We start from the raw sequence: 436656 nt of genomic DNA, 5'->3' as shown, positions 1-436656 counted from the left end.
GCAGCGGCGCCGGCATTCTCGCCCGCCACCAGCACATGCACGTCGCCGCCGCAGGCCAGGGCCGCAGTGACGGTGTTCAGCGTGGCGCTCTTGATGGAAGCGTTGTCGTGTTCTGCAATAACGAGGGATGTCATGTCGCTGTCTTCCTTAGATCACTTTGGCTTCGTTCTTGAGCTTGGACACCAGCGTGGCAACGTCCGGCACCTTCACGCCAGCGCCGCGCTTGGCGGGCTCGGCCACCTTGAGCGTCTTCAGGCGCGGGGCCACATCGACGCCCAGATCTTCAGGCTTGACCGTGTCCAGCTGCTTTTTCTTGGCCTTCATGATGTTGGGCAGCGTGACGTAGCGCGGCTCGTTCAGGCGCAGGTCGGTGGTGATGACGGCCGGCAGGCTCAGGGCCAGGGTTTCCAGGCCGCCGTCCACTTCACGCGTGACATTCACCTTGTCGCCAGCGACTTCGACCTTGGAGGCGAAGGTGGCTTGCGGCAGGTCGGCCAGGGCCGCCAGCATCTGGCCGGTCTGGTTGGCGTCGTCGTCGATGGCCTGCTTGCCCAGGATGATCAGGCCGGGCTGCTCCTTGTCGACCAGCGCCTTGAGCAGCTTGGCGACGGCCAGGGGCTGCAGTTCCTCGGTGGTCTCCACCAGGATGCCGCGGTCGGCACCAATGGCCATGGCCGTGCGCAGGGTTTCCTGGCACTGGGCCACGCCGCAGGAGACGGCGATGACTTCGGTGACCACGCCCTTTTCCTTGAGGCGAACGGCTTCTTCGACGGCGATTTCGTCAAAGGGGTTCATGCTCATCTTGACGTTGGCGATGTCCACGCCCGTGCCGTCCGACTTCACGCGGACCTTCACGTTGTAGTCCACCACGCGCTTGACCGGGACCAAAACCTTCATTGCAGCGGCTCCTGATTGATTGATAGATTGACGTTTACGTAAACCGAAATCATTGTATGCGGCGCTGCAGCAGCTGAGGCAGGTTTCCCTGACGGCCGAGGGCCGCATGCGCGCTCACAAAAAAGAACGATCGTGCCATTTTAAGCACGACCCTTGAGATTTCCTGCAGGGGAACAGCCTGAACTCAGGGTATGCACCTAGGAATAATCCTAGCTGCTTTTCTCTGCTGCCTGGGCCGCCACGCCCCCGCGTTCGGTGATCTGCACCACCTGCCTGGGGACCGGCAGGCTCACGCCTGCGGCACGCAGGCCGCGCAGTACGGCGAGGTTGACCTCGGAGCGCACATTTCCCTGGCCATTTTGCGGGTCGTTGATGTAGTAGCTGAGACTGAACTGCAGGCCCTGCTCCACAAAGTCGACCAGAGCCACCGAAGGCGCGGGCGTCTTGAGCACGCGCGGCTGCGCGGCTGCGGCTTCGAGCAGGATGCCGCGCACCTGCTCCACATCGCTGTCCATGCCCACGACGATGTTGGTGGACAGGCCGAACTTGACGTCGAATCCGGTGAGGTTCTCCACACGCTGGGTGATCAGCGTCTCGTTGGGCACGATGGATTCGCGGCCGTTGAGCGCGCGGATGATGGTGTAGCGCGTGCGGATGTCGGTGATGCGGCCCTCGAAGCCGTCCACGCGCACGTTGTCGCCGATGCGCAGCGCACGCTCGATCAGCACCAGAAAGCCGCTGACGTAGTTGGAGGCGATCTTCTGCATGCCGAAACCCAGGCCCACGCCGATGGCGCCGCCCATGACGGACAGCGCCGTCAGGTCCACGCCCACCATGGACAGCGAGACCAGCAGGCCCACCAGGATCAGCACGCTGCGCGTGATGTTCATGGCCACCTTGCGCATGGACAGGTCGCTGACCCACTGGTTGATGACCTTCTGCTCGAACAGCGTGGACAGCCAGAGCACGGCCACCATCATCAGCCCCGCCGACAGCGTGCCCTCGATCAGGTTGAGCAGGCTGACCGGCGTCTTGCCGATGTTGAACTGCAGGGCCTCCAGCTCCTCCATGACCTGCGGCAGCAGGCCGATGCTGTGCAGCACGGCCGCGCCCCAGGCCAGCCAGGAGAAGATGCGCTCGATCAGGCGCACCACGGTGGAGTGGGGGAAGGTCCGGCTGAGCACCCGCGCCACGAAGCGGATCACCGACAGGGACACCAGCAGCGACACGGCCACGCGCAACCAGAACACCGTGGAAAACCGCGCCAGGATCTCCTGGCTGGTGAAGACCAGCACCAGCGCCAGCAGCGGGAACAGTGCGCCATCGAGCGCATGGCGGCCAATCCATACGGAGGGCTTGCCATCGTTGAGATGGCCGTAGCGCGCATGCAGGCCGCGCATGGCGCCGTAGGCCAGCAGCAGGCAGCCGATGAGAACGGAGAACTCCAGCCAGGCGCTGGAGCTTTGGAAGTCGTTGATGAGCTTGTCGAAGATGTCCATGGATCAGGGCCGTTCCGCCGCAAGGGCGCAGGCCGCCATCATCGCGCAGATCCAGGACAGGCCAACCGGACCGGGGCCTACATGCAGGTCGGTCAGCGGCCCGTCTTCCAGGCCGGTCCGCGCTTGGCGGCGAAGGCCTGGGCGCCCTCCTGGGCATCGGCATCCATCATGTTGGCGGCCATGGTCTGGCCGGCCAGCTGGTAGGCCGCCTCGATGCCCATCTCGCGCTGGCGGTAGACCAGGGCCTTGCCCATGGCCACGGCCGCGCGGGGCTTGCTGACGATGGACTGCACGAAGTGCTCCACCGCATCGTCCAGCGCCTCCTCGGCCACCACGCGGTTGACCAGGCCCTGGTCCAGCGCCTGCTGCGCGTCGATGAAGTCGCCCGTGAGCAGCATCTCCATGGCCTGCTTGGCCGGCACATTGCGCACCAAGGGCACGCTGGGCGTGGCACAGAACAGGCCATAGTGGATGCCACTGGTGGCAAAGCGTGCCGCCTGCGCAGCAACGGCCAGATCGCACTGGGCCACGAGCTGGCAGCCCGCCGCCGTGGCAATGCCGTGCACGCGCGCAATCACGGGCACGGGCAGCCGGTGGATGGACAGCATCATGCGGCTGCACTGGGCGAACAGCTTCTGGTAGTAGTCCAGCTGCGGATGGGCCGCCATGTCCTTGAGATTGTGTCCGGCGCAAAAGGCCTTGCCGGCTGCAGCCAGCACGACCACGCGCACCGACTCGTCACGCGCCACATCGTCCAGCGCCTGCTGCAGCTGCGTGAGCATCTGCTCGCCCAGGGCATTGAAGCGCTGCGGATCGTTGAGCGTGAGCCGCACGACGTCGCGCGCGTCGCGCTGCACGTCGAGCAGGGGGCTGGCTTCAGAAGGATGGGTGCTCGCGTTCATGGTGCTCCAGATCGGGTTCAGAGGTCGGCCAGCACGCGCACGTGCGCTTCCACGCTGCGCGCAAGCGGCCCCATCACGTAGCCGCCTTCCAGGCAGGAGACGATGCGCCCCTTGGAAAAGCGCCGCGCAATGTCCTTGATGCGCGAGGTGATCCAGGTGAAGTCCTGCTCGGTCATGCCCAGCTGGCCCATGTCGTCCTCGCGGTGGGCGTCGAAGCCGGCGCTGATGAAGATCAGCTCGGGCTTGAAGGCCTCCAGTCGCGGGATCCACATCATCTCGACGATCTCGCGGATGTCCATGCCCTTGGTATAGGCAGCCACCGGCACGTTGACCATGTTGGCGGCCGGGTGCTGGTCGCCGCTGAAGGGATAGAAGGGGTGCTGGAAGATGCCGCACATGAGCACACGGTCGTCGCCGGAGAGGATGTCCTCCGTGCCATTGCCGTGGTGCACGTCGAAATCGATCACGGCCACGCGCTTGAGGTGGTGGCGGCTGAGCGCGTACTTCACGCCCACGGCCACGTTGTTGAAGAAGCAAAAGCCCATGGCCTGGTGGCGCGTGGCATGGTGGCCGGGAGGGCGCACGGCGCAAAAGGCGTTCTCCAGCTCGCCGGCCATCACCGCATCGGTGGCCGCCAGCGCGGCGCCGGCCGCATGCAGGGCGGCCGAGAAGGTGTGGCTGTTGATGGAGGTGTCGGTATCGATCTGGGAGTACTCGGGGCCACCGGCCTGCTGCTCCTCGACCAGGCGCTGTGTCAGGCCCTGCAGCGCGGCCACATGCATGCGGTCATGGGCCAGTTCGATGTCGGCCAGCGAGGCCTGGGGGGCCTCGTGCCGCTCCAGCGCATCGGCCACGCCGGTCACCAGCAGCCGGTCCTCGATGGCGTCCAGCCGGGCCGGGCACTCTGGGTGCCCCGGCCCCATCTCATGCCGCCAGCACTCCCTATGGGTGAAATAACCCGTCTTGCCCACAGTGATGTCTCCGCGATGTTTTTTTTAGGATAACGTCGCGCCATGCAAGCAACACACAAGATCAAGGCGCTTCTGGGCCAGCTTAACACGGTGGTTGTAGGGAAGCCGGCTCAGGTCCGCGACAGCGTGGCCTGCCTGCTGGCCGGGGGACACCTGCTGCTGGAAGACGTTCCCGGCGTGGGCAAGACCACGCTGGCCCATGCGCTGGCGCACAGCTTCGGGCTGCAGTTCTCGCGCGTGCAGTTCACGGCCGACCTCATGCCCAGCGACCTCACCGGCGTGTCCATCTATGAGCGCAGCAGCGAGTCCTTCGTCTTCCATCCAGGTCCCGTTTTCGCCCAGGTACTGCTGGCCGACGAGATCAACCGCGCCAGCCCCAAGACACAGAGCGCCCTGCTCGAAGCCATGGAAGAGCGCCAGGTCTCGTCCGAAGGCCGCACGCACCGCCTGCCCGAGCCCTTCTTCGTGATCGCCACGCAGAACCCGCAGGAACAGCTGGGCACCTTCCCGCTGCCCGAAAGCCAGCTGGACCGCTTTCTGATGCGCATCAGCCTGGGCTATCCCGACCGCGCGGCCGAGCGCTCCCTGCTGTCCGGCAATGGCCGGCGCGCCCAGGCCGATGCACTGCTCCCGCTGCTGGCCACGGACGAGCTGCAGCAGTTGCAGGCCGCCGTGCTGCAGGTCCATGCCAGCGATGCCTTGCTCGACTATGTGCAGGACCTGCTGGAGGCGACGCGCTCGGGCCAGTGGTTCGTGCAGGGCCTGTCGCCTCGCGCGGGCATTGCGCTGCTGCGCGCGGCCCGGGCGGTGGCCCTGATGGAGGGGCGTGACTACGTGGCGCCCGACGATGTGCAGGCCATCCTGCCGCAGACGGCCGCCCACCGCCTGGTGCCCATAGGCTCCAGCGGCCGGGGTGCCGTGGAGCAGGTGCGCGCCATGCTGGACGCCGTGGCGCTGCGCTGATGCCGGCCGCTCCCGCGTCCTCGCCCGGCGCCGCCCAGCCGGGGGCATCGCTGCGCCAGCGCTGGTCTCCTGCGCGGCGCGTGCGCCAGTGGTGGCATGCCCGCCTGCCGCGCACCGACAGCCTCAGGCTGACCCAGCGCAATGTCTACATCATGCCCTCGCGCGCAGGCTGGGCCCTGGCGCTGACGCTGTGCGTGCTGCTGGTGGCGGCCATCAACTACCAGCTCAACCTGGGCTACCTGCTGACCTTTTTGCTGGCCGGAAGCGCGGCTGCGGGCATGGTGGTCGGCCACGGCAACCTGCGCGGCCTGGCAATGCACCTGGTGCCGCCGGCCGGCAGCTTTGCCGGCCAGCCCTGCCGCTTCGACGTGGTGCTGCACAACAGCCGCCGCAGCACGCGCTGGGGCATAGGCCTGGCCGTGCAGGGCGATGTCCCGGCCACCGACTGGACCTGGATCGATGTACCGGCACAGGGCAGCACCACGGCACAGTTGGCCTTCACGCCGCTGCGCCGGGGACGGCAGCCGCTGCCCACGATCACGGCGGCCACCCGCTATCCGCTGGGCACCTTCCGCGTCTGGGCGCTGTGGCGCGCACAGACGCAGGCCTGGATCTACCCGGCGCCCGAGCACAATCCGCCACCCCTGCCACCGGCCAGCGCCGATGCCGGCGGCCGCAGCGCGGCCGCCACGCGGCACGGCGACGAGTTCGACGGTGTGCGGGCCTACCGTCGCGGCGATCCGCTCAAGCTGGTGGTCTGGAAAAAGGCTGCACAGGCCTTTGCCACGGGCAGCAACCAGCTGGTGAGCCGCGACCGCCCGCTGTCCCAGCAGCACCGCCTGTGGCTGGATGCCAAGGCCACCGGCCTGGCCGACCCCGAGGCCCGCCTCAGCCGCCTGACCGCCTGGGTGCTGGCCGCGCGCCAGCAGGACCTGACCTGGGGCCTGCGCCTGCCCGACGGCCGCGAGATCGCCCCCGACCAGGGCCCGGCCCATGCCACGCTCTGCCTGGAAGCCCTGGCGGCCTGCCCATGAATCGCACGTCCATGCCCTCCTCCTTCCAAGCCATTGCGCAGCCTGCAGCCACTTGGCGCCAGCGCCTGGCCGCCCTGCCCCGCGATGCGCGCGACACCCTGTTCCTGCTGGCCGTGGTGGCCTGGGTGCTGATGCCCCAGGCCGCCCACACGCCCTGGTGGACCATGGTCTTCGTGGCCGGCCTGCTGCTGTGGCGCGCCCTGCTGGCCTGGCGCGGCCAGCCCCTGCCCGGCCGCTGGCTGCTGGGCGGACTGCTGCTGCTGGCCCTGGGCGCCACCTGGGTCTCGCACGGCACCTTTGTCGGGCGCGATGCGGGCGTGACGCTGATCGTGCTGCTGCTGGCGCTCAAGACACTGGAGCTGCGCGCCCGGCGCGACGCCATGGTGGTGTTCTTCCTGGGCTTCTTCGCGCTGCTGGCCAACTTCTTCTACTCGCAGTCCCTGCTGCTGGCCCTGGCCATGGTGCTGGGCCTGCTGGGCCTGCTCACGGCCCTGGTCAATGCCCACATGACCGCCGGCCGGCCGCCGCTGACCCAGGCGCTGCGCACGGCGGCCCTGCTGGCGCTGTGGGGCACGCCGGTGATGGTGGCGCTGTTCCTGTTCTTTCCGCGCATGGCCCCGCTGTGGGGCGTGCCGGGCAACGACCTGGCCGGCCGCAGCGGCCTGTCGGAGAACATGCGCGTGGGCTCCATGGCCTCGCTGGTGCTGGACGAGAACATCGCACTGCGCCTGCGCTTCGACACGCCCGACGGCGCCCCGCCACCGGCCAACACCTTGTACTTCCGAGGCCCCGTGCTGTCGCGCTTCGACGGCCAGGAATGGCAGATGGACACGGAGGCCGGGCTGGACAGCGCCCAGCTGCGCGTCTCGGGCGAAGGCGTGCGCTACCAGATGACCATAGAGCCCAGCCGCCGCCCCTGGCTGACCATGCTTGACGCCACGCCCCAGCCCCCCGAACTGCCCCCGGGCATGGGCACCGCCCGCATGACGCCCCAGCTGCAATGGCTGACCTGGCGCCCCATCACCGACGTGGTGCGCATCAGCGCCCAAAGCCATGTGCAGTTCAGTTACGGCCCGCTCAAGCCCACGCGCGGCCTGCGCCGCTACACCCAGCTGCCCGAAGGCAGCAACCCGCGCACGCTGGAGCTGGCCCGGCAGATGCGTGCCGACCCGCAACTGGCCGATGCCACGCCCCGCGCCTGGGTGCAGGCCGCGCTGGCGCGCCTGCGCAAGGGCGGCTACACCTACACGCTGGCGCCCGGCGTGGTGGACAGCGTGCACACGGCCGATGACTTCTGGTTCGACAGCAAAGAGGGATTCTGCGAGCACATCGCCTCGGCCTTCGCCGTGCTGATGCGCGGCATGGGCGTGCCTGCCCGCATCGTCACCGGCTACCAGGGTGGCGAGCGCAACCCGGTCGACGGCTACTGGACCGTGCGCAACGCCGACGCCCATGCCTGGACCGAGGTGTGGCTGGAGGATGAGGGCTGGGTGCGCATCGACCCCACCGGCGCCGTGGCCCCGTCGCGCGTGGGCGAGTTCCAGCGCCTGCGCGCACCGCAGGGCGCCATCGCCGGAGCCATGGGCAACTTCGTGGGCGTGGGCATGCTGCAGCAGATGCGCGCCGTGTGGGAGGCCGTCAACAACGGCTGGAACCAGTGGGTGCTCAACTACACGCAAAGCCGCCAGCTGGACCTGCTCAAGAACCTGGGCGTGCAATCGCCCTCGTGGGTGGACATGCTGCGCCTGCTGGGCGCGCTGGCCGGCGTGGCTGCGCTGGCGTGGCTGGCCTGGATGGCCCGCGCCCAGCGCACCAGCCGCGACGAATGGCTGCGCCTCATGGACAGGACCCGCGCCCGGCTGCGGCGCATCGGCCTGGACGCCGACGCCAGCCTGCCCCCACGTGCGCTGGCAGCCCAGGTCATGGACCGCTGGGGCCGGGACGATGCCAAGGCGGCCCAGGCCCTTCACGACTGGCTCCTGGGCATGGAGCGCCAGCGCTACGCACGGCCATCCCCATCCTCATCCGCACCCGACACCCCCGGCCTGCCCGCCCTGCGACGCCAATGGCGGGCGCTGGACTGGCCACGCAATCCGCAGCCACGGCCACAAGCCGCCGCTGCCGGTCCCACGACAAGCACACCATGACCAAGCAACGACTGATCCCCTGCGCCCTGCTGCTGCTCGCGGCCGCGGCCGTGCCCTGCGGCGCGCTGGCCGGCAAGCCGGCAGCCAGCCCTGCCGCCCAAGCCACGGCCAAAACCTCCGCTAAAACCACGACCAAGTCCACGGCCAAACCTTCCACGAAAAAGCGCACGGCCGCTGCTGCCGCCGCCACGGCCGCTGGCGGCGCCGCCGTGGCCAGGACCGTGCAGGGCAGCACGCCCTACGGCGAACGGCCTGAAGCCATGCAGATGGCCGCCGACATTGCGATGCGCCACGACCTGCCGGTGGACTGGGTGCGCGAGACCATCGCCCAGGCCCGCTTTCTGCCCCAGGTGCCGCGCCTGATGACGCCGGCCGTCCAGGGCACGGCCAAGAACTGGGGCGTCTACCGCAGCCGCTTTGTCGAGCCCGTGCGCATACGTGCCGGGACACGCTTTTGGCAGGCCAATGCCGCTGCGCTGGCGCGTGCCGAAAAGCAGTACGGCGTGCCGGCCGAAATCATCGTCGGCATCATCGGAGTGGAGACCATCTACGGCCAGCAGATGGGCAACTTCCGCGTGATGGACGCCCTGGCCACGCTGAGCTTCGACTTCCCTGCCGCCCACCCGCGCGCTGCGGCGCGCACCGAGTACTTCCGTGGCGAGCTGGAGCAGTTCCTGCGCTTCACCCACCGTGCGGGCACGGACCCGTTCTCGCTGCGCGGCAGCTACGCAGGCGCCATGGGCATGGGCCAGTTCATGCCCAGCAGCTGGGTGAAGTGGGCCGTGGACTTTGACGGCGACGACCGCATCGACCTGTTCGGCAGCGCGGCCGATGCCATCGGCTCGGTGGCCAACTACTTTGTCGCGCATGGCTGGAAAAGCGGCATGCCCACCCACTACCCGGTGATCATGCAGGCCCAGGGCGCCGACCTGGCCGCCCTGCTGGCGCCCGACATCCTTCCCCAGTTCACGGCCGACGAGATGGCCGCACGCGGCGTGCAGTTGCCTGGCGACGGCGCCGCGCACCCGGGGCCGCTGGCCCTGGTCAAGCTGGAAAACGGCGCGCAGGGCCAGCCGCTGTACATCGCGGGCACGGAGAACTTCTATGCCATCACGCGCTACAACTGGTCCAGCTACTACGCGCTGTCCGTGATCGAGCTGGGCCAGGAAGTCGCGGCAGCCATGGGCCGCTGATCCAGGCCATCCAAACCGTCGAGGCGGTCAGGGCCGGCGCATGCGGCACATCGCGGGCTGCTCGGCACGCGCGGCCTCGATCTCTCGCACCACGCGGAAGCCGTAGCCCGAGCCTTCCACATCGAAGGGCACGCCGGGCGCGCCCTGCCTGTCCATGACGCCGACCACCAGCGCCTGCTGGAACTGGTGGTCGGCCGCGCGCATGCGGCCCCTGCGTCCGGCCAGGGTCACGTCCGCGCTTTCCAGCGCCTGCGCCACGGCAACGGTGTCCGTGCTGCCCGCGCGCGCCATGGACTGGGCCAGGGCCTCGATCATCAGCTGCATGCGCATGTGCACATAGTCATCGGCTGGCCTGGGAAAGCGCTCGCGGAATGCCTTGTAGAAGGCCTGGTTGTCGGGCCCCGGCACGTTGGGCAGCCAGTCGGCAACGGCCAGCACCTTGCCCACGCCGGCCTCGCCCAGGGCGGCTGGCGCGCCCAGCGCATTGCCGTAGAAGGTGTAGAAGCGGCCGTCAAAACCCGCCTCCCGCGCGGCCTTGACCAGCAGCATCAGATCGTTGCCCCAGTTGCCCGTGACCACGGCCTGGGCGCCGCTGGCCTTGATCTTGGCCGCATAGGGCGCAAAGTCCTTGACGCGCCCCACGGGATGCAGCTCGTCGCCCACGATGGCCACATCGGGCCGCTGCGCGGCCAGCTGGCGCCGTGCCTCGCGCAGCACGGCCTGGCCAAAGCTGTAGTCCTGCCCGATCAGGTAGGCGCTGCGCACGGACCCGTCCTCGCGCAGCACCTGCATCAGCGCGGCCATGCGCATGTCGGCATGGGCGTCGAAGCGAAAGTGCCAGAAGCTGCAGCGCTCGTTGGTGAGCGCGGGATCGACGGCCGAGTAGTTCAGGTACAGCACGCGCCGGGCCGGATCGCGCTCGTTGTGCTTGGCAATGGCGTCGACCAGCACGGCGGCCACGGCCGATGAATTGCCCTGCATGACCACGCGCGCGCCGCCGTCGATGGCTGCGCGCAGCGCAGACAGCGCCTCCTCGTTCTGGCCCTTGCTGTCATGGCGTTCGATGGCCAGGGGCCGGGCGCCGCCCTGCGCGGCCGGCAGCAGCACACCGCCGCGCGCGTTCACGCGCTCGGCGGCCCACAGCAGGTTGCGGAACACGGCCTCGCCCGTGTTGGCAAAGGGGCCGGACAGGCTTTCGATCAGCGCCAGCCGTATCGGCTTGCCGCGCGGCGGCGACACGGGCCGGTCGTGCCCGCTTGACGCCCGGGCCAGCAGCGCGGGCGCCGCAAATAGCGCCATGGCGCCGCTTTTCAAGACCTTGCGGCGCAATATATTCATGGCTTTTTCCTCTTGAAATGCGTTCAACACCGCTTAACTAGGCTCCATGCGGCGACAACTTCGATGAAGCCGCGCAGTTTATAGGAGCCAACCCACCATGATCTTCACGCCTGTTCTCCGCCGCAACGCCTTCGCTCCCCAAGCCGCCGATCTGGCCCTGCAGCGCTTCTTGCAAGGCACCCTGGGCAACGCGGCCCCTTCGCTCTCGTCGGTGCAGGTTCAGCGCGATGAAAAGGCCACGACCTTGCAGCTGGATGTGCCCGGCCTGTCCCGCGAGCAGCTGCAGCTGAGCATCGAAGGCGCCGTGGTCCGTCTGTCCAGCGTCGAGGGCGCGCCCCGCCAGGTGCAGCGTGCCTGGGAGCTGGACCATGAAATCGACACGGCCGCCAGCAGCGCCAAGCTGGAAAACGGCGTGCTCACGCTGTCCCTGGCCCGCCTGGAACCCCAGAGCAAGGCCACCATGCTGAGCATCCAGTAAGTCCGGTCACGGTCAGCGCGTTTGTGCACCCGGGCTGTCAACCATCCTTTCCTCCATCCTCTTGGCAAGGTGACAGCCCGTTTCCAGAGCCCGGCCCGCGCCGGGCTTTTTTTGCGCCCGCCGTGCAGGCCGGGCACGCGGCCCCGGACCATCAGGCCAGCGAATCGAGCGGCCAGCGCGGCTTGACGTCGAACGCGTAGTGCCTGTTCGCCATTTCGCGGCCTGCCTGCAGGCGCATGGCGGCGGCCATGGCGATCATGGCGCCGTTGTCGGTGCACAGATGCAGCTCGGGGTAGTGCACGCGCAGCTTGCGCTTGGCACAGGCTGCATCCAGCTGGGCGCGCAGCAGACGGTTGGCGCCCACGCCGCCGGCCACGACCACGCGCTTCATGCCGGTCTGCTGCAGCGCCGCCAGCGTCTTCTTGACCAGCACCTCGACGATGGCCGCCTGCGTGCTGGCGGCCAGGTCGGCCTTGCGCGCCTCAAGGTCATCGCCCAGCTTCTTCGCCTGGGTCAGCACGGCCGTCTTCAGGCCGGCGAACGAGAAGTCCAGGTCGCCCGAATGCAGCAGCGGCCGGGGCAGCTTGAAGGCCTGCGCGTCCCCGCCCTCGGCCAGGCGCGAGAGCACGGGGCCGCCCGGATAGGGCAGGCCCATGAGCTTGGCCGATTTGTCGAAGGCCTCGCCGGCCGCGTCGTCGATGGTCTCGCCCAGGATGGCGTAGCTGCCCACGCCGTCCACGCGCATCAGCTGCGTGTGGCCGCCCGAGACCAGCAGGGCCACGAAGGGGAATTCGGGGGGATCGGCGCTCAGGAAGGGCGACAGCAGGTGGCCTTCCAGGTGGTGCACGCCCAGCACGGGCTTGTCCAGCGCCGCAGCCATGGCGCAGGCCACGCCCGCGCCCACCAGCAGCGCGCCGGCCAGGCCGGGGCCGCGCGTGAAGGCGATCACATCGACCTGGTCCAGCGTGCGGCCGGACTCGCCCAGCACGCTTTCGGTCAGCGGCAGCACGCGGCGGATGTGGTCGCGGCTGGCCAGCTCCGGCACCACGCCGCCATAGGCGCGGTGCATGTCGATCTGGCTGTGCAGCGCATGGGACAGCAGCCTGGGCACGCCCGTGCCATCGGGGGCCTCGACCAGGGCCACGCCGGTTTCATCGCAGGAGGATTCGATCCCCAGAATCAGCAAACTCATGGGACTGAAGTGTAGAACCTGCGGGCGCGGCGCACGGCCGCCCGCGTCAATGGCCCCTGGCCGGCGGGCAGTTGCGGGGCCGGCGGGCCGCTACAGGTTGTCCAGGTATGACGAGCGCGAGAACTGCACGGGCTCGATGCCGTCGGAGGTCCAGATTTCGCTGGCGATCAGCGCCTGGGCGTTCATGGGGCGAGCGAAGTAAAAGCCCTGCAGCTCGTCGCAGCCCAGCGTCTGAAGCACTTCGCGCTGCTGCTGGTCGGTCACGCCTTCGGCCACCACGCGCAGCTCCAGCGCATGGGCCAGGCGCACGATGGCATCGACCACGGCCCGCGCGTCGCTCTTGATGGCCACGTCCCGCACGAAGCTGCGGTCGATCTTGACCTCGTCGGCGCCCAGCTGGCGCAGCAGGGCCAGGCTGGAGTAGCCGGTGCCGAAGTCGTCGATGGAAATCTGCACGCCCATGCCCGTCAACTCGGCAATCACGGCCATGGTGGTCTTGTCGTCCTCCATGGCCACGGACTCGGTGATCTCGAAGACCAGCTGCTCGGGCCGAATGCGGTGCCGCTCGATCGCTTCGCCTATGTACTGCGCCAGCCGCGTCTGAAAGAGCTGATAGCCCGAAATATTGATGGAGACGCGCATGAAGCGCCGCTGGCGCGTCCACTGGGCAGTCTGGCGGCAGGCCTCGTCGATGACCCAGTCGCCGATCTCGCTGATCAGGCCGAAGCGCTCGGCCAGCGGAATGAACACGCGGGGGCTGATGAGGCCGAATCGGGGATGGTTCCATCGAACCAGCGCCTCCACGCTGCGGATGCGGCCCGTGCGGGCATCGATCTTGGGCTGGTAGAACAGCACCAGCTGCTGGCTTGCCACGGCGCGGCGCAGGGCTTGCTGCAGGTCGAACTGCACGGCCACATCCTTGCGCATGCTTTCCTTGAAGATGGCGCAGGAATTCCCGCCGGCGCGCTTGGCCGTGTACATGGCGAGGTCGGCCGCCGCCATGAGCTTTTCCTTCTGGCCATGATCGGGATAGATGGCCACGCCGACGGAGCTGCCGATGGAGATGGACTTTCCCGGCAGATCGAAGGGCTGGCCCAAAACCTTCTGCACCCGGCCGGCCATGGCCACGGCATCGTCCTCCGATGCCAGGCAGCCCAGCAGCAGCACGAACTCATCGCCCCCCACGCGCGCCAGCGTGTCCGACTTGCGCGTCATACGGTTCAGGCGCACGGCCACCTGGCACAGCAGCGCGTCACCTGCGGCATGGCCCTCCACGTCGTTGATGGGCTTGAATCCGTCCAGATCGATGTACAGCAGGCCCACGCGCACCGGCCCGCCGGGCCCTGGCTGCTCCACCGAGCTGTCGGCGCGCGCAATCGCCCGGCCAAGCCGGTACTCGAGCAGCGCCCGGTTGGCCGTGCCGGTCAGCGGGTCCCTGAAGGCGATGCGCTTGAGCTTCACATTGGCGCGCAGCAGCTTTTCATTGGTCTGCTGCAGCGATTGCGTCAGGCGCTGAGCCTTCTCGCGCAGGCGCACATGGACCACCAGCGAAACCAGCAGGAATATCAGAACGGGAATGGCGCCCCACAGGCCGAAAGCGCTCCACCCCGCGGCCCAGCTTCCCTGGCCATCGGATGGCGCCGACGCGGCCAGGAGCTCGCCCCCCGCCAGTGCCCGGCACTGCGCCAGTGCCCGGCACTGCGCCAGGCCCAGCAGCAGCGCAGCCAGGGACGGGCCACGCCGGCGCACAGCAGTCCGCCCCAACACCGCCTGGGTCATGAACCGCCAGCGCACGGGGGACATCCGATCTTCTCGTGATATTGCAAGCTCATGCTGATTCAGCCTCGCTGCCGCATTGCGCAGCCCGATCTTGTGGATGGCTATGCCATGGTTGTCGTGTGTGCCGGAAAGCCGGGCTTTTTCCTGCAGGGCGCCCGGCAAATATTCGACACATTCGCGCGTCCAAATTTGTATCGACGATTTCAAAACGTTAGAAAAATTCTATCAAACCCTGCGCCTTGCTTCTACTTCTCCTTTTGCGCCACGGCAGGCCCGGCATGGGAATTGCATCAATGCAGGCAGACAGGACCCGTCCCCCATGAAAACCGCTCTCAACTTTCTTGTGGCCGCGCGCCAGTGCGAAATCGGCGAGCTGGAGCAACTGCAGCGCACCAGCGCACTGGTGGATCTGCTCAGCCGCCTCATCCATGCGCTGCAAAAGGAGCGCGGCCTGTCCAACGTCTTTCTGGCCAGCGCGGGCGCGCATGGCGGCGAGGCACGGCTGGCGCAGATGGCCGAGTGCGACCGGATTGCCGCGGCCGCGCTTGACGGCTTCGACCGGCTGGACATGCAGCCCGGCCAAACAGACTCCACGGGACACCCCGGCCATGGCGCGCGGCTGTTCAGCCGCATCGCCCATGTGCTGCAGTGCCTGGACGCCCTGCCTGCGCTGCGCGAGCGCGTCGCCAGCCACGACCTGTCGCCGGAGGCGGCCACCGCCATCTACATCGAGCTGGTGGCAGGCCTGCTGGCCGTGGTGTTCGAGGCGGCCGACAGCGCGCCCGAGCCCGGTATCTCGCGCCTGCTGGTGGCCTTGTTCAACTTCATGCAGGGCAAGGAATTCGCGGGCCAGGAGCGTGCCACGGGCGTGGCCGCCTTTGGTGCGGGCGTCAGCGATGCGCCGCGCCAGCAGCACTGGCTGCACCTGATCGCCTCGCAGGAGCGCTGCTTTCAGGTCTTTGCGGAGTTTGCGCCGCCCCATTCCCTGGCCCTGTGGCAAGAAAGCAGCGCGGCCGATGCCACGCTGGCCGTGATCGAACGCCTGCGCCGCGTGGGCTGCACGGCCGCGCCGGGCACTCCCCTGGCGCCGGAGATGGCCGAGCCCTGGTTCGACAGCTGCTCGCGGCGCATGGATGCGCTGCACACCGTCGAGGCCCGCCTGACGGCCGAGCTGCAGCAGCAGTGCCAGCGCTGCATTGTCGATGCGCGCGCCGCCCTGCAGACGCTGCTGCAGGCGCCGCAGGCAATGGAGATCACGCCCGTCTCCGCCACGCTGGCGCTGGGCGGGCTGCAGCCCCCGGCCGCGCGTCTGGGCCCGCAGCTGGACCGATCCGTGATGGACCTGGTGCAGGACCAGTCCCAGCGGCTGCAGGCCATGCAGGCCGAGCTGGAGACCGTGCGCGCCACGCTCACGGAACGCAAGCTGCTGGAGCGCGCCAAGGGCCTGTTGATGACACGGCGCCAGCTCAGCGAAGGCGAGGCCCACAAGCTGCTGCGCCAGACCGCCATGAACCAGAACCGCCGCCTGGCCGAAGTGGCGCAGGCCGTGCTTTCCATGGCCGATCTGCTGCCGCCCGCCCCATGAACCCGTGCCGCTGCGCGCCATGTTGCAGCGCAGCACCGACTTGGTGCAGTGCTGCGGCAAGTCGCGCACCAGAAGGTGGCCCGGCGCGGACGGCAAGGCAGGTGGAGTGCATGGTCCCCCTTGAACGCCGCCTGGCACGGTTTCTGCATTGACTCTGGCAAATCCCGGCCAAAGGCGGCCGGGAACCCGGTCTTGATTCAGGGCCCCAGGACAACGGCGTCACTCTCCCCGCGCAGCGCGGCCGGAGAGGACGCCGTTTTGCTTGGGACATGCCGGTTTGCAAGTGTTCCATTCCCGACGATCGAAGGAGTTCCGCCATGGCGTCCACGCCCCAGCCCACCACAGGCCCTCTCACCTCCGGCCCGGCACTGCCCCGGCGCGATTTTCTGCGCCAGGCCGGCACGCTGGCAGGCGGCGCGGCGCTCTACACCCAGCTGGGCCACCACGGCGCCTGGGCGGCAGGCTCGGATGCGCCCGAGAAAAAGGAAGTGCGCATCGGCTTCATTCCGCTGACCGATTGCGCCAGCGTGGTCATGGCCTCGGTGCTGGGGATCGACCAGAAGTACGGTGTCAGGATCATTCCCTCCAAGGAAGCGAGCTGGGCCAGCGTGCGCGACAAGCTGGCCAATGGCGAACTGGACTTTGCCCATGTGCTGTACGGCCTGGTCTACGGCATGCACCTGGGCGTGGGCGGCGCCCGGAAGGACATGGCCGTGCTGATGACGCTCAACCACAACGGCCAGGCCATCACGCTGTCCAAGAAGCTGGCCGACAAGGGCGCCGTCAACGGCGCAGGCCTGGCCAAGCTGATGGCCAGCGAAAAGCGCGAATACACCTTTGCCCAGACCTTTCCCACGGGCACGCATGCCATGTGGCTGTACTACTGGCTGGCGGCCAACGGCATCCACCCGCTCAAGGATGCCAAGGTCATCACCGTGCCGCCGCCGCAGATGGTGGCCAACATGCGCGTGGGCAACATGGACGGCTTTTGCGTGGGCGAGCCCTGGAACCACCGCGCCATCATGGACGGCATCGGCGTCACGGCCACCACCTCCCAGGCCATCTGGCAGGACCATCCCGAGAAGGTGCTGGGCACCACGGCCGAATTTGCCCGCCAGAACCCCAACACGGCACGCGCCGTGACGGCCGCCATCATCGAGGCCGGCCGCTGGATCGACGAGAGCCTGGCCAACAAGACCCGCATGGCCGACACCATTGCCGGCAAGGCCTATGTGAACACCGGCGTGGACGCCATCAACCAGCGCATCCTGGGCCGCTACCAGGACGGCATGGGCAAGACCTGGGACGACCCCCACCACATGAAGTTCTATGGCGACGGCAGCGTGGGCTATCCCTATCTGTCCGACGGCATGTGGTTCCTCACCCAGCACAAGCGCTGGGGCCTGCTCAAGGACCACCCCGACTACCTGGGCGTGGCCCGCTCCATCAACCGCCTGGACATCTACCAGCAGGCCGCCACCGCCGCCAAGGCCCCGCTGCCCAAGGGCGAGATGCGCAGCAGCAAGCTGATGGACGGCACGGTCTGGGACGGCAAGGACCCGCGCAAGTACGCGGACAGCTTCGCCATCAAGGCCTGAGAGATCCCCTTTGAAGACCCATCCCACCGAGGAACACACCATGGTCAGCGCCGTCTTCCACTTCCCGGCAGAGTCCTCCACCGCCGCCGCCCCGCCTGCGCCGGTTTCCCCCACCGCTGCATCCCCGGTCCCGGCCATGCAGGCTGCACCGGCAACGCCCAGGACTCCCGCCCCTGCGCGCGACTGGGCGGCGCTGTCGCGCGCCTTCTGGCTGGCCGTGCTGCCGCCGCTGTGCGGCCTCGGCCTGCTCGTGGGCGTGTGGTCCCTGGTGGCCGCGGGCTCCGGCCAGAGCATTCCGGGGCCCCTGGCGACCTGGCAGCAGGCGGTGGAGATTTTCAGCGACCCGTTCTACCGCAACGGCCCCAATGACCAGGGCGTGGGCTGGAACGTGCTGGCCTCGCTGCAGCGCGTGGCCGTGGGCTTTGGCCTGGCGGCGCTGGTCGGCATTCCGGCCGGCTTCGTGATCGGGCGCTTCAACTTCCTGTCGCGCATGTTCAACCCGCTGATCAGCCTGCTGCGCCCGGTGTCGCCGCTGGCCTGGCTGCCCATCGGCCTGCTGGTCTTCAAGGGCGCCAACCCGGCGGCCATCTGGACCATCTTCATCTGCTCGATCTGGCCCATGCTCATCAACACCGCCGTGGGCGTGCAGCGCGTGCCGCAGGACTACATGAACGTGGCGCGCGTGCTCAACCTCAGCGAATGGAAGATCGCCACCACCATCCTGTTCCCCGCCGTGCTGCCCTACATGCTGACCGGCGTGCGCCTGGCCGTGGGCACGGCCTGGCTGGTCATCGTCGCGGCCGAGATGCTCACCGGCGGCGTGGGCATCGGCTTCTGGGTCTGGGACGAGTGGAACAACCTCAACGTCAAGAACATCATCATCGCGATCTTCGTGATCGGCATCGTGGGCCTGCTGCTGGAGATGGCCCTGGTCAAGCTGGCAACGGCATTTACGTTCGAAGAGGTGAAGGCATGAATGCATCGTCCAAGTTCATCGAGATCCAGGGCGTGGAGCAGAGCTTCAAGACCGCCAAGGGCCTGTTTCCGGCACTGCGCAATATCGACCTGACCATTGCGCGGGGCGAATTCGTCTCGCTGATCGGCCACTCGGGCTGCGGCAAGTCCACCCTGCTGAACCTGATCGCGGGCCTGACCACGCCCACCACGGGCGTGCTGCTGTGCGCCAACAAGGAGATCAAGGGCCCCGGACCCGAGCGCGCCGTGGTCTTCCAGAACCACTCGCTGCTGCCCTGGCTGACCTGCGAGGGCAACATCCACCTGGCCGTGGAGCGCGTCTATGGCCGCACGGAAAGCCGCGCCCAGCTCAAGGCCCGCACCCTGGCCGCGCTGGAACTGGTGGGCCTGGCCCATGCCGCGCACAAGCGGCCCGGCGAGATATCGGGCGGCATGAAGCAGCGCGTGGGCATTGCGCGCGCGCTGTCGATGGAGCCGCAGGTGCTGCTGATGGACGAGCCCTTCGGCGCGCTCGATGCGCTCACGCGCGCCAAGCTGCAGGACGAGCTGCTGGAGATCGTGGCGCGCACGCAAAGCACCGTGGTCATGGTCACGCACGATGTGGACGAGGCCGTGCTGCTGTCCGACAAGATCGTGATGATGACCAACGGCCCGGCCGCCACCATCGGCGAGGTGCTGCAGGTCGGCCTGGCCCGCCCGCGCAACCGCGTGGCGCTGGCCGAGGACGACCTCTACCGCCAGTGCCGCAAGGCCGTGATCGATTTCCTCTACACCCGCCAGGGGCATGTGGAAAAGGCGGCCTGAACCTTCGCAGGTCCTGCCGCCTTCGAGACCCTGCCCATGGCGGGCAGGCCGAGCCCCGGCTCAGTGCCGGCCCGAGATGTAGTGCTCCAGCTGCTCGATGATGAACTTCTGCTCGGAGATGATGTCCTTGACCAGGTCTCCGATGGAGATCAGGCCCAGCAGCTTGCCGCCTTCGTCCACCACGGGCAGGTGGCGCAGCCGGTTCTCGGTCATCACCGCCATGCACTCCTGCGTGGTCTGGGTGGGGCCGACGAACAGCACGTCGCGCGTCATCACGTCGCGCACCAGGGTGGCGCCCGAGGTGCGCCCCAGCAGCGCGATCTTGCGCGCGTAGTCGCGCTCGGTGACGATGCCGGCGATCTCGCTGCCCTCCATCACCAGCAGGGCGCCAATGCCCTTGTCGGCCATGAGCCGCAGCGCGTCGAGCACGGAATCGGTAGGCGCGATGCTGTACACCGCGCTGGTGGCCTTGGACTTGAGAATGTCTGCAACTGCTGTCATGGGTGCCTTTCAGTCGTTCGCCAATTCGGTTCTAGTGTCATCCGAACTGCGCCCAAAAAGCAACAGGGCCAGCGCGTGTATGCACACGCACCGGCCCTGCCCGATTCAGTGAATGCGGCCCTTCAGCGACGGCCGCCCAGCAGGCTGCCACCAATCTTCATCAGATCGCTGAGACCTACCTGGCCGTCGCCATCCTGATCGAGCAGGCTGCCCAGCAAACCACCACCCAGGCCGCCCTGCTGCTGCGCCTGCGCATGCTCGCGGCCCAGCACCTGGCCCAGGCCGCCGGCATCCATGCCGCCTGCGCTCACGCGCTGTGCAAGAAAGGACATGACGATGGGGGCCAGCAGCTGCAGCAGCTGGGCCGCGCCGCCGCTGCCCAGGCCCGTGGCCTGGCCCAGTCCGTCCTGTGCGCGCTGCTGGTTGCCGCCCAGGATATGGCCCAGGATGGCTGCGCCGTCCAGCCCGCCGCCCGCATTGCCGCCTGCGCCTGCGCCGCCGCCCAGCAGCGAGCCCAGCAGGCCTCCCAGATCCAGCCCGCCGGCGCCACCGCTGGCCGCGCCGTGGTCGCGCTGCAGCGCGCCGAAGAGATTGGCCGCGCCCTGCGGATCGGCCGCATTGCGGCCCAGCGAACCCAGCAGCACGGGAAGGGCCGCGCCCACGGCACTTTCGGTCTGAGCGGGGCTGGCGCCGATCTGGTCTGCCATCTGCTGCATGGGCGCGCCCTGCAGTTGGGCCATCAGTTCCGCGGCCAGGGAAGAGCTGGAGTTCATGGTCGTTCCTTCATCCGGTCGCCCGGTCAACACAAAGTCACATGGTAGCGCCGGCCGGTGCAGCGGGCATGGCGGCGCAGCGCCCCAAGTGTCAACGATGTTTTCCAGCGCCCGGATCGCGCTCAGCCCGTGGTCAGCGCCGGCTGCGGCTGGGTGCGCGGCGGCCGCAGCGGCGGCAACGGCGCCTGCGCCTTCATGGACCGGCGCAGCGCCACTGCGTCGGCCACGGCCGCCGATGCCCGGGCCGTGGCGTCCAGCCGGAAGACCTGCACGGTCTCCGACACGGTCTGCGCCTGGGCCTGCAAGGCCATGGCCGATGCCGCGTTCTGCTCCACCAGCGCCGCGTTCTGCTGCGTGATGTTGTCCAGATGCGCCACGGCCGCGTTGACCTGCGAGATGCCGCTGAGCTGCTCGTTGGAGGCGCTGTGGATTTCGCCGATCAGCAGGTTCACGCGCCGCACCAGGTCCAGCGATTCGGTCATGGTTTTCTGCGCGACCTCGGTGCGCTGATTGCCATCCAGCACCTTGGCGGCGGAGTCGTCTATGAGTTCGCGGATCTCCTTGGCCGCTGCCTGCGTGCGCTGCGAGAGGCTGCGCACTTCGGCCGCCACCACCGCAAATCCCCGGCCCTGGTCGCCCGCGCGCGCGGCCTCCACGGCGGCGTTCAGCGCCAGGATGTTGGTCTGGAAGGCGATGGAGTCGATGAGCTGCGTGATCTCGCCGATGCGCCCCGACGCGGCCTGGATCTGCTTCATGGTGGCCGCCACGCCGTCGACGGCGCCGCTGCTGCGCTCGGCCACCTCGCTGGCCTGGGTGGCCAGGTCCGTGGCCTGGCGGGCCGACTCGGCCGTGTGCTTGACCGTGCCCGTGATCTCCTCCATCGACGCCGCCGTCTGCTGCAGGTTGCCGGCCTGGGTTTCCGTGCGCGCGGACAGGTCCTGGTTGCCCTGCGCGATTTCCCGCGTGGAGATCTGCATCTTGTCGCTTTCCTCGCGCGCATCGCGCACGATGGACAGCAGGTTCACATTGAGCTGGCTCAGCGCCTTCTGCAGATCGCCCACCACGTCCTTGCGCGTGATGCGTATGGTCTGCGTCAGGTCGCCGGCCGCCAGGCGGTTGGCCTGCAGCACCATCTGCGCCAGCGGCGCCACGGTCAGCCGGTACGCCCAGGCCCCGGCCAGCCCCGTGAAGATGCAGACCGCCAGCCAGGCCAGCGCGGACCATGCATCCAGCGTGTGCCCTCCCGCCATCGCCGCGCCAAAGGCCGCCGCCACCACCAGGAAGAAGATCAGCACCAGCTTGCCTGCCAGGCCCAGGCTCAGCGCGCTGGCAAGGCGTCCGCGCAGGTTGTTGCGCACCAGATGGCCGGCGCGCAGCACGTGGACCTTGCGCCCTGCGTCCTTTTCGGCGCGCATGGTGGCGTAGAGGCGCTCGGCCGCATCCGTCTGCTCGCGCGTGGCCTCGGTGCGCACCGACATGTAGCCCGAGGGCCGGTCGCCTTCCATCAGCGGCGTGACATTGGCCATGACCCAGTAGAAGTCGCCGTTCTTGCGCCGGTTCTTCACGGGCGCCGACCAGGGCAGGCCGGCCGAGATGGTGGCCCACATGTCGCGGAAGGCTTCCTCGGGCATGTCGGGGTGGCGGATCATGTTGTGGGGCTGGCCCAGCAGTTCTTCGCGCTCGTAGCCGCTGACCTCGATGAACATCGGGTTGCAGTAGAGGATGCGCCCCTTCAGGTCCGTGGTGGACACCAGGGTCTGGCCCTTGGGAAATGCGTATTCACGCGTGCTGACTGGCAGATTCACTCTCATAGGCGTGGTCCCTTGAAGAAGAAAAATCCTTCACGTCATTGCGGCCCTGGCTTACTGCAGGACCCGGTGGCTTGTTGTACCCCGATTCGTCGCATTTGAAACAAATCGCCACAAAACCTCCATTCGATTCAGACATCTGATTGCGCGCTCTCGATAGCGGGCGCACCGCCTTGAGGCATGCGACGCACCACCATGGCTCGGCCGCCGGGCGGCAGCCCCGAGGACAGCGCCCGCGCAGGGCTGCGCGCCCTGGCATGCCGCTTGCTTCATCCCGTGCGTGGCCATTGCAGGCCATGGGGGCAAGGCGCAACGAGGTGCCGCTGCCCCAGGGACAAAGGCGTCAACCCGCGCGCAGGCAGCAGCCGCGCAGTGGGGATGACGCCTTTTTGCTTTTCGAACCGATGCGGGGGCGCAATGAAGAAATCCAGGCTGGTGATGGTGGGCAACGGCATGGCCGGCGTGCGCACGCTGGAAGAGCTGCTCAGGATCGCGCCCGACCTCTACGAGATCACCGTGTTCGGCGCCGAGCCGCACCCCAACTACAACCGCATCATGCTGTCGCCCGTGCTGGCGGGCGAGCAGCAGCTGGACGAAATCATCCTCAACGACTGGTCCTGGTATGCCGGGCACGACATCACCTTGCATGCAGGCTGCCGCGTGCATGCGGTGGACCGGGCGCGCCGCGTGGTGCATGCCGTGGACGCCACCGGCCAGCCCGTGAGCGCCGGGTACGACCGCCTGATCCTGGCCACGGGATCGCGCCCCTTCATGCTGCCCGTGCCCGGGCGCGAACTGGACGGCGTGCTCGGCTACCGCGACATTGCCGACACCCAGGCCATGATCGCGGCGGCCGCCAGCCACCGCCAGGCGGTGGTCATCGGCGGCGGCCTGCTGGGCCTGGAGGCCGCCAACGGCCTCATGAAGCGCGGCATGGAGGTCACCGTGGTGCATGCGAGCGAGCGCCTGCTGGACCGCCAGCTCGACGAGACCGCCGCCGCCTTGCTGCAGGCCTCGCTGGCCGAGCGCGGCATGCGCTTTCTGATGCAGGCCCAGACCCGCGCGCTGACGGGCGATGGCCAGGGCCGCGTGGCCTGCGTGCACCTGCAGGACGGGCGCGATGCGCCGGCCTCGCTCGTGGTCATGGCTGTGGGCATCCGGCCCGAGACCGCGCTGGCCGAGCAGATGCACCTGCATGTGCAGCGCGGCATCGTGGTCAGCGACACGCTGCAGACCGTGACCGACCCGCGCATCTATGCCGTGGGCGAATGCGCGGCGCACCGGGGCGTGGCCTACGGGCTGGTGGCGCCGCTGTTCGAGCAGGGCAAGGTGCTGGCCAACCACCTGGCCGAAATCGGCATCGGCCGCTATCCGGGCTCGCAGACCTCGGCCAAGCTCAAGGTCACGGGCATTCATCTGTTCAGCGCAGGCGACTTTCGCGGCGACGACGGCACGGAGGAAATCGTGCTCAGCGACCCCGGCGCGGGCGTGTACCGCAAGCTGGTGCTGCGCGGCGACAGACTGGTCGGCGCCTGCCTGTATGGCGACACCGAGGACGGTGGCTGGTACTTCCGCCTGTTGCGCGATGGCGTGGCAGTGCAGGAACTGCGCGACCGCCTCATGTTCGGCGAAAGTCAAGCCAGCCAGGCCAGCCAGGCCGACCCGGCCAGCGGCCCGTGACGGCGCCCGCCCCCGTGCCCTGCCCTTCCCTCATCCACCCCAGGCCCACCATGCAAGAAACCCGATCCACCTGCCCCTACTGCGGCACAGGCTGCGGCGTCATCATCGAAAGCGATGGCGCCCGCATCACGGGCGTGCGCGGCGACCCGGCGCATCCGGCCAATCACGGGCGCCTGTGCACCAAGGGCAGCACGCTGCATCTGACGGCCTCGCCCGCCCTGGCGCGGCAGACCCGGCTGCTGCAGCCCGCCCTGCGCACCACGCGCGGGGCTGCGCCCCGGGACATCAGCTGGGATGCCGCGCTGGACCTGGCAGCCGGCAGGCTGGCCTCCATCGTGCAGGAGCGCGGCCCCGATGCCGTGGGCCTGTATGTGAGCGGCCAGTTGCTGACCGAGGACTACTACGTCTTCAACAAGCTGGCCAAGGGCCTGATCGGCACCAACAACATCGACACCAATTCGCGCCTGTGCATGAGCAGCGCCGTAGCGGGCTACAAGGCCACGCTGGGCGCCGACGCGCCACCGGCCTGCTACGAGGACGTGGACCATGCGGACTGCCTGTTCATCGTGGGCAGCAACGCGGCATGGGCCCATCCCGTGCTCACGCGGCGCATAGAGCAGGCGCGTGCCGCGCGGCCGCAGATGAAGATCATCGTGGCCGACCCACGCCGCACCGACACGGCCGGCATGGCCGACCTCTTCCTGCCGCTGCGCCCCGGCAGCGACACCCTGCTGTTCCACGGCATGCTGCACATCATGGAGCTGGAAGGCTGGCTGGACCGGGCCTACATCGCGCGCCACACCAGCGGCTTTGCCGACCTGCAGGCCCTGGTGCGGGAGGCCACGCCCGAGCGCGTGAGCGAGGTCTGCGGCCTGCCCCGCCACGACCTTTTCCAGGCCGCGCAGTGGTTCGCGCTGGGAGGAGATGCGCGGGACGGCGCCGCCCGTGGCGCAACGCTCAGCCTGTACTGCCAGGGCCTGAACCAGAGCAGCAACGGCACGGCCAAGAACGCCGCGCTGATCGGCCTGCACCTGGCCACGGGCCAGATCGGGCGCGCAGGCGCGGGACCGTTCTCGCTCACGGGCCAGCCCAATGCCATGGGCGGGCGCGAGGTGGGCGGGCTGGCCAATCTGCTGTCGGCCCACCGCGACCTGGCCAACCCGGCCCACCGCGCCGAAGTGGCCGCCCTATGGGGCGTGGACGCCGTGCCATCACGGCCCGGCAAGACCGCCGTGGAGATGTTCGAGGCCGCCGCCGAGGGCGAGATCCGCGCGCTGTGGATAGCCTGCACCAACCCCGCGCAAAGCATGCCCGACCAGGCCCTGGTGCGGCGCGCACTGCAGCGGGCCGAATTCGTCATCGTGCAGGAGGCCTTTGCCACCACCGCCACCTGCGCCTACGCCGACCTGCTGCTGCCCGCCACCACCTGGGGCGAGAAGATCGGCACGGTGACCAACAGCGAAAGGCGCATCTCGCGCGTGCGCCCCGCCGTGGCCGCGCCGGGCGCCGCGCGCCATGACTGGCGCATCGCCGTGGACTGCGCGCGGCGCATGGAAACGCGGCTGCGCCCGGGCCGGCCCAGCCTCTTCCCCTACGACACCGAGGACGCCGCCGCAGGCGCCGAAGCCATCTGGAACGAGCACCGCGAAAGCACGCGCGGGCGTGACCTGGACATCACCGGCCTGTCCTGGGATCTGCTGGACGCGCAAGGCCCCCAGCAATGGCCGCTGCCCGAAGGCGCAGCCCTGGGCCGCGCACGGCTCTACGAAGACGGCCGCTTTCCCACGCCCGATGGACGCGCCCGCTTTGCCCTGCTGCCCTGGCAGCCGCTGGCCGAGTCGCCCGATGCGAGCTACCCCTTCAGCCTGACCACGGGCCGGCTGCGCGACCAGTGGCACGGCATGAGCCGCACGGGCCAGTTGGGACGACTGTTCGGCCAGGCTGCCGAGCCCAGTGTGCAGATGCATCCGCAGGACATGGCCGAGCGCGGCCTGCGCGCGGGCGACCTGGTGCAGGTGAGCAGCCGCCGCGGTGCCCTGCTGGTGCCGGTGCAGCCCGATGCCACGCTCGCGCCCTCCCAGCTCTTCATGGCCATGCACTGGGGCGGCGAGTACCTGGGCGGCACGGCCACGGGGGGCCTCAACGCACTGACCACGCCGGCCTTCTGCCCCGCATCCAAGCAGCCTGAACTCAAGCACACGGCCGTCAAGCTGCAAAAGGCCGCTCTGCCCTGGACCCTGCTGGCCATGGCCTGGCTGCCCGAGGACCGCGTGCTGGCCGTGCGCGAGCAGCTGTCCGCCCTCATGCCGCACTTCGGCTTTGCCAGCTGCGTGCCTTTCGGCAATGCCGTGCCGCTGCAGGACGCCGCCCGCGCCCGCCACGGCGTGCTGCTGCGCGCCGCCGCGCATGAGGCGCCCGACGACGCCCTCATCGCGCAGATCGAGTCCCTGCTGGGCCTGGATGCCGCCGACACCCTGCGCTACAGCGACCGTCGCCGCCAGCACAGCCGTGCGCTGCGGCTGGACCGCACCAGCCTGTCCACCACGGTCGAAGCCTTGCTGCTGGCCGGAGACACGCGCGCCGGCAGCTGGCTGGGCACCCTGCTGAAGGACCAGTTGCCGGCCCAGGACTATGGGCGCCTGCTGCTCATGTCCTCGGCCTCGGCACCGCTGCCCCTGGCGCAGCGCACGCGCCAGGTCTGCGCGTGCTTCGACGTGGACGAGGCCGCCATCGAAGGCGTGCTTGCGCGCTGCGAGGGCAGCGACGATGCCCGCCTGGCCGCTTTGCAAGGCCAATTGCGCTGCGGCACCAACTGCGGCTCCTGCCTGCCTGAACTCAAGCGCCTGGTGCGCCACATCCCCGTTGCGCCCAGCCCGCAGGCGGCATGAAAGAGGCCATGGAACGACAGGTTTGCATATATAGCGAAAAGTAATGAAACCTGCGGGAAAATATGCACCCACAGGATTCCACCCACGATCACCACGCCATGGGCATCAGCCAATACATCAAGGAAATAGGCCGCGGCGCACGCGGAGCCAAGGCGCTGGAGCGCGCGCAGGCCGCCGACCTGTTCGGCCAGGTGCTGGACGGGGGCGTCACCGATCTGGAGATCGGCGCCTTCTGCATCGCCATGCGCATCAAGGGCGAGACGGTCGAGGAGATGAGCGGCTTCCTGGATGCCGTGCATGCGCGCGCCGCGCGCTTTCCCGCCTCGGCCCATGGCCGCCCCGTGATCGTGCTGCCCAGCTACAACGGCGCGCGCCGCCTGCCCGTGCTCACGCCCCTGCTGGCCCTGCTGCTGGCGCGCGAAGGCCTGCCCGTGCTGCTGCACGGCATGCGCACCGAGGCGCGGCGCATCCTGGCCAGCGATGTGCTGCAGGCGCTGGGCATTGCGCCGCTGCGGGCACCCCAGGCACTCGATGGCGGCCAGGTGGCCCATCTGCATACCGAACACCTGCATCCGGCACTGGCCCGGCTGCTGTCCGTGCGCGAGGTCATCGGCCTGCGCAATCCGGGCCACAGCGTGGTCAAGCTGCTGGCGCCCTGCAACGGCCCGTCCTTGCTGGTGACGGCCTACACCCATCCCGAGTACCTGCCCATGCTGCACGGCACCTTCGGGACGCTGGGCATGAATGTGCTGCTCTCGCGCGGGCTGGAGGGCGAGGTCGCGGCCGACCCGCGCCGGCTGCCGCGCTACGACGGATTCGTCGCAGGCGCCCACCAACTGCTGGCCGAGCAGCAAAGCGGCACGGCCTCCGAAATCCCGGGCCTGCCCGCCGAGATCGACGTGGACACCACGGCGCGCTACACCGAGGACGTGCTTGCGGGCCGCCTGCCCGTGCCACCGGCGCTCACGCGCCAGGTGGAACACATCGTCCACCTTGCCGATCAGATTCGCTGAACACCCCAGAAAAACGGAGCCCCGCCATGACGACCCCGTCCCACCCCCCCGCAAACACCGCCCGGCGCGGCAGCTGCACCCTGGTCGGCGCCGGCCCCGGCGACCCGGAGCTGCTGACCATCAAGGCCCTCAAGGCCATACAGACGGCCACCGTGCTGCTGGTCGATGACCTGGTCAGCGATGCCATCGTTGCCCATGCCTCGCCCACGGCGCGCATTGTCTACGTGGGCAAGCGCGGCGGCTGCAAGAGCACGCCCCAGGCCTTCATCGAAAAGCTCATGCTGTCCGCCGTGCAGGATGGCGAGACGGTGGTGCGCCTCAAGGGCGGCGACCCCTTCATCTTCGGGCGCGGCGGCGAAGAGGTGGAGCATCTGCGCGAGGCCGGCATCGAGGTCCAGGTCATCAACGGCATCACGGCCGGCCTGGCCGGGCTCACCAGCCTGGGCGCGCCGCTCACGCACCGCGACCGGGCGCACGGCGTGGTCTTCATCACCGGCCACGCCAAGCCCGGCGACAGCGGCACGGACTGGCGCCAGCTGGCCGCCACCGCGCGCGATGCCCGGCTCACCCTGGTGATCTACATGGGCGTGAGCAGCGTGGAGCACATCCGTGCAGAGCTGCTGCACGGCCTGCCCGCCGCCACGCCCGTGGCCGTGATCCAGCACGCCAGCCTGCCGCAGCAGCGCCATGCACTGGCCACGCTGGACACGCTCGTGCAATGCATTGCCGACACCGGCCTGGGCAGCCCCAGTGTCATCGTCGTTGGAGATGTGGTCCATGGCATTCGGGCAATGGCCGAACCCCAGGAGCAACCCAACCCTGCGGTTGCTGCCGCCTGAGTGCCGAGCTGCAACAAAGAAAATATCTATCGATAGATAAAATCATTAGTTTTCATTAAAAATCTCCTGTTGGTTGCCGAAAACAGCGTCTAGACCGTTTTCGCAGGCCGTCAGCTGCGCCGGACTGCGGCAGCGCCACCGGGGGATTCAATGAAAACATCAAGCCGTACTCTCACTTCCACAGCGACGCAGGCATCGTGGCCGGCATGCCGACACCTGGCGGCCCAACTGCTGGCCAACTGCGCACTTGGCATGGCCATGCCCATGCCCGGCCTGGCCAGCGGCGCCGACATGGTGCTGGCCACGCGCGTCACGGCAGGCACCAAGCCCTGGCTCACGCCTGCGCACCGCCAATGGCTGCAGGCGCGCGGGCCGCTGACGCTGGGCATTTCCACGCCGGACCATCCGCCGCTGGGCATGATCGATGGCGATCGCTTCCAGGGCATCACGGCCGACCACCTGGGCCTGCTTTTTCCCACGCCCGTGCGCTTCAAGTCCTATGGATCGCGTGCGGCCGTGCTCGATGCGCTGCGCCGCGGCGAGATCGACCTGGCCTGCGGCGGCACCGAGCTGGAAGCCGAGCGCGCCGACCTGGCCCTGAGCGTGCCCTACCTGCCCAGCCAGCCCGTGCTGGTCTCCCCGTCGAATGCCCCCTTCGACGCCCGGCGCCGGGGTGCGCGGCTGGCCATGACGCCCGACCAGCTGCTGCGCTCCCAGGTGGCTGCCGCCTACCCCCTCAGCGAGCTGCTGACCTATGAAACACCCCGCCGCGCGCTGGAGGCGCTGAGCCTGGGCGAGATCGACGGCTTCGTCGGCGACACGGTCACGGTGCACTACCTGATCCAGGCCAACTACCTGCTCAACCTGCGCGTGCAGGGCTTTGCGCCCATTGAAAGCCGTGGCTTCGGCATGCTGGTGAGGCATGGCGATGCACAGCTGAAGGCCTACCTGGACCAGGCCCTGCCCAGCATCACCGTGCAGCACGGCGACGACATCCTGCGCAGCTGGAGTGGAAGCCGCCGCCCGCTGCTGGGCGGCGACCGCGTGGCGCTGACGCCCTCGGAAAAGCAGTGGCTGGATGCCCATCCGCGCATCCCCGTGGTGCTCAACGGCTCGCTGGGTCCGCTGGGACAGCTCGATGCCGACCGCCAGGCCCAGGGCATAGGCCCCGACTACCTGGACCTGATCAGCCGCCGCGCCGGCCTGCAGTTCGAGTACATCGCCGCGCGCAACTATTCCGAACTCGAAACCATGCTGGGCTCCGGCAAGGCCCTGCTCACCCCGGCGTACACCTCGCCGCCCACGGCCTCGCCCGATATCAGGCTGCTGCCGCCCTATCTGCGCAGCACGGTCGTGGTGATGGCCCGGCCCGAGGCCAACGCAGGCACCCCGCGCGACAAGCCCATACACCACCTCCAGGGACTGGAGGGCAAGCGCGTGGCCATGGTGGCGGGCTTCTTTCTCGAAAGCACGGTGCGCAGGGAGCATCCGAGCATACGGCTGCAGCTGTATGCCGACCTGACCCAGGCCCTGGCCAGCGTGGAGGCCAATGACAGCGATGCCTTCGTGGGCAACGACTACGCGGCGCGCTATGCCAACGCCCAGCAATTGGGCAGCCGGCTGCAGCTCACCGGCATCCTGGACGACTACACCCGCCCCATCAGCCTGGCCGTGCACGCCGCCGAACCAGAACTGCTGGGCATCCTGGAAAAGGCCCAGCTGTCCATCGCACCCGAAGAGGTGGCCGAAATCGTCCACCACTGGGCGCCGCACCATAACGGCAACGGCGCGAGCTTCTGGCGCGAGCACCGCCAGCGCCTGCTGCTGCTGGCCGGGGCGCTGGCCCTGGTCACGGTCATCTCCCTGGTCTGGGGCTTTTACCTGAGCCGCCAGATGCGCAGGACACGCCGGGCCGAGCGGCGCGCCGAGGCCGCCAACCAGGCCAAGAGCCTGTTTCTGTCCACCACCAGCCACGAGATACGCACGCCGCTGAGTGCCGTCATCGGCCTGCTGGAACTGGCGCAGGACCGGGAAAAGCTCGGCCTGCCCCACCGCGATATGCTGGCCTCCGCCCACAAGGCCGCCCAGGGCATGCTGCTGTTGCTGGGCAATGTGCTGGATCTGCACCGCATCGAGTCGGGCCATATCGACTCCACGCTCCAGCCCGTGGCACTGCGCCCGCTGATCGAAGACATGGCCCCGCTGCTGCAAGGCCTGGCCCACGGCAAGCGGCTGTCGCTGCGCACCGAAGTGGGCAGCGGCGTGGACCACAGCGTGACGGCCGACCCGCTGCACCTCAAGCAGGTGCTGTTCAACCTGCTCAGCAATGCCATCAAGTTCACCGAGCGCGGCAGCGTCACCCTGCGCGCGCATGGCGCCAGCCGGCATGACCGCCTGCTGCTGCAGATGGAGGTCGAGGACACGGGCATCGGCATTGCGCCGCAGGACCAGGCCCGGCTGTTCCAGCCCTTCTCGCAGGTGGAAGGCGCCCACCAGGACAGGGCCTTTGGCAGCGGCCTGGGCCTGAGCATCACGCGGCGCCTGCTGGAGCACATGGGGGGAACCATCACGGTGGACAGCGCACCGGGCCGAGGCTCGCGCTTCACGGTCAGGCTGAGCCTGCCACTGGTGGAGCCGGACCACCGCATGCAGGCCGACGTCACGCCCGCGTCAGAGGGAATATTGCCCCTGGTCCTGCCCGCCTCGGTGGCGCTGCAAGGAAAGCCTCAGGCCAGTGCCGAGCCCCTGCCCGCATCACAGCCCGGGTCCGGGTCCGACCTCAGAATCCTGGCCGTGGAAGACTATCTGTTCAACCGCGAGCTGCTCAAGAGCCAGCTGGCCGCGCTGGGCCACGGCATCTGCCTGGCCGGCGATGGACAGGAAGCCTGGGCACGCTGCCTGGTCGAGTCCTTCGATCTCATCATCACCGATGGACGCATGCCGCTCATGGACGGCTTCGAGTTCATCCGGCGCCTGCGCCAGCGCGAGGCCGAAAACCAGCTGCGCCGCTGCCGCGTGATCGCGCTGACCGCCAGCCCCGAAGCCTCCGAAGCGCTGCGCTACCTGCAGGCCGGCGCCGACGAGGTGCTGTCCAAGCCGGCTGCCATGGAAGACCTCAGGCGCGTCATCGAACAGGTGCGGAACGAGCTGCAGGGCAGCACGCCCGGCACCTGGCATCTGCCGCCCGCCGCGCCCTCCACGCTCAGCCCGGCCTGACCGTGCTGCTGGCCGTCACGCGGCTTTGCTCGAAGCGCTGGGCCAGCTCGCGGCGCAGGTCCTTGCGGATCAGCGCAGCCTGCCAGCGGCGCCTTTCCTCGTCGTTGGACGGCACCAGCGTCGGCACGGCGGCCGGCTGCTTGTTCTCGTCCACGGCCACCATGGTGAAAAAGCAGCTGTTCACATGGCGCACCACCTGGGTGCGGATGTCCTCGGCCACCACCTTGATGCCGATCTCCATCGACGACTTGCCCGTGTGGTTGACGCTGGCCAGGAACGTCACCAGCTCGCCCACGTGGATGGGCTGCAGGAACATCACCTGGTCCACGCTCAGCGTGACCACATAGCGGCCCGCGTAGCGGCTGGCGCAGGCATAGGCCACCTGGTCGAGCTGCTTGAGAACGGCGCCGCCATGGACGTTGCCCGAAAAGTTCGCCATGTCGGGCGACATGAGCACAGTCATGCTCAGCTGGTGCGATGGGAAATTCATCACGGGATTCTAGGAAAAAGCGCCATTGCGCGAGAATGGGCGCCCTTTTGCCCCCCGAGTGACGTTTTTGTGACCTCTTCCCTCTCTTTCGACGCCATCGTCATCGGCGCCGGCGCGGCCGGTCTGTTCTGCGCGGCCCAGGCCGGACAGCGTGGCCTGTCGGTGCTGCTCCTGGACCACGCGGAGAAGGTGGCAGAGAAGATCCGCATCTCGGGCGGTGGCCGCTGCAACTTCACCAACCGCGACCTGGACGTGCGCGCGCCCCACAAGCACTTCGTGGGCGGCAATCCGCAGTTCTGCCGCTCGGCCCTGTCGCGCTACACGCCGGCCGACTTCATCGCGCTGATGGACAGGCACGGCATTGCCCACCATGAAAAGCACAAGGGCCAGCTGTTCGCCGACCGCTCGGCCGAGGACATCATCGCCATGCTGCTGGCCGAATGCCAGGCCGGCGGCGTGCAGCGCTGGCAGCCTTGCAAGGTCGATTCCGTCGCGCATTCGGATGGCCAGTACCGCCTGCAGACCAGCCGTGGCGCCGTGCAGGCGCCCAGCCTGGTCATCGCCACGGGCGGCCTGTCCATCCCCAAGATCGGCGCCACCGACTTCGGCTACCGCCTGGCCCAGCAGTTCGACCTGCCCCTGGTCGAGCGCACGCCGGGCCTGGTGCCGCTGACCTTCGATGGCGACGCCTGGGCCCCCTACGCCCAGCTCGCGGGTCTGGCCCTGCCCGTGGAGATCAGCACCGGCAGCAAGAAAGAGCGCATGGCCTTCATGGAAGACCTGCTGTTCACGCACCGCGGCCTGTCCGGCCCCGCCGTCCTGCAGATCTCGAGCTACTGGAAGCCCGGCACGCCCCTGTGCATCAACCTCGCCCCCGAGGTGGACCTGCAGGACGAATTGCTCAAGGCCAAGTCGCGCTCGCGCAAGCTCATCGCCAATGAACTGGCGCAGTGGCTGCCCTCGCGACTGGCCGATGCCTGGGTGCAGCAGGATGCTGCCTGGCAGCGCCCCATCGCCGAAGCCTCCGACAAGGCCCTGAACCAGCTGGCCGAGCGCCTGTCACGCTGGGAGATCGTGCCCACGGGCACGGAAGGCTACAAGAAGGCGGAAGTGACGCTGGGCGGCGTGGACACGCGGGCGCTCTCGCAGCAGACCATGGAATGCAAGACCCAGCCGGGCCTGTACTGCATTGGCGAAGTGGTGGATATCACCGGCTGGCTCGGCGGATACAACTTCCAATGGGCCTGGGCCAGTGGGCACGCCTGTGCGCAGGCCTTGCCTTCTGCCTGATTTGTCAGACCGCTTTCGTCTCGCGTATAATCGCCCGCTTTGCTGGCAATCGCCCCGTCGGCCAATACTAGTTAACTTTGGACGGGGACCAACCGCTGAACATGGCTCTCAGGCCCGATCTTCCCGGGAACCCGCTGTCAGCACAGATATCTGGAAATCTAGCTAATGACCACCATCCGCGTAAAAGAAAACGAGCCCTATGAAGTTGCCCTGCGCCGCTTCAAGCGCACCATCGAAAAGCTCGGCCTGCTGACCGACCTGCGCGCTCGCGAGTTCTACGAGAAGCCCACTGCCGAACGCAAGCGCAAGAAGGCTGCCGCCGTCAAGCGTCACTACAAGCGCGTTCGCAGCATGCAGCTGCCCAAGAAGCTGTACTGATCAGCCCTTGACCAGCCGGCTCTCGTCAGCCGCAAAACCCGCGCTCGGGACGCCAGGCGCGGGTTTTTTGTTTTTTTGTTCCGTGTTTTCCGACGCCATCACCTCAGGAGAAAAGCCATGAGCCTCAAGGCCCAGATCACCGAAGACATGAAGACCGCCATGCGCGCCAAGGACAGCGAGCGCCTGGGCACCATCCGCCTGCTGCAGGCAGCGATGAAGCAAAAGGAAGTCGATGAGCGCATCGAGCTGGACGACGCCGCCGTCATCGCCATCGTGGACAAGCTGATCAAGCAGCGCAAGGACAGCATCGCCGCCTTCGAGGGCGCGGGCCGCCAGGACCTGGCCGACAAGGAAAAGGCCGAGATGGCCGTGCTGACCGCCTACCTGCCCGAGCGCATGTCGGCCGAGGAAGTGGCCACCGCCGTCAAGGCCATCGTGGCCGAACTGGGCGCATCCGGCCCCGGCGACATGGGCAAGGTCATGGGCGCGGTCAAGGCGCAACTGGCAGGCAAGGCCGACATGGGCCAGGTCTCCGCCGCAGTGAAGGCCGCCCTGGCAGGCTGATCCCCGGCCAGTCCGCTGCAGCAGCCGCCCCGCTCAGGGAGCGGCTGCCATCCACTCCTTCTTGAAGTGTTCCTGCAGGAACTCCACGCACACCCGCACCTTGGCCGACAGCTGCAGCCGCGTCGGATACACAGCCCAGACATTGGCCTCCTGCCGCCATTCGGGCAACACCTGCACCAGGCGCCCGGCCTGCAGATGGGCGCCCACATCCCATAGCGAGCGCAGCGCAACGCCGCGACCGTCCACGGCCCACTGCACCACCATCTCGCCGTTGTTGGCCGACAGCGGCCCCGTGACCTTCACCGCCTGCTCGGCCGCGCCCGCGCGCAGCCGCCACACGCCAAAGGCCTGGTCGCGCTCCTTGATGGCCAGGCAGTCATGGGCCGACAGCTCGGCCGGCGTGCGCGGCGTGCCACGGCGCGCCAGGTAGGCAGGCGCGGCGCACAGCACTCGGTGGTTGTCGGCCAGGCGCCGCGCAATCAGGTGGGGCGCGATCTCGTCGCCCACGCGCACATCCAGATCGAAGCCCTCGCCCGCCACATCCACCAGCCGGTCGAACACGTCCAGCCGCACCTGCAGCCCCGGATGGCGCTCCACCAGCCTGGAAAGCGCGGGCGCGATCACATGCCGCCCGAAACCGAAGCTGCTGCTCACGCGCAGCAGGCCGCGCGGCTCGCTGCGCGTGATGGCCACCTCCTGCATCAGCTGGTCCATGTCGTCGAGGATGCGCTGCGCCCAGTGGAAGACGCGCTCGCCCTCCTCGGTCACGGCCACGCGGCGCGTGGTGCGGTGCAGCAGCTTCACGCCCAGCTCTTCCTCCAGCAGGCGGATGCGCTTGCTCACATAGGCGGGCGAAGCCCCCAATTCCTCGGCCGCAGCGGCAAAGCCGGATTTGCGGGCCACCACGGTGAAGACGCGCAGGTCTTCGGGAGACGGCTGTTTATTCACGATCTGTAAATAATGGAACCACAGTTGGCCGATTGTATTTAGCCCTGGCGCAGCCAACAATGCCATGCATGCGGCCAGGCTGTCAGCGGCGCCGCTTCATATCAATCCATTCCAAGGACAGACACCATGCAAGACACATTCAAGATCGCCGTCATCGCCGGTGACGGCATTGGCAAGGAAGTCATGCCCGAAGGCCTGCGCGCCCTGGAAGCTGCCGCCAGCCGCTTTGCGATCAAGCTCGAATTCCACCATTTCGACTGGGCCCACTGCGACTACTACCTGGCCCACGGAAAAATGATGCCCGACGACTGGAAGGCGCAGCTGTCCGGCATGGATGCCATCTTCTTCGGCGCCGTGGGCTGGCCCGCCACCGTGCCCGACCATGTCTCGCTGTGGGGCTCGCTGCTCAAGTTCCGCCGCGAGTTCGACCAGTACATCAACCTGCGCCCCGTTCGCCTGTTCGAAGGCGTGCCCTGCCCGCTGGCCGGCCGCAAGCCCGGCGACATCGACTACTACGTGGTGCGCGAGAACACCGAAGGCGAGTACACCTCGCTGGGCGGCATCATGTACGAGGGCACGGACCGCGAGATCGTGATCCAGGAATCGGTCTACTCGCGCAAGGGTGCCGAGCGCCTGCTCAAGTACGCCTTCGACCTGGCCCAAAGCCGCGAGCGCAAGCACGTCACCCTGGCCACCAAGAGCAACGGCATCGCCATCAGCATGCCCTGGTGGGACCAGCGCGCCGAGGACGTGGCCAAGGCCTACCCGGAAGTCACGCTGGACAAGCAGCACATCGACATCCTGACCGCGCGCTTCGTGCTGCAGCCGGGCCGCTTCGACGTGGTGGCCGCCACCAACCTGTTCGGCGACATCCTCAGCGACCTGGGCCCGGCCACCACGGGCACCATCGGCCTGGCCCCCTCGGCCAACCTCAACCCCGACCGCAGCTTCCCCAGCCTGTTCGAGCCCGTGCACGGCTCGGCGCCCGACATCTACGGCAAGAACATCGCCAACCCCATCGCCATGGTCTGGTCGGCGGCGCTGATGCTGGACTTCCTGACCCACGGCCAGGGCGCAGGCCGCGCGGCGCACGACGCCATCGTCTCGGCCATCGAGGAAGTCATCAGGAGCGGCCCGCGCACGCCCGACCTGGGCGGCACGGCCAGCACCACCGAAGTGGGCCAGGCCATCGCCCGGCGCATCGCTGCCGCCTGAGGCGCCGCGCCGGGGTTCATGCCGCCCGGCAGCCTGGCTTACCGGCCCCTGCGCAGCCTGCCGGCCCCCATCCCGGCCGCCAGCAGGCTCAGCATGACCAGCGCCACGGTATGCAGGGCCGGCACAGGCGTGGGCACCGGCGCCGCCACCACGGCCTGTGTGAAGCCCTGGCTCATCGGGGCGTGGACTGCATCCCCGCTGTAGTCGACCACAAGGCCGTGGGATCCGGCCGCCACGGGCAGCCGGACCGTGATGCTGGCGGCGCCGCCAACCAGGGGCGCCGACCCCAGCTGCGCCCCGTTGTACGAGACCGTGATGCTGCCCGAGGGGAGCGCCGCCGCCATCGCCCGCAGCGCCCCCCGTCGGTCCTGCGCCCCGGTCACGGCCGACACGCTGATGGTCACATCGTCGCCGGGCCGGGAAGGGTTGGGGGTCGAGGTGATCGCCAGGGTGGTTGTGGCCTGGGCGATCTGCACGCTTTGCTGCTGCCTTGCCGCCGCCTCGTAGTTCGCATCGCCGGCCTGGTCTGCCAGGATGCGGCAGGGTCCCGGCGCAATGAATGAGACAGAACCGCCCGCGATGGTGCAATGGGCAGCCGTCGCCGCATCCACGGAGAACACCACCGCCTTGCCGGAAGCCCCGCCCGTTGCAGCCACGGCATAGGTATCGCCCACCTTGGCGGCCGCTGGCGCCGCGGAAGTGAAGGCAATGGCCTGCGCGCCCTTGCCGATGCTCAGGGACAGGACTTGCCGGGCCGCAGGCAGATGGTTGGCATCCCCCTGCTGATCGGCGGCCAGCAGGCAGTTGTCCGTACCCGCCAGCCTGCCGGACACCTCGGCACCGCTGACGGAGCACGCCGCCGGCGTCAGGGAGCTGAACTGCACGGCCTGGGACGAGCCACCGCCGGCGGCGCTCAGAGCCACCCGTGCATCCACGACCAGAGGCGCCGGCATGCTCCAGACGATGTTCTGCGCAGCAGGCTGCACCGTCACCGGGTAAGCCACCTCGGGGGCGGGACCATAGGTCGCGTCGCCGCCCTGCCGGGCCGTCATCGTGCAAGTGCCTGCGGAATGGAAGCTGAACACCCCTGCGGCATCGACAGTGCAAACCTCTGGCGCAGATGCGGAAAACGTCACGGCCAGGCCGGAGGTAGCCGTTGCAACGGGCGTGAATGTCGTGCCGAAGGTTTGCGCCGACGGCTGCGCAAAGTCGATGGTCTGCTCCAGCCTGAGCGTGGTGAAGGGCACGCTGGCCACATCCGGCTGCACGCGGCCTGCGCCATCCCTGGCGATGAAGTGCAGCCTGTAGGCCGTATTCACCGCCAGCCCTCCGATATCGATATCGTGGACCACGCCTGCCGTCATGCCGACCGGGGAGCCGCCGGCCTGCAGCGTGGCGGCATCCGGCGCCGCGGCGGCCGCAGCAAGCACCTGCCAGTAGCCCGTGCCGTCCCGGTCCAGCGCCACGCGGGCCTTGGCCGTCACGCCGCCGGCATGTAGATCGACGGCGGGAGCCAGACTGAAGACCGGGCGGCCCAGCACATAGCTGGCAAACCCATGGTTTTGTGTTGCACTCCACCCATCGGTCATGGATGACAGACCCGCCCAGACCGCATTGGCGGGGATGGACGATGCGTCCATGGCAAGCAGGGTCTGGATGCCATCGAGCGAATAGTGAAAGATCGTGTTGCCAATGGGAAGGGTGCTGGAGGCGCTCTCAATCTGGAAGGAACTGATCGTGGCCCAGGCCGCCGCCGCAGGAATGTCCAGGGGGTTGGTCGTCTGCAGGATCTGGCCCTGGTAGCTGTATGTGTAGCGCTCGTTCCAGCTGTTGCGCGTCCAGCCGCCATCCCAGTAGTTGGAAGGGGTGGCCCAATCCGCAGCGGCGGGCGGCGAGCCGCCTTGCTGCACCACCCCACCCACGCTGAACGTGTATTCGGTCACCATGGCCGTATACCAAGCGTTGGTCTGCGTCTGGTAGCCCGTCATGACCAGCCCCTGCGCCGGCGCGGCCACAGCCGCGACGCAATGCAGGCCGGCGCCGAATACCACCACCCACGGCATCATGGCCCTGGAAAATTCCGCCTGAAGGCGACTGCCTCGTTCTCTCACATGCACTCCCGTTTCAACTTGCTGTTCTTCTGGTCCGTGCCGGGGGTACCGGCAATGCAGGAGCCTAGCGGCCGCACCTGCCCGCGCCTTGACTGCGCGTTGCGCTTTTCTTGACAGTGCGTCCCGCCCCCTGCGCAACGCGGGCTGCCGCGCCACCGTCCGTTCATTCGCCACCAAACGCCTGCTGCCCCCGGCCCTGCAAAGCGGCGATATGCCGGCCAACCGGGCCGTCGTCTGGGCGCGGAGATGGCGGCATTGCCCCCGCCGCAGGCCCCTGGCCGGCGAACAGGGCAAGATGGCCGGCTGCGGCATTCGGGCCGCTCAGACACAGCACGGAATCTCCATGAAGCACTACGACTACATCGTCATCGGCGGCGGCAGCGGCGGCATTGCATCGGCCAACCGCGCCGCCATGCACGGGCGCCACTGCGCGCTGATCGAAGCCGGCGAGATCGGCGGCACCTGCGTCAACGTGGGCTGCGTGCCCAAGAAGGTCATGTGGCATGCGGCCCAGATCGGCGAGGCCATGCACCGCTACGGCCCCGACTACGGCTGGGATGCCACCGTCGACCGCCTGGACTGGCAGCGCCTGCTGGACAGCCGCAGTGCCTACATCGACCGCATCCATGCCTCGTATGAAAGCGGCCTGGCGCGCAACAAGGTCGAGCTGATCCAGGGCTTTGGCCGCTTCGTGGATGCGCGCACCGTGGAGGTGGGCGGCCAGCGGCTCAGTACCGATCACATCCTCATCGCCACGGGCACGCGGCCGGCACGGCCCGACATACCTGGCGCCGAGCTGGGCATCGACTCCGACGGCTTCTTCGCCCTCAAGGCCCTGCCTGCGCGCACGGCCGTGGTGGGTGCCGGCTATATCGCCGTGGAGATTGCCGGCGTGCTGCACGCGCTGGGATCGCAGACCCATCTGTTCCTGCGCCAGAACTCGGCACTGCGCGGGTTCGATCCGCTGCTGAGCCAGACCCTGATGGAGATCATGGAGGCCGAAGGCCCCGCCGTGCACCGCCAGGCCACCCCGAAGGCCGTGGTCCGCAACGCAGACGGCAGCCTTGATCTGCAACTGCAGGACGGCAGCAGCCACACCGTGGACTGCGTGGTCTGGGCCGTGGGCCGCAGGCCCGACACCTCGGGCCTGAACCTGGAGGCCGCAGGCGTGGCGCTGCAGGACAGCGGCCACATCGCGGTGGACAAGTTCCAGGACACCAATGTGCCCGGCATCCACGCCGTGGGCGACATCACGGGCCGCATCGAACTCACGCCCGTGGCCGTGGCCGCAGGCCGGCGCCTGGCCGAGCGCCTGTTCAACGGCAAGACCGGCGAGCACCTGGACTACGACAACGTGCCCACCGTGGTCTTCAGCCACCCGCCCATCGGCACCGTCGGCCTGACCGAGCCGCAGGCGCGCGAGCGCTTTGGCGACGATCAGGTCAAGGTCTACCAATCGGCCTTCACCGCCATGTACACGGCGGTCACGCGCCACCGCCAGCCCGCGCGCATGAAGCTGGTCTGCGTGGGCCCCGAGGAACGCATCGTGGGCATACACGGCATCGGCCTGGGGATGGACGAGATGCTGCAGGGCTTTGCCGTGGCGCTCAAGATGGGCGCCACCAAGCGCGACTTCGACGACACCGTGGCCATCCACCCCACGGCGGCCGAGGAGTTCGTGACCATGCGCTGAATACGCGCACGGCCTGCCCTCAGCGGTTGACCACGGCCTTGGGCAGGGCCAGCGTCAGCAGGCTGCCGGCCACCAGGCAGGCGGCGAACAGCAGCAGGCCTGCGCTCGACGAGTGCGTGAGATCCTTGAGCCAGCCCAGCACATAGGTGGCCGCAAAGCCGCCGAGGTTGGCAATGGAGGCGATCAGCGCAATGCCGGCCGCCGCCGCCGGCCCCGTGAGGAAGGTGGCGGGCAGGCACCAGAACACGGGAAAGGCCGCCATGATGCCCGCCGTCGCCAGCGAGAACAGCAGCACGGTGGCGAACACATGGCCGGTGTACAGCGTGCTCAGCGCCATGGCGGCCGCGCCCGCCAGCGCCGGCAGCACGATGTGCCAGCGCCGCTCGCGCCGCCGGTCGGAGCTGATGCCGTTGAGCAGCAGCGCGGCAATGGCGAAGGCGTTGGGAATGGCCGTGAGCAGGCCGATCTCGAACGTGCTCTTCACGCCCGCCTCGCGGATGATGGTCGGCAGCCAGAAACTGATCGCATAGGTGGACATCATCAGGCTCAGATCGATCATTCCCAGCAGCCAGACCCGCCCGCTGGACAGCGCCGCCCACAGCGAATGGTGGGACTCGGCCAGCCGGTCGTCGTCGAGCTGGCCGCGCAGCACGCCTTTGTCGCGTGCAGACAGCCACTTGGCCGACTCGATGCTGTTGGGCAGATAGACGAAGACCAGCAGGCCCAGCAGCACCGAGGGAATCGCCTCCAGGAAGAACAGCCACTGCCAGCCCGCGTAGCCGCGCACGCCGGCAAAGGCCGTCATGATCCAGCCCGACAGCGGCGCCCCGACCAGGCTGGCCAGCGGCAGGCCGATCAGGAACAGCGCCATGATCTTGCTGCGCATGCGCGTGGGATACCAATAGGTCAGGTACAGCATCACGCCGGGGAAGAACCCGGCCTCGGCCACGCCCAGCAGAAAGCGCAGCACATAGAACTGCATGGGCGTGCTCACGAACATGGTCGCCCCCGAGATCAATCCCCAGGTGATCATGATCCGCGCGATCCACAGCCGCGCGCCCATGCGCGCCAGCACCAGGTTGCTGGGCACCTCGAAGAGGATGTAGCCCACGAAGAACAGGCCCGCGCCCAGGCCGTACACCGTCTCGCTGAAGCCCAGGTCCTGCTGCATCTGCAGCTTGGCCAGCCCCACGTTGATGCGGTCCAGATACGCGGCCAGGTAGCACAGGCAGAAAAAGGGCACGAGCCGCCATGTCACGCGCCCGTACAGCTCGCGCCGCTCCCGCTCCTGCCTCTGCCCCTGCTCCGTTTGCCCCGCAGCCCCACCCCTGCCTGCATTGCTGTGAACTGACATCTCAGCTCCTTGCTGTGTTGACCATTGCCACCGTCCAAGACTGAGCTGGCGCACCGCATCCCGATCCGGCGGAAGCATCTGACTGCAGTGAATTTCAAGCGCCTACGCTCAATGCTAGATACGATAGCAAAAAACAAATCAAGTGTTTTCCCGATAGTCACAGCACATCATTCAAAACAAAATCCAGCCAACACCAGCAGTTACTGGATCAGTTCGCGCAGAAGACTCATGCCGATCCTTGCAAGAGATCCGACAAAAATAAAGCGCACACACTTAATTTTCCTGACCAACCGCAATTTGCAAGTGACCACGACAGAAGGAAAGAACCCATGCAACGCACGCATCCGAAGACATGGCACGCCAACGCCCGGGCCGCAGCGGCGCTCACCCTCCTCATCCCCGTCACCCCGATGCCGGCGCAAGCGCAGGTAACGCTGCAAGGCCAGATCGATGCCTTCGCGGGGTTCTCGCGGCCGCTGGGCGTGGACAAGGGCACGGGCGTGCTCACGCCGGGCGGCATGCAGACCAATTTCTGGGCCTTGCGCGGAACGGAGACACTGGGCGGCGGGCTGAAGGCCGTGTTCGCGCTGGAGGCCTTCTACCGCGCAGACAGCGGCGCCGAGGGGCGATTCACCAATGACGCCTTCTTCGCACGCAGCGCCTATGTGGGACTGGACAGCGCCTGGGGCACGCTGCAGCTGGGCCGCAACACCACGCCCTATTGGCTGGCCACCATCGCCTTCAACCCGTATGCGGGTTCCTTCTCGTTCTCGCCTGCGGTGCTGCACAGCTTCGGCCCGCATGGCACGGCAGCCGCCCCGCTGCGCGGAGATTCCGGATGGAGCGACAGCCTGCTCTACACCAGCCCGTCATGGAGCGGCTTCACGGCGCGGCTGCAGTACTCGTTCGAGCCGCCTTCCGGCACACCGTCAGCCCAGCGCCGCGACGCGGACAAGTACGGCGCCAGCCTCAACTACGCGGGCGGAGCGTTCTCTGCCGCCGTCGCCTACCAGAGCGTGGCCTACGCCAACGCAGCCGCCAGCGGCTTTGACCGCCAGAGTGCCTGGCTGCTGGGCAGCTCCTACGACCTGGGCGCCGTCAAGCTGTTCGCCCAATACCAGCGGCTGGCCGACCGCGTGGCCGGCGCGGACCGGCAAAGAAACAGCGGCCAGCTCGGCCTGTCCATCCCTGCAGGCCCGGGCGCCGTGCTGGCCTCGTACGGCCATGCACGCACCTCGGGCGCCGAAGACGCCCGGCGCAACACCTGGGCCTTGGGCTACGACTACCCGCTGTCCAAACGCACGGACATCTATCTCAACCATCTGCACGACCGCGTCTCGGGAACAGGCGCCGGCAGCGGCCAGACCTGGGGCCTGGGCCTGCGCCACTACTTCTGAGGTGGCGCCTGCTCAGCAGGTGCCGGATGTAAAGGCAGAGGCAGCCCAGCCCCATGACCGTGATGCAGAGATCAACAGATTTGAGTGAACACCCAACAAGGAGCCCCCCATGGAAACCTATGTGCTCGATACCTGGTACCCCCTGACCTGGTCCCGCAACGTGGGCCGCGAACTGTCGGCACACCGCATCGTCGAACGCGACGTGGTGCTCTACCGCACCGAGGCGGGCGCCGTCGTGGCCATGGAGGACGCCTGTCCCCACCGCCTGCTGCCGCTGTCCATGGGCAAGCTCAAGGGCGATGCCATCGAATGCGGCTACCACGGCCTGACCTTCGACTGCAGCGGCCGCTGCACACGCGTGCCGGGCCAGGACATGATTCCGAACAACGCCCTGGTCACCACCTACCCCGTGCGCGAGAACATGGGCCTGGTCTGGATCTGGATGGGCGATCCCTCGCGCGCTGCCGGCGTGCCCGTGTTCGACCTGCCCCAGTACCACGACCCCGCGTGGAGCGCCGTCGAAGGCGATGCGCTGCGCATAGAGGCCAACTACCTGAACCTGGCCGACAACCTCTGCGACCCGGCCCATGTGAGCTTTGTTCACCTGAGCACGCTGGGCAACGCGGCCAGCGAGGACATCCCCGTGCACCACGAGGAGCTGGACGGCCGCATCGTCACCTGGCGCTGGATCATCGATGCGCCGGCCATTCCGCTGTTCGCCAAGTACGGCAATTTCAGCGGCAACGTAGACCGCTGGCACTACTACCACTACCACGCGCCCAGCATCGCCATCATCGACTTCGGCAGTGCCGCCACGGGCACGGGCGCACCCGAGGGCCGGCGCGACAACTGCATGCAGATCTATGCCTGCCACTTCATGACGCCCGTGGACCGGAACACCTCCATCGACCACTGGCTGCACGTCAAGAACTTCACGGCCGATGCCGACACCAATGCGGCCCTCTCCGCCGACTTCCGCGTCGCCTTCGCCGAGGACAAGGCCATCCTCGAAGCCATAGAGCGCAACGAAAAGCGCTTTGCCACGCGCAAGACCATCAAGATCGCCATCGATGCGGCCCCCCGGCGCATGCGCCGCATGGTGGACCGCATGATCGAGGGCGCGCCCACGGGCGGCTGAGGAGCGGGCCATGCACGACGACACCCACCCGACCCTCCCGCCCATCGGCTGCAACGGCCGTGGCGTGCAGCGCTCCTCGCGCCACCAACCCATCGGCCTTCAGGAGCTGCCCATACGCGAGCAGTTCCGCCTGGTCAGTGAAACCGGCGCCTTCGACTGCTTCGACCGCCTGCCGCTGCGCACGCAAATGGCCGAGTACGAGGCCGCCATCGCCGAGTTCAACCTGCCCGTGCACACGGCCAGCTGGTTCTACCGCCTGGGCGAGGACGAGGCCCTGCTGGCCCACAACCTGCGCATCTGCCAGGCCATAGGCGCGCGCTGCCACAACATCATGACCTTCAAGCACCACCGCGACGGCCATGTGCTGGACGATGCCGAGATCACCGACCACTACCTGCGCGTCTACGACGACGCCATGTCTCTGGGCGTGGAGCCCAGCTTCGAGCTGCACGTCAACATGTGGACCGAGGATTTACTGCGCGTACGCGAGGTGGCCCGGCGCGTGCAGACGCATGGCGTGCCCTTCCACTTCACGCTGGACTACAGCCATGTGAACTTCAAGATCGGCAACCCGGCCGAGCAAGAACTGTCGGGCGTGCGCGAACTGGTCGAGAGCGGCGAACTGGTGCTGGACCCCTTCGAGCCCGGCTCGCTGTGCGAACAATGGCTGGACATGGGCATCGTGCGCTGGGCCCAGCTGCGCGCAGCCGGCCCCAACCAGCCCCTGAACCTGTGGCACCGCAACGAGGACGGCAGCCCGGGCCGGGGCATCCAGTACCCCATGCTGCGCCCCGGCCCCGGCGAATGGCATTCGCCCTGGCACGCCTATCTGCTGGAGCCCTCCAAAGAGGCCATCCGCAAGGTGCTGGCCTACCACCACGCGCGACCGCACAGCCCGCTGCGCCACCTCACCACCGAGTTCATCAACCTGCCCGACTACGGCCTGGGCGCACGCTATGACCTGCTGGAGCAGAACGTGGCGGCCGCGCGCTTCATGCGGCAAGCCTGGGACGAGATCTGCGCACGCCCCGCAGTCCAGACATCGTGCAAAGGTGCATCATGACCCCCGCACAACACGCCCAAGGCCACGCCGTCATCATCGGCGCCGGACACGCCGGTGGCACCCTGGCCGCCCTGCTGCGCCAGTACGGCCACCCGGGTCCCATCACCCTGGTCGGCGGCGAAGACCTGCCGCCCTACCAGCGCCCGCCGCTGTCCAAGGCCTGGCTGCAGCAGGCCATGGGCCCGGACGAACTGCTGCTGAGGCCCGCCAGCGCCTATGCCGACCAGGCCATCACCCTGCGCCTGGGCGTGCGCGCCATGGCCATAGAGCCGGGCTCGCGGCAGATGGCGCTGAACGACGGGTCGGCACTGCACTACGACCACCTGATCATTGCCACAGGCGCCGCACCGCGCTGGCTGGCCCTGCCCGGGGGTGAGCGCCCCGGCGTGACCTACCTGCGCACCATGGAAGACGCGCAGGCGCTGCGGAGCCACCTGCAGACCGCCCGCTGCCTGGCCATCATCGGCGGCGGCTATGTGGGTCTCGAAGTCGCGTCCACGGCCCGCAAGCTGGGCGTGCAGGTCCGGGTCATCGAGCGCGAAGGCAGACTGCTGTCGCGCAGCGCCTCGTCGCAGATGGCCGCGCACCTGCAGGACCTGCATGCGGGCCAGGGCGTGGACTTCCATTTCAACGCCTCGGTAGCCGCCATCCAGGGCGACAACCCCGCCAGCATCACGGGCCTGGCGATGGCCGATGGCACCCAGCTGGAGTGCGATGCGGTGCTCATCGGCGTGGGCGCCGCGCCCAGCGTGGAACTGGCGCAGTCCCTCGGCCTGGACTGCGCGGGCGGCATTGCCGTGGACGGCGAAGGCCGTACCGCCATGGCCGGCATCTACGCCATAGGCGATGCCACGCGCCGCCCGCTGGCCGGCTACCCCGGGCTGCACCGGCTCGAGAGCGTGCCCAGCGCGCTCGAACAGGCCCGGCGCGCAGCCTGCGCCATCACGGGCCGCGCACTGCCCGCCCATGAAGCGCCCTGGTTCTGGTCCGATCAGTACGACACCAAGCTGCAGATCGCCGGCCTGCCCGGCCATGGCGACCAGACCGTGCTGCGCGGCGACCCGGCCAGCGGCAGGTTCGCCGTCCTGCACCTGCGCGGTGGCCAGCTGTGCGCCGCCGAATGCGTGAACTCACCGGGCGAATTCATGGCAGCGCGCAAGGCCATCGCCGCCACGCATTGCGCCGACCCCGGTTTCCCGCCCCGCCCCCCCAAAGCCCCACCCACGCCATGACCACCATCACCTTCATAGAACACTGCGGCCGCGAGCACGTGGTGCAGGCCACGGACGGCCAGAGCCTCATGCGCGCCGCTGTCTCCAACGGCGTGCCGGGCATCGATGCCGAATGCGGCGGCGCCTGTGCCTGCGCCACCTGCCATGTCTACATACAACCGGAGTGGCTGGACCGCGTGGGCCCGGCCCAGGGCGGCGAAAGGGAGATGCTGGACTTCGCCCTCGACGTGCGCGGCGACTCGCGGCTGGCCTGCCAGATCACGGTCTCGCCGCAGCTCGACGGGCTGGTGGTGGGCATGCCGGTGGCGCAGAGCTGACGCGGCATCCGGCCGGCCCCAGGCTCACTTCCGCTTCCGCCTCCACTTCCACTTCCCAAGACGATTTCAGCGCGACGCCAGGCTGTTCCCCACCGCCCGCAAACACTCCACCAGCAAGCGCGTCGTCGCCGTCATCGGCTGGCCGCGCAGGGTGATCAGGCCCACGGGGGGCAGGTCGATGGGCACGGGCAGGTCCAGCACGGCGACCAGCCCCTGCTGCGCGAAATGCTCGGCCACGCCGCGCGCCATGAAGGCCACAGCGCCGCGCTGGTGCAGGAAGCTGATCTGCGACAGGAATGAGGCGGACTCCACCAGATCGGCCGGAGGATGCAGGCCGTGGGCGAAGAACTGCTGCTCCAGCTTCACGCGCAGCGATGCCCAGGGCGGGGGCATGACGCAGGGCATGTCGGCCAGCGCCTGCCAGCTCGCAGGCTGCGCCAGCAACGCATGGCCGGGGCGCACGACGGCGACCATGGGCTCGTCGTACAGGGCTTCGGTCTCCAGGTCGGGCGAGGCATAGCCGGGTTCGAGCCGGCCCACGAACAGGTCCAGCTCGCCCATGCGCAGCTTGGGCAGCAGCCGCGTGAGATCGCCCTCCTCGACCAGCACCGTGGTCTGGGCCGATCGCGCCTTCAACTGCTCGACGGCCCGGGCCAGCAGCACGGGCGTGGCCACGACCATGGCGCCCACGCTGGTGCGCCCGCGCGTGCCGCTGGCCTCGGCCGCCATTTCATCGCGCGTGCGTTCGAAGCCCGCCAGCACCGAGCGCGCAAAGCGCACCATGCTGACGCCGGCCGCCGTGGGCTCGGTGCCTCGCGTGGAGCGCTCGAACAGCGTCATGTCCAGCATGCGCTCGATCTCGGCCAGGGTCTTGGAGACGGCGGGCTGGGTCACGGCCAGGAACTCGGCGGCGCGGCCCAGATGGCGGAACTGGTCCAGCGCCACCAGCAGCTGCAGATGGCGCAGCTTGAGGTTGGAGCGCAGCACGCGGTCAATCTTGCTCATGGGGTCTTCATAGCTTTGAGGTTATGAAGCCAGTCTATCTTTTCATTGGATTGTCATGATCAGGCGCTGAACAATCGCGCCAGTCAGCCCAAGGCCCGGATCACAGGGCTGCGAAAAGCCAATACAGGAGACAAGCGATGAACACCCCACGCACACGCCATGCAAGCCGGCGCGAATTCGTGCTCGCCACCCTCGGCGCCAGCGCACTGGCAGCCACCGGCCCCCTCTTCGCCCAGAACTGGCCCGAACGCCCCATCACCTTCATCTGCCCCTGGCCTGCGGGCGGCACGGCCGACCAGTCCATGCGCGCGCTGTGCACCGTGGCCGGCAAGCTGCTGGGCCAGCCGATCGCGGTGGAGAACCGCGCGGGCGCCTCGGGAATGATCGGCGCCAAGGCGCTGGCCTCGGCCAAGGCGGACGGCTACACCATCGGCCAGATTCCCATCTCGGTCACGCGCTTTTCGCAGCTGGGCAGCCTGCAGGCCGATCCGCGCAAGGACTACACCTACATCGCGCGCACCTCGGGCCAGACCTTCGGCATTGCCGTGCCCGCCCATTCGCCGTTCAAGACGCTCAAGGACTTCGTGGCCGCCGCCAAGGCGAGGCCCGGCCAGGTGACCTATGCCCATGCAGGCGTGGGCGGTGCCACGCATGTGGGCATGGAGGAGTTTGCGGGCGTGGCCGGCATACAGCTCAACCATGTGCCCTACAAGGGCGGCGCCGAGGCACTGCAGGGTGTGCTGGGCGGCCATGTGGATGCGCTGGCCGACTCCAGCTCCTGGGCCCCCCATGTGGAAGCCGGCAAGCTGCGCCTGCTGGCCACCTGGGGCGAGCAGCGCACGGCGCGCTTCAAGGACGTGCCCACGCTGCGCGAATGCGGCTACGACGTGGTGGTCGATGCGCCCAACGGCATCGGCGCGCCGCGTGGCCTGGACCCGGCCGTGGCGGCCAGGCTGCGCGAGGCCTTCCGCGCCGCCGTGGCCAGCCCCGAGTTCAAGTCCGTGGCCGAGAAGCTGGATGCGCCGCTGCTGTACCTGGATGGCCCGGACTACGAGAAATACGTCAACACGGTCTATCAAAAAGAGACCGCTTTGATCGACAAGCTCAAGCTGCGCGAATTGATGAGGAGTTGACCCCCCCTGAGGCGCTTCGCGCCTTCCCCCAGGGGACGGCACCCTCACTGCGGGGCGGCCCTTGCTCGGTGCCCCTGGCTTGGGGCATGCCGCTTTCACATGCGTCTACCTGATGAAAGAACGCTCTCTTTTGACCTGGGGCTTGGCCCCTCCCGCAAATATCCGTCCATGAAAGTCCCGCATGTCCCGCACCGATAGCCCCCTGCTGCACCTGCATCCCAACGACAACGTGCTGGTCGCCAGGACCGCTCTGTCGCTGGGCCAGGAGATTCCCGAACTGGGCGTGCGCGCCCGCGCCCAGGTGCCTGCGGGCCACAAGATCGCCGCGCGCCGCATCGCAGAGGGCGAGCAGGTGAAGAAGTACGACACCGTGATCGGCGTGGCCATGCGCGAGCTGGAGGCCGGCGACTATGTGCACAGCCACAACCTGCGCATCGTGGACTACTACCGCGACCCGGCCTTCGGCGCCGATGTGCGGCCCGTGGACTATGTGCCGGAGGCGCAGCGCGCCAGCTTCCAGGGCTTTGTGCGCGCCGGCGGCGGCGTGGGCACGCGCAACTTCATCGGCATCCTGTCGTCGGTGAACTGCTCGGCCACGGTGATCAAGCGCATTGCCGCGCATTTCACGGCCGAGCGCATGGCGGCCTTCCCCAACGTGGACGGCGTGGTGGCCTTCGCCCAGACCAGCGGCTGCGGCATGTCCTCGCCCAGCGAGCATTTCGACGTGCTGCGCCGCACGCTGGCCGGCTATGCGCGCCACCCCAACCTGGCCGGCGTGCTCATCGTGGGCCTGGGCTGCGAGCGCAACCAGGTCGATGCCCTGGTGCAGTCGCAGGGCCTGAGCGAAGGCCGGCTCATGCGCACCCTGGTGATGCAGGAGGTCGGCGGTACGCGCGTGACCATAGAGGCAGGCATCCGCGCCATCGAAGAGATGCTGCCCGAGGCCGACGCCGCGCGGCGCAGCACGGTCAGCGCCAGCCACCTGAAGATCGGGCTGGAGTGCGGCGGCTCGGACGGGTTTTCGGGCATCACGGCCAACCCGGCCCTGGGCGCGGCCATGGACATCCTGGTGCGCCACGGCGGCACGGCCATCCTGTCGGAAACGCCCGAGATCCATGGCGTGGAATTCATGCTCACGCGCCGCGCCATCACGCCTGCCGTGGGGCAGAAGCTGCTGGACCGCCTGGCCTGGTGGGAGCGCTACGCGGCCGGCCAGAACGCGCAGTTCAACGGCGTGGTCGGCCACGGCAACCAGGCCGGCGGCCTGGCCAACATCTTCGAGAAATCGCTGGGCTCGGCCATGAAGGGCGGCACCACGCCGCTGCGCGCCGTCTACGAATATGCCGAGCCCATCACCGAGCCGGGCTTTGTGTTCATGGACTCGCCGGGCTACGACCCCGTGGCCTCCACGGGCCAGATTGCCAGCGGCGCGCACCTGATCTGCTTCACCACGGGGCGCGGCTCCATGTTCGGCAGCAAGCCCGCGCCCACCATCAAGCTGGCCAGCAACACGCCCATGTACCGGCGCCTGGAGGAAGACATGGACATCAACTGCGGCCTGATCGTGGACGGCGAATGCGGCGTGCCCGAGATGGGGCAGCGCATCTTCGCGCAGATCCTGCGCCACGCCAGCGGCGAGCCCACCAAGAGCGAGGCCCTGGGCCTGGGCGACCATGAGTTCGTGCCCTGGCACCTGGGCATCGTGAGCTGAGCCGCCCCTTACAACACCTGCATCCACCGACTCCATGCCACTGACCCTGACCCGCCCCGAGCTGCTGCGCAGCGCCAACTTCATCGCCGGCCAATGGACGACCGCGACGGCCACGCCCGCCGCTCCCGCCCCGCGCCTGGCCGTGACCGACCCCGCCACGGGCGCACTGATCACCGAGGTGCCCGACTCCGGCGCCGCCGAGGCCCGCGCCGCGCTGGACGCCGCGCATGCCGCCTTCCCCGCCTGGCGCAAGACGCCCGCCAAACAGCGCGCCGCCATCATCAAGCGCTGGAACGATCTGGTGCTGGCCCACCAGGACGACCTGGGCCGCCTCATCAGCCGCGAGCAGGGCAAGCCCCTGGCCGAGGGCAAGGGCGAGGTCGCCTACGCGGCCAGCTACATCGAATGGTTTGCCGAAGAGGCCACGCGCATGAACGGCGAGATCATTCCCGCGCCCGTGCCGGGCCGGCGCATGTTTGCGCTGCGCGAGCCCGTGGGCGTGGTGGCCGCCATCACGCCCTGGAACTTTCCGGCCGCCATGATCGCCCGCAAGATCGCGCCCGCGCTGGCCGCCGGCTGCACCGTGGTCTGCAAGCCCGCGGAAGACACGCCGCTGACCTCGCTGGCCCTGGTGCTGCTGGCCCAGGAGGCGGGCGTGCCGGCCGGCGTGCTCAACATCGTCACGGCCTCGCGCGAGAAGACGCCCGAGGTGGTGGATGTCTGGCTGGACGACGCGCGCGTGCGCAAGATCACCTTCACGGGCTCCACGCCCGTGGGCAAGCACCTGGCGCGGCGCAGCGCCGACACGCTCAAGAAGCTCTCGCTGGAGCTGGGCGGCAATGCGCCCTTCATCGTCTTCGAGGACGCCGACATCGAGGCCGCCGTCGACGGCTTCATGGCCGCCAAGTTCCGCAATGGCGGCCAGACCTGCGTGTGCCCCAACCGCGTCTTCGTGCACCGCAGCGTGCACGACGCGTTTGCACAGAAGCTGGCCGCGCGCGTGGCCGCGCTGCACGTGGGCCCGGCCAGCGACCCGGCCTCGCAGATCGGCCCCATGATCAATGCGCGCGCCGTGGAAAAGATCGAACGCCATGTGCGGGACGCCGTGGCGCGCGGCGCCAGGGTGCTCACGGGCGGCAGGCGCCTGGATGCCCTGGGCGCCAACTACTACGCGCCCACCGTGCTCACGGGCGCCGATGCCTCCATGGCCTGCGCCTGTGAGGAAACCTTCGGCCCCGTGGCGCCGCTCACCGTCTTCGACAGCGAGGACGAGGTCATCGCCGCCGCCAACGACACGCCCTTCGGCCTGGCCGCCTACTTCTACAGCAACGACGCACGCCGCATCTGGCGCATGGCCGATGCATTGGAGACCGGCATCGTCGGCATCAACGAAGGCGCACTGGCCGCCGAGGCAGCGCCCTTCGGCGGCGTCAAGGAATCGGGCTACGGCCGCGAGGGCTCTACCCACGGCCTGGACGACTACCTGCACACCAAATACGTCTGTCAGGGCCTGCTGGACTGAATCTTTCCCTCAACGAAATCACCGGACACCATGCCAGCTCATAACCCCTTCAAGACCGCCCTGGCCGCAGGCCAGCCCCGCATCGGCCTGTGGCTGTCCATGGCCGACCCCTACCTGGCCGAGGCGGCCGCCACCTGCGGCTACGACTGGCTGCTGATCGACGGCGAGCACGCGCCCAACGACGTGCGCAGCACCCTGGCTGCGCTGCAGGCCGTGGCCCCGCACCCGGCCCAGGCCGTGGTGCGCGTGGTCGAAGGCAGCACGGCCCTGATCAAGCAGATGCTGGACATAGGCGCCACCACCTTGCTCGTGCCCATGGTGGACACGGCCGAACAGGCGCGCGCCGTGGTGGCCGCCACGCGCTACCCGCCGCTGGGCGTGCGCGGCGTGGGCAGCGCCGTGGGCCGCGCATCGCAGTGGAGCGCACGCGCCGACTACCTGCAGGTGGCCGACGACGAGGTCTGCCTGCTGGTGCAGGCCGAGACCGTGGCCGCGCTGCACAACCTTGAAGCCATCTGCGCGGTGGACGGCGTGCACGGCGTCTTCATCGGCCCCGCCGACCTGGCCGCCTCCATGGGCCACCGCGGCAACCCGGGCCACCCGGAAGTGCAGGCCGCCATCGAAGCCGCCATGAAGACCATCATCGCCAGCGGCAAGGCGGCCGGCACCCTGACCTCGGACCCCGCCCTGGCCCGCCGCTACCTGGACCTGGGCTGCAGCTTCGTGGCCGTGGGCGTGGATGTGCTGCTGTTTGCGAATGCGGCGCGCAGGCTGCGGGGGCAGTTCGATGATTCGCCGGTGGCCGCGCCGGCACAGCAGGCAGCTGCCGCCTATTGAATCAGCCAGCCACCAGCCAGGCCAGCAGCCCCGCCGCCGCTGCAGCGGCCGCCACACGCCGCGCGAACTGCGGCGCATAGGTCAGCAGCAGGCCCAGGGCCAGCGCGGCAAAGGTCAGCAGGCCCAGCCAGGCGGCCAAGGCCACCGAGGCATTCCAGCGCAGCAGGCAGGGCGCCAGCGATAGGGCCAACAGCGCGTAGCCGGCCAGCCGCCAGGCCTTCAGGCGCGCGGGTGCCAGGCCTTCGGTGCCCAGTTGGTCCTGGTGCCGGTCCATGGAAGCGGCGACGACGGCAAAGCCTGCAAAGGCCAGGCAAAGGGTGGCAAGAATCATCATGACGCGCGCTCCAGCGTAGGGGCATGGCTGGCGGCGCGGGCTTGCGTGCGGGGGGCTGCAGGCGCTGCAGCCACTGCCGGCTTGCCGCGCAGCAGCCACCAGGCCACCACGCCGTGGATGGCGGCCAGGCCCAGCATCAGCAGATCGAAGCTGGCGATGCTCCACTGCCCGTTGGCCAGGGTCTGCACCAGCGATGCGCCGCCCGTCAGCAGGTTGAGCAGGGGCAGCAGCGCGTACAGCACGGCGGCCAGCGCCATCTGCTGCAGCCAGGCATTGCGGTGCGAGACCCGCAGCGGATGCAGCAGGCACAGCAGCCAGATGATGAAGAAGCCGTTGATCTCCCAATCACTGCGCGCCTGCATGGGCACCGGCAGCAGGCGGTTGAGCCAGAAGAAGCCGGCCACGGCCACCGACAGGCCCGCGATGGAGCCCACGTTGAGCACCTCCACCAGACGGTGGCCGAAGGGCGTGCGGCCCAGCTTGCGGCGCTCGGGCATGCGCTTGACCACCCACAGCACCATGCCGGACGCGGCCATGAAGGTGCCGACCACGCCGCTGAGCAGCAGCAGCCAGCGCGTGGCGGGCTCTGCAAAGCGGCCCAGGTGCACGCCGGTGATCACGTTGCCGGTGGCGCGCACCCAGGAGATGGCGGGCGCCTCGGGGCTGGCCTGCAACTGGCCGGTCACGCCGTCGAAGCGCAGCGTCTCGGACTGGCCGCGGTTGATGAGGCTCATGCCGCCGCCTTCGCGCAACTCGACCACCGCGCGCGAGGTGCCGGGCGCGTTGACGGTGATGCTGCCCACGCCGTGCTCGGGCCAGCGGCGCGCGCCCTCGGCCAGCATGGGCGCGATATCGGCCAGCGCGGCGGCCTGGCGCTCCTGTTTGCCACCGCGCGCGCCCGGGCCCTGGTTGGCCGCCTGACCGCGCGCGCCCCGCACATCGGCGAAGTAGGCATTGGTGTCGCCGTTGTAGGCCGCCTGTATGCCCCAGGGCATGAGCATGAACATCAGCAGCACCAGGCCGCTGAAGGTGATGACGATGTGAAACGGCAATGCCAGCACGGCCGTGGCGTTGTGCGCGTCCAGCCAGGAGCGCTGGCCCTTGCGCGGGCGGAAGGTGAAGAAGTCCGTGAAGATCTTCTTGTGCGTGATCACGCCCGTGATGATGGCCACGAACATCAGCATGGTGGCGAAGCCCACGATCCAGCGGCCCCAGATGCGCGGCATGGCGTGCAGCTCGAAGTGGAAGCGGTAGAAGAAGTTGCCGGCGCGTGTCTCGCGCGGCTCCAGCTTCTCGCCCGTGGCGGCGTCGATCTCGGCGCGCTTGGTGCCTGCGCGGCCCGTGGCGGCGCCGGGCTCGCGCCAGGATGCGGCCACCGCCACCTGGCGCGGGCCGGGCAGGCCCAGCGTCCAGGTCGTGGCCTCCGGCGCGATGCGCTGCATGGCGTTCAGTGCGCGCTGCGCGGTGTCGGCGTCCTGCACCGAGCCGTGCAGCTCCGGCCGCATCCAGTCGTTGATCTCGTCGCGGAAATAGCTCAGGGTGCCCGTGAAGAACACCGCGTAGAGCAGCCAGCCCAGCAGCAGGCCGCTCCAGGTGTGCAGCCAGGACATGGACTGGCGCAGTCCCTCGGGTTTGCCGTCTGCCCTCATGCGGCGGCTCCGTTCGACAGCATCCAGGCCAGCAGTCCCAGGCCCGCGCCCGGCAGGCCGATCACGGCCCAGGCACGCCAGGCGCTGGCGCAGCCAAAGGCCCACATGGCCGCCACGGCGTAGATGATGAAGGCCAGCAGCGTCGAGCCCAGCGCCGCATCGGCCCGTTCCACGCCCAGCCAGACCATGGCGCGCGCGCCCGTGGCGGCGCAGGCGGCCGACAGCAGATAGCCGCCGCCGATCGCCGCCAAGGCGCGCGAGGCCACGGCCACGCGGTAGCGCAGCAAGGATGGAGAGGACCCTCCCGGGGTCGAGGCTTGCATGGGGATGACCTTTCTTGCGGATCGTTGCCCGTCATGGACACCGCGGACGCTGCAGACACCGCGCGCAGGCCCGGACGGACAAAGGCGCCACAACAGTTCAAGGTCTGTGCGGCGCCGGGCGTTGGCCGCGCGCCTGAAGCACGCCGCCTTTCAAAGAGCAGGAATGATAATGATTTTTATTACCCGAGTCATTTAAAGAAATGCAAAGCCGGCCTCCTGCCACCGGCCCCGACCATCTCCCTGGCGCCTTTTCCCCTATCGCGCCCGCCCCGCCAGCCAGCGCCCGCCGAACTGGTTGATCACCATGCCCGCCAGCACGGCCAGCGTGCCCATCCACTGCATCAAGGTAGGCCGTTCGCCCAGCAGCAGCATGGCCGAGACCAGGCCCACCACGGGCACCATCAGAGACAGCGGCGCCACCGTGCCGGCCGCATAGCGCTGCAGCAGGCGCGTCCACAGGCCGTAGCCCAGCAGCGTGGCCAGCAGCGCCAGGTACAGGATGGAGGCCACGGCGGTCAGGTCGATCCCCGCCAGTTGCTGCACGACCGTATCCGCGCCATCGGTCCAGACGGCCAGGGCCATCAGCGGCGCAATGGGGAAGATGCTGCTCCAGACGATGAAGGGGAAAGGCTCGTAGGGGCCGCTGCGCGCCGCATAGCGCGTGATCATGTTGGACACGGCCCACATGCAGGCTGCGCCCACGGTCAGCAAAAAGCCGGCCAGCGTCATGGCGTTGTCGCCTTCGCCATGGGCGCTGCCAATGGCCACCAGCCCGCCCAGCGACACCACCAGGCCCAGCCAATGCCACAGGCGCGCGGGCTCGCCCAGCAGGGAGGCGGCCAGCAGCAGCGTGACGAAGGCCTGCGTCTGCAGCACCACCGAGGCCATGCCCGCCGGCATGCCCAGCTTCAGGCCCAGGAACAGCATGCCGAACTGGCCCACGCCCTGCACCAACCCATAGGCGGCCAGATAGCGCCAGCCCACCGACTTGGGCGGGCGCACGAACAGCAAAAAGGGCAGCGACGCCACCACGAAGCGCAGCGCGCTCAGCAGCATGGGCGACAGCGTCAGCAGACCGAACTTCATGGCCACGAAGTTGGTGCCCCAGATCAGGATGACCAGCAGCGCACGCGCCCAGTCGCCACGGCTCAGGTGCTGCGCGGTCATGCCCTGCCCTCGGTGCGGCGGGGCCTGCAATGGTCAGGGACAGCGGCCGGCAGCACCGGCAAGGAACAGGAAGAAGGCATGGCGGGCAATGGGCAAAAAGAAAAGGGGCGGATCACATCCGCCCCCGGCGTTTGTACCACCGCAGCCCGTGCGCTGCCGGGCGGCCGTGGCTCGGCCCTGGGTTTCAGTCCGCCGCGTAGTCGATGGGATCGTGGGCATGCTGGCGCCCCAGCGCGCCGGCCATGGCCAGCATGAAGGCCAGGCCGCGCCGCACATCGGGCTCGCGTGCCATGCGCATCAGGCCGATCAGGGTGGGCGTTTCCTCCATGGCCTGCACCTGGGCCGCCGCCATGCGCGCGGCATTGCCCGCGGCCCAGGCCCCGCCCACGCCATCCTCGAAGGCCTTGGCGACCTTCTCGACCATGTAGTCGTCTGCCATGTCCACCAGGTCCGCCGTGGCCGACAGCAGATCGACCACGCGGTTCAGGCGCCGGCCCGCCAGCAGCGGCTCCAGCTTGCCCATCAGTTCGGCCAGCCCCTGCAGCGCGGCGTCGTCCTGCAGCAGGCCGCCGGCGGCGGGCTGCGCCACGGGAATGTCGGAAGCGATGTTCATCTCGGTGCTCCTTGTCTTCGTGCTTGGAATGACAATGCAAAGGCCCTGGCCTCAGACCAGGGCGCGGGCCACGGCCCAGTACATGCCGCGGTTGAAGCCCTTGCGCATCATCGAGCCGACCTTGGTCGGCGGCGTAGGCTTGACGTCGACCTGGTAGTCGTACCAAAGCGGCATGCCGCCGTCCAGGCCCATCTGGGCGATGGCCACCACGCGCCCGTCGTAGGCATCGCTGGTGCGGCCGAAGCGGATCTGCGAGGCGATGTTGTTCACCACCACGGGCGACTGGTTGTGGCAGGCGCCGCCGGCCTTGCTCACCGGCAGGTCCACCGTATCGCCCAGCACATAGACATGGCTCTGGCCCAGCACCTGCATGGTCTCGTGGTCGGTGGGCAGCCAGCCCTCGCCGTCCTGCGCCTGCGACAGGCCGCAGTCGCGCACGGCCTGCACGGCGCGTATGGGCGGCGTGGCCATGAGGATGTCGAAGTCCTCGGCCTGGCCCTCTTCCGAGTGGGCCACCTTGGCCTCGGGGTCCACGCGCGCCAGCGTGAAGCCGCGCTGGTGGCGAATGCCGCGCTGCTCGAACACCGTGGGCAGGATCTCGCAGGTGTCCTTCTGCAGGAACAGGCAGTTGCGCAGCAGCTGCGAGACCGTGGGATAGGTGTAGACGATCTCCACCTTGTCGCGCACGCCGCGCCGGCGCAGCAGGTCGTCCAGCATCAGCGTGGTCTCTATGGGCGCGATGCCGCACTGGTGCGGCACATGGGGCGTCTTGGGAAAGGTGACGGTGACGAAGATGCGGCCCTTTTCTATGCGCGACAGCTTGTCGGCCAGCTGCCGCGCGGGCGCGTGCTGGTAGAAGTGGTCGCCGGCCTCGGCCAGGCCTTCGATGCGCTCGGGCGAGGGCACGCAGCCCGTGGAGATCACCAGATGGTCGTAGCCGAAGCGCTTGCCGCTCCTGCAGTGCACGGATTGCAGCGCAAAGTCGAAGCGTTCCACCTCTTCCACCTGGAAGTCGATCTCGGGCCGCAGCAGGCCGCGCTGCCTGCGCCGCAACTCGTCGCGGAAGAAGGCATTGAAGGCCACGTACATGAAGGCCGGCTTGTAGTAGTGCCAGGGCGAGTTCGACAGCATGGTGATGCGCACCTTGCCCGTGACCACCTCCGGATACAGCTTGCTGACCAGGTGGTTGGCGGTCATGGTGCCGCCAATGCCCCCTCCGATGATCAAGATGTGATGCGCCATCCCTGCTACTCCTTGTGCTTTCGCCTCAGTGGAACAACCGCTGGCGCCGCACGGCGCCAGCGCCGGAAAATGCGCCGCTCAGTCAGGCTTGAGCGATCGCCACACCCCGTCCCAGAGCGCGTCGAACAGGGGCTCTATGGGCGTGTCGATGATGCCGTCCAGCCGCAGGCAGATCATGCGGATCGCGCTGCCGTACATCAGGCTGGCCGCCACCATGGGCTCCATCTGGCGGATCTCGCCATCGGTCATGCCGGCGAACACGAAGCCGCGCATGCGCACGAAGGCCGAGGCCGAGCAGATGGCCTGCTCGTCGGGCAGAAACTCGCGGTGGCGCGCATTGACCACGAAGCCCATGGCCTCGGGCTCGGCCTCGGCCAGCCCGAACAGCATGCGCAGCACCTCGCGGCAGCGCTGGGCGCTGCCCGCGTGCCGCTCCTCGATATCGTCGAGCAGCACATTCATGCGCGCCAGCAAATGCCGGTACAGCTCGCGCGCAATGCCTTCCTTGTCGGCAAAGTGGTTGTAGAAGAAACCGATGGACACGCCGGCCTCGGCGCACAGGTCCTGTATCGAGGTATTGAAGAAGCCCCGCTCCACGAACAGCCTGAGCGCCACGCGCAGCGTCTGCACATGGCGCGATCCCGCATGCGGAAAGAAGGTCCAGGCCTCGTCTTGCATGGGAAATGATCGTAGAACGAATCTTCATTCTATTTTTCACAAGCACTTGCAAACTACACCAGGGTTTTCCTGGGCCTTGGCCTCAATCCATCAGCCGGAGTGCCTCGGCAAGCGATGCCACGTTGGCAATGCCCAGCTTTTCGTAGATGGAGCGGATCTGATTGCGCACCGTGGCAGGAGCACGCTGGAGCTGGACTGCAATCTGCTTGTGCGTCAGGCCCCGGACCACAAGCCGGGCAACCGTGGCTTCGCGGGGGGACAGCCCGTCGGCTGCGCACCGGGGGCGCGCTCGCAACCACAGCAGGCCGTGCTGCGTGAACAGCGTGATGACCAGGGTGTGGGCCACCAGACGATGGGCGCCGCCCTGTGCCGCAGTCTGCACGGCCGCAGGCAGGCGAGGACCTTGCCAGCCCGGCCATTCGGCGCGCAAGGCGTGCTCGAAGACGACGTCCATGTGGTGGATGATGCCGCGCGGGTCTGCCAGTGCCGAGCCCAACCGATCACGGGCCAGGCCCTGCCGAAGCTGCCCCAGATGCGTGAGGCGGTTGAGTTCCAGCGCCTGCTGCACATGGGGCAGCAGCGCGGCCAGCAGTTGGCGCTCGCCCTCGGTGCAATGCGCATCCGTGCGGGCGCGAAACAGCGTGAGCCAGCGCGTGTAAAGAGTGCTCGGGTTCAGCATCCCGCCGATGAAGAAGTGCGACTGCTCGAAGCGCCTGCCGTAGTCGCGCAGCGCCCCCTGATGCCGGCCACTGAACCAGGTCCTCGCTTCGAAGGCCAGCGTCTCGCTGGGATGCATGGTGACGGCCTGCGCCGCCGTGTCCAGGTGCTTGACCTCTTCATAGGCCTGCAGCATTTCGGGCGGCTGCCGGTGAAGGTGGATGGTGTGGATATCGATGCCGGCCGCCGTCATGGTGGCCGAGCCCCACATGGCCGAGTCGAAGGGCAGCACGGGTTTGAGCAGGTCCAGCGCCTGGTCCTGGAAATGTTCGACAGGCTGCTCGTGCGATAGCCGGTAGAGGTTCAGCAGCAGGTGGTTGTATGCAGCGTCCATGGTGGCTTGCCTGCCTCTCTTCGATACGTTGAGATCGACTGCACGGGCGGGTGTTGCGCGAGCCGTACCCTCTTGCCCCACCCCGGCAGCGCTTCAGGATAGTGCAATTGCATCATTTTGTTTGTTGCGTGTCACACATAGAGTTGGCTTGCCACCCACATTCCTGTACCGACACCATGCAAATCCACCCCAGTGCATCCACTTCCTTGCCCGCCGTGCGCCCTTTGCTGCTGTGCGGCCTTGTTGCAAGCCTCTATGCCTGTGGAGGAGGCAGCGGCGGCACCGACAGCGGCGGGGGCACCGGCGGCGGCACCGTGACACAGCCGGCCATCACGCTGTCAGGCACCGTCGCCATCGACCAGGCCGTGCGCAACGCTGCAGTCTGCGTGGATCTGAACGCCAATGCAGCCTGCGACACGGGCGAGCCCAGCGCAGCGGCCACCGGCAGTGACGGCAAGTTCAGCCTGACCTATGAACCCGGCGATGCGGCAGCCACCGCTGCCTTCAACCAGGCTCCCGTGCTGGCTCGCATCACACCCGAATCCGTGGACGCTGCGGACCCCACCAGCACCGCCACAGCCAAGGCGTTCGTGCTGTCTGCACCGGCTGGCAAATCCGCGCAGATCAATCCACTGACCAGCCTGGTGCAAAAGGCCATCGCGGCCGGCACGGCCAGGGAAGTGGCCGAGGCTGCAGTGGCCCGCCAGCTCGGCATCGACGCCGCCAGGATCTACGACTACCAGAGCGACGCGGCCTCCAGTGCCGCCGTGCTTGCGGATACCGCGCGCACAGCCGCCAAGGTCACCGCCTACGCGCTTGAGTTGGGCGTGCCTATTCAGGTGACGGCACCTGGCGCAGCGGCCGTGGCATCGAACCAACTGGCGTTCCTGAACTATGGCAACGCGCAGAACTACTCCGTGCGTGAACGCAGGTCCGACGGCGTCGTCCAGGCAGACGGCTTTGCCCACCAGTTCGAGACACGCAGCGGAAAAACCAACGGTGCACCCACTACGCAGGAAGCGCTGTTCCCGTCCGTCACGCTCACCAGCACCGGATGGACGCGCTGCGACAGCTCCGTTGCGCGCCTGACGACACAGGGGGTTCCCTCGCGCACACTGCTGTGCAACCAGTCCACCGCCTACCTGGGCTTTACCACCGCTTCGCAGGACGTCAGCGGCAAGCCCATGGCCGAAGTCATCACGCAATTGCGTACCGGAGACACAACGCTGCAGGCCGAGGGCATCCGCCATGACCGCTCCATCGAAATGGACCCTGCCACGCTGGGCTCGGCCGTCTTCCCGCAGGGCGCACAGATGCGCACTGCACTGTCGGTGCAGTTGAACCGGTCGCCGGCCTTCATCAACAACACGGCCACGGACCGCTTCGGCTTCGCCACGCTGGAAGCCATGATTGCCGGCCGCCCGGCCAGCGCGGTGAACCTGTCGACTCCAGCCACCGTGCGCGCCTCGACAGTCGGGGCGGCGGGGCCGGTCGATGCCAACCATGTGTTGCGCGTGGCCTTCATCGATGCGGCCAACGCCCAGTTCTACAGCTGTGAGTCCACCCCTCCGGCCTACAGCGATCTGGGCGCCTGCACCGTGCATTCGCAAAGCGCCTACACCCTCTCCACCTCCCAGGGCGTGCGCCTGCTGAGCTTTGCCGACTTCCCTGGCAAGACCTTCATGCAAGGCGTGACGCGGGGCTATACGGAATTCGACGGCAGCGTATTCGGCTATCGCCTGCCTGCCGCCATTGCCAGCGAAGACCAGGCGCTCAGCTATTCCACCCGGCTGAACGGCGTGGCCTGGGCTGCCATGAAAACGGTTCTGGGCATTGAGTGAGCCTTGCAGCCGGGAGCGGGCATTTCAAGCAAGGGATGGGGCGAGGCATCCCACGCGGCGCCCCGCAGCCGCGTGGGCCGGCATGCCGGGCATGCATGCCTCAGCTCCATCCTGCCGGACCGTAGAATCCGCGCGCAGCCATTGGAGACAGAGACAACAATGACGGGCTGCACACGAATCCGACCCCAAAGGCCTTTTGCAAATGCAACTCCCCATCCACGTCATCGACGCATTCACATCGGAACGATTCAAGGGCAATCAGGCCGCCGTCATTCCCCTGGATGCATGGCTTGCCGATTCCACGCTGCAGGCCATTGCCGCCGAGAACAATCTTTCGGAGACCTCTTTCCTGGTCTGGAGTGGCGAGCGCGCCGCCTTCGAGATCCGCTGGTTCTCCCCCCTGACCGAGATCGCGTTCTGCGGCCACGCCACGCTGGCGAGCGCCTTCGTGCTCTTCGAGGCCGACCCGGCGCTGCGCAGCATCACGTTCTGGGCCGCTGCCGTGGGCAAGGTCACCGCCACGCAGGAGGATGGCGGACGCATCGTCATGACCTTCCCGCGCCGCGATGCCAAGCCGCTGGATGAGGTGCCCGCAGCACTGCGCGAAGGCCTGACGCCCACACCCACGGCCTATCTCGTGAACCAGCAGGCCTACGTGGCCGTCTACGCAACCGAAGACCAGGTGCGAGCCGTCAAGCCGGACCTGGAGCGCCTCAAATCGCTGGGCCCGCTGGACGTGGTGGTGACGGCGCCTGCGGATGCGGGCGCCTCGTATGACTTCGTCAGCCGCTATTTCTGGCCCGCTAATGGCGGCGAGGAAGACCCGGTCACGGGCTCCATCCATGCGGCGCTTGCGCCTTACTGGGCGGGCAGGCTGGGCAAGAACCGTCTGATCGGCCACCAGGCCTCTCGCCGCACGGGCACGCTGTTTTGCGAGGTGACCGATGCCAGCGTCGAGGTGGCGGGCCATTGCGCGCGTTATCTGACCGGGACCATTACCGTCTGACGCCCGACTTTGCGCTGGCACGCAGGTACCATCCGCGCATGAGTACCCACTACGAATCCCTGTCGCAAGCCGACGCCTACCGCGACGCCTTCGGCGTGGAGGCGCCTGCCGCCAGCGAGCGCAACATGACACCGCGCAAGTCCGGCTTTTTCATCCGCAGCGTCGCCGTGGCCGCGGATGCCGCCACCGAACAGCAAGAACCCTCCGCTTCCGACACACCGCCCGCGCCTGCGGCACCGCCCGCACGCGAGCTGGTTGCCGCCCAATGGGGCCTGGTGCCGCACTGGGTGAAGTCGGCCTCCGATGGACGGCTGCGCGCGCTCAAGCTGGTGAATGCGCGTTCGGAGACCGTCTCCACGGCCCAGGCCTTCCGCGATGCCTGGCTCAATGGCCAGCGCTGCATCGTGCCCATGGCCGCCTTTTTCGAGGATGACTACCGCAACGGCAAGGCCCTGCCCACGCGCATCTCGCGCATCGACGGCAAGCCCATGGGCGTGGCCGGCGTGTGGGCGCAGTGGACGGGCCCGGATGGCGAAGTGCTGCTGAGCTACGCCCTGCTCACGGTCAACGCCAACAGCCATGCGCTGCTGCACCGCTACCAGCAGCCCGGCGCGGAAAAGCGCATGCCGGCGATTCTCAACGAAGGCGCCTACGACGCCTGGCTCAACGCGCGCGTGGAAAAGGCGCGCGAGTTCATGCGCCAGTACCCCTCCAACTGGCTCACCGCCAACCCCGTGGAGCGCAAGGCCGACAAGCGGCCTCCAGGCCTGATGGGCTGACGGGCTGATGGGCTGATGGGCTGACGCATGGACCTTGTCCCGCGCGCTACGGCGCCTTGGGCAACGCGTTGATGGAGCGCAGGATGTCGCGCGTGATGGCCTGGCGCTTGGGCAGGTCGGCCAGCCGGTGGGGCGTGTCCATGTTCATGGCGAAGAACACGGGGCCGGCAGGCCATTCCACCCAGCCCACCCACCAGCCGATACGGCCCGTCCAGCCGGTTTTGGCGCGCAGTATCCAGTCGGCGCCGGCCTCGTTGATCATCACGTCCTTCACCAGCCGCTGGTGCTCCACCGGCAATGGCAGCCGATTGCGGTACAGCCGCTGCAGGAAGGCCACCTGCTCCAGCGCCGAGATGGCCAGGTCGCCTTCCACCCAGAACGGCTGCTCGCCCGTGGCCAGCGCATTGCCGTAGTCGATCTTGCGCATGTAGGCAGCCTCGCGCGCGCTGCCCAGTTCCCCGGCAAAGCGTTCGTACACCCAGACGGTGGAGTTGCGCATGGCCGAGCGCAGGTCCTGATCGGCATTCCAGGCCGGCAACTGGCGCTTCACGCCATCCCAGGCAATGCGCTGGAATTCATCCCCCACCAGCCCGGCGTCCAGCGCGAACAGGCTGTGCGGGATCTTGAAGGTGGAAGCGGGCGAGTAGCGCCGCGCCACGCGGTCACGGTTGTGGACGTAGACGGCTTCGGCCTGGCCTCTGGCATCGACCACGACGATGCTGCCATCGACCTTGGCATCGGCAAAAAAGCGGGCCCATTCGGGCCTGTCCTGCAGTTCGGCAGCCGCCAGCGCCGCCTGTGACAGACAGGCGAGCAGCGCGGCGCACATCAGATTTCTTCGATTCATGCCGGCAGTTTAAGAGCTGCACCACCGCACGCCGATGGTGCACCGCCCGCCCGGCTGCCCTGTTTTGACTCGCGGTTTTCCCGTTTTGGTGTTCCGGCTTCATCGCACGGCCCCCAAGGGCCCCGTCTGCGCTGGCACGACTTGTGCAAGGCCGCTGCAGGCCGGCCAATGCAGCCATGGCGGCAACGGCAGACGGCCCCATGACCACAACAAACAAGGGAGTCATTGCATGCACAGGTGCGCACGGGCATTGAGAACATTGGTGGCGGGAGGATGGGTCGCGGTCCTGGGTGTGGCGCAGACGGCGCAGGCGGCCGAGCAGGCGATCACGCGGCCGTCGCTGGTGGCAGTGGAATCCCTCAGCGCCGTGGACACGGTCTGGCTGATGACGGCCACGGTGCTGGTGCTGCTGATGACGCTGCCCGGCATTGCGCTGTTCTATGCGGGCATGGTGCGCCGCAAGAACGTGCTCAACACCATGGCCAGCGTGGTGGCGATTGCCTGCCTGGTCAGCATTCTGTGGTTCGCACTGGGCTATTCGCTGGCCTTCACGTCCGGCAATGCGTGGATAGGCGGTGATTCGCGCGCCTGGTTCGCGGGGCTGGATTTCAACGCCGCCAAGGGCCTGGTGGCCGTGAGCCACCTGGCGCCGCATGTGCCCGAAGCAGCCTATGCGATGTTCCAGCTGGCCTTTGCCGTGATCACCGCCGCCTTGCTGGTGGGCGCCTGGGTGGAGCGCATGCGCTTCGGTGCCATGCTGATCTTCGTGGGCTTGTGGAGCCTGCTGGTCTATGCACCGGTGGCGCACTGGGTGTGGGAGCCGGGCGGCTGGCTGGCGCGCATGGGCGCGCTGGACTTTGCCGGGGGCACCGTAGTGCATGTGAACGCGGGCGTGGCCGGGCTGGTCTGCGCCTGGTTCCTGCGGCCGCGCCGCGGCTACGGGCACGAGCCCTTCGAGCCCTACAACCTGGCCCTGACCATGATGGGCGCGGCCCTGCTGTGGATGGGCTGGTTCGGCTTCAACGCCGGCTCATCGCTGGCCGGGGACAGCCGCGCGGCGCTGGCGCTGGCCGTCACCCACATTGCCGCCAGCGCGGGCGCCCTGGCCTGGTCGCTGGCCGAGTATGTGGTGCGCGGCAAGGCCACGCTGCTGGGGCTGTGCTCGGGGCTGGTCGGCGGCCTGGTGGCGATCACGCCGGCAGCCGGTTTCGTGACGCCGCTGTCGGCGCTGTGCATTGGCCTGATCGCCGGTGTCGCCTGCTACTGGGGCGCCACGGGCCTCAAGCGGCTGCTGGGCGCGGACGATTCGCTGGATGTGTTTGGCGTGCATGGCGTGGGCGGCATCGTGGGATCGCTGCTGACCGGCGTGTTTGCCAGTCCGCAGATCGGCGGCGTGCAGGCCAGCGTGCTCACCCAGGCCGTGAGCGTGCTGGCCGTGGCCTTGTTCACGCTGGTGGCCACGGCCGTGCTGCTGTGGTTGCTGGACATGCTGATCGGCCTGCGCGTGGATGAGGAAAGCGAACTGCAGGGCCTGGACCTGGCGCTGCACCGCGAACGCCTGAGTGGATGAACGGCCGAGCCGCGAAGCGGCCCGGCGCCCGATGATCGTCAAACCGAAGGAGTGCCACTACATGCCCGAAAGCGAACTCCTGGCCATCGCCGCGCACCTGCATGTGCTGCTGCGCAGAAGCTGCGGCCGCGTGACCGATACCGAATGGCTGGCGGCCAATGCCGAGTACGCCGCCGAAATCATCCGCTTCGCCCGGGAGCAGGAAGGGGCGCGCAACACGCCCGAGCTGGTGGAATGGACCCATCGCTTCGAAGCGGCCTGGAATGCCGCGCTGGCCGGCCCCGCCGAGCGCTCGCCGCTCATGCAGCGCGCCGGCGAGCTGATGCGCCAGCGTGCGGAAAACCGCAAGTACGTGGGAACGCTGCGCTAGGGCCTGGCTGGCTCAGGCAGGAGGATCAGGCCGGTGGAGCGGGCACCGAGTGCAGCAGCACGGGCGCGTCGCCATCGCCGTTGACGCTTTCCAGCTGCACGCCAAAGCCCCACAGGCGCGCTGCGTGCTTGAGCACTTCCAGCGCATCGTCGGACAGCGGCCGGCCCTGGTAGCGGGTGTGGCGCAGGGTGAGGCAGCGGTCGCCGCGCAGATTGACGTTCCAGACCTGGATATTGGGCTCGCGCGCGCCCAGGTCGTATTGCTGCGACAGCGTCTGGCGCAGGGTGCGGTAGCCGTCGTCGTCATGGATGGCGCTGACCAGCAGCTCGCGTTCGCTGGCGTCGTCATGGATGGCGAACAGGCGCATGTCGCGCATCAGCTGTGGGCTCAGGTACTGGCCGACAAAGCTCTCGTCCTTGAAGTTCTGCATGGCATGGTGCAGCGCCGGCAGCCAGGGCGTGCCGGCCAGGTCGGGGAACCAGCGGCGGTCTTCCTCGGTGGGGTCCTGGCAGATGCGGCGGATGTCGCGGTACATGGCAAAGCCCAGCGCATAGGGATTGATGCCGCTGTAGGCGCGGTGACCGGCGGGCGGCTGGTAGATGACGTTGGTGTGGGAGGACAGCCATTCGATCATCACGCCGTCGGTCAGCCAGCCTTCGTCGTACAGGGTGTTGAGCAGGGTGTAGTGCCAGAACGTGGCCCAGCCCTCGTTCATCACCTGGGTCTGGCGCTGCGGGTAGAAGTACTGGGCGATCTTGCGCACGATGCGCACGATCTCGCGCTGCCAGGGCTCCAGCAGCGGGGCGTTCTTCTCGATGAAGTACAGCAGGTTTTCCTCGGGCTCCTTGGGAAAGCGCTCGCTGTGCTGCGCCGCGCTGTCCTTGCCCGGGCGGGCCGGCAGGGTGCGCCACAGCTCGTTGACCTGCTGCTGGGCATAGGCCTCGCGCTGCTCGCGCTCGGCACGCTCGCGCGCCAGGCTTTTCTTGGAGGGGCGGCGGTAGCGGTCCACGCCCAGGTTGGACAGGGCATGGCAGGAGTCCAGCCATTGCTCCACCGTCGTCAGGCCGTGGCGCTCCTCGCACTGGGAGATGAAGTCGCGCGCATAGACCAGGTAGTCGATGATGCTGCCGGCATCCGTCCACATGCCGAACAGGTAGTTGTTCTTGAAGAAGCTGTTGTGGCCGTACGCCGCATGGGCGATCACCAGGGCCTGCATGGCCGTGGTGTTCTCCTCCATCAGATAGCTGATGCAGGGATTGGAGTTGATGACGATCTCGTAGGCCAGGCCCATGTGGCCGCGCCGGTAGCGCCGCTCCGTCGCCATGTATTCCTTGCCGTAGCTCCAGTGGCGGTAGCCCACGGGCATGCCCACGCTGGCGTAGGCGTCCATCATCTGCTCGGCCGAGATCACTTCCAGCTGGTTGGGATAGGTGTCCAGGCCGTAGCGTTCGGCGGCGGCCGCAATCGCTGCGTGATAGCGTTCGATCAGCTCGAAGGTCCAGTCGCTGGGATCGGGCAGAGGCTCGGCCGGCCGCTCCCCCGCCGGCAGCGGCGCGGAGGGCACGATGCGCTGGGCCCGTTCGCTGGCCAGATGGGATTTCCACTGCGGCGTGGCATGGCGGGGCGCCAGCACGGGATAGTGAGAGAGGTTCATACCGATACCCCCTCTTTCTTGAACAGGTCGCGGAACACGGGGTAGATCTCGCTGGCGTCCGACACCTTGCGCATGGCGAAGTGCGAGAACAGCGGCAGCACCTGGCTGTACTCCTGCCACAGGCTCTGCTCTTCCTGCACCACCTGCACATAGGCGAAGTAGCGCACCAGCGGCAGGATCTTGTCGACCAGCAGGTTGCGGCAGTTGGAGCCGTCGTCGCCGAAGTTGTCGCCATCGCTGGCCTGGGCCACGTAGATGTTCCAGTCCCCGGACGGGTAGCGCGCGCGGATGATCTGGTCCAGCAGCACCAGCGCACTGCTGACCACCGTGCCGCCGCTTTCCTGGGAGTGGAAGAACTCGTCCTCGCTGACCTCGGCCGCCTGCGTGTGGTGGCGGATGAAGACGATGTCGATCTTCTCGTAGTGCCGCGTCAGGAACAGGTACAGCAGGATGAAGAAGCGCTTGGCCAGGTCCTTGCGGTCCTGGTCCATGGAGCCGGACACATCCATCACGCAGAACATCACGGCCTGGCTGATGGGCGCAGGCACGCGCGTGCGGTTGCGAAACCGCAGGTCGATGGGGTCGAGAAAGGCCACCGTGCCCATGCGCAGCTTCAGCGCATCGATGCGCTGCTGCAGCTCGGCCGCCGCCTCGCTGGTGCCATCGTCCTGCGCCAGCAGCGCTTGCAGTTGCTCCTCCAGTGCCTTGAGTTCGCGGTGCGGCGCCTTGGTCAGCGCAATGCGCCGGCCCAGGGCGCCGCGCATGGTGCGCAGCAGGGCCAGGTTGTGCGGCGTGCCGTCATGGCTGTAGCCGGCGCGGCGCGTCTTGTACTGCATGGTGTTGCCGATGTGGGTGCGCAGCAGGCGCGGCAGGGCCAGGTCTTCAAAGAACAGTTCCATGAACTCTTCCTTGGTCAGGGTGAAGGTGAAGTCGTCCTCGCCCTCGCCGCTGTCGCTGGCCTGGGAGCCGCCGCCGCCTGCGCCGCCCTGCGGCCGGGCAATGCGGTCGCCGCGCACATGCTCGGTGTTGCCCGGGTGCACCGTGTCATGGACGCCGCCCTGCCCATGGTGGAACACGGGCTCGCGGATGTCCTTGCGCGGGATGGAGACGCTCTCGGACTCCTCCATGTGGCGGATGCCGCGCTTGTCCACCGCGCGGCGCACCGCCTCGGCGATCTGCGCCTTGTAGCGGCGCACGAAGCGCTCGCGGTTGCCCACCGACTTGTTCTTGCCGGCCAGCCTGCGATCGATGATTTGCAATGCCATCTGTTCCCCCCAGCCCGGGCGCGCCGAAGGGCGGCGCACCCACCCGTCAGTTGCTCTTGCGAACGCGCAGATACCACTCGCACAGCAGGCGCACCTGCTTGGACGTATAGCCCTTGGCCTCCATGCGGGTGACAAAGTCCTCGTGCTTGCGGGCATCCTCGGCACTGGCCTTGGCGTTGAAGCTGATCACGGGCAGCAGCTCCTCGGTATTGGAGAACATCTTCTTCTCGATCACCACGCGCAGCTTCTCGTAGCTGGTCCAGCTGGGGTTCTTGCCCTGGTTGTTGGCCCGCGCGCGCAGCACAAAGTTGACGATCTCGTTGCGGAAGTCCTTGGCATTGGCGATGCCCGCGGGCTTCTCGACCTTCTCCATCTCGGCGTTGAGCGCGTTGCGGTCGAAGGCCTCGCCGGTATCGTTGTCGCGGTACTCGCTGTCCTGTATCCAGTAGTCGGCGTAGGTGACGTAGCGGTCGAAGATGTTCTGGCCGTACTCGCTGTAGCTCTCCAGATAGGCCGTCTGGATTTCCTTGCCGATGAACTCGGCATAGTGCGGCGACAGGTATTCCTTGATGTAGCTGGTGTACTTGGTCTCCAGCTCGGCAGGGAACTGCTCGCGCTCGATCTGCTGCTCCAGCACATACATCAGGTGCACCGGATTGGCCGCCACCTCGGTACTGTCGTAGTTGAAGACCTTGGACAGGATCTTGAACGCGAAGCGCGTGGAGATGCCCGACATGCCCTCGTCCACGCCCGCATAGTCGCGGTACTCCTGGAAGCTCTTGGCGCGCGGGTCCGTGTCCTTGAGGCTCTCGCCGTCATAGACCTGCATCTTGCTGAAGATGCTGGAGTTCTCGGGCTCCTTCAGCCGCGTGAGCACGGCGAACTGGGCCATCATCTTGAGTGTGCCGGGCGCGCACACGGCGCTGGCCAGGGAGGACTCGCGGATCAGCTTCTCGTAGATGCGCACCTCCTCCGACACGCGCAGGCAATAAGGCACCTTGACGATGTAGACGCGGTCCAGGAAGGCCTCGTTGTTGCGGTTGTTGCGGAAGGCCTTCCACTCGCTCTCGTTGCTGTGGGCCAGCACCATGCCGTCGAAGGGAATGGCGCCAAAACCCTCCGTTCCCTTGTAGTTGCTCTCCTGCGTGGCCGTCAGCAGCGGGTGCAGCACCTTGATGGGCGCCTTGAACATCTCCACGAACTCCAGCAGGCCCTGGTTGGCCAGGCACAGGCCGCCCGAGTAGCTGTAGGCGTCGGTGTCGTCCTGGGCAAAGTTCTCCAGCTTGCGGATGTCCACCTTGCCCACCAGGCTGGAGATGTCCTGGTTGTTCTCGTCGCCGGGCTCGGTCTTGGCAATGCCCACCTGCCTGGAGATGCTGGGATAGCGCTTGACCACGCGGAACTGGCGGATGTCGCCGCCCAGCTCCTCCAGGCGCTTGACGGCCCAGGGCGACAGCACATGGTTGAGGCAGCGCCGGGGAATGCCGAACTGCTCCTCCAGCAGCGGCCCGTCCTCCACGGGGTCGAACAGGCCCAGCGGCGACTCGTTCACGGGCGAGCCCTTGAGCGCGTAGAACGGCACCTTCTGCATCAGGTATTTGAGGCGCTCGGCGATGGAGCTCTTGCCACCGCCCACGGGGCCCAGCAGATAGAGGATCTGCTTGCGCTCTTCCAGGCCCTGGGCCGCATGGCGGAAGAAGCTCACCACCTGCTCGATGGAGTCTTCCATGCCGTAGAACTCGGCGAAGGCCGGATAGCGCCGGATGACCTTGTTGGCAAACAGCCGCGACAGGCGCGGATCATTGCGCGTGTCCACCATTTCGGGTTCGCCTATGGCCGCCAGCATGCGCTGGGCGGCGCCCTCGTAGGCCATGGGATCGCGCTGGCACAGGGCGAGAAATTCGTCCAGCGACATCTCTTCTTCGCGAAGGCGAACGTAACGTGCAGCCGAGTTGCTGATGACATCCATACGACCTCTCCCGGCGGCACCCGAGGGCGAACAGTGCCGCGAAGTTGCAAGGCATTCGCTACCGTGTGGAACTGTTGTAGCACCTTGCATCCGCTTTGAATAGCTCATACGTCCCACATGTCTGCATTGCGCGCGAGGTCACAATGTCAGGTTCCTGGACTACCCCGCTTTTTGCGGCGCCGGGACAGGGGCTTGAGCCAGCCGGGCCTGCAGCAAGGCCCGTGAATACAGCGCCTCATGCTCCCACTTTTGACAAATGATAGTCCGCACTCACACAGCGGCACAGGCCCGAATTCAGAACCGATGTCTCCTGCCGACAACCCCCTACTTGCCGCCGGTCGCCCATCGCGCAAACTGGCTGCCGTCACGCCGATGCACCTGCTGTGGGCCCTGTGCCTGCTGCTGGGCCTGCTGACCCCGGGCCTGGCCAAGGCCGCACCGGCAGCAGGCCCTTTGGGTGCCTTGCAGGGCACCCTGGGCGGTGGCTCCGCGTCCGACAAGGAACGAAGCAACGCCATTCAGACCCAGCTCGATGCCGCCGCCTCGGCCACAAAGGAAGCCGATGCGCTGGCCCAGGAACTGGACCGCATGCGCGCCAGGGCACGCACGCCCGTGCCGGCCCTGCCCGCGCCGCTGAGCGACGAGCAGCTGGGCAGCCTGTTCGATCGCTGGAAGGAACGCGTTCCCGCCAACGCCAGCCAGGAAGTGCTGGAACGCCTGCTGGCCGATGAGCGCGATGCCATTGCCGCCCTCAAGGCCGGCATCGAGAAATCCGCGGCCGACCAGGCCAACCTGGTCTCGCAGCCCGGCCCGGGGCGCATCGATCTGTCCATCCTCCAACAACGCGCGCAGGAAAACGCCGAGCCCGTGACCGCCGAGCCCGGCGAAGCCCCCGACCTCACCCAGGCACGCCAGGCAAGGCGCAGCGCAGAGCACCGCCGCGCCCTGCTGGAGCTGGCGCTGCGCCAGGAAGAGCAGTCCACCATCGAAGCCCGCCAGCGCCTGCTGGCCGCCCAGCTGCAGGCCCAGCGCCGCGAGCTGCTGGAGCGCATGCCGCGCGCCGCCTGGCTGACCCAGCGCATTGCCGAGCGCAGCCGCCAGCAACTGGAGCAGCAGGTGCAGGAGATGGAGCTGGCCGCCCAGCACGCTTCCGCCGCCGATCCCGCCATACGCGACCTGGCCCAGCGCAATGCTGCGCTGGCCGCGCAGATCCTCAAGAACTCCAATGAACTGGCGCAGGAGCGCAAGACCCTGGCCAATGACGAATATGTGCGTGACCAGTTGAGCGCCACGCTGCGCGACACCCAGGCACGCCTGCGGCTGGGCGGTGGCAGCGCGGCCGTGGGCCAGTGGCTGTGGCAGCAGCGCGTGGAGCTGTCCTCCGGCAGCACCATGCAGGCCAGGCACCGGGCCGTGCAGCGCCAGCTGGCCGAGCTGCGGCTGATGCTGTTCAACTCCAGCAAATGGCGCCAGAACCCCGGCGCGGACACGGCGGCACAGGCCCCGGCCGACGCTGCGGATGCAGGCGGCGTGGCGGCACCGGAGCCGGCCGCCAACGCCACGGTATCGGCCCAGCAGACCGCTTTGCTGGCACGGCAGGTGGCGCTCACCGATCAGCTGCAACCGGTGTTGCTGCGCCGCATCGCCGTGCTGGAGCAGACCGACGACGCACTGCGCGCGGCCCTGCGCAGCGGCAATGAGTTGCGCCAGGTGCTGGACAAGGAGCTGCTGTGGTTCCCCAGCCACCGCCCCATGGACCGTACCTGGCTCAGCGAGTGGCAGGCGCTGGAGCAGGACATCGAAGGCAGCAGCTCGCCCTGGAAAACCGCGCGCGCCCTGGCCGCCAGCATCTGGAACGATCCCTGGGCCTTTGGCGCCGTCGGCCTGATCGTGGCCCTGCTGCTGGGCCTGCGCCGCTACGCGCTGCGCCAGCTGCAGTCCATCGCCGTGCGCGTGGGCGACTTCATGCGCGACCACTTCGGGCTGAGCCTGCTGGCGCTGGGCTGGAGCCTGCTCTACACCCTGCCCTGGAGCTTTGCGGCCGCGGCGCTGGGCAGCCTGCTGCAAGGCCCCGAAACCGTGGGCACGGCGCTGGAGCCGCTGGGCGCCACCCTGGTCCAGCTCAGCGACTTCATCTTCGTGGCCACCTTGCTCAACGCCCTGTTCTGCCCGGGCGGGCTGGCACTGGCCCACTTCGGCTGGCCGGCTGCTCGCGTGCAGATGCTGCGCCAGATGGTGCGCCGCGCCGCCTGGCTGATCGTGCCTGCCGAACTGCTGGGCGGCCTGGCCTTCTACAGCCATGACAACCACGCCATCAGCACCTGGGGGCGCATCTCCATCCTCATGCTGTCGCTGGGGCTGGCCTGGATGGCCTGGCTGTACTTTCGCCGTGTCATGCAGCAAAAGCGGCCCGGCATCCACTGGGGCCAGATCGTCAGCGTGGTGCTGATGCTCATGCTCAGCGCGCTGGCCGTGGGCATCGTGCTCGGCTATGTCTACACGGCCACCGAAGTCATCCAGGCCCTGATGGCCAGCTTCGTGTTCCTGGGCGCGGTCGAGGTCGTGGTCAACCTGCTGCGGCGCTGGCTGCTGCTGGGCGAGCGGCGCCTGGCGCTGAACCGGCTGCGCGAAGCCGCCAGACTGGCCCAGAGCGGCTCGGGAGTGGACACCGGCAAGGCCCCCACCGACGAAGCCACCCAGATGGCCCTGGTCACCGTGGGCGCCCAGGCGCACCGGCTGCTGGGCCTGCTGCAGCAGGTGCTGGTCGTGCTGACCCTGGTCTACGCCTGGCTGCCCGTGCTGCCTGCGCTGCTGCGCTCCGAAGGCGTGGTGCTCTGGTACACCACCAACACCGGCGCCGACGGCATCGCGCATGCCGCCCCCGTGAGCCTGATGGATGCGCTGCTGGGCGTGATGATCCTGCTGCTGACCTTCAGCTTTGCACGCAACCTGCCGGGCCTGCTGGAAGTGACGCTGTCGGCCTCCAACCGCATCAGCAGCTCCGCGCGCTACACCCTGGCCACGCTGGCGCGCTACGCCATCACCATCGCGGGCACGGTCAGCGCCTTCACGCTGCTGGGCCTGCGCTGGGGCCAGCTGCAGTGGATGGTGGCGGCGCTCACCGTGGGCCTGGGCTTCGGCCTGCAGGAGATCTTCGCCAACTTCGTCTCGGGCCTGATCCTGCTGGTGGAGCGGCCCTTCCGCGTGGGCGATGTCATCACCATCGACACCCTCACCGGCACCGTCACGCGCATCCGCACGCGGGCCACCACGGTGCTGGACTTCGACAACAAGGAAATCGTCATCCCCAACAAGACCTTCATCACCGGCCAGGTGACGAACTGGACCTTGAGCGACGACGTGACCCGCCTGGTGATCGACGTGCCCGTGGCCCACGGCAACGACCCCGAGCAGGTGCGCGACATGCTGCTGGACATTGCCAGGGAGCACCCCCAGGTGCTGCGCGAGCCCGAGCCCAACTGCTGGTTCATGGCGCTGGAAGGCAACGGCCAGCGCTTCGAGCTGCGCGCCTACGTGGGCAAGGTCGAAGACCGCCTGCCCGTGCGCCACGACCTCAACCGCCGCGTCAACGACCGGCTCAAGGACGCTGGCATTGCCGTGGCCTTCCCGCAGCTGGACCTGCATGTGCGCAACATGCCGGCCCATGCACCGGGGCAGCCGGCGCAGCAGACACCGCCCCAGCCGGCTGCATGAGACATTGAAACCCGCCACTCTCGACCCATGGAGTGGCGGGCCATGGGCACCACGGCATTCCACCCTCAAATCACCGTGACTCATATATCCTAGGATCATTCTGAAAATTTTCATCCCCCTTCATTTCCTCCTCCAACTGAATGGCAATCCGCACACAATCGGCATCTCACAACGATGTCTGCGGACGCTTCAAATCCTAGAAGGGGCAATGGCGGAAAGAAAATATACCAGTGCAGGAACGGATGGCTGGCTCAATGTCAGGCGCGAGCCTTCGGGGATCATCATTGCGTTGCCCGAGTATATTGCCACCGAGATGGAGTCATCCTCGAATGGGCGCGACCACTTCATTGTCAAGGAGGGGGTGGAAAGAGGTAACAGGTTTTCCGTGAAGGCTGGCTATCTCAAGACACAGCCTCCCGCATACAGACCGGCTGCGAGCATGCAGTTCAGCTTGAGCAGATCCATCCTGACCTATGCGACAGGACGAGCCAGGGCCTTCACCGACGAGGGCAACCCCATCAGGCCAGGAACCCATCCCATTCAGCTTCCTGATTTCCCCCATCATCTGGGCGCCATATATCTGCAACAGTCAGCCTATGCGAAAAACTGGTTCTACCTGGGCCAGGGAAATTCCGTGATTGGAAAGAACGACAGATATCTTCATCCGGGCGGTGTCAGCAATGGCTGTATCACAGTGCATCCGACCGATTGGACCCAGCTCTATCAATATCTTGTGCTGTGCAGGAGTGGTGATGAAAAAACAGTTGGCAATGTCGTTGTTGTTCGCTAGCACATACTTCTTGCAAGGATGCTACGCGCAGGAAAACAGCGATATCAATATCTTGAGCAGGCAGGAAATCAACGATCCGGATTTCATATCCGACTGGTTGAGATCCCACAAGCACATCGATCAAACGATGGCAAAACGCCTGTTCGAACATGGGATGAAGGAAAAGCAGCGAAAGGCATGGTCTTCAGCCAGCAAATATTTCGGGGAAAGCATGATCCGCTATCCACGACCGGAGACGCTATCCGCATACATGGACGTCAAATTGCAGATGCTCGCCATGGTCAGAAAGCGAGAGGGCGATATTCAGGAAAAGCTTCCACTGGACATGAACTACGCGCTCAAGCTCTACCGTTCTGCGCTTTCGGCCAACATGGTATTGGGAACATTGTCCGAAGAGGAAAAGACGCGCATTGAAAACCATGTGAGTTGCCTACAGGCCTATGCAGCGGCTGGCCGTCCCGACATGGACTGCGAGCCGCTGCACTGGTACTACAACGCGGCCCGATGAACACAGGGTCAGAACACTTCCCAGTTCTCACCAGCGCGCTCGGCTGCAGTGCGGGGGCCAGGCACCCGCATTGCCGTGGATGTCGATCCGCTGTCGCCCCGCATGGCGGCCTGCGCCCCGGACTGGCGAGGCAAGCTGTCGGCACCTGAAGGCAGACCACGCACGCCGGAGGCCACGGCGGGCTTCGCGACAGGAGCCTGATCGGCAGGTGAGGACAGCCCATCCAGCTTGAACAGACTGACCAGATCGACCAACCTGGCAGCCTGCGCGTTCAGGCTGGCAGCAGCCGCCGCCGACTCTTCGACCAGGGCGGCGTTCTGCTGCGTGACCTGGTCCAGCTGTACGACGGCGTCGCCCACCTGCGCCACACCATCGGCCTGCTCGGCCGTGGCTGCGCCTATCTCGCCGATCAGGTCGGCCACCTGCTGCGCCTGGCGGACGATGTCCTGCATCGCGGAACCTGCCTCGCCCACCAGACCGGAGCCTTCATCCACCTTGGACACGCTCTCGCCTATCAGGGCCTTGATCTCCTTGGCTGCCCCAGCGCTGCGCTGGGCCAGGCTGCGCACTTCGGATGCCACCACGGCAAAGCCACGCCCCTGCTCGCCCGCCCGTGCTGCCTCCACGGCGGCATTGAGCGCCAGGATGTTGGTCTGGAAGGCAATGGAGTCGATCACTCCGATGATGTCCTCGATCTTCCGGGAACTCGCGGTGATCTGCTCCATGGTGGCCACAACGCGGTCCACGATCTTGCCGCCGCCAGTGGCGGCCTGGCTCGACGAAGCGGCCAGCTGGGTGGCGGTACGCACCGTATCGGCATTGAGCTTGACGGTGGCGTTCATCTCCTCCATGGAGGCGGCGGTCTGCTCCAGATTGCTGGCCTGCTCCTCCGTGCGCTGGCTCAGGTCGGCATTGCCCGATGCGATCTGGCTGGCGCCGGTCGCGATGGATTCGCTGCTTTGCCGCACATCGGCGACCACGCGCGCCAGGCCGGCACGCATGTCCTCCATGGCGTGCAGCAGGCTGGAGGTGTCTCCGGGCGCCAGTTGCACCCGCACGGACAAATCGCCCTGCGCGATCTGGCGCGCCACCCCGGCGGCATAGGAGGGCTCTCCGCCCAGCTGCTGCTTGACCGTCGTGGTGATCATCCAGGCCACCAGAGAGCCCAGCGCGGCGGCCAGCAGCGTCAGCACCAGCATGGCCACGCCGTCTTCGGCCACGCTGCGCAGGGAGCCGTCCACCGTGGCCTGTGTCTGGGACTTCTGGTAGGAGACCAGCGCCTCGACCGCATCGAAATAGGTCGTCTGCAAGGCGCGCAGGCGTCCCATGATCAGGTCCCTGGCCGCATCGCCCTGGTTGGCCAGGCCCAGGTCCCCGGCCTGGCGCATGGTCTCCACGAAAGGCTCGCGCGCCTGCCGTATGACGGCAAAGAGCCGGCGCGCCTGCTCGGTCTGCAGGCGCTGGTCCAACTCCTTCATGACCAGGCCGTTCCTGGCAACCACCTCATCCAGCCTGCGGCTCTCCTCGGCCATCTGCGCCGTATCGGTGATCAGCGCCAGATTGCGCACCACCCGCGCCGACACATTGGCGTTGTCCTTGAGCGATTGCAGCCGGGCCAGATTGCCCATGCGGTCCTCGGCCAAAACACGCAACTGCTCCCCCTGATCGTGCAGCTTCATCCAGCCGAAGCCGGCCACGCACACGCAGACCACGATCACCGCAAGGAAACCCATGCCCAGCATGGTTCCCAACTTCATACGCCTCAGAAAACCCACGTCGCTCTCCCTCGAACCACCTAAGCAAACCGGCCAGACTGCTGGCACGGAATAAACACATTCAGGAACAAATTTGACAATTTGAATCAGTCGCATCGCCTTCCCAAACCCTGTTCATCCGGTAGGACAGCGCCTTGCCGACATGCAGGCATCGGGCTGCCAGCCGTCGTGATCGGAGGCAGTGGGCGCATGGATATCCCGCGCACCGACAAGGCCCCGTCATTCCCAGACTTCGCGAGACATTCCTCACAATGGGCGCCGGCATTTGCGCACCCGCAGCTGCTCAACAGCACCTGCAAACGGCAGAGCGACCCACTCCAGGAACTCCAGAGGAGACTCCATGAAACTGCTGAGATTCGGCCCCGAGGGCCAGGAAAAGCCCGGCCTGCTGGATGCCGAAGGCCAGATCCGCGACGTGTCCGCCCTGTTGGACGACTACACGCCCCGCCTGCTGGGCCGCGAGGCGCTGCGGGCCCTGGCCGCCATCGACCCTGCCAGGCTGCCCCTGGTGCAAGGCCCGGTGCGCATCGGCATGCCCTGGAGCGGCATGTCCAAGTTCGTCGCCATCGGCCTGAACTACCGCGACCATGCCGAGGAAGCCGGCATGCCCATCCCCAAGGAGCCCATCCTCTTCGCCAAATGGCCCAGCTGCGCCTGCGGCCCCGACGACGACATCCCCCTGCCCGAGGGCAGCACGCGCATGGACTGGGAGGTGGAACTGGGCATCGTCATCGGCGAGCGCGCGCGCAATGTGTCCGTGGCCGATGCGCTGGAGCATGTGGCCGGCTACTGCCTTGCCAACGATGTGTCCGAGCGCGAATACCAGATTGACCGCAGCGGTGGCCAGTGGAGCAAGGGCAAGGGTTTCGACCGCTTCGGCCCCATCGGCCCCTGGCTGGTCACGCGCGACGAAGTGCCCGATCCGCAGGCCCTGCAGCTATGGCTGGATGTGAACGGGGAGCGCCGCCAGAGCGGCAGCACGCGCACCATGATCTTTGGCTGCGCCGAACTCATCAGCCACTGCAGCCGCGTGATGACGCTGGAGCCCGGCGACCTCATCATCACCGGCACGCCCCCGGGAGTCGGGATGGGCATGAAGCCGCCGCGCTATCTGAAGGCTGGCGATGTGATGGAGCTGGGGATCGAGGGACTGGGCGTGCAGAGGCAGCGCGTGGTGTAGATCCACAAAAAAGCGGCTTCAAAAAGCCGCTTTATTTTTGAGCTGAACCAGCGCTCAGCTGCCCGCCACCTTCATGCGGTTGATCAGGATAGAGCCCACGGTCTTGGCGCCGTAGTTGTAGGCATCCGCGCCCACGGCCTCGATGCCCTTGAGCATGTCCTTGAGGTTGCCGGCGATGGTGATCTCATGCACGGGGAAGGCGATTTCGCCGTTTTCCACCCAGAAGCCGCTGACGCCGCGCGAGTAGTCGCCGGTCACGTAGTTCACGCCCTGGCCCATGAGTTCGATCACGAACAGGCCCGTGCCCAGCCTCTTGAGCATGGCGGGCAGGTCGTCGCCGGCCTTGGTGCGGCGCGAGGTCATGACCAGGTTGTGCGATCCGCCGGCATTGCCGGTGGTCTTCATGCCCAGCTTGCGTGCCGAGTAGCTGGACAGGAAGTAGCCCTCGACGCGGCCGGCATCCACCACCTTGCGGGCCTGCACGCGCACGCCTTCCTCGTCGAAGGGCGAGCTGCCCTTGCCGCCGAGGATGAAGGGATCTTCCGTGATGTCGATGTGCTTGGGGAAGACGGGCTTGCCCAGCGAGTCGAGCAGGAAGGTGCTGCGGCGGTACAGCGCGCCGCCGCTGACGGCCTGCACGAAGCTGCCCAGCAGGCCGGCGGCCAGCGTGGACTCGAACAGCACCGGGCACTCGGTGGTCGGGATCTTGCGGCTGCCCAGGCGGCTCAGGGCGCGCTGGGCGGCGTAGCGGCCCACAGCCTCGGGCGAGGCCAGGTCGGCCGCGTTGCGCATGGAGCTGTACCAGGCATCGCGCTGCATCTCGCCATTGCGGCCGGGCAGCGATGCGATGGGCGCCACCGACAGGCTGTGGCGCGAGCTGGCGTAGCCGCCACGGAAACCATTGGTATGGGCGCTGAAGAAATGGCTTTGCTGGGCCGAGACGCCAGCGCCTTCGCTGTTGGTGATGCGCTTGTGCGTGCCCAGGGCAGCTTCTTCGCACTGCAGCGCCAGCTGCGCCGCAGCCTCGCTGGTCAGCTCCCAGGGGTGGAACAGCTGCAGGTCACGGTGGGTGCCGGGCGGGGCGATGTCGGCCGCATCGGGCAGGCCGGCCATGGGGTCCTCGGCCGTGAAGCGCGCGATGTCGTAGGCGGCCTGCACGGTCTGCTGGATGGCGGCATCCGAGAAGTCGGAGGTGCTGGCGTTGCCACGGCGGTTGCCCAGGTAGACGGTCACGCCCAGCGACTTGTCGCGGTTGCGCTCCACGGTCTCCAGCGCCCCCTTGCGCACACTCACGCTCAGGCCGCAGCCCTCGGAAGCCTCGGCTCCGGCGTCGGTGGCGCCGAGCTTCTTGGCGTGGACCAGGGCACGGTCCACCAGGTCTTCAAAAAACGGTTGGCTGTAGCTGAAGCCGGAATCAGCCTGCGGTTTGGCGGTGCTTGCCGCGCGGGGACGGGGTTTTTTCATAGCGGCGGCTATGATAGCCGCCACTGCAGCGCCCTCCGCGCCGCCACTGTATTTGTCCCCTACCCCATGTCACGCAAACCCAAAAAAGGCTACTACGTCAAAGGTCACTTCGTTGCCGAAGGCAGCGAACTCGACCTGCAGCTCAAGGCCGAACTCAAAGGCACTCCCGACTCCAGCAAGACGGATCTCAAGCGCGAGTCCGACGCCTTGCAGGACCTCGGCAAGGATTTGCTGACGCTGCGCTCCGACCTGTTCAAGCGCCTGCAATTGCCCGACCAGCTGGCCGATGCCCTGGCCGAGGCCAAGCGCATCACCAATTTCGAAGGCAAGCGCCGCCAGATGCAGTACGTCGGCAAGCTCATGCGCAAGCTGGACGAGACCGAGATCGCCGCCGTGCGCGCCGCGCTGGACGAGCAGCACAACGGATCGGCCGCCGAGAAGATGGCCCTGCACGCCGCCGAGCAATGGCGCGACCGCCTGATTGCCGAGGAATCGGCCCTGTCCATCTGGCTGGACCATTTCCCCGACACAGACACCCAGCAGCTGCGCGCCCTGATCCGCCAGGCCCGCAAGGACATGCCGGGCGCCCATGAGGCCAATGTGCAGGAATCCACCGGCCTGGCCCAGCGCAAGGGCCGCGCCTACCGCGATCTGTTCCAGCTGGTGCGCCAGCAGTTGGGCGGCACGGGCCGCGAGACAGCCGAGGACGGTGACGGCGCTGGCGAGGAAGCCGACGATGAGTGAGCCCGTCCATGACGCCGTGCGCATCGGCATCGTCTCGATCAGCGACCGTGCCAGCAGCGGCGTCTATGAGGACAAGGGCCTGCCGGCCCTGCAGGACTGGCTCACCCGCGCGCTCAGGAACCCCATCACGTTCGAGCCGCGCCTGATCCCCGACGAGCAGGCCGGCATCAGCGCCACGCTGATCGAGCTGGTCGATGCCGGCTGCTGCCTGGTGCTGACCACGGGCGGCACCGGCCCCGCCCCGCGCGATGTCACGCCCGAAGCCACGCTGGCCGTGGCCGACAAGGAAATGCCGGGCTTTGGCGAGCAGATGCGCCAGATCAGCCTGGCCTTTGTGCCCACGGCGATCCTGTCGCGCCAGGTGGCGGTGATCCGTGGCAAGAGCCTGATCATCAACCTGCCGGGCCAGCCCAAGGCCATTGCCGAAACCCTGGAAGGTCTGAAGAACCCCGATGGCACGCAAAAGGTCAACGGCATCTTTGCGGCCGTGCCCTATTGCGTGGACCTGATCGGCGGGCCCTATCTGGAAACGGACGACAGCGTCTGCAAGGCTTTCCGCCCCAAGAGCGCAGTGCGCACCGCGCGACCTGCGGCCTGATCGCGCGGACACGGCAATCGACAAGCAGCCTGCGGGCTGCTTTTTATTTTTTCAGCCCCTTGAACCAGCGCTGAATCCGGGCCCGCAATTGCCGTTTGCCGTCATCACCCAACGGCATGCCGCTTGCCAGTTTCAGTGCCGCATCGACCTGTACATGGCCATGCTCCATCAGTGCCATACTCGTGGAAGCGAGAGCCTTCGCCAATGGATCCGTCGATCCGGTCCGCCAGATCCGGAGCGTTGAGCGGATAGATGTCCGCCTCTGCGGACATCTTGAAAACCGGCTCGGGATACGGGATGGAGCCCAGGATTGCCTGGCTTCCCACGATGACGAATTCATACTCATTCGTCACATCCCCGCTCGCACGAATGATGTGCTCAAGATCCTCTCGGTTCATAGGCCCGCCCTGTATCTCCCAATGCAACGCCCCGCTTGAGATCCCCCACCTGCGCCAGTACCTGCTGGCGCACCTGTTCGGGCAGCACCGATGTCAGGGGCGAGGCCTGGCGCAGTTCCTGGGCCCTTCGCGTGCGGGCCAGGATGGTGCGCCAGCGGCCATTTTGCAAGACATCCTGCCACTGCCTCCACAGGCTGGCGGAATGCGAATCCCCCTGGCTCAACCACCGCTCCAACGTGTCCTGTGCCTGCTGCAGCAATGCCGGGTCAGATCGCACAAGGCGCACGGCTTCTTCATGCAATGCGAGGCTTTGCAGATCCTGCACTTCATGGCGCGCATCCTGCGCACGCACCAGAACCTGTACGACGGGCCTGGCATGGCGCGAACGGGCTGCGGCAGTTCCTGCGGGCGCGGGCTGCAGGGCGTCGCCCGCCAGCAATGCCAATTCTCCCCCTATGCCCAGTTCCGACATGACTCGCAGGTACGTGCCCATGGATGGCCCGGGATCGCCGGACTCGACTGCAGCGAGCGTGCTGCGGGATATGCCTACGCGCGAGGCCATCTCGACCGTGCCCAGCCCCTGCTCCTTGCGCAGACGCTTGAGCCGGTCACCGAACTGCAAAAGCAGTTGGCGCTGAAGAAGGGTGGACTTTTCTGGCGCTTTCATTTGTCCATTATTCTAAGCAAAACCTGAATTTTTGATTGTTTTTCTAGACAATTTAATTCAAGATCAGTGCTCTCTCATCCCCAGGTCAAGGAACGGAAAAGCAGGTCCTGACGCGCGCACAAGCCACGGCCGGGATGCGCAGCGCATGGCGCTCAATCAACGGGCCGGCCACGTTGCAAGGATGAGCGGCTGTACTGTCGCACCGGGGCCACCAAGCCCGTGCTTGCCCCAATGCGGCAGGCCCCTGTCCCTGCCAGCATGGAATCACCCCGGCCCCTGCGCAACAGCAGCGGGCTTTTTCCATCCAAAGCAAGGAGACTTCATGCAGCAACGCCCCAAGACATCGCTGATGACACCGCTGGCCCTGGCACTGTGCGCCGCCGCACTGGCAACGCCGGCCCTGGCGCAGCAGGACAAGGTTCGGATCGGCTTCATCACCGACATGTCCAGTCTCTATGCCGATGTCGAGGGCAAGAACGGCGCCGTGGCGATACAGATGGCCATCGACGACTACGGCGGCAAGCTGCTGGGCAAGCCCATCGAGCTGCTGACGGCCGACCACCAGAACAAGGCCGACATTGCCGCCAGCAAGGCGCGCGAGTGGATTGACACGCAGGGCATCAGCCTGGTGTTTGGCGGCACGAACTCGGCCACGGCCCTGTCCATGGCCAAGGTGGCGCAGGAGAAAAAGCGGGTCTTCATCGACAACGGCGCGGGCAGCTCGGCGCTGACCAACGAGCAGTGCAGCCCCTACACCGTGCACTACGCCTTCGACACCGTGGCCCTGGCCAAGGGCACGGGCGCTGCCGTGGTGGAGGCCGGAGGCAAGAGCTGGTACTTCGTGACCGCCGACTATGCCTTCGGCCATGCGCTGGAGGCCGATACCACCAAGATCATCGAGGCGCGTGGCGGCAAGGTGCTGGGCTCGGTCAAGACGCCGCTGAACGCCAGCGATTTCTCCAGCTTCATGCTGCAGGCGCAGAACTCCAAGGCCCAGATCCTGGGCCTGGCCAACGCGGGTGGCGACACCATCAACTCCATCAAGGCCGCGCGCGAGTTCGGCGTGACCAAGGACATGAAGCTGGCCGGCCTGCTGGTGTTCTTCACCGACGTGCACAGCCTGGGCCTGAAGAACACGCAGGGCATGCAGTTCACCACCAGCTGGTACTGGGACATGAACGATGCCTCGCGCAAGTTCGCCGACGCCTTCATGGCCAAGACCCAGCGCCGCCCCAGCGAAATCCATGCGGCCGACTACTCGGCCACCATGAACTGGCTCAAGGCCGTGGAAAAGGCCGGCACGCTGGATGCCGACAAGGTCATGGCCACCTGGCGCGGCATGAAGATGGATGACTTCTTCGGCAGCGGCTACCTGCGCGAGGACGGCCGCTACGTGCACGACATGTACCTGATGGAAGTGAAATCCCCGGCCGAATCCAAGGGCACCTGGGACTACTACAAGCTGGTCAAGAAGCTGCCGGCCGAGCAGGTCTGGACTACCAAGGCCGAGAGCAAGTGCCAATATTGGCGCTGAACTTGCGCTGAACTTGCGGTGAGCCGAGGGGGCAGCCCGGCCGCTCCCTCTCCTCGCTTTTCTCCACTGAATCTCCATGCCTTGGTCAATGCCGGGACATCGAACCGCGCCAGACTGGTAAGTTCGAGCATCTGGCGCGGCGCCGGGCAGGGACTGTCTCCCCTGCGGCCGACCGCGCGGCAGGGGAAGAATGAAGTTCAATCGCAAATGGGCCATGGTCGCCGTCGCAGGCGCATGCATGGTCGCAGGCCTGGTGTGGTGGAAGGCCAGTGCCAAGCCCTCCACCCAATTCGCAACCGCACCCGTCACCGTCGGCGACCTGGAGCAGACCGTGCTGGCCGTGGGCCGGCTGCACCCCAAGGAACTGGTGGCCGTGGGCGCCCAGGTCTCGGGCCAGGTCCGGCGCCTGCACGTGGAGCTGGGCCAGAAGGTCAAGGCCGGCGAGCTGATCGCCGAAGTCGATGCCCAGCCGCAGCGCATCAAGCTGCGCAATGCCGAGGCATCCGTCACCGCCTTGCAGGCCCAGCTGGCCGCGCGGCGCGCGGCGCTGGTGCAGGCCCGGCTGACCTTCCAGCGCCAGCAGGAGCTGCTGCAGGCCGACGCCACCTCGCGCGCCGACCATGAAGCCGCCAAGGCTGCGCTGGACACCGCGCTGGCCGATGTCGGCGCCCTTCAGGCACAGATAGAGCAGGCACGCACCCAGGTGGAGACCGAGCGCATCAACCTGGGCTACACCCGCATCGTCGCGCCCATGGACGGCGTGATCGTGGCGGTGGTCACCAAGCAGGGCCAGACCCTGAACTCCTTCCAGACCACGCCCACCATCGTCATGCTGGCCAAGCTCGACGTGATGACCGTTCGCGCCGAGATTGCCGAGGCCGACGTGGACAAGATCCAGCTGGGCCAGACGGTCTGGTTCACCACGCTGGGCAGCGGCCGCCAGCGCCACACCGCCACGATCGAGCGCATAGAGCCTGCGCCCGCCTCCATCGCCACAGACGCCACCGCTGGCGCAGCGACCGCCACCGGCGCCCAGGCCGCCAAGGCCATCTACTACAACGCCCAATTCGACGTGCCCAACCCGGAAGGCAAGCTGCGCCCCTCCATGACCGCCCAGGTCACCGTGCGCGTGGCCCAGGCCGACAAGGCCGTGCTCATGCCGGCCGCCGCGCTGGGCAGCCGCGATGCCGACGACAACTACAGCGTGCGCGTGCGCGATGCCCAGGGCCAGGTCACCGAGCGCAAGGTGCGCGTGGGCCTGCGCACCAACGCCCAGGCCCAGGTGCTGTCGGGGCTGGAGCCCGGCGAGCAGGTGGTGATCGGCGAGGCCAGCCCCGGCGGCAAGCCGGCCGGCAGCGACCCGATGGGAATGTAAGCATGGACCATGCATTGCTGCAGATGCAGGGCCTGCGCCGGGAGTTTCCTGCGGGCGACACCACGGTGGCGGTACTCAAGGACATAGACCTGACCATCGAGGCCGGCGAGATGGTGGCCATCGTCGGCGCCTCGGGCTCGGGCAAGTCCACGCTGATGAACATCCTCGGCTGCCTGGACCATCCGACCTCGGGCAGCTACCGCATCGCGGGCCGCGAGACCAGCGAGCTGGGGCCCGACGCGCTGGCCGCGCTGCGGCGCGAGCACTTCGGCTTCATCTTCCAGCGCTACCACCTGCTGCCCGACCTCACGGCCCAGGGCAATGTGGAGCTGCCCGCCGTCTACGCGGCCACACCGGCCGGCGAGCGGCATGCGCGCTCGGCCGCCCTGCTCGAACGCCTGGGCCTGGCCGACCGCATGCAGCACCGGCCGGGCCAGCTGTCGGGCGGGCAGCAGCAGCGCGTGTCCATCGCCCGCGCGCTGATGAACGGCGGCGCCGTCATCCTGGCCGACGAGCCCACGGGCGCGCTGGACAAGGCCAGCGGCGAGCAGGTCATGCGCATCCTGCAGGAGCTGCATGCCGACGGCCACACCATCATCCTGGTCACGCACGACATGGCCGTCGCCGCCCACGCCACGCGCGTGATCGAGATCAGCGACGGCGCCATCATTGCCGACCGGCGCAGCACCCCGCACGAAGCCAGGCCGCCCGTGGAGCCGGCATCCGGCGCGCGCCGGGCCTCCTGGCGCGGACTGTCGGACCGCTTTGGCGAAGCCCTGCGCATGGCCCTGCGCGCCATGAACGCCCACCGCCTGCGCACCTTCCTGACCATGCTGGGCATCATCATCGGCATCTCGGCCGTGGTCTCGGTGGTGGCGCTGGGGCGCGGTGCGCAGCAGCAGGTGATGAACCAGATCAGCGAGCTGGGCACGAACACGCTGGACATCTTCCCCGGCAAGGACTTCGGCGACACGCGCGCGGCCGCCATCGAGACCCTGGTCGCCGCCGACGCCCAGGCCCTGGCCGAGCAGCCCTACGTGGACAGCGCCACGCCCAATGTGTCGGTCGGCGTCACGGCGCTGTACCGCGAGAACGCGGCCACGGCCCAGGTGACGGGCGTGGGCTTCGAGCACTTTCGCGTGCGCGGCCTGCGCCTGGCATCGGGCCGCTTCTTCGACCAGCGCGACGTGGACCTGCACGCCCAGGTGGCGGTGATCGACCAGAAGACCGCCACCGCCCTGTTCCCCACCAACCCCAGCCCGCTGGGCGAGGTCGTGCTGCTGGGCCAGATGCCCGTGGAAATCGTCGGCGTGCTCCGGCCTGCGCAAAACAGCTTCGGCGGCTCCACGCCCACCTTCTTCGTGCCCTACACCGCAGCCGCCACGCGCCTGGTCGGCAAGTACCACCTGGACAGCATCACGCTGCGCATCAAGGACGCGGTGCCGGCCGAGATCGCGCAAAAGGCCGCCACCAGCCTGCTGACCGAGCGCCATGGCACCAAGGACTTCTTCATCTGGAACTCCGACCAGATCCGCCAGGCCATCACGCGCACCAGCACCACGCTGACGCTGCTGGTCTCGGCCATCGCCATGATTGCGCTGCTGGTGGGCGGCATCGGCGTGATGAACATCATGCTGGTGTCGGTGACCGAGCGCACGCGCGAGATCGGCGTGCGCATGGCCATCGGCGCGCGCCAGTCGGACATCCTTCAGCAGTTCCTGATCGAGGCCGTGCTGGTCTGCATCGTGGGCGGCATCCTGGGTGTGTCGCTGGCGCTGGGCCTGGGGCTGGCCGTCAGCCTGTCCGGCAGCAGCTTCCAGCTGTCGTTCTCGGCCGCCTCCATCGTGCTGGCCGTGGCCTGCTCCTCCCTCATCGGGATCGGTTTCGGCTTCCTGCCGGCGCGCAGTGCTGCGCGCCTCGACCCCGTACAGGCTCTATCGAGAGATTGACATGCATATGCTGAAGACCGGCGTGCTGGCATGCGCAGTGGCCCTGGCCGGCTGCGGCGCCATCACGCGCACAACCTACGAGGCGCCGCAGGTGGCGCTGCCCGCACAGTTCGAGCATGCGCAGCCATCGGCGGCCGCGCCTGCGCCCGAGGCATGGTGGCGCGCCTTCGGCGATCCGCGCCTGGATGCATGGATCGACATGGCCCTTGCCCGCAACCCCGACCTGGCAACGGCAGGCATCCGTGTGCGCCGCGCCGCGCTGCAGGCGCAGCTGGCGGGCCGCGCCCTGCTGCCGCAACCCGGCGGCACACTCAGCACCGGGGCCAGCCGGCCGCTGTCCGGCAGCCCGCGCAGCACGCTGGAGACGTCCAGCGCCACGCTGAGCGTGGGCTGGGAGCTGGACCTGTTCGACCGCCTGGGTGCCCAGCGCGATGCGGCCGTCTTCGAGGCCCAGGCCAGCGAGCAGGACAGGCAGGCCGTGGCTCTGTCCCTGGCGGCCACCACCGCCAGCCTGTACTGGCAACTGGCCCTGGCCAACGAGCGCCTGGAATTGGCGCGGCAAAGCCTGGAGTACACACGCCGCACCGGCGAGCTGGTGGAGGCGCAGTACCGCAGCGGCGCCGTATCCAGCCTGGAACGGCGCGAGGCCCGGCAGGCGCTGGCCGAGCAGCAGGCGCTGCTCAGCCAGTACACGCAGGCCCGCGCCGAACTGCGGCAGGCGCTCAACGAGCTGCTCCTGGGCGCCGAGGCACCCGGTGGCGAGCCGCAGGCCCTGCCCACGGGCGCGCTGCCTGCCATTGCCGCAGGACTGCCCGCCGAACTGCTGGGCCGCCGCCCCGACCTGCGCGCCGCCGAACTGCGGCTGCGCTCCTCCCTGGCCAGCAGCGATGCGGCCACCGCGCGCTACTACCCCACGCTGTCGCTGACCGGCAGCCTGGGGGGCTCCAGCAACTCGCTGCTCGACCTGCTGGCCAACCCCGTGGCGGCCCTGGGCGCCAGCATGACCCTGCCCTTTCTGAACGTGGGCGAGATGCGGCTGAACACCGCCATTGCGCGCAACCAGCATGAAGAGGCCGTGGTCAACTTCCGCAAGTCGCTGTACGCCGCGCTGGCGGAAACGGAAAAAGCCCTGTCCGCCCGCACCGAGCTGGCCAGCCAGGAGCAGGCACAGCAGCGCGTCATGCAGGAATCGGCAGAAATCACCCGCCTGTACGAGGCACGCTACCGCGCAGGCCAGGTACCCTTGCGCACCTGGCTGGATGCGCAGGAGCGCAGCCGCAACGCACAGCTGGCCCTGTCGGCCCTGCACCTGGCGCAACTGCAAAACCAGGTGACGATCAACAAGGTGCTGGGCGGCGGATGGCAAGCCCCTTGAGCAAGGGCCGGCAACCTCCGCCAAAGTACCCGGCCCCGGTCAGAACGAATGCGCCATGCCCAGGTACAGGCCGGTCTGGCTGCCGCCCGGCGCCGGGTTGTTGTTGGTGGTCTCCACCGAGAAGTTCGCATTGCCGCCATTGCGCACATTGCCCACGCTGGCGTACAGCAGCGTGCGCTTGGACAGCGCGTAGTCGGCGCCCGCCATGAACAGGTTGGCGCTGCCGCCGCCGTTGTTGACCGTGGTGCGGTAGCCCGCCCCGATCAGCGTCAGCGGGCCTGACACCTTGTAGCGCGCGCCCATCCAGTACTGCCGCGCCTTGGTGGGCACGCCAGCCGCGCTGTCGGGCGCGGACAGCTGCTCATAGCCCGCGAACAGCTTGAGCGCGGACAGCGTCACCGTGCCGCCCAGCGTCAGGTTGCGGGAGGTGGTGTACAGATCGCTGAAGCGGCCATTGGCATCGCGGGCCACATCGTAGATGGCGCGCAACTCGAACGTGGGCGCGGTATAGGACACGGACAGCGCATCCTTGCGCAGCCGCGATGCGCCCTGCGGCTGCTCGCCCAGGCCGGTCAGCGCCAGCACGCGCAGGCCGCCCCAGCTGGGCGTTTCGTACGAGACCATGTTGTCATGCCCGCCCCAGTTGCGCCCCCGCACCAGCGTGGCCGAGCCGATGAACTGCTGGCCCGTGGGGTCCAGCGCCCAGTGCGCATCCGAGATCGACAGGTCCTTGCCCAGCTTCAGCGTGCCCCAGCCGCTGCGCAGGCCCACGAAGGTGCGGCGGTTGAAGAAACCTGCGCCGTTGAACTTGGCATCGTCGATGCTGAAGCCCGACTCCAGCGTGAACAGCGCATGCAGCCCGCCGCCCAGGTCCTCCTCCCCCTTGAAACCCAGCATGCTCGTGCCCCACTGGTTGCCCACGGCCCGCCACAGATTGCCGGAGGCCCCCGTGGCCGGGTCGTACACATTGCTCTGGTAGTCCACCCCCGCGACCACACGCCCGTAGAGCGTGACCGAACTCTGGGCCTGGGCCGCCAGGGCCGTGCCCAATGCAAGCGCGGCCAGGCCAGCGCTGCGGATCATGCGTTTATTCATCTCCCTCTCCTCCTTGACATTGCCGATTGGCGAAAATCCCCATGGCCGCAGCACGGCTGCCATGGGGAGCAGCTTGAAACCGGTCGCCAGCCCCTTTTCTTGTGCTTCTTGTTCTTGTGCTTCTTGCTATTGCGGGTGCATGCAGCCCCGTGGTTGCGATGCCCTGCAGGCTGCTTTCATGAATTCTCCGCAGGGATGGCGCCAGGCCTGAGCGATTCATGCGCAGACCTATGCATTTGCGGCGCGGGCGCCCCGGTGTTTTCCCCTGGAAGGGAGTTGAGCGACGTTCGGGGATGGGGCATGGCCGACGGATGCTCAGTCGCTCACTCCTGCGCAGAATCCTCCAGCCGAAAAATGCAGGCCATGGGCGTCCACTTGTCTCCAGGTGGTGTCCACGGCGTGGGGGCCTGAAAGGCCCACATCAGGTCTTCCCATTCGCACAACTTTGGATCGGTGGCGGAGGCAAGGGCCATGGCTCGGGCGTCATGCACCGCGTCATCGGTTTCCATGACCATCACCATGCGCGTGCCAAGGCGGTGGATTTCCATGCCGGTGACGCCATGGCTACGCAGATGCGCCGCCACCTCCGGCCAGATCCGGTGATGCAGGGCTTCGTACCGGGCGATCAGCGCCGGATCATCCCTGAGGTCGAGTGCAAGGCATTGGCGCATGGTGTCTCCATGGTGGTCAGGTCAGCGCGCGGTCCAGGTGGGTGTAGCCGCCATCGACGAACAGCCATTGCCCCGTGGTGTGCGATGCCCGCTCGGACAGAAGAAAGACGACCGTGTCCGCAATCTCCTCGGCCGCCGTCATGCGCCGGCCCAGCGGAATCCGGGCGCTGATCTGTTCCAGCTGGCGCCCGGGGTCGTCGAAGCGGCCCAGCCAGTGCAGGTACATCGGCGTCATCACCTCGGCGGGCACCACGGCATTGACGCGCACGCCATCGGCTGCCAGCGCGGCAGCCCATTCGCGCGTCAGCGAGAGCTGGGCCCCCTTGGCCGCGCAGTAGCCGCTGGCCTGGCCCTGCCCGGTCAGCGCGGTCTTGGACGAGATGTTGACGATGGCGCCACGGCTGGCCTTGAGGTGCGGCAGGCAATGGTGGGCCATGACGTAGTAGTGCACCAGGTTGGCCTGCAGCGAGCGCACGAAGGCGTCGCGCCCTGCCTCCAGGCCCACGCCGTCATTGATGCCCGCGTTGTTCACCAGGCCGTCGATGTGGCCGCAGTCCGCCGCAGCGCGGGCCACCATCTCCCCGCATGCCTGTTCATCGACCAGGTCGAAGCGGAAGTGGCGGGCCCGGGGCTGCAGCTCCATGAGCTGCGCCTCGAACCGCGCGGACATGGTGTCCTTGCCGCAGATCAGCGGAATCGCACCTTCACCGGCCAGCCGCAGCGAGATGGCCGCCCCGATGCCGCTGGCACCGCCCGTGACGATGAAGGTCTTGTCTTTCAGGTTCAGGTCCATGCTGCCTCCCATGTGGTCAGGTCATGCCTTGCGGCTGCAGGCCGTAGCAGCGCGCGGCGGTGCCGCCCCACAGCGCCTCACGCTCGGAGGCCGACAGCCGCGACGACGCCCAGCCATCCACCAGCTCAAAGACCGTGGCGTATGGCGCGGCCAGCAGGCAGACCGGCCAGTCGGAGCCAAACATCAGCCGCTGCGGACCGAACACCTGCAAGGCCATATCTAGACAGCGCAGCAGGCAAGCCCTGCCTGCCCCGTCCAGCCCGGCGCGCCAGTCGGCCTCGGTCACTAGGCCCGAGAGCTTGCAGGCCACATGCGGCAGCGCGGCAAAACGCCCCAGCCGCGCCTGCCAGTGGCCGAATGCGGCCTGTTCCCGGGCCAGCACGGCCAGCGGGGGCTTGCCCAGATGGTCCAGCACCAGCCAGTGCGCGTCGTGCCGTGCGCAGAAGGCGGCAGCCGCCTCCATCTGGTGATGGAAGACGAGCAGGTCATACGCCCAGCCCTGGCGCTGCAACAAGGCCATGCCGCGCCCGAATGCGGCGCAGCCCAGAAAGGCTGCGGCATCGGGCTCGTCCTGCACCTGATGGCGCCAGCCGCACAGCCTCGGCTCGGCACGCCAGTCCTGCAGGCGCTCGCCCAGGCCCTCGCAGGTCAGGTCTTCCCACCCCACCACGCCGCGTATCCAGTCATTGCGCCGCGCCAGCTCCAGCAGGAACCGCGTCTCATCGACCGTGGCGCGCGCCTGCACGGCGATGGCGCCCGTGAAGCCGCAGGCAGACAGCTGGGGCAGGAGATGGCCGGGCGTGCGGTCCACCGCCAGGGCCCGCATGTCCGCGCCTATCCATGGATAGTCCCCGGCGCTGTAGCGCCAGAAATGCAGGTGTGCATCGATGCGCGGATGCAAAAGTGAATGGGAATGGGACAGGGCCATGGCTCAGGCCTGGAAGCGATACCTGGCCAGAGATTCCGGCTTCATCGTAATGGAAAAGCCGGGCGCACCGGGAGGCATATAGGCCGCATTGCGCACCACGCAGGGATCCACGAAGTGCTCGTGCAGATGGTCCACGTACTCGATCACGCGCCCCTCACGCGTGCCGGACACGCAGACGAAATCGATCATGGACAGATGCTGCACATACTCGCAAAGGCCCACGCCCCCGGCATGCGGACACACGGGCAGACCGTACTTTGCGGCCAGCAGGAGTACCAGCAGCACCTCGTTGACCCCTCCCAGCCGGCAGGCGTCGATCTGCACCACGTCGATGGCGCCACGCAGGATGAACTGCTTGAAGAGAATGCGGTTCTGGCACATCTCTCCGGAGGCGACCTGGACCGGGGCAACGGCTTCGCGCACCGCGCGGTGGCCCTCCACATCGTCAGGGCTGGTCGGCTCCTCGATGAACCAGGGCCTGGCAAAGGCCAACTGCCGCACCCAGCCGATGGCCTGCCCCACCTCCCAGGCCTGGTTGGCGTCGATCATCAGCTGGCGGTCCGGCCCCAGCACCTCGCGCGCGATGGACACGCGCCGGATATCGTCCTGCAGGCTGCGCCCCACCTTGAGCTTGACGTGGTTGAAGCCACCGGCCACCGCCTCGCGGCACAGGCGGCGCAGCTTGTCGTCGTCATAGCCCAGCCAGCCGGCCGAGGTCGTGTAGCAGGGATAGCCCTCGCGCTCCAGCACGCCGATGCACTCGGCCTTGCGCGGCGACTGGCGATGCAGCAGCTCCAGCGCCTGGGCTTCGGTCAGGGCATCCGTCATGTAGCGAAAATCCAGCGCGCGGACGAACTCCTCGGGCGTGAAATCGGCCACAAGACGCCACAGCGGCTTGCCCTCGGCCTTGGCCCACAGGTCCCACACGGCATTGACCACGGCGCCGGTGGCCAGGTGCATCGCCCCCTTGTCCGGGCCGATCCAGCGCAACTGGCTGTCGGAGGTGATGTGGCGCCAAAAGCGCCCCATGCCCTGGCGGACCCAGTCGAGCTCCATGCCCTCCACCAGGTGGCGCATGGCCGCGATGGCAGCGCAGCAGACCTCGTTGCCGCGCCCGATGGTGAAGGTCAGCCCGTGCCCCTCAAGGCCGGGCGTGTCCGTCTCCAGGATCACATAGGCGGCGGAGTAGTCCGGGTCCGGGTTCATGGCGTCAGACCCATCCAGGTGACTGGAGGTCGGAAAGCGCACATCGAGCACGCGCAGGGACAGGATTCGCGTCATGCTCTTCTCAGGCCTTGCCGGTTGTCGAGGGATTCGGTTGCACGCGGGCCGCCACCATGGTCTGGCGCTGCTCGCCCAGGCCGGCGATGCCCAGCCGCATGGCCTGCCCGGCACGCAGGTACATGGGCGGCTTCTGGCCCATGCCCACGCCCGGCGGCGTGCCGGTGGAGATCACATCGCCCGGTTGCAGGCTCATGAAGCGGCTCAGGTAGCTGACGAGAAAGGCCACGCCGAACACCATGGTGGCCGTGCTGCCGTCCTGCATGCGCCGGCCGTCCACATCCAGCCACATGCGCAGCGCCTGCGGATCGGGCACCTCGTCGGCCGTGACCAGCCAGGGCCCCAGCGGGCCGAAGCCGTCGCAGCCCTTGCCCTTGTCCCAGGTGCCGCCGCGCTCGAGCTGGTACTCGCGCTCGGAGATGTCGTTGACCACGCAATAGCCCGCCACGTGCCGCATGGCCCGGGCCTCGTCGATATGGCGCCCGCCCTGGCCTATGACCACGCCAAGCTCCACCTCCCAATCCGTCTTCACGGAGCCGGGCGGAATCTCGATGGCGTCGTCCGGGCCGCAGATGGCACTGGTCCACTTGCCAAACACCACGGGCTCGGGCGGCACCTGCATGCCGGCCTCGGCCGCATGGTCCGAGTAGTTGAGGCCTATGCACACGAACTTGCCCACCCGCCCCACGCAGGGGCCCAGACGCAGCGTGTGCTGCGGTACGCCTTCCACCAGGGGCAGCAGCAAGGGGTCCAGGGCGCCCAGTTGCGCCAGGCTGTCCGGCAGCAGCACAGGGCCGGCAATGTCGTCCACCACGCCCGAGAGGTCGCGCACACGCCCTTGCGCATCGAGCAGGCCCGGTCTTTCATGGCCCCTGGGGCCGTATCGCAGCAATTTCATGGAGCAGTCCTGTGCAGTTCAGTTGGACCAGCCACCGTCGATCACGCTCAGCGTGCCGGTGACGAAGCGGGATTCATCGCTGGCGAGATAGGTGGCCAGCGCGGCGATCTCCTCGGGCTGGCCTACCCGCCCCATGGGCTGGCGCGCCACGAAGGCCGCACGCACCTGCTCCAGCGGCACGCCCTGCTGCCGGGCCTGTCCTGCGATGCGCGCCTGCAGCGACGGAGACTCCACCGTGCCAGGGCAGATGGCGTTGCAGCGTATGCCCCGCGTGACGAAGTCGGCCGCCACGGCCTTGGTCAGCCCGACCACGGCGGCCTTGGTGGCGCCATAGGCATGGCGAAGGGGCACGCCCTTCACGCTGGAGGCCGCGGACGACATGTTGATGATCGAGCCGCCGCCCTGGGCCAGCATGGCGGGCAGCAGGGCGCGGATGATGCGGTGCATGGAGGTGACGTTGAGCTGCCACGCAAAGGCCCAGTCCTCGTCACTGCAGTCCAGGATGCTGCCGTGGTGCACGAAGCCCGCGCAGTTGAGCAGTGCGTCGAAGGCCCTCTCCTGCCCGGCCAGTGCCAGGATGTCTTGCGCATCGGTCACATCCAGCCGCCGCGTACGCAGGCCGTCCCGTCCCTCCAGTTCTGCCAGCGCCTGCATGTCGATGTCGGTGGCCAGCACGCTGGCCCCCTCGCGGGCAAACATCAGCGCGCAGGCACGCCCTATGCCCTGCCCGGCTGCGGTGACGAGAATGTGTTTTCCGGCGAGTCTCATGGAGCCATTCCTTCCCTTGAAAAGGGTTCTGCACGGGCGATTTGCGGGCCGCGCCTATTGCTGCTGCTCACCTGCGAGCCGGGCCAGCATCAGGGCGCCGAGGATGATGGCGCCGTAGATGGCCTGTATCCAGAACGACGGCACCTGGGCCAGCGTCAGCAGGTTCTGCACCACGCCCAGCAGCAGCACGCCGCACAGCGCACCCGACATGGAGCCCTTGCCGCCATCGAGCGAAATCCCGCCGATGACGGCCGCCGCGAACACCGTGAAAATCATCGAGCTGCCCTGGTTGGCATTGATCGCGCCCACATAGCCCGTTACCACCAGCCCGCCCACTGCGGCCAGCACACCGGCCAGCACGAAGACGCCCCAGGTAATACGGTCCACATTGATGCCCGCCGCGCGCGCCGCATGGGGGTTGCCGCCAATCGCATACAGCGCGCGGCCCAGCCGGTGGTGGCGCAGCACCACGGCGGCCGTGCCGAACGCCAGCGCCGCCAGCCAGACCGACAGCGGCAGCCCCAGCAGCGTGGCCGTGGCCAGGGCGAAGAAAGGCTGCGGCATGTCGAACAGGGTGCCGCCCCTGGTCGCGCCCACCAGCACGCCGCGCAGCACGATCAGCATCGCCAGCGTGACGATGAACGCATTGAGCCGCAGCCTGACGACCAACAGGCCATTGAGAAAACCCGTGCATGCGCCCACGGCTGCGATGGCCAGCAGCCCCGCCGCCACCGGCCATTCCGTGCCAAAGCCTCCCGAGGCTGCAGGAATCACCAGCATGGCGCCCACCGCCGGCGCAATGCCCACCGTGGACTCCACCGACAGATCGAACTTGCCCGTGATGATGATCAGCGACTCCGCCAGCACCACCAGCGCCAGGGCTGCGGAGGCCCCCAGGATGCTGACCAGGTTGGCCGGTGTCAGAAAGCTGGGGCTGGTCAAGGCTCCCAGCAAGAACAGCAGGGCCAGCGCAGGCACCAGTGCATAGTCGCGCAGCCGGTGCAGGGCGAGCCGCCCGGCGGCCGGCACGGGCACAGCCGTGTTCGGCGAGACAAAGGCTTCAGTGCGCATGCAGGCTCACTCCTTCCATGGAGGCGATCAGTTCACCGTCGTCCCAGCCTCTGGCGAGTTCGGCCACCACATGGCCATGCGACATCACCAGCACGCGGTCGCAGATGCGCAGGTCGTCCAGCTCGGTGCTCGCCAGCAGCACGGCCCGGCCCTGCCGTCGCTCCTCCTCCACCACGGCCAGCAATGCCTGCCGGGACTTCACATCCACACCCGCAGTGGGATCGATGAGCACCAGCACATCGGGTTCGCTGGCCAGGGCGCGCGCCATCACCACCTTCTGCTGATTGCCGCCCGACAGGCCGGACACGGCCTGCTGCGGCCCGCTGGCCGCCACATCCAGTGCGCGCATGGCCGCCAGCGCCGCGGCCTGCCTGCGCGATGGCGCGATGAACCCGAACCGGCCCAGCCTGTCCATGATGGTCATGGTCGCGTTCTCGGCGATGGACTGCCCCGGCACCAGGCCCTGGCGGTGCCTGTCCTGCGGCACGCAACCCACGCCGTGCGCCAGCGCGGCGCCTACATCGCCGGGCGGCAGCACGCGGCCCGACACCAGGATCCGGCCCGCCGTGGTGCGCCGCAGGCCCGCCACCGCCTCACCCACGGCCGTGCGCCCGCTGCTGGTGGAGCCTGTCAGCCCCACGATCTCGCCACGCCGCACCTGCAGGCTGACAGCCCCGAAACCCTTGCCGCACACCTGCTGCAGCGCCAGCACCACGGGGGCAACGCCCGTGCCCCCGCCTGCCGGGGGTGCGTGGGCGGCGCAAGACGCGCCGGCCAGGCTGTCCCGCTCGCCGGTCATGGCCTCGATCAGTGCCTGCCGGGGCAGCTGCGCCACCGGCGCCGTCACCACATGGCGCGCATCGCGCAGCACGGTCACCGTCTGGCAAATCTCATAGATCTCCTGCAAGTGGTGCGAGATGAAGAGAAACGTGACGCCGCCTTGCTGCAGATCGTGCACGCGCCTGAGCAGCCGCCGCGTCTCGTCGTGGTCAAGCTGCGCCGTGGGTTCGTCCAGGATGATGAAGCGCGCGCCCAGCGACAGCGCCCGTGCGATCTCCACCAGTTGGCGGGCTTCCACCGTCAGGTCCCGGGCCAGCGCATCCTCGTGCACATCGATCTGCCAGGCATCCAGCAAGGCCCTTGCCTCGCGCCGCAGCACGCGCCAGGAAATCCAGCCATGGCGCAGCGGCTGCCGGTTGATGAACAGGTTCTCGGCCACCGACAGCTCGCCGATGATGGTCGAATGCTGGTAGACACAGGCCACATGCTGGCGCCAGGCCATGCGGTCAGTCACCGCAGGCGCGGGCTGGCCGTTGAAGCGGATGCTCCCCGTGCCGGGCTGGTGCAGGCCGGTCAGCAAGGCGACCAAGGTGGACTTGCCTGCGCCGTTGCGGCCAGCCAGTGCATGCGACTCGCCCGGCATGACCGCCAGGCTCACATCGTGCAAGGCCGTCGTGGAGCCGAAACGCAAGCCGAGCCCACGCGCCTCCATCACCGGCGTGCCCGGTCTGTCAGCCATGAATCCGGGGAGTATCGTCATGGCTGGTTGGCCCACAGCGACTTGTCGTCCACGTTCTCGCGGGTCACCACGGGTGCGGGCAACTGGTCCTCCAGAATGCCGGGCGCCACCTCCACGATGCGGCTGCCATGCGGGGTGGGCCCGGGCTTGAACGACTGCCCTGCCAGCGCTGCCTTGATGTAGTACAGGCCGTACTTTGCGTAAAGATCGGCGGGCTGCGAGATGGTGGCGTCGATTTCGCCCCTGCGGATGGCATCCAGCTCCTGCGCGATGCCGTCGTTGCTGATCACCACGATGTGCCTCGGATCGCCGGCCGGATGCAGCAGCCCCCTGCGCCGCAGCGTCTGCAGCGTGGGCGCCAGATAGACGCCGCCTGCGTGCATGTAGATGCCCTTCAGGTCCGGATGCGCGGACAGCAGGCCGTCGAGCGCGGCGGCGGCGGCATCGGACTTCCAGGCCGCGGGAATCTCCAGCACCTGCAGCGCCGGGAAATCCTTCATGCAACTGCGGAAAGCCTCGGCCCGATCACGGCCGTTGACCGATGCCAGGTCGCCCATGATCTGCACCACCTTGCCCGCCTTCACCTGCGCGCCCAGGTACTGGCAGGACCGCGTGCCATAGGCGCGGTTGTCGGCACGCACCACCATCGCCACCTTGCCCCGGGTAGGCGCCACGTCCACCGCCACCACAGGAATCTTCCCCTGCTCGGCCAAGGCGAGCGCTCGACCAATGGCCGCCGAATCCAATGGCGCCACCACCAACCCCTTGGCGCCGAGGTTGATCAGATTGGCCACGTCGGTGATCTGCTGGGCCGGGTCCTGGTTGGAGTTCACCGGCGCCAGGATGTCGACCCCAAGGGCCTTGGCCATTTGCGGGAGGTAGCCGTTGTAGGCCTGCCAGAACGGCGAGGTCAGCAGCGGCAGGTTGACCCCGATCCTGCCTTGCGCCGGGCCGGGCTCCGCCGCCAGCGCCGGCCCCGCGCCTGCCAGCGCCGCCACTGAAGCCAGCGCGGCTACAGCAGACATGAGCCGGCAAAGCATTGCGGAACATCCGGCCGGAACCTGGAAAACGCCGTGCAGTGCAGCCATGGAAAGTGCCTCCTCATGTGTGCCGGGACTCCGGCGGTGCCGCTGGATCGCCTTTTTGCCGATGGCGCGTGGCACATCGCTGAGGCAATTCATTCATCCATGAATTAATTATTTATAAATAAACCTCACTTCGGCAGCTATGGTTTACCCAGCCCACGCACCGCTTGCGCAGGTCGGCAGCAAAAACAGGACTTGTCCTATCCCGAACGTAAGATCTGCACGCATGAGCAAAGCACTGGACAACGCAGAAGACGGCGAGCGCTACCGCGCGCCGGCACTGGACAAGGGGCTGGACATCCTGGAGCTGCTGGCCGAGCACCCCGATGGACTGACGCGGGCCGAGATCGTCAAGGAACTGGGCCGGGGCCCCAGTGAGATCTACCGCATGCTCGAGCGGCTGGTGGCCCGGCAATATGTGATGCGCTCGGCCGGCGGTGACCGCCATGCGCTCAGCCTCAAGATGTTCGCGCTGGCGCACCGCCACCCACCCGTCAACCGCCTCGTGACTCAGGCGCTGCCCGTCATGGATGCCTATGCGCGGCAGGCCGAGCAGTCCTGCCACCTGGGCCTCTACGACCGTGGCAATGTCCTGATCGTGGCCCAGGTCCCCGGCCCCGGGAACTGGGGCCTGTCAATCAGGCTGGGCGCACGCGTCGGGCTGCTGGACACCGGGTCAGGCCATGTGCTGCTGGCCTGCCAGACACCCGAACGCCGCTCGCAGATGCTGGCCGAGCACACGCCTTTGGAAGGCGAGGTGCCACTGCCCGAGGCACAACTGCACGACATGCTGGAACAGATACGCGGCACGGGCTACAGGCAGAGCGAAAGCCTGCAGTCCTATGGTGTGGTGGACATCTCCTGCCCCATCCTGGGACCTGACGGTCAGGCCCTGGCCGTGCTGACATCTCCCTATATCCGCCGCATCGATGGACATGCGGGCCCTTCGCTGGATGGAGCGCGCGAATGCCTGTTGCAGGCGGCACAGGAGTTGTCGTTGAACCGGCAGCCGCGCGACGGCCAGTGAGCCGCGCGCAGCCTGCCGGCTGGGGTCAACGCGCCGTCGTATCGCTGCTGGCCGCCACGATGGGGATATAGAACTCCCCGCCTGCGCGATTGAATTCCTCGGCCTTGGCCTGCATTCCGGCGGCAATGCCTTCCTGCTCGGCCACGCCCTTGGCAGCGGCGAATTCGCGCACTTCCTGGGTGATCTTCATGGAGCAGAACTTGGGGCCGCACATGGAGCAGAAGTGCGCCACCTTGGCGCTGTCCTTGGGCAGGGTTTCGTCGTGGTAGGCCTGGGCGGTGTCGGGGTCCAGGCCCAGGTTGAACTGGTCCTGCCAGCGGAAGTCGAAGCGGGCCTGGCTCAGCGCGTCGTCCCGGGCGCGGGCGCCGGGGTGGCCCTTGGCGACGTCGGCGGCGTGGGCGGCGATCTTGTACGCGATGATGCCCTGCTTGACGTCGTCGCGGTCGGGCAGGCCCAGGTGTTCCTTGGGCGTGACGTAGCACAGCATGGCGGTGCCGAACCAGCCGATCATGGCCGCGCCGATCGCGCTGGCGATGTGGTCGTAGCCGGGGGCGATGTCGATGGTCAGCGGGCCCAGGGTGTAGAACGGCGCCTCGTGGCAGTGCTTGAGCTGCTCGGTCATGTTGGCCTGGATCATGTGCATGGGCACGTGGCCGGGGCCTTCGATCATGGTCTGCACGTCGTGCTTCCAGGCCAGCTGGGTCAGCTCGCCCAGGGTCTGCAGTTCGGCGAACTGGGCTTCGTCATTGGCGTCCGAGGCGCTGCCGGGGCGCAGGCCGTCGCCCAGCGAGAAGCTGACGTCGTACTGCTTCATGATGTCGCAGATGTCCTCGAAGTGCTCGTACAGGAAGCTCTCGCGGTGGTGGGCCATGCACCACTTGGCCATGATGGAGCCGCCGCGCGAGACGATGCCCGTGCGGCGCTGGGCCGTGAGGTGGATGTAGGCCAGGCGCACGCCGGCGTGGATGGTGAAGTAGTCCACGCCCTGCTCGGCCTGCTCGATCAGGGTGTCGCGGAAGATGGGCCAGGTCAGGTCCTCGGCAATGCCGCCCACTTTCTCCAGCGCCTGGTAGATGGGCACGGTGCCGATGGGCACGGGCGAGTTGCGGATGATCCAGTCGCGCGTGGTGTGGATGTTCTTGCCGGTGGACAGGTCCATCACGTTGTCCGCGCCCCAGCGGATGGCCCAGACCAGCTTCTCGACCTCTTCCTCGATGCTGGAGGTGACGGCCGAGTTGCCGATGTTGGCGTTGATCTTGACCTTGAAGTTGCGCCCGATGGCCATGGGCTCGATCTCGGGGTGGTTGATGTTGGCCGGGATGATGGCGCGGCCGCGCGCCACTTCGTCGCGCACGAACTCGGGCGTGATGATCTTGGGGATGGCGGCGCCCAGGCCGTTGCCGGCCAGGCGCGCCTCGCGCGCGGCGTCCTGCTGGTACTCGGCCATCCATTCGCGGCGGCCGTTCTCGCGCAGGGCCACGTACTCCATCTCGGGCGTGATGATGCCCTTGCGCGCGTAGTGCATCTGGGTGACGTTGCCACCGCTCTTGGCGCGGCGCGGCTGGCGCTGCAGCGATGCGGCCTCGGCCCGCAGGCGGGCCACGCGCTCGTCTTCCTCGCCGCGCTTGCCGCCATCGTCCAGGGCCTGGCGCAGGCGGCCGGCGTAGTACTCGCTGTCGCCGCGCGACTCGATCCAGGCATTGCGCACGCCCGGCAGGCCGCTGCGCACATCGATGGCCACGGCCGGATCGGTGTAGGGGCCCGAGGTGTCATAGACGCTGACCTGCTCGCCATTGGTCAGCTGGATATCGCGCACGGGCACGTTGAGGCCGCTGTGCAGGCTGCCTTGCAGATAGCTCTTGGTGGAGGCCGGGAACGGCTTGCGCGACTGCGCCAGCAGGTCGGAAAAACGCTGTGCGTCGGGAGCTTCGCCGGCTGCGGGGGTGAAGATGGAATCGGGAGCGTTCATGTCGGTTTCCTTGCGTTCAAAGCGTCGATCAACAACGCTCCGGGAACCGGACACTCCTTGGGCTGTGCCAAAGGCCGCGCACCGGGCTATGCCAGTGTGGGCCTGCCAGGGCCGTATGGCCTTGGCCCCTGGTTGCCACGCACGCCAAGGCGCACGAGCAGCCTTGGTTGGCAAGGGTCGATGCGCATCGGATGGTGGCCTGCCTGGCCGTTGCGGCCCTGCGTGTATCCGCCGTGGCGGACTTCCATCCTCTGACTTCGGCCCCGCTTCAGGGTCCCGCTCTTCTTCCGCCGGTATCAACCGGATCAAGTTCGTCGGGTTCGCCGCCTGGCCCATGCAGCGCATGGACCGGTTGGCATCTCAGTGCATCAGCACACCCCGGAGCAGCGGCAAGTATAGGGGATGGTTGGCGGCCCATCGCCTGCGGGTTTGCCCAGGGGCCATGCGCCGCCGTCAGTCGAAGCCGCGCAGCGCACCCCATTCGGCCATCGGTGCGCGCGTGGCGCGCCAGCCGTTGATGGGGGCATCCTTGTCCTCGTAGCCCAGCGCAATGCCGAAGGCCACGTGGTAGCCCTCGGGCAGCGCCAGCGCCTGGGTCACGGCGTCGTTGTAGCGGCGCCAGAAGCCCTGGGCGCAGGTGGCCAGGCCATTGGCACAGGCCAGCAGCATGAAGGACTGCAGGTAGATGCCCAGGTCCACCCATTGCGGCAGGCCCATGCGCTCGTCCACGGCCACGATCAGGCCCACGGGCGCGCCGAAGAACTGGCCGTTGCGCGCCAGCTGCTCCAGCCGCGCGGGCTTGTCGTCGCGCGGAATGCCCAGCGACTGGTACAGCTCTTCGCCATTGGCAAAGCGCCGGCTGCGGTAGGGCTCCCAGAGATTGGGCGGGTAGGACAGGCCGGGCTGGGCGTCCTGGGGCTCGGCTTCGGCAACGGCGGTCAGCAGCTGCTGCAGCGGCTCGCCCGTCAGCGCCAGCACGCGCCAGGGCTGCAGGTTGCCGCCCGAGGCCGCATTGGCCGACTGTTCCATCAGGGTGCGCACCAGCGCCGCATCGGGCGACTGGGGCAGGAAGGCGCGCACGGAGCGGCGCGCATGCAAGGCCTGTTCAACGTTCATGCTGGTCGGAGTCTCCGGTCTTCTTGGGGGATCTTGGGGATCTTTGGGGATCTTGTGCAGGCCTACTTGCCCATGATCTGGTCGATCTTGTCCTTCTGGAACGCCTGCGGGCGCTCGGATTCGCAGGGCACGCAGTCGCCCACCTTGCTGCCGGCCGAGAGCTTGGCAATGGCCTCCCACAGCAGCGCGATCTGCTGCTCGTGCGCGGCCGCGCCGTCGCTCAGGCCGCGCATGGCCTGGGCCACGGGGTCCATTTCCTGGGTGATGCCGTAGGCCGTGAAAGGCTGGGGCGCGGCAGAGGCCGGGACCTTGATGGACTCGGCCTTGGCCGATGCCGGGTCGTGCTCGGTCACATCGGCGCTGTGGCCGTTCTTGCTGGCAATGATGCGCGCCGGAATGCCCACGGCCGTGGCGCCTGCGGGCACGGGCTTGATGACCACGGCATTGCTGCCGATCTTGGCGCCGTCGCCCACCTCGAAGCCGCCCAGCACCTTGGCGCCCGCGCTGACCACCACGTCGCGGCCCAGCGTGGGATGGCGCTTGGCGCCCTTGTACAGCGAGGTGCCGCCCAGGGTCACGCCGTGGTAGATGGTGCAGCCGTCGCCGACCACGGCCGTCTCGCCGATGACGACGCCCATGCCGTGGTCGATGAAGACGCGCTCGCCGATGACGGCGCCCGGGTGGATCTCGATGCCCGTGAGCCAGCGGCCGATGTGCGAGATGAAGCGCCCCAGCCACTTGAGGCCATGGTTCCAGCACCAGTGCGCCGGGCGCTGCAGCCAGATCGCATGCAGACCCGGATAACAGGTGATGACCTCCCAGGTGCTGCGTGCCGCAGGGTCGCGGTCGAGGATGCACTGGATATCGGAGCGCAGGCGGTCAAGCATCTAGGGGCTGGTTATTGTTGACAAGACCGCTCAGTCTAGCGTTTCGGTGGGGTGCTCTGCAGCATGGCCTTCGCAACACCGCGCAGGATGTGGATTTCCTCGGCGGTCAGTTGCGAGCGGTTGAAAAGCTGGTTGAGGCGCGGCATCAGCTTCTTGGGCGCGGCCGGATCGAGAAAGCCGATATGCGCCAGCGCCTGCTCCCAATGGCCCAGCATGCCGGCCACCTGGGCCGCGTCGGCGCGCTGCGGCGCGGGCGTGTGTGCCACCACGGGAAAGCCGCCCAGCGCCTGGCGCCATTCGTAGGCCACCACCTGGATGGCCGCTCCCAGGTTCAGCGAGCCGAACTGCGGATTGGACGGAATCGACAGCGCCACATCGCTGCGGTAGACATCGTCGTTGCTCATGCCGAAGCGCTCGCAGCCGAACAGGAAGGCCACGCCCGACTGGTTGCAGCGCGGCAGGCAAGCAGGTTCATCGGTCGGCGGCGCGACCTCATCCGGCGCGTCCAGCACATCCAGCGCCCCGCTGAGCAGCAGCTCGAAATGCTGGCGCGGCGTGCGCGTGGGCGGGCCGAAGTCGCGCGGCGTCATGGCCGTGGCGCACAGGTGGCTGATGCCGCCCAGCGCCTCCTCCAGCGTCTCGACCACGCGCGCATTGCCCAGCACGTCCAGCGCGCCGCTGGCCCGCTGGATGGTCTCTTCCTTGCGCAGCACGTTGGGCCAGCGCGGGCGCACCAGCACCAGGTCGTCGAAGCCCATGGTCTTCAGGGCGCGGGCGGCGGCGCCCACATTGCCGGCGTGGCTGGTTTCTATCAGTACGAATCGGGTTTTCATTGCGTCGCTGGCCTGCCGGCGCCGGCAGAGCCCCCAAGACGGGACAGGTTGCGCAGCACAAAACGGACAAGGCGGGTAAAATTGCGCGCTATTGTCGCCGCCCCGCATCGCCGGACGCGGCTTTTTCCGTTCTTACCCGCGTCAAACAGCCTGCTTTTGCCAGAGAGGACCGTCCTCTCCTTGCACAGCCGCTGCTCCGCCAACGCCTCACAATCTATGTCGACCAACCTGCATCCCATGCTCAACGTGGCCATCAAGGCCGCACGCGCCGCCGGCGCCATCATCAACCGCGCGGCTCTTGACGTGGAATCCGTGCGTGTCGCACAAAAGCAGGTCAACGACTTTGTGACCGAGGTGGACAAGGCGGCCGAGCAGGCCATCATCGAAACCTTGCTGGGCGCCTACCCGGGCCACGGCATCCTGGCCGAGGAATCGGGCAACGAGTTCGGCGCCAAGAACTCCGACTACGTCTGGATCATCGATCCGCTGGACGGCACCACCAACTTCATCCACGGCTTCCCCGTGTACTGCGTGAGCATTGCCCTGTCCTTCAAGGGCAAGGTGGAGCATGCCGTGGTGTACGACCCCTCGCGCAACGACCTGTTCACCGCCACGCGCGGCCGCGGCGCCTACCTGAATGACCGCCGCATCCGCGTGTCCAAGCGCATCCAGCTCAAGGACAGCCTGATCTCCACCGGCTTCCCCTTCCGCCGTGGCGACAACTTCAAGCAGTACATGAACATGCTGGGCGACGTGATGCAGGAAACCGCAGGCGTGCGCCGCCCTGGCGCCGCCGCGCTGGACCTGGCCTACGTGGCAGCCGGCTTTGCCGACGGCTTCTTCGAAAGCGGCCTGCAGATCTGGGACGTGGCCGCCGGCAGCCTGCTGGTGACCGAGGCCGGTGGCCTGGTCGGCAACTTCACGGGTGAGGCGGATTTCCTGGAGCAGAAGGAATGCCTGGCGGGCAATCCGCGCATTTATGGTGCGCTGGTCGGCATCGTTGGCAAGTACAGCAAGTTTGCTTCTGCTGGGGAGAAGGCTGGTGTGCGGCAGGCTTTGTCTGATTCTGGCGAGGCGGCTCCCGTCGCTGATGCTGAAACTGCTGAGTCTGAGCAGCAGCCTGAGGCTTGATTCCGGCTTCTCCTCTCTCTTTAAAACAGCTCCTTCAAGGGGCTGTTTTTCATTGGGCGTGGACTTGGGTACTTTGTTTTTGACCCTGCCGGGGGGTGCTTTTCGAGGCCGGGTCTCGGCCCGGCGGCCGACCTACCTTTCTTTGATTCGTCAAAGAAACGTAGGCCAAAGAAAGACGACCCGAATGTCCACGTCCCTTCGCTGCGCTGCGGGCAACCTGCGTCGTGCCACCTGCGGGGTTCGCCGCAGAACTCACTGCGCGCTGCGCGCTCCGTTCAAACAACTGCGGCGAGTCAGTTGACGAGGCAGCCCTGTCCTTCGGCAGGACTGCAACCCCGCAGGCGGCCCGACGCAGGCGTGGACATACGGGAGGGGTGAGAGGGGGCCACGGTCAGGGGCAGCATGCTGCCCACTGCACGTTTACCGCCTCTTTTACCTCGCGCGTGCGTTGATCACCGCCTCGGCCACGTTGCGCGGTGCTTCGGCGTAGTGCTTGAACTCCATGGAGTAGGTGGCACGGCCTTGCGTTTGCGAGCGCAGGGAGGTGGCGTAGCCGAACATTTCGGACAGGGGTACTTCGGCCTTGATGGACTTGCCGCCGCCGGCCATGTCGTCCATGCCCTGCACCATGCCGCGACGCGAGGACAGGTCGCCCATGACGGTGCCGGCGTAGTCTTCGGGCGTCTCGACTTCCACGGCCATCATGGGTTCCAGGATGACGGGGTTGGCCTTCCTGGCGGCTTCCTTGAAGCCAAAGATGGCCGCCATCTTGAAGGCCATTTCGTTGGAGTCCACGTCGTGGTAGGAGCCGAAGGTCAGCGTGACCTTGACGTCCACCACGGGGTAGCCAGCCAGCACGCCGCTGGTCAATGCCTCGACCACGCCCTTTTCCACCGCAGGGATGTACTCGCGCGGCACCACGCCGCCCTTGATGGCGTCCACAAACTCGAAGCCCTTGCCGGGTTCCTGCGGCTCCACCGTGAAGACAACGTGGCCGTACTGGCCCTTGCCGCCGGACTGGCGCACGAACTTGCCATCCACATCGGTGACTTTCTTGCGGATGGTCTCGCGGTAGGCCACCTGGGGCTTGCCCACGTTGGCTTCCACGTTGAACTCGCGCTTCATGCGGTCCACGATGATTTCCAGGTGCAGCTCGCCCATGCCGGCAATGATGGTCTGGCCCGATTCCTCATCGGTGCGCACGCGGAACGACGGGTCTTCGGCCGCCAGGCGCGACAGGGCAATGCCCATCTTTTCCTGGTCGGCCTTGGACTTGGGCTCCACGGCCTGGGCGATCACGGGCTCGGGGAAGACCATCTTCTCCAGCACGATGGGCGCGGACGGGTCGCACAGGGTCTCGCCCGTGGTCACATCCTTCAGGCCCACGCAGGCGGCAATGTCGCCGGCGTGGATTTCATCGACCTCCAGGCGCTCATTGGCATGCATCTGCACGATGCGGCCGATGCGCTCCTTCTTGTCCTTGACGGAGTTGAGCACGCTGTCGCCCTTGTTCAGCACGCCCGAGTAGACGCGCACAAAGGTGAGCTGACCCACGAAGGGGTCGGTCATCAGCTTGAAGGCCAGGGCAGAGAACTTCTCGCTGTCATCGGCATGGCGCACGATGATGGAGCCGTCTTCCGCATGGCCTTCCACGGGCGGCACTTCCAGCGGGGAAGGCATGAGTTCGACCACGGCGTCCAGCAGGCGCTGCACACCCTTGTTCTTGAAGGCCGAGCCGCACAGCATGGGCTGGATCTCGCCCGCAATGGTGCGCAGACGCAGGCCGCGCAGGATGTCGGCCTCGGGCAGGTCGCCCTCTTCCAGGTAGCGGTTCATCAGGTCTTCGCTGGCCTCGGCAGCTGCCTCCACCATGGACTCGCGCCACTTCCTGGCGTCTGCCACCATGGCGGCGGGAATGTCCTGGTACTCGAACTTCATGCCCTGCGTGGCCTCGTCCCAGATGATGGCCTTCATCTTCAGCAGGTCCACCACGCCGGTGAACTGCTGCTCCGCGCCAATGGGCAGCACGATGGGCACGGGGTTGGCCTTGAGGCGGTCGATCATCATCTGCCGCACGCGCAGAAAATCCGCGCCCGTGCGGTCCATCTTGTTGACGAAGGCCAGGCGCGGCACCTTGTACTTGTTGGCCTGGCGCCAGACCGTCTCGGACTGCGGCTGCACGCCGCCCACGGCGTCATAGACCATGACGGCGCCGTCGAGCACGCGCATGGAGCGCTCCACTTCAATCGTGAAGTCCACGTGGCCCGGGGTGTCGATGATGTTGATGCGGTGCTGGTCAAAGCGGCCGTCCATGCCCTTCCAGAAGCAGGTCGTGGCCGCCGAGGTGATGGTGATGCCGCGCTCCTGCTCCTGCTCCATCCAGTCCATGATGGCGGCGCCCTCGTGCACCTCGCCCAGCTTGTGGCTCACCCCGGTGTAGAACAGGATGCGCTCGGTCGTGGTGGTCTTGCCGGCATCGATGTGCGCGGAGATACCAATGTTGCGATAGCGTTCTATGGGGGTGTGGCGGGCCATGAAAGGACTCCTGGGTGCTGATAAGCGTTGATGCGTGGATCTGCCGTGGGCTGGGATTCTCGCGGGGGTTGAATGAGGGTTGATGACAATTGGAATGTACGAAGACAATCGTACTATCTTCCGCAACTTCTTGCAGAACGATCCATGTTTTCACCACGCCATGCCCCTGTCTGCCAGATAACTGCCCGCGCCACGCCGCATCAGCGACGTGCGGCATTGCTTCCATGGCACAGTGGCGCCCCATCGACTGGACGATTCATGCTTGCCAACCATCCCGACCGCGAACAGATACGCCTGGAAAACCTGCTCAACGCCCTGGGCAACCCCCTGCGCCTGGCCGTGGTGCGCGCGCTGGCCGCAGGCCATGAGCGCGCCTGCGGCTCGCTCTTGCAGGGCCAATCCAAATCCACCATGACCCACCACTGGCGCGTGCTGCGCGACAGCGGCGTGATCTGGCAGCGCCCCGACGGCCGCGAAAACCTGCTCTCCCTGCGCCGCGAAGACCTGGACGCGCGCTTTCCCGGCCTGCTGGACGCGCTGCTGCAGGCCCTGGCCGAAGACCCGCTCACCGAACAGACCACGGCGGCCCACCTCAAACCCTGCCCTTGAAGCCCCGCCCCTGCAACGCAGGCGGCAGCCCTGCGCCCTACCCCTTCACGGCAAGCGCCACAGCAACGCCCTCATCCGCAAACCGCTTGGCCGCCTTGAGCAGATAGCTCACGGCATAGAGGATGGGGTCATCGGCCTCGTCGCCATTCAGATGGTCCACCACCTCGATGGCATAGCCCAGGTCCACCGCCGTGTCATGCAGCAGGCCCAGCAGCTCCTTGTCCTGCGGCTCCAGCGACTGCGCTTGGTCGGCCTTGGCGTAGTAGATGCGCAGCAGGTCGCGGCAGACGCAGTTGATGGCGGTGATGTTGTGGCGGGCGTGCAGGTCCAGAACGTCCAGGGCGGCGCCAAGGTGCAAGACGGCGTCGATGGCCAGGTCTTCGAGGTTGGGTTGGAGAGTGGTGGTGAAGGTTCGTTGCTCAAATGAACCTGGGTGTGCGTGAGTCATGGCTCACAATTCTTGGTTCGCGGGGAGAACTGGGCCACGTTTTCTTTAACTCATAGCCGGGGGGCAAACGATCAGCGCAGGCTTCAAAAGCCAGCCGTCATTAGCCAACCTCGCCGATATTGAGCGCTCGTACATGGACCAGGTGGAGCGTGGCGAGCACATGCCGACCTCGACTATCGTGTTCAAGGATTGCGCGGGCGCTGGGGTGTAGTGCGGCTGAGGTGATGGGGAGGGCTGAGGAGGAGCTGCGGGGAGGGACTGCGGACTAGCAGCCGAGACTCGCTGAGCTTCCAGACTTCCAAAAGAACGGCCGAGACCAGAGGTTGGGCATGGATGACATCAGTGCGCTAATGAAAGCCATTGACGATGGGCAAATCACCGAAGTGAGACGGCTGCTTGAGGCTGGAGTCGACGCCAACGCAATGGATGAGGAAGGCCAGTCACCTCTGATGGCAGCGGCTTGTGCAAATAACGTGAAGGCCCTGGACTTGTTGCTGCAGTACGGGGCAGATGTGAGGCGGGCTTATGCGGACGGGTGGACTGCGCTTCACATGGCAGTCGATTTTTCAATCGACTCGACTATCCAACGCGGAGGGGATCTTGGGGATGAACCGCTTGATGCCATCCTCTGGCTGCTCGCGCATGGGGCCGACGTATCCGCAAAGACTGAGAGGGGTGAAACGGCGGTTGACTTTGCTCGGGCGTATCGGTCGGGGCGCGTAGAGCGGGTGCTCTTGGGTAGCCAGTCTTGAAATTGTCGAACGTTCGCTAGCACCCGGGCATGCACTCAAAGTCAGCAGCCAACCGGAAGCCGTGGTACGTCACGGGCCGCGAACGACAACTCCGGACAGTGAGTTCAACCGGTCAATTCTCCCCAGAGAATCGACCGATTGACTGACAAAGAGGCTCCTTGCTACGGCCAATTTAACGCGCTCTTTGTCGTTGCTTCGACTAGGCTTCTTTCGCAGCGGCGAAAGCCTCCTCGGCTGCACCATCGTCGTGATCGGCAGCTTCGGCATGCGACAACGGAGCCTTGCCCATAGCCTGCTCAATCAACGCCAGCAGATTGGCCTTGCGGGTTGCGTAAAACCCTTCGAAGTCATCCGAGCGCAGGAACTGAGCTGGAACCTGATGGGTTTCCAGCAGTGCATCCATTGCAGCCGTGTCCAACGCCACAAGCTTGTCTGCCTGTAATTTGGCCAGGTAAGCAGACGGCGCAGTGCCACCGATCTTGCGGTTGGCCTTGTAGGAAATGGGGGTCTTGTTGACGATGCTATTGAAGACAGCGGGCTTTATGCCTCGCTTCTTGCACCAATCTTCCGGGAAGATGTGGTGGATATCCAGGCTCATCATGTCGTCGTTGTCGAGCTTGTCCACCGTGGATTTGAAGTACCAATCTTGCGCACCCTGGCGCAGTACCAACACGTTCACCCCCTTGTAGGCCGCGCTGTTGCGGGTGTAGAGCCGGTCCAGGCGCTGCGCATCAAAGCTCGCGTCCGACACCGTGGCAGGCACGGGCCCGTCGTTATTCACCCAGTCCAGCACCTCCTCCACATCCTTGGCGATACGTGTCTCCACCGCGCCGCCATACAGTTCGCCCAATACGCCACACCAGAACCAGAGCGAGAGCTTGTCGAACACCACTGGCGTCAACCAAGCCCTGTCTTCCAGCTCGGCGAGGATCGCGGCCAGGGGCACCAGTTGCGTCTGGTAGGGCAGCTCGCGCAGCCGCATGATGGACTGTTTACGCAAGAAGCTAGGAACCTGCAGATACCCCTGCTCCACCTTGCCGGCCCAGGACTCATAGGCCGCGCGGCTAAGGGCCAGCATGGTCTTGCGCTTAGCGCTAACTGGCGGCAGCTGTTGCTTATCCTCATCAGGCACTACCCCGGCATTGGCTTTTGTGAGCTCGGCCAGCCGCTCGTGGCGCTTGGCACGGGTCACCAGCAAAGTGATGCTTTGAATGAAATCACTGGCCTCCACATTGCGCAGCAGGTCGTGAGCGTGCAGACGCGTCTGCCGGCCTTGCATGTTGCGTTCCACGCTACCCAGCCAGTCGTCACGCAGGTTGAATTTTTCAGCCGCAAAGGTGGCCGTGATCAGTTCAAACACATTCAGCGCCACGCCGCCCGTATTGACCTTCTCAAAGACCGTGCACACCGCCTCCTTCGAGGTGTCTTTGAGCAGTTGAATCACCGGCACCTTGTACCCGGTGAACCGGCCAATCACCGCCTGCTGGAATTCGAGGAACTGCTGAATCTTGATGGGGTTGAGCTTACTCAGATCCACCATCCAGGCCATGGCATCAAACATGGCATTGCACGGAAAGTGCATCGCCAGGCATTCACGTTCCCGGGTACTCAGGTCCAGTGTTACGTCCCGGTGGAACTGCCCGTACTGCTGGCGGCACTCGTCTACCGCTACGATGGCATCCAGCAAATCGGTGCCCGGTTGCAGCGCCTTTTCGATGTCCCAGTAGTAGAAGAGCTTCATCTTCTTGCCGCGCCCATTGTGCGTTTGCACCGGCGTCTTGAGCTGCAGCACTTGGGTCAGCGTCGTCAAGCGCTGCTGGCCATCGAGGATCAACCACTTGGCGTCCTCCGCCTTAGGGCGCGGCTCCACGCCCTCGACGCCGCGCTGCTCAAACGTCACCTCGCCACCTGTCTCCAGCATCATCACGGCGCCCACCGGGAAGGACTGCGCCACGCTCACCAGCAGTTCGCGGATGCGCATGTCTTCCCACACCCAGCCGCGCTGGAAGTCGGGCAACTGAATCTTGCCTGCTTGGATATCGACCAGCAGGTCTTTCATGTCCTTGGGGTTGGTTTCAAAGCTCGACACAGGGCACTCTTTCACAGGGCGTTGCAAGACTCCACCAGCGATTGGGCCAGGAGGGATTGGGTGGTCTGGCCAGCAGCCAGGCGCTGGCGCAGTTCGGTGCATAGGTGGCGCAGGGCAGTGACGCGGGAGAGGATCCGAGATTGTTCGGCGAGGGGCGGCAACGCAATCACGATGCTATTAAGCTTCGCCTGATTCATCTTGGGCTGAGCTGTTCCTGTGACATACGGCTCCAGCGAAATTGCGTTGATGAATAGCGCCAAATAGGTCATCAACTCTGGATGCGTCGTGTCGATGACATGCGCATGATTGTTGACCCAGTATTTACCGTGCGCGAGAAACGCAACAGGAGTAGAACGGTTAATGAGGTTTGCCCCATCTTCGCCAATCAACAGCAGCGTCTTATCGAACAAAAAACCATCGATCTTGTCGATAACGCCAGATGCACCGTAATAGTCGTATATCTTCGCTCGGTTTTCGCGATCGCTCGACGAGACTGGAATGCGTTCACCGTCCCGATTGATAGAAGCATTCCCAAACCTTACCCACTCCCATCCCTCTGGCAACTCAAACGGTTTCTCCCCGTCAGCGATAGGCAACAAGGGTTTATCGCGTTTGATCTTGCCTTCAGCAACCAGCTGGTCTTTTTCAGTACGGATGCGTTGGAGCAAGGTACTGGCGGGCTCGTCCTGCGGGTCTTGGGGCACTAGCAGGCCGCGCACTGCTAGTTGCAGCAAGTTTTGCTCTAGCACGTCGATGGCTTGAGGGCGATCCATCAGCAGATCAAAGTGCTGGGCTATCTGCTGCCAGTGTTCTGCCAGCTCTTGGAGCGTGGTACTGGCGGTGAGGGAGCCAAGCAGGGTGCCAACCAGTTGAGCGTGCTGCTTGGCTTCTAGCTGCCCCCTGGCCTCCAGTTCATCGCACAGGCGCATGAGTTCTTCGACACGGGTGACGATGCGGGATTGCTCGGCAAGGGGAGGGAGTGGAAAAGGCGCGCTTTCAAAATAGTAACGAGGCATCCGCTTCTGCCCTGCTGACCCTGTCATCACGGCTTCACCGTTCGAGATAAATGCTGGCGTCTTGAGGAACAACAACACGTACCTTGGTGAAATTCCGCCAAGTGGCCGAACGATATGTAGCTCTGTTGTACCAGCGCCAATTCCATTATTGAGATTTTTAAAAACCGTGGACTTACCATTTTCAAAACATGGCGTAATCTTAGCGACTCCAACGTCACCTTCGGCAAAGTGCGTGAAACCGGACTTAATTTCTCGCCAAGGGCGAGAATCTACGCTGTGCGATATTGAGAAGGCAACAGGAATAGCACTCATCTGCACGAAAGACGCAATTGTCTCGTCTTGTGCTTCATTCCTAGGATTGATGACACCAATGGTGGCAAGGTTTGTCCACTTCCAGCTATGCGGTAGTGCAAACAAATTGCACTCTTCGACAATCCCAGCCAGCGGCTCGTCCCGCTTGATCTTGCCCTCGGCAATCAGCCGATCCTTCTCCTCTCGAATCTTCAGCAGCAGCACGCTGGCCGCTTCATCTGTTCGGTCTTGGGGCACCAGTTTGCCTCGCACGGCCAGGGTCAAAATCAGCTCGCGCAGGCGGGCCACGCCACAGGGAGCGGTAGCCAATAAATCCAAATTTGATAGCAACATACGCTTATCCCTCAAGCGCTCGAGGTTTTTCTTTCGACAAAGATTGGGCGAGAAGGCTTTTCAGTTGGTCGCGCAGGGCCTGCGCCTCGCTTGCCAAGCGGCTGTAGTCGGCCAACAGCACCTCAGGGTCGTGGCTCACCTGCTCACCCACGTGGGGGTTTTTTTGGTCGAGGTTGAAGTTGGCGACGCGGATGGCGTCGATGCTTACCTTCCAGGCGCGCTCGTTCTCGACGCGGGTGACAAAGCCATCGGCCTCGCTGCCCCACCATGCTTTTTCGGCATCAAATTCTTCGATACGAATGGGCTTGGTTTTGTTGTAGTTCTTCACGCCCGACGGGTATAGGTGCTCGTAATACCACACATGCTGCGTGGGCTTGCCCTTTGTGAAAAACAGCAGGTTAGTTTTGATGCCGGTGTAGGGGGCAAACACGCCATTGGGCAGGCGCACGATGGTGTGCAGGTTGCACTCTTGCAACAGTTGCTCTTTAATGCGGCTTTTCACGCCTTCACCAAATAGGGTGCCATCGGGCAGCACCACGGCAGCGCGGCCGTTGGCTTTTAGGATGTGCTTAATCAGCACCAGGAACAGGTCAGCGGTTTCCTTGGTGCGCACGTCGGCAGGATAGCCCTGTTCGATGCCCGGCTCCTCGATGCCGCCGAACGGCGGATTGGTGAGCACCACGTCCACACGGTCGGCCTGGGTGTAGTCACGCAGCGGACGCACCAGGGTGTTGTCGTGACGGATTTGACTGGGCACTTCGATGCCATGCAGCAGTAGATTAGTGACGCAGAGCATGTGCGGCATCTGCTTTTTCTCAACGCCGCGAATGCTGTTTTGCAGCGTCGCTTCCTGCTCGGCGTTGTGCACCTGCTTGCGCAGGTGCTCGATGGCGCAGACCAGAAAACCGCCGGTGCCGGTGGCGGGGTCGAGCACCACTTCGCCCAGCTGCGGGTTGACCATGTCCACCATGAACTGAGTGACTGCGCGCGGGGTGTAGAACTCACCCGCGTTGCCGGCGCTTTGCAGGTCTTTGAGAATCTTTTCGTACAGGTCGTTGAACTGGTGGCGCTCGGCCTGGCGGTTGAAATCGATGCCATTGAGCTTGTTGACTACCTGGCGCAGAAGGTGCCCGCTTTTCATGTAGTTGTAGGCGTCTTCGAAAACGCCCCGCACCACGTAGCCGCGCGGATTGCGCACGGGGTCGGCGCTCAGGCTCTTGAGGGTGGCAAAGAGCTGGTTGTCCACAAAGTCGAGCAGCGCATCGCCGGTCATGCCCTCGGGGTCTGCCGCCCAGTTGCGCCAGCGCATGTCTTCGGGGATGGGGCTGTGGTAGCTGTCACGAGTAAGTTCAAGCTCTTCTTCGAGTGCATCAAACACCTTGAGGAACAGCAGCCAGGTGAGCTGGCTGATGCGCTGGGCGTCGCCGTCGACGCCACTGTCCTGGCGCATGATGTCCTGGATGGATTTGATGACTGGGGTGAGGTTGGACATGGAATACAGGCTTGACGGGAAACGGGGCATAGCGCGGCAATGCGCGCGCCCACGGAGCTCAGAAATGCGGGTGATCAGAGGGCCACGGTCAGGTGGCGGGGGGCATAGCGTACAGCTCACGCGCCAGGGTCTGCAAGGCGCTCAGGTATTGGGTGCGACCACCAAAGCTGCGTACCAGCTCCACCGGGCTGCCCAGATCAGTGAAGGGCTGAAGCTTGAAGATGTCGTTGCTCTCGATGGTGGTGATGCCTTCGTCCGCATACTTGTCGAGCAGGGCGTCCATGACCTTGCGCGCCATGGGGCCGTACTGTGTGAAAACGTTGCGCTTGTGCACACGCCGGGCGCGCTCGCTGCGGGTGAGCCTGGGTTGATCGTAAGCGACGTGCAGAAGCAAATCGAAGGGGTCTAGCTCCTTGCCAACTTCGTCAGCCAGTGCTTCCAGCAACACACCCTGCCCCTCCAGTTCCTTCAACAGAGCCGCCTTCCGGTCGGCCTGGTCCCAGGCTTGGAGAAATTGGTCCAACGAGTCGTATCGCTTGCGAAGATTGATACGGGTGTAGTCGCGCAGGCTCTCAGTGATCAGCTTACCGTTGGAGTCGAGATACTGCACCCGCTCACGCGCCACGACCACGGTGACATTGCTGCCAAGTACGTACTTCTTCGGGCCATCTGATGGCGCGCCGGCAAAGGGGCCCAAAGGCTTGAGAGCATCTATACCCGCGAGCGAGACGCCCGCACTGGCGGGGACATCGCAAGGGGAAGGCTCAGGCGGGGCCACAGGTGCATCGGCAACCGGCTCATACACCTGCACGGGCTCACCATCGAAATCTTTGTCGGCAAACAGTTCGGTGGCGCGCTTGAAATCAAGGATGGTGAACCAGGTCTTGCCCAGGTCTTCGCGCAGCCGCGTGCCGCGGCCAATGATCTGTTTGAACAAGGTCATCGATTTGATGCCCTGGTCGAGCACGATGAGCTTGCAGGTCTGTGCATCCACGCCCGTGCTCATGAGTTTGGATGTGGTCGCGATCACCGGATACGGCTTCTCTGGGTCGATGAAGTTGTCCAGCTCCAATTTGCCTTCTTGGTTGTCACCCGTGATCTGAACCACGTACTTGGACTGAGAGGCGCAAATATCGGCGTTGGCATTGGCCAGTGCCTGACGCATGCGCGCGGCGTGGTCAATGTCTTCGCAAAAGACGATGGTCTTGGCGTAACGGTCAGTGGCCTTAAGGTATTCCGTGATCTTGGCAGCCACCGTCACATCGCGCTGCTCCAGCACGAGCTTACGGTTCATATCGGCGCCGGTGTAGATACGGTCTTCAATGATGTGACCGTGCTTGTCAGTCATGCCCGCAGTGGGGCGCCAACCGAAGGTGTCTTTGTCCAGATCTACCCGGATCACCTTGTACGGAGCCAGGTAGCCGTCTTCGATGCCTTGCTTCAGGGTGTAGGTGTAGACAGCCTCGCCAAAGTAGTCGATGTTGGAAACATTCTTGGTTTCCTTTGGCGTCGCAGTCAGGCCAATCTGCGTGGCACCCTTGAAATAGGTCAGGATGTCACGCCAAGCGGAGTCCTCGGATGCGCTGCCGCGGTGGCACTCGTCCACCACGATAAGGTCGAAAAAGTCGGGACTGAACTGCTTGTAGATGTTGCTCTGCTCTTCAGCTCCCGTGACGGCTTGATACAGCGAGAGGTAGATCTCGTAGCTCTTGTCCACCAGCTTGGTCGTCTTGTTCACCGCTAGGTCCACATCCTCGATCGACACCTGGCCCTGTGCATCGACACGCTCGACGCCCTTGGCATTTGGACTCAGTTTGGCCATCGCACCCTTGAAAGGTCGGAAGTCATTGACCATGGTCTGGTCGATGAGGATGTTGCGGTCGGCCAGAAAGAGGATTCGCTTCTTGGCGCCGCTCTTCCACAAGCGCCAGATGATCTGGAACGCTGTGTAGGTCTTTCCGGTACCCGTCGCCATGACGAGCAGAACGCGGTCCCGGCCGGCTGCGATGGCCTCGACCGCGCGGTTCACTGCGTTGAGCTGGTAGTAGCGCGGGCTCTTGTGAGGTGCATAGTCAAAGCCAGCCACGCGGCTTTCCTCGGTAGACCAGCCCTTCCAGGCACAGTAGCGGCTCCACAGTTCCTGCGGCGACGGAAACTCGTCGAGGGAGAGGTTCTGTTCCAGCACGCCTGCGGACAGCGTGGCGTCCCGGAAGACGAAGCCATCGCCGTTGCTGGTGAAGCTGAACGGCACGTTCAACAGATCGGCGTAATTCAGCGCCTGCGCCATGCCTGCGCCCACAGCATGCTTGTTGTCTTTGGCCTCGACCACTGCCAAAGGAATATTGGTTTTGTAGAACAGGGCGAAGTCGGCCTTGAGCACCGAACCCTGGTCACGGAAGGACTGCTTTCCCCGCACCACTACACGGCCTGCGCGCAAGGGGTATTCACGGTAGATCTGATCCATTCCGTTCCATCCAGCCTTCACCATGGCCGGGCGGATGAATTTGTCGCAGATATCGCTTTCGGAGAGTGACCTTTTGTCCATTGAGTCAGTATAGATGTCCGATACGAATAGATACACCGAAGACTACCGGCATTACAGCGCGAGGGATTGCGACATTTTTTTTGATGCGAAGGTTAATTACAGCCTCCTTGTCTTGAGGGACATAACTCCTGCACATCAGCTCCAAATATCAGCTCCAGCTTGAGGGCAGGCATTGCAGTTTCTCGCTCCACCCGCTGCTGCGGGTCAACCACTGCCCCCCCTCTGCTCCCGCCCCCACACACACCCTCCACACCCCCGCCCCATAATCCCGCCCGCAACCCCCAGCCCTCCCCCGGCCCTTCTTGCAGGCACAAGACATGACTTCACTGACCGAGCTGTGGCAGGCAGCCATCACCTGGCTCGCCACCCACGCCGTAACCCCCACCGTCCACTGGCTGGACATCGCCCAGGCGGCCGGTGATCCGCGCGAGATTGCCGAGGCGGTGCTGATTGCGGCGCTGCAGCTGTTCCTGATCGCGGGGGTGATGCGGCCGCTGGAGAGTCTGTTTCCGGCCGAGCGCTGGAGCGACCGGCGGCTGACTACGGTGGACCGCAACTACACGCTGCTGATGCTGCTGGGGCTGTTTCCGCTGTTCAGTTTTCTGGTGCTGATGCCGTTTGCCAGCATGCTGGGCGGCGGGCCGGCGGCCGAGGAGGCGACGGGGCTCAAGCACTGGGTGCCGTGGTTTGCGGACCATCCGGTGGCGCTGTTCCTGGTGTACTACGTGGTCTACGACCTGGTGTATTACTGGATGCACCGCGCCCAGCATGTGATTCCCTGGTGGTGGGCCATGCACAGCATGCACCACAGCCAACGGCAGATGAGCTGCTGGAGCAATGACCGCAGCCATTACCTGGACGGCATGCTGCAGTCCTTCATCCTGGCCACGGTGGGGCTGGCGATGGGGGTGGAGCCTTCGGAGTTTGCGCTGCTGGGGCTGCTGAGCGAGCTGGTGCAGAACTTCTCGCACGCCAATGTGCGGCTGCGCCTGGGCTGGCTGGGCCGCGTGGGTGAGCGCGTGCTGGTGGGCCCGCTGTTCCACCGCCACCACCACATGCTGCGCGACCCCGAGCGGCCCACGCGCCACAACTGCAATTTTGGGCAGGTGCTGCCCTGGTGGGACATGCTGTTTGGCACGGCGCTGTACACCGACGAGCCCGTGCGCCCCACGGGCGTGAGCGACCCCGAGGTGGATGCCGACAACGAGCGCGGGCTGGTGGCCATGCAGTGGCATACGCTCAAGCGGTTCTGGGGGGCGTTTCGCCGGCGCGAGGGCTGGCGGCTGGGCGATGTGTCCTTCGGGCCGGGCTACCGGCCCATTCATGACGACGACGGGGCCCAGCCCCACCCTGCGGCCGGGGCGGCTGCGGTGACTGGGGCGCCCGGGGTTGCGCCTACGGCTCCAGGTTCGGCCGCATCAGCGCCTCGAACCAGTCGATGAAAACCGCCAGCCGGCGCGAGCGCTGGCGGCGGTGCGGATACAGCAGCGCCACGGGCATGGGCGCTGCGCGGTGGGCATTTAGCACTTCCACCAGCTCACCCGTGTCAAGCAGGTGCTGCACGTCATAGCGCGGGATCTGGATCAGGCCCAGGCCGGCGCGGCAGCAGGCGATGTAGCTTTCTGCATTGTTGGTGACCACGCGGCTGGGCACGGCCAGGGTCTGCGGCCCATCCACTCCATTCACCCCATCCACATCGCTCGCCCCACTCCATTCCCAGGGCAGTTCCCGCCCCGTGCGCGGCGAGGCATAGCCCACGCTCCAGTGGCCGTGCAGCAGGTCCTGCGGCTGCTCGGGCAGGCCGTGCTCGCGCAGGTAGGCGGGGCTGGCGCAGTTGATGAGGGCAATGCAGCCCAGCGGGCGCACGACCAGGCTGCTGTCATGCAAGGTGCCCACGCGCACGGCGCAGTCCACGCCTTCCTGCACCAGGTCGATGGCGCGGTCTGACGAACCCAGCACCAGCTGCAGCCCCGGATGCCGGCGCATGAGCCCCGGCAGCGCAGGCGCCAGCAGGCGCCGCGCTATGCGGCTGGGCACGTCCACATGCAGCCGGCCCGTGGCCTGGCGCGTGCGGGCCTGGAACATCTGCTCCACGTCCTCGGCCTCTGACAGCAGCGGGCGCACACGCTCCAGCAACTGGGAGCCATCGGCCGTCAGGCTGACCTGGCGCGTGGTGCGGTGCAGGAGCCTTGCGCCCACCTGCTCCTCCAACTGCTGCACGGCGGCGGAGACCGTGGCGCGCGGCAGGTCCAGCGCATGGGCGGCCTTGATGAAGCTGCCCATCTCGGCCACCTGCATGAAGATCCGGTATCGGTCGAGTCGGTCCATGGGACGCAGCATAGTCCGTGCAGCGGTCCTTCTACTTGGCCTACTTGGTGGTATAGCCGCCGTTGATCAGGATGGTCTGCCCGGTGATCCACCAGCCGTCGCTGACCAGGTGGCGGATGAAGGGCACCACGTCCTCGATATGCGTCAGCCCCGAAGGCGAGAACGGCGACAGCGCCGCCGCGCTCTTGTGATAGGCCACGGCGTCCGCGCCTTCCTGGCCGTAGAAGAACGGCGTGTCCATGGGCCCCGGCCCCACGGCCGTGACCGAAATACCCCGCGCCCCGAACTCCTTGGCCGCCGCCCGCGTGAAATGCTCCACCGGCGCCTTGGTGCCCGCATAGGAGGAATAGAACGGCGTGAACGCGCCCAGCAGCGAAGTCACCAGGGTCACGATCTTGCCGTGGTCGTTGACATGGCGCCCCGCCTCCTTGAGGAAGAAAAACGCCGACTTGCCGTTGACGGCGGCCATCTCATCGTACTCCGCCTCGCTGATCTCCATCAGCGGCTTCTTGAGCACCTTGCCCACGGTGTTGATGGCAATGTCCGGCCGGCCCACGGCGTCCACGGCCTCTGCAAAAAACCGCTCGACAGCGCCAGCATGCGTGAGGTCGCCCTGCAGCGCCACGGCCTCTGCGCCCAGCGCACGCACTGCGGCCACCGTGGTCTCTGCCTCGGCCCGGGAAGACTCGCTGTTGTAGTGCACCACCACGGCCCGCGCGCCGTGCCCCGCCAGATCACGGGCAATCAGCCCGCCCAGATTCTTGCCGCCGCCTGCAATCAATGCGACCTTGCCGCGAATGGAATGGTCTGCCATGGAAACGCTCCTTGTGCTTGGATGAAGCACCCAGCTTAGGCAGCCAGCCCCCCGCGATAAACCGGCACAGCCGGGATGGATCATCCAGAAAACCAGAACAATCGCGCCGATAGTTCTCTCCCCGCCCCCGCTCCCCCGTCCCCTTCCCGTATGCCCGCGCCTGCGTCGTGGCGCTTGCGGGGTTGCAAGCCTGCCGAAGGACAGGCTTGCTTCGTGATCTGACTTGCCGCAGTTGTCTGAGCGGAGCGCAAAGCGCGCAGAGAGTTCTGCGGCAAACCCCGCAAGCGCCACGACGCAGGTTGCCCGCAGCGAAGCGGAGGGTCGCGGGCATTCGGGTCGCCTTCTTTGGCCCGGTTTCTTGGCGAGACAAGAAAGCGGGTCGGCCGCCGGGCCGAGACCCGGCCTCGAAAAAACACCCCCCGGCAGGGTCAAGAACAAGCTACACACCGCCCGTGTCCCAAGACATCAGGACAGCTCCCGCTCGTACATATACCTCCGCGACCAAGCCAACGAAGCAGCCCCCTGCCCCGCCCTCCGACAAACCACCTGAAAGATAGACACATCGTCATGCTCAAACGCATAAGCACACCCCGCCAGATACACCCTCCAGATCCGAAACCTCTCCTCCTCCACCAACGCCCGAATCTCCGGCACACAAGCCTCAAACCGCTCCAGCCACAACTGCAACGTGCGCACGTAATGCCGCCGCAACCCCTCCACATCCAGCACCTCCAGCCCCCCACGCTGCATGGCCTCCAGCGCCAGACTCAGATGCGGCAGCTCGCCATCAGGAAACACATACCGGTCGATGAACGCGCCGCCGCCCAACGCCGTGGCGCCCACGTCCGCATCGGTGGAGGTGATGCCGTGGTTCAGCGCCAGCCCGTCGTCGGCCAGCAGCTCGCGCATGTGCGCAAAGTACATGGGCAGGTTGCGGCGGCCCACATGCTCGAACATGCCGACGCTGGTGATGCGGTCAAAGCGCCCCTGCACGTCGCGGTAGTCCTGCAGGCGGATCTCGATGCGGTCGGCCAGGCCTGCGGCGCGCACGCGCTCGGTGGCCGCTTCGAACTGGTTGCGCGACAGGGTCACGCCCACGCAGTGCGCGCCAAAGTGCTGGGCCGCGCGCAGCACCAGGGCGCCCCAGCCGCAGCCGATGTCCAGCAGCCGCTGGCCCGGCTGCAGGCGGATCTTGGTGAGGATGTGGTCCAGCTTCTTGCGCTGGGCGGTGGCCAGGTCCTCGTCGCCGTTCTCGAAGTAGGCGCAGGAGTAGACCATGCCCTCGTCCAGCCAGAGCCGGTAGAAGTCGTCGGACACGTCGTAGTGGTACTGGATGGATTCGCGGTCCGTGCTGCGGCTGTGCCGAAAGCGCCTTGCCGCGCGCGCCGCAAGCGCCAGCCGCCCCGGTCCCTTGCCCGCGCCCTGGGTCTTGGACATGCGGCGCGCCAGCGCATAGCCGAAGTCGATGATGTCGGGCAGGCGGCCGTCGATGTCGATCTGGCCCTTCACATAGGCCTGGCCCAGGTGGTCCAGGCTGGGGTCCAGCAGCAGCGGCAGGGCCGAGGCGCTGCGCACGGTGAGCGTGACGCGCGGCTGCTCGAAGTGGCCGAAGTCGAACTGCTCGCCATTCCACAGCACCAGCCGCGCCGGCAGGTCGGCCCGCGCGCGCACGGCCTCGGCCCAGCGCCTGAGCTTCTTGTCCCAGAACATCTTGCATCTCCCCGGGGCTGGCGGCGCCCCCCTTTTGACATGACCCGCATGAACCGCATGAACCGCATGCAAAGCAAATGACGAGTCTTGCCGGTTCATGTGACGGCAAGACGTCAGCACGGCAGCCCGCGCCGGTTGCGGATCGATACAGACCCGATGGCGCCCACACCCCGCCAAAACCCCGCCAGCCGCCCGGCTTGGGGCACACTGGCCGGCGTTCCAACGGCCCCGGCGCGAAAGCGCCTGCGACAGACCCATGCAAGCCTTTGACCTGAGCATCGAACACTGCATCGAGCACCGCAACGAACAACGCAGCACCGGCGGCCACCGCCGGCCGGATTTCAGGAACCTGCCATCGAACTGGAGCCAGTGACGCCATGGCCATGACCCATACCCAGGCGCTGTCCAAGCTGGCAGCCGATACCCTGGTGCAGACCCTGGAGGAAGACGTGGCGCGCGTGATGGCGCGCACGTTTGCGCTGGGCCGGCACGATGCCGCTATCGCGGCCAACTACGGCGGCCATGCCCTGCCGCCCCTGCTGCGGCGCTGGAGCTGCGTGCTGCAGGCCGGTGATGCCAAGGCAACGGCCCTGTACCGGCACAAGACGGCGCTGGCCCTGGCCATCGTGCTGCACCGGAACGGCCTGGCCGACGCGGGCCTGAACGCGGCTGCGCGCACGGCCATCGATGTGCTCAATGCCGAGGTGGCGCTCAGCGATGACTTCTTTCGCAAGTCGGCGCAGATCCGCCAGGACTTCCTGGACACGCCGCCCGCGCCGCCCAAACGCTCGCCGGGCCTGCCCGACAGCCTGACCTTCTACCGCGCGGCCGACGTGGTGGCCATGGAGCTGGACGGGCGCTTTTACGCCCTGTACGTGCACGGCTGCGCCCGGACCAACCAGAGCCCCATCGTCGAGTTCTACGACGCGGTGTTAGACCATGTGCCGCAGATGGCGGAGCTGGCCGACGTGCGCGCCCGGGGCCGGCGCTACAACGATGGCGTGGGGCGGGTGGCGCGGTTTTCCATATCGGGCCTGAAGTTCCTGCCCGACCCGGCAGGCCAGTTCACCCTGGTCAAGGCCTGCGTGGAGACGCCGCCGGACCCCGGCCATCTGCAAAAGGGCGACTGGCTCTACACCGTGTCCGACATCTTCGAGCTGCAGTCCGAGGTGGACTCCATGTTCGGCCCCGGCGGCAAGCCCTGAGCCTTGAGCCTTGAGCTTTGAGTTCTGACAGCGGCCTGTTCTTGCCTGTTTTCAAGAGGAAATTCATGACGCATCCCCGGCCTTCCACTCTGCCCTCCCGCATGACCTTGCCGGCCGTGCTGGCAATGGCTGCCACGCTGGCCCTTGCGGGCTGCAACCAGCGGCATGACACAGCAGCCATGGAATCTGCGCCCTCCCCCGCGCCCATGGCGGGCGGCGCCGGCATGAAGCAAGGCCGCGCCGCCACAGTGCAGGCCGAGGATGCGGCAGCAGCCGCACCAGAGACATCGGCGCAGGACGAGATGGCCCAGCGCTTCCTGGCCGTGCGCCAGGAGCTGAACGTGGAAGTGCCGCAGGCGCAGTTGGCCGATGCCTGGGGCCAGGTGCGCGACCTGTGTGCCACGCTGCGCTGCGAGCTGCTGTCGGCATCCCTTCTGCGCGAGACGCCCCAGCAGCCCGGCAACGCCATGCTGGAGATGCGCGTGGCGCCGGCCGATGTGCAGCGGCTGCTGGGCACGCTGGCCGGCGTGGCCACCATCGTGTCGCAGAACACCATCAGCGAGGACAAGACGGCCGAGGTGATCGACGTGGAGGCGCGCATCAGGAACCGCACCGAGTTCCGCGACAGCCTGCGCCTGATGCTGCGCGACACCACGACCAAGCGCACCATGTCCGACCTGCTGGAGATACAGCGCACGCTGTCGGACACGCAGGCCGAGCTGGACGCCATGGCAGCCCAGCGCAAGGTGCTGGAGCAGCAGACCAGCAAGCAGCACATACAGATCCAGTTCACGCCCACCCGCGCCCTGGTGCAGGGCGGCACCAGCTACAGCCCCATAGGCCGCGCGCTGCGCGATGCCGGCCATGTGCTGGGCGAGAGCATGGCCGCGCTGATCACCTTCGTGGCGGCCGTGCTGCCCTGGCTGGTGCTGGTGGTGCTGCCGCTGGGCTGGGTGCTGCGCGCGCTGTGGCGGCGCAGGCGTGCCAGGAAGGCCTGAGCGGCACGGCAGGATCAGGAAGTACGGCAGCCCTGCCGTGCTCCAATCAAGCCATGCCCACCGAACCGAGCCTTGACGACCTGCGCCGCCATGCCGTGGCACGCACCCTGTTCACACCGACCACCCTGCCTGCGGCCATACAGCGCCTGGGCTTTGTGCAGGCAGACCCGATCCGCGCGCCGGCCCGGGCGCAGGACCTGACGCTGCGCCACCGCGTCAAGGACTACCGCGCCGGCGACCTGGAACGCCGCTACGCGCGCCTGCCGATCGACGAGGACTGCCTGGTCAACTACGGCTTTCTGCCCAGCGAGCACCTGGCGCTGATGCACCCGCGCCAGGCCCGCAAGGCCTGGGATGCCGAGACGCAGCGCAAGGCCGCCGAGGTGCTGGCGTTTGTGCGCGAGCGCGGCGCCGCGCATCCGCGCGAGGTGGAGCAGCATTTCTCGCACGGAAGCGTGAAGAACTACTGGGGCGGCTCGGGCAGCGCCAGCACGCAGTTGCTCGACGGCATGCACTACCGGGGCCTTCTGCGCGTCAAGCGCCGCGACAGCGGCACGCGCGTCTACGAGGCCATCGCTCACCCGCCGGCCGACGACAGCCCCGCCGCCAGCGCCCGGCGCGCCGCCGCGCTGATCGACCTGGTGGTGCGCAAATACGCACCGCTGCCAGCCCCCAGCCTCACCTACCTGGTGCGCCTGCTGGGCTATGGCGCGCCCCACCTGGCGCAACAGACCCAGGTGGCGCTGCGGCTGGCGCGCGAGCAGCTGGCCAGCTGCCGCATCGACGGAACCACCTGGTACTGGCCCGCCGACGAGAACCCGCGCTCGCGCCGCCATGTCTTCGACGAGCGGCTGCGCCTGCTCGCGCCCTTCGATCCCGTGGTCTGGGACCGGCGCCGCTTCACGCTGCTCTGGGGCTGGACCTACAAGTTCGAGGCCTATACGCCACCAGCTCAGCGTCAGCTGGGCTACTACGCCCTGCCCATGCTCTGGCGCGGCCATGTGATCGGCTGGGCCAACCTGCAGGCGCGCGACGGCCGGCTGGAGCCGTCATTCGGCTATGTGGCCGGCGCGGCGCCCGGCGATGCCGCCTTTCGCAGTGCGCTGGATGAGGAGCTGCAGCGCATGGAGCTGTTCCTGGCGCCGCGCTGAGATGCAGGCACTCGCCCCCTGCGCGCGGTGTACGTGATTGGGGGAACTGGTCAAGTTCACCCAGCTGACGCGCGAACACACCGGCTGGACTGCACCGGCTGGACTGCACCGGCTGGACTGCACAGGCTACCTGGTGGACCGGTGCAGCGAACGCAGGGAGCGGGCGCGAGCGCTCCCCCGCCGACGAGCGGCCTTTCATGATCTTTCGGCCATGCTGCAGCAGCACCCGTGCATCAAGGCCGGCAGGCCGCCGGACCGCCCTCAGTTCATGCGCGGCAGATTCGCTGCCTTGATGGCCGCGCCCATGGACTCATGGCCCTGGACCAGCTTCCTGCGGTATTCGGCTCCGGTGAGAGCTGCCGGGTCCACGCCCGCCGACTCGAAGACACGCGCGACCTGGGGACCTTCGGCTGCGGCCATGGCGACGCGCTCCAGCCTGTCGCGCAGGGCCGGGGGCACGCCCTTGGGGTAGGCCAGGCCGATCCAGGAGTCGATCTCCACGTCGTAGCCCTGCTCCCTGAGCGTGGGCACCTCGGGCAACTCCTTCCAGCGCATGGGGCTGGCGCTGGCCAGCAGACGCATTTTTCCGGCCTTGACGTGCTGGACGATGTCCGAAGGGTTCTGCACGATGACATCGACCTGCCCGCCGATCAGGCCGGCCACGGTCTCTGCGCCGGACTTGTAGTTGATCTCCTCGAACCTGCCGCCCGTCTTGCGCCCCAGCTCGTACATGGCCAGGTTGTTGGGCGCGGACGGCGCGCCGAAGAAGATGCCCTTGCCCTGGCGGGACGCGGCCACCAGGTCGGCCATGGTTTTATAGGGCGAGTCCGCGCGCACGGCCACGCCATAGCGGTAGCGGGCCACGCCTGCGATGAAGTCGAAGTCATCGACCTTGTAGTCCACCTTCATGAGGTGGGGCGTGATGGCGATGGTCGAAAACGTCACCACGCCCAGCGTATAGCCGTCAGGCTTTTGCCGGGCCAGAGACGAGACGCCCAGCGTGCCCTGCGCTCCCGCGCGGTTGTTGGGCACCACGGGCTTTTTGAGCAGGCCCTCCATGGCATTGCCGATGGCGCGCGAGGCCACGTCGGTATTGCCGCCTGCGCCGTAGTTGATGATCAGGGTCAGCTCCCGCTCGGGAAACGCGTCCGTGCCCTGGGCCAGCGCCGGGGCGCCGGCTGCGGCCGCCAGCGCTGCCGCACAGAAGGCCGAAAGCAGGCATCTGCGAGATGCGGGGGATGGATATGCATGCATGGTTGTCTCTCGTTGCGATCTTGGGTTCTGTCGTCTTTGGAAGTCGTGCTTTCACGTTGCTGCGCACTGCCCACTGACCGGGAAACAGGCACGCCCTGGAAGTGGGGGCACCGAGGAGGGGCCTAGGCCGGCCGCGCCGCCCCGCACCGAGGGTGCCGTCCCCCCGCGAAGCGAGAGGGGGAAGCGGCGCAGCCGCTCAGGGGGTCGTCCTTCCTCAATTCATGAAGAAGCCGCCGTTGACGTCGATCACGGCGCCATTGGTGAAGCCTGCGGACTCGCTGCACAGGTAGCGGATGGCGGCACCGACCTCCGCCGCCTCGCCCAGGCGCCGCACCGGGATCTGCTCGGCATAGCGGCGGTTGACCTCGTCGCCGGCCTGCTGCGCCATCGGCGTCAGGATGCGGCCCGGCGCCACGCAGTTGGTGGTGATGCCGTACTGGCCCATCTCCGAGGCGATGGAGCGGCTCAGGCCCAGCACGGCGGACTTGCTCAGCATGTAGGCGGGGCCGGCCACGATGGACTTGCCGCGCCCGGCCAGCGAGGACACGTTGACGATGCGCCCCCAGCCCCGCTGCTTCATGCCCGGCAGCGCCAGCTGGCACAGGCGCAGCATGGACAGCAGGTTGACGTCCAGGATCTGCTGCACCTCGCCCAGCCCCACTTCGAGGATGCCGTTGGACTGGCCGCTGGCGTTCTTGAGGCTGATGCCGGCGTTGTTGACCAGGATGTCCACGCCGCCGTGGCGCTGCACAATGTCGCCGACCACGCGCTGGCGGGCTGCCTCGTCGCAGACATCGAGCACCACGGCACTGGCCCGGGCACGCAGTTCCTGCGGGACCCGATCCAGGTCGGGCGCGGCCAGGTCGGCCAGCACCACGCGGCGGCCGTCGCGCAGCAGTTCGATGGCGGTGGCCAGGCCGATGCCGCGTGCGGCGCCGGTCACCAGGGCCGTGCGGATGGGGAAGTTCTCAGGCGCGCTCATCAGTGGCTCTCCGGCGTGTAGAAGGTGATGGGGGGAAAGGCGTCTTCGGTGCACATGACCTCGATCAGCGTGGCCTCTTCGGCGGCCATGGCGGCGAGCAGCGCGGGGGCGATGGCATCGGCCGATTCCACGCGCACGCCGTGGATGCCGCAGGCCCGTGCGATGGCCGCATGGTCCACGCCGCTGAAGTTCACGGCCGAGGTGTGCTCGCCGAACTTCACATGCTCGGCATGCTTCTGATAGCCCAGGATGCCGTTGTTGATGAGGACGGTGATGACCTTGATGCCCATGCGCCTGCAGGTCTCCATCTCCGACCACACATGGCCGAAGCCGCCGTCGCCCACCAGGCAGAACACCTGGCCGCCGTCCTGCGCCAGGCGCGCGCCCATGGCCATGGGCATGCCCCAGCCCAGGCCCGCCAGGCCGCGCGGCGTGAGGAAGCGCTGGCCGGCCCGGCGCGCGGTCAGGTAGTTGGTGACCCACAGCGTGGAGTAGCTGGCATCGGCCACCACGGTGTCCTCGGCGGTCAGCAGGGCGTCGAGCTCATGCATGATGCGTTCGGGCCGTATGGGTGCGGCGCTGGACAGGCGCACTTCGGCCGACTCCTCCCGGTGCCTTTCCCTGCCCTCGGCAATGCGTGCGGCCAAGGCAGCGCGCTGGCCGGTACGGGCCGACAGATCCAGCGCCCCGGCGATGTCCAGCATGGCCTGCAGCGCCAGCCGCGCATCGCCCACCAGGCGCATGGCGTCGTAGTTGCGCCCTATCTCCTGGCCGTCGATATCGAGGTGGATGAATTGCGCATCGCGCGGGTACAGCGTCCAGCTGTCCGTGCCGTTCTGGTTGGTGCGGTTGCCGATCAGGAACACCACGTCGGCCCCGGCCACGAAATCCTTCAGGTAGCGGCCCGAGCCATTTGGCCCCAGGCAGTTGGCGACCACGCCCAGCGACAGCTCATGCGTCTCGGCCACGGCACCCTTGCCCATGTTGGTGGTGGCCACGGGCAGGCTCAGCGCATCGGCAAAGGCGCTCAGTGCCTCGCTGGCACCCGAGATGTGCACGCCGCCACCGGCAACGATGACCGGCGCACGGGCCTGGAGCAGCGCGCCCACGGCCTGTTCCAGCAATTGCCGTTCGGGCACGGCGCGGTCCAGCGGAAAGCGGGCCAGTGCAGCGGGCCGGGGCACGCTGGAGGGCTGGGCAGGCTCGGTGAGCAGGTCGGCCGGCAGCATCAGCGCCACGGGGCCAGGCCGGCCGCTGCAGGCTGCGATGATGGCCTGCTCCACATAGTCTTCCACGCGCGATGCCTGGTCCACGCGCCGCACCCACTTGGTCACGGGCTTGAACAGGCCCATGTGGTCCAGGTCCTGGAAGGCGTTCCTGTCGGTCTGGTCGCGCGCCACGTCCTGCACAAGGGCGATGATGGGGATGGAGACCTTCAGCGCCTCGGCCAGCGGAGCCACCAGCAGCGCGGCGGCCGGCCCGTTCTGCGCGGTGATCACGGCCGGCCTGCCGCTCATGCGGGCATGGGCATCGGCCATGTAGCCGCCCGCGTTCTCGGTGCGGTAGGCGATCTGGCGCAGGCCCAGTTCCTCGGCGGCCAACACGAACATGCTGGGCAGGCTCTGCCCGAAGAACTGCGTGATGCCGTGCCGCTTCAGGACCCGGGCCACCAGGTGGCCTACGGTGTCCTGCTTGTTCAATCCAGGGTTGCTCAGGGGTTTCGACATGGGGTGCGGTTTCCGTTCAACAAAAAAAGGCGTAGCGGCTCCCTCGCCATGGCAATCGCCAGCGATACGGAAAGGGAAGCCAGGGGGAACTTATCTATTCAGGAAATTCAAAGGCAATCCAGGACACGGCCAGTCCAGCGCCACCAGCCGCCCCGATGAAGACAGGGTGACGAAGGCGGTCTTCAGGTCTGGGCCGCCAAAGCAGATGTTGGTCGTCATGGGGTCGGGCAGCTCGACCCGGTGCAGCACCTGCCCGGCCGGCGAGACCACGGTGATGCCGCCCTCGCCCAGCGTGGCAAGGCAGATGTTCCCTTCGGCATCCACGGCCAGGGAGTCGATGTTCTGCATGCCCGGCAGGCGGCAGACCAGCCGTCCGCCATTGGGCGAATCGGGCCAGGGCCGGGCCAGGATGTGCCCGGGCTCGCCGATATCGAAGGCCCACAGCCGCCCCGTGAAGGTCTCCGCCACGTAGAGCGTCTTCTCATCGGGAGAAAGACCGATTCCGTTGGGCGACCACAGCGGGAAGGCGGCCTCGCGGATGGCGCTGCCATCGGCCAGCGCGTAGCAGACGCCGCCCCGGTCCACCTCGCGCGGCCGCACCTTGCCGTGGTCGGTGAACCAGAACCCGCCATGCCGGTCGAAGACCAGGTCGTTGGGCCCCTTCAAGGGGCCGCTGCCGCTTTGCGTGTACAGGCATTCGACCTGGCCCGAGGCCAGGTCCACGGCCTCTATGCGCCCGCCCGAATAGTCGTTGGCCTGGCCTATGGGCCGCAGCCCATGCTCCACACTGCGGTGCCACTGGAAGCCACCGTTGTTGCAGATGAACAGCTTGCCGCCGGGGCCTATGGCGGCACCGTTCGGGCCTGCGCCCAGGTGGACGAGTTGCCGCCTTGTGCCATCGGCCGTCACCCGGGTCAGCCAGCCGTTGGCGATCTCCACCAGCACGACCGATCCATCGGGCATGGCCACCGGGCCTTCGGGAAACTCCAGGCCGTCGGCCAGTGCCCGGAGCGAGGGTTCTGTTTTTTGCAGCGTGTATGTCATGTGCGCCTCACTCCATCAATCGATGCTCAGGTTCAGGCGCCTGATCACGGCACCGTATTTCTCGGAGTCATCCCTGACCATGGCGCGCAGCTCCTGCGGAGTGGACGGCGAAACCTCCAGCGCCATTTCCGAGAAATTCTTCTGCAACCGGGGATCAGCCAGGGCCTTGTGCAGCACGGCGTTGAGCTGCTCCACCACGGCGGCCGGCGTGCCGCCAGCGACGAAGGCGCTGAAATGGTTGGCGATCTCCACCCCGCGCGCGCCCGCCTCGGCGAAGGTCGGCACATCGGGCAGATGCGGCGAGCGCCGGTCTCCCGTGACGGCGATGACCCGGACCTTGCCCGACCGGGCATAAGGCACGACGGTGGGCAGGTCGGACATGAAGACGGGCACCTGCCCCGCCAGCAGGGCCTGCATGGCCGGCGCACTGCCCTTGTAGGGCACGTGCACCATCTGGATGGCGCTGCCGGCCAGGAACATCTCCATGGCGAGGTTGGTGCCGTTGCCATTGCCGGTGGAGGCATAGCTCAGGTCGCCATGCGACCTGGCATGGGCCACCAGCTCCCGGACACTGCCTGCAGGAAACGAAGGCAAGGCCACCAGCGCGATCGGATTGCGCGCCAACACGGTGACCGGCACCAGTGCGCGCTCCGGGTCATAGGCCAGCTTCCTGAAGAGGAACGGGTTCATCGACGCCACCGAGGGATCGAAGACCGCAAAGGTATGGCCATCGGCGGGTGCGGCCTGCAGGGCCTGCACGGCGATCACGCCCGAGCCGCCAGGGCGGTTGTCCACCACCACGGCCTGTCCGGTCTGCCCCGTGATGGCCGCCGCAATCTGGCGCGCGATGTTGTCCGAGGCCCCGCCTGCGGCATAGGGCACCAGGATTCGCAGCGGCTTGGATGGATAGGTGGTGGATGCAGCGGACGCCGCGCAAGAAAGGCTGATAAGGGCCGAGCCCATGGCAAGCCATTGGCGGCGGTTAGATGGTGATACGGGCATGTTTCCTCCCTGGATTTTGATGCATGGTACTTGATGCATCAAACATCAAACATGGGGTTAGCCCGTGGACCAGGCACGCTCGGATGTGACGGTCACCCCACCATCCCCCGGGAGGTACCATTGCGCCCAAGCAGTTGCGGAGGCCCGATGTCCAGCGTTTTTTCACAGATCCGAACCAATCAGACCCTTGCCGAAAAAACCTATCTGCAGATCCGTGACGCCATCGTGAGAGGCCAGCTGCAACCCGCGCAGCGCCTCGTCTACCGCAGCCTGGCCGAAGAGTTCGGCATCAGCCCCACGCCCGTGCGCGATGCCATACAGCGCCTGGCCTCCGAAGGCGCCCTGGACCTGGACGACCGCGGCGTGGCCACCGTGCCCGTGCTCAGCGTGGAGCAGTACGTGGAAATCATCGCCCTGCGCATCGAACTGGAAGGCCGCGCCGCCGCAGCCGCCGCCAGCCGCCATCCGGGCCAGGGCTTCATCGACACCCTCACCCGGCTGCACCAGGACCTGGAAAAATCCATCGCCGTGGACGACGACGCCACGCTGATCGCCAACGAGCGCTTCCACTTCTCCATCATCGAAGCCGCGCAGCAGCCCGTGCTGGCCAGCCTCATCGGCCTGCTGTGGCTCAAGTGCGGCCCGTCCGTGCGCTACCTGTACCGTGGCACCTACGCCCGCGCGGCCGAACATCCCCACATCCGGCTGATCCATGCGCTGGAGCAAAGGGATGGCCCCGCCGCCCGGCAGGCCGTGGTGCAGGATCTGCAAAGCGCCTGCCTGCATATCCTCAGGAAGATTGCCAAGGATGATGGGATGGCGTTTCCGCAGGAGTGGGTGGTGGCGGGCATGGGGTAGAAGCACTGTAGGTACGCCTCGCTGCAGTTGGCGCAGTAAGGATATAAGTGCCTGACTCCAAGCCTCCGTACCAGAATGTGCCTTCTCCTCCGCTGCATCCGACTCTCTTCGGACATATTTGAGGGTGGCGACCTCAAATTTCCCAAAGTTGCAAGACCATCGCCCAGCGCATGGCGTCATACTTTGACGGTGCTCGGCTAGGCCCTCACGATTACGTTCTGTAACGACCCCACACCGCCTAAGCCAAAGCATCGCCTGCAAATCGTCCAAGGAACATCATGTTGACTCGCTTGAAAGTCTCTGGGTTCAAGAATCTCCGAAAGATCGATGTCCAGTTCGGTCTGTTCACATGTATTGCTGGCGCCAACGGTGTCGGGAAATCGAACCTGTTCGATGCGATAACTTTTTTGTGCGATTTAGCGTCTATGCCCATTCTCAAGGCATGCAGCAACGTGCGTGGCACACATGGTCGAGCATCTGAGTTTGCATCTCTTTTTTTCCATGAAAAAGGTGAGAAAGAACTTCGAATGGAGTTTCTCGCAGAAATGATCGTTCGCAATGAGGTCGTTGATGACTTTGACCGCAGTGTCAAGCCAACAGCAACATTGCTTGAATACTCCTTGGTGCTTCGACTTAATACAGAAGCAGCACCGGGCTCTTCAAAGGATCCGATCTACATCGAGCACGAAGAATTGCGTGCCAAGCCATCCAGTGAAGCGCAAAAATTCCTTGCATTCAACGGTGGCTCAGATCTGGCAAAGAATAAGAAACTCATCTTCGGACCCGGTGCACGTACGTCGCCTTTCATCCAAACCGATAACAAAGACTCGGACGTCACGATCCTGCTACGCAGTGATCGAGGCGGCGGTCAGCCTCAGAAAATCTCGGCCCGCAAGAGTCCTCAAACCATTCTTTCTGGCGTTAATCTTTCATCGCACCCAACGGCATTGGCAGCCCGCCGAGAAATGCAGTCCTGGCGCATGTTGCAATTGGAGCCTTCGGCATTGCGCGCGCCGGATGATGTTTTTGGCGATGCGTCGCTTTCCTCAACTGGCGCGCATATGCCTAATACGTTGTTTCGCTTAGGGAGATACGGAGACATCGCAAACAGACTGGCCGACCTGATTCCCGGCGTGACGGCCTTGGATGTAGATACCGACGAGGCGAGGCAGCAACGCACATTGTCAGTAAAAATGAGCGATGGACGTCCGTACTCTGCAAGCTCTTTATCCGACGGAACGCTTCGTTTTCTTGCCCTTGCCGTACTTGCCAGTGATCCAGATGCCGAAGGACTGGTGTGCTTGGAAGAACCTGAGAACGGCATCCACCCTTTGCGCATTCCAGAAATGCTTCGCTTGGTGAAAGAGCTTTCCGATGCTGACCTATCGGGAGAAGAACTGGCCGTTCAGCATTCACTGCGTCAGGTCATTATCAATACACACTCTCCACTGGTCGTCGCTGAGCTTTTGGACGACGAGCTACTGTTTGCGGAGTCTTTGCGTCTGCGGGGAGCCTCGTTCGCAAATTTCAAACCGATTAAAGGGACTTGGCGAGAGCGTGTGTTGGCAACTTCCGAGACAGGCTTTATCACAAGGGGTGAGTTGCACGCCTACCTATCTGGCATGAGGATGAAATCGAAGAGCAATGGCATAAAACATGTTGTAGACCATTTACCCAGTGAGACACTGGATCTTTTTCATAGTGCTTGATGGGATGGTCAGTGCATGAAAACCCTCACAGCGACCTTGATCACCGACGGAACCTCCGACCGTACTTTGCTACCCATCGTCCAGTATCTTCTGGATGAATGGAGCCCACTTCCTCATCGCACGCTTTTTGCTGAAGGCCTTCATTCAGGATCACTCAAATCCAGAATACCGCGGGTAATAGAGCTTTTCCCTTGCGATCTGCTATTTATTCACAGAGATGCAGAGCGCGAACCTCTTGCGAACCGCGTTCAGGAAATTCGGACTGCACTGGCGGAATCTGTAACCCAGCATCGGCCGCATATCTGCCTTGTGCCTGTACGAATGACCGAAAGTTGGCTGTTGTTGGACGAGAGGGCAATCCGCTCAGCAGCAGGCAACCCCGAGGGGCGCATTCCGCTAAAACTTCCCAAGGCAAATGCCATAGAAGAGCTGGCAGACCCCAAGAGCAAACTGTTCGAGTCGCTGACCGCCGCCGCCGAGGTGACTGGAAGGCACAGACGAAGATTCCATCCGGAAGCGGCCCGGCATCGCGTAGCCGAAATCCTGGATCCCAGTTTGCTGCGTCAACTTGAGTCTTTCAAATTTGCCGAAAAACAGGTGATCGATTTTTTCCGTGCCAATTTCACCTGATTGACTTCAAGCGTGAAGCCACCGCGGCCTCCCAACCACTACGAACCACATCAGGCCGACCGTCTATCCCACGTAGTCAATAATGTGGTCTTTGCCTGTCACCTTGCAGCCCTCAAGGAAACGGTTTGAGGAGGGCAGCACGACAAACGTACACCTGCGCCTTCCTGCGGCCCCGCGCCATCCAGGCAGGCCTTGCCCGGCACCTTCGCGCCGCTGCAACCTGTTGATTCCCAAGCCAATGAGCGAACTCTCGCAAAGCACACAGCCCTCTCCGGCCCCTGATCTGTCGGCGCACACGCCCATGATGCATCGGTGAAATTCCACTCAATTAAATGGGATCTTTCTTGGAAAAGTTACGCTAAAACTTACGCCAACAAAAGTACTGAGAACGTAGGGACCTCCTCTGTAGCCGACCCTTGCCTCCGAAAAATCTTCGCTGATAGCGAATATTTTTATTGACAACAGAAATTTCGAAGCTAAAGTACGTACAGCGGCTAGAGATTCAGTCTCGCGACTGGGGAAGCGAAAGCTTCGTGGAGGCGAAAGCCTCTGATCCGTCCCTGGCACTGCACCCCTGCAGCTGAACGGGATAGGCGCGTCGGCGAGAACCGACGCGTTAATTGAGCCGAGGGAAATGGACGTGGTTTTCTCTAAGTTTGGCAGCTGATGTGACTTGCGAGAGGCTTACAGCAATTCCGCTGAAAGTCGTCACTAAGCTTGTTCGAAAGGGACAAAAAATGCCATTCTATAAACCCGCTAAATCACGTCTGGTGAAAGGAAGGAAACAAAGGAAGCTTCCGGCTGATGATATAAAAAATCTGAAGCCCTCTTTGCTTACTTTGCTTGGTGCCTGCATGAGTATTGTTGGTGGATTGGGACGAGTTCTCAATTTTATTGACAAAATCATTGAAAAAATCAAGGATTCCTGAAATTCACCTACCTCGATTCTCTTAATTTTCAGGAGGCTGTATGCTAGGCGAAGCGTTACGGCTTATTCGTGTCTACCACGACCTTACTCAGACTCAGCTATCATATGAACTGGGACTGTCAAACTCTTTTCTCTCAGAGGTGGAATCTGGAAAAAAGATTCCCTCTTTAGAAATTCTTGGAAAATACTCAGAAAGATTTGATATTTCAATGTCTTCTCTGCTATTTTTTTCCGAGAGTTTAGATGAACAGAAATTTGGTTCAAAAATCAAGTTTTCCGTGGGGAAAAAGGTTCTAACATTGCTTGAATGGGCTGCGAACACTTCTAAGAAACGCACTACTGCCAAGGTGTAATATGCTCGGCTACGCATTTAACCAATGTGCACTATTCAAAACCCGCTCTAAAGGTCGCTTGGCGGATTTGCTATGCACAAACGTAGCCAACTTAAAAAGATTAACAGGCCCCGGGCAATATAAAACATTTACTCTTCCGGAAAGTGTGTGTGAATTCACGGGAAAAAAGAAGGATTCACGTAACGTCGAAGAGCCAAAACGTGAGCTTAGAAGAATTCACGACAGAATTCGAGAACTACTCTCACGAGTCGCGCTTGTCGATTATGCACACGCTGCGGTAAAGGGGCGTTCTTATAGAACGAATGCACAGGCACATCAGAAATCTGAGATTGTTGCCAATTTTGATATCAAGCGATTTTATCCATCCACGTCGCAGAGTCATGTAACGCAGTTCTTCTTTAAGGAAATGAAATGCTCCGCTGACGTGGCGACACTTCTCGGAAAAATACTTTGCTACCGCTCCGGCTCAGACAACACAGGCCGCCTTCCAACGGGTAGTCCAGCAAGCCCGATAGTCTCCATATATGCAAACAAGGCTATGTTTGATGCGCTTAATAATTTAGCGCGCGCATCTGACTTAATTTTCACATGCTATGTGGATGATTTAACTTTTTCAGGCAAAAAACTCCCCCCCCGGCTTCATAGACGCGTAAATTCCATAGTTCTAAACAACGGGCACAACCTAAAGGATGCTAAAACAATAGTCTTCGGGAAAGGTATGGTGAAACATATCACAGGTGTCGCGATCAAAGATGGGAAAATCGCCGTACCTCACTCGCGGTTCTTTAAAGCACGTAAGATCGAAGAAAAAATTTCTAGAGCAGGTACATTTTCTGAGCAAGCCATGCTTATGAGAAAACTCTCCGGATTGCTTGGAGAGGCCGCATCAATAGATGAAAATTACAAAAAATGGGCAACAGAGAGCTATAAATCACTAAACATAACGAACCATAAGACTATCATTACATTTGACGGCGAGATAATCGTTAAGAAAAGGATCAAGCCATATCCAGTGGTTTCTTCAGTCCTCCCCGAAAGCCCTCCTCCTTGGGATTAATTCTAATTCATAGGACCGAGTAAGAGTAGCTAACCACTTCGTCGAAGGCCCCGCAGAGCGGTTATGCTCGCTCCCCTCGTGGCACGACGACCCGTAAGCAAAGAACTTTGGCGACAGCAACAACCCCTGATCCCAGCCCTCGTGCCTTCTTCCAAAAGCGGTGCACGCAAGCTCGCAGTCAGCGATGAAGCTGCCCTCAGCGGCATCTTGTTCTTGCTGCAAACAGGCATTCCCTGGCAAGACCTTCCCAATCTCTTGGGTATGGCAGCGGCATGACTTGCTGGAGACGCCTGTGCGGCTGGAATACTGTTGGTGTATGGGAGCAGTTGCACTAGGCCATGATGAATCGCTTGCGTGAACATGACCAGATTTATTGGAGCCGGGCCAGCATTGTTGGCTCGTCGGTGCCAAGCGCCTGGGGAGTCAGGAAACAGCCCCCCACGGACAGAACAAGCTCGGTACCAAGCGGCACATCGTTGTAGACGCCAGAGGCATCCCACTGGTGATGTTAGTCAGCGGTGCGTATGACTCCAAGATGTTCGAGACATGCGTGGACGCGATTCCTGCGATTGCAGGCTTGGCAGGGCATCCCCCGTAAAAGAACAGCCAAGCTTCACGCCGACAAAGGCTACGACTTCAAGCGATGCCGGGCCCATCTAAGACAACGGGGCATTATCGGCCGGATTGCCAGACGAGGCGTTGAGAGCAGCGAGCGGCTGGGCAACAGTGGGCGGTGGAGAGGAAGCACAGCTAGTTGTTTGCAGGCTTGGCAAGCGGCGAATTCACTTGAACGACGGCTGGATATCCACGAAGCGCTGTTGAAGTTGGCAGCAGCGATCATCTGTGCGCGGTTCGTGGATCGGTGGTGTTAGCAACTCTTAATAGGCCGAAAGGTCAACGGATCCGATGATGTTCCGCAGGCTGAGCTTTTTTTCTTTGGCGAAATCCAAAAAATTGATCCGTAGATCTTTTTGGTCGACGGGAATCGTAATGCCAATCTCTGGCGGGTCGCTTTCGTCGCAACACACATCAACAAAACCAGCGTGCTGGAGAATGTCTAGCTCGCCTTTCAAATCATCACCACCGTATAATCGCTTCACCTTGGAGAGCAAGAGATAAGACCACTCGTCCCGAGTAAAGTATCTTCCTTTTCCTTCTTCGCGACGTTCGCAGAGCATCGTGAGGAATTCACGGGTCATGCGAGGAAGTTTCGAGAGCTTTGTACCCAGCTCGAGTAGTGCTTCTTTTACCTCAGTGGCATCTATTTCATAGTTACCGATCTCCATGATGTAGGCTGCAAAACCGACACCATCACCGATTTTCGGCTTGGTAATGGTCTCCCACATGTCATACCCAGACGTCGCGTAAACGCCATGTTCGTCTGGCACCTCCAGTTCCACTTTGAGCCGGGCCGAGTTCGCTCGAACGAATTCGTATAGCAACGTGAGGCGATCAAGCGGCAGGTCAATAGTCATCCGCGCAAGTGTGTTGAGATCCCAAATATCGTGGTCTTTATCGAATTCGTACTTAACCGCCAGTTCCGAATCAATTGTGTATTGACTTTGCCGGGAGTTCATTCCAAGCACAATGAACTTACCGTACCTTGCAACTTGTTCAGACGTGAGGTTCGTCAACGTCTTATTGACCTTCTGTGAGTTGGCAGTCGAGGTCACCTGTACGCCTATTTTTTTCGCCTCATCGCCCAAATCGATGCCGGGCTCATTGGATCGTTCCATGTTCAGGTTCTGGAAGTTAGCCTCCATCAAGATGTTTAAGAAGTCCCTGAAGTAGTTCTCTGCCACGACCGTCAGATCGTACAACTGAACCGCATTTCTCATCCTGACTTGATCACCCAAGCGGGCCAGTTCGTCAATGATTTCTCCCACCAGATAGCCTCTTGTCAGCACAGTTCGTCCCTCGTCTTCTCAATGCAAAGCAGTATTACACCCGATCCGCTGCTCAATGTGAATTAAACGGGTCGATGCAACACAACAACTGCACCTAGCAGAAGGAGTTCTGACCATGAAGTCACGACCTCGGACTACTACACCAAAGCACAGAAGGAGCTGATGCGGTCACGCGGGAGGTCCACACGATGCCTTCGGACCCCTATTTCGCCTCGCGTAGCTCGCCAACCCCGTACAGATGTTCCGGCACTCCGTCCGCCGCAGGGTGGTCACTGGGGTCGAAGGACGGCTGGATATTCACGAAGCGCTGCCGAAACTAGCAGCAGCGATCATCTACGCACGCTTCGTGGATCGGTTGGTGTTAGCCAGTCTAAATGTCTTGCTCGTCCACGGAATCCTCTACCAGGACATTTTCAACACGTGGGGGTGCCGTCATACCCCGGATCTCACCGTCAAATACCGTCCTGGGAACCACACCGCGCATCGCCGCGCAAGCCGCGCCGCGCTTGGCGCCGGCCCCGGCCGGCAGGGCCGTCAGAAACCACACATTTAGGGCGGGGGCGAGGCGGGGGTCTCGGCGCGCGCTGGCGGTCAAGATGGGCTGTTTCGGCCGGATGGCGGGAAAGGGGGTGCCCTGAGATGGGGGCGTGCTGGGGCGTGGCGGGCCGCTGGGCAGCGCGTCGGGGCAGCGGCAAGGGGTGGAGCATGCCGCATGCGTCGAGCGCGCTGGAGGCCTGCGGGTGCGTAAGCGGAAAGTTACAGATTCAAATACACTGTATATTTAAACAGTAGAACACTGTATATTCACACAGTATTAGCGAGACACAAGGGGCCACAGTGAGCGATAGCACAGAGACGGACGAACCCAATCAAGCGGCAATGCGGGACATCTATGCAACCATGATTGCCTTGGACGCACTGCTGCAGGCAGCGCAGGCCAACCCCGTGCCAGCGTGCCACGTCCGTCAGCTGCTGCAACCCGCTCTCAGGACGCTGGACCGCGCCACCAGCTGACCGCGCCAATGAAAAAGGGGCCTGCATGCAGGCCCCTTTGTTCCATCGTTTCCCGTCTACACCAGACCTTGCTGGGCCTGCTCAACGCTGGGCAGCAGGTAAGGGTCAAAGCTGCAGACAACATCCCCCATCCATTCATTGATGGCCTGCGCGAAGTGCGTCTGCAGGGGCTGGATTTCGTTGCGCGCGAACACCCGGGCAGCGTTGACCACATCGCCGAAGCCCCCTGCATTGGCCGGCACCACGCCCATGAGCTGCGGCGGCACGCGGTGGGCGGCCAATTGGTCATCGCGGCTCACGTTCTTGATGTTGAAAAATTCATCCTTGGCCGCCGCCTCGCCGATGGGCAGCAGCTGGATGGCTTTCTCTTTGCCACCAGGCGAATGGAAAAACAGATTGCGGAAGTTGCCCATGCCCTTGGATGACTTGAGAGCCTGGCGCAGCGCATCCACATCGTCTTTAGCCACTTCGGGATCGCTCAGATAGAGGATGTATCCGGCATGGCTCCCATTGTTGTAATACCGGCGCCGAAACAGTGTGGCCGACTCATTGAGCCAGGCAGATTGCAAGGCGGCCAGGTACTGCGGCAGTCCATAGATTTCCTGGTGCACATCGGGCTGGAAGATGTGGCAAATGCTGCCCTCGGGAAACGTGTGCTCTTCCTGCCAGGTGCGACGGAACCCGAAGAGTCTCAAGCCACGGTGCCGCCGCGTGTACTTGGACAATACGTGGCGCAGGGGCAAAGTGCCACCCAGACGATTGCGCGGGCGCTCCAAGTAGCCATTGCCAAAAACAAGGAAGTCCAGAGCAGCCCAATGCACCGTGGCTCGGCTCAGCAGCGGATGCGGCCGCAGCGTGCTTGCGAGCACCTGGGCCTTGAATTGGATGGCGCTTTCGTGGTGGGTGGCAGCGCGCAGCGTGCGCGCCAGGCCATCGAAGCTGATGGGGGTTTCGTACCAATCCCCATTGAGCCAGCATTCCACGTAATCCAAGATTTCGCGCCGGTCCAGCACGGCCTCGGGATCGCCGAAAGAGAAAGCTTCGGCAGCGGCCGGCGCCGCCATGGTGCCCGCTTGGGCTATGGTGTCTATCATCCGTAGATCTCCAAAGTCGTGCGCTTGGGAACGCCGCCCACGGCGACGGCCTCCAGTGGCTCGTTATCCATTGCATTCATGCAGGCCCAGGCCAGATCCGCGTGGCTTGTCTCGCCGCCACGGCCGGCCGCATAGGTCACGCTCTTGCCCGAGCCCGTCAATTCGCGCTTGATGGCCATGAAACTGCGCTGCAGGTCCACGTCGCCGGAATCGAATTCAAAGCGGCCGGCACGCATCAGGCTTTGCGCCTTCATCACCAGGCGCGTTTTCACCTCCACGCTGTACTGCAACGACTTCACGCCAGGGAAAAATTTCTTGACGATCTGATACACGCCCTGGCCCAAGCCCGTGGTGTCGATGCAGATATGGGCCACGTTGTATTTCTCCGTCATCTTGCGGATGACCTCGGCCTGGTCCTCAAAGTCAGGTTCCTTGAATTGGATGCGCTCCAGCACGCGGAACTTGCCCCCGGGCCTGTCTGGCGCGGCAAGCACTACCAAGCCGGCAGAATCGCCCGTGTGGCTGGGGTCATAGCCAATCCACACGGGTTTGCTGCCATACGGCCGCAGCGTGAACGGCTTGAAATCGTTCCATGCGTCCCAGCTGTCCGCATGGCAGCGCATCAGCGTGGACAGCGGGAACACGGCGAAGGTGTCATCGACAAACCCGCACATGAGCAGGTTGTCCCACTCCTCGTCCGAATACTCGAAGCGCAGCTCGTCAAGGTCAAACAGATTGCAGCCGCCGCGCTGCGCATCCAGCACCGTGACAATCTGCCGCCATATCTTGTCCTCACCGGTGAAGCCGCCAGCCAGGTGCGAATGGCTCAGGTCCAGCTCTATGCGATCCTTCTTGGCGCGCTTCTTGTTGATGCGTTCGGCGCTCCACAGCGCATAGGCCTGGTGCTGCAGGCTGCTGGGCGTGGAAAACAACGTCTTGCGCCAATGCTTGTGAATGGCCATGCCGCTGGCCACCTTCCACAGCTCCGTGAAGTTGTTGACCCAAAAGAATTCATCGAAATAGAGATTGCCGTGGTACGACTGCGCGGTGCGGGCGCTCGTGCCCAGGAAATACAGCGTGGCGCCATTGCTCAGGACGATGGGATCGCCCTTCAAATCGATATCGCAATGCTCCTTTGCAAACGCGATGATGTACTGCCGGAAAACATGGGCCAGCGCACGGCTGGCCGAAAGAAAAATCTGATTGCGGCCCGTCTGCAGGGCATCAATTAGGGCCTCGCGGGCGAAGTACCACGTTGCCCCGATCTGGCGCGATTTGAGGATGGCGCGCGTGCGCTGCTGGATCTGCTCCCACCAGGTCTTTTGGTAGTTGAAAAGTGAATCCAGAAAAGCCTGCGTGATCTTGTCCACGTCCTCGGACGTGAAGTGATTGCGCTCCGGCTGCTTCTTCGGCCCGGCATTGCGCTTTTCAATGGCCGGATTCAGATCCGTTTCGCGGCCCGTGCGCTCGTACTTGTGCACGCGCGCCAAGCGCTCCATGGCACGCCCCAGCGCGTCCATTTCCTTGTAATCGCCGTTGCCCTTGCCCTCCTTGTGGATGAGCGTGCACAGGCGCATTTCCAGCGATCCCTCGACGCGCTCCACGGGCTTGGCCGCGTCCCATCCATCGGCCTTTTTCCAGTCGTGCAGCGTGGTGCGCGCAATGCCAAGGTGCTCGGCGATATGCGTGATGCGCCACCCCATCCAGTACAGCGCCCGAGCCTGGCGCCGCTGGCCCGCCTCCCCGTCTGCAGTGAGGTCATGCAACAGCTGCACCTGGTCGGGCGGCGGGGCGTCGGGTTGGATGGGAAAGGGGTTGGCAGGCCTCTTTCGGCGCACGGCAGAAGTCATGCCATCGAGTGTCTGCATGCCATCGCGCGCGCGCATCACCTTTGCCCGCTGTGATCGCCTCGCACCGGCCATTCAGTTGGACGCCTACGCGGTGCGGCGGGAGCATAGAGGCATCCCCAAAAGGGGCCTATCAACCTACTCGCCAACCTGCACACATGAAAAAGTCCAAGTTGTTCCGCGTGGCTACCGAAGGTGCCACTACTGATGGTCGCACCATTTCTCGCGCGTGGATCGAGCAAATGGCTCGCAACTTCGACCCGAAGAAATACGCCGCGCGTGTCTGGATCGAGCACATGCGCGGCCTGCTGCCTGACAGCTCGTTTGCAGCCCAGGGCGACGTGCTTTCCGTGCAGGCCAAGCAGGAGGCAGACGGCAAGCTTGCGCTGTATGCGCAGATTCAGCCCCTGGACTCGCTGATCGCCATCAACCAGAAGGGCCAGAAGCTCTATACCTCCATCGAGGTGGACCCCGATTTCGCGGGCTCCGGCGAGGCCTACATGGTAGGCCTGGCCGTCACCGACACGCCGGCCAGCCTGGGCACCGAGATGCTGCAGTTTGCCGCGCAGCACCCGAACGCCAGCCCGCTGGCGGGCCGCAAGGTCAAGCCGGGCAACCTCTTCACCGCCGCCGAGCATTTCAGCCTGGAGCTGGAGCAAGAAGCCGCCGCCCCTCCTGGCAGCGAGGCAGGCGCCATGCAGGCCGTGGTGGGCATGTTCTCCAAATTGCTGGACAAGCTCTCCCCGCCGCAGCCCGAGAAGAAGCCCGAATCTGTGCAGACGCACAGCGCTACGGCTGACCAGGCACCGCTGGTGGAAGCCTTTGCCGAGGCCGGCAAGGTGCTCAAGACCATGGCGGAAAAGCAGGACGAAATGGCCGGCCAGTTCGCCCAACTGCAAACGCAGCACAAAGAACTCGTTCAAAAGCTCAGCCAGCAGGAGCAGCCGGGCCATCAACGCCCACCCGCCACGGGCGGCAACGGCCAGGCCTTGGCCGACTACTGACCGCCGCGACCGGCCCAACCGACCACCAACGAATCACTGAGGAAACCCACAATGCGCAACGAAACCGCTGCCCTCTTCGATGCCTACACGCAACGGCAAGCCCAGCTGTCGGGCGTGGCCAGCGTCGGCCGGCACTTCAACGTCTCGCCCTCCGTCCAGCAGAAACTGGAGACTCGCATGCAGGAATCGAGTTCGTTCCTGAAGTCAATCAGCGTGCTGCCCGTCACGCCTCAGAAGGGCGACAAAGTGGGCCTGAGCCTGACCCGCCCCGTGGCCAGCCGCACCGATACCGACGCGAACGGCCCCCGCAAGACCAAGGATCCGACCGGCAAGGACAAGAGCGGATACGAATGCCGGCAGATCGATTCCGATACGCACATCAAGTACGCGATGCTGGATGCCTGGGCCCATTTCTCCGACTTTCAGGTGCGCATCAGCAACCTGATCGCGGAACGCAATGCGCTGGACCGCATCATGGTGGGCTGGAACGGCGTCAAGGCCGAGGCCACCACCAACCTGACCACCAACCCGCTGCTGCAAGACCTGACCAAAGGGTGGCTGCAACGCCTGCGCGAAGAAGCGCCGCAGCGCGTTATGTCCTCCGGCAAGGTGGCGGGCAAGGTCACCGTGGGGCCGGGTGGCGACTATAAAAACCTCGACGCCCTGGCGATGGATGCCAAGCACTCGCTGATCGATGCGTGGCACCGCAAGAGTGCGGCTCTGCGCGCCATCTGCAGCGATGACCTGATGCATGACAAGCTGTTCCCCATCGTGAACAACAACGATCTGCCCAGCGAGCGCCTGGCGGCCGACATGGTGGTGAGCCAGATGCGCCTGGGCGGCACCCAGGCCGTGACCGTGCCGTTCTTCATCGACGGTGGCCTGCTCATCACGCCGCTGGAGAACCTGGCCATCTACTGGCAACGCGATGCGCGCCGCAAAGCCATCATCGACAACCCGGCCATGAACCAGGTGGACTTCTTCAACAGCTCCAACGATGACTATGTGATCGAGGACTTTGGCGCCTGCGCCTTCGTCGAAAACATCGAATTCGTCGAATAGCCCAGCCCCAAGCCTAGGGGCCAGGGCCGCGCAGCAGCTCAGCGGCGCGGCCCATGTTGCAAGCCACCACCTGGAACCCACCATGCCAATGACTCCCGCGCGCCTGCACCGCATGCGTGTGCTGGCGGAACAAGAGGCCGCCGCATCCGCCGCCATCGACCCGCACGGCCCCATGCAAGGCAGCGAATACCAGCTGATGCTGGCCACGCTCCACGCCCACAAGTCCACGCTGAAAAACATCAAGGCCGTCGAAAACAAGATTGCGGCGAAAGCCAAGTTCCTGCCCGACTTTGATGCCTACATCGACGGCGTGCTGCAGGCCGATGCCGGCGCCATGGACCCTGTGCTGGTGGAAGTGCTCGTGTGGCAGATCGACGTGGGCAACTGGCCCCGCGTCCTGGAGCTGGCCGACTACGCGCTGCGTCACCAGCTCAAGATGCCCGACCAGTACAACCGCGACCTGCCGGCCGTGGTCATGGAGGAAACCGCCGAGGCCGCCATTGCCGGAAAGCTGGCCGGCCATGACGCCATGGTCACGCTGGCCAAGGTGGACCAGCTCACCACCGGCCTGGACATTCATGACCAGGTGCGTGCAAAGCTGCACAAGGCCATCGGCTGGGCCGCCATGGGCAAGACCACCACCACCGAAGTGGACCCCAAACAGCTGGAGCTGCAGCCCGTGCAAATCGCGCTGGAGCACCTGACACGCGCCGTCGCCTTGTTTGACAAGGTGGGCGTGAAAAAAGATGTGGAGCGATTGGAGCGCCGCTTGACCGAGCTGCAGCAGTCCGACGCTCCCACCTGAGCGCACCCCCCGCGCCGGGCGGCTCCGTGGCCACGGCCATCTGGCCATGCCATGCACGGCCAACGCCACGGACCACCGCCCACCTACAACCCCGCCGCCGCTCACCATGTCGATGATCGCCACCGCCAACCCGCCCACCTCGGCCACCGAGCCCACCGTGACCAATGACGGATGGTTCCCGGATATGTTGCCCGCTGCCGTGCGCGACGCATGCCGCCTCGACGGCACCGCGACCAGCCCCCGCCTGCTGCCGGCCCTCAAGGACGCCATGCTCAGCGTCAATGCCGAGCTGGCCGAGTGGGCGGCCGAGCAGCGCGCCCGCTGGGGTTATGAACGGCTGGGCGACGTGCCCGCGCCCCAGGTGGGCGGCGAAAGCGCCAAGCTCCTGCACTACCGCCGCGCCGTGCACGAATGCCTGCAGGCGGATCTGCAGGAGGCCTACCGCGAAAGCGCGGCCACCAAGGTGGGCGGCGGCGGCGAAGAAGCCGTGCGCGAGGCCCTGGCGGCCAAGGTGGACTACCACCGCAAAAACCAGCGCTGGGCCATTGCCGACCTGGTGGGCCGTGCCCGCTGCACCGTGGAACTGCTGTAGCCATGGCCACCACCAGCAGCCCCACCACCACCGTGCGCGCGCATGAGCACGACACGCTGGACGCCCTGTGCCACCGGCACCTGGGCCGCACGGCCGGCGCCGTGGAAGCCACGCTCAACGCCCACCCGGGCCTGGCCAAGCGGGCCGCAGGCCTGGGCGCCGGGGAGCCCGTCCAACTGGTGGCCGCGCCCGCGCGGGCCCGCCCAATGATTCAACTGTGGGACTGATATGGACCGCGAAACCATCGTGAAAGCCGTTGCCATGGAGGGTGCCAAGGCCGCCCCGCCCGTCACCGTCGTGGCCGCCAACGTTGCCAACGGCTGGACCATGACCCACACCGCTACCGCGCTCACCATCATCTACGTGCTGCTGCAGGCGGCCTACCTGGTATGGCGCTGGAGCAATGAACGCGATGACCGCCGCGCCAAGCAGGCGCGCGAAGCCATGGACCAGGCCGAAGCCTGCAAGGTGCGGGCATGAGCGGCCAGCGCATCCCCGCCAAGCTGCTGGGCATCGGTGCGGCCATCGTCACCGCCTGGATTGCGGCCGAGGGTTTCAGCTCGGCGCCCATCGTGCCCGTGCAGGGCGACGTGCCAACCATCGGCCACGGCGCCACGCACTACGAGGACGGCAAGCGCGTGACGATGGCAGATCCGCCCATCACGCGCGAGCGCGCCCGGCAGCTGGCCACCAACCTGCTGGAAGCGCAATACGGCACCTGCGTGCGCGACTCGCTGGGCGACACGCCCATGCATGCCGCTGATTTCGCCCAGGCTGTGGACTTTGCCGGGCAGTACGGCTGCGGCGCCTGGCGCGGCTCCAGCATGCTGGCGCGCACCCGGGCCGGCGACTATGCGGGCGCCTGCCAGGCCTACCTGGCCTATCGCTACATGACCAGCGCCCGGCAGGAGGCCGCAGGCTGGACCGCCTACCAATGGGACGGCGCGGGCCGGCCGCGCCGCTGGCGCTTTGACTGCAGCACGCCGGGCAACCGCGTTTGCCGCGGCGTCTGGACCCGGCAGCTCGCGCGGCACAGCGCCTGCATGGAGGCCCTGACGTGACACCACACCACCACCAGCGCGGCCTGCTCGGCTCGCAATTCCTGCTGTCCGGCGTGCTGCTCCTGGCCTTGCTCCTGGCCACGTTCTACATGGGCGTGCTCTACGAAGGCCGCAGCGCCGCCAAGGCCCAGCAGACCGCCCTGCAGGATCAGCAGCGCAAGGCCGACGAGGCTGTGGACAAGCTGCGCGCCGAGCGCGACGACACAGAGCGCGACTTGCGCAAGCAGATCGCCGACCACAAAGCCAAACTCGAAACCATCCAAGGAGCCGCCAATGCCTCTCACCAAACCCATGTCGCTGGCGTGCGTGCTGGCACTGTCCGCGTGCGCGTCCCCATCGTCCCTGCAGTGCCCTCCAGCTGTGGACCTTCGCCACGCGGCCCCGCCCAGGGTGGAGCCGCTGGGCCTGAAACCGCGTATGCCCAACTTGACCCAGAGGCAGCAGCAAATCTTGCCGACATCGCCCACGATGGGGACCAGGGAATCCGGGAGCTGAATTACTGCATCGACCGATACGAGCTGATGCGCAAGGCCATGGACCGCTGGACCGAGCAGACGCTGGCCGGCATGGGGGGCTGACATGCTCAAGCTGCAGAGCCTGCGCGACTTCCTGGCCCAATGCGCGCCCGACCTGGCGCGCGACCCTGAGAATTTCATCGTCTATGGCGATGACGGCCGCCTCATCGCCACGGGCACGGCCTCGCTGTCCTTCGAGTACCGATACACAGCCTATGCCACCCTGCTGGGCTACGCGGGCCACCCGGACGCCATCATGGTGCCTCTGCTGGCCTGGTGCCAGGTCAACCAGCCCGAGCTGTTCGACAACCCCGCCAAGCGTGAGAACGCCATACGCTTTGGCGTGGCACCGCAAAGCGCATTCACCTACGACCTGGGCATAGAGATAGACCTCACAGAGCGCGCCATTGTCACGCCCGACCCGGGCCACGACACGCGCCTGCGCATCACACACCCCGACGAACCCGGCGCCGTAGGTCTGCAGCGCTTCGATGGCAAGGACGTGCGGCAGCTCGAAGTCTGGGAGCTGTGGATGCGGGACGAAAAGCTTGCGACCTGGGAATTTCTGCCGCCCGCCTGGCGCCAACGCATGCCGCTGTAAACCATGGCCCAGGAACTCAAGGCCCTGGAAGATTGGGCCGGCGCCTTCCTCGAAAAGCTCAGCCCGCCTGAGCGCAAACGCCTGGCGGCCCAGGTGGCGCGCAGCCTGCGCACCACCAACACGCGCCGCATGACGCAGCAGCAGGCGCCAGACGGCAGCCGCTGGGAAGCGCGCAAGCCACCCCCGTCGCTCAAGGGCCGGCGCAAGCCCCGCTTTGAAACCAAGACCGGCCCCATGATGGCCAAGCTCAAGCGCGCCAAGGCCCTGCAGGCCAAGGGCCAGACAGACGGCGCCGTGGTCGAATTCCTGGGCCGGGCCCAGCGCGTGGCCCGCGTCCACCACTTCGGGGAAACCGACAACGTGAACCCCGGCCGAGGCCCGCGCTACGACTACCCGGCACGCGAGCTGCTGGGCTACGGGGACGAGGATCTGGACAAACTGCGCACCCTGGTGCTGCAGCACCTGAAACTCTAGATCGCCTCTCGGCGGTTGCACCGCCAGGCACCGGCCATGCTTGTGGCCTTCGCGCGCGTGCGTGGCCACCATGGGGGCCATGGAATCGCCCGTCGCACAATCCGAATCGCCCTACGAGACTGCCCGCCGTCTGGAGAACGCCATACGGCGCGGCACCGTGGCCGCCGTGCGGCTGGCCAGCCCGGCCCGCATCCGCATCAAGGTGGGCGACAACACCACGGACTGGCTCCCCTGGCTGGCACTGCGCGCTGGCGGCGCCCAGGGCGGCCGGCACTGGTCCCCGCCCGTGGTGGGCGAGCAGGCCGTGGTGTTGTGCCAGGGCGGCGACATGACCCAGGGCGTGGCCCTTGTGGGCCTGTACTCCGACGCCATGCCGCAGCCCAGCGACCAGCCCGATTGCGAGCGCATGGAGTGGGCAGAGCACAACTACCTGCAGTGGCTGCGCGGCGCCCTGGAAATCCTCTGCCTTGAATCCATCACGCTGGACGTGGGGCAGGGCCAGTGCCGCCTGCAAATGACGCCTGACAGCCTGCAGTTCAACGTGGGCGGCGCATCGCTCAGCATGACGGCCGAGCGCATCACTACCAGCGTGGATATCGTGGCCCAGGGCATCAGCCTCGCCAGCCACCGCCACAGCGGGGTGGAGCCAGGCCCTGCCAACACCGGGGGGCCTCTGTGATGATGGACCGCAACACCGGCCGCGCCATCACCGAGGTGGAACATCTGCGCCAATCCATTGGCGACATCCTGGCCACGCCCATCGGCACGCGCGTCATGCGCCGCGACTACGGCTCGCTTGTGCCCGCGCTGGTGGACCAGCCCGACAACCGCACCACCGAAATCCGCCTGCTGTCGGCCGCCGCCAGTGCCCTGATGCGCTGGGAGCCGCGCTTGCAGCTGCAGCAGCTCCACATCGAGCGCGACCCGCTGACCAAGGGCCGGGCCACCATCACCGTGGTGGGCAACCTGCTGACCGGCGCCGCCGCCAAGGCCCGTGCCCTGCGCCTGGCTGTCACCGTTGGGGGCGCGCCATGAGTCAATCCCTGGGCACCGACCTGGCCACCCTCCCCGCCCCGCAGATCATCGAGCCGCTGGACTTCGAGCAGATACTGGCCGACCTTAAGGCCGACATACTGGCCCGCGCGCCCGAGCTGGCCGAAGTCCTGGCGCTCGAATCCGATCCCATCGTCAAGCTGCTGGAGGCATGCGCCTACCGTGAGCTGCTGTACCGCGCCCGCGTCAACGATGCCGCCCGCGCCCACCTGCTGGCATTTGCCACGGGCGGCGACCTCGACCACCTGGCCGCGCAGTACGGCGTGACCCGCCAGGATGGCGAAGCCGACGACCGCCTGCGCACCCGCCTGCAGCTGCGCATCGCCGCCCTGGCCGGCCAGGGCACGCGCGAGCACTACGAATTCCACGCCCTCACCGCCTCGCCCCTGGTGCGCTCCGTGCGGGCCAGCCAGCAGACCCCGGGCAGCGTGCTGGTCATGCTGTGGGTCACCGACCAGGCGCAGGCACAGGCCGTGCGGCAGCTGGTGTCCCAGACCCTGAATGCCGACAGCGCCCGCATGCTGGGCGTGCCCGTCAATGTGGCCGTGGCCGTGCCACGCCCCATCGACATCACCGCCCGCATCACCCGCACGCGCACCGCCCCGGCCGGCCTGCTGCAGCAGCTGCAGGCGCGCCTGCAGGCGGCCTTTGCGGGCATGACCAGCCTGGATGGCAGCGTGGCGCGCAGCTACATCACCACGCTGCTGCATGTCGATGGCGTGCACGCCGTGGACTACCCGGACAACGCCCGGCCCGCGCCCATCACACCCATCGCCGCCGGCGAATTCCCGGCCCTGGGCGCCGTGGACCTGATCGACGCGGGGGTGGCCTGATGGACGCCCGCCGCAGCATCCTGCCCCCCGCATCCACCAGTCTGGAGCGCGTGGTGGACACCACGCTGCCGAGCGACTGGGGCACCATGGCCGACGCGGCCGAGCCGGCCAGCACCGCCCAGCACCCGGCCCTGCTGCCCTGGCTGGCACAGCAGTGGCAGCTGGGGCAATTCGAGCGGTACTTTTCCGACCCGCGCGAGCTGCTGGCCAAGGCCCTGCCCTGGCTGCGCGAGCGCGGCAGCGCCGCCGCCGTGCGCCGCGCGCTGGCCTGGCAGGGCTACCTGAGCGTGACCCTGGAAGAGGACGGCGCCCGCCTGCACATCAACCCGGGCCGCGAAGTCAGCAATGCCGATATCGCGCGCATGGCCCATGTGGTGCGGGCCAGCATCCCGCTGCACGTCCATTTCTACCGGGTGTTCTACCGCTTCGACTTGCGCGCCCTGCGCTGGGACCGCGCGCCCAAGCTGGACGGCGCCCTGTGGGACAACGACAGCGGCACGCCCGTGGACGTGGGCGAGGGTGAGCCGCCCGTCATCGGCAGCCAAGGCCGCATCAACCAGTCCCAGGCCCAGCGCCCCAACCTCACCCCGCTGCGCAGCGCCGACCACCAGCACACCAGCGGCCGCATGCGCCGCGCTGACCAGCAGCGCCTGGATGTGTGGCGCTGGGACGGCCGCATGCAGCGCCTGCCAGCCGGGGGGCAGCTGCAGCACACGCCTGGCCAGACCGCACCACATGCCCCGCATCAACCCTTGAGCGCCTACGGCGAGGCCTGGGCGGCCAGCGCGGGCACGCGGCCCAGCCAATCGCCAGGGGCCACCAGCCACTGGACTGCCGGCGCCGCCCGGCCCCGCGTGGCACCTGCCCGGGGCTGGACGGGCCGCTGGGACGGCGACCGCTGGCAGCAATCGAACATCCACAGCAAGACCACCGAATCCACCGAATAGACGGAGCACCGCATGCAAACACTGCAAGACGCCGGCCGCATTGCCCTGGCCAAATCCCTGGCCGCCATGCCCTGCCATATCGCATGGGGGCGCGGCGATGGCCTGTGGCAAGTCGCCCCCGCCAACCCCACCGACCGCACCGCACTGCGCGACGAAATAGGCCGCCGCACCGTGGTGGACGTGGGCTATGCCCGCCCTGGCACCTTGGCAGACCACGATATCGAGCTGCCCGGCCCCATCTACTACAAGATCAGCGCCGAGCCCACGCCCTACCTGGTGCTGCGCACCACCTTTGCCTTCGCCGATGCCCAGGGCGAAACCGTGCGCGAATGCGGCGTGTTCTTCGGCACCGTGGCCAAGCCTGGCGTGCCCGCTGGCAAACGCTACCTCACGCCCGGCGAGATAGAGAACCCCGGCACTGTGTATTGCCTGGAGAACCGGCCGCCCGTGCTGCGCAGCGGCACGACCAAGGCCACGGAAGAAATCGTCATCCCCCTGTGAGCCGCGCATGACCAGCTACAACCGATTCGACCCCGCCAAGGGCTACACAGAGCACATCTTCCACGCCGACCGCGTGGCGCAGTCGGCGGAGCCGAACGAGATGCAGGCCCAGGCCAACTACCGCCTGCGCCGCGTGGCCGATGTGCTGTTTTCCAACGGCGACATCACGGCCGGCGCGCGCTGCACCGTGGACCCAGAAACCGGCGCCTGCCAGCTGGAGGCCGGCAGCGTCTACATCCACGGCGCCGTGCATGACGTGGCCGCCGCAGCGCTGCAGATCGCCACCCAGGGCACTGTGCACGTGGGCGTGCTGTACTCCACGCGCATCGTCACAGCCGAGGAAGACCCCAGCCTCTACAACCCCGCCGTGGGCACCAGCGGCTACGGCGAGCCCGGCGCCGACCGCATCAAGGTGTCCGTGGTCTGGGGCCTGCAGGGCCAGGGCGCGGGCGACTTCTATCCCGTGTGGACTGTTGAAGATGGCATCGTCAAGCCGCGCGAGCCCGCGCCCCAGCTCAACGCCGTCACCCAGGCCATCCGCCGCTATGACGAGCGCAGCACGGGCGGCACCTACGCCGTGCGCGGCCTGCTCACCATCCAGCTGCCTGACGATGAGGAGGGCAACCAGGTCTATGCCGTCACGGCCGGCACGGCGCAAGTCGTGGGCGCGGCCATCGAGGTGCCTGCTGACCGCCGCCTGATCTACAAGGCTCAGCCCAACATGGCCCAGGTGAGCAGCGAGCCCCACGGCAGCACCACCGAGGCCCAGCAGCATGTGACTTTCGACCGCTGGCCCGTGCTGGAGCCGGCCAGCGTGCGCATCACGCGCCGCAAGACTGTCCAGGTGGTGCACGGCAGTTTCGTGGGCGCGGCCGACCCGCTGCCCGATGGCAGCGTGATCCGCATCAACAGCGTCACCCAGGGCGCCAAGACCTTCACCCCCGACGTGGACTACAAGCTCACGGCCCAACAGGTGGACTGGAGCCCGACCGGCGCCGAGCCCACGCCGGGCAGCAGCTACAACGTGACCTATGAGTACATCAGCACCGAACCCGTGCTCAACCAGACGCCGCGCGGCTTTGACGTGAGCGGCGCCCTGGTCGGTTCGCTGATCCTTGTGGACTACCGTTTCGCACTGCGCCGCATTGACCGCATCGTCATGGACGGCGAAGGCCTCATCAACGTGGTCAAGGGCATTCCCGCCACCTGGCAGCCTGTCCCCCCGGCTGTGCCTGACAGCATGCTGGCCCTGGGCAGCATCTACCAGACCTGGGAAGCGGACACGCGCCGAACGGAATCCGACAGCGTGCGCATGGTGCCCATGGCCACCCTGGTGGACTACCGGCGCCGCATGGATGACATCGAGATGGACCTGGCCGAGCTGCGCCTGGCCACCGACACCGCAGGACGCTACAGCGGTTTGAAAAAGGGCTACTTCGCCGACCCGATGAAGGATGACAGCATGCGCGACCAGGGCCTGGCGCAGACTGCCCTGGTCACGGGCGGCGCCCTGCAGCTGTACGAAGCCGAGGCCGCCCACATGCTGGGCGATGGACGCATCACCCACGCGCTCGACTACACCCTGGTGCCCGTCATCCGACAAACCAGCGTCAGCCGCTCCATGCTCGTCAACGGCCTGGCCGTGGCCGGCGACATGCCCGCCACCGTGACCCTGATTCCGGCCGTGGACCGCTGGGAGCACCCGCAAGAGCTGCGCTATCCGAAAGAGGTGATCCTGAATTTCGGGCATGACGTCAACCCATTGACGTGGATGACAGAAGGCAACATCAAGCCCGGCGTGAACCCGGATTTGATCGACACCAGCGGCATCACGCTGCGCACCATCGACGTGGCATTCGAGATTGCCGGTTTCCGCCCGATGGAGCCGCTGAAGGCCGTGCGCTTCGATGGCCAGCCCGTGGCCGCCACGCCGGCCGCTGGCGGCAGCCTGGTGGCGGATGCACAAGGCGTGCTGCACGGCAAATTCACCATTCCTGCAGGTATTCCAGTGGGTGCGAAAACCGTGGAATTGGAAGGCGAGCAGGGAACCATAGGGCGCGCGCAATTCGTGGGCGCCGCATCCGTAAAACTGTATGTGCAAGCAACGGCAAACCTCGCATGGGGCGCCCGTTCTGCCGTCCACACGACCCTCACCTATGTCATCTAGCACCATCGTCCAAACAGTCACCCCTGCCGCCGCTTTGCAGTGCGCGGGCCTGGATCTGCACTTTGCCGCCGTGGGCGGCCCCGTCATCGTCGTGCTGTCCGAGCTGGACGATGCTGGCATGCCAGGTATAGCTGCCGTGGTCCGGCGCCTGGAGCCCGCGCAGATCAACGTGGCCGGTCTGGCCACGCGCGTGACGTGGCCGGCGCCCGTGCTGATGCGCGCCAGGACGGGCTATGCCATCAGCGTTTCGGCGGCAGATACGCAGACCGCGCTGGAGGTGGCCCAGGTGGGCGAGGCCAGCCAGGGCGGCGGCTGGGTCACGGCGGCGCAGGCCGAAGTGGGCCAGATGTTGGAAATCAATGCCTCGGCCATCGTCACGCGGCACACCAACCGCATGCTGCGCTTTGAGCTGCTGGCCGTGCAGTACACCGCCAACAGCAAAACCGTCACCCTGGGCACGCAAGCCGTGGCTAATGCCACCTCGCTGATGCTCAACGCGGGCGCCTCGCAGCCCGAGCCAACCGCCCGCATCAGCTACGCGCTGGAACTGCTGGACGCTGGCGGCGCCCTGCAGCAGACCATCGAGGCAGACGTGGGCCAGCCCGTCAAGCTTTCGGCGGCCCACAACGGCAGCGTGCGCGTACGCGCCACCCTGCGCGTGGGCGACAACGGCCTGGGCGCCGTGCTCGACGCCGCCCCCTTGCTGCTGGTCGGAAGCCTGCTCAACGCTGGCACCTACATCACGCCCAGCATTGCGACTGCAGGCGGCACGGATCTGCGCGTACTGTTCGTGGGCGACATTCCGGCCGGCGCGGCCGTGGCCGTCCACATGCAGCTGGCCGCAAGCCAGCAATGGCAGGAAGTACCCTACCTGTCCAGCAGCCAGCAGACGGCTGGCTCCATCGAAATCACGCACCGGCTGCAGGGCATCAACGCCACCAGTCTGCGCCTGCGGCTCACTCTCACCGGCACCACAACGGCCCGGCCCAAGGTGCGCGATCTGCGCGCCGTCATCCTGTGAGCGAGGCCCCATGAGCGACAACAGCATTGCAACCGGGCAGGGCCAAACCGAGCACCTGGGCCTGCCACTGCCAGGCAGTACGCTGGAGGTGGATCTGCCAAAGCTCATCCGCGCGCTGGAAATCATCGACGAGGAAGTGGCCCGGCGCGCCGTCTCCCAGCAGGTGGTGGACAGCCTGGACCTCATTCGCCTGGCCATCAACGACTTGGGCGCGAACAAGGTCGAGAAGGTCAACACCAAGACCGGCAAGACCATCGTGCTCAAGCCTGAAGACATGGCCCTGGGCCCCGCCAACGGCCCATCAAAAACCGTCATCACCTATGACGGCTCGGGCCGCGTCTCCACCGTCGTGGAAACCGTGGACGGACAGCTGGCCACCACCACCGTGGCCTACAACGCAGACGGCACGGTCAACACCGTGACCACCACTTACAGGGGCCGCACGCGCACCGAAACCATGGCCTATGTGTCCGGGCGGGTCAGCGGCAGCAACGCATCGGAGGTGCAGGCATGAGCAGCATGGAGATGGTCATCAGCAGTGACCTGGTGCGCGCCCGCGCGGAAATCGCGGCGCTGAATCAAAGTCTGGCAGCTGCCCGGGTAGAAATCGCCACCGTGGACAACCGCGTGCAGTGGGTGGGCGGCCAAGTGGCCAATACCGGAGCGGTAAAGAGCGTGCAGCGCGGGGTTGTGTCGATGAGTGGGGAAACGACTTCGGGCAGTAATCCTGTAATTGTGAATGTGAGTCCTGTAACGATGGAGCGAGCATCGCTTCACTTCATTGGTGGTGCGGCATTTGTCAGCAACGGATACGGGCGATTTGCCTACGCGAAGCTCATCAACAGTAGTCAAATACAGTTTGATTGGGGAAATCAGATCATTAACGCGACAAATATTTTGGTGTCTTGGGAGTTGGTGGAGTACAAATGATGGCCGCCTATTTCTATGCCCAACTGAATGCATCTGGCGTGGCTGTGGCGCTGACGCAAGCCCACGAGGAAATCACCGCTGCCGACATGCACAGCCTGCCCCAATACGACACGAGCGTGCTGGGCCGCCGCTGGACTGGCTCCAAATGGGTGGACGTGCCACCGCCCAAAACCAGCCGGCGCATCACCCCGCTGGCCTTTCGCCGCCGCTTCACCGCTACCGAGCGCGCCGCCATCGAATGGGCGGCCGTGGACCGCGCAGAGGCTGGCACCATGGAGCGCATGCAGGCCGCGCAGCTGCGCAGCACTTTGAAGGATCAGGAGCTGGCCAGCTTCATCGACTTGGACGACAAGGATGTGGCGGCCGGCGTGCAGCTTCTGGAAGCCGTGGGCCTGATCGCTGGCGGCCGCGCGCTGCAGATCACAGACACGCCGCCGCGCCCTGACGAGCTGCCGGCCTGACCTGGCCGCGCCACCCGCACTACCACCGCAAGCCCGCCACTCGGCGGGCTTTGTCTTTGGGGTAGCACCGGCTCGCACCGGCCCTATCGCTGGCCGCCTACGCGCGGGCGGGGGAACATGCAGGCATCACACCGAACACCTGCAGGAGCCCTTCACCATGTCACTCGCCGGCTACCACCACGGCGTGCGCGTCTCGGAAGTCAACACCGGGACCACCACGCTACGCATCGTCTCCACGGCCGTCATCGGCCTGGTGGCCACCGGCCCCACGGCCGACGCCGAGGCCTTCCCACTCGATACCCCGGTCCTCTTCACCAACATCGAGAAGGCGCTGGACAAGGCGGGCACCACGGGCACGCTGCCCGAGGCCTTGAAGCTCATCAAGGACCAGTCCCGCCCTGTGCTGGTCATCGTGCGCGTGCCCGTGGGCGCGGGCGAGACACCCGAGGAAATCGAGGCCGACCAGACCAGCCTGGTCATTGGCGACAACGTGGCCGGCAAGCGCTCCGGCATTCAGGCGCTGATCACCGCGCAGCAGCACCTGGGCGTCAAGCCGCGCATCCTGGGCGCCCCGGGCCTGGACACCAAGCCCGTGGCCGATGCCCTCACGGCCGCCGCCATCCAGCTGCGCGCCATGGCCTACGTGCAGGCCCACGGCGCCGACGATGTGAGCGAGGCCCTGGCGTATGCAGGGAGTTTCGGCGCCCGGGAAACCATGGTCATTTGGCCCGACTTCAAAGCCTGGAACACCACGGCAAACAAGGCCATCAATGCGCCGGCCGTGGCCTACGCGATGGGCCTACGCGCCCGCATCGACGTGGAGCAGGGTTGGCACAAAACCCTGTCCAACGTTCCGCTCAATGGCCCGGTGGGTATCAGCAAGGATGTGTACTTCGACCTGCAAAGCTCGGAGACGGACGCGAACCTGCTCAATGAGGGCAACGTCACCACGCTGATCAACTACCAGGGCTATCGCTTCTGGGGATCGCGCACCTGCAGCACGGACGAACTGTTCCGTTTCGAGTCCGCCACCCGCACCGCCCAGGTGCTGGCCGACACGGTGGCAGAAGGCCATTTCGCATTCATCGACAAGCCTCTGCACCCCAGCCTGGTGAAAGACATCATCGAAGGCATCAACGCCAAGTTCCGCGAACTCAAGGCCCTGGGCTACATCCTCGACGGCCGCGCCTGGTTTGACGCCGAGGTCAACACCACCGAGGCGCTGAAGGCCGGCAAGCTGGTGCTTGACTACGACTACACGCCCGTGCCGCCGCTGGAGGATCTGGGTTTTCGCCAGCGCATCACCGACAAGTATTTCGGCGACTTCGCCATGCGCGTGGGCACCGGCCAGTAAGCCCGGCCGCATTCCAGCACACAGGAGATCCACACCATGGGACTGCCCCGCAAACTCAAGAACTTCGCCACCTTCATCGACGGCGAGAACTACATGGGCGAAATGCCCGAAGTCACCCTGCCCACCCTCACCCGCAAGGTGGAGGAATACCGGGGCGGTGGCATGAATGGCCCCGTTGATCTGGACATGGGCCAGGACAAGATGGAAGCCGAGCTCAAGGCGGCCGGCTACATGAAGGGCCTGATGAAGCAATGGGGCGCCGCCAAGCACGATGCCGTGATGCTGCGTTTTGCCGGCGCCCTGCAGACCGATGACAGCGAGGGCGTGCAGGCCGTCGAAGTCGTCATGCGCGGGCGCCTGACCGAGCGCGACCCCGGCAGCTCCAAGGCTGGCGACATGGTGGAGCAGACCTTCAAGTACAGCCTGAGCTACTACAAGGAAGTGATCGACGGCGAAACCATCCTTGAAATCGACTTCGTGAACCTGATCGAGAAGGTCCACGGCGAGGACCGCATGGCCCAGACCCGCACCGCCCTGGGCATCTGACGGCCCGCACCAGAAAACAGTTTTCCTTCCCCCTCTCGTCTGTCTCCGGCCGCATGGGAAACGGCCCTTCGCGCCGGCCTGGGCCACTACCTTGGCCGGCGCTTTTTTCATCACAACCAACCACCGAGGCACCTATGGACCCCCAAGCCAAGACCACCGACACCACCACCAGCGCCAAGACCGTGCAGGTCAACGTCACGCTGGAAACACCGATCCCGCGCGGCAGCGGCGTCATCGACGTGGTAACGCTGCGCAAGCCCCTGGCCGGCGCACTGCGCGGCATCAACCTGGCCGAGCTGCTGACCCTGCGCGCCGAGGCCGTCATGCTGCTGCTGCCGCGCATCACCACCCCCACCCTCACGCGGGAAGACGTGGCGACCATGGACTCCGTGGACCTGGTGGCCTGCGCTACGGAGGTGGTCAATTTTTTGGTGCCGGCGCGGCAGCTGGAGACGGTCAAGGCCAATCAGGCGATGGCCATGGAATCCCTGAGCGTGTAGAGGACGCCATGGCGGACGTGGCTGCCATCTTCCATTGGCGGCCGGCCGACATGGACCCCATGGACCTGGCCGAGCTGATGCACTGGCGCGCCCTGGCTGTAGACCGCTTCCAACAGATGAACAAGCATGGATAAGCTCAAGCTGCAGGTACTGCTGGACCTGGCCGACCGGGTTTCGGCCCCGCTCAAGCGCATAGGCGCGGGCGCCCGTGCGCTGAACACGGATGTGAGCAGCACCCAGGACGTGCTGCGCAAGCTCCAGCAGCAGCAGGCCGCCGTGGGCAAGGCCAATGCCATGCAGGCCAGCCTGCGCGAAACGCAGGCCAAGCTGCAGGCCGCGCGCACGGCCAAGGCTGCGCTGGTGGCGGAAATGCTCAAGGGTGGCGAGGCAGCCAAGGCCGCAGGCGGCCAGTACCGCGCCGCTGGCGACGCAGTGCAAAAGCTCGCAGCCACCTATCAACGGCAGATTGACCAGACCAAACGCCTGCGCGCCGGCCTGGCAGAAATGGGCATTACCAATGCGGCCCAGGCCGAAGGCAAGCTGCGCGAAGCCGTGGACCGCACCACCAAGGCGCTGGAACGCCAGCGCAAGGCCCACGAGCTGGCGAGCAAGCACCGAGCCGCCGTGGACGCCAACAAGGCCGCCCGGGGCGATGCGCGTGGCGCCCTGTTCGACGGCGCGGCCATGGCCGCATCCCTGGCCGCGCCCTTGAAGATGGCCGTTGACTTCGAGTCGTCCATGGCCGATGTGGACAAGGTCATGGACCTGGACAAAAGCGGCCTGGAGCGCATGTCCCAAAGCGCCATTGACCTGTCTAAGCGCCTGCCCATGGCGGCCAAGGACATTGCCCAGATCATGGCCCTCGGCGGCCAGTCCGGCCTGGACGAAAAGCAGCTGCTGGGCGACGAGGGCGGGGTGGGCTTTGTGGAGCACGCCGTAAAGATGGGCACCGCCTTCGGCATGACGGCCGAAGAGTCGGGCGAGGCCATGGCCAAGATGAAATCTGCCTTCGGCATGTCCATCCCGGAAGTGGCCACGCTCACCGACAAAATCAACCTGCTCGGCAACACAGGCGCGGCCAACGAAAAGCAAATCCTGAACATCGTCACTCGCGTGGGGCCGCTGGGCGGCGTGGCCGGCGTGGCGGCCGGCGAAATCGCTGCCCTGGGCTCCACACTGGCCGGCATGGGCGTTCAGGAGGAAGTGGCTGCCACCGGCATCCAGAATCTGATGCTCGCCCTGGTGGCCGGCGAAAGCGCCACCAAGAGCCAGCGTGAAGGTCTCAAAGCCCTGGGCCTGGACTCGGTGGAAGTCGCCAAAAGCATGCAAAAAGATGCGGCCGGCACCATGCTCAGCATCTTCGAGAAGGTCAAGGGCCTGGACAAATACCAGCAGGCCGCCGCCCTGCAAACCGAGTTTGGAAAAGAGTCCATCAAGGCCATTGCCCCGCTGCTCAGCCAGCTGGATACCTTGAAAGAGAACTTTGCCAAGGTCAACGACGAAAAGAAGTACAGCGGCGCCGTCAGCGCGGAGTACGAAAAGCGCGCAGCGACCACCGCCAACCGCCTGAAACTGGCCAGCAACCAGGCGGCGGCCATGGGCATCTCCATGGGCAACATCCTGCTGCCATCGCTCAATGACGGGCTCACCATGCTGACGCCCTGGATGGAGCGCCTATCTACCCTCGCGCAGGCCTTCCCAGGTGTCACGCGCGCCGTGGTCCTCTTGGTGGCCGCCCTGGTGCTGGGCAAGGTGGTGGCCATTGCTGCGGGCTACGGATTCGCGCTGATCAAGGGCGCCCTGCTCACCGTGCGCGGCGTGCTGATTGCGGCGCGCATGGCCTGGATTCTGCAGACCGGCGCCATGCTGGCCAGCATGGCCATCAGCCGCACCGCAGCGCTGGCCAGCAAGGCATTTGCCGCAGCGCAGTGGCTGGTCAATGCCGCCCTGGCGGCCAACCCCATTGGCATCGTCATCCTGGCCCTGGTGGCCCTGGCCGCTGCGGCCTACCTCATCGTCACGCGCTGGGAAGAGATCAAGGCCGGCGCCCTGGCGCTGTGGGAAAGCCTCAAGGGCATGGCCGGAAACTTTGTGCAGATCGGCGGCCAGATGATTGACGGCCTCATCAGCGGCGTGACCGCCAAGCTCACCGCGCTCAAGGACACCGTGGTGGGTGCCGCCACATCCGTGGGCCAGTGGTTCAAGGAAACGCTGGGAATTGCGAGCCCAAGCCGCGTATTCATGGAATACGGCGGCTGGGTGTCCGAGGGCGCGGCCCTGGGCATCCAGAAGGGCCAGGGCCTGGCCGCAGCGGCTGCTGTGGGCCTGGCAGGCGCCACGGCCGCGCCCATGGCTGCAGCTGGCACCGACGCGCTGGCCGCTGCCCAGGCACTGCCCATGGCTGTGGCCATGCCGGCCATGGCCGACATGCCTGCGGCATTCGCTGCGCCCGCGCCGCTGATGGCGCCCAGCGGCAGCGCCCTGGGGCGTGGCACTGCGGCCGGCGCGGGCGCGCCCATGGCGGCGCCCAGCGGCCCCATCACCATCACCATTCATGCCGCGCCCGGCATGGATCCAAAAGACATAGCCCGCGCCGTGGCGGCAGAGCTGGACAAGCGCGACCGCGCCAACAAGTCCCGCGTGCTCAGCCAGCTCAGCGACACCGAGGGATAGGAGCCCACCCATGCCAATGATGACCCTGGGCCAATTCGTGTTTGGCCTCGATACCGTGGCGTATCAAGAGATGCAGCGCGCCACAGACTGGCGCCACCCCAGCAATAGCCGCGTGGGTGCTCGGCCGGCGCGCCAGTACGTGGGCCAGGGTGATGACACCATCACGTTTACAGGCCTGTTCGTCCCCGAATTCCGGGGCGGCCGCAAGACCCTGGACGAACTGCGCAAGATGGCCGACGCCGGCAGCGCATACGCCATGGTCAACGGAGCCGGGGACAACCTGGGCGCCTGGGTCATCCAGCGCCTGAGCGAAAACGGCAGCGTGTTCGTCAAGGAAGGTCTGCCCCGCCGCATCGACTTCACCGTGGAGCTGGCCCGCGTGGACGATGCCCAGGCCGACCCCAGCGGCGGCACCGATGGCGGCACGGGCGGCGGCGATTGGGATGATGGCGACTTCTGGGATTGGTGGATGTGATGGCGGCAACCGAGAACCAGGCCACGGGCGCCTACCAGCAGCCGGACTATCAGCTCACTATCAACGGCGTCAACATCACGCCCAAGGTGGGCAAACGACTGATCGAATTGCGCCTGCGCGAAAGCCGCGGCGAAGAAGCGGACCAGCTGGATCTGACCCTGGACGACGCAGACGGCCGCATGGCCATCCCGCCCAAGGGTGCCACCATCTCCATCCGCCTGGGATGGCTGCACGAGGGCCTGGTGGACAAGGGCAGCTTTGTGGTGGATGAGGTGGAGCACGGCGGCAGCCCCGACCGCATCAGCGTGCGCGCCCGCAGCGCGGACATGGCCAAGAGCCTGCGCGAGCGTGCCAGCCACAGCTGGAACGACTCCACCGTGGGCGCCGTGGTCCAAGACATTGCCGCGCGCAACAGCCTGCCGGCGCGCATCGCCCCTGAGCTGGCCGAGCGCAAGGTGCAGCACATCGACCAGACCAACGAATCGGACCTGCATTTCCTCTCCCGCCTGGCCCGCCAGCACGACGCCGTGGCCACGGTCAAAAAGGGGCAGCTGATCTTTCTGCGCACCAACAACCGCACCAACGCCAGCGGCCAGCCCATTGCCCCCATGCACATCACGCGCGAATCGGGCGACCAACACCGATGGCACACCGCAGACCGCACCAGCTACACGGGCGTGCGCGCGTACTGGCACGATGGCAAGCACGCCCGCCGCAAGGGCGTGGTGGCTGGCAGCACCACGGGCAGCGTGAAGACCCTCAAGGACACGTTCTCCAGCGCCGAAGCCGCCCGCCAGGCCGCGCAGTCCGAGATGCAGCGCGTGGACCGTGGCGCCGCCACCCTGAGCCTGGCCCTGGCCCTGGGCCGGCCCCACCTGATGCCGCAGGCGGCCGTGACTGTGGAGGGCTTCAAGCCCGAGATTGACGGCGAGGGCTGGCTGGTCAAGTCCGTGGAGCACGCCCTGGGCGATGGTGGCTTCACCACGCAGATCGAGCTGGAGCGCCAGGGCGGTCTAGATGAAGTCGAGACAAAAGAAGAGGACTAAGAAGCCATTTGTTACCAATTCAGAGGGGTAGCAGCTTGACCAAAGTTATCAGAACCGATATATTCCATCCTGTGTTCAACTTTATGGGCCTAAACATGAACTAATAAATGTTTGGTGGTGGAAAAATGCAGGACGAAGAGAACCCAGGTAGTACGAAAGACATTTCATTTCATGGAAACAGTCTGAATGTTCTTCGATCACTACCAACAGCCGCAAAACGGGCGATCGGCTTTCAACTGAATCTGATCCAAAAAGGATTGGAGCCAAATGATTGGAAGATTGTTCATGGGGTGGGTCCGGGAGCTATGGAGTTGAGGATCTGGGCTAACGATGGAACTTATAGGGCCATCTACGTTAGCAAGCTTCAAGACGCTGTACACGTACTTCACATCTTTAAGAAGACGGCGTTTGCTACACCTAAAGCTGATATCGATATCGCTGCGGCGCGATACCGAAAAATAGCTTAGTTGCTTGACCTCCACGCTTAAAAACGTGGAGGCATTTATCCATCCATATTTATATCGTGTTTGTCCGAACCTCGAAAGGGGTTAAAAATGATCAAATTAGTAGAGAAAAGCGAAGGAATTTCATTCACCAGCGTCTGGGATGCACTTGAAGATACACCAGCCGAGGCGCAAAATATGAAAGTTAGATCTGATCTAATGATTGAGATTAGAGAATTTATTAAGAGGCACAATCTTACACAGGCACAAGCAGCAAAGTACTGTCATATCACTCAACCAAGGATGAGTGATCTTATGCACGGGAAGATTGATAAATTCTCAATTGATGCACTTATTAATATTGCTGCATCAGCAAATCTAAAAATCTCGATTCTTGTTGAGGAAGACGCATTCGCTTAAGAAGATGCCCTTCAACAACCGAGAAGAAGTCGCTTTGCGGCTTCTTTTTTTTTCTGTATATCAGAATTCGTACTAAAACTGGAAATGAGTAAACTGGAAACATTCCCGGAAAAAGCAAAGGACCATTCAAAAGTCCGCAGCAAATTAGGGTGTGTTAGACCATTCAGCAATGCAACATCGCTAGAAAGTCATCCTCGCCCACCACAATCGTGCCGTGCTCCTGGGCCTGTGCCAGTTTTGACGTGCCGGCCTTTGCCCCTGTCACCATGTAATCGAGCGTTGGCCCGACACTTCCGCGCACCAGCCAGCCGGCCGCCTCGGCCATCTCTTCCAGCTCATCGCGCCGCTTCTGCGGGAAGCCCGTGAACAACACGGCATTGCGCCATTCCTGAGCCTTAGGCTGGCTGGGGGTGGGCGGGCTCACGTCCACATAGCTACGTTCCGGCACCAGGGCCAGCAGCTCATGTACCAGCAGCAGCTCGCCCGTGTCCATGTCCACCAGAGGGCCGCTGATGCGGTCTGTGCGGAACGTGCGGGGCGCCCGGGCCTGCTCGCAGAGGCCTTCAAGGTAGGTGTTGGCGCCGTTCTCGCCAATGCTTTGCACCAGCACCGTGCGCTGCCCCTCATCGCCTGAAAAACCTTGGTAGGTGAAACGGTAGCGATGGGGTAGCGGATTGGATGTGCTGCGGGCGGCTGCTCCGGGCTGCGTGGCGCCTGCAGGCGATGCAACCAGGTGGAACTGCTCAGGTGCTATGGGCGCCAATACCGGCTCAGGACGATCTGCAGGAGCTGCAGGAGCTGCAGGAGCGGCAGGCGGTGCGCTGGCTGCAGGAACTGCGCGTTCCTCTGCAGTTCGCTTGCGCCGATGAGCGCTCCAAGCCACAACGGCATATGGCGAGAGCACCAGCAGGCCCAGCACCACCATCATCGTGCTGCCATGGGGCTGGGGTGCCATTCCGCCCCCCACGCAAAGCCCTCCGAACATGCCGCCCACACTGAGCACCGCCGCCAAAATACGCGCGGGCCAGCGCCGTGCCTGCAGAGCCGTGGCTACCACTCGATATGCCCAAGCGCCGCCGAGCACCAAGCCGCCCAGCAGCAAGAGTGCCAATAGTCCATTTCCCATGTGCTCCCCCTCTCTGCAAATTCGTCGCGGCCATCAGCCGCTGGCGAAGGCGGCGGGCCGCCTACCCGCGCGCCAACATGGCCGCCAACGTGCGCAGCGCAGCCTGCGCCTCTTGGGGCACCTTGTCGTAGTGCTGCAGCAGCTGCTGGGTGTCAGAACTGACTGAGGCCGCCGCGCCGACATCACCGCCCGCCGCGCCTGCACGCAGCGACAGCAGCACATAGCCCACGTCCACGCCCACGGCATGCAGCTGCTGCAGCGCCTTGGCGTCGGGTGCGAACTCGCCTTCTTCAAATTTCAGCAGGGCCAAGCGGTCAACGCCGGACTTGGCGGCCAGCTGGCCCACGGTCAACTCCAGCCGCTTGCGCTCTTGCACCAGGCGTGCCGCAAGCGTGGCAGCGGGCTGTGTGTGCTCTATCGCGCTGGGGTCAAAAGTACGTATGCCCGTGAGCACATAGCCGGAGTCCACCCCGAACCCGCGAATGGTGTTGAGGTAGCCAACATCAGGCAGGTTTGCCCCCGTCTCGTAGTTCGATTGAGTGTTCTTGGACACCCCGCCCAAAGATGCAAACGCCTCTTGGCTTAGGCCAAGCCGTTTGCGCTCTTCACGCAATCTTTGGAAGAATTCATCCATTTTTTTTGGAAATCCATTGACTCTCCCAAAAAATTGGGCAGAATCCACCATACCTTGTAACAACCTAGCTCCAGATACTACATGACCACCCCAGCGCAAAACACCCGCCATCGCTCGGCCACGGTCGAGCCCCTGATGCACGCCAAACCCATTCCCCTGCGGCTGACCGGCGAAGAGCTGGAACGCGCATGGGCCGGCGCCCAGCACGAGGGCCGCAGCGCAAGCAACTTCATCCGCATGATCCACAACATGGGCATGGAGCAGTACGCCAAGCACGGCCGCATCGTGCTGGGCCGCAACGACACCGGCACCGCCACCGCCACCGCCGCCGAGCAGCGCTGAAAGTCCGGTCATGGCACAGGCAGCAGCAAACCCCTTTCAGCCCCAGCTCGGCACGCAGCCGAATCTTGGATTCACCAAGGCCGCTATGGGTGTAATCCACCGGGCCGGAAAGCCCGCCCCCAAGGCTCGCGCCACTGTGCGAAAAGGCGTGCAAGGCTGTAACAACCTGCCCAAGCCGGAAACAACCGCAGACCAGCAGGCACCGGCCCAAGAAGATGGCCCGCGCCTGAAAACCGAATTCCACCGCATCGCCTGCCCGCACTGCGAGAGCCCGGCCACCATCCGCCGCAGCAACCAGGTCACGAACCTGACGCGCGAATACGCTTTTGCCTGCACGAATTTCGAGTGCGGCCACACGTTCAGCGCCACGATGGAAATCACGCGCACCCTGAGCCCCAGCGCCACGCCCAATCCCACGGTGCGCCTGCCCCTGAGCACCCATGTGCGCCGCGATCTGATGCGCGAGCAGCTGGCCTGCGCCCAGCCATCGGACTACCGCACCACGCAGACCGCCCCTGTGACCCTGGAGCTGTTCGGCACCAGCCCGCCAGCGGACTGACACCAGGGCCGCGCGCCCTGCCCTGACCCACCCCGTTCCCCCTGTTCCTGTGGAGCCTGAAAGAAGGCCCTGCGGGACGTGCTCACCCTGAAAAACGCAACCCCGAGAGGACGCAATGCAATTCTTTGAACTCCGCAGGCCCCGGCCCGCGCAGCAGATCACCCTGGTGGATGAGGCCCTGCGGGCCGAGCACACCCGGCACGCTGCGCGGCTCAAGGAAATTGACGGCCTCGCCAGCGACCTGCAGCGGCTGCAGCAGCACCTGCCCGCGCTGCGCGCTGCTGGCGTGGAGCTGGGCGGCCACGAGTGCGCCAACATCAACGGCCTGTTCATCCACAACGGCCAGGACCGCGCCCGCAATGGCCGCATGCTGCAGGCCCTGATGGGCCTGGGCGGCAAGGCCCGCAACAAAGCTGCCTTCCGCGATGGCGGGTTTGCCGTGGAGCTGGACCTGGGTGGCCTGCATCTGGCGTTCTACGTGGACCCGCGCGCAGCTGGGGCCGGTGCGCAAGGGGGAGCGGCATGAGCCATACCCTCACCGACCACGGCGGCGCGGACCCGCTGCGCGCCCTGGCGCAGTTCTTCATGCTGGCCACCTGCCACAGCCACAGCGGCGCCCGCGTGGCGGCGCACCTGCTGCTGTGCCTTTACAACGGCACGCGCTTCCCATTCGATCTGACGGACCTGCGCTGCCTCGACGCCGAGAACCTGCAGCTCGCGCTGACGCTGCTCCAGTTCGACGCGCGCCCCCAGATGGAGGTGCACCAGTGGCTGAACCAGATGTATGGCCGCACGGACTTCGGCATGCGCTTCGAGCACCTGGCCCACGCCTGGAAACTCAAGGGCCGGTGCAAGAAAGAGCACCTGGACCCCGTGCCGCGCTTGCGCTGGGACGGTGATGCGGAGGGCTCGCAAGCATGAGCCGCTACGCAATCACCCATGTTGACGCACAGCGCGTGCGCCGCCACCTGGTGATCGGGGCAGCCAATCGCGCCATGGCCTGGGAGTGCGCCGAACGCCTGTATGGCTCGGCCTGGTTTATGTCCTGCAAGAAGGCCTGAGCCCCGATGAATGCCCCTTTGCGCAATGGCTTGGTGATGCTGCCCCAGCACCAGACGGCCATGCCCCCTGCCGATGAGCCGGACCTGTGCCCGCTGTGCGGCCTGGTGCACATGCCCGAGCAGGCTGCAACGCTGGCGCCCGTGCAAGCCGATGTGCTGCCCGGCGCGGCGCTGCAGCTGCTGCGCATCACCACGGATGCCTGGACGCCACTGCACCAGCACGACGCCGTGCCCATGCCGGCAGACGTGCGCAAGCAGCTGGCCGCGTTGCGCGAGCAGTACCGCAGGCAATCGGGCGCGGGTTACATCGATGCCGAAAACCAGGAATGGTTCGGGATGCCCGAAGACCTTCGCATGGCCATCCTGCTGCTGGCCAACGTGGGCGGCGACCTGCGAGCGCTGGCCGACCGGGATTGGCGCGAGACGCCACCGCCCGAACGCGCGGCCATCAAAACCGTGGCCCGCTCTGTGAAGCGGCACGCCGGGCGCCTGGTGGCGCTCGCCAGCCTCTGGTGATTCGCCGTGGCTGTCTCTCCCATCCCCCGCAAGCGTGTCACGTCCAGCTTTTCGGCGTGGCTCAACAGCCGCCCGAAGCCGGGGCATGTGCAGTACCACCTGCAGCGCATCGTCGAATCCGCGCCGCGCGAGTGGCAGGGAGCCATCCGCTCCCGCTTCCTGAAATCGGCCCCCCTGCCGCCTGCCGGCGTGGCCTTGGATACCGATGCCTATGCACGCTGGTATCTGGGCCTGCCCAGCGAAAGCGAACAGGCGTGGATGGATCTGCAGGAGCTGGCCGACTATGAGGACCGCTACGGCGACGCTCTACGCCTGAACATGGGCGACGGCGAAATCTGCACCTGGGCCACCAAGCTGGCCGACGATGTGGAAGAGTTGGAGAACCGCTGCATCGCCATGGGCGGCGGCCTGCCCGAGCGCCTGGCGCTGGTGCGCGGCATCGTCCACCTGATTGGCGTGGATGACGGCAAGCCGCTGGATGGCGAACCGGCCATCGCCCGTGCCAAGTGCGCGCGCTGGTGGCGCCGCCGTCTGCGCCGCCATATCGCCCGCGTGGTGGAGGCCGGGGCCATCAGCATGGGTCTGGTCCACCTGAACAGCGGCGGCTACGTCAGCCACAGCGGCCTCAAGCGCCGCAAGGGCCAGCTGGCGCGCAATGCAGAAGCCCTGGGCCGCACGCTCTACAAGAACGAGGCCGGGCAGGTCTACAGCCTGGCCGAGCTGGCCGCGCTGAGCACCTCCAACCCCAGCGTACGCGGCGGCGAGCTGATGACACGCATTCGCGGCGCGGAGGAATATGCCGACGCGCACGGCCATCTGGGCCTGTTCCTCACTCTGACATTGCCCAGCAAATACCACGCCATGCGCCTGATGGGCAGCGGCGCAAACCGCTGGGCCGCGCGCAACCCCAAGCACAACGGCGCGACACCGCGCGAAGGCCAGCAATGGATGCTTGCGCAGTGGAAGCGCGTACTGGCCAAGCTGGACCGCCAGCAAGTCAAACGCTACGGCCTGCGCGTGGTTGAGCCGCACCATGACGGCACACCGCACTGGCACATGCTGGTCTGGGTCGAAGGCGAGGCCCAGGCGCGCACCCTGGTGGACACCATCCGCAAATACTGGCTCAGCGAAGACGGCAACGAACGCGGCGCCAAAGAAAACCGCGTAGATGTCAAGCGCATGAACGCCGGTGGCGCAGCCGGCTACGTGGCGAAGTACATCGCCAAGAACGTGGGCCACCATGCACTGGCCGAGCACCTGGATGTGGTGCAGGGCCAGGAAATACAGATGGCTCTGGGGCTGGACAGTCCCAACCAGCCAGCCAGCCCCGAAGCCCTGGAGTCCAATGGGCTGGCCGCCCAGCGCCGAGTGGACGCCTGGGCCGCTACGTGGAACATCCGTCAGTTCCAGGCCTTCGGCATGCCCAGCGTGACCGTCTGGCGCGAACTGCGCCGCGTCAGCAAAGACCAGCCCGAGCAGATCGAACTGTTTGACCATGAGGCCAAGCGCAACATCCAGCGCGCCTATCAGGCCTGCCACCGCCACGGCGACCTCCGCGCGGACTGGCGCACCTTCATGGAATCCATGGGCGGCCACGGCTGCAAGCGCCAGGACTGGCTGCTGAGCCCCGCCCGCCGCGCGCCCAAGGAAGGCGCCACCAACATGTATGGCGACCCCATCACGGCAGGCCCCGTGCGCGGCGTGCAAGTGCAGCGCGGACGCGCGCGCGGCCACTGGCTCGTAAGCCGCCGCATTGCCTGGGCGCACTGCACCGATGCAACGCCGGCAGTCCACGCCGCAGGCGGGGCTGCTGACGCCGATGGAGTCATCCACAGCGTGGGCCAAGAGGCGCAGACACGGCGCCCTTTGGGCGCCGCTTGGACTGGTTTCAATAACTTCACGGCCCGGCTTCAAAGCCAGAGCGTCCGTGACCTTTTTGGCCGTGGACGCCATGAGGCCGGGGACTGGAACAGTCCTTCGAGCCCGGATTCAGTGCTCTACAGGCCCGCCACGGCCACCGCATCCCCCGCTTCTTCTCGTTGTTCCTGAAAAGGAGGTCTACCCGTGTCCGCATCCATCCCCCACGCCCGCCGAACGGACCCCACCGTGCATTGCTGGGCCCGGCCGCTGCACGGCGGCTACGTCAACGCCGTAGGCACGACACCCGAGCACCTGGCACGCGTGTTCGCCGCCGAGCGCGAGCGCATTGCCGCCCTGGCCAAACCGCGCCGCCGGCGCGCTGCGCGCCCAGCACCGCCAATCCCCCACCCCGCCCAGCTGTCGCTGGTCGCCTGATCACCACCGCCACCACCACTACCGAGGACCGCCATGCATCTGCACAACATCACCACCGCGCACAGCTACCGCGCAATCCTGATCCCCGAAGACGCCTGCCCCGAAGAACTGGAGCAGCTGGCCGACGCCAAGCTGCTGCCCGTGCTGCAGCTGAAAGCTGCCAGCGCATCCCACGCCACCACCAGCGCCTGCGCCGCCAGCGGCCGGCCCGTGCTGCGCGTCGAGCGCGTGGAGACCTGAGCCATGGCCCAGCCACTGCCCGAACTGACTCTGAGCCAGGTGATGGAGCGCATCAAGACAGCGCGCCAGGGCTTGGCCAGCCGATTGGCCAACACACCAGTACGCGAGTGGGGCGCACAGTCCGTGCGCGAGATCCGCAACCACGAGCAGGAGTTGCACACCACCCTGATGGTGCTGCGCGACTTGGCCAGCGACCAAGGCGCGTTTGCAACGACACCGATTGAGGGAGTCCGCACATGACCAAGACAATAGAAGTCGCTGCCTTGTACGTTGAAACGCGCGGTGCATATTTCGACCTCGACGAAGTCATGCCCTGGGATATCGAGCGCGATGCACGCCAGTACAGCGGCCCACACCCGGTTGTCGCACACCCACCCTGCCAGCGCTGGGGCCGTTACTGGCACGGCGCTCCACGCAAGCCTCATCAGTACCGCCTGGGTGAGGATGGCGGCTGCTTCGCAGCCGCACTTACTGCCGTGCGCAACTACGGTGGTGTACTGGAGCACCCGAAAGACTCTCTGGCATGGAAGTACTTCGGTCTGACGCATCCACCTGCTGCAGGAGGTTGGGTGAAAGCCGATGCTTTCGGCGGATGGACCTGCTGCGTTTGGCAAGGACACTTCGGCCATTTCGCAGGCAAAGGTACTTGGCTCTATGCCGTTGTCGATGCTCCTGACCAATTGCCAGAGCTGATTTGGGGGCCAAGCGACAGCGGCCCAACCATGCAAATGATCGAGCGGTACGGCTACGAAAAAGCGCGTAGGGTGGGCCGCATGGCCCTGGTGGGTGGCAAGGATAAAACCCGAATACGCAATGCCACGCCCCTGCAGTTTCGATCAGTGCTGCTGGCTATCGCAAGAAACGCAAGGAGCACGAAACAGCAAATGCCCTGCACTCCCCATTCCTCTGCATTCAAGTCACTGCCAAAAATGGAGACGCTGGCATGACCCGGAACGAAAGCAACCAGATGATCCTCAACTACCCACCCGCTGGCCTGAGCCGCGAACTGGCCGCCGAGTATGTGTCGCTTGGCCTCACCACCTTTGAAGACTGCGTGCAAAAAGGCATCGCGCCGAAGCCACGCCAGATACCAGGCCGGCGCCGAGTCGTTTGGCTGCGCTCGGATCTGGACGCCTGGCTGCAGGGGCTGCCCATCTCCACGCAGTTGCCCCCGGAGAACTGCGGAATCAGGCGCAGCCGCCTGACAAAGGCCCAGGTCATCGCGCAGCAAGTTGCTCCCAGTGTTCCGAAAGCCTTGTGAGCCAGGTGCGCCGCTCCGCATCGTAGGAGTGCCGGTTGTAGGTGCCCACGATGCCGGCGGGCAAGTGGCCGAGCACTGCCTCGGCCACTCCATCCTGGCAGCCCAGGGCCGCCAGTTGTGTGCGCACCGTGCGCCGCAAATCGTGGGGAGCCCAGGGGTCCATATCCAGGACCCGCTCGGGCGCGTAGTTGTAGCGTTTCACCACATCTGGCCGGCTGGTCCAGACCGCCACGCCGATCAGCTTCTGCTCCACATGCATCATCTTGGAGCCGGGCCGGGACGGGAATAGATACCCGGCTCCATAGGCACTGCGCCGGCGCCTGACCACGTCCAGAGCGCGGCCCACCAGCGGCACGCGCAGGTCGGTCAAATTCTCATTGCGCGCCATCTTTTGCTTTTCGCGCGGCACGGTCCACCACCAGCCGTCAGCCTCCTGCTCCACCTCATCGCCGGTCATGGCGATGATTTCGGCGCCACGGGCGCCCGTCCAAAGGTAGAGCGTCAGCAGGTCCGCCACCATGGCCGAGAACCTGGGTAGATGGGCGATCAGCTGCGCGACCTCACGGCCCTGCAGCGTTCTGAGCTTCACGCCCTGGTGCTTGCCGTCCACGATCTTCCCCCGACTGCGCAGCTTGCCGCGCAGCACCTGGCGCCACCAGTTCGGCGTCTCTTCGGGCACCCTGCCCGCGTCAAGCGCATAGTCCCAGGCCGCCCCAAGCTCTGAGCGCAGGCTGTTGGCCAGCACGGGCGTCTTGACGGCCACGCCTTCCAGCAGCGAGAACGCCATGCTGCGCCCAACGTCTGCCGGCTCCAGAGCGTGAATCTTGGTGGTGTAGTTGACCAACAGGCGCCGCGCTTCGGCGCTGCCCTTGGGCTTGCGGTGCCGCTCCACGTGCCCCTGCAGGTAGTCCTCAATCAGCTGCCGAACGGTATAGATTCCGTCGCGGCCCCGCACATCGGATCTAGCCTGAGCGACAGCGGCTGCACGCCGCTTCTCCCTGGCCAGGTCCTCACCTGCATCTCGCCTTCGCTTGAGCTGCTCCCACACAGCGAGCGCGCTGGGGTAGCTCATTTCGGGCCATTGGCCCATGGCAATCTGGCGCATAGCGCCGTCCACGGGGCTCTTGTACCGATATGTCCATGTGCGCCGCGTGGCAGTGGCCACCAGGCGAAGGCCCGGGGCGTGATCGACAATAATGTGCTCCCCCGGCTCCAGCGACTTGGCCCGGCGTGCGTTGAAACTCATAGCGCCTCCGTATGCGGCGCAGGTTTCCAAATCGGCCCCAACCTGTTCGGCGTAACTTCTTCAAAGGACGCCGAAAAACCTACGCCAAGGTGCGCAGTGTAGATGGGTTTGAGCGGGACATAGTTGGACTGTATATAAAAACAGTCAACAAACCTAAGTGATTGATTTCAAAAGTAATGAGCGAAGATATTGAAGTGAATCAGGCACTTAGCGAAACACCTTTGGCGTCACATACGCCAATGATGCAGCAGTACCTGGGCATCAAGATCAACTACCCTGACACGCTGGTTTTCTACCGCATGGGGGATTTCTACGAGCTGTTCTTCGGGGATGCGGAGAAGGTGGCGCGGCTGCTGGATATCACGCTGACCACGCGCGGGCAGACGGCGGGGCAGCCGATTCCCATGGCGGGCGTGCCCTTCCATGCGCTGGAGAACTACCTGGGCCGGCTGATCAAGCTGGGCGAGTCGGTGGCGATCTGCGAGCAGGTGGGCGAGGTGGGCGCCGCCAAGGGCCCGGTGGAGCGCAAGGTGGTGCGCGTGGTGACGCCGGGCACGCTGACCGACAGCGAACTGCTGTCGGACAAGAGCGAGGCGATCTTGCTGTCCCTGCACACGGCCGGGCGCCAGCGCTGCGGCCTGGCCTGGATGGCGGTGACGCAGGGGCGCATCCATCTGGCCGAATGCTCCCACGACGAGCTGGGCGCCTGGATTTCGCGCATTGCGCCCAGCGAGCTGATCTACAGCGCGGGCGTGACCGAGCGCTTCGAGCAGAGCCTGTTCGCGCTGCGCCATGGCGGCTCCATTGCCTGCCCGCTGTCGCCACGCCCTGACTGGCAGTTCGACGGCGGCCTGGGCGAGCGCAAGCTGCTGGAGCTGCTGGGCGCCGCCAGCCTCAAGGCCTGGGAGGCCGAGGACCTGCCGCTGGCCCATGGCGCCAGCGCCGCGCTGCTGTCGTATGCCGAGCACACGCAGGGCCGCAGCCTGTCGCACATCCACGCTCTGCAGGTGCAGCGCGACGATGAGCTGATTGCGCTGCCGCTGGCCACGCGCCGCAACCTGGAGCTGGTCAAGACGCTGCGCGGCGAGGATTCGCCCACATTGTTCTCCCTGCTGGACACCTGCATGACGGGCATGGGCAGCCGCCTGCTCAAGGCCTGGCTGCTGGAGCCGCGCCGCGACCGCACGCAGGCCATGGCGCGGCTGGAGGCCACGCGGGCGCTGCAGGGCGCCAGCGCAGGCGGCATGGCCGCGCCCTGGCAGCAGTTGCGCGAGCAGCTCAAGGGCGTGAGCGATGTGGAGCGCATCACCGCGCGCACCGCGCTGCGCCAGGTGCGCCCGCGCGAGCTGGTGGGACTGGGCCGCACGCTGCACAAGGCGGCCCTGCTGGCCCAGGCCGGGCAGACACCCTCGGCCCACCTGACCCAGCTGTTTGCCGACCTGCAACCGCCCGAGGGCTGCGCCGAACTGCTGGTGCGCGCCATCATGGAAGAGCCGGCCGCCCTGGTGCGCGACGGCGGCGTGTTTGCCACAGGCTACGACGCCGAGCTGGACGAGCTGCGCGCCATCCAGAACAACTGCGACGACTTCCTGCTGGAGCTGGAGGCCAAGGAAAAGCTGCTGACCGGCATTCCCAACCTGCGCGTGCAGTTCAACAAGGTGCACGGCTTCTATATAGAGATCACCAACAGCTACAAGGACGCGGTGCCCGAGCGCTACCGCCGCCGCCAGACGCTGAAGAACGCCGAGCGCTACATCACGCCCGAACTCAAGGCCTTCGAGGACAAGGCCCTGTCGGCGCAGGAGCGCGCGCTGCAGCGCGAGAAATTCCTCTACGAGCAGCTGCTGGACCAGCTGCAGCCCCATGTGCCGGCGCTCACGCGCGTGGCCGGCGCCATTGCCGCCATCGACGTGCTGTGCACGCTGGCCGAGCGCTCGCTGACGCTGAACTGGTGCGCGCCCGAGTTCGTGAACCATCCCTGCATCGAGATCGAGGCCGGCCGCCACCCCGTGGTGGAGGCCCGCATGGCCGAGACCTCCAGCGGCAGCTTCATCGCCAACCACACGCGCATGAACGCCAACACGCGCATGCAGATCATCACCGGCCCCAACATGGGCGGCAAGTCGACCTATATGCGCCAGGTGGCGCTGATCGTGCTGCTGGCCAGCATGGGCTCGCATGTGCCGGCGTCCAGTTGCCGGCTGGGGCCCATCGACGCCATCCACACTCGCATCGGCGCGGCCGACGACCTGGCCAATGCCCAGTCCACCTTCATGATGGAGATGACCGAGGCCGCGCAGATCCTGCACTCGGCAACGCCCCACAGCCTGGTGCTGATGGACGAGATCGGCCGGGGCACCAGCACCTTCGACGGCCTGGCGCTGGCCAGCGGCATCGCCACCCAGCTGCACGACAGGACGCGCGCCTTCACGCTGTTTGCCACGCACTACTTCGAGCTGACCGAGCTGCCGGCCAAGGCACGCGCGGCCGTGAACATGCATGTGAGTGCAGCGGAGTCGGGCCAGGACATCGTCTTCCTGCACGAGATCCAGCCCGGCCCGGCCAGCCGCAGCTACGGTATCCAGGTGGCCAAGCTGGCGGGCATGCCGGCCGGCGTGCTGCACCACGCGCGCCATGCGCTGGAGGCACTGGAGGCCCATGCCGACGAGGGCCGCCTGCAGGTGGACCTGTTCGATGCGCCCGACATGCCCGAGCCCGAAAGCCGCCACGACCCGCTGGCCCAGGCGCTGGCCGCCATCAATCCCGACGCACTGAGCCCGCGCGAGGCGCTGGAGGCCCTCTACCAGCTCAAGAAGATCGCCGCCTGAACGCGGTCAATCGCCTCGCACTAAACTTGTCGATCCCGCAGTTTCGGATGTTCCCATGACTTATTGCGTTGCCATCAAGCTCAACGCCGGCCTGGTTTTCCTGGCCGACTCGCGCACCAATGCCGGCCTGGACCAGATCAGCTCTTTCCGCAAGCTCATGGTCTACGAGAACCCCGGCGACCGCTTCATGGTGCTGCTGTCGGCCGGCAACCTGTCCATCACCCAGTCCGTTCGCGAGCTGCTGGAGAGCCAGCAACTGCGCGACGAGGCCACGGGCGACATGCTGACCATCTGGAACGTGCGCAGCATGTTCGATGCGGCCCGCGTGCTGGGCGCGGCCGTGCGCCATGTGTTCGAGCGCGACGGCGTGGCACTGTCCCGGTCGGGCGTGGATTTCAATATCTCGCTGGTGCTGGGCGGCCAGATCCAGGGCGAGAACATGCGGCTGTTCCAGGTCTACTCGGCAGGCAACTTCATCGAGGCCACGAGCGAGACGCCCTACTTCCAGATCGGCGAGTCCAAGTACGGCAAGCCCGTGCTGGACCGCGTGATCACGCCGCGCACGCCGCTGGACGAGGCCGCCAAGTGCGCCCTGGTGTCCATGGACAGCACGCTCAAGTCCAACCTGTCGGTGGGCCTGCCGCTGGACCTGATCGTGTACGAGAAGGACCGCTTCGCCTCCGACAAGATCGTCAGCATCGACGAGAGCAATCCGTATTTCCGCATGCTGCACGACAGCTGGGGCGAGCGCCTGCGCCATGTCTTCGACAGCATCGAGGACCCGGCCTGGGACGGCGGCGCCTCCGAGGTGCCCATTCGCGTGCACAGCCGCCAGGCCCAGCCGCTGACCAAGGTCAACGCGCCGGCAGGCGCCCTGCGCTCGTCGGCGCGCAGCATGGGCCGGCTGCCGCCTGCGGCGCTGCGCCAGCCCTATCACAGCGGCACGGGCGCGGGCCTGGGCACCTCCACGGCAGACGGTCTTGCGACCTCCCCCATGACGCCCATGACGCCCATGACACCCATGACACCCATGACGCCCCAGCAGCCGGGCCCGGCATCGCCCGTGCGGCCCGATGCAGGCCAGCCCTCGGGCCACCAGCAAGGCGTGCCCGATGGCGCCGCACAGGCCGGCCAGGAGCCTCGGCCGTGAACGCGGCCCGGTCCGCACAGCGGGCCGAGAGCGATGCGGCGGTTGCCGGCACGGGCACGGGCGCGGGCACTGCATCGGCGCCGCTGCCCGTGGTGTTCTCGCATGCCAACAGTTTTCCGCTGCCCACCTACCGGCTGCTGCTCTCGCTGCTGGCCGGGCGCGGCATCGCGGCGCAGGGCGTGGAGCGCTTCGGCCATGACCCGCGCTTTCCCGTCACCAACAACTGGCCGCACCTGGTCGAGCAACTGGCCGAGTTCACGCGCGCCGAGGTCGAGCGCGTGGGCGGTCCGGTCTTCCTGGTCGGGCATTCGCTGGGCGGTTTCCTGAGCGTGATGACGGCCGCGCGCCATCCCGAGCTGGCGCGCGGCGTGCTGCTGATCGACTCGCCATTGCTCAGCGGCTGGCGTGCCAATGCCGTGGGGGTGGCCAAGCGCACGCAGCTGGTGGGCTCGGTCTCGCCAGGCAAGATCAGCGCGCGCCGCCGCAATGCCTGGGACAGCGATGACGAGGCGCTGGCCTATTTCCGCGCCAAGAAGGTGTTTGCGCAATGGCATCCGCAGGTACTCCAGGACTATGTGCAGGGCGGCCTGGCCGACCTGGACGGCCGGCGCACGCTGCACTTCACGCGCGAGGTGGAGACCGCCATCTACAACACCTTGCCGCACAACCTGGCCTCGCTGCTGCACCACCATCCGCTGCGCTGCCCGGCGGCCTTCATCGGCGGGCGTGCCTCGGTGGAGATGCGCCAGGTGGGCATGGACCTCACGCGCCGCATCACGCGCGGGCGCGTGATGATGCTGGACGGCAGCCACCTGTTCCCCATGGAGCGGCCCCACGCCACGGCCGCCGCCATCGAGGCCGCGCTGCTGAACATGCAAACCTGAGCGGCGTCCGGCTCAGGCCGAGATCCGGATGGCAACCCTGGACCATGGGATGGAGCTTGAACCCCTTGGCGCCTTCCTCAAGGATCGGGCCCCATCGGCGTTCACGGCAGCGGGCGAGGGTCTTGGCGATGGTGGGCCGGCTACCCGGCGCAATCGATCATCTTGTGAAGCAGGCGCAGCAGCTGCTGCTTGTCCTCAGCGCTCAGCATGCGGCTGGCCTCTTGCTCCAGAATTTCCACCTGCGCCGCCGCCTTTTCGTGCAGGCGTTCGCCCTCGGCCGTCAGATACAGCAGCGACAGGCGCCTGTCCGCAGGATCGGCCTCGCGCCTGAGCAGGCCGCGCACCTGCAGTCTTTCCATCAGCGCCGCCATGTTGGGCTGGGAAATCATCACGGTCTCGGCGATCTGGCGCTGGGACGCGCCGGGATTGGCCGAGATCAGCGACAGCACGGCAAACTCCGACGGCTTGAGATCCAGCGCCAGCATGTGCTTCGCATAGTGAGGCCTTACGGTGGCATGGGCCAGGCGCGTGCAGTGGCCCAACTGCTGCATCAGAAAATTCTGCTGGAGTGCTGACTTCATGGGCGATGGGGTGGCTCGGTCCAAGGTGGGGCCAGGCGCATCGAACGGGGCCTGGCGGACCTTTCGATAGAGACGGTCATGGGTTTGTCTCCTGCGTCATGGATGAAATCGGCCAGGGTCGCCGCACCTCAGGCCAGCGGGACCCGTGCCCGGTATTGCACGAAGAAATCGATGCTGCGCGGATTGGCCATGGCGTCGGGGCTGGCCACCTTGGCGGGCTCTGCACCCAGCAGCAGCTTGCGCACGGGCAGTTCCATCTTCTTGCCCGTGAGGGTGCGCGGAATCTCGGCGACCTGGATGACCGCATCGGGCACGTGGCGCGCAGAGGCCTGGGCCCTGATGGCATCCTTGATCCGGGCCACCAGCGCATCCGTCAGCACCAGGCCCGGAGCCAGCACCACGAACAAGGGCATGAAAGAGGGGCGCCCCAGGAACTCCAGGTCCACGACGAGGCTGTCCAAGACCTCGTCAACTTCCTCGACGACACGGTAGATCTCGGCCGTTCCCATGCGGATGCCGAAACGGTTGATCGTGGTGTCCGAGCGGCCGTAGATCACGGCCGACCCATGCTCGCTGAACGAGATCCAGTCGCCATGGCGCCAGTAGCCGGGAAAGACGTCGAAGTAGCTTTCACGGTAGCGCAGGCCATCGGCGTCGTTCCAGAAATACAAGGGCATGGAAGGCATGGGTTCGGTGATCACCAGTTCGCCCACCTCGCCGGTCACGCTGCGCCCTTGCTCGTCAAAGGCGTGCGCGGCGACGCCCAGCTCACGGCACTGGATCTCGCCCGCACGCACGGGCAGCAGGGGCGCGCAGGCCACGAAGCCCGAGGCGATATCCGTTCCACCGCTGACCGAGGCCAGCCACAGATCGCGCTTGATGTTCTCGTAGACCCAGCCGTAGGCCTCCAGCGGCAGCGCCGACCCCGTGGAATTGATGGCGCGCAGTTTCTCGAAGCGGCGGCCCCGGGCCGGCACCACGCCATCCTTCATGGTCTTGGCCAGAAAGGCCGCGCCGCAACCGAACAGGGTGACCTGCTGGCGATCGATGAAGTCCCACAATGCGCCATCGTCGGGCGAGGTCGGGTTGCCATCGGACAGCACCACGGTGGCGCCAGCCAGCAGGCTGCCCACCATGAGATTCCAGACGATCCAGCCCGTGCTGCCCAGGAACATGAAGCGGTCGCCAGGCCGCACGTCGTGCTGCAGCCCATGGGCCTTGAGGTGGGTGAGCACGATGCCGCCATGGCTGTGCACCATGGCCTTGGGCAGTCCCGTGGTGCCCGAGGAATAGACCACCCACAGCGGGTGCGAGAACGGCAAGCGCTCGAAGACCGGCTCTGCGGGCCTGGCCAGCGCGTCGGCCCAGGCCAGGACATTGCGCCAGGGCAGCTCGCATGCGGGGTCCCCGGGCCTGAACAGGGGGCCGGGCACATGGATCACATGGCCTATCTCGGGCAATCCCCGCAGCACCTCGCCGAGTACGGCGCGGCGATCGAAACACCGTCCCCCGTAGACATAGCTATCGGTGGCGAAAATCAGCTTGGGACCGATCTGCTGGAAGCGGTCCAGCACCACGGAAACGCCCATCTCGGGCGCGCAGCTGGACCAGATGGCGCCTATGCTGGCGCAGGCCAGGAAGGCCACGACCGCCTGGGGCACATTGGGCAGGTAGGCCACGACGCGATCGCCGCGGCCCAGGCCGAGTTCGCGCATCCGGGCCGCGAGCGCCGCCACGTCACGCTCCAGCTGCCGCCATGACAGCTCCACCGGCTCGGCGCCTTCGCAGCGCGCGATGATGGCCGGGTGCTCGGCGCGGGCGCTGCGGAACACATGCTCGGCATAGTTCAGGTGCGTGTCGGGAAACCACTGCGCGCCCGGCATGCCGCGCTCACCGAGCACGCGCGTCGGGTCACCGTCGGCCATGACCTGGAAGTAGTCCCAGATCGAGCGCCAGAAGCCATCGAGATCCGTGACCGACCACTGCCACAGCGCCTGGTAGCCATCGAAGCGCCTATCCCTTGCCGCAGCCAGCCAATCCATGTAGCGCGCCAGGCCGCTTTGCGCGACCTGCTGCGGGCTGGGACGCCACATCAACTGCCCTTGTTCGATGGCCATGGCAACCCTCGGAAAAAGTTATAAAAAAAAACATATTTTTTATAACCATAGAACATCATCATTCTCAGGAGTACAGGGGTTTTCATGGGGCAACCACGCGCTCTTCATGCGGTTGCTCCCCCGGGCACATGACGCAAAAAAGCCACCCGAAGGTGGCTTGTCCCATCGATGGCCCGGCCCTGTTCAGCCGCCGCTCCAGTTGACCAGGCCCGTGAAGGCCGTGACCAGCACGATGATGCCGAAGGCGATGCGGTACCAGGCAAACGGCACGAAGCTGTTGGTGGAGATGTAGCGCAGCAGCCAGCGCACGCACAGCCAGGCGCTGATGAAGGAGAACACCAGGCCCACGGCGAACATGGGGATGTCGGCCACCGACAGCAGGGCGCGCTCCTTGTAGAGGCTGTAGACGCCGGCGCCGATCAGCGTGGGAATGGCCAGGAAGAACGAAAAATCGGTGGCCGCCTTGCGCGACAGGCCCATCAGCATGCCGCCGATGATGGTGGCGCCGCTGCGGCTGGTGCCGGGAATCATGGCCAGGCACTGCACCAGGCCGACCTTGAGGGCATCGAGCGGCGTCATCTCGTCCACGGTCTGTACGCGCGTGGCCGATGCCGGACGGCGTTCGGCCCACAGGATGACGAAGCCGCCCAGGATGAAGGTGGTGGCCACCACGGTGGGCGTGAACAGGTGCGCCTTGATGAACTTGCCGAAGATCAGCGCCAGCACCACGGCCGGCAGGAAGCCGATGATGACGTTCAGCGTGAGCCTTTGCGCCTGGCGGCTGGTGGGCAGGTCGACCACGGTGGAGCGGATCTTCTGCCAGTACACCAGCACCACGGCGAAGATGGCGCCGGTCTGGATGGCGATGTCGAAGACCTTGGCCTTGGCATCGTCGAAGCCCAGCAGCGAGCCTGCCAGGATGAGGTGCCCGGTGGAAGAGATGGGAAGGAACTCCGTCAGTCCCTCCACGATGCCCATGATGGCGGCCTTGACCAGCAAAAGAATGTCCACGGCAAGCGTCCTGTCGCAATGCAAAAGTGCGCCATTATCTGCGCTGGCCATGGCCTGCCGGTGTCCGCCCGCCCGCCTGTCAGCGGCAATCGCAAACTTTTACAACGCCGGGCCCGCGACGTTGCTGCGCGCCCGGCGCTGTGCTGCAATGTGGGTGCGCTGGACTTCAGCGCGCCTTCAAAACCATTCCATCATGAAAAAAATCGTTGTTCTGGCAGTTGTCTCCCTGGCCTGCAGCATGGGCATGGCCGCAGGGGACAAGGCTCCCACGGCCCAGCAAAAGCTGATGGGCACCTGCAACACCGAAGCCACCGGCAAGAAAGGCGACGAGCGCAAGGAGTTCATGAAGTCCTGCCTGTCCGACGGCAAGAAGCGCCAGCAGGAACGCATGAAGACCTGCAATGCCGACGCCACCGGCAAGAAGGGCGACGAGCGCAAGGCGTTCATGAGTGAATGCTTGAAGAAGGACTGAAGCTCCCCCTGAGCGGCTGACGCCGCTTCCCCCTCTCTACCCGCTTCGCGGGGGAGGGGGACGACGCCCTCGCCGCGAGGCGGCTCTTGCTCGGCGTCTCTGGTGTCGGGCCGCGCCAGATTTGGAGGCTGCGCCCTATTTCTGCAGCAAGCCTTCATTGAAGCCACCGTTTTCGGTGGCTTTGCTGTTTAGGCGGATAGTTTTCTGATTTGGCTATCAATGGAGCTGTGTACTACCGACAGCCGTTCAAACTCGCAGGGCTCAAGCGCGGGCAGCCGAGCAAGGGCCTACGCCGGCCGCGCCGCCCCGCGGTGAGGGCTGCGTCCCCCTCCGCGAAGCGGGAAGGGGGAAGCGGCGCAGCCGCTCAGGGGGTCATCTTCCTGGCCCTGCGTTTGCGCCACCAGATGATGACGCCGGTGATCGACAGGACGGCGACGAGCACGCCGACGAAGGACATGAGCACGCGGCCGGGGGTGCCGAGGATGCGGCCGCTGTGCAGGGGCAGCTGCAGCTGGACGAAGACGTCGGCGGCCGTGCCGTGCCAGGGGCGGTAGGTGCCCAGGACTTCGCCGTTGTCCGAGCTGACGTAGATGTTGGACAGGCCCATGCCCATGGCGCCGGTTTCGTCGTGCGGGTCGAAGAAGGAGATGTTGTAGAACGGGAAGTCGCCGCCCCACCAGATGCCGCCGGCGGGCTGGGCGAAGCCCAGGCGCTTGGCCTCGCTCTGGGCGATGGCGATGGCCTGGGCGAACGAGACCTTGGGCTCGAGGAGCGTGCCCTGGGGCGCGGGCTTGAGGGTTTCGTAGGGGCCGGGCGTGGTGGTGGAGACGGTGCTCATCACCGGGTAGAAGACTTCGCGGTACAGGTTCAGCGAGAACGAGGTGAAGGCCACGATGACGATGACGGCCCAGACCCACAGGCCGCCCGCACGGTGCAGGTCGAAGTTGAGCTTGTAGGCGCCGCCGCCCCAGCGCACGCGCCATGAGGGCAGCCAGCGCCGCCACCACGATCCCATGGCCGCCGTCAGGCGCGGGGCGCTTTTCCTGAGCTTGACGGGAAAGGTCAGCAGCAGCGCGACAAAGCTGTCGGCCACCCACAGCAGGGCCAGACTGCCCATGAACCAGTAGCCCCAGCGGTCCGTGCCCCAGAAGCGCGGGGCCAGCAGGCTTTCGTGCAGGTGGCGCAGCCAGGGCATGAGGTTGCGCTGGCTGAGCGCGAAGCTGCGCCCGTTGCGCTGGCCCGTGATGTGGCCGCTGACCGGATCGACGAAGACCGTGTCATAGCCCAGCGCAGGCGCCTGGCCCGTGGCCGGGTCGGGCCGGGGGCGCACCATGAACATGGCGGCTTCGCCCTCGACCAGGCCCAGGGTCATGTAGCTGATCTCGGCGCGCGGCTCGCTGGCCTGCACCACGGCGGCCAGCTCCAGCGGGGTCTTCAGCGGGCCGCGTGCCGGGGTCTCCAGCATGTCGGCGTTGAGCCATTCGTCGATTTCATGGTCCCAGGACAGCACGGCCCCCGTGAGGCCGGCCATGGTGAGGAAACCGGCCAGCACCAGGCCGATCCAGCGGTGCACCACCGTCCACAACGCGCGCATGCTTCAGATCGCTCCGGCTCAGAAGTCCACCGATGCGCTCAGCGAGAAGGTGCGCGGCATGGACTGCACCAGGTAGTTGGCGCCCGGGTAGCCGCCCACGGACGACCAGTAGCCCTTGTCGAACAGGTTGTCGATGCGCGCGCGCAGGGTCAGCAGGCGGTTGTTGCCGATGTCCATGAGATAACGCGCGCCGATGTCGGTGCGCGTCCACGAGGCCACTTTCAGCGTGTTGGCGCCGTTGGCGTACTGGCTGGAGGTGTGCATCACGCGCGCGTTGAGGGCCAGGCCCGAGACGCCGGGCACATCCCAGTCCACGCCCAGGTTGAGCAGGCGCTTGGGCACGCCGATGGCGTAGTTGCCGATGGTGGCGGCATCGGCGGCCTCGCGGATCTTGGCCTCGCTGAAGGTCACGCCGCCCAGCACGCGCAGGCCCTTGACGGGCTCGCCGAAGACCGTGGCCTCCAGGCCGCTGTTGCGCTGCTTGCCGTACTGGCCGAAGACCTGGTTGGCCACATAGGCCGAAGGCATGTCCGTGGTGTACAGCGCCACCGTGGCGCCCAGCTGCCGGCCCTGCCACTTGAAGCCGATTTCCTTCTGGCGCGACTTGTAGGGCGCGAACACCTGGCCACCATTGGACACGGGCAGGTCGTTGGCCGTCTGCGGCGCCACGGCGCCCTTGGTCAGGCCTTCGATGTAGTTGGCGTAGACCGAGGTGTTCTCGCTGGTCTTGAACACCAGGCCCAGCATGGGCGTGGTGGCCGACTTCTTGTAGTGGTCGGTCTGCGCGCCCGTGTTGTAGTCGTAGCTGCTTTGCTCGATGCTCTGGCGGCGCACGCCCACGGTCAGGCGCAGGCGCTCGTCCAGCATCGTCAGCGTGTCGCCGATGGCGAAGCTGTTGAGCCGGGTTTCACCCACGCGCGTGGGATCGGCCAGGTTGCCGCCGAACAGCGTCATCGCCGGGCGCGCGCTGCTCCAGGGGTTGTAGATGTTGTTGACCACGCCAAAGCCCATGCCCCAGGCATTGCGCTCGGTGGCCGAGTAGGTGCTGGCCGTGGCCACCAGCTCGTGGCCCACGCTGCCCGTGGCCAGGCGCGTGCGGATGCCGACCTCGCCCGTGCCCACGCTGTCCTTGCGCTTGTTGTCGAAGCGCGTGCCCGTGGTGTCGCCGGCCGCATTCGTGACGGTCACGCCGCTCAGGGAGTTGTCTTCCTTGCCTCGGCGCAGGCCGCCGGCGGCCCAGGCCGTGGTGGTGTCGTTGATGTCCCATTCGGCGCGCAGCGTGGCGAACAGGTCGCGCTCGGTGGAGTACGACCAGTTCTGGCCGTAGTTGGTCTTGTTGTCGGGCACGGCCGGGATGAAGCTGCCGGGCGTCACGCTGGGGCGGCCGCCGTTGTAGCTGTTGCGCTGGTAGCCCACGTCGCCCGACAGGCGCACGTTGCGGCTGCGCCAGTCCAGGCCCAGGCCCAGGGCGGTGAGCGAGCGGTCTTCTCCATCCACGCCCGTGCCGCCGTCGCGGCGCACGGCGTTCAGGCGGATGCCGGTGCTCCGGTCAGGGCCGAAGCGGCGCGAGATGTCGGTGGAGACAAAGGCCTGGCCGCCCGTCTGTATGCCGGCGCCCACGCGCGTCAGCGCATCGTTGCCGGCGCGCTTGGGCAGCAGGCTGATGGTGCCGCCAATGCCGCTGCCGCCCGGTGCCGCACCATTGAGGAAGGCGTTGGCGCCGCGCAGCACCTCCACGCGCTCGAAGAATTCCGAGGCGATGTACTGGCGCGGCAGCAGGCCGTACAGGCCGTTGTAGGCGATGTCGTCCGAATAGACCGGGAAGCTGCGCAGCACATACAGCTCCTGGAAGTTGCCAAAGCCGCGCGCCTGGCGCACGCCCGGGTCGTTGAGCAGCACATCGCCCACGCTCTTGGACTGGGTGTCCTCAATCAGCTGCTGCGTGTAGCTGGTGGTGGAAAACGAGGAGTTCTTCCAGTCCAGCGTGCCCAGCACGCCGTTGCGCGCGCCCGTGGCCACCTGGCCGCCTGCGAAGGGCTTGGACAGGCCCTGGGCCGATGCGTCGGCACTGGCCTCCACCGTCACGGCTTCCAGCACGGTATCACCGCCCCGGGTCTGGGCAATCAGCGCCTGATGGCTGCACAGGCAAAGAACGGCCAGGGATATGGGGCGAATGGAAGGCATGGGGATGGGATTGAGAATGATTTGCAGAACCCGTTAGCTTACCAACCACCTGGGCACGCAACTATGAGTTTTCTCAATCTGTTGCATCGAAGCAATCCTGGGGGGGGGTGATTGGTTTCAAAGGCCCTGATCGATAGTCCGTGCGCACTCACCCTGGCCTCCACCCTGCGGACTGCATCCTCCAGATGCCGTGGACGTGCCTGCCGTTCGCGGCGCCAGGATGCAGCTGGCACCCTGCCCTCGTCCGTGCGTCGCATGGCGCTGGCCCCTGCGGCGCCCGGCAGCGACAGTCCTGTCCCATACAGGCCCGCCAACCCGGGCCGCACGCCAGGACATCGCCATGCAAATGACACCGCTGATCGCCATCCACATGAGCGCCGCCCTCGGGGCCACGGCCACGGGCGCCATCGCCCTGCTGGCACGCCGCCAGGCCGCCGCCCATCCCCGCCTGCACCGCGCGGCCGGCCATGCCTTTGTCACGCTCATGGTCTGCGCGGCGGTGTCCGCCTGCTTCATCCGCGACTACCGCCTGCCCAACTGGGGCGGCTACACGCCCGTCCACCTGCTGGTGCCGCTGACCTTTGCCGGCCTGGGCCGGTCGTTCTGGCACCTGTACCACGGCAACATCGCCGGCCACCGCAAGATCATGCGCAGCGTCTACATCGGCGCCTGCGTCGTGGCGGGCCTGTTCACCCTGCTGCCCGGCCGCTACCTGGGCGACCTGCTGTGGCAGCGGCTGGGCCTGGCCTGACGCCGCTTTCCTTCCCCCTGACGGAGAACTCCCCATGCGCACCCTCGATCCCCTTGATCCCCTCGATCCCTCTGCCCGCCACGACGACGATGCCCTGGAGCGCATGGCGCGCCGCCGCGCAGGCGCCAAGCTGGGCTGGATGATCCACGCCAGCGTCTATGTGCTGGTCAACCTCGGGCTGGCGGCGCTGTCGCTGTCCCAGGGCAGGCACTGGGCCATCTTCCCGGCCCTGGGCTGGGGCCTGGGGCTGGCCATCCACGGGGCCGTGGTCTGGCTGGCACTGCCGGGCAACGGCTGGCACGGGCGCATGGTGGAGCGCGAGCGGCAGGCGCTGCAGTCACGCCAGGGCCGCGCCCGCTGAAACACGCCATGGGACTACCATTGCCCTCCATGCCCGACCCCGCATCCAACGCCACACGCCAGCCGGCCGCCCCTGGCCACATCGTGGAACGGACCACGCTGCTGCGCCACGGCATCGCGACGACCTCGGCCTGCGCCCTGATTGCCGCCGCATTCAGCCTGAGCAACCACGGCCGCTGGGACGTGAACCTCATCTACTCGCTGTCGATCGGCCTGACCAGCTGGCTCACCATCGAACTGGGCCGCTGGCGCCTGACGCGGGGCCAGGACATTCCCTGGCCCGGCGGCTGGCGCGGCGCCGCGCTGGTGGTGGCTGGCATCGTGACGGGGTTCGTGATCGGGTCGCTGATCGGCACGGCCTACAGGCAGTGGGCTGATCCCGACGCCAGCACGGCCCTGATGCACCGGCTGTGGATACCGCTGGCCGTCACCATCGTCGCCAGCACGGTGATGTCGCTGGCCTTCTTCCTGCTGGGCTACTCGCGCCACCTGCAGATGCAGGCCGAGCAGGCCCGCGCCAGGCGGCCGAGGCGCGACTGACCCTGCTGCAGGCCCAGCTGGAGCCACACATGCTGTTCAACACCCTGGCCAACCTGCGCGTGCTGGTGGCCAGCGACCCGCAGCGCGCCCAGGCCATGCTGGACCATCTGATCGCCTACCTGCGCGCCACGTTGGGCGGCTCGCGCAGCACCGAGCATGCGCTGGCCGAGGAATTCGCGCGCCTGCGCGACTACCTGGCGCTGATGTCCATCCGCATGGGCCCGCGCCTGCAGTACACGCTGGACCTGCCCGAGGACCTGGCCCAGGTGCCCGTGCCGCCGTTGCTGCTGCAGCCCCTGGTGGAAAACTGCATACGCCACGGACTGGAGCCCAAGCTGGAAGGCGGGCATATCGCCGTGCGCGCGCGCCGCATGGACGGCGGCCCGTTGGAGCTGACCGTGGCCGACAACGGCATGGGCCTGGACACCGGTGCGCCCGCCCTGCCCGGCAGCCGCTTCGGCACGGCCCAGCTGCGCGAACGCCTGGCCAGCCGCTATGGCGACGCCGCGCACTTCGAACTGGCCGCCCTGCCCGAAGGCGGCACGCTAGCCAAAATCACCATTGCCAACGCCGGTTGAAATGACCCACGCCCCCCGCGCCCTGATCGCCGAAGACGAACCCCTGCTGGCCGAGGACCTGCGCCAGGCCCTGGACCGCGCCTGGCCCGAGCTGCAGATTGCCGCCATGGTGGGCGACGGCCTGAGTGCCGCCCGGCAGGCGCTGGCGCTGCAGCCGGACGTACTGTTCTTCGACATCCGCATGCCGGGCCAGAGCGGCCTGGAGGCCGCCGCCGAACTGGCCGACGCCTGGCCCGAGGCGCAGCCGTTTCCCATCCTGGTCTTCGTGACCGCCTATGACCAGTACGCCATGGACGCCTTCGAGGCCCAGGCCGTGGACTACCTGCTCAAGCCCGTGCAGCCCGAGCGGCTGGCGCGCAGCGTGCAGCGCCTGCGCGAGCTGCTGGCCCAGCGCACGGTGGCCCCGGCTGGCGCTGCGCTGGCGCAGGCGCTGGAGCAATTGCGGCACCTGGCCGGTGCCACGGCCCCCGCCGCCACCGCTACCGAGCCGCCGCTGCAGATGATCCAGGCCGGCGTGGGCACGCAGATCCAGATGGTGCCCGTGCACGACGTCGTCTACTTCGAGGCCGCCGACAAGTACGTGCGCGTGCTCACGGCCTCGCATGAGTACCTGGTGCGCACGCCGCTCAAGGAACTGCTGCCCCGGCTGGACGCCGAGGATTTCTGGCAGGTGCACCGTGGCACCGTGGTGCGCGCAGCGGCCATTGCCAGCGCCCAGCGCGACGAGGCCGGCCGGCTGTGGCTGCAGCTGCGCGAGCGAGCGGAAAAACTGGCCGTCAGCCGCCTCTACGCGCAGCGGTTCAAGGCGATGTAGGTGGTGATGTAGGTGGCGATGTAGACGCCGGCTCGGTCAGCGCAGCGGCGGCTGATCGGGCAGGTCCAGCACGTCGTCCCAGGCCACGCCCTGCATCTCGTCCCAGTGCGCAACGATCACGCAGCGCAGCCCGTGCCCGGCCACAGGCGCAGATTGCTGGCCGGCCCGGTTCAGCCCCGCCAGCGTGCGCTGCACATGGTCCATCGATCCCCGGTCCAGCGCGGCCAGCGGCTCGTCGATCAGCAGCAGCGGCACGCCGCTGGCCCAGCCCGCCGCCATCCACAGCTTGCGCAGGCTGCCCGTGGACAGGGCCAGCAGGGGCTTGTGCAGATGGGGCTCCAGCCCCAGGCCATCGGCATGGGCCTGCCATGCCGCCTCGCTCCAGGCCGGGTGCAGCTGCCGCTGTGCCTGCACCCATTCCTGCGCGGGCCGGGCACGCTCGGCATTGGACAGTTCGGCGCGCGGGTCGCGCCAGAACAATGCAGGGCGCTGCGACGGGTCCGGCTGCTGCGGATATACCAGGCGCCCGGCCTGCAAAGGCAGCTGGCCGGCCAGCATTTGCAGCAGGCTGGTCTTGCCGCAGCCCTCGCCGCCGCGCACCAGGCACAGGCCCACGGGCCAGTCGTGCGAGGCGCCATCCCACAGCAGCAGGCCCGGCTGTCCGAAGCGCAGGGCCTGCGCGCTCACCATCGGCGGCGCCATCGATTGCTGTGCGGTGTCCATCTGAATGTCTTTCCGGTTCTGCGATGCGGGCGATTGTGCACGCGGCACAATGCCGGGCTTTCCCTTTTCCAACCACGCACTACGCATGCGGACCGCCACCATGATCCTCGACTACCTGGATTTCGACTACAGCGAAGACGACGAAGGCACGGGCTGCTGGGACGCCATGGCCAGCGTGCCCGCCGCGCGCGTGCCGGCGCTGGCGGCCGAGGTGGAGCAATTGCTGGCCTGGGCGCACCGCCGCTTCAGGGGCCGGCGCGGCCCCATCGAGGAAGGCGGCGACTGGGACTACGAGCTGCAGGCCCAGGACGACGGCGGCCAGCCGCTGGCCTGGCGCTTTGACGCAGCCACGGCGCGCCTGCAGTCCGTGGCGGCCGGGGATGGCCGCACCACGGTGAACCTGTCGATCAGCGGCAGCGCGGCCTTCGGCGAAGCATTGCGCCAGGCCTTCGAGCTGCAGGACTGAACATCAGCGCGCGACAGCCTGCGGCCCCTGCACGGAGGCCGGCCCCAGCGGCTCCCAGCGCCCGGCCACGTTCTTGAGCAAGGTGTTGACGGCGGCAAGGCGCCGGTTGCGCACATCGATCAGGCTGCGCCGGGCCGACAGCACCGTGGTCTGGGCGCTGAGCACATTCAGATAGGCCACCGTGCCCGCGCGGTACTGGTTGTTGACGACATCCAGCGCCTTCTGCGCGGCGGCCACGGCCTCGATCTGCACCTGCTGCTCGCGCGCCAGGGCGGATGCGGTGACCAGGTTGTCCTCCACCTCCTGCAACGCCGTCAGCACGGTCTGGCGGTAGGTGGCGGCGGCCAGGTCCAGCGAGGCACGCGCCGACTCCACGGCCGCCGTGCGCGCGCCGCCGTCGAACAGCGCCAGCGCCAGCGACGGGCCCAGCGACCAGAACAGGTTGGGCGCACTCACCAGGTTGGACAGCGATGCACCCCGGTAGCCGGCCGTGGCCGACAGCGTGAGCGCCGGGAAGAAGGCCGCGCGCGCCACGCCCACCTGGGCGTTGGCGGCGGCCACGCGGCGCTCGGCCGCAGCAATGTCGGGGCGCTGCTCCAGCAGTTGGGACGAGAGCATGGCCGGCACCTCGGGCGGCGGCGGCAGCTCGGCGCCGGCCTCCAGGCTGAAGGCCGCAGGCGGCAGGCCCAGCAGCGCGGCCAGGGCGTGCTCCAGCTGGGCGCGGCTGGTCTGTGCCTCGATGAGCTGGGCCTGGGTGCTTTTGTACTGCGCCTCGGCCTGGGCCACGTCGGCCGACGAGGCCACGCCCGCGCGGTAGCGGTTGTTGGTGAGCTTGAGGCTTTGCTCGTAGCTCTGCAGCGTTTCCTGCAGCAGCCGCACGCTGGCATCGGCCGCGCGCAGCGAGAAATAGGTCTGCGTGATCGATGCCTGGGCCGACAGGCGCGCGGCGGCCAGGTCGTCGCTGCTGGCCTGGGCGCTGGCCTGGCTGGCGCTGACCGTGCCCGACACGCGGCCCCACAGGTCCAGTTCCCAGCTGGCGTTGAGGCCAAGCGAGTAGTTGGTCGAGATGTTGCCGCTACTGGCGGTGTTGCCGCCCGTGCCTGATGCACCCGATGCACCGGAGGCCCCGCCGCTGCGCGAGCGCGTGGCGCCGGCCGTGCTGCCCAGCGTGGGGAACAGCCCGGCCTGGCTGCTGGCCACGGCCGCCTGCGCGGCACGCAGGCGCGCGGCGGCCTGGGCAATGCTCTGGTTGCCGGTGGCGGCCTGCTGCTGCAGGCGGTTGAGCTGCTCGTCGCCGAACAGCTCCCACCAGTTGTCGGGCACTTGCGCACGCGACGGGTCCGCGGGCCGCCAGATGCCGGCCTCGGCCGCCTCGGGCGTGGCTTCCTTGAACTGGGCCGGCACCTCGAGTGCGGGGCGCTGGTAGGCGCTCTGCGTGGAGCAGCCGGCCAGCAGCGCGGCGGCCAGCCAGATCGCCGGGGTTTGGAGTGTCTTCAGCTGCATGGCCTTGGGCTTTCGGATTCGGTTCACTGGGGTGATGCGGCGGGCACAGGGGTGCCGCGGTCCTTGCCCTGCACGCGGCCACGCAGGCCCATGACACGCTGGCGCAGCCTGTCCAGCAGCACATAGACCACGGGCGTGGTGTAGAGCGTGAGCAGCTGGCTCAGCATCAGGCCGCCCACGATGGCAATGCCCAGCGGCTGGCGCAGCTCGGCGCCGTCGCCCCGGCCCAGGGCCAGCGGCAGTGCGCCGCAGATGGCCGCCAGGCTGGTCATGAGGATGGGGCGCAGCCGCAGCTCGCAGGCGCGGTAGATGGCCTGGGCGGCCGTGGCGTGGCCGCCGCGCTGCCGCTCCAGCGCGAAGTCGATCATCATGATGGCGTTCTTCTTGACGATGCCGATCAGCAATATCACCCCGATCAGCGCGATCAGCGAGAACTCCGTCTTGAACAGCATCAGCGCCATCAGCGCACCCACGCCGGCCGAGGGCAGCGTGGAAAGAATGGTCAGCGGGTGCACCAGGCTCTCATAGAGCACGCCCAGCACCAGGTAGATGGTGATGATGGCCGCCAGGATCAGCAGCGGCTGCCCCGACAGCGCCTGCTGGAAGGCCCCTGCCGTGCCGCTGAAGCTGCCGCGCACCGACACGGGCACGCCCAGCTCGGCCACGGCCGCGCGGATGGCGTCGCTGGCATCCGACAGCGCCACGCCTTCGGCCAGGCTGAAGCTGATGGTGCTGGCCGGCGTGCCCCGGTCGTGGTTCACGGACAGCGGCGTGTTGGTGGTGGTGATGCGTGCAAACGAGGTCAGCGGCACCTGCTCGCCCTGGTTGTTCACGAAGAAGAAGCCGCGCAGCGTCTCGGGGCTTTGCAGGTAGCGGGGCGCGGCCTCCATCACCACGCGGTACTGGTTGAGCGGGTTGTAGATCACGCCCACCTGGCGCTGGCCGAAGGCGTTGTTGAGCGTGCCGTCGATCTGCGCCACCGTCAGCCCCAGGCGCGTGGCCGCGTCGCGGTCGATCACCAGCGAGGTCTGCAGGCCGAAGTCGGAGACATCGCTGTTCACGTCCGTGAGCTGGGGCAGCTGCGACAGCACCTGGCGGATGCGCGGCTCCCAGGTGCGCAGGTCCTGGATGTCGTCGGCCTGCAGCGTGTAGTCGTACGAGCCCGAGCTTTGCCGCCCGCCGATGCGGATATCGCTTTGCGTGACCATGAACAGCCTCGCGCCGGGCTCGTTCTTGAGCTTGTCGCGCAGGCGGTTGATCACCTCGTCGGACGATACCTTGCGCTCGGCCAGCGGCTTGAGCGACATGAACATGTTGGCCGCATTGCGCTGGCCGCCGCCCGTGAAGCCCGTCACGTACTCCACGGCCGGGTCTTCCTGCACGATGGACAGGAAGCGCTTGAGCCGCTGCTCCATGGCCTGGTAGGAGGTGGACTGGTCGGCCCGGATGAAGCCCATCACGCGGCCCGTGTCCTGGCTGGGCATGAAGCCCTTGTCGATGGCCATGTACAGGTGCACGTTCAGCGCCACCACGCCGGCCAGCACCAGCAGCACCAGCGGCTGGTGGCGCAGGCACCAGGCCAGGCTTGCGCGGTAGCCGGACATGGCACGCCGCTCGGCACGGCCCACCCAGGCGCCGAAACGGTCCCAGGCGCGGCCCATTGGCCCGCGCGGACGCGCCTGTGCAGCAGGCCGCTGCGGCCGCAGCAGCGCCGCGCACATCATGGGCGTGGTGGTCAGCGACACCACCATCGAGATCAGAATGGCCGCCGACATCACCACCGCGAACTCGCGGAAGAACCGCCCCACGATGCCGCCCATGAACAGGATGGGCACGAACACCGCGATCAGCGACAGGCTCATGGACACCACGGTGAACCCGATCTCGCGCGCCCCGTCCAGCGCCGCGCGCAGCGCGGTCTTGCCGCGCTCCATGTGGCGCATCACGTTCTCCAGCACCACGATGGCATCGTCCACCACAAAGCCCGTGGCCACGGTCAGCGCCATCAGCGACAGGTTGTCCAGCGTATAGCCGGCCAGGTACATCACGCCGAACGTGCCCGCCAGCGACACCGGCACGGCCACGGCCGGAATCAGCGTGGCCCGGCCATTGCGCAGGAACAGGAACACCACCAGGATCACCAGCGCCACGGCGATCAACAGCGCCCGCTCCACCTCCACCACCGAGGCGCGCAGCGTGGGCGTGCGGTCGGACACGATGGTCAGATCGATCGCCTCGGGGATGGACGCCTTGAGCTGCGGCAGCAAAGAGCGCACGCGCGCCACGGCCTCCAGGATGTTGGCATCGGGCTGCTTGAAGATCTGCAGCAGGATGGCGGGCTTGCCGTTGGCCACGCCGTAGTTGCGCACGTCCTGCACCGAATCCGTGACATCGGCCACGTCCTGCAGCCGGATCGCATTGCCATTGCTCCAGCGCAGCACCAGCGGCGCATAGTCGGCCGCCACGCGCGCCTGGTCATTGGCGGTCACCTGCCAGTAATGGTCCTCGCGCTCCACCGCGCCCAGCGGCCGGTTGGCATTCGTGGCCGAAATGGCGGTGCGCACCTGGTCCAGCGACACGCCATTGGCCGCCAGCTTCACCGGGTCCAGCTCCACGCGCACGGCCGGCAGCGCCCCGCCGCTGATGGACGCCTGGCCCACGCCCTCCACCTGCGAGAGCTTCTGCGCCAGCACGGTGGACGCCGCGTCATACATCTGCCCGCGCGTCAGCGCGCTGGACGTCAGCGCCAGGATCATGATCGGCGCATCGGCCGGATTCACCTTGCGATACGTAGGATTGCCCGGCATGCCCGAAGGCAGCAGCGTGCGCGCCGCATTGATGGCGGCCTGCACATCGCGCGCCGCGCTGTCCACCGTGCGCGACAGATCGAACTGCAGCGTGATGCGTGTACTGCCCAGGCTGGAGCTGGACGTGATCTCATTGACCCCCGCAATCGCCCCCAGCGCCCGCTCCAGCGGCGTCGCCACCGTCGCCGCCATCGTGTCGGGGCTTGCACCCGGCAGGCTGGCCGACACCGAAATCGTCGGATAGTCCACCTGCGGCAGCGGCGCCACCGGCAGCAGGAAATACGACACCGCCCCCGCCAGCGCCAGGCCGATGGTCATCAGCATGGTGGCAATGGGCCGGAAGATGAACGGCGCCGAGAGATTGGACAGCTGGCTCATGATCCAGCCCCAAAAATCCCAGGCCGAGCGAAGCGATGGCCCATCCCCCCGCCTTCCCCCCTCTGCTCACGCCTGCGTTGGGCGCGGTGCGGGGTGGCAAGCCTGCCGAAGGACAGGCTTGCTTCGTCATCTGACTTGCCGCAGTTGTCTGAGCGGCGCGCGAAGCGCAAAGCGAGTTCTGCGGCACACCCCGCATCGTGCCCAACGCAGGTTGCCCGCAGCGAAGCGAAGGGTCGTGGGCAGTGGGGGCGCATTTCTTTGCCTACTTTCTTGCTGCGAGGCAAGAAAGTAGGTCGGCCGCCGGGCCGAACCCCGGCCAGCGGCGCCAGCCAAGACAAGAGCGCAAGCTCAGGCATGAACGCTCTCCCGAGAAGAACGATCCCGCCACCTCTGCGCCCACCCCTCAAACGTCAAATAAATCACAGGCGTAGTGAACAGAGTCAATAACTGGCTCACCAGCAAGCCCCCCACCAGCGTCACCCCCAACGGATGCCGCAACTCACTGCCCACCCCCGTCCCCAGCATCAACGGCAAGGCCCCCAGCAAAGCCGCCAAGGTCGTCATCAGGATAGGCCGGAACCGCAGCAGGCAGGCCTGGTAGATGGCCTCGCGCGGCGTATGTCCCTCCTCGCGCTGCGCCTCCAGCGCGAAGTCGATCATCATGATCGCGTTCTTCTTGACGATGCCGATCAGCAGCACGATGCCGATGATGGCGATGATGTCCAGGTCCAGCCCCGCCAGCAGCAGGGCCAGCAGCGCGCCCACGCCGGCCGAGGGCAGCGTGGACAGGATGGTCACCGGGTGGATGGTGCTCTCATAGAGCACGCCCAGCACGATGTACATGGTGATCACCGCCGCCAGCACCAGCAGCAGCGTGTTGGACAGCGAGGCCTGGAAGGCCAGGGCCGCGCCCTGGAAGGCAGCGTCCACCGACAGCGGCATATGGCCCTCCGTGCGCAGCTGGGCCATCAGGTCCTGCACGGCCTTGACGGCATGGCCCAGCGACACGCCGGGCGCGGTGTTGAACGAGATGGTGGCGGCGGGCAGCTGGCCCACATGGTTCACGGCCAGGGCCATGGGCCGCTCGCTGACCGTGGCCACCGAGGACAGCGGCACGGGCGCGCCCGCGCTGGAGGCCACGTAGATGGACTGCAGCGCCTCGGGCCCGACCTTGAACTGCGGCGCCACCTCCAGCACCACGCGGTACTGGTTGGACTGCGTGAAGATGGTGGAGATCAGCCGCTGGCCGAAGGCGTTGTACAGCGCCGTGTCGATGGCCGAGACCGTCACGCCCAGCCGGCTGGCCTGGGCCCGGTCGATCTGCACGAAGGCCTGCAGGCCCTGGTCCTGCAGGTCGCTGCCCACGTCCACCAGCTCGGGCAGGTCGTGCATGCGCTCGACCAGGGCCTGGGTGCTCTTGGCCAGCTGCGCCATGTCGGGCGAGGACATCAGAAGCTGGTACTGGGTGCGCGCCACGCGGTCCTCGATGGTCAGATCCTGCACGGGCTGGGCGTACAGGCGTATGCCCGGGATCTGCAGCGCATCGTCGGACAGGCGGCGCAGCACGGCGGGCACGCCATCGCGCTGGCCATGGGGCTTGAGGTCGATCAGCAGCCGGCCCGTGTTCAGCGTGGTGTTGCTGCCATCGACGCCGATGAAGGACGAGATGCTCTGCACGGCCGGGTCCTTGAGCAGCAGCTCGGCCAGGGCCTGCTGGCGCTCGGCCATGGCGGCAAACGAGATGGACTGGTCGGCCTCGGTCGTGGCCTGGATGGTGCCCGTGTCCTGGTCCGGGAAGAAGCCCTTGGGCACGGCAAAGTACAGCAGCACGGTCACGGCCAGCGTGGCCAGGAAGACGATCCAGGTCAGGCCCCGGCGGTCCAGCACCCAGGTGAGGATGCGGCCGTAGCCGGCAATGGTGCGGTCGAAGAAACGGCCCGTGGCGTGGTACAGGCGGCCATGCTTTTCCTCCTCGGCCCCTTCGGGCTGGTGGCGCAGCAGCCGCGCGCACAGCATGGGCGTGAGCGTCAGCGAGACCACGGCCGAGATCAGGATGGCCACCGCCATGGTGATGGCGAACTCGTGGAACAGCCGCCCCACCACGTCGCCCATGAACAGCAGCGGGATCAGCACGGCGATCAGCGAAATCGTCAGCGAGATGATGGTGAAGCCGATCTGCCTGGCGCCCTTGAGCGCGGCCTGCATGGGCGGCTCGCCCTTTTCCACGAAGCGCGCGATGTTCTCGATCATCACGATGGCATCGTCCACCACGAAGCCGGTGGAGATCGTCAGCGCCATCAGCGTGAGGTTGTTGATGGAAAAACCGGCCAGGTACATCACGCCGAAGGTGCCGATCAGCGACAGCGGCACGGCAAAGCTCGGTATCAGCGTGGCCGAGGCGCTGCGCAGGAAGACGAAGATCACCGCCACCACCAGGGCGATGGCCAGCATCAGCTCCAGCTGCATGTCGTTGACCGAGGCGCGGATGGTCACCGTGCGGTCGGTCAGCACCTGCACGTCCAGCGAGGCCGGCAGGGTCTCCTTGAGCTGGGGCAGCAGCGCCTTGATGCGGTCCACCGTCTCGATCACGTTGGCGCCGGGCTGGCGCCGGATGTTGAGGATCACGCCCGCGCGCGAGCCACCCTCGGGCGTGCCGGCCCAGGCGGCCAGGCGCGTGTTCTCGGCATCGTCCACGGTCTGGGCGATGTCGGACAGGCGCACGGGCAGGCCGTTCTTGAAGGCGATGATGAGGTTGCGGTACTCGGCCGCCGACTGCAGCTGGTCGTTGGCATCGATGGTGGAGGCGCGCGCCGGCCCGTCGAAGCCGCCCTTGGCCTGCTTGACGTTGGCGGCGGCGATGGCGGTGCGCACATCGTCCAGCGTCATGCCCAGGCCGGCCAGCGCCGTCGGGTTGGCCTGGATGCGCACGGCAGGCCGGCGCCCGCCGGCAATCGCCACCAGTCCCACGCCGTTGACCTGCGAGAGCTTGGGCGCCAGGCGGTTCTCCACCAGGTCATTGACGCGGATCACCGGCAGCGAGGGCGAGGTGATGGCCAGTGTGAGGATGGGAGCATCCGCCGGATTGACCTTGCTGTACAGCGGGGGCATGGGCAGGTCGCTGGGCAGCAGGTTGGCACCCGCGTTGATGGCGGCCTGCACCTGCTGCTCGGCCACGTCCATGGCCATGTCCAGCGCAAAGCGCAGCGTGATCACCGAGGCGCCGCCCGAACTGGTGGACGACATCTGCGACAACCCCGGCATCTGGCCGAGCTGGCGCTCCAGCGGCGCGGTGACGTTGGAGGTCATCACGTCGGGGCTGGCGCCCGGGTACAGCGTGGTGACCTGGATGGTGGGGTAGTCCACCTCGGGCAGGGCCGAAATCGGCAGCAGCCGGTAGGCCAGCAGGCCGGCGATCAGCACCGCCACCATCAGCAGCGAGGTGGCGACGGGTCGCAGGATGAAGATGCGGGAAAGATTCATGGGGCCGCCTGGAAGGGCTTGCGGTCTTCAGGTGCCGGGCGCTGCTCAGCGCCCGGCAGGAGCGGGAGCCGCTGGAGCCGCCGGAGCGGCAGACGCCGGGCCGGGCGATGGCTGGGGCGAGCCCGGTGACGGCGCAGGTGCCTGGGATGCAGGCGCGGAACCTTCGGCGGTCGGTGAGCCGCTGCCGGCGCCATTGCTGCCGCCACTGTTGCCACCGCCATTGCCGCCATTGCGCTGCCCACCGCGCTCGGCGCGCAGCTTCTGCAGGTAGGCCTTGCGCTCGTCGGGGTTCATGGTCGCCAGCTTGGCGCGCACATCGGGCGGCAGATTGCGCATGCCGCGCGGCTGGCTGGAGGCGTCCTGCACGGCCTGGTCCACCTTCTGCACCTTGTCGGGCTCGATCACCGTGACCTTGGCGCCTTCGCGCAGGCGGTCAATGCCATCGACCACCACCTGCTCGCCAGGCTTGAGTTCGCCCTTGACGCTGACGCGGTCGCCATCGGTCACGCCCACGGCGATGCGCCGCTGCGTCACCGTGCCATCCTCCTGGACCAGATAGACGTAGTTGTTCTGCACGGCCGTGGTCGGCACGGTCAGCGCCTGCTCCAGCCGGTCCACTTCCAGCCTGACGTTGACGAACTGGTTGGCGAACAGCCGGCCCTCGGCATTGTCGAAGGCGGCCTTGGCCTTGATGGTGCCGGTGGCGATGTCGATGCTGTTGTCCACCGCATTCAGGCGGCCGCGCCCCAATTGCTGCTTCAGGTCCCGGTCCCACAGCTCCACGGGCAGCTCGCGGCCCTCGGCCAGGCGCCGCGCCAGCGTGCCCACATGCGCCTCGGGCACGGAGAACACCGCATCGATGGGCTTGACCTGCGTGATGGTGACGATGCCGTTGGCATCCGAAGGGTTGACCACATTGCCCCGGTCGGCCTGGCGCAGGCCCAGCCGGCCCGCAATGGGCGCCGTGATGCGCGTGTAGCTCAGTTGCAGCCTGGCCGCATCGGCCTGGGCCTGGTCGGCGGCCACCGTGCCCTGGTACTGGCGCACCAGCGCAGCCTGGGTATCGACCTGCTGCCCGGCAATGGAATCCTGGGCCTGCAGCTCCTTGTAGCGCTGCAGGTCCAGCTGGGCGTTCTTGAGCAGCGCCTGGTCGCGCTGCAGCGTGCCCTGGATCTGGTTGAAGCTGGCCTGGAAGCTGCGCGGATCGATCTCGGCCAGCAGCTGGCCGGCCTTGACCTCGTCGCCTTCCTTGAAATGCAGGCGCAGCAACTCGCCCGACACCTTGGCGCGCACCACGGCCGTGGCGCGCGGGTTCATGGTGCCGATGGCGCTGATCAGCACGCGCATGTCGCGCCGCTCCACCACGCCCACGGACACCGGCTGCGCCTGGGCACCCATGGCGCCGGGGCCGCCAGGCCCACCCGGCCCGCCGGGGCCGCGCCGGCCGCCTCCCGCACGCCCGCCACCCGGGCCGGGCGCACCGGCCGAGGCCTGCTCGCCCTGCGCCGGCGCACGCTTGTTCCACCACCACAGCCCGCCCCCCGCCACCAGGGCCAATGCCACCACGCCCCACATCAGGGCAGGCCGTATCCGGCCACGCTGGCGTGCGCCGTGGGCATCTGCAACAAGGGGGCTGCTGGACAGGCGTTTCATGGTCACTGCGGGAAATCGTGGGAGGAAGCCGTGGGCCCGGCCCCGGAACAGGGCACGGCGGCGGATGCGGCTATGGTAGCCAGTCCCATGCTCTCCAAAACGAGGCAGATCGCCGTTTTACGCAGGCATTACCCCCGCTTTACCCCGGCTTTACCCGCCCTGGCCAGAGCGTTTTCGGAAACAGGTCGGCCACCCGTCGGCAGGGCCTCAGACAGGGCACGGCGCTCACAACACTGTTGACCCAGGCACGGCCAATGCAGGGCGCATCAGCCCGAAAGTCCATTGAAAACAAGGCATTGCACTCCAACCCGGCGCAGGTCGCGCCTGGCACCCCGTTGGACTGCACCCCGCGCTTGTGGCTACCATGCGCGGCCGCCGGCCTGCAGGCGCAGGCCGCCATCCATCCGTCCCAGGAGAACACCATGACGACTGCCAACCCACGCCTGACCGACCACCCCGAAGAAGCCGCCGTGCGCGTGCCGCTGGAGCTGTACATGCGCGGCCATGCCGAGGACAACAGCGCCCACATGCGCGCCGCCTTCTTGCCCACCGCCCGCATCGAAAGCGTGCGCGAAGGCCCGCTGACCTCCTGGGACATCGACACCTACTGCGCGCGCTTCAAGGGCCAGCCCGCCGCCGACGAGGCCACGCGCCGCCGCAGCATCGACGCCATCGACATCGGCGGTACGGCGGCCAGCGCCAAGATCACCCTGGTGCACGGCGCCATCACCTTCATCGACTACTTCGTGCTGCTCAAGACGGAAGCGGGCTGGAAGATTGCCAACAAGGCCTTCCATGCCCAGCCGCACTGACATCACCAGGGCTTGAAATGGGCCAGCAGGCCGTAGGTCAGCGCACCAGCCAAGGTCGGCATGGCAATGCCTCCCTGCACCAGGCGTGCGAGGCAGATGGCCAGCAAAGCCACGGCGATCACGGCCACCCGCCCCCAGCGGACATCGCTGACCAACAGCCCCCAGGTTGACACCACGAACAGGGCAGCGATGGCGGCGGGCCCGACACCCGCCAGCCACCTCTGCACCTGCGGGGACGCCCGTGAAGAGTGCCCTCTGCGGCGTGCCTGCCACAACGGCAACCAGCGCAGGCCAAAGGTGCCGGCACCGCACAATAGCAAGATCCAGAATGTGTACGACATGGTGATCAGCCCTTATCGGCCGTGGCCGCATGCGCCAGCGCACCGCACAGGATCGCCAGCGCCAGTGCGTGGTAGCCCGGAATGAACCAAACCAGCACCGCAGCGACCACGGCGGCCGTGAGCACCGCACGCCACCAGCGCAGCACCCCCGCCTCCAGCAGCAGCGCAAAGAACAATGCCGGCAGAACAAAGGCCAGCCCCTCGCGGACGGCTGCCGGCCACCGATCCACCTCGCCCACCAGCGTCACCCCCATCACCGTGCCGCCCACCCAGGCCGCGTAGGCGCCAAGTTGCAGGCCCAGAAGCCAGTGCTCGCGCTCGGCCTCTGGCACGCCCTGCATCTTGCTCATGGCGGTGGCAAACACCTCGTCGGTCAGGCCAAAGGCCAACCAGGGCGTGGCCAGGCGCTGCCGCGGCCCCAGCACCACCTGCAGGGCCGGGCCATACAGCACATGCCGCGCATTCATCAACAGCACCGTGGGCAAAGCGGTCCACAGCCCGGCTCCCGAAGCCAGCAACGAAATCAGCAGGAACTGGCTGGCTCCGGCATAGACCAGCACGGAAGCCAGCACCGCAATGGATGGAGCAAGACCCGCCTGAACGGCCGCCACGCCAAAGGAAAAAGCAATCGGCAGATAGCCTGTTGCCACGGAGAGGCTGGCGGCCAGGCCGGCAGCCAGCGGACGAGCGCCGCTCACGCCGCGCCTCCGAACCATTTCGCCACAGGATTGCCGACAATCGTGCCGGGCAAGCCGGCCTCATTCCCAGCCAAACACATGATCGCCTCCCTCTATGAAAGAAGATCGATCAATATAGCGCCTCAACTCCCGTCACTGCAGCCCCATGCCACCCGCCTGCGGCGCCCCGTCTAACCCACCCCGCACACCAGGGGCGTGATGCCCTCGGGCCCGTCATCCTCCAGCGGCTGCGGGGGCTGGGCTGCGGCGAGCTTGCCTTCTTCCACGGTCATGCCGCGCGGCAGGGCCACGCCGTTCTTGGCGGCCAGGACCTCGGCCATGATGCTGACGGCGATTTCGGGAGGCGTCTTGCTGCCTATGTACAGGCCGATGGGGCCACGCAGGCGCGCCAGTTGCGCGTCGCCCAGGCCGAAGTGCTCGCTCAGGCGCTGCAGGCGCAGCGCGGTGTTGCGGCGCGAGCCGATGGCGCCGACGTAGAAGGCCGGGGATTCCAGGGCTTCCATGAGGGCCAGGTCGTCGAGCTTGGGGTCGTGCGTGAGGCCGATGATGCAGGTGCGCGCATCGGCGCGCATGGTGCGCACAAGGTCGTCGGGCATCTCGCGCGACAGCTGCACGCCGGCCACGCTCCAGTGGCGGCTGTATTCCTCGCGCGGGTCGCAGACGGTGACCGCAAAGCCGTTGAACAGCGCCATGGTGGCCAGGTATTCGGACAGCTGGCCTGCGCCGATGAGCAGCATGCGGTACTCGGGGCCGAAGCTGTTGGCGACCTGCTGCCCGTCATGCACCAGCGGCTCGGGCGCATCGCTGACCTGCTGGGCGACCTGGCCGGTGGCCTTGTCCACGGTGCGCCGCACCATGCGGCCTTCGTCCAGCCATTGGACGAGTTGCTGCAGCGCAGCAGCGTCGGGATTGAATTCGAGCAGCAGCTCCAGCGTGCCGCCGCAGGGCAGGCCGAAGCGGTGGGCCTCCTCGGCGCTGACGCCGTAGCGCAGCAGCCGGGGCGCGCCGTCGCGCAGGGCGTCGGCGTCCGAGGCGTGGCTGTAGCGGGCGATCAGGTCGTCCTCGATGCAGCCGCCGGACACGGAGCCGACCACGGCGCCCGAGGCCCCGAGCGCCATGATGGAGCCGATGGGCCGGGGCGACGAGCCCCAGGTACGCACCACCGTGGCCAGCAGCGCGCGCTCGCCCTGAGCGCGCCATTGCGCGAGGTGGCGCAGAACATGAACATCCAGGTTTTCCATTGCAAATCTCCACGCCGGCACCTGGCTTGCCTGTGCAGCTGGGCGCCTGGCGTTTTTCGGCGGCTATTGTCTCTCTGCATCAAGAAGGGTGCAGCAGCATGTAAAAAGGGCTTGGTAGCGCAGGGCGAAGCATAGAAGCCACAACAAATCTGAGGCCAGAGACGCCGAGCAAGAGCCGCCTCGCGGCGGGGGCGCCCAGCCGAGGGCGTCGTCCCCCTCCCGCGAAGCGAGAGAGAGGGGGAAGCGGCGCAGCCGCTCAGGGGGAGCGCCCTAGTACCGCGAAAGCAGCCAGCCGGCGCCCAGGACGACGACGATGGCCAGCCCCCAGCACCACAGCGGGATGGCGCGGCGCGAGCGTTCCTCGGCCTCGGTGGCCGGTGCGGCATCCAGCGGCGTGGCCACGCCGGCTGCGGCGTCGTGCTCCCAGGCCTGGGCGTCCACGGTGGGCTCGATGTGGCCGGTTTCATCGGCCAGGCCGGCAGGCAGGTGGGACAGGTCGGCGGTGTCGCCTGCATCGGCAGGCGCTGCGGGCGCGCGCGGGTGGCGCTGCTGCATCAGCGTGTCGAAGCGCGCGAAGAAGTCGTCGGCCATGTTGCGGGCGGCGCCGTCGATCAGCCGCTGGCCCAGCTGGGCGATCTTGCCGCCGACCTGGGCCTGCACGCTGTAGCTGAGCAGGCAGCGCGGCTGGCCTGCGGCGTCGTCGGTCTCGGGGGTGAGGGTGACGTCGGCCTCGCCCTTGCCGAAGCCGGCCACGCCGCCCTGGCCTTCAAAGGCGATGCGGTAGCGCTCGGGCGGCGTGATGTCGGACAGCGTGACCTTGCCGCTGAACTTGGCCGATACCGGCCCCACCTTGACCGCCATGCCCACGGCGTACTGGTCATCGCCCTGGGGTTCGAAGCGGTCGCAGCCGGCCAGGCAGGCCTTGAGCGTTTCGGGATCGTTGAGCGCCTCCCAGGCCTGCTGCTGGCTGACGGCGAGGGAACGGCTGGCTTGCATTTCCATGGCAATTCCTTTCTGCGATGGGGGTGGCCGCAAGCGGCTCAGCGGCCTGGCGCCGCCAGCAGCCGCGCCAGGTGAACGGCCAGTTGCTGCAGCGATTCCAGGTTGTGTACCGCAAGCATGGCATGGGCATGACGATGCAGCACGGCCGCCCCCTGGGCCAGTGGGGCATACCCGTCAAAGCGCAGCAGCGGGTTGAGCCACAGCAGCCGCGCGCTGTGGCGGCGCAGCCAGGCCAGTTCGCGGTCCAGCTCGGCGGCATCGCCGGTGTCCAGGCCGTCGCTGATGATGAGCACCAGGGTGCGCCGGCCCACCAGGCCTGAAACCTGGTGGCGCGCATGCAGGCGGCGCAGTTCGCCCAGGCTGCTGCCCAGGCGCGTGCCGCCGCCAAAGTCGGCAATGGCGGCGTTGGCGCGCTCGAGCATGGCGTCTGTATCGGCCTGGGCAAAGGCCGGGCCCAGGTCGCGCAGCTCGGTGCCGAAGCTGAAGACCTGGCGGCGCAGGCCCGCATGGCGCTGCGTGCCGGTGGCCGCGTGCAGGAAGGCCAGCAGCAGCCGCGCATAGCGCTCCATGGAGCCCGAGACATCGACCAGGGCCAGCCAGGGCAGCGGCAGGCGCCGCCGTTCGCGCCGCAGCAGCTGCAGCATTTCGCCGCCGTGGTGCGATGCCGCGCGCAGGCTGGCAGCCCAGTCGGGCACCGCGCCGCGCTGGCCGGTGCGCGTGCGGCGGCTGCGGTAGCGGGGCAAGGGAAGGGCAATGTCCCTGGCCAGGCGCTGCACCAGCAGGTATTCGCTGGCGCTGAGCTGGTTGAAGTCGGCATGGCGCAGGCGGTAGCGCTCGCTGGCCGTCATGGCGGCGTCCAGCTTCAGCTCTTCATCGACGGCGGCCCTGCCCTCGCCGGCCTGGCGGGGCGACAGGGCTTCCTGCACGCGCGGGCGGTGGCGCGGCGCGGACGGCCGGGGCGCCTGCGGCAGCAACTGGGCCAGCAGTTGCCTGGCCACGTCGGGATTGCGGAAGTAGGCGTCGAACAGTTCGCGGAACACGGCGCGGTCCTGGGCGTTGCTCACAAATACGGCCTCCAGCGCTGCGGCCATGTCCTCGCGCGCCAGGCCGACCAGGGACAGGGCCTGCTGGGCCAGCGCCATGCGCCCGCCATCCACGGGCACGCCCGCACGGCGCAGCGCACGCGCAAAGCCGACCAAGTTGCCGGCGAGCTTGCCGCTGCGCGCATCGCCCAGCCAGCTGGTGCGCTCGCCCCCATCGGCGGCACCGGCCGCACCGGCTGCCCCAGCCGTCACGGCGCGGGCTCCGGCGCCAGCAGTTGCTGCAGCCGCTCGGGTGTGAGCGCGGCCACGTCCTCGCGCTGCTTGAAGAGGATGCCGGCCGTGTCGTGCACGACTTCGGGATCGACCCCCAGGGTGTCCAGCGCCACCAGGGCCTTGGCCCATTCCACGCTTTCGGCAATGCCGGGCACGCGCTGGAAGGCGTCGGCAAAGGGCTGGCTGCGCAGCCGTCCCACGAAGCTCGCCACCTGGGCGGTCAGGGCCTGCCCGGCCCCGGGCACCAGGGCGCGCACGATGGCCAGCTCGCGCTCGCGCCCGGGATAGTCCAGCCAGTGGTAGAGGCAGCGGCGCTTGACGGCGTCGTGCAGGTCGCGCGTGCGGTTGCTGGTGAGCACGGTCACGGGCGGCACGCGTGCCGCCACCGTGCCCAGCTCGGGAATGCTGACCTGGTACTCGCCCAGGTACTCCAGCAGGAAGGCCTCGAAGGGCTCGTCGGCACGATCGATCTCGTCGATCAGCAGCACGGCGCCGGGCTCGGGCTGCTGCAGGGCCTGCAGCAGCGGGCGGCTTACCAGGTAGCGCTCCTGGTAGACCTCCTGCTCGGCGCGCTGCAGTCGGTCCTGCTGCGGTGCGGCCGCGGGCTGCGCCGAGGCCAGCTCGGCCGCGCGCAGGTGCAGCAGCTGGGCCGCGTAGTTCCATTCATACAGCGCCTCGCGCTGCTCCATGCCGTCATAGCACTGCAGCCGGATCAGGCGGCGCTCCAGCACGCGCGCCAGCGCCTGGGCCAGCGCGGTCTTGCCCACGCCGGGCTCGCCTTCCAGCAGCAGCGGCCGCTGCAGCCGCAGGGCCAGGAAGACGGCCGTGGCCAGGCGCCGGTCGGCGAAATAGCCTTCGGCCTGCAGCGCGGCGACCAGGGCGTCTATGGAGGCAATGGCTTGCTCGGGAACCTTCATTCAGTCCTTATCCAATCGTCATGAAACTGCGCTTCGTCTGCGCTGCGCAAAACTGGCGCAATCCAACTCAGGGACACCGAGGAAGGGCCGCCCCGCACCGAGGGTGTCGTCCCCCTTCAAGGGGGAAGGCGCGAAGCGACTCAGGGGGTCACCATAGTCACCCCAGCATCTGCGATACCGCACGCTGCGTCTGCACGCTGATCAACTGCGCCCGGTAGCGCGCGCTGGCATGCAGGTCGCTGTTGAGGTCGGCATGGTCGATCAGCACCTGGGCGGCCGCGTCGGGCGTGAAGCTCTGGTTGAGCGCGGCCTCCAGCCCCGCATGGCGGAACACGCTGAGCCCGGCGCCCGTGATGGCCACGCGCACGCCGCTGTCGGTCTGGGCGACGAAGACGCCCACCAGGGCGAAGCGCGAGGCGGGCTGCTTGAACTTGAGGTAGGCGGCCTTCTTCGGCACGGGAAAGCGCACGGCCATGATCAGCTCGCCGCTGCCCAGCGCCGTGGTGTACATGCCCTGGAAGAAGTCGTCGGCCGCGATCTCGCGCCGGTCGGTGACGACGGTGGCACCCAGGCCCAGCACGGCGCTGGGGTAGCAGGCAGCGGGGTCGTTGTTGGCCAGCGAGCCGCCGATGGTGCCGCGCGCACGCACCTGGCGGTCGCCGATGCCGCCGGCCAGCTCGGCCAGGGCCGGGATGGCGGCCTGGACCTGCGGGTTGGCGGCCACGTCGGCATGGCGCGTCATGGCGCGGATTTCCACGGTCTGGCCGTTGACGGCGATGCCGGCCAGGCCCTGGACGCGGTTCAGGTCCACGATCTGTTCGGGCCGCGCCAGGCGCAGGCGCATCGATGGCAGCAGGCTTTGGCCTCCGGCCAGGTACTGGCCGCCCTGGGCGGCCAGGGCAGCGGCGTCGGCCGTGTTGCCAGGGGCTTCATAGGTGAATGCGTACATGGCGCTCTCCTCAGGAGGTGGCTGCGGCGTCGATGGCCGACCAGACACGGTGCGGGCTGGCCGGCATGTCCAGGTCCCTGACACCCAGGGGATGCAGTGCGTCGAGCACGGCATTGATGACGGCGGGCGGCGAGCCTATGGCCCCCGCCTCGCCGCAGCCCTTGGTGCCCAGCGGGTTGTGCGTGCAGGGCGTGCAGACGGTGCCGAGCTTGAATTCGGGGAAATCGTCGGCGCGCGGCATGGCGTAGTCCATGAAGCTGCCGGTGAGCAGTTGGCCGGTCTCGCGGTCGTAGACGCAGTTTTCCAGCAGCGCCTGGCCTATGCCCTGGGCCACGCCGCCGTGCACCTGGCCCTCGACGATCATGGGATTGATGATGGTGCCGAAGTCGTCCACGGCGCTGAAGCGGTCCACGCGCACCACGCCCGTGGCCGGGTCCACCTCGACCTCGCAGATGTAGGTGCCTGCGGGAAAGGTGAAGTTGGTGGGGTCGTAGAAGGCGGTTTCATTGAGGCCGGGCTCCAGCTTGTCCAGCGGGTAGTTGTGCGGCACATAGGCGGTGAGCGCGATCTGGGCGAAGGGGATTTTCTTGTCCGTGCCGCGCACCGTGAACTCGCCGCCCGCGAAGTCGATGTCGGCGTCGCTGGCCTCCATCAGGTGGGCCGCGATCTTCTTGGCCTTGGCCTCGATCTTGTCCAGCGCCTTCATGATGGCCGCGCCGCCCACGCTGATGGAGCGCGAGCCATAGGTGCCCATGCCGAACGGCACACGGCCCGTGTCGCCGTGGACGATGTCCACGTTCTCCACGGGTATCCCCAGGCGCGCGGCCACCACCTGGGCGAAGGTGGTCTCGTGCCCCTGGCCATGGCTGTGCGAGCCCGTGAACACGGTGACGCTGCCCGTGGGGTGCACGCGCACCTCGCCGCATTCGAACAGGCCGGCCCGCGCGCCCAGGGCGCCCGCGATGTTGCTGGGCGCCAGGCCGCAGGCCTCGATGTAGCTGCTGTAGCCCAGGCCGCGCCTGAGGCCCCGCGCCTCGCTGTCGGCACGGCGCGCGGCAAAGCCGGCCACGTCGGCCAGGGCCTCGGCCTTGTCCATGCAGGCGCCGTAGTCGCCCACGTCGTACTGCAGGGCCACGGGCGTCTGGTAGGGGAAGCTGGTGACGAAGTTGCGCCGCCGTATCTCGGCCTGGGACAGGTTCAGCTGCCAGGCGCAGCGGCTGACCAGGCGCTCCAGCAGGTAGGTGGCCTCGGGCCGGCCCGCGCCCCGGTAGGCATCGACGGGCGCGGTGTGGGTGAACCAGGCATCGACTTCCACATAGACCTGGGGCGTGGCGTACTGGCCGGCCAGCAAGGTGGCATAGAGGATGGTGGGCACGGCGCTGGCGAAGGTGCTCAGGTAGGCGCCCAGGTTGGCATCCGTGTGCACGCGCATGGCCAGGAACTTGCCGCTGGCGTCCATGGCCATCTCGGCATGGCTGACGTGGTCGCGGCCATGCGCGTCGGTGAGGAAGGACTCGCTGCGGTCGGCCGTCCACTTGATGCAGCGATTGAGCTTTCGCGCACCCCAGGTCAGGCAGACATCCTCGGCATACAGGAAGATCTTGGAGCCGAAGCCGCCGCCCACGTCGGGCGCGATCACGCGCACCTTGTGCTCGGGCAGGCCCATGACGAAGGCCGTCATCAGCAGCCGCTCGACGTGCGGGTTCTGGTTGGCCACGTACAGCGTGTACTCGTCATTGGCGCGGCTGTAGCTGCCGATGGCCGCGCGCGGCTCCATGGCGTTGGGAACCAGGCGGTTGTTGACCAGGTCCAGCTGGGCGATGTGGGCGGCACCGGCGAACACGGCATCCACGGCGGCCTTGTCGCCGATGGCCCATTTGTAGCAGTGGTTGTCGGGGGCGATGTCGTGCACCACCGCGCCGGGCACGCTGCCGGCCGCCGCGTCGGCCACCAGCACCACGGCGGGCAGCGGGTCGTAGTCCACCTCCACCAGCTCGGCCGCGTCGCGCGCCTGCTCCAGCGTCTCGGCCACGACCATGGCGACCTGGTCGCCCACGTAGCGCACGGTGTCCAGCGCCAGGATGGGATGCGGCGGCTCCTTCATGGGCTCGCCGTTGGTGCTGGTGATCAGCCAGCCGCAGGGCAGGCCGTTGATCTTGTCGGCCGCCACGTCGGCGCCCGTGAGCACGCCGATGACGCCGGGCGCGGCCTTGGCCGCGTCGGTGGACACGGAGCGCACACGCGCATGCGCGTGCGGCGAGCGCACGAACACCGCATGGGCCTGGGCGGCCAGCGCGATGTCGTCGGTGTACTGGCCCGCGCCCGTGAGGAAGCGGTAGTCCTCCTTGCGCTTGACGGGCTCGCCGATGTGGGGGAGCTTGGAAAAGTCGGATGCACCCATGGCTGTCTCCTTGTGGTGACCTGCGGCGCTCAGGCCGCAGGCCCTGCCATGGCCTGGCTGCCCTTTTTCACGGCGGCCACGATGTTCTGGTAGCCCGTGCAGCGGCACAGGTTGCCCTCCAGCGCCTCGCGGATCTCGCGTTCACCCGCGCACGGCTGGCGCTGGCACAGGTCCACGGCGCTCATGACCATGCCCGGCGTGCAAAAGCCGCATTGCAGGCCGTGGCACTCCTTGAAGGCCGCCTGCATGGGGTGCAGGCCGCCGTCGATATCCGCCAGCCCTTCGATGGTGCGCACCTCGCAGCCCTCGGCCTGCACGGCCAGCATGGCGCAGGACTTGACGGCGTGGCCGTCGACGATGACGGTGCAGGCCCCGCACTGGCTGGTGTCGCAGCCCACATGCGTGCCGGTCAGGCGCAGGTGCTCGCGCAGCGCATGCACGAGCAAGGTGTTGGGTGGAACGTCGATGCGCTGCGCGCGCCCGTTGACGGTGAGCTGGACATTCATCGTGCTGTCTCCTGCCTGTGTTCGGCGGTGATCTGGAACGTGGGGGAACGCCGGAAACCTCGTCTGCCATGGTCGCCCTGCCCGCAGGCGCCCGTTCTAGGGTTGACCCGCAAGCCCGGGCCGGGCGGCGCGGATATTCTCAAAATGACACAGTCGTCACCGCAGCCGCAGCCCGCACCGCTTGCGCCTGCGCCCCCGGCTTCGACCGTGCCCGCCTGCCAGCCCGTTCGCAATCCCTTGCCAGCCAGCCACAGGAGTCCCCGCCCCATGTTCGCCCTGAGCCCCGACGCCGCGCAGCCCTGCCCCGCCGATCCGCGCCACGCGCAGATCGCCCGGGCCCGCAGCCTGGCCTTCGGCGAGCAGGCGCTGGCCGGCATGCCGCCTGCCACTCTGCCCGCCCCCCCTGCCGGCATCGCGCCCTGGCTGTGGCGCTCCTGGCAGCGCTGCCTGGCGGCAGGCCGCCGCCCGGGCGAGCGCGTGGTCTACGAAGCGCTGGGGCCGCATGCGCTGCGCCAGGCACGTGACGGCCACGAGGCGCTGCTGCAGGCGGCGCACCCCGTGATGACCCAGCTGGTGGGCGCCGTGGGCGCCATGCGCTACTTCAGCCTGCTGACCGATGCGCACGGCACCGTGCTGGACGTGCAGGGGCCGCTGGACCGCAGCGACATCCGCGTGCAGGCCATCGCCCGTGTGGGCGTGGACCTGTCCGAGCAGGGCGTGGGCACCACCGCCATCGGTGCGGCCCTGGCCGAGCACGGCCCCGTCTGGCTGCACCGGGCCGAGCATTTCTTCGAGGCCAACCGCCACTACAGCTGCGCGGGCGCACCGCTGTACGCCCCGGACGGCCGCTGCCTGGGCATGCTGGACATCACGGGCGTGGACGTGCCCGAGCGGCCCGAGCTGATGCACCTGGCGCTGCGCTGCGCCCGCGCCATCGAGGACCGGCTGCTGCGCGCCCTGCCCCACGCGCTGCTGCTGCACCTGAACTGGCCCGGCGGGCCTCTGGGACAGGAGGGCGAAGGCCTGCTGGCCGTGGACGCCGAAGGGCATGTGGCGGGCAGCAATACCCTGGCGCGCCAGCTGGTGCCCCAGCCGCTGGCGCAGCCGGGCCAGCCGCTGCACTGCAGCGAACTGCTGGCCATGCCCTGGACGGCGCTGGTGGAGCATGCGCGCCAGCGCCCCAACGAACCGCTGCGCCTGCCGCTGTGGTCGGGCCTGCGGCTGCAGGCCCTGGTGCAGCCCGGGCCCCAGCTGCGCCAGTTGCTGCCTGCGCTGGGCACGGCGGCACTCGCTGCCGCCGCCCAGGCCAGCCCGCTGCGCGCCAGCGAGGGCGTGCTGATCGAGCAGGCCCTGCAGGATGCCCAGGGCAATGTGACCCGGGCCGCCCGCGCGCTGGGCATCAGCCGGGCCACGATGTACCGAAAACTGGGAGCCCGCAGGCCCCGCGCGACAACCTGAACGGGACGTTTCCTCGGGTTCACACGGATTTCTTTTAGGGGGAGCAGGCCGCCTGCGGCGTTCGGGTCTCCGTAGAATCGACGGCTTTGGTCCATGCGCCGACAAGAGCGCTGCGCGCCGGCCTACAGGCCGACGTACGGCGACGGACCCAATACAGCCTACTTTTTGGAGACACCATGCAGGCTTTGCTCAAATTCTCAAGAGGGGTCGACTGGCTCAACAGCCTGGTCGGGCGATGCCTTATCTGGCTGATCCTGGCCTCGACGGTCATCAGCGGCATCAATGCCATCGTGCGCAAGGTGTTGCACACCAGCTCGAACGCCTACCTCGAAGTGCAGTGGTACCTGTTCGCCGCCTCCTTCCTGCTGGCCGCCGGCTACACGCTGCTGCAGGGCGAGCACGTGAAGGTGGATGTGATCGCCAGCCGCCTGTCCAAGCGCACGCAGATCTGGATCGACATCTTCGGCTTCGTCTTTTTCCTGACCCCCATGGCGCTGGCCATCCTGTGGTTCGGCACGCCGTTCGTGATCCAGGCCATCCAGACCGGCGAGATGTCGGGCAACGCAGGCGGCCTGGTGCGCTGGCCCGTCTACCTGATGATTCCCCTGGGCTTCGGGCTGCTGCTGCTGCAGGGCATGTCGGAGCTGATCAAGCGCATCGCCTTCCTGAAGGGCCTGATCGACGATCCCACGGCCAAGAAGGGCGAGAAGACCGCAGAGCAAGACCTGGCCGAAGCCCTGCGCGGGCTGGCAGGAGCCAAGGACAAAAGCGGGCAAGGCGCCTGATCGGGGAAACAGACATCATGGAATTCGTGATCCACAACCTGGCCCCGATCATGTTCGCGGGGCTGATACTTTTCCTGCTCGTGGGTTTTCCCGTGGCATTCAGCCTGGGCGCCTGCGGACTGTTCTTCGCCTTTGTCGGCATCGAACTGGGCGTGCTGCCCGAAGCCCTGCTGCAGGCCCTTCCGCTGCGCATCTTCGGCATCATGCAGAACGAGACGATGCTGGCCATACCGTTCTTCACCCTCATGGGGCTGATACTGGAGCGAAGCGGCATGGCCGAGGACCTGCTGGAGACCGTGGGCCAGCTCTTCGGCCCCGTGCGCGGCGGCGTGGCCTTTGCGGTGATCTTCGTGGGCGCGCTGCTGGCGGCGACCACGGGCGTGGTCGCGGCATCGGTGATCTCCATGGGCCTGATCTCCCTGCCCATCATGATGCGCTACGGCTATGACCGCCGGGTCGCCTCGGGCGTGATCGCGGCCTCGGGCACGCTGGCGCAGATCATTCCGCCGTCCCTGGTGCTGATCGTGCTGGCCGACCAGCTGGGCCGCAGCGTGGGCGACATGTACAAGGGCGCCTTCCTGCCGGGCCTGATGCTGACGGGCTTCTATGCGCTGTTCATCGTCGTGCTGGCCATCTTCAAGCCCGCCATGGTGCCCGCCCTGCCGCCCGAGGCGCGCACGCTGCGCGAGCCCAATGGCAACTCCGGCCTGCCCTCCACCCTGGTGCTGACCGTGCTGTGCGTGGCCGCCTCGATGGTGGTCGCCCAGTACATGCCCCAGCTGCACACCTGGTGGTCCGGCGATGTGGTGGAGAAGGTCGCTCTGGACGAGACCATCGTGGTGTCCATGTGCTTCGGCGTGGCGCTGGCCTTCATCGCCGCCATGTTCAACAAGCTCACGGGCCTTCACCTGCTCAGCCGCATGGCCGAGCGCGTGACCTTCGTGCTGATCCCGCCGCTGCTGCTGATCTTCCTGGTGCTGGGCACCATCTTCCTGGGCGTGGCAACCCCCACCGAAGGCGGCGCCATGGGCGCACTGGGCGCGGCCGTCATGGCCTTCGTGCGCGGCCGCCTGAGCATGGACCTGCTCAAGCAGGCGCTGATGTCCACCACCAAGCTGTCGTGCTTCGTGATGTTCATCCTGATCGGCGCGACCATGTTCGGCCTGACCTTCCAGGGCGTGGACGGCCCCAAGTGGGTGGAGGAGCTGCTGGTGTCCCTGCCCGGCGGCGAGATCGGCTTCCTGATCGTGGTCAACATCATGATCTTCGTGCTGGCCTTCTTCCTGGACTTCTTCGAGCTGTCCTTCATCGTCGTGCCGCTGCTGGCCCCCGTGGCCGACAAGCTGGGCATCGACCTGGTCTGGTTCGGCGTGCTGCTGGCCGTGAACATGCAGACCTCGTTCATGCACCCGCCCTTCGGCTTCGCGCTGTTCTTCCTGCGCAGCGTGGCCCCGGCCAAGGCCTACGTGGACAAGGTCACCAAGAAGATGACCGAGCCCGTGACCACCATGCAGATCTATGCGGGCGCCATCCCCTTCCTGCTGATCCAGCTGCTCATGGTGGCCCTGATCATCATCTTCCCCGGCATCGTCTCCAGCGGGCTGGACAAGAAGGTGGAGTACGACCTGGACAAGGTGCGCCAGGAGATGGAGGCATCCATGCCCGAGGCCATCGACTTCAACGACCCCATGTTCAACGGTGACGGCGCGAACCAGCCCCCCGCACCCGAGGGCACCCCTGGCGAGCCCTCGGCCCCGGCGGGTGGTGAGGACGATGCGCTCAAGGCGCTGCAGGACCAGCTGCAGCGCGAGCAGCCGGCCACGCCGGGCGAGAGCAAGTCCGGCAGCTGATCGCAGGCTCCCTCAAGGACAGCAAAGGCCCCGCAACCGCGGGGCCTTTTTTCGTTCGGACCCCGGCGTGCGCCGGTCCCCTGCGCGCATGAAAAAAGCCGGGCAGTGCCCGGCTTTCGCGCATGACGCCCGAGGGCGCCGCGACTTCACAGCTTCTGCGCCGACATGAAGGCGTCGTAGCGCGCCTCGGCGAAGCGGAACCACAGCACCTCGTCGCGCTGGAAGTTGCGGTAGTCGCTGTAGATCTTCTTCCATGCAGGGTTTTTCTCGGCCAGCTCCGCATAGACCGCCATGGTGGTCTTGTAGGAGGCATCGAGCACGGTCTGCGGGAAGGCCAGCACCTTGGCCTTGCTGGCCACCAGTTGCTTGAGCGCGCCGGGATTGCGCGCGTCGTAGCGGGCCTGGGTGACCACATGGGCCTCGTGCGAGGCGGCCTGCACCATGGCGCGCTGCTCGGGCGTCAGCGCGGCCAGCGCCTTCTGGTTCACGTAGAACTCGAGGTTCAGGCTGCCTTCCCACCAGCCGGGGTAGTAGTAGAACGGCGCGACCTTGTTGAAGCCCAGCTTGAGGTCGTCATAGGGGCCGATCCATTCGGCCGCATCGATGGTGCCCTTTTCCAGCGCCTGGTAGATTTCGCCACCCGGGATGTTCTGGGGCACGCCGCCCATGCGCTCGATGATCCGGCCCGCGAAGCCGCCGATGCGGAACTTCAGGCCCTTGATGTCCTCGGTCGTCTTGACCTCCTTGCGGAACCAGCCTCCCATCTGGGCGCCGGTGTTGCCGCCCAGGAAGTTGACGATGCCGTATTCGGCATAGAACTCGCGCATCAGCTTGCCGCCGTTGCCGTCCACGTTCCAGGCCGTGAGCTGGCGCGAGTTCATGCCGAACGGAATGGCGCCGCCGATGGCAAAGGCCTCGTTCTTGCCGAAGAAGTAGTAGGGCGCCGTGTGCGCGATCTCCACCGTGCCGTTTTGCACGCCATCGACCACGCCGAAGGCGGGCATCAGCTCGCCGGCCGCATGCACCGACACCTCGAACTTGCCGCCCGACATTTCCTTGATCGCCTTGGAAAACACCTCGGCAGAGCCGTAGATGGTGTCCAGCGAACGCGGAAAGCTGGACGCCAGGCGCCAGCGCACCGCCGCCTGCGCATGAACGGCTGGCGCCGCTGCGGCAGTCAATACGCCGGCCAGACCGGCGTGCTTGAGTGCTTTTCTTCTGTCCATCTCTGTCTCCTCCTGATTCGCTCTGCTTGAGAGCATTCAAAAAAGGCCGGACTGCTCTTGGCAGCTCGGCCCACATACATCATCGGAACAAAAAAGCCCGCCGTCCCCGCTGCATTTCGCAGAGGGGACGCGGGCTTGGCCTGCAGGCGTGGAAGGCATGGACCGTCCTTGTGCGTGCTGCTGGCTGCAGACCTGCTTACAGCTTGGCCGTGGTCATGTAGCTGTTGTAGCGGAACTCCGAGAAGCGCTCCCACAGCAGCTGGTCGCGCTGGAAGGTGCGCAGGCTCTGGTTGATCTTCTTGAACATGGGCGACTTGGCGTCATGCTCGGCCATGATCTCCATGACGGCCTTGTAGCCGGCATCCATGAAGTCCTTGGGGAAGGCCTTGAGCTGGGTCTTGTCGGCCACCAGCTTCTTGAGCGCCACGGGGTTGTTGGCGTCGTACTTGGCCGTCATGTCGCGCGCTGCCACGTTGCAGGCCGAATCGACCATGGCCTTGTACTCGGGCGACAGGGCCGCATACGCCTTGGTGTTGATGAAGAACTCCAGCTCGGCGCCGCCTTCCCACCAGCCGGGGTAGTAGTAGTAGGGAGCGACCTTGTTGAAGCCCAGCTTCTGGTCGTCGTACGGACCCACGAATTCCACGGCATCCAGCGTGCCCTTTTCAAGCGCCTGGTAGACCTCGCCCACAGGCATGTTCTGCGCGACCACGCCGAGCTTGAGCATGGCGTCGCCGAACAGGCCGCCGCCCAGGCGCATCTTCAGGCCCTTGAGATCGGCCACCGACTTGATCTCCTTGCGGAACCAGCCGCCCATCTGGGTGCCCGTGTTGCCTGCGCTCTGGCTCTTGATGTTGTACTGGGCATAGAACTCGTCCATGAGCTTGCGGCCGCCGCCGTGCTCCATCCAGGCATCCATCTGGCGGGCGGTCAGGCCGAAGGGCACGGCGCAGCCGAAGGCGAAGATGTAGTCCTTGCCGGTGAAGTAATAGGGCGCCGTCAGCGCCATCTCGATGGTGCCGTTCTGGATGCCGTCGACCACGCCGAAGGCGGGCATCAGCTCACCGGCCGCATGCACCGAGACTTCGAACTTGCCGCCCGACATCGCCTTGAGCGTCTTGGAGAACATTTCGGCCGAGCCGAAGATGGTGTCCAGCGACTTGGGAAAGCTCGCAGCCAGACGCCAGCGGACCGCCTCCTGGGCATGCACTGCGGGTGCGGCTCCCACAGCCAGCACGCCAGCGATTCCCGCATGTTTGATGATCGAACGACGGTCCATGAATGTCTCTCCGCGATGTGTTGTGTCAGTCAGAAAAAGCCCCCGCGCCCCCTTGCTGCGCAAGGTCCGCGGCCACCCCGAGGGGGCCGCTTTTTGCCTTGGGGCGACCCGGCGGCAAAAAAAACGCACGTTCGCACGTGCATTCACACTGTATCAGGTGGTATCGATTCTAAAAACGCCGCAAAGCAAGCGCGGACGGGGTTTTCCCCCGCGTAGTCCTGCTCGGCATGCGCGATGCGCCCCATCGCGGGGCACAGGCCCGTCCCATCTTCAGGCCACGGCGCGCTCGGGCGCCAGGTGGGCGCGCACCGACGCCTCGATGCCGGCCGCGTCCAGCCCCTGCAGGGCCAGCAGCCTGGCGGGATCGCCGTGCTCGATGAACTCGTCGGGCAGGCCCAGCTGCAGCAGCTGTCGCGTGATGCCGGCAGCCTGCAGCGACTCGGCCACGGCGCTGCCTGCGCCACCCATGATGCAGCCCTCTTCCACGGTGACGATGAGCTCGTGCGTGGAGGCCACCTGGCGCAGCAGTTCCTCGTCCAGCGGCTTGGCCCAGCGCATGTTGACCACGGTGGAGTCCAGCGCCTCAGCTGCGGTCAGCGCGGGATACAGCAGGGTGCCGAAGGCCAGGATGGCGACCTTCTTCGCCGCCGATTCGCGGCGCACCTCTCCCTTGCCGAAGGGCAGCCCCTGCAGGCTCTCCAGCGGGGCCACGCCCACGCCCGCCCCACGCGGGTAGCGCACGGCCACCGGATGGTCCTGCTCGTAGGCCGTGGTGAGCAGTTGGCGGCATTCTCGCTCGTCGGCCGGGCAGGCCATGCTCATGTGAGGAACGCAGCGCACGAAGGCGATGTCGTAGGCACCGGCATGCGTGGCGCCGTCGGCGCCGACCAGGCCCGCACGGTCTAGCGCAAAGACCACGGGCAGCTTTTGCAGCGCCACGTCATGGATCAGCTGGTCGTAGGCGCGCTGCAGGAAGGTCGAGTAGATGGCGACCACGGGCTTGAGCCCCTCGCAGGCCATGCCGGCCGCGAAGGTGACGGCATGCTGCTCGGCAATGCCCACGTCGTAGTAGCGGCCTGGAAAGCGCTTGTGGAATTCCACCATGCCCGAGCCCTCGCGCATGGCGGGGGTGATGCCCACCAGGCGCTGGTCCTTGTCCGCCATGTCGCACAGCCACTGGCCGAAGACCTGGGTGAAGGTCTGCTTCGGGGGCGTGGCCGGCTTGACCAGGCCCACGCTGGGGTCGAACTTGCCGGGGCCGTGGTAGGCCACGGGGTCGGCCTCGGCCAGCTTGTAGCCCTGGCCCTTCTTCGTGACCACATGCAGGAACTGCGGGCCCTTGAGGCTCTTGATGTTCTCCAGCGTGGGGATCAGCGAGTCCAGGTCATGCCCGTCGATGGGGCCGATGTAGTTGAAGCCGAAGTTCTCGAACAGCGTGGCCGGCACGACCATGCCCTTGGCCTGTTGCTCCAGCCGCTTGGCCAGCTCCAGCAGCGGCGGCACCTGCTTGAGCACGCTCTTGCCCATGTCGCGCGCCTTGGCATAGAACTGCCCGCTCATGAGCTGGGCCAGGTAGCGGTTGAGCGCGCCCACGGGCGGGCTGATGCTCATGTCGTTGTCGTTGAGGATGACCAGCAGGTTGGCATCGGTCACGCCGGCGTTGTTCAGCGCCTCGAAGGCCATGCCGGCCGTCATGGCGCCGTCGCCGATGACGGCGATGGCGCGGCGGTCCTCGCCCTTTTGCTTGGCGGCCAGGGCCATGCCCAGGGCGGCCGAGATGCTGGTGGAGGAGTGCGCCGTGCCGAAGGTGTCGTACGGGCTCTCGGCGCGCTGCGGAAAGCCCGACAGGCCGCCGAACTGGCGCAGCGAGGCCATGCGCTCGCGCCGGCCCGTGAGGATCTTGTGCGGATAGGTCTGGTGGCCCACGTCCCAGACCACGCGGTCGTAGGGCGTATCGAACACCGCATGCAGCGCCACCGTCAGCTCCACCGTACCCAGGTTGGAACTCAGATGCCCGCCGGTCTTGGAGACGCTGTCGAGCACATAGGCACGCAGTTGCTGGGCCAGGGTCTTGAGTTCGGCACGCGACAGACGCCTCAGATCCGAGGGATCGTCGATGGTCTGCAGCAGGGAGTAGGTGTTCGTGGTCATGCTAGGTATCTTGGAGCGGCAAGGCCGCGGTCCGTATTGTCAGTGGGTGCGGCTCACCACCATGTCGGCAAGCGCCGCCAACGCGCGGGTATCAGGCAGGCCGCTGCGCGCAAGCGCCGCGTGCGCCAGGGCGCACAGCTCGTCGGCATGGGCGCGGGCCTGGTCCAGGCCCAGCAGCGAGACGTAGGTCGGCTTGTCGTTGGCCGCGTCCTTGCCGGCCGTCTTGCCCAGGGTGGCCGAGTCGGCCACCACGTCGAGGATGTCATCCACCACCTGGAAGGCCACGCCCAGCGCCTGCCCGTAGTCGGACAGCGCCTGCCAGGCCTGGGCATCCACGCCCTCCTTGCAGGCTGCGCCCATGAGCACGCTGGCATGCAGCAGGGCACCGGTCTTGAGGCGGTGCATCTCGCGCAGTTGGGCCTCGCTCAGCTGCAGGCCCACGCTGGCCAGGTCGATGGCCTGGCCACCGGCCATGCCCTGCGCGCCTGCGGCACGGCCCAGCAGCCGGCACAGCCGCGCCTGCAGGGCGTCCGGTATGCTGTCGGCCTGATCGGGCTCGGGAACGAGCAGCTCGAAGGCCAGCGCCTGCAGCGCATCGCCAGCCAGCAGGGCCGAGGCTTCGCCGAACTGCACATGCACCGTGGGCTTGCCACGGCGCAGCACGTCGTTGTCCATGCAGGGCATGTCGTCGTGCACCAGCGAATAGGCATGGATCAACTCCACCGCGCAGCCGGCACGCACGGCGGCCGACGGCAGGCCGGCCACGGCCTCGGCCGCAGCCCAGACCAGCAGCGGGCGCAGGCGCTTGCCGCCATCGAGCACGGCGTATCGCATGGCTTCGCCCAGGCCGGCCGGCGCATCCACGCCCACCCATTGCGACAACGCGCTTTCGGTGCGCGCCAGGCGATCGGTCATCCAGCAGGGGAAATCCAGCGCGCCGGGGCCGGCCGGCTGGGAAACATCGGAAGCGCAAGTCATCACGGCACTCATGGCAATCTTCAATCCTGGCTCCACGGGGCCAGCGTCCCCTCGTCAAGCACCTTGACCTGTTCCTGCACCGCGTCGAGCTGGCCCCGGCAATAGCCGAGCAGCTGCGCCGCGCGCTGGTAGCCGGCCAGCATCTGCTCCAGAGGCAGCTGGCCCGACTCGATCTGCGCGATGAGCTGCTCCAGCTCCTGCAGCGCGGATTCGTAACTGGTGGGCTCGGCGGGAGCCTTGGGGGCAGCCTTGGGCATGTGGCGTTGGCAGTGCGTTGTGGGGAACCGACGATTCTAGGCGTCCCTCCGCGACCGCGCCGCCAATAACCGGACAGCCCTTGACAGGCGCCATCGGCCGCTTGCAATACACGTACCGGGCATCCGGAAATAACCCCACGGGCTATAATCCCATTCCCCGCCAAACCGGCCCCTTGCCTAGGCATGCGGTCGGGCTCACCGACAAGACAGGACGCCTCGGGCGCCGCTTGTTTTCAAGTCGTGAAGCCTGTCTCCATGTTCAGGAACGGCCGGTTTTGCTTTTTCCAATCCCGTGCGCACGCGCACCCTCCCTGTGGGGAGTCTTTAGGTCAGGTCACCCATGTCTGATTTAAGTCTTCAACTGCAGCAGGCCGCAAGCCAACTACCAGTTTCCAGCTACTTCGACCCTGCGCTGTTCCAGCGTGAGTTGGAGACCATCTTTCAACGCGGCCCGCGCTACGTGGGCCATCAACTGGCCGTTCCCGAGATAGGCGACTACTACGCCCTGCCCCAGGAAAAGGAAGGCCGTGCGCTGGTGCGCAACGCCAGGGGGCAGGTGGAGCTGATCTCCAACGTCTGCCGCCACCGCCAGGCCGTGATGCTCAAGGGCAGGGGCAACCTGATGACCGAAGGCAAGGGCCATGCGGGGGGCAACATCGTCTGCCCGCTGCACCGCTGGACCTACAGCACCAGCGGCGAGCTGCTGGGCGCACCGCACTTCAGCCACGATCCCTGCCTGAACCTGAACAACTACCGGCTGCGCGAGTGGAACGGCCTGCTGTTCGAGGACAACGGCCGCGACATCGAGGCCGACCTCGCCGGCATGAAGCTGCGCGAGCAGCTGAGCTTCGAGGGCTTCGTGCTCGACCATGTCGAGATGCACGAGTGCAACTACAACTGGAAGACCTTCATCGAGGTCTACCTCGAGGACTACCACGTGGGCCCGTTCCATCCGGGCCTGGGCAACTTCGTGACCTGCGATGACCTGCAGTGGGAGTTTTCCAGGGAGTACTCGGTGCAGACCGTGGGCGTGGCGCCCGGCTTTGCCCGGCCCGGCTCGGACACCTACAGGAAGTGGCACGACGTGCTGCTGGCCTACCGCAACGGCGAGCTGCCCGAACGCGGAGCGATCTGGCTGACCTACTACCCGCACATCATGGTGGAGTGGTATCCGCATGTGCTCACGGTCTCGACCCTGCACCCGCTGGCCGTGGACCGGACACTGAACGTGGTCGAGTTCTACTACCCCGAAGAGATCGCCGCCTTCGAGCCCGAATTCGTGCAGGCGCAAAAGGCCGCCTACATGGAGACCTGCATCGAGGACGACGAGATCGGCGAGCGCATGGACGCCGGCCGCAGGGCGCTGTACGAGCGCGGCGACAACGAGGTCGGCCCCTACCAGAGCCCCATGGAAGACGGCATGCAGCACTTCCATGAGTGGTATCGCGGCGTGATGGGTGACGCAGTCCCCGCACGCTGATCGGCTCCGGCTCTTCCGACGGCCCGCATTCGTGCGGGCCGTCTGCATTGGGCCTCCTGCATCGGGCCGCCTTCATCGAGCGGCAGGCCCGCCGCACAGCTCCTCTGCATGCAAGCGCCCTGGTGTGCCCAATGGGCAGGGCTGGCGACTGCAATGCATCCCGAGGCAGACCCAATGTCTTGGCTTATGCAATACAGTGCCTTGCGCGTGCCCCTGCCGCGGCCCCGGGCCGTAGACAGCCAGGCGGCATGCGCGAAAAACAAAACCCAACCCTTTCTCGTCCAGCGCCGCGGTCCTTGTGCGGCTCTATCCGGTCATTAATATGCAAGCCCTGTGGATGGTGGCGGCCGCATTCGTCTTTGCGGTCATGAGTGTGTGTGTGAAGTTCGCCTCCCAGGATTTCAACGCGGCGGAGATCGTCTTCTACCGCGGGCTGGTCAGCATGGTGGCGCTGTGGTGGCTGGCGCGCCACCAGGGCATTTCGCTGGCCACGCGCTACCCGCGCGAGCATGCCTGGCGCAGCTTCGTGGGCGTGACTTCCATGGGCGCCTGGTTCTACTCCATCGGCCACCTGCCGCTGGCCACGGCCGCCACCTTCAACTCCATGAGCAGCATCTGGATGGCGGTGTTTCTGATCGGCCAGGGCCTGCTGCTGCGCCACCAGCTGCGCCGCCAGCCCGAATCGCATGCGCTGCGCGCACTGCCGCCGTTTCCCTGGAGCCTGGTCGCCACCGTGGCCCTGGGCTTCGTGGGCGTGATCCTGGTGCTGCGCCCCAGCGCGGCGCCGCAGGAATTCGTGGCCAGCGCGGGCGGCCTGATCGGCGGGGTGTTCGCCGCCATGGCCTATATGCAGGTGGCCACGCTGTCGCGCATGGGCGAGCCCGAGGCGCGCGTGGTCTTCTACTTCGCACTGGGCTCGGCCGTGGCCGGCGCCCTGGCCATGTGCTTCACGGGCGTGTCCGCCTGGCCGGGCTGGCGCGCGCTGTGGCTGCTGCCCGTGGGCGTGCTGGCTGCCGTGGCCCAGGTCTGCATGACGGCGGCCTACGCTTCGGCCGGCAACAGCCGCAATACCCTGGTGGTGGCCAATCTGCAGTACTCGGGCATCGTCTTTGCCGCCCTGCTGAGCCTGGCGCTGTTCGGCGAAAGCGTGCCGCTGATCGGCTGGGCCGGCATCGTGCTGATCGTGGCCAGCGGCGCCCTGGCCACGGCCCTGCGTTCACGCGGCTGACGGCGACGGCCCGCCTGGGGCCGTCGCATAATGGATCGGACCTTTTGCCGCAGGCGCACCGCCGCCTGCGCTGGCTTTCGGAGTTCCGCATCCATGACATCCAACACCTCCTCCTACCAGACCCTGATCTCCGTCCAGGAACTGGCCGCGCTGCAGTCCGGCGGCCGTCCGCTGATGGTCTTTGACTGCAGCTTCGACCTGGCCCAACCCGCAGCCGGCAAGGCGCAGTACCTGCAGGCGCATATTCCCGGCGCCGTCTTCGCCGACCTGGACCATGACCTCAGCGCAAAACACGGCGTGCCCGGCGCACATGGCAGCGTGGCGGCCAGCGAGCAGGCCGCCTCGGGCGGCCGCCACCCGCTGCCCAGCCGCGAGCTGTTTGCCATGTGGCTGTCGGAGATCGGTTTTTCCAACGACATGCAGGCCGTGGTCTATGACCGCAACGGCGCCAACTACTGCGGGCGCCTGTGGTGGATGCTGCAGTGGGCCGGACATGGCGATGTGGCCGTGCTCGACGGAGGTCTCCAAGCCTGGCAGGCCGCAGGCCAGCCTGTGGCATCGGGCGAGGAAAGCGCGCGCTTTCAGTCCAACTTCGAGCTGCACGAGCCGCTGCAGCAGCTGGTGACGGCACAGCAGGTGCTAGATGCACTGGGCAGCGCAGGCCAGACCGTGGTCGATGCACGCGCCCCGGCCCGCTATCGCGGGGAGGTCGAGCCGCTGGACCCTGTGGCCGGCCACATCCCGGGCGCACTGAACAGGCCCTTCACCGAGAACATTGCGGCCGACGGCCGCTTCAAGCCCGCCGCCCTGCTGCGCGCCGAGTTCGACCGGCTGCTGGCCGGCCGCGATCCGGCCAGCGTGGTCCACCAGTGCGGCAGCGGCGTGAGCGCCCTGCCCAACCTGCTGGCCATGCGCATTGCAGGACTGCCGCCGGCACGGCTTTTCGCGGGCAGCTGGAGCGAGTGGTGCAGTGACCCGAAGAGGCCGGTGGAGCGCGGCTAATTCGGCTTATGCCCGCCCCTGGGAGGCTGCACAATGACAGCACTGTGTCAAAAGGCCGACATGCAACAACACCACTGCAGCGGCCTGCTCCCAGGCCCCCGGACGGCAGAGGCCGGGCGAAATCGAGTCATCCAAACCTTGCTACAGGTGTAAGGCAAATCTTACAAACGCCGTCTCACAACCAGACATCCGGCGCAGACCTGCCCCGACTTCAACGGCCAGGGCCCCTCCTCCACAATCCATCCCAACAGATCGCAACAGGTTGAACATCTTGTTTCTACCCCGGTGTTGCGGCTGCCGAGATGCAAAGGATGGTCCTATGAACAATGAACAGCTGCTTGCCGAAATCCGCGAAGCCAACCTCACTTACCTGATGCTGGCCCAGACCCTGATCCGCCAGGACAAGGCGGAAGCGGTGTTCCGCCTGGGACTGAACGAAGAATCCTGCGACCTGCTGGCCGCGCTGTCGGCAGCCCAGGTGCTGAAGCTGGCCTCGCGCAATACCCTGCTCGCCAGCTTCCGCGTGGACGACGAAATGGTCTGGAGCTTGCTGACCAATCACAGCAGCAACAAGATCGGCAACGGTGCGACCAATACGCTGCACGCCAACATCCTGATGGCCAGCCGCGTTTCCGAAGTCCTCTGATCCGCCCGAAGAACTCTGGAGCCCGCCATGTCCACCGCCGTCAAAAGTGTCCTGAACGAGTCCAAGCAGATCGAGCGTGCCGCCATGCTCATCGAGATGGGTGCACGCATGCAGGTGCTCGAATCCGAGACCACGCTGTCCTACGAGCGCCTGATCCGCCTGTACAAGGAGATCGCCGGCAAGTCGCCATCCAAGGGCCAGCTGCCGTTCTCGACCGACTGGTTCCTGACCTGGCAGGAGAACATCCACAGTTCGCTGTTCCTGAATATCTACGAATACCTGTCCAAGGGCGCCGAGCTGGATGCCGTTGAACAACTGACCAAGGCCTACCGTCTCTATACCGAGCAGATCCAGGCCGCCGAGCTGGAGGCGCTGCTGTCCTTCACACGCGCATGGCGCCTGGTGAAGTTTGTCGATGCGCAGATGCTGACCCGCACCCAGTGCTCCGTGTGCAAGGGCCAGTTCGTGACCGAGCCCTACGAGAACGAGCGCCACTACCAGTGCGGCCTGTGCAATCCGCCCGCACGCGCCGGCAAGAGCAAGAGCGCCGGCTCCCTGATGCTGCATTGAGCCCCTGCATCGCCGCAGCGATGCACCAGCACGGATTCAGACCGTCTCGCCGCCTGCCCTGGCGGCGCAGTCGCTGGCGAACTGCGGCAACTGCTCTCCCGGCAGGGCCCGGCTGAAGTACCAGCCCTGCACCAGCAGCTCGCCCTCGAAGCCCAGGGCCTGCAGCTGCGCCTGGGTCTCCACGCCTTCGGCCACCACGTTCAACTGCAGCGCCTCGCAAAAGCGCAGCAGGCCGTCCAGCACCAGCGCGCCCTTGGCATGACCGCTGGCCACGACGAAGCTGCGGTCGATTTTGATGGCATCCACGTCGAACTGGTGCAGGTAGCTCATGGACGAGAAGCCGGTGCCGAAGTCGTCTATGGCCACCTTGGCGCCCAGCGCGTGGATCTGGCCTATGGCCTTGCGGATCGCCTCCACATCGCCCACCAGCGCTTCCTCCGTGATCTCCACGCCCACCTGGCCCCTGGCCTGCGCCAGCAGCATCAGCAGGCGCGAGCAGTACTCGGGCGATGTCAGCGTGGCGCCCGTGACATTGATGCTGATCGGCAGGGAAAAACCGTGCTGGCGCCACAGCCGGCATTGGCGCACGGCAGCGCCCGCCACCCACAGATCGACCTCGCGCATCAGGCCGGCATCACCCAGCCAGCGCAGAAAGCCGCCGGGCTGCTGCAGCCTGCCCTGCGAATCGTGGGCGCGCAACAGGGCCTCGCAGCCCAGGCACAAGCCGCTGCGGTGCGAGACCTGGGGCTGGAATTCCAGGTGGAATTCATACTCGCTGATGCGGCGGATATGGGACAGCATGGTCTCGCGCCGGGCCTGGGTCTCGTGCGCCAGCACCAGCGGATCGCGCGTGACCAGGCCCGCCTCCTCGGGCAGCCGGGAGAACGTGGTGTCCAGCGCGCGCAGCACGATGGCGCCATGGTCCTGGCCCAGCCGGTCGATGGAGCGCACATAAGGCGCATAGACCAGCGCCCCCAACACCGTCAGCGCCAGTTGCAGCACCACGGCGCCCATGTCGCCGCCCGTGCTCACGTAGGCATTGAAGACCACGGGCGCGGTCAGGGGCAGCACCATCGAGGCCGGAGCCACCCAGCCGGCCTGCACCACCGTGACGGCCACGACCAGGTTGATGGCGGGCACCGCCAGAAAAGGCACGAGCAGGCGCAGGTTCAGGATGACCGGCAGGCCGAACAGCAGGATCTCGTTGACGTTGAGCAGGGAGATGGGCAGCGCGGCCAGCGCCAGCATGCGCAGGCCGCGCCCCTTGCAAAACAGCAGCACGGCCAGCGCCAGTGACAGCGTGGCCCCCGAGCCGCCGATGAAGACGAAGGACCCCATCAGGCCGCCGTTGAGCGCCCAGGGCGCCACCAGCCCCTTGGCCAAGGCGGCGGCGTTGGCCAGCACGGCCTGGTCCAGCACCTGGAAGAAGGGTTGCATGGCGTAGTAGCCCTGCACGCCAAAGAACCAGAGCACGGAATTGAGCAGCGTCAGCGTCAGCCCGCTGCGATAGGGGCTCTCGGGGGTGGCGATGGCCAGCGGCAGTTCGGCCTGGGTGATATCGGGCAGCACCTGCTGCAGGCCCAGCAGCAGCACCACCAGCAGCAGCGCGACGATGGAGCCGGGCACGACCAGGTTCATCACCTCGCGTACGTTCTCGCCCACAAAGCCCGTGCGCGCAATGCGCGTCCAGCGCATGGCGCTGAGCCTGGCCATCAGCGGCACGGTGATCAGGGGCGAGGCTATGGCGATGAACAGCACCAGCGTGGCGGCCGCGCGCGGATGCTCGCGCAGCAGGAAGATGGCCATCTGCACATGGGCAAAGCACAAAAAGGTCACCGGCAGGCGCGGCAGCCTGTGGCGTATGGAGAGCATGTAGCCGATGGAGGCGGCCACCAGCAGCGGCAGGATGCTGCCGATCTGCGCATGCAGGCCCGCAAGAAGCTGCACCACGGGCTCGGGCTGGCCGGACATCTGCGCCAGCGCCGACAGTATGAGAAACAGGGCCGAGACCAGCAGGCATGGGACCAGCCAGAGCAGGCCTTCGCGTATGGCCCGCATGGAGTTGGCGCCGGCCAGCCTGGCCAGGCGCTGCGTCAGGAACAGTTGCATGTCCGGGAACCCCGGCCATGGCGTCTTGTTGCCCATAAGCTCCCACCCTTCACTTCCCGGCAGGAGTCATGCGCCCCTGTCCGGAGCACATCCTACACGGCTGCCGGCCGGCGCCCTGCGCATGGCGGCGCGAGGGGCCTCCCGGCCCGCTCGCGCCCTCGATCAGCCGGTATTGCGCACGCCGGCCGCAATGCCATTGATCGACAGGTGGATGCCGGTCTTGATGCGCTCATCGGTCTGGCCGCCGCGCCAGCGGCGCACCAGCTCCACCTGCAGATGGTGCAGCGGATCGATGTAGGGAAAGCGATGGCGGATGGAGCGCGCCAGCGCCTCGTTGTGGGCCAGGCGCTGCTTGTCGCCCGTGATGCGCGCCAGCGCATCGACGGTGCTGTGCCACTCGGCCTCGATGGCGCTGAAGATGCGGCGGCGCAGGCGTGCGTCCGGCACCAGGTCGGCATAGCGCGAGGCCAGGTTCAGGTCGCTCTTGGCCAGCACCATGTCCATGTTGGACAGCAGGGTGCGGAAGAACGGCCACTGGCGGTACATCTTCTGCAGCAGGGCCAGCTGGGCCTTGCCATCCTTGCCCGGCTGCCCGATGAAGGCCTGCACCGCCGCGCCGAAGCCGTACCAGCCCGGCAGCGTGAGCCGGCACTGGCCCCAGCTGAAGCCCCAGGGAATCGCGCGCAGGTCCTCGATCTTCTGCGAGGGCTTGCGCGAAGCCGGGCGCGATCCGATGTTCAGCTCGGCAATCTCGCGGATGGGCGTGCTGCTGAAGAAGTAGCTGGTGAAGCCAGGGGTCTCGTACACCAGGGCGCGGTAGGCGCCCATGCTGGCCTCGGACAGAAACGCCGCCGCATCCAGGAAGGCGCGCGTGGCCGGCTTGGTCGGCTGCAGCAGCGTGGCCTCCAGCGTGGCGGCCACCAGGGTCTCCAGGTTGCGCCGGCCGATCTCGGGGTTGGCGTACTTGGAGGCGATGACCTCGCCCTGCTCTGTCAGCCGGATCTGGCCGCGCACGGTGCCCGGGGGCTGCGCCAGGATGGCCTGGTAGCTGGGGCCGCCGCCACGGCCCACCGTGCCGCCGCGGCCATGGAACATGCGCAGGCTGATGCCATGGCTGTCGGCCAGATCGTCGAACAGCTCGACCAGCGAGATCTCGGCGCGGTACAGCTCCCAGTTGCTGGTGAAGATGCCGCCATCCTTGTTGCTGTCGCTGTAGCCCAGCATGATGTCCTGCTCGCCGCCGCTGCGCTGCACCATGGCCGCCACGCCGGGCAGCTGGAAGTAGCGCCGCATGATGGGCGCGGCGCTGCGCAGGTCGCCGATGGTCTCGAACAGCGGCACGACGATCACGTCGCAGACGGCGCCGTCGTCCAGCGTGCCGCGCAGCAGCCCGGCCTCCTTTTGCAGCAGCAGCACTTCCAGCAGGTCGCTGACCGACTCGGTGTGGCTGATGATGCAGTGGCGTATCGCCTCGGCGCCCAGGGTCGCGCGCAGGCGGCGCGCGGCCTCGAAGATGGCCAGTTCACCGCGCGCATGCTCGGAATAGTCGGCGCCCACCACGCGCAGCGGCCGCGCCTCTTCCAGCAGGCGCACCAGCAGGGCGCACTTGGCGTCTTCCTGCAGGCCCGAATAGTCGGGCTCCAGGCGCGCGGTGGCCAGCAGCTCGGCCACCACCTCCTCATGCTTGTCCGAACTTTGGCGCAGATCCACGGTGGCCAGGTGGAAGCCGAAAACCTGCACGGCGCGCATCAGCGGACGCAGGCGCTGGGGCGCCAGCACCTCGCCATGGTTGCGGCTGAGCGAGTCGTCGATGACGCGCAGGTCGGCCAGGAACTCCTCGGGCGAGGCATAGGCGTTCTGCGGCGCCACGGCATGGCGCGCGGCCTCGCCGCCGGTCAGCACCTTGAGCGTGGCGGCCAGGCGCGCGTAGATGCCGGTGAGCGCGCGGCGGTAGGGTTCGTCGGAGCGGTGCTCGTTGGTGTCGGGCGAGCGCTCTGCCAGCGCCTGCATCTCGGGCGTGACATCGGCCAGGCGCTGGGACAGCGACAGCTCGCCGCCCAGGTAGTGCACCTCGCGCAGATAGTGGCGCAGCGCCACGTCGGCCTGGCGCGACAGCGCCAGCTCCAGGCTCTGGGCCGTGACATTGGGGTTGCCGTCGCGGTCGCCGCCGATCCAGTGGCCCATGCGCAGGAAGCTGTGCACAGGCAGGGTGTTGCCCAGCTCCTGCTCCAGTTGCGCATACAGCTTGGGAATCTCGCGCAAGAAGGTGGCTTCGTAGTAGGACAGCGCGTTTTCGATCTCGTCGGCCACGGTGAGCTTGGAGTAGCGCAGCAGGCGTGTCTGCCACAGCTGGCTGACGCGGGCGCGCAGCTGGGCCTCGTTGCGTTCGAGTTCGCGCGGGGTGAGCGCGTCCTTGGCGCTGTTGTACAGCTGGGCGCGGGCCACGATGTCCTCGCGCGCGGCCAGCAGTTGGGAGATGTCGCGCTCGGCCACCAGAATGCTCTGGCGCTGCACTTCCGTGGGGTGGGCCGTGAGCACGGGTGCCACATAGCTCCTGGCCAGCGTCTGCGCCACGGTGCCGGCCGAGATGCCGGCCCAGCGCAGGCGCGCCAGCGCCACTTCGATGCTGCCTTCCTGCGTGTTGCCCGCGCGCTCGTGCACGGCGCGGCGGCGGATGTGGTGGCGGTCCTCGGCCAGGTTGGCCAGATGGCTGAAATAGGTGAAGGCGCGGATCACGCTCACCGTCTGGTCCGTGGTCAGGCCCTTGAGCAGGCGCTTGAGCGCGCGGTCGGCGGTCTCGTCGGCATCGCGGCGGAAGGTCACCGACAGCTGGCGCACCTGCTCGATCAGCTCGAAGGCCGCCACGCCTTCCTGCTCGCGGATCACATCGCCCAGAATGCGCCCCAGCAGGCGTATGTCCTCGATCAGCGGCAGGTCCTTGTCCGTCTTGCGGACAGGCTTGTCATCACGCCTGTCATCTCGCGCATTGCTCTTGCGGGGGGCGGTGGCCATCAACGAATCTCCTGGAATCGGTCAGCGTATCGGTTTGCTTGGGCTTCGGTCCTGGTGCCGGGTTTACTGCGGCGCAGCATGCTAGCATCCCGCGCTCCCCCCGAGGCTCCTGATGAATACCAAACCACTGATCCCCCACTCCATCGTGATCGCCACGCGCGAGAGCCAGCTGGCACTGTGGCAGGCCGAGCATGTCCAGGCACTGCTGCGCGCCCGGGGGCATGAAGTGGAATTGCTGGGCATGACCACCAAGGGCGACCAGATCCTGGACCGCACGCTGTCCAAGGTGGGCGGCAAGGGCCTGTTCGTCAAGGAGCTGGAAGTGGCGCTGGAAGAAGGACGCGCCCACATCGCCGTGCACTCGCTCAAGGACGTGCCCATGGAGCTGCCCGAAGGCTTTGTGCTGGCCTGCGTGATGGAACGCGAAGACCCGCGCGACGCCTTTGTCTCCAATCGCTACGCCGCGCTGGCCGAGCTGCCGCAGGGCGCCGTCGTCGGCACATCGAGCCTGCGCCGCCAGGCACTGCTGCAGGCCCTGCGCCCCGACCTGAGGATAGAGCCGCTGCGCGGCAACGTGAACACCCGCCTGCGCAAGCTGGACGAAGGCCACTACGACGCCATCGTGCTGGCCGCTGCCGGCCTGATGCGCCTGGGCCTGGCCGACCGCATCCGCGCCAGGTTCGAGCCCGCCGGCATGCTGCCTGCCGCAGGCCAGGGCGCGCTGGGCATCGAGGTGCGCGCCGACCGCCAGGACCTGATCGACGCCCTGGCCCCGCTGGCCCACCAAACCACCTGGCTGACCGTGACCGCCGAGCGCGCCGTCAGCCGCTGCATGGGCGGCAGCTGCTCCATGCCGCTGGCGGCGCACGGCACCTTCGACGGCCAGCAACTGCGCCTGGACGCAGCCTGGGGAGACCCGCAAGGCCGGCTGCCGCTGGTGCAGGTGCACGCCGACGCCACCGTCACCGACTTCGCCAGTGCCGACGCACTGGGCCAGCACGTGGCTGCGCTGCTGCAGGCGGCGGGCGCCCAGCCGGCCCCCAAGCTCTAGACGGCACGCCCACATGCCACCGCGCATACTCGTCACCCGCCCGGCCCATGACGCGGCCGCGTGGGTGGATGCGCTGCAGGCCCGGGGCCTTCCGGCCCAGCCGCTGGCGCTGATGGCCATAGGCCCCTGCCGCGATGCGGCCACGCAACAGGCCTTGCAGGCCGCCCGCAACGCGCTGCGCGAAGGCCCGGGCTACCGCGCCGTGATGTTCGTCAGCGGCAACGCCGTCCAGCATTTCTTCGGCACCGACCCCGCACGGCTTCCGGCCTCCACCCGCGCCTGGACGCCCGGCCCCGGCACCGCCCAGGCGCTGCTGGCCCTGGGCATTGCGCCAGCACAGATCGACGGCCCGCCGCCGGACGCCGCCCAGTTCGAATCCGAAACGCTATGGCAGCGCGTGCATGACCAGATCCATGCGGGCGACCGCGTGCTCATCGTGCGCGGCGACAGCCAGGCAGGAGCGCCCAGGACCGTGCCGGCCACGGCAGGCGCCGGCCGCGATTGGCTGGCCGCCCGACTGCGCGAGGCAGGTGCCCAGGTCGAAATGCTGGCCGTCTACCAGCGCGAACTGCCTGCCTGGGATGCAGCCCAGACGGCACTGGCACGCCAGGCTGCCGAAGATGGCACGCTGTGGCTGCTCAGCAGCGCCGAATCCGTTGCCAACCTGCAACAGCTCCTGCCGGGCCAATCGTGGCAAAAAGCGCGAGCGCTCGCTACGCACGAGCGAATCGCTGCCCAGGCAAGACACATGGGATTCGGAGATGTCAAGCAATGCCGGCCCGCTCTGGAGGACGTGGTTGCGTCGATAGAATCGTCGCCATGAGTTCCGACGCAGCGCAAGACCGCCCCACCCCGCAGGACCTAACGCCCGCATCCTCCGCAGCAGCCTTCGCAGCCGGCTCCGCCCAAAGCAGCCCTGCTGCAGACCTGCGCGGCGGCTCCTCGGCCCTGGTCTACGGCGTGGGCGCCGTGGCCGTCGCGGCGCTCATTGCCTGCGGCATGCTGTGGCAGCGCCTGGGCAATATCCAGGAACAGCTGGCGCGCCAGTCCGCGCAGTCCGGCTCCCAGTCGGTCGAGGCCCGCACCCTGGCGCGCGATGCCCAGGACCTGGCCCGCGATAGCGCGGCGCGCACCTCGGTCATGGAGGCGCGCATTGCCGAGCTGTCTCTGCAGCGCACGCAGCTCGACGAACTCCTGCAAAGCATGTCGCGCTCGCGCGACGAAAACCTGGTGGTGGACATCGAATCGTCCATCCGCCTGGCACAGCAGCAGGCCGAGCTGTCCGGCAGCCTGCAGCCGCTGGTGGCCACGCTCAAGAACGCCCGCCAGCGCATTGAACGCGCCGCCCAGCCCCGGCTGGCCCCGGTCATGCGCGCGCTGGACCGCGACCTGGAACGGCTGGCCCGCATGAGCGTGACCGACACCGCCGGCCTGCTCACGCGCATCGAGGACCTGGTGCGCCTGGTCGACGAGATGCCCCTGCTCAACGCCGTGGCCCAGCCACGCGCCAGCCGCCATCGCGGCGTGGCCGGCCAGGCGGCCCGCCAGCCCGAGCCCGCCCCCATCGAGGGCAGCCCCACCGAATGGCGATGGTGGCAATCCTGGGGCGAGCGCGGCTGGACGGCCGTGCGCGAAGAAGCCCAGGACCTGCTGCGCGTCAGCCGCATAGACCACCCGGACGCCATCCTGCTGGCGCCGGAACAGGCCTATTTCCTGCGCGAGAACCTCAAGCTCAAGCTGCTGAACTCGCGCCTGGCCCTGCTGTCGCGCCAGTGGGATGCGGCGCGGGCCGACCTGGCCGCTTCCGGGATGGCCGTGAACAAGTACTTTGATCCTGCCGCGCGGCGCACCCAGATCGTGCAGGCCCAGCTGCAGCAGATCCAGGCCAATCTGCGCACCACCGAACAGCCTGCGCTGCAGGAAACCCTGGCGGCGCTGGCAACAGCGGCCGCAGGCCGCTGAGCAGCCGGGAGACAGACGAATGCGCGCTGCACTGTGGTTGATCGGTTTGTTCGGCATGGCCGTTGCGGCCGCCTTGTTCGCGGGCTCCAACCAGGGCACGGTGACCCTGTTCTGGGCGCCCTACCGACTGGACCTGTCACTGAACCTGGCCATTGCCATCATCGTGCTGGCCTTCGTGCTGCTGTATGCCGCGCTGCGCGCGCTGGCCGCGCTGCTGCAGATGCCGCACCAGGCGCGGCGCTGGCGCAGCCAGCAGAAAGAGCGCGCCATGCACCACAGCCTGCTGGAAGCCCTGTCGCACCAGCAGGCCGGCCGCTTCCTGCGCGCACGCAAGTCCGCGCTGGCGGCCCTGGCCATGGAAGAGTCCCTGGCCGAGACCCATGCCGCCGTGCCGCACGGCATGCGGCTGCGCGCCGCCGCCCACATGGTGGCCGCCGATGCCTCCCATGCCCTGCAGGACCGCCAGCAGCGCGACCACCATTGGCGTGAGGTCCTGGCCAACGCACCGGCCCAGGGCAACGCCCAGGAGCAGGAAATGCGCGAAGGCGCACAGATGCGCGCCGCGCGCTGGGCCCTGGACGACCGCGACGCAGCTGATGCGCTGCGCCGCCTGGCCGAACTGCCCCAGGGCGCGGCACGCCGCACGATCGCGCTGCGCATCCGCCTGAAGGCCTCGCGCCTGGCAGGCCAGACATCGACGGCGCTGGACACGGCGCGCCTGCTGGCCAAGCACCGCGCCTTCTCGCCCGCGGCCGCCGCCAGCGTGGTGCGCGGCCTGGTACTGGAGAGCATCAACGAGGCACGCGACACCACGCAGCTGCAGCACTTCTGGCTGTCGCTGGACACGGAAGAGCGCGCCATGCCCGAGATTGCGCTGCCGGCCGCATCGCGTCTCATGGCCCTGGGCGGCGAGGCCGCGCAGGCCCGTGCCTGGCTGCTGCCCGTGTGGGAGCGCCTGCTGTCCCACGCAGGCCCGCGCAGCGAATCCCACCTGCCGCGCCTGGTCCAGGTGCTGGAGCCCTGCCTGGACGGCCTGGACGGCGCCTGGCTGGCTCGCATCGAGGCGGCCAGCAATGCCCATCCACGCGAAGCCCGCCTGCAATACCTGGCCGGCATGGCATGCGTGCAGCGCCAGCTCTGGGGCAAGGCCCAGCAGCTGTTGCTGCGCGCAGCCCCCCACCTGCAGGAAAGCGCACTGCGCACCCGCGCCTGGCAGCGCCTGGCCCTGATGGCCGAGCACCGCGGCGATGCCGATGCAGCGGCTGCCGCCTGGAAGCAGGCAGCGCAGTCCGTGGTCGTGCTGCCCGCCGATCCGACCCGGCCCTGAGCCCTCCGCGCGGCACGGCGAGCCTTCATCTTTTTTGAATCGAGCCGTCAATACCGCTGAACTCTTTTGGATTTGCCGCTTCCTACACTGCACGTTGTCCGCAGTGCACGAAGTCCACGCAGAGCGCACCGCACCCTTTCTTGCCATCCAGGGCCCCTTTGCAGGGGCCCTGAACGGTTCCAAAGCCTGCCGCCATCCATGACAGAGTCCTCAGCCCGCGCCAACGCGCCAGCAAAATCCTCCTCCAAAGCCACGCGCTACAACGGCGTGGCCATGGCTGCCCACTGGCTGCTGGCCCTGGGCCTGATCGCCGCCCTGGCCCTGGGCTGGTACATGACAGGCCTGCCGTTCTCGCCCTCGCGCCTGAAGCTCTACAACTGGCACAAGTGGCTGGGCGTCACGTTGTTGACGCTGAGCCTGCTGCGCCTGGTCTGGCGCATCACCCATCGCCCGCCCGAACTGCCCGCCGCCGTGGCCCGCGCCATGCCCCAATGGCAGCACTGGGCCCACAACGGCACCCACCACGCCATGTACCTGCTGTTCTTTGCCGTGCCCCTGCTGGGCTGGGCCTACAGCTCGGCGGCCGGCTTTCCCATCGTCTTCCTCGGCGTGCTGCCCCTGCCCGACTTCGTGAGCGCAAGCCCCGAGCTGGCCGAAACCCTCAAGCCCCTGCACGGCTGGGCGGCCTGGGCCCTGGTCGTGCTGATCGCCATGCATGTGGGCGCCGCCCTCAAGCACCAGTTCATCGACCGCGACGGCCTCATCTCCCGCATGCTGCCTGGCCGCGCCTGAGTTTTCTCCCCCAGCCAGGGCCTGCGCACCGCGCTGCGCGCGCCCCAGCCATCCCCGATCGAATGTTTCCCGACCCCCAAAGGAGTCCTGCCATGCGCTTTTCCGCCACGCTGACCACCATTGCCCTGGCCGCTGCGGCCCTGACCTCCCAGGCGGCCCTGGCCGAGCAAAAGCTCGTTCCCGCCCAGAGCGCCGTGAACTTCACGGCCAAGCAGATGGGCGTGCCCCTGCAGGGCCACTTCAAGAAATTCGACGCCCAGGTCCAGTTCGACACGGCCAAGCCCGACACCAGCAAGATCCGCTTCACCGTGGACACCGGCAGCGCCACCATGGGCGCCAAGGAAACCGATGCCGAGCTGCCCAAGGCCGATTGGTTCAATGTCGCCAAATTCCCCCAGGCCGTCTTCGACTCCACGGCCGTCAAGGCGCTGGGCGGCGGCAAGTACCAGGTGGACGGCAAGCTCAGCATCAAGGGCCAGGTCCAGAACGTGAGCATTCCCGTGCAACTGGCACAGTCCGGCACCACGACCACGGCCACCGGCACGCTGCCGCTCAAGCGCCTGCAGTTCAAGATCGGCGAAGGCGAATGGGGCGATACCTCCATGGTGGCCGACGAGGTCCAGGTGCAATTCAAGCTGGCCCTGACCGGCGTGGGCAAGCTGTAAGCGGCACTCTTGCCCAGCATTGGCCGTTTTCTTTTCCGTTTCGTGCAACCCCAACCTAGGAGTTCTTTCATGCGCACTTCCGTGTTTGCCCTGGCCATTGCCGGCCTGTTCGCCACCGCTGCCCAGGCGGCTCCCGCAACCTACGCCATCGACCCGACGCACACCTTCGCCACGTTCGAGATCGACCACAACGGCGCCTCGACCAACCGCGTGCGCTTCGACAAGAAGAGCGGCACCGTGGAATTCGACCGTGACGCCAAGGCCGGCAAGGTCGAAGTCGTGCTGGAAATGGACTCGCTGAGCTCGGGCACCGCCGCCTTCGACAAGCACCTCAAGAGCGCCGACATCTTCAACGTGGCCAAGTTCCCCCAGGCCAAGTTCGTCTCCGACAAGTTCGTCTTCGACGGCGACAAGCTCAAGGAAGTCACCGGCCAGCTGACCATCCTGGACAAGACCCAGCCCGTGACCATCAAGGCCAACAAGTTCACCTGCTACCCCAACGCCATGCTGCAAAAGCGCGAGACCTGCGGCGGCGACTTCGAGGCCGTGATCGACCGCACCGCCTTCGGCGTGAACTACGGCGTGGACTACGGCTTCCCCAAGCAAGTGCGCCTGGTGATGTCCATCGAAGCGGTCAAGCAGCAGTAAGACCGCGCTGGGCAAAGCGCCTTTAGGGGCGTCGGCACCCAAGGCCCGTGAACCGGCACCCCGGTCACGGGCTTTTTTGCGTTGCGGATTGGGTCTGCCACTGACTGACCACGCCCGCCAGCCTGCGCACCCCTTGCTCGATGGCCTGCGGCTGCAGGCTCGCATAACCCAGGACCAGCCCGGCGCAGGACTGGCGGCGATGGGCATCACCGGCCGCATAGAGCGGCGAGATGGGGCGAACGCCCACGCCGCGCTCTCGCGCCAACCGCACCAGGGCAATCTCATCGCGCTGGTGCACGGCAGGCACCCAGGCCACCACATGCAGGCCGGAGGCCGAGCCTTCGACCTGCACCGCGCCCGGCAGGTGCCGCTCCAGCGCCTGCAGCAATGCCGCCCGCCGGCCTTCGTTGCGACGGCGGGCAGCGCGCACATGGCGCTCGTAGCTGCCGTCGTCGATCAGCGCGGCCAGCACCAGCTGGTCCAGGCGCGGCGCATGCCGGTCGGCCAGCCGCCGGGCTTCCCGGAACACGGGCACCAGGGACGGCGGCAGCACCAGGTAGCCCATGCGCATCTGCGGGGACAAGGCCTTGGAGAAGGTGCCGACATGGATGACGCAACCCACCTCGTCAATGGACTGCAGGGCGTCGATGGGGCGCAGCCCGTAGCGGAACTCGCCGTCGTAGTCATCCTCCAGAATCCAGGCACCCGTGGCGCGCGCCCAGGCCAGCAGTTGCTGCCTGCGGCCTATGGGCAGCACGCCGCCCAGCGGAAACTGGTGCGAGGGCGTGACATAGGCCAGCCGCGCCTGGCGCCCGGCCAGCGCCGAGGTATCCAGGCCCTGTTCATCGACGGCCATTTCCTGCAGGCATGCGCCCTGGGCCTCGAACACGCGGCGCGCCATCAGGTAGCAGGGCTCTTCCATCAGCACGGTCTCGCCCGGATCGACCAGCACGCGTGCGCACAGGTCGATGGCCTGCTGCGAGCCCTGCACCACCACGATCTGATCGGCCGAACAGACAAGCCCCCGCGCCCGGCGCAGATAGCCTTGCAGCGCCATGCGCAGCGCCGGCTCGCCTTCGGGCGCGTCGTAGGACAGGGAAGACTGGCGCTGCACGATGGCGCGGTTGTAGGCACGCCGCCAGGCCAGCGTGGGAAAGTCATCAAAGGCCAGGGCGCCGTAGAGAAAGTCGATCACGGCAGGCTCTTCATCCCCGGCGCGAGCGGGCTGGGCCTGCGCCAGCGCATCCACGCGCCGTCCATAGGAAGACAGGCGGGATCGGCAATCCTGCGCCGCAGCCGCAATGCGGGGCGCGCGGCTGCGCTGCTCCGCGCCAGCTGCCACGCGCGCCCGTGCGCCCTGTGCAGTCTCCAGATAGCCCTCGGCCGCAAGCTGCTCGTAGGCCGCCGTGACGGTGGTGCGCGACACACCCAGGTCCAGCGCCAGCGCGCGGGTGGAAGGCAGGCGTGCGCCCACGGCCAGGCTGCCGTCGGCCATCTGGGATTTCAGCCATTCGTGGATGCGGCGGGCGCTGGGCGCAGCCCCGGTATCGGCGGCGAAATGGGACTTCAACTGGTCTTCCAAAAAATCACGAAACTGGATTTTTCATTGTGCCAGGGATGGTGGATAGTCCTGTTTCCCCCGATGCCGGTCCACCGTTGCACCAAGCTCCATGTACACGCCCGCCCATTTCTCCCTCACCGATTCCGACAGCCTGCACGGCCTGATCCGCAGCTACCCCCTGGGCACGCTCGTCACCCAGGCCAACGGCGTGCTGGACGCCAACCACCTGCCGTTCCTGCTGGATGCGGACCCAGGGGAGATGGGCACGCTGAGCGCCCATGTGGCCCGCGCCAATCCCATCTGGCAGCAGTGCCGCGACGGCGCCGAGGTGCTGGTCATCTTCCGTGGTGCCGAAGGCTATATCTCGCCCAGCTGGTATCCAAGCAAGCACGAGACGCACCGCCTGGTGCCCACCTGGAACTACGAGGCCGTGCATGTGCACGGGCAAATCAGCATCCATGACGACGAGAGATTCGTGCGCGGCCTGGTCGGGCGGCTCTCGCGGGTCCATGAGGCATCGCAGGCCCAGCCCTGGAAGATGTCCGACTCGCCGCGTGAATTCATCGACGGCATGCTGCAGGCCATCGTCGGCCTGCAGATCCGCATCACCCGCCTGGAGGGCAAGGCCAAGCTCAGCCAGAACCGGCAGGCCCGCGACCTGGCAGGCGCCATCGGCGCGCTGCGCGAGCGCGGACAGGAGCCGCTGGCCGGTGCCATGGATGCGGCGCCGCGCATCTAGCGCCAGCCACCCTCACACAGGTTGCCAACCACCGATGTACACATCCACCTTCACCTTCGCGCCGGGCGAATACGACGCACCATTCCATGCCCTTGACGGCCGGATCGCCGAGATCGCCCGCGCCATCCCCGGCTACCTGGGCGAAGAGGCCTGGGAGAACCCCGCCACAGGCCTGGTCTCCAACGTCTACTACTGGCAGACCTGGGAGGCGCTGCAGCAACTGATGCGCCACCCTGCGCACCTCGAAGCCAAGCAGCAGCAGGCGCGCTGGCTCAAGGGCTACCAGGTGGTGATCGTCCAGGTGGTGGGCAGCTACGGCGATGGCGGGATAGCGCACCCGCTGGCCACCGCTGCGCAAGGCACTGCGCACCAGGCTCGCTGACCGGACCCGCTTTTGGCCCGATGATGGCGGCCATGCGATGGCGTTTTGATCCTGTTTCCCTGGCGTGGGCGGTGGCCCTGTTTGTCTTGCTCGTGCTGCTGGCCACCGTCGGCGCGCGCTGGGGCTGGGTGCGCAGCTTCTTCGGCGACGTGTTGGCCGTGGCCTGGGTCTATGCCGTGTTCAAGACCGTGATCGCCGCGCGCGTGCTGCTGCTGGCGTCGGCCGCGCTGGGCGTGGGCCTGCTGGTGGAGCTGGGCCAGTTCCTGGCATTGACCTTCCAGTTGCACATTCCCAACCGCGCCTTGCGCATCGTGCTGGGCAGCACGGCCGACTGGTGGGATGTGCTGGCCTATGTGATGGGTTTTGCAGCCGTGCTGGCGGTGGAGGCTGCGTTCCGTGGCCGCAGAGCCAGGCCTGTGCTCTGATCAGGCCCTTACAGCGCAGCCACCGGCCTTGAGCACCCGCTTCGTCGAGGCCGGATACCGCTCCAGCTTGTCCGCCGGCCGGCGCGGCCTGGCCACCAGCTCGCCACCGCAGTTGGGGCAGGCGCCGTGCAGCACATGATCCGCACAGCCGGCACAGAACGTGCACTCGAAGGTGCAGATGCGGGCCTCGGCAGACTCTGGCGGCAGGTCCTTGTCGCAGCATTCGCAGTTGGGTCGAAGCTCAAGCATCGGTGCACTCCGGGTGTGGTCCATGAAGACTGGCATCCTAGTGGATGTGCTCTGCCGGGGAGCGGTCCTCGCGCTCCATCTGCAGCGTCGTATGGTGCAGGTCGAAGCCGGCCTGCAGCCTGTCCTCGATATCGCGACGCACCTGCTCGCCGTCCGCGCCGGGCAGCAGCACCACATGGCCGGTCAGCATGGGCTTGCTCTGCGTGACCGCCCACAGGTGGACATCGTGGATTGCTGCCACGCCCGCCGTGCCCGCAATCGTCTCGCGCACCGCCTGCAGGCTCATCCCTGAGGGCACGCCTTCCAGCAGGATGTTGATGCACTCGCGCAACAGGGTCCAGGTCCGCGGGAACACCATGAAGCCGATGCCCACGGCCACCGCCGAGTCGATCCACCGCCAGCCCGTCAGCCAGATCAGCGCAGCACCGGCGAGCACGCCGACCGAGCCCAGCATGTCCGCCCACACCTCCAGATACGCGCCTTTCACGTTCAGGCTCTCGTCCTTGCCACCCGACAGCAGGCGCATGGAGAGCAGGTTGATCACCAGCCCCACGGCCGCCACCGCCATCATGCCCAGGGACTGGATTTCCGCAGGTGCCGACAGGCGGCGGTAGGCCTCATACAGGATGTAGAAGGCCACTCCCAGCAGCACCAGTGCGTTGACGGCGGCGGCCAGGATCTCGAAGCGCGCATAGCCGTAGGTGCGCAGCAGGTCGGCTGCCTTGCGGCCGGCGCGTATCGCCACCAGGGCCAGCAGCAGCGCCATCGCGTCGGTCAGCATGTGCATGGCGTCGGAGATCAGGGCCAGGCTGCCCGTGACCATGCCGCCGATGATCTCCACCACCATGAAGGTGCCGGTCAATCCGAAGGCAAACCAGAGACGGGATTCCGGCAGGGCGCGCACGTCGCCGTGCTGATGGCTGTCGCTCATGAGATTCCTTGACTTGAAAACGGTTGTGAACAGAGGGCCGCCGCATCCATGGCGACCATGGCAAGCGGGGGATCGGACCTCGATGAGAAAGCGTGAAGTGACTTGAAGGTCAAGTGCTGGCGGCAACTCGGCACCGCAGGTGGCCCGGACACCGCAGCGCGCATATCCCTGCATCCATCGCAACATTTCATTTAGGTAAATTGATTACGAATAGTAGAATCAAGACATCCACCAAGGAGACATTCGATGAACACAAGCGCCCGTCCCGACCTGTCCACACTGCCACCGCCCGCCGCCGTGCAGCAGCTGCACCACTACGCCTACAAGGCCCGCGATGCCGAGGAGACCCGCCACTTCTACGAGGACATCCTGGGCCTGCCGCTCTACCACATCATCCAGAGCGACTACGTGCCCAGCACGGGCGAGTACTGCCCCTACACGCACTTCTTCTTCCGCCTGAAGGATGGGTCGTTCATCGCCTTCTTCGACATCGGCGACGACGAAAAGGCCCTGCCCTCGCCCAACACGCCGCTGTGGATCAACCACATCGCCTTCCGCGTGGACACCGTCGAGGAACTGGAGAACACCAAGGCCCGCCTGGTGGCGCATGGCATCGAGGTGCTGGGCGTGACCGACCACCACATCTTCAAGAGCATCTATTTCTTCGATCCCAACGGCATCCGCCTGGAGCTGTCGGCCCAACTGGCCGACGAAGTGCAGATGGCGCGCGAAAGCACCACCGCCCACGCCTGCCTGAACGAGTGGACGGCACGCAAGGAGCAATGGCGCAAGGAACGCGCCGAAGGCAAGGCCGCCCAGCCGCTCAAGCCCCAGAGCAACGACCGGCCCGAGTTCGTCCCCGACGCAGCGGCCTGAATAAGACCCGGCGAACAGGCAGGCGGACGGGGTCGGTAGAATCCCCGTCAAACCGTCATCCATTTCGCATATGCAGACGGCATCCCTTCAACGGATGCCGTTTTCATTTGCCAAACGCCATTCGCACAATTCCCCGCAAGCAAGCCATGAGCGACACCATTGCCCAGCCAGGCCTCGACAGCCTGTCCAAATCGTTTGAACCCGCCGCCATCGAGGCCCAATGGGGCCCTGAATGGGAAAAGCGCGGCTACGGCGCAGCCGGCGTGCGCGGCACGGGCCAGGCAGATGCATCCCAGCCCTCGTTCTCCATCCAGCTGCCGCCGCCCAATGTGACGGGCACGCTGCACATGGGCCATGCGTTCAACCAGACCATCATGGACAGCCTCACGCGCTACCACCGCATGAAGGGCCACAACACGGTCTGGGTGCCCGGCACCGACCACGCGGGCATCGCCACGCAGATCGTGGTGGAGCGCCAGCTGCAGGAGCAGGGCATTGCCAGCCGCCACGACATGGGCGCGACGCCTCCCGAGGCGCGCAAGAACTTCGTCAGCAAGGTCTGGGAGTGGAAGAACCAGAGCGGCAACACCATCACCGGCCAGATGCGCCGCATGGGCGACAGCGTGGACTGGAGCCGCGAGTACTTCACCATGGACGACAAGCTGTCGTCCATCGTCAACGAGACCTTCGTGCGCCTGTACCAGCAGGGCCTGATCTACCGCGGCAAGCGCCTGGTCAACTGGGACCCCAAGCTGATGTCGGCCGTCTCCGACCTCGAGGTCGAGAACGAGGAGAAGGACGGCTCGCTGTGGCACATCGCCTATCCGCTGTCCGACGGCTCGGGCCAGCTCGTGGTGGCCACCACGCGCCCGGAAACCATGCTGGGCGACGCAGCCCTGATGGTGCACCCCGAGGACGAGCGCTACCAGGCGCTGATCGGCAAGACCGTGATCCTGCCCCTGGTGGGCCGCGAGATCCCCATCATTGCCGACGACTACGTGGACCGCGAGTTCGGCACGGGCGTGGTCAAGGTCACGCCTGCGCATGACAACAACGACTACGCCGTGGGCCAGCGCCACGGCCTGCCGATGATCTGCGTGCTGACGCTGACGGCCACCATCAACGACGAGGCGCCCGAGAAGTACCGCGGCATGGACCGCTTCGTGGCGCGCAAGGCCATCGTGGCCGACCTGGACGCGGCCGGCCTGCTGGTCGAGACCAAGAAGCACAAGCTCATGGTGCCCATCTGCACGCGCACGGGCCAGGTGATCGAGCCCATGCTGACCGACCAGTGGTTCGTGGCCATGAACAAGGTGGGCGAAGGCGATGCCACCGGCAAGTCCATCGCACAGAAGGCCATCGATGCCGTCTCCAGCGGCCAGGTGCAGTTCGTGCCCGAGAACTGGGTCAACACCTACAACCAGTGGATGAACAACATCCAGGACTGGTGCATCTCGCGCCAGCTGTGGTGGGGCCACCAGATTCCCGCCTGGTACGACGAGGACGGCAAGGTCTACGTGGCCCGCACCGAGGAAGAAGCCCAGGCCCAGGCCCCCGGCAAGACGCTCACGCGCGACGAGGACGTGCTGGACACCTGGTACTCCTCGGCCCTGGTGCCGTTCTCCACCATGGGCTGGCCGAACCAGACCGAGGCGGCCGACGATGACTACAACCTCTACCTGCCCAGCTCGGTGCTGGTCACGGGCTACGACATCATCTTCTTCTGGGTCGCCCGGATGATCATGATGACCACGCACTTCACGGGCCGCGTGCCCTTCCGCCATGTCTACATGCATGGCCTGGTGCGTGACGCCCAGGGCAAGAAGATGAGCAAGTCCGAGGGCAACGTGCTCGACCCCGTGGACCTGATCGACGGCATCGACCTGGACACCCTGCTGGACAAGCGCACCCAGGGCCTGCGCCGCCCCGAGACCGCCCCCCAGGTGCGCAAGAACACGCAAAAGGAATTCCCCGAGGGCATTCCCGCCTACGGCGCCGACGCGCTGCGCTTCACCTTCGCGGCCCTGGCCTCGCTGGGCCGCTCCATCAACTTCGACAGCAAGCGCTGCGAGGGCTACCGCAACTTCTGCAACAAGCTGTGGAACGCCAGCCGCTTCGTGCTGATGAACTGCGAAGGCCATGACTGCGGCCTGCTGCCCCACACCAAGGAGCAATGCCAGGCCGGCGGCGAGTTCGCGGGCTACATGCAGTTCAGCCAGCCCGACCGCTGGATCACCTCGCAGCTGCAGAAGGTCGAGGCCGAAGTGGCCAAGGGCTTTGCCGAATTCCGCCTGGACAACGTGGCCAACGCGCTGTACGACTTCGTCTGGAACGAGTTCTGCGACTGGTACCTGGAAATCGCCAAGGTGCAGATCCAGACCGGCAACGAGGCCCAGCAGCGCGCCACGCGCCGCACGCTGATCCGCACGCTGGAGGCCATCCTGCGCCTGGCCCACCCCATCATCCCGTTCGTGACCGAAGCCCTGTGGCAGAAGGTCGCCCCGGTCGCCGGCCTGCCCGGCGAGTCCGTGGCCGTGGCCCGCTACCCCGAGGCCCAGCCCGAGAAGATCGACGAGGCCGCCATCGCCTACGTGGGCCGCATCAAGCAGATGATCGACGCCTGCCGCACGCTGCGCGGCGAGATGGGCGTGTCGCCCGCACAGCGCCTGCCGCTGCTGGCCGTGGCCAGCTCGGCCGACGAGGCACAGTTCCTGCGCACCAATGCCGCCGTGCTTCAGAACCTGGCCAAGCTCAGCGAAGTCAAGGTGTTCGACGACGAAGCCGCCTGGGCCGAGGCCGCCCAGGCCGCGCCGGTCTGCGTGGTGGGCGAGGCGCGCCTGGCGCTGTTCGTGGAGATCGACGTGGCCGCCGAAAAGGCCCGCCTGTCCAAGGAAGCCGCACGCCTGGAAGGCGAGATCACCAAGGCCAATGCCAAGCTGGGCAACGAGGCCTTCGTGGCCAAGGCACCTCCGGCCGTCATCGACCAGGAAAAGAAGCGCGTGGCCGACTTCGGCGCAACGCTGATCCGCATCCAGGAACAACTCGCCCGCCTGGGTTGAAAGATCCGTTTATGAGCACCCAGACCCGTGTCCGCAAAGCCGTGTTTCCCGTTGCCGGGCTCGGCACGCGCTTTCTGCCCGCCACCAAGGCCTCTCCCAAGGAGATGCTGCCCGTGGTGGACAAGCCGCTGATCCAGTACGCCGTGGAAGAGGCCTACGAGGCCGGCATCCGCGACATGATCTTCGTCACCGGCCGCAGCAAGCGCGCCATCGAGGACCATTTCGACACCGCCTACGAGCTGGAAAACGAGCTGGAGAACGCCGGCAAGCAGGCCATGCTGGAGCTGGTGCGCAGCATCAGCCCCGCCGACATGAACTGCCTGTTCGTGCGCCAGCCGCGCTCCCTGGGCCTGGGCCATGCCGTGCTATGCGCCGAGCCGCTGGTGGGCAACGAGCCCTTTGCCGTGCTGCTGGCCGACGACCTGATGGTGGGCGAGCCTGGCGGCCCGGGCGTGATGGCCCAGATGACCTCGGCTTTCCAGAAACAGGGCCGCTCCCTGCTGGCCGTGCAGGAAGTGCCGCTGGAGCAGACCAAGCGCTACGGCATCGTGGCCGGCGAGCCGGCCGGCGGCGCGCTGATGCGCATCGAGAAGATCGTCGAAAAGCCCGCGCCCGAGAAGGCGCCTTCGCGCATGGGCGTGGCCGGCCGCTATGTGCTGACACCGGCCATCTTCGAGGAGATCCGCAACCAGCCCAAGGGCGTGGGCGGCGAGATCCAGCTGACCGACGCCATCGAACGCCTGATGGCCCATGAAGCCGTCTACGCCTTCCAGTACCAGGGCAAGCGCTACGACTGCGGCAGCAAGGAAGGCTTTTTGCAGGCCACGGTGGAGCTGGCGCTGCAGCACGAGGACGTGGGCGCGAGCTTCCGCGAATACCTGCAGGGCCTGAGCATCTGAGGCCGGGCCTCGGAGCCGCCCCTGCCCCATGCAAAAGGCCTGCGAAAGCAGGCCTTTTTCTTTGGAGCGAGCCGCGTGCAGCCGCTCAGCGCCGGCGCAGGATGTGGATGAACTCCGCGCCCACGGTCTGCTGCTCCACCAGCTCATTGCCGGTCTGCTTGGCGAAGGCCTGGAAGTCGCGCAGCGATCCGGTATCCGTGGCCACCACCTTGAGCAGCTGGCCGCTGTCCAGTTCGGCCAGCGCCTTCTTGGCCTTGAGAATGGGCAGCGGGCAGTTGAGCCCGCGCGTGTCGATTTCCTTGTGAATTTCCATCGGATGCACCTCTTGAGCCTGGGATTCTAGGCGGCATCGCGGCTGAGGCCGGCAGCAGTGTCTTGATCGGCGCGACTCGCTTCAGCCTCCTGGGCCTGCTCGGCACGCTTCCAGAAGTCACGGATCACAGGATCATGCCCCCGGCTGCGCAGCCACTTGGCCAGCGCCATGCCCGTGCCCGAAGGCCAGGCCTGGACTTTCTCGGGCTCCAGCAGGCGGTATTCCAGCAGCTCGGGCGACAGCCGCACCTGGCCGCTGGCGCGCACATGGAAGGCGATGATCACCTGGTTCATGCGCAGGAACTCATGCACGCTGATCAGCTCCAGCGACTCGGCCTTCAGGCCGGTTTCCTCCGCCACCTCGCGCGCCACGCCCTCCTCGGGCGACTCGCCGGCCTCCATGAAGCCCGTGATCAGGCCGAAGACCTTCTCGGGCCAGGCCGCATTGCGCGCCAGCAGCACCTTGCCGTCCAGCTCCACGATGGCGGCCAGCACGGGCGTGGGATTGTTCCAGTGCGTCCAGCCGCACTCGGGGCAGCGCAGGCGCGATACATCGCCGCCGTCCTCGGCCTGGATCACCCACTGCAGGGGGGTGGCGCAGTGCGTGCAATAGCGGGTTTCATAGTGCATGGGGCTGTTCCTGGTTTTTTGCTGTCCTGGCTCAATGCAAACAGGAAGGCCCGCCGGAAGGCGGGCCTGTCGCTGTATCAGGCGGGGAAGACGCCCGTGGACAGATAGCGGTCGCCGCGGTCGCAGACCACGAAGACGATGGTGGCGTTGTTCTCGCGCTCGGCAATCTGCTGGGCCACCCAGCAGGCGCCGGCAGCCGAGATGCCGGCAAAGATGCCTTCCTCGCGCGCCAGGCGGCGCGCCATGTCTTCGGCATCGTCCTGGCCCACGAGCACGGTCTCGTCGATCAGCGAGGCGTCGTAGATCTTGGGCATGTATTCCTCGGGCCACTTGCGGATGCCGGGGATGCGCGAGCCCTCGGCCGGCTGGGCGCCCACGATGCGGATGGCAGGGTTCTTTTCCTTGAGGAACTTCGCCACGCCGGTGATCGTGCCCGTGGTGCCCATGGCGCTCACGAAATGGGTGATCTCGCCGCCGGTCTGCTCCCACAGCTCGGGGCCGGTGGTCTCGTAGTGGATACGCGGGTTGTCGGGATTGCCGAACTGGTCGAGCACCACGCCCTTGCCCTGGGCCACCATCTGGTCGGCCAGGTCGCGCGCGTATTCCATGCCGCCGCTCTTGGGCGTGAGGATCAGCTCGGCGCCATAGGCCTTCATCGTCTGGGCACGCTCGATGGACAGGTCCTCGGGCATGATCAGCACCATCCGGTAGCCCTTGATCGTGGCGGCCATGGCCAGCGCAATGCCGGTATTGCCCGAGGTCGCCTCGATCAGCGTGTCGCCGGGCTTGATGTCGCCGCGCTCTTCGGCGCGGCGGATCATCGACAGGGCCGGCCTGTCCTTGACCGAACCGGCCGGGTTGTTGCCTTCCAGCTTGCCCAGCACCACGTTGCCACGTTCCTGGCGAGACTGCGCACCGATGCGCTGCAATGCCACCAGGGGCGTGCGGCCGATGGCGTCTTCGATGGTCGGATAAATTTTCATAGCCTCACACTGTGCCATAATTCGCCCCTGCGCTAAGTAGCCCGGGTGGTGAAATTGGTAGACGCAGGGGACTCAAAATCCCCCGCCGCAAGGCGTGCCGGTTCGATTCCGGCCCCGGGCACCAGAGATTACGTAGCCGAAAAAGCAGTCCGCTGCTTTTTCGGCTATTTCTTTTCCGGCCGCTGTCTTCACAGTGTCCGCACACCCCTCCTTCCTGCACCAGCCCTTTTCAGCGGCTGCACTGCAATTCAAGGCCTCCAGCCTGACCAGATCCTGCGTCCTCATGCCTTGGGCGGGATAGCCCCTGCGCGCTTTCACCCGCACACCACCCAACCTGTGCACAACTTTGGCATCAAGCCACCGCCAAGGCGGAAACGGACTGCAATCAGGCGCATGTCCAGCCCGCCTCGAATCGCCCCCACCGCGGCCTGCCCCCTAGCCTTGCCCAGTGCGCGAAATCCGGCACCTTCCCTCTGAAAACCGGTATCTGCACCATCGCCATGCAGCCAATTTCCGGCGCGGTCACCAGCCCGGTGCGCCCGCTGCAAAAGCCTGGTAATGCCCATGAAAAAAGCCACCCTGGGGTGGCTTTATTTCTCCACAGAACCCTTGAACAACCCTGTGGATATTCAGTGAACAGCAAGTGAACGAGGCGTCCAAGTGCTTGCATTCACTGGCCGCAAGCTAGGCTGCCTGCAAATCAGGCAGCCCCTGAATCCAAGGGAAAACCCTTGGAACCGAGGTCACCTGTCGCGCCGCGCCTCAGGCATCGGAGCGGCGGATCTGGGCACGGCCCGCCGCCGTGATGTGCCATTGATGGCTGCTGTCCACTTCGACCAGTCCACGCTCGCGCAGCCTCTTGGACAGATGCTCGCGCGCCGCGCTTTCCAGCGATACGGGCTCGCCCATTTCCAGCTTCTTGAGCACTTCGAGTTCATCCACCGTCGGCTCGTACACGGGTGCGTGATATGTGGTTTCGGCCATCGCTACTCCTTCGCTATTCAAAGTCTCATGCCCCGGCACTGCCCAAGGCATGGGTCCCAACATAGCGTTGGCCGGGACGCCGCGCAATCGGTGTCCGCACCTTTTTTCGCGATGTGGGCGATGATGGCACGCTTTGCGGCGGCGTCCCACAGGTGCCAGGGCACTGCCCTGTCCGGGAAACGGGCAGCCCGCTCTCTTGCCGCCGCCCTCTGCTCTCCGCTCTTGCCATCTGCTCCAGGGATTCAGGTTTTCATGTTGTACGCCATCACCGCCTTGTTCGCCTTCCAGTTGCTGGGAGAGGCCATCGTCCAGCTCACGGGGCTGCCGCTTCCGGGAGCGCTCATGGGCACGCTGCTGCTGCTGGCGGCGCTGCTGCTGCACGGCCGCCTGCCCGAGTCGCTGGAGAAGGCCGCCGGCGTGCTGCTGCAGAACATGATGCTGCTGTTCATTCCCGTCATTGCAGGCGTGATGCTGGAGTTCGACCGGCTGTCGCGCGAATGGCAGCCCTTCGTGATCGCCTGCGTGGCGGGTGCAGCCATTACCTTCCTGGCCACGGCCTTCACCTTCCGCTGGTGCCTGGAGCGCCAGCGCGCCCGCGAGGCGGCCGCCAGCCAGGGAGACAAGGCATGAACGCGCTCACCACCCACTGGCACAGCGCCTGGCAGTCGCTGTCCGGCAATGCCTCCACCGCCCACCTGCCCTGGCTGGTGCTGACCATGGCCGTCTACCTGGCGGCCATGGCGCTGTACCGCCGAAGCGGCAACCATCCGCTCCTGATTCCCGTGTTCACGGCCGTCGTCGTCATCGTGGGCGTGCTGCTGGCCACGGGCACCTCCTATGCCAGCTACCGCAGCGGCGTCTCGCTGCTGGGACTGCTGATCGGCCCGGCCACCGTCGCGCTGGCAATTCCGCTGTACGCCCAGCGCGAGCGCATCCGCGCGCTGTGGCTGCCCATCAGCGTGGCGCTGGCCGTGGGCTGCGTGGTGGCGTTGCTGTCGGCACTGCTGATCGGCTGGAGCCTGGGAGCGACGGTGCAGACGCTGGTGGCGCTGGCGCCCAAGTCGGCCACCATTCCCATCGCCCTGCCCATGGCCGAGCGCTTTGGCGGGCCGGCCTCGCTGGCGGCCGTGGCCGTGGCCATCACCGGCATTGCGGGCACGATGATGGCGCCGCTGCTGATCCGCCTGGTGCGCAGCGATGACCCGGCCGTGCAGGGTTTTGCCCTGGGACTTACGGCCCACGCCATCGGCACGGCACGCGCGCTGCAGGTGAATCCGACCATGGGCGCCTTCTCGGCCCTGGCCATGGGCCTGAACGGCGTGGCCACGGCCGTGGTCATGCCGCTGTGCCTGGCCGTGCTGCCCTGGTTTTGAGCGCGATTGCGGGTTTTCCCCAGAGACACCCCCACAAGCCTGTGGACAAGCGCCGCCAGCAGCAAGGATAAGTCAGTTAAGTGACTGTCATCGTTGAACAATCCAAGGCCTGCTTAATTATCAGGCAGGCCGGTGCTCCCTGGCGCGCTGCTGCAGCCATGAAGAGAACACGCGCAGGGCGGGCGCGGGCTGGGCATCGGGCGCCAGGGCCGGGGTGACCAGGTAGTAGGCGCGGTTGCCGCGCAGCGGCTGGGGGCAGGCAATGATGAGGTCGCCGCGCGCCAGCTCCTGCTCGATCAGCATGGGCGGCATCAGCGCCACGCCCAGGCCCTGGCTGGCGGCCACGGCCAGCATGGAGAACAGCTCCAGCCGCATGCCATCCAGCGCGCGCGGCGCGGCCACGCCCATGGCATCGAACCACTGCTGCCAGCCGTAGGGCCGCGTGCTTTGCTGCAGCAGCGGCATCCGGGCCACGATGTCCGCCCCCACAGGCAGCCAGGCCCGGCCCGGCTCGCGCGCCTGGGCCGTGGCCAGCAGTTGCGGGCTGCACACGGGCACCACCTCTTCGTCCATCAGCCATTGCGCCTGCACACCGGGCCAGCGTGCCACCTGCTCGGGCGTGCCTGCATAGAGCGCAGCGTCGAACACGGTATCGGCAAACAGGAAGGGCCGCGTCTGCACATCGATGTGCACGGTGACCTCGGGATGCTCGCGCGCCAGCTGCGGCAGGCGCGGCAGCAGCCAGCGCGTGGCGAAGGTGGGCACGGCCGCCAGGTTGAGCGGGCCTCCCTCGCCCTGGTGGGCCATGATGTCCAGCGTGTCGCGTTCCAGGCCGTGCAGCCAGCGCGAGACCTGCTGGGCGTACTGCGTGCCGGCCTCCGTCAGCAGCACGCCGTGGCGCGTGCGCCGGAACAGCTGCACGCCCAGGAACTCTTCCAACGCAATGATCTGGCGCGATACCGCGCTTTGCGTGAGCGACAGTTCCTGCGCCGCACGCGTGTAGCTGATGTGGCGGGCGGCCGACTCGAAGCAGGCAAGGGCTTGGGTGGATGGCAGGGCTCTACGCATATTTCATGAATTCAATGCACTTCAGAGCCTCACATCATAGGGAATAACCCGCAACAACCCATTCATACATGCGTTTTACGCATTCATGGATGAACAAACATCGTTTGCGCCACGCGCAGGCCCGCTTCTAAGATGCGTCGCAACAACGCTCCATGGTCACAGCCTGCCCGGCTTTGGCATATGGCAGCGACCCGCCCTTGACCTCTTTGTTTTTTGGAGAAACCACGCCATGGCCCGCAACAGCTTCCAATGGGATGACCCCTTCCAGCTCGACCAGCAACTGAGCGAAGACGAGCGCATGATCCGCGACGCGGCCCATGCCTACTGCCAGGAGAAGCTGGCCCCCCGCGTGCTGGAAATGTTCCGCCATGAAAAGACCGACGTGAGCATCTTCCGCGAGATGGGCGAGCTGGGCCTGCTGGGCCCCACCATCCCCACGCAGTACGGCGGCGCGGGCCTGAACTATGTCAGCTACGGCCTGGTGGCACGCGAGATCGAGCGCGTGGACTCGGGCTACCGCTCCATGGCCAGCGTGCAAAGCTCGCTGGTGATGGTGCCCATCAATGAATTCGGCACCGAAGACCAGAAGAACAGGTACCTGCCCAAGCTGGCCAGCGGCGAGTTCATCGGCTGCTTCGGCCTGACCGAACCCGACCACGGCTCCGACCCCGGCAGCATGTCCAGCCGCGCCTACAAGGTGGACGGCGGCTACCGCCTCAAGGGCAACAAGATGTGGATCACCAACAGCCCCGTGGCCGACGTGTTCGTGGTCTGGGCCAAGGAAGTGACCGAGGACGGCCATGTGGGCGAGATCCGCGGCTTCATCCTGGACAAGGGCATGAAGGGCCTGTCGGCCCCGGCCATCCACGGCAAGGTGGGCCTGCGCGCCTCCATCACGGGCGAGATCGTGATGGACGACGTCTTCGTTCCCGAGGAAAACGCCTTCCCCGAAGTGCGCGGCCTCAAGGGCCCATTCACCTGCCTGAACAGCGCACGCTTCGGCATTGCCTGGGGCGCCCTGGGCGCAGCCGAGTTCTGCTGGCACACGGCGCGCCAGTACACGCTGGACCGCAAGCAGTTCGGCCGCCCCCTGGCCGCCAACCAGCTGGTGCAGAAGAAGTTGGCCGACATGCAGACCGAGATCACCCTGGGCCTGCAGGCCGCGCTGCGCGTGGGCCGCATGAAGGACGAGCACCAGAACGTGATCGAGATCACCTCGCTGATCAAGCGCAACAACTGCGGCAAGTCGCTGGACATTGCCCGCATGGCGCGCGACATGATGGGCGGCAACGGCATCAGCGACGAGTTCGGTGTGGCCCGCCACCTGGTCAATCTGGAAGTGGTCAACACCTACGAGGGCACGCACGATGTGCATGCGCTGATCCTGGGCCGGGCGCAGACCGGCATCGCAGCTTTTGCCAACTGACCCCCTGAGGCGCTTCGCGCCTTCCCCCTTCTCGCTTCGCGGAGGGGGACGACGCCCTCGCCGCGAGGCGGCTCTTGCTCGGCGTCCCTGGCCTGCTCCACGCCCATGTCACACGCTATGGGTGATGGAAGCTCAAGCCCAGAGCTGAACTACCAGCGGCATCGGGCGCGCTCATATTTCTTCCCTCTCATGTCCTCCACATCCTCCGCGCCGGCCGCATTGGCCGGCATCAAGGTGCTTGATCTTTCCCGCGTGCTGGCCGGGCCCTGGTGCACGCAGACACTGGCCGACCTGGGCGCCGATGTGATCAAGGTCGAGCGGCCCGTGGCCGGCGATGACACGCGCCACTGGGGGCCTCCGTTCCTGCCGCGCGACGATGGGCAGGCCACGCAGGAGGCCAGCTATTTCACGGCCTGCAACCGCAACAAGCGCTCGGTCACCATCGACATGTCCACCCCCGATGGGCAGCAGCTGATTCGCCAGATGGCGGCCGGGGCCGATGTGCTGGTGGAGAACTTCAAGGTCGGTGGCCTGGCGCAGTACGGGCTGGACTACGAAAGCCTCAAGGCGCTCAACCCGCGCCTGATCTATTGCTCGGTCACGGGTTTCGGCCAGACCGGCCCGTATGCCGAGCGCGCGGGCTACGACCTCATGGTGCAGGCCATGTGCGGACTGATGAGCATCACCGGCCATGCCGACGGGGCGCCCGGAGGCGGCCCGCTCAAGGTGGGCGTGGCTGTGATCGATGTCTTCACGGGCCTGTATGCCAGCAATGCCATCCTAGCCGCGCTGCATGCGCGCCAGGCCTCGGGCCGGGGCCAGTACATCGACATGGCCCTGCTCGACGTGGGCATGGCCGTGCTGGCCAACCAGGCCGCCGGCTTTCTGGCCACGGGCGAATCGCCGGGCCGCGCCGGCAACATCCACCCCAGCCTGGCGCCCTACCAGGACTTCGCCACGGCCAACGGCAACGTGCTGCTGGCCATTGGCAACGACGGCCAGTTCGCGCGCTTTTGCGCCGCCGTCGGCGAAGCCGGCTGGGCGCAGGACGAGCGCTTTGCCACCAACACCGCGCGCGTGCGCAATCGCCAGGCGCTGCTGGAGCGGATGGTGCCCCTCATGAAGACACGCGGCACGGCCGAATGGATTGCGCTGCTGGAAGACAAGGCCGTGCCCTGCGGCCCCATCAACACCATCGCCCAGGCCTTCGACGACCCGCAGGTGCGCGCACGCGGCATACGCGTCGAGCTGCCGCGCGAGGCCGGCGACGGCATCTCGCGCATCGCCGGCGTGGCCAGCCCCATGCGGCTGAGCGACACCCCGCCCGTGCTGCGCAGCGCACCGCCCTCCCTGGGCCAGCACACCGATGAAGTGCTGGGCGAGCTGGGCATTGCGCCCATGGCCATCCAGGCGCTGCGCTCGCGCGGCGTGGTCTGATCGCCTGCGCCAGGCAACACCGCCTCCTCCAAATCTTTTTCCTCAAGCACCGCCATACGAATGTCTTAAAAAACCCAGCCCTCCCACCCGTCGGTGCCTCACAACAAACGCTCACAACATCCATTCAAGGAGACAACACCATGACTCACACCACTCGCATCGCGCTCGCCGGCATCCTCGGCGCCCTCGCGCTGTCGGGCGCAGCCCATGCCCAGGGCTACCCTGCCAAACCCATCAAGCTGCTCGTGCCCTTCGCGGCCGGCGGCACCACCGACCTGATCGCGCGCATCGTGGCCGAGCCGCTGGGCCGCGCCCTGGGCCAGCCCGTGGTGGTCGAGAACAAGGGCGGCGGCGGCGGCAGCATCGGCGCGGCCGAGACGGCGCGCGCCCAGTCCGACGGCTACAGCCTGGGCATTGCCACCGTGTCCACCACGGCCACCAACCCGGCGATCAACCCCAAGATCCCGTACAACGTGCTGACCGACTTCACGCCCATCGTGAACATCGCGGCCACGCCCAACATCATTGCGGCCCACCCCAAGTTCGCGGGCAAGAACTACCAGGAGTTCCTGGCCGAGGTGAAGAAGAACCCCGGCAAGTACTCCTACGCCTCGCCTGGCAACGGCAGCATCACCCATCTGATGATGGAGATGTTCAAGCTGTCCACGGGCACCGACATCACCCACGTGCCCTACCGTGGCAGCGGCCCCGCGCTGAACGACGCCGTGGCCGGCCAGGTTCCGCTGATCTTCGACAACCTGCCCTCCGCCCTGGGCTTCGTCAAGGAAAAGCGCCTGGTGCCCATCGTGGTGGCCGCGCCTCAGCGCCTGGCAGCGCTGCCCGATGTGCCCACCTTCAAGGAAGTGGGCCTGGCCCCCGTCAACCGCATGGCCTACTACGGCATCGTCGGCCCCAAGAACCTGCCGCGCGACATCGTGGACAAGGTCAATGCCGCCACGCGCAAGGTGCTGCAGGACCCCGCCATCAAGAAGCGCATCGAGGAAACCGGCTCGCTGATCGTGGCCGACACACCCGAGCATTTCTTTGAAGAGATCAAGGCCGAACTGGCGGTCTACAAGGACGTGGTGCAAAAGCAGAACCTGACGATGGATTGAGCCTGCGCGTCTCCACCGACCATCCCCGCCACGGCGGGGATTTTTGTTGGAGGGCTCGAAGGCGGGAGCCGCCAAGCGACATCCCAGCAACCTGCCTGCCTACCTGTCTTCTGCCCTGCGAGATACAATGTATCTCACCCATTTTTGCAGAAGCACACCATGGCAACCACCACCATGATCCACGTGCGCGTGGATGAAGAGATCAAGGCACAGGCCGCCGAAACCCTGGCCGGCATGGGCTTGACGGTGTCGGATGCCGTACGTGTCTTCCTGATGCGCGTGGTGGCCGACCAGCAATTGCCCTTCGACCTCAGGGCACCCAACGCCGAGACGCGCGCAGCCATGCAGGAGGCACGCGCCATGCGCAAGGGACGCTTTGCCACCGCGGACGATTTGCTCCATGACCTCGAAAAAGGCAGCGAGCAGTAAGCGCGCAGTCCTTCCCCGCGCATCGGACCGGACCAAGGCTTTCGCCAAGGACTGGGTCCGGCTGTCGCATTCCGGCCGCCATGACATGAAGCGGTTGAAGGAGGCCATGCTGCTGCTGATTGCCAACGACGCCCCCCTGGAGCCTCAGTGGCTTGACCATGCCCTCACCGGCGACTGGGCCGATCACAGGGAGTGCCACGTGGGGGGCGATTTCCTGCTGATCTACCGGCTCGATGGCCAGGGCGCCAACGAATCGATCATTTTCGTGCGAGCCGGCACGCACGCCGAGCTGTTCGACTAAGACACGCCCAGCAACGCCTCGCACACCTCACACAGGCGCCCGGCCAGACGTCGACCCGGCGCCGACAACTGGGCCCGCACGTGCAGTGCCACTTCCACATCAGGCACGGGGGCGAAGCCGGCCATGCCGTCGAGCAGGCGGTGGCCGGGCCCAACCAGCCGGCGCGGCAGCAGGCTGATGCCCAGGCCCTGCTCCACGGCGGCTTCCAGGCTGGCCAGGCTGGCGCTCACATAGGCCAGGCGCCAGCGCCGGCCGGCGGCATCCAGCGCATGCGTCATCTCGCTGCGGTACAGGCCGCCCTGCGGAAATACCACCAGAGGCAAGGGATCCATCCCGTGGCAGGGATGCCGCGCACTGTCTATCCAGGCCAGCGGTTCAGGCCAGCGCGCCATGCCGGGCGTGCTGCCGCTGCGCTGCTTGACGATGGCCAGGTCCAGCTCGCCGGACTGGAACTGCTGCCATATCGCCTGCGACAGCCCGCTGGTCAGCTCCAGGCGCAACTGCGGCTGGCTGCGCGCCAGCGCGCCCAAGGCGGGCATCAAGGCATTGCCGGCAAAGTCCTCTGGTACGCCGATGCGCAGCACGGCTTCGGTGGCGCCAGCCAACTGCTCCACGGCCTCGTCCATGAGCGCGAGGATGCGTTGCGCATAGGCCAGCAGGCGCTCTCCTTCCAGCGTGCATTCCACATGGCGCCCGCTGCGGTCCAGCAGCGTGCAGCCCATTTGCTCCTCCAGCCTGCGGATCTGCTGGCTGACCGTGGACTGGGTCAGGTGCACGCCCTGCGCCGCGCGCGTGAAGCTGCCGGTTTCGGCCACGGCGCAGAAGCTGCGCAGCAGGGTGGGGTCTATGGAAGAGGGCTGCATGGGGCTTGGGCGAATTTCAGTGGCTTTGTCACTGCCTGGCATTTGATCATTTAATTTTCCAATTGATGGCCCCCGTCCTAGACTGCGGCCTCAGCTCCCGATTGCCCAGCCATCCCCATGCAAGAACAAGAACACATCCGCCTGCTGCGCCATGCCGTGCAGCTGGCGCACGACAACCGCCTGCGGGGCGGCCGGCCCTTCGGCGCCCTGCTCGCGCGCGAGGGGCAGATCCTGTCCACGGGCGTCAACGAGATCGTGCAAAGCCATGACCCCAGCGCCCACGCAGAAATGCAGGCGCTGCGCGCGGGCACGCGCGCCCAGGCCAACGTCAGCCTGGCCGGCTGCACCATCTACGCCAGCGGCCACCCCTGCCCCATGTGCCTGGCGGCGCTGGTGATGGCCGGGGCCGAGCAGGTCTTCTTCGCCTTCGACAACGCGGATGCCCAGCCGTATGGTCTGTCCAGCGAGGGCGCCTACCAGCGGCTGCGCATGCCGCTGCAGCCGCCACCGCTGCCCCTGACGCGGCTGGACACGGGCATCACGGCGGCCCAGCTGTACGGCAACGTCCCCTGGGCCTGAAGCCATGTCGTCCATTGCGCCTGCGCACACCGAGACCCCTGCCGCGGCACACGCCATTCCAACGGCGCTGTGGCTGGCCACCGTCGTGCTGGTCACGCTGAACCTGCGCCCGTTTCTCACGGCCATCGGCCCGCTGGGACCGCAGATCCAGTCCGCCACCGGCATGGATCTGTCCACGCTGTCCTGGCTGACCCTGCTGCCCATGGCGTTGATGGGCGTGGGCGCCTGGCTGGCCCCGGCCGCGCTGCGGCGCCTGGGTCCGCGCCGCGCCGTGGTCGGCTCCTTGGCGGTGATTGCGCTGGGCTGCGCGCTGCGCGTGGCGGGCTCCAGTGCGGCCACCCTGCTGGCCACGGCCGCGCTGTGCGGCGCTGGCGTGGCCCTGGTGCAAGGCGTGCTGCCGGGCCTGATCAAGCGCCAGTCGCCCGCACGCACGGCGCAGATGATGGGGCTGTACTCGGCCGCGCTCATGGGCGGCGGCGCCCTGGGCGCCCAGATTTCGCCGCTGGCCGTGCAATGGGGACTGGATTGGCGCCTTGCGCTGGCGCTGTGGACTGCGCCCGCCCTGCTGGCAATGGCGCTGGCGCGGCATGCGCTGCGTGCGTTGCCGGCTCCGGCGCCCATGGCAGGGGCCAACGCCACGCAAGACACCGGCTGGCTGCGCCGGCGCCCGCGCACCTGGATGCTGATGGCCTGCTTCGGCCTCATCAACGGCGGCTATGCGGCCATGGTGGCCTGGCTTGCGCCCTTCTACCAGACGCACGGCTGGAGCCCCGCGCAAAGCGGCGGCCTGGTCGCCCTGCTGTCGGTGGCCCAGGCCGGCGCCGCGCTGGGCCTGCCCGTGCTGGCCGCGCGCCATGCCGACCGGCGGCCATGGCTGGGGTTCACGCTGCTGTGCCAGATCATCGGCCTGGCCGCGCTGGCCTGGTGGCCTGATGCGGCGCCGCTGCTCCACATCGTCATACTCGGCATCGGCCTGGGTGGGTGCTTCGCCTTGATGATGGTGGTGGCGCTCGACCATCTTCCCCACCCCACGCAGGCCGGGGCGCTCAATGCGCTGATGCAGGGCGGCGGCTTTCTGATTGCGGCGCTGGCGCCCTATGTGATCGCCCGGCTGCACCAGTTCACGGGCGGATTCGGCGCCGGCTGGCTGGCCCAGATGGCCGCCGTGCTCGTGGTCTGCGTGCTGGTGTCCCGCCTGGCACCGCAGCGCTACGCCCAGGCCATGCGGGCACCCGGCGGCTGACCCGCTTCAGTGCGCCGTTGCCTGGAAGCCGGCAGACCAGCGCACGAAGGCCCAGACGCACCAGGCCAGGCCCAGCGCCACCAGGCCGCCGCCGATCCAGCCAATGTTCTGCATGCCCGCGTGCATGCTGACCTGGCTGCCCAGCAGCGCGCCGCCGCCAATGCCGATGTTGAAGATGCCCGAGAACATGGACATGCCCACATCGGTGGCGTCGGCAGCCAGCTTGAGCACCTGGGACTGCATGGCCAGGGCGAAGCAGATCATGGCGACACCCCAGACCGAGCTCATCACATAGAGCGATGCCTCATGGCCCGAGGCCGGCACCAGCATCAGCAGGCTGGCCGACAGCACGCCAATGGCGGCCAGCAGAAAGCCGCGCGGATGGCGCAGGCCCCACCAGCTGAACATCACGCTGCCCACGATGCCCATGCCGCCGTACAGCAGCAGCACGGCCGTGGTCACCTTGCCCTCGAAGCCCGCGATGTCCTGCACGAAGGGCTCGATATAGCTGTAGGCCGTGAACTGCCCGGTGATCACGACCACCAGCAGGATGTAGATGGACAGCAGCGCCGGACGGCGCAGCAGCATGGGCACGCTGGCCAGGTTGCCCGCGTTCTCGCTGGGCAGGCGCGGCAGCAGCCGGGCCAGGGCCACCATGACGATGGCGGCCACCCCGCCCACGGCCAGGAACGTCGTGCGCCAGCCCAGCCATTCGCCCACGATCCGGCCCAGCGGAATGCCCAGCACCATGGCCATGGAGGTGCCGGTGGCCAGCAGGCTCAGCGCCACGGCCTTCCTGCCGGGCGGCGCCACGCGCACGGCCAGCGAGGCCGTGATGGACCAGAACACCGCATGCGACAGCGCGATGCCGATGCGGCTGACCATGAGCGACGCAAAGCTCCAGGCCACGCCCGACAGCACATGGCTGGCCACGAACAGCGCGAACACGCCCATCAGCAGCTTGCGCCGCTCCACATTGCGCGTGAGCAGCATGAAGGGCAGCGAGGCCAGGGCCACGATCCAGGCATAGATGGTCAGCATCAGCCCGACCTGCTCGGTGGGCATGCCAAAGCTCGCGCCAATGCTGCTGAGCAGGCCCACGGGCACGAACTCGGTGGTATTGAAGACGAAGGCGCCCAGCGCCAGCGCGATCACGCTGAGCCAGGCCTGGGCGGCCGTGGGTGTGGATGACGCGGAAACGGAGCCGGCCGCAGCGGAAACGGAAGGGGGCATGGGGAACGTGGGGCCTTTTTTGTTGCAGCGCAATATTGTGCTGCGCCATGCGACCGCCTGATGTCAGCTGCCGCGCAGGCCCCAGTGCCGCCAGGGAGACTCAGGCGGGCGGCAGGTGGCAGACGGCCTCGATGTTGTGGCCGTCGGGGTCGAGCACGAAGGCTGCGTAATAGTCGTCATGGTAGTGCGGTCGCAGGCCGGGCTCGCCATTGCAGCGCCCGCCTGCGGCCAGGGCGGCCGCGTGGAAATCATCGACCATGTTGCGGTTGTCCACGCGAAAGGCCACATGGATGGGCGGCTGGTTGGGCTCGCCGCCGGTGATCCAGAAATCAGGCTTGGGCGGCTCGCCAAAGCCGGCCGTGTCGCCGTGGCCGGTGAGCTCGGCGGACAGCTCCATCAGGATCTCGTAGCCCAGGGGAGCCAGCGCCCGCGCATAAAACTCCCGGCTGCGGTCGAAGTCCGATACGAGGATTCCCGTGTGGTCGATCATGGCGGCGCTCCTGCCTGTTCGTGACAGGCACCAGCATGCCATGGAGGCCGCCTGCGCACCAGCCGGGAGCCCCCGGTGCTCAGTAAGCGACGGTAAAGCGCTCGCGCAGGTGCAGGCCCTTGTCCAGCGCATCGACCAGGGCCACGGCCAGATCGGCGGCGGAGATGGTGCCGGGCTGGCCGTCGGCCTGCATCAACGGCTCATCCTTGCCCGTGCGGTACTGGCCCGTGCGCTCGCCATGGTCACCCAGGTGCAAGGCAATCGGCGGGCTCAGCATCGTCCAGTCCAGGCCCTGCTCCTTTTGCAGATCGTTGAGGGCATCGCGCGCAGCCGAGGCGCCGGGCTTGATGGCGGCCGGGAACTCGGGCGTGTCCACCAGTTGCCTGCCGGGCGCGATGTAGAGGCTGCCCGCACCGCCCACCACCAGATAGCGCTTGACGCCAGCCGCCTTCGTGCCCGCCACGATGGCGCGCGAGCCGCGCATGAAATCCTCATAGATGTCGGGATTGCCCCAGCCCGCGTTGTAGGCGCTGACCACGGCGTCCGCGCCTGCCACGGCCCGCTGCACGGCGGCGGCATCCAGCACATCGGCCTGCACGGCGTGCAGATGCGGCTGGGCCGCCAGCCTGGCGGGGTCGCGCACCAGGGCCACGACCTCGTGACCGCGCTGCAGCAGCTCCTTCAATACCGCCGACCCCACAAAGCCGGTTGCGCCAATGAGTGCCACTTTCATCTTCATTCCTTTGCGGCGCCTGGGCGCCTGTTCACGATGGCATTGAGATTACGCCGTTCACAATCGCTGCGGAAGACAGCAGTTTTCACCAACAGCTTGAAGCACCACTTCACAATACAGCCCATGGACGACTACAAACGCATGGCCGTTTTCGCCGCCGTGGTGCAGCACGGATCGATGAGCGCCGCCGCGCGCGCCCTGGGCATGAGCCCCTCGGCCGTGAGCCAGCAGGTGCGCCAGCTCGAGCGCGACGGCGGCGTCACCCTGCTGCACCGCTCCACCCGGCAGATCGCCCTCACCGACACGGGCGAGCGCTACTACCAGCAGTGCGCCGCCATGGCACAGGCCGCCAGCCAGGCGCGGGCCGAGCTGGCCGCCGCGCGCGACGAGCCCGGCGGCGAACTGCGCCTGTCAGCCACCGTGGGCTTTGCGCGCCATATCGCGCCAGCCCTGGGCAGCTGGCTGGCCCGGCATCCGGCACTGCGCCTGCACCTGGATGTGGACGATGCGCCCATCGACCTCATCCAAAGCCGCATCGACCTGGCGCTGCGCTTTGGCCGTCTGGCCGACTCCGGCTGGGCAGCCCGGCGCCTGGGCGCCATGCGCAACTGGCTGTGCGCCTCGCCCGCATGGATACAGGAGCACGGCGGCGGCGCGGCCTGGCGCCACCCGGCACCGCTGGCCAGCGCGCGCTGGCTGGGCCTTGCGCGCGAAGGCCAGGGCCAGGCCCTGCGGGCCGAGGCACGCCACCCGGCCACGGGCGAGACCTACAGCCTGCAGGTGCAGCCCCATGTGGCCAGCAACAACCAACTGTCCCTCCAGCAGATGTGCGAGGCCGGCCTGGGCCTGGCCCTGCTGGGCAGCATGGACGTTGCCGACGCGGTGGCCGAAGGACGCCTGGTGCGCCTGCTGCCCGACTGGGACTTCGGCGGCCTGGACATCTGGGCCGTCACCCCGCAGCGCCAGGCCCAGCCCGCCAAGGTGCGCCAGGCCATTGCCGCGCTGCAGGCCTATCTGGCGCAGTTGCCCGGCGTGGTCGATGCGCCGGCGCAGGCCCCGGCCGAGGTCCCGGGCCGATAAAAAAAGCCCGCACAAGGCGGGCATGAAAACGAAGGAAGGACAGGCTCTCAGTCGAGGGCCGTCTTCTGGCCGTTCTTGAACACGCTCAGCGTGTACGAAGGGTTCTTCATCTCGCCGTTCTTCTCGAAAGCGATCTTGGAGGTCACGCCCGAGTAGTCGGCCTTCTGCAGGAAGGGGATGTAGACCTTGGGGTCCCAGGAGTTGGCGCGCTTCATGGCGTCGGCCAGCATCATGGTGGCGTCGTAGAAGTACGGGCTGTAGACCTGGAACTGACCGGGGTACTTGGCGTCGTAGCGCTTCTTCCATTCCGTGCCGCCAGGCATCTTGGCCAGCGAGGCGCCGCCGTCGGCGCAGATCACGTTGTCCAGCGGCTTGGCGCCGGCGGCCACCTTGGCCAGCTCGGGCACGCACAGGCCGTCGCCGCCGAAGTACTTGGCATCGTTCATGCCCAACTGGGCCATCTGGCGCAGCATGGGGCCGGCCTGGCCATACATGCCGCCGTAGAAGATGCCTTCGGGCTTCTTGGCCTTGATCGAGGTCAGGATGGCCATGAAGTCCGTGGCCTTGTCGTTCGTGAACTCCGAGGCCACGACCTTCACGCCCAGCTTTTCCGCATCCTTCTTGAACACATTGGCCAGGCCCTGGCCGTAGGCCGTGCGGTCATCGATGATGGCTACGGTCTTGAGCTTGAGCGTTTCGGCCGCGTACTTGGCCAGCGCCGCGCCCAGCGCGTTGTCATTGGCAATCACGCGGTAGGTGGTGTTCCAGCCGGGCTTGGTCAGGTCGGGGTTGGTGGCCGCGCCCGTGATCATGGGAATGCCGCAGTCCTGGAAGACCTTGGACGAGGGGATGGCCACGCCCGAGTTGAGGAAGGCCACGGCGCCAGCGACCTTGTCGTCGCACAGCTTCTGCGAAGCGGCCGTGCCCTGCTTGGGATCGGCCACATCGTCTTCGGCCACCAGCTGGAACTTGACCTTCTTGCCGGCGATCTCCATGCCCTTGGCATTGAGGTCGTCAATGGCCATGCGCACGCCGTTCTCGTTGTCCTTGCCGAAATTGGCCTGGGGTCCGGACACGGGGCCGATGTGGCCGATGCGGATCACCTGCTCCTGGGCCATGGCCACGCCACCCATGCCGGCCACGACGGCCGCAATACACAACTTCCGGGACATCTTCATCGCGCACTCCTCAGTTGAAACAGGCCGTCACGTTATTCCCGTCATCGCGGCTTGGCAATGGCGCGTCACGCCGCGTGACGGGACCGCGACACTCGGCCCCAACTCAGTGTTTACGAGAATCCATCCCCAACCAAAGCTGTGCTGGGAGGCTGGCCGGCTCAGGCCGCGCGCGCCTGGCCCAGTGCCTGTACCTGCGCCAGCTGGTCCAGCGCCGCCAGGCAGGCATGCGCCACTTCCACGCCCTTCTTCACGAAGTGGGCACGGAAGAACTCCACATGGTCGCCGTGCTCGTGGAAGTCGCGCGGCGTGAGCACGGCCGAGAACACGGGCACTTCGGTATCGAGCTGCACGCGCATCAGGCCGTCGATCACGGCCGAGGACACGAACTCGTGGCGATAGATGCCGCCGTTGACCACCAGCGCGCAGGCGATGACCGCGTCGAAACGGCCGCTGTCGGCCAGCTTCTTGGCCAGCAGCGGGATCTCGAAGGCGCCGGGCACGTTGAAGTGGCTGATGTTCTGCGCGGCCACACCCTGGGCCTGCAGCTCGGCCGCCATGGAGTCGCGCGCCTGGTGCACGACATCGGTATGCCAGCTCGCGCAGATCACGGCCACGCGGCTGCGGCCCGCGACGGCCTTCCACGGCGTGCCCGAGGCCGTGCCGTGTGCGGAGAAGTTCAAGGAGACAGGAGTCTGATTCATGGTGCTCTTTCGAGATGAGACAAATGAATCAGGGCGCGCGCCATGGCGCCGCATGGCGCGGCACAGCCCATGGGACAACCATGGGCATGGCGCCTGCCATGCAGGTGCTGCGCGATCTCTTTCATCCGGACTGTGACCGTCGGCTCTGGCATCTCACCAGATCTGCTGACCCCGGCCGGCCTTGCGGCTAGCCGGGCGCTCGCGGGCTGCCGGACACATGCCGAAAGACAGATCCAGATACCGCCGGTGGGGAATTTCACCCCGCCCTGAGAACGCTGCTTTGCGGCGCACGGACTGCGCGCCGCCAAAGACAGCGGCCATTCTAGTCCCGCGCAGATGCCATTGCGGCGATCGGGGCGACCGCAGCCATTGCGCGCTGTGCCTGCGGATTTCATCTGGAAGCACCTACAGCACATGGACCAATTGCTATCAAAATAGAAGCTCCGCTGTCGCCGTCGTTGCCTCGCCAGGACGATCCAGGTCAACCATTGAGGCCTGTCAAACGTCATATGAAGAGATCCAGACAGGAAACACGCCTTTGCCCGGACACCACACCATGACCCGAACCAACGCCTCCCCCACGCAGCAGCGCCCGCAGCCTGGCCTGCGCCCCCTGCGCCTGCTGGCCGGCCTTGGCCTTGCAGCCCTGGTCACCGCCTGCGCCGTGCCGCCCGATGGCTATTCGGACATGGGCTCCGGCTACCCCAGCTATCCCAGCTACCCGTCCTATCCCAGCTATCCGTCGGGCGGCGTCGTCTACCCCTCGTATCCCACGCAGCCCGCCTATCCGGACAACGGCTGGTACGAGCGCCAGCGCCTGCAGCGCGAACGTGAGCGCCTGCAATACGAGCGCGAGCGCATCCAGCAGGAACGCAACCGCGATGCCTGGCGTGACCGCCAACAACGCGAGCGTGAAATGCGAGAGCGCGACCGGGACCGTGACCGCCAGGCCCAGGACCGTGACCGCCAGTTGCGCGAGCGCATGCAGGAGCAGCAGCGCCGCGAAGCCGAGCGCCAGCAGCGGGAGCGCGAACGCGACCAGGGCCAGCAGCAGCGCGAGCGCGAACGCCAGCAACGGGACCGGGAGCAGCAGCAGCGTGACCGCGAGCAGCAGCAACGCGCCATCGAGCGCATGCAGCGTGAAAGCCAGGGCGGCGGCAACCCCTACCCCACCCAGGATCCGCGCCACTGGCGCTGAACGGCTGACCGGCGGCATTTCCAGCCCCTGGGCGCCGCACCATAATCGGCAATACACCACATCCTTGTGCCGCTTGTGATGGGAAAGGAAACCGCCATGCACCGCACCCAAGACCTTGGCCACACCGGCCGCCGTTCATCGGCGGCCGCGCGCTGGGCGCTGGCGGCGCTTGTACCGATGTTTGTACCGCTGGTGCTGGCGCTCACCGCAGGCCCGGCCTCGGCCCAGGTCATCCGCTGCACGGACGCCAAGACCGGCCGCGTCACCTACACCAACAGCAGTTGCAAGGACGGCGAAAACCGCGTGCAGGTGCAGGAAGCCCCCAGCCCCGAAGAGCTGGAGCGCGAGCGCGCGCAGTCCGCCGCCGCCATAGAGCGCAAGAACCAGCAACTGGCCCGCGAAGAGGCCGAGCGCCGCACGCGTGCCCAGCAGCAAGAGCGCGAGGCACGCAGCCGGCGCGAGCGCGAGAACTCGGCCCAGCGCGACGGCGGCGACTCCCCGGCCTGCCAGCAGGCGCGCCGCCGCCTGGACACCATCCTGGCCGAGGCCAATCCCGATCCCGCCACCTGGGGCCCGCGCAGCCAGGCCGCCCAGCAGCAGATGGAGATGGCCTGCCTGGGCCCCAAGGCCTATGAACAGCTGCAGCAATCGCGCGCATTGCAGCCCAACGCCATCAACCGGCCGTGGATCATAGGGCGCCCCGTGCCGCCGCAGCCGCTGCCGCCTTCGGCCCCCATCTCGCACTGCAACGTGTTCCGCTGCTACGACACCAACGGCGGCATCCACCCGCGCTGATTCAGGCGCGCAGCCCCTGCTCCACGGTCGGGTAGCGCAATCTCAGGCCCAGCTCCTCCTTCAGGCGCTGGTTGCGCAGGCGGCGTGACTCCCCCATGAAGCTCAGCAGGCTGGCCGGCAGCTCGCGCTGCGCCTGCTCGCGCGTGATGCGTGCGGGGCGCGGCAGTCCATAGAGATCGGCCGCAAGGTCGAAGTAGTCGCCCATGCGCAGCTGCGTATCGTCGCTGGCGTGGTAGATGCGCTGCGGCCGGCCGAGCCACAGCGCCCGCACGCAGGCGCGGGCCAGGTCGTCGGCATGGATGTGGTTGGTATAGACATCCTCTGCGGCGCACAGCAGGGGGGTCCCTCGCAGCAGGCGCCCGCGCGGCGTGCCGTTTTCCCGGTCCGGCGCATAGATGCCCGGGATGCGCAGAATGCTGGCGCGCAGGCCGCCGCGCCCGGCAAAGCGCACGGCTCGCTCGGCGTTCACGCGGCGCTGGGCACGCGCCGTGGCCGGTGCGGGCGGGCGGCTTTCGTCGATCCAGGCGCCCTCGCAGTTCCCATAGACGCCGGAGGTCGAGCCATAGACCAGGCTGGCCGGCCGGCCGCGAAGGCGCAGCACGCGCAGCAAAGCCGTGGTGCGCGGGTCCAGCCACCAGCCATCTTCGCCGGCAGGCGGATTGGGCGGCGGCGCCAGGTGGACGACGCGCGTGGCCAGGCCGGCCAGACGGCGCAGCGTGGCAGGCGCGTCCAGATCGCCCAGCAGCGGCGTGATGCCGCGCCCGCGCAGATCCTGCAGGCGCTCGGCGCCACGCGTCAGGGCCAGCACGCGCGGGCCCCGTCGTGCGGCACCCGAACGGGCGACGGGCGCGCCCGCCAATGCACCAGCCACGCGCAGCCCCACGTCGCCGCAGCCGACGATGAGCACGCGTTCGCGTCGAAAGCGCGCCGGCAGCGCGCCCAATGGGTTTTGGTTTGAGGGCAAAATCCTGGCCTGTTGCGAGGGCGGCCACCCGCGCGCCGCCGGTCGCGGCAGCGGCATGTCCGTCCGGGAAAGAAGATCGCCGGCGCGCTCCACGCGCCGCCAGCGCCCCCGAGGATACCGAGAACATGACCGAGATAGCCAACGCTTCCCACGAAATCACCGTACAGCCCAGCGGCCGCGCCTTCGCCACGCAGGGCAGCGAGACCATCCTGGCCGCCGCCATCCGCTGCGGCGTGGGCCTGCCCTATGGCTGCAAGGACGGTGCCTGCGGCTCCTGCAAGTGCAAGAAGCTGCTCGGCGAGGTCACCCATGGCGCCCACTCGGAAAAAGCGTTGACCGCCCAGGAAGAGGCCGACGGCTATGTGCTGACCTGCTGCGCCACGCCCAGCACCTCGGTGGTGCTGGAGTCGCGCCAGGTGACCGATGCCAGCGCCTTCCCGATCAAGAAGATGCCCGTGCGCGTGGCCACGCTGGAGAAGAAGTCGCACGACGTGATGCAGGTGCGCCTGCAGCTGCCCGCTGCAGACAAGTTCCGCTACCACGCAGGCCAGTACGTGGAATTCATCCTGCGCGACGGCGCCCGCCGCGCCTACTCCATGGCCACGGCCCCCCATGTGCAGGACACGGCACCGGGGCTGGAGCTGCACATCCGCCACATGCCGGGCGGCAAGTTCACCGACCACGTGTTCGGCGCCATGAAGGAAAAGGAAATCCTGCGCGTGGAGGGCCCGTTCGGCAGCTTCTTCCTGCGCGAGGACAGCGACAAGCCCCTCATCTTCCTGGCTTCGGGAACGGGCTTCGCCCCCATCAAGGCGCTGCTGGAGCACATCCGCCACAAGGGCATCACCCGCTCCGTCACCCTGTACTGGGGAGGACGCCGGCCCGAGGACCTCTACCTCGACGCCTGGGTGCGCGAGCAGGCCGAGGCCATGCCCCAGCTGTGCTATGTGCCCGTGGTCTCCGAGGCGCTGCCGGAAGACGGCTGGACCGGCCGCACGGGCTTCGTGCACCAGGCCGTGCTGGACGACTTTGCCAACTTGTCCGGCCATCAGGTCTATGCCTGCGGTGCACCCATCGTGGTCGATTCGGCACGCCATGCCTATGTGGAGCAACGCGGCCTGCCGGCGGAAGAGTTCTACGCGGACGCGTTCACCTCCGAGGCCGACAAGGCTTCCTGAGTGCGCAGAAGGTGGCACGGATCAAGCAATACGCAGAAAAACTGCTTCCCATACCTGCGCGCAGCCAGGTGTCGCAATTTTTTTGCACAATAGCGCCCCTATGAACCGTAGAAACAGCCTTCTCTCGGTCATGGCGGCCGCTGCTGCCCTGGCCTCCCCGCTTGCCCTGGCGCAAGAGCCCATCCGCCTGATCGTGCCCTATGCGCCCGGCGGTCCGCTGGACATCACCGCGCGCGCGCTGGCCGAGCGGGTGCGTGACTCCCTGGGGGTGGTGATCATCGACAACAAGGCCGGCGCCGGCGGCAACATCGGCGCCGACGCCATTGCCCGCGCCACGCCGGACGGCATGACCATCGGCTTGGCCGCCACGGCCACCCATGCCGTCAATCCCTGGCTGTACACCAAGATGCCCTACGACGCGGGCAAGGACTTCGCGGGCATCACCCAGATGGTGCGCGTGCCCAACGTGCTGGTGATGAATGCGGCCCGTGCCGAGCAGCTCAAGATCCACAGCGTGGCCGACCTGATCGCCTACGCCAAGTCCCACCCCGGCAAGCTCAACTACGGCAGCGGCGGCAACGGCAGCGCAGGCCACCTGGCCGGCGAAATGCTCAAGCAAAAAGCCGGCATCTTCGCCCTGCACGTGCCCTACCGTGGCGCCAACCCGGCCCAGCTGGCCCTGCTGTCGGGCGAGGTGGACTTCAACATCGACAACCTGGCTGCCGCTGCGCCTAATATCCGCTCGGGCAAGCTCAAGGCGTTGGCCGTGACCTCGCTGAACCCCACCACGCTGCTGCCCGGCGTGCCCGCGCTGTCCAAGACCTTCCCCGGCTTTGCCATCGATACCTGGTGGGGCCTGGTCGCCCCGGCCGGCACGCCCAAGCCCGTGCTGGACAAGCTGAGCCGGGCCTTTGCCGACGCACTGGCCGCGCCCGAGACCAAGACCCGCTTCGAGACCCTGATGGCCGAGCCCGTGTCCTCCACGCCCGCCGAGTTCGACAGGTTCATGGCGGCCGAGCGCGCCAAGTACCAGACCATCGTCAAGGCCTCCGGAGCGAAGGTGGACTGAGCCGATCCACCGCGTCCCGCCTGGCAAAAAGCCGCAGCCGCCCTCAGGGCGCTGCGGCTTTTTCATTCAGGCCCCTGTCGGGATTCAGGCTTGCCGGAGATGCCAGCCAGGCTTGTGCGCCAGGCAGATGCCCTGCCCCGCCACGGCCTGCAGCTGCGCGGGCGTGACGCGCTCAGGCGCGATCTCGGCCAGCGGCACAAGCACGAAGGCGCGCTCGTGCATGCGCGGGTGCGGCACGCTCAGGCGCGGCAGCGCGATGCGCTCGTCGCCCCACAGCTCGATGTCCAGGTCCAGCGTGCGCGGCGCATTGCGGTAGGGGCGCTCGCGCCCGGCCGCCAGTTCGATGGCCTGCAGCGCATCGAGCAGCGCCAGCGGCTGCAGCGTGGTGCGCACAGCGGCCACGGCGTTCAGATAGTCGGGACCGCTGGAATCGATGGGCGCCGTGCTGTAGAGCGAGGAGACGGCCAGCAGGCGCGTGCCCGTCAGGCCGCCGATGGCCTTCAAGGCCTGGCCCAGGGCCTGGCCGCAGTCACCGAGGTTGGCGCCCAGGCCGATGGCGACCCAGTGGCCTGGCTCATTCATCGCCGCCCATGCCGCCATCGCCCCCGCCCTGGGGCTTGCGGCGGCGGCGCCGCCGCTTCTTGGGCGCTGCAGCCTCCTCGCTGCCAGCCTGTGCCGGTGCGGGATCCTCAGGCTGCACGCCTTCCGCCAGGTTCACGCCATCGCGCGGCTGGCGGACCTTGGGCACGCGGTGCACCTTGGGTTCGGCGCTGCGCTGGCGGGCGCGCTGCTCGTCGCGCGCCTGGGCGATCAGGTCGTCGCGGCGCGCGTCGTCGGCATTCTGGAACTCCTGCCACCAGCTGGCCAGGCTTTCCTCGACCTCGCCGATATCGGCGCGCAGCCGCATGAAGTCGAAACCCGCGCGAAAGCGCGGCTGGGCCACCAGGCTGAACGGCGTGGCGCCCGTGCGCTTGTCGAAGCGCGGCTGCATGACCCAGATCTCGCGCATGTCGGCGGCCAGCTTGCCGCGGCCCGAGACATCGCCGATGCGCTGGTCGAACACTTCGTCGATGGATTCCTGCAGCGCGGGGAACGGGTGCTGGCGCTGGTTCAGGCGGCGCTCCCAGCCGGTCTTCACGTCATGCCACAGCACGCAGGCCAGCAGGAAGCTGGGCGCCACGGGCTTGCCTTCCTCGACACGGCGATCGGTATCGGTCAGCGCGGCCTGCACGAAGGGCTGCTCGGCACGCTCGACCACCACATCCAGCAGCGAGTAGATGCCGCGCGCCAGGCCCAGGCCGCGCAATTGCTCCACCGAAGCCAGCGCATGGCCGGTCTGCAGCAGCTTGAGCATTTCATCGAACAGGCGGCTTTGCGGCACATCGGCCAGCAGCGGCTCGCACTCCACCAGGGGCTTGGCCGTCTTGGGCTCGAGCTTGAAGCCCTTGCCCGCCAGCTTGGCGGCGAAGCGCACGGCGCGGATGATGCGCACCGGATCTTCACGGTAGCGCGTGGCCGGGTCGCCAATCATGCGCAGCATGCGCTTCTTGGCGTCGTCAATGCCCTTGTGATAGTCGACCACGATCTGCGTGCGCGGGTCGTAGTACATGGCGTTGATCGTGAAGTCGCGGCGCGTGGCATCCTGGTCCTGCGGACCCCAGACGTTGTCGCGCAGCACGCGGCCGCTGGCGTCCACCGCATGGTGCATGCCGGCGAGCTGGGCCTTGCTGGTGCGCTCGTTGCCGCTCACGGCCTCGGCCGCGCTGTTGTCCAGGAAGGCGCGGAAGGTGGAGACTTCGATGACCTCGTTCTCGCGCCCGCGGCCATAGACCACGTGCACGATGCGAAAGCGCTTGCCGATGATGAAGGCGCGGCGGAACAGGCCCTTGACCTGCTCGGGCGTGGCATTGGTGGCCACGTCGAAGTCCTTGGGGCGCAGGCCCAGCAGCAGGTCGCGCACGGCGCCGCCGACGATGTAGGCCTCGTAGCCCGCGTCCTGCAGCGTCTCGACCACGTCGAGGGCACGCCGGTCCACCAGGTTGGGATCGATGCCGTGCACCTGCACGGGCACCTCCTGGCGCTTGCCGAAGGGCGACTTGCGCGCCCGTGGGGCGGCCGAGGCCTTGCCCAGCAGCTTGTCGATGATGTTCTTGATCATGGTGCTTCGCCAAACAGGTCCAGAATGCGCCAGCCACGTTCCTGGGCCAGGGCGCGCAGCCGAGTGTCGGGGTTGGTGGCCACGGGGTGGTCCACGCGCTCGAGCAGGGGAACGTCGTTCCAGGAGTCGCTGTAGAAGAAGGTCTCCACGCCGCTCCACTGCAGGCCGCGCGCATCCAGCCACTGCTGCATGCGCTGCACCTTGCCGCCGCGCATGCTGGGCGTGCCACGGATCTCGCCCGTGAACCAGCCCTGCGCGTCGCGCTCCAGTTCCACCGCGATCAATTCCTGCACGCCGAGGGCGGCGGCGATGGGGCGCGTCACGAACTCGTTGGTGGCCGTGACGATGATGATCTGGTCGCCCGCCTGCTGGTGCGTGCGCAGCAGCTCCAGTGCCTGGGGACGGATGGCGGGGGTGATCACCTCGCGCATGAAGCGCTCGTGCGCCTCGGCGGCCTGCTGCGCGCCACGGGCGCAGAAGGCCTCGGTGGCAAAGCGCACATAGTCGTGCACGTCGAGCGTGCCCGCCTGGTAGTGCGCGAAGAACTCGGCATTGCGGCGGCCGAACTCGACCGGATCGGTCCAGCCGATGCGCGTCGTGAACTCGCCCCACTCATAGTCCGAATCGAGCGGCAGCAGCGTGTGGTCCAGGTCGAACAACGCCAGCCGGGGCCGGAGTTGCTTCTGATCAGAGGTCATGCATATCCTAAAAAAATGGGTCCCGCGCTGCCCTTGCAACGCAGGCTCCGCCGGCTCCCGCAGTCCCTGCCCACAAGAAAATGCGGGCTCATTCGGTTTCCAGCATCGTCTTGAGCAACGGAATGGTGATGGCGCGCTTGTTGCGCAGCGCAAAGCCGTCGAGCATGTCGAGCAGCTGCATCAGGCTGCCCAGGTCACGCGAGAAGCGCTTGAGCATGTAGTCCATCACATCGTCGCCCAGAAAAACGCCACGGGCATCGGCCTCCTGGCGCAGCACCGCGCGGCGCGCGGTTTCGTCGAGCAGCTGCAGCTGGAACACATGGCCCCAGCCCAGCCGCGTGCGCAGATCCTCGCGCAGCTTGAGGTCTGCCGGCGGCAGCGGGCCGGCCCCCAGCACCCAGCGCGGCGAGCCCGTGGCCGGGCTCGTCGCATTCACAAACCAGTTGAAGGCCCGCGCCTGCTGCAGCGGAGTGTAGATGTCCACATCGTCCATCAGCACCGCCGCCCAGCGCTCGTCGAAGGGCGGCGGGAACAGGGTGGAGGCATCCATCCAGCCCACCATGGCACCCTGCTCGCGCAGGGCCTCGCGCACGGCCTTGAGCAGATGGGTCTTGCCCGAGCCCGATTCGCCCCAAAGATAAGTGGGCACTGGCGTGCGGGCCGTCTGCATGCGGCCATCGCCCACCCAATGGCGCAAATGATCGATCACCGCGGCATTGGGGCCGACGAAAAAGCGCGACAGCGTCGGGCTCGACGCCATGCTGATATCCAGAGCCAGCTGCTTCATCTGCGACATACGCGCAGCGCCCCCTTTCCTGTGTCCAGGCGGGTCCATGCGGCAAAAGCAGGCAAAGGAATCGGCAACGGCATTGGGTTGATAGCAAAGACAGGCCCGCCCTGCCGCAGCGCTGCGGCAAGGCGGGCGACGCCGGGGCGTTCCCGGGCGCAACAGGGATTTTAGTCTGCGCGGCGCACGGCACGGCGGCAGCCGGCCCGCTTGTGCAACGAAAGCCCCCTCGAAGCCCACTGGCGCGCGCGCCTGCCGGCGGCCGGCGCCGTAGAATCCCGGGGTTCCAGCCCGGCCTCGGGCCTACCGCACCGTACCCATCCATGAGCTCTTCTGCCCCCTCCTCTACCCCGATCTCCTACAAAGACGCCGGCGTCGACATCGTCGCTGGCGACGCGCTGGTCGAGCGCATCAAGCCGCTGGCCAAGAAGACCATGCGCGAAGGCGTGATGGCCGGCATCGGAGGCTTCGGCGCCCTGTTCGAGGTGCCCAAGCGCTACAAGGAGCCCGTGCTGGTCTCGGGCACCGACGGCGTGGGCACCAAGCTCAAGCTGGCCTTCGAGTGGAACATGCACGACACCGTCGGCATCGACCTGGTGGCCATGAGCGTCAACGACGTGCTGGTCCAGGGCGCCGAGCCCCTGTTCTTCCTCGACTACTTCGCCTGCGGCAAGCTGGACGTGGACACGGCCGCTGCCGTGGTCGGCGGCATTGCGCGCGGCTGCGAGCTGTCGGGCTGCGCACTGATCGGCGGTGAAACCGCCGAAATGCCCGGCATGTACCCGGCCGGCGAATACGATCTGGCCGGCTTTGCCGTCGGCGCCGTCGAAAAGTCCAAGATCCTCACGGGCCAGAGCGTTGCTGCTGGCGACGTGGTGCTGGGACTGGCCTCGGCCGGCGTGCACTCCAACGGTTTCTCCCTGGTGCGCAAGTGCATCGAGCGCGCCGAAAGCCAGGGCAGCCTGCCCGAAACGCTGGACGGCAAGCCGTTCAAGCAGGCCATCATGGAACCCACGCGCCTGTACGTGAAGAACGTGCTGGCGGCGCTGGAGCAGCACCCCATCAAGGCGCTGGCCCACATCACGGGCGGCGGCCTGCTGGAGAACATCCCCCGCGTGCTGCCCGAAGGCCTGGCCGCCCACCTGGATGCCGGCAGCTGGCCCCAGACCGAGCTGTTCGCCTGGCTGCAGAAGACGGCCGGCATCGATGCCGTGGAAATGAACCGCACCTTCAACAACGGCATCGGCATGGTCGTTGTCGTGCCCGCCGAGGCTGCCGAAGCCACGGCCGCTACGCTCGCGAAGCTGGGCGAGACGGTCCACACCATCGGACGCATCGCCGCACGCGGCGAGGGCGAGCCTGTCGAGGTCCGCTGACCACGGGCCCGCAGCGCATGACCCAGCACCTGCCCTCGCCCATCATCTCCCCGCAGCCCGCGCCCACGCGCGGCGTGACGCTGTCCAGCTATGTGCTGATGGCCGGCGCCCTGCTGCTGATCATGTGGCAGGGGCTGCTGCCGGGCATGCTGTGCGTCTGCGTGGGCTTTCTGGTCACGCGCGCGCTTGCCGGGCTGCTGTCACGCGCCCAGCCCAAGTCCCGGCGCGGCTCGCTGCCGCGCTGGACGCAACTGGTGGCAGCCACCATCGTCATTCTTGCGCCGCTGGCCCTGCTCAGCGGCGCGCTGTCGCACACGCGCACCTACATCACCGACGCGCCACAGCAGTACCGCGAGCTGCTCGACTATCTGGCGCACACGGTGCTGGAGCTGCGTGACAAGCTGCCGGCCGACATGGCCGACCAGCTGCCGGACGGCGCACAGGAAATCCAGCACCTGCTGGCCAGCTACCTGGCCGCCAAGGCCGGCGCCCTGGCCCATGCGGGCCGCGCCTGGCTCACCGGCCTGCTCTATGCCTACGTGGGCCTGATCATCGGCGCCCTGGCCGCCGTGCGTCCCATGGTCACGCGCCGCCCGCCCCTGGTGGCAGCGCTGCGCGAGCGCATCCGGCTCATGGGACTGGCCTTCCGCCAGATCGTGGCGGCCCAGTTCTGGATTGCGGCCTTCAATACCCTCCTGACGGCCATCTTCCTTCTGGGCGTGCTGCCGCACTGGAACCTGACCCTGCCCTACACGCCAGCCCTGATCACGCTGACCTTCATCGCAGGCCTGGTGCCCATCGTGGGCAACCTGCTGTGCAATGCGGTGATCACCATCGTGGGCCTGTCGGTGTCCCCTGTGGCCGCTGCCGCCTGCCTGGGCTTTCTGATCCTGATCCACAAGGCCGAGTACGTGATCAACGCCAAGGTCGTGGGCCAGCGCACGCACATGGGCGTATGGGAGCTGCTGGCGGTGATGTTCGTGGCCGAATCGGTGTTCGGCCCTGCAGGCCTGGTGGCGGCTCCGCTGTTCTACGCCTATCTCAAGAAAGAGCTGGAAGCCGTCCGGCTGGTCTGATCAGCCCACGCGCGGGCGGCTACAGCCCTCTCAGCCGCCGGATCACCTCGCGCACGGCCACGGCCTGCGCGCCCTGCTGGGACTGCAGGAAGCGCTCCAGGTCTTCAAGCGCACGCTCGGTCACCCCCCATTGCGCATAGGCCAGCCCCCGGTCCCGCAGGATCTCGGGCATGTCGGGCCGCAGCACGGCCAGCCGGTTGAGCACGGCCACCAGCAGCGGCCAGTCGCGCCGGGCATGGTGGATTTCCTGCAGGTTGCGCAGCATGCGCTCCAGAACGTCGCGCGGCGAGGCGCCCTGCAGGTACATGCCCAGCGGAGCGGCCTCTTCGGCCGACAGGCCCGCGCTCTGCCAGAAGGGCTCCAGCCGCTCGGCCAGGCTGTTGGCAGAAAAGGACTCGCCACTCAACGGGTCCATCACCACCTGCCCCTGGGGCAGGCGCATCTTGACCAGGAAATGGCCGGGAAAGCTCACGCCCTGCGCCGGCAGATCGATGGCCGCAGCCAGCTCCAGCCAGATCAGCGCCACACTGATGGGAATGCCGCGCCGCGTCTGCAGCACATGGTGGATGTAGCTGTTGGCGGGGTCGTAGTAGTCGTTGAGATTGCCGCCAAAGCCCAGCTCGCCGTAGAAGAACTGGTTGAGTCCGCGCAGGCACTGCAGCGGATCGGTTTCGCCGGCCAGGCGCTGGACCAGGCGCACCTGCAGCCGGTCCAGTTCGGCGCTGGCCGCCTGCAGGTCGAGATCGGGCACGGCATCCTGGGCGATGCTGATTGCCGCCTCCATCAGCGGCAGGTGTTCATCGCTTTGCACCAGCGCTGCAAAGTATTGCAGGGCCGTTGGCGTGTCGTCGTAGCTCCAGCTCATGATGCCTTGTGAATTTGCAGCGCCCAGGCCTGCAATTATGCGGGTTCGGGCTAGCGCCGCAGCAGTGCCCGCAGCTTGAGCCCGGCTGCCCACAGCGCGCCAAAGTACAGCAGGGCCGAGGCCGCCATCAGGCCGGCAAGCAGGCCCACGCGCTGCCATCCGTTGGCACGCAGCGCAATCCAGTCGAAATGCTGGCTTCCCCAGGTCAGCAGCACGGCCAGCAGACTGCTGGCCGCAATCACCTGCAAGGCCAGCCGCCCCCAGCCGGGCTTGGGACGGTAGACGCCTCGGCGCAGCAGCCCCCACAGCAGCCAGCCCGCATTGACCAGGGCCGCCAGGCCGATGGACAGCGCCAGACCCGTATGCGCCATGAAGGGCACCAGCACCAGGTTGAGCAGCTGGGTGATGATCAGCACCACGATGGCGATCTTGACGGGCGTGCGGATGTCCTGGCTTGCGTAGTAGCCGGGCGCCAGCACCTTGATGGCCACCAGGCCCACCAGGCCGGCGCCGTAGCCCACCAGCGCCAGCGCGATCTGGCCCACATCGCTGTCCTGCAGCGCGCCACGGTGGAACAGCGTGGCCACGAGCGGCTCGGCGAAAGTGAGCAGCCCCACCGCGCAGGGCACGGAAAACAGCACCACCAGGCGCAGCCCCCAGTCCAGCATGGCCGAGTAGCGCTCCGAGTCGTCGGCCGCCTTGGCCGCGGCCAGCTGGGGCGTGAGCACCACGCCCAGCGCCACGCCCAGCAGCGCCGTCGGAAATTCCATGAGCCGGTCGGCATAGAACAGCCAGGTCACGCTGCCCGGCTGCAGATAGGAGGCGATCTGGGTGTTGATCATCAGCGAGACCTGGGCCACGCCCACGCCCAGCAGCGCCGGCGCCATCAGCCTGAGGATGCGGCGCACGCCGGCCTCTTGCCAGGCCTGGCGCAAGGCGGCTGGAGAAAACCCGATGCGGGGCAGCAGGCCCAGGCCTGCCAGCGCCGGCAGCTGTACCGCCAGCTGCAGCACGCCGCCCAGCATCACACCGCCGGCCATGGCATAGATGGGCTCTATGCCGCGCGCCTGCAGCCAGGGTGCACCCCAGAAGGCGGCGGCAATCATGGCCAGGTTCAGCAGCACGGGCGTGGCGGCCGAGACGGCAAAGCGCCGCCAGGTATTGAGCACGCCGGACGACAGCGCCACCAGCGACATGAAGCCGATGTAGGGGAACATCCAGCGCGTCATCAGCACGGCTGCGTCATAGCCTTCGGGCGACTGGCGCAGGCCGCTGGCCAGCAGCCAGACCAGCAGCGGCGCGCCGACCACGCCCAGCACGCAGGTCACGAGCAGCACCCAGAACAGCAGCGTGGCCACATGGGAGATCAGCCTGCGCGTGGCCTCCTCCCCCTCCTTGGCCTTGCTGGCGGCCAGCACCGGCACAAAGGCCTGGCTGAAGGCGCCTTCGGCGAACAGCCGCCGGAAGAGATTGGGAATCCTGAACGCGACATTGAACGCATCGGTCAGCGCATTGGCTCCGAACATGGAGGCCATGAGCAGATCGCGCACCAGCCCGGTGATACGGGAGGCCAGCGTCAGCAGGGAAACGGTGGAGGCGGCTTTGAACAGTGACACCGTGGGGAGTGTATGCGCTGGCACGGCCATCGGAGCTGCGTGCCCGGGCGGGCCGGACGGCTCTTGCACTCCGTTGCAACAGGCCCGATTGCGCGGCCTGGGGCCCACAGGCCCTGGAGGTACTGCATGCTATAATCCCGCGCTTCGCCGACAACATCCTCAGACACTAGGAATACATATCATGGCATCCAAGCCCGTAAAGAAGAACCCCCGCCTGGCATCCGGCCGCAAGCGCGCCCGCCAGGACGTCAAGCTCAACGCAGCCAACACTTCGCTGCGTTCCAAGTACCGCACCGCCGTCAAGAAGGTCGAGAAGGCCGTTCTGGCTGGCGACAAGGCCAAGGCAACCGAACTGTTTGCCGCAGCCCAATCCGTTCTGGACACGATCGCCGACAAGGGCATCTTCCACAAGAACAAGGCCGCTCGCGACAAGAGCCGCCTGTCCGCCAAGGTCAAGGCCCTGGCAGCCCCCGCCGCCTAATCCACTTAGGCAACCGCACGGATGGCCCCGGCCATCTGCCGTTTGTAACGGGTGCGCTGTCAGCGAACGAGAAAACCGCCTTCGGGCGGTTTTTTTGTGCCTGGACAAAAGCGCCGCCATCGGCAATCGCACCGAAGGAAAAGCCCGGCTCCAGCAAAGCGCAGCCGAAAAAAAACGCACCCCAGGCGCGCTTCACATCGGGCGGGAACCGGCCCCGCAAAAAAAGAAGCCGGCCTCAGCGGGCCGGCTCGTCCGGTATCAGGCAGGCTTCGGCAACCTGCAGGTTGTTGTCCTTGGCGAAATTCAGGCAGAAATCCCAGGCCATGGGCTCGTAGTCGCGCAGGTCGCGATGCACGACCACGCACTTGACGCCGTTGAGCGTTGTGGGAACACACCAGGGCGAGTAGCTCAGGTGGCTGCCGCGCTGGGCACCACCGGGGCGGAACTGGCTCATGACGCCTGCCAGCCGCTCGGCCCAGTCGCTGGGCCGGAAAGTCTTGCCTTCGTGGGTGATGCCCTGGATGAACAGTTCTTTGCTGGAGGGAGAGACCATCAGGATGCGCACCAAAATACGACTTGTGCAACAAGGAGCAAAACAGGCGGCTTGCCAAGGGGCCCAGCACCTTGCCACTTCCTGTTTGCGCAAGTCCTTCAAAAAAGTCAGAGCCCGCAGACAGGATCGCTGCCGGCAGGCCAAGCAGGCATTTTATCTCTTATATAAGAGCTGGACCGTTGTGCAGCGCACTAACCAAGTGTGGCGTAGGTTCATTGCATGGCTGTGATGCGCAAACCGCAACGGTAGGCCATTGCGCGGCCCCTAGAATCGGGCTTCGCTGTTTTTCAGGCATCTGCGGCGGCAACGCCCGGATGCCGTTTACTTTCCAGCTCAGGAGATTTTTGCAATGACCGCTTTCATCGAGGCTGCCTCGCCCCACGTGATGAACACCTATGGCCGCGTACCGATCGCTCTGGAGCGAGGCCAGGGCTGCCGCGTGTGGGACGTCAACGGCAAGCAGTACCTCGATGCGCTGGGCGGCATTGCAGTGAACACGCTGGGCCACAACCACCCCAAGCTGGTGCCTGCGCTGCAGGACCAGGTGGCCAAGCTCATCCACACCTCCAACTACTACCATGTGCCCGGCCAGGAAACGCTGGCCAAGCTGCTGACCGAGCGCGCGAAGATGACCAATGTCTTCTTCTGCAGCACGGGCCTGGAGGCCAACGAGGCCGCCATCAAGATCGCGCGCAAGTACGGCGTGGACAAGGGCATCGCCAAGCCGGTGATCGTGGTCTACGAGCATGCCTTCCACGGCCGCTCCATCGCCACCATGACGGCCACGGGCAACCCCAAGGTGCGCGACGGCTTCGGCCCGCTGCTCGACGGCTTCCTGCGCGTGCCGGTCAATGACTTCGAGGCGCTGCAGCAGGCCACGGCCGGCAACCCCGACGTGGTGGCCGTGATGATGGAGCCCATCCAGGGCGAAGGCGGCCTGCACCCCATGCGCATCGAGTACATGCAGCAGGTGCGCGCCCTGTGCGATGCCAACGGCTGGCTGATGATGTTCGACGAAGTCCAGGCGGGCATGGGCCGCACGGGCAAGTGGTTCGCCCACCAGTGGGCCGGCATCGTCCCCGACGTGATGACCCTGGCCAAGGGCCTGGGCTCGGGCGTGCCCATCGGCGCCGTCGTCGCCCATGGCAAGGCGGCCACCGTGCTGCAGCCGGGCAACCACGGCTCCACCTTCGGCGGCAATCCGCTGGCCATGCGTGCGGGCATCGAAACCATCCGCATCATGGAAGAAGACGGCCTGCTGGCCCATGCCACCAAGGTGGGAGACCGCCTGAAGTCCACGCTGCAAAAGGAGCTGGCCGACGTCAAGGGCGTGGTCGATGTGCGCGGCCAGGGCCTGATCATCGGCATCGAGCTGAACAAGCCCTGCGGCGCCCTGCTGGGCCGTGGCGCCGAAGCCGGCCTGCTGTTCAGCGTGACCGCCGACACCGTGGTGCGCCTGGTGCCGCCGCTGATCATGACCGAGGCCGAGGCCGACGAAGTGGTCGCCAAGCTCAAGCCCCTGATCGTGCAATTCCTGTCCGAATGAGGACCTGCCTATGACTGCCATCAAGCACTATCTGCAGTTTTCCGACTTCACGGCCGACGAGTACGCCTATGTGCTCGAGCGCGCGGCCCTGATCAAGAAGAAGTTCAAGAACTACGAAAAGCACCACACGCTCAGCGACCGCACGCTGGCCATGATCTTCGAGAAGGCCAGCACGCGCACCCGCGTGAGCTTCGAGGCCGGCATGTACCAGCTCGGCGGCTCGGTGGTCCACCTGACCACGGGCGACAGCCAGCTGGGCCGCGCCGAGCCCATCGAGGACAGCGCGCGCGTCATCAGCCGCATGACCGACCTGGTGATGATCCGCACCTACGGCCAGGACAAGATCGTGCGCTTTGCCGAGTACTCGCGCGTGCCCGTCATCAACGGCCTGACCAACGAGTTCCACCCCTGCCAGATCCTGGCCGACATCTTCACCTTCATCGAGCACCGCGGCTCGATCCAGGGCAAGACCGTCGCCTGGGTCGGCGACGGCAACAACATGGCCAACACCTGGCTGCAGGCTGCCGACCTGCTGGGCTTCACCGTCCACGTCAGCACGCCGGGCGGCTACGAAGTGGACGAGAAGCTGGCCTTTGGCGGCAAGGCGCCGCGCGAGGGCTGCTACAAGGTCTTCAAGGACCCGCTGGATGCCTGCAAGGGCGCCGACCTGGTGACCACCGACGTGTGGACCAGCATGGGCTACGAGGCCGAGAACGAGGCCCGCAAGAAGGCCTTCGCCGACTGGTGCGTGGATGCCGAGATGATGGCCGCCGCGCGTGCCGACGCCCTGTTCATGCACTGCCTGCCCGCCCACCGTGGCGAGGAAGTGCAGGCCGAGGTCATCGACGGGCCGCAGTCCGTGGTCTGGGATGAGGCAGAGAACCGGATGCACGTGCAAAAGGCACTGATGGAGTACCTGCTGCTGGGCCGCCAGCCGGGCTGATCACGCCCACTCCTTTGGCCCAGGCGCATTCCCCCACACCCATGCACCTGAGCCACGAACACTCCAGACACCGCCTGCAGGCCAAGCGCCCCCAGGCGGTGTTTCCGTTGGGCGGCTGCGCATTGCGCCATCCGCACATTGCACGCCATACGCGCGTGCCCTCCTTCTTCGGGCCGCGCCGGCATTTCGCGGCCCGGGTGCGTGCGCTGTTCGTGCGCATCCACACCTTCTATCTGAAGTTCCTCCAGGGCCATACCTAGGGCCGCACCCCCTCTTCCCAGCCTTATGCGCCGCCCCGGGCACCGGGCGCGGCAAGCCTGTGCGTGCCCTGCTGTCTCCCGAAGAAGAACTTCCATGTCCGAAGCCCTGCATCCCTGCCTGAACTGCGGCGTCTGCTGCGAACACTTCCGTGTCGAATTTTCCGTCTACGAACTGCGCTCCATGGGCGGCACCGTTCCCGATGAACTGGCCCATGAGGTCCACGGCAACCGCTGGCGCATGAACGGCACCGAGCGCCGCCCCGTGCGCTGCACGGCCCTCACGGGCCGCTGCGGCGAACAGGTGGCATGCAGCATCTACGAGCAGCGCTCATCGACCTGCCGGGAATTCGAGATGGGCACGGACCGCTGCAACGCTGCGCGCCTGGCGCATGGCCTGCCTGCGCTGGATGACGGCGCCCGCATCTGGCTGGCCGCTGCCTGAGCGTGCAACCGGCCGGAGGCCCGGCGACCGGCCTGGCGACCGATCTGGCGCTATGGCTGGCGCCTGTCCGGTGCGCAGCTGTCTCCGCCGCAGGCGCTGCAGCCGCCGCAGCCGCCTCCGTCCTTGGGCGCCAGCGACGGATGCAGCTGACCGGCCTTCAGCCGCCAACGCGCCGGCAGGTAGCGCCAGACCAGGGACACGGCCGCCACCATCACGATCACGCCCACGATGATGTTTTGCCACATGCTCAATGCCCTCCTCAGCCCGCGCCCAGCGCGAGGGCCACGCGGTAGGTGATGAAGCTGGCCAGGTAGGCCAGCGCGAACAGGTAGCCCGTCATCAGCAGCGGATAGCGCCAGCCATTGGTCTCGCGCCGCACGGCCGCCAGCGTGGAAATGCACTGGGGCGCGAACACGAACCAGGCCAGCAGCGACAGCGCCGTGGCCAGGGACCAGGTATGGGCGATCAGCGGCCCCAGCTGCTCGGCCATGGCCTCGTCGCTGGCAGCGGACAGTGCATAGACCGTGCCCATGGCACTGACGGCCACTTCGCGCGCGGCCATGCCGGGCACCAGGGCGATGGCGATCTGCCAGTTGAAGCCGATCGGCGCCAGCACCACCTCCAGCCAGCCGCCGATGCGGCCTGCAAAGCTGTAGCGGATGGCCGCTTCGGTGACGCCATCGGGCGGCGCCGGGTAGCTGGCCAGGAACCACAGCACGATGCTCACGGTCAGGATGATGCCGCCGACGCGGCGCAGGAAGATCATGGCGCGCTCGTACAGGCCCAGGGCCAGGCTGCGCGGGCTGGGCCAGCGGTAGGAGGGCAGCTCCATCAGCAGCGGCGTGGGGCCGGCGCTGCGGCCCACCAGCTTGGCCACGCCGGCCACGGCCATGGCACTGGCGATGCCGGCCACGTACAGCGCGAACAGCACCAGGCCCTGCAGGTTGAAGATGCCGCCCACCGTGCGCTCGGGAATGAAGGCGCTGATCAGCAGCGCATAGACCGGCAGGCGCGCCGAGCAGGTCATCAGCGGCGCGATCATGATGGTCACCAGGCGGTCGCGCCAGCTGGTGATGGAGCGCGTGGCCATGATGCCGGGCACGGCGCAGGCGAAGCTGGACAGCAGCGGAATGAAGGAGCGGCCCGACAGGCCGACCTTGCCCATGATGCGGTCCAGCAAAAAGGCGGCACGAGGCAGGTAGCCCGAATCCTCGAGTGCAAGGATGAACAGGAACAGGATCAGGATCTGCGGCAGGAAGACCAGCACGGCGCCCGTGCCGGCGATCACGCCATCGGCCAGCAGGCTGCGCAGCGCGCCTTCGGGCATGTGCTCGTTGACCAGGGCCGAGACGGCCGAAACGCCGCCCTCGATGCCATCCATCAGCGGCTGTGCCCAGCTGAACACGGCCTGGAACATCAGGAACAGCGTGGCTGCCAGCAGCAGCATGCCCCACAGCGGGTGCAGCACCACGGCGTCGATGCGGTCGTCGCGCCGGGTGTCCACCACGGGCTCCTTGACGCAGTCGGCCATGATGCGGGCCACCTGCTGGTGCAGGGCCAGCACCTGCTCGCGCGCATCGCCCGGGCGGGCCGGGGCCTGCAGCTGCGGCGCCGCCAGGGCGCGGGCTTCGGGGCCGTCCAGCCATTGCAGCAGTTCGCGCGCGCCGTCCTGGCGCACGCCCACCGTGGACAGCACGGGCATGCCCAGGGCGCGTGACAGCGCCTCGCGGTCGATATCGATGCCCTGGCGCCTGGCCATGTCGCTCATGTTGAGCACCAGCAGCATGGGCAGGCCCAGGCGCTGGGCCTCCAGCACCAGGCGCAGGTTCAGGCGCAGATGGGTGGCGTCGGTGACGCAGACCAGCAGTTCGGGCGGCGCCTCGCGCGCATGGCGACCCGAGACGATGTCGCGCGTGATGCGCTCATCCTCGCTGTGCGCATGCAGGCTGTAGGTGCCCGGCAGGTCCAGCACGCGCACGCGCCGGCCGCTGGCCGTGCTCAGCCAGCCTTCCTTGCGCTCCACGGTCACGCCCGCGTAGTTGGCCACCTTCTGGCGTGCGCCGGTCAGCAGGTTGAACAGCGCCGTCTTGCCGCAGTTGGGATTGCCCAGCAGGGCCAGGCGCAGTGCGGAATCACCGCTGCCGCCGCCGCCCTGGGCAGGCTGCAGCGGCTGGATGAGTTTGGGAGAGGACGACGCGCTCATGCCACCGCCTCCGGCGCCACGCGCACCAGGGCCGCCTCATGGCGGCGCAAAGCGAACGTGGTCTGGCCCACGCGCACGGCCAGCGGGTCGTCGCCCGGAAAGCCCGCGGCCAGGATGCGCACGGGCTCGCCGGGCAGAAAGCCGATCTCCATGAGCCGCAGCAGCAGTTCCTGCTCGCTGGCATCGCGTGCGGCATGGAGCTCGACCACGCGCGCCGATACCTGGCGGGGCAGGGCATCAAGGGTGATGGCCGTGGTGGCAGCAACGGCGGCAACGGCAGCAGAGGAGGACATGGGAGGCGCGGACAGCGTGGACGGAGCCGCAGCGTCCGTCGCGGGGTTCATCGAATGCATGGCGTGTTGTATCAATTGATTTTTATTCTCATTTTGATTTTGATCGAACCCGGGCGGCGGGACCGCGCATGGTATCGGAGTGCGGGACAGGGTTTTGCGTTCCCGGCTTTGCCCCCTGGCGGGCCCAGGCGGGCGGCGCGCGGCACAATGGCGGCCGACGCCGACACGGCCTTTGCGCACTCCCCTCCCCACGCCATGACCCATCCCTGCCTGAGCTGCGGCGCCTGCTGCGCGTCGTTTCGCGTGGACTTTTCCGTGCACGAGTCGCAGGCGCAGGGCGGCCGCGTGCCAGCCGGGCTGGCCGAGGAAGTCACCGACCACACCTGCCGCATGCGCGGAACCGACTGGGCGCGTCCCCGCTGCGCGGCCCTGGTCGGCAAGGTGGGCGAGAAGGCCCATTGCGGCATCTATGAATGGCGCCCCTCGCCCTGCCGCGAGTTCGCCGCCGGCAGCGATGCCTGCAACCGCGTGCGCGTGCGCCATGGCATGCAGGCGCTGGACAGCGGCCTGCTCTAGCAGCCTGCCAGGCGCCACCAGCCGTCATTCCACCGGCAGCCCCGCCAGCTGTCCCTTGAATTCCTGCAGCGAGAAATGCGTGTGCACCTGGCGCACGCCGGGCAGCCGGTGCAGGCGGCTGAGCAGCAGATCGGAATAGGCGTCGAGATCGCGCGCCACGACGACCAGCAGGAAGTCCTCCGGCCCCGAGATGCCATGGAACATCACGACCTCGGGAATGGCGCAGACCGCTTCCTGGAAATGGCGCGAGGACTCCTCGTTCTGGTGGTCTATGCCCACCATCACGAAGGCCAGCACGCCAAAACCTATGGCGCGCCGGCTCAGCGCGGCGTGGTAGCCGGTGATCACGCCCTCGTCCTCCAGCCGCTTGATGCGCCGCCATGACGGTGACTGCGACAAATGCACACGCTGCGCCAGCTCCCCCGAGGTCAGCCGCGCGTTGTCCTGCAGGGCGCGGATCAGCAGCCGGTCCGTTCTGTCGATGTCGATTGGCATAAACCACCTATGAATTCATGTTTCACAGAATAACTTATCCAAGATCAAGTCGATTTAGGGATAACTACTAAACGTCCCGCGAAGGCCGTCCATAGCATCCGCCTCCGAAGCCCCCCACAGCAACGGAGACAACAACCCATGCCAGCCTTCGAAGACATCGTCCAGCGCGAAGCCGGACTCCAACAGCAGCTGTCCGCCGGACAGATGACCATGATCGCCATCGGCGGTGCCGTCGGCACCGGCCTGTTCCTGGGCAGCGGCTTTGCCATCGGCTTTGCCGGGCCCAGCGTGCTGATCAGCTATGCCATCGGCGCAGTGATCTCGCTGCTGCTCATGGGCTGCCTGGCCGAGATGACGGTGGCCCACCCGACCTCGGGCTCGTTCGGCGCCTATGCCGAGCACTACATCAGCCCGATGGCCGGCTTCATGGTCCGCTATGCCTACTGGGCCTGCGTGGTGCTGGCCGTGGGCACCGAGGTGACGGCCGTGGGCCTGTACATGGGCTACTGGTTCCCCGAGGTGCCGCGCTGGGCCTGGGTGGTGATCTTCTCGGGCGCGCTCATCGGCGTGAACATGATGAGCGTCAAGGCCTTCGGCGCCGTGGAGTACAGCTTCTCCATGATCAAGATCATCGCCATCGCGGCCTTTATCGTGGTCGGCGCCTGGGTGGTGTTCGGCGCCCGTCCGGACGGCGTGGGCTTTGCCAACTACGTCAACAACGGCGGCTTCTTCCCCAACGGCCTGTGGGGGACCTGGGTGGGCGTGATCATCGCCATCTTCAGCTACCTGAGCATCGAGATGATCGCGGTGGCCGCCGGCGAGGCCAAGGACCCGCAGCGCGCCGTCACCAGCGCCTTCCGCTCCACCATGGTGCGCCTGGTGGTGTTCTACCTGGCCACGATCGCGCTGATGCTGGCCATCGTGCCGTGGTCGGCCGCCGGCAAGGAGGGCAGCCCCTTCGTCAAGGTGATGGAGATCATTGGCCTGCCCGGCGCGGCCAGCGTGGTCAATTTCGTGGTGCTGGTGGCCGCCCTGTCGGCCATGAACAGCCAGCTGTACATCACCACCCGCATGATGTTCAGCCTCTCGCGCGCCGGCCATGCGCCCGCCGTGCTGGGCCGCGTGAACTCGCGCGGCGTGCCGCTGCCGGCGCTGCTGCTGTCCTGCCTGGGCATTGCCGTGGCCACGCTGTTCAACATCATCAATCCCGAGCAGTCCTTCATGCTGATGATGGCCGTGGCCATGTTCGGCGCCATGTTCACGTGGTTCATGATTTTCGTGACCCACCTGTTCTTCCGCATCCACTGGGTGCGCCAGGGCAACAAGCCGCTGGCCTTTCGCATGTGGGGCTTTCCGGTGCTGACGCTGCTGGGCGCGGCGCTGATGCTGGCCGCCCTGGTGTCCACGCTGTTCACCGACGTATTCCGCCTGACCGTGCTCACGGGCCTGCCCTTTTTGCTGCTGCTGGCCGCCGTCTACGCCATCTGGTATCGCCGGCCGGCCGGCCAGCCCTCCCCTCAGACCCCAACCCCACCCCAGACCCTAACATCCACCCAAGCCCAGGTTCCCGCCCGGTGACATCCGGCCTCCCGTTTCTCTCTCTGCCTTAGACACATGACGACTCTTGCCCCCCTCGATACCGCCCGCGCCTCGATGTTCAGCCACGTCCCGCCCTACCCCGGTGATCCCATCCTGTCGCTGATGGAGGCCTTTCAGCAGGACCCACGCGCCGACAAGGTCAGCCTGAGCATCGGCCTGTATTTCGACGAGGCCGGCCGCCTGCCCGTGCTGGACTGCGTGCGCCAGGCTGGCGATGCCCTGGCCCGCGAGCAAAGCCCCAGCGGCTACCTGCCCATCGAAGGCATTGCTCCCTACCGCCAGCTGGTGCAGGACCTGGTGTTCGGCGCCGGTCATGAGGCCGTGCGCAGTCAGCGCATCGCCACCGTGCAGACCCTGGGCGGCTCGGGCGCGCTCAAGCTGGGCGCGGACTTCATCCAGCACTATTTCCCCGGCGCCGAGGTCTGGCTCAGCGATCCCACCTGGGACAACCACCTGGCCATCTTCCAGGGCGCGGGACTGCGCACCCACAGCTATCCCTACTACGACGCGGCCACGGGCAGCCTGCGCTTCGACGCCATGCTGCAGACGCTGCGCGAACTGCCCTCGGGCAGCGTGGTGCTGCTGCATGCCAGCTGCCACAACCCCACGGGCGTGGACCTGTCGCGCGAGCAGTGGCAGCAACTGATCCCGGTGATCGTGGAGCGCGGCCTGATCCCCTTCGTGGACATGGCCTACCAGGGCTTTGGCGATGGGCTCGATGAAGACGCCTGGTCCGTGCGCGCCCTGGCCGACGCGGGCGCCCAGGCCTTCGTGGCCAATTCGTTTTCCAAGAACTTCTCGCTGTATGGCGAACGCGTGGGCGGCCTCAGCGTGGTCTGCAACGACGCGTCCACGGCCGGCAATGTGCTGGGCCAGCTCAAGGCCACGGTGCGCAGCAACTATTCCTCGCCACCCACCCGTGGCGCACGCCTGGTGCAGCAGGTGCTGGCATCGCCCGAGCTGAGCGCCCAATGGGCACAGGAGCTGGCGCAGATGCGCGGGCGCATCAAGGACATGCGCGCCCAGCTGCACGGCGCGCTGCAGGAGCGCTTTGGCGAGCGGCGCGACTTCGGCTTCCTGCTGACCCAGCGCGGCATGTTCAGCTACACAGGCATCACCGAGCCCCAGGTCCACCGCCTGCGCGACGAGCATGGCGTGTACCTGATCCGCTCGGGCCGCATGTGCATGTCGGGCCTGTCCGGCGCCAACGTGCAGTACGTGGCCGACGCCATTGCCACGGTGCTGGAGTCGCCGCAATGAGCGGCTGCCCCGTCCATGGCGGCCTGACCGAGCGCATCGTCGCCGAGGAAAGGGCGCAGCTGGATTTCAGCCAGTCCATGAGCTATGGCGACTACCTGCAGCTGGACGCCATCCTGGGCGCACAGCAACTGCTGTCGCCCACGCATGACGAGTTGCTGTTCATCATCCAGCACCAGACCAGCGAGCTGTGGATGAAGCTGATGCTGCACGAGCTGGGCGCGGCCACGGCCGCCGTGGCGGCCGACCGCCATGCAGATGCCTTCAAGATGCTGGCCCGCGTGAGCCGCATCATGGAGCAGCTGGTCGGCGCCTGGTCCGTGCTGGCCACCATGACGCCTACCGAGTACACGGCCATGCGCCCGTATCTCGCCAGCTCCAGCGGCTTCCAGAGCTACCAGTACCGCTGCATCGAGTTCGCGCTGGGCAACAAGAACGCCGCCATGCTCCAGCCCCATGCCCACCGCCCGGACCTGCTGGCGCGGGTGGAGGCCGCATGGCGCGCACCTTCCCTGTACGACGAGGCCCTGCGCCTGCTGGCACGCCAGGGGCTGGCCATTCCTGCCCGGCACCTGGAGCGCGACTGGACCCTGCCCTACACGGCCAGCCCCGAGGTCGAGGCCGCCTGGGCCCAGGTCTACCGCGACCCGCAGTCGCACTGGGACCTGTACCAGCTCGGCGAAAAGCTCGCCGACATCGAGGACGCCTTCCGCCTGTGGCGCTTTCGCCATGTGACCACGGTGGAGCGCGTCATCGGCTTCAAGCGCGGCACGGGCGGCACGGGCGGCGTCAGCTATCTGCGCAAGATGCTGGACGTGGTGCTGTTCCCCGAAATCTGGTCCGTGAGAACGAAACTGTGACCCCTGAGCGGCTTTGCCGCTTCCCCCGCTCTCGCTGCGCGGGCGCGGGACGACACCATCGCTGCGGGGCGGCGCGGCCGGCCTAGGCCCTTGCTCGGCGTCCGCCGATGGGCCGCGCCAAGTTTCCGGCGCAAGAACACCATGCCTTCGCATGTAGTCAAAACACAAGGAAATCCATGAAGCAAATCATCGACGTGGGACTGCCGCCGCTCAAGCAGCCCTTCTCCTGGGCCGTCAAGGCCAGCGGCCAGATGCTGTTCACGGCCCACGGCCCCGTGCGGCCCGACGGCAGCATCGACACCGGCCCCATCGAACAGCAGGCGCGCCTGACCTTCACCAACCTGCGCAACGCGCTGCAGGCCGCAGGCGGCACGCTGGCGCATGTGACCCAGGTGCTGATCTACATGACCGACGTGGCCGACATGCCGGCCATCGACGCCGTGTACCGCGAGTTCTTCGAGGCACCCTATCCCAACCGCTCCAGCATGGGGATTTCGGCGCTGGTGGTGCCGGGCATGAAGCTGGAGATCGTGGCCTACGCCATGCTCCCCTAGAGGCTGTGACGGACATGCCGGCGCCCCGCAATTGCGTTCAATACAGGGCCGGCGTGCGGGACGAGACTGCGTGCCTTGTGCAGTCCTGCGTCCGCGCGAAATCTCATGTCCTCCTCGCTGCTCGCCATGGGCGTCTTCACCCTCGTGGGTGCCATCACGCCCGGCCCCGTCAATGTGCTGGCCCTGCGCCACGGCGCAGCCCGCTCGCGCCTGGTCTCTGCCGCCTATGTGCTGGGCGCCAGCGCCAGCTATGCGGCCGTGGTCTGGGTCATGGGCCAGGGCGCACGGTGGCTGCTGCAGACGCTGCCGCAACTGTCTGCGGCCGCACAGTGGCTGTGCGCCGCCTATCTGCTGTGGCTGGCCTGGCGGCTGGCCAACGCGCCTGTGGGCCAGGCCGGTGCGCAGCAGCAGGCCGGATCGCAGCGCACGCTGCAGGCCTTGCTGCAAGCGCTGTTGCAGGGCACGGCCGTGCAGACGCTCAACCCCAAGGCCTGGCTGGTGGCGCTGGCCGGCGTGGGCCTGTTCGTGCTGCCCCATGCGAATGCGCCGTGGGCGCTGCTGCAGTTTTGCGCCATCTCGCTGCTGGCCTGCCTGGTGGGGGTCGGCAGCTGGGCGCTGCTGGGGCAGCTGCTTTCGGGCTGGCTGCGCACCGAACGCCGCCAGCGCCTGTTCCACCGCCTGCTGGCCCTGCTGCTGGTCGCCAGCGTGGCGGCCATGCTGGCATGATGGCTGGCCGCCATGACTTCAGCCTCTCCCCACCGATTCCACCGCCATCCGGCCGCTCCCTGGGCCGAGCTGCGCGACAGCGCGCGCTCGCCGCATTGCTTTCGGCTCCACATGCATGCCGAGTATTCGATAGGCATCGTGGACGCGGGCCGCACCGTGTTCCACCATGCCCACGGCCCGCAGCCCGTGGAGGCGGGCGGCGTGGTGCTGATCGAGCCCGGCGCCTGGCATGCCTGCAATCCCGACCCCGGCGCGCCATGGTCCTACCGCATGCTGTTTGTCGATGCCGACTGGCTGCACGCGCGGCTGGGCGTGGCCGCGCTGCGCTTTCCCCGGCGCACGCTCACGGATGCGGACATCGCCCGCCTGGTGGATGGCCTGTGCCGCCCCGTCGATGGCGCGGCCGCCGCCGACCGCCTGGCCCTGGGCCTGGAGCACCTGCTGGACCGCTGTGCCCAGCCCGCAGCCTTGCCCCTGCCCGGCGATGCGGCGGCCCTGGCCCCCGCGCTGCAGCGCCTGCATGCAGGACCCGATGCAGGCCTGACCGTGCAGTCCCTGGCCCAGGAATGCGGCATGAGCGCCACGCGCTTCATCCGCCGCTTCAAGGCGGCCACGGGCATGACGCCCGGCAGCTACCGCCTGAACCTGCGCATCAACGGCGCGCGCCGCCTGCTGGCCACGGGGGCGGCGCTGTCCGATGCGGCCTATGCCATGGGCTTTGCCGACCAGGCCCACCTGCAGCGCGCCTTCAAGGCCCACCATGCGCTGACGCCGGGCTGCTACGCACGCGGAGCCTGAGCCGGACCCTCCCATGGTTTTGCAGCGGCCAGCCCGGGGCCGGCGGTGAAAGCGCAGATACTTACGCCTTCCGCTTTCAGCCCCCAACCGCCGCGCACCATGGCCGCCTTCCAAGACATTCAGCAACGAGAAACCGGCCTGCGCCAGCAGCTGTCCGCCGCCCAGATGGTGATGATCGCCATCGGAGGCGCCATCGGCACCGGCCTTTTCATGGGCAGCGCCTTCGCCATCGGCTTCGCCGGCCCCAGCGTGCTGGTCAGCTACGCCATCGGCGCGCTGATCTCGCTGCTGCTCATGGGCTGCCTGGCCGAGATGACGGTGGCCCATCCGACCTCGGGCTCGTTCGGCGCCTATGCCGAGCACTACATCAGCCCGATGGCCGGCTTCATGGTCCGCTATGCCTACTGGGCCGCCGTGGTGCTGGCCGTGGGCATGGAGGTGACGGCCATAGGCATCTACATGGGCTACTGGTTCCCCGACGTGCCGCGCTGGATCTGGGTGGTGGTGTTCTCGGGCGCGCTGGTGGCCGTCAACGCCAGCAGCGTCAAGGCCTTCGGCCAGGTGGAGTACGGCTTTTCCATGGTGAAGATCATCGCCATCGTGGCCTTCATCCTGATCGGCGCCTGGGTGGTATTCGGCTCGCAGCCCCAGGGCATCGGCTTTTTCAACTACACGGCCGATGGCGGCTTCTTCCCCAAGGGCCTGTGGGGCACCTGGGTGGCCGTGATCATCGCCATCTTCAGCTACCTGAGCCTGGAGGCCGTGGCCGTGGCGGCGGGCGAGGCCGAGGACCCCAAGCGCGCCATCACCCGGGCCTTTCGCACCACCATGGCGCGCCTGGTGATCTTCTACCTGCTGACGCTGGCGCTGATGCTGGCCATCGTGCCCTGGCAGCAGGCCGGCACGGACAAGAGCCCCTTCGTGAAGGTGATGGAGATCATCGGCATCCCGGGCGCTGCCAGCATCATCAACTTCGTGGTGCTGGTGGCCGCGCTGTCGGCCATGAACAGCCAGCTGTATGTGACCTCGCGCATGATGTTCAGCCTGTCGCGCGGCGGCTATGCGCCCTCGGTGTTCGGGCGGCTGAACAGCCGCGGCGTGCCCGTGGCGGCGATTGCCATCTCCTGCCTGGGCATTGCCGTGGCCGTGGCCGTGAACCTGTGGAAGCCCGAAGGCTCGCTGCTGTGGATGATGTCCGTGTCCATGTTCGGCGCCATGTTCACCTGGTTCATGATCTTCGTGACCCATCTGTTTTTCCGCGCGCGCTGGTCGCGCGAGCATCCGGGCCAGCGCCTGCAGTTCCGCATGTGGGGCTATCCGCTGTTCACACTGGCCGGCGCCGCGCTGATGCTGGGCGTGATCGTCACCACCTATTTCACCGAGGTCTTCCACATGACGCTGCTCACGGGCCTGCCCTTCCTGGGCCTGCTGGCCCTGGTGTATGCGCTGTGGTACCGGCCGCGCGCACAGGCCGCCCGAACCGCCCCGAAGGAGTGAAACCATGACCCGCAGACTCTGGGACATCTCCCCGGCCGTGCAGGCCGCCAGCCCCGTCTTTCCCGGCGACACGGCCTACAGCCAGCAATGGTGCGCCACCATCGGGCCGGGCTGCCCGGTCAATGTCAGCGCCATCACGCTGTCGCCCCATGTGGGAGCGCATGCCGATGCACCGCTGCACTATGACGCGGACGGCGCCAGCATTGGCCATGTGGACCTGGACGCCTTCCTCGGCCCCTGCCGCGTGATCCACGCCATCGGCAAGGGACCGCTGGTCGAATGGGAGCACATCGCCCACGCCGTGGAGCATCTTCCGGCACGCGTGCTGGTGCGCACCTACGAGCGCGCCCCCGCCACCTGGGACCAGGAACTGGCAGCCTATGCACCGGCCACGGTCGAGCGTCTGGCCGACCTGGGCGTGAAGCTCATCGGCATTGACACGGCCAGCATCGACCCGGCCAGCAGCAAGAGCCTGGACAGCCACCAGGTGATCCGCCGGCGCGGCCTGCGCGTGCTGGAGAACCTGGTGCTGGACGAGGTGCCCGAGGGCGACTACGAGCTCATCGCCCTGCCGCTCAAGCTGGTCGAGGCCGATGCCTCGCCCGTGCGCGCCGTGCTGCGTGCCCTGGCCTGATTCCCGGGCCGCACCTTTCGCCTTTCGCCTTTTCCATACCCAAGGAGACCCCGTGACGAGCCTGCAAGACTGCCTCACCCTCGATGCGCAAGACCCGCTGCGCGCCCTGCGCGACCAATTCACGCTGCCCGAAGGCGTGATCTACCTTGACGGCAATTCGCTGGGCGCCAGCCCCCGCGCCGCCGCCGCGCGCGTGGCCGAGGTGGTGCAGCAGGAATGGGCGCAGGGCCTGATCCGCTCGTGGAACGATGCCGGATGGATCAGCCTGCCCCAGCGCCTGGGCGACCAGTTCGCCCCCTGGCTGGGCGTGGGCGCGGGCGAGCTGGTGTTCACCGACACGGCCTCCATCAACCTCTACAAGGTGCTGACGGCTGCGGCCCGCATCGCGCGCGAGGACGCTCCGCAGCGCAAGCGCCTGATCAGCGAGCGCAGCAACTTCCCCACCGACCTCTACATCGCCCAGTCGGTCTGCCAGGAATACGGCCTGGAGCTGGTGCTGCTCGAACCCGAGGAGATTGCCGATGCGCTGACCGACGAGGTCGCCATCTGCATGCTCACCCATGTGAACTACCGCACGGGCGCCATGCACGACATGGCTGCCGTGACGGCTGCCGCGCAGGGCAAGGGCATTCTCTGCGTCTGGGACCTGTGCCACAGCGCGGGCGCCGTGCCTGTCGATCTCAAGGGCGCGAATGCCGACTTCGCCATCGGCTGCAGCTACAAGTACCTCAACGGCGGCCCCGGTGCGCCGGCCTTTGTCTGGGCCCATCCACGCCTGATCAACCGCTTCTGGCAGCCGCTGTCGGGCTGGTTCGGCCATGCCGAGCCTTTCAAGTTCGTGCCGGACTACCACCCGGCCCAGGGCATACAGCGCTACCTGTGCGGCACCCAGCCCATGGTCAGCCTGAGCGTGCTGCAGTGCGGCCTGGACGTGTTCACGGCCGTGGAGCCGCTGGGCGGCATGGACGCGCTGCGCAACAAGTCGCTGGCGCTGACCGACCTGTTCATCGCCCTGGTCGAGGAACGCTGCCAGGGCCACGGCCTGGGCCTGGCCACGCCGCGCGAGCACGGCCGGCGCGGCTCCCAGGTCTGCCTCACGCGCGAGGAGGGGCTGGGCGTGGACGGCAAGGACAGCGGCGCCTATGCCATCGTGCAGGCGCTGATCGCGCGCGGCGTGATCGGCGACTTCCGCAAGGGCGACGGCACGGGCCTGCACAAGGACATCCTGCGCTTCGGCTTCACGCCGCTGTACGTGGGATTCGAAGATGTCTGGCATGCCGTGGAGCACCTGCGCCAGGTGCTGGAATCGGGCGAATGGCGCAAGCCGGAGTTCAACCGCGTCAATGCGGTGACCTGAAGCCTGGAGCCAGCCCTTCAGAACGCCGTCGACGACAGCGAGGCCCAGAGATGGGCCGCGACCAGGGCGCGCCAGGGCGCGAAGTCCCGCAGCCACAACTCGGTCTGCGCGGCGTCCACGGATTCCGTCTCCAGCAGCCGCGCCAAGGCGCGGCGCACGGCCACATCGCCGTGCAACGGGCCGTCCAGGTGGCCATAGCCGCGCAGCAGCATGTAGTTCACGGTCCACGGGCCGACGCCCTTGAGGGCCAGCAGCCGCCGGCTGATCTCGCTGGCGGGCAGCTCGGGCATGGCGGCCCAATCGTCCAGCGGCAGTTCGCCCGCCTGCACGGCATGCGCCAGCAGGCGCAGCGTATGGGTCTTGCTTCGGGAAAAGCCGGCCGCGCGCAAGTCGTCCTCGCTCAGCTGCGCCACCTGCGCGGCCTCCGGCATGCACCACAGCTGCTGCGGCGCGTCGGCATGGCCATCGTGCAGCGCCACCGGCTGGCCGGCTGCAGCGATCAGGCGGCGGCGCAGCGACACGGCTGCCGCCACGCTGATCTGCTGCCCGGTGACGGCCCAGCTCAGCGCCTCCCAGGGCGTGCAGGCCGCGGGCACATGCAGGCCCCGCTGGCGCGCCAGCAGCGGTCCCAGCAGCTCATGGCGGCCAAAGCGGCGCTCGAACTCCCCCACATCCTGGGACAGTCCGAACATGCGCCGCAGCATGGCGGCCAGCACATCGTCCATGCCGGTGATTGCGCCCGCATCGGCGGGCAGGTGCCATCGGGCCTGGACCACGGCCGCCTCTTCGCACTGCTGCGTCAGCTCCAGGGTGAGCAGCGTGGGAAGGCCTTTCCACATCAGGCCCTTGTGCATGCGGATGGTGCCGCCATCCTGCAGATCGCATTCGGACAGGCGCTGGGCATCGCGCCGGTGAAAGCCCCAGAACTCGGTCATGCGGTAGCCGGCCGGCAGCGTCAGTTGCTGCTGCGCCTGATAGGTCTGGCCGGTGCCACGCCCTCGCCCCTGCCCCTGCCCGCTCATGCGCTTCCTGCCTGGCGCAGCGGTGCGTGCCCAGCGTCCTTGCCAGCCGCCTCCTGCGCCTGGCGCGCCTCGCGCAGCAGCAGGGCGCGCTTGCGCTCCACGCCCCAGCGGTAGCCGGAGATGCTGCCGTCATTGCGCACCACGCGGTGGCAGGGCACGGCCACGGCAATGGGGTTGGCCGCGACGGCGCTGGCCACGGCCCGGGCACCCGTGGGCATGCCCAGGCGCAGGGCCAGTTCCGAATAGCTCAGGGTCTGGCCGGCGGGAATGGCGCACAGCGCCTGCCATACGCGCTGCTGGAAGGCCGTGCCCTGCACATCCAGCGGCAGTGCCAGGCCCCGGCGCGGCTGCTCGACCAGGGCCACGACCTGGGCCACGGTGTGCTCGAATCCGGCATCGCCGCCCACCAGTTCGGCCAGCGGAAAGCGCTGCTGCAGGTCCTGGACCAGGGCCTCGGCATCGTCGCCCAGCAGCACGCAGCACACGCCGCGATCGGTGCTGGCCACCAGGATGCTGCCCAGCGTGCATTCGGCCACCGCAAATCGGATGGTCTGGCGCATGCCGCCGCGCCGGTAGTCGCCGGGCGCCATGCCCAGCATGGCGCCTGCGTCGCGGTAGAAACTGCTGCTGGCCGCATAGCCGCTGAGGTAGGCGGCATCGGTGACCGAGTCGCTCTGGCCTGGCTGCAGCGCCTGGCGCAGCGCACGCGCGCGGTGCGCCTTGGCATAGGCCTTGGGCGTGAGGCCCGTGGCCTGCTTGAACAATCGGTGCAGCTGCCAGGGGCTCAGCCCCGAGCGTTCTGCCAGCGCGCCCAGGGCGGGGGGCGGCTCCTCGGTCTCCAGCCAGCGGCAGCATCGGGCCACCAGGGCAGCGGGGTTGGCAGGGGCATCGCTGGCTTGATTCATGGCTTGGTGGGACACGGCATGTCTTTCAGGGTCATCGGATGCTCTACTCTACGCAGCCCGGCGCGGGCGCGCATCCCGCTTCTTGCAAGCCGCAGGATTGCTGCGCGGGATTCGGTTACGCTGCGCCCTGCATTTTCCGCATCGAGACTTGCGAGACTCCCACATGACCACCGAACACTCCGGCTGTCCCATGAACAGCCCCGGCCGCACCGAATCCATCGTCAAAGAGGAGCGCGCCCAGCTGGACTTCAGCCAGTCCATGAGCTATGGCGACTACCTGCACCTGGACCAGATCCTCACGGCCCAGCACCCGCTGTCGCCCGCGCATGACGAGATGCTGTTCATCATCCAGCACCAGACCAGCGAGCTGTGGATGAAGCTGATGCTGCACGAGGTCCGCGCCGCCACGGCCGCCATCGCAGGCGGCACGCGCGCCGACGCCTTCAAGATGCTGGCCCGCGTCAGCCGCATCATGGAGCAACTGGTCAGCGCCTGGACCGTGCTGTCCACCATGACGCCGCCCGAGTACACGGCCATGCGTCCCTACCTGGCCAACTCCAGCGGCTTCCAGAGCTACCAGTACCGCTGCATCGAGTTCTCCCTGGGCAACAAGAATGCCGCCATGCTCCAGCCCCATGCCCACCGGCCCGATCTGCTGGCCCAGGTGGAGGCGGCATGGCGCTCGCCCTCGCTCTACGACGTGTCCCTGCAACTGCTGGCGCGCGAGGGCATCGAGGTGCCCGCCGACCGGCTGGAGCGCGACTGGACCCAGCCCTACGAGGCCAGCGAAGGCGTCAAGCAGGCCTGGATCACGGTCTACCGCGATCCCCACCAGCACTGGGACCTGTACCAGCTCGGCGAAAAGCTGGCCGACATCGAGGACGCCTTCCGACTTTGGCGCTTCCGCCATCTGACCACGGTGGAGCGCGTCATCGGCTTCAAGCGCGGCACGGGCGGCACCGGCGGCGTCAGCTACCTGCGCAAGATGCTGGACGTGGTGCTGTTCCCCGAAATCTGGGCGCTGCGCACCGAGCTGTAAGAACTGGCGGGCGCCACCGACGGCAGACCGCTGCGGTGGCGACAGCGCGCATGCGCGCAAACGGGTAAGCTGCGGCGCCAGGAGAAATACCGTGTCCGCAGCGCCGCAACAGCCCCCACACAACAACACACACACAGAGGCTTCGCAGACCTCCACCGCAGCACCGCCGCCACGCAGCCAGCTGCTGTGGGCCATGCTGCTGGCCCTGCTCTCGGCCTTTGCGCTGAGCCAGGCCTTTCGCACCACGACCTCGGTCATGGCGACCGGCCTGCAGCAGGATTTCGGGCTTACGGCCCAGTCGCTGGGGGCCTTTGCGGGCCTGTTCGGCCTGTCCTTCGGCGTGGCCCAGCTGCTCATGGGCATCGGCATGGATCTCTACGGCCTGCGCCGCACGGTGCTGCTGTCGTTTCCGCTGGCGATCGCGGGATCGGCACTGTCCGCCGCCGCACCCAATTACGGCTGGCTGATGGTGGGCCAGTTGCTGATCGGCGTGGGCTGCTCGCCGGCCTTCCTGGCCTGCACCATGTTCATCTCGCGCCACTTTCCCATGGACCGCTTCGCCTTTCTGTCGGGCGTGGGCATGGGCGTGGGCGGCTTGGGACTGCTGTTCACAGGCACGCCGCTGGCCTGGCTGGTCCAGCATTTCGGCTGGCGCTCGGGCTTTGCGCTGCTGGCCGTGATGTCGGCCCTGTCGTGGCTGCTGATCTGGTGGCGCGTGCACGAGCCCGCCCGCCGCGGAGCACAGACCGCCGCACGGGAAAGCTGGGGCGTGGCGGCACGCCGCATGGCCGAGCTGTTCACGCTGCCGCACACGCTGGGTATCGTCCTGCTGGCCATGGCCTGCTATGCATCGTTTCTGGCGCTGCGCGGCCTTTGGCTGGGGCCGCTGCTCATCCATCGCTATGGCTTTTCGCTGGTGGAAAGCGGCAATGTGGCGCTGGTCGTATCGATGATCTCGCTGTTCAGCCCCGCGATTTTCGGGCGCATGGACCCCGGCCCAGGACGGCGCCGGCGCTGGCTCACCAATTACTCGCTGCTCATGGGCAGCCTGTTCATGCTCATGGCCTTTTTGCACCATGGCTGGACCAATGTGGCGCTGATCTTCGCCATGGGCCTGCTGTCGGGCTATTCGGTGCTGCAGTACGCCGATGTGCGCGCTTCCTACCCGCCCGAGATGACCGGCCGCGCGCTGTCGCTGTTCACCATGGCCATGTTCCTGGGCGTGGCCCTGGTGCAATGGTTCACGGGCTGGGTGGCGGCCTGGGCCGAGGCCTGGGGCGTGGAGCCCTACAAGGCCGTGATGATCTCGATTGCAGCCACCCTCGTCGGTGCGTCAACCGCGTTCCGTTTCCTGCCCTCCTCGCCGCTGCTGCGCCAGGCATCCGCCTAGCGGCCGGAGTCTGTGCCTCTACAAGGCATTGGCGGCCGAGCCATCGCCACGGTACAGCCAGGGCAGATCCATCAGCCGGGAGCCCAGCAGGCGCAGCGACAGGTCACGCCCCCAGCGCACCGGACCCGTGGCATGGAAGATGCGGCCATTGCGCTGCGAGCGCGCCTGCACGCGCGCATTGCGCTGCCAGCGATTGAGCGCGTAGCGGCGCAGGCGCATGTTGACGTCGAGATCGTGCATGGACAGGGCGCGCTGCAGCTCCGCTGCATCTTCAATCGCCATGCCGGCGCCCTGGGCCAGATAGGGGCGCATGGGGTGGGCGGCATCGCCCAGCAGCGCCACCACGCCGCGCGCCATCTGCGCGGCCGATTGCACAGGCGGGCGGTCCCCCACCGGCCACAGCCGCCAGTCACCGCCAGCGGCAGGCACATGCTGGACCAGGTCCAGCAGGTGCGGGCAGCTGCCCTGCAGCACCCGCACCAGATCATCGAGATTGCCCGCATGGTCCCAGTTCGCCAGGTCCTCGGGCGCCGGGCCCTGGACGATGACCACCAGGTTCTGCAGCTCGCCCCGGCGCACGGGGTACTGGATGGCATGCATGCGCGAGCCCAGCCAGGCCGTGACATCAGTGGCCCGCAGCCGCTTGGGCAACTGGGCCTGGTGCACCAGGGCGCGGTAGGCCAGGTGCCCGGTGACACGCGGCGGGCCGTCGCCCAGCAGCTGCTGGCGCAGGACGCTGCGCACGCCGTCGGCAGCGACCAGGGCATCGCCTTCGATCAGCTTGCCGGCCTGGGTTCGCACGGTGACCACGCCGTCCGTTTCGGAAAAGCCTTCAATGGGCTGGCCCAGGTTCAGGTGCATGCCCGGATAAGTCTGAGCGGCTTCCTTCAGCAGCTGCTGCAGATCGGCCCGGTGGATGGTGGCGTAGGCCGCGCCATAGCGTTGCACGGACTCTCTGCCCAAGGGCATATGCGCCAATTCCTGCCCGGTGACTGCGCTGCGCACGCGCAGGCTGCCCGGCAATGCCACCACCTGCTGCAGCGGTTTTTGCAGGCCCCAGGCCTGAAGCCGCCGCACGACATTCGGACCGATCTGGATTCCGGCGCCCACTTCACTGAGCGCGGGCGCCTGCTCGAAAAGACGCACTTCCCAACCCGCCCGCGACGCACCGATGGCGGCGGCCAGGCCACCAATGCCGCCGCCGGCAATCAACACCTGCTTGTTCATGCGCGTATTGTGCCCCTGCCTTCGCCCATGGTGGCTGGTGCCTGGATATTCAAGTCGGCCACCACTGAAGAAAATCAAAAAATCATCGGATTTGTCTGAAACACGCATGCATCCGCCATGCGTTGAGACGCCAAGACCCGGAAACACCCACCTCGCATGCTCCAAACTGCCGCAAGGTGCATCACTGGCACCGTGCATTTTGCGTTACCGCCAGAAATCGACCCTGGCATCGGCCGCCGCGCAATGTCCGTGCACAGGCCCACGCTTTGCACAGCGCATGATAGTCATTCTCAACCGAGTCAATTTTTGACAAATGGCCGTGCCAATGAAAAAAGCCCGCACAAGGCGGGCTCTTTCAACATGCGCGATGGAAAAATCAGATGACGAACTTTTCGCGGTCCTGATTCTGAATCCACTTCGGCGGCTTGCCGCGTCCGGTCCAGGTCTGGCCAGTGGCGGGATCACGGTACTTGGGCGCCACCTTGGTGCCGGTTGCACCCGCATTGCCGCGACCACGAGCCGAAGGAAAGACGTCATCCGCAGTCAGGCCATATTCGGCAATCAAATTGCGAACCTTGCCCACGGCGTCAGACAGTTCACGCTTGCGCGCTTCCTGGATCTGTTGCTCCAGTTCCTGTCGCTGCTTCAGCAATTCCTTGTAAGAGCTCATGGTGTGCGCCTTGAAAGTTGTTTAAGAGCTTTCATTATAAAAACATAATCGCCCTACAGGGCAAGACGCATGTAAGCAAAATCCACAATATCGCAGTTGCCTATTGCAGCGAGGACCCTTCGGATAATTCCGAAATGGCAAGCACCTTGTCAATGCGTTTGCCATCGAGATCAATCACCTCGAAGATCCAGCCCGCGCAGCTGATCCGCTCTCCCAGAACCGGCAAATGACCGCTTTCCGCCATGAGAAGGCCGGCAACGGTGTTGTATCGGCCACGGTGCTCATCGGGCAGGTCACGAATATCGAGGCGCGCCTTCAGCTCCGATATGGGCATCAGCCCGTCCAATAACCAGGAGCCATCCCCACGCTGCATGGCCCATGCTTCCGTTTCGGTCACAGGCTGTAACTCGCCGGTAATCGCCTCCAGCAAATCGCGCGGCGTCATGATGCCCTGCACCACGCCATATTCATCCACCACGAACACCATGCGCCCGGATCGGGCACGCAATTGCTCCAGCAGTTCCATGGCGCTGAGCGTCTCGGGCAGGAACGAGGCCGGCAGTACATGCTCGTAGAGCGTGGAGCCCGCCGCATCGGGACCCAATGCCAGCAGGCGCGCCACGCTGATGATGCCGACCACGTCATCAAGGGAATTGCGGCACACCGGATACCAGGAATGGCCGCCCTTTGCGTGGTCATCGGCCGAGGCCTGCAATGCCTCGGTGACGGTCATGTCGGCATCCAGCCATTGCACATCGCCGCGCGGCACCATGATCGACGTCAGCGAGCGGTCATCGAGATGGAAGACGTTCTGCACCATCTGGTGTTCGCTGGCCTCGATGACGCCGGCATCGCGGCCCTCGGCAAGGCTGGCCGCGATCTCCTCCTCGGTCACGGAGCGTGCCGCCGATTCATTGATGCGCAGCAAGGTCAGCATGGCGCGGGTGGAGAAGGCCAGCAGCCGCACAAAAGGCTTGGCTGCCGACGCCACCCACGTCATGGGCCGTGAGACCACGATGGCCACGGTTTCGGGATAGAGCTGGCCGATGCGCTTGGGCACCAGCTCGCCGAAAACGATGGTGACGAAGGTGATCACGGTCACGACGACTGCCGTTGCCGAAATGCTGGCTGCGCGCTCTGGAACGCCCAGGCCCAGCAGCCATGCGGCCAGTCCGTCGCTGAAGGCCGCCTCACCCAGGATACCGTTGAGCAGGCCGATGGAGGTGATGCCCACCTGCACCGAAGAAAGAAATTGCGTGGGGTTGTCGAGCAAGGCCAGTGCCGCCACCGCCCCCTTGTCGCCTGTTTCAGCCAGTGCCACCAACCGAGCCTTGCGGCTGGAGGCCAGTGCCAATTCGGACATTGCAAACACCCCATTGAGCAGCGTAAGCAACGCGATCAGCAGAAAATCCATGGTTCGTATATCAGAAAGAAGACCATGGCACTTTACTGTATCGGTGATATCCAGGGATGCCACGACGCCTTTGAGCGCCTGCTGCAACGCGTGGATTTCTCCGCCAGCCGCGATACCTTGTACATCCTCGGCGACCTGGTGAATCGCGGCCCGGCATCGGACAAGGTACTGCGCACCTGCATGGCCGCCGGCGACTCCATGCGCGCCCTGCTGGGCAACCATGACCTGCACCTGCTGGCCGCCGCCCACGGCGTGCGCCGCAACAGCCGCCGCGACACCTTGGCCCAGGTGCTGCAAGCGCCCGATCGTGACCAGTTGCTGGACTGGCTGCGACAGCAGCCGCTGGCGCGCAGCCACCGCACGGTGCATGGCGATGAGCTGCTGATGGTCCACGCAGGCGTGCTGCCGCAGTGGACCGCCCAGGAAGTGATGGACCTTGCAGGCGAGGTGCACACGGTACTTCGCAGCGCGCAATTGCCGGATTTCCTGCAAGCCATGTACGGCAACCAGCCCGATCGCTGGTCGCCGGATCTGCAGGGCTGGGAACGGCTGCGTGTCATCGTCAACGCGCTGACCCGGCTGCGTTTTTGCAGCGCTCAGGGGGTCATGGATTTCGACAGCACGGAGTCGGCAGAGCAGGCGGCGCCAGGACTCATGCCCTGGTTCGATGTGCCGGGCCGCGCCACGGCGGGCGTGCCCATTGCCTTTGGCCACTGGTCCACGCTGGGCCATATCAACCGGCCCGATCTGGTGGCGCTGGACACGGGCTGCGTCTGGGGTGGCTGCCTGAGCATGATGCGCTTCGGCGACCATCTGGCGGACAGGGAGCTGATCCAGGTGGATTGCCCGCAGGCCCAGGCCCCAGGCTGATCGGGAGCAGCCCGTGCACCCATGAAAAAACGCCTGCAAGGCAGGCGTTATTCGGGAAGCAGGCCGCGTGTGCGGCGCTCAGACCTCGGAGGTGGCGACAGGCGCGGCGGGCGCGACCGGTGCCTTGAACAGCGCCGCCAGCTTGCGCTTGGGCTTGATGTTGCCGCCGGCCTTGGGCGCAGCGCGCTGGCTTTCCCAGTTGGCGTCGGCGCTGGCCGAAGGCTCATAGGGCTTGTCGAAGAAGGGGTCGGAATGCGCCGGGCGCTGGGCCATGCGCGAGCCGCGATGGCCGAAGCCCGTGCTGCCCCGTGCGGCATCGGCACCGCGATCGCCACGCTCGCCGCCGCGATCCCGTTCACGACCGTACCCGCCGCCAGCGCCTTGGCGCGGCAGCTCGTCGAAACGGTGACCACGCGGCGCGCTGCCGCGGAAATCTTCCATGGGGCAGGTTTCGACGTTGATCTTCTTCTTGATGAGCTTCTCGATCTCGCCCACCAGGCGCGCATCGTGGTTGGTCACCAGGGTCACGGCAATGCCGGAGGCGCCTGCGCGGCCCGTGCGGCCGATGCGGTGCACATAGTCTTCGGCGTTGAAGGGCACGTCGTAGTTGAAGACGGCCGGCACGTCCTTGATGTCCAGGCCGCGGGCCGCGACATCGGTACACACCAGCAGATCCACCTCGCCGCGCTTGAAGGCTTCAAGCGCCTTCAGGCGCTCGTCCTGGCTCTTGTCGCCGTGCAGCGCCGTTGCGCGCAGGCCATCACGCTCCAGGGCACGCGTCAGGCGGGCGCAGCCCAGCTTGCTGTTGGAAAAGACGAAGGCCTGGCGGATCTCGCGCTGCTTGAGCAGCGAACGCAGCGCATAGCGCTTGTCGTCGTCGCTGACGCTGTAGAAGCGCTGCTCCACCGTGGACGCCGTCTCGTTGGGACGGGCCACTTCGATGGTGACGGGGTCTTGCAGGTAGCTGCCGGCCAGGCGCTTGATCTCGGGCGAGAAGGTGGCGCTGAACAGCAAGGTGGTGCGTGTCTTGGGCAGATGGGACAGGATGCGCTGCAGGTCGGGCAGGAAGCCGATGTCCAGCATGCGGTCCGCCTCGTCGAGCACCACGTACTCGACCTGGTTGAGCACCACGTTCTTGGCTTCGATATGGTCAAGCAGCCGGCCCGGCGTGGCCACCAGCACCTCGACGCCCTTTTTCAGTTCCAGCGTCTGCGGTTTCATGTCCATGCCGCCGAACACCACGGTGCTGCGCAGCTTGGTGTACTTGGCGTACTGGGCGATCTGCTGAGCCACCTGGTCCGCCAGTTCGCGCGTGGGCAAAAGCACCAACGCCCGCACGGGGTGCCGTGCAGGCGAAGCGGAGGCATTTTCGTGGCGCATCAGCCGCTGCAGCAACGGCAGCGAGAACGCTGCCGTCTTGCCCGTGCCGGTCTGGGCTGCGCCCATGACATCCTTGCCGGTCAGAACAACCGGAATGGCCTGCGCCTGGATGGGCGTCATGGACTCGTAGCCCATGTCGGCCACGGCGCGCGCCAGGGACTCGGCCAGTTGGAGATTGGAGAAAGAGCTTGTCATTGAGGACGCTATTGTCGCACCTAGCGCGATTTGTGCGTTGCAATAACGCCAATTGGCACCTGGACAAGCATGGCGTTGCGTGAGCGCAACCCGCAAAAACCCGGTACGAGGGCCCGCTATGCGGGCATTTTTTCATCGCCGGGCCGCCGCCTCGAGATGGGAAAGCGCCCCTCGGGGGGCATTTTTCAAAGCGAAGCGGCCGAGAAAGTGTCGCAGGACTTGACGCTGCCGGTGCGCAGACCGGTGCTGAACCAGCGCTGGCGCTGGGCACTGGTGCCATGCGTGAAGCTGTCGGGCACGACGGCGCCGCCACCGGCGCGCTGCAGGGCGTCGTCGCCGATCTTGGAAGCGGCATTCATGGCCGACTCCACATCGCCCTGCTCCAGGATCTGGCGTGCGCTTTGCGCGCGGTTCGCCCAGACGCCGGCCAGGCAATCGGCCTGCAGCTCCAGCTTGACCGACAGATGGTTGTATTCGACCTTGTTGACGCGGCCCCGCGCACGGTCCACCTGGGCGCTGATGCCCAGCAGGTTCTGCACGTGGTGGCCCACCTCGTGGGCAATCACATAGGCCTGGGCAAAGTCGCCGGGGGCGCCGAGCTGGTTCTTGAGCGTCTCGTAGAAGCCCAGGTCGATATAGACCTTCTGGTCGGCAGGGCAGTAGAACGGCCCCATGGCGGACTGCCCCGTGCCGCAGGCCGTGGGCGTGGCGCCGCGGAACAGCACGAGCTTGGGATCGGCATATTGGGCGCCGCCCTGGCGGAACACCTCGCGCCACACATCCTCGGTATCGGCCAGCACGGTGGAGACGAAGCGGGCGAGCTGGTCGTCGGCCGGCGGCTTGTGGGCCGGCCCCTGGGGCTGCTGCACCTGCACCGGCGCGCCGCCGCTGAGCGCCCCCAGGATGGTCAGCGGATTGATGCCCAGCACCCAGCCACCGACCAAGGCGATGACGATGGTGCCGATGCCGATGCTGCGCCCGCCAAAGACGGGACCACCACCGCCACCACCACCGTCATCACGGCGGTCCTCCACATTGTCCGACTCGCGGTTGCCTTCCCATCTCATGGTGTTCGCTCCTGGATCTGTGCTGCGGCCTGCAGCATCGGGCGGCGATATTACGTCGGAACCTGCGGGGCCGCAGCGTCCGCAGTCCCGGCAATGATACGGCGTGTATCAGCGCACGGGCTGCACCGCCATGGGGGCAGTGACGGGCGGCGCCTGGCTGCGCAGTACCTGCTCGCGCGCCACCAGCACCATGCCGGCCAGCAGCGCGGCGACGATGCACAGTCCGACGACGACCGCCAGGCCCAGCCCCCATCCGCCGCGCCTGCGCCGCTCGCGTGCAGGCTCGCCGGGCCTGCGGGGCGCAGGTGCCTGTTCGCTGGGAGGCTCCTCGCGCTGCCACGGTTCGGGCGCGGGCCCGCGCCGCTGCTGCTCGTAGCGCGGGGCCGATTCCTTGCGGGGAGCTTCGGGCCGCGCCGAACCGTCCCAGCTGGGCTCCTCGCGCGGATAAGAAGGCTTTTGTGACATAGGCGACATCGTAGTGCCTGCGCAGGCCCGCGCGGGCCTGGGTGCACCACCGGACACATCGCGCATTGGCCTGCGCGCGCCTACTGTGTACAGTCGCGGCCATGAGCCATTCCAGCACGCACTCCTCCGCCGCCCTAGACGCGCAGGCCACGGCCGCCCTGCTGCCCTGGAAGGAGCTGGCCGAAGAGATCGCGGCTGTACTGCTGCAGCCCCAGGCAGTGCAGGTGCCGCCGCGCATCGTGATGCCACTGCCCGCAGGAGGCAGCCTGTTTTGCATGCCCGCCACCGATGGGCAGGTGGCCATGACCAAGCTGATCAGCCTCACGCCCGGCAATGCCGGCACGCCGCGCGCCACCATCCAGGGCGATGTGGTGGTCTTCGATGTGGCCACGGGCGAGCGCCGCCTGATCCTGGACGGCCCCACGGTCACGGCGCGGCGCACGGCCGCCGTATCGCTGCTGGCCGCGCAAAGGCTGGCTCCCAATCCGCAGGGCCCGCTGCTGATCGTGGGCGCCGGCGTGCAGGGCCTGGCCCATATGCAGGCCTTTGCAGCAGGCCTGGGCGTGCGCGAGGTCCAGGTGGCATCGCGCAGCGCCGAGAGCGCCCAGTCACTGGTCAGCCAGGCGCATGCCATGGGCCTGCAGGCCAGTGCCGTGCAGGATCTGGAGGCCGCCGCGCGCCATTGCCCGCTGATCGTGACCTGCACGCCGGCCCGCGCCGTGGTGCTGCATGCAGCCCCGCGCGCCGATGCCTTCGTCTCGGCCGTGGGCGCCTTCACGCCGCAGATGGTGGAGCTGGCGCCCAGCCTGTGCCTGGGCCTTGCGCAGGCGGGCCGCGTCGTCGTCGATACCGCAGATGCGCTGCACGAAGCCGGTGATCTGCTGCAGGCGGGCATGGACGTGGCCGCCCTGCCCACGCTGGAGCAGGTGGTGCGCGAGCAATGGCTGCGCCCGCAGGTGCCGGTGCTGTTCAAATCCTGCGGATGGGGGGACTGGGACCTTGCGGCCACCCGCCTGGCAATGCGCCGGGCTGCGCTTCAGAACAGTTGACGACGGATTTCTGCGTTGAACGAGCTTCCCCCCCCGGATTCCCCCGCCCCGCCCCCAAGCACCGAGCCCGGCCGCTGGCAGCGCCTGGGCCTGCGCACGCAACTGGCCCTGGTCTTCGGCTCGCTGCTGGTGGGCGTGACGGTGCTGATGTCGCTGGCCTTCGGCGAACTGCTGCGCTGGCGCATGGAGCGCGAGGTCAGCGCCTCGCTGCATGCCATGGCCTCCAACGCGGCGCGGCAGTTGTCTGAAGGGCTGTTCAGCCGTGCCCATACCGTGGAGGTGCTGGCCGCTTCGCCGGAGCTGTGGGTGCAAGGGCTGGATTCCCCGGGCGTGGGAGCGCTGCTCAACCGCGCCCGTTCGCTGACGCCGTCCAACCTCTGGATAGGCGTGGCCGACGCCGAGGGCACGGTGCGCAGCGCCACCGACCAGTTGCTGGTGGGCCACGATGTCAGCGACCGGCCCTGGTTCGAGCCGGGGCTGCAGCGCGTGCATGTGGGCGACGTGCGTGCCTCCTCGCCGCGCATGGCCGCGCTGCTTGCGCCCCCGGCCGACGGCGCGCCGCGCCGGTTCATGGACTTTGCAGCGCCCATCCGCGTGGGCGGACTCACGCAGGGCGTGCTGTGCATGCACAGCAGCTGGGAATGGGTGCGAGAGACCATGCAGACCTTGCAGCAGGCCGACAGCGGGGATCGCCAGATCGGCCTCTTCATCTTTGACCGCCACGGCAAGATCATCCACGCCCCGGGCGACAGCCTGGAGCCGCTGCAGGCGCTGGACCAGCGCCTGCCGGTGGCCCATACCGTGTCTGCCGATACGTCCGATGCCACGCTGCTGCCCGTGCAGGTGGCGCGCTGGCAGGACAGTCCGCAGAGCTTTCTGACGGCCACCGTGCCGCTGCAGGCCCACAACCGGGTGACGGCCATGGGCTGGCACATCGTGGCCCGCCAGCCGCACGACAGCGCCTATGCGCCCGCGCGCCAGGCCATGCACCAGGTGCTGGCCGGCGGCCTGGCGGCGGCGCTGGTGGCCGCCGTCATCGCCTGGCTGGTGGCACGAAGGCTCAGCCAGGACCTCAAGCGCCTGGCCCGCGCGGCCAACGGCATCGATGGCAGCGGCGCGGCGCCGGACATTCCGCAGCTGCACAGCAGCCGCGAAGTGCACCGCCTCTCGCAGGCGCTGCGCGGCAGCATTGCCCAGCTGCGCTCGGCCAACGAGGCCATGGAGCGCCAGGTGCGCGAGCGCACCCTGCAGCTGCAGCAGGCCAATGCCGAGCTGGAGCACCAGGCGCGCAGCGATCCGCTCACGGGCCTGCTCAACCGCCGGGGCTTCGATTTCCAGCTGGACTTCGCCATGGCGCTGGCGCGCCGCAGCGGCCGCCCCTTGAGCGTGCTCGTCATCGACGTGGACCACTTCAAGCGCATCAACGACCAGCATGGCCATGACATGGGCGACGCCGTGCTGCGCACCCTGGCGCGCGCCTTCCGCATGCGGCTACGCGAGTCCGACGTGCTGGCCCGCATGGGGGGCGAGGAATTCCTGGCCCTGCTGCCCGACACCACGGCCGACGCGGCCGTGGCCATTGCAGAGCAACTGCGCGAACTGCTGGCCTCCACGCCCATGGCCCACGGCGAGCCCGTCACCGCCAGCGTGGGCGTGGCCACGCTGCGCGGCACCACGGACACGGCCGCCACCATGCTGCGCCGTGGCGACGAAGCGCTGTACGAGGCCAAGGGCGCAGGCCGCAACAACGTGCAGCTTCAGCGCTGAGACGGCCCCGCGCCGCTTTCTGCCCCCTCGGCTTGCCGCCTGCCGCAAAACACCAGTGCGGGAAAAAACATCACACTAATACTCAAATTGAGCATATTATTCGCAGCCATCACCAGACCTTTTCCACAGTCCCGGACGGCCACCATGCAGCTCAAATCCGTGCAGTACGACAAGCCCCATTTCTCCCACGCCGGCCAGTGCGGCATCGGCGAGGCCTGGGCCCGCATTCCCCCTGAACTGGACCGCGCCCAGCGCCTTCGGACCACCGAGCGCATACGCGCCCTGCTGCACGAGCGCGATGCCGTGCTCGTGGCCCACTACTACGTGGATGGCGAACTGCAGGACCTGGCGCGCGAGACCGGCGGCTGCGTGGGCGATTCGCTGGAGATGGCGCGCTTCGGCGCCCAGCACCAGGCCAGCACCCTGGTCGTGGCCGGCGTGCGCTTCATGGGAGAGACCGCCAAGATCCTCAGCCCGGAAAAGCGCGTGCTCATGCCCGACGACGACGCCAGCTGCTCGCTGGACCTGGGCTGCCCGGCAGACGAGTTCAGCGCCTTTTGCGACGCCCACCCGGACCGCACGGTCGTGGTCTACGCCAATACCAGCGCAGCGGTGAAGGCGCGTGCCGACTGGGTGGTCACATCGTCGGTGGGACAGGACATCGTGGCCCACCTGCACGCCTGCGGCGAGAAGATCCTCTGGGCCCCCGACCGCCACCTGGGCGCCCACATCCAGCGCCAGACCGGCGCCGACATGCTGCTGTGGCATGGCTCCTGCCTGGTCCATGACGAGTTCAAGGCCGACGAACTGGCCGCCATGGCGCTGGAGTATCCGCAGGCCGCCATCCTCGTGCACCCCGAGTCGCCGGCCGCCGTGGCCGCCCAGGCGGACGTGGTGGGCTCCACCACCCAGCTCATCAACGCGGCTGGCCGGCTGCCCACCGACACCTTCATCGTCGCCACCGACCAGGGCATCCTGCACGACATGCGCATGCGCTACCCGGGCAAGACCTTCCTGCCCGCCCCCACGGCCGGCCAGGGCGCCACCTGCAAGAGCTGCGCCATGTGCCCGTGGATGGCGATGAACAGCCTGCAGGGCGTGGAGCTGGCCCTGGAGCAGGGCCTGTGCGCCATCGAGGTGGATCCCGCCATCGCCCAGGCCGCGCGCCGGCCCATCGAACGCATGCTGGCTTTCGCGGCCGGCCACCGCCAGCCCGTGCGCGCCAGCGGTGACCTTGCGCGCGATGCGGCGCTCTTCCAGCACTTCGGTCCCGCCTGAGGAGCACGCCATGACCCAGCCCTCCATGGACGTACTCATCATCGGCGCCGGCCTGGCCGGCATGGCCGCCGCCCTGTCGCTGCCGCCGCATCTGCGCGTGGCCCTGCTCAGCAAGGGCGCGGCCGAGGAATGCGCCAGCGCCTGGGCCCAGGGCGGCATTGCCGCCGTGCTGGATGCACAGGACAGCATCGACGAACACCTGGCGGACACCCTGGTCGCGGGCGCAGGCCAGTGCGATGCGCAGGCCGTGCGCGCCATCCTTGAGCAGGCGCCCGACGCCATCGATTGGCTGGTGGCCCACGGCGTGCCTTTCACGCGTGACGACAGCGGTGGCCTGCACCTCACGCGCGAGGGCGGCCACGGCCGCCGCCGCATCGTGCATGCCGCCGACTGCACCGGACAGGCCGTGCACGCCGCCCTGCTGCGCGCCTGCCGGGAGCGCGCGAACATCGATCTGCATGAACACACCAGCGCGCTGGACCTGCTGACCGAAGGACAGCCTGCGCACTGCACAGGCGCGCTGGTGCGCCTGCCCGATGGCCGCCAGCAGCGCTGGCATGCCGCGCATACCGTGCTGGCCACGGGCGGGCTGGGGCAGGTCTATCCCGCCACCACCAACCCGGCCACCGCCACGGGCGATGGCGTGGCCATGGCCTGGCGCGCGGGCTGCCGCGTGGGTGATCTGGAGTTCATGCAGTTCCATCCCACGGCCCTGCAGGTGGGCGGCCGCGCGGCCGGCCTGGTCTCCGAGGCATTGCGTGGCGAAGGCGCCCTGCTGCGCCTGCCGGACGGCACGCGCTTCATGCCTGCCCATGACGAGCGGGCCGAACTGGCGCCGCGCGACATCGTGGCCCGGGCCATCCGGCACGAGATGGACCGCCATGGCCTGGCCTTCGTGCACCTGGACATCAGCCACAGGCCCCGCGCCTGGCTGCAGTCGCATTTCCCGGGCGTGATGGCCCTGTGCGCCAGCCATGGCATCGACATTGCGACGCAGCCGATTCCCGTGGCCCCCTGCGCCCACTACGCCTGCGGCGGCGTGCTGGCCGATATCGACGGGCGCACGGATGTCGATGGCCTGCGCGCCATCGGCGAGGTGGCGCGCACCGGACTGCACGGCGCCAACCGGCTGGCCAGCAATTCGCTGCTCGAATGCGTGGTGATGGGCCGCGCGGCCGCCCGGGCCATCGCGCAGCAGCCAGCAGCCGCCCCGGCGCTGGCCCGGCCCACCGAAACCCTGCAGGCCGGCGCACAGGAGCAGGACACGGCCGCCATCGCGCAGGAGTTGCGCCAGCTCATGCAGGACTGCGTGGGCATACAGCGCAGCGACCAGGGCCTGGCGCAGGCCGTGCAGCGCATTGCGGCATGGCGGGAAAGGCTGGCACCTGCCGCAGGCCATGCGCTGCGCAACCAGCTCGATGTCTGCTGGCTCATGGCCACGGCCGCCGCCGCACGGCGCGAGAGCTGCGGCGCGCATTCGCGCATCGACGCCGCCCTGGCGCTGGTGGAATGAAGAATGACCCCCACGCTCCCCTTGCTGCGCAAGGTCCGCTGCCCCCCGAGGGGGCTGCTTTTCATCTTGGGGCGGCCCGGCGATGAAGAATGACCCCCACGCTACCCTTGCTGCGCAAGGGCCGCTGCCCCCCAAGGGGGCCGCTTTTCATCTTGGGGCGGCCCGGCGATGAAAAAGGCCCGCAGCTTTCGCTGCGGGCCTTGTCTGCCGGGCCAAAGTCGTCAGGCCTTGGGAAGCGTCACGCCCACCTGCCCCTGGTACTTGCCGCCACGGTCGCGGTAGCTGACCTCGCAGACATCGTCGGGATCGCTCTCGAAGAACAGCACCTGGGCGCAGCCCTCGCCGGCATAGATGCGGGCGGGCAGCGGCGTGGTGTTGGAGAACTCCAGCGTCACATAGCCTTCCCATTCGGGCTCGAACGGCGTGACGTTGACGATGATGCCGCAGCGCGCGTAGGTGCTCTTGCCCAGGCAGATGGTCAGCACATTGCGCGGGATGCGGAAGTACTCGACCGTGCGCGCCAGCGCGAAGCTGTTGGGCGGGATGATGCAGCTGTCACCCTCGAAATCGACGAAGCTCTTTTCATCGAAGTTCTTGGGGTCCACCACGGTGCTGTGGATGTTGGTGAACACCTTGAATTCGGGTGCGCAGCGGATGTCGTAGCCATAGCTGCTGGTGCCGTAGCTGATGATCTTGCGGCCATCGACGTTGCGAACCTGGGCCGGCTCGAAAGGCTCGATCATGCCGTGATCCTCGGCCATGCGACGGATCCACTTGTCGCTCTTGATGCTCATGGCAATTCCTCGTTCCCTAGCTGTCCTTGTCAGGCGCCAGCACCCGGCCGGGCACTGGTGCAAAGGCGCTATTTTGCTTGAGAAACGACGGTGCGCTCTATCAGGCGGTCATCGCCCAGGATGATCATGGCGAACAGCAGCTCGTCCAGGCTCTCGGCCTGGCGGGTCTTGCGCTCGAGCAGCGGCGTGCAGGCCGGGTTGATGACCACGAAGTCGGCCTCGCAGCCCGGCTGCAGATTACCCACCTGGCCGGCCAGCCCCAATGCGCGCGCCGCGCCCGCCGTGTGCTGCCACCACAGATTGCCGGGCGACAGGCTCAGGCCCTGCTTGGTCTGGCCCTCGCGGCCCGCCACGTAGGCGGCCTGCATGGTGCGGAAAGGGCTGAAGCTCATGCCGCCGCCCACGTCGCTGGCCAGGCCGTAGAGGAACTGCGCGGCGTCGGCCCGCGCAAAGTCGAAGAAGCCGCTGCCCAGGAACAGGTTGCTGGTGGGGCTCACGGCGGCGGCGGTGCTGCGTTCACGCATCAGGGCGCGGTCTTCATCGTCCAGGTGGATGCAGTGCGCGTAGACGGCGCGCTCGCGCATCAGGCCGAAGTCGTCGTAGACCGACAGGTAGCTGCGGGCCTTCGGAAAGAGCTCGGCCACCCAGCGCACTTCGTCCAGGTTCTCGGCCACGTGCGACTGGATCCAGACATCGGCGTAGCGTGCGGCCAGCTCGCCCGCGCCGCGCAGCTGCTCGTGCGTGCTGGTGGGGGCAAAGCGCGGCGTGATCGCGTAGCCCAGGCGGTCCACGCCATGCCAGCGCTGGATCAGGGTTTCGGTGTCGATCAGGCTTTGCTCGGTCTGGTCGCGCACGCCGTCGGGGCTGTGGCGGTCCTGCAGGACCTTGCCCGTGATCATGCGCATGCCGCGCGCCTGCGACGCGCCCATGAGCGCATCGACCGACCCCGGGTGCGAGGTGGCAAAGGCCAGCGCCGTGGTCACGCCGTTGCGCTGCAGCTCGTCCAGGAAGAACTCGGCCACGCTGTCGGCATGGGCGCGTTCGCAAAAGGCCGACTCGTGCGGAAAGGTGTATTTCTCCAGCCAGGGCAGCAGGCCGGCGGCGGGCGCGCCGATCACATCGGTCTGCGGATAGTGGATGTGCAGGTCGATGAAGCCCGGTGCCAGGATGCGGCCCGGCAGATGGGTGACTTCGGCGCCCGGCTGGCCGGTGAGCTGCGCCTGCAGCGCCTGCCAGCTGCCGGCGGCGACGACGCGCTGCTGCCCCCTGTCATCCGGGGCGACGGCCAGCAGGCCGTCTTCGTCGTAGAGCGCCTGGCCATCGTCGGCAAAACGCAGCAATGAGGAACGGTAGATTTGCATGCCGCCAAGCTTAGCGGGCGGACAGGCAGATGCCATATCCGCAGCGCTATAGGCGCCATCGGCAGGCGCCACCCTAGGGTTTACGCCAGGGCGGCAGCCAGGGGTCCCACCTCACTTGGGCAGGGTGGCCTGCACGCCTTCCACCAGCCAGTTCATCTGCAGGATCTGCGCATCGTCCAGCTGCTTGCCGGCTGGAATGCGCACCTGGCCCTGGTTGTCGCGCACCGGCTGGTCGCCGGCCTTGAAGGGCTGCAGGCGGCCCTGGGCCATGTCCTTTTGGCGCTGCAGCACTTCCTCGCGCACGGCGGGCGGCAGCCTGGGGCCGAAGCCTTCCACGCGGATCATGCCCTCGCGCACGCCGCCCCAGGTGTCCTGGCTCTTCCAGCTGCCGTCCAGCACCGCTTTGGCGCGCGCCGTGTAGTAGTCGCCCCACTGGTGGGTGACGGCCAGCAACTGGGCGTCGGGCCCGTCCTTGCGCATGTCGGAGTGGTAGGCAATCGCCATGCGGCCGCGCTCCTGGGCGGCCTGCATCACGGCGGTGGATGCGACCTGGAAGGACACCACGTCCACGCCGCCGTTGAACAGTGCCATGGCCGCATCGCGCTCGCGCGGCGGGTCGAACCAGGTATCCAGCCAGACCACCTTGACCGTGGCCTTGGGATTGACCGAGCGCATGCCCAGCGTGAAGGCGTTGATGCCTTGCAGCACCTCGGGAATCGGAAAGCCGACCACGAAGCCGGCCACGCCCGTCTTGCTGGCACGGCCTGCGGCAATGCCCGACAGATAGCGGCCCTCGTAGTAGCGCGCATTCGAGGTGGCCACGTTGTCGGCGCGCTTGAAGCCCGTGACCGACTCGAACTTCACCTGCGGGAAGTCGCGCGCCACGCGCATCACGGACTCGGTGTAGCCGAAGCTGGTGGTGAAGATCAGCTGGTTGCCGCTGGCGGCCAGGTCGCGCAGCACGCGCTCGGCGTCGGGGCCCTCGGGCACGCTGTCCACGGCGCGGGTCTGCACGCGCGGGCCCAGGGCCGCCTGCAATGCGCGCCGGCCCTCGTCGTGCTGGCGCGTCCAGCCGGCGTCGAGCACGGGCGTCAGATAGACGAAGGCCGCCTTGAGGGGCGTGGAACCTGCGGGGGATGAAGGGGCGGGATGGCCTTGGGACAAGGCCGTGGATACAAGACTTGCGGCCGCGACTGCGGCTGCGAGGTTTTTGTACATGGTGTTCCTCTACATGGCCCGGAAATGAAAACGCACCTGCCGTGGGCAGCGGCCGGTGCGGGGCGCGATTATAGGCAGCGGCCCCGGGGGCTGCCTGGGCCTGCGCTTATGGCCTCCATAAGGGGCGGCAGATACCGTCCACTAGCGCGCAGAACCCGCGCGGGTACTTAAAAGTGCTTAACACGCTCTAAGATCGTCGGCAAATTCCACCCCCAAGCAACCACCAAGGAGTACAAGACCATGCCGATGTTCGTCGATACCTCGCCCCCGGGCCAGTGCATCTTCTGCCGCCTCGTGGCGGGCGAGATCCCGTCCGCCAAGGTGTTCGAGGACGAGCAGACCATCGCCTTCATGGACATCGGCCAGGTCAATCCCGGCCATGTGCTGGTGGCCAGCAAGCGCCATGCCGTGACCCTGCTGGACCTCACGCCCGACGAGGCCGGCGCCGTGATGCGCACGGCCCAGCGCGTGGCGCGGGCCGTGCAGTCAGCGTTCGACCCCGATGGCATCAGCCTGTTCCAGGCCAACGGCGCAGCGGGCGGGCAGACCGTCTTCCACTTCCACCTGCATGTGCTGCCGCGCCACGAGGGCGACGGCGTGGGCCTGGGCTGGCCGCGCAAGGAGCCCGGCATGCAGGCGCTGCAGGACCATGCCGAGCGCCTCAGGAAGGCGCTGGCCTGAGCGGACTCAGGCCAGGGCTGCGTACTTGGCGAACACGGCCTCCAGCTGGCGCATCCAGTGGGCGCGCTGCTGGGGCGTGACGAAGCTGGCGTCAAAGCTGTTGACCGCCAGCTGCCAGGCCTGCTGCGAGTTCATGCCCGTGGCGGCGAACAGCTGCAGGTAGTTCTCGTTCACGTAGCCGCCGAAGTAGGCCGGATCATCGGAATTGACCGTGACCTTGAGACCCGCCTCAAGCAGCTGCGGCAGGTTGTGCTGCGCCAGGTCGGGCACCACGCACAGCTTGAGGTTGGACAGCGGGCACACGGTCAGCGGCACGCCGTCGCGCACAAGGCGCTGCATCAGGGCCTCGTCGCGCGCGGCCTGCACGCCGTGGTCTATGCGCTCGGAATGCAGCACGTCCAGCGCGCCCCAGATATAGGCGGGAGGTCCCTCCTCGCCCGCATGCGCGACCAGGTGCAGGCCCAGCTCGCGGCAGCGCGCGAACACGCGGGCGAACTTCTCGGGCGGGTTGCCGACCTCGCTGCTGTCCAGGCCCACGCCGATGAAGCGGTCGCGCAGCGGCAGCGCAGCCTCCAGCGTGGCGAAGGCGTCCTCCTCGCTGAGGTGGCGCAGAAAGCTCAGGATCAGCGCCGACGAGATGCCCTGCTCTATCTCCGCATCGCGGCAGGCGCGGTACAGGCCGTTGATCACGGTCTCCATGCCCACGCCGCGCTGGGTGTGGGTCTGGGGGTCGAAGAAGATCTCGGCATGGACCACGTTGTCCTGCGCGGCACGCGCCAGGTAGGCGCGGCCCATGTCGTAGAAATCCTGCTCGTACAGCAGCACGCTGGCGCCGGCGTAGTAGATGTCCAGAAAGCTTTGCAGGTCGGTGAAGGCATAGGCGCGGCGCAGGTCTTCCACGCTGGCATAGGGCAGCTTCACGCCGTTGCGCTGGGCCAGCGCGAAGATCAGTTCGGGCTCCAGCGAGCCTTCGATGTGCATGTGCAGCTCGGCCTTGGGCATGGCCTGGAGCAATTGGGGCAGATGCGCGGCATCCACGGCGGGTACGGTGTGCATCAGCAGACTCCGAAGGTGATGCCGCTGGCCCGGAGGTAGCGGCGGTAGGCGGACGACATGCGGTCGGCCGCAGAGTGCATTTCGGCGCGCGGGTCCAGCGGCAGGCACTTGGGCTGCTGCGACTCCAGCACGGGCTGGTCCTGGCAGAAGATGGTGTGCTGGAATTCCTGCAGCTGGGCATCGGGCGAATCGAAGTCTGCCACGGCCAGCCGGAACCAGACGCGGCTGGTCTCGGGCGTGACGGGGCAGATGAACAGGGCGATGGACTCGCGCCATCCGGCCCGGGTGGTGCCGGATTCGGGCAGCTTGGTCAGCACGGCGGCATAGGGCGCCGTGACTTCGTAGGTGTACTCGACCTCGGCCGCGCTGGTGGAGTGCAGGTTGGACTGCGGCTGCACGGCCTTGCAGCCCGTGGCCAGCACGCCCGTGGCCGTGGTCTCCACGGCATAGGCTTCGATGGCCGTGGCGTCGCGGCTGCCCAGCCAGCCTTCGTGGACAAAGCCGAAGTGCGACATGTCCAGGAAGTTCTCGATGATGCGCGGCGCGCTGGCGGCCACATCGTAGGGGCCGCAGTTGAGCTTGCGCAGGTGCGCGTCCGCCTCGGCTTCAAAGGCTGGCAGTGCCGCCAGGGCCGCCAGGGCCGGAACAGCCGAGAGCTCCTCGCCCGTGGCCAGCCGCACCCAGACCAGGCCGTAGGCTTCCTGTGCCTCGAAGGCCTTCACGCACTGCGAGGGCGGGGGCGTGAAGCTGGGCAGGGCCGGCACCTTGACGCACTGGCCGCTGTCGGCGAACTGCCAGCCGTGGTAGGGGCATTCAAGGTGGCCGTTCTCGACACGGCCCATGGACAGGCGTGCGCCACGGTGCGGGCAGCGGTCCACGAAGACGCGGACCTGGCCTTGCGGATCGCGCCACAGCACCAGGGGCTGGTCCAGCAGTTGCACGCCCAGCGGCGCATCGACAACTTCGTGGGCCTGGGCCACGGGATGCCAGAGGGAGTTTTCGATCATGGGGGAATCTCTTGCTGTCTGTCTGTGCCGCGGCGGCGGGCAGGCCGCGGCTGGGAGCGAGCATAAACCCGCTCGATGCGCAGCACAGGTACGGTACAGGTACACCTGTGCTGCGCATGAACGCCAAGGCCGCCCGAAGGCGGCCCTGGCGGCAACAGGCAACCCGGCCTGCGCCGGGTGGCATGGCGTCTGTCTTACTTGCTGTCCTGGCCCGGCACCTTGCCTTCCACGCCCTTGACGTAGAAGTTGATGCCCGTGAGGAACTTGTCTTCGGCCACGGCGTCGGCGGCCAGCAGTTCCTTGCCGTCCTGGCCTGTGATCGGGCCCTTCCAGATGTGGAAGGTGCCGTCCTTCAGACCCTTCTTGACCTCTTCGATCCGGGCCTTGGCCTCGGCGGGCACGTCATCGGCCAGCGAGACGATGTCGATCGCGCCTTCCTTCACGCCCCACCAGGTCTGCTGGCTGCTCCACTTGCCGTCCAGCATCTCGCGCACGGTCTTGGTGTAGTAGGGAGTCCAGTTGATGATGGCCGAGCCCAGGTGGGCCTTGGGGCCGTAGGCCGTCATGTCGGAGTCCCAGCCGAAGGCGCGCTTGCCCTTTTCCTCGGCCGTCTTGAGCACGGCGGCGGAGTCGGTGTTCTGGAACAGGATGTCGGCGCCGCCGTTGATCAGCGAAGTCGCAGCCTCGGTTTCCTTCGGGGGGGCGAACCACTCGTTGACCCAGACCACCTTGGTCTTGATCTTGGGGTTCATGGACTGCGCGCCCAGCGTGAAGCTGTTGATGTTGCGCAGCACTTCGGGAATCGGCACGGAGCCGACCACGCCCAGCACGTTGGACTTGGTCATGGAGCCCGCGATGATGCCGGCCAGATAAGCGCCTTCGTAGGTGCGGCTGTCGTAGGTGCTGACGTTGGCGGCGGTCTTGTAGCCGGTGGCGTGCTCGAACTTCACATCGGGGAAGTCGGGAGCGATCTTCTGGATGGGCTCCATGTAGCCGAAGGTGGTGCCGAAGACCAGCTTGTTGCCGTTGGCGGCCATGTCGCGCAGCACGCGCTCGGCGTCGGCGCCCTCGGGCACGCTCTCGACGTAGGAGGTCTTGATCTTGTCGCCGAATTCCTTCTCCAGCGCCAGGCGGCCCTGGTCGTGGGCAAAGGTGTAGCCGCCGTCACCGACGGGGCCCACGTAGGCGAAGGCGATCTTCAAAGGCTCGGTTGCAGCGGCAGCAGGGGCCTCGGCAACGGGAGCGGGCGCAGGCGCGGCCTCCTCCTTCTTGCCACAGCCGGCCAGCGCGGCGGCGGCCACGGCCGACAGCGCTGCCACCTTGATCAGGGAGCGTTTGTGAAGATCAGTCATCGAAGTTTCCTCAAGTGGTCCTGCGGCAGGCAGGAAGAAGGCGGTGTCCGCAGGGGCGCAGACCCGCCGCGATGGGTCCCGAGAATAAAGCAAGAATGGCGCCAGCCGGCTGCGCCAGAGCCACCAGGCATGCGGGAAAACCACATTTTGGGGGCTTTGCACAATCGTGGTGCATAGGGCGGACCCGTCTGGCGGATCGCGGCAGAAAAAAGGGCCCCGAAGGGCCCTTGTTGCATGGACTGCCGCCGGATCACTTGGCGCCCGGCACCTTGCCTTCGACGCCGTTGACGAAGAAGTTGATGCTGGTCATGAAGCCCAGGTCGCCGACCTGGCCTGCCGTCAGCACTTCCTTGCCCGCGTTGTCCTTGATGGGGCCGGTCCAGACGGCGAAGCTGCCGTCCTTCAAGCCGTCGCGTGCCTTGGCGACCTTGTCCTTGATGTCCTGGGGCACGTCGTCGGCGATCTTCACGAGGTCGATGGCGCCTTCCTTCACGCCCCACCAGAACGAGCCGCCCTGCCACTTGCCGTCCAGCGTGTCCTGGGTGACCTTGCTGTAGTAAGGCGTCCAGTCGATCACGGCCGAGCCCAGGTGGGCCTTGGGCGCGAAGGCGCTCATGTCGCCGTCCTTGCCGAAGGCGCGCGCACCGCGTTCCTCGGCCGTCTTGAGCACGGCCGGGGAGTTGGTGTTCTGGTAGAGCACGTCCACGCCGCCGTTGATCAGCGAGGTGGCGGCCTCGGACTCCTTGGGCGGGGCGAACCATTCGTTCACCCAGACCACCTTGGCCTTGATCGAGGGATCGACGCTTTGCGCACCCAGCACGAAGCTGTTGATGTTGCGCACCACTTCAGGGATAGGCACCGAGGCCACGACGCCGATGGTCTTGGTCTTGGTCATGCCGCCGGCCACGATGCCGGCCAGGTAGGCGCCCTCGAAGGTCTTGGTGTCGTAGGTGGCCACGTTGTCGGCATTCTTGTAGCCGGTGGCGTGCTCGAACTTCACGTCCTTGAGGTCGGCCGCCACCTTCTGCACGAACTCCTGGTAGCCGAAGCTGGTCGCGAAGATCAGCTTGTTGCCCTGGCCGGCCATGTCGCGCATCACGCGCTCGGCATCGGCGCTCTCGGGCACGCTTTCGACAAAGGAGGTTTCCACCTTGTCGCCGAACTTCTCCTGGATGGCCTTGCGGCCCAGCTCGTGCTGGAAGGTCCAGCCGCCGTCGCCGATGGGGCTGACGTACATGAAGCCGATCTTGAGCTTCTCGGCCGGCGCCTGGGCGGCAGGCGCGGCAGCGGGAGCAGGCGCTGCGGCCTCTTCCTTCTTGCCGCAGGCGGTCAGGGCCGCCACCGAGATGGCCGACAGGCCGATCATCTTCACAAGCGTGCTTTTGAGGCCAGGTTTCAGGGTGCGTTCGCGCAAAGCGGGCATGCGTTTGTCCTTTTGTGGTTCTGGAGGGAGAGAGAAAAATGAAAGCGTCAGGAGCCCGGGTAGAAGGGCTTGCCCAGCGAGGCCGGCATGTTGGCGCGGATCCAGGTCGGATTGCGCGAGATCAGCACCAGCACGACGATGGTCGCCAGGTACGGCAGCATGGACAGCAGTTGGCTGGCCACCTGCACGCCCGTGGCCTGCAGGTGGAACTGCAGCATGGTCACGCCGCCGAACAGGTAGGCGCCCAGCAGCACGCGCGCAGGGCGCCAGGTGGCGAAGGTGGTCAGCGCCAGCGCGATCCAGCCCCGGCCCGACACCATGCCTTCCACCCACAGCGGCGTGTAGACGGTGGAGATGTAGGCGCCGGCCAGCCCGCACATGGCGCCGCCGAAGACCACGGCCGCCAGGCGGATGCGGCGCACCGGATAGCCCAGCGCGTGGGCCGACTGGGGCGACTCGCCCACGGCGCGCAGCACCAGGCCGGCCCGGGTGCGGTAGAGGAACCAGACCAGGGCCGCCGCAATGGCCACCGCGCCATAGACCAGCGGATGCAGGCGAAACAGCGCCGTGCCCACCACGGGCAGGTCGGACAGCCAGGGCACGGCGAACTTGGGCAGCTCGGGCAGGCGTGCCTGCACATAGCCCAGGCCCAGGAAGGCCGAGAAGCCCGTGCCGAACAGCGACAGGGCCAGCCCCGTCGCGTACTGGTTGGTGTTCAGCCAGATCACCAGCACGCCGAAGATGGCGGCCAGCAGCGCGCCCGCACCCATGCCGGCCAGAAAGCCCACGGTGGTGCTGCCCGTGTGGACCACGGCGGCAAAGCCCGCGATGGCGGCGCACAGCATCATGCCCTCGGCACCCAGGTTGACGATGCCGGCCTTTTCATTGATCAGCAGGCCCAGCGCGGCCAGCGCCAGCACGGTGCCGGCGCTGAGCGTGGAGCCCAGCAGCAGTGCATAGGATTCCATCAGCGGGCCTCCTTGACGGCAGGCGCCGCTGCGGGCGGGACCACGGGCGTGCGGGACACCCAGCGCACGCGGTAGGCCACCAGCGTGTCGCAGGCCAGCAGCGTGAACAGCAGCAGGCCCTGGAACACGCCGGTCAGCGCCTTGGGCAGGCCCAGGCGCGACTGGGCGAGTTCGCCCCCGATATAGAACATGCTCATGAGAATCGCGGAAAAGATCATGCCCACGGGATGCAGGCGACCGACGAAGGCCACGATGATGGCGGCGAAGCCGTAGCCGGCCGGGACATAGGGCGTGAGCTGGCCCAGCGGGCCGGCCACTTCCAGCGCACCGGCCAGGCCGGCGGCGGCGCCCGAGATCAGCAGCGCCGTCCACAGCGCGCGGCGCGAGGAAAAGCCCGCGTAGCGTGCGGCGGCCGGAGCCAGCCCACCGACCTGCAGTGCAAAGCCGGCGCGGGTGCGGAACAGGAAGATCCACAGCATGGCTGCCGCGGCCAGCGCCAGCAGCAGGCCGATATTGGTGCGCATGCCCTGCATCAGCTTGGGGATCTGCGTGACGCGCTCGAAGGTCTTGGTCTGCGGGAAGTTGTAGCCCATGGGGTCCTTCCACGGCCCGTAGACCAGAAAGCCCAGCACCAGGGTGGCCACGTAGACCAGCATCAGGCTGACCAGGATTTCATTGGCATTGAAGCGGTCGCGCAGCAGGGCCACGATGCCTGCCCAGACCATGCCGCCCAGCATGCCGGCCACCAGGATGGCAGGCACGATCCAGGGCCCCGTGGTCTTGTCCGCCAGCAGCGCCACGCCGCCTGCGGCCACGGCGCCGATCACGAACTGGCCTTCGGCACCGATGTTCCACACATTGGAGCGAAAGCACACGGCCAGCCCCAGCGCGATCAGCAGCAGCGGCGTGGCCTTGACGGCCAGCTCGCCCAGCGCATAGGTGGACTTGACGGGGTCCCAGAAGAAGGCCTGCAGGCCGCGCACCGGGTCCTTGCCCAGCATCACGAACAGGCACACGCCGATCAGCACGGTGATGGCCAGCGCCAGCACGGGCGAACCGTAGGTCCACAGCTTCGAGGCCTGGGGGCGTTGCTCAAGCTTGAACATGGGCGCCTCCCTTGGTGGCACTCGGGGCGGCGTTCGGGGCGGCAGCACCGTCCCACAGGCCGCTCATCCACTCGCCGATCTGCTGCACGGTGGCATCGGCCCGCGCCACGGAGGGCGACAGCCGGCCCTTGGCCACCACATGCAGGCGGTCACATATCTCGAACAATTCGTCCAACTCCTCGCTGAGCACCAGCACGGCGCAGCCCTCGTCGCGCAATTGCAGGATGGCGCCGCGGATCTGCGCGGCCGCCCCCACGTCCACCCCCCAGGTGGGCTGGGAGATGATGAGCAGCGCGGGCCTGGCATCGATCTCGCGGCCCACGATGAATTTCTGCAGGTTGCCGCCCGACAGCGACTGCGCCGCCGCGTTGGGGCCACCGGCCTTGACGTTGAAGCGCGCAATGATGGCGCGCGCCTGCTCCTGCAGCTGGCCCATGCGGATCCAGCCGCCTTTGCCCAGCGCGGTCTTGCGCGTCAGCAGCAGGTTGTGCGCCAGGCCCATGCTGGGCACGGCGCCGCGGCCAAGACGCTCCTCCGGCACGAAGTGCAGGCCCAGCGCACGGCGCCGGCCGGGGCCCAGGCGCCCCGCCTCCCGGCCGGCAATCTGCACCATTTCGGGCGCCGCGCGCGTGTCCTCGCCGGACAGCGCATACAGCAATTCCTTCTGGCCATTGCCCGAGACACCGGCGATGCCCACGACTTCGCCCGCGCGCACATCGAGCTGTATGCCATGCAGGTCCACGCCGAAGGGCTCCGAGCGCGGCAGCGCCAGGCCCTGCACGCGCAGCACGCTGGCGCCGACCTGGGATTCGCGGTGCGTGAGCTCGGGCGGCTCCGAGCCGATCATCAGCCGCGACAGCGAGGCATTGCTCTCCACGGCCGGATTGCACACGCCAGTCACCTGCCCGCCGCGCAGCACGGTACAGGCCGTGCACAGCGAGCGGATCTCGTGCAGCTTGTGGCTGATGTAGAGGATGGAGCAGCCCTCGGACGCCAGGCGGCGCAGCACCACGAAGAGCTTTTCCACCGCCTGCGGCGTGAGCACCGAGGTGGGCTCGTCAAGAATGAGCACGCGCGGGTGCGTGAGCAGGGCGCGGATGATTTCCACGCGCTGCATCTCGCCCACGCTCAGCGTGTGCACGGGGCGGTGGGGATCGACCTCCAGCCCGTAGTCATGCGCCGTGGACTCGATGCGCTGCACCACCTCGGCCAGCGGCAGGCTCTTGTCCAGGCCCAGCCAGACGTTCTCGGCCACGGACAGCGTGTCGAACAGGCTGAAATGCTGGAACACCATGGCGATGCCCAGCTGGCGCGCCTCCTGCGGGTTGCGGATGTGGACCGGCTTGCCATCGACCTCGATGCGGCCCTCGTCGGGCTTGACGGCGCCGTAGATGATCTTCATCAGCGTGGACTTGCCGGCGCCGTTCTCGCCCAGGATGGCATGCACTTCGCCGGCGCCCACGGTCAGCGAGATGCCGTTGTTGGCCACCACCGCCGGATAGCGCTTGGTGATGCCTGTCAGCTGAAGCCGCGGCGGCGCTGCTGCTGGCAGGGGGACTGTATCGGGGGGATTCATGGCTGGGATTGTCTTTCAATTTCTGCAACAAACTGGAACACAAGTCCTTGAAACCGCCTCGGCGGCCCTCATATCGGCCATCACTTTGTTCACCCAAAAGGCGGTTCCTATCGCCGTCGCCTAGCGGGCACGGGACATCAGCGCCACCTGCCGCACGGCGTCGCGCAGCCAGCGCGTGGAAGCGCCCATGTGCGTGCGGGCATGCCACAGCTGGTAGTACACCAGCGGCGCAAACTCGACGGGGCAGGGCAGGATCACCAGGGGCAGGCGCTGGCTGAAGCGCTCGCAGAACAGCCGCCCCGTGGTCAGCACCAGCAGGCTGGTGGCCACGATGTCGGGAATCAGGCTGAAATGCGCGCAGCGCGCCGCCACCTGGCGCTGCAGGCCCATGCGGGAGAGCTGGTCGTCGATCACGCCGCGCGCGCCCGGGTAGGTGGGCGTGGGCGCGATGTGCTCGGCCTCCAGCCACTGGGCCACGTCCCAGCCGCGTCGCACGGCCGGATGCTGGGGGCTGACCAGGCAGACCACCTCGTCCTCGAACAGGCTGGCCATGTGCAGGCCCTGCGGCGGCTCGGGCCAGTTGCCGATCACCACGTCCACATCGCCCTGGGCAAGTTGCACCTCGTAGTGCGCGTCGCCGTTGAGGGCCAGGATGTCCACGGGGCAGCCGGGCGCCTCGGTCTTGACGTGGGCCACCAGGCGCGGCAGGAACAGCGGGTCCAGGTAGTCGCTGGCGGCGATGCGGAAGGTGCGCGTGGAGGTGCGGGGATCGAAATGGCGCGCATCGCTGAACAGGCCTTCGGCCGCGCGCAGGATGTCGGCCGCCGGCTGCACCATGCGCAGCCCGGCCTCGGTGGGCTGCATGTGCGCGCCCGAACGCACCAGCAGCGAATCGCCGGCCAGGTCGCGCAGGCGCTTGAGCGCGGCGGACACCGCCGGCTGGTGCATGCCCAGGCGCAATGCGGCACGCGAGACGCTGCGCTCGGTCAGCACCGTGTGCAGCACCCGTATCAGGTGCAGATCAATCTTGTCGAACAGGGCCTGGTCGCGCATGTAGCGAAGCAATCAGCGAAAAAAAGAGCGGTCGCGCCGGGGACGCGCCGCAGGTCATGGGGAGCCCGCAGCGTAACCCAGCCATGACCCCCGCCAGCTAGATACAAGCACCAAGAATGCCCTGGGCAGGGGCGGTTAAACACTTGTGCACGCAGCACATGCAATATGCGAGCCAGTCGCCGGCAAACCATTGTCCAAACCTATACAGACTTTCAGACTGTTAGCGTGATTCAATGAAATCGCTTCAAAAGGAAGTGGATTGCAGGAGACAAGACGATGAAACAGCCAACCCCTTTTTCGGGCATGGTGGCCGCAGCCACGCTCGCCAGTGTGCTGACCGCCTGCGGCGGCAGCGGTGATTCAGGCCTGGGTGTCATCGAGATACGCAGCCTGTCCAACCGGGCCGACATGATCAGCGACGGCAATGCCTATATTGAAATTGTGCTGCCCAAGGGCAGCCCGCCCGGTGCGCTGAAGGTGGCGCTCAATGGCACGGATGTCACCGCCCGGTTCGCCCAGCGCGCCAATGGCCGGATTCTGGGCCGGGTCGAGGGATTGAGGGTGGGCGCCAACACCCTCACCGCCACGGCGGCCGGCAGCGCGAAGGCACGGCTGGACATCACCAACCATGGCCGGGGCGATCCCATCTTCGCCGGGCCGCAGACAGCGCCGTGGATCTGCGCCACGCGCAATGGCGCGCAAGCCACCGTTTCCGTGCCGGGCACGGCACTTTCGGCGACCGTGACCACGCGCGTCAGCGGTCTCGATACCGATCCGGTGGATGTCCAGTGCAATACCAGGACCCAGTACACCTACTACTACATGCCCAAGGCCAGGCAAGGCAGCGCCTGCACGATGGGTCCGGCAGGCGCCACGCCCTGTCATGTGGCCTACGACCCATCGCAGCGCCCGGCCGACAGCGAGATCGCCGACTTCACCAACGACCGCGGAGATACGGTCAAGCACCTGCTGCGCCTGGAAACTGGCGTCATGGGCCGCGGCACCTACCAGATCCTGGCCTACCATGACCCCGCGCTTGCCTGGACGCCCTGGGAGCCGCAAAAGGGATGGAACGGCAAGGTGCTGTGGCGATTCGGCGCAGCCGCTTCCGGCAATCGCTTCCAGGAGCCGGCGGTCAACCTCCTCGACCAGTTCAGCGGCAGCCTGCCGTTCGACCCCAACGCGCTCGCGGCAGGCCACATGGTCGTGAAAGCCATGCTGACCAACCACCTGCACAACAACAACGAGTTGCTGGCCGCCGAGAACATGATGCGCATCAAGGAGCACCTGATCGAGAACTACGGCGAAGTGCGCTACACCATGGGCGACGGCGACTCGGGTGGCTCCATGATGCAGACAGTGATCGCCTCCGCCATGCCGGGTCTGCTGCAGGGCATACAGACGGGGCTGAGCTATCCCGATGCGGTGTCCACCTGGATGGAAACACGCGACTGCGGCCTGCTGTCCAACTACTACAGGACGGCCGCAGGACAGGCACTGAGCGACACCGCGAAGGCCGCCATCAATGGCCATCCGGCCAGCTACTGCGACAAATGGGTAGGGAGCTTCATCACCCCCCAGAACCCCCGGCTGCCCGACAACTGCGGCGTGGGCTTTCCCGCCTCCATCGTCTACGACCCGCGCACACGCGGCCAGGGCGTGCGCTGCTCGATCCACGACATGCTGGTCCCGGTGTTCGGGACGTTCAAGGACACCGACGGCCACACCAAGCCGCAGCTGCCGTATGACAACACGGGCCTGCAGTACGGACTCAAGGCACTGCAGTCGGGCGCCATCGACGCGGAGGCTTTCGTGCAGCTCAACGAAGGCATCGGCAGCTACACCAACGACATGGACTGGACCGGCGGCACTGCGTCCAGGCCGGCAGCCCGCGAGCGGGCCGTGGCCAGCCTGCTGCCCAGGCTCTACAGCAGTGGCCTCACCAGCAACGGCAGGAACCTGTCCCAGGTGGCCATCATCGACCTGCGGCCCGAGGGCGGCAGCGACATCCACATGACCTGGCGCAGCCTGCAGCAACGCGCACGGCTGGATGCCGCCAACGGCCACCATGACAACCACGTGATCCGCGCCAGCAAGGGCATGGTCCCGCTGCTGATCGCCCCTGCCATGCGACGCGAGGCCTTTGTCATGATGGACCGCTGGCTGACCGCCGTGGAGCGCGACACCACCGGCGCTGCGCTGGCACAGAAAGTGGTGCGCAACAGGCCTTCGGATATCAGGGATGGATGCATCGCCGCAACGGGAGCCGCCCCTTCGGATCTCGACAAAGTCCTGGCCCTGGACGACCCAGCCTGTCCCCTCAAGCCGACCCTGTCGCCACGCCAGGTAGCCGGAGGTCCGCTCGCGGAGGACATCTACCAGTGCCAGCTCAAGCCCCTTTCGTTCACCAGCCCGGAGTACGCCGGCATCACCTTCAGCCCGGCCCAGCAAAAGCGCCTTGCCGCAGTGTTTGCGGCGGGAGTGTGCGACTGGAGCCAGGCCGGAACGGGCCAGAGCCAGGAGGCGGCCTTCCTGACCGATTTCAGTGCCGGCCCGGCGGGCACCAAGGCCGGGCCTGCGCCGGTCTCGCGCAACGATTGAGCTGCACCCTGCGCGAAGTCCCGCAGGGGTCCGGGGGCCGGTGATCAGGGTTTGCAGCGTGCCAATCCAGGCAATGAAGCAGCAGACTTTCATTGAAGATTTGCATCAATCACCATGCAGCCGCCCACGATCAACGCCGTCCTCAAGTCCGCGCCCTTTGCGCCCCACCTGAGCAGGGCCCACCTGCTCAGGTTGCGGCGGGAGGTGCTGTTGCGGCACATACCGGCCGGCGCCCCGCTTTGCCACAAGACGCACCGGGCCGGCCACTGGGCCGGCATCGTCCAGGGAGCGGTCAAGATCCATGCGCTGTCGCCTACCGGGCGCAGCACCACGCTGGCCACCTTTACCCCGGGTTGCTGGTTCGGAGAGGGCACACTGCTCAAGCACGAATGCTGGCCGTTCGACGCGACGGCGATCGAGGATACGCTGGTGGCACTGATGCCGGCCAGCACCTTTCACTGGCTGCTGGAGCGCAGCCTCGGCTTCAACCGCTTCCTGCTGGACCAGCTCAATGCGCGCCTGGGCCAGTTCATCGGCCGCTGCGAGCATGCGCGGCTGCACCATTCCAGCCGCCATGTGGCGCACTGCATCTCGGAGCTGACCGATTCGAGGCTGTATCCGGACACCGGCAACCGGCACCTGGGCATGTCGCAGGAGGAGTTGGCCAGCCTGGCCGGCGTGTCGCGCCAGATCGTCAATCGCACCCTGGGAGAGCTGGAGGACATCGGAGCGGTCCGCGTCTCCTATGGGGCATTGACCCTGATCGATCCGGAGGGACTGCGGCGCTTCAGCGAATCCTTCGAATGAGGCGCGGCCCCGGCGCTCATGCGGCCTCCAACACCTCGACGCGGTTGCGGCCCTTGCGCTTGGCCGCATAGCAGGCCATGTCGGCCGAGCGCAGCGCGCTGCTGACCGTGTGCTGGCGGGCATCGAGCACCACCATGCCGACGCTGGCGCCCATCAGGTAGCGCTGGCCCTCGTGCGCGCCTTCCCAGTCCTGCACGGCCATGCACAGGCTCTGCGCCAGCAGCATGCCCTGCTCGGCCGGGACGCCGGCCAGCAGCACGGCGAACTCGTCGCCGCCCAGGCGCGCCACCCAGCCCAAGGGCCGCACCACGCTGTCGATCAGCCGGGCCATGTGGCACAGCACCTCGTCGCCGGCCGCATGGCCTCCCTGCTGGTTGACGTGGGCGAAGTGGTCCAGGTCCAGGAACAGGATCACGCCATGGTGCGGCATGGGAGAAATGGCGACTTCGACCGCGGCCGTGGCCACGGCAGCAACCTCGGCGTCGGCTTGCGAGGAGGAGACCTCTTCCTGCTGCGCCTCGGCGGGCAGGCGCTGGGCGGCGCTGCATTCCTGCAGCCATTCATGCAGGCGCATGGCAAAGGCCTCGCGGTTGGGCAGCAGGGTCAGCGGATCGTGCATGGCCTTCCAGCCCGGCTGCTCGCGCACCAGGCGCTGCATGGTCACGTCCTCGACCACCCAGACCAGGGTGGGATCGGCCGGCACCACGGCGCGTGGCTCCAGGCCGCGCTGCAGGCGCTGCAGGCTCTGGCCGTGCAGGCGCACCCAGATGGGGCGGCCGTCCTTGCGGACAAAGCACTGCTCGCTGTCGAACTGGCCGTACATGTCCAGGTCCTTGCGCACACGCTCCAGCAACTGGGCGTGCGCAGCGTCGGAGGCGCACAGCTGGCGTATCGCCTGCCCCTGCAGTTCGCGCGGCGGATATCCCAGCATGCGCGCGGCCTGCAGGCCCACCAGCTCCAGATGCGCCGCATGCGTGACCACCAGGCCCACGGGCGCGTAGTCCATCAGCGTTTGCAGCTGCAGTTGCAGCCGGCCGACCTCGTGGACCTGGTCCTGGCCCATCTGGCCCAGGCGGTGCAGGGCCTGCCACAGCGTGGAAGCCTCTCCCCAGGCATGGGTCCAGGGCATGCGCCAGCCGCCTTCCTCGGCATGGCCTGGCGCCGGCTCCGGCGCGGGATCGGGCTCTTCGGCCATCAGCCGCCCCTGGCTCGCCAGCCATTGGCGTGCACTGCGATGCAAGGCGGCCATGGGTTCGGTGACCAGGATCAGCAGCAGCACCAGCAGCGCGGTGACCCCCGCGACGGCTGCCAGCAGCCACCAGAGCACGCGCGGCGCCAGGCTGGGCGCAATGGCTTCCTCGGGCGTGATCCTGACCACCAGCCACTGCGGCAGCGGCATGCCGGCCGTCGTCACCAGGTAGCCGGCGCGGCGCTGGGTATCGGGGCCCACCTGCAGGCCGCCGGTGGAAGGGTCCTGCAACCAGTCCGCGCCCAGTCCGGGCTCGGCCTCGGCGCGCGCCGTCCAGCGCGACGGATCGGAGTGGGCCAGGATCTGCCCGTCGCGCTGCATGACCAGCAGCCGCCCGGCGGAGCGCGAAGGGTCGATGCCGGGCGGCAGCAGCGCCTGGCCGGACATGCGCACGCCCGCCGAAAGCACGCCGCTGACCGTGCCGTTGCCGGCGCGCAGCGGCACGGCGTACAGCAACTCCATCATTGCGGGATCGGCCCCCTTGCGGACCATGGTGGAGACCACGGGCTTGCCATCGGCCAGGCTGCGCCGCATCACGTCGCGCACGCCTTCGTCCAGATCGACCAGGGGCTCAGAGCGGCCGCCGCGCAGGCTCAATTGCAGTTGCCCACGCGCATCGGCCAGCTGCAATGTGTCGAACAGCCGCACGGATGCGTCTCCGCGCAGCATCTCGCCCATCAGGCGGCTGGGGTCGCCGCCCTGGTCGGCCATGCCCTGGGCCAGCACCCACAGCAGGCGCTGCTGCTGCTCCAGCCGCGAGGCCAGCATGCGCGCCACGGTATCGACCTCGTCGGCCTGCCGGGCCATGGCGCGCTCCAGCGTCTGCTGGCGCATGCTGTGCGATACCCACCAGGCACTGCCCAGGCCCACCACAAGCACGGCCGCCGCGGCCAGCGCCAGCACCGTGCAGCGCATGGCGCCCCAGCCTGTGGACGCGCGCGGCCACGAGGGCGAGTCCGGCACCTGCGGAGCATCCTGGGATGCCAGCAGCGCCTGGAAAAAGGGGGATCGACGGGCGTCCAGTGACATGACGCCCTCAATATATGCAGACCCGAAAGCCGTCCCACTGGGTGGAACCCGCGAACCAGTGGATACCCCGCCCCGCAAGTCCCGGCGCTTGCAGGCCGGCACCCGTCAGCGGCGTGGGAATCAGCCTACTGCGAGCACTTCGAGGGCCGCCGGCTTGGGCAGATCGATGACATTGCCCCGGCCCGCGATGAGCCCATGCTCACGCAACTGGCGCAGCACGCGCGAGAAGGTCTCGGGCGCAATGCCGAGCTGGGCGGCGATCAGCCGCTTGCGCAGGTGCAGCGTCACGCGCAGGCCCCCGGCCTCGTGCGGCATGGCATGGCGCAGCAGCCACTGGGCGCAGCGTGCCTCGGCATCCTTGGACAGGCGGCTCACGGCCAGCTCGGTCTGGGCGCAGTAGGCCTGGGCCATGTCCTGCAGCAGTTGCTGGGCGGGAGAAGGCAGTTGCGAGACGGCCTGCAGGAAGTCGGCCTGGGGCAACTGCTGCACGCGGACATCGCTGTCGGCCAGCATGTCCAGGCTGCTGCCGCGCCGCTGCAGCACAAAGGCCGCATCCAGCCAGGCCGGCCCCTCCACCACACCCAGCTGGTGGCGCATCTGCCCACCCTGGCCTATGCCCAGGAGCACGCGACCGCGTTCCAGATACATCACCGTATCCGGCGACTGCCGACGCAGCCTGAGCCAGGTACCCGCGGCCAACACCTGGGCGGAACCCGGCGCGAAGGCGAAAGCTTGCAAGGAAGACAGGGCGAACATGCACGCAACTTTGCCGGCTTTGCAGCCGCCGCGTTTTGAGCCACGTCAATCGGCCGCCAGCACGCACGCCGACAGGCGGCATACTTGTCACAAGTATGTCACCAATGAAACGTAATGTATCCAACTGAAAATTTGAGCCCATGATCGATCCCCAGATGCTCGCCAGACTGCCCGCTGCCGCGGCCGTGCTATCCGCCGCCGTGCGGTCCGGCGCAGGCCCCGTGGCGCAGCTCATGCGCGCGGGCGGCCTGTACTGCGTCTTCCAGCCGCTGGCCGACTTGCGCAGCGGCAGCATCTATGCGCATGAGGCGCTGATCCGCGGCCCCCGGGGCATGCCATTGCATACGCCCGACGCCCTGCTCAAGGGCGCTGCGGCCGAGGGCATTCTTCGGGAATTCGAGCTGCTGGCGGTCTGCGTGGCGCTGCAGGACTGGGGCCGGCAGAGTGCGCCGGGCCGGCTGTTCGTCAACCTCAGCGCCCAGGCGCTGGTGCAGGCCGTGGGGGTCTGCGGCCCCGGCATGGTCGGGGACACGGTGCGCATCTTCGGCGTGCAGGCGCGGTCCCTGGTGGTGGAGATCACCGAGCACGACCATGTGACCGACATGCCCGCCGTCTGCGCCGCCGTCAAGGCCGTGCACGCCACGGGCGCGCGCCTGGCGCTCGACGACTTTGGCGACGGCCGCTCCAGCCTGCGCCTGTGGTCCGAGGCCAAGCCGGACTTCGTCAAGATCGACAAGTACTTCATCCACCAGATCGAGCAGCGCCCGGCCACGCTGCAGCTGCTGCAGGCCATCAAGGGCATTGCCGAGGTCTTCGGAACCACGCTGATCGCCGAAGGCATAGAGACCGAGGACGAGCTGCGCACCCTGCGCGACCTGGGCATTGCGTACGGCCAGGGATGGCTGCTGGGCCGGCCCGCCGAAGCCGCCCAGCCGCAGATCAGCCCGCAGGCGCTGAGCGTGGCGCAGGACCCGCGCGTGGCCGTGCTGCCTCACCAGGGCCACAGCGCCCGCCCGGGCGTGCTGCGCAACCTGATGGTGATGCAGGCGCCCTGCGTGGCACCGGCGGCCAGCAACGACGAGGTGGCCGAGCTGTTCCAGGCCGGGCAGCAGCTGCACGCCATTGCCGTCGTGGAGGCCGGCCGGCCGCTGGCCCTCATCAACCGCCAGCAGTTCATGAACCACTACGCCACGCTGTACTTCCGTGAAGTCCACGGACGCAAGCCCTGCCTGGCCTTTGCCAACGTGCAGCCGCGCATCGTGGAACTGGACTGCGATGTGGACCAGCTCGTCGGCATCCTGACCTCGCAGGACCAGCGCTACCTGAGCGACGGCTTCATCGTCACCGACAACGGCCGCTATGTGGGCCTGGGCACGGGCGAGCAGCTGGTGCGCCGCGTGACCGAGGCCCGCATCGAGGCCGCGCGCCACGCCAACCCGCTGACCTTCCTGCCCGGCAACATCCCCATCAGCCTGCACATGCAGCGCCTGCTGGACAGCGGCGCCGGCTTCGTGGCCTGCTATGCCGACCTCAACCACTTCAAGCCCTTCAACGACCACTACGGCTACTGGCGCGGCGACCAGATGATCCGCCTGGTGGCGCGGCTGGCCGTGGCGCACTGCGATGCGCGGCGCGACTTCGTGGGCCATGTGGGCGGGGACGACTTCATGCTGCTGCTGCAAAGCGAGGACTGGCAGCGGCGCTGCGAGGACATCGTCGGCGCCTTCGCTGGCGAGGCACGCCAGCTGTTCGACGACCAGGCGCGCGAGGCCGGCGGCATCTGGGCCGAGGACCGCCACGGCATCCGGCGATTCTTTGCCTGCACCACGCTGTCCATCGGCGTGGTGCGCGTCGCGCCGGGCAGCCTGCTGGCACCCGAGGACATCGCCAACCTCGCGGCCCTGGCCAAGCAGCAGGCCAAGGCGCAAAGCCTGCCGGGGCGCGGCGCCATCGCGCTGCACACGCCGCACGATGAAGCGCGGCATCCGGCCCTGCACGGTACCGCAGCGGCCTGGCCTGCCTGAAACAAGAAGCCCGCAGGCTCTTGCGAGACTGCGGGCGGGTGGTTGGCAGCGCACGGGCGCGGCAGGATGATCAGTTCACCGATGCACCCGATTCGTACCAGCGCTTGACCATGCCGCGCTCGTCATCGCTCAGGGCGCCCGGATTGCCGAAGGGCATCTTGCGCAGCTGCACCACCTGCTGGTAGACCTGCTGGGCATGGGCCTTGACCTGCTCGGGCGAGTCCAGGCGCACATTCTTTTGCTGCAGGGCGGCACCGTGGCAGACCACGCAATGCTGCTGCAAGAAGGGCGCGAGCTGGGCATAGCTGACGGCGCCGTCGGCAGGAGCGGCGGCAGCCGGGGACGCAGGGGCTGCAGGCGCAGCCGGCGCTGCCGAGTCACCACCGGGAGCCGCTGCTGCGGGCTCGGTCGTTGCGGCAGGCGACTGCACGGCGGCGGGAGCCGGCGCAGGCGCTGCGGCGGGAGCCGGCGCGGGCTTGAGCCAGACGGCCGTGCCGATCAGCACCAGCACGCCGACCAGGGCGTAGGGCCAGGGATGGGCATTGCGGCCCAGCTTGAAGCCGTGGCGCATCACGAAGAACTGGCGGATGGCGGCGCCTGCGAACATCATCAGGATCAGCACCAGCCAGTTCAGCTCATGGCTGTACAGCCAGCCGTAGTGGTTGGACAGCATGGCGAACAGCACCGGCAGCGTGAAGTACGTGTTGTGCACGCTGCGCTGCTTGCCGCGCTTGCCGTGGATGGGGTCCACGGGCTGGCCTTCCTTCAGGGCCTTCACCACCGTGCGCTGGCCGGGGATGATCCAGAAGAACACGTTGGCGCTCATCGAGGTCGCCAGCATGGCGCCCATCAGCAGGAAGGCGGCCTGGCCCGGGAAGATATGGCAGGCCAGGAAGGCCGCGATGCACACCAGCACCAGCACCATGGCGCCCACCGTGGCGTCGCCGTTCTTCTTCTGGCCGAAGACGCGGCAGATGCCGTCGTACAGCAGCCAGAACACGACCAGGAAGGCCAGGGCCGAGGCAATGGCCGCAGCCGAGCCCATGGCATTGGGATCGGCCGGATTGACGAGGTAGATCTTGGCGTTCCACAGGTACGACACCGTCAGCAGCGCAAAGCCGCTGAGCCAGGTGGTGTAGCTTTCCCAGTAGAACCAGTGCAGGTGGTCCGGCAGCTTGGGCGGGGAGACATTGAACTTGACGGGGTGGTAGAACCCACCGCCGTGCACGGCCCAGAGTTCGCCGCTGACGCCCTGCTTCTTGAGATCGTCATCGACGGGCGGCGTCAGGCTGCTGTCGAGGAAGACGAAATAGAAGGAGGAACCGACCCAGGCGATGGCCGTAATGACGTGGAGCCACCGCAACAGCAGGTTGGCCCAGTCGAGAATGTAGCTTTCCATAGCTCTCAACCTTGGCAGCGTGGGGGCCGCCGGTGTTCAACCTGCTCACCACTGCGGGCGCTCTGAGCAGAAGAAAAAGGCCGCGCACCCGGTAGATATACCGCCGGTGCACCGCTGCGACCATTTCGTAGACACAAAGTGTATGCAATTTTTCGCCAGCCCATCGGCTTGCGCAGCATCAATTCACTAGAGATTTCCCTGATTCCGCGCGGACACCGCGCTGCGCCGCTGCAGAAGCTGCGCCGCCACGGCCACCGCGATCACCTCGGGCTCCTTGCCCTTGATGCCGGGCACGCCGATGGGGCAGGTCACATGGTCCAGCTCGGCATCGCTGAAGCCGCGCTCGCGCAGCCTGCGCCGGAAGGTGGCCCATTTGGTGGCGCTGCCGATCAGGCCCACATAGGGCAGATCGCCGTGCTGGCGCTGGCGGCCCAGGCATTGGGCGACCACCTCCAGGTCCTCGGCATGACTGAAGCTCATGATCAGCACCTGGGAGCCTGCAGGCAGATCGGCCACGGCCGATTGCACGGGGTCTGAATACTCGCACTGCACGAGCTCGTGCTCCTCCTCGGGGAAGACCGAATCGCGGCTGTCCACCCACATCACGCGGTAGGGGAGATTGCACAGCAGGCGCACCAGCGCATGGCCGACGTGGCCTGCGCCGAACAGGGCCACGCAGTCGCGCGGCGGCTGCAGGCGCTCGCGCAGCATGTCCATGCGGCCCTGGGGCACCAGCACGAACCTCAGCATCACCACGCCCCCGCAGCACTGGCCCAGGCTGGGGCCCAGCGGATAGCGGTGCTGGTGCTCGGTGGCGACCTGGCCGCCCTGGCTACCCTGCTCGCCAGGCGTTGCCCAGCCGCGCAGCAGGCTGCGGGCCCTGTCGATGGCATCGAACTCCAGGTGCCCACCGCCGATGGTGCCGGCCACGCGGTCGGCGAAAACCGCCATCCAGGCGCCGCGCTCGCGCGGCACGGAGCCTCGCGAGTCCATCACTTCGACCCAGCACAGCGGCCCCTGCGCAAGGCCCTGCTCGACTTTGTTGAACGTGTCACTCCACATGGGCGCACCTGACAGCCCGTCGTGGCGCCTGCGGGCTTCGTTGGAATTTGTTGCGGGATTGTCCGCTGCGGCACTTGAGTTTTGCGCTCCGACTGCCGGTGCCGCAGTGTTTCAGGATACGCTCGCAATCATGCCCGATTCCCCTGATTCCACGCAGCACAGTTCCGTGCAAAAGCCACGTTCCGGCCGCCCCTGGCTGTGGGCCGGCCTGATGGCCGCCATTGCCTCCCTGGTCACGGCCTGCAAGTCCCCGCCCGGCCCCGGCCCGCGCCCCGACGACGTCAGTTCCAGCGCACAGCTGCAGTACCGCAAGGTGGCCGCCAACCATCTGTACGCGCGCAATGCCGATCGCATCTACAAGGGCCAGTTGCCGCCCATGCTCTACGCGATCGGCGTGCTCCAGGTCCAGATCGACCGCAACGGCCAGGTCCAGCGCCTGCACTGGATGCGCGCGCCCGGCCATGCCCCCGAGGTGGTGAGCGAGATCGAGCGCCTGGTGCGCGCCGCCGCGCCCTTCCCCGCTCCTGCCGGCGCCGCCCGCATCACCTATACCGATACCTGGCTCTGGGACAAGTCCGGCCGCTTCCAGCTCGACACGCTGACCGAGGGCCAGCTCTGAGCCTCAGGCCGCTGCGCACGGCTGGCCGTCGGCGAAGCTTCGGGCGCTTCTGAGCAGGCAGGTCACGGCATAGAGCACCAGATCGTCCGGTGCGTCATCGTTCACGCGATCGATGACCTCGATGGCATAGCCCAGGTCCTGCGACAGCTGCGGCAGCACGCCTGCCGAGCGGCCGCCGGCCTGCAGGCCGGCCACCGCCTGGTCAGCGCTGGCGTGGTAGCCACGCAGCAAATCACGCGCGGCACACACCATGGCCGAGCCGGCGCGTTCGGCATGCAGCTCCAGCACGCCCAGGGCCGCTCCCATATGGCACAACGCATCCACCGCCAGCACCTCCTGGTGCTGCGGTGAGGGTTCCTGATGGCTGTGGCCCGATTGCTTCACTGTCTTCATGGCATCCCTTGCGCGGGACCGTGCTGGTCCCGAAGCAACAATACCTATCAGGTCCCTTGCAGTCAATACCTTTCCGGTCCATGATTGCCGGCGATGAAACAGACCGATCCTCAGTACAAGCTGCGCCTGCCGCAGGAACTCAAGGACCTCGTCGAGGAGGCAGCCAAGCGCACCGGCCGTTCCATGAACGCCGAAGTCGTGGCCCGGCTGCAGACCACGTTCGAGGCCCCCCTGCTGGGCCGCCTGTCGGCCTCGACGGACCCTTCGCTGGAATGCGAAGAGCCCGTGAGCATCTACGACATCAAGATGAGCGCCGAAGCCGTGGAGCGCATCGAAAAGCGCCTGGAACGCATAGAGCAGGCCGTGCTCGCGCCCGCTGCGCCGCAATCCGCCAGTGAAGACGGCGCAACCGGCGGCGCCTGATCCGCCCGCAAAAAAGAAAACCGGCCCGCAGGCCGGTTTCGTTCAAAGGCCCCTCAGGGCCGGGATCATTCGACCACCTTGGTGATCTTCGAGCCCTGCAGCGACACGCCGGCTTCCAGGCCCGCGTTGGTCAGCACGTAGCTGGTGACGGGGCCCTGGGCTGTCGTGGTGTCCACGCTGCCATTGGCGCCCACCTTGCCTGCGGCCACCGTGGCATCCGCGCCCACGGACCAGCCGTCGCTGGCCAGGAACTTGTCCAGCGCTTCCTGGGTGTTGAACACATAGATCACAGCCTTGGACTGGCCGCCTGCCTGCCAGCCCACCGAGGCGCCCGTGGTGCTGTAGAAGCCCTTGTTCTGGCCGCCGACGCGCAGCACGCCGCGGCCATGCTCCACACCGATGACGAAACTGCCGCCGATCACCGAGGGGAAGATCAGCACGCCCTTGGAGCGGGCCACCATTTCCTTGGAGCCCGGCGCCGTCTGGTACAGCCGCTCCAGCGCAGCGTTGGCGCGCGCATTGACGGTGGTGGAATCAGCACGCGGCGCGGACTGGGTTTCCGGCTTGGTGGTGGTGCAGCCGACCATGGCCACGCTGCCGGCCGCCAGTGCAGTGGCCATCACGACGGTACGCAAAGAAAACTGACGCATGGGAAAACCTGCCTTTCTTGATTGGACGTTTTGGGGAGACCCCATCGGTTCATTGGATTGATCACCTTGCCTCCCGGTCCCGGGCACCCCTACCAGTGCTCGCAAACCGCTTCGGAGACAGGCTGGGGACGATGCTAGGCCGCTTTGCGGTACTTGTGATGAGACATGTCACAAGTTGCGCCATAGGACTACAAGCCCGCAGGAAATGTCTGAAAATCCCGTTCCGGGCCGCCACAGCCGACACCGAAAGCCCGCTGATGCCAGAATGCACCCACAGCAACACCCGGCCCACCGGGCCCATCCACATCGAGGGAGTTCATGAAGTTCTGGAGCCACTTTCACCATCCCCAGGCAGCCATGGTGCTGTTGCGCGTCACGCTTGCGGTCCTGCTGCTTTTTCATGGCTGGGCCAAGATCCGCTACGGCATAGGCAGCATCGAGCGCATGGTGGAGTCCGCGGGCGCGCCGGGCTGGCTGGCCTATGCGGTGTATCTGGGTGAGGTGGTGGCGCCGCTGCTGCTGCTGGTGGGCCTGTGGGTGGTGCCCGCGGCGCTGGTGATTGCGGTCAACATGATCGTGGCCTTCGCGCTGGTGCACACGGGCCAGGTGATGCAGCTGCACAGCTCGGGAGGCTGGGCGCTGGAGCTGCAGGCCTTCTTCTTCATCTCGGCCCTGGTCGTGGCCATGGGGCATTCCAAGGGCAAGTAGCCCGCACGCTTGCTGGAGATGCAAAAGCAACGGCCCGCAATGCGGGCCGTTCGTCATTTCAGGTTTCACTCCAGGCCATCCCCCGACAGCCTGCGCCTGCAGTCCAGGGCTCAGGAGCCCCGGTACGTCGAATAGCTCCAGGGGCTGACCAGCAGGGGCACATGGTAATGCTGGTCGGCATGGGCCACGCCGAAGTCCAGGCTCACCTTGTTGAGGAAGTTGGGCTCGGGCAGTTGCACGCCACGGGCCTTGAAGTAGGCCGCCACGTCGAAGGTCAGCCGGTAGGTGCCGGTCCTGAGGCTGTTGTTGTCGAACAGCGGCGCATCGGTGCGGCCGTCGTGGTTGAGCACCAGGCTCTTGATCAGCGTGGCCTGGTCGCCATCGGTGGAATACAGCGCGACAGCCATGCCGGCTGCGGGGCAGCCGTTCATGGTGTCGAGGACGTGGGTGCTCAGGCCCATGGAAATCTCCTGTGCGGCGGGAGCTGGCCCGCCCGGTTGTCATTGGTTGGTCGATGCACGAAGCGCGGCGCGCGACAGCACTCGCGGCCCCCTCGTGCATTCGCAAAGTGTATACAGTTTTTGTACGCCCTTGAAGTGGGCCATGCAGCTCGAGCCTAGGCAGATACCCGCACTTTCGACGCCGGCAGCGGCCCGTGGGCAGGCCTGCAACGCCATGCTTCTACACTGTGGTCCGCCGCCGCCCCGGCTGCAGGCCCTGCGGCCATCGCATACCGGGCGGCAAAGGACTTTCGCTCATTTCAACGGTTCCACTGTTTCATCTGCCAAGGAGATACCGATGCCATTTCGCTCCCCCTTGCTGGCAACCAGCCTGGCGCTGGCCATTGCCAGCCTGGCCGCCTGCAGCAGCACACAGCCGCCCGCGGCCTCGGCGCCGCCAGCGCCGGTGGCCGCAGCACCTGCACCGGCGGCAGCGCCCATCACGCAAAGCAATGCAGCCCAGGCGGCCAGTGCAGCCTATGACTTCGACATGGATGTATTCCATCCCGTCGTGGCCAGGAACGGCATGGTGTCCAGCGAGCAGGAGCTGGCCTCGCGCATCGGCCTGCAGATCCTGAAGTCGGGCGGCAATGCGGTGGATGCCGCCGTGGCCATGGGCTTTGCGCTGGCGGTGGCCCTGCCCAATGCCGGCAACATCGGCGGCGGCGGTTTCATGATCGTGCACGACGCCAAGAGCGGCAAGAACATTGCGCTGGACTTCCGCGAGGTCGCACCCTCCAAGGCCACGCGGGACATGTACGTGGGCGCGGACGGCAAGGTCATCGACGGCAAGTCGCTGTACACCCACTACGCAGTGGGCGTGCCCGGCACCGTGGCCGGCATGGAGCATGCATTGAAGAAATGGGGCTCTCTGCCGCTGTCCACGGTGATTGCGCCATCCGTGAAGCTGGCCGACAAGGGCTTTACGGTCAGCGAGACCCTGGCCAAGATCCTGGAGCAGGAAAAGAAGAACATGGGCCAGTGGCCCGCCACCCAGGCCATCTTCTGGCGCAACGGCGAACCCCTCAAGCGCGGCGACCGACTGGTGCAAAAGGACCTGGCTCAGTCGCTGCGCCTGATCGGGCAGCAGGGCTCCAAGGTGTTCTACGAAGGCGCCATTGCCCGCAAGCTCGCGGCCGAGATGGCGCCGCATGCGGGCGCCCTGTCGCTGCAGGATCTCAAGAACTACAAGGTGGTCGAACGCGAGCCCGTGCGCGGCACCTATCGCGGATATGAGATCGTTACCATGCCGCCCCCGTCCTCCGGCGGCGCCCACCTGATCCAGATCCTCAACATGATGGAACGCTGGCCCATGAACCAGTGGGGCGCCAACAGCGCACAGAGCATCCACTACATGGCCGAAGGCATGAAGCTGGCCTATGCCGACCGGGCCGAATACCTGGGCGACCCGGACTTCGTGACCGTGCCGCTCAAGGGCCTGACGTCCAAGCGCTACGCCGAGGCGCTGGCCGCCGGCATCGACCCCTACCAGGCGCGCGCCGGCAAGGACATCAAGCCCGGCAAGCCCCAGCCCTACGAGAGCGACCAGACCACGCACTACTCCGTGGTGGACAGGATGGGCAACGCCGTGGCCGTGACCTATACGCTGAACACCAACTTCGGCAGCGGCATCGTGGCCAAGGGCACGGGCATCCTGCTCAACAACGAGATGGACGACTTCTCTGCCAAGCCCGGCGTGGCCAACGCCTACGGCCTGGTCGGCGGCGATGCCAATGCGGTGGCCGCAGGCAAACGCCCGCTGTCGTCCATGACGCCCACCATGGTGCTCAAGGACGGCAAGCCCGTGCTGGTCACCGGCAGCCCCGGCGGCGCGCGCATCATCACCACCGTGCTGCAGACCGTGGTCAATACCATCGACTTCGGCATGAACCCGGCCGAGGCCGCCGCCACGCCGCGCTTTCACCACCAGTGGACGCCCGACGAGCTGCGCGTGGAAAAGGGCATCAGCCCCGACACCGTGGCCCTGCTCAAGTCGCGCGGCCACAACGTTGCCGTGAAGGCATCCATGGGCCGCACGCAGACCATCCAGCTGCGCGACGGCATGCTCTACGGCGCCTCCGACCCGCGCAACCCCGACGGTCAGACGCTGGGCTATTGAAGCAAGAAAAAGCCGCGCCCGTTGCCGAGCGCGGCTTTTCACAACAGGGCGGCGCAAGGCCGCCCTCCCACCAATCGCGTTGTCAGTTGCGCGGCATCAGGCCGGGACCTTCTGGCCGACCTCGAAGTTGGCCTGGATCTCCAGCGCACGCACCATGCCCGAGTGGTCCCAGTTCGCGCCGCCGTGGGCCACGCAGCTGTTGAACAGCTCCTGGGCCTGGGCCGTGTTGGGCAGGGACACGCCGAGCTGGCGCGCGCTGCTCAGGGCCAGGTTCAGGTCCTTCTGGTGCAGCGAGATGCGGAAGCCCGGATCGAACGTGCGCTTGATCATGCGCTCGGCATGCACCTCCAGGATCTTGGACGAGGCAAAGCCGCCCAGCAGCGCCTCGCGCACGCGGGCCGGGTCGGCGCCGGCGCGCGATGCGAACAGCAGGGCCTCTGCCACCGCCTCGATGTTCAGCGCCACGATGATCTGGTTGGCCACCTTGGCGGTCTGGCCGTCGCCATTGCCGCCCACCAGGGTGATGTTCTTGCCCATGCGCTCGAACAGAGGCTTGACGCGCGCGAACACGTCCTCGGGGCCGCCGACCATGATGGACAGGGAGGCGTTCTTGGCGCCCACCTCGCCGCCGGAGACCGGCGCATCCAGGTACTGGGCGCCGATGGCCTCGATGCGGCGAGCGAAGTCCTTGGTGGCCACGGGCGAGATGGAGCTCATGTCCACCACCACCTTGCCGCTGCTGCCCTTGAGGCCGGCGGCCACGCCGTCCTCGCCGAACAGCACCTTCTCGACATCGGGCGTGTCGGGCAGCATCAGGAAAATGATGTCGGCACGCTCGGCCACGCCGCGCGCGGTGGTGCACTGGGTGGCGCTGCTCTCGGCGATCTGCGCCGGGATCTTGCCCAGGGTGTTCACGAAGAGCTGGTGGCCAGCCGCCAGAAGGTGGCCTGCCATGGGCGCGCCCATGATGCCCAGGCCCACGAAACCGAGCTTGAGAGAGGATGCATTCATGCTGTGTACTCCTTGTCGTTTTTGAAAAGCTGAGAAAAAACTCCGGCGGCACTCAGGCGGCGACTGCCGTGCGCACGCTGGTGTGGGCGTCGAGCCAGCCCAGGCCCGATTCGGTATCGCGCGCAGGCTTGTACTCGCAGCCCACCCAGCCCTGGTAGCCGATGCGGTCCAGGTGCGCGAAGAGGAAGGGGTAGTTGATCTCGCCCGTGCCCGGCTCGTTGCGGCCCGGGTTGTCGGCCAGCTGCACGTGGCCAATGCGCGCCAGATGCTTTTGCAGCGTGGCCGCCAGTTCGCCCTCGGTGCGCTGGGCGTGGTAGATGTCGTACTGCACGAAGGCGTTGGGCGCGCCCACCTCGTCGAGGATGGACAGGGCCTCGTCCGTGCGGTTCAGGTAGAAGCCGGGAATGTCGAAGGGGTTGATGGGCTCGATCAGCAGGCGCAGATTGGCCGCGCTCAGCGCCGATGCGGCAAAGCGCAGGTTGTCCACGAAGGTGCGGCGCAGCAGCGCGGCATCGGCACCGGCAGGCGCCTTGCCGGCCAGGCAGTTGAGCTGGGGCACGCCCAGCGCATGGCCATAGGTCACGGCCTTGGCCACGCCGGCGCGGAACTCGTCCACGCGGTCGGGGTGGCAGGCAATGCCGCGCTCGCCCGCATCCCAGTCTCCGGCCGGCAGGTTGTGCAGCACGATCTGCAGGCCGTGGGCGTCCACGCGCTCCTTGATCTCCTGGACCGTGTGGGCGTAGGGAAACAGGAATTCCACGGCCTCGAAGCCGGCGCGCGCCGCGCGCTCGAAGCGGTCGAGGAAGGGCACCTCGGTGAACAGCATGCTGAGGTTGGCAGCAAAACGGGGCATGTCAGAAGTCTCCGGTTGTCGTTTGGTGGGTTGGGAGCGGCAGGGCACGCAGGGTGCCCCGCCGATAGAAAAAGCAGTGCAGTGCAATGCCGTGCGATGTGCCGTGGCGGGCCGGTCAATCCAGCAGTGCAAGCGCGCTGGGCACGTCGGCAGGCGCTGCGGCCAGGTCCTCGAACTCGATCACGTTGTCGATCTCGGCACCCATGGAGATGTTGGTCACGCGCTCCAGGATGACCTCGACGACGACCGGCGTGCGGTGCTCGGCCATCCAGGCCTCGGCCTGCTGCATGGCGGGCGCGAAGTCCTCGGGACGGTGCACGCGGATGGCCTTGCAGCCCAGGCCCTCGACCACCTTGACGTGGTCCACGCCGTAGCCCTTGGACTCTTCCTTGTCGTCGACATTGATGTTGTCGAAGGCCAGCTGCACGCAGTAATCGATGGAGAAGGCGCGCTGCGCCTGGCGGATCAGGCCCAGGTAGCTGTTGTTGACCAGCACATGGATGTAGGGCAGCTTGAACTGCGCGCCCACGGCCAGCTCCTCGATCATGAACTGGAAGTCATAGTCGCCCGACAGCGCCACGATCTTGCGGGCCGGGTCGGCCACGCGCACGCCCAGGGCGGCCGGCACGGTCCAGCCCAGCGGGCCGGCCTGGCCGCAGTTGATCCAGTTGCGCGGCTTGTAGACATGCAGGAACTGCGCGCCGGCAATCTGCGACAGGCCGATGGTGGAGACGTAGCAGGTGTCCTTGTCCAGGCTGCGGTTCATGCACTGGTAGACGCGCTGCGGCTTCATGGGCACGTTGTCGAAATTGGTCTTGCGCAGGTACTCCACATTGTTCTTGCGGGCCTGGCATTCGGCCACCCAGCCGCTGCGGTCCTTCAGGCGGCCAGCCGCCTTCCACTCGCGCGCCACCTCCACGAAAAGCTGCAGCGCCGCGCCGGCATCCGAGACGATGCCGTAGTCGGGCGCGAACACGCGGCCGATCTGCGTGGGCTCGATGTCCACGTGCACGAACTTGCGGCCCTTGGTGTAGACCTCGACCGAGCCCGTGTGGCGGTTGGCCCAGCGGTTGCCGATGCCCAGCACGAAGTCGGAGGCCAGCATGGTGGCATTGCCGTAGCGGTGGCTGGTCTGCAGGCCGCACATGCCGGCCATCAGGCGGTGGTCGTCAGGGATGGTGCCCCAGCCCATCAGCGTGGGGATCACGGGCACGTCCAGCAGCTCGGCGAACTCCACCAGCAGCTCGGACGCATCGGCGTTGATCACGCCGCCGCCCGACACCAGCAGCGGACGCTCGGACTCGTTGAGCATGGCGATGGCCTTTTCCACCTGCTTGCGCGTGGCGGCAGGCTTGTAGACAGGCAGGGGCTCGTAGGTATCGATGTCGAACTCGATCTCGGCCAGCTGCACGTCGATGGGCAGGTCGATCAGCACGGGGCCGGGGCGGCCCGAGCGCATCAGGTGGAAGGCCTGCTGGAAGGCGCGCGGCACCTGGGCCGGCTCCAGCACCGTGGTGGCCCACTTGGTCACGGTCTTGGCGATGGAGGCAATGTCCACGGCCTGGAAATCTTCCTTGTGCAGACGCGAGCGCGGCGCCTGGCCCGTGATGCACAGGATCGGAATCGAATCCGCGCTGGCCGAGTACAGGCCCGTGATCATGTCCGTGCCGGCCGGGCCGCTGGTGCCGATGCACACGCCGATGTTGCCGGCCACGGCGCGGGTGTAGCCCTCGGCCATGTGGCTTGCGCCTTCGACGTGGCGCGCCAGGATATGGCCGATGCCGCCATGGTCCTTGAGCGCTGCGTACAGCGGGTTGATGGCGGCACCGGGAACGCCGAATGCGACGGTGACGCCTTCTTTTTCCAGCACGCGGACTGCGGCTTCGATTGCTTTCATTTTCGCCATGGAGGTCTCCTTCAAACTGGAGACAACTCTAGGCAGACGGGCCTGTTGGCGGAACGCCTGCACAGACCATAAAATTTATTCCGTGCAGGAATAACTATCAATGAAAAAGGAGACAGCACCATGGACAGACTCGATGCCATGCACATGTTCGTGCGCGTGGTGGAGACCGGCAGCTTCACCAAGGTCGCGCACGAGTTCGCCACCACCCAGCCCACGGTGACCAAGCAGGTCGCGGCCATGGAGACGCGCCTGAAGGTGCGCCTGCTCAACCGCAACACGCGCGGCGTGAGCCTCACCGAAGCGGGCGCGCTGTATTACGAGAAATGCAAGACCATCGTCAACGACGTGGCCGAGGCGGACAAGGTGGTGCAGGTGCGACAGACCCAGGTGCAGGGCCAGCTGCGCATCGGCAGCTCGGTGGCCTTCGGCCGGCGCGTGCTGATCCCGCTGGCGCTGGAGTTCATGACGCACAACCCCCAGGTGCAGATCGACCTGAGCTTCGAGGACCGCTACACCGACCTGGTGGCCAACGGCATCGACGTGGCCCTGCGCCTGGGCAAGCTGGCCGACTCCAGCCTGGGCGCACGCACCCTGGGCGTGAACCCCTGGGTACTGGTGGCCTCGCCCGCCTACCTGCGCAAGCGCGGCACGCCGCGCCGCCCCTCGGACCTCAAGGAACACGCCACGCTGATCTACAGCAGCGTGCAGGGCAACGACCTCTGGCGCCTGCGCAACGCCAGCGGCGAGCCCGTGTCCGTGCCCGTCACCGGCCGCCTGCGCTCCAACAACCTCTCGGCCCTGCTGGCGGCCTCACGCTCGCACATGGGCATCGCCGCCCTGCCCCGCTACGTGGCCCACGACTCGCTGCAGGCCGGCCGCGTGGTCGAAGTACTCAAGACCTGCCGCCTGCCCGAGCAGGAAATCCACGCCGTCTACCCCTCGCCGCGCCTGGTGCCGCAGAAGGTGCAGTCCTTCATCGCCTTCCTGCAGGGGCGGTTCGATGCCGAATGGTGGGAGACGCTGCCGCGCGGGGCGTGAGCGCCTGAAGCAAGCGAGCCTGAAACAATTGGCCGGGCGCACGTCCCGGCCTCGAAAAACAACCACCCGGCAGGGACAAAAACCTAGAGAACCAGAATCGCCCGGAAGTCATTCACGTTGGTATGCGTGGGCCCGGTCACCACCAGATCCCCCAGCGCATCAAAGAACCCATACGCATCATTGCGGTCCAGGTACTCGGCAATCCGCATGCCCTGGGCCTGGGCCCGCGCCAGCGTATCCGGCGACACGCGCGCTCCCGCGTTGTCTTCCACGCCATCGATGCCATCGGTATCGGCCGCCAGCGCCCAGACCTTCTCCTGCCCCTGCAGGGCCTGGGCCAGGCCCATGCAGAACTCGCCCGCGCGGCCGCCGCGTCCTTTGGGCGTGCCGGCCGGGCGCTGCCGGATCGTGACCGTGGTTTCGCCGCCGGACAGGATCACGCAGGGCTTTGCAAACGGCTGGCCGTGGCGGGACACGGCGCGCGCCAGGGCGGCGTGGACCTTGGCGACTTCGCGCGATTCGCCCTCGATCTCGTCGGACAGCACATGGGCGCGCAGGCCTGCGGCCTCGGCCACGCGTGCGGCCGCCTCCAGCGAGTGCTGGGGCGTGGCGATCATGTGGACCTCGTGGCCGTCGAAGCGCGCGTCGCCGGGCTTGGGGGTTTCCAGCTCGCCCGCCTCCAGCGCGCGGCGCACGGATTCAGGCACGTCGATGCGGTAGCGCGCGAGGATGGCCAGCGCGTCGGCGCAGCTGCTGGCATCGGGCACGGTGGGGCCGCTGGCGATGATGGAGGGGTCGTCGCCCGGCACGTCGCTGATGGTCAGCGTGACCACGCGCGCGGGCGCGCAGGCCGCGCCCAGGCGCCCGCCCTTGATGCGCGACAGGTGCTTGCGCACGCAGTTCATCTCGCCGATGGCGGCGCCGCTTTCCAGCAGGGCGCGGTTGATGCGCTGCTTCTCCTCCAGGTCGATGCCTTCGGCCGGCAGGGTCAGCAGGGCCGAGCCGCCGCCCGAGATCAGGCACAGCACGAGGTCGTCCTCGGTCAGCCCTTCGGTCAGCGCGAGGATGCGTTCGGCGGCGGCCAGGCCTGCCGCATCGGGCACGGGGTGGGCGGCCTCGACCACCTCGATGCGCTGCGCCAGCCCTTCGGGGCGCGGCGGGATGTGGCCGTAGCGTGTGACCACAAGGCCGGACAGCGGCGCGTCCGCTGGCCACAGCGCCTCCAGCGCCTGGGCCATGGAGCCGCCGGCCTTGCCCGCGCCCAGCACCAGGGTGCGGCCCTTGGGAGGCTTTGGCAGGCATTGGGCCATGCTGTACAGGGGCTGCGCATCCTTGACCGCAGCGCGGTAGAGGTCGAGCAGAAAGGCTTGGGGATCGGTGAGGTGCAGGTCCGTGGTGCTGGTCATGGTGTGTTGTCTCCGCCGGGCATTATGGAATTTCCTGCACCGGCGGTGGCATGCGGTCAAGTCACAACTGATTCGCCCGGCCTCGTTCCTCGCGCCAACTCAACTCAATCCAGGGCCACCTTGGCGTCCTTGACCAGCCTGGCGAAGCGGTCGGTGTCGTCGCGGATCTGGCGCGCCATCTGCTCGGGTGATCCGCCGATGGGCTCGGCGCCTATCTCTTCCATCTTCCTGCGGAACTGCGGGGACTCGATGATGCGGTTCATGTCTGCGCCCAGCCGCGCCAGTACCTCCCTGGGCGTGGCGGCTGGCGCCAGCACGCCGAACCAGGTGCCCATGTCGAAGCCCTTGAGGCCGGCTTCGTCCAGCGTGGGCACATCGGGCAGGGCCACCGAGCGCCGGGCCGTGGTCACGGCCAGCGCGCGCAGCTTGCCGGCCTTGATGTGGGGCAGCACGGGCGTGACGGTATCGAAGGACATGGCAATCTGCCCGCCCAGCAGATCCGTGGTCAGCGGCCCGCTGCCCTTGTAGGGCACGTGCAGCATCTCCACACCGCCCATGGACTCGAACTGCGCGCCGATCAGGTGCTGGCCCGTGCCCGCGCCGTTGGAGCCATAGGCCAGCTTGCCGGGCTGGGCGCGGGCCTGGGCCAGCAGCTCCTGCACGGTTTTGGCCGGCACCTGCGGATTGACCACCAGCACATTGGGGACCACGGCCACCACGGTGATGGGCGCCAGGTCCTTCTGGAAGTCATAGCCCAGCCTGCGGTAGACGCTGGTGGCAATGGTGTGGTGCACGGCGCCCATGAGCAGGGTGTAGCCGTCAGGTTTCGCCTTGGCCACATGGTCGGCGCCCAAGGTGGCGCCCGCGCCGGGGCGGTTTTCCACGACCACGGGCTGGCCCAGACTCTTGGACAGCTCCTGGCCCAGCGCACGTGCCAGCACGTCGGTGGTGCCGCCTGCGGGAAACGGCACGATGAGGTTGACGGGGCGCGCCGGCCAGGCCTGGGCCCAGGCCGAAGACATGGCGGCTGCAATGGTGGCGGCGGCCAGCGCGCACGCTGCGGCAACCCTGGTGATGCGGTTCATGGTTTGTCTCCTGTCTGTTCTTTTGTGGGTTATCGGACCATGCAGCGCGCGCTCAGGCAGGCACGGGCTCGGCCTGGGCCTCGGCGGTCTGCGCGCGCAGCCGTGCGCAGACCGCGTCGGTGACCTGCCGCGTGGTGGCCTTGCCGCCCAGGTCGCGCGTGTGCAGCGCGGCATCGGCGGTCACCTGCTCCACGGCCTGCATCAGCCGCTGCGCGGCACGGTGCTCGCCCAGGTGCTCCAGCAGCATCACGCAGCTCCAGAAGGTTCCCACGGGATTGGCCAGGCCCTGGCCCATGATGTCGAAGGCCGATCCGTGGATGGGCTCGAACATGCTGGGATAGCGGCGCTCCGGGTCGATGTTGCCCGTGGGCGCAATGCCCAGGCTGCCGGCCAGCGCGGCCGCCAGGTCGCTGAGGATGTCGGCATGCAGGTTGGTGGCGACCAGGGTGTCCAGCGAGGCGGGGCGGTTGACCATGCGCGCCGTGGCCGCGTCCACCAGTTCCTTGTCCCAGCGCACGTCGGGGAACTCGGCGGCCACCTGCACCGCAATCTCGTCCCACATCACCATGGCATGGCGCTGGGCGTTGGACTTGGTGATCACCGTCAGCAGCTTGCGCGGCCGCGACTGCGCCAGGCGGAAGGCAAAGCGCATGATGCGCTCCACGCCCGCACGGGTCATCATGCTCACGTCGGTGGCCACCTCGATGGGATGGCCCTGGTGGGCGCGGCCGCCCACGCCCGCGTATTCGCCTTCGGAATTCTCGCGCACGATGACCCAGTCCAGGTCCTCGCGCGCGCAGCGCTTGAGCGGCGCATCGATGCCGGGCAGGATGCGCGTGGGCCGCACATTGGCGTACTGATCGAACCCCTGGCAGATCTTCAGGCGCAGGCCCCACAGCGTGACATGGTCGGGAATGTGCGGGTCGCCGGCCGAGCCGAACAGGATGGCGTCCTGGCCGCGCAACGCGTCCAGCCCGTCGGCCGGCATCATCTCGCCGTGCGCGCGGTGCCAGTCGCCGCCCCAGCCGAAACTGGTGAAGGCAAAGCCCAGGCCGGGCTGGGTTTCGGCCAGCGCCTGCAGCACCTCCTGCCCTGCGGGCACCACTTCCTTGCCGATGCCATCGCCGGGAATGCAGGCGATGCGGTATGTCTTTGTCATGAAGGCTCCTTGGATTGCGGTGGATGAAGCGCCATGCGGATCCATGGCCTTGTCCGTGAATCTATCGATGGAACAACGCCGCGCACGCCTCTAGAGTGATGGCATCGTTCACTTTGATTCAACAATGAGCACACCCGTCTCGGCGCCATCGGAGATGGCCTTCTTCTGCCTGCTGGCCCGCAGCGCCAGCCTGTCGGCCACGGCCCGCGAGCTGGGCATCACCACGCCGGCGGCCAGCAAGCGCCTGTCCCAGATGGAGGCGCGGCTGGGCGTGCAACTGGTCAGCCGCACGACGCGGCGCCTGGGCCTGACCGATGAGGGCCAGACCTACCTGGCCCATGCGCGGCGCATCCTGGACGACATTGCCGCCATGGAGCAGGCCGTGGCCGGCATGCCCGGGCAGCCGCAGGGCCTGCTGCGCATCAATGCCACGCTGGGATTCGGGCGCAGCCATATCGCGCCGCTGATCGCCAGCTTCGTGCGCAGGCACCCGCAGATCCAGGTGCAGCTGCAGCTGTCGGCCTCGCCGCCGCCCCTGGTCGATGACAGCTTCGACCTGTGCATACGCTTTGGCGAGCCGCCGGACGCGCGCGTCATCGCGCGGCGCCTGGCGCCCAACCGGCGGCTGCTGTGCGCGTCTGCCGCCTACCTGGCGCGGCGCGGCACGCCGGCCACCCCGCGCGAGCTGATGCAGCACGACTGCATCGACATCCGCCAGGGCGACGACGCCCACGGCGTCTGGCGCTTCACCCACAACGGCCCCGGCCGCAAGACCGAAGCCATCCGCCTGCGCGACAGCCTGAGCACCAACGATGGCGAGATCGCCGTGGGCTGGGCCCTGGCCGGCCTGGGCATCGTCATGCGGGCCGAATGGGATATCGCCCGCTACCTGCGCAGCGGCCGCCTGGTGCAGGTGCTGGCCGACCATGCCACGACACCGGCCGACATCCATGTGGTCTATCCGCAGCGGCATGCGGCAACCCAGCGCGTGCAGCGCTTTGTGGAGCACCTGGCACGGCACTTCGATACGGCCGCACCCGGTTTCTGAAAAGGGATGCCGTATGCGGGGAAACGCCAATAAGCAGTAGACAGAAACTGTATACAACTCTTGTGGCCAGCCGCTATGATGGCCGGATGGAGACTTCCACCACCAGTTTCATTGTCGAGAGCCTGACCCGGGCCATCGTCGAACACCGTCTTCTGCCCGGCACCAAGCTGGCCGAGCAGAAATTGGCAGACCATTTCGGCGTCTCGCGCACCCTGGTGCGCCAGGCGCTGTTCCAGCTGTCGCAAAACCGCCTGATCCGGCTCGAACCCGCGCGCGGGGCCTTCGTGGCCACGCCCTCGGTGGACGAGGCGCGCCAGGTCTTCGCCGTGCGCCGCATGCTCGAAGCCGAGATGGTGCGCGCCTTCATCGCCCAGAGCACGCCGGCCAAGATCCGCGCGCTGCGGCAGCACGTGGCGGCCGAGAAAAAGGCCATGGACGGCAACGACGTCGGCCAGCGTACCGAGCTGCTGGGCGACTTCCACGTGCGCATGGCCGAACTCATGGGCAACGAGGTGCTGGCCCAGTTGCTGGGCGAACTGATCTCGCGCTGCGCGCTGATCACGCTGATGTACCAGTCCAGCACGGCCGCCGAGCATTCCCATGACGAGCATGCCGAAATCGTCACGGCCCTGGCCGGCGGCGACGCCGACCACGCCGTGCAGCTCATGCAGCAGCACCTGGACCACGTGGAAGCCGGCCTGACCTTCGACCGCGACATGCCGACCAGCGATCTTTCGATGGCCCTTTCCTCCGTATCCGCATGACCTACGACGCCACTGCCCCCTATCCCCGCGACCTGATCGGCTACGGTCGCACGCCCCCCCACGCCCGCTGGCCCGGCCAGGCCCGCGTGGCCGTGCAATTCGTCCTCAACTACGAAGAGGGCGGCGAGAACTGCGTGCTGCATGGCGATGCCGCCAGCGAGCAGTTCCTGTCCGAAATGTTCAATCCGGCCGCCTACCCCGAGCGCCACATGAGCATGGAAGGCATCTATGAATACGGCTCGCGCGCAGGCGTCTGGCGCATCCTGCGCGAGTTCGAGAAGCGCGGCCTGCCGCTGACCGTGTTCGGCGTGGCCACGGCCCTGCAAAAGCACCGCGAACTGGCCGCCGCCTTCCACGAGCTGGGCCATGAAGTGGCCTGCCACGGCCTCAAGTGGATCCACTACCAGAACATTCCCGCCGAGGTCGAGCGCGAGCACATGCGCCAGTGCATGGAGATCTTCGGCGAGCTGTATGGCCACGATGGCGACCACGGCCTGGGCTGGTACACGGGCCGCGACAGCCCCAACACCCACCGCCTGGTGGCCGACGACGGCCGCTTCGCCTATGACAGCGACTACTACGGCGACGACCTGCCCTTCTGGATGAAGGTCGGCAAGAGCGACGGCAGCACCCGCAGCCAGCTCATCGTGCCCTACACGCTGGACTGCAACGACATGCGCTTCGCCCTGCCCCAGGGCTACTCGCACGCCGACCCGTTCTTCCAATACCTGAAGGACACGTTCGACGCCCTCTACGCCGAGGGCGATCCGGCCGGCGATGACTCCCCCAAGATGATGAGCATTGGCATGCACTGCCGCCTGCTGGGCCGCCCCGGCCGCATCACGGCACTGCAGCGCTTTCTGGACCACATCCAGCGGCACGACAAGGTCTGGGTCTGCCGCCGCATCGACCTCGCGCGCCACTGGGCGCACCACCATCCCGACAAGGAATAACGCAGCATGGCTCTGACGCTGGAACAACTCAATGCCGCCGACCTGGCCACCGCCACCGGTCTGCTCGACGGCCTGTACGAACACTCGCCCTGGATTGCCGAGGCCGCGCTGGCCCAGCGCCCCTTCCGCTCGCTGGCACAGATCAAGTACGCCATGGCCCAGGTGCTGGACAAGGCGCCGGTGCAGGCCAAGCTCGACCTGATCCGCGCCCACCCGGAGCTGGCCGGCAAGGCCATGGAGACCAACACGCTCACGGCCGAATCCACCAACGAGCAGAACAAGGCCGGCCTGACCCGCTGCACGCCCGAGGAGCTGGAGCACATCCGCAAGCTCAACGCCGAGTACGGCAAGCGCTTCGGCTTTCCCTTCATCCTGGCCGTGCGCGGTCCGCGCGGCGCGGGCCTGGCCAAGGCCGAGATCATCGAGACCTTCGAGCGCCGCCTGCACAACCACCCCGACTTCGAGCTGGGCGAGGCGCTGCGCAACATCCACCGCATTGCCGAGATCCGCCTGAACGACAAGTTCGGCTACACGCCCGAGCTGGGCAACGATGTCTGGGACTGGCAGGAAAAGCTGGCCCAGCACAGCGACCCCGGCTATGCCGAAAAGGGCCAGCTCACCGTCACCTACCTCACCGACGCCCACCGCGCCTGCGCCCAGCGCATCAGCCACTGGATGCGCGACTGCGGCTTCGACGAGGTCGAGATCGACGCCGTGGGCAACGTCGTGGGCCGCTACAAGGCGGCCACCGACGATGCCAAGACCCTGCTGACCGGCAGCCACTACGACACCGTGCGCAACGGCGGCAAGTACGACGGCCGCCTGGGCATCTTCGTGCCCATGGCCTGCGTGCGCGAGCTGCACCGCCAGGGCAGGCGCCTGCCGTTCCACATCGAGGTCGTGGGCTTTGCGGAAGAGGAGGGCCAGCGCTACAAGGCCACCTTCCTGGGCTCGGGCGCATTGATCGGCGACTTCAGGCAGGAATGGCTGGAGCAAAAGGATGCCGACGGCATCACCCTGCGCGAAGCCATGCAGCATGCCGGCCTGTGCATTGACGACATTCCGAAGCTGCAGCGCGATCCGGCCCGCTACCTGGGCTTCATCGAGGTGCACATCGAACAGGGCCCGGTGCTCAACGAGCTGGACATCCCGCTGGGCATCGTCACCTCCATCAACGGCAGCGCGCGCTACATCTGCGAGATGATCGGCATGGCCAGCCACGCCGGCACCACGCCCATGGACCGCCGCCGCGATGCCGCCTGCGGCGTGGCCGAGCTGGCGCTGTACATCGAAAAGCGCGCCGCGCGCGACGGCACCTCGGTAGCCACCATGGGCCAGCTCAATGTGCCCAGCGGCTCGGTCAACGTGGTTCCCGGCCGCTGCCAGTTCAGCCTGGACCTGCGCGCGCCCACCAACGAGCAGCGCGACGCCATGGTGGCCGACATCCTGGCCGAGATCGAGGCCATCGCCCAGCGCCGTGGCCTGCGCTACAGCACCGAGCTGGCCATGAAGGCCGCCGCCGCCCCCAGCGCCCCCGAATGGCAGCAGCGCTGGGAAGCCGCCGTGGACGCCCTGGGCGTGCCCCTGTACCGCATGCCCAGCGGCGCCGGCCACGACGCCATGAAGCTGCATGAAATCATGCCCCAGGCCATGCTGTTCGTACGCGGCCTGAACGCCGGCATCAGCCACAACCCGCTGGAAAGCTCCACCGCCGACGACATGCAACTGTCCGTCGATGCCTTCTCCCACGTACTGAACCAACTGGCCCAAGAGCAGCAATGACCAACATGAACCAAGACAAGCAAGCCACCTACGCCGCCCTGGACGCCTGGATCGACCAGCATTTCGATGAAGAGGTGCAATTCCTGCAGGCCCTGGTCCAGGTTCCGACCGACACCCCACCGGGCAACAACGCCCCCCACGCCGAGCGCACGGCCGAGCTGCTCAAGACCTTCGGCTACGAGGCCGAGAAGCACACCGTGCCCGAGGCCGAGGTCAAGGCCTACGGCATGGAGTCCATCACCAACCTGATCGTGCGCCGCCCCTACGGCAGCGCAGGTGACGCCGGCGGCGGCCTGACCATTGCGCTGAACGCCCACGGCGACGTGGTGCCGCCCGGTGAAGGCTGGACCCAGGACCCCTATGGCGCCGCCATCGAGGACGGCAAGCTCTACGGCCGCGCCGCCGCCGTGAGCAAGAGCGACTTCGCCACCTTCACCTACGCCGTGCGTGCGCTCGAAGCCGTGGCCAAGCCCTCCAAGGGCGCGGTGGAACTGCACTTCACCTACGACGAGGAATTCGGCGGCATCCTGGGCCCCGGCTGGCTGCTGGCCAACAACCTCACCCAACCCGACCTGATGGTCGCGGCCGGCTTCAGCTACGAAGTCGTCACCGCCCACAACGGCTGCCTGCAGATGGAAGTGACCGTGCAGGGCAAGATGGCCCATGCCGCCGTGCCCCACACGGGCGTGGACGCGCTGCAGGCCGCCGTGGTGCTGATGAACGCGCTGTACGCCGAGAACACCAAGTACCAGCAGGTGACCTCCAAGGTGCCGGGCATCAAGCACCCCTACCTGAACATCGGCCGCATCGAAGGCGGCACCAACACCAACGTGGTGCCCGGCAAGGTCGTGCTCAAGATCGACCGCCGCATGATCCCCGAGGAGAACCCCGCCGAGGTCGAGGCCAGCATCCGCGCCGTCATCGCCCAGGCCATTGCCGACTTCAACGCCAAGGGCGGCTACACGGGCGAGGATGCCGTGCGCGTGGACATCAAGCGCCTGCTGCTGGCCAATGCCATGACGCCGCTGGCCGGCAACAAGCCCCTGGTGGACGCCATCCAGGCCCATGGCGAAGCCGTCTTCGGCGAAAAGCCCCCGGCCGTGGGCACGCCGCTGTACACCGACGTGCGCCTGTACGTGGAGCGTGGCATTCCCGGCGTGATCTACGGCGCCGGCCCGCGCACCGTGCTGGAGTCCCATGCCAAGCGCGCCGACGAGCGCCTGGTGCTGGAGGACCTGCGCCGCGCCACCAAGGTCATCGCGCGCATGCTGTGCGACCTGACGGCCTGACGGCCTGACCGCCTGACGGCCCGCATCAAGGCCTGACACCCAAGCCCGGCGCCGCCGGGCTTTTTTGCGCCCGGGCACCGCATCGTGGCGCATGCACCGCCGCAGCCCATGCCGTGCACCCGAGCCGCATCCGAACCTCGCCCGAGCCGCACCACAGCGGCCGCCAGGCACCAGCACGGTGCCTGGCGCTTGCCTGGCGCTTGCCTGGCGGCTGGCATCCATCTTGCAATGCACCATGGCACTCCCGCCCTGGCAGGCGATGCGCAGCAAAACGGGTTGGCGCGACTGCCGCAACAGGGTTTACCGGGAGCAGAAATTTCCCATGATCTGTATACACTTTTTGTATGGATGTTGGTGCCAAACCCTGTCACGCCGGCGTCCGTTCCCATAAATCCCGAGGAGACAAATCCCCATGCAATCTTCCGTTCATCCCGTCGATGAGATGCTGCCCGCAGGCAAGCTCACGGCGCTGGGCCTGCAGCACGTTCTCGTGATGTATGCGGGCGCCGTGGCCGTGCCCCTGATCGTCGGCCGCGCACTCAACCTGCCGCCCGAGCAGGTGGCCCACCTGATCTCGGCGGACCTGTTTTGCTGCGGCCTGATCACGCTGATCCAGGCCATGGGCGCGACCCAGTGGTTCGGCATCAAGCTGCCCGTGATGATGGGCGTGACCTTCGCCAGCGTGGCGCCCATGGTGTCCATGGCGCAGACCACGGGCGGCTCGGCGGGGGCGGGGCTGATCTTCGGCTCGGTGATCGGGGCGGGGATCGTATCCATCCTCATCGCCCCGCTGATCAGCCGCATGCTGCGCTTTTTCCCGCCCGTGGTGACCGGCACCATCATTGCCGTCATCGGCATCAGCCTGATGCGCGTGGGCGTGAACTGGATCTTCGGCAACCCCGTCGGCCCCACCGCGCCCAGCGTGCCCAACCCCGAGCACCTGAAATGGCTGGCCGACGCCCAGGCCACGGCCGGCGCGCCAGGCTCCTCGCTGCCGCCCGTGCCCAAGGGCTTCGCGGTCGTGCCCACCATTCCCAACCCCAAGTACGGCGACCTGACCGGCGTGGGCATCTCGGCCATCGTGCTGCTGTCCATCCTGCTGATCGCGCGCTTTGCCAAGGGCTTCCTGGCCAACGTCTCGGTGCTCATGGGCATCCTGATCGGCGGCGTGCTGTCCGTGGCCATGGGCCTGATGGACTTCAGCAAGGTCGCCAAGGCCGAATGGTTCACGATGGTGCTGCCCTTCGAGATCGCCACGCCGGTGTTCGACCCCATCCTGATCCTCACCATGAGCCTGGTGATGGTGGTGGTGATGATCGAGTCCACCGGCATGTTCCTGGCCCTGGGCGACATGACCGATCGCAAGATCAGCCAGGACGAGCTGACCCGCGGCCTGCGCACCGACGGCCTGGGCACGCTGATCGGCGGCATCTTCAACACCTTTCCCTACACCAGCTTCTCGCAGAACGTGGGCCTGGTCGCCGTCACCGGCGTCAAGAGCCGCTGGGTCTGCGTGGCCGGCGGCGTGATCCTGATCGTGCTGGGCGTGCTGCCCAAGATGGGCGCCCTGGTCGAGTCCCTGCCCACCGTGGTGCTGGGCGGCGCGGGCCTGGTGATGTTCGGCATGGTGGCCTCCACCGGCATCCGCATCCTGAGCAACGTGGATTTCCAGACCAACCGCAACAACGCCATGATCGTCGCCGTGTCCATCGGCGTGGGCATGATTCCGCTGGTGGCGCCGAATTTCCGCCAATGGATGCCCCACGGCATTCATCCGTTGATCGAATCCGGTATCCTGCTGGCCTCGATTACCGCGGTGGCATTGAACATTTTCTTCAACGGAGCCAGCAGCGACACCTCTGCTGCCGTCCGGGCCGCACGCCAGGCAGACGCCCACTGATGAAACAGTGCCCGCCCTGGCGGGCACGCCCAACAACCGCCCGGCCTACCCGCCGGGCCGTGCGCCCCCTGCCGTCCATAGGCGCCAGGGGGCTTGTTGTCGAAATCCCTGAGGCAAAACTGTCCTGACCCTCATAGGCTGTAGCTATCCGGTAAGCTCCGAGAGCATTTGCAGAGAATTCCTGTATGACCCAAAACCTGTCCAACGCCGAACAAGCCCTGCGCGACGCAGCCCGCGAATACCATCGCAGCCCCAACAAGGGCAAGATCTCCGTCACGCCCACCAAGCCCTTGTCCAACCAGCGCGACCTGTCGCTGGCCTATTCGCCCGGCGTGGCCTACCCCTGCCTGGACATCCAGGCCGACCCCTCGCTGGCCGCCGAATACACGGCGCGCGGCAACCTGGTCGGCGTCATCACCAACGGCACGGCCGTGCTGGGCCTGGGTGACATCGGCCCGCTGGCCGGCAAGCCGGTGATGGAAGGCAAGGGCTGCCTGTTCAAGAAGTTCGCCGGCGTCGACGTGTTCGACATCGAACTGGCCGAGCGCGATCCGGACAAGCTGATCGAGATCATCGCCTCGCTCGAACCCACGCTGGGCGGCATCAACCTCGAGGACATCAAGGCGCCCGAGTGCTTCTACATCGAGCAGGAGCTGTCCAAGCGCATGAACATCCCCGTGTTCCATGACGACCAGCACGGCACGGCCATCATCTCCAGCGCCGCCCTGCTCAACGGGCTGGAGCTGGTGGACAAGCAGATCGGCAACGTCAAGATCGCCGTCTCCGGCGCCGGCGCCGCCGCCATCGCCTGCGTGAACGTGATGGTGGGCCTGGGCGTCAAGCGCGAAAACGTCTTCATGTGCGACTCCAAGGGCGTGATCTACGAAGGCCGCCCCGGTGGCCTGGACGCCTCCAAGGCCCAGTACGCGCAAAAGACGGACGCCCGCACCCTGGCCGACGCCGTCAAGGACGCCGACGTGTTCCTGGGCTGCTCGGCTCCCGGCGTGCTCACTGCCGACATGGTCAAGACCATGGCCGACAAGCCCATCATCCTGGCCCTGGCCAACCCCGAACCCGAGATCCGCCCCGAGCTGGCCAAGGCCGTGCGCCCGGACTGCATCATGGCCACGGGCCGTTCGGACTACCCCAACCAGGTCAACAACGTCCTGTGCTTCCCCTACATCTTCCGTGGCGCGCTGGACTGCGGCGCCACCAAGATCACCGAAGCCATGAAGCTGGCCTGCGTGCGCGAAATCGCCGCACTGGCCAAGCAGGACGTCAGCGATGAAGTCGCCGCCGCCTACCAGGGCAAGGAGCTGAAGTTCGGCCCCGACTACCTGATCCCCACGCCCTTCGACACCCGCCTGATCCTGCGCATCGCGCCGGCCGTGGCCAAGGCTGCCGAAGAGTCCGGCGTCGCCACCCGCCCCATCGCCGACTACGACGCCTACCGCGAGAGCCTGACCCGCTTCGTCTACCAGACCAGCATGTTCATGCGTCCGGTGTTCGCCGCTGCCAAGGCCAACCAGCAGCGCGTGGCCTATGCCGAAGGCGAAGACGAGCGCGTGCTGCGCGCCGCCCAGGTGGCCGTCGATGACGGCCTGGCCAAGCCCATCCTGATCGGCCGCCCCGCCGTGATCGAGGCCCGCATCGCCAAGGCCGGCCTGCGCCTGGTGCTGGGCAAGGACGTGGAGATCTGCAACCCCGAGGACGATCCGCGCTTCCGCCAGTACTGGGAAACCTACCACCGCCTGATGGGCCGCAACGGCGTCACGCCCGAGACCGCCAAGGCCGCCGTGCGCCGCTCCAACACGCTGATCGCAGCGCTCATGGTCCACCTGGGCGATGCCGACGCCATGCTCTGCGGCCTGGTCGGCAAGTTCGACAGCCACCTGGCCCATGTGCGCGACGTGCTCGGCCTCAAGCAAGGCGCCGGCGAGTTCGCCACCGTCAACGCCGTGATGCTGGACAGCGGCACGCTGTTCATCGCCGACACCTACATCAACGAGGCGCCCAACGCCACCGAGCTGGCCGACATCGCCCGCCTGGCGGCCGAGGAAGTGGCCCGCTTCGGCCTGCCGCCCAAGGTGGCCTTCCTGTCGCACAGCAACTACGGCTCGTCCAGCCGCCCCTCGGCGCTGAAGATGCGCGCCGCGCGCGACCTGTTCGCCGCCGCCAACCCCGACGTGGAATGCGATGGCGAAATGCACGGCGACTCCGCCCTGTCCGAAGCCATCCGCGACCGCGCCCTGCTCGAGTCCTCGCTGCACGGCGAGGCCAACGTGCTGATCTGCCCCAACCTCGACGCCGCGAACATCCTGTTCAACGTGCTCAAGACCACGGGCGGCCACGGCACGACCATCGGCCCCATCCTGCTGGGCGGCGCCGCGGCAGCCCACGTGCTGACCCCCTCCGCCACCGTGCGCCGCGTGGTCAACATGACGGCCCTGGCCGCAGCCCAGGCCATCGCTGCCCGCGGCTGATCCGCTGCGCCCCCCGAAAGGCGCCCCTGCGAAGGGGCGCCTTTTTGATTGCGGGTCGTGCATCGGCACGCATCCCTCGGGACCCACGCAAGCCCGGCTAGAATACGGAGCTTCGGAGGTTTGGGTGAGTGGTTTAAACCAGCAGTCTTGAAAACTGCCGACGGGCAACCGTCCGTGAGTTCGAATCTCACAGCCTCCGCCAGATCCTTGTATCAACCGACAGGCGGCCAAAGAGCCGGCCCTGTTGCACAGCGCCCCGATGCCGCAAGGCAGCGGGGCGTTCCTGCGTCTGGGGCATTGGCTGGCGCCTCAGCGTGGCGGCTCGTGGTTGGTGACGAAGTCGGCGGGCACGTCCGGCCCCCAGACGTAGAGCGAATCCTCGGGAGGATGGTCGGCCGCAGGCCACACCGCGCCCGCCTCGACAAAGTCGATGTCGCAGGAGTACTCGGCGAAGCTGCCCCAGGGATCGCGCACATAGCGAAAGAAGTTGGAGCCCAGCACATGCCTGCCCACGCCCCAGCCCTGCGCATAGCCCGCCTCGGCCATCTGCCGGGCGCCGCTGCCCACGGCGTCGACAGACGGCACGCACCAGCTGCTGTGGTGCAGGCCGGGTCCATGCGATGCGGCCAGTGCCAGCAGGTGATGGTCGCTGCCGTGCGGACTGTGCAGGAAGGCGATGACCGAGCCCGAGCGGTCCGAGAGCCTGAGTCCCAGCACCTCGGTGTAGAACGCCAGCGCGGCATCCACGTCGGCGCAGAACAAAAGCACATGCGACAGGTGCAGCGGCCGGATCTGCGGCATGAGGCTGCGGGCCGGCGCGCGGCCGGCATTGAGGCAGGCCGGCGGCAGCACGTGCGGTGCGGGCGCCGACGGAGAGCTCTTGGCGGCTGCACGCAGCTGGATGGGCACCCCGTCGGGGCTGGCGATCCAGATACCGTCGGTCTGCGCACCGGCCGGCGCAGGAATGCGTGCGATCCCCGCGCCGTCGATCCGGCGCGAGAAGGCATCGAGATCGGCCGCATGGATGCCCAGGCTCAGCCACTGCAGCCGCTTGTGCGTTGCGGCCTCCAGCACCCGCGCCCAGCGGTGGGGATGCCCGTAGGTGTGCAGCGCCAGCGCGCCGTCGATGTCGCGCACCTCGAGCCCGAAACTGGCGTAGAAATGCCGCGCCGCTTCGAGATCGGGCACGCTGAAGACAAACTCATCGATCGAATGCACGGCCGGCTGCCCGGCCGTGCCGGACGGCGTTCCAGGTGTCGTTCCAGATGGCGTGGGAAGGCTGTTCATGGTGTCCCCTCCTTTGCATGTTCACTGTGCGAAGACCGGCAGACGCCGCCACGCGGCCGGTGGGCGGGCAAGGCCATCACCGCATCCGCTGGAGCTGCCGCCCAAGAACCCCGCCGTCCAGCGTCATGACATCGCCGGACTTCAGGAAACGGGGCGGCTTCATGCCCAGCCCGACACCTGCAGGCGTGCCGGTGATGACAAGGTCGCCGGGCAGCAGCGTCATGAACTGGCTCAGATAGGACACGAGACAGGCCACCGGGAAAATCATGTCTGCCGTGCTGCTGCGCTGCATGACCTCGCCGTTGACGGACAGCGTCAGTTCGATGGCCTGGGGGTCGGGCAGCTCGTCGGCCGTGACCAGCCACGGCCCGACCGGGCCGAAGCCATCGAAGCTCTTGCCCTTGCCCCACTGGCCGTTGCGCTTGATCTGCCAGTCACGCTCGGAGATGTCGTTGGCCAGCAGGTAGCCGGCCACATGCGCGAGCGCACCTTCCACGGGGATGCGGCTTGCGCGCGTGCCGATCACAAAGCCCAGTTCGATCTCCCAGTCGGTGGCAACCGACGCTTCGGGCAGGCGCACCTCGTCGTCCGGCCCGGCCAGCGATGAAAGCGCCTTGTGAAAGACCACGGGCTCCTTCGGAATGTCGAGACCCGACTCCTCGGCATGCCGCCGGTAGTTGAGCCCGATGGCAACGAACTGGCGCGTGCCGGCGACAGGGGGCCCCAGGCGGCTGCCTTGCGCCACCAGCGGCAACCGCTGCAGATCGACGGCGGCCAGCGCGGCCAGCCTGCCGGGCGCCATCCACTCGGGCGTGAAATCGGGCACCAGGTCCGACAGGTCGCGCGCCTGGCCTTGGGAATCGATGGCGCCGGGCTTCTCGCAGCCGCTGGCGCCGTGGCGTATCAGTTTCATGGTCTGTCTCCTGGAACGGGAAGTGGGAAGTGGGAAGTGGGAGTGGGAAGGAAATGGATCGGGACGCGGACGCGGGCCCTGCATGCGGGTTGAGCCTCAGAAGCTATGCCGCACGCCGGCAGCGAAGCCGTTCTGCGAACGCCCGGGGGCGGGCGCGGCGCCTGGCGCCGCATTGCTGACCGACAGCGCAAGTGCTCCCTGGTTGGACAGATGCCCTGTGGTCGCATACAGCGTGGTGCGCTTGGACAGCGAATACCGGGCCCGCAGGGCAAAGAGCCGGGCCCCGTCGTCGCTTCGCCTGAAACGCAGATCCAAGGCCTGCGCGTCGAGGGTCAGGGCTGGTGTGGCGGCGAAACTGGCGCCCAGGTACCAGAGATCGCTGCGTGGCGCATCGGGACGGCCGTCGTTGTGGCGGGCAATGACCCCGGCACCGAGCTTCCATGCCCCCCAGCGCACCCATCCCGCGGCGGTGGAGCGACGGTCCTTGCGCGCGCTGCTGGTCAGGCCTGCGAAGGCGCCGGGGCCTCCACGGATTTCATCGACGGCCAGCGCGATGCCCCAGGCCTTGGCCTCGTACTTGAGCATTGCCGACCATTGTCGGCAGGCGCTGGAGTCGCCCGGCTGCTCGCCGGGGCAGTTGGTTCCCGCGGGACCGGGGCCCGCATTGACGGCATCACGGCCCAGGCTGTAGGTTGCGCCGACGGTGAAGCCGCCAAGGCCGGCGCGCCACGCAAGCGCGTTGTCCGCGCGCGCATTGGGCAGGTAGCTGTCCAGCGAGGCCGCACCGTAGGCATTCGGGCCGAGGATGTCCGCATCGAGCTGGGACCAGTACAGCATGGTGTACTGGCGCCCCAGTGTGAGGCTGCCCCAGTCGCCGGACAGGCCGACGAAGGCCTGGCGCCCCCAGGCGCGCCCGCCCTGGTTCAGCACGCCCGCATCGAGCGCCAGGCCCTGCTCCATCGTGAACAGGGCACGCAGGCCGCCGCCCAGGTCCTCCGAGCCGCGCAGGCCGATGCGCGACGGCACGCTGCCGGTGAGGCCCGGCATGCGGTTCAGCGAAGCGCCTCCCTGGCCCACATCGGTCAGGTGCTCGACGGATGCATCGAGCAGGCCATAGAGCGTGACGCCCTGGGCCAGGGCGGGTGCCGAGGGCACGGCAGCGGCACCGGCCAGGCATAGCGCGGATAGCGCGGCGCGAACAGGAAAGGAGGGGTGTGGCATGTTGTCTCCTGAAAGTGATGGATGTCGGCAAGGACGGCGAAAGCGCAGACTCAGGCGCAGGCCGGCATCCCCCGGCCGGACTGGCCAGGGTCACGAAAGCGCAAGGCCGGACGGCCCGGGGAGCAGGCGGCCGGATGGGCCGGGGCTAGCCGGGCCCCACCGGCGGGGTGCGATGGCCCAGTGCCAGCGCCATGACCTCGGTCGGCTGCGCCGCACCATCGCCGCGCCAGGCGATGTGGTGGTCCGGGCGGATCAGGACGCGGTCGGCGCCATACAGCGCACGCGTCTGCCCGTCTTCGCTCCTCACCACATCCAGCCGGATGCCGTATTGCGCAGCAGCCTGCCTCCAGGGCTCCAGCCCGTCCGGGCCGTCCGGGCCGAATGCAAGCAGTGTGAAATCGCGTCCGAAGTCATCGAGCAGGGACCGGTCCGGCCCCGTTGCCACATGCGGAGCGCGCGTGCCGGGATAACCGCCAGGCAGGTAGCGGTTGGGCTCGTCCGGCGGGGGCTCGGCCAACTCCCGGGCGACGACGGGGCTGTCGGCATAGCGCAGGCCCAGTTGCAGCCCCGGGATGTTGAACTCGCGCGCCACATGCTCCGAAAGTGCCTGCCCGAGCGCATGGCGGGCGCTGTCGCCCACGGGCCCCTCCTGCTCCACTGCGGCCGTGACCGGCAGGCATCCGATGCTGTCGGCCATGCTGCGTGCAAAACGGGTGTTGCGCTGGGCGATCGGCCGCCGCTCGGCCTCATAGCTGTCCAGCAGCGCCGGGCCGGCCGCCCCCTGGATGGCCGCCGCCAGCTTCCAGCCCAGGTTCACGACGTCGTCCACGCTGGTGTTGTAGCCCATGCCGCCCGTGGGCGTGAACAGGTGCGCCGCATCGCCGGCGATGAACATCCTGCCGTGCCGCAGGCGCTCGGCCACCAGGGCATAGCCCGCGTTCCAGGGGGTCAGCGCGATCAGCTCGTGCGCAAAAGGCCGGCCGACGACGGCCTGCAGCGCCTGCTGCGGATGGAAATCGGCAGGCTGGGTGCCTTGGGGCAACTGCACGATCAGCACGAACCGGTCCACGCCGTCGATGGCGCACAGCAGGCCGCGCTGCCCGGGACCGACGGCCCAGTACTGCCAGGCCCTGGGCTTGCCGATCAGCCCATACAGACCGGGGGCCCGGAAGTAGATGGACATCATCTGGCCGCCCAGGAAGTCCCGCCGCTCGCTGCCATGGCCTGCGTAGACGACGCCCATGGCCTGGCGGACCAGGCTGCGCGGCCCGTCGCAGCCGACCACATAGGCGGCCTGCAGCAACTCGGTACGGCCCGTGTCCGGCTCGCGGCATTCGATCTGGACTGCGCAACCGGTGTCCCGCACCACCTCGGCCCTCAGGCCAAAACGCAGCACGGCGCTGGCATGGCGTTCGGCCTGCGCCCTGAGCACGGGCTCGATGAACATCTGCTGCGCCCGATGCGGCAGCTCGGGCGTGGGCCAGGCCTGTTCCCCGTAGTCGCCATAGGCCGTGCCCGAGGCGGCCTCCTCGGCCGAGGGAATGCGAAAGCGCGCCAGCTCGGGCCCCGTGAGCCGCGTGCAATAGACGACGTCCTGGGGGTGCGAGGGCGGCAGGCCCAGCCTGCGCACCTGGTCGGCAAAACCCCGGCGGCGGTAATGCTCCATGGTCCGGGACGAGGTGGCATTGGCCTTGGGCAGCGTCGGCGGCCCGCTGCGCTCCTCGATCAGCACGCACGGTATGTCCCTGCAGCCCAGCTCGATGGCCAGCATCAGCCCTGCGGGCCCTCCTCCGATGATCGCAACTTCGGTCTTCATGGCGTCTCCCCGGGGCTCAATCGACGGTCACCTTGACGCGGCGCAGCACTTGGGCATAGCGCTCGCGGTCGGCCTGCATGAGGTCGGCAACCTGCCTTGCGGGGCCGATGCTGGTGAAGAAGCCGAAACCGGCCAGGCGATCCCTGACGTCAGGCGCGGACAGGGCCCGGTTCACCGCCTCGTTGACGCGCTCGGCGACGGCCGGCGCCGTGCCCTTGGGCGCCATGAGCGCAACCCAGGTCAGCGCATCGATGCCGGCCGGGCCACCGGCCTCCTGCACGGTCGGCACATCGGGCAGCGCCGGGGAACGCTGGCTGTCCGCCACGGCAAGAAAGCGCAGCTTGCCAGCCTGCTGCAGGGGGCCGGACGTCGCAATGCTGCCGTAAGCCCAGTCCACCTCGCCCGTCGACACGGAGGCGTACAGCTGCGAAGTCTCCTTGTAGGGGACATGCATCATTTCGGCACCCATGGCGGTCGCGGCCCGGGCCGCGCCCAGATGCAGCGGCCCGCCCACCGCATTGGAGCCGTAGGTCATGCCGGGCCTGCGCCGCGCCGCCGCCATCAGTTCGGCCAGGCTGTGGAACGGGCTTTGCGCGCCGACCACGACGAAGAAGGCGGTCTTGTAGAGCAGCGCCACCGGCGTCAGCTCGCTTTGCGGGTCATAGGCCAGCTTGCGCAAGACCAGCGGATTGATGGACAAGTGGCCTACGTCCACCACCACCAGGTCGTTGCCCGTGGGCGGCGCGTTCTTCATCGCATTGATGGCCACCACGCCGGCCCCACCCGGCCTGGGGTCGACGACGACCGGCTGCCTCCATTGCGCCGAGAGCTTGTCGGCGACCAGCCGGGCCACCACGTCGGGGCCGCTGCCCGCGGGAAAGGCGCTGGTGATGCGCACCGTTCCGCCGGCGGCCGTCTGCGCGGCGACGGAGCCCGCCGCCAGGGTTGCCAGCGCACAGGCGCCGGCCCATTTCCTCATGCTCATGCTGCTTGTCTCCTATGGGGTCGCCGGGCTGTGCCGACGTTATGGAGGGCATGCTAGGTCTGGCAGGCCGGCTGCGGCAGAGGGCAGAAACGCCTCAGCGATGCATGGTCGTTATCACTGGAGCGTTTTGCGACGGCTCAGGCGCGGCGGAGCCCGCGTGCACGGCCCCTGCGGGAAATCCCCTGGCCTTGGCGCGCTCGGAAACGGGCATAAACACGCTCCGACCGATGCCCAAACTTCATCACCTTCGCAATTTCGTCGCCATTGCCCGGGCACGCAGCCTGCGCAGCGCCGCCCGCAGCCTGGGCCTGACCCAGCCGGCACTGACGCGCAGCGTGCGCGAGCTGGAAGCCGAGCTCGGCGTGGCGCTGTTCCAGCGCCATGCGCGCGGGGTATCGCTGACCGTGGCGGGCGAGCGATTCCTGCTGCGCGCGCAGGCCGCGCTCGAGGAACTGCGTCGCGGCAGCGAGGAGGCCGCCCAGGCGCGCGGCGAAATGCAGGGCCATGTCGCCGTCGCTCTGTCCAGCGCCCCCGTGCTGTCGCTGTTGGCCCGCGCCTATGCCCAGTTCCGGCGCGACTGGCCGGATGTGCACCTGCGTTTCGTCGAAGGCCTGTTCCCGGCCGTCGAGCCGGCGCTGCGCGACGGTCGGCTGGACTTCTATCTGGGCCCCCGGCCCGAGAGGCAATTGAGCGCCAGCTACCAGGTGGCCCTAGTTCACCGCAACGAGCGTGTCGTGCTGGCCCGCCGCGGCCATCCGCTGCGCACCGCCGGCAGCCTGCAGGCGTTGCTGGAGGCGGACTGGATCGTCACCGGCCTGCGCGAGCGCCGCGAGGAAGAGTTCGAGGAGCAGTTCTCCGCGCTCGGCCTGCGCAGCCCGCGCGTGGTGACGGTCGCCGAATCGTTGATGGCCCTGCTGGCGCTGCTGGCCAGCAGCGACGCCCTCGCCTTCTTGCCGCGCCAGTGGGCCGATACGCCCCTCTTCAACGGTGTGCTGGAGCCCATTGCTGTGCGCGAGAGCCTGATGGCACCCGACATCGTGCAGGTCACGCGTGCTGCGCTGCCTCTGACGCCCGCCGCGGAACGCCTGTCGATGCTGCTGCTGCGCGCGGCAGTCCACGACTTCGGCGAGCCGGCCGGCGCCTGAGCCGCGGCCGGCGTCTCCACAATATCTTCATACAATCTTTACATTGCATTGACCAGGCAGACATATTCTGCCGGACTCATAGCGCCTCGCGTAAGCCAAGAGTCCGTAGCCAACGCTGAAGCTCCCGTTCGACCGCCTTCCTGGGAATTTCCCCTGTGCCAGCGCACTTGTCATCGCCGCTGGCATTTCCTATGACCCATCCCGTCCCCTCACAAGCAGCGAGCACGATCACGCGAAGCGCTCCGCTGGCCATGCCCGCACCGTCGCTTTCCCTGGACATCAAGGTCCTCATTGGCCTCCTTCTCTTTACGGTGGTCTGGCTGCTGCAGATCGACAGCTCCAGCCTCACGGCACCCAAGGACAACCTCGAGCAGCTGACCTGGGTGCACAGCCTGGAGTGGGGCTACTACAAGCATCCACCGCTGCCGACCTGGATGTTCTCGGTGCCGGTCAATGTGTTCGGACTGTCTGCCCGCACCAGCTATGTGACGGGCGCGCTTTTCACGCTGGCCGGCCTGTTTGTCTTCTGGAAGCTGATGCAGACCTTGCGCGGCAGCCGCCATGCCACGCTGGCCCTGCTGGCGGCCCTGTGCATCACCTACTACAACGAGCGGCTGCACTTCTTCAACCATGAAGTGGTGCTGATGCCCTTCTTCGTGGCCAGTGCCCTGCTGGTGTGGCGTGCGGTGGGCAGCAGGCAACTGCACTGGTGGGCGGCCCTGGGCTGCTGCCTGGGCCTGGGCGCACTGGCCAAGTACCAGATGATCCTGGCCGCCGTGGCGGTATTCCTGTTCTGGCTGGCGTCAGGCGCCTGGCGCGAGCGGGTCCATGTCATCGGCCTGGCCCTGGCCGCTGCCATTTCGCTGGCCATCATCTCGCCGCACCTGTACTGGCTGTTCCTGAACGACTTCGGCCCCATCCGCTATGCCACCGAATCCTCGCTGGGCGCCAGCCTGGGCGGCGGCGCAAGACTGCTCAATACCTTGCACTGGCTGGCCGACCAGCTGTTCAACCGCGCATTGCTGGCCTGGGTGCTGCTGGGACTGGTAATGGCATTGCACCGCCGCAGCCGCCTTGCGCCGCAGGACACACCGCAGCGTCCCGGGACAGCCGATGCATCGCGCGCGCTGATCCTGTGCTTTGGCCTCACGCCCATCGTGCTGACCTGCGCCATCGGCATCTTTGCGGGCTCGTCGCTGCAGCTGCACTGGGGCACGCCCTTTCTGCTGCTGGCCGTTCCCGTCGCCATGGAGCTGGCCGGTGCCAGGCTGCAGCCGTCGCGCATATCGATCACCACCGCCATCAAGTGCTTCGTGGCGCTTCAACTGGCCTTGCTGCTCGTGGCCCAGATGACCTCGGCGCGCAGTGAACTGCGGCTTAACAGCCGGCACTGGAGAAACTTCGATTCAAAGGCCTTGAGCCAGGCGCTTGCCGAACCCGCGCGCGAGGCACTGGGAGGCGACATCCGCGTGATCTCAGGCCCCACGGCCGAGGCCAAGGCCCTGGCCCTGAAGCTGCGCGAAAAGCCGCTGGTGCTGATCGATGGCCGCATGGACATCAGCCCCTGGATTTCCCAGCACATGGTGGATGCCTGCGGCGTGCTGCATCTGCAGCTGGCGGCATCGCAGCCGCCCGGCCACCAGCCGGTGGGCGAAGGCTTTCCCTCCCTCTTCTGGCGTGTCACCCCGCCGCAGGAGGATGCGGGCAACTGCGTCGAAAGCTGAACGAATACGCTGCTTGCCGGCCGCGCCTGTCGGCATTGCACGATTCCAGTGCTGAGAATCGCCACCGTGCCCATGAAATCCCCTTGCGAAGAACTCATGGACATGCTGGGCCAGCCCTATGACGCCGGCGAAGTGGCCCGACTGCTTGGCCCATTCGATCCGGAGGTCTTCGCGCCCTGAGGACCTGGCGGCCAAATCGCTCCTTGCATCCTCAACCCAGGGCAGGCGCTCGCAGATACCCCATCAGCACCTGCACGATGCCATCCTCCAGGGCCTGGGGGGTGAACATGGCAGGCGGTTCGATGACGGCGGCATGCACCAGGGACTCCATGGTCTGCAGCAGCATCCAGGTGGCCAGGTCCAGATCGCGGTGGGCGAGCTGACTGCGGTGCAGCTCCAGGAGCTGGCGCACCTGGCGGAAGATGCCGCCGTCGGCCGCGCTTTGCTCGCGCGGCGCGTCGAAGAAGGGGAACTCCTTTTCCAGCACCCGGTGCAGATCGGGCTCGACCCGGTGCGCCGCCAGCAGCGCGCGGACCATGGCCTGCACATGGCCTTGCAGGCCCTGCGGCCGCTCTGCCGCAAGCACGGCGGCAATGGCCGCGTACATCTGCGCGGCGTGGCGCTCGTGCAAGGCCGTGATCAGCGAGTCCTTGTTGGGAAAGTACTGGTAGAGCGAACCCACGCTCACGCCTGCGCGCTCGGCCACCAGATTGGTGTTGGTGGCGGCATAGCCGCGCTCGGCCAGAACGCGAGCCGCAGCTTCCAGAATGGCCTCGACCGTGGCAAGGGAACGCGCCTGCCGTGGCTGCTTGCGGGGCTGGGGCGGCTGGCGCTGCGCCGCCTGCGAATGCGAGTTTTCAATGCGAGCCATGGCTCATATTCTCCTGGACATGTGATCTGAGTTTTTACTCGTATTTGAAAGGGAATGCACATGTCTTCCGGAATTTCGCCATCTGCGGCCGCGTCGCCGCCGGTGAATGCATTCGCGCGGCTGCTGCCGCTGACGCTGGCGGTCTTCGTCAGCTTTCTCTGCCTGGGCATGCCCATGCCCGTGCTGCCCCTGCACCTGAGCCAGACCCTGGGACTGGGCACGCTGGGGGTGGGCACGGTGATGGGCTGCCAGTTCGCGGCCGCCCTGCTGTCGCGGGCCTGGGCCGGGTCGCTGGCCGACACGCGCGGCGCCAGGCAGGCCGTGGTGCTGGGCATGGCGCTGGCGGCCGTTTCGGGCCTGGCCTACCTGATGTCACGCGCCTTCGAGGGAGGGCCGGCCGCAGTCTGGGTGCTGGCCGCCGGCCGCGTGCTGCTGGGCTGCGCCGAGAGCCTGATCATCACCGGGGCCTTGAGCTGGGGCGTGGGCATGATCGGTCCGCAAAACGCCGGCAAGGTCATGGCCTGGGTGGGCATTGCCATGTACGGCGCCTATGCGGCGGGCGCGCCGGCCGGCGTGGCGGTGCAGGCGGCCTGGGGCTTCTCCGGCATTGCCGTGGCCACCATCGTGCTGCCGCTGGCCGCCCTGGCCATGGTCTGGGGCCTGCGCGCCACACCGGCTGCGGCCCAGCGCCGCACGCCGTTCTACAAGGTGCTGGGCACGGTATGGCTTCCCGGCCTGGGGCTGGCCCTGTCCAGCGTGGGCTTTGGCGTGATCACGACCTTTGCAGCGCTGCTTTTCGCATCGCGGGGCTGGGGAGCGGCCTCGCTGGCCTTCACGGCCTTCGGCCTGGCCTTCATCGGCGCGCGCCTGCTCTTCGGCCATCTGCCGGACAAGCTGGGCGGCGTGCGGGTGGCACTGGCCAGCATTCCGCTGGAAGCCGCCGGCCTGCTGCTGATCTGGGGCGGGGGCGATGCGCCATGGGCCTATGCCGGCGCCGCGCTCACCGGCTTCGGCTACTCGCTGGCCTTCCCGGCCTTCGGCGTGGAAGCTGTCCGCCGGGCGCCTGCCCAGGCACGCGGCGCGGCCATGGGCGCCTATGTGGCCTTCTTCGACCTGTCGATGGGGCTGACGGCCCCTGCCGCCGGGCTGCTGGCCAGTGTCACGGGCGTCGGAGACGTGTATTTCGCCGCCGCCGTGAGCGTGGCGCTGTCCATCGCCGTGGCCTTGCTGCTGCGCTTGAACGCAGCCCGGGGAGCCACCCATGGCTGAGCCGATTCACATGCCTGCCGGCACGCAGCGCGCGCTGGGCACCGTGTTGAAGGTGCAATCCGTCACGCCGCGCATGCGCCGCATCACGCTGGGTGGCGAGCAGATCGCCGCCTTCTCACGGGCGCCTGCCGTGGATACGCCCGCCGCCTGGGTCAAGCTGTTCCTGCCCACGGGCGAGGGCCGGGCGTACACACTGCGCAGCGTGGACTGCCAGGCCGGCACGCTGGACATTGACCTGGTACTGCATGGCGATGCGTTCAATGCCAAGCATGAGAACAACACCTCAGCTGGCGGCGACGGCCCCGCCTCCCGCTGGGCCGCCCAGGCCCGCGTGGGCGAGCAGGTGGCCATTGCCGGCCCGCGCAGCGGCGGCTTCGCTCCGCCGGCCGGCACCGATTGGCTCATGCTGGCGGGCGATGGCTCGGCACTGCCGGCCATGCAATCGATCGCGGCGCGCCTGCCAGCCTCCGCGCGGGTGAAGGCCTACGTGGAAATCACCGATGACGGCGAATGCCAGCCCATGGACAGCGCTGCCCGCTGGCGCACCGAGTGGATCACCGCCGCGCCGGGCCAGCCTGGGCAGAGGCTGTGCCAGCGGCTGATGTACCGGCCGCTGCCGCCGGGCAACGGCTATCTGTGGATGGCGGGCGAGTCCGGCGCCATGCGTGCGCTGAAGCGGCATTTCCTGGACCGTGGCATCGCACCCGGCCAGCTGAGCGCCAAGGGCTACTGGAAGTGCGGCGAGGCGGACCACAAGGACCGCTAGAGCGGCGCAAGCGGCACAAAACGGCCTCCTTCACAGATCAACACAGAGCGCCTCATCCCCCGGGTAATCACCCGGACACGGGATGGAGGCGCTCACTAGAATTCAAAAATGAACTTTGACAACAACATTCAAATTTAATGAAAAACAGCGGCCTCCGGACAGCGACTGCCTCGGCTTGCGAACTGCATGCAGCCTATGCGGCCGGCACGCTGACGCCCACGCAAGCCACCGAGCATTGCCTGCAAACGGCCTGTGAAAGCCCGTCCGTGTTCACGCGCATCACTGCGGAGCGCGCGCTGGAAGAGGCCAGGCAATCCACGCAGCGCTGGCGTACGGGCCGCCCGCTCGGGCCGCTGGACGGCGTGCCCATCAGCTGGAAGGACCTGTTCGATGTGCGTGGCACGCCCACCACGGCGGCATCGGCCCTGCTTCGCTCTGCCCCGCCAGCCCCTGCCGATGCCCCCGTGGTGGCGCGGGCCGCGGCGGCCGGCATGGTCTGCCTGGGCAAGACCAACCTCAGCGAGTTCGCCTATTCGGGACTGGGCCTGAACCCCGGCTTCGGCACCCCCGCCAATCCCCGCCTGGGTGGGCGCGCACGGGCGCCTGGCGGCTCCTCCAGCGGCGCGGCCCTGGCCGTGGTGCAGGGCTGCGGGCCGCTGGCCATGGGAACGGACACGGCAGGATCGGTGCGCATTCCCGCAGCCTTCAACGGGCTGGTGGGCTTTCGTGCCAGCCGGGGGCGCTATCCCATGCAAGGGGTCTTTGCGCTGTCACCTTCCCTGGACACGCTGGGGCCGCTGGCCCTGGGCGTGGCCGACTGCATGGCCCTGGACCAGGTGCTGCGCAGCACCGTGCCTGCCGGCGATGCCGCTGCAGGCCCTGCCGTCCCAGGCCCTGTCATAGGCCTGCAGGGACAGGTGTTCGTCATCGACCCCGGCCTGCTGGACGACGACCGCGTGCAGGTGCAGGTGCGCGACGCGATTGCAGCCGGCCTGGCCCTGCTGCAGCGGCAGGGCGCCCGCGTGCAGCGGCGCCGGCTGCAAAGCCTGGACACGGTGCAGACGCTGACGCAGCGCCATGGCTGGCTGGGCGCGCATGAGGCATTGGCCACGCACCGCGAGCGCCTGGATGCCCCGGAGCAGGCCGCGCGCATGGACCCGCGCGTGCGCAGCCGGCTGGCGGCCGCAAGGCATCTGGACCATGGCGGCTACCTGCAACTGCTGGCACGGCGCCAGCCATTGATGGCGCTGTTTGCGCAGGAGCTGGGCGGCGCCACCCTGGTGCTGCCCACGGTGGGCCATCCGGCGCCGCTGCTGCAGCCCCTGCTGGAAGACGACGCGCTGTTTGCCCAGACCAATCTCGCCACGCTGCGCCTGACCATGCCCGGCAGCTTCCTGGATGCGCCGGCCGTGGCCCTGCCCTGCGGCGCCCTGTGCCTGCAAGGCCCTGGCGCGAGCACCGAACGGCTTCCCATCGGCCTGCAGCTGATGCGCTCGCAGGGCGATGACGACCGGCTGCTGCGCATTGCCCTGGCCGTCGAACAGGCGCTTTCTTCCCTCAACCGTTCCCAGTGAAAAAGGAGTGCATGCAATGAGCAAGGACATACAGATCACGTTTGGCGTGGACGTCGATGCCGTCGGCGGCTGGCTCGGTTCGTATGGCGGGGAAGACTCGCCCGACGACATCTCGCGCGGCATGTTCGCGGGCGAGGTCGGCTCGCTGCGGCTGCTCAGGCTGTTCGACAAATACGGCCTCAAGACCACCTGGTTCATCCCGGGCCACTCCGCCGAGACCTTTCCCGAGCAGATGAAGGCCGTGGTGGACGCGGGCCATGAGATCGGCATCCACGGCTACAGCCATGAGAACCCGATTGCCATGACGCCCGAGCAGGAGGAAGCGGTGCTCGACCGCAGCATCGAGGTCATCACGCGGCTGGCCGGCCGCGCGCCCACGGGCTACGTCGCTCCGTGGTGGGAATTCAGCCCCGTCACCAACGAGCTGCTGCTCAAGAAAGGCATCAAGTACGACCACAGCCTGATGCACAACGACTTCCACCCGTACTACGTGCGCGTGGGCGACCAGTGGACCCGCATCGACTACAGCAAGCATCCCGACACCTGGATGAAGCCCCTGGTGCGCGGCAAGGAGACACGGCTGGTCGAGATCCCCGCCAACTGGTACCTGGACGACCTGCCGCCCATGATGTTCATCAAGAAGTCGCCCAACAGCCACGGCTTCGTCAACCCGCGCGACATAGAGCAGATGTGGCGCGACCAGTTCGACTGGGTCTACCGCGAGCACGACTACGCGGTCTTCCCCATCACCATCCACCCCGATGTCTCCGGCCGGCCCCAGGTGCTGCTGATGCTGGAGCGCCTGATCGAGCATTTCCAGTCGCACGACGGCGTGCGCTTCATGACGTGCGACCAGATCGCCGACGACTTCCTGCGCCGCCAGCCGCGTTGATGCCGCATCCCACCTCAGCGAGGACACCATGAATACCTCCGCCATTGCCTCCGACGCCCCAGGCGCCGGCCATCCGGCCCCGGCCGGGATCGATGCCCCCTGGACCGCGCCCACCGTGACGCGCAGGCAGGTCAGCTACGCCACCTGGGTCTGCTTTTTCGCCTGGGTCTTTGCCGTCTACGACTTCATCCTCTTCGGCACCCTGCTGCCGCAACTGGGCGAGCACTTCCAGTGGAGCGCCGAGCAGCAGGCGCGGCTGAACACCTGGGTGACGCTGGGCACGGTGATCGTGGCCTTCGGCATCGGCCCCATCGCCGACCGGCTGGGCCGGCGCAAGGGCATCATCATCGCCGTGGCGGGCGCCGCGCTGTGCTCGGGCCTGACGGCGCTGGCCGGCTGGGTGATCGGGCTGTCGGCGGGGCTGGGCTTCGTGCTGCTGATCGTGGTGCGCTCGCTGGCGGGCCTGGGCTATGCAGAGCAAAGCATCAACGCCACCTACCTGAGCGAGCTGTTCTCCCTGGTCTACACGGACCCGGCCTCCCTGCGCCGGCGCGGCTTCATCTACTCGCTGGTGCAAGGTGGCTGGCCCGTGGGCGCGGTGCTCACGGCCGTGCTGGTGGCCCTGCTGTATCCGCTGGGCGAGCGCTGGTTCGGCCAGGGCGGCGGCTGGGTGCTGTCCTTCGTGTTCGCCATGTTCCCCGCCCTGGTGATTGCCGTGCTGGGCCGCCGGCTGGTGGAAACGCCCCAGTTCCTGACCGCGCGGCGCGTTGCCGATCTGCGCCGTGCCGGACGCGAGGCAGAGGCCGCACGCCTGGCCCAGGCCCATGGCGCCCACCCGCAGCAAGCGCAGCACACCGGCCTGTCGGCCATGTTCCGGGGCGCCTCGCTGCGGCCCACGCTGTCGCTGGCCCTGGGCTTTTTCCTGAACTGGTTCGCCATCGTGATCTTCGCGGTGCTGGGCACCTCGGTGCTGGGCGGCGCCGGTGGCACGCCGGGCAAGGGCGTGGATTTCTCCAGCGCGCTGCAGGTGCTCATCATCTCCAATCTCGCGGGCTTCCTGGGCTATGTCTTCCATGGCTGGCTCGGTGACCGCATAGGCCGGCGCAACGCCGTGGCCATAGGCTGGATGCTGGGTGGCCTGGCCTTCGCACTCATGCTGAACGCGCCTTCGGGCGACTTCTGGCGCATCGTGCCGCTGTACTCGCTGGGGCTGTTCTTCCTGATCGGCCCCTATGCAGCCGCCCTGTTCCTGATCGGCGAGAGCTTTCCCAGCCACATCCGTGCCACGGCCAGCTCCTTCGTCAACGCCATGGGCCAGGTGGGCGCCATCGCGGCAGGCTTCGGCGTGACCTGGACGCTGTCGCAGGGGGCGGACTGGGCACAGGCGGCGCTGTACTGGGGAGCCATTCCCTGCGCGGCCTCGGGCCTGCTGATGTTCCTGGCGCCCCATGTCGATCCCCAGACCGTGAAGTGAGGCCGCCATGCACCCGCAGATCGACAGGAACAAGGTCGCCCTCATCACCGGCGCTGCCAGCGGCATCGGCCAGGCGCTGGCCGTGGCCTACGCGCAGGCCGGCGTTGCCGTGGCCGGCAGCTACTACCCGCAGGACCCGCACGATCCCGGCCAGACCCGGGACCTTGTCGAGCGCGCGGGCGGGCGGTGCGTGATGGAGGCGGTCGATGTGGGCGATGCCGAGCAGGTCGAGCACCTGGCCCGCGTCGCCGTGGACCGCTTCGGCCGGCTGGACTTCGCCGTCGCCAATGCAGGTTTGCTGCGCCAGGCGGCCCTGGCCGAGATGAGCGATGCGCAGTGGCAGGAGGTCATCAACATCGACCTGGGCGGCGTCATGCGCACCTTCCGGGCCAGTGCGCGCCACATGGCTGCAGGCGGGGCCATGGTGGCCGTCTCCTCCATTGCAGGCGGCGTCTACGGCTGGGAGCAGCATGCCCACTATGCGGCCGCCAAGGCAGGCGTGCCCGGGCTGTGCCGCGCCGTGGCCATGGAGCTGGCACCGCGCGGCATACGCTGCAACGCCGTGATTCCGGGCCTGATCGAGACGCCGCAGTCGCTGGACCCGGTCAACTCGCTGGGCCCGGCGGGCCTGGCGCAGGCGGCCAGGGGCATCCCGCTGGGACGCGTGGGGCAGGCCCGCGAAATCGCCGCCCTGATCCGTTTCCTGACCAGCGACGAGGCCTCCTACATCACCGGCCAATCCATCATTGCCGACGGCGGCCTGACGGTGCGCTGGCCCAGTTGAGGACATCCGACATGAGCACATCCAAGCCACTGGACGGCCGCCGCGCCGTCGTGACAGGCGCCGGCAGCGGCATCGGCGAGGCCATTGCCCTGGCCTATGCGCAGGCCGGCGCGCGGCTGCTGCTGGCCGACATCGATGCCGCGCGGGCCGAGGACGTGGCCCGGCGCTGCCGCGCGCTGGGCACGCAGGCCGAGACCGTCATCGGCGACGTGGGCGACGAGTCCACGGCCCACCGCATCATCGACCGCTGCGTGCAGGCCTTCGGCGGCATCGACATCCTGGTCAACAACGCCGGCATGCTCACCCAGTCGCGCTGTGCCGACATGTCCACCGCGATGTGGGACGAGATGCTGCGCGTGGACCTGCGCAGCGTCTTCCTGTGCGCGCGGCGCGCAGTGCCGCACATGCAGGCCCAGCGCTGGGGACGCATCATCAGCATCGCCTCGCAGCTGGGCATCAAGGGCGGCGTGGAGCTGAGCCACTATGCGGCGGCCAAGGCCGGCGTGATCGGCTTCACCAAGTCGCTGGCACTGGAAGTGGCACCCGACAATGTCCTGGTCAATGCCATTGCCCCCGGCCCCATCGCCACGCCGCTGGTCGACGGCATCAGCGCGGACTGGAAACGCGCCAAGGAGGCCAGCCTGCCGCTGGGCCGCTTCGGCCGCGCCGACGAGGTGGCTCCCACGGCCGTGCTGCTGGCCTCCGACCCCGGCGGCAATCTGTATGTGGGGCAGACGCTGGGGCCCAATTCCGGCGATGTCATGCCGTGAAAAGAAGCACCCCCTGAGTCGCTTCGCGCCTTCCCCCTCTCTTCGGAGGGGGGCGTACGGGCAGCCGGCGACACCCTCGGTGCGGGGCGGCGCGGCCGGCATAGGCCCTTCCTCGGTGTCTCTGCTCTTTGGCTGCGCCAGTTTCGCAGGCGGCTCCATTCGCAACCGAAAGGTTTTCTGTCATGTGTGGAATGTGCGGTTTGCTGCAGGGCTCCGGCCACTGGAGCCAGGCGCCGGCCGGATCGGCCGGGCGCCGCCAGCGGCTGATTCAGATTGCGCGCGCCAACCGGCTGCTGGCGCTGTGGCGGCTGCGGCTCAGCGACTTCCACGGCCAGTCCTACCTGCTGCAGGGGCCTACGGGCGCCAGCGTTCTGGTGCCCGACTTCGGTGCGTTGTGGCCTGCGGCCGAGCGGCTGCTGGCCCGCGAGCTGGATCCGCTGGCCATGCCCTGGCCGCAACCGGAGCAGGCGCCATGACCGGCGATGCACGCCTGCCCGTGGGTGTGCTCACGGGCTCTCTGGGCAGCGGCAAGACCACGCTGCTCAGGCAATGGCTGCAGGACTCTCCCGCTGCCGAGACCGCCGTGCTGATCAACGAATTCGGCGCCGTGGGGCTGGACCATCTGCTGGTGGGCCGCATCGACGCCGACACGGTGCTGCTGGACAACGGCTGCATCTGCTGCGCCATCCGCGGCGAACTCAAGGAGGCGCTGTGGCGGCTGCACCAGCGCCGCGAGCGCGGCGAGCTGCCTGCGTTCCAGCGCGTGCTGATCGAAACCACGGGCCTTGCCGCGCCCGGCCCGGTGATCGCCACCCTCATTGGGGATGCGCAATTGCGCCAGGTCTTCAGGCCCGCCCATGTCGCCACCGTGGTCGATGCCCTGCACGCGGCCACGCATGCGCAGCGGCCTGAATGGCAGGCCCAGGTCGCCGCCGCCGACCGGCTGTACCTGAGCAAGACCGACCTGGCCCGGCCGCAGGACGCCGAGGCGCTGCGCGCGCAGCTTGCCAGGCTCAATCCGCTGGCCGTGCTCGGCAACAGCCGCCAGGCGCTGCCGGCCTGGCAGGAGCAGCCCGTGCAGGAGAGCAATTGGCTGGCACGCGCCATTGCAGGCACGCCTCGCAGCCGCAAGGGCCAGGAGCCGCACGGCAGCATCCAGGCCTTCTGCCTGGAACTCGACGGCCCCGTGGACTGGTGTGCGCTGACGCTGTGGCTGACCTGGCTGCTGCACCGCCATGGCGAGCGGGTGCTGCGGCTCAAGGGGCTCGTGGCCGTGGCCGCCGAAGGATGGCCGCAGGGGCAGCCGACGGTGCTGCACGGCATGGGCCATCTGATGCATGCGCCCGAGCATCTGGCCGAATGGCCCGGTGGCGACGGCCGCTCGCGCCTGGTCTTCATCGCCTCGGGGCTCAACGGGCAGCAGGTGGCCGACTCCTGGCAGTCGTTCCAGCGTTTCTTCGCGCAGGACAATGGGGCGCAGCCCGGCGCCGCACCCGGCCCGGCCGCCTTCCATTGACAAGGAACACCCCATGCGCAAGAACATGCCTGAACTGCGGGTACTGGGCACCTCGGTGACGCTGACCGAGGCCATGCGCCGCCGCGCCGAGCAGGACCTGGGTCTGCGCATCCGCTTCGAGGTGCTCGACGGCTTCGACGCGCAGCGCCAGGCCGTCATGCGCCAGGACAGCTTCGATCTCTACGACCAATGGTTCCACAGCCTGGACTGCCTGTGGCCGACAGGGGCGCTGCAACCCATAGACATCGGCAGGCTGGCGCATTGGGACGAGGTCAACGCCCTGCCCAAGACCGGGCGCATCACGCCGCAGGCGGCCCTGGGCGCGGGCTGCAACCCGGCCATGCGCCTGTACGTGCAGGCCGATGGCACCCTGGGCGAAACGCCCGCATCGCGCATCAGCATGCTGCCGCTGACGCACAACGCCGACAGCTTCGTCTACCTGCCCGCCGCCGTGCCGGAGCTGTTCGCGCAGACCGAGGAGAGCTGGTCGTGGCTGCTGTCTCCCGCCTGCCGTGGCCGTGCGGCCCTGCAGGCGGATGCGGCCATCGGCGCGCTGGATGCGGCCCTGGCCCTGCAGGCCGGCGGCGACATGCGTTTTGGCGACATCAGCAACCTGGGACTGGAGGAGATCGACCAGATGATGGCCCTGCTGCTGCAGCGGCAGGAATCGGAGCAGTTCCGGGGCTTCTGGGGCAACTACGCCGATGCGGCGCGGCTGATGATCGATGCCGGCGTCGCCATACAAAGCCACTGGTCGCCGGCCATCGCCCACTACCGCTCGGCGGGGCTGGACTACCGGCTGGCCTGCCCGCGCGAAGGCTACCGGGCCTGGTACGGCGGCCTGGGCATCTCCAGCCAGGCCAGGGGCGACACGCTGGATGCCGCCTACCGCTACCTGAACTGGTGGCAGTCCGGCTGGCCCGGTGCGGCGATGGCACGGCAGGGCTACTACATCTCCAACCCGCTGCGCAGCCGCGAGCACCTGCGCGCCAGCGAATGGGACTACTGGTACGCCGGCCTGCCTGCCGCCGAGGACCTGCGGGGCACCTACGGACAGATCTTGATCCCGCGCGGCAGCGTGCGCGACGGCGGCTCCTACGAGCAGCGCCTGGGCCACATCGCCGTCTGGAACACCGTCATGGACGAGCACAACTACCTGGTGCGCCAATGGGCCACGCTGCTGCGCCGCGCCCGCCCCTTATAGTCCTGCCGGATACCGGCCCCCTTTGCGTTGGCCGGTGCACAGGTACATGCAGATGAAGCAGGAATGACAAGAGCCACCCCAGCACCCACGCAGCTTGCCCGCGACGAGGAAGCAGGCCCCGGCGAATCCGGTGAATCCGGCGATCCCGGCGAACGCCGGCTGCGCTATGAACTGATACGCCAGCGCCTGCGCGGGGCCATCGTCGAGCAGCGGATCGAGCCCGGCCTGGTGCTGCTGGAGGGGCCGGTGGCCAAGGTCTTCGGCACCAGCCGCATACCCGTGCGCAAGGCCTTCGAGCTGCTGCATGCCGAAGGGCTGCTGTGCACCTTCGACGGACGCGGCTACCTGGTGGCCCGGCCCGGGCAGGCCGTGCAGCCCCAGCGCCTGCCGCTGGACGCGCGGGCCCTGGGCCTGGAGGAGGGCAACGCCACCATCCACATCCCCTCGGAAAGCGAGCGCATCCACGACGAGCTGGAGCAGACCATCTCCATCGCCATGATCTTCGGGCGCTTCCAGATCGACGAAAGCGCGGCCATGGAGCACTTCAACGTGAACCGCGTGGCCCTGCGCGAGGTGCTGAGCCGGCTCGTGGACCGGGGACTGGTGGACAAGAGCACCTATGCCTCCTGGCGCGTGGCGGCGTTGACGGCACGCGCGGTGAACCAGGACTTCGAGCTGCTGGCGCTGCTGGCGCCCGCGGCGCTGCGCGAAAGCGGCCCGCGCCTGGACAGGGACATGCTCGCAGACCTGCGCCGCCGCCTGCACGCCCCCGCCGCACCGCAAGCGCAGGAGCTTTTGCGGCTGGAGCAGCACCTGCACGGCGCCTTGCTGGCACGGCATCCCAACCACAAGCTGGTGGGCATGCTGCAGCAGTGCCAGATGCCGTGGCTGATCCACAGCACCTTTGACCGCATGTTCCCGCAGTCGCCCAACCCACCCCTGCTCGAGAACTGCCGCCAGGTCATCGACGCCCTGTGGGATGGTGAGTACGAGCGGGCCGCGCAGGCGCTGCAGGACTACCTGGCCCAGGCACGCAAGCGCGCCCAGCTGCAGCTCAAGGTCCTGTCCGTGCTGCCCGAGGCGCAGCTGCCGGCCTATCTGGTGCGGCAGTCGTGACCCCCTGAGGGACGGCATCGGGCCAGGCAGGGCCGAAGCGGACAAGACTGCGACCGGTGCGCCTGGTTGCATGTGCAACCACCGGTTTGCGCCGGGTTCACCGGGCGTTTACGCAAGCGCGGCATATTGGGCGGCCGACAGGGAACCGCAGGAACCCACAGGTACCGAAGGACCGCACCGAAAGACCGCACCGATGAATGCCCTGCGCATCAGCACCACCGTCTTCACCGAAGCCAGATTCTGGAGCCTGGTGGTTTTCTCGGTCGTTCTTCCCTGCGCCATCTACGCCGCCCTGCTGGCCAAGCGCAGCATCTCGCGCACCACGGTGCTGCTGTTCGGGCTGGCCCTGGTGGCCATGGCGGGGGTGGATGTCTACCTGCTGCAAAGCCTGGCCTCGGCGGCCAAGGCGACGCCTTCGCTGTCCGACAACACCCTCTTCGTCTCCGAGCTGTCCACGGCGCTGTACCTGCTGCCGGCCATGATTGGCGGCATCGGCGTGAACATGACCTCGCATGTGCTGATACAGCATCTGTTCGATGCGGAGCGCCGCTTCGACAGCAACCGCCACAACGAGAACACCTGAGCTGCGCCGGGCTCAGCCCATCACGTCCTCGGAGAAAAGCTGCCAGCGCCCGCCCGTCTTGCGCCAGTACTGGCGCAGCGGCAGGCCCTCGGCAAAGGACTTGCTGCTGGCGCGCAGGTTGACCACGCGGATCTCGCCCTTGGCGTCCTTCCAGGAATAGATGGACAGGTCCTGCAGCGTCACGCCGGGGCGGTTGAGGTAGGCGGCCAGCCGCTCCTGTGATGTGCGCGAGGCCGGCGACTGCAGCAGGTCGGGCGCGTAGAGGGCGGCCAGCTTGCGCGGGTCCGCACCGTTCCAGGCGCTCTTCCAGTCGTCGATGACGCGCACGAAGGCGTCTGCCGCCTTCTGCTGGGCCTGGGCCTTGGGGGCCACCCATTGCAGCTTTTCGCGGATCAGCACCGGCGTCTGCCGGTCCACGGTCTGCATGAGCAAGGTGAGATCGGGGTTGGCCAGCACCAGGCAGCCATCGCTGGCCTCGGGCGCCCGCGAGAACTGGTCGGGCGGCGAGCCATGCAGCCAGATGCCGCTGCCCGAGCGGCCCACGGCCTTGTCCCAGTCATTGGGAAAGTTCACCGTGAGCGCACCCTTGCCATAGAACTCCGGCAGACGGGGCCCGGGGATGTGGCGGCCCACGAAGTAGATGCCCAGCGGCGTGCGCTGGTCGCCTTCCTGCCATTTGTCGGTGCCCAGCTTGCCCACGGAGACATAGAAGTCCCCCAGCAGCCGCAGACCGCCTGCCTCATGGGCGAACAGGTACAGCCGCGACTTGCTGGCGTCGATGGCAATGGCATGCCGCACGGATGCGCCCAGCATCAAAAACTCGCCGGGAACGGAACCCGCAGGCGGCGCGCCGCTGTCCGCCTGCAGGCGGCGCTTGAGTTCGTTTTGCAGATCCTGCAGCTGGGCCTGCGCGGGACTGGCCGGACCCTCCAGCCGTGTGACGCTGCCCACGGACAGGTTGTGCCGCACCAGCACGCCCTGGCCCGGATGGCTGGGAGCGGCGGACGCAGCCACGGGCGTGCCCGCCAGCACCTCGCCGGCACGGCCGGTCTTGAAGCGCAGCAGGTCTGCATACACCAGCTGGGCTGCGCGGAAATTGGGGACTTCGGCGGTGAGATCGGCGGCCGCCTTCAGGGCGCCATCCAGATCCCGCTGCTCCACCTGGCGGATGATGGCCAGCAGGCGGGCCTCCGCCTGGCTTTGCGAGCCGGCCGCCGCCTTGGCCTGGCCTGCCGTGGCAGCAGCGCCGCCTGCCGTGGCCGCCACCGCAGCAGCGGCCACGGCCGTCTTGCCCGACGCCGAGCTCAGCCTGGCTGCGCCGGCCTTGCCGGTCTTGCTGGTCTTGCCCGTTGCGGGCTTGGCGGATGCCGTCTTGGAGGCCTTGGCCGGCTTGGCGTAGGCCGCCGTGCCGAACGACATCGTGGACAGAGCGGCCAGCAGCACAGCCACGCCGGCGGCCCGCGCATGCAGGCGCAGCAAGCCGGCGGATGACCGTGCCAGGGGGCGCGCTCTTTCAGGCATCAGGAACCGGTTCCTTCGTGGGTGATGCGCCATTGTCCCTTTTCGCGCTGCATGCGCAGGGTCTTGCGGGTCGTGGTCTTGAGCGCGCCCGATGCGTAGTACTGGCGGAACTGGGCCGTGGCCTTGTCGCCGTCCACCGTCACCTTGAGGTCGCGCACGGTGACGACGATGGTGGTGCGTCCGACAATGCGCTGGCGGCGCTGTTCCTTCCACTTGGCCAGGCTGCTGCCATCGGCCGGGGAGAAGTGGTCGCTGTAGGCGTCCAGGTAGCGGTCCATGTCCTGTCCGGCCCAGGCGGTGGACCAGGCCTTGACGGCGGCCTCCACTTCCTGCGCTGCGGCCGACTGGGCCGCCTTCTTCTCGTCGACGGCAGGCGCTGCCTTGGCGGGCTCGGCGGCGGCCACAGCGGCGGCGGCAGGGGCCGCAGCGGTGGTGGTCACGGCGGCGGCCTTGGCCGCAGCCTGCCTGGCTTCCTCGGCAGCGCGCGCCTTGTCCTGTGCGGCCTGGGCAGCCTTCTCCTGGGCCAGCCTGGTCTCGGCGGCCTTGGCTTCCGCTGCCTTGGCCTCCGCTGCCTTGGCCTGGGCCAGCTTGGCCTCCGCTGCCTTGGCCTCCGCTGCCTTGGCCTCTGCGGCCTTGGCCTCTGCGGCCTTGGCTTCTGCGGCCTTGGCCTGCGCTGCCTTGGCATCGGCCGCCTTCACTTCAGCGGCCTTGAATTCGGCGGCCTTGGCCTCTGCCGCCTTGGTCTCGGCGGCGCGGGCCTCGGCCAGCTTGGCGTCGGATTCGCGGGCCTTGGCATCGGCCGCCTTGGCATCGGCGACCTTGGTCGAGGCAGCTGCAGCCTGGACCGTCTTGCCCTGGGCACCACCTTGCTTTGGGAAGATCTGCGTGATCAGGGCCAGCTTGGGCTGGATGGCCTGGCGCGATCCGTCCAGCTGCAAGGCCTTGGCATAGGCATCGCTGGCCATGCGCGCATACAGGTCGCCCAGGTTCTCATGCGCCGTGGCGTAGCTGGGGTTGGTGCGAATGGCCTGCTCCAGCACTTCCGAGGCCTTGCGTTCCTGGCCTTCGGCGGCGTACAGCACGGCCAGGTTGTTGTAGGGCTCGGGCAGGCTGGGGTAGTCACGGGTCAACGCCGTGAAGATCTTGATGGCCTGGGCGTTCTGGCGCTGCTCCGCGGCGATCACGCCCTGCAGAAAGCGCATCTGCACATCGGCCGGGTTTTGCTTGAGATAGGCCTCGGCCTGCTTGGCGGCCTGGGGCGCCTTGCCCTGCTCCAGCAGCCGTGAGACCTCGTCCACCGCCTCCTGCGATGCATGGGCAAACGCCCCGCACAAAGCCGCCCCCAGACTGAAGGCGGCAATGGCCACGGGCCGGGCTATCCGCAAATAGGTACGACCCGGCACTCGCGACGGAACTCTGGACGAAATCAGCATATGGGCGCTCTCTACGCAATGAAAGTTGGAAGACGGGCCTGTTCGCTTTTGGGCTTACTGCATGCGCCGATACACGCCTGCAGCCAAAAGCCAGCGATTTTATAGGCGAAAGCCATCTTGCCCCGCTGCATGGGCCCGCGAGTCAAGGGCCATGAAACATGGCGCGGCACCGGCGCCCGAGTAACGGAGCAGACCCGGCAGCGTTACGTAACGTGTGCCGTAACAGACCCTTGATGAGACATTGTGATCAATAGATAAATCCATACAAATCAATATCTTAGGATGATTCCTAGGCCATCCGGACCTGCAGCGTGCACGTGGCATGCATGTTGCACAAAAGGGCTCGACAGATTTTTCACGGCTTCCAAGCCACCGTCTGACCTTGTCGTCTCAACCCTTGTCTGGAGAGAGTAAATGACCGCCCAATCGATGCAGCCCACCGGCAACACCACCGTCAGCCCCGTGCAGTTCGGTGACCCGCAGCCCTCCAGCGTTGTGCTTGCGCAGCTCAATACGTCGAACATGCAGCCCGGCGCAGCCGCAGCGGTCATGCCCCGGGGCACGCCTCCCGCCACGCTGTCCCAGGTCAGCCCGGGCGTGCAGATCGTGCGCAATGGGGAAACCCTGATGGCCCAGCCGGGCAGTGCCCTGCAGGTCGGCGACAAGATCATCGTGCCCGCCGATGGCAGCGCCAAGGCGCTGTTCCAGGGCAAGGACGGCCAGACCCTGGTCGGCACCTTCGAGGGCGGCACCCAGGCCACGCTGGCCCAGCGCGAGGGTGATGGCGCAGGCGCCATGGTGCTGGACCTGGCATCTGGCAACGTCCAGGTGGCGCCCGCCAGTGACGGTGACGCCGTGGGCCTGATCGTGACCAAGGAAAGCGCCGCAGCCGCAGCCGGCGGCTCCGTGCTCAGCGACTTCCTGCTGGCCGGCCTGATCGGCGCGGGCGGCGTGGGCCTGATCGCCGCAGCCAGCAACGACGACGACGACCCAGCCCCCCCGGTGCCGACCGATCCCACGAATCCGACCAACCCCACGGATCCCACGAATCCGACCAATCCCACGAACCCGACCAACCCGACCAATCCGACGGATCCCACCAACCCGACGAATCCTACGAATCCTACGAATCCTACGAATCCCACGGATCCGACGAACCCTACGAACCCTACGAACCCTACGAACCCTACGAACCCCACCAATCCTACGAACCCCACCAATCCGACCAATCCCACGGATCCCACGAACCCGACCAATCCTACGAACCCGACCAATCCGACCAACCCCACGGATCCCACGAACCCGACCAACCCTACGAACCCCACCAATCCGACCAACCCCACGGATCCCACGAACCCCACCAATCCTACGAACCCCACCAATCCGACCAACCCCACGGATCCCACGAACCCGACCAATCCTACGAACCCCACCAATCCGACCAACCCCACGGATCCCACGAACCCGACCAACCCCACCAATCCCACGGACCCGACGAACCCGACCAATCCCACGGACCCCACCAATCCGACGGATCCCACGGACGGCCACGGCCTGATCACCTCCGTGCAGGACGTGGTGGGTGCGCTGTCCGGTGGCACGGTCGCCGGCCCGGTGGGCAACCTGATCGATACGCTGGTCAATCCCGGCAGCGGCACGCTGTCCGGGGTGACAGGCCTGCTGGAGAGCCTGACCAGCACCAATGGCGGGCCGCTGGGCGTGCTCACCGAGCTGGTGGACGGCCTGGTCAACATCCAGAACCAGGGCCTGGAGCCCCTGATCAGCACGCTCAATGAGCTGCTCAAGGGCCTGGATGAAGCTGGCTCCGGCGGCTCCATCGGCACGGTAGTGGACAACGTGCTCGGCGGCCTGCTCGACGAAGACGGCGCGCTGGGCGGCCTGCTCGCCGGCGTGGGTGGCCTGCTGGGCGGCCTGGTGGGCGGCGGAACGGGCAACCCGCCCGGCACGCCTGACAGCGGGGTGGTCACGTCCGTGCAGGACGTCGTGGACGGCCTGCTGGGCGGCACGGTGGCAGCGCCTGTGGGCCAATTGCTGGATGCCCTGGCCAACCCCACGGACGGACTGCTGTCCACCGTGACCGGCGCGCTGGAGAACCTGACCAATGTCGAGGGCGGCCCCCTGGGCGTGCTGACCGAACTGGTCAACGGCCTCACCCAGGTGGACGGCGAAGGCCTGGCCCCGGTGATCGGCACGCTCAACGAGCTGATTGCCGGCCTGGGCAACGGCCTGGGCGAAGATGGGCTCGGCGGACTGGTCGGCAGCCTGCTGGGTGGATTGGTGCCCGGCGGCGGCACGGGTGGCGGCACGGGAGAAGGCCTGGTCACCACGGTCCAGGACGTGGTGGACGGCCTGCTCGGCGGCACCGTCGCAGCCCCTGTGGGCCAACTGCTGGACGCGCTGGCCAATCCCACCGATGGAACGGCCTCGGTCGTCACCGGCCTGCTGGAAGGCCTGACCAGCGTGGACGGCGGCCCCCTGGGCGTGCTGACCGAACTGGTCAACGGCCTGACCCAGGTGGACGGCCAGGCCCTGCAGCCGGTGATCGGCACCCTCAACGGCCTGATTGCCGGCGTGGGCAGCGGCCTGGGTGAAGGCGGCATCGGTGAACTGGTCGACGGCCTGCTGGGCGGCCTGATCCCGGGCGGCACGGGAGGCGGCAGCGGTGACGGCTTGGTCACCACGGTCCAGGACGTGGTGGACGGCCTGCTCGGCGGCACCGTCGCAGCCCCTGTGGGCCAACTGCTGGACGCGCTGGCCAATCCCACCGATGGAACGGCCTCGGTCGTCACCGGCCTGCTGGAAGGCCTGACCAGCGTGGACGGCGGCCCCCTGGGCGTGCTGACCGAGCTGGTCAACGGCCTGACCCAGGTCGATGGCCAGGCACTGCAGCCCGTGATCGGAACCCTCAACGGGCTGATTGCCGGCCTGGGCAGCGGCCTGGGTGAAGGCGGCATCGGCGAGCTGGTCAGCGGCCTGCTGGGCGGTGACAGTGGCCTGCTGGGTGGCGTCCTTGGCGACGACGGCCTGGTCGGCGGCCTGCTCGGCGGTGACGGCGGCCTGCTGGGTGGCGTGCTCGGCGAGGACGGCCTGGTCGGCGGACTGCTGGGCGGCCTGGTTCCGGGCGGCGGCACAGGCAGCGGCGACGGCCTTGTCACCACGGTGCAGAACACCGTTGGCGACCTGCTCGGTGGCACGGCCGGAGCGCCTGTGGGCCAGGTACTGGATGCGCTGATCGACCCCGGCACCGGCGCACTGTCCGTGGTCACGGGTCTGGTGGAAGGCGTGACCCAGGTCAACGGCGGTCCGCTGGGTGTGGTGACGGACCTGGCCAACGGTCTCACGCAGGTCCCGGGCCAGGCGCTGCAGCCGGTGATCGGCACCGTCAACGGCGTGCTGGCCGGCCTGACCGGCGGCGATGGCCTGCTGGGTGGTGTGGTCGGCGGTGACGGCGGCCTGCTGGGTGGCGTGCTCGGCGACGACGGCCTGGTCGGTGGTTTGCTGGGCGGTGACGGCGGCTTGCTGGGTGGCGTGCTTGGCGACGACGGCCTGGTCGGTGGCTTGCTCGGCGGTGACGGCGGCTTGCTGGGTGGCGTCCTTGGCGACGACGGCCTGGTCGGCGGTTTGCTGGGCGGTGACGGCGGCCTGCTGGGTGGCGTCCTTGGCGACGACGGCCTGGTCGGTGGCTTGCTCGGCGGTGACGGCGGCTTGCTGGGTGGCGTGCTCGGCGACGACGGCCTGGTCGGCGGCCTGCTGGGCGGTGACGGCGGCCTGCTGGGTGGCGTGCTCGGCGAGGACGGCCTGGTCGGCGGGCTGCTGGGCGGCCTGGTCCCGGGTGGCGGCACAGGCAGCGGCGAAGGTCTGGTCACCACGGTGCAGAACACCGTCGATGACCTGCTCGGCGGCACGGCCGGAGCGCCTGTGGGCCAGGTGCTGGATGCGGTGATCAACCCCGGCACCGGCGCCCTGTCCGTGGTCACGGGCCTGGTCGAAGGCGTGACCCAGGTGAACGGCGGCCCGCTGGGCGTGGTGACGGACCTGGCCAACGGCCTGACGCAGGTCCAGGGCCAGGCACTGCAGCCGGTGATCGGCACCGTCAACGGCGTGCTGGCCGGTCTGACGGGAGGCGACGGCCTACTGGGCGGCGTGGTTGGCGGCGTGGCTGGCGGCGTGGTCGGCGGCGACGGTGGCCTGCTGGGCGGCCTCACGGGCGACACCGGCCTGGTCGGCGGCCTGCTGGAGACCGTGGCCGGCGACAACGGCATCGTTGGCGGCCTGCTCGGCGGCGACGGTGGCCTGCTGGGCGGCCTCACGGGCGACACCGGCCTGGTCGGCGGCCTGCTCGACACCGTGGCCGGCGACAACGGCATCGTTGGCGGCCTGCTCGGCGGCGACGGTGGCCTGCTGGGCGGCCTCACGGGCGACACCGGCCTGGTCGGCGGCCTGCTCGACACCGTGGCCGGCGACAACGGCATCGTCGGCGGGCTGCTCGGCGGCGACGGTGGCCTGCTGGGTGGCCTCACGGGCGGCACCGGCCTGGTCGGCGGCCTGCTGGAGACCGTGGCCGGTGACAACGGCGTCGTCAGCGGCGTGCTGGACACGGTGGCCGGCGACAACGGCATCGTCAGCGGTGTGGTCAACACGGTGGCCGGCGACAACGGCATCGTCAGCGGACTGCTGGGTGGCGGCAGCAGTGGCGGCGGCCTGCTGGGCGGGCTGCTGGGGGGATCGTCCGGTGGCGGACTGCTCGGAGGCCTTCTGGGCGGCACTTCGCAAGCGGCAACGGCCTCTGCGGCCGAGCTGGATCCGATTGCCACCTCCATCAGCAGCCATGCCAGCAGCACGGCCGATGCAGCAGCCAGCGTGTTGACGCAGCAGTTGCACCACAACGCCCTGCTGTGAGCTGCAGCGGCGCCTGCGGGCGCCGCATTCCTTCCCTGCGCCGCCGCCTCGCGGTGGCGGCGCACGTCCCAGGAGATTTTCCATGTCACACACTTTCAGGCTGTGCACCATCGTGCTGCTGGCCGCAGGCCTGGCCGCCTGCGGTTCCACCGCCACCACCAGCACGCAGCGTTCCGAACACCACTACGCCTTCGGCAAGGCCCCGGCGCCTGCGCCGGCCAGCTCCGGCGTCGCACCCGTGGTGGCCACGAGCCAGGCCGACCAGCGCGGTCCCGCCAATGTCGCCCACATCGTCTACTTCGACTTTGACGCCTACACCATCCGCAGCAGCGACCGGGCCATCGTGGAAAGCCATGCGCAGTGGCTGCGCAGCAATCCCGGCCGCTCGGTGATGCTGCGCGGCCATACGGACAGGCGCGGCGGCATCGAATACAACCTGGCGCTCGGCCAAAAACGTGCCGACGCGGTGCGCAACAGCCTGCAGCTGCTGGGAGTGAATCCGGCCCGCGTGGAGTCCGTCAGCTACGGCAAGGAGCGGCTGGCCGACGAAGGCACGAGCGAAGACGCCCACCAGCGCAACCGGCGCGTGGAATTCGACTACCGCTGAGCCGCCGCGCTCCGCACTCGCCTGCCGCCGGGCCGCCATGAAAGAACAGATCCGTACGCGGTCAGCGCACCGCAGCCCGGCGTCCCGTCCCCACGGGAAGCGCAGCCTCCCACTGACCTTGACCGAGGCCGAGAGCATGTTGTCGCAGCAATTGGCAAATGGCCTGGAGTACCTGGCACGGCACATGGTGTTGCTGCCCGAGCCCTACCCCGGCTGCATTCTTTTCTTCACGGTGGCGGCCGAGAACAAGGCCGCCTCCGTCTTCCATGTACGCGCCACCACGCTGGAGGCCGCCTGGCGCGAGGGAGCGACCCGCGTGCGCCAGTGGGCCTGGGCCCGCAAGCGCGATGAGGTCGATCTGCGCATCGACTGGGTCCAGGACATCACACCCCTGGAGGCGGACAGTCCCCTGCCCGATTGCCGTGCCTGGACCGAGATGCCCCTGCGCTCCCTTGCCCTGGCCGATGCCAGCCTGGAGCGCGCGCAGTTGCTGCACCCCTTGCTGCCCGATCCGCCCCAGGGTGGGGCTGCCGGCGCACCCGACGATGAGCCCCCCCTCCCACGCCCCCTGCATCCCCCCTGCCTGCTGCTGCACCTGCGCGGCATGTACATCAGCGGTGAGCATCCCGCCTTGGCCGTGCCGCGAACCGACCCGCCGCAGCAGCGCCTGTGGCCACACCTCGTGCCGGTGCACGCCGCGGTCCAGCAGTTGCTGGCGCAACAGGGCAAGGAAGGGAGCTGGCCCGGTTGCGAAGACGTGTGCGACCACCTGGGCGTGACCTACGCCCTGCTGCAGGCCCAGCGCCATGCGGGCAGCGCCGCACTGGCGCAGGCCATTGCGCTGGCCATGGGCCATGTGGAGCAGCGGCTGCAGCCGCTGCCCGGCGACTGCCTGTCCGGCGCGCTGGCCATGCTGGTGCTGGCCCGCCACCTGCGCAACAGTTTTGTGCTGGGGCCGGGGGCCGACAGCCAGGCCCGCGCCCGCATTCCGGCGCTGATGGACCCGCTGGCGGAAAGCCTGCTGTCCACCGCGGCCGCGTCGGCCAGCGCCACCAAGGCCGAGGCTGCGGCCCACGCCGATGCATCCCGCAGCGGCCAGCCCCTGCTGAGCTGGGCCGAACTGGCCATGCATGCCTATGCCAGCTCCCGCCCGCCCACCAGCGACAGCCCCACGCTGCGTGCGGCGCGCAGCGCCCTGCCCGAGACGGCCGTCCTGCCCGCCGCCTTCCTGCAGGCCGCGCTGCCGCCGCTGCTGCGCATGCCCGGCAGCCCCGATGACCGCCCTGGCGGGCAGGCCGACGACCCCTGCGCTCGCTGGATAGGCATTGCACTGGTCGAAAGCCTGCAGCTCGACGCTGGCCTGGAGCCACAGCCCACGGACCTGCTGCGCCAGTGGCAGATCGGCCTGCAGCGCCATCTGCAGGCCCTGGCCCAGCGCGCCATCTGGCCGGAACAGGCGCTGTACCTGCCGCCCGCCCGGCGCCGCCATGCCGCCTTTGCCGACGCCAGCCTGCGCCAGGTGCTGCAGTCCCCGCGCGAAATCGCCTGGCTGCTGGCATCCAGCCTGGCCGGCCTGGAGCTGCTGGACGCGCTGGCCCAGGCACTGCGCTCGGCTGCCAGCCACGCCGTGGCCGAAACCGAACCGGAGCACGAAACCGAAGGCGAAGGCGAGGCCGTGCCTGCGCAGGCCGGCAATGGCCCGGATGCGGACGGCAGCCCTGCCAGGGCCTGCTTGCCGGGGGCGCGCGACGGCGAGGCCGCGGGCCGGCCGGCTTTCTCGCCCGCGGCCGGGACCCTGTACCCGTCCATGTCCTGGGAAGGCCCTGCACTGGCCGAGCTGATGAACGGACGCTGGCTGGATGCCCCGTCAGCGCAAGGCAGAGGTACCGGCACCTGCTGCGCGGGGCTGGACGCCAGCCGCCTGCACCATCAGCCCGGCGCCGCCGTGCTGGTGCGGCGTGCCGGCATGGCCCTGGGCGTGCAGGCCGCCGCGCTGCCCACGCTGCGGGCCTCGGCCCTGATCAGCAGCAGCCCGCAGGGCCTGCTGCACCATGGCGTGCCCGTGCTGCATGTGCCCGACATACAGGAAGGATTGCGCAGCCTGGCGCAGGCCGCCCGGCGCCGCATCCAGGCGCCCGTGATCGCGGTCAGCGGCTGCGTGGGCAAGACATCCACCCTGGGCATGCTGCGCCAATGCCTGCAGGACGGCGGCGATGCACGGGGCGACGCCCTGCTGTCCCAGGGCACGGCGCTGCAGATGATCAACTGGAGCGAGGCAGCGCCCTGCGCCCTGCTGGAGCTGCCATTGCAGGCACTGCGTGGAGATCTGCCGCTGATTGATCCGGACATTCTGGTTATTACTAATCTTTCAATTAATGACATCCCCAGTACTGGTGATTCCGAGCAGTCCGGACCGGCCGGTCTGTCCGCCTGCCGCAAATACGAGGCGCTGCAGGAAGTCGTGGAAGCCATGCAGCATATGCACAAAGGCAGTGCATTGGTGATCGAACAAGACATAGGTGAAAACCCGTGCATTATTGAGAATGCCCAACGCATGGGAATGCGTCTCATCACCTTCGGTCCGCATTCCAATGCGCAGGTCCGTGAAATGGGGTTTCACAATGGAAATCTGCAAATAAGCATAGACAACCGGCGCCTCGGGATTTCCCTGCAATCGGATGGCCACCACATGGCCCGCAATGCTCAGGCCGCGCTGGCCGCCATGCATGCGCTGGGCTATGCGCCTGCACAGGTCCAGGCCTCGCTCGCGCACTGGCGGCCGCTGATCGGCGCCGGCCAGCCGCAGCTGCTGCCCAGTGGAATCTGCCTGCTGGACCACAGCCTGAGCAACCACTTACTGTCCATGCATGCTGCTTTTTCCCAGCTGCAGGAGCACGCCCCCCATGTCAGCCGCAGGCTGATCGTGCTGGCCGGCATACAGCCGGGCCAGGTCAGCATGGACACTGCACAGCTGGCGCTGGAGCCGCTGGTGCGCGCGGCCCAGGCCCGGCGCGTGCTGCTGTACGGCGAGCCGCTGCGGCAGCTGGCGGCGGCGCTGGCAGATCTTCTGCACGTCAATTGGTATGACGATCTCAATCAATTGATCTGTTCACTTCTTCGCACAACCCATAAAGGCGACACGGTTTTGTTGGCAGGCCGCGCCACTACCAATCTGGCCCTGGCCGCAGATGCCATACGAGACAGTTTCAGTGGACACGGGGCCCACCTAATAGCGTCCAGCCCCGCCATCCGCTTTGATCCACATCAAAATCAAATGAACATGCATTATTGATTGAATAAAACTTATAGAGGACTGTATATAACTCGCTACAGTATTTGGGAAACGAGCGCCTTTACATTTTGTAAAGACGTTTACTAAGCCCATCAGAACATGATCCGATACCTTCTTCCCCGCCAGTTGGCCAAGGCCACGGCGATGCCGTCGGGAACGGAGACGGTGGGGGCTTTTGCAACTGCCATCGCCGAGTCCTTCGACCGGGCCGCTCACCAGCTGCGCCGTGCCGCGTGGCTGTCCCTGCCCATCAGTGTGCTGGGCCTGTTGCCATCCATCTTCCTGCTGCAGGTCTACAACCGCGTCATTGCACGCGGCGGCACGGCCACGCTCACGGCCATGGTGGCCGGCGTGCTGTGCTTCCTGGGCCTGGAATGGTGGCTGCGCCGCCGGCGCGCCCGCGCCCTGCGCGAAGCCGGCGCCATGATCGACCGCGATGTCTCCCAGGCGCTGATGCATTCCATGCTGCGCCACCCGCTGGCCGCGCTGGAGCAGCGCTCTTCCAGCCAGTGGCTGCAGCTGTTCCGCGACGTGAGCGCCATGCGCTCGGGCATGTCCGGGGGCCTGGCGACCTCGCTGCTGGACCTGCCCATGGCCCTGCTGGCCCTGGTGGTCATCGGCATCATTGCCTGGCCCGTGCTGCCGGTGATCCTGGTGGCCATGCTCATCATGGGCGTGCTGGCCTGGTGGTGGGCCGACGAGGTGCGCAGCGGCCGCGTGGAGGAAATCGCCCAGGCCCGCATGCTGGACCGGGGCACGGCCGAAGTCTGCAACGCCCGCGCCACGCTGAAGGTGCTGGGCTACGACGCCGCCGCGCGCCAGAACTGGCAAAACGGCTATGACCGCTGGCTGGCCGAGAGCTTCGGCAAGAACGGCGAGATGGAAAACGCGCGCGAAGCCAGCACCGTGCTGCTGACGCTGTTCTCCATCGCGGTGATCACCGTGGGTGCCATTGCCATCAATGCGCAGTGGATGAGCATCGGCAGCCTGATGGCCGTGAACCTGCTGTCGGGCAAGGCGCTGGGCCCCATCTCGCAACTGGCCAGCAACTGGCGCTCGCTGGCCCAGGCCAACGAGGCCGCACGCCGCCTGCAGTCCGTGCTGGAGGAGCCCGTCGAAATCACGGCCGAGACCGTGGACCTGCCGCGTCCCCAGGGCCGGCTGCGCCTGGACCAGGCCAGCTTCCATTACCCGGGCGGCCATGTGGCGCTGGAGCAGGCCTCGCTGGAGATCGGCCCCGGCGGGCTGCACGCCATCGTGGGGCGCAACGGCGCCGGCAAGTCCACCCTGGCCAAGCTGCTGGCAGGGCTCTACCAACCCACGCAGGGCCGCATCTTCATCGATGAATACGACATGGCCCAGTTCCCGCGCGCCGAGCTGGGCCGCTGGATAGGCTGCCTGGCCCAGCAGGTGTACTGGTTCAGCGGCCCCATCGTGGACGGGCTGCGCATGGTCAATCCCGATGCCGACGACCACAAGATCGTCACCGCCTGCCAGATCTCGGGCGCGCATGGCTTCATCAGCCGCCTGCCCCAGGGCTACCAGACGGTGCTGGGCGAAGGCGGCGCGGGCCTGTCGGCGGGCGAGCTGCGCAAGCTGGCCCTGGCCCAGCTGTTCCTGCGCAACCCCTCCGTGCTGATCCTGGACGAGCCCAGCAACGACCTGGATTTCGAGAGCGAAACCGCCCTGCTGCAGACACTGCGGCAGATTGCGCTCAAGCACACGGTCATCGTCGTCACGCACTCGCTGCGCGTGGCCTCCATGGCCCAGCACCTCTACCATGTGCGCGGCGATGGCGGCATCGACCATGGCTCGCCCCAGCAACTGCTGCCCCAGCTGTTCGGCACGGCACGCGAGGCCGCCGTGCCCGCAGCGGCCCCCGCACCCGCAGACAAGGCCCCGCATCCCGACCAGCCCGCCGTCGCGCCGGAGCTTGCCTCATGAGAGCCGGCCGCTACGACGATCTGCCCCTGGTGCTGCGCCAGTCGCACCAGCCATCCCGCCCGCTCGAGGCCGGGCCGGCCGGGGCCGGCGCGGATGCATCCGGCGCAACGCCACCCGCAACGCCCCCCGTATCGCGCTGGGCAGGCCTGGCGCGCGGCAAGTGGCTGCTCGCCATCCCGGTCACCGCGCTGGTGATCACCGGCCTGTTCTATCCCGTGGAGAACGTGGTGGTGGCCAGCGGCCAGGTCATCCCCTCCGACCGCGTGCAGACCGTGCAGCATCTGGAAGGCGGCATCGTCACCGCCGTCCATGTGCGCGAAGGCCAGGCCGTGACCCAGGGCCAGCCCCTGCTGGAGATCGACCTGGGCGGCAACAGCCTCAACCTCGAACAGCTCACGGCGCGCATGGCCACGGCCCAGGCGGTCAAGGTACGGCTGGGCGCGGAAAGCCAGGGCAGGCCGCTGCAGCGCACCAGTTTCCCGGCCGACCTGGACCCGCAGGTGGTCCAGGCCGAGCTGGGCGCCTTCTCGGCCCGCGCGCTGGAACACCAGGGCAGCATTGCCGCGGCCCAGGCCCAGCTGCAGCAGGCGCGCGGCGACGTGGCCCAGGTCCAGGCCCGCATTGAGGGGCTGGAGACCAATCTGCGCCTGCACCAGCAGGAAGCCTCCATTGCCGGGCAGCTCGCCGCCGAGCAGCTGATCGGCCAGCTGGAAGTGCTGGACAAGCAGCGGGCGCTGGAGCAGGTCCGCGCCGAGCTGGCGGCATCGCGCCAGACGCTGTTCAGCAACCGCGCCAAGATCGAGCAGGCCCAGGCCAAGCTGCAGGAGACCCAGGGCGCCTTCCGCCGCCGCGCCTCCGACGAACTGGCCCAGACCGAACGCGAGCTGGCCAGCCTCAACGAAGACCTGGTGCGCGCCCGGACCCAGCGCACGCGCACCGCCGTGCTGGCGCCCACCAGCGGCTTCGTCAAGGGACTGCGCAGCTCGGGTGCAGGCTGGGTGGTCAAGCCCGGCGAGCCCATCCTCGAAGTCGTGCCCGACAAGGACGAGGTCATCGTCGAAGCACGCCTGAGCCCCGCCGACCGTGGCTACGTGCGCACCGGCCAGCCCACCCGGGTGAAGATCTCGGCCTACGATTTCCTGCGCTACGGCTCGGTGCCCGGCCAGGTCACCCTGGTGGCTGCCGATGCCGACCGCGACCCCAACCTGGCCGACTCGCCCTCGTACTTCCGCATCCAGGCCAGCCTGGAGCAGCCCTGGGTGGGCCGCACCGACAACCGCATCACCACCGGCATGCAGGCCGAGCTCGACCTGCTGCTGGGCCACGAACCCTTTATCTGGTACTTGCTGCGGCCCGTGCTGCGCATCCAGAGCGAAGCCTTCCGGGAGCCCTGATGCAAGGCCGCCCGTCCACTCCCACCACAGGCTGGCACGCCCGGCTGCGCCAGCTGCTGGCCGCTGCCTGCTGCGTATCGGCCCTGCAGGCGCTGCAGGCTGAGGCCGCGCCCATGGCGGCCGAGGAACCGGACCTGGCCACCACGGCTGCGGCGGTCACGGCGGACTCCGCTCACGCTCACGCACCTTCACCCGAACCCGCATCCGTCCCGGTACCCGACGCCGTGGTCCTGCGCCTGGCCCAGCAGCTCACGCCCGGCACCCTGGCCAGCGACAGCGGGCAGCGCCGCCTGCTCGATGCCCTCTACGCCCTGCTCGACGAATACCCCGACGTGCGCAAGGCGCGCGCCGCGCTGGAATCGGCCGGGCATGACGTGAACACCGCGCGCGGCGCGCGCTGGCCCACCTTCAAGGTGGGCACCAACACGGGCGATGCCAAGCTCCGCCGGGGCCGCGAGTCGTACACCGCCGTCAATGCCGAAGTGCGCATGGCCCTGCTCGATGGCGGAGCCATCGGCGCGGGCATCCGCTCGGCCGAATCGCAGGAAGCGGCCCAGGGCAGCGTGCTCTACGGCACGCGCCAGAACGTGCTGCTGGAGGCACTGACCGCCCTGCTGGAGCTGCACCGCTTCGAGGACAAGGCGCGCGTGGCGGCCGAGTCGGCACGCATCATCGGCCAGCTCGCGCGCATCGAGGAGCGCCGCGCCGAACTGGGCGCCGTGGGCCGCAACGACCTGCGCCAGGCCGCCTCGCGCCAGGCCGGCGCCCTGGCCCAGCAGCATGCGCTGGAGTCGCAGCGCATGGATGCGCTGGCCCGCTTCACGCGCTACTTCGGCTTCACGCCCCAGGCCGGCTGGCTGCCCCAGCTCAATGTGCCCGAGCAATGGATGCCGGCCAGCGAAGACTCGGCCCTGCAGGCGTCCGAAGCCGTCAGCCCCGAGCTGCAGGAAATGCAGCAGCAGATCGAGAAGGCCCGCGCCGAAGTCGACCGCAGCAAATCCCAGCGCTTTCCCACCCTGGCCGCCGTGGTGGCCCACACGCGCGACCCCAGCGGCGTGCTCTATGCCGAGGGCACGCGCTACGGCGTGGAGCTGAGCTGGAACTTCGGCAACGGCTTCGAGCTGCGCGACCGCATCCTCAAGGCCATCAACGAGCTGCAGGCCCAGGAAGCGCAACAGGAAACCGTGCGCCGCCAGGTGCGCGAGACCGCCTCCGCCGCCTGGGGCCGCACCCAGTCCGGCCGCCAGCGCGAAAGCCAGCTGGCCGACGCCGTGCGCGAGGCGCGCGCCGCCTTCGAGGGCCGCCGGCGCCTGCTCGAAGTCGGCCGCGGCAGCCTGGCCCAGGTGCTGGACGCCCAGCTGGACATGCAGCGCCTGCTGCTGGACGAGGCCGACGCCATCTACGACCAGCGCATCAACGAACTGCGCCTGGCGCGCACCACCGGCCGCCTGCTGCCGCAGGACCCGCCCGACCAATGGCTGAACGCGCTGTTCAGCACGCAAAAACCCATTCCAGCAGGTGGCGGCACGCCGGACCCCTCGCCCGGCACGGTGCCCGGCATGACTCCCGGCCAGGCTCCCTCGCGCACCCGCCCCGAACCCATGGACGCTGCCGTGGCCACCCTGTCCGCCAGCGCCATGCCCCAACGAATCCAGCTGCGCCTTGAGCAGCAGTTGCGCCCCATTTCAGACGCTTTTCAAACCACCGCCGCGCGACAGCAGTGGTGAAGTGGGAAGCAGGGGTTCCCGTGCAGCGGCCGGCTTGGGCCCATCGCCAGCCGCTGCCATCGACAACGATGGGCTTTTGCAACCGAAAGGACGATGCCATGACCGACATCATCAAGAACTTCTGGAAAGACGAGGAAGGCGCCACCGCCATCGAGTACGGCTTGATCGCCGGCCTCATCGCCGTGGGGATCGTGGTGGGCGCCACTGCGCTGGGCACCAATCTGAACGGCCTGTTCACACGGATCGCCACCAAGCTCACCGGCTTCACGCCCTGAGCGCCGGCTCCGGCGCGATCCGAGTGGACCCGCAAGGGGTCGGCCCGATGCGCGATCGCCATGCCGGCCACCGGCCCCGAGGCAACTTGCAAACCGAAAGGACCATGACATGACCGAAACGATCAAGAACTTCTGGAAAGACGAGGAAGGCGCCACCGCCATCGAGTACGGACTGATTGCCGGGCTGATTGCCGTGGGCATCGTCGTGGGCGCCACCGCGCTGGGCACCGATCTGAACGGACTGTTCAACCGGTTGGCCACCAAGCTCACAGGTCTTGCGCCCTGAAGATGGAGCCGACCTCGCTATGGCTATGCGTCTGCATCACATGGCTCGCAACGATTGCGGCCATGGATCTGCGCATCCGCCGCGTGCGCAACTGGATGGTGCTGCTCGGCCTGGCCACAGGCGCTGGCGCACTGGCCAGTGGGGCCCAGCCGTTCCAGGTCTCGGCCTGGAACGCGCTGGCCGGCATGCTGGCGGGGTTTGCCGTACTGCTTCCTTTCTATGCACTGCGCTGGATGGGAGCGGGCGACGTCAAGTTCGGCGCGGTCGCGGGACTGTGGTTCGGGTGGGGCTTCGACCTGCTGCTGATCTGGACCGGCGGCAGCCTGCTGGCCGGCCTGCACGGTGCACTGGTTCTGTCGCTGCGCCACCTTCGGGACAGCCCCACCGGGCTGTGGCTGCAGGCACGGCTGCCCCTGTCCAGCGCGGCCCTGTCCTGGACTGCCCGCCTGGCGCCCCTTGGCGCGACGCCCCGGCCCGCAGGCGCCACCGATGGACCGCGCCAGCCCCAGCGCTCCATCCCCTATGCCGGCTACATGGCCATTGCGGCCATCGCCCTGGCCTGGCGCCACAGCCAGCCACTTGTCTGAACCGGAGATGCCCATGCCTGTCACCTGCCTGCCTCCACGCCGTCCATGGACCGGCTCCGCCACACGCCATGGCCGTGCGCTGCCTGGACGCTTTCCTGCCCTGGAGGAGCTTCTCCGCCATGGCAGGAAAGCGCCAGGGCAGCCCCCGGCCCTGAACACCGTCGCAACGCACTTGCCCCAGGAGTCCCAGCCATGAACCTCACCAAGATTCTTGCCGGACTGCTGGTGGGGCTTGCCATCGTGCTTGCGGGCCTTGCCTGGATGCTGGGCAGCCAGCCCGCACGCCCCGTGGCTGCCCCCTCCCCCGCGGCCTCGTCGCAGCCGGCCCCCGAACCGGCCCAGCTGCACGCCGTCGTGGTCGTGGCCCAGGCCATTGCCGCAGGCCAGCGCATCGGCAGCGACGATGTGAAGCTGGCCCAGCTGCCTGCCCCCGTGCCGGGCAGCTTTGCCGCAACCGACGACGTGCTGGGCCGCACCACGCTGATGCCGCTCACACCGGGCACCCCGCTGTTCGAGCAGCAACTGCTCAGCGGCCTGGCGCTGCAACTGGAGCCGGGCCAGCGGGCCGTTGCGATTGCCATCCGGGAGCAGATGGCCGCAGGCCACCATGTGCGCCCCGGTGATTTTGTGGATGTCTACTTCACGCTGGACGGCAAGTCCGACCAGGCGCCCGTGGACGCGCAGACCCGGCTGCTGCTGGCGCGCAGCCGCGTGCTGGCCTATGGCGCCGGCAGCGTCGAGCGCCCGCCCCTGTCGGCGGCCCAGCGCCAGGCACAGCAGGACAAGGAGTCGTCAGGCTCGCCGCTGCGCCGCGCCAGCGCCGGCGATCAGACCGGCCAGCGCCCTGAGAACGTGCAATCGGCCGTGCTGGCCGTGCCGCTGGACGATGTGGAGCGCCTCACGCTGGCCGAGAAATTCGGCCAGCTCACCCTGGCGCTGCGCAACCCGGACGACCTGTCCGTGCCCGATCCCAAGCTCTTCGCCGCCCTGCCCGGCGCGCTGCAGCCGGTGGCCGGCCGCCTCAGGAAGGACCAGACGCTGGAGGGTGCAGACCGCGCCTTCGCCGGCCTGCGCATGCAGGACCTGGCCACCGGCGCCGACGCCAGGAACATCCGCAAGCCGGCCGCGCAGCCCATGACGGCCCTCGCGCCCGCCGTGCGGCCGCAGCCGCAGCGGGTCCCGCGCGAACGCACGGTGGAGCTGCACAACGGAGCGGCCGTGCAGATGGTGAACTACTGACAACACACAACAAGAGGGAGATGCCATGAAGTGCAAGAACATCTCGACGGCCGGGGCCACGCCGCTGCAGAGGGCGGTCTGGACGCTGTGCGGCAGCATGGCCTTGCTGGCCTTGACGCCAGCGGTGTCTGCCCCAGCGGACACCGCTGCCGGCCAGGGCATGGCCAACCCTGGTGCCGGCGACATGCTTTCTGGCGAATCCCTGCAACTGGTGGCCGGGCGCCAGCACCTGATGGCGCTGGCCGACGCTCCGGTCCGCATCGCCGTGGGCGACCCCAATGTGCTGGATGTGAAACTGCTGCGCGCCACGCCGGGCTCCGGCTCCGGCTCCGGCTCCGGCGCCAGTGCCGGCTCCGGCGGAACCGAGCTGCTGCTCACGCCCAAGGCCCAGGGCAGCACCAGCTTGGTGGTGTGGCCCCGCAAGGGCGGCGTTCCCCAGCGCTGGGAGGTTCAGGTCAGAGGCCAGCACCTGCTGCTGGAAAAGCGGCTGGCCTCGGTCCCCGAGCATGCCCAGGCCGTGGCCGAACTGCGCCTGGGCGCGCCCGCCCAGACGCCGCTGGTGGACAACGCGCAGATCGATGTCAGGAGCAACACCGTGCAGGTGGACGTGCAGGTGGTGGAGTTCAAGAAATCCGCCATGAAGCGCGTAGGCGTCAATATCTACAGCGGCGGGCGCAACAACCAGGGCTTCAGCTTCGGCAGCTTCAGCCCCGGCGTGGTCGGCAGCATCAGCACCAATACCAACGGCACGGGCACGGGAACGGGCAATACCGGGTCGGGCGGCACGGGCTCGGGCAACACGGGATCGGGCAGCGTGTCCAACAACACCTCCTCGGCCATTGCCAGCGCCATGAGCCTGGTGATGACCTTCGGCAAGGCCTTCAGCGGCGCCGGCATCGTCACGCAGCTGAGCATCCTCGAGGGCAACGGCATGGCCCGCGTGCTGGCCCGGCCGACCCTGCTGGCACAGACCGGCCAGAACGCCAGCTTCCTGGCCGGCGGCGAGCTGCCGATTCCCGTGCCTGCGCGCGACGGCAACATTGCCATCCAGTACAAGGAATTCGGCATCAAGCTGCAGCTGACGCCCACCATCCTGTCGGACGAGCGCATCGCCCTGAAGGTCTCGCCCGAGGCCAGCGACCTGGACTTCAACAGCGGCGTGACCATCAGCGGCGTCACCGTGCCCGCCATCCGCACGCGCCGCGCGGACACCTCGGTGGAGCTGGCCGATGGCGAGAGCTTCGTCATCGGCGGGCTGGTCAGCCGCGCCACCACCTCCAACGTCAGCAAGGTGCCCGTGCTGGGCGACCTGCCCATCCTGGGCACCTTCTTCAAGAACCTCAACTACACGCAGGAAGAGACCGAGCTGGTGATCATCGTCACCCCGCGCCTGGTCCACCCGCTGCCCGCCAGCACCAACCTCGAAGCCCTGCTGCCGGGCGCGCGCTCCGAGCAGCGCAACGCCGGCAAGGTCTGGCTGCCCTACCTCGCCGGCGGAATGAACCAAGACACCGCCGTACCCGGTTTCTCGTACTGACGACATGACAAGCAAGCCCACCGCAACCGATTCGCCTGTGGACGCCACAGGCTCGCCGGCCATCGGCTCACCCACCTCGCTGGAGACATTGCTGGGTCTGCGTTCCTCGACCTCGCTGGCCGGCAAGCTGCAGCCCGCCACCGACGCGATGGCCCAGGAAAAAGCGCTGCTGGACAAGGCGCTGCTGGACAAGGCGCCACCGGACAGGATGGCGCCGCCCCATGCCGCAGCGGCGTCCGCCGCTGCATCGACTGCCGCGCTGCGCCAGCCGCCACAGCCGCTCGACGATGTGCTGGAGATGGAGCTGCTGTTCATCCATGCCGGCACGCCCGAAAGCGCGCTGGCCCAGTCCTGGATGCAGCGCATGCTGGACGGCACACGGCTGCACGTGGCGCGCTTCCAGGACAACATCACGGAGCAGGTACAGCGCTTCATGCCGCATGCCATCTTTGTGCATTTCGACCCGCTGTCCACCGACGAGGCCGCCCATCTGGCCTCCCAGCTGCACATCTCCCACCCCCACCTGCCCTGCGTGGCTGTGGGCCGCACCAAGTACCCGCAGTGCATGCTGGCCGCCCTGCGTGCCGGCGTGCAGGATTTCCTGGACGTGGACGCGCCCGTGCAGACCGCGCTGCAGACCGTGCGCGAGCTGATCAAGCGCATGCCGGCACCGCAGTCCAGCGCGCCCAGCGCGCCGCTGACGGCCATCCTGTCCGCACGCGCGGGCCTGGGCAGCAGCCTGCTGGTCTCGCACCTGGCCTGGTATCTGCAAAAGCGCCTGCACGGCCGGATCGAGGGCAAAGAAATCAGCGCCAGCGAAATCAGCAACGAAACGCTGGACGGCCTGCTCATCGACCTGGGCAATCCCAGCGGCGACTGCTCCCTGTACATGGGAACGCAAAGCGACTTCGACTTCATCGAGGCCGTCAACAACCTGCGCCGCTTCGACCGGCGCCTGGCCTCCACCGGCCTGTCACGCCACGAAAGCGGCCTGCGCATGCTCACGCTGCCGCGCCAGTCCAGCCGCCTGCGCGATGTCTCGTATGCCGACGTCGATGCCCTGCTGCTGCGCCTGCGCCAGTACTTCCGCCACGTGATTGCCGACCTGGGCGCCGTCGTCCCCACCCACCTGGCCATGCGCGTGGCGCTGCGCGCCAGCCAGGTCTGGGTGGTCTGCGACCAGAGCGTGGCCAGCGTGGTCTCCACCACCGAACTGCTGCGGCAGCTGGACGAGCAAAAGATCGAGCGCGAACGCATGCACCTCATCGTCAGCCGGCACGACAGCCAGCTCGAACTGGAGGCCCAGCAGATCGCCAGGCAGCTGCAGCTGCCGCTGCTGGCCACCATCCCCGAGCGCCGCCGGGAGCTGGCCCAGGCCGTCAACCAGGGCCAGCTGCTGCCCAGCCGCCTGCAGCGGGAGCCCTATGTGCAGGCCGTGGACAAGCTCGCCACCTTGCTGATCACCACCCACCACCAGGCCCATGCGGGCGATCAGGCCGCGCCCGCCCGCGGACTGAACCGTTTCTTCCACCGAACAAGAAGCTGAACGCACCATGACGACCACGGCTTATTCCCATCTGGCGGACGCACAGGCCAGCGAGTTCGAGCAAAGCGCGCTGTTCCTCGACCTGAAGAACCGCACGCACGAGCATTTGCTCAGCCGCATCGAGGAGCTGGGCGCCGAGTTCGGCCGCTGGTCGCAGGCTGCCATCGCGCAGTTCGTGCTGATGGAGCTGGACAGCTTCATCCGCCTGCACTCCGTGCCCGTCAACGAGCAGGAGGCGCTGCAGGTGGCGCGCGCCCTCACGCGCGAACTCACGGGACTGGGACCGCTGCAGCCGCTGCTGGAGGACCCCCGGGTCGAGGACATCCTCATCAACGGCCATGGCAACATCTACGTCTCGCGCGGCGGCGTGCTGCAGCGCGAGACCCTGCACTTCAAGGACGACGAGCATGTGCTGCGCATCGTGCGCCGCATCCTGGCGCCGCTGGGCCGGCGTCTCGATGAATCCAGCCCCATGGTCGATGCCCGCCTGCCCGATGGCGGGCGCATCAACGTCATCATCGAGCCGCTGTCCATCGACGGCCCCTCGGTCTCCATCCGCAAGTTCCGCAAGGACCCGCTGACGCCTTCCGAGCTGGTGCAGCTGGGCACCTTCAACCACGACATCTGCCGCATCCTGGAGATGGCCGTGCAGGCGCGCTGCAACATCCTGGTCAGCGGCGGCACCAGCTCGGGCAAGACCTCGCTGCTCAACGCGCTGGCCAGCTTCATCCCCTCCAGCGAGCGTATCGTCTCCATCGAGGACACGGCCGAGCTGGCCCTCAACCACAACCATGTGGTGCGGCTGGAAAGCCGCCCCGGCGGCTTCGACGGCTCGGGCCACGTCAGCATCCGCGACCTGCTGCGCAACAGCCTGCGCATGCGGCCCGACCGCATCATCGTCGGCGAAGTGCGCGGCGGCGAAGTGCTGGAGCTGCTGCAGGCCATGAACACCGGCCATGACGGCTCCATGGGCACCATCCACGCCAGCTCGCCGCGCGAGTGCCTGTACCGGGCCGAGATGCTGGCAGGCTTTGCGGGCTTCCAGGGCAGCGAGGTCAGCCTGCGCCGCCAGATCGCCAATGCCGTGGACTTCATCGTGCAGATCGGCCGCCTGTCCAACGGCCGCCGGCGCCTGCTGTCGCTGACCGAGGTCACGGGCATGACGGACAACATGATCTCCATGCAGGAGCTGTACCGCTACGAGCCCCAGGTGGGCCCTGACGGGCATGAAATCGACCACTGGGTCTCGCTGGGCATCTCGCCCCACTCGCCCAAGCTGCTGAGCTGGTGGCGCTCGCAGCAGCAGGCCGGCAGCGGAGGCGTGCGATGACAGGCCTGGCACCCGTGATCCTCATCCTTGGCGCGCTGGCCTGCCTGCTGCTGGCACTGGCGCTTTGGGTGATCATGCGCGGGCGCCGCAAGGAGCATGAGCAGTCGATCAAGCTGCACCTGCAGCGCAGCGTCGAAGGCCACAGGGAGGCGATTGCGCCCGCGCTTGCCATGGCCGAGCCTGTCTACAAGCCCGCCGCGCCGCAGCCTGCGCCGGCGCCTGCCGCGGTGCAATGGCTGAACCAGCGCCTGGGCATCCAGTCCTGGGGCATCTCATCCAACACCCTGGCCCTGTTCGCCATCACCGGCCTGGTCCTGGCCCTGCTGGCTGCCAGCCAGGCAGGAGCGGCGGCAGGGCTGGTGGTGGCCGTGCTCTATGCCGTGCTTCTGGGCCTGGGCATCTGGCGGCGGCAGGCCAAGCGCCGCGAAAGGCTGCTGCAGCAGCTGCCCGGCTTCCTGGACAACATGGTCCGCCTGATCTCCATCGGCAACTCGCCCCATGCGGCCTTCCAGATGGCGCTGAACAACGTCCCCGATCCGCTGGGCGATGCCCTGCAGCAGGCGGCGGCCATGCTCAGTGCCTCGCACGATCTGGGGCAGGCCATGGGCCAGCTCGAGCGCAACTGGCGCCTGCCCGAATTCGGCCTGCTGGCCGCCGTGTTCCGCATGAGCGTGCGCTATGGCGGCCGCGCCGACCTGGTGCTCGAGCGCGTGTCGGCCTACATCCGCGACCGCCAGTCCGCCGAGCGCGAACTGCATGCGCTGTCCTCCGAGATCCGCATGTCGGCCTGGGTGCTGGCCCTGCTGCCCCTGGTGGTGGGGACGCTGATCATGGTGATCAACCGGGGCTATTTCATGCGCATGTGGAACGACGACAGCGGCCAGACCATGGTCCTGGTCGCCGCCGCCCTGGAAGCGCTGGGCGCCTTTCTCCTGTACCGGCTGGCCAAGCTGAGGTGAACCCATGACAGCACAGGCACAAGCACACGCCCGCCCACCCGTCTGCGCAAGGAGCCACGCATGAACACGCAGCAACTGTGGATCGCCAGCATCGGCCTGGGCGCTCTGGGATTGGTGCTGTGGGCGTCCACCCTGGTGTGGAGGCTGTGGCGCTCGGCACGCGCCTCCAGCCAGGTCGCCAGGATCCTGCAGGCGCGCGACTCGGAATCGACCACGAAGGCGGCCACGAAGAGCGCCATGCAGGCCAACGACGCGCAACTGCTCAACCCGCTGTCCATCAACGTGCGTTCGTCCGATTCCCCGCAGGCGGTGGCGGCCAACCTGCCGCCACCGGCCTGGCTGCAATGGGGCGTGGCCAAGGCCCTGCTGGCCGATGAGGACCGCAAGCTGCTGGACCAGGCCGGCGTGGGCACGCGCAACGGCAGCATGGCCTATGTGGCCAGCCGCATGGTGCTGTGCGTGGTCCTGCCCCTGCTGGCGCTGGGTGTGCTGCGCCCCGGCGAGAACGCTGCGCTGGTCTACGGCTTTGTGGGAGTGAGCCTGGGGCTCATGCTTCCCAAGTGGTTTCTGCGCTCGCGGGCCAAGGGCCGGCGCGAGCAGGTGGTCGAGGAACTGCCGCTGTTCGTGGACCTGCTGAGACTGCTGCAGGGCGTGGGCCTGAGCGTGGACCAGAGCCTGCAGATCCTGGCCTCGGAGTTCAAGGGCGTGCTGCGCGTCATCAGCGGCGAGCTGGCCCTGGCCAACCAGCTCTACAACACCGGCCGCACGCGCGAGCAGTCCTTCCAGCGCATGGTCAACATGAGCGCGGACGACGACATGAGCGCCATCGTCAACCTGCTGGTGCAGGTGGACAAGCATGGCGGCGCCGTGCAGGAGCCGCTCAAGGAATTCAGCATCCGGCTGCGCGAAAAGCGCCAGGCCAGCTTCAAGGAAAAGATAGGTTCCATCACCGTCAAGATGACGGGCGTCATGGTCCTCACGCTTTTGCCCGCCCTGCTGGTCATCACGGCGGGCCCCGGTTTCCTGGCCGTGATCAGGGCATTGACCACCATGGGAGGACGCTAGGCATGCGACACCACAAAGGCACCCCCGCCGGGCGGACGCCAGCGCTGACAGCACTGACAGCGCGGACAGCCCTGGCCCCCCTGGCCATGGCCCTGGCCCTGGCCCTGGCCGGCTGCGCCGGCAAAGGGCCGCAAGGCTACGGCGCCACCTCTTCGCAGCAGGAGACCGCAGCCCAGGCACAGCAGCAGCTGCAAAACGCCCAGCAGGCCACCCAGGTCGACAACGCCCAGACCTATCTGGACCTGATCACGCAGATGCAGCAGGCCGGCCAGTGGTATGCATCGCTGGCGCATACCGAGGCCTTCGAGCAGCAATACGGCACGCAACCGGAATCGCGCCTGATGCGGGCCGACGCGCTGCGCAACACCGGCCAGGCCGAGCAGGCCCGGCAGGCCTACCAGGCGCTGCTGCAGGGCGCCACCACGGCACGCGCGCGGCGCGGCCTGGGCCTGCTGCACGCAAGCCAGGGCGAGTATGGCCAGGCCGTGGAACAGCTGGAGAAGGCGCGCCAGCTCAATCCCATAGACGCCAACGTGCTCAGCGACCTGGCCTACGCCCACATGCTCGACGGCCAGCTGGCCGCCGCGCAGATGCCCATCATGCAGGCCTCGCAGCTGGCCCCGGCCAACGCGCGGGTGCAGCTGAACATGGCGCTGTTCTGGCTGGCCAGCGGCAACGAGACCCAGGCCTCCCAGCTGCTGCGCCAGCTGGCGCAGCCCCAGGCCAAGGGCGCCCTGCCCATGATCGACCAGACCTCGCTGCAGACCCTGCAGTCCCAGCTGGCCAGCGTGAACGAGGCGGTGCGCCTGCGCGGCGGCCAACTGTCCGCAGCGCCCGCGCCCGGGACCCGGCAGGCGCGGGGCGTGGAGCCCGTGCCCAGGCCCGCTACCGACGCGAGCGCCCTGCCGGCCGGCATCACCCGGCGCATTCTTCTGTCCGAGCCGTCCGGCGCCGCTGGCGCAGCACCGGCCTCGCCACTTTGAGGACCACGACATGCCAGACACACACCGCATGCATTTGCCCCGCCGCGCAGCCGCCGCAGCGCTGGCGCCCTGGCTGCCGGCTGCCGGCCTGGCCCTGACACTGGCCCTGACACTGGCCCTGACCCATACGGCCCCGGCACACGCCCAGGCCTTTGGCGAAGTGCAGAGCCCGCCCGAGCAGGTGGATGCACGGCCCCATGTGTTCGCCGAGCCCTCCACCGACTCCATCCTGGCCGGCTACACGCTCTACACCAACCCCGATGGAACCGTGATGTACGTGCCCCGGCGCGAGATCGACATCGGCGGCGGCACCCTGCGGCTGCTGGGAATGCAGCACAGCCAGCCGGGCCAGCGTGCCCGCCCCATCGACGGCGAGCAGGCGCGGCGCAGCTATGCGCGCTACCTCAAGAGCTTCGAGACGGAAATCCCCGCCCTGTACAAGACCGGCGTCGAAGCCGGCGGCAAGAACTGAGCCCGCCCCGGCCAGCAGCTTGAGGAACGACCATGATCCGGCGCCCACTCCGCGCTCACCGCCCCCACCGGCCTGCCAGCCTGCGGCAGCGGGGGGTGTACGCGCTGGAGTGGGCCATCATCTTCCCGGTGTTCTTCGCCCTGCTGTACGCCTGCATCAGCTACGGGCTGGCGTTCCTGGTGCGCGAATCCATGCAGGCCGCCGCCGAGGACGCCGCGCGGGCCACGCTGCGCTACCAGACCAGCCGCAGCGCCCGCCTGGACGCAGCCCGCAGCCTGGTGCAGCAGCGGCTGGACTGGCTGCCGGCCGACCTGAGGCCCACGGCAGGCAGCATCGACGTGCGCATCTGCAGGCTGCAAAACAGCGAGCTGTGCTCGGCCACGCTGACCTGCGGCGTGCTGGTGGCCGAACGCTGCATGGTGCGCGTGGGCTTCACCATCCCTTATGGAACCAGCCCGATAGCACCCGCCCTGCCGGGCTTCGGCCTGGTCATGCCGACGACGCTGACCGCCAGCGCCAGCATCATGGTGGACAGGGGGGGGCTATGAAGCTCCCCCTGAGTCGCTTCGCGCCTTCCCCCTCTCTCGCTTCGCGGGAGGGGGGCATCCGGGCCACCGGCGACACCCTCGGGGCGGGGCGGCGCGGCCGTCTTAGGCCCTTCCTCGGTGTCCCTGGGTTGGGGCATGCCGTGCGTGGGGCACGCCCTGCTGCATCGGCCGAGTTCATGCAGGACACCGGCGATACCTTCGCGGCAGGGCTGCACAGGCGGCAGCGCGGCGTGGCGGCGGTGGAGTTCGCGTTGATCGCCGGGGTGATGGTGATGCTGCTGATGGGCATGTTCGTGTACTGGCGCGTGCTGCAGGCCCAGCAGTCGGTGGCGCGCGCCACGGGCGACGGCGCGCGCATGGTCCAGCATCTGGCCTTCGGCGGGATGGCTGGCTTCAATCCGGCCAAGCCGGCCGAGCGCGCCAACATCCTGCAGGCCACCACCGACGTGGTGAACCAGAGCCTGACGGCCAGCGGCATTCCGCCCGGCACGGCGCCCACCCAGGTGCAGATCGACTGGACCAGTTCCCAGGCCACGCTGAGCGTGGTGTACATGCTTCCCCCCGTGCTGGGCCAGGGCCTGCAGGTGGGCAGCCAGACCCTGGGCGAACCCACGCGCCTGGAGGCCCGCAGCCTGATCAGGCTCGCCCCCGGCAGCTAAGACAGGAGGACCAGAGCATGCTCACCCACCTCCCCGCATCCGTACGACGCCCCAGAACGCGCCGGCAAGGGCGCCGGCAAGGCGGCAGCCTGCTGGTGCAGTTCGCCCTGCTGGGCTCGGTGCTGTTCCTGCTGCTCGGCATCGTGGACCTGGGCTACATGTACTACGCCAAGCGCGACCTGCAGCGCATTGCCGATCTGGCAGCCACCCAGGCCGCCCAGACCATCAATGCCGAGCGCAGCAACCGCGCCGCCTGCGTGACGGCGGGCGAGGACAGCATCACGGCCAACTGGCCGGTTCCCCTGACCCGCAGCAGCGCCCAGACCCTGGTCAGCTGCGGCAACTGGAACCCGGCGGACCCGGCCAGGCAGTCCAGCGGCGGCCGCTTCTTCGACGCCGCCTCCGGCCCGCTCAACGCGGCGCGCGTCACGGTGGGCGGCACCTCGCCCACCATCTTTCCCGGCACCTGGAGCCGCCTCGTGGTGGCCGAGGCCATTGCCATGCGCAACGACTCGGTGGCGTCCTTCCAGGTGGGCTCGCAGCTGCTGCGCTTCAACAAGGACACGCCGCTGGGCGGGCTGCTGGGCCTGGTGGGGCTGGACGTGGGCATGCTGACCCTGCTGGACTCCAAGGGCCTGGCCGACGCCAAGATCAGCCCGGCCGGCCTGCTCAAGGCCCTGGGCGTGAACCTGGGCATAGAGCAGCTGCGCGCGCTGTCGCCCGAGGGCCTGGCCAACATCGCCAGCGTCACCCTGCTGAACGTGATCGATGCCTCCATCAGCGCCATCACCGACAACGCGCTGGCCGTGCAGCTCAACGCGCTCAAGACCCAGATCATCAACGCGGGGCTGAGCACCATCAAGATCCCGCTGGGCAGCCTGGATGACCAGAAGGGCCTGTTCGCCTTCCTGGGCGCCGGCCGCACCGATCCGCTGAACGCGGCCATGGACGTGCAGCTGGGCATCGGCGACGTGCTCAAGACCGCCATCGCCATCGGTGCCAACGGCCATGCGCTGCAGGCCAACCAGCTCGATGTGGCCGGCCTCATCAAGGCCCAGCTGACCATCGTGCAGCCGCCCACCATTGCCGTGGGCCCCGTCGGCACGCAGGGCTACAGCGCGCAGATCCGGCTGAACCTGAACGTGGACACGGACCAGTTGCTGGGCGGCGCGCTCAAATGGCTGGTCAAGGACATCCTGGGCACCCAGGTCAAGCTGCCCATTGCCGTGGACATCACCAACGCCACGGGCACGCTGACGGCGCTGCAGTGCAGCGCCAGCCCGCAGACCATGGACCTGTCGGTCAAGTCCTCCATCCTCAACGCCTGCGTGGGCAAGATGGACCCCAACAACAAGCAAAGCTGCGAGAAGGGCCTGCAAAATGAGCAGCTCATCACCCTGCTGCACCTGCCCGTGCTGAACGGCAAGCTGTGGGTGCCGGCCCTGGAGTACACAGACTCCACCACGGGCCTGGGCATGGAGCCCGGCTACGAAGACCCGGCCGACCCCAACTGGTCCAAGACCAACCGCTCCACGCAGGTGAACCAGCTGGCGCTGGGCGACACGGTCAACAACATCGTCACGGGACTGCTCAACCTGCTCAGCGGCCTGCTGCAGCCGCCGGGCACCACGCCCACCGACATCACCACGCGGCTGCTGGGCTCCTATCTGGACGCCTCCATGGTGAACGGGCTCTACAACGTGACCAGCCTCACCAACCTGCTGCTCAACGGGCGCGGCGTGGCCAGCGACAAGGACTACATGCCGCCGCTGCTCACCTCCAACTTCACGTTCAACAACGCCATCGCCAAGTCCTGCCTGCTGGTGGCCTGCCCGTCCTCCACCTGGAACAGCGGCACGTTCTCGGCAGCCCTCAACTCCTACACCAGCGTGCCCGGCGGCCTGCTGGATGTGCTGGGCATCTCCACCTACGACAACGGCTACCAGAGCTGCGCGGGCCTGCTCAGCTCGCTGCTCAACTGGAACGGCTGCGTCAAGCACAACGTGACCAAGCTGCTGACCTCGCACCCGCAGTACCTGTACGCGATCAACGCCAACAGCCCCGAGATCCAGTCCCTGCTCAACCGCGACAACAACCTCACCTGCACCGGCGCCCTGTGCACCCTGCTCAAGCCGGTGATCACCGGCGTGCTCAAGCCCATCCTCAACGGCGTGGGCGGGCTGCTGACCACGGTGCTCAAGGACACGCTGGGCCTGGAGGTGGGCCGCACCGACATCAAGGCCCTGTCCATCGGCTGCGACACGGCGCAACTGGTTTTTTGAACTGCACAGGCCATCCAATCCATGAATCGACAACGAGGGAATGCAACGTGAATCTGGACGAGCTCGTCATCTATGTCTGGGAAGGCCAGGCCGACATCGCCGAGCGGGTGGAGCGCTGCGTGCTCAACCTGGGCGTGGACGTGGTGCGCGCCGACGGGCTGACCCTGCCCGCCGACACCAGCGAGCTGGGCAATGCGATCGCCGTGGTCAGCGTCTCGGTGCTGGAGGGCGCGCGCTTCACGCGCCAGGGCGTGGAGGGCACCTTCGGCATGCCCGTGCTGTGGGTCAGCGCCAAGCAGCGCGACGCCAACGCCGGCACCTATGCCATGGAGTACTCGCATGTGCTGCCCTTCGACTTCACGGGGGCCGAGCTGCGGGCCATGCTGGTGCGCATACTGCGGCGCATGCAGAGCAACCAGCGCCAGGTGCAGCGCTCGGAGGACATCATCGCCGTGGCCGACTGCATGCAGCGCCTGCTGCGCGACGTGGACACCTTTGCCGACTGCGAGCACAGCGTGCTCATCATCGGCGAGACCGGCGTGGGCAAGGAGCGCATTGCCGAGCGGCTGCACGAGCGCAACAACCGCTACGGCCAGGGCCCCTTCGTGGTGGTCAACTGCGGCGCCATCCCGGACGGGCTGTTCGAGTCCCTGTTCTTCGGCCACGCCAAGGGCTCGTTCACGGGCGCGGTCAATGCCCACAAGGGCTATCTGGAGCAGGCCAACGGCGGCACGCTGTTCCTGGACGAGATCGCGGACCTGCCGCTGTATCAGCAGGTCAAGCTGCTGCGCGTGCTGGAAGAGCGCGCCATCACGCGGCTGGGGTCGGCCGCCGCCGTGCGGCTGGATTTCCGGCTGGTGGCGGCCACCAACAAGCCGCTGCGCGGGCTGGTGCGCGAGGGACGCTTTCGCGCCGACCTGTTCTTCCGCCTGGCCGTGATCGAGCTGCAGATCCCCAGCCTGGAGGAGCGCGGCGAGGCCGACAAGCTGGCCATCTTCCACGCCATCCTGCACAAGGTGGTGGGCGAGGCCACGATGAAGGAGCTGGGCGAGCCGCCCTTCTTCATCCTCGACGCCGTGGCCCAGATGTACTTCCCCGGCAATGTGCGCGAGCTGCGCAACCTGGCCGAGCGCATCGGCGTGGCCGCCCGCCAGACGCGCGACTGGAACGCCGACGGCGCCACGCAGCGCATCCTGCAGCACGCCCAGGCCCTGTCGGCCACCACCTTCCCGCCGGACGCCGGCGCCGCCGAGCCCCTGCTGGCCGACCGCAGCAACTGGGACATGGACGAGCGCAACCGCATCATCGCGGCGCTCAACACCAATGACTGGAAGCGCCAGAACACGGCCCAGCACCTGGGCATCAGCCGCAAGGTGCTCTGGGAAAAGATGCGCAAGTACCAGATCAGCGACGGCGAGCCCGAAGTGCCCGTGCCGGGCTGAGCACGCCCTCCGACACATCCCCATCCCCCCACGCCATGGAGACCTCCACGAACATGCAGGACAAGCCGGTCATCATCTTCGTCAGCGCCGTCTACCCCAGCCAGTACAGCCTGCTGTGCAGCCACCTTCGCGCCAGCGGCGCGGCCGACAGCTGGTTCATGACCATGCCCGGCCATGCCGAGAACTACGCCAGCCAGTGCGACCACCTGCTGTCGTTCCGGCCCGATGGCGACATCGTCGGCCCGCAAAGCTACTACTACTCCAGCAAGGTGGAGCGCTCGGCGCGCATAGGCCGCGGCCTGCTGCAGGGCCTGCAGGCCTTCGAGAAGGAAAAGGGCAAGCGCATCGACGTGGTGGTCGCCCACTCGCTGTGGGCCGCGCCCAACCTGCTGTACGGCGAGATCGATGCCGCCATCGTCAGCTACATCGAATTCCCCAGCTACCGCGTGCACGGCAACGAGCCCGACTACCCGCCCGACCTGTCCCAGCGCCTGGCCGACCGCAACATGGAAATGCTGCACTACCACCAGGTGCTGTGCAGCGACCTGACCATCGCGCCCAGCGCCCATGCGCGCTCGCTGTTCCCGCCGCTGCTGCAGGAGCGCGTGGCCGTGCAGTTCGAGGGCTTCGACATCCAGGCCCCTGACGAGCAGGCCGAGCCGGTGCCGCGCCAGGACGCGCGCTTCACCGTGGCCTTCTCATCGCGCGACCTGTCCAGCTCCAAGGGCTTCGAGACCTTCATGCGCCTGGTCGACCGCCTGGTGCGCGAGGGCGATGGCCAGCAGATGCGCTTCATCGCCCTGGGCGACCCCACGGCCGTGACCTATGGTTACGAACAGCAATGGGTGGAGCGCCGCTACCAGGGCAAGGTGGCCAGTTTCCGCGACCATCTGCTGCAGATCCACCCGGCCGCACAGGTGGTGGAGTTCCCGGGCAAGCTGCCGTACGACGAGTTCGCGCGCACCCTGGCCTCGGTGGACCTGTTCCTCTACCCGCTGCGCTACGGCGTGGCCAACTGGGGATTGATGGAGATCCTGGCGCGCGGCGGCTGCGTGATCGGCTCGAACTGGGGCTTTGTGCCGGAGCTGGTGCAAAACGACGTCAACGGCCTGCTGCTGCCCGACAGCGACGACGCCTGGATCGGCGCCATCCGCCAGCTGCGCGACGACCCGGCCCGGCGCCAGCGCTATAGCCGGGCCGCGCGCGAGACGGGCAAGCGCTTTCACATCTCCAACGTGGCACCGCGCTTCATGGACCTGTTCCGCCTGGCCATGGCGCGGCGCAGGGCGAGCCCGCTGATGCTGGAGTGAGGTGCAATGCGGGCCGGGCCCGGCCTGCGTTCAGGTGCGGGCCCTTGCGCGCCTAGGCGGCGGACAGCGCCGATGCAGGGGCCCCGACAGCCCCGACAGCGCCGACGGCCCCGCCAGTCCCGCCGTCGGCAGCCGAAAGAGCCGTCACACGGTCCATGCCACTCCAGCTCAGGGCCATGCTCAGTGCCATGTCCAGCGCGTCGCCCTCCTGCGCCTCGGACGCCTGCAGCACCTCCAGCACATCGGCCACGCACACCACCTGGTCGAGCAGCCCATGCAGCGATGGCCGGGCTATGAAAAACCCCTGCACGCCATGCGCCCCCGCAAGCGCCACGGCCTCCATGCCCTGGGCGGACTCCACGCCTTCCACGATCACGCAGGCGCCGCGGTCGGCGCACAGGCTGATCAGGCCCTGCAGCATCCGGGCCGACGGCCGGGCCTGCAGGCTCTGGTCCAGCACGGACTTGTCGATCTTGACGATGTTGGCGCGCAGCTTGCCCAGGATGTCCAGGCCGCCGCGCCGGGGAACGATATCGTCCAGCGCCATGCGCACGCCCAGGATCTGCAGGTGCCGCACCAGGCCCAGCGCGGCCTTCTCGCAGGGGAAGACACCGGTCTCGGTGATCTCCAGCACCAGGCGCTGGGCGATCTCGGGCCGCTCCTCCAGATAGTCGAACACGCCTTCCCACCAGGCCTCGTCGCAGAACGAGGCGGCCGACAGATTGCAGCCCAGGCTGTGGCCGGTCTTCATCTCCAGCGCCCCTATCACCGACCACAGCACGCTGCGGTCCAGCCGCGCGGCCAGGCCCAGCCGCTCCAGCGCCTCGATGGCATGGGGCACGGCATAGTTGTCGTAGGCAGAGAACACGCTGCGGCGCAGCAGGCACTCGTGGTAAAGCGTGCGGCCCGTGCCGGTCCCACTGCCTCCCCCTGCCATGCCCCCGGGCTCCAGCAGCGTCACGGGCTGGAATGCCAGCGCCAGATGGCCCAGCCGCAGATCGTCCAGCAGGCGGCCCGCCAGCTGCATGTCGGCCTGGTAGCCCTTGATGAGCCTGGCGGGCATTCTGCGCACCGCCATGTCCTGGCCGCCCGCCGTGGCGTGGCCCTTGCCGCGTATCTCGTGCAGCCCCGCGAAGGAGACGCAGCCCAGCGCCTGCACCTCGGCCCGCAGATAGGCCTGGCGCGAGCCGTGCACCACGGGCTCACTCACCAGGGCGGACTCCAGCGCATGCATCCAGCCATGCCGGGCATGATGGCCGGGCAGCACCGTGTCGGCCAGCGTGCGGGGGTCGAACCCGCGAACCAGCAGCGTATCGCCCGCGCGCTCCAGCGATTGGGCATCAATGCCCAGGCCCTTGAGCCGGTCCATGCAGGCCTGCATGGCCTCGTCGCAGAAACCGTTGCCATAGACGCTGCGCCAGGCCTGCAGGGGCGGCAGCCAGATGGCCAGATCCAGGGGCATGTCGCTGTGCGAGGGTTCGATGATGTCGTGCATGGTGAGCGCCTTCGTTCAACGGCCTGCAATGGGTTGTGAATAGCAGTGAAATCCGATCGCCCTGCGCCCCCGGCCGGCCGGCCCGCCGCCGAGCATGCCGGCATCCACGGCCGACAGCGCCAGGTCCACATGGCCGGCCATCAGGTCAAAGACCACCGAGCAGGCATCCGCCTTGCGGCTGAAATACGCCAGCGTGGCATCCGTTCCGCCGGCAAAGCTGCCCAGCAGCGCCTGCCCGTCCTGCTCCTGGAACACCGCCTGCGCGCTGCCCTGCTGCGGCACGATGACCCGGTCGCCCTGCTGCAGCAAGGCGCCGGCCTGCGCCACGATCACATCGCTGCGCCGCACGATGCGCACGCCCTCGCTCACCCGCGTGAGCAGCGCCACCGGCGCCGCCTGCGCCACCTGCGCATGGGGGCTTCCGTCGCCCGCCTCGCGCGCAGCGGTGCGCGGCACGGCGGCAGACGCAAACGACGCGGGCACGTTCAACGGCTTGCTGCGCGCCCTTTCCGGGTAGGCGCGCAGTCGCGGCAGGGGCATGCCTGCAAACGACAACGAGACAGCGGCCATGGTTTCTCCTCCGAAAGACAGCGATCAATGGGGCGGCCGGCGCAGCACACGGTTTTCCAGACACTGCGACAAGCTTTTTGCATCCTGTTGCAACAAGCGTGCCATGGGCCTGGACGTCTTCATCCAACGCAAAGCCATCTGTAACCTATTGATTTATTTGAACACCCAAGCACAGCCACCACCGTGTCACCCCGCAGCGTTACGGGCGATGTCACGTAACGCCGGCACGCCACGGCGTTACTTTCACGGCGGCTGCGCAGGACGACGCTGCCCTGGCTGCCAGGCGCGGCCCCCCTTTCGGTGTATGTTCCAGCGCATCACTTCAGGAGCCGGCCCTGTCCCCGCAAAAGTCCATCCAACGGGATCTGGTGATCCTCTGGCTCACCATCTCGGCCGTCGCCCTGGTGCTGGCGTGGCTGCTGTTGCTGCTGACCCGGCAGGGCACCGAACCGCAGATTGCCCGCGCCCGCGACGCCGCAGGCGTCAGCTGCAGCGCGCTGCAGGCCGGGGCCGCGCGCATGGGGCTGGCGGGGCTGACGGCAGATACGCCATCTGCCCAGGCCCGGTCCGCCGCGCAGGCCGTGCTGGACCTGGCGCTGCGCGAGCGCCCCGGCATGGAGGGCGGCTTCTGGCACGAGGGCCCTGGCGTGGTGGCCTATGCGTTTCCCACCTATGACGGCTCGGGCATCAAGCGCGATGCGCCCAGTGCGGAAATGGAGCGCATCGCCTCCACCGCCCAGCGCGCACGGGACAGCGCCGGGCTGGTGACCGACCTGCGCCCCGGCCTGCGCGAGGCGGTGGTCTTTGCCGCCTGCCCGGCCCAGGCCGATGCGCCCGCCCTGGTGGCCTGGACGCTGATGCGCGTCCCCCTGATCAGCGCCGACGTGGTCAACCCCCTCATCCTTGCCGTCAGCCTGCTGCTGGGCATGGTCCTGGTCTCGGGCCTGTGGCTGGGCAGAATGCTGCGGCGCTGGCAGCGGCAGTCGGCACAGATGGAGCAGCAACTGCTCGGCGCCGAACGGCTGGCCACCCTGGGCCGGCTGTCGGCCGGCCTGGCGCACGAGATCCGCAACCCGCTGGGCACCATGCGCATGAAGGCCGAGAACGCCCTGGCCGCGCCCGAGCCACTGCGGCAGGCCCGCAGCCAGGGCGCCCTGGAGGCCGTGCTGGCACAGACCGCGCGCCTGGAAGACCTGGTATCGAGCCTGCTGGCCTTGACCCAGCCCTTCCGCGTGCACCCGGAGCCCGTGGACCTGCAGCAGCTGCTGGACGAAAGGCTCCAGGCCCATGCAGAAATGGCCCAGGCCAGCGGCGTGCAGCTGGCAACGGCGGTGTCCGCCGGCCTTGCCCGGGACCTGCGGGAAGGGCGCCGCCCGCTGCTGGACCCCGCACAGATGGCCCGCGCGCTGGACAATCTGCTGCTCAACGCCCTGGCGCACACGGCGGACGGCGGCCGGGTGGAACTGGGCGCGGACCGGGACGCCAAAGGCTGCCTGCGGCTGTGGATTGCCGATGACGGCACCGGCATCGCGGCCGAACTGCGCGACACGCTGTTCGAGCCCTTCACCACCGCACGCCCCGGCGGCACCGGGCTGGGATTGGCGCTGGTGCGCGAAATCGTCCAGGCCCACGGCGGCCGGATCGCCCTGGCCAAGACTGCACAAGGCAAGACTGCACAAGGCACCCGCATAGAAATGGAATTTCCATGGCCCGCATCCTGATCGTGGACGACGACACGGCCTTCCGTGAAAGCCTGGCCGAGATGCTCGGCGACCTGGGCCATGGGGTCAGCCAGGCCCCGACCGTGGCGGCGGGGCTGCAGATCCTGCAGGCCGGGTCCGTGGATGCGGCCATCGTGGACCTGCGCATGCCGGGCGAGGACGGCCTGGCCTTCCTGCGCAAGGCCCGCGGCCTCTCGCGGGCGCCCTGCATCATGCTCACGGCCTACGCCAGCGGCGGCAACACCATCGAGGCCATGCGCCTGGGCGCCTTCGACCACCTGACCAAACCCATCGCCCGCACCGCCCTGGTTGAGGCCCTGGACCGCGCGCTGCAAGGCGCAGGGTCGGCCCAGGACTGCGGGGACGGCCAAGCCGACCAGCCGCAGATGCATGACGATGGTGAACTGGTCAGCGGCAGCGAGGCCATGCGGCAGGTCTTCAAGCGCATCGGCCTGGCGGCGGACAGCGACGCCACCGTGCTGGTGCTGGGCGAGACCGGCACGGGCAAGGAACTGGTGGCACGCGCCCTGCACCGCAACAGCGTCCGGGCGGAACGCCCCTTCGTGGCCGTCAACTGCGCTGCCATTCCGGCAGACCTGATGGAAAGCGAACTCTTCGGCCATGTGAAGGGCGCCTTCACGGGCGCCGTCAGCGACCGCGCCGGGCGCTTTCGCGAGGCGCAGGGCGGCACGCTGTTCCTCGATGAGGTGGGCGACATGCCGCTGCCCACGCAGGCCAAGATCCTCCGGGCGCTGCAGGAGCGCGAGATCACGCCCGTGGGCGCCAGCCGGGCGCTGCCCGTGAACGTGCGCATCATCGCGGCCACGCACCGCGACCTGCCGGACGCCGTCAGGCAGGGGCGCTTTCGCGAGGATCTCTGGTACCGGCTCCAGGTCGTGCCCGTGCACCTGCCGCCGCTGCGCGAGCGCCTGGGCGACGTGCTGCTGCTGGCCGAGCATTTCCTGCGCCAAGGCGGTGGCGCCTCGCCCAAGCGCCTGGGGGCCGACGCCGCGCGCCTGCTGCTGGCGCACGACTGGCCCGGCAACGTGCGCGAGCTGCGCAACGCCATGGAGCGTGCGGCCCTGCTGTGCCCCGGGCCGGTCATCGGGCCCGAGCACATCGGCCTGCAGCCTGCGGCGGCGAACGGCCCCGCCATCGACTGGAACGGGCCGCTGGCCCCCGCCGTCGCCCAGCTGGAACGTGAAATGGTCACGCGCGCCCTGGCCGCAACCATGGGCAACCGTGCCGAGGCCGCACGCCGCCTGGGCCTGTCGCGCCAGCAGCTGTACCGCAAGCTCGCGGAGTTCGGGCTGGGTTGAGGCAGCAGCGGGCACAGGCGCCGCCTGCGGTGTCCGAATGGGTGACACCCCCTGTCGCCATCTCGGACACATGGCCCGCATCAGCGACCGCAAGCCCTTGATTTCATGAGGTTTCCGGATGGCATGGCGCTTGCATTGGACTGTGCATGTCCATCGCCAACCCAGGAGCCATCATGACCCGTCTCACCCTTTCTTCCGCCGCCCTGTGGCTGGGTGCCAGCGCACTGAACGCGCATGCCGCCCCGCCCCTGCCTGCCCACGGCCCCGGCGCGCCCCACGCGGCCATGCCGCACGCGCAGGCCGTGCTCGAGAGCCCAGTCGCCCGGCTGCTCACCAACCCTTACGGGGAAGTGGACGGGCTGCGCCTGACCGACGGCACGGTGGTCCGGTTCCCGCCCCACATGGCCGATGCGCTGACGACCGCCGTGAAGGTGGGCGACACGGTGCGCATCATCGGCCGCAGCGAGGCCGGTGGTGCGGTCAAGGCCGACGCCATCGTGAACACCGCCACCGGCCAGACCGTGTATGACCAGCCACCGGAGCCCGGCCGCGCCCGCCCCATGCCCCCGCACCTGCGCATGGCCGGACTGCAGACGCAGCAGGCCCAGGGCCGCATCGAGGCTGTTCTCACCGGCCCGCGCGGCGATGCCAACGGCGTCATCCTGTCCGACGGCGCCATCGTGCGCTTTGCCCCCCATGCGCTGCAGCAGCCGCTGCAGCCGGGGCAGCTGTTTGCCGCCTCGGGCCTGGGCACGCGCAACGCGCACGGCACCTCGCTGGAGGCCATCAGCATGGGTGCCAGCCTGTCGGACCTGCAGCCGCTGTACGACCGCGCGCGCTGACGCCACCGCCCGGTCCCCGGGGCCGGGCGGGTTCCTGCCCCTTCCTGGTTTCCTGCTTCCCTGCTGCCCTGCTCTCCCGCTTTCACCGAACCCGCCATGTCCCCCAAGATCGCCCCCGTCCTGCTGCTGCTGATCTCCAACGTCTTCATGACCTTCGCCTGGTACGGGCACCTGAAGTTCGAGAACCGCCCGCTGTACCTCGTCATCCTGGTGAGCTGGCTGATCGCGCTGGCCGAGTACTGCTTCGCCGTGCCTGCCAACCGGCTCGGCCATGAGGTCTACAGCGCGGCCGAGCTCAAGACCATCCAGGAGGTGATCACGCTGGTGGTCTTCGCCGTTTTCTCCGTGCTCTACCTGGGCGAGAAGCTCACCCTCAACCACCTGGTGGGCTTCGGCTTCATCTGCCTGGGCGCCTTCTTCGTGTTCAAGGGCCCCCTGCGCTGAAGGAAGCCGCCATGCACCGCACACACCACCATGCGCGGCGCTGGCTGCCGGGGCTCAACTTCTTCCTGGCCGATGTGCGCGACGGCCTGGGCCCCTTCCTGGGCGTGTTCCTGCTCGCCCAGGGCTGGCGGCTGGACGACATCGGCTACGTCATGGCCCTGGGCGGCATCGCGGGCATGCTGGCCACCACGCCACTGGGCGCGCTGGTCGATGCCTCGCGCCGCAAGCGCCGGCTGCTGGCAGGGGCCATCGCCCTGCTGCTGGCGGGCAACCTGGCCATCTGGATCGCACCGTCGCTGGCCGTGACGGCGGCATCGCAGGTCATCACCGGCGTGGTCGCGGCCTTGATCGCCCCCTGCCTGCTGGGCATCACGCTGCAGATCACCGGCCATGCGGACCTGCCCCGGCAACTGGGCATCAACGAAGCCTGGAACCACGCCGGCAACGTGGCCACGGCCGCACTGGCGGGGGCCATGGGCCTGCGCTGGGGACTGCCTTCCGTCTTCGTGCTCATGGCCCTGATGGGCTGCGCATCGCTGGCCTGCCTGGCGCTGATGCGGCTGGATGAAACCCCGCAAGGCACGCCGCCCCCAGAGCAGGCCGGGCCTTGCGCCCCCGGCCTGCTGCACGTGCTCACGGGCACGCCGGCGCTGCGGGTGCTGGCCGTGGCCATGCTGCTGTTCCACCTGGGCAATGCCGCCATGCTGCCGCTGCTGGGCCAGGCCGCCGTGGCGCGCGGCCATGCCAACCCCAGCGGCTTCACGGCGCTGACCATCATCGTGGCGCAACTGGTCATGATCCCCATGGCCCTGCTCGCCGGGCGCCACGCCCAGCGCAGCGGCTACTGGCTGCTGGTCAAGGCGGCCCTGCTGTCGCTGCCGCTGCGCGGCCTGGTCGCCGCCACCTGGGACTCCGACTGGGCGCTGATCCCCGTGCAGGTGCTGGACGGCGTGGGCGCCGGGCTGCTGGGCGTTGCCCTGCCGGGCCTGGTCGCGCAGACGCTGCGCGGCACCGGCCACGTCAACGCGGGCCTGGGCGCCGTGATGACGCTGCAGGGCCTGGGCGCGGCCGCCAGCCCGGCACTGGCAGGCTGGATTGCGCAGCGCTTCGGCTTTGATGCGGCCTTTCTTTCGCTGGGCGGCATCGCGGTGCTGGCCCTGGCGCTGTGCTGGTTCGGCGCACCGTCCGAACACCGGGCGGCCCGTCTCCAGCCCAAGGCCTGAGGACCGGCAGCGCACGGCTCGCTTTCGGAGCACCTGGACACATTTGGGGACCTGGAAACATAGGAGAATTCCTAGGACCCGAACCAGAACCCGCACCATTGCGGACTTGCCTCCCTGCGGCCAGCGCCTGCCGCCCCCGAATGACAGTCAAGAACAAGAAGCCTTCCGCGCGCAAGCGCAGTTCCTCCCCCGCCTCCAAGAAGAAAGCCTCCGGCCGCAGCGGCCGCAGCGGACTGTGGCGCTCCGTGATCGCCGCCGTAGTGGCGGCAGCGGGCACCTTCCAGATCGCCAGCTGCAGCCTGGACCCGAACTGGCATCCCAAACTGCCCGAGCCTCCCCTGCTGTCCACCCTGCCCATCCCCGGGCTGGAGCACCTGCGCAAGCAGCCGGAGACAGGTTCGGGCACGGCCTCCGGTGGTGGCAGCCCGCCTGCCGGCAGCCTGGCCACGGGCTTTTCGCACTGCCGCGATTTCTTCCCCGGTGGCGAGCCCCCTGCCCTGCAGGTCCAGCCCCTTCAGCGCGAGCTGTGCTTCAGCGCCTTCGCCGTGCTGCACAGCGGACAGACCAAGACGCCCGTCTTCGTGGTGGAGCGCCTGAACCGCCAGTTGCTGGAGCAGGGCCAGGGCCTCAAGCGCAGCGACAAGTTCTATGCCGATGCCCGCCTGCCCCGCGCCGAGCGTGCCGAACTGGACGACTACCGCCGCTCCGGCTACTCGCGCGGCCACATGGCGCCGGCCGGCGACATGTACTCGCCCGAGGCCATGGCCCAGAGCTTCAGCCTGGCCAACATGGTTCCCCAGGACCAGACCCACAACGGCGGCGTCTGGAGCAAGGTCGAGCAGGACACGCGCCGCTACGCCCAGCGCGCCAAGGGCGATGTCTACGTCTTCACCGGGCCGGTGTTCGACGGCCAGCCCCTGACCATCGGGCCGGGCAAGGTCCATGTGCCCAGCCATATCTTCAAGCTGGTGTACGACGCGAGCACGGGGCGTGCCTGGGCGCACTGGCAGGCCAATAGCCCGGATACGCGGATGAGTGCGCCCATCAGTTATGAGGAGTTCACTCGGAGGACGGGGATGCCGTTGTTGGCGGGGGTGATGCGGGGGCGCAGTTAGTCTTCTGGCGTGGGCCAGGGTTCCGTCTTTGCCCCTGCCGGGTGGTTTTCTTTCGAGGCCGGGTCTCGGCCCGGCGGCCGACCTACCTTCTTTTGCTTCGCCAAAAGAACGTAGGCCAAGAAAAGGCGACCCGGATGTCCGCGACCCTCCGCTTCGCTGCGGGCAACCTGCGTCGTGGCGGTTGCGGGGTTCGCCGTGAAACTCACTTCGCGCTGCGCGCTACGTTCAAACATCACGGCGAGTCAGATGACGAAGCAAGCCTGTCCTTCGGCAGGCTTGCAACCCCGCAACCGCCACGCCGCAGGCGCTGACATACGGGAGTGGGGAGAAAGGCAGCCGCTCGCTGGCGCTGCGGCTCAGGGGGTTGCCATGCGCCGATCCAGAACCTTGTCTATCAGGCCCCATTCGCGGGCTTCTTCTGCGGTCATGAAGCGGTCGCGGTCCAGGTCGCGTTCCACCTCTTCGTAGCTGCGGCCGCAGTGCTGGGCGTACAGGCGTGTCACGCGGTCCTTGGTGCGCAGCATTTCCTCGGCATGGATGCGGATGTCGGAGGCCTGGCCCTGCACGCCGCCCAGCGGCTGGTGCACGTGCAGGCTGGCATTGGGCAGGGCCATGCGATGGCCGGGCTCGCCGGCCATGAGCAGGAAGGATCCCATGGAGCGCGCCGTGCCCATGCACAGCGTGTGCACGGGGGATTGGATGAACTGCATGGTGTCGTACATGGCCAGCCCGCTGGTGATCACCCCGCCGGGCGAGTTGATGTAGAGGTGAATGGGCTTGTCCGGGTTCTCCGCCTCCAGGAACAGCAGTTGCGCGCAGACCAGGGCAGAGACCGCGTCGTTGACCTCGCCGTTGAGAAAGATCACGCGGTCGCGCAGCAGGCGCGAGTAGATGTCGAAGGACCGCTCTCCGCGCGCCGACTGTTCGACAACCATGGGGACGAGCATCATCGATTCGCGCATGGGCGAACTCCTGTGTGTGGTGGTGAAAAAAGAAAGGGCTGCGGCCCTGCGCCGCATGCCCCGTTGCCCGGGCAGGGTTTCAGGTCGCGTACATCAGGAAGCCGCCGTCGTTGGCCGCTTCCCTGGCCGGCTGCACCCGCGCATCGGTCAGCACATGGACGATGCGCAGCAGCGTGCCGCCATCGGCGCCGGGGCTGATCTGCAGGTCCACCGTGCTTTCAAGAAAGGGCGGCTCCGCCTCGCGCAGCCGCAGGCGCAGTTCCTGCTGCGGCACCTGCTGCAAAGGCTCGGCATGCTCGGTGCCCGGCAGCCACTGCGCGCGCAGCTCGGGAATGCTCAGCGCGCGCCAGACCTTCTCTGGCGGGGCGTCCAGCGCGTACTCCTGCACCAGCTCGCGGGCCGCATCGTCGGTGTCCATATCGCTCATCTTGTTCATTGGTCCATGTCCTTGAGCAGGCCCTTGAGTGCATCCACGCGCTGCGGCCAGTAGGCGCGGTACTTCGCCAGCCAGCCCGCAATCTGCGCCAGCCCTTCGGGATCAACCTCGTAATGCATGAAGCGCCCCTGCCGCTGCTCGCTCACCAGCCCCGCATTGCGCAGCACGGCCAGATGCTGGGACATGGCCGACTGGCTGATCTCCATCCCCTCGCGCAGCGCGCTGGCATGCATGCTGCCAGCGGCCAGCTTCTCGAAGATGGAGCGGCGCGTAGGGTCGGCCAGGGCCTTGAAGATGTCGTTCTCGGGCATGGCAACACTTTAGCAATCACTTATCTCAAAGGCAAGCGGTCCATGGCAAACGCCACCGACAAGGCCTGCTCAAGGAAGTCTGGCTCGGCAGGTGAATTGGTCGGTTGAAGTGGCTGACGTATAACCACTGCACGGGGCCGCAAAAGAGTCAGGAAACCCGTCATTTCCAGCTCCGCAGCGCATTGGCAACGCCGGGGGGCAAAGGCTCGCAGCAGCCAGTTCACTTCATTGGAGACTCAATGGCCCATTCATCCACTGGCGGCAGCAGACATGCAAAGCGCACTTCCCTCAAGCAACCCCGAAACATGACCGCCCTGCTGAAAAGTCTGCTGTGGATGGTGGCCGCAGCCGGCCTGGCCCCCGATGCCCAGGCCGTCATGAAATGCCTTGCCGACGGAAAAACCTGGTACCAGGATGCCCCCTGCCCGCAAGGCACCACCGCCAAGCCCATGCAACTGGACCCGCCCCCTGCATCCCCCGAGCCTCTGCGGAATTCAATGCCGACCGAGCCCGCCACCAAGCCCGCGTCAGCCCCCGCACCACAGGCTGTATCGCCCTCCTCCATGCTGGAGGAAGAAGCGCGCATGTGTCTTGACTGGTACCAGAAAAATGCCGGCCTGCCCCCGGGCGCCACGTACATGAGCGCCACCAAGGATCGCCGGGTGGTGACCCTCGTGATTGCCGCCCCCGTTTCCATGACAAACCACACGGGAGCCAGAGTGCAGGGCACGACGCAGACGCCAGCTTCCTGCGAGATCAACGGCGGCAAGATCGATGACGGATGGACACGCACCCATGCCAGGCGTGGCAACTGGATTCAGTGAATGGAGCATGGCATTGGTCGTGTCTCCATGAAACCGAGCCCGCCGCGCTCTTTCGGGTTTCGGCAAACATGCGCTAGGTGTGGCGCGCTTCAAGACACCGCAGCAGACAAACCCTCATCCGCAAACCGCTTGGCCGCCTTGAGCAGATAGCTCACGGCATAGAGGATGGGGTCGTCGGCCTCATCCCCATTCAGATGGTCCACCACCTCGATGGCATAGCCCAGGTTCACCGCCGTGTCGTGCAGCAGGCCCAGCAATTCCTTGTCCTGCGGCTCCAGCGACTGCGCCTGATCGGCCTTCACGTAGTAGATGCGCAGCAGATCGCGGCACACGCAATTGATGGCCGTGACCTTGTGGCGAGCGTGCAGGTCCAGCACATCCAGCGCGGCGCCCATGTGCAGAACGGCGTCGATGGCGAGGTCGTCGAGCCGAGGCGCGGCAGAAGCAGCCGTTGAAGGATCGGGATGATGAGGCATCCTGCGATGCTCGTTGAATCGGCGAGGGGCGTCTCTACGGAATTCGTAGAACGGACGGCAAAGCCAGGATGGTTGTTTTCGGCTTGGATACGACGATGGCGGCCACCCGTGGAAAAGTCTCACCGGAATGCGCAAACCTTCGGAGTGCCGACTGCCTACCTTTACTGCGAGGACGATGATCTTGCCGAAGTGATCCTGGCGTGGAGCAAGCTTGCTCGCGGTGGTCGGGCGCAGGCGAAAAAAGCTGTGCTGGGTTGGTGGCTGGGCGGCAGGGGGAACGCCTGGGCAGCCGCTATGACGGGATGTCGGCAGGATGGGGCGGCAAGAGATTGCTGGCTGCGTATCGATATCGCCAAGAGAAGCTGCTCTTCTCGGATGACGGCAAACGGCCAAGAGCGGGCATTGCTTTTATCCGATAGTCAAATCTAAAGCCGAATTTGCAACGTCGATTGAAAGTCGCAAAGGCTGGATATGGGTGTGTGGACAAAGTGTCAAGCTAACGGGCACCGAGCTTGGACACAATGGCTCCTCAGACGCCTTCTCGCCTTTCTACACCCCCCTCATGTCTTCCAACATCCTGACCTTTACCTGCATCGGCGCTGATGCCCTTATGCTCTCCGCGCTGCACGGTCACCTCCAGACCGCAGTCGGCCAGTTCGCCGACCAGTGGCCCGCGCCGCTGCAAGTTTGCTTCGACGACTGGGAGAAGCCCTTCGTGACCAGTACGTCACTGCGGGGCGAGACGCTGCGCTTCGTGATTGAAAGCTCATCCGGCGACGAATTGGAGAAGGCGCACATCCAGGCACTGCACGACGCCGGCGCGACGCACATCCGAGTGCGCATCTGGTACGGGCAGGTCGGCGAAACGCGAACGCTGCATTACCAAGGCGGCAAAAAGGTTGCTGCCAAGGCCTTCCCGGCGCCGATGCTGACTGAGGAGGAGGCGCTGCTGGAGCTGTTGCTGGACGGCAAGGAGGCTGCCTTCGCCAAGGCCATCAAGGCCGGCGCACCGAAGAATGCCGTGGTCGATGGCACGCCGCTTCTGGTGCATGCGGCCAAGGCCCGGCTAGGCAAGGCGGTGTCGGCGCTGCTGGACGCGAACGTCGACCTAATCGCCTGCCTGGCCTGGGTCGACGAGGTCGCAGAGGTTGTGCAGAGCTACGGCGGCAAGAACACTACGGCACTGCTGCGCACGCTCGTGCAGGCGCCACAGGCCGACCCCGTGGCGCTGTGGCGCTCGGAGTGTGTGCTGCGCGCGCTCTGCGAACATCCCGAACTGCTGGCCTTGCTGGCCTCTCGCGAGGGCGTGGACGTCAACGCGCAGATCCGCTGGGCCCTGCACCCGGAGCAGGTGAGGGGCAGCCTTCTCTTCAACAGTGTGAGTTTCTTTAAGGACCGGCTGGACGTGCTGGCCGTGCTGGAGACACTGGGCGCGCGCTCCGTTGCGCCGCCGGCCATGAGCGATCAGCGCCGCCTGGAGCGCCTGTACTGGCAGGAGCGCGACGCAGGAACCGTTGCCGAGCTGGTCGCCGCGGGGGTGAATCTGGACACCCCGCTGTGGGATGACCGCCCCACCTCCCTGCTGCGTAACGTCATGCGCCACCCGACGATGGGTTGCCAGCCGCTGACCCTGGCCAATGAGTTGCTCACCAACGGTGCCAGCGCCGCGTTCTGGATGGAGCCCGATGCGTTTCAGCGCGAGGTGTTAGTTGGCATTTTCGACGCCAAGGAGCGGGCGCTCATGGCCGACGTCCCACTGAACGGCGACCGACACTTCGTCCCGGCGCGCGATGGTCAGTTGATCTTGGATTTCTTGGCCGGGCTGCTTGCCCAGGGGTTAGACGCCAACATGCCTGTGCGCCTGTGCTTGCACAAATTGACGGGCAGCGGCATTGACGCTGACTTCCGCTACAAGCGTCTGTACTGGCGCGGCTCGCTGCTCGGTGCCGTCGCGCTGCTGCTGTGCGGTCGCGGCAGCGAGATGCGCCCGATCTGCCTACCGCTGGCGGCGCTGCTGCTGAGCTACGGCGCAGCCCCCGATGACGCAGGCGATCTGGTGGATAGCACGAAAGGCGAGATCTACTGGGACATCTTGCTGCGGGGCGACTGGGGCCGCGAGGCGTGGGACAGCCATCCCCCGACCGGCACGGTGGTTGAACGACTTCGCCATCGACAGAACCAAGTGCCGGACGAGGTCGACGCAGAACTCATCGCGATTTTGGAGAAGCGCGGCCGATAGTAGGCCAGCCGACCGCTCGCCAGCCAACGTTTGCAAGAGCCTTCAGGCTTGCATTGAGTTACGCCGATGCGGCCGCAGGTCTTCGAAACTGGGGTGCTCTGGACGACCGCTTTTGAATTTGCTTCGAAGACCGCAATGGGTCGCCAGCCGACTGCTGGCCGGCAGCTTCAGGCTGGTTGCTATCTGTTAGCCCCACGGCAGACCTCTTGCCATCCATGCCGTCAACACCCAGCTTCCCTTCTTCTCGCACATGCCGGCAATGGCCCAGCAAGCCCCTGTTCTTTCTCAGTGACCAGCGTGCCGCGCCCCGGTCCTGAGAGCGCCAAAACTAAAATGCCGCCATGACTGCACCCTCGGCTTCCCCCCATTCCTTCGACAAACTTGCGCTTTCGCCTGCGACGCTCGCCAATCTTGAGCGGCTCGGCTACCTTGAAATGACGGCGATTCAGCTCGCCAGCCTGCCCCCTGCGCTTGAAGGCAAGGATGTGATCGCCCAGGCGAAGACCGGCAGCGGCAAGACCGCAGCCTTTGCCCTGGCGCTGCTGGCCAAGCTGGATACGCGCAATTTCTCGGTGCAAGGCCTGGTGCTCTGCCCCACCCGCGAGCTGGCCGATCAGGTGACGACCGAGATTCGCCGCCTGGCGCGTGCGGAAGACAACGTCAAGGTGGTGACCCTGTCCGGCGGCGTTCCGCTGCGCGGCCAGAACGCGAGCCTTGAGAACGGCGCGCACGTGATCGTGGGCACGCCCGGCCGTGTGATCGATCACCTGGACCGGGGCAATCTGAACCTTGATTCGCTGAACACCTTGGTGCTTGACGAAGCGGATCGCATGCTCGACATGGGTTTCGTCGATGACATCGCCAAGGTCGCCAAGCAGTGCCCCCCGCAGCGCCAGACCTTGCTGTTCTCCGCAACCTACCCTGAAGGCATCGCCAAGCTGGCCGCGCGATTCATGCGTGACCCGGTCACGGTCAAGGTCGCCGCGCAGCACAGCGGCGAGCAGATCGAGCAGCGCTGGTACGAGGTGGACAAGGAAGAGCGGCTGCCTGCGGTGGCTCGCCTGCTGGAGCATTTCCGGCCCGAGAGCACGCTGGCCTTCTGCAATACCAAGGCGCGCTGCCGGGCCCTTGCCGAGCTGCTGCAGGCCCAGGGCTACAGCGCGCTGGAGCTGCACGGCGATCTGGAGCAGCGTGACCGTGACCAGGTGCTGGTGCGCTTCGTGAACGGCAGTTGCTCCGTGCTGGTCGCCACCGATGTGGCGGCTCGCGGGCTGGATGTGACCAACCTGGGCGCCGTCATCAACGTAGACATCACGCCCGACCCTGAAGTGCACGTGCACCGCATCGGCCGCACAGGCCGCGCCGGCCAGAAAGGCCTGGCCCTGAGTCTTGCGACGATGGACGAAATGGGCGCGGTCGGAAACATCGAGCAGATGCAGGGCAGCCCATCCGTCTGGTACCCGCTGGACGAGCTCACGCCGACTCCCGGCGGCCGGCTCCTGCCATCCAAGGCCACCATCCACATCAATGCCAGCCGCAAGGACAAGATCCGCCCGGGCGATGTGCTGGGCGCGCTCACCGCAGACCTGGGCTACACCCGCGAGCAAGTGGGCAAGATCGACATCAACGAGTTCGCAACCTATGTGGCCGTGGACCGCAAGATTGCGCATGACGTGGTTGCCCGGCTCAATAGCGGAAAGATCAAGGGGAGAACGGTGAAGGCGCGCTTGCTCAAGGATTGAGCGGTTGCAGGCGCCGAGGCACGAACGACCACAACGGGTCGTTTCGCGCCAGCCACTGCCCATTCTTGTTTTGTTGGGATCGACGGCCAACGATGGTCCTGGCTGCTCACCGGGTCCGTCGTCCGCGCCCCCGCCTTGAACGGTCTGGAAAGACCGGGCCTGTCATGACTGCGCGGCAGGGTTGGCCGCTTCGGCTTTTTCTGCGGGCGGCTGCAGCCCTTCGGCCAGCGCCGCGCCCAGCGCGTCGATCACTGCCCGCACGCCCGGCACGTTGCGGCGGTCGCGGTGATAGGCCAGGTACACCGGGCAGGACGGCAGTGGCGCATCCACCTCCAGCCGCACCAGGCCGGGCACGGCATGGGCCATGGCGTCGGGCAGCAGGCAGATGCCCTGGCCTTGCTCCGTGGCCTCCTGGCGGGCCAGGTCGGAGGCGGATCGAAAGACGAACCGGGTGGCGCCCCGGCTGGCCAGCCACAGGTTGGAGGCGTCCTGCCGGCCGGTGGCCAGGTCCTGTCCCACGAAATCGTGGCTGGCGAAGTCCTGCACGCGCAGGCGGCGACCCGGCAGGCGCTGCTCGACATAGCCGTGCGAGGCGTACAGGCCAAACGTCAGTTGCCCCGCCCATTTCTCCACCACCACGGCCGAGCTGGAGCGCCCGACCCGGAGCGCGACGTCCACTTCGCGCCGCCCGACATCCGTGAAGCGCGACTCCACGGCCACTTCGATATGCAGCCCGGGGTGCGCGCTTCTCAACTGCGAGAGCACGGCGGTCACCGGCTTCACGAAGCCTTCGCCCATGCTGACGCGGATGGTGCCGGTCAGCGCATGGGCCTTCTCAGCGGGCCGGTCGTCGCGCTTGATGCCGCCCAGTCCCAGCTCGAATTGCTCGGCCAGCTCCACCAGTTCCATCGCATCGGGCTCGACCGTCGTCCCTGCGCTGCTGCGGTGTACCAGGGCGCGGCCCAGGGATTGCTCCAGCGCCTCGATGCGCCGCGCGACGGTGGAGGTGGACAGGCCGAGGGCAGCGCCTGCGGCCAGCAGGCTTTGGTGGCGGTGAAGCGCCAGGAGCACGCGCAGGTCATCCCAGGTGGTGGGCGGTTGGTTTTTCATGAATGCAAATCAGCTTACCAGCGCTGCCCATTCCCAGGCGGGCCCCCCGTCGCAATACTCGAGTGCATGAAAACCCCTTTTGATTTCTCCCAGAAAACCGTCCTGGTGACCGGCGCCTCCATGGGCATCGGTGAAGTATTCGCCAGGGAGCTTGCCCGCCGTGGCGCCAAAGTCGTGCTGATCGCGCGCAGCCGCGACAGGCTCGAGAAGCTCGCCAGCGAATTGCCCGGCGCCGAATTCCTGGTGGAGGACCTGGCCGCACCCGGGGCGGCCCGGCGGGTCTTCGAGGCCGTCAGCGCCAGGGGCCTGCTGCCGGACCTGCTGGTGAACAACGCCGGCTTCGGCACCCACGGCAGGTTTGATGAACTGGCGCTGGCCATGCAGCGGGAGGCCATCGATCTGAATGTGGGCGCCCTGGTGGAATTGACGCACCTGTGTCTCCCCGCACTGGAGCAGCGCCAGGGCGGCGTCATCAACATCGCCTCCACGGCAGCGTTTCAGCCGGTCCCGTACATGGCGGTCTACGCCGCGACCAAGGCCTTCGTCCTTTCGTTCAGCGAAGCGCTCTGGGCCGAGTACCGGCCGCGCGGCGTGCGCGTGCTGGCGTTGTGCCCGGGCGCTACCGACACGGCGTTCTTCGCCCGCGCCGGCGAGGCCGCATCCTTCGGGAAAAAAGCTTCCAGCGAAGACGTGGTTCGCCTGGGGCTGAAAGCCTTCGACGACAACCGCGCCTCGGTGGTGCACGGCTGCGCCAACTACCTGACGGCCCTGGGCGGGCGCATTGTCACGCGCGAGTTCATGGCCCGGTTCACGGCGCGCGTGATGAGGCCTGCCGCGCAGCCGGCTTGAAGACGACTGGCAAGAGACAGCGATAGAAAAAACCTGTCCCCTTCCCAACCCTAGCCCAGCACGAGCCTTGCTAGCCTTGGCACATGCTGATCTCCGAACTCGCCCGGCTCACGGGCGTCTCCATCCACGCGCTGCGGCACTACGAGCGCGCGGGCCTGCTCAAGCCCCGGCGCCTGCCCAATGGCTACCGCGACTATCCGCGCTCGGCCCGGCGCGAGGTGGTGTTCATCGCCATGTCCCGCGCGCTGGGGTTCGGGCTGCCGCGCATTGCGGAGAACCTGCGCGCCTGGCGTGCGGGGCGCATAGGCCCCGGTGACCTGGCCGATGCCGTGCAGCAGCGCGTGCAGGAGATAGACGAACAGATCGCTGCGCTGCAGGCCCAGCGCGCCCAGGCCCTGGACCATGTGCAGTGGCTGCGCGCCCGCCAGGCCGAGCGGGATCTGGCGCAGACGGCACCGGCCCCATCCAACGCACCCGACAAACCCGCCGCGCCCTGGCCGCGCGTGCGCCGTGCCGCTTCACCCACCACGAAGGAGACAGGCCATGACTGAGCCGACCACCCACCCCACCCCATCCACCCAGGCGCTGCAGAACGCCGTGCTGGCCATGCCCATGGCGCGCACCCTGGGCCTGCGCTTCGTGCGTGCCGAGCCCGGAGCCACCGAGCTGGAGATGCCCATTGCCGATGCCCTGTGCTTTCAGC

Annotated in this window: 394 protein-coding genes, 2 tRNA genes, 4 pseudogenes and 2 riboswitches (1 of these 402 running past the window's edge); of the genes and pseudogenes, 235 read left to right on the top strand and 165 right to left on the bottom strand. The window is 67.4% G+C overall.

Features of this window, described 5'->3' with window-relative positions:
* The 5 genes and pseudogenes from PO605_RS02530 to PO605_RS02510 form a co-directional block, all read right to left on the bottom strand.
* A pseudogene (locus tag PO605_RS02530) lies at nucleotides 1–134 on the bottom strand (electron transfer flavoprotein subunit alpha/FixB family protein); the annotation flags it as partial.
* A 13-nt stretch (nucleotides 135–147) separates the two neighbouring features.
* Nucleotides 148–897 carry an electron transfer flavoprotein subunit beta/FixA family protein gene (locus PO605_RS02525; protein ID WP_272205999.1) on the bottom strand — a complete coding sequence of 250 codons (750 nt, stop codon included), beginning with the start codon at nucleotides 895–897 and terminating at the stop codon, nucleotides 148–150.
* Between the two features lie 209 nt (nucleotides 898–1106).
* Nucleotides 1107–2396 carry a mechanosensitive ion channel family protein gene (locus tag PO605_RS02520; RefSeq protein WP_034367659.1) on the bottom strand — a complete coding sequence of 430 codons (1290 nt, stop codon included), beginning with the start codon at nucleotides 2394–2396 and terminating at the stop codon, nucleotides 1107–1109.
* 92 nt (nucleotides 2397–2488) lie between these two features.
* The gene (locus PO605_RS02515; RefSeq protein WP_272205995.1) at nucleotides 2489–3298 is read right to left on the bottom strand and encodes an enoyl-CoA hydratase; all 810 of its coding nucleotides are present in this window, start codon (nucleotides 3296–3298) and stop codon (nucleotides 2489–2491) included.
* A 17-nt stretch (nucleotides 3299–3315) separates the two neighbouring features.
* On the bottom strand, nucleotides 3316–4221 hold the full coding sequence (locus PO605_RS02510) for a histone deacetylase family protein (protein ID WP_049801441.1): 906 nt from the start codon (nucleotides 4219–4221) through the stop codon (nucleotides 3316–3318).
* A 90-nt stretch (nucleotides 4222–4311) separates the two neighbouring features.
* On the opposite strand from PO605_RS02510, the gene PO605_RS02505 reads away from it, so the two are divergent.
* Genes PO605_RS02505 through mltB form a run of 4 tightly spaced genes read left to right on the top strand, consistent with a single transcriptional unit; the run spans nucleotide 4312 to nucleotide 9606 of the window.
* Nucleotides 4312–5232, top strand: coding sequence for an AAA family ATPase (locus tag PO605_RS02505; protein ID WP_272205994.1), 921 nt, complete (start codon nucleotides 4312–4314; stop codon nucleotides 5230–5232).
* On the top strand, nucleotides 5232–6266 hold the full coding sequence (locus PO605_RS02500) for a DUF58 domain-containing protein (RefSeq protein ID WP_016449707.1): 1035 nt from the start codon (nucleotides 5232–5234) through the stop codon (nucleotides 6264–6266). Before PO605_RS02505 ends, PO605_RS02500 begins: the two co-directional genes overlap by 1 nt.
* Nucleotides 6263–8413 carry a transglutaminase family protein gene (locus tag PO605_RS02495; protein WP_272205991.1) on the top strand — a complete coding sequence of 717 codons (2151 nt, stop codon included), beginning with the start codon at nucleotides 6263–6265 and terminating at the stop codon, nucleotides 8411–8413. Before PO605_RS02500 ends, PO605_RS02495 begins: the two co-directional genes overlap by 4 nt.
* Nucleotides 8410–9606, top strand: a complete 1197-nt coding sequence (gene mltB, locus PO605_RS02490; protein ID WP_046988083.1) for a lytic murein transglycosylase B — start codon at nucleotides 8410–8412, stop codon at nucleotides 9604–9606. Before PO605_RS02495 ends, mltB begins: the two co-directional genes overlap by 4 nt.
* A 27-nt stretch (nucleotides 9607–9633) precedes the next feature.
* On the opposite strand, the gene PO605_RS02485 is transcribed toward mltB, so the two are convergent.
* Nucleotides 9634–10944, bottom strand: coding sequence for a branched-chain amino acid ABC transporter substrate-binding protein (locus PO605_RS02485; RefSeq protein ID WP_272205987.1), 1311 nt, complete (start codon nucleotides 10942–10944; stop codon nucleotides 9634–9636).
* A 97-nt stretch (nucleotides 10945–11041) separates the two neighbouring features.
* Between PO605_RS02485 and PO605_RS02480 the strand changes: the two genes are divergently transcribed.
* Complete coding sequence (locus PO605_RS02480) at nucleotides 11042–11422, top strand: Hsp20/alpha crystallin family protein (protein ID WP_016449711.1); 381 nt, start codon at nucleotides 11042–11044, stop codon at nucleotides 11420–11422.
* Nucleotides 11423–11573: 151 nt separating this feature from the next.
* On the opposite strand, the gene tsaD is transcribed toward PO605_RS02480, so the two are convergent.
* Both tsaD and PO605_RS02470 read right to left on the bottom strand, forming a co-directional pair.
* A complete protein-coding gene (tsaD, locus tag PO605_RS02475) occupies nucleotides 11574–12614 on the bottom strand; it encodes a tRNA (adenosine(37)-N6)-threonylcarbamoyltransferase complex transferase subunit TsaD (protein ID WP_016449712.1) in 1041 nt (346 codons plus the stop codon).
* Nucleotides 12615–12704: 90 nt separating this feature from the next.
* The gene (locus tag PO605_RS02470; RefSeq protein ID WP_272205983.1) at nucleotides 12705–14417 is read right to left on the bottom strand and encodes a putative bifunctional diguanylate cyclase/phosphodiesterase; all 1713 of its coding nucleotides are present in this window, start codon (nucleotides 14415–14417) and stop codon (nucleotides 12705–12707) included.
* A 295-nt stretch (nucleotides 14418–14712) separates the two neighbouring features.
* Between PO605_RS02470 and PO605_RS02465 the strand changes: the two genes are divergently transcribed.
* The 4 genes from PO605_RS02465 (at nucleotide 14713) to PO605_RS02450 (ending at nucleotide 19355) form a co-directional block, all read left to right on the top strand.
* Nucleotides 14713–15978, top strand: a complete 1266-nt coding sequence (locus PO605_RS02465; RefSeq protein WP_017407366.1) for a nitrate regulatory protein — start codon at nucleotides 14713–14715, stop codon at nucleotides 15976–15978.
* A 317-nt stretch (nucleotides 15979–16295) separates the two neighbouring features.
* Complete coding sequence (locus PO605_RS02460) at nucleotides 16296–17576, top strand: CmpA/NrtA family ABC transporter substrate-binding protein (protein ID WP_016449715.1); 1281 nt, start codon at nucleotides 16296–16298, stop codon at nucleotides 17574–17576.
* Between the two features lie 40 nt (nucleotides 17577–17616).
* Nucleotides 17617–18552 (top strand): nitrate ABC transporter permease, encoded by a 936-nt coding sequence (ntrB, locus tag PO605_RS02455; protein ID WP_034367678.1) that lies wholly within the window; start codon nucleotides 17617–17619, stop codon nucleotides 18550–18552.
* A complete protein-coding gene (locus PO605_RS02450; RefSeq protein WP_017407363.1) occupies nucleotides 18549–19355 on the top strand; it encodes an ABC transporter ATP-binding protein in 807 nt (268 codons plus the stop codon). The genes ntrB and PO605_RS02450 overlap by 4 nt, the downstream gene beginning before the upstream one ends.
* A 60-nt stretch (nucleotides 19356–19415) precedes the next feature.
* Here PO605_RS02450 and PO605_RS02445 read toward each other — a convergent pair whose 3' ends face one another.
* From PO605_RS02445 to PO605_RS02435, 3 genes are all read right to left on the bottom strand, one after another.
* A complete protein-coding gene (locus PO605_RS02445) occupies nucleotides 19416–19856 on the bottom strand; it encodes a CBS domain-containing protein (protein ID WP_016449718.1) in 441 nt (146 codons plus the stop codon).
* Between the two features lie 122 nt (nucleotides 19857–19978).
* A complete protein-coding gene (locus tag PO605_RS02440; protein WP_016449719.1) occupies nucleotides 19979–20629 on the bottom strand; it encodes a DUF937 domain-containing protein in 651 nt (216 codons plus the stop codon).
* A gap of 122 nt (nucleotides 20630–20751) precedes the next feature.
* Complete coding sequence (locus tag PO605_RS02435; protein ID WP_272205974.1) at nucleotides 20752–22440, bottom strand: methyl-accepting chemotaxis protein; 1689 nt, start codon at nucleotides 22438–22440, stop codon at nucleotides 20752–20754.
* A gap of 414 nt (nucleotides 22441–22854) precedes the next feature.
* Here PO605_RS02435 and PO605_RS02430 point away from each other — a divergent pair, with 414 nt between their 5' ends.
* The 5 genes from PO605_RS02430 (at nucleotide 22855) to PO605_RS02410 (ending at nucleotide 32073) form a co-directional block, all read left to right on the top strand.
* Entirely contained in the window at nucleotides 22855–24117 is a 1263-nt protein-coding gene (locus PO605_RS02430) for an NAD(P)/FAD-dependent oxidoreductase (RefSeq protein WP_082001594.1), read from the top strand.
* A 50-nt stretch (nucleotides 24118–24167) separates the two neighbouring features.
* Nucleotides 24168–27005, top strand: a complete 2838-nt coding sequence (locus PO605_RS02425; protein WP_272205972.1) for a nitrate reductase — start codon at nucleotides 24168–24170, stop codon at nucleotides 27003–27005.
* A 98-nt stretch (nucleotides 27006–27103) separates the two neighbouring features.
* On the top strand, nucleotides 27104–28018 hold the full coding sequence (gene ybiB, locus PO605_RS02420; protein WP_272206011.1) for a DNA-binding protein YbiB: 915 nt from the start codon (nucleotides 27104–27106) through the stop codon (nucleotides 28016–28018).
* 26 nt (nucleotides 28019–28044) lie between these two features.
* Nucleotides 28045–28857 carry a uroporphyrinogen-III C-methyltransferase gene (cobA, locus tag PO605_RS02415; RefSeq protein WP_272205970.1) on the top strand — a complete coding sequence of 271 codons (813 nt, stop codon included), beginning with the start codon at nucleotides 28045–28047 and terminating at the stop codon, nucleotides 28855–28857.
* A 252-nt stretch (nucleotides 28858–29109) separates the two neighbouring features.
* Nucleotides 29110–32073: an ATP-binding protein gene (locus PO605_RS02410; protein WP_047475253.1), complete on the top strand. Its 2964-nt coding sequence runs from the start codon at nucleotides 29110–29112 to the stop codon at nucleotides 32071–32073.
* Here PO605_RS02410 and PO605_RS02405 read toward each other — a convergent pair.
* Nucleotides 32060–32563 carry an acyl-CoA thioesterase gene (locus PO605_RS02405; RefSeq protein ID WP_017406259.1) on the bottom strand — a complete coding sequence of 168 codons (504 nt, stop codon included), beginning with the start codon at nucleotides 32561–32563 and terminating at the stop codon, nucleotides 32060–32062. The two genes, PO605_RS02410 and PO605_RS02405, sit on opposite strands and share 14 nt — an antisense overlap.
* A 69-nt stretch (nucleotides 32564–32632) precedes the next feature.
* Here PO605_RS02405 and PO605_RS02400 point away from each other — a divergent pair, with 69 nt between their 5' ends.
* From PO605_RS02400 to PO605_RS02390, 3 genes are all read left to right on the top strand, one after another.
* Nucleotides 32633–33853, top strand: coding sequence for an NAD(P)/FAD-dependent oxidoreductase (locus tag PO605_RS02400; protein ID WP_272205965.1), 1221 nt, complete (start codon nucleotides 32633–32635; stop codon nucleotides 33851–33853).
* 165 nt (nucleotides 33854–34018) lie between these two features.
* Nucleotides 34019–34231: a 30S ribosomal protein S21 gene (rpsU, locus tag PO605_RS02395; protein WP_003052999.1), complete on the top strand. Its 213-nt coding sequence runs from the start codon at nucleotides 34019–34021 to the stop codon at nucleotides 34229–34231.
* 117 nt (nucleotides 34232–34348) lie between these two features.
* Nucleotides 34349–34795, top strand: a complete 447-nt coding sequence (locus PO605_RS02390; RefSeq protein ID WP_016449728.1) for a GatB/YqeY domain-containing protein — start codon at nucleotides 34349–34351, stop codon at nucleotides 34793–34795.
* 33 nt (nucleotides 34796–34828) lie between these two features.
* On the opposite strand, the gene PO605_RS02385 is transcribed toward PO605_RS02390, so the two are convergent.
* Nucleotides 34829–35743, bottom strand: coding sequence for a LysR substrate-binding domain-containing protein (locus tag PO605_RS02385; RefSeq protein ID WP_197065208.1), 915 nt, complete (start codon nucleotides 35741–35743; stop codon nucleotides 34829–34831).
* 126 nt (nucleotides 35744–35869) lie between these two features.
* Between PO605_RS02385 and PO605_RS02380 the strand changes: the two genes are divergently transcribed.
* A complete protein-coding gene (locus PO605_RS02380) occupies nucleotides 35870–36958 on the top strand; it encodes a tartrate dehydrogenase (RefSeq protein WP_017406912.1) in 1089 nt (362 codons plus the stop codon).
* Between the two features lie 38 nt (nucleotides 36959–36996).
* Here PO605_RS02380 and PO605_RS02375 read toward each other — a convergent pair whose 3' ends face one another.
* Nucleotides 36997–39024 (bottom strand): Ig-like domain repeat protein, encoded by a 2028-nt coding sequence (locus tag PO605_RS02375; RefSeq protein WP_231574572.1) that lies wholly within the window; start codon nucleotides 39022–39024, stop codon nucleotides 36997–36999.
* A gap of 388 nt (nucleotides 39025–39412) precedes the next feature.
* Between PO605_RS02375 and gorA the strand changes: the two genes are divergently transcribed.
* Entirely contained in the window at nucleotides 39413–40762 is a 1350-nt protein-coding gene (gene gorA, locus PO605_RS02370; protein WP_047475245.1) for a glutathione-disulfide reductase, read from the top strand.
* Nucleotides 40763–40781: 19 nt separating this feature from the next.
* Here the strand turns inward: gorA and PO605_RS02365 are convergent, their stop codons facing one another.
* Nucleotides 40782–42116 carry an MFS transporter gene (locus PO605_RS02365; protein ID WP_272205953.1) on the bottom strand — a complete coding sequence of 445 codons (1335 nt, stop codon included), beginning with the start codon at nucleotides 42114–42116 and terminating at the stop codon, nucleotides 40782–40784.
* Between the two features lie 329 nt (nucleotides 42117–42445).
* On the opposite strand from PO605_RS02365, the gene PO605_RS02360 reads away from it, so the two are divergent.
* The 5 genes from PO605_RS02360 (at nucleotide 42446) to PO605_RS02340 (ending at nucleotide 47263) form a co-directional block, all read left to right on the top strand.
* Nucleotides 42446–43513, top strand: a complete 1068-nt coding sequence (locus PO605_RS02360) for a porin (RefSeq protein ID WP_272205951.1) — start codon at nucleotides 42446–42448, stop codon at nucleotides 43511–43513.
* Nucleotides 43514–43622: 109 nt separating this feature from the next.
* Entirely contained in the window at nucleotides 43623–44651 is a 1029-nt protein-coding gene (locus tag PO605_RS02355; protein WP_272205950.1) for an aromatic ring-hydroxylating dioxygenase subunit alpha, read from the top strand.
* Nucleotides 44652–44661: 10 nt separating this feature from the next.
* A complete protein-coding gene (locus tag PO605_RS02350; RefSeq protein WP_272205949.1) occupies nucleotides 44662–45714 on the top strand; it encodes a xylose isomerase in 1053 nt (350 codons plus the stop codon).
* Nucleotides 45711–46946, top strand: coding sequence for an NAD(P)/FAD-dependent oxidoreductase (locus PO605_RS02345; protein ID WP_272205948.1), 1236 nt, complete (start codon nucleotides 45711–45713; stop codon nucleotides 46944–46946). Before PO605_RS02350 ends, PO605_RS02345 begins: the two co-directional genes overlap by 4 nt.
* Nucleotides 46943–47263, top strand: coding sequence for a 2Fe-2S iron-sulfur cluster-binding protein (locus PO605_RS02340; RefSeq protein WP_013803493.1), 321 nt, complete (start codon nucleotides 46943–46945; stop codon nucleotides 47261–47263). The genes PO605_RS02345 and PO605_RS02340 overlap by 4 nt, the downstream gene beginning before the upstream one ends.
* A gap of 66 nt (nucleotides 47264–47329) precedes the next feature.
* Here the strand turns inward: PO605_RS02340 and PO605_RS02335 are convergent, their stop codons facing one another.
* A complete protein-coding gene (locus PO605_RS02335; protein ID WP_047474613.1) occupies nucleotides 47330–48268 on the bottom strand; it encodes a LysR substrate-binding domain-containing protein in 939 nt (312 codons plus the stop codon).
* A gap of 137 nt (nucleotides 48269–48405) precedes the next feature.
* Between PO605_RS02335 and PO605_RS02330 the strand changes: the two genes are divergently transcribed.
* The 4 genes from PO605_RS02330 (at nucleotide 48406) to hpaI (ending at nucleotide 53471) form a co-directional block, all read left to right on the top strand.
* On the top strand, nucleotides 48406–49401 hold the full coding sequence (locus tag PO605_RS02330) for a Bug family tripartite tricarboxylate transporter substrate binding protein (protein ID WP_047474617.1): 996 nt from the start codon (nucleotides 48406–48408) through the stop codon (nucleotides 49399–49401).
* A 181-nt stretch (nucleotides 49402–49582) separates the two neighbouring features.
* A complete protein-coding gene (locus PO605_RS02325; protein WP_047474619.1) occupies nucleotides 49583–51112 on the top strand; it encodes a UxaA family hydrolase in 1530 nt (509 codons plus the stop codon).
* 34 nt (nucleotides 51113–51146) lie between these two features.
* Complete coding sequence (locus tag PO605_RS02320; RefSeq protein ID WP_272205946.1) at nucleotides 51147–52634, top strand: NAD-dependent succinate-semialdehyde dehydrogenase; 1488 nt, start codon at nucleotides 51147–51149, stop codon at nucleotides 52632–52634.
* A gap of 30 nt (nucleotides 52635–52664) precedes the next feature.
* A complete protein-coding gene (hpaI, locus tag PO605_RS02315) occupies nucleotides 52665–53471 on the top strand; it encodes a 4-hydroxy-2-oxoheptanedioate aldolase (protein WP_063326803.1) in 807 nt (268 codons plus the stop codon).
* A gap of 1 nt (nucleotide 53472) precedes the next feature.
* Here the strand turns inward: hpaI and PO605_RS02310 are convergent, their stop codons facing one another.
* The 8 genes from PO605_RS02310 to PO605_RS02275 form a co-directional block, all read right to left on the bottom strand.
* Nucleotides 53473–53805 carry a DUF3325 domain-containing protein gene (locus PO605_RS02310; protein ID WP_047474035.1) on the bottom strand — a complete coding sequence of 111 codons (333 nt, stop codon included), beginning with the start codon at nucleotides 53803–53805 and terminating at the stop codon, nucleotides 53473–53475.
* On the bottom strand, nucleotides 53802–55454 hold the full coding sequence (locus PO605_RS02305; RefSeq protein WP_272205943.1) for a PepSY-associated TM helix domain-containing protein: 1653 nt from the start codon (nucleotides 55452–55454) through the stop codon (nucleotides 53802–53804). The genes PO605_RS02310 and PO605_RS02305 overlap by 4 nt, the downstream gene beginning before the upstream one ends.
* Complete coding sequence (locus PO605_RS02300) at nucleotides 55451–55777, bottom strand: DUF3649 domain-containing protein (RefSeq protein ID WP_012204261.1); 327 nt, start codon at nucleotides 55775–55777, stop codon at nucleotides 55451–55453. The genes PO605_RS02305 and PO605_RS02300 overlap by 4 nt, the downstream gene beginning before the upstream one ends.
* Before the next feature lie 255 nt (nucleotides 55778–56032).
* Entirely contained in the window at nucleotides 56033–56944 is a 912-nt protein-coding gene (locus tag PO605_RS02295) for an EamA family transporter (protein ID WP_047469887.1), read from the bottom strand.
* Between the two features lie 184 nt (nucleotides 56945–57128).
* Complete coding sequence (locus tag PO605_RS02290; protein ID WP_012204259.1) at nucleotides 57129–57557, bottom strand: DUF1641 domain-containing protein; 429 nt, start codon at nucleotides 57555–57557, stop codon at nucleotides 57129–57131.
* Between the two features lie 51 nt (nucleotides 57558–57608).
* Nucleotides 57609–58799: an NAD(P)/FAD-dependent oxidoreductase gene (locus PO605_RS02285; protein ID WP_272205939.1), complete on the bottom strand. Its 1191-nt coding sequence runs from the start codon at nucleotides 58797–58799 to the stop codon at nucleotides 57609–57611.
* A 78-nt stretch (nucleotides 58800–58877) separates the two neighbouring features.
* Entirely contained in the window at nucleotides 58878–59477 is a 600-nt protein-coding gene (locus tag PO605_RS02280) for a TetR/AcrR family transcriptional regulator (protein WP_012204257.1), read from the bottom strand.
* A gap of 82 nt (nucleotides 59478–59559) precedes the next feature.
* Entirely contained in the window at nucleotides 59560–60528 is a 969-nt protein-coding gene (locus PO605_RS02275; protein ID WP_016449747.1) for a helix-turn-helix transcriptional regulator, read from the bottom strand.
* A gap of 176 nt (nucleotides 60529–60704) precedes the next feature.
* Here PO605_RS02275 and PO605_RS02270 point away from each other — a divergent pair, with 176 nt between their 5' ends.
* The 3 genes from PO605_RS02270 (at nucleotide 60705) to PO605_RS02260 (ending at nucleotide 64154) form a co-directional block, all read left to right on the top strand.
* Complete coding sequence (locus tag PO605_RS02270; RefSeq protein ID WP_047469879.1) at nucleotides 60705–62369, top strand: hypothetical protein; 1665 nt, start codon at nucleotides 60705–60707, stop codon at nucleotides 62367–62369.
* Between the two features lie 202 nt (nucleotides 62370–62571).
* Nucleotides 62572–63375, top strand: coding sequence for a PhzF family phenazine biosynthesis protein (locus PO605_RS02265; protein ID WP_047469876.1), 804 nt, complete (start codon nucleotides 62572–62574; stop codon nucleotides 63373–63375).
* Nucleotides 63376–63413: 38 nt separating this feature from the next.
* On the top strand, nucleotides 63414–64154 hold the full coding sequence (locus PO605_RS02260; RefSeq protein WP_034399783.1) for an SOS response-associated peptidase: 741 nt from the start codon (nucleotides 63414–63416) through the stop codon (nucleotides 64152–64154).
* Nucleotides 64155–64200: 46 nt separating this feature from the next.
* On the opposite strand, the gene blaOXA is transcribed toward PO605_RS02260, so the two are convergent.
* Nucleotides 64201–65001 (bottom strand): class D beta-lactamase, encoded by an 801-nt coding sequence (blaOXA, locus tag PO605_RS02255; RefSeq protein WP_272205937.1) that lies wholly within the window; start codon nucleotides 64999–65001, stop codon nucleotides 64201–64203.
* A gap of 229 nt (nucleotides 65002–65230) precedes the next feature.
* On the opposite strand from blaOXA, the gene PO605_RS02250 reads away from it, so the two are divergent.
* Together PO605_RS02250 and PO605_RS02245 are read left to right on the top strand one after the other, a co-directional pair.
* A complete protein-coding gene (locus PO605_RS02250; RefSeq protein ID WP_047469870.1) occupies nucleotides 65231–66571 on the top strand; it encodes an ammonium transporter in 1341 nt (446 codons plus the stop codon).
* Nucleotides 66572–66632: 61 nt separating this feature from the next.
* Entirely contained in the window at nucleotides 66633–66941 is a 309-nt protein-coding gene (locus PO605_RS02245) for a hypothetical protein (protein WP_047469896.1), read from the top strand.
* Between the two features lie 25 nt (nucleotides 66942–66966).
* On the opposite strand, the gene PO605_RS02240 is transcribed toward PO605_RS02245, so the two are convergent.
* Genes PO605_RS02240 through PO605_RS02230 form a run of 3 tightly spaced genes read right to left on the bottom strand, consistent with a single transcriptional unit; the run spans nucleotide 66967 to nucleotide 71829 of the window.
* Nucleotides 66967–68595: a SpoVR family protein gene (locus tag PO605_RS02240; RefSeq protein WP_047469867.1), complete on the bottom strand. Its 1629-nt coding sequence runs from the start codon at nucleotides 68593–68595 to the stop codon at nucleotides 66967–66969.
* On the bottom strand, nucleotides 68592–69860 hold the full coding sequence (locus tag PO605_RS02235; protein WP_016449755.1) for a YeaH/YhbH family protein: 1269 nt from the start codon (nucleotides 69858–69860) through the stop codon (nucleotides 68592–68594). Before PO605_RS02235 ends, PO605_RS02240 begins: the two co-directional genes overlap by 4 nt.
* Before the next feature lie 46 nt (nucleotides 69861–69906).
* Nucleotides 69907–71829, bottom strand: coding sequence for a PrkA family serine protein kinase (locus PO605_RS02230; RefSeq protein ID WP_016449756.1), 1923 nt, complete (start codon nucleotides 71827–71829; stop codon nucleotides 69907–69909).
* Between the two features lie 372 nt (nucleotides 71830–72201).
* On the opposite strand from PO605_RS02230, the gene PO605_RS02225 reads away from it, so the two are divergent.
* The 3 genes from PO605_RS02225 to PO605_RS02215 all read left to right on the top strand — a co-directional run bounded on the left by PO605_RS02225 (nucleotide 72202) and on the right by PO605_RS02215 (nucleotide 76841).
* Nucleotides 72202–75543: a mechanosensitive ion channel domain-containing protein gene (locus PO605_RS02225; RefSeq protein ID WP_047469864.1), complete on the top strand. Its 3342-nt coding sequence runs from the start codon at nucleotides 72202–72204 to the stop codon at nucleotides 75541–75543.
* Between the two features lie 208 nt (nucleotides 75544–75751).
* Complete coding sequence (locus tag PO605_RS02220; protein WP_156135990.1) at nucleotides 75752–76333, top strand: hypothetical protein; 582 nt, start codon at nucleotides 75752–75754, stop codon at nucleotides 76331–76333.
* On the top strand, nucleotides 76296–76841 hold the full coding sequence (locus PO605_RS02215; RefSeq protein ID WP_047469861.1) for a hypothetical protein: 546 nt from the start codon (nucleotides 76296–76298) through the stop codon (nucleotides 76839–76841). Before PO605_RS02220 ends, PO605_RS02215 begins: the two co-directional genes overlap by 38 nt.
* Nucleotides 76842–76849: 8 nt before the next feature.
* On the opposite strand, the gene PO605_RS02210 is transcribed toward PO605_RS02215, so the two are convergent.
* Nucleotides 76850–78598 carry a methyl-accepting chemotaxis protein gene (locus PO605_RS02210; RefSeq protein WP_082001489.1) on the bottom strand — a complete coding sequence of 583 codons (1749 nt, stop codon included), beginning with the start codon at nucleotides 78596–78598 and terminating at the stop codon, nucleotides 76850–76852.
* Nucleotides 78599–78956: 358 nt separating this feature from the next.
* On the opposite strand from PO605_RS02210, the gene PO605_RS02205 reads away from it, so the two are divergent.
* Nucleotides 78957–79796, top strand: a complete 840-nt coding sequence (locus tag PO605_RS02205; protein WP_047469858.1) for a fumarylacetoacetate hydrolase family protein — start codon at nucleotides 78957–78959, stop codon at nucleotides 79794–79796.
* Between the two features lie 54 nt (nucleotides 79797–79850).
* Here the strand turns inward: PO605_RS02205 and pmbA are convergent, their stop codons facing one another.
* Nucleotides 79851–81260, bottom strand: a complete 1410-nt coding sequence (pmbA, locus tag PO605_RS02200; protein ID WP_047469855.1) for a metalloprotease PmbA — start codon at nucleotides 81258–81260, stop codon at nucleotides 79851–79853.
* Nucleotides 81261–81326: 66 nt separating this feature from the next.
* Here pmbA and yjgA point away from each other — a divergent pair, with 66 nt between their 5' ends.
* Together yjgA and mog are read left to right on the top strand one after the other, a co-directional pair.
* On the top strand, nucleotides 81327–82004 hold the full coding sequence (gene yjgA / locus PO605_RS02195) for a ribosome biogenesis factor YjgA (protein ID WP_016449652.1): 678 nt from the start codon (nucleotides 81327–81329) through the stop codon (nucleotides 82002–82004).
* The gene (mog, locus tag PO605_RS02190) at nucleotides 81997–82602 is read left to right on the top strand and encodes a molybdopterin adenylyltransferase (RefSeq protein WP_016449653.1); all 606 of its coding nucleotides are present in this window, start codon (nucleotides 81997–81999) and stop codon (nucleotides 82600–82602) included. Before yjgA ends, mog begins: the two co-directional genes overlap by 8 nt.
* Nucleotides 82603–82706: 104 nt before the next feature.
* Here mog and PO605_RS02185 read toward each other — a convergent pair whose 3' ends face one another.
* Nucleotides 82707–83000, bottom strand: coding sequence for a hypothetical protein (locus tag PO605_RS02185; RefSeq protein WP_082001488.1), 294 nt, complete (start codon nucleotides 82998–83000; stop codon nucleotides 82707–82709).
* A complete protein-coding gene (locus PO605_RS02180) occupies nucleotides 82981–83667 on the bottom strand; it encodes a helix-turn-helix transcriptional regulator (protein ID WP_047469853.1) in 687 nt (228 codons plus the stop codon). The genes PO605_RS02185 and PO605_RS02180 overlap by 20 nt, the downstream gene beginning before the upstream one ends.
* A 322-nt stretch (nucleotides 83668–83989) precedes the next feature.
* On the opposite strand from PO605_RS02180, the gene PO605_RS02175 reads away from it, so the two are divergent.
* The 4 genes from PO605_RS02175 to PO605_RS02160 all read left to right on the top strand — a co-directional run bounded on the left by PO605_RS02175 (nucleotide 83990) and on the right by PO605_RS02160 (nucleotide 89900).
* Nucleotides 83990–85201: an ABC transporter substrate-binding protein gene (locus PO605_RS02175; protein ID WP_016449656.1), complete on the top strand. Its 1212-nt coding sequence runs from the start codon at nucleotides 83990–83992 to the stop codon at nucleotides 85199–85201.
* A 190-nt stretch (nucleotides 85202–85391) separates the two neighbouring features.
* Complete coding sequence (locus PO605_RS02170) at nucleotides 85392–86576, top strand: efflux RND transporter periplasmic adaptor subunit (RefSeq protein ID WP_016449657.1); 1185 nt, start codon at nucleotides 85392–85394, stop codon at nucleotides 86574–86576.
* 2 nt (nucleotides 86577–86578) lie between these two features.
* Nucleotides 86579–88525: a MacB family efflux pump subunit gene (locus tag PO605_RS02165; RefSeq protein WP_047469851.1), complete on the top strand. Its 1947-nt coding sequence runs from the start codon at nucleotides 86579–86581 to the stop codon at nucleotides 88523–88525.
* Between the two features lies 1 nt (nucleotide 88526).
* Complete coding sequence (locus tag PO605_RS02160; RefSeq protein ID WP_272205926.1) at nucleotides 88527–89900, top strand: efflux transporter outer membrane subunit; 1374 nt, start codon at nucleotides 88527–88529, stop codon at nucleotides 89898–89900.
* Nucleotides 89901–89939: 39 nt separating this feature from the next.
* Here the strand turns inward: PO605_RS02160 and PO605_RS02155 are convergent, their stop codons facing one another.
* The 10 genes from PO605_RS02155 to PO605_RS02110 all read right to left on the bottom strand — a co-directional run bounded on the left by PO605_RS02155 (nucleotide 89940) and on the right by PO605_RS02110 (nucleotide 99949).
* Complete coding sequence (locus tag PO605_RS02155) at nucleotides 89940–90995, bottom strand: porin (RefSeq protein WP_272205925.1); 1056 nt, start codon at nucleotides 90993–90995, stop codon at nucleotides 89940–89942.
* 323 nt (nucleotides 90996–91318) lie between these two features.
* Entirely contained in the window at nucleotides 91319–91666 is a 348-nt protein-coding gene (locus PO605_RS02150) for an L-rhamnose mutarotase (RefSeq protein WP_016453836.1), read from the bottom strand.
* Between the two features lie 16 nt (nucleotides 91667–91682).
* The gene (locus PO605_RS02145; protein ID WP_046986695.1) at nucleotides 91683–92459 is read right to left on the bottom strand and encodes an SDR family oxidoreductase; all 777 of its coding nucleotides are present in this window, start codon (nucleotides 92457–92459) and stop codon (nucleotides 91683–91685) included.
* 16 nt (nucleotides 92460–92475) lie between these two features.
* Nucleotides 92476–93387: an amidohydrolase family protein gene (locus PO605_RS02140; protein ID WP_046986692.1), complete on the bottom strand. Its 912-nt coding sequence runs from the start codon at nucleotides 93385–93387 to the stop codon at nucleotides 92476–92478.
* 3 nt (nucleotides 93388–93390) lie between these two features.
* Nucleotides 93391–94668, bottom strand: a complete 1278-nt coding sequence (locus tag PO605_RS02135; RefSeq protein WP_272205922.1) for an L-fuconate dehydratase — start codon at nucleotides 94666–94668, stop codon at nucleotides 93391–93393.
* Between the two features lie 7 nt (nucleotides 94669–94675).
* Nucleotides 94676–95566, bottom strand: coding sequence for a fumarylacetoacetate hydrolase family protein (locus PO605_RS02130; protein ID WP_272205920.1), 891 nt, complete (start codon nucleotides 95564–95566; stop codon nucleotides 94676–94678).
* 18 nt (nucleotides 95567–95584) lie between these two features.
* A complete protein-coding gene (locus tag PO605_RS02125) occupies nucleotides 95585–96334 on the bottom strand; it encodes an SDR family oxidoreductase (RefSeq protein ID WP_272205919.1) in 750 nt (249 codons plus the stop codon).
* 54 nt (nucleotides 96335–96388) lie between these two features.
* Nucleotides 96389–97405, bottom strand: a complete 1017-nt coding sequence (locus tag PO605_RS02120; RefSeq protein WP_272205918.1) for an ABC transporter permease — start codon at nucleotides 97403–97405, stop codon at nucleotides 96389–96391.
* The gene (locus PO605_RS02115; protein ID WP_272205917.1) at nucleotides 97395–98924 is read right to left on the bottom strand and encodes a sugar ABC transporter ATP-binding protein; all 1530 of its coding nucleotides are present in this window, start codon (nucleotides 98922–98924) and stop codon (nucleotides 97395–97397) included. Before PO605_RS02115 ends, PO605_RS02120 begins: the two co-directional genes overlap by 11 nt.
* A 17-nt stretch (nucleotides 98925–98941) precedes the next feature.
* Nucleotides 98942–99949, bottom strand: a complete 1008-nt coding sequence (locus PO605_RS02110; RefSeq protein ID WP_250439165.1) for a sugar ABC transporter substrate-binding protein — start codon at nucleotides 99947–99949, stop codon at nucleotides 98942–98944.
* 286 nt (nucleotides 99950–100235) lie between these two features.
* Here PO605_RS02110 and PO605_RS02105 point away from each other — a divergent pair, with 286 nt between their 5' ends.
* Nucleotides 100236–101036, top strand: coding sequence for an IclR family transcriptional regulator (locus PO605_RS02105; RefSeq protein WP_272205916.1), 801 nt, complete (start codon nucleotides 100236–100238; stop codon nucleotides 101034–101036).
* A gap of 25 nt (nucleotides 101037–101061) precedes the next feature.
* On the opposite strand, the gene thiC is transcribed toward PO605_RS02105, so the two are convergent.
* The 4 genes from thiC to PO605_RS02085 all read right to left on the bottom strand — a co-directional run bounded on the left by thiC (nucleotide 101062) and on the right by PO605_RS02085 (nucleotide 105841).
* On the bottom strand, nucleotides 101062–103005 hold the full coding sequence (thiC, locus tag PO605_RS02100; RefSeq protein WP_017407427.1) for a phosphomethylpyrimidine synthase ThiC: 1944 nt from the start codon (nucleotides 103003–103005) through the stop codon (nucleotides 101062–101064).
* A gap of 265 nt (nucleotides 103006–103270) precedes the next feature.
* Nucleotides 103271–103396, bottom strand: a riboswitch (TPP riboswitch).
* A 62-nt stretch (nucleotides 103397–103458) separates the two neighbouring features.
* Nucleotides 103459–104121 (bottom strand): nitroreductase, encoded by a 663-nt coding sequence (locus PO605_RS02095; protein ID WP_272205914.1) that lies wholly within the window; start codon nucleotides 104119–104121, stop codon nucleotides 103459–103461.
* A 62-nt stretch (nucleotides 104122–104183) separates the two neighbouring features.
* On the bottom strand, nucleotides 104184–105008 hold the full coding sequence (gene cysE, locus PO605_RS02090) for a serine O-acetyltransferase (RefSeq protein ID WP_016449662.1): 825 nt from the start codon (nucleotides 105006–105008) through the stop codon (nucleotides 104184–104186).
* Between the two features lie 35 nt (nucleotides 105009–105043).
* Nucleotides 105044–105841: an RNA methyltransferase gene (locus PO605_RS02085; RefSeq protein ID WP_272205913.1), complete on the bottom strand. Its 798-nt coding sequence runs from the start codon at nucleotides 105839–105841 to the stop codon at nucleotides 105044–105046.
* A 216-nt stretch (nucleotides 105842–106057) separates the two neighbouring features.
* Between PO605_RS02085 and PO605_RS02080 the strand changes: the two genes are divergently transcribed.
* Nucleotides 106058–106972 carry an inositol monophosphatase family protein gene (locus tag PO605_RS02080; RefSeq protein ID WP_016449664.1) on the top strand — a complete coding sequence of 305 codons (915 nt, stop codon included), beginning with the start codon at nucleotides 106058–106060 and terminating at the stop codon, nucleotides 106970–106972.
* A gap of 432 nt (nucleotides 106973–107404) precedes the next feature.
* On the opposite strand, the gene fusA is transcribed toward PO605_RS02080, so the two are convergent.
* Entirely contained in the window at nucleotides 107405–109507 is a 2103-nt protein-coding gene (gene fusA / locus PO605_RS02075; protein WP_047473816.1) for an elongation factor G, read from the bottom strand.
* Between the two features lie 258 nt (nucleotides 109508–109765).
* Here fusA and PO605_RS02070 point away from each other — a divergent pair, with 258 nt between their 5' ends.
* A complete protein-coding gene (locus PO605_RS02070; protein WP_047473815.1) occupies nucleotides 109766–110116 on the top strand; it encodes an ArsR/SmtB family transcription factor in 351 nt (116 codons plus the stop codon).
* Nucleotides 110117–110153: 37 nt separating this feature from the next.
* On the opposite strand, the gene PO605_RS02065 is transcribed toward PO605_RS02070, so the two are convergent.
* A complete protein-coding gene (locus PO605_RS02065; protein ID WP_272205910.1) occupies nucleotides 110154–110564 on the bottom strand; it encodes a hypothetical protein in 411 nt (136 codons plus the stop codon).
* A gap of 88 nt (nucleotides 110565–110652) precedes the next feature.
* On the opposite strand from PO605_RS02065, the pseudogene PO605_RS02060 reads away from it, so the two are divergent.
* Nucleotides 110653–110833, top strand: a pseudogene (locus PO605_RS02060) (helix-turn-helix domain-containing protein); the annotation flags it as partial.
* 60 nt (nucleotides 110834–110893) lie between these two features.
* A complete protein-coding gene (locus PO605_RS02055; protein ID WP_272205909.1) occupies nucleotides 110894–111316 on the top strand; it encodes an ankyrin repeat domain-containing protein in 423 nt (140 codons plus the stop codon).
* Between the two features lie 199 nt (nucleotides 111317–111515).
* Here the strand turns inward: PO605_RS02055 and PO605_RS02050 are convergent, their stop codons facing one another.
* The 4 genes from PO605_RS02050 to hsdR form a co-directional block, all read right to left on the bottom strand.
* Nucleotides 111516–113405: a DUF262 domain-containing protein gene (locus tag PO605_RS02050; RefSeq protein ID WP_272205908.1), complete on the bottom strand. Its 1890-nt coding sequence runs from the start codon at nucleotides 113403–113405 to the stop codon at nucleotides 111516–111518.
* An 11-nt stretch (nucleotides 113406–113416) separates the two neighbouring features.
* Entirely contained in the window at nucleotides 113417–115066 is a 1650-nt protein-coding gene (locus PO605_RS02045; RefSeq protein ID WP_272205907.1) for a restriction endonuclease subunit S, read from the bottom strand.
* Nucleotides 115067–115070: 4 nt separating this feature from the next.
* The gene (locus PO605_RS02040; RefSeq protein WP_272205906.1) at nucleotides 115071–116558 is read right to left on the bottom strand and encodes a type I restriction-modification system subunit M; all 1488 of its coding nucleotides are present in this window, start codon (nucleotides 116556–116558) and stop codon (nucleotides 115071–115073) included.
* An 88-nt stretch (nucleotides 116559–116646) separates the two neighbouring features.
* Complete coding sequence (hsdR, locus tag PO605_RS02035) at nucleotides 116647–119103, bottom strand: EcoAI/FtnUII family type I restriction enzme subunit R (RefSeq protein ID WP_272205905.1); 2457 nt, start codon at nucleotides 119101–119103, stop codon at nucleotides 116647–116649.
* 317 nt (nucleotides 119104–119420) lie between these two features.
* Between hsdR and PO605_RS02030 the strand changes: the two genes are divergently transcribed.
* Nucleotides 119421–120545, top strand: a complete 1125-nt coding sequence (locus PO605_RS02030; protein ID WP_272205904.1) for a sterol desaturase family protein — start codon at nucleotides 119421–119423, stop codon at nucleotides 120543–120545.
* Here the strand turns inward: PO605_RS02030 and PO605_RS02025 are convergent.
* The 3 genes from PO605_RS02025 to PO605_RS02015 form a co-directional block, all read right to left on the bottom strand.
* Nucleotides 120499–121431 (bottom strand): LysR family transcriptional regulator, encoded by a 933-nt coding sequence (locus PO605_RS02025; protein ID WP_272205903.1) that lies wholly within the window; start codon nucleotides 121429–121431, stop codon nucleotides 120499–120501. The two genes, PO605_RS02030 and PO605_RS02025, sit on opposite strands and share 47 nt — an antisense overlap.
* A 40-nt stretch (nucleotides 121432–121471) precedes the next feature.
* Entirely contained in the window at nucleotides 121472–122245 is a 774-nt protein-coding gene (locus PO605_RS02020; protein ID WP_272205902.1) for an SDR family oxidoreductase, read from the bottom strand.
* A 465-nt stretch (nucleotides 122246–122710) separates the two neighbouring features.
* A complete protein-coding gene (locus PO605_RS02015) occupies nucleotides 122711–123955 on the bottom strand; it encodes an SAM-dependent methyltransferase (protein WP_272205901.1) in 1245 nt (414 codons plus the stop codon).
* Nucleotides 123956–124332: 377 nt separating this feature from the next.
* Here PO605_RS02015 and PO605_RS02010 point away from each other — a divergent pair, with 377 nt between their 5' ends.
* The 3 genes from PO605_RS02010 to PO605_RS02000 all read left to right on the top strand — a co-directional run bounded on the left by PO605_RS02010 (nucleotide 124333) and on the right by PO605_RS02000 (nucleotide 127309).
* Nucleotides 124333–125160: a hypothetical protein gene (locus PO605_RS02010; RefSeq protein WP_272205900.1), complete on the top strand. Its 828-nt coding sequence runs from the start codon at nucleotides 124333–124335 to the stop codon at nucleotides 125158–125160.
* 65 nt (nucleotides 125161–125225) lie between these two features.
* Nucleotides 125226–126158: a DUF4349 domain-containing protein gene (locus tag PO605_RS02005; RefSeq protein WP_272205898.1), complete on the top strand. Its 933-nt coding sequence runs from the start codon at nucleotides 125226–125228 to the stop codon at nucleotides 126156–126158.
* Between the two features lie 53 nt (nucleotides 126159–126211).
* Nucleotides 126212–127309: a DNA glycosylase AlkZ-like family protein gene (locus tag PO605_RS02000; RefSeq protein WP_272205897.1), complete on the top strand. Its 1098-nt coding sequence runs from the start codon at nucleotides 126212–126214 to the stop codon at nucleotides 127307–127309.
* A 261-nt stretch (nucleotides 127310–127570) separates the two neighbouring features.
* Here PO605_RS02000 and PO605_RS01995 read toward each other — a convergent pair whose 3' ends face one another.
* The 5 genes from PO605_RS01995 to PO605_RS01975 all read right to left on the bottom strand — a co-directional run bounded on the left by PO605_RS01995 (nucleotide 127571) and on the right by PO605_RS01975 (nucleotide 133318).
* The gene (locus PO605_RS01995) at nucleotides 127571–128563 is read right to left on the bottom strand and encodes a tripartite tricarboxylate transporter substrate binding protein (protein WP_046239758.1); all 993 of its coding nucleotides are present in this window, start codon (nucleotides 128561–128563) and stop codon (nucleotides 127571–127573) included.
* A gap of 214 nt (nucleotides 128564–128777) precedes the next feature.
* Entirely contained in the window at nucleotides 128778–129545 is a 768-nt protein-coding gene (locus PO605_RS01990) for an SDR family oxidoreductase (RefSeq protein WP_212646138.1), read from the bottom strand.
* Entirely contained in the window at nucleotides 129545–131272 is a 1728-nt protein-coding gene (locus tag PO605_RS01985) for an acetolactate synthase catalytic subunit (RefSeq protein ID WP_272205896.1), read from the bottom strand. The genes PO605_RS01990 and PO605_RS01985 overlap by 1 nt, the downstream gene beginning before the upstream one ends.
* 90 nt (nucleotides 131273–131362) lie before the next feature.
* Entirely contained in the window at nucleotides 131363–132316 is a 954-nt protein-coding gene (locus tag PO605_RS01980) for an SMP-30/gluconolactonase/LRE family protein (protein WP_272205894.1), read from the bottom strand.
* A gap of 15 nt (nucleotides 132317–132331) precedes the next feature.
* Nucleotides 132332–133318, bottom strand: a complete 987-nt coding sequence (locus PO605_RS01975; protein ID WP_272205893.1) for a Bug family tripartite tricarboxylate transporter substrate binding protein — start codon at nucleotides 133316–133318, stop codon at nucleotides 132332–132334.
* A 147-nt stretch (nucleotides 133319–133465) separates the two neighbouring features.
* Between PO605_RS01975 and PO605_RS01970 the strand changes: the two genes are divergently transcribed.
* The 7 genes and pseudogenes from PO605_RS01970 to PO605_RS01940 all read left to right on the top strand — a co-directional run bounded on the left by PO605_RS01970 (nucleotide 133466) and on the right by PO605_RS01940 (nucleotide 139725).
* Entirely contained in the window at nucleotides 133466–134176 is a 711-nt protein-coding gene (locus PO605_RS01970; RefSeq protein ID WP_047468874.1) for a GntR family transcriptional regulator, read from the top strand.
* 278 nt (nucleotides 134177–134454) lie between these two features.
* Nucleotides 134455–135885, top strand: a complete 1431-nt coding sequence (locus PO605_RS01965) for an AAA family ATPase (RefSeq protein WP_074921572.1) — start codon at nucleotides 134455–134457, stop codon at nucleotides 135883–135885.
* A 15-nt stretch (nucleotides 135886–135900) separates the two neighbouring features.
* Nucleotides 135901–136515, top strand: a complete 615-nt coding sequence (locus PO605_RS01960) for a DUF4276 family protein (protein ID WP_047468872.1) — start codon at nucleotides 135901–135903, stop codon at nucleotides 136513–136515.
* A gap of 737 nt (nucleotides 136516–137252) precedes the next feature.
* The gene (locus PO605_RS01955; protein ID WP_272205891.1) at nucleotides 137253–137444 is read left to right on the top strand and encodes a hypothetical protein; all 192 of its coding nucleotides are present in this window, start codon (nucleotides 137253–137255) and stop codon (nucleotides 137442–137444) included.
* A gap of 40 nt (nucleotides 137445–137484) precedes the next feature.
* The gene (locus PO605_RS01950; RefSeq protein ID WP_272205890.1) at nucleotides 137485–137796 is read left to right on the top strand and encodes a helix-turn-helix domain-containing protein; all 312 of its coding nucleotides are present in this window, start codon (nucleotides 137485–137487) and stop codon (nucleotides 137794–137796) included.
* A 1-nt stretch (nucleotide 137797) separates the two neighbouring features.
* The gene (locus PO605_RS01945) at nucleotides 137798–138853 is read left to right on the top strand and encodes a reverse transcriptase family protein (protein ID WP_272205889.1); all 1056 of its coding nucleotides are present in this window, start codon (nucleotides 137798–137800) and stop codon (nucleotides 138851–138853) included.
* Between the two features lie 63 nt (nucleotides 138854–138916).
* Nucleotides 138917–139725, top strand: a pseudogene (locus PO605_RS01940) (IS5 family transposase).
* 6 nt (nucleotides 139726–139731) lie between these two features.
* Here PO605_RS01940 and PO605_RS01935 read toward each other — a convergent pair.
* The 3 genes from PO605_RS01935 to PO605_RS01925 form a co-directional block, all read right to left on the bottom strand.
* Nucleotides 139732–140739 carry an SMEK domain-containing protein gene (locus PO605_RS01935; RefSeq protein ID WP_272205888.1) on the bottom strand — a complete coding sequence of 336 codons (1008 nt, stop codon included), beginning with the start codon at nucleotides 140737–140739 and terminating at the stop codon, nucleotides 139732–139734.
* Nucleotides 140740–141830: 1091 nt separating this feature from the next.
* Nucleotides 141831–142868, bottom strand: coding sequence for a phage portal protein (locus tag PO605_RS01930; RefSeq protein WP_442874691.1), 1038 nt, complete (start codon nucleotides 142866–142868; stop codon nucleotides 141831–141833).
* Nucleotides 142865–144718: a terminase large subunit domain-containing protein gene (locus PO605_RS01925; protein WP_272205885.1), complete on the bottom strand. Its 1854-nt coding sequence runs from the start codon at nucleotides 144716–144718 to the stop codon at nucleotides 142865–142867. Before PO605_RS01925 ends, PO605_RS01930 begins: the two co-directional genes overlap by 4 nt.
* Nucleotides 144719–144873: 155 nt before the next feature.
* Here PO605_RS01925 and PO605_RS01920 point away from each other — a divergent pair, with 155 nt between their 5' ends.
* The 29 genes from PO605_RS01920 to PO605_RS01780 all read left to right on the top strand — a co-directional run bounded on the left by PO605_RS01920 (nucleotide 144874) and on the right by PO605_RS01780 (nucleotide 166199).
* Nucleotides 144874–145719, top strand: coding sequence for a GPO family capsid scaffolding protein (locus tag PO605_RS01920; protein WP_272205884.1), 846 nt, complete (start codon nucleotides 144874–144876; stop codon nucleotides 145717–145719).
* Nucleotides 145720–145770: 51 nt separating this feature from the next.
* Nucleotides 145771–146781, top strand: a complete 1011-nt coding sequence (locus PO605_RS01915) for a phage major capsid protein, P2 family (protein WP_272205883.1) — start codon at nucleotides 145771–145773, stop codon at nucleotides 146779–146781.
* A gap of 82 nt (nucleotides 146782–146863) precedes the next feature.
* Entirely contained in the window at nucleotides 146864–147586 is a 723-nt protein-coding gene (gene gpM, locus PO605_RS01910) for a phage terminase small subunit (RefSeq protein ID WP_272205882.1), read from the top strand.
* Nucleotides 147587–147692: 106 nt separating this feature from the next.
* The gene (locus tag PO605_RS01905; protein ID WP_272205881.1) at nucleotides 147693–148178 is read left to right on the top strand and encodes a head completion/stabilization protein; all 486 of its coding nucleotides are present in this window, start codon (nucleotides 147693–147695) and stop codon (nucleotides 148176–148178) included.
* Between the two features lie 2 nt (nucleotides 148179–148180).
* A complete protein-coding gene (locus tag PO605_RS01900) occupies nucleotides 148181–148405 on the top strand; it encodes a tail protein X (RefSeq protein ID WP_272205880.1) in 225 nt (74 codons plus the stop codon).
* 1 nt (nucleotide 148406) lies between these two features.
* A complete protein-coding gene (locus PO605_RS01895; RefSeq protein WP_272205878.1) occupies nucleotides 148407–148658 on the top strand; it encodes a hypothetical protein in 252 nt (83 codons plus the stop codon).
* Nucleotides 148655–149239, top strand: coding sequence for a glycoside hydrolase family protein (locus PO605_RS01890; RefSeq protein WP_272205877.1), 585 nt, complete (start codon nucleotides 148655–148657; stop codon nucleotides 149237–149239). Before PO605_RS01895 ends, PO605_RS01890 begins: the two co-directional genes overlap by 4 nt.
* Nucleotides 149236–149817 carry a hypothetical protein gene (locus tag PO605_RS01885; protein ID WP_272205876.1) on the top strand — a complete coding sequence of 194 codons (582 nt, stop codon included), beginning with the start codon at nucleotides 149236–149238 and terminating at the stop codon, nucleotides 149815–149817. Before PO605_RS01890 ends, PO605_RS01885 begins: the two co-directional genes overlap by 4 nt.
* A gap of 1 nt (nucleotide 149818) precedes the next feature.
* Nucleotides 149819–150355: a phage tail protein gene (locus PO605_RS01880; protein WP_272205875.1), complete on the top strand. Its 537-nt coding sequence runs from the start codon at nucleotides 149819–149821 to the stop codon at nucleotides 150353–150355.
* A gap of 3 nt (nucleotides 150356–150358) precedes the next feature.
* Nucleotides 150359–150829 (top strand): phage virion morphogenesis protein, encoded by a 471-nt coding sequence (locus PO605_RS01875; protein WP_096915347.1) that lies wholly within the window; start codon nucleotides 150359–150361, stop codon nucleotides 150827–150829.
* 79 nt (nucleotides 150830–150908) lie between these two features.
* On the top strand, nucleotides 150909–151508 hold the full coding sequence (locus PO605_RS01870) for a phage baseplate assembly protein V (protein ID WP_272205874.1): 600 nt from the start codon (nucleotides 150909–150911) through the stop codon (nucleotides 151506–151508).
* A 2-nt stretch (nucleotides 151509–151510) separates the two neighbouring features.
* Nucleotides 151511–151864 (top strand): GPW/gp25 family protein, encoded by a 354-nt coding sequence (locus PO605_RS01865; protein WP_272205873.1) that lies wholly within the window; start codon nucleotides 151511–151513, stop codon nucleotides 151862–151864.
* Nucleotides 151861–152715 carry a baseplate J/gp47 family protein gene (locus PO605_RS01860; protein ID WP_272205872.1) on the top strand — a complete coding sequence of 285 codons (855 nt, stop codon included), beginning with the start codon at nucleotides 151861–151863 and terminating at the stop codon, nucleotides 152713–152715. Before PO605_RS01865 ends, PO605_RS01860 begins: the two co-directional genes overlap by 4 nt.
* Nucleotides 152715–153662 carry a phage tail protein gene (locus tag PO605_RS01855; protein WP_272205871.1) on the top strand — a complete coding sequence of 316 codons (948 nt, stop codon included), beginning with the start codon at nucleotides 152715–152717 and terminating at the stop codon, nucleotides 153660–153662. Before PO605_RS01860 ends, PO605_RS01855 begins: the two co-directional genes overlap by 1 nt.
* 12 nt (nucleotides 153663–153674) lie before the next feature.
* Nucleotides 153675–154163 (top strand): hypothetical protein, encoded by a 489-nt coding sequence (locus PO605_RS01850; protein ID WP_272205869.1) that lies wholly within the window; start codon nucleotides 153675–153677, stop codon nucleotides 154161–154163.
* Nucleotides 154164–154170: 7 nt separating this feature from the next.
* The gene (locus PO605_RS01845; RefSeq protein WP_272205868.1) at nucleotides 154171–156330 is read left to right on the top strand and encodes a DUF4815 domain-containing protein; all 2160 of its coding nucleotides are present in this window, start codon (nucleotides 154171–154173) and stop codon (nucleotides 156328–156330) included.
* Nucleotides 156320–157351 carry a virulence-associated protein gene (locus tag PO605_RS01840; protein ID WP_272205867.1) on the top strand — a complete coding sequence of 344 codons (1032 nt, stop codon included), beginning with the start codon at nucleotides 156320–156322 and terminating at the stop codon, nucleotides 157349–157351. Before PO605_RS01845 ends, PO605_RS01840 begins: the two co-directional genes overlap by 11 nt.
* A gap of 10 nt (nucleotides 157352–157361) precedes the next feature.
* Nucleotides 157362–157865, top strand: coding sequence for a hypothetical protein (locus PO605_RS01835; RefSeq protein ID WP_272205866.1), 504 nt, complete (start codon nucleotides 157362–157364; stop codon nucleotides 157863–157865).
* The gene (locus PO605_RS01830) at nucleotides 157862–158281 is read left to right on the top strand and encodes a hypothetical protein (RefSeq protein WP_272205865.1); all 420 of its coding nucleotides are present in this window, start codon (nucleotides 157862–157864) and stop codon (nucleotides 158279–158281) included. The genes PO605_RS01835 and PO605_RS01830 overlap by 4 nt, the downstream gene beginning before the upstream one ends.
* Nucleotides 158281–158742, top strand: coding sequence for a hypothetical protein (locus tag PO605_RS01825; protein WP_272205864.1), 462 nt, complete (start codon nucleotides 158281–158283; stop codon nucleotides 158740–158742). Before PO605_RS01830 ends, PO605_RS01825 begins: the two co-directional genes overlap by 1 nt.
* A 157-nt stretch (nucleotides 158743–158899) precedes the next feature.
* Complete coding sequence (locus PO605_RS01820) at nucleotides 158900–160096, top strand: phage tail sheath protein (RefSeq protein ID WP_272205863.1); 1197 nt, start codon at nucleotides 158900–158902, stop codon at nucleotides 160094–160096.
* Between the two features lie 36 nt (nucleotides 160097–160132).
* Nucleotides 160133–160642 (top strand): phage major tail tube protein, encoded by a 510-nt coding sequence (locus PO605_RS01815; RefSeq protein WP_272205862.1) that lies wholly within the window; start codon nucleotides 160133–160135, stop codon nucleotides 160640–160642.
* 134 nt (nucleotides 160643–160776) lie between these two features.
* Nucleotides 160777–161142 (top strand): phage tail assembly protein, encoded by a 366-nt coding sequence (locus tag PO605_RS01810; protein ID WP_272205861.1) that lies wholly within the window; start codon nucleotides 160777–160779, stop codon nucleotides 161140–161142.
* Between the two features lie 8 nt (nucleotides 161143–161150).
* A complete protein-coding gene (locus PO605_RS01805; RefSeq protein ID WP_016454096.1) occupies nucleotides 161151–161276 on the top strand; it encodes a GpE family phage tail protein in 126 nt (41 codons plus the stop codon).
* Nucleotides 161269–163815, top strand: coding sequence for a phage tail tape measure protein (locus PO605_RS01800; protein ID WP_272205860.1), 2547 nt, complete (start codon nucleotides 161269–161271; stop codon nucleotides 163813–163815). The genes PO605_RS01805 and PO605_RS01800 overlap by 8 nt, the downstream gene beginning before the upstream one ends.
* A 10-nt stretch (nucleotides 163816–163825) precedes the next feature.
* Nucleotides 163826–164290 (top strand): phage tail protein, encoded by a 465-nt coding sequence (locus PO605_RS01795; protein ID WP_199135241.1) that lies wholly within the window; start codon nucleotides 163826–163828, stop codon nucleotides 164288–164290.
* On the top strand, nucleotides 164290–165336 hold the full coding sequence (locus PO605_RS01790) for a contractile injection system protein, VgrG/Pvc8 family (RefSeq protein ID WP_272205859.1): 1047 nt from the start codon (nucleotides 164290–164292) through the stop codon (nucleotides 165334–165336). Before PO605_RS01795 ends, PO605_RS01790 begins: the two co-directional genes overlap by 1 nt.
* Before the next feature lie 107 nt (nucleotides 165337–165443).
* The gene (locus tag PO605_RS01785) at nucleotides 165444–165803 is read left to right on the top strand and encodes a type II toxin-antitoxin system RelE/ParE family toxin (protein WP_272205858.1); all 360 of its coding nucleotides are present in this window, start codon (nucleotides 165444–165446) and stop codon (nucleotides 165801–165803) included.
* A gap of 87 nt (nucleotides 165804–165890) precedes the next feature.
* Nucleotides 165891–166199 (top strand): helix-turn-helix domain-containing protein, encoded by a 309-nt coding sequence (locus tag PO605_RS01780; RefSeq protein WP_272205857.1) that lies wholly within the window; start codon nucleotides 165891–165893, stop codon nucleotides 166197–166199.
* Nucleotides 166200–166362: 163 nt separating this feature from the next.
* Here the strand turns inward: PO605_RS01780 and PO605_RS01775 are convergent, their stop codons facing one another.
* Nucleotides 166363–167310, bottom strand: coding sequence for a WYL domain-containing protein (locus PO605_RS01775; protein WP_272205856.1), 948 nt, complete (start codon nucleotides 167308–167310; stop codon nucleotides 166363–166365).
* Nucleotides 167311–167386: 76 nt separating this feature from the next.
* A complete protein-coding gene (locus tag PO605_RS01770) occupies nucleotides 167387–167959 on the bottom strand; it encodes a helix-turn-helix domain-containing protein (RefSeq protein WP_272205854.1) in 573 nt (190 codons plus the stop codon).
* Nucleotides 167960–168040: 81 nt separating this feature from the next.
* Here PO605_RS01770 and PO605_RS01765 point away from each other — a divergent pair, with 81 nt between their 5' ends.
* From PO605_RS01765 to PO605_RS01710, 12 genes are all read left to right on the top strand, one after another.
* On the top strand, nucleotides 168041–168301 hold the full coding sequence (locus tag PO605_RS01765; RefSeq protein WP_272205853.1) for a hypothetical protein: 261 nt from the start codon (nucleotides 168041–168043) through the stop codon (nucleotides 168299–168301).
* 148 nt (nucleotides 168302–168449) lie between these two features.
* The gene (locus PO605_RS01760; RefSeq protein WP_272205852.1) at nucleotides 168450–168860 is read left to right on the top strand and encodes an ogr/Delta-like zinc finger family protein; all 411 of its coding nucleotides are present in this window, start codon (nucleotides 168450–168452) and stop codon (nucleotides 168858–168860) included.
* Between the two features lie 115 nt (nucleotides 168861–168975).
* Complete coding sequence (locus PO605_RS01755) at nucleotides 168976–169386, top strand: hypothetical protein (protein WP_272205851.1); 411 nt, start codon at nucleotides 168976–168978, stop codon at nucleotides 169384–169386.
* Nucleotides 169383–169781, top strand: coding sequence for a DUF7673 family protein (locus PO605_RS01750; RefSeq protein WP_272205850.1), 399 nt, complete (start codon nucleotides 169383–169385; stop codon nucleotides 169779–169781). Before PO605_RS01755 ends, PO605_RS01750 begins: the two co-directional genes overlap by 4 nt.
* Nucleotides 169778–169921, top strand: coding sequence for a hypothetical protein (locus tag PO605_RS01745; RefSeq protein ID WP_272205849.1), 144 nt, complete (start codon nucleotides 169778–169780; stop codon nucleotides 169919–169921). The genes PO605_RS01750 and PO605_RS01745 overlap by 4 nt, the downstream gene beginning before the upstream one ends.
* Before the next feature lie 6 nt (nucleotides 169922–169927).
* Nucleotides 169928–170437 (top strand): hypothetical protein, encoded by a 510-nt coding sequence (locus tag PO605_RS01740; RefSeq protein ID WP_272205848.1) that lies wholly within the window; start codon nucleotides 169928–169930, stop codon nucleotides 170435–170437.
* A 6-nt stretch (nucleotides 170438–170443) separates the two neighbouring features.
* Nucleotides 170444–172486, top strand: a complete 2043-nt coding sequence (locus PO605_RS01735) for a replication endonuclease (protein WP_272205847.1) — start codon at nucleotides 170444–170446, stop codon at nucleotides 172484–172486.
* Between the two features lie 15 nt (nucleotides 172487–172501).
* The gene (locus tag PO605_RS01730) at nucleotides 172502–172732 is read left to right on the top strand and encodes a hypothetical protein (RefSeq protein WP_013803584.1); all 231 of its coding nucleotides are present in this window, start codon (nucleotides 172502–172504) and stop codon (nucleotides 172730–172732) included.
* A gap of 33 nt (nucleotides 172733–172765) precedes the next feature.
* Nucleotides 172766–172972: a hypothetical protein gene (locus PO605_RS01725; protein WP_013803585.1), complete on the top strand. Its 207-nt coding sequence runs from the start codon at nucleotides 172766–172768 to the stop codon at nucleotides 172970–172972.
* Between the two features lie 3 nt (nucleotides 172973–172975).
* Complete coding sequence (locus PO605_RS01720) at nucleotides 172976–173212, top strand: hypothetical protein (protein WP_199135254.1); 237 nt, start codon at nucleotides 172976–172978, stop codon at nucleotides 173210–173212.
* On the top strand, nucleotides 173209–173919 hold the full coding sequence (locus PO605_RS01715) for a hypothetical protein (RefSeq protein ID WP_272205845.1): 711 nt from the start codon (nucleotides 173209–173211) through the stop codon (nucleotides 173917–173919). Before PO605_RS01720 ends, PO605_RS01715 begins: the two co-directional genes overlap by 4 nt.
* Entirely contained in the window at nucleotides 173916–174233 is a 318-nt protein-coding gene (locus PO605_RS01710; protein ID WP_272205844.1) for a helix-turn-helix transcriptional regulator, read from the top strand. Before PO605_RS01715 ends, PO605_RS01710 begins: the two co-directional genes overlap by 4 nt.
* Here PO605_RS01710 and PO605_RS01705 read toward each other — a convergent pair.
* Nucleotides 174190–175479: a tyrosine-type recombinase/integrase gene (locus PO605_RS01705; protein WP_272205842.1), complete on the bottom strand. Its 1290-nt coding sequence runs from the start codon at nucleotides 175477–175479 to the stop codon at nucleotides 174190–174192. The genes PO605_RS01710 and PO605_RS01705 overlap by 44 nt on opposite strands.
* 239 nt (nucleotides 175480–175718) lie before the next feature.
* Here PO605_RS01705 and mutS point away from each other — a divergent pair, with 239 nt between their 5' ends.
* From mutS to PO605_RS01690, 3 genes are read left to right on the top strand one after another with little or no spacing between them, the layout of a single operon-like run.
* Nucleotides 175719–178307 (top strand): DNA mismatch repair protein MutS, encoded by a 2589-nt coding sequence (gene mutS, locus PO605_RS01700; protein ID WP_043796427.1) that lies wholly within the window; start codon nucleotides 175719–175721, stop codon nucleotides 178305–178307.
* Between the two features lie 55 nt (nucleotides 178308–178362).
* Entirely contained in the window at nucleotides 178363–179457 is a 1095-nt protein-coding gene (locus PO605_RS01695) for a proteasome-type protease (protein WP_272205840.1), read from the top strand.
* Complete coding sequence (locus PO605_RS01690; RefSeq protein ID WP_017406489.1) at nucleotides 179454–180341, top strand: alpha/beta fold hydrolase; 888 nt, start codon at nucleotides 179454–179456, stop codon at nucleotides 180339–180341. Before PO605_RS01695 ends, PO605_RS01690 begins: the two co-directional genes overlap by 4 nt.
* A 140-nt stretch (nucleotides 180342–180481) precedes the next feature.
* Here PO605_RS01690 and PO605_RS01685 read toward each other — a convergent pair whose 3' ends face one another.
* From PO605_RS01685 to PO605_RS01675, 3 genes are all read right to left on the bottom strand, one after another.
* The gene (locus PO605_RS01685; protein WP_016449686.1) at nucleotides 180482–180922 is read right to left on the bottom strand and encodes a MarR family winged helix-turn-helix transcriptional regulator; all 441 of its coding nucleotides are present in this window, start codon (nucleotides 180920–180922) and stop codon (nucleotides 180482–180484) included.
* Between the two features lie 128 nt (nucleotides 180923–181050).
* Entirely contained in the window at nucleotides 181051–183039 is a 1989-nt protein-coding gene (locus PO605_RS01680) for an acetoacetate--CoA ligase (RefSeq protein WP_047473391.1), read from the bottom strand.
* Nucleotides 183040–183222: 183 nt separating this feature from the next.
* Nucleotides 183223–184050 carry an undecaprenyl-diphosphate phosphatase gene (locus tag PO605_RS01675; protein ID WP_047473390.1) on the bottom strand — a complete coding sequence of 276 codons (828 nt, stop codon included), beginning with the start codon at nucleotides 184048–184050 and terminating at the stop codon, nucleotides 183223–183225.
* A 193-nt stretch (nucleotides 184051–184243) separates the two neighbouring features.
* Here PO605_RS01675 and PO605_RS01670 point away from each other — a divergent pair, with 193 nt between their 5' ends.
* Entirely contained in the window at nucleotides 184244–184522 is a 279-nt protein-coding gene (locus tag PO605_RS01670) for a PsiF family protein (protein ID WP_047473388.1), read from the top strand.
* A 364-nt stretch (nucleotides 184523–184886) separates the two neighbouring features.
* On the opposite strand, the gene PO605_RS01665 is transcribed toward PO605_RS01670, so the two are convergent.
* On the bottom strand, nucleotides 184887–186116 hold the full coding sequence (locus PO605_RS01665) for a PepSY-associated TM helix domain-containing protein (RefSeq protein WP_047473386.1): 1230 nt from the start codon (nucleotides 186114–186116) through the stop codon (nucleotides 184887–184889).
* A gap of 18 nt (nucleotides 186117–186134) precedes the next feature.
* The gene (locus PO605_RS01660) at nucleotides 186135–188300 is read right to left on the bottom strand and encodes a TonB-dependent receptor (RefSeq protein WP_047473384.1); all 2166 of its coding nucleotides are present in this window, start codon (nucleotides 188298–188300) and stop codon (nucleotides 186135–186137) included.
* A gap of 340 nt (nucleotides 188301–188640) precedes the next feature.
* Here PO605_RS01660 and PO605_RS01655 point away from each other — a divergent pair, with 340 nt between their 5' ends.
* The 4 genes and pseudogenes from PO605_RS01655 to PO605_RS01640 all read left to right on the top strand — a co-directional run bounded on the left by PO605_RS01655 (nucleotide 188641) and on the right by PO605_RS01640 (nucleotide 191343).
* Nucleotides 188641–189051 carry a DUF2306 domain-containing protein gene (locus PO605_RS01655; RefSeq protein ID WP_047473383.1) on the top strand — a complete coding sequence of 137 codons (411 nt, stop codon included), beginning with the start codon at nucleotides 188641–188643 and terminating at the stop codon, nucleotides 189049–189051.
* Between the two features lie 34 nt (nucleotides 189052–189085).
* Nucleotides 189086–189412 carry a 2TM domain-containing protein gene (locus PO605_RS01650; protein WP_016454690.1) on the top strand — a complete coding sequence of 109 codons (327 nt, stop codon included), beginning with the start codon at nucleotides 189086–189088 and terminating at the stop codon, nucleotides 189410–189412.
* A 29-nt stretch (nucleotides 189413–189441) separates the two neighbouring features.
* A pseudogene (locus tag PO605_RS01645) lies at nucleotides 189442–190529 on the top strand (sensor histidine kinase).
* 1 nt (nucleotide 190530) lies between these two features.
* The gene (locus tag PO605_RS01640; RefSeq protein ID WP_272205837.1) at nucleotides 190531–191343 is read left to right on the top strand and encodes a LytR/AlgR family response regulator transcription factor; all 813 of its coding nucleotides are present in this window, start codon (nucleotides 190531–190533) and stop codon (nucleotides 191341–191343) included.
* A gap of 36 nt (nucleotides 191344–191379) precedes the next feature.
* On the opposite strand, the gene PO605_RS01635 is transcribed toward PO605_RS01640, so the two are convergent.
* Complete coding sequence (locus PO605_RS01635) at nucleotides 191380–192153, bottom strand: ABC transporter ATP-binding protein (RefSeq protein ID WP_047474777.1); 774 nt, start codon at nucleotides 192151–192153, stop codon at nucleotides 191380–191382.
* Nucleotides 192154–192166: 13 nt separating this feature from the next.
* Here PO605_RS01635 and PO605_RS01630 point away from each other — a divergent pair, with 13 nt between their 5' ends.
* The gene (locus PO605_RS01630) at nucleotides 192167–192532 is read left to right on the top strand and encodes a hypothetical protein (RefSeq protein ID WP_047474775.1); all 366 of its coding nucleotides are present in this window, start codon (nucleotides 192167–192169) and stop codon (nucleotides 192530–192532) included.
* 3 nt (nucleotides 192533–192535) lie between these two features.
* Here PO605_RS01630 and PO605_RS01625 read toward each other — a convergent pair whose 3' ends face one another.
* The 4 genes from PO605_RS01625 to PO605_RS01610 form a co-directional block, all read right to left on the bottom strand.
* A complete protein-coding gene (locus PO605_RS01625) occupies nucleotides 192536–194035 on the bottom strand; it encodes an efflux transporter outer membrane subunit (RefSeq protein ID WP_272206009.1) in 1500 nt (499 codons plus the stop codon).
* A gap of 23 nt (nucleotides 194036–194058) precedes the next feature.
* On the bottom strand, nucleotides 194059–197220 hold the full coding sequence (locus tag PO605_RS01620) for a multidrug efflux RND transporter permease subunit (RefSeq protein WP_016454684.1): 3162 nt from the start codon (nucleotides 197218–197220) through the stop codon (nucleotides 194059–194061).
* A gap of 348 nt (nucleotides 197221–197568) precedes the next feature.
* Nucleotides 197569–200700 (bottom strand): MdtB/MuxB family multidrug efflux RND transporter permease subunit, encoded by a 3132-nt coding sequence (locus PO605_RS01615; protein ID WP_047471886.1) that lies wholly within the window; start codon nucleotides 200698–200700, stop codon nucleotides 197569–197571.
* A 45-nt stretch (nucleotides 200701–200745) separates the two neighbouring features.
* The gene (locus PO605_RS01610) at nucleotides 200746–202353 is read right to left on the bottom strand and encodes an efflux RND transporter periplasmic adaptor subunit (protein ID WP_272205835.1); all 1608 of its coding nucleotides are present in this window, start codon (nucleotides 202351–202353) and stop codon (nucleotides 200746–200748) included.
* A 422-nt stretch (nucleotides 202354–202775) separates the two neighbouring features.
* Here PO605_RS01610 and PO605_RS01605 point away from each other — a divergent pair, with 422 nt between their 5' ends.
* Entirely contained in the window at nucleotides 202776–203165 is a 390-nt protein-coding gene (locus PO605_RS01605) for a nuclear transport factor 2 family protein (protein WP_047472453.1), read from the top strand.
* Nucleotides 203166–203167: 2 nt separating this feature from the next.
* On the opposite strand, the gene PO605_RS01600 is transcribed toward PO605_RS01605, so the two are convergent.
* The 9 genes from PO605_RS01600 to PO605_RS01560 form a co-directional block, all read right to left on the bottom strand.
* Entirely contained in the window at nucleotides 203168–203506 is a 339-nt protein-coding gene (locus PO605_RS01600) for an AzlD domain-containing protein (protein WP_047472448.1), read from the bottom strand.
* Nucleotides 203507–203511: 5 nt separating this feature from the next.
* Complete coding sequence (locus PO605_RS01595) at nucleotides 203512–204204, bottom strand: AzlC family ABC transporter permease (RefSeq protein ID WP_047472449.1); 693 nt, start codon at nucleotides 204202–204204, stop codon at nucleotides 203512–203514.
* Between the two features lie 170 nt (nucleotides 204205–204374).
* On the bottom strand, nucleotides 204375–205445 hold the full coding sequence (locus tag PO605_RS01590) for an XdhC family protein (RefSeq protein ID WP_047472450.1): 1071 nt from the start codon (nucleotides 205443–205445) through the stop codon (nucleotides 204375–204377).
* Between the two features lie 270 nt (nucleotides 205446–205715).
* Nucleotides 205716–206447: a CoxG family protein gene (locus PO605_RS01585; protein WP_047472451.1), complete on the bottom strand. Its 732-nt coding sequence runs from the start codon at nucleotides 206445–206447 to the stop codon at nucleotides 205716–205718.
* Nucleotides 206448–206485: 38 nt separating this feature from the next.
* Entirely contained in the window at nucleotides 206486–207742 is a 1257-nt protein-coding gene (locus PO605_RS01580) for a vWA domain-containing protein (RefSeq protein ID WP_272205829.1), read from the bottom strand.
* A complete protein-coding gene (locus PO605_RS01575; RefSeq protein WP_272205828.1) occupies nucleotides 207739–208680 on the bottom strand; it encodes an AAA family ATPase in 942 nt (313 codons plus the stop codon). The genes PO605_RS01580 and PO605_RS01575 overlap by 4 nt, the downstream gene beginning before the upstream one ends.
* A 157-nt stretch (nucleotides 208681–208837) precedes the next feature.
* Nucleotides 208838–209629 (bottom strand): FAD binding domain-containing protein, encoded by a 792-nt coding sequence (locus tag PO605_RS01570; RefSeq protein ID WP_272205827.1) that lies wholly within the window; start codon nucleotides 209627–209629, stop codon nucleotides 208838–208840.
* A 10-nt stretch (nucleotides 209630–209639) separates the two neighbouring features.
* Nucleotides 209640–212030 carry a xanthine dehydrogenase family protein molybdopterin-binding subunit gene (locus PO605_RS01565; RefSeq protein ID WP_272205826.1) on the bottom strand — a complete coding sequence of 797 codons (2391 nt, stop codon included), beginning with the start codon at nucleotides 212028–212030 and terminating at the stop codon, nucleotides 209640–209642.
* A 29-nt stretch (nucleotides 212031–212059) separates the two neighbouring features.
* Nucleotides 212060–212536, bottom strand: coding sequence for a (2Fe-2S)-binding protein (locus tag PO605_RS01560; RefSeq protein ID WP_047470666.1), 477 nt, complete (start codon nucleotides 212534–212536; stop codon nucleotides 212060–212062).
* 267 nt (nucleotides 212537–212803) lie between these two features.
* On the opposite strand from PO605_RS01560, the gene PO605_RS01555 reads away from it, so the two are divergent.
* The 3 genes from PO605_RS01555 (at nucleotide 212804) to PO605_RS01545 (ending at nucleotide 216629) form a co-directional block, all read left to right on the top strand.
* Nucleotides 212804–213994, top strand: coding sequence for a helix-turn-helix domain-containing protein (locus tag PO605_RS01555; RefSeq protein ID WP_016448925.1), 1191 nt, complete (start codon nucleotides 212804–212806; stop codon nucleotides 213992–213994).
* 176 nt (nucleotides 213995–214170) lie between these two features.
* Complete coding sequence (locus PO605_RS01550; protein WP_016448926.1) at nucleotides 214171–214779, top strand: TRAP transporter small permease subunit; 609 nt, start codon at nucleotides 214171–214173, stop codon at nucleotides 214777–214779.
* 17 nt (nucleotides 214780–214796) lie between these two features.
* Nucleotides 214797–216629: a TRAP transporter large permease gene (locus PO605_RS01545; protein WP_047470002.1), complete on the top strand. Its 1833-nt coding sequence runs from the start codon at nucleotides 214797–214799 to the stop codon at nucleotides 216627–216629.
* Between the two features lie 146 nt (nucleotides 216630–216775).
* On the opposite strand, the gene PO605_RS01540 is transcribed toward PO605_RS01545, so the two are convergent.
* The 5 genes from PO605_RS01540 to xseB all read right to left on the bottom strand — a co-directional run bounded on the left by PO605_RS01540 (nucleotide 216776) and on the right by xseB (nucleotide 222520).
* Nucleotides 216776–217855, bottom strand: coding sequence for a TRAP transporter substrate-binding protein (locus tag PO605_RS01540; RefSeq protein ID WP_016448928.1), 1080 nt, complete (start codon nucleotides 217853–217855; stop codon nucleotides 216776–216778).
* 196 nt (nucleotides 217856–218051) lie between these two features.
* Entirely contained in the window at nucleotides 218052–219134 is a 1083-nt protein-coding gene (locus PO605_RS01535) for a TRAP transporter substrate-binding protein (RefSeq protein WP_047470004.1), read from the bottom strand.
* 270 nt (nucleotides 219135–219404) lie between these two features.
* Nucleotides 219405–221285: a 1-deoxy-D-xylulose-5-phosphate synthase gene (dxs, locus tag PO605_RS01530; protein ID WP_047470007.1), complete on the bottom strand. Its 1881-nt coding sequence runs from the start codon at nucleotides 221283–221285 to the stop codon at nucleotides 219405–219407.
* Between the two features lie 39 nt (nucleotides 221286–221324).
* A complete protein-coding gene (locus tag PO605_RS01525; protein WP_272205822.1) occupies nucleotides 221325–222275 on the bottom strand; it encodes a polyprenyl synthetase family protein in 951 nt (316 codons plus the stop codon).
* Between the two features lie 8 nt (nucleotides 222276–222283).
* Nucleotides 222284–222520: an exodeoxyribonuclease VII small subunit gene (gene xseB, locus PO605_RS01520; RefSeq protein WP_016448932.1), complete on the bottom strand. Its 237-nt coding sequence runs from the start codon at nucleotides 222518–222520 to the stop codon at nucleotides 222284–222286.
* Nucleotides 222521–222860: 340 nt separating this feature from the next.
* Between xseB and PO605_RS01515 the strand changes: the two genes are divergently transcribed.
* The 5 genes from PO605_RS01515 (at nucleotide 222861) to flhC (ending at nucleotide 227446) form a co-directional block, all read left to right on the top strand.
* Nucleotides 222861–224000 (top strand): aromatic ring-hydroxylating oxygenase subunit alpha, encoded by a 1140-nt coding sequence (locus tag PO605_RS01515; protein WP_016448933.1) that lies wholly within the window; start codon nucleotides 222861–222863, stop codon nucleotides 223998–224000.
* Between the two features lie 322 nt (nucleotides 224001–224322).
* The gene (locus PO605_RS01510) at nucleotides 224323–225228 is read left to right on the top strand and encodes a DMT family transporter (RefSeq protein ID WP_016452492.1); all 906 of its coding nucleotides are present in this window, start codon (nucleotides 224323–224325) and stop codon (nucleotides 225226–225228) included.
* Nucleotides 225229–225321: 93 nt separating this feature from the next.
* Entirely contained in the window at nucleotides 225322–226230 is a 909-nt protein-coding gene (locus PO605_RS01505; protein WP_047325849.1) for a sulfurtransferase, read from the top strand.
* A 319-nt stretch (nucleotides 226231–226549) separates the two neighbouring features.
* On the top strand, nucleotides 226550–226876 hold the full coding sequence (gene flhD / locus PO605_RS01500; protein WP_012204159.1) for a flagellar transcriptional regulator FlhD: 327 nt from the start codon (nucleotides 226550–226552) through the stop codon (nucleotides 226874–226876).
* A gap of 27 nt (nucleotides 226877–226903) precedes the next feature.
* A complete protein-coding gene (gene flhC / locus PO605_RS01495) occupies nucleotides 226904–227446 on the top strand; it encodes a flagellar transcriptional regulator FlhC (protein WP_016448936.1) in 543 nt (180 codons plus the stop codon).
* A 36-nt stretch (nucleotides 227447–227482) separates the two neighbouring features.
* On the opposite strand, the gene PO605_RS01490 is transcribed toward flhC, so the two are convergent.
* Together PO605_RS01490 and ppc are read right to left on the bottom strand one after the other, a co-directional pair.
* Nucleotides 227483–229591: an EAL domain-containing protein gene (locus tag PO605_RS01490; protein WP_047473157.1), complete on the bottom strand. Its 2109-nt coding sequence runs from the start codon at nucleotides 229589–229591 to the stop codon at nucleotides 227483–227485.
* A 126-nt stretch (nucleotides 229592–229717) separates the two neighbouring features.
* A complete protein-coding gene (gene ppc / locus PO605_RS01485) occupies nucleotides 229718–232567 on the bottom strand; it encodes a phosphoenolpyruvate carboxylase (RefSeq protein WP_017406380.1) in 2850 nt (949 codons plus the stop codon).
* A 112-nt stretch (nucleotides 232568–232679) separates the two neighbouring features.
* Here ppc and hemC point away from each other — a divergent pair, with 112 nt between their 5' ends.
* The 7 genes from hemC to PO605_RS01450 all read left to right on the top strand — a co-directional run bounded on the left by hemC (nucleotide 232680) and on the right by PO605_RS01450 (nucleotide 239012).
* Entirely contained in the window at nucleotides 232680–233618 is a 939-nt protein-coding gene (gene hemC, locus PO605_RS01480) for a hydroxymethylbilane synthase (RefSeq protein ID WP_047473155.1), read from the top strand.
* A 13-nt stretch (nucleotides 233619–233631) separates the two neighbouring features.
* Nucleotides 233632–234441, top strand: coding sequence for a uroporphyrinogen-III synthase (locus PO605_RS01475; protein ID WP_047473152.1), 810 nt, complete (start codon nucleotides 233632–233634; stop codon nucleotides 234439–234441).
* Complete coding sequence (locus tag PO605_RS01470) at nucleotides 234438–235580, top strand: uroporphyrinogen-III C-methyltransferase (protein ID WP_034399587.1); 1143 nt, start codon at nucleotides 234438–234440, stop codon at nucleotides 235578–235580. The genes PO605_RS01475 and PO605_RS01470 overlap by 4 nt, the downstream gene beginning before the upstream one ends.
* Before the next feature lie 19 nt (nucleotides 235581–235599).
* Complete coding sequence (locus PO605_RS01465) at nucleotides 235600–236907, top strand: heme biosynthesis HemY N-terminal domain-containing protein (RefSeq protein WP_034365389.1); 1308 nt, start codon at nucleotides 235600–235602, stop codon at nucleotides 236905–236907.
* 198 nt (nucleotides 236908–237105) lie between these two features.
* A complete protein-coding gene (locus PO605_RS01460) occupies nucleotides 237106–237699 on the top strand; it encodes a cytochrome b (RefSeq protein WP_047472106.1) in 594 nt (197 codons plus the stop codon).
* A 92-nt stretch (nucleotides 237700–237791) separates the two neighbouring features.
* Nucleotides 237792–238364 (top strand): YceI family protein, encoded by a 573-nt coding sequence (locus PO605_RS01455; RefSeq protein ID WP_016448944.1) that lies wholly within the window; start codon nucleotides 237792–237794, stop codon nucleotides 238362–238364.
* A 69-nt stretch (nucleotides 238365–238433) separates the two neighbouring features.
* Nucleotides 238434–239012: a YceI family protein gene (locus tag PO605_RS01450; protein WP_016448945.1), complete on the top strand. Its 579-nt coding sequence runs from the start codon at nucleotides 238434–238436 to the stop codon at nucleotides 239010–239012.
* 64 nt (nucleotides 239013–239076) lie between these two features.
* On the opposite strand, the gene pdxR is transcribed toward PO605_RS01450, so the two are convergent.
* Nucleotides 239077–240582: a MocR-like pyridoxine biosynthesis transcription factor PdxR gene (gene pdxR / locus PO605_RS01445; protein WP_047472109.1), complete on the bottom strand. Its 1506-nt coding sequence runs from the start codon at nucleotides 240580–240582 to the stop codon at nucleotides 239077–239079.
* Nucleotides 240583–240682: 100 nt separating this feature from the next.
* Between pdxR and PO605_RS01440 the strand changes: the two genes are divergently transcribed.
* Genes PO605_RS01440 through PO605_RS01430 form a run of 3 tightly spaced genes read left to right on the top strand, consistent with a single transcriptional unit; the run spans nucleotide 240683 to nucleotide 242119 of the window.
* Nucleotides 240683–241312 (top strand): FMN-binding negative transcriptional regulator, encoded by a 630-nt coding sequence (locus tag PO605_RS01440; protein ID WP_272205812.1) that lies wholly within the window; start codon nucleotides 240683–240685, stop codon nucleotides 241310–241312.
* Between the two features lie 34 nt (nucleotides 241313–241346).
* The gene (locus tag PO605_RS01435; protein WP_047472103.1) at nucleotides 241347–241694 is read left to right on the top strand and encodes an antibiotic biosynthesis monooxygenase family protein; all 348 of its coding nucleotides are present in this window, start codon (nucleotides 241347–241349) and stop codon (nucleotides 241692–241694) included.
* A 20-nt stretch (nucleotides 241695–241714) separates the two neighbouring features.
* The gene (locus PO605_RS01430; RefSeq protein WP_047472102.1) at nucleotides 241715–242119 is read left to right on the top strand and encodes a ribosomal maturation YjgA family protein; all 405 of its coding nucleotides are present in this window, start codon (nucleotides 241715–241717) and stop codon (nucleotides 242117–242119) included.
* Here the strand turns inward: PO605_RS01430 and PO605_RS01425 are convergent, their stop codons facing one another.
* On the bottom strand, nucleotides 242120–242368 hold the full coding sequence (locus tag PO605_RS01425) for a DUF1272 domain-containing protein (protein ID WP_012204142.1): 249 nt from the start codon (nucleotides 242366–242368) through the stop codon (nucleotides 242120–242122).
* 37 nt (nucleotides 242369–242405) lie between these two features.
* A complete protein-coding gene (locus tag PO605_RS01420) occupies nucleotides 242406–243299 on the bottom strand; it encodes a cation diffusion facilitator family transporter (RefSeq protein WP_047472101.1) in 894 nt (297 codons plus the stop codon).
* Between the two features lie 246 nt (nucleotides 243300–243545).
* Here PO605_RS01420 and PO605_RS01415 point away from each other — a divergent pair, with 246 nt between their 5' ends.
* The 3 genes from PO605_RS01415 (at nucleotide 243546) to galU (ending at nucleotide 248133) form a co-directional block, all read left to right on the top strand.
* Nucleotides 243546–244175 carry a VOC family protein gene (locus PO605_RS01415; RefSeq protein ID WP_047472100.1) on the top strand — a complete coding sequence of 210 codons (630 nt, stop codon included), beginning with the start codon at nucleotides 243546–243548 and terminating at the stop codon, nucleotides 244173–244175.
* Nucleotides 244176–244321: 146 nt separating this feature from the next.
* Nucleotides 244322–247234: a valine--tRNA ligase gene (locus PO605_RS01410; protein ID WP_047472098.1), complete on the top strand. Its 2913-nt coding sequence runs from the start codon at nucleotides 244322–244324 to the stop codon at nucleotides 247232–247234.
* A gap of 11 nt (nucleotides 247235–247245) precedes the next feature.
* A complete protein-coding gene (gene galU, locus PO605_RS01405) occupies nucleotides 247246–248133 on the top strand; it encodes a UTP--glucose-1-phosphate uridylyltransferase GalU (protein ID WP_047472097.1) in 888 nt (295 codons plus the stop codon).
* An 85-nt stretch (nucleotides 248134–248218) separates the two neighbouring features.
* Here galU and PO605_RS01400 read toward each other — a convergent pair whose 3' ends face one another.
* From PO605_RS01400 to cysM, 3 genes are all read right to left on the bottom strand, one after another.
* Nucleotides 248219–248446 carry a sulfurtransferase TusA family protein gene (locus PO605_RS01400; protein ID WP_012204137.1) on the bottom strand — a complete coding sequence of 76 codons (228 nt, stop codon included), beginning with the start codon at nucleotides 248444–248446 and terminating at the stop codon, nucleotides 248219–248221.
* 26 nt (nucleotides 248447–248472) lie between these two features.
* On the bottom strand, nucleotides 248473–249075 hold the full coding sequence (locus PO605_RS01395; RefSeq protein ID WP_016452506.1) for an NUDIX hydrolase: 603 nt from the start codon (nucleotides 249073–249075) through the stop codon (nucleotides 248473–248475).
* Nucleotides 249076–249152: 77 nt separating this feature from the next.
* A complete protein-coding gene (gene cysM / locus PO605_RS01390; RefSeq protein WP_017407070.1) occupies nucleotides 249153–250058 on the bottom strand; it encodes a cysteine synthase CysM in 906 nt (301 codons plus the stop codon).
* Nucleotides 250059–250097: 39 nt separating this feature from the next.
* Between cysM and PO605_RS01385 the strand changes: the two genes are divergently transcribed.
* A tRNA-Leu gene (locus tag PO605_RS01385) sits at nucleotides 250098–250182 on the top strand.
* Nucleotides 250183–250820: 638 nt separating this feature from the next.
* Here the strand turns inward: PO605_RS01385 and PO605_RS01380 are convergent.
* A complete protein-coding gene (locus PO605_RS01380) occupies nucleotides 250821–251042 on the bottom strand; it encodes a hypothetical protein (protein WP_016452574.1) in 222 nt (73 codons plus the stop codon).
* Between the two features lie 252 nt (nucleotides 251043–251294).
* On the opposite strand from PO605_RS01380, the gene PO605_RS01375 reads away from it, so the two are divergent.
* Nucleotides 251295–251672 carry a CidA/LrgA family protein gene (locus tag PO605_RS01375; RefSeq protein WP_017407068.1) on the top strand — a complete coding sequence of 126 codons (378 nt, stop codon included), beginning with the start codon at nucleotides 251295–251297 and terminating at the stop codon, nucleotides 251670–251672.
* The gene (locus PO605_RS01370) at nucleotides 251669–252415 is read left to right on the top strand and encodes an LrgB family protein (protein ID WP_016448958.1); all 747 of its coding nucleotides are present in this window, start codon (nucleotides 251669–251671) and stop codon (nucleotides 252413–252415) included. Before PO605_RS01375 ends, PO605_RS01370 begins: the two co-directional genes overlap by 4 nt.
* A 120-nt stretch (nucleotides 252416–252535) precedes the next feature.
* Here the strand turns inward: PO605_RS01370 and PO605_RS01365 are convergent, their stop codons facing one another.
* The gene (locus PO605_RS01365) at nucleotides 252536–253483 is read right to left on the bottom strand and encodes a LysR substrate-binding domain-containing protein (protein ID WP_012204131.1); all 948 of its coding nucleotides are present in this window, start codon (nucleotides 253481–253483) and stop codon (nucleotides 252536–252538) included.
* Nucleotides 253484–253712: 229 nt separating this feature from the next.
* Here PO605_RS01365 and PO605_RS01360 point away from each other — a divergent pair, with 229 nt between their 5' ends.
* From PO605_RS01360 to PO605_RS01340, 5 genes are all read left to right on the top strand, one after another.
* Nucleotides 253713–254909, top strand: a complete 1197-nt coding sequence (locus PO605_RS01360; protein ID WP_016448959.1) for an acyl-CoA dehydrogenase — start codon at nucleotides 253713–253715, stop codon at nucleotides 254907–254909.
* A 189-nt stretch (nucleotides 254910–255098) separates the two neighbouring features.
* Nucleotides 255099–256346, top strand: a complete 1248-nt coding sequence (locus PO605_RS01355; protein WP_047472094.1) for a CaiB/BaiF CoA transferase family protein — start codon at nucleotides 255099–255101, stop codon at nucleotides 256344–256346.
* 140 nt (nucleotides 256347–256486) lie between these two features.
* Complete coding sequence (locus tag PO605_RS01350) at nucleotides 256487–257461, top strand: tripartite tricarboxylate transporter substrate binding protein BugE (RefSeq protein ID WP_272205805.1); 975 nt, start codon at nucleotides 256487–256489, stop codon at nucleotides 257459–257461.
* Between the two features lie 159 nt (nucleotides 257462–257620).
* Complete coding sequence (locus PO605_RS01345) at nucleotides 257621–257890, top strand: type II toxin-antitoxin system RelB/DinJ family antitoxin (RefSeq protein ID WP_047217841.1); 270 nt, start codon at nucleotides 257621–257623, stop codon at nucleotides 257888–257890.
* On the top strand, nucleotides 257862–258191 hold the full coding sequence (locus tag PO605_RS01340; RefSeq protein WP_026062230.1) for a type II toxin-antitoxin system YafQ family toxin: 330 nt from the start codon (nucleotides 257862–257864) through the stop codon (nucleotides 258189–258191). Before PO605_RS01345 ends, PO605_RS01340 begins: the two co-directional genes overlap by 29 nt.
* On the opposite strand, the gene PO605_RS01335 is transcribed toward PO605_RS01340, so the two are convergent.
* Nucleotides 258188–259054 (bottom strand): LysR family transcriptional regulator, encoded by an 867-nt coding sequence (locus PO605_RS01335; protein ID WP_047472796.1) that lies wholly within the window; start codon nucleotides 259052–259054, stop codon nucleotides 258188–258190. The genes PO605_RS01340 and PO605_RS01335 overlap by 4 nt on opposite strands.
* A 117-nt stretch (nucleotides 259055–259171) precedes the next feature.
* On the opposite strand from PO605_RS01335, the gene PO605_RS01330 reads away from it, so the two are divergent.
* On the top strand, nucleotides 259172–259633 hold the full coding sequence (locus tag PO605_RS01330) for a nucleoside deaminase (protein WP_047472795.1): 462 nt from the start codon (nucleotides 259172–259174) through the stop codon (nucleotides 259631–259633).
* A gap of 4 nt (nucleotides 259634–259637) precedes the next feature.
* Complete coding sequence (locus tag PO605_RS01325; RefSeq protein WP_272205804.1) at nucleotides 259638–260876, top strand: cyanate transporter; 1239 nt, start codon at nucleotides 259638–259640, stop codon at nucleotides 260874–260876.
* Nucleotides 260877–260882: 6 nt separating this feature from the next.
* On the opposite strand, the gene PO605_RS01320 is transcribed toward PO605_RS01325, so the two are convergent.
* The 3 genes from PO605_RS01320 to PO605_RS01310 all read right to left on the bottom strand — a co-directional run bounded on the left by PO605_RS01320 (nucleotide 260883) and on the right by PO605_RS01310 (nucleotide 263332).
* Entirely contained in the window at nucleotides 260883–262109 is a 1227-nt protein-coding gene (locus PO605_RS01320; protein ID WP_016452582.1) for a sugar transporter, read from the bottom strand.
* A 100-nt stretch (nucleotides 262110–262209) separates the two neighbouring features.
* Nucleotides 262210–262599 (bottom strand): VOC family protein, encoded by a 390-nt coding sequence (locus PO605_RS01315; RefSeq protein ID WP_016448965.1) that lies wholly within the window; start codon nucleotides 262597–262599, stop codon nucleotides 262210–262212.
* 79 nt (nucleotides 262600–262678) lie between these two features.
* Nucleotides 262679–263332: an NAD(P)-dependent oxidoreductase gene (locus PO605_RS01310; protein ID WP_016448966.1), complete on the bottom strand. Its 654-nt coding sequence runs from the start codon at nucleotides 263330–263332 to the stop codon at nucleotides 262679–262681.
* Between the two features lie 123 nt (nucleotides 263333–263455).
* On the opposite strand from PO605_RS01310, the gene PO605_RS01305 reads away from it, so the two are divergent.
* Nucleotides 263456–264412 carry a LysR family transcriptional regulator gene (locus PO605_RS01305; RefSeq protein ID WP_016448967.1) on the top strand — a complete coding sequence of 319 codons (957 nt, stop codon included), beginning with the start codon at nucleotides 263456–263458 and terminating at the stop codon, nucleotides 264410–264412.
* A gap of 47 nt (nucleotides 264413–264459) precedes the next feature.
* Here the strand turns inward: PO605_RS01305 and PO605_RS01300 are convergent, their stop codons facing one another.
* Nucleotides 264460–265590, bottom strand: a complete 1131-nt coding sequence (locus tag PO605_RS01300) for a branched-chain amino acid ABC transporter substrate-binding protein (protein ID WP_016448968.1) — start codon at nucleotides 265588–265590, stop codon at nucleotides 264460–264462.
* Nucleotides 265591–265748: 158 nt separating this feature from the next.
* A complete protein-coding gene (locus PO605_RS01295; protein ID WP_016448969.1) occupies nucleotides 265749–266291 on the bottom strand; it encodes a 6,7-dimethyl-8-ribityllumazine synthase in 543 nt (180 codons plus the stop codon).
* A gap of 109 nt (nucleotides 266292–266400) precedes the next feature.
* Nucleotides 266401–266569, bottom strand: a riboswitch (FMN riboswitch).
* A 278-nt stretch (nucleotides 266570–266847) separates the two neighbouring features.
* Between PO605_RS01295 and PO605_RS01290 the strand changes: the two genes are divergently transcribed.
* Both PO605_RS01290 and PO605_RS01285 read left to right on the top strand, forming a co-directional pair.
* On the top strand, nucleotides 266848–267489 hold the full coding sequence (locus PO605_RS01290; protein WP_016448970.1) for a hypothetical protein: 642 nt from the start codon (nucleotides 266848–266850) through the stop codon (nucleotides 267487–267489).
* 96 nt (nucleotides 267490–267585) lie between these two features.
* Entirely contained in the window at nucleotides 267586–268284 is a 699-nt protein-coding gene (locus PO605_RS01285) for a DUF4124 domain-containing protein (RefSeq protein WP_070080583.1), read from the top strand.
* A gap of 1 nt (nucleotide 268285) precedes the next feature.
* Here PO605_RS01285 and PO605_RS01280 read toward each other — a convergent pair whose 3' ends face one another.
* Complete coding sequence (locus PO605_RS01280) at nucleotides 268286–269305, bottom strand: SDR family oxidoreductase (RefSeq protein WP_016448972.1); 1020 nt, start codon at nucleotides 269303–269305, stop codon at nucleotides 268286–268288.
* Nucleotides 269306–269373: 68 nt separating this feature from the next.
* Between PO605_RS01280 and PO605_RS01275 the strand changes: the two genes are divergently transcribed.
* Both PO605_RS01275 and PO605_RS01270 read left to right on the top strand, forming a co-directional pair.
* The gene (locus PO605_RS01275) at nucleotides 269374–270426 is read left to right on the top strand and encodes a CDP-6-deoxy-delta-3,4-glucoseen reductase (protein ID WP_047475282.1); all 1053 of its coding nucleotides are present in this window, start codon (nucleotides 269374–269376) and stop codon (nucleotides 270424–270426) included.
* Between the two features lie 100 nt (nucleotides 270427–270526).
* Nucleotides 270527–271495 carry a Bug family tripartite tricarboxylate transporter substrate binding protein gene (locus PO605_RS01270; protein ID WP_047475281.1) on the top strand — a complete coding sequence of 323 codons (969 nt, stop codon included), beginning with the start codon at nucleotides 270527–270529 and terminating at the stop codon, nucleotides 271493–271495.
* A gap of 84 nt (nucleotides 271496–271579) precedes the next feature.
* Here the strand turns inward: PO605_RS01270 and folK are convergent, their stop codons facing one another.
* The 4 genes from folK to hda all read right to left on the bottom strand — a co-directional run bounded on the left by folK (nucleotide 271580) and on the right by hda (nucleotide 275138).
* Nucleotides 271580–272095, bottom strand: coding sequence for a 2-amino-4-hydroxy-6-hydroxymethyldihydropteridine diphosphokinase (gene folK, locus PO605_RS01265; protein WP_034365366.1), 516 nt, complete (start codon nucleotides 272093–272095; stop codon nucleotides 271580–271582).
* Nucleotides 272070–273653 (bottom strand): polynucleotide adenylyltransferase PcnB, encoded by a 1584-nt coding sequence (pcnB, locus tag PO605_RS01260; protein WP_046986637.1) that lies wholly within the window; start codon nucleotides 273651–273653, stop codon nucleotides 272070–272072. The genes folK and pcnB overlap by 26 nt, the downstream gene beginning before the upstream one ends.
* The gene (locus PO605_RS01255; protein ID WP_016448977.1) at nucleotides 273650–274351 is read right to left on the bottom strand and encodes an HAD family hydrolase; all 702 of its coding nucleotides are present in this window, start codon (nucleotides 274349–274351) and stop codon (nucleotides 273650–273652) included. Before PO605_RS01255 ends, pcnB begins: the two co-directional genes overlap by 4 nt.
* Nucleotides 274352–274439: 88 nt before the next feature.
* Nucleotides 274440–275138 (bottom strand): DnaA regulatory inactivator Hda, encoded by a 699-nt coding sequence (hda, locus tag PO605_RS01250; RefSeq protein WP_026062235.1) that lies wholly within the window; start codon nucleotides 275136–275138, stop codon nucleotides 274440–274442.
* A gap of 323 nt (nucleotides 275139–275461) precedes the next feature.
* Here hda and purM point away from each other — a divergent pair, with 323 nt between their 5' ends.
* Nucleotides 275462–276514: a phosphoribosylformylglycinamidine cyclo-ligase gene (purM, locus tag PO605_RS01245; protein WP_016452588.1), complete on the top strand. Its 1053-nt coding sequence runs from the start codon at nucleotides 275462–275464 to the stop codon at nucleotides 276512–276514.
* Between the two features lie 17 nt (nucleotides 276515–276531).
* Nucleotides 276532–277590: an AI-2E family transporter gene (locus PO605_RS01240; protein ID WP_047474006.1), complete on the top strand. Its 1059-nt coding sequence runs from the start codon at nucleotides 276532–276534 to the stop codon at nucleotides 277588–277590.
* A gap of 19 nt (nucleotides 277591–277609) precedes the next feature.
* Here PO605_RS01240 and PO605_RS01235 read toward each other — a convergent pair whose 3' ends face one another.
* Both PO605_RS01235 and murJ read right to left on the bottom strand, forming a co-directional pair.
* A complete protein-coding gene (locus PO605_RS01235) occupies nucleotides 277610–278455 on the bottom strand; it encodes a SirB1 family protein (RefSeq protein WP_016448980.1) in 846 nt (281 codons plus the stop codon).
* A gap of 50 nt (nucleotides 278456–278505) precedes the next feature.
* A complete protein-coding gene (gene murJ, locus PO605_RS01230; protein WP_016452589.1) occupies nucleotides 278506–280071 on the bottom strand; it encodes a murein biosynthesis integral membrane protein MurJ in 1566 nt (521 codons plus the stop codon).
* Nucleotides 280072–280252: 181 nt separating this feature from the next.
* Between murJ and rpsT the strand changes: the two genes are divergently transcribed.
* Nucleotides 280253–280552: a 30S ribosomal protein S20 gene (rpsT, locus tag PO605_RS01225; protein ID WP_442855555.1), complete on the top strand. Its 300-nt coding sequence runs from the start codon at nucleotides 280253–280255 to the stop codon at nucleotides 280550–280552.
* A gap of 235 nt (nucleotides 280553–280787) precedes the next feature.
* Here the strand turns inward: rpsT and PO605_RS01220 are convergent, their stop codons facing one another.
* Nucleotides 280788–281105 carry a DUF3579 domain-containing protein gene (locus PO605_RS01220; protein WP_012204103.1) on the bottom strand — a complete coding sequence of 106 codons (318 nt, stop codon included), beginning with the start codon at nucleotides 281103–281105 and terminating at the stop codon, nucleotides 280788–280790.
* 349 nt (nucleotides 281106–281454) lie between these two features.
* On the opposite strand from PO605_RS01220, the gene PO605_RS01215 reads away from it, so the two are divergent.
* The 4 genes from PO605_RS01215 (at nucleotide 281455) to PO605_RS01200 (ending at nucleotide 284296) form a co-directional block, all read left to right on the top strand.
* Nucleotides 281455–282651 carry an aspartate aminotransferase family protein gene (locus PO605_RS01215; protein WP_016448983.1) on the top strand — a complete coding sequence of 399 codons (1197 nt, stop codon included), beginning with the start codon at nucleotides 281455–281457 and terminating at the stop codon, nucleotides 282649–282651.
* 10 nt (nucleotides 282652–282661) lie between these two features.
* Entirely contained in the window at nucleotides 282662–283594 is a 933-nt protein-coding gene (gene argF / locus PO605_RS01210) for an ornithine carbamoyltransferase (protein ID WP_016448984.1), read from the top strand.
* A gap of 41 nt (nucleotides 283595–283635) precedes the next feature.
* Entirely contained in the window at nucleotides 283636–283854 is a 219-nt protein-coding gene (locus tag PO605_RS01205) for a hypothetical protein (protein WP_016448985.1), read from the top strand.
* Nucleotides 283855–283948: 94 nt separating this feature from the next.
* The gene (locus tag PO605_RS01200; protein ID WP_016448986.1) at nucleotides 283949–284296 is read left to right on the top strand and encodes a YkgJ family cysteine cluster protein; all 348 of its coding nucleotides are present in this window, start codon (nucleotides 283949–283951) and stop codon (nucleotides 284294–284296) included.
* A gap of 50 nt (nucleotides 284297–284346) precedes the next feature.
* Here the strand turns inward: PO605_RS01200 and PO605_RS01195 are convergent, their stop codons facing one another.
* The 3 genes from PO605_RS01195 to PO605_RS01185 are packed head-to-tail and all read right to left on the bottom strand — an operon-like array spanning nucleotide 284347 to nucleotide 286852.
* Nucleotides 284347–284541, bottom strand: a complete 195-nt coding sequence (locus PO605_RS01195) for a hypothetical protein (protein ID WP_047474007.1) — start codon at nucleotides 284539–284541, stop codon at nucleotides 284347–284349.
* Between the two features lie 14 nt (nucleotides 284542–284555).
* A complete protein-coding gene (gene feoB / locus PO605_RS01190) occupies nucleotides 284556–286499 on the bottom strand; it encodes a ferrous iron transporter B (RefSeq protein ID WP_016448988.1) in 1944 nt (647 codons plus the stop codon).
* A complete protein-coding gene (locus PO605_RS01185) occupies nucleotides 286496–286852 on the bottom strand; it encodes a FeoA family protein (RefSeq protein WP_016448989.1) in 357 nt (118 codons plus the stop codon). Before PO605_RS01185 ends, feoB begins: the two co-directional genes overlap by 4 nt.
* 195 nt (nucleotides 286853–287047) lie before the next feature.
* Here PO605_RS01185 and PO605_RS01180 point away from each other — a divergent pair, with 195 nt between their 5' ends.
* Nucleotides 287048–287368 (top strand): YkgJ family cysteine cluster protein, encoded by a 321-nt coding sequence (locus PO605_RS01180; RefSeq protein ID WP_026062772.1) that lies wholly within the window; start codon nucleotides 287048–287050, stop codon nucleotides 287366–287368.
* Nucleotides 287369–287392: 24 nt separating this feature from the next.
* Here the strand turns inward: PO605_RS01180 and PO605_RS01175 are convergent, their stop codons facing one another.
* On the bottom strand, nucleotides 287393–287863 hold the full coding sequence (locus PO605_RS01175) for an Lrp/AsnC family transcriptional regulator (RefSeq protein WP_016448991.1): 471 nt from the start codon (nucleotides 287861–287863) through the stop codon (nucleotides 287393–287395).
* A gap of 138 nt (nucleotides 287864–288001) precedes the next feature.
* Here PO605_RS01175 and PO605_RS01170 point away from each other — a divergent pair, with 138 nt between their 5' ends.
* The 9 genes from PO605_RS01170 to kynU all read left to right on the top strand — a co-directional run bounded on the left by PO605_RS01170 (nucleotide 288002) and on the right by kynU (nucleotide 297145).
* Nucleotides 288002–289441, top strand: a complete 1440-nt coding sequence (locus PO605_RS01170) for an amino acid permease (RefSeq protein WP_272205793.1) — start codon at nucleotides 288002–288004, stop codon at nucleotides 289439–289441.
* Between the two features lie 75 nt (nucleotides 289442–289516).
* Complete coding sequence (locus PO605_RS01165) at nucleotides 289517–290722, top strand: amino acid aminotransferase (RefSeq protein WP_197065132.1); 1206 nt, start codon at nucleotides 289517–289519, stop codon at nucleotides 290720–290722.
* Entirely contained in the window at nucleotides 290719–291579 is an 861-nt protein-coding gene (kynA, locus tag PO605_RS01160; protein ID WP_047471633.1) for a tryptophan 2,3-dioxygenase, read from the top strand. Before PO605_RS01165 ends, kynA (PO605_RS01160) begins: the two co-directional genes overlap by 4 nt.
* Nucleotides 291580–291755: 176 nt before the next feature.
* The gene (locus PO605_RS01155) at nucleotides 291756–292133 is read left to right on the top strand and encodes a RidA family protein (protein WP_013803668.1); all 378 of its coding nucleotides are present in this window, start codon (nucleotides 291756–291758) and stop codon (nucleotides 292131–292133) included.
* Nucleotides 292134–292238: 105 nt separating this feature from the next.
* Complete coding sequence (locus PO605_RS01150; RefSeq protein ID WP_047471637.1) at nucleotides 292239–292859, top strand: LysE family translocator; 621 nt, start codon at nucleotides 292239–292241, stop codon at nucleotides 292857–292859.
* 12 nt (nucleotides 292860–292871) lie between these two features.
* Nucleotides 292872–293657 carry a helix-turn-helix domain-containing protein gene (locus tag PO605_RS01145; RefSeq protein ID WP_016448995.1) on the top strand — a complete coding sequence of 262 codons (786 nt, stop codon included), beginning with the start codon at nucleotides 292872–292874 and terminating at the stop codon, nucleotides 293655–293657.
* 99 nt (nucleotides 293658–293756) lie between these two features.
* Entirely contained in the window at nucleotides 293757–295154 is a 1398-nt protein-coding gene (locus PO605_RS01140; RefSeq protein ID WP_016448996.1) for an amino acid permease, read from the top strand.
* A 4-nt stretch (nucleotides 295155–295158) separates the two neighbouring features.
* Nucleotides 295159–295788, top strand: coding sequence for an arylformamidase (gene kynB, locus PO605_RS01135; protein WP_047325874.1), 630 nt, complete (start codon nucleotides 295159–295161; stop codon nucleotides 295786–295788).
* Between the two features lie 52 nt (nucleotides 295789–295840).
* Nucleotides 295841–297145 carry a kynureninase gene (kynU, locus tag PO605_RS01130; protein ID WP_016452599.1) on the top strand — a complete coding sequence of 435 codons (1305 nt, stop codon included), beginning with the start codon at nucleotides 295841–295843 and terminating at the stop codon, nucleotides 297143–297145.
* Between the two features lie 17 nt (nucleotides 297146–297162).
* Here the strand turns inward: kynU and PO605_RS01125 are convergent, their stop codons facing one another.
* Both PO605_RS01125 and ada read right to left on the bottom strand, forming a co-directional pair.
* Nucleotides 297163–298167 carry a DNA-3-methyladenine glycosylase family protein gene (locus PO605_RS01125; protein ID WP_047474450.1) on the bottom strand — a complete coding sequence of 335 codons (1005 nt, stop codon included), beginning with the start codon at nucleotides 298165–298167 and terminating at the stop codon, nucleotides 297163–297165.
* Nucleotides 298164–299072 carry a bifunctional DNA-binding transcriptional regulator/O6-methylguanine-DNA methyltransferase Ada gene (gene ada / locus PO605_RS01120; protein WP_017407564.1) on the bottom strand — a complete coding sequence of 303 codons (909 nt, stop codon included), beginning with the start codon at nucleotides 299070–299072 and terminating at the stop codon, nucleotides 298164–298166. The genes PO605_RS01125 and ada overlap by 4 nt, the downstream gene beginning before the upstream one ends.
* Nucleotides 299073–299235: 163 nt before the next feature.
* Between ada and kynA (PO605_RS01115) the strand changes: the two genes are divergently transcribed.
* Together kynA (PO605_RS01115) and PO605_RS01110 are read left to right on the top strand one after the other, a co-directional pair.
* Nucleotides 299236–300111 (top strand): tryptophan 2,3-dioxygenase, encoded by an 876-nt coding sequence (kynA, locus tag PO605_RS01115; RefSeq protein ID WP_034365327.1) that lies wholly within the window; start codon nucleotides 299236–299238, stop codon nucleotides 300109–300111.
* A 91-nt stretch (nucleotides 300112–300202) separates the two neighbouring features.
* Nucleotides 300203–301501: an MFS transporter gene (locus PO605_RS01110; RefSeq protein WP_016449002.1), complete on the top strand. Its 1299-nt coding sequence runs from the start codon at nucleotides 300203–300205 to the stop codon at nucleotides 301499–301501.
* An 18-nt stretch (nucleotides 301502–301519) separates the two neighbouring features.
* Here the strand turns inward: PO605_RS01110 and PO605_RS01105 are convergent, their stop codons facing one another.
* From PO605_RS01105 to PO605_RS01095, 3 genes are all read right to left on the bottom strand, one after another.
* The gene (locus tag PO605_RS01105; protein ID WP_272205792.1) at nucleotides 301520–302728 is read right to left on the bottom strand and encodes an FAD-dependent monooxygenase; all 1209 of its coding nucleotides are present in this window, start codon (nucleotides 302726–302728) and stop codon (nucleotides 301520–301522) included.
* Nucleotides 302729–303104: 376 nt separating this feature from the next.
* Nucleotides 303105–303398 (bottom strand): H-NS histone family protein, encoded by a 294-nt coding sequence (locus PO605_RS01100; protein WP_016449004.1) that lies wholly within the window; start codon nucleotides 303396–303398, stop codon nucleotides 303105–303107.
* A 100-nt stretch (nucleotides 303399–303498) separates the two neighbouring features.
* A complete protein-coding gene (locus PO605_RS01095) occupies nucleotides 303499–304812 on the bottom strand; it encodes a hemolysin family protein (protein WP_016449005.1) in 1314 nt (437 codons plus the stop codon).
* Nucleotides 304813–304836: 24 nt separating this feature from the next.
* Here PO605_RS01095 and PO605_RS01090 point away from each other — a divergent pair, with 24 nt between their 5' ends.
* Nucleotides 304837–305682, top strand: coding sequence for a symmetrical bis(5'-nucleosyl)-tetraphosphatase (locus PO605_RS01090; RefSeq protein ID WP_016449006.1), 846 nt, complete (start codon nucleotides 304837–304839; stop codon nucleotides 305680–305682).
* Between the two features lie 78 nt (nucleotides 305683–305760).
* Here the strand turns inward: PO605_RS01090 and PO605_RS01085 are convergent, their stop codons facing one another.
* The 3 genes from PO605_RS01085 to PO605_RS01075 form a co-directional block, all read right to left on the bottom strand.
* Nucleotides 305761–307257, bottom strand: coding sequence for a DEAD/DEAH box helicase (locus tag PO605_RS01085; RefSeq protein ID WP_016452606.1), 1497 nt, complete (start codon nucleotides 307255–307257; stop codon nucleotides 305761–305763).
* A gap of 185 nt (nucleotides 307258–307442) precedes the next feature.
* Nucleotides 307443–308324, bottom strand: a complete 882-nt coding sequence (gene ypfJ / locus PO605_RS01080) for a KPN_02809 family neutral zinc metallopeptidase (RefSeq protein WP_047474453.1) — start codon at nucleotides 308322–308324, stop codon at nucleotides 307443–307445.
* Nucleotides 308325–308432: 108 nt separating this feature from the next.
* A complete protein-coding gene (locus tag PO605_RS01075) occupies nucleotides 308433–308789 on the bottom strand; it encodes a hypothetical protein (protein ID WP_227472599.1) in 357 nt (118 codons plus the stop codon).
* A 101-nt stretch (nucleotides 308790–308890) separates the two neighbouring features.
* On the opposite strand from PO605_RS01075, the gene PO605_RS01070 reads away from it, so the two are divergent.
* The 4 genes from PO605_RS01070 to nadB all read left to right on the top strand — a co-directional run bounded on the left by PO605_RS01070 (nucleotide 308891) and on the right by nadB (nucleotide 314396).
* On the top strand, nucleotides 308891–309838 hold the full coding sequence (locus PO605_RS01070; RefSeq protein ID WP_047469425.1) for a delta(1)-pyrroline-2-carboxylate reductase family protein: 948 nt from the start codon (nucleotides 308891–308893) through the stop codon (nucleotides 309836–309838).
* 15 nt (nucleotides 309839–309853) lie between these two features.
* On the top strand, nucleotides 309854–311605 hold the full coding sequence (locus PO605_RS01065; protein ID WP_047469427.1) for a sensor domain-containing diguanylate cyclase: 1752 nt from the start codon (nucleotides 309854–309856) through the stop codon (nucleotides 311603–311605).
* A 144-nt stretch (nucleotides 311606–311749) separates the two neighbouring features.
* Nucleotides 311750–312883: a quinolinate synthase NadA gene (gene nadA / locus PO605_RS01060; protein WP_017405637.1), complete on the top strand. Its 1134-nt coding sequence runs from the start codon at nucleotides 311750–311752 to the stop codon at nucleotides 312881–312883.
* A 10-nt stretch (nucleotides 312884–312893) separates the two neighbouring features.
* Nucleotides 312894–314396 carry an L-aspartate oxidase gene (gene nadB, locus PO605_RS01055; RefSeq protein WP_272205791.1) on the top strand — a complete coding sequence of 501 codons (1503 nt, stop codon included), beginning with the start codon at nucleotides 312894–312896 and terminating at the stop codon, nucleotides 314394–314396.
* A 221-nt stretch (nucleotides 314397–314617) separates the two neighbouring features.
* Here the strand turns inward: nadB and dcd are convergent, their stop codons facing one another.
* The 3 genes from dcd to PO605_RS01040 form a co-directional block, all read right to left on the bottom strand.
* Nucleotides 314618–315190 (bottom strand): dCTP deaminase, encoded by a 573-nt coding sequence (gene dcd, locus PO605_RS01050; RefSeq protein ID WP_013803686.1) that lies wholly within the window; start codon nucleotides 315188–315190, stop codon nucleotides 314618–314620.
* Nucleotides 315191–315258: 68 nt separating this feature from the next.
* Entirely contained in the window at nucleotides 315259–316551 is a 1293-nt protein-coding gene (guaD, locus tag PO605_RS01045; RefSeq protein ID WP_047470779.1) for a guanine deaminase, read from the bottom strand.
* Nucleotides 316552–316662: 111 nt separating this feature from the next.
* Nucleotides 316663–317769 carry a BMP family ABC transporter substrate-binding protein gene (locus PO605_RS01040; protein ID WP_046241130.1) on the bottom strand — a complete coding sequence of 369 codons (1107 nt, stop codon included), beginning with the start codon at nucleotides 317767–317769 and terminating at the stop codon, nucleotides 316663–316665.
* A 240-nt stretch (nucleotides 317770–318009) separates the two neighbouring features.
* Between PO605_RS01040 and PO605_RS01035 the strand changes: the two genes are divergently transcribed.
* Nucleotides 318010–318450, top strand: a complete 441-nt coding sequence (locus PO605_RS01035) for an HIT family protein (RefSeq protein ID WP_043790738.1) — start codon at nucleotides 318010–318012, stop codon at nucleotides 318448–318450.
* 6 nt (nucleotides 318451–318456) lie between these two features.
* Here the strand turns inward: PO605_RS01035 and PO605_RS01030 are convergent, their stop codons facing one another.
* From PO605_RS01030 to PO605_RS00995, 8 genes are all read right to left on the bottom strand, one after another.
* A complete protein-coding gene (locus PO605_RS01030) occupies nucleotides 318457–319506 on the bottom strand; it encodes an adenosine deaminase (protein WP_043790736.1) in 1050 nt (349 codons plus the stop codon).
* Complete coding sequence (locus PO605_RS01025; RefSeq protein WP_016449761.1) at nucleotides 319506–320513, bottom strand: aromatic ring-hydroxylating dioxygenase subunit alpha; 1008 nt, start codon at nucleotides 320511–320513, stop codon at nucleotides 319506–319508. Before PO605_RS01025 ends, PO605_RS01030 begins: the two co-directional genes overlap by 1 nt.
* Nucleotides 320514–320707: 194 nt before the next feature.
* On the bottom strand, nucleotides 320708–321865 hold the full coding sequence (locus PO605_RS01020) for a BMP family ABC transporter substrate-binding protein (protein WP_016449762.1): 1158 nt from the start codon (nucleotides 321863–321865) through the stop codon (nucleotides 320708–320710).
* A gap of 250 nt (nucleotides 321866–322115) precedes the next feature.
* On the bottom strand, nucleotides 322116–323288 hold the full coding sequence (locus PO605_RS01015) for a BMP family ABC transporter substrate-binding protein (RefSeq protein ID WP_016449763.1): 1173 nt from the start codon (nucleotides 323286–323288) through the stop codon (nucleotides 322116–322118).
* Between the two features lie 47 nt (nucleotides 323289–323335).
* Nucleotides 323336–324256: an ABC transporter permease gene (locus PO605_RS01010; protein WP_016449764.1), complete on the bottom strand. Its 921-nt coding sequence runs from the start codon at nucleotides 324254–324256 to the stop codon at nucleotides 323336–323338.
* Complete coding sequence (locus PO605_RS01005; protein ID WP_016449765.1) at nucleotides 324256–325362, bottom strand: ABC transporter permease; 1107 nt, start codon at nucleotides 325360–325362, stop codon at nucleotides 324256–324258. Before PO605_RS01005 ends, PO605_RS01010 begins: the two co-directional genes overlap by 1 nt.
* Nucleotides 325349–326938: an ABC transporter ATP-binding protein gene (locus PO605_RS01000; protein ID WP_017404025.1), complete on the bottom strand. Its 1590-nt coding sequence runs from the start codon at nucleotides 326936–326938 to the stop codon at nucleotides 325349–325351. The genes PO605_RS01005 and PO605_RS01000 overlap by 14 nt, the downstream gene beginning before the upstream one ends.
* A gap of 120 nt (nucleotides 326939–327058) precedes the next feature.
* On the bottom strand, nucleotides 327059–327991 hold the full coding sequence (locus PO605_RS00995) for a LysR family transcriptional regulator (protein WP_272205790.1): 933 nt from the start codon (nucleotides 327989–327991) through the stop codon (nucleotides 327059–327061).
* A 276-nt stretch (nucleotides 327992–328267) separates the two neighbouring features.
* Here PO605_RS00995 and PO605_RS00990 point away from each other — a divergent pair, with 276 nt between their 5' ends.
* Both PO605_RS00990 and PO605_RS00985 read left to right on the top strand, forming a co-directional pair.
* On the top strand, nucleotides 328268–330592 hold the full coding sequence (locus PO605_RS00990) for a DUF6351 family protein (RefSeq protein ID WP_272205789.1): 2325 nt from the start codon (nucleotides 328268–328270) through the stop codon (nucleotides 330590–330592).
* 114 nt (nucleotides 330593–330706) lie between these two features.
* Nucleotides 330707–331399, top strand: coding sequence for a Crp/Fnr family transcriptional regulator (locus tag PO605_RS00985; protein ID WP_017404028.1), 693 nt, complete (start codon nucleotides 330707–330709; stop codon nucleotides 331397–331399).
* Between the two features lie 16 nt (nucleotides 331400–331415).
* On the opposite strand, the gene PO605_RS00980 is transcribed toward PO605_RS00985, so the two are convergent.
* Entirely contained in the window at nucleotides 331416–333677 is a 2262-nt protein-coding gene (locus PO605_RS00980) for a sensor domain-containing diguanylate cyclase (RefSeq protein ID WP_047472229.1), read from the bottom strand.
* Nucleotides 333678–333797: 120 nt separating this feature from the next.
* Nucleotides 333798–334433, bottom strand: a complete 636-nt coding sequence (locus PO605_RS00975) for a Crp/Fnr family transcriptional regulator (protein WP_016449769.1) — start codon at nucleotides 334431–334433, stop codon at nucleotides 333798–333800.
* Between the two features lie 140 nt (nucleotides 334434–334573).
* Between PO605_RS00975 and PO605_RS00970 the strand changes: the two genes are divergently transcribed.
* Nucleotides 334574–336457, top strand: coding sequence for a phosphodiesterase (locus PO605_RS00970; RefSeq protein WP_272205788.1), 1884 nt, complete (start codon nucleotides 334574–334576; stop codon nucleotides 336455–336457).
* Nucleotides 336458–336527: 70 nt separating this feature from the next.
* Here PO605_RS00970 and PO605_RS00965 read toward each other — a convergent pair whose 3' ends face one another.
* Nucleotides 336528–337856, bottom strand: a complete 1329-nt coding sequence (locus PO605_RS00965; RefSeq protein ID WP_272205787.1) for a urate hydroxylase PuuD — start codon at nucleotides 337854–337856, stop codon at nucleotides 336528–336530.
* Between the two features lie 186 nt (nucleotides 337857–338042).
* Nucleotides 338043–338918 (bottom strand): xanthine dehydrogenase accessory protein XdhC, encoded by an 876-nt coding sequence (gene xdhC, locus PO605_RS00960; protein WP_016449772.1) that lies wholly within the window; start codon nucleotides 338916–338918, stop codon nucleotides 338043–338045.
* Between the two features lie 130 nt (nucleotides 338919–339048).
* On the opposite strand from xdhC, the gene PO605_RS00955 reads away from it, so the two are divergent.
* The gene (locus PO605_RS00955; RefSeq protein ID WP_016449773.1) at nucleotides 339049–339537 is read left to right on the top strand and encodes a hypothetical protein; all 489 of its coding nucleotides are present in this window, start codon (nucleotides 339049–339051) and stop codon (nucleotides 339535–339537) included.
* 3 nt (nucleotides 339538–339540) lie between these two features.
* Here PO605_RS00955 and PO605_RS00950 read toward each other — a convergent pair whose 3' ends face one another.
* The gene (locus PO605_RS00950) at nucleotides 339541–339930 is read right to left on the bottom strand and encodes a hypothetical protein (RefSeq protein ID WP_016449774.1); all 390 of its coding nucleotides are present in this window, start codon (nucleotides 339928–339930) and stop codon (nucleotides 339541–339543) included.
* A 93-nt stretch (nucleotides 339931–340023) separates the two neighbouring features.
* Here PO605_RS00950 and PO605_RS00945 point away from each other — a divergent pair, with 93 nt between their 5' ends.
* Nucleotides 340024–340353, top strand: a complete 330-nt coding sequence (locus PO605_RS00945) for an Arc family DNA-binding protein (RefSeq protein WP_016449775.1) — start codon at nucleotides 340024–340026, stop codon at nucleotides 340351–340353.
* Between the two features lie 65 nt (nucleotides 340354–340418).
* On the opposite strand, the gene PO605_RS00940 is transcribed toward PO605_RS00945, so the two are convergent.
* Nucleotides 340419–341003 (bottom strand): BPSL1445 family SYLF domain-containing lipoprotein, encoded by a 585-nt coding sequence (locus tag PO605_RS00940; RefSeq protein WP_016449776.1) that lies wholly within the window; start codon nucleotides 341001–341003, stop codon nucleotides 340419–340421.
* 318 nt (nucleotides 341004–341321) lie between these two features.
* On the opposite strand from PO605_RS00940, the gene PO605_RS00935 reads away from it, so the two are divergent.
* Complete coding sequence (locus tag PO605_RS00935; RefSeq protein ID WP_016449777.1) at nucleotides 341322–341711, top strand: DoxX family protein; 390 nt, start codon at nucleotides 341322–341324, stop codon at nucleotides 341709–341711.
* 110 nt (nucleotides 341712–341821) lie between these two features.
* Here the strand turns inward: PO605_RS00935 and uraH are convergent, their stop codons facing one another.
* Entirely contained in the window at nucleotides 341822–342172 is a 351-nt protein-coding gene (gene uraH / locus PO605_RS00930; RefSeq protein ID WP_012204044.1) for a hydroxyisourate hydrolase, read from the bottom strand.
* A 337-nt stretch (nucleotides 342173–342509) separates the two neighbouring features.
* On the opposite strand from uraH, the gene ggt reads away from it, so the two are divergent.
* Nucleotides 342510–344330: a gamma-glutamyltransferase gene (gene ggt / locus PO605_RS00925; RefSeq protein ID WP_016449779.1), complete on the top strand. Its 1821-nt coding sequence runs from the start codon at nucleotides 342510–342512 to the stop codon at nucleotides 344328–344330.
* A gap of 96 nt (nucleotides 344331–344426) precedes the next feature.
* Here the strand turns inward: ggt and glxR are convergent, their stop codons facing one another.
* The 3 genes from glxR to gcl all read right to left on the bottom strand — a co-directional run bounded on the left by glxR (nucleotide 344427) and on the right by gcl (nucleotide 348100).
* Nucleotides 344427–345341, bottom strand: a complete 915-nt coding sequence (gene glxR, locus PO605_RS00920) for a 2-hydroxy-3-oxopropionate reductase (RefSeq protein WP_047472988.1) — start codon at nucleotides 345339–345341, stop codon at nucleotides 344427–344429.
* A 52-nt stretch (nucleotides 345342–345393) separates the two neighbouring features.
* A complete protein-coding gene (gene hyi, locus PO605_RS00915; protein WP_016449781.1) occupies nucleotides 345394–346194 on the bottom strand; it encodes a hydroxypyruvate isomerase in 801 nt (266 codons plus the stop codon).
* 115 nt (nucleotides 346195–346309) lie between these two features.
* On the bottom strand, nucleotides 346310–348100 hold the full coding sequence (gene gcl / locus PO605_RS00910) for a glyoxylate carboligase (protein ID WP_016449782.1): 1791 nt from the start codon (nucleotides 348098–348100) through the stop codon (nucleotides 346310–346312).
* Nucleotides 348101–348220: 120 nt separating this feature from the next.
* Between gcl and PO605_RS00905 the strand changes: the two genes are divergently transcribed.
* Nucleotides 348221–349138 carry a LysR family transcriptional regulator gene (locus tag PO605_RS00905; protein ID WP_016449783.1) on the top strand — a complete coding sequence of 306 codons (918 nt, stop codon included), beginning with the start codon at nucleotides 348221–348223 and terminating at the stop codon, nucleotides 349136–349138.
* Nucleotides 349139–349221: 83 nt separating this feature from the next.
* Here PO605_RS00905 and PO605_RS00900 read toward each other — a convergent pair whose 3' ends face one another.
* From PO605_RS00900 to PO605_RS00890, 3 genes are all read right to left on the bottom strand, one after another.
* Nucleotides 349222–350544 (bottom strand): glycerate kinase type-2 family protein, encoded by a 1323-nt coding sequence (locus tag PO605_RS00900; RefSeq protein ID WP_047472989.1) that lies wholly within the window; start codon nucleotides 350542–350544, stop codon nucleotides 349222–349224.
* A gap of 104 nt (nucleotides 350545–350648) precedes the next feature.
* Complete coding sequence (locus PO605_RS00895; protein ID WP_047472990.1) at nucleotides 350649–351629, bottom strand: tripartite tricarboxylate transporter substrate binding protein; 981 nt, start codon at nucleotides 351627–351629, stop codon at nucleotides 350649–350651.
* Between the two features lie 52 nt (nucleotides 351630–351681).
* On the bottom strand, nucleotides 351682–352788 hold the full coding sequence (locus tag PO605_RS00890) for a tartrate dehydrogenase (protein WP_047472991.1): 1107 nt from the start codon (nucleotides 352786–352788) through the stop codon (nucleotides 351682–351684).
* Nucleotides 352789–352912: 124 nt separating this feature from the next.
* Between PO605_RS00890 and PO605_RS00885 the strand changes: the two genes are divergently transcribed.
* The 8 genes from PO605_RS00885 to PO605_RS00850 all read left to right on the top strand — a co-directional run bounded on the left by PO605_RS00885 (nucleotide 352913) and on the right by PO605_RS00850 (nucleotide 363209).
* Nucleotides 352913–353836: a LysR family transcriptional regulator gene (locus PO605_RS00885; RefSeq protein ID WP_272205786.1), complete on the top strand. Its 924-nt coding sequence runs from the start codon at nucleotides 352913–352915 to the stop codon at nucleotides 353834–353836.
* A gap of 86 nt (nucleotides 353837–353922) precedes the next feature.
* On the top strand, nucleotides 353923–354600 hold the full coding sequence (locus PO605_RS00880) for a GntR family transcriptional regulator (protein WP_012204034.1): 678 nt from the start codon (nucleotides 353923–353925) through the stop codon (nucleotides 354598–354600).
* Entirely contained in the window at nucleotides 354597–355553 is a 957-nt protein-coding gene (gene puuE, locus PO605_RS00875; RefSeq protein ID WP_016452629.1) for an allantoinase PuuE, read from the top strand. The genes PO605_RS00880 and puuE overlap by 4 nt, the downstream gene beginning before the upstream one ends.
* 6 nt (nucleotides 355554–355559) lie before the next feature.
* Complete coding sequence (uraD, locus tag PO605_RS00870) at nucleotides 355560–357335, top strand: 2-oxo-4-hydroxy-4-carboxy-5-ureidoimidazoline decarboxylase (protein ID WP_016452630.1); 1776 nt, start codon at nucleotides 355560–355562, stop codon at nucleotides 357333–357335.
* On the top strand, nucleotides 357332–358624 hold the full coding sequence (locus PO605_RS00865) for a M20 family metallopeptidase (protein ID WP_016449789.1): 1293 nt from the start codon (nucleotides 357332–357334) through the stop codon (nucleotides 358622–358624). Before uraD ends, PO605_RS00865 begins: the two co-directional genes overlap by 4 nt.
* 412 nt (nucleotides 358625–359036) lie before the next feature.
* Complete coding sequence (locus PO605_RS00860; RefSeq protein ID WP_016449790.1) at nucleotides 359037–360524, top strand: nucleobase:cation symporter-2 family protein; 1488 nt, start codon at nucleotides 359037–359039, stop codon at nucleotides 360522–360524.
* 185 nt (nucleotides 360525–360709) lie between these two features.
* Nucleotides 360710–363007, top strand: coding sequence for an NADP-dependent malic enzyme (locus PO605_RS00855; protein WP_012204029.1), 2298 nt, complete (start codon nucleotides 360710–360712; stop codon nucleotides 363005–363007).
* 114 nt (nucleotides 363008–363121) lie between these two features.
* Nucleotides 363122–363209, top strand: a tRNA-Ser gene (locus PO605_RS00850).
* Nucleotides 363210–363316: 107 nt separating this feature from the next.
* On the opposite strand, the gene PO605_RS00845 is transcribed toward PO605_RS00850, so the two are convergent.
* The 5 genes from PO605_RS00845 to PO605_RS00825 all read right to left on the bottom strand — a co-directional run bounded on the left by PO605_RS00845 (nucleotide 363317) and on the right by PO605_RS00825 (nucleotide 369229).
* Nucleotides 363317–364294, bottom strand: coding sequence for a VOC family protein (locus tag PO605_RS00845; RefSeq protein ID WP_047473743.1), 978 nt, complete (start codon nucleotides 364292–364294; stop codon nucleotides 363317–363319).
* A 76-nt stretch (nucleotides 364295–364370) separates the two neighbouring features.
* Entirely contained in the window at nucleotides 364371–365207 is an 837-nt protein-coding gene (locus tag PO605_RS00840; RefSeq protein WP_047473744.1) for a fumarylacetoacetate hydrolase family protein, read from the bottom strand.
* Between the two features lie 96 nt (nucleotides 365208–365303).
* Nucleotides 365304–366428 (bottom strand): porin, encoded by a 1125-nt coding sequence (locus PO605_RS00835; protein WP_052195856.1) that lies wholly within the window; start codon nucleotides 366426–366428, stop codon nucleotides 365304–365306.
* Between the two features lie 145 nt (nucleotides 366429–366573).
* Nucleotides 366574–368244, bottom strand: coding sequence for an FAD-dependent monooxygenase (locus PO605_RS00830; RefSeq protein ID WP_047473745.1), 1671 nt, complete (start codon nucleotides 368242–368244; stop codon nucleotides 366574–366576).
* Nucleotides 368245–368260: 16 nt separating this feature from the next.
* Entirely contained in the window at nucleotides 368261–369229 is a 969-nt protein-coding gene (locus PO605_RS00825; protein ID WP_047473746.1) for a Bug family tripartite tricarboxylate transporter substrate binding protein, read from the bottom strand.
* 227 nt (nucleotides 369230–369456) lie between these two features.
* On the opposite strand from PO605_RS00825, the gene PO605_RS00820 reads away from it, so the two are divergent.
* Both PO605_RS00820 and PO605_RS00815 read left to right on the top strand, forming a co-directional pair.
* Nucleotides 369457–370374, top strand: a complete 918-nt coding sequence (locus PO605_RS00820; RefSeq protein ID WP_046238921.1) for a LysR substrate-binding domain-containing protein — start codon at nucleotides 369457–369459, stop codon at nucleotides 370372–370374.
* Between the two features lie 191 nt (nucleotides 370375–370565).
* A complete protein-coding gene (locus PO605_RS00815) occupies nucleotides 370566–372098 on the top strand; it encodes an ArnT family glycosyltransferase (protein WP_272205780.1) in 1533 nt (510 codons plus the stop codon).
* 211 nt (nucleotides 372099–372309) lie between these two features.
* Here PO605_RS00815 and PO605_RS00810 read toward each other — a convergent pair whose 3' ends face one another.
* Nucleotides 372310–372969, bottom strand: a complete 660-nt coding sequence (locus tag PO605_RS00810; RefSeq protein ID WP_047473748.1) for a TetR/AcrR family transcriptional regulator — start codon at nucleotides 372967–372969, stop codon at nucleotides 372310–372312.
* Nucleotides 372970–373029: 60 nt separating this feature from the next.
* Between PO605_RS00810 and PO605_RS00805 the strand changes: the two genes are divergently transcribed.
* The 12 genes from PO605_RS00805 (at nucleotide 373030) to PO605_RS00750 (ending at nucleotide 384917) form a co-directional block, all read left to right on the top strand.
* Nucleotides 373030–374238 (top strand): arabinose transporter, encoded by a 1209-nt coding sequence (locus PO605_RS00805; RefSeq protein ID WP_026062431.1) that lies wholly within the window; start codon nucleotides 373030–373032, stop codon nucleotides 374236–374238.
* Nucleotides 374231–375004 carry a siderophore-interacting protein gene (locus PO605_RS00800; RefSeq protein ID WP_272205778.1) on the top strand — a complete coding sequence of 258 codons (774 nt, stop codon included), beginning with the start codon at nucleotides 374231–374233 and terminating at the stop codon, nucleotides 375002–375004. The genes PO605_RS00805 and PO605_RS00800 overlap by 8 nt, the downstream gene beginning before the upstream one ends.
* 137 nt (nucleotides 375005–375141) lie before the next feature.
* Nucleotides 375142–376578, top strand: coding sequence for an amidase (locus tag PO605_RS00795; RefSeq protein ID WP_047474050.1), 1437 nt, complete (start codon nucleotides 375142–375144; stop codon nucleotides 376576–376578).
* Between the two features lie 16 nt (nucleotides 376579–376594).
* On the top strand, nucleotides 376595–377470 hold the full coding sequence (locus PO605_RS00790) for a polysaccharide deacetylase family protein (protein ID WP_016449802.1): 876 nt from the start codon (nucleotides 376595–376597) through the stop codon (nucleotides 377468–377470).
* Nucleotides 377471–377498: 28 nt separating this feature from the next.
* The gene (locus PO605_RS00785; protein ID WP_047474049.1) at nucleotides 377499–378944 is read left to right on the top strand and encodes an MFS transporter; all 1446 of its coding nucleotides are present in this window, start codon (nucleotides 377499–377501) and stop codon (nucleotides 378942–378944) included.
* A gap of 7 nt (nucleotides 378945–378951) precedes the next feature.
* On the top strand, nucleotides 378952–379728 hold the full coding sequence (locus PO605_RS00780) for an SDR family NAD(P)-dependent oxidoreductase (protein WP_016452646.1): 777 nt from the start codon (nucleotides 378952–378954) through the stop codon (nucleotides 379726–379728).
* Nucleotides 379729–379739: 11 nt separating this feature from the next.
* Nucleotides 379740–380498 carry an SDR family NAD(P)-dependent oxidoreductase gene (locus PO605_RS00775; RefSeq protein ID WP_017405599.1) on the top strand — a complete coding sequence of 253 codons (759 nt, stop codon included), beginning with the start codon at nucleotides 379740–379742 and terminating at the stop codon, nucleotides 380496–380498.
* 182 nt (nucleotides 380499–380680) lie between these two features.
* Nucleotides 380681–380974 (top strand): hypothetical protein, encoded by a 294-nt coding sequence (locus PO605_RS00770; RefSeq protein WP_016449806.1) that lies wholly within the window; start codon nucleotides 380681–380683, stop codon nucleotides 380972–380974.
* A complete protein-coding gene (locus tag PO605_RS00765) occupies nucleotides 380971–382014 on the top strand; it encodes a CobW family GTP-binding protein (RefSeq protein ID WP_047472895.1) in 1044 nt (347 codons plus the stop codon). Before PO605_RS00770 ends, PO605_RS00765 begins: the two co-directional genes overlap by 4 nt.
* A gap of 13 nt (nucleotides 382015–382027) precedes the next feature.
* A complete protein-coding gene (locus PO605_RS00760; protein WP_047472897.1) occupies nucleotides 382028–383218 on the top strand; it encodes an ABC transporter substrate-binding protein in 1191 nt (396 codons plus the stop codon).
* Nucleotides 383219–383281: 63 nt separating this feature from the next.
* The gene (locus tag PO605_RS00755; protein WP_016449809.1) at nucleotides 383282–384334 is read left to right on the top strand and encodes a GntR family transcriptional regulator; all 1053 of its coding nucleotides are present in this window, start codon (nucleotides 383282–383284) and stop codon (nucleotides 384332–384334) included.
* Between the two features lie 193 nt (nucleotides 384335–384527).
* Nucleotides 384528–384917, top strand: coding sequence for a hypothetical protein (locus tag PO605_RS00750; protein WP_016449810.1), 390 nt, complete (start codon nucleotides 384528–384530; stop codon nucleotides 384915–384917).
* A gap of 12 nt (nucleotides 384918–384929) precedes the next feature.
* Here the strand turns inward: PO605_RS00750 and PO605_RS00745 are convergent, their stop codons facing one another.
* Nucleotides 384930–386438, bottom strand: a complete 1509-nt coding sequence (locus PO605_RS00745) for a L,D-transpeptidase family protein (protein WP_016452650.1) — start codon at nucleotides 386436–386438, stop codon at nucleotides 384930–384932.
* Nucleotides 386438–387805: a L,D-transpeptidase Cds6 family protein gene (locus PO605_RS00740; protein WP_272205775.1), complete on the bottom strand. Its 1368-nt coding sequence runs from the start codon at nucleotides 387803–387805 to the stop codon at nucleotides 386438–386440. Before PO605_RS00740 ends, PO605_RS00745 begins: the two co-directional genes overlap by 1 nt.
* A gap of 480 nt (nucleotides 387806–388285) precedes the next feature.
* On the opposite strand from PO605_RS00740, the gene PO605_RS00735 reads away from it, so the two are divergent.
* From PO605_RS00735 to PO605_RS00630, 22 genes are all read left to right on the top strand, one after another.
* Complete coding sequence (locus tag PO605_RS00735) at nucleotides 388286–392791, top strand: hypothetical protein (RefSeq protein WP_272205774.1); 4506 nt, start codon at nucleotides 388286–388288, stop codon at nucleotides 392789–392791.
* 82 nt (nucleotides 392792–392873) lie between these two features.
* Entirely contained in the window at nucleotides 392874–393398 is a 525-nt protein-coding gene (locus PO605_RS00730; protein ID WP_047467972.1) for an OmpA family protein, read from the top strand.
* A 136-nt stretch (nucleotides 393399–393534) separates the two neighbouring features.
* Complete coding sequence (locus PO605_RS00725) at nucleotides 393535–396690, top strand: Mur ligase (protein WP_272205773.1); 3156 nt, start codon at nucleotides 393535–393537, stop codon at nucleotides 396688–396690.
* Between the two features lie 99 nt (nucleotides 396691–396789).
* On the top strand, nucleotides 396790–398634 hold the full coding sequence (locus tag PO605_RS00720) for a peptidase domain-containing ABC transporter (RefSeq protein WP_047469076.1): 1845 nt from the start codon (nucleotides 396790–396792) through the stop codon (nucleotides 398632–398634).
* Complete coding sequence (locus tag PO605_RS00715) at nucleotides 398631–400028, top strand: HlyD family type I secretion periplasmic adaptor subunit (RefSeq protein ID WP_016450682.1); 1398 nt, start codon at nucleotides 398631–398633, stop codon at nucleotides 400026–400028. Before PO605_RS00720 ends, PO605_RS00715 begins: the two co-directional genes overlap by 4 nt.
* Nucleotides 400028–401755: a TolC family protein gene (locus PO605_RS00710; protein ID WP_272205772.1), complete on the top strand. Its 1728-nt coding sequence runs from the start codon at nucleotides 400028–400030 to the stop codon at nucleotides 401753–401755. The genes PO605_RS00715 and PO605_RS00710 overlap by 1 nt, the downstream gene beginning before the upstream one ends.
* A 98-nt stretch (nucleotides 401756–401853) precedes the next feature.
* Complete coding sequence (locus PO605_RS00705) at nucleotides 401854–402030, top strand: Flp family type IVb pilin (RefSeq protein WP_016450680.1); 177 nt, start codon at nucleotides 401854–401856, stop codon at nucleotides 402028–402030.
* Nucleotides 402031–402139: 109 nt separating this feature from the next.
* The gene (locus tag PO605_RS00700; protein WP_016454539.1) at nucleotides 402140–402316 is read left to right on the top strand and encodes a Flp family type IVb pilin; all 177 of its coding nucleotides are present in this window, start codon (nucleotides 402140–402142) and stop codon (nucleotides 402314–402316) included.
* Between the two features lie 2 nt (nucleotides 402317–402318).
* The gene (locus tag PO605_RS00695) at nucleotides 402319–402903 is read left to right on the top strand and encodes an A24 family peptidase (RefSeq protein ID WP_272205771.1); all 585 of its coding nucleotides are present in this window, start codon (nucleotides 402319–402321) and stop codon (nucleotides 402901–402903) included.
* Nucleotides 402904–403095: 192 nt separating this feature from the next.
* Nucleotides 403096–404142 carry a Flp pilus assembly protein CpaB gene (gene cpaB, locus PO605_RS00690; RefSeq protein ID WP_272205770.1) on the top strand — a complete coding sequence of 349 codons (1047 nt, stop codon included), beginning with the start codon at nucleotides 403096–403098 and terminating at the stop codon, nucleotides 404140–404142.
* Nucleotides 404143–404167: 25 nt separating this feature from the next.
* Nucleotides 404168–405679 carry a type II and III secretion system protein family protein gene (locus PO605_RS00685; protein WP_047471304.1) on the top strand — a complete coding sequence of 504 codons (1512 nt, stop codon included), beginning with the start codon at nucleotides 404168–404170 and terminating at the stop codon, nucleotides 405677–405679.
* Between the two features lie 4 nt (nucleotides 405680–405683).
* Nucleotides 405684–407225: a pilus assembly protein CpaE gene (locus PO605_RS00680; protein ID WP_016450675.1), complete on the top strand. Its 1542-nt coding sequence runs from the start codon at nucleotides 405684–405686 to the stop codon at nucleotides 407223–407225.
* 7 nt (nucleotides 407226–407232) lie between these two features.
* Nucleotides 407233–408555: a CpaF family protein gene (locus tag PO605_RS00675; protein WP_047471306.1), complete on the top strand. Its 1323-nt coding sequence runs from the start codon at nucleotides 407233–407235 to the stop codon at nucleotides 408553–408555.
* Nucleotides 408552–409514 carry a type II secretion system F family protein gene (locus tag PO605_RS00670; protein ID WP_047471308.1) on the top strand — a complete coding sequence of 321 codons (963 nt, stop codon included), beginning with the start codon at nucleotides 408552–408554 and terminating at the stop codon, nucleotides 409512–409514. Before PO605_RS00675 ends, PO605_RS00670 begins: the two co-directional genes overlap by 4 nt.
* A 60-nt stretch (nucleotides 409515–409574) precedes the next feature.
* On the top strand, nucleotides 409575–410579 hold the full coding sequence (locus PO605_RS00665; protein ID WP_047471309.1) for a type II secretion system F family protein: 1005 nt from the start codon (nucleotides 409575–409577) through the stop codon (nucleotides 410577–410579).
* A gap of 2 nt (nucleotides 410580–410581) precedes the next feature.
* Nucleotides 410582–411562, top strand: coding sequence for a hypothetical protein (locus PO605_RS00660; protein WP_272205769.1), 981 nt, complete (start codon nucleotides 410582–410584; stop codon nucleotides 411560–411562).
* Between the two features lie 10 nt (nucleotides 411563–411572).
* Nucleotides 411573–412034 carry a DUF3613 domain-containing protein gene (locus tag PO605_RS00655; RefSeq protein WP_047472093.1) on the top strand — a complete coding sequence of 154 codons (462 nt, stop codon included), beginning with the start codon at nucleotides 411573–411575 and terminating at the stop codon, nucleotides 412032–412034.
* Nucleotides 412035–412066: 32 nt separating this feature from the next.
* Nucleotides 412067–412582, top strand: coding sequence for a TadE/TadG family type IV pilus assembly protein (locus tag PO605_RS00650; protein ID WP_016450346.1), 516 nt, complete (start codon nucleotides 412067–412069; stop codon nucleotides 412580–412582).
* A gap of 140 nt (nucleotides 412583–412722) precedes the next feature.
* Nucleotides 412723–413241, top strand: coding sequence for a TadE/TadG family type IV pilus assembly protein (locus PO605_RS00645; protein ID WP_227472670.1), 519 nt, complete (start codon nucleotides 412723–412725; stop codon nucleotides 413239–413241).
* A 17-nt stretch (nucleotides 413242–413258) separates the two neighbouring features.
* Nucleotides 413259–415523, top strand: coding sequence for a TadG family pilus assembly protein (locus PO605_RS00640; protein WP_047472090.1), 2265 nt, complete (start codon nucleotides 413259–413261; stop codon nucleotides 415521–415523).
* Between the two features lie 47 nt (nucleotides 415524–415570).
* Complete coding sequence (locus PO605_RS00635) at nucleotides 415571–416965, top strand: sigma 54-interacting transcriptional regulator (protein ID WP_016450343.1); 1395 nt, start codon at nucleotides 415571–415573, stop codon at nucleotides 416963–416965.
* A gap of 35 nt (nucleotides 416966–417000) precedes the next feature.
* The gene (locus PO605_RS00630; protein WP_016450342.1) at nucleotides 417001–418275 is read left to right on the top strand and encodes a glycosyltransferase; all 1275 of its coding nucleotides are present in this window, start codon (nucleotides 417001–417003) and stop codon (nucleotides 418273–418275) included.
* Between the two features lie 52 nt (nucleotides 418276–418327).
* On the opposite strand, the gene PO605_RS00625 is transcribed toward PO605_RS00630, so the two are convergent.
* A complete protein-coding gene (locus PO605_RS00625; RefSeq protein ID WP_047472091.1) occupies nucleotides 418328–419770 on the bottom strand; it encodes an EAL domain-containing protein in 1443 nt (480 codons plus the stop codon).
* Between the two features lie 15 nt (nucleotides 419771–419785).
* Nucleotides 419786–420340, bottom strand: a complete 555-nt coding sequence (locus tag PO605_RS00620) for a hypothetical protein (RefSeq protein WP_016450340.1) — start codon at nucleotides 420338–420340, stop codon at nucleotides 419786–419788.
* A gap of 368 nt (nucleotides 420341–420708) precedes the next feature.
* Here PO605_RS00620 and PO605_RS00615 point away from each other — a divergent pair, with 368 nt between their 5' ends.
* The 6 genes from PO605_RS00615 to PO605_RS00590 all read left to right on the top strand — a co-directional run bounded on the left by PO605_RS00615 (nucleotide 420709) and on the right by PO605_RS00590 (nucleotide 427004).
* Nucleotides 420709–422061, top strand: coding sequence for a sensor histidine kinase (locus tag PO605_RS00615; protein ID WP_272205768.1), 1353 nt, complete (start codon nucleotides 420709–420711; stop codon nucleotides 422059–422061).
* Entirely contained in the window at nucleotides 422046–423380 is a 1335-nt protein-coding gene (locus PO605_RS00610; RefSeq protein ID WP_047471040.1) for a sigma-54-dependent transcriptional regulator, read from the top strand. Before PO605_RS00615 ends, PO605_RS00610 begins: the two co-directional genes overlap by 16 nt.
* A gap of 173 nt (nucleotides 423381–423553) precedes the next feature.
* Entirely contained in the window at nucleotides 423554–424222 is a 669-nt protein-coding gene (locus tag PO605_RS00605) for a hypothetical protein (RefSeq protein WP_047218997.1), read from the top strand.
* 96 nt (nucleotides 424223–424318) lie between these two features.
* On the top strand, nucleotides 424319–424666 hold the full coding sequence (locus tag PO605_RS00600; RefSeq protein ID WP_012203978.1) for a DMT family protein: 348 nt from the start codon (nucleotides 424319–424321) through the stop codon (nucleotides 424664–424666).
* An 11-nt stretch (nucleotides 424667–424677) separates the two neighbouring features.
* Entirely contained in the window at nucleotides 424678–425889 is a 1212-nt protein-coding gene (locus PO605_RS00595) for an MFS transporter (protein WP_272205767.1), read from the top strand.
* Between the two features lie 140 nt (nucleotides 425890–426029).
* Nucleotides 426030–427004, top strand: a complete 975-nt coding sequence (locus PO605_RS00590) for a DNA/RNA non-specific endonuclease (protein ID WP_047471193.1) — start codon at nucleotides 426030–426032, stop codon at nucleotides 427002–427004.
* Between the two features lie 356 nt (nucleotides 427005–427360).
* Here the strand turns inward: PO605_RS00590 and PO605_RS00585 are convergent, their stop codons facing one another.
* From PO605_RS00585 to PO605_RS00575, 3 genes are all read right to left on the bottom strand, one after another.
* A complete protein-coding gene (locus PO605_RS00585; protein ID WP_047471194.1) occupies nucleotides 427361–427966 on the bottom strand; it encodes an ATP-dependent Clp protease proteolytic subunit in 606 nt (201 codons plus the stop codon).
* A gap of 79 nt (nucleotides 427967–428045) precedes the next feature.
* On the bottom strand, nucleotides 428046–428402 hold the full coding sequence (locus PO605_RS00580; RefSeq protein ID WP_047471196.1) for an SRPBCC family protein: 357 nt from the start codon (nucleotides 428400–428402) through the stop codon (nucleotides 428046–428048).
* Nucleotides 428399–428713, bottom strand: a complete 315-nt coding sequence (locus PO605_RS00575) for an ArsR/SmtB family transcription factor (protein ID WP_012203973.1) — start codon at nucleotides 428711–428713, stop codon at nucleotides 428399–428401. The genes PO605_RS00580 and PO605_RS00575 overlap by 4 nt, the downstream gene beginning before the upstream one ends.
* Nucleotides 428714–428817: 104 nt before the next feature.
* On the opposite strand from PO605_RS00575, the gene PO605_RS00570 reads away from it, so the two are divergent.
* A complete protein-coding gene (locus tag PO605_RS00570; protein ID WP_156136023.1) occupies nucleotides 428818–429537 on the top strand; it encodes a DUF4124 domain-containing protein in 720 nt (239 codons plus the stop codon).
* An 89-nt stretch (nucleotides 429538–429626) separates the two neighbouring features.
* Here PO605_RS00570 and PO605_RS00565 read toward each other — a convergent pair whose 3' ends face one another.
* Nucleotides 429627–430013 carry a hypothetical protein gene (locus PO605_RS00565; protein ID WP_272205766.1) on the bottom strand — a complete coding sequence of 129 codons (387 nt, stop codon included), beginning with the start codon at nucleotides 430011–430013 and terminating at the stop codon, nucleotides 429627–429629.
* 562 nt (nucleotides 430014–430575) lie between these two features.
* Between PO605_RS00565 and PO605_RS00560 the strand changes: the two genes are divergently transcribed.
* The gene (locus tag PO605_RS00560; RefSeq protein ID WP_047471201.1) at nucleotides 430576–432252 is read left to right on the top strand and encodes a hypothetical protein; all 1677 of its coding nucleotides are present in this window, start codon (nucleotides 430576–430578) and stop codon (nucleotides 432250–432252) included.
* A 341-nt stretch (nucleotides 432253–432593) separates the two neighbouring features.
* Complete coding sequence (dbpA, locus tag PO605_RS00555; RefSeq protein ID WP_016454517.1) at nucleotides 432594–433994, top strand: ATP-dependent RNA helicase DbpA; 1401 nt, start codon at nucleotides 432594–432596, stop codon at nucleotides 433992–433994.
* A 162-nt stretch (nucleotides 433995–434156) separates the two neighbouring features.
* Here the strand turns inward: dbpA and PO605_RS00550 are convergent, their stop codons facing one another.
* Entirely contained in the window at nucleotides 434157–435104 is a 948-nt protein-coding gene (locus tag PO605_RS00550; RefSeq protein ID WP_272205765.1) for a LysR family transcriptional regulator, read from the bottom strand.
* A 66-nt stretch (nucleotides 435105–435170) separates the two neighbouring features.
* Here PO605_RS00550 and PO605_RS00545 point away from each other — a divergent pair, with 66 nt between their 5' ends.
* The 3 genes from PO605_RS00545 to PO605_RS00535 form a co-directional block, all read left to right on the top strand.
* Entirely contained in the window at nucleotides 435171–435953 is a 783-nt protein-coding gene (locus PO605_RS00545) for an SDR family NAD(P)-dependent oxidoreductase (RefSeq protein ID WP_047471206.1), read from the top strand.
* An 83-nt stretch (nucleotides 435954–436036) separates the two neighbouring features.
* A complete protein-coding gene (locus tag PO605_RS00540; protein ID WP_016454514.1) occupies nucleotides 436037–436504 on the top strand; it encodes a MerR family DNA-binding transcriptional regulator in 468 nt (155 codons plus the stop codon).
* Nucleotides 436497–436656 carry the start of a PaaI family thioesterase gene (locus tag PO605_RS00535; protein WP_047471208.1) on the top strand. Its footprint extends 296 nt past the window's final position, so the window shows 160 of its 456 coding nt (coding positions 1–160); its start codon is at nucleotides 436497–436499; its stop codon lies beyond the right edge, outside the window. The genes PO605_RS00540 and PO605_RS00535 overlap by 8 nt, the downstream gene beginning before the upstream one ends.

Origin of the sequence: Delftia sp. DT-2, assembly GCF_028401915.1 — a bacterium.
Classification (GTDB): domain Bacteria; phylum Pseudomonadota; class Gammaproteobacteria; order Burkholderiales; family Burkholderiaceae_C; genus Comamonas; species Comamonas tsuruhatensis.
The sequence above is the reverse complement of the archived record's forward strand: the minus strand, read 5'-3'. Positions and strand labels throughout refer to the sequence as shown.

Coding starts and splice junctions, on each gene's coding strand:
- PO605_RS02525 (WP_272205999.1), bottom strand. CDS start 897: ATGAAGGTTTTGGTCCCGGTCAAGCGCGTGGTGGACTACAACGTGAAG.
- PO605_RS02520 (WP_034367659.1), bottom strand. CDS start 2,396: ATGGACATCTTCGACAAGCTCATCAACGACTTCCAAAGCTCCAGCGCC.
- PO605_RS02515 (WP_272205995.1), bottom strand. CDS start 3,298: ATGAACGCGAGCACCCATCCTTCTGAAGCCAGCCCCCTGCTCGACGTG.
- PO605_RS02510 (WP_049801441.1), bottom strand. CDS start 4,221: ATGGGGCCGGGGCACCCAGAGTGCCCGGCCCGGCTGGACGCCATCGAG.
- PO605_RS02505 (WP_272205994.1), top strand. CDS start 4,312: ATGCAAGCAACACACAAGATCAAGGCGCTTCTGGGCCAGCTTAACACG.
- PO605_RS02500 (WP_016449707.1), top strand. CDS start 5,232: ATGCCGGCCGCTCCCGCGTCCTCGCCCGGCGCCGCCCAGCCGGGGGCA.
- PO605_RS02495 (WP_272205991.1), top strand. CDS start 6,263: ATGAATCGCACGTCCATGCCCTCCTCCTTCCAAGCCATTGCGCAGCCT.
- mltB (WP_046988083.1), top strand. CDS start 8,410: ATGACCAAGCAACGACTGATCCCCTGCGCCCTGCTGCTGCTCGCGGCC.
- PO605_RS02485 (WP_272205987.1), bottom strand. CDS start 10,944: ATGAATATATTGCGCCGCAAGGTCTTGAAAAGCGGCGCCATGGCGCTA.
- PO605_RS02480 (WP_016449711.1), top strand. CDS start 11,042: ATGATCTTCACGCCTGTTCTCCGCCGCAACGCCTTCGCTCCCCAAGCC.
- tsaD (WP_016449712.1), bottom strand. CDS start 12,614: ATGAGTTTGCTGATTCTGGGGATCGAATCCTCCTGCGATGAAACCGGC.
- PO605_RS02470 (WP_272205983.1), bottom strand. CDS start 14,417: ATGTCCCCCGTGCGCTGGCGGTTCATGACCCAGGCGGTGTTGGGGCGG.
- PO605_RS02465 (WP_017407366.1), top strand. CDS start 14,713: ATGAAAACCGCTCTCAACTTTCTTGTGGCCGCGCGCCAGTGCGAAATC.
- PO605_RS02460 (WP_016449715.1), top strand. CDS start 16,296: ATGGCGTCCACGCCCCAGCCCACCACAGGCCCTCTCACCTCCGGCCCG.
- ntrB (WP_034367678.1), top strand. CDS start 17,617: ATGGTCAGCGCCGTCTTCCACTTCCCGGCAGAGTCCTCCACCGCCGCC.
- PO605_RS02450 (WP_017407363.1), top strand. CDS start 18,549: ATGAATGCATCGTCCAAGTTCATCGAGATCCAGGGCGTGGAGCAGAGC.
- PO605_RS02445 (WP_016449718.1), bottom strand. CDS start 19,856: ATGACAGCAGTTGCAGACATTCTCAAGTCCAAGGCCACCAGCGCGGTG.
- PO605_RS02440 (WP_016449719.1), bottom strand. CDS start 20,629: ATGAACTCCAGCTCTTCCCTGGCCGCGGAACTGATGGCCCAACTGCAG.
- PO605_RS02435 (WP_272205974.1), bottom strand. CDS start 22,440: ATGAGAGTGAATCTGCCAGTCAGCACGCGTGAATACGCATTTCCCAAG.
- PO605_RS02430 (WP_082001594.1), top strand. CDS start 22,855: ATGAAGAAATCCAGGCTGGTGATGGTGGGCAACGGCATGGCCGGCGTG.
- PO605_RS02425 (WP_272205972.1), top strand. CDS start 24,168: ATGCAAGAAACCCGATCCACCTGCCCCTACTGCGGCACAGGCTGCGGC.
- ybiB (WP_272206011.1), top strand. CDS start 27,104: ATGGGCATCAGCCAATACATCAAGGAAATAGGCCGCGGCGCACGCGGA.
- cobA (WP_272205970.1), top strand. CDS start 28,045: ATGACGACCCCGTCCCACCCCCCCGCAAACACCGCCCGGCGCGGCAGC.
- PO605_RS02410 (WP_047475253.1), top strand. CDS start 29,110: ATGGCCATGCCCATGCCCGGCCTGGCCAGCGGCGCCGACATGGTGCTG.
- PO605_RS02405 (WP_017406259.1), bottom strand. CDS start 32,563: ATGAATTTCCCATCGCACCAGCTGAGCATGACTGTGCTCATGTCGCCC.
- rpsU (WP_003052999.1), top strand. CDS start 34,019: ATGACCACCATCCGCGTAAAAGAAAACGAGCCCTATGAAGTTGCCCTG.
- PO605_RS02390 (WP_016449728.1), top strand. CDS start 34,349: ATGAGCCTCAAGGCCCAGATCACCGAAGACATGAAGACCGCCATGCGC.
- PO605_RS02380 (WP_017406912.1), top strand. CDS start 35,870: ATGCAAGACACATTCAAGATCGCCGTCATCGCCGGTGACGGCATTGGC.
- PO605_RS02375 (WP_231574572.1), bottom strand. CDS start 39,024: ATGATGCCGTGGGTGGTGGTATTCGGCGCCGGCCTGCATTGCGTCGCG.
- gorA (WP_047475245.1), top strand. CDS start 39,413: ATGAAGCACTACGACTACATCGTCATCGGCGGCGGCAGCGGCGGCATT.
- PO605_RS02365 (WP_272205953.1), bottom strand. CDS start 42,116: ATGTCAGTTCACAGCAATGCAGGCAGGGGTGGGGCTGCGGGGCAAACG.
- PO605_RS02360 (WP_272205951.1), top strand. CDS start 42,446: ATGCAACGCACGCATCCGAAGACATGGCACGCCAACGCCCGGGCCGCA.
- PO605_RS02355 (WP_272205950.1), top strand. CDS start 43,623: ATGGAAACCTATGTGCTCGATACCTGGTACCCCCTGACCTGGTCCCGC.
- PO605_RS02350 (WP_272205949.1), top strand. CDS start 44,662: ATGCACGACGACACCCACCCGACCCTCCCGCCCATCGGCTGCAACGGC.
- PO605_RS02345 (WP_272205948.1), top strand. CDS start 45,711: ATGACCCCCGCACAACACGCCCAAGGCCACGCCGTCATCATCGGCGCC.
- PO605_RS02340 (WP_013803493.1), top strand. CDS start 46,943: ATGACCACCATCACCTTCATAGAACACTGCGGCCGCGAGCACGTGGTG.
- PO605_RS02335 (WP_047474613.1), bottom strand. CDS start 48,268: ATGAGCAAGATTGACCGCGTGCTGCGCTCCAACCTCAAGCTGCGCCAT.
- PO605_RS02330 (WP_047474617.1), top strand. CDS start 48,406: ATGAACACCCCACGCACACGCCATGCAAGCCGGCGCGAATTCGTGCTC.
- PO605_RS02325 (WP_047474619.1), top strand. CDS start 49,583: ATGTCCCGCACCGATAGCCCCCTGCTGCACCTGCATCCCAACGACAAC.
- PO605_RS02320 (WP_272205946.1), top strand. CDS start 51,147: ATGCCACTGACCCTGACCCGCCCCGAGCTGCTGCGCAGCGCCAACTTC.
- hpaI (WP_063326803.1), top strand. CDS start 52,665: ATGCCAGCTCATAACCCCTTCAAGACCGCCCTGGCCGCAGGCCAGCCC.
- PO605_RS02310 (WP_047474035.1), bottom strand. CDS start 53,805: ATGATGATTCTTGCCACCCTTTGCCTGGCCTTTGCAGGCTTTGCCGTC.
- PO605_RS02305 (WP_272205943.1), bottom strand. CDS start 55,454: ATGAGGGCAGACGGCAAACCCGAGGGACTGCGCCAGTCCATGTCCTGG.
- PO605_RS02300 (WP_012204261.1), bottom strand. CDS start 55,777: ATGCAAGCCTCGACCCCGGGAGGGTCCTCTCCATCCTTGCTGCGCTAC.
- PO605_RS02295 (WP_047469887.1), bottom strand. CDS start 56,944: ATGACCGCGCAGCACCTGAGCCGTGGCGACTGGGCGCGTGCGCTGCTG.
- PO605_RS02290 (WP_012204259.1), bottom strand. CDS start 57,557: ATGAACATCGCTTCCGACATTCCCGTGGCGCAGCCCGCCGCCGGCGGC.
- PO605_RS02285 (WP_272205939.1), bottom strand. CDS start 58,799: ATGGCGCATCACATCTTGATCATCGGAGGGGGCATTGGCGGCACCATG.
- PO605_RS02280 (WP_012204257.1), bottom strand. CDS start 59,477: ATGCAAGACGAGGCCTGGACCTTCTTTCCGCATGCGGGATCGCGCCAT.
- PO605_RS02275 (WP_016449747.1), bottom strand. CDS start 60,528: ATGGACGCTGCATACAACCACCTGCTGCTGAACCTCTACCGGCTATCG.
- PO605_RS02270 (WP_047469879.1), top strand. CDS start 60,705: ATGCAAATCCACCCCAGTGCATCCACTTCCTTGCCCGCCGTGCGCCCT.
- PO605_RS02265 (WP_047469876.1), top strand. CDS start 62,572: ATGCAACTCCCCATCCACGTCATCGACGCATTCACATCGGAACGATTC.
- PO605_RS02260 (WP_034399783.1), top strand. CDS start 63,414: ATGAGTACCCACTACGAATCCCTGTCGCAAGCCGACGCCTACCGCGAC.
- blaOXA (WP_272205937.1), bottom strand. CDS start 65,001: ATGAATCGAAGAAATCTGATGTGCGCCGCGCTGCTCGCCTGTCTGTCA.
- PO605_RS02250 (WP_047469870.1), top strand. CDS start 65,231: ATGCACAGGTGCGCACGGGCATTGAGAACATTGGTGGCGGGAGGATGG.
- PO605_RS02245 (WP_047469896.1), top strand. CDS start 66,633: ATGCCCGAAAGCGAACTCCTGGCCATCGCCGCGCACCTGCATGTGCTG.
- PO605_RS02240 (WP_047469867.1), bottom strand. CDS start 68,595: ATGAACCTCTCTCACTATCCCGTGCTGGCGCCCCGCCATGCCACGCCG.
- PO605_RS02235 (WP_016449755.1), bottom strand. CDS start 69,860: ATGGCATTGCAAATCATCGATCGCAGGCTGGCCGGCAAGAACAAGTCG.
- PO605_RS02230 (WP_016449756.1), bottom strand. CDS start 71,829: ATGGATGTCATCAGCAACTCGGCTGCACGTTACGTTCGCCTTCGCGAA.
- PO605_RS02225 (WP_047469864.1), top strand. CDS start 72,202: ATGCACCTGCTGTGGGCCCTGTGCCTGCTGCTGGGCCTGCTGACCCCG.
- PO605_RS02220 (WP_156135990.1), top strand. CDS start 75,752: ATGGCGGAAAGAAAATATACCAGTGCAGGAACGGATGGCTGGCTCAAT.
- PO605_RS02215 (WP_047469861.1), top strand. CDS start 76,296: ATGAAAAAACAGTTGGCAATGTCGTTGTTGTTCGCTAGCACATACTTC.
- PO605_RS02210 (WP_082001489.1), bottom strand. CDS start 78,598: ATGAAGTTGGGAACCATGCTGGGCATGGGTTTCCTTGCGGTGATCGTG.
- PO605_RS02205 (WP_047469858.1), top strand. CDS start 78,957: ATGAAACTGCTGAGATTCGGCCCCGAGGGCCAGGAAAAGCCCGGCCTG.
- pmbA (WP_047469855.1), bottom strand. CDS start 81,260: ATGAAAAAACCCCGTCCCCGCGCGGCAAGCACCGCCAAACCGCAGGCT.
- yjgA (WP_016449652.1), top strand. CDS start 81,327: ATGTCACGCAAACCCAAAAAAGGCTACTACGTCAAAGGTCACTTCGTT.
- mog (WP_016449653.1), top strand. CDS start 81,997: ATGAGTGAGCCCGTCCATGACGCCGTGCGCATCGGCATCGTCTCGATC.
- PO605_RS02185 (WP_082001488.1), bottom strand. CDS start 83,000: ATGAACCGAGAGGATCTTGAGCACATCATTCGTGCGAGCGGGGATGTG.
- PO605_RS02180 (WP_047469853.1), bottom strand. CDS start 83,667: ATGAAAGCGCCAGAAAAGTCCACCCTTCTTCAGCGCCAACTGCTTTTG.
- PO605_RS02175 (WP_016449656.1), top strand. CDS start 83,990: ATGCAGCAACGCCCCAAGACATCGCTGATGACACCGCTGGCCCTGGCA.
- PO605_RS02170 (WP_016449657.1), top strand. CDS start 85,392: ATGAAGTTCAATCGCAAATGGGCCATGGTCGCCGTCGCAGGCGCATGC.
- PO605_RS02165 (WP_047469851.1), top strand. CDS start 86,579: ATGGACCATGCATTGCTGCAGATGCAGGGCCTGCGCCGGGAGTTTCCT.
- PO605_RS02160 (WP_272205926.1), top strand. CDS start 88,527: ATGCATATGCTGAAGACCGGCGTGCTGGCATGCGCAGTGGCCCTGGCC.
- PO605_RS02155 (WP_272205925.1), bottom strand. CDS start 90,995: ATGAATAAACGCATGATCCGCAGCGCTGGCCTGGCCGCGCTTGCATTG.
- PO605_RS02150 (WP_016453836.1), bottom strand. CDS start 91,666: ATGCGCCAATGCCTTGCACTCGACCTCAGGGATGATCCGGCGCTGATC.
- PO605_RS02145 (WP_046986695.1), bottom strand. CDS start 92,459: ATGGACCTGAACCTGAAAGACAAGACCTTCATCGTCACGGGCGGTGCC.
- PO605_RS02140 (WP_046986692.1), bottom strand. CDS start 93,387: ATGGCCCTGTCCCATTCCCATTCACTTTTGCATCCGCGCATCGATGCA.
- PO605_RS02135 (WP_272205922.1), bottom strand. CDS start 94,668: ATGACGCGAATCCTGTCCCTGCGCGTGCTCGATGTGCGCTTTCCGACC.
- PO605_RS02130 (WP_272205920.1), bottom strand. CDS start 95,566: ATGAAATTGCTGCGATACGGCCCCAGGGGCCATGAAAGACCGGGCCTG.
- PO605_RS02125 (WP_272205919.1), bottom strand. CDS start 96,334: ATGAGACTCGCCGGAAAACACATTCTCGTCACCGCAGCCGGGCAGGGC.
- PO605_RS02120 (WP_272205918.1), bottom strand. CDS start 97,405: ATGCGCACTGAAGCCTTTGTCTCGCCGAACACGGCTGTGCCCGTGCCG.
- PO605_RS02115 (WP_272205917.1), bottom strand. CDS start 98,924: ATGGCTGACAGACCGGGCACGCCGGTGATGGAGGCGCGTGGGCTCGGC.
- PO605_RS02110 (WP_250439165.1), bottom strand. CDS start 99,949: ATGTCTGCTGTAGCCGCGCTGGCTTCAGTGGCGGCGCTGGCAGGCGCG.
- PO605_RS02105 (WP_272205916.1), top strand. CDS start 100,236: ATGAGCAAAGCACTGGACAACGCAGAAGACGGCGAGCGCTACCGCGCG.
- thiC (WP_017407427.1), bottom strand. CDS start 103,005: ATGAACGCTCCCGATTCCATCTTCACCCCCGCAGCCGGCGAAGCTCCC.
- PO605_RS02095 (WP_272205914.1), bottom strand. CDS start 104,121: ATGAACGTTGAACAGGCCTTGCATGCGCGCCGCTCCGTGCGCGCCTTC.
- cysE (WP_016449662.1), bottom strand. CDS start 105,008: ATGCTTGACCGCCTGCGCTCCGATATCCAGTGCATCCTCGACCGCGAC.
- PO605_RS02085 (WP_272205913.1), bottom strand. CDS start 105,841: ATGAAAACCCGATTCGTACTGATAGAAACCAGCCACGCCGGCAATGTG.
- PO605_RS02080 (WP_016449664.1), top strand. CDS start 106,058: ATGTCGACCAACCTGCATCCCATGCTCAACGTGGCCATCAAGGCCGCA.
- fusA (WP_047473816.1), bottom strand. CDS start 109,507: ATGGCCCGCCACACCCCCATAGAACGCTATCGCAACATTGGTATCTCC.
- PO605_RS02070 (WP_047473815.1), top strand. CDS start 109,766: ATGCTTGCCAACCATCCCGACCGCGAACAGATACGCCTGGAAAACCTG.
- PO605_RS02065 (WP_272205910.1), bottom strand. CDS start 110,564: ATGACTCACGCACACCCAGGTTCATTTGAGCAACGAACCTTCACCACC.
- PO605_RS02055 (WP_272205909.1), top strand. CDS start 110,894: ATGGATGACATCAGTGCGCTAATGAAAGCCATTGACGATGGGCAAATC.
- PO605_RS02045 (WP_272205907.1), bottom strand. CDS start 115,066: ATGTTGCTATCAAATTTGGATTTATTGGCTACCGCTCCCTGTGGCGTG.
- PO605_RS02040 (WP_272205906.1), bottom strand. CDS start 116,558: ATGTCCAACCTCACCCCAGTCATCAAATCCATCCAGGACATCATGCGC.
- hsdR (WP_272205905.1), bottom strand. CDS start 119,103: ATGGACAAAAGGTCACTCTCCGAAAGCGATATCTGCGACAAATTCATC.
- PO605_RS02030 (WP_272205904.1), top strand. CDS start 119,421: ATGACTTCACTGACCGAGCTGTGGCAGGCAGCCATCACCTGGCTCGCC.
- PO605_RS02025 (WP_272205903.1), bottom strand. CDS start 121,431: ATGGACCGACTCGACCGATACCGGATCTTCATGCAGGTGGCCGAGATG.
- PO605_RS02020 (WP_272205902.1), bottom strand. CDS start 122,245: ATGGCAGACCATTCCATTCGCGGCAAGGTCGCATTGATTGCAGGCGGC.
- PO605_RS02015 (WP_272205901.1), bottom strand. CDS start 123,955: ATGTTCTGGGACAAGAAGCTCAGGCGCTGGGCCGAGGCCGTGCGCGCG.
- PO605_RS02010 (WP_272205900.1), top strand. CDS start 124,333: ATGGCCATGACCCATACCCAGGCGCTGTCCAAGCTGGCAGCCGATACC.
- PO605_RS02005 (WP_272205898.1), top strand. CDS start 125,226: ATGACGCATCCCCGGCCTTCCACTCTGCCCTCCCGCATGACCTTGCCG.
- PO605_RS02000 (WP_272205897.1), top strand. CDS start 126,212: ATGCCCACCGAACCGAGCCTTGACGACCTGCGCCGCCATGCCGTGGCA.
- PO605_RS01995 (WP_046239758.1), bottom strand. CDS start 128,563: ATGCATGCATATCCATCCCCCGCATCTCGCAGATGCCTGCTTTCGGCC.
- PO605_RS01990 (WP_212646138.1), bottom strand. CDS start 129,545: ATGAGCGCGCCTGAGAACTTCCCCATCCGCACGGCCCTGGTGACCGGC.
- PO605_RS01985 (WP_272205896.1), bottom strand. CDS start 131,272: ATGTCGAAACCCCTGAGCAACCCTGGATTGAACAAGCAGGACACCGTA.
- PO605_RS01980 (WP_272205894.1), bottom strand. CDS start 132,316: ATGACATACACGCTGCAAAAAACAGAACCCTCGCTCCGGGCACTGGCC.
- PO605_RS01975 (WP_272205893.1), bottom strand. CDS start 133,318: ATGCCCGTATCACCATCTAACCGCCGCCAATGGCTTGCCATGGGCTCG.
- PO605_RS01970 (WP_047468874.1), top strand. CDS start 133,466: ATGTCCAGCGTTTTTTCACAGATCCGAACCAATCAGACCCTTGCCGAA.
- PO605_RS01965 (WP_074921572.1), top strand. CDS start 134,455: ATGTTGACTCGCTTGAAAGTCTCTGGGTTCAAGAATCTCCGAAAGATC.
- PO605_RS01960 (WP_047468872.1), top strand. CDS start 135,901: ATGAAAACCCTCACAGCGACCTTGATCACCGACGGAACCTCCGACCGT.
- PO605_RS01955 (WP_272205891.1), top strand. CDS start 137,253: ATGCCATTCTATAAACCCGCTAAATCACGTCTGGTGAAAGGAAGGAAA.
- PO605_RS01950 (WP_272205890.1), top strand. CDS start 137,485: ATGCTAGGCGAAGCGTTACGGCTTATTCGTGTCTACCACGACCTTACT.
- PO605_RS01945 (WP_272205889.1), top strand. CDS start 137,798: ATGCTCGGCTACGCATTTAACCAATGTGCACTATTCAAAACCCGCTCT.
- PO605_RS01930 (WP_442874691.1), bottom strand. CDS start 142,868: ATGATAGACACCATAGCCCAAGCGGGCACCATGGCGGCGCCGGCCGCT.
- PO605_RS01925 (WP_272205885.1), bottom strand. CDS start 144,718: ATGACTTCTGCCGTGCGCCGAAAGAGGCCTGCCAACCCCTTTCCCATC.
- PO605_RS01920 (WP_272205884.1), top strand. CDS start 144,874: ATGAAAAAGTCCAAGTTGTTCCGCGTGGCTACCGAAGGTGCCACTACT.
- PO605_RS01915 (WP_272205883.1), top strand. CDS start 145,771: ATGCGCAACGAAACCGCTGCCCTCTTCGATGCCTACACGCAACGGCAA.
- gpM (WP_272205882.1), top strand. CDS start 146,864: ATGCCAATGACTCCCGCGCGCCTGCACCGCATGCGTGTGCTGGCGGAA.
- PO605_RS01905 (WP_272205881.1), top strand. CDS start 147,693: ATGTCGATGATCGCCACCGCCAACCCGCCCACCTCGGCCACCGAGCCC.
- PO605_RS01900 (WP_272205880.1), top strand. CDS start 148,181: ATGGCCACCACCAGCAGCCCCACCACCACCGTGCGCGCGCATGAGCAC.
- PO605_RS01895 (WP_272205878.1), top strand. CDS start 148,407: ATGGACCGCGAAACCATCGTGAAAGCCGTTGCCATGGAGGGTGCCAAG.
- PO605_RS01890 (WP_272205877.1), top strand. CDS start 148,655: ATGAGCGGCCAGCGCATCCCCGCCAAGCTGCTGGGCATCGGTGCGGCC.
- PO605_RS01880 (WP_272205875.1), top strand. CDS start 149,819: ATGCTCAAGCTGCAGAGCCTGCGCGACTTCCTGGCCCAATGCGCGCCC.
- PO605_RS01875 (WP_096915347.1), top strand. CDS start 150,359: ATGGCCCAGGAACTCAAGGCCCTGGAAGATTGGGCCGGCGCCTTCCTC.
- PO605_RS01870 (WP_272205874.1), top strand. CDS start 150,909: ATGGAATCGCCCGTCGCACAATCCGAATCGCCCTACGAGACTGCCCGC.
- PO605_RS01865 (WP_272205873.1), top strand. CDS start 151,511: ATGGACCGCAACACCGGCCGCGCCATCACCGAGGTGGAACATCTGCGC.
- PO605_RS01860 (WP_272205872.1), top strand. CDS start 151,861: ATGAGTCAATCCCTGGGCACCGACCTGGCCACCCTCCCCGCCCCGCAG.
- PO605_RS01855 (WP_272205871.1), top strand. CDS start 152,715: ATGGACGCCCGCCGCAGCATCCTGCCCCCCGCATCCACCAGTCTGGAG.
- PO605_RS01850 (WP_272205869.1), top strand. CDS start 153,675: ATGCAAACACTGCAAGACGCCGGCCGCATTGCCCTGGCCAAATCCCTG.
- PO605_RS01845 (WP_272205868.1), top strand. CDS start 154,171: ATGACCAGCTACAACCGATTCGACCCCGCCAAGGGCTACACAGAGCAC.
- PO605_RS01840 (WP_272205867.1), top strand. CDS start 156,320: ATGTCATCTAGCACCATCGTCCAAACAGTCACCCCTGCCGCCGCTTTG.
- PO605_RS01835 (WP_272205866.1), top strand. CDS start 157,362: ATGAGCGACAACAGCATTGCAACCGGGCAGGGCCAAACCGAGCACCTG.
- PO605_RS01830 (WP_272205865.1), top strand. CDS start 157,862: ATGAGCAGCATGGAGATGGTCATCAGCAGTGACCTGGTGCGCGCCCGC.
- PO605_RS01825 (WP_272205864.1), top strand. CDS start 158,281: ATGGCCGCCTATTTCTATGCCCAACTGAATGCATCTGGCGTGGCTGTG.
- PO605_RS01820 (WP_272205863.1), top strand. CDS start 158,900: ATGTCACTCGCCGGCTACCACCACGGCGTGCGCGTCTCGGAAGTCAAC.
- PO605_RS01815 (WP_272205862.1), top strand. CDS start 160,133: ATGGGACTGCCCCGCAAACTCAAGAACTTCGCCACCTTCATCGACGGC.
- PO605_RS01810 (WP_272205861.1), top strand. CDS start 160,777: ATGGACCCCCAAGCCAAGACCACCGACACCACCACCAGCGCCAAGACC.
- PO605_RS01805 (WP_016454096.1), top strand. CDS start 161,151: ATGGCGGACGTGGCTGCCATCTTCCATTGGCGGCCGGCCGACATGGAC.
- PO605_RS01800 (WP_272205860.1), top strand. CDS start 161,269: ATGGATAAGCTCAAGCTGCAGGTACTGCTGGACCTGGCCGACCGGGTT.
- PO605_RS01795 (WP_199135241.1), top strand. CDS start 163,826: ATGCCAATGATGACCCTGGGCCAATTCGTGTTTGGCCTCGATACCGTG.
- PO605_RS01790 (WP_272205859.1), top strand. CDS start 164,290: ATGGCGGCAACCGAGAACCAGGCCACGGGCGCCTACCAGCAGCCGGAC.
- PO605_RS01785 (WP_272205858.1), top strand. CDS start 165,444: ATGTTTGGTGGTGGAAAAATGCAGGACGAAGAGAACCCAGGTAGTACG.
- PO605_RS01780 (WP_272205857.1), top strand. CDS start 165,891: ATGATCAAATTAGTAGAGAAAAGCGAAGGAATTTCATTCACCAGCGTC.
- PO605_RS01770 (WP_272205854.1), bottom strand. CDS start 167,959: ATGGATGAATTCTTCCAAAGATTGCGTGAAGAGCGCAAACGGCTTGGC.
- PO605_RS01765 (WP_272205853.1), top strand. CDS start 168,041: ATGACCACCCCAGCGCAAAACACCCGCCATCGCTCGGCCACGGTCGAG.
- PO605_RS01755 (WP_272205851.1), top strand. CDS start 168,976: ATGCAATTCTTTGAACTCCGCAGGCCCCGGCCCGCGCAGCAGATCACC.
- PO605_RS01750 (WP_272205850.1), top strand. CDS start 169,383: ATGAGCCATACCCTCACCGACCACGGCGGCGCGGACCCGCTGCGCGCC.
- PO605_RS01745 (WP_272205849.1), top strand. CDS start 169,778: ATGAGCCGCTACGCAATCACCCATGTTGACGCACAGCGCGTGCGCCGC.
- PO605_RS01740 (WP_272205848.1), top strand. CDS start 169,928: ATGAATGCCCCTTTGCGCAATGGCTTGGTGATGCTGCCCCAGCACCAG.
- PO605_RS01725 (WP_013803585.1), top strand. CDS start 172,766: ATGCATCTGCACAACATCACCACCGCGCACAGCTACCGCGCAATCCTG.
- PO605_RS01720 (WP_199135254.1), top strand. CDS start 172,976: ATGGCCCAGCCACTGCCCGAACTGACTCTGAGCCAGGTGATGGAGCGC.
- PO605_RS01715 (WP_272205845.1), top strand. CDS start 173,209: ATGACCAAGACAATAGAAGTCGCTGCCTTGTACGTTGAAACGCGCGGT.
- PO605_RS01710 (WP_272205844.1), top strand. CDS start 173,916: ATGACCCGGAACGAAAGCAACCAGATGATCCTCAACTACCCACCCGCT.
- PO605_RS01705 (WP_272205842.1), bottom strand. CDS start 175,479: ATGAGTTTCAACGCACGCCGGGCCAAGTCGCTGGAGCCGGGGGAGCAC.
- mutS (WP_043796427.1), top strand. CDS start 175,719: ATGATGCAGCAGTACCTGGGCATCAAGATCAACTACCCTGACACGCTG.
- PO605_RS01695 (WP_272205840.1), top strand. CDS start 178,363: ATGACTTATTGCGTTGCCATCAAGCTCAACGCCGGCCTGGTTTTCCTG.
- PO605_RS01685 (WP_016449686.1), bottom strand. CDS start 180,922: ATGAAGTCAGCACTCCAGCAGAATTTTCTGATGCAGCAGTTGGGCCAC.
- PO605_RS01680 (WP_047473391.1), bottom strand. CDS start 183,039: ATGGCCATCGAACAAGGGCAGTTGATGTGGCGTCCCAGCCCGCAGCAG.
- PO605_RS01670 (WP_047473388.1), top strand. CDS start 184,244: ATGAAAAAAATCGTTGTTCTGGCAGTTGTCTCCCTGGCCTGCAGCATG.
- PO605_RS01665 (WP_047473386.1), bottom strand. CDS start 186,116: ATGCGCGCGTTGTGGACGGTGGTGCACCGCTGGATCGGCCTGGTGCTG.
- PO605_RS01660 (WP_047473384.1), bottom strand. CDS start 188,300: ATGCCTTCCATTCGCCCCATATCCCTGGCCGTTCTTTGCCTGTGCAGC.
- PO605_RS01655 (WP_047473383.1), top strand. CDS start 188,641: ATGCAAATGACACCGCTGATCGCCATCCACATGAGCGCCGCCCTCGGG.
- PO605_RS01650 (WP_016454690.1), top strand. CDS start 189,086: ATGCGCACCCTCGATCCCCTTGATCCCCTCGATCCCTCTGCCCGCCAC.
- PO605_RS01640 (WP_272205837.1), top strand. CDS start 190,531: ATGACCCACGCCCCCCGCGCCCTGATCGCCGAAGACGAACCCCTGCTG.
- PO605_RS01635 (WP_047474777.1), bottom strand. CDS start 192,153: ATGCGTAGTGCGTGGTTGGAAAAGGGAAAGCCCGGCATTGTGCCGCGT.
- PO605_RS01630 (WP_047474775.1), top strand. CDS start 192,167: ATGATCCTCGACTACCTGGATTTCGACTACAGCGAAGACGACGAAGGC.
- PO605_RS01625 (WP_272206009.1), bottom strand. CDS start 194,035: ATGCAGCTGAAGACACTCCAAACCCCGGCGATCTGGCTGGCCGCCGCG.
- PO605_RS01620 (WP_016454684.1), bottom strand. CDS start 197,220: ATGAGCCAGCTGTCCAATCTCTCGGCGCCGTTCATCTTCCGGCCCATT.
- PO605_RS01615 (WP_047471886.1), bottom strand. CDS start 200,700: ATGAATCTTTCCCGCATCTTCATCCTGCGACCCGTCGCCACCTCGCTG.
- PO605_RS01610 (WP_272205835.1), bottom strand. CDS start 202,353: ATGAAACGCCTGTCCAGCAGCCCCCTTGTTGCAGATGCCCACGGCGCA.
- PO605_RS01605 (WP_047472453.1), top strand. CDS start 202,776: ATGACGACTGCCAACCCACGCCTGACCGACCACCCCGAAGAAGCCGCC.
- PO605_RS01600 (WP_047472448.1), bottom strand. CDS start 203,506: ATGTCGTACACATTCTGGATCTTGCTATTGTGCGGTGCCGGCACCTTT.
- PO605_RS01590 (WP_047472450.1), bottom strand. CDS start 205,445: ATGGAAAACCTGGATGTTCATGTTCTGCGCCACCTCGCGCAATGGCGC.
- PO605_RS01585 (WP_047472451.1), bottom strand. CDS start 206,447: ATGGAAATGCAAGCCAGCCGTTCCCTCGCCGTCAGCCAGCAGCAGGCC.
- PO605_RS01575 (WP_272205828.1), bottom strand. CDS start 208,680: ATGAAGGTTCCCGAGCAAGCCATTGCCTCCATAGACGCCCTGGTCGCC.
- PO605_RS01570 (WP_272205827.1), bottom strand. CDS start 209,629: ATGTACGCATTCACCTATGAAGCCCCTGGCAACACGGCCGACGCCGCT.
- PO605_RS01565 (WP_272205826.1), bottom strand. CDS start 212,030: ATGGGTGCATCCGACTTTTCCAAGCTCCCCCACATCGGCGAGCCCGTC.
- PO605_RS01560 (WP_047470666.1), bottom strand. CDS start 212,536: ATGAATGTCCAGCTCACCGTCAACGGGCGCGCGCAGCGCATCGACGTT.
- PO605_RS01555 (WP_016448925.1), top strand. CDS start 212,804: ATGTTCGCCCTGAGCCCCGACGCCGCGCAGCCCTGCCCCGCCGATCCG.
- PO605_RS01550 (WP_016448926.1), top strand. CDS start 214,171: ATGCAGGCTTTGCTCAAATTCTCAAGAGGGGTCGACTGGCTCAACAGC.
- PO605_RS01545 (WP_047470002.1), top strand. CDS start 214,797: ATGGAATTCGTGATCCACAACCTGGCCCCGATCATGTTCGCGGGGCTG.
- PO605_RS01540 (WP_016448928.1), bottom strand. CDS start 217,855: ATGGACAGAAGAAAAGCACTCAAGCACGCCGGTCTGGCCGGCGTATTG.
- PO605_RS01535 (WP_047470004.1), bottom strand. CDS start 219,134: ATGGACCGTCGTTCGATCATCAAACATGCGGGAATCGCTGGCGTGCTG.
- dxs (WP_047470007.1), bottom strand. CDS start 221,285: ATGACCACGAACACCTACTCCCTGCTGCAGACCATCGACGATCCCTCG.
- PO605_RS01525 (WP_272205822.1), bottom strand. CDS start 222,275: ATGAGTGCCGTGATGACTTGCGCTTCCGATGTTTCCCAGCCGGCCGGC.
- xseB (WP_016448932.1), bottom strand. CDS start 222,520: ATGCCCAAGGCTGCCCCCAAGGCTCCCGCCGAGCCCACCAGTTACGAA.
- PO605_RS01515 (WP_016448933.1), top strand. CDS start 222,861: ATGTCTGATTTAAGTCTTCAACTGCAGCAGGCCGCAAGCCAACTACCA.
- PO605_RS01510 (WP_016452492.1), top strand. CDS start 224,323: ATGCAAGCCCTGTGGATGGTGGCGGCCGCATTCGTCTTTGCGGTCATG.
- PO605_RS01505 (WP_047325849.1), top strand. CDS start 225,322: ATGACATCCAACACCTCCTCCTACCAGACCCTGATCTCCGTCCAGGAA.
- flhD (WP_012204159.1), top strand. CDS start 226,550: ATGAACAATGAACAGCTGCTTGCCGAAATCCGCGAAGCCAACCTCACT.
- flhC (WP_016448936.1), top strand. CDS start 226,904: ATGTCCACCGCCGTCAAAAGTGTCCTGAACGAGTCCAAGCAGATCGAG.
- PO605_RS01490 (WP_047473157.1), bottom strand. CDS start 229,591: ATGGGCAACAAGACGCCATGGCCGGGGTTCCCGGACATGCAACTGTTC.
- ppc (WP_017406380.1), bottom strand. CDS start 232,567: ATGGCCACCGCCCCCCGCAAGAGCAATGCGCGAGATGACAGGCGTGAT.
- hemC (WP_047473155.1), top strand. CDS start 232,680: ATGAATACCAAACCACTGATCCCCCACTCCATCGTGATCGCCACGCGC.
- PO605_RS01475 (WP_047473152.1), top strand. CDS start 233,632: ATGCCACCGCGCATACTCGTCACCCGCCCGGCCCATGACGCGGCCGCG.
- PO605_RS01470 (WP_034399587.1), top strand. CDS start 234,438: ATGAGTTCCGACGCAGCGCAAGACCGCCCCACCCCGCAGGACCTAACG.
- PO605_RS01465 (WP_034365389.1), top strand. CDS start 235,600: ATGCGCGCTGCACTGTGGTTGATCGGTTTGTTCGGCATGGCCGTTGCG.
- PO605_RS01460 (WP_047472106.1), top strand. CDS start 237,106: ATGACAGAGTCCTCAGCCCGCGCCAACGCGCCAGCAAAATCCTCCTCC.
- PO605_RS01455 (WP_016448944.1), top strand. CDS start 237,792: ATGCGCTTTTCCGCCACGCTGACCACCATTGCCCTGGCCGCTGCGGCC.
- PO605_RS01450 (WP_016448945.1), top strand. CDS start 238,434: ATGCGCACTTCCGTGTTTGCCCTGGCCATTGCCGGCCTGTTCGCCACC.
- PO605_RS01440 (WP_272205812.1), top strand. CDS start 240,683: ATGTACACGCCCGCCCATTTCTCCCTCACCGATTCCGACAGCCTGCAC.
- PO605_RS01435 (WP_047472103.1), top strand. CDS start 241,347: ATGTACACATCCACCTTCACCTTCGCGCCGGGCGAATACGACGCACCA.
- PO605_RS01430 (WP_047472102.1), top strand. CDS start 241,715: ATGATGGCGGCCATGCGATGGCGTTTTGATCCTGTTTCCCTGGCGTGG.
- PO605_RS01425 (WP_012204142.1), bottom strand. CDS start 242,368: ATGCTTGAGCTTCGACCCAACTGCGAATGCTGCGACAAGGACCTGCCG.
- PO605_RS01420 (WP_047472101.1), bottom strand. CDS start 243,299: ATGAGCGACAGCCATCAGCACGGCGACGTGCGCGCCCTGCCGGAATCC.
- PO605_RS01415 (WP_047472100.1), top strand. CDS start 243,546: ATGAACACAAGCGCCCGTCCCGACCTGTCCACACTGCCACCGCCCGCC.
- PO605_RS01410 (WP_047472098.1), top strand. CDS start 244,322: ATGAGCGACACCATTGCCCAGCCAGGCCTCGACAGCCTGTCCAAATCG.
- galU (WP_047472097.1), top strand. CDS start 247,246: ATGAGCACCCAGACCCGTGTCCGCAAAGCCGTGTTTCCCGTTGCCGGG.
- PO605_RS01400 (WP_012204137.1), bottom strand. CDS start 248,446: ATGGAAATTCACAAGGAAATCGACACGCGCGGGCTCAACTGCCCGCTG.
- PO605_RS01395 (WP_016452506.1), bottom strand. CDS start 249,075: ATGCACTATGAAACCCGCTATTGCACGCACTGCGCCACCCCCCTGCAG.
- cysM (WP_017407070.1), bottom strand. CDS start 250,058: ATGAAAATTTATCCGACCATCGAAGACGCCATCGGCCGCACGCCCCTG.
- PO605_RS01380 (WP_016452574.1), bottom strand. CDS start 251,042: ATGGCCGAAACCACATATCACGCACCCGTGTACGAGCCGACGGTGGAT.
- PO605_RS01375 (WP_017407068.1), top strand. CDS start 251,295: ATGTTGTACGCCATCACCGCCTTGTTCGCCTTCCAGTTGCTGGGAGAG.
- PO605_RS01370 (WP_016448958.1), top strand. CDS start 251,669: ATGAACGCGCTCACCACCCACTGGCACAGCGCCTGGCAGTCGCTGTCC.
- PO605_RS01365 (WP_012204131.1), bottom strand. CDS start 253,483: ATGCGTAGAGCCCTGCCATCCACCCAAGCCCTTGCCTGCTTCGAGTCG.
- PO605_RS01360 (WP_016448959.1), top strand. CDS start 253,713: ATGGCCCGCAACAGCTTCCAATGGGATGACCCCTTCCAGCTCGACCAG.
- PO605_RS01355 (WP_047472094.1), top strand. CDS start 255,099: ATGTCCTCCACATCCTCCGCGCCGGCCGCATTGGCCGGCATCAAGGTG.
- PO605_RS01350 (WP_272205805.1), top strand. CDS start 256,487: ATGACTCACACCACTCGCATCGCGCTCGCCGGCATCCTCGGCGCCCTC.
- PO605_RS01345 (WP_047217841.1), top strand. CDS start 257,621: ATGGCAACCACCACCATGATCCACGTGCGCGTGGATGAAGAGATCAAG.
- PO605_RS01340 (WP_026062230.1), top strand. CDS start 257,862: ATGACCTCGAAAAAGGCAGCGAGCAGTAAGCGCGCAGTCCTTCCCCGC.
- PO605_RS01335 (WP_047472796.1), bottom strand. CDS start 259,054: ATGCAGCCCTCTTCCATAGACCCCACCCTGCTGCGCAGCTTCTGCGCC.
- PO605_RS01330 (WP_047472795.1), top strand. CDS start 259,172: ATGCAAGAACAAGAACACATCCGCCTGCTGCGCCATGCCGTGCAGCTG.
- PO605_RS01325 (WP_272205804.1), top strand. CDS start 259,638: ATGTCGTCCATTGCGCCTGCGCACACCGAGACCCCTGCCGCGGCACAC.
- PO605_RS01320 (WP_016452582.1), bottom strand. CDS start 262,109: ATGCCCCCTTCCGTTTCCGCTGCGGCCGGCTCCGTTTCCGCGTCATCC.
- PO605_RS01315 (WP_016448965.1), bottom strand. CDS start 262,599: ATGATCGACCACACGGGAATCCTCGTATCGGACTTCGACCGCAGCCGG.
- PO605_RS01310 (WP_016448966.1), bottom strand. CDS start 263,332: ATGAAAGTGGCACTCATTGGCGCAACCGGCTTTGTGGGGTCGGCGGTA.
- PO605_RS01305 (WP_016448967.1), top strand. CDS start 263,456: ATGGACGACTACAAACGCATGGCCGTTTTCGCCGCCGTGGTGCAGCAC.
- PO605_RS01300 (WP_016448968.1), bottom strand. CDS start 265,590: ATGAAGATGTCCCGGAAGTTGTGTATTGCGGCCGTCGTGGCCGGCATG.
- PO605_RS01295 (WP_016448969.1), bottom strand. CDS start 266,291: ATGAATCAGACTCCTGTCTCCTTGAACTTCTCCGCACACGGCACGGCC.
- PO605_RS01290 (WP_016448970.1), top strand. CDS start 266,848: ATGACCCGAACCAACGCCTCCCCCACGCAGCAGCGCCCGCAGCCTGGC.
- PO605_RS01285 (WP_070080583.1), top strand. CDS start 267,586: ATGCACCGCACCCAAGACCTTGGCCACACCGGCCGCCGTTCATCGGCG.
- PO605_RS01280 (WP_016448972.1), bottom strand. CDS start 269,305: ATGCCGCTGCCGCGACCGGCGGCGCGCGGGTGGCCGCCCTCGCAACAG.
- PO605_RS01275 (WP_047475282.1), top strand. CDS start 269,374: ATGACCGAGATAGCCAACGCTTCCCACGAAATCACCGTACAGCCCAGC.
- PO605_RS01270 (WP_047475281.1), top strand. CDS start 270,527: ATGAACCGTAGAAACAGCCTTCTCTCGGTCATGGCGGCCGCTGCTGCC.
- folK (WP_034365366.1), bottom strand. CDS start 272,095: ATGGCGGCATGGGCGGCGATGAATGAGCCAGGCCACTGGGTCGCCATC.
- pcnB (WP_046986637.1), bottom strand. CDS start 273,653: ATGATCAAGAACATCATCGACAAGCTGCTGGGCAAGGCCTCGGCCGCC.
- PO605_RS01255 (WP_016448977.1), bottom strand. CDS start 274,351: ATGACCTCTGATCAGAAGCAACTCCGGCCCCGGCTGGCGTTGTTCGAC.
- hda (WP_026062235.1), bottom strand. CDS start 275,138: ATGAAGCAGCTGGCTCTGGATATCAGCATGGCGTCGAGCCCGACGCTG.
- purM (WP_016452588.1), top strand. CDS start 275,462: ATGAGCTCTTCTGCCCCCTCCTCTACCCCGATCTCCTACAAAGACGCC.
- PO605_RS01240 (WP_047474006.1), top strand. CDS start 276,532: ATGACCCAGCACCTGCCCTCGCCCATCATCTCCCCGCAGCCCGCGCCC.
- PO605_RS01235 (WP_016448980.1), bottom strand. CDS start 278,455: ATGAGCTGGAGCTACGACGACACGCCAACGGCCCTGCAATACTTTGCA.
- rpsT (WP_442855555.1), top strand. CDS start 280,253: ATGGCATCCAAGCCCGTAAAGAAGAACCCCCGCCTGGCATCCGGCCGC.
- PO605_RS01220 (WP_012204103.1), bottom strand. CDS start 281,105: ATGGTCTCTCCCTCCAGCAAAGAACTGTTCATCCAGGGCATCACCCAC.
- PO605_RS01215 (WP_016448983.1), top strand. CDS start 281,455: ATGACCGCTTTCATCGAGGCTGCCTCGCCCCACGTGATGAACACCTAT.
- argF (WP_016448984.1), top strand. CDS start 282,662: ATGACTGCCATCAAGCACTATCTGCAGTTTTCCGACTTCACGGCCGAC.
- PO605_RS01205 (WP_016448985.1), top strand. CDS start 283,636: ATGCACCTGAGCCACGAACACTCCAGACACCGCCTGCAGGCCAAGCGC.
- PO605_RS01200 (WP_016448986.1), top strand. CDS start 283,949: ATGTCCGAAGCCCTGCATCCCTGCCTGAACTGCGGCGTCTGCTGCGAA.
- PO605_RS01195 (WP_047474007.1), bottom strand. CDS start 284,541: ATGTGGCAAAACATCATCGTGGGCGTGATCGTGATGGTGGCGGCCGTG.
- feoB (WP_016448988.1), bottom strand. CDS start 286,499: ATGAGCGCGTCGTCCTCTCCCAAACTCATCCAGCCGCTGCAGCCTGCC.
- PO605_RS01185 (WP_016448989.1), bottom strand. CDS start 286,852: ATGCATTCGATGAACCCCGCGACGGACGCTGCGGCTCCGTCCACGCTG.
- PO605_RS01180 (WP_026062772.1), top strand. CDS start 287,048: ATGACCCATCCCTGCCTGAGCTGCGGCGCCTGCTGCGCGTCGTTTCGC.
- PO605_RS01175 (WP_016448991.1), bottom strand. CDS start 287,863: ATGCCAATCGACATCGACAGAACGGACCGGCTGCTGATCCGCGCCCTG.
- PO605_RS01170 (WP_272205793.1), top strand. CDS start 288,002: ATGCCAGCCTTCGAAGACATCGTCCAGCGCGAAGCCGGACTCCAACAG.
- PO605_RS01165 (WP_197065132.1), top strand. CDS start 289,517: ATGTTCAGCCACGTCCCGCCCTACCCCGGTGATCCCATCCTGTCGCTG.
- kynA (WP_047471633.1), top strand. CDS start 290,719: ATGAGCGGCTGCCCCGTCCATGGCGGCCTGACCGAGCGCATCGTCGCC.
- PO605_RS01155 (WP_013803668.1), top strand. CDS start 291,756: ATGAAGCAAATCATCGACGTGGGACTGCCGCCGCTCAAGCAGCCCTTC.
- PO605_RS01150 (WP_047471637.1), top strand. CDS start 292,239: ATGTCCTCCTCGCTGCTCGCCATGGGCGTCTTCACCCTCGTGGGTGCC.
- PO605_RS01145 (WP_016448995.1), top strand. CDS start 292,872: ATGACTTCAGCCTCTCCCCACCGATTCCACCGCCATCCGGCCGCTCCC.
- PO605_RS01140 (WP_016448996.1), top strand. CDS start 293,757: ATGGCCGCCTTCCAAGACATTCAGCAACGAGAAACCGGCCTGCGCCAG.
- kynB (WP_047325874.1), top strand. CDS start 295,159: ATGACCCGCAGACTCTGGGACATCTCCCCGGCCGTGCAGGCCGCCAGC.
- PO605_RS01125 (WP_047474450.1), bottom strand. CDS start 298,167: ATGAGCGGGCAGGGGCAGGGGCGAGGGCGTGGCACCGGCCAGACCTAT.
- ada (WP_017407564.1), bottom strand. CDS start 299,072: ATGAATCAAGCCAGCGATGCCCCTGCCAACCCCGCTGCCCTGGTGGCC.
- kynA (WP_034365327.1), top strand. CDS start 299,236: ATGACCACCGAACACTCCGGCTGTCCCATGAACAGCCCCGGCCGCACC.
- PO605_RS01105 (WP_272205792.1), bottom strand. CDS start 302,728: ATGAACAAGCAGGTGTTGATTGCCGGCGGCGGCATTGGTGGCCTGGCC.
- PO605_RS01100 (WP_016449004.1), bottom strand. CDS start 303,398: ATGAGCTCTTACAAGGAATTGCTGAAGCAGCGACAGGAACTGGAGCAA.
- PO605_RS01095 (WP_016449005.1), bottom strand. CDS start 304,812: ATGGATTTTCTGCTGATCGCGTTGCTTACGCTGCTCAATGGGGTGTTT.
- PO605_RS01090 (WP_016449006.1), top strand. CDS start 304,837: ATGGCACTTTACTGTATCGGTGATATCCAGGGATGCCACGACGCCTTT.
- PO605_RS01085 (WP_016452606.1), bottom strand. CDS start 307,257: ATGACAAGCTCTTTCTCCAATCTCCAACTGGCCGAGTCCCTGGCGCGC.
- ypfJ (WP_047474453.1), bottom strand. CDS start 308,324: ATGAGATGGGAAGGCAACCGCGAGTCGGACAATGTGGAGGACCGCCGT.
- PO605_RS01075 (WP_227472599.1), bottom strand. CDS start 308,789: ATGTCACAAAAGCCTTCTTATCCGCGCGAGGAGCCCAGCTGGGACGGT.
- PO605_RS01070 (WP_047469425.1), top strand. CDS start 308,891: ATGAGCCATTCCAGCACGCACTCCTCCGCCGCCCTAGACGCGCAGGCC.
- nadA (WP_017405637.1), top strand. CDS start 311,750: ATGCAGCTCAAATCCGTGCAGTACGACAAGCCCCATTTCTCCCACGCC.
- nadB (WP_272205791.1), top strand. CDS start 312,894: ATGACCCAGCCCTCCATGGACGTACTCATCATCGGCGCCGGCCTGGCC.
- dcd (WP_013803686.1), bottom strand. CDS start 315,190: ATGAGCATCAAGAGCGACAAGTGGATCCGTCGCATGGCCGAGGATCAC.
- guaD (WP_047470779.1), bottom strand. CDS start 316,551: ATGCAAATCTACCGTTCCTCATTGCTGCGTTTTGCCGACGATGGCCAG.
- PO605_RS01040 (WP_046241130.1), bottom strand. CDS start 317,769: ATGTACAAAAACCTCGCAGCCGCAGTCGCGGCCGCAAGTCTTGTATCC.
- PO605_RS01035 (WP_043790738.1), top strand. CDS start 318,010: ATGCCGATGTTCGTCGATACCTCGCCCCCGGGCCAGTGCATCTTCTGC.
- PO605_RS01030 (WP_043790736.1), bottom strand. CDS start 319,506: ATGCACACCGTACCCGCCGTGGATGCCGCGCATCTGCCCCAATTGCTC.
- PO605_RS01025 (WP_016449761.1), bottom strand. CDS start 320,513: ATGATCGAAAACTCCCTCTGGCATCCCGTGGCCCAGGCCCACGAAGTT.
- PO605_RS01020 (WP_016449762.1), bottom strand. CDS start 321,865: ATGACTGATCTTCACAAACGCTCCCTGATCAAGGTGGCAGCGCTGTCG.
- PO605_RS01015 (WP_016449763.1), bottom strand. CDS start 323,288: ATGCCCGCTTTGCGCGAACGCACCCTGAAACCTGGCCTCAAAAGCACG.
- PO605_RS01010 (WP_016449764.1), bottom strand. CDS start 324,256: ATGGAATCCTATGCACTGCTGCTGGGCTCCACGCTCAGCGCCGGCACC.
- PO605_RS01005 (WP_016449765.1), bottom strand. CDS start 325,362: ATGTTCAAGCTTGAGCAACGCCCCCAGGCCTCGAAGCTGTGGACCTAC.
- PO605_RS01000 (WP_017404025.1), bottom strand. CDS start 326,938: ATGAATCCCCCCGATACAGTCCCCCTGCCAGCAGCAGCGCCGCCGCGG.
- PO605_RS00995 (WP_272205790.1), bottom strand. CDS start 327,991: ATGCGCGACCAGGCCCTGTTCGACAAGATTGATCTGCACCTGATACGG.
- PO605_RS00990 (WP_272205789.1), top strand. CDS start 328,268: ATGAAACAGCCAACCCCTTTTTCGGGCATGGTGGCCGCAGCCACGCTC.
- PO605_RS00985 (WP_017404028.1), top strand. CDS start 330,707: ATGCAGCCGCCCACGATCAACGCCGTCCTCAAGTCCGCGCCCTTTGCG.
- PO605_RS00980 (WP_047472229.1), bottom strand. CDS start 333,677: ATGTCACTGGACGCCCGTCGATCCCCCTTTTTCCAGGCGCTGCTGGCA.
- PO605_RS00975 (WP_016449769.1), bottom strand. CDS start 334,433: ATGTTCGCCCTGTCTTCCTTGCAAGCTTTCGCCTTCGCGCCGGGTTCC.
- PO605_RS00970 (WP_272205788.1), top strand. CDS start 334,574: ATGATCGATCCCCAGATGCTCGCCAGACTGCCCGCTGCCGCGGCCGTG.
- PO605_RS00965 (WP_272205787.1), bottom strand. CDS start 337,856: ATGGAAAGCTACATTCTCGACTGGGCCAACCTGCTGTTGCGGTGGCTC.
- xdhC (WP_016449772.1), bottom strand. CDS start 338,918: ATGTGGAGTGACACGTTCAACAAAGTCGAGCAGGGCCTTGCGCAGGGG.
- PO605_RS00955 (WP_016449773.1), top strand. CDS start 339,049: ATGCCCGATTCCCCTGATTCCACGCAGCACAGTTCCGTGCAAAAGCCA.
- PO605_RS00950 (WP_016449774.1), bottom strand. CDS start 339,930: ATGAAGACAGTGAAGCAATCGGGCCACAGCCATCAGGAACCCTCACCG.
- PO605_RS00945 (WP_016449775.1), top strand. CDS start 340,024: ATGAAACAGACCGATCCTCAGTACAAGCTGCGCCTGCCGCAGGAACTC.
- PO605_RS00940 (WP_016449776.1), bottom strand. CDS start 341,003: ATGCGTCAGTTTTCTTTGCGTACCGTCGTGATGGCCACTGCACTGGCG.
- PO605_RS00935 (WP_016449777.1), top strand. CDS start 341,322: ATGAAGTTCTGGAGCCACTTTCACCATCCCCAGGCAGCCATGGTGCTG.
- uraH (WP_012204044.1), bottom strand. CDS start 342,172: ATGGGCCTGAGCACCCACGTCCTCGACACCATGAACGGCTGCCCCGCA.
- ggt (WP_016449779.1), top strand. CDS start 342,510: ATGCCATTTCGCTCCCCCTTGCTGGCAACCAGCCTGGCGCTGGCCATT.
- glxR (WP_047472988.1), bottom strand. CDS start 345,341: ATGAATGCATCCTCTCTCAAGCTCGGTTTCGTGGGCCTGGGCATCATG.
- hyi (WP_016449781.1), bottom strand. CDS start 346,194: ATGCCCCGTTTTGCTGCCAACCTCAGCATGCTGTTCACCGAGGTGCCC.
- gcl (WP_016449782.1), bottom strand. CDS start 348,100: ATGGCGAAAATGAAAGCAATCGAAGCCGCAGTCCGCGTGCTGGAAAAA.
- PO605_RS00905 (WP_016449783.1), top strand. CDS start 348,221: ATGGACAGACTCGATGCCATGCACATGTTCGTGCGCGTGGTGGAGACC.
- PO605_RS00900 (WP_047472989.1), bottom strand. CDS start 350,544: ATGACCAGCACCACGGACCTGCACCTCACCGATCCCCAAGCCTTTCTG.
- PO605_RS00895 (WP_047472990.1), bottom strand. CDS start 351,629: ATGAACCGCATCACCAGGGTTGCCGCAGCGTGCGCGCTGGCCGCCGCC.
- PO605_RS00890 (WP_047472991.1), bottom strand. CDS start 352,788: ATGACAAAGACATACCGCATCGCCTGCATTCCCGGCGATGGCATCGGC.
- PO605_RS00885 (WP_272205786.1), top strand. CDS start 352,913: ATGAGCACACCCGTCTCGGCGCCATCGGAGATGGCCTTCTTCTGCCTG.
- PO605_RS00880 (WP_012204034.1), top strand. CDS start 353,923: ATGGAGACTTCCACCACCAGTTTCATTGTCGAGAGCCTGACCCGGGCC.
- puuE (WP_016452629.1), top strand. CDS start 354,597: ATGACCTACGACGCCACTGCCCCCTATCCCCGCGACCTGATCGGCTAC.
- uraD (WP_016452630.1), top strand. CDS start 355,560: ATGGCTCTGACGCTGGAACAACTCAATGCCGCCGACCTGGCCACCGCC.
- PO605_RS00865 (WP_016449789.1), top strand. CDS start 357,332: ATGACCAACATGAACCAAGACAAGCAAGCCACCTACGCCGCCCTGGAC.
- PO605_RS00860 (WP_016449790.1), top strand. CDS start 359,037: ATGCAATCTTCCGTTCATCCCGTCGATGAGATGCTGCCCGCAGGCAAG.
- PO605_RS00855 (WP_012204029.1), top strand. CDS start 360,710: ATGACCCAAAACCTGTCCAACGCCGAACAAGCCCTGCGCGACGCAGCC.
- PO605_RS00845 (WP_047473743.1), bottom strand. CDS start 364,294: ATGAACAGCCTTCCCACGCCATCTGGAACGACACCTGGAACGCCGTCC.
- PO605_RS00840 (WP_047473744.1), bottom strand. CDS start 365,207: ATGAAACTGATACGCCACGGCGCCAGCGGCTGCGAGAAGCCCGGCGCC.
- PO605_RS00835 (WP_052195856.1), bottom strand. CDS start 366,428: ATGCCACACCCCTCCTTTCCTGTTCGCGCCGCGCTATCCGCGCTATGC.
- PO605_RS00830 (WP_047473745.1), bottom strand. CDS start 368,244: ATGAAGACCGAAGTTGCGATCATCGGAGGAGGGCCCGCAGGGCTGATG.
- PO605_RS00825 (WP_047473746.1), bottom strand. CDS start 369,229: ATGAGCATGAGGAAATGGGCCGGCGCCTGTGCGCTGGCAACCCTGGCG.
- PO605_RS00820 (WP_046238921.1), top strand. CDS start 369,457: ATGCCCAAACTTCATCACCTTCGCAATTTCGTCGCCATTGCCCGGGCA.
- PO605_RS00815 (WP_272205780.1), top strand. CDS start 370,566: ATGACCCATCCCGTCCCCTCACAAGCAGCGAGCACGATCACGCGAAGC.
- PO605_RS00810 (WP_047473748.1), bottom strand. CDS start 372,969: ATGGCTCGCATTGAAAACTCGCATTCGCAGGCGGCGCAGCGCCAGCCG.
- PO605_RS00805 (WP_026062431.1), top strand. CDS start 373,030: ATGTCTTCCGGAATTTCGCCATCTGCGGCCGCGTCGCCGCCGGTGAAT.
- PO605_RS00800 (WP_272205778.1), top strand. CDS start 374,231: ATGGCTGAGCCGATTCACATGCCTGCCGGCACGCAGCGCGCGCTGGGC.
- PO605_RS00795 (WP_047474050.1), top strand. CDS start 375,142: ATGAAAAACAGCGGCCTCCGGACAGCGACTGCCTCGGCTTGCGAACTG.
- PO605_RS00790 (WP_016449802.1), top strand. CDS start 376,595: ATGAGCAAGGACATACAGATCACGTTTGGCGTGGACGTCGATGCCGTC.
- PO605_RS00785 (WP_047474049.1), top strand. CDS start 377,499: ATGAATACCTCCGCCATTGCCTCCGACGCCCCAGGCGCCGGCCATCCG.
- PO605_RS00780 (WP_016452646.1), top strand. CDS start 378,952: ATGCACCCGCAGATCGACAGGAACAAGGTCGCCCTCATCACCGGCGCT.
- PO605_RS00775 (WP_017405599.1), top strand. CDS start 379,740: ATGAGCACATCCAAGCCACTGGACGGCCGCCGCGCCGTCGTGACAGGC.
- PO605_RS00770 (WP_016449806.1), top strand. CDS start 380,681: ATGTGTGGAATGTGCGGTTTGCTGCAGGGCTCCGGCCACTGGAGCCAG.
- PO605_RS00765 (WP_047472895.1), top strand. CDS start 380,971: ATGACCGGCGATGCACGCCTGCCCGTGGGTGTGCTCACGGGCTCTCTG.
- PO605_RS00760 (WP_047472897.1), top strand. CDS start 382,028: ATGCGCAAGAACATGCCTGAACTGCGGGTACTGGGCACCTCGGTGACG.
- PO605_RS00755 (WP_016449809.1), top strand. CDS start 383,282: ATGACAAGAGCCACCCCAGCACCCACGCAGCTTGCCCGCGACGAGGAA.
- PO605_RS00750 (WP_016449810.1), top strand. CDS start 384,528: ATGAATGCCCTGCGCATCAGCACCACCGTCTTCACCGAAGCCAGATTC.
- PO605_RS00745 (WP_016452650.1), bottom strand. CDS start 386,438: ATGCCTGAAAGAGCGCGCCCCCTGGCACGGTCATCCGCCGGCTTGCTG.
- PO605_RS00735 (WP_272205774.1), top strand. CDS start 388,286: ATGACCGCCCAATCGATGCAGCCCACCGGCAACACCACCGTCAGCCCC.
- PO605_RS00730 (WP_047467972.1), top strand. CDS start 392,874: ATGTCACACACTTTCAGGCTGTGCACCATCGTGCTGCTGGCCGCAGGC.
- PO605_RS00725 (WP_272205773.1), top strand. CDS start 393,535: ATGTTGTCGCAGCAATTGGCAAATGGCCTGGAGTACCTGGCACGGCAC.
- PO605_RS00720 (WP_047469076.1), top strand. CDS start 396,790: ATGATCCGATACCTTCTTCCCCGCCAGTTGGCCAAGGCCACGGCGATG.
- PO605_RS00715 (WP_016450682.1), top strand. CDS start 398,631: ATGAGAGCCGGCCGCTACGACGATCTGCCCCTGGTGCTGCGCCAGTCG.
- PO605_RS00710 (WP_272205772.1), top strand. CDS start 400,028: ATGCAAGGCCGCCCGTCCACTCCCACCACAGGCTGGCACGCCCGGCTG.
- PO605_RS00705 (WP_016450680.1), top strand. CDS start 401,854: ATGACCGACATCATCAAGAACTTCTGGAAAGACGAGGAAGGCGCCACC.
- PO605_RS00700 (WP_016454539.1), top strand. CDS start 402,140: ATGACCGAAACGATCAAGAACTTCTGGAAAGACGAGGAAGGCGCCACC.
- PO605_RS00695 (WP_272205771.1), top strand. CDS start 402,319: ATGGAGCCGACCTCGCTATGGCTATGCGTCTGCATCACATGGCTCGCA.
- cpaB (WP_272205770.1), top strand. CDS start 403,096: ATGAACCTCACCAAGATTCTTGCCGGACTGCTGGTGGGGCTTGCCATC.
- PO605_RS00685 (WP_047471304.1), top strand. CDS start 404,168: ATGAAGTGCAAGAACATCTCGACGGCCGGGGCCACGCCGCTGCAGAGG.
- PO605_RS00680 (WP_016450675.1), top strand. CDS start 405,684: ATGACAAGCAAGCCCACCGCAACCGATTCGCCTGTGGACGCCACAGGC.
- PO605_RS00675 (WP_047471306.1), top strand. CDS start 407,233: ATGACGACCACGGCTTATTCCCATCTGGCGGACGCACAGGCCAGCGAG.
- PO605_RS00670 (WP_047471308.1), top strand. CDS start 408,552: ATGACAGGCCTGGCACCCGTGATCCTCATCCTTGGCGCGCTGGCCTGC.
- PO605_RS00665 (WP_047471309.1), top strand. CDS start 409,575: ATGAACACGCAGCAACTGTGGATCGCCAGCATCGGCCTGGGCGCTCTG.
- PO605_RS00660 (WP_272205769.1), top strand. CDS start 410,582: ATGCGACACCACAAAGGCACCCCCGCCGGGCGGACGCCAGCGCTGACA.
- PO605_RS00655 (WP_047472093.1), top strand. CDS start 411,573: ATGCCAGACACACACCGCATGCATTTGCCCCGCCGCGCAGCCGCCGCA.
- PO605_RS00650 (WP_016450346.1), top strand. CDS start 412,067: ATGATCCGGCGCCCACTCCGCGCTCACCGCCCCCACCGGCCTGCCAGC.
- PO605_RS00640 (WP_047472090.1), top strand. CDS start 413,259: ATGCTCACCCACCTCCCCGCATCCGTACGACGCCCCAGAACGCGCCGG.
- PO605_RS00630 (WP_016450342.1), top strand. CDS start 417,001: ATGGAGACCTCCACGAACATGCAGGACAAGCCGGTCATCATCTTCGTC.
- PO605_RS00625 (WP_047472091.1), bottom strand. CDS start 419,770: ATGCACGACATCATCGAACCCTCGCACAGCGACATGCCCCTGGATCTG.
- PO605_RS00620 (WP_016450340.1), bottom strand. CDS start 420,340: ATGGCCGCTGTCTCGTTGTCGTTTGCAGGCATGCCCCTGCCGCGACTG.
- PO605_RS00610 (WP_047471040.1), top strand. CDS start 422,046: ATGGCCCGCATCCTGATCGTGGACGACGACACGGCCTTCCGTGAAAGC.
- PO605_RS00605 (WP_047218997.1), top strand. CDS start 423,554: ATGACCCGTCTCACCCTTTCTTCCGCCGCCCTGTGGCTGGGTGCCAGC.
- PO605_RS00600 (WP_012203978.1), top strand. CDS start 424,319: ATGTCCCCCAAGATCGCCCCCGTCCTGCTGCTGCTGATCTCCAACGTC.
- PO605_RS00595 (WP_272205767.1), top strand. CDS start 424,678: ATGCACCGCACACACCACCATGCGCGGCGCTGGCTGCCGGGGCTCAAC.
- PO605_RS00590 (WP_047471193.1), top strand. CDS start 426,030: ATGACAGTCAAGAACAAGAAGCCTTCCGCGCGCAAGCGCAGTTCCTCC.
- PO605_RS00585 (WP_047471194.1), bottom strand. CDS start 427,966: ATGCGCGAATCGATGATGCTCGTCCCCATGGTTGTCGAACAGTCGGCG.
- PO605_RS00580 (WP_047471196.1), bottom strand. CDS start 428,402: ATGAACAAGATGAGCGATATGGACACCGACGATGCGGCCCGCGAGCTG.
- PO605_RS00575 (WP_012203973.1), bottom strand. CDS start 428,713: ATGCCCGAGAACGACATCTTCAAGGCCCTGGCCGACCCTACGCGCCGC.
- PO605_RS00565 (WP_272205766.1), bottom strand. CDS start 430,013: ATGCCTCATCATCCCGATCCTTCAACGGCTGCTTCTGCCGCGCCTCGG.
- PO605_RS00560 (WP_047471201.1), top strand. CDS start 430,576: ATGTCTTCCAACATCCTGACCTTTACCTGCATCGGCGCTGATGCCCTT.
- dbpA (WP_016454517.1), top strand. CDS start 432,594: ATGACTGCACCCTCGGCTTCCCCCCATTCCTTCGACAAACTTGCGCTT.
- PO605_RS00550 (WP_272205765.1), bottom strand. CDS start 435,104: ATGAAAAACCAACCGCCCACCACCTGGGATGACCTGCGCGTGCTCCTG.
- PO605_RS00545 (WP_047471206.1), top strand. CDS start 435,171: ATGAAAACCCCTTTTGATTTCTCCCAGAAAACCGTCCTGGTGACCGGC.
- PO605_RS00540 (WP_016454514.1), top strand. CDS start 436,037: ATGCTGATCTCCGAACTCGCCCGGCTCACGGGCGTCTCCATCCACGCG.